Below are 325,858 nucleotides of genomic sequence, written 5' to 3' on the forward strand. Positions count from 1 at the left end.
TCGGTGCAGCGTTCCGGGAGGTCGCGGCCGACCTCCTCGGCATGATCCAGAAGGGCATGTTCCCGGTTCCCGGGAGCTCGCGCGGGGGCGAGCAGGGAGCCCCGCGCGCGGCCGACGGGCTCGTGCGCATCAACCTCGACGGAGTCGCGACGTTCGCGAGCCCGAATACGCAGACGACATTCTCGGCACTCGGGTTCCGAGACGAGATCGAGGGCGAGAACTTCAGCGAGGTCGTCGCCGACATCGTGAAGGGGCAGTTCGACACCAATGAATCGCTGCCGCTGATCGCGCAGGGCAAGATCGCCAAGCGCACCGAGATCGACACCAACGGACACACGATCACGCTGCGATCGATTCCGGTGTTCCGCGACGGCGCCCGCGTCGGCGGCATCGTGCTGACCCGCGACGTCACCGAGCTGCGCCAGCAGGCGCAGGAGCTCATCACGAAGGACGCGACGATCCGGGAGATCCATCACCGCGTGAAGAACAACCTGCAGACGGTCGCGTCTCTGCTCCGCGTGCAGGCGCGTCGTGCGCGCAGCGAGGAGGCGAAGCAGGTGCTGGGTCAGGCGATGCGCCGTGTCGCCGCGATCGCCGTGGTGCACGACACGCTGTCGACGGGGCTCTCGCAGATCGTGGACTTCGACAAGGTCTTCGATCGGGTGATCGGGCTGGCCGCCGAGGTCGCAAGCCTGCACAACACCACCGTCCACCCGCACAAGGAGGGCGAGTTCGGCGAGCTGCCGTCGGAGTACGCGACCCCGCTCGCCCTCGCACTCACCGAGATCGTGACGAACGCGGTGGAGCACGGGCTCGCCGGTCGCGAGGGAGAGGTGTTCGTCACTGCGCGTCGCACCGACGAGCAGCTCTCGGTCGAGGTGGTCGACACGGGCACCGGCCTTCCGGGCGGAACCGTCGGCGATGGGCTCGGCACCCAGATCGTGCGCACCCTCATCGAGGGCGAGCTCGGGGGCAGCATCACCTGGGGGCCCGAATCGGGCGGCGGCACCCGAGTGTCGATTCAGGTGCCGCTGCACTGGATCTCGACGCAGACGCGCGAGATCCCGCGGGTCGCGGGGTAGCGGTTCGCGGAGTCGCGGCTACGGCTTTCGCTTGGTCTCGCGGCGGCTTCGCATCAGCACCGCGAAGCCGACCCCGAGCAGCAGCACGCCGAGACCGATGACGGTTGCGGTGATCCAGCCGGCCGCGTCGAGCCCGCCGCCCCCGAGCACCTGCTGCGAGACGTACCCGCAGAAGACCAGGATGAGCGCTCCCCACACGATCGGCCCCGTACGCGGGCTCGGCCGAGTCGGCAGCTGCTCGCTCCGGCTGCGCTCGTCCACGAATGGTCGATCGGTGTCGCGCCGGCCCGCAGACGCCTCACCTGCGGTTCGAGAGTCTCGCATGTGCGGCGCTCCGAGGTCCGAGGCGCTCGCTGCGTCGACGTGCGCGCTCGGTGCGTTCGGAGCCGGGTCGGCGGCACCGTCGCCCGGAGGTGGCGGGGTGAGCGGGATCCGCGTCGTCGTCTCCTCCTCGCCGGGTTCGGGCCGTGGCGATTGCGAGCTCAGCGGCTCAGGGCGCGTGGGATCGGTGGTCATCGGTTCATCTCCATCTCCAGGTCTTCGAGTCGCTGCTCGACGTCGCCGCGCTCGGTCTCGAGGCTCCGCCGCTCGGAGGCGCTGAGCCCGGGCTCCGAGAGCTTCCACTCGATCACGTCGAGCTCGTCGTTCAGCTCATCGCGCTGCCGCTCCAGACGCTGCTCCGCGCGCCGATCCGTATCCGTCGAGACATCCGGTTCGGAAGCGTCGCCGGATCCCGTCGCTCCCTGCGCATCCCCGCCGCCCTCGACCTCGACATTGCCGGCGAGCAGCGTGACGGTGACGGTACTCGCCTCGTCGGCATTCTCCGGGGTCACATTCGAGCGGATCTCCCGCGAGATGAACGGCCCGCTCGTCATGACTTGCGCGTCGCTCGAGACACCGAGATCGGTGCGGCCGGACTCGTCGATGCGCCCGGCGAGCATCCGCACATGCGCGATCACGGGCTCGGATTCGGGGAGCTCGACGATGACGCGGCCGGCGAGCACCCAGACCTCGAGGCCCGTCTCCCCGTCAGTGCGCGAGTCGATCCCGGTGAGGTCGACGGTCGTGTTCCCCGCGAGCACGACGGCGCCGGTCTCCGAACCGCTGATGTGCAGGTTGCCGAACGGCTGGAAGCGCGTGCCCCAGGGCAGTACCACGGTGATCAGGAGGGCGACCACGCCGCAGAAGGAGAGGAAGCCGACCCAGCCGGTGTACCGACCGCGCGTGCCGGCGACGATCAGTGAGAGCGCGAGCACCGCGAGTGCGGCGATGAGTCCCGTGATCAGTGCATCGGGGGCCACGCTCTCGATCGGGAGCGGTCCGTGCACGGAGGTCGTCCAGAGCGCGGCGAGTCCGCCGGCGAGCAGCGCGAGCGCCACGGTGATGACGGTGTGCGCGGTTCCGAGCCGGTGCGCGTCGTGGTGCTCCGCGTAGCGAGCGCTCCACGCTTCGGTCTGCTCGCCCACTTCTCGCCCCCACTTGTCGGCCGCGGCCCCAGCACGGCGGCCCCACTCCGCAGCATCGCGCGCCACTCGATCCGCGCTCTCTCCGGCCCGAGCCGCGAGCGATTCGGCGGAGTCGCGAGCGGTGCGGTCGTACTCGCGGTCGGCAGAGCGGTCCGCCCGATCCGGATGGGCGTCGTCCGCTGCCGAGGTCTCGTCGTCTGCATTCCACGTCCGTTCGCGGTGTTCACGGCCGCGCTTGAGCACGACGCTCCGCACCCAGAAGAACGCGAGCACGAGGATCGCGATCCATGACAGCCACGCCACCGTGGCAGTGAGCCATCCCGGGATGCCGAGTCGGCCCCACACGTCCCAACTCCAAACGCTGAAGATCGGGAAGCCGCCCCCCGGGCTCAGCAACCCGATGACACCGGGAATGATGACCACCGACGTGAGAATGACGGCGGCGACGATCATCCCGGTCTCTGCTCGCCCCCGGAAGATCTCCTCCACGTGGATGCGGCCGGAGGCGTCGGGCAGCAGGAGCCATCCGACGAGGTACAGCAGAAGCCCCGGGCCGCCGAGCAGCGCCAGCACGATGAAGACCCCGCGCACGATGATCGGGTCGATCCGCAGGCGTTCGGCCACCCCGGCGGCCACCCCGGCGAACCAGCGATCGGAACTGCGCGTGACGCCGAGCCCGCGCAGCCAGTCGAAGAAGCCCTGGCCTGCGGGAGGGCCGGCCGGAGGTTCGGCAGGGCGGCCCGCCGTTTCTGAGGGGGGAGGTGTCGTGTGCATGCTTCGAGTCTGGACGAGTGCGGTGCGTCGGGCCATGGGGGATCACCCTGACGCTTCCCTGATCCGCCGACCCCGAGACCCCGATCGTCGCGCCGACCTGCTTTGATGGGGGCATGACCGCCGTTCCCCTGACCCGCTCGCGAGACGACCGCGTGCTCGTGGGCGTCTGCGGAGGTCTCGGCGAGCATCTCGGCATCCCGGCCCAGACCGTGCGCATCGCCATGCTGGTGCTCACCGCGCTCGGCGGAGCGGGGGCCGTGCTCTATCTGTGGCTCTGGGCGACCGTGCCGTGGCAGGGCGCGGACGCGGGCGTCGTTCCCCTTCGACGGGCGTTGACGCAGCCCGCCGCGACGCCGTCCGATGCGGGAGCGACCGCTCCCGCTCCCGCTCCCGTACCGTTCGACCCCGAACCCGAAGCGGGGCCAGCGACCGAGCCGGCACCCGAACCCGAGGCGGCGGACGAGCGCTCCGATGCGCGCCGCACCCGCTGGCCCATCGCCGAACTGCTGCTCGGATTCTGCCTGCTGCTCGCCGGCGTGGGGCTCGTGCTCGAGCGCGTCGGCGTGCAGCTGCGACTCGAGCTGCTGCTGCCCGCCCTCGCGGTACTCGTGGGGGTCGGGCTCACTTGGTGGCAAATCGCCGACCGGAACCGACCCGACCGCAACGCGCTGCCCCGCGCGCTCGGGGCGCTCGCGCTCGTCGCCGTCGGTGTGCTGATGTTCTTCGTCACCGCGCGCGAACCCAATACCTGGACGGTCATCGGCGCCGCCTTCGCGGTGCTCGCCGGAGTCGCCCTCGCGGTGGCTCCCTGGCTCCTGCGCATCAATCGCGAGCTGATGGCTGAGCGAGCGGCTCGCGCCAGGGAGGCGGAGCGGTCGGATATCGCCGCGCATCTCCATGACTCGGTGCTGCAGACCCTTGCGCTGATTCAGCAGCGTTCAGAGCCGGGGAGCGAAGTGGCGCGTCTGGCCCGCGGTCAGGAACGGGAGCTGCGCGAGTGGCTCTTCCGCACCGCGGATGGAGCGAGACCAGCGCCGCAGGAGGCCGTCGATACCGAGCTGCGGGCGCACGCCGCGGTGCTGGAGGCGGACCACCCGGTGCGGTTCGAAGTGGTCGCGGTCGGTGCCGGAGAGGGGCTCATCGCGCCGGCGCCGATCGTCGCAGCTGCGCGCGAGGCGATGCTGAATGCGGCGCGGCACGCGGGCGGCGACGTGACCGTGTATCTCGAAGCGACGCAGGATCGCGTGGCGATCGACGTGACCGACCGGGGCGCCGGGCTCGACCCGAACAACCTCCCCAAGGGCAGAATGGGTGTTCGCGAATCGATCCTGGGCAGAATGGAACGTGCGGGCGGCCAGGCGCGCATCGTGCGAGGGCCGGGCGGAGGCACGTCGGTGCGATTGAGTGTTCCGAGGCAACCGACTGCCGAGGCCGCGAGTTCGCCGGCCCGTGACGACGCACCGAGCGAGGAGAGCCGATGACCCCTGCAGCGAAGTCCATCCGCATCGTCATCGTCGACGATCACCAGATCTTCCGCACCGGGCTCCGGGCAGAGCTCGGCGAGGAACTCGACGTGGTCGGCGAGGCCGCGAGCGTGGATGAGGCCGTCGCCGTGATCACAGCTGTGGTGCCCGACGTGGTGCTGCTCGACGTCCACTTGCCCGGCGGGGCCGGCGGCGGGGGCGCGGAGGTGCTGCAGCGCCTCGCGGATCGGCCCGAGACGCGCGGCATCCGCATGCTCGCGCTCAGCGTTTCCGATGCAGCCGATGATGTGGTTCAGGTGATCCGCGCCGGTGCTCGCGGATACCTGACGAAGACGGCTTCCGGGTCCGAGGTGACGGCCGCCGTGGTGCGGGTGCACGGCGGCGATGCCGTGTTCTCGCCTCGGCTGGCGGGTTTCGTGCTCGATGCGTTCGGCACGGGCGGCGGGGAGACGGCGGTGCAGGACGACGAATTGGATCGCCTCTCGGCGCGCGAGCAGGAGGTCATGCGCATGATCGCGCGGGGCTACGCCTATAAAGAGGTCGCGGCGGAGCTCTTCCTGTCGGTGAAGACCGTGGAGACGCATGTGTCGAACGTGCTGCGCAAGCTGCAGCTCTCGAACCGCCACGAGCTGACCGCGTGGGCGCTCTCGCGGCGTCTGCTCTGAGACGGCGGCGCGCTACTGCCAGCCGGGCAGCCAGAGGTGCGCCCGCCAGAACCACTCCGCCATGGGAGCACCCGACCAGGTCGGGAAGAACCAGGCGGCCAGTGCGAGGCACGCGACGAGGTAGATGGCCGCCGCGATTCGCACCCCCAGTAGCGTCTCCGGGGATCCGCGACCGGGGCCTTCGAACGCGCGCTCCGGAGCGTTCGAGGGGGCAGGTGCCGCAGGTGGCGCTGGTGCCGCGCTCGCCGCAGGGGTCGCGCTGCGCGCGAGGGCACCGAGTCGCGGGCCCACCCGTACCCGGCACAGCAGCGCGAGCGCGAGGACGAGGGCGAGCGCGGAGAACGGCGTCAGCACCACCGCGTAGAACTGGAAGACCGCGGATCGAGACACGGTGAGCACCCAGGGCAGCCACCCGGAGAGATAGCCGACGACGACGAACGCGCTCGCGGTCACGAGCGGGTCGGGGCCGCGGCGCGCGCGCACGACGATCATGCAGAGGAGTGCGACCAGCGCGACGACTCCGCCCCAGGTGACGAGCGGATTCGGCAGCGGTGAGACGGCTGCGGCGCACGCCGACCACGGGCACCCCTCGTCGGGCCCCCAGTGGGTCTCGTACATGCCCGTCGGGCGAAGTGCGAGTGGCCAGGTCAGCGGGTGCGAGGCGTACGGGTGCGGAGCGCTGAGCGATCCATGCCAGTCGAGCATCTGCGCGTGGTACCGGAGCAGCGCAGGCCACCATGCCTCCCCGGCCGTGCGGTTCCACCCGCCCGGGGTGAGAATCCAGCCCGCCCACGACACGAGGTACACGAGCCCCGCTGCGGGGAGGGCGATCGCTCCTGCGATCACGGCCTGCAGACCGGCGCGGGGCACCGGGCGCCGCTCTCCGGCGCGCAGGCGGAGGATCAGGTCGCGCACCGTGATGAAGATGAGGAAGGCGGCGAGCGGGTAGAGGCCGGACCACTTGATCGATGCAGCTGCGCCGAAGGACGCCGCCGCCGCGAGCAGCCACGGTCTGCGCCAGAGCACGGGAACCCGGGGCGGAGGTGCGGAGGAGCGGGCCCCCGGATCCGCAACCGCCGCCCGTGCCCCGGTCCACTCGAGGTCGCGCCAGACGCACAGCGCGCCGATCGACACCGCGAGGGCGAGGAACCCGTCGAGCAGACCCACCCGGGTGAGTACGACGTGCACGCCGTCCACGGCGAGCAGCAGGCCCGCGACGCACGCGACGGGGAGGCTTCGCGAGATGCGCCAGCCCAGCCGCATCGTGACCGCCACGGTCAGCACACCCGCGAGGGCGACCGCGCTGCGCCACCCCCACCCGGTGCCCGGCCCGAACACGAGCACGCCGAGCCCGATCAGCCATTTGCCGAGCGGCGGGTGCACCGCGTTCGACGGTTCATCCGTGAACCCCAGCGCTCGCGACCCGCTCATGTCCGGCTCGTCATCCGGCCACGTCGTCGGGAACCCGTGCGCGAGTTGACTGATGGCGTCGCGCACGTAGTACAACTCGTCGAAGACCAGCACCCCGGGCCGGCCGAGCGCCCAGAACCGCAGCGCAGCAGCGATCACCAGCACCAGGGACGGTGCGAGCCAGTGCAGCCAGCGGGTTCGCGTCACGGGTCCAGCGTACGGCGCACCTCCGACACGCACCGCGGGGGCTACGATGGTGGGGTGATTACCCGGCTCAGCTCGTACTTTCTCAAGACCCTCCGCGAGGATCCCGCTGACGCAGAAGTGGCGAGCCACCGGCTGCTCGTGCGCGCGGGATACATCCGCCGCCAGGCCCCGGGCATCTTCGGGTGGATGCCGCTGGGGCTGCGCGTGAAGGGCAAGCTCGAGGAGATCATCCGCGAGGAGATGGTCGCCGCCGGAGCGCACGAGGTGCACTTCCCCGGCCTGCTGCCGCGCGAGCCCTACGAGGCCACGGGGCGGTGGGAGGAGTACGGCGACGCGCTCTTCCGTCTCCAGGATCGCCACGGCGCCGACTATCTGCTCGCTCCGACGCACGAGGAGGTCTTCACGAACATGGTGAAGGACATCGTGACGTCGTACAAGGATCTGCCGCTCACGCTGTTCCAGATCCAGGACAAGTACCGCGACGAGGCTCGCCCGCGCGCCGGCCTGCTGCGCGGCCGCGAGTTCACGATGAAGGACGCCTACTCCTTCGATGCGACCGATGAGGGGCTGGGCGCGAGCTACGAGCGCCAGCGCGATGCGTACGAGCGCATCTTCACGCGCCTCGGCCTCGAGTACGCGATCGTCTCGGCCGACGCGGGAGCGATGGGCGGATCGCGCAGCGAGGAGTTCCTGCTGCCGACTCCGATCGGCGAGGACACGTTCGTGCGATCCGCGGGGGGATACGCCGCCAACGTCGAGGCGTACCGCACGCCCGTTCCGTCGGCCACTCCGTTCGACGATGCGCCGACGGCGATGGTCTACGACTCGCCGGAGACCCCGACCATCGACACCCTCGTCGCGCACACCAACGCCGCGCTGCCCCGCGAGGACGGGCGCGAGTGGACTGCTGCCGACACGTTAAAGAACGTCGTGCTCGCGGTGACGCCCGTCGGGGGTGAGCGCGAGATCGTCGTCGTCGGCATTCCCGGTGATCGCAACGCCGACATGAAGCGCGCCGAGGTCGCCTTCCCCAATGCCGAGGTGGAGCCCGCCACTGCTGCGGATCTCGCGCGGCATCCCGGCCTCGTCAAGGGATACATCGGGCCCGCGCAGATCGATGAATCAGGCGCGGCCATCGCAGCACTCGGGGCGGAGAGCACGACCGGGTTGCGCTATCTCGTCGACCCCCGCGTCGCCGTTGGAACGACCTGGGTGACCGGCGCGAATGTCGAGGGCAAGCACGTCGCGCACCTCGTGTACGGCCGCGACTTCCACGCGGACGGCATCGTGGAGATCGCGGATGTGCGCGACGGCGATCCCGCTCCCGACGGGTCGGGGCCCATCGAGACCGCGCGGGGCATGGAGATCGGACACATCTTCCAGCTCGGCCGCAAGTACGCCGAGGCGCTGGGGCTCAAGGTGCTCGACGAGAACGGCAAGCTCGTCACCGTGACCATGGGGTCGTACGGGATCGGCGTGACCCGCATCATGGCGATACTCGCCGAACTGCACCACGACGACCGCGGGTTGATCTGGCCGGAGGCCGTAGCTCCGTTCGACGTGCACGTCGTCGCGACGGGTCGCGACGCTGCGGTGCACGACATCGCCGAGTCGCTCGTCGAAACGCTCGACGCTGCCGGGGTCGAGGTCATCTTCGACGACCGGCCGAAGGTGTCGCCCGGTGTGAAGTTCGGCGACGCCGAGCTGCTGGGCGTGCCGCGCGTCGTCGTCGTCGGGCGCGACGCGGCTGAAGGATTCGCCGAGGTGTGGGATCGCGCCGCGGGCACCAAGGAGAAGGTCGAACTCTCGGCGGTACCGGCGCTCTTCGGAGTTCGCGCATGAGCTGAATCAAGGTACGGGACCGGCTCCGCGTCTGGGTCTCGCGTCTGATGATGGGGCGTCGCTGCAGGTGCAGCGGCGCCCCATTCTGCGTTTCTGGCAGCGCTCGTGAGCCGGAGCCGATGCCGATGCCGGTGCCGAAGCCGGTGATCGAATTCACGCCCGCTTCCAGCTCTCGCCCGCAGCATTGCACCGCCGCTCATACCGGTGTGGCCGGTCGTGAATACCGAAGTTGTCCACACTCATGACGAATGAGGTCGTTCTCGACCCTGCACGTCCCTACGGTAGAAGACATCTCCCGGGTATCCGGGCGATGACCGATAGCACTGACGCGAGCCGGGGGGATCGCTCAAGAGAAAGGATCCCCATGGCCAATATCAATGTGACGTACGCCGAGATGGAGCAGGCCGCCTCGCAGCTCGGCACGGGCCGAGACGAGATCACCGAGAAGCTCCGCGCACTGCAGTCGCAGATCAACAATCTGGTCGCCTCCGGCTTCGTCACCGACCAGGCGTCCGGCAAGTTCAACGCCGCCTACAACGATTACACGACGAGCGCGAACACCGTGGTGCAGAAGCTCTCCGAAATCCAGACCTTCCTCACTCAGACCGCGAATGCGATGCGCGATATGGACGCGCAGATCGCCGCCAAGATCAACTGACGCCGGTCTGCTCGGCCCGCAGCGGCGCGACGGGTGATGTTCTCGCGCGTCGCGCGCTGCGGGCCGCGCCCCACCACTGCACCACGTCTCTTTCGAAACGAGGAAATGCTATGTCTGATGGTCTGAAGGTGTCAGATGCGGTGCTCGAAGCGGCAGCCGTGCATCTCGCCGCTGCCTCGCGAGTGATGATCGAGGGCAATGCCGCGCTGCCATCGGGTCCACCCGCGACGCTGACAGGTCTGGGTGAGGACATCATGGGATTCGTGAGCGGTCTCTCGACATCGAGGCTCGCTCTCGCCGACGCCGCGAAAACCGCGAGTATGAGCGTTGCCGGGGTGATGCAGCACAGTTCCGAGTTGGACGCTCGACTGGCGAACGCCCTGCATTCCGGCTTCGCCGTGAGAAGGGCGGCGCGATGACCATCTTCGTGCCCCAAGACGCTGCGGCAGTGCTCGAAGGCACACCCGTGTACGGGTCGGTCGAGGAGATCACTGCGATCGGGCGGTACGTTCAGGACGTATCCGCCGATACGATGCAGTACTCGACCGATGTGCAGAATGCGCAGTTCACCCTCCAGACGGAGCGGAGTTCCGCACTCGGATCGATTACTGCGAAGCTTCGCGAGGCACTGCTTCCGGGTGCCAACGCGGCGTTCCGGTCGTCCGAAGACGCGAAGCGGGCTCTCGACGCTTACGCATCCGAGGTCGATCGCATCCACGCGAGCGCCCGCAGTACTCGGGAGCAAGCAGAGGAATCTCTGTCAGAGATCCGCGTGGCCGCGTCGCAGATCGAGGACATCGCTTCACTGATCCGTGTCGATGTCCCGTATGCGTGGGATCACGGCGCGCCGGGGGTCATGCCGCAGCCGCACCTCGGTCCGCGCGCGGGGGAGCTCGACGCCGACGAGCAGGACGCCGTCGTGCAGCAGCTTCGTTCCATGCATGAGCACGATTGGACGCGCATCGCATCGATCTGGCGGAACGCCATCGAGTCGATCGAGGAGGCGAAGCGGATCTGGGCGACACTCATCGACGACCGCCGACGTGCGGAGGAGCGTCTCTCCGGTGCCCTCGCCGACACTGCGATCGGCCAGTTGATCAGCGTCAGTTCGGGCGATGCCGAATCGCGCACCTTCACGATCGCAGTGTCGATGAGCGGAGAGCGGTGGGGTGTGAGCGACGACGTACCGCAGACGTCGAAGTCGCACCCATTGCTCACGAAGCTGATCGGTACCGAATCGGGAGAGCGCGTCTGGGAGGATCCGCCGGATCCGGCGGAAGTCGCGGCGGCCTGGGCGGCACTCGACCCCGCCGAACGCGAGCGTTTGATCGAAGAAACCCCCTGGGTGATCGGCAATCTTCCCGGCCTTCCCTATGAAGTGCGGGATGCGGCGAATCGCAGGATGGTGGAGTTCTACCAGCGGTACCCGCAGGCGATGACCCCGGAGCAACTGGCACTGATGGCGGACATTCGGGAGATCTTGAAGCGTGAAGAGGTCGAGAAAGCGGACGCGGCAGATGGAATTGCTGATCCACCGATACAGCTCGTTTCATTTGACATCACGGGCGGTGTTCCCATGGCTGCGGTGGGCTACGGCGATCTCGACACGGCGACGAATACGGCCTGGCAAGTCGCCGGGATGAACAGTGATGCTCATCTCGCACTCGAAGGCTGGGACGAGGCGAGTCGAAACCTCCATGACGAGCAGAACAACGTTGCTCAGATGCCGGGATCCAATGCCGTGGTCGCATGGCTTGGCTATGACACCCCGAACATGCCGACAACCGGAGACCTCGGTGTGCTCGACGTGAAAGCTGCACGTGCGGGAGCTCCGCGGTTCGCCGCAGAGCTCGAGGGGCAGCACGCGGCGAGGGGCATCAGCGACCTTGAGCCGCCCTCTCTTACCGTGATCTCCCATTCTTACGGCACCACCGTGGCGACAATTGCACTGACGATGTTGAGCACGGCTCACCCGGCGGACGCCCTCGTGATGCTCGGTTCCGCGGGGCTCGACACCGAGCTCGTGCCCTCATACGATGCACTGCGGGTCAGAGAACTCGAACCCGGCCAGAAGGCGATCTTCACCACGTTCGCCGAGGGAGATGCGATCGCTCCGTTCGGTGCGGGTCTCTCGCTTCGAGGGCAGCCGAACCCGAATGCAACCGACCCCTTCAACCAGTACCTGCGAAGCCCAGTGTATGAGGGCGGGCTCTCATTCTCGTCCGATGGAGACCCGAGTAGAGGCCTCCAAAGCAGCGATGGGCACTCCATTACGGGCGAGGGCCCCCGAGCATCCTTCATGGGTGGCACCGCGTCCGAAGGGCACGGTTATCTCGACCGCAAGACCCAGGTGCTCAACACCGTCGCGAAGCTCTCACTCGATTTGATCGATGAGGACCTGCGGAAGTCGTTCACCCGCACCGAGGGGTGGTGCAGTGAAGACATTACTGGCCCGGGCGGGACGACCACACCGCGGCGAGTGAAATGCGAGACGGAATGAACATGACCTGGGTTCACTGCCGGCGTTCTGTGGCGGTCGCGGTGGCAGCAATATCGGTAGTGGCGATGGCGAGCTGCGTGCAAGAGGTGCCGATCGTGTCGAATGAGCCAGGAAATGAGATCACAAATATGACGCTGGACGAGCAGCGGGAATGGGTAGGCGAGCAGTTCGACGCTGCGATCGACGCGAGTGGCATCGAGAACGGCTGGTTCAAGTCGAGACGCACACTTCCATGGTCGAATACTCCGAAGGACCGAGATGGAGTTCTGGGCATGCTGCACCCACGGGACTGCAGCACGGGAGGCCGTCTGATCGCTTCGCTACAGAACAGGAGTGTCGAGGTCAATGACCCTTTCGCGGCGGCCGAACGCGTGCGCACGTTCTGGGAATCAGAGGGCTGGGTGGTCTCGGATGTCCTCTCGTACGCTTCGGATCCTTACTTTCGAGCGGATCGCGAGGATGGTGCAGTTCTCGCCTTTCGAGCGTCGACTATCGGAATGTCTCTGGAAGTTGAGACGGCCTGCTCGGTGCATGCGACGGTGACGAACTGGCAATCCCGCGAGAACGAGTTCGCGGATGAACTCGAACGCCGAGGCGCGTCGTCCGATGACGAGCAGCCGAGACCCTGACGACGTGACGAGATCGAACTGCCCGTCTATATCAGTGGAAGCGTCGTCTTCTGCTACTGGAAGGAACACGCAAGATGAATGACACCCCGGAATCACCGCAGAAACCGACGCCGGCCTTCATCGGTGCGTCGTGGTGCGCCCTCCTCATAGGAATGTCGACCTATCTGATCGGCCTCTTCAATGCCGGCATGGAGCTCAACGAGAAGGGCTACTACTTCACCGTCCTGATGTTCGGCCTCTTCGCAGCCGTGTCGCTGCAGAAGACCGTTCGCGACCGGGCGGAGAATCTGCCGGTCACGAACCTGTACTTCGGCATCGCCTGGTGCGCAGTCGGGCTTGCCCTGGGGCTGCTCGCAATTGGACTCTGGAACGCGGGGAGCATGACTCTCAGCGAGAAGGGCTTCTACGGCATCGGCTTCGCCATGAGTCTGTTCGCCTCCGTCGCCGTGCAGAAGAACGTGCGCGACCTCGCGCGCTTCCAGGGAGAAGCACCTGAAGACGAGGCGGGCGACGAGGGCTCGGACACCGCGCTGTACCGGTTCCAGAACCCGTAGCGACAACGAGCCCGGCGATCACGAACCGGTCGAGGCTGCCGTGAAGCTGAAGCTGACGCTCGCGGTTCCGCACCGGGGCCTCCACGATGTGACCCTGTCGTGCGACGTCACGACCACCGTCGGCGACGTCGCACGAGCACTCCTCAGGGCAGGCGTCTCCGGCGATCCGCGCCTCGCCGATGCTGCGCAGAACCGACTCGTCCCTCTCACGTTGCGGGGCCGAGCCGGATCGGCCGGCCCCGTGATGCTCCTCGACCCGCTGTCACCGCTCGGCGCCTCGGGAGTGCAGTCGGGGTGGATCGTCGAGGCCGTTCCCGAGTTCGGCAATCGCAGCTCGGAGACGCGTGTCATCGAGGTGGCCGGATACGTCGAAGTGCTGACGGGAGCGCACGCGGGAGCGACCTACAGCCTCATCGCCGGCACGAACACCATCGGCCGTGATCGCAGCTGCCGGGTGCACCTCAGCGATCCGAGCGTGTCGCGGAGGCACGCCGAAATCGAGGTCCTTACGGGGCGTTCCACGAGCACCGTCGTACGGGATCTCGGTTCCGCGAACGGGGTCGTGCTCGGTGCGTCCGAAACGAGTCGCATCACGGAGCATCGTATCGAGCGTCCCACCGAGCTCGCCCTGGGGGAGGTACTGCTCAGGGTCTCGCCGGGCCCGCCGGTGCACGAAGCTCCGCACCTCTCTCATCGCGCGATGCACACGAGGGCGCCACGAGTCGCACCCGTGTTCCCCGCTTCGCATCGCGAGCTCCCAGCACCCCCTCGGGAAGCCGAACCGAGCAGGATCCCGATGCTCGCGATGCTGGCACCCATGATGATGGGCGGGGCTATGTACCTGGTGACGCAGTCGCCGATGAGCCTGATGATGGTCGCGTTCTCACCGCTCATGATGATCGGGTCGTGGCTCGACAATCGCGTGGGAAGCGCACGCAAACGCAAACGCGAGGCAGTGAAATTCGAGGAGGCGCTCGCCGCCGACCGGGCCGACCTCGCCGATCTGCGACGACGGGAGATCGAAGCTCGCTCTGGCGAAACCCCGTCGATCATGCAGATCGCCGATGCAGTGCTGCGTCGCTCGGGCCTCCTCTGGACGCGCCGACCCGAGCACCGGTCATTTCTCGAAGTCCGTTTCGGAGACGGTGTGCTGCCCAGCCGCACTAAGATCACGCTGCCCGCCCGCGGCGAGACCGACCGGCGGCAATGGGAAGCGCTGCAGCGAATCGAAGAGGAATTCGCCGACGTCTCTCCCGTCCCACTGCTCGAACGCTTCGCACGCTCCGGCTCGATCGGCGTCGTCGGCGAACCGATCTGGGCGGAGGGAATGGCCCGATCATTGATCATGCAGGTCGTCGGCCTGCATTCGCCCGCCGAAGTGGTGCTTTCGTGCTTCGCGTCCGCGCGGTGCACCGCGGACTGGGAATGGTTGAAATGGCTCCCTCATATCGACTCCGTCAGCAGTCCGATTCCTTCGTGGCAGCTCGCCGACGACCCCGTCGGCTCGGTGCGTCTCGTCACTGCGCTCGAAGGCCTGCTCGAGGGCAGACAGACCGCGGCTCGCAGACGCACCGTACGATCGCACCTCGACGTCGAGACGCGCAACGATGAGGAATCAGGCGCAGCGATCGACGATCTGCCCACCATCCCAGCGGTCGTGGTGCTCGTGCTCGACCCCGGTCTCGTCGACCCCTCGCGCATCATCGCGCTCGCGGAGGACGGGCCCGATCATGGCATTCATCTCATCTGGCTGGCGCGCTCCGCAGACGAACTGCCCGCCGCGTGCCGCACCTTCGTCGAGCTCGGCACTGCGGAGGGGCGCGTCAGCTTCGTGCGTTCGGGCACCCGGGTGCACTTGCAGCGGGTCGAACCAGTGGAAGCCGTGCAAGCCCTCCGACTGGCGCGACACCTCGCACCGGTCGAGGACACGAGTGCGCGCACTCTCGACGAGAGCGATCTTCCCAAAGCGGTGCACCTGCGAGACCTCCACGCGACGGACTTCCTCGGCGGAGCGAGCTCGGTGGTGCGGGCATGGGAGCAGTCCGGCAGCCTGACTGCGAGCTGGCGCGCGGGCGAAGAGCGCGATCCTCTCACGCTCTCCGCTGTCGTCGGCCAGAGCCCCGACGGCCTCGCCGCGATCGATCTGCGAACGCACGGACCGCACGCGCTCGTGGGCGGTACCACGGGAGCCGGGAAATCCGAGTTCCTGCAGAGCTGGATCATGAGCATGGCCGCGACCATCAGTCCCGATCGCCTCACGTTCCTGCTCATCGACTACAAAGGGGGTGCCGCCTTCGCGGAGTGCGTCGACCTTCCGCACACGGTCGGGCTCGTCACCGATCTCAGCCCGCACCTGGTGCGACGTGCACTCGCCTCGCTCCGAGCCGAACTGCACTACCGAGAGGAGCTCCTCGCCGCCCGCAGCGCGAAAGACCTCATCGCCATGGAACGGCGATCGGATCCGACGGCCCCGCCCGTACTCGTCATCGTCATCGACGAGTTCGCCGCGCTCGCCGCAGAGGTGCCGGAGTTCGTCGACGGAGTCGTCGATGTCGCTCAGCGCGGCCGTTCCCTCGGACTGCACCTCATCATGGCCACGCAGCGCCCAGCCGGGGTGATCACCGACAACCTGCGGGCGAACACCAATCTGCGCGTGGCGCTTCGCATGGCCGATGAATCGGACAGCAACGATGTGCTCGGTGCGGCGGACGCCGCCTTCTTCCCGCCGGAGACGCCCGGGCGGGGCGCCTTCAAAGTCGGCCCCGGGCGCATCGCCCATTTTCAAACCGGGTATCTCGGCGGTCGAGCTTCGGGCGCAGAGTCGGGATCGCTCATCGAAGTGCGGTCCCTCGGTTTCGCCGAGGGGGAACCCTGGAGCATCCCTCCCGAACCGCGGTCCGAGAAGCGTCGGCGGGTGCAACCGCCGCGCGACATCGAGCAGCTGCGCGATGCCATCACGGCTGCGGCGACCGATCTCGGCCTCGCCCCGCCGCGGCGCCCCTGGCTCGACGCTCTCCCCGCGTCGCTCGCACTCGAAACGGTGCAACGGCAGGCGGCGACGCAGCTCCACGATATCGACGACGCAGCCGTGATCGGCTTGCGCGACGAGCCGTCCTCGCAATCTCAACGCCCAGTCGTCATCGACTTCGAAGTGGCGGGAAGCGTTGCGTTCATCGGCGCGAGCGGCACCGGAAAGACGAGCGCTCTGATCACGCTCGCCGCCGCACTCAGCACGAACGCCGACGAGTACCCGGTGGAGCTCTACGCCATCGACGCGGCCGGGGGAGCGCTCGACGCGCTCAGCATATTGCCGACGGTCGGCGCCGTAGCGTCGCTCGCCGACACCGAACTCACCGGACGCGTCTTGCGCCGGCTGTTGGGAGAGATCGATCGGCGCGGTGCTCGCTACACCGCGGCCAGAGCGGCGGGGCTGCGGGCCTTCAGGCGCACGCCGGGCGGGCGCAATGCAGCTCGCATCGTGCTCCTGGTCGACGGCTTCGCCGCGTTCAAACAGGCGACCGAAACACTGAGCGGCTCGGATTCTCCGATGCAGATGCTGAGCGAGATCATGTCGGCCGGCCGATCCGTCGGTGTGCACGTGGTCCTGACCAGCGATCGGCCGGGGGCGATCCCTGCATCACTGGCTGCTGCCGTGCAGCAGCAGTACGTGTTCCGCCTCGCAGGCCCCCACGATTACGGCACCCTCGGGGTGCGCCCCGACGCCCTCGAAGATTCCCCGGCCGGCCGATCATTGCTCGCCCGCACCGACGAGGAGATCCAGATCGCGAGGGTCGGCGACGGGGCTGGTCTGGTCTCGCAAGCTCGTGAGCTCGAGCGGATCGCCCGCCTCCTCCGCGAGCGCGGCGCGGTCGAGGTGACTCCGGTGCGCAACGCACCGACGCACCTTCCTCTTTCGGAACTCCCGGACGCCGTCGAAGGGCGACCGGTGTTCGGCATCACAACCGACGATTTCGCGCCCGTCGGTCTGCCCGTGTCGGGGCTCGGCGTCATCGCCGGGCCTCCGGGTTCTGGTGTGTCGACAGCGGTGCGCACCTGCGTCCAGGGGTACACGCGTTGGGCGGGCGGGCGAGGAGACGCCGTCGAGCGGGTGCTGCTGACATTCACGGCGCGGGGGCTCACCGCATCGGAGGACTGGGAGCAGATCGCGCTCGGCGAGGACGAGGTGCGGGATCGGGCCCGTGCGCTCACGTCTGCGCTCGGAGGCAAACCCGCCGCACGCCGAGCCGTGCCCCTGGGAATCGGTACCGGCATCATCGGCGACCCCTCCCGTGCCGCGTCTGCACCGGAAGCCGAAGAGACTCCGGAGGTTTTCCCGCCAGAGGGAACGCGCGCGGTCGTAGTGATCGAACGTCCGACCGACGCGGAGGGGAGCGACGCGCTGCCCGAACTCATCGCGCTCGCGAAGGTCGCCCGTCGCTCGGACGTGCTCGTTCTGTTCGAGTTCGAGCAGGGAAGCGGGAGTGCCATCTGGGACCTCTTCACTGCGCTGAAGCAGCCGAACTGGGGGCTCGCGCTGCAGCCCGACAGCTCGGAGGGGCAATCGCCGTTCCGAGAACCTTTCGGCCGCGTGAAGCGCGCGGACTTTCCGGTCGGCCGCGGGCTCGCGATCGAATCGGGTCGCGTCCGCCCGATCCACGTCGCACTGCCCGACGGTGGGGGAGCGGAGGCGTGAAGCTGGGCGTTCGCCTGGTGCGGTCATTCGTGCGTTACCCTAGTGATTCGCCTGCGGTCGCGGGCCATATCTGAATAGACATCTCAATACCCAGGAGGCCACTCGTGAAGATCGAACTCGTCACGCTGCGTCAGATCGAGCGTGAGAAGGAGATTCCGTTCGACGAACTGATCGAGATCATCGAGCAGGCGATCCAGTCGGCGTACCTGCGTCACGCGGAGAACCAGAAGCTCCCGGTTCCGCGCGAGAGCGATGTGCGCGTGACCCTCGATCGCAAAACCGGTGAGATCTCGGTGCTCATTCCCGAACTCGACGGCGAAGGCCAGGTCATCGGCGAAGCGTACGTGACCACGGATGAGTTCGGCCGTGTCGCCTCGAGCGCGGCGAAGCAGGTCATCAATCAGCGCCTGCGCGATCTCTCGGACGATGCCGTGCTCGGCACCTTCAAGGACAAGGAGGGCCAGATCGTCTCGGGCGTCGTGCAGCAGGGTCCGAACCTGCGTATGGTGCACATCGACCTGGGTGAACTCGAGGCGATCCTGCCCCCCGAGGAGCAGATTCCGGGTGAGAGCTACGCGCACGGAACTCGTCTGCGCGTGTACGTCACGAGCGTGTCCAAGGGGACGAAGGGGCCGCAGGTCATCGTCTCGCGCACCCACCCGGGGCTCGTCCGCAAGCTCTTCGAACGGGAGGTGCCCGAGCTCGCCGAGGGGCTCGTGGAGATCGTCTCCCTGGCTCGGGAAGCCGGCCACCGCACCAAGGTGGCGGTGCGCGCCAAGCAGGCCGGGATCAATGCGAAAGGCACATGCATCGGCGAGCTCGGCAGCCGCGTGCGCGCTGTGATGAGCGAGCTCGGCGAGGAGAAGATCGACATCGTCGACTACTCGCCCGCGCTTCCGGCCTTCGTCGCCAATGCGCTGTCGCCCGCGAAGGTGACCGACGTGTTCATGCTCAACGAATCGCTGAAGCAGGTGCGCGCGCTCGTCCCGGACTTCCAGCTTTCGCTCGCGATCGGCAAGGAAGGGCAGAACGCGCGTCTCGCCGCGAAGCTGACGGGCGCGAAAATCGACATCCAGCCGGATTCCATCATGAACGACTGACGTTGATCATGAACGACTGACGTCGGAAGTCGTCCGAAGCCAGGATGTGGCCCTGTCGGAGCGCCGGGCCACATCTGGGAGTGTTGAAAGTGGGAAGCTGGTAGGATGGTTCCGGTTCGGACCTGTGTCGCGTGTCGCAAACGCGCACCGCGCACAGAGTTGCTGCGGGTGGTGGTGCACGAAGATCGGCTGGTAGTCGATGATCGTGCGGTGCTTCCGGGGCGAGGAGCGTGGGTGCACCCCGCGTTCCAGTGTCTGGATCGTGCAGTGGCGCGAGGAAACCTCCTCCGTGCACTGCGAGTGTCGGGGAAGCCCGACGTAAGTCCCTTAGAGAACAGGCTGAAATTACTCATGGACAACTAATGAGCGGCTCACGATGAAGCCCGTCGGCTAATTTATGGTTCTCGCCTGTCTGGCGTGAACCCAGACAGGAGAAATGTGGCAAACCCACGCGTACACGAGATCGCTGCGGAGATCGGTGTCGATAGCAAGGTCGTTCTGGCCAAGCTCAAAGATATGGGCGAGTTCGTCAAGGCGTCCTCGTCAAGCATCGCGCCCCCGGTGGCGCGCAAAGTCAAGGCTGCCCTTGAGGCAGAAGGCGTGACCAAGCCTCAGGGTGAGGGCGATGCGGCTGCGAAGCCCGCCGCCAAGAAGCCCGCCGGCGGTCCGAAGCCCGGCCCGAAGCCGGCGCCCAAGCCGGAGACTCCGGCTCCTGCGGCTAACGCTCCCGCGCAGGGTGCGGCGAAGAGCACGCCTGCTGCGGACGCGCGGTCCGAGGTGAAGCCGGGCGGTCCGAAGCCCACGGCGAAGCCCGCCGACGTGAAGCCGGGTGCTGCGAAGCCCGGTTCGGCTGCGAAGCCCGGTGCGAAGCCGGGCGCCCCGAAGCCGGGCGGCCCCCGCCCGGGCAACAACCCGTTCGCGTCGAGCCAGGGTATGGGCATTCCCCGCCCGCCTCGTCCGGGCAACAACCCGTTCGCGTCGAACCAGGGCATGGGTCGCCCCGGTGGCGGCGGTGGCGCAGGTCGCCCGAACCCCGGCAACATCCCGCGGCCGGCACCCCGCCCCCAGGGCGGCGGCGCTGGTGGACGTGCCGGCGGCCCGGGTCGCCCCGGCGGCGGTCGCCCGGGCGGCGGCGGCTTCAACCGGCCAGGCGGCGGCGGTGGCGCTCCCGGTGCAGGCGGCTTCGGCGCGCCGCGCCCGGCAGGCGGCTTCGCAGGCCGTGGCCGCGGTGGTCGTGGTGCGGGCACCGCCGGTGCGTTCGGCCGCGGCGGCTCGAAGAGCAAAGCGCGCAAGTCGAAGCGGGCGAAGCGGCAAGAGTTCGAGATGCGGGAGGCGCCGTCGCTGGGCGGCGTCAGCGTTCCCCGCGGCAATGGCACCACCCCGGTGCGTCTGCGCCGCGGCGCATCGCTCTCGGACTTCGCGGACAAGATCGATACGAACGCGTCGAATCTGATCACCGTCCTCTTCCACCTGGGAGAGATGGCCACGGCGACGGAGTCGCTCGATGAGACGACATTCCAGATCCTCGGCGACGAGCTGGGCTACAAGATCCAGATCGTCTCTCCCGAGGACGAGGATCGCGAACTCCTCGAAGGATTCGACATCGACATCGATGCCGAGCTCGAAGAGGAGGGCGATGACGTACTCCAGCCTCGTCCCCCGGTTGTCACGGTCATGGGTCACGTCGATCACGGCAAGACCCGTCTGCTCGACGCGATTCGCAAGGCCGACGTCGGTGGCGGTGAAGCCGGCGGCATCACGCAGCACATCGGTGCCTACCAGGTTCACACCGAGCACGATGGTGTGGAGCGCGCGCTGACCTTCATCGATACGCCGGGCCACGAGGCGTTCACCGCCATGCGCGCCCGCGGTGCGCAGGTCACCGATATCGCGATCCTCGTGGTCGCGGCCGACGACGGCATCATGCCCCAGACGATCGAGGCGTTGAACCACGCGCAGTCGGCGAACGTGCCGATCGTGGTCGCGGTCAACAAGATCGACAAGGAAGGCGCGAACCCGGAGAAGGTGCGACAGCAGCTCACGGAGTTCGGTCTCGTCTCCGAGGAGTGGGGCGGCGACGTCATGTTCGTCGACGTGTCGGCGAAGAACAACGTCGGCATCAACGATCTGCTCGATGCGGTGCTGCTCACGGCCGACGCCGGTCTCGACCTGCGTGCGAACCCCGACAAGGACGCGCGCGGCGTCGCCATCGAGGCGAAGCTCGACAAGGGCCGCGGTTCCGTTGCCACCGTGCTCATCCAGTCGGGTACGCTCCGCGTGGGCGACGCGATCGTCGCCGGCACGGCGTACGGTCGTGTGCGTGCGATGAGCGACGAGAACGGCGATCCGGTGGTCGAGGCGGTGCCGTCGCGGCCGGTGCAGGTGCAGGGTCTCTCGAGCGTTCCGCGCGCGGGCGACAACTTCATCGTCACCTCCGAAGACCGCACCGCTCGGCAGATCGCCGAGAAGCGCGAGGCGGCGGAGCGCAACGCGATGCTCGCCAAGGCCCGCAAGCGCATCAGCCTCGAAGAGTTCACGAAGGCGCTCGAGGATGGCAAGGTCGAGTCGCTCAACCTCATCATCAAGGGCGACGTGTCGGGTGCTGTCGAAGCGCTCGAGGAATCGCTGATGAAGATCGAGGTGGACGATTCCGTTCAGCTCCGCATCCTGCACCGCGGCGTCGGTGCGATCACCGAGTCGGACGTGGATCTCGCCACGATCGACAACGCGATCGTGATCGGCTTCAACGTGCGCCCCGACGTCAAGGCGCGCGAGCGCGCAGCGCGCGAGGGCATCGACATCCGGTTCTACAACGTCATCTACAACGCGCTCGATGACATCGAGAGCTCGCTCACGGGCATGCTCAAGCCGGAGTACGAAGAGGTCCAGTCGGGTGTCGCCGAGATCCGCGAGGTGTTCCGCTCCTCCAAGTTCGGCAACATCGCGGGCGTCATCGTGCGCAGCGGTACGATCACGCGCAACGCGAAGGCCCGAGTCATCCGCGAGGGCGTCGTCGTCGCAGATGGGTTGGCGATCGAGTCGCTCCGCCGCTTCAAGGACGACGTCACCGAGGTGAAGACGGACTTCGAAGCCGGTATCGGGCTCGGCAAGTTCAACGATATCCAGATCGGTGACGAGATCGAGACCACCGAGATGGTGGAGAAGCCGCGCGGCTAACCCGCGGCTTCCGTCCGAGAAGGGCGGGGAGGATCAGCTTCGGCCGATCCTCCCCGCCCTTCTCGCATCTGGTGCCCCGGCGTCGTGCAGGGGATTCGGCGTGGAGCGGTCGCGATCACGCGACTTCTGCACGTGCGAGCGAGGATCTCCTGCATGAGCGGTGGTGCGTAACGCCGCACCTACGGACGCGCACCCCGCGCACCGACAGGCGCACGCCGCCGCACCGCCCCGGGAACGCCGAAGGCCCGTGCCGCCGAAGCAGCACGGGCCTTCAGGAGAGGCGATCGCTCAGACGCGATCGAAGCGCCGGCCCAGCGGGCTCGGCGGGAGGAACATGAAGACGAGCACGACGAGGCCGCCCACGTAGGGGATGAAGGAGAGGAAGTAGAAGGGCCCCGCGAAGTTCGCGTCGTGGAAGCGCCGCCACGTGATGGCGATGCTCGGCACCAGCAGGGCGAGTCCGACGGCGACGAGGAGGATCACGCCGACGATCAGGAGTGTGATTCCGAGTCCCGCCGCGGGCGCCGACGCCGCCGAGCCGTACCCGTCGCCGAAGCCGTCGTTGTACGCCGCCGAACTCGCGCTGGCCCCGGCCAGCATCACGACGCCGACGATGTAGAACGCGAACGGGATCAGCGTGACCAGGAAGCTGAACAGTACGATCCACCAGTACTCGCTGCGCGATGCACGGCCGCTGAAGCCCGCGTAGTTCTTGAGAAAGCGGCGGATCGCCTGGCCGAATGTGGCGCCGTAGAGCGGTCGGCTGAGATCTTCGGGGTCAACCGCCCCGTTGAAGGGTTCGCCAGGCCCCGGTACACCGGCTGCACCCGCCGCGTACGCCGGAGCCGAGGCGTAGTTCGCCTGCGGCTGCTGGGAGTACGCGGAGCCCGTGGGCGGTGCGTACGCCGCAGGCGGCTGAACCGGCTGCTGAGGCGCCTGGTACTGCGGGGCCTGGTACTGCGGAGCCTGGTACGGGGGCGGGGGCTGCACCGGCTGCTGAGGCGCTTCGTACTGCGGGGCCGCGAACTGCGACTGCTCGGGAGCCTGATACTGCGACTCGGGAGCCTGATGCTGCGGCGGCCCGTACTGGGGAGGAGTGCTGCTCGGGGGTGCCGACTGGCTGTCGGGTGCCGCGGACCCGGTCTCGGACTGACCCGGCTTCTCGTTCTCGGGCTGCGCCGGATTCTCGGGGGTGGGCGGGTACGTCATGAAGACGCCTCCTCAACTGTTCGTCGCGTACGTCTGACTGCATCCATCGTAGGGGCACCGAACCGCCGCGTCTGGGAGCGATCCGGCGGTAGTCTGTTTCCATGAGCAATCCACGGGCGGGTAAAGTCGCCGAGCGCATCCAGCAGATCATCGCCAGGCGCCTCGAGAAGGGGCTGCGCGATCCGCGCCTCGGCTTCGTCACGATCACCGATGTGCGTGTCACGGGCGATCTGCAGCACGCGAGCGTGTTCTACACGGTGTACGGCGATGAGCAGGAGCAGGTGGATACGGCTGCGGCGTTGAAAGCTGCCACCGGCATGCTGCGCACCGAGGTCGGCAAGCAGCTCGGAACGCGGCTGACGCCGGTTCTGGAGTTCATCCACGACGAGCTCCCGGAGAGCGCCCAGCACCTCAACGAACTGCTCGCGGAGGCCAAGCGCCGAGATGACGAGGCGGCTGCTCTCGCCGCGGGTGCGCAGTACGCCGGTGAAGAGGACCCGTACGTCAAGCCGCGCGAAGAAGACGAGCGGTAGCCGGCCGGTCGGTCACGGCAGACGAGCTCGCCCATCGAGCTCGACGACGAGTCCATCGGCGATGAGCGAGTCGTACGCGCGCCGCGGCTGATCCGGATCGCGGACGCCCCCGTCGGCCGCGGCTTCGAGCGCAGCAGCGGGTTCGACGGCCTCCGTCGATCGGCGGAGGAGCGCCATGATGCGCCCCCGCACCTGACGGTCGCTCCCCGCGAACTTCGCCTGCTTCGGCCGCTTCTCCGGTGCGTTGTCGGGGTACCCGGCTCCGCGCCATTCGCACCAGCGCGCAACCGGGCACGCGTCGCAGCGGGGGGCACGCGCGGTGCACACGATCGCTCCGAGCTCCATCGCCGCCGCATTGAAGACGGCAGCCGCGTCTCGCGATTCGGGAAGCAGAGCCTCCATATCGGCGAGGTCGCCCGGCGCGGGCATCCCGGCGGCCGCCCGACCGTGCACGAGTCGCGCGATCACGCGACGCGTATTGGTGTCGACGACGGGGTGCCGCTCGCCATACGCGAACGCGGCGACCGCGCGAGCGGTGTACGGCCCGATGCCGGAGAGCGCGAGCAGCTCGTCGACGTTCGCGGGAACCGTGTCCCCGTGGCGCTCGGCGATCTCGACTGCGGCGCGGTGCAGCCAGATGGCGCGCCTCGGGTATCCGAGGCGATCCCACGCGCGCACCGCCTCGCCCGGTTCGTCGGCGGCGAGCGCCGAAGGCGTCGGCCATCGCTCCATCCATGCGATCCAGCGGGGGAGCACGCGATCGACCTGGGTCTGCTGCAGCATGAATTCGGAGACGAGGATCGCCCACGGTGCGACATCGGGTCCCCGCCAGGGCAGATCCCGCGCTGAGCGCGCGAACCACTCGCAGAGCGCGACCGAGATCTCGGTGCTCACGGGGTCGGTCGGTTTCATCGGCTCCAGTGTAGAGCGCTTCCGCGGCGGGAGCCTCGGGTCGCCGCCGGTAGGCTGATCCTGTGACGAACGACCCAGCTCGCCTGCCCGCGCAAGGCGCCATTCTGCTCGTGGACAAGGCGGAGGGCTGGACGAGCCATGACGTGGTCGCGAAGTCCCGACGCGCGCTCGGCACGCGCAAAGTGGGGCACGCGGGCACGCTCGATCCGATGGCGACCGGGCTCCTCGTGCTGGGAGCCGGGCCTTCGACGCGCCTGCTCACGCATCTCGTCGGGCTCGACAAGACGTATCTCACGACCATCCGGCTCGGCTCTGCGACGGTGACCGACGATCGCGAGGGGGAGCGGATCAGCACCGCGGCGGCCGGAGCGATGGATCTGGTGACGCGTGAGCGCATCGTCGCCGCCGCGGCCGATCTGACCGGGGATATCGAGCAGTCCCCGAGCGCGGTGAGCGCCATCAAGGTCGACGGGCAGCGAGCGTATGACCGTGTGCGGGCGGGGGAGACGGTCGAGCTGAAGAAGCGGCCCGTCACCGTGCACGCCTTCGAGCTCGGCGAACCGCGCCAGGTGCTCGATGACACCGGTGCACCGGCCATCGATATCGACGCCACGGTCCGCTGCTCCACGGGCACCTACATCCGCGCGCTGGCGAGGGATCTCGGGAACGCTCTCGGTGTGGGCGGCCACTTGACCATGCTGCGGCGCACGCGCGTCGGTCCGTTCGGTGTGTCGAGCGCGGTCGGCACCGAGGTGCTCGCCCAGGGCGGCGCGCTCCCGCTCCTCGCCCCGGCTGCGGTGGCGACCGAGCTCTTTCCGCGTCTCGAGCTGAGCGAGGAGCAGGCCATCGATCTGAGCAACGGGAAGAAGCTCGACGTCGACCCGTCTGCCATGGACGATGCCGCTCTGGTCGCGGCCGTGGGTCCCGGGGAACGGCTCGTCGGCCTGGTGCGGGTGAAGCAGGGCCGGGCCCGGGCCGTCACGAACTTCCCTGCGGAGTCGGGGGAGCGCTCATGATCGGCTGGTACGGCGCGACCCTGATCGCTCTCGCGCTCGCCGCGGCGGTGCTCTGCCTCGTCGAAGCGCTGCGCAAACGCTCTCCGAACGACTTCACCATGGGGGCGACGCTCCTCATCGCAGTGGCGTTGATCGCGCAGATCGTCATCGCGATCGCAGCTCCGTTCTCGGGCAACGCGCCTACGGGTGATCCGCTCGAGTTCTGGATGTACCTCATCGTCGCGCTGCTGCTTCCGCTCGGCGCTGGGTTCTGGGCGCTCATCGATCGAACCCGCTGGGCGAACCTGGTGCTCGCCGTCGTGCATCTGTCGGTGGCGGTGATGACGTACCGCATGCTCGTGATCTGGGGGTGACCTCCGCGTGCGTTTCGGAACAGTTGCGACACGCGGGCGTGTCCTCCACCCTCAACGCGTGATTGAGGGTTTAGAATCCTCAGCTTGACTTGAGAGAATCACACCGGTGTAATTATGTGAGCACGGTTGCGAACACGCGCCGCTGAGGTCGAGGAAGGGACGGGATGTTGAGCGATACTTCGCACACGCCGGTACCTGGGAACTGGTTCGTCGATCCGGTATTCCTCGGTACGCCCGGGATCCGACGCGATGACGAAGAGGCGCTCTCGTGGCAGGCCGACGCTCTCTGCGCGCAGACCGACCCTGAAGCATTCTTCCCCGAGAAGGGCGGATCAACGCGCGAGGCCAAGCGCATCTGCGAGGGGTGCGAAGTGCGCTCCGAGTGCCTCGAGTACGCGCTCGAGAACGATGAGCGCTTCGGAATCTGGGGCGGCCTCTCCGAGCGCGAGCGTCGGAAGTTGCGGCGGGAAGCGATCTGATCCGCATCCGGCATGGCTCCAGGGTGCGCGGGGGAACCCGACCTAGACTTGCCGAGTGATGCGCACCCGAGTAACCGCCATCCTGGTCGCCCAGCGGGGCGGCGAGTGGCTCGATCAGACCATAGCCGGCATCGCCGGGCAGACCCTCGCGCCCGCCAACATCATCGCCGTCAACAACGGCGGGTCCGACGATGTCCGGGAGCAGTTGCTCTCGAGCGGCGCGGAGCGAGTCGTCGGCATTCCGTCGCGCGTCGCGTTCGGTCAAGCGGTGGCGCGCGCGGTCGAGGCGATGGCACCCCTGTCGAGCGAGGGCAACGCGGGCGTGCGCCCCGACGCTCCGCTGACGCGTCAGGGGGAGGGGCAGCCGCGCCTGCTGCCCGGCACCGCACCCGATGAATGGATCTGGCTGCTCAGCGAGGATTCGTGCCCCGAGCCGGCGGCGCTCGAACGCATCGTCAGCACCGTGCAGCGATCTCCGTCGGTGGTCGTCGCCGGCCCGAAGGTCGTCGACTGGGATCACCCGGACCGCATCATCGAACTCGGGCAGAGCCTGACCCGGCACGGTGCCCGCTGGACCCTGCGTCGCCAGGAGCTCGACCAGCAGCAGTACGACCACATGCAAGACGTGCTCGCCGTCGGACCCGTCGGCATGCTCGTGCGTCGCGACATCTGGGAGCAGCTGGGCGGCTTCGATCCGGCGCTTCCGGTGTACGACGACGGCCTCGACTTCTGCGTGCGCGCGCGTCTCGCTGGTCACCGTGTCGAAGTCGCTCCCGCGTCGCGCGTGCGCTTCGCTCAGAGCGGGGTGGCCGGCCCCCGCATCGATCGGCGGCGTTCGGTGCTGCGGCAGGCGCACCGCCAGGCGCGCACCTCGCACCTGCACCGCCGCATCTCGTACGCCCCCGCGTTCGTCGCGTTCTTCGCCTGGCTGGGCCTGCCGATCTACGCCGTGCTGCGCGTGCTGTGGGCGTTGATCCGCGAACAACCCGGATACATGGTCGGCGAGTTCGTCGCGACGTTCGCGGTCTTCTTCCGACCGCACGCGATCCTCGCCTCCCGACGTCGCATCAGAGCGCACTCGTCCGCCGGGTGGTCGGCGGTGCGCCAGCTGCGCATCGACCCCAAGAGCGTGCGCACCGCGCGCATGATCGACCGCGAAGCGATCCTCGCCTCCTCGGGGCGGCAGCGTCGCGAGATGCACTTCATCTCCACGGGCGGCCTCGCGGTGCTCTCCGCCGCCGCGGTCGCGGCCGTGGTGCTGACCTGGTGGGCGTTTCCGCAGACCAGCCTCTTCGGGGGCGGCCTCGCGCCGTTGAGTCCGCTCGACCAGCTCTGGGCGAATACCCGTCCCGTCGACGGCATTCCCGCAGACCCGTTCACGTGGGTGCTCGCGCTCATCGGATCGCTGACGTTCTGGAACCCGTCGCACGCGGTCGTGCTGCTGATGATCGTCTCGATCCCGCTCACCGCACTGGGCGCATGGATCTGGGCCGCTCAGCTCACCGACTCGAAGGCGGGCCGCGCCCTGCTCGCCCTCGGATTCGCGCTCAGCCCGGTGCTGCTCGGATCGCTCGAAGCCGGACGTCTGCAGACGCTGGTGCTCGCCGTCGTGCTGCCGTGGTTGCTGCTCGCCGCATCCCGGTGCCGGGAGTCGTGGAGCTGGGCGGGAACCGCTTCGCTGCTCGCGGCCGCGGCGCTCGCCTCCGCGCCGATCCTCATGCCGGCGGCGATCATCATGCTCGTTCTGGGCCTCTTCACGACGCTGCGCGGCGTCGCCCGCGTGCTGACGACCGCACTCGTTCCCGCGATCCTCTTCGCACCGAAGATCTTCACCGGTATCGTGTCGGGCCGTCCGCTCGACCTGCTGCTCGACCCGGGCATCAACTCGCCATTCGAGCCCGGTACGACATGGCATCTCCTGATCGGCTACCCCGAGTTCGGGCTTGAGGGCTGGGCGGGCATCCTCGACGGCATCGGCCTGGGCGGCCCCCCGGCGACCCTGCTGATCGGCGTGCTGATGCTGCCGCTCGCACTGCTCGCGCTCCTGGGCCTCTTCACCGGTCGCGTCGCGGTGACGCTGCTGCACTCGGCGCTCGGTGCGCTCGGCCTCGCAACCGCGGTGGCGGCCGGCCAGCTGCAGCTCACGGCGGCGGGCGAGGCGAGTATCTCGGTATGGACGGGATCGGGGCTCGCGCTGTACTGGATCGCGCTGCTCGGCTTGGGAGCCGTCGGTGCGAGTGCGCTGCGACGCGGTGCCGCTCCGGTCGTCGCGGTCGCCCTCGCGGCGGCGATCATCGCGGTCATCCCGGTTTCCGCGCAGCTGGTGCTCAATCGAGCTCCGTTCGTGTCGGCGGCCGAGCAGATGCCCGCGCTGGTGCAGGCGGCGGGAGAGACGGACCCCGGAGTGCGCACGCTCGTGATCACCGCCGAGGGAGACCACGCCGTCCGCGCAGAGCTCGTGACGGGCAGCGGTCTGCGACTCGACGAGATCCGCACCGCGCTCACCACGCCCGTGGAACGAGCGGCGGATCGGCAGATCGCCGAACTCGTCGCCGGTCTCGCCAGTATCGGCGGTGCCGATGTGACCGATGCACTGCGCGACGCCGGCGTGGGCTTCGTGCTCCTGCCCAGCGGCGGAGACGATGTGGAGCGTTCGGAGCTGCAGCGGGTGTTCGACCAGCACCAGGCTCTCGCGAGTGCCGGGCTCACCGAGCAGGGGTTGCTCTGGCGCGTGCAGCACACGCAGGGCCAGGACGCCGAAGTCGGCGACTCGGCTACGCGTCTGGGCGGCACCTCCCTCAGCGGCACGACGATCTGGGCCGTGCAGCTCGCCGTGCTCTTCGGCGTGCTGCTGCTCGCGCTCCCGACCGCCGAGGTCACCTGGCGGCCCGAGAAGCGCAAGCGCCCGTCGCGACGTCGTCGTCGTCCGCGCTCCGCCGCGGTGAAGCCCGCCGCGCCGGCACCGGAGGCCCACCCGGTGGAGGGCGACCCCGCCCAGGATTCCGTGCGCGAAGGCTCGAGTGCTCCGACGTCGGAGGCAGCGGGCGAACCGAACGCAGACGATGCCGGAGAGCCGGACGCCGGAGAGTCGACCACCGGAGAGCCGGAGACCGGAGAGTCCACCACCGGCGAGCAGAGGGTCGGAGAGCCGAACGACGAAGAGACGAACACCGAAGAGACGCACGCCGGAGAGACGAACGGAGAGAAACGATGACGGATCGTTCACGGCTGCTGCGCGGCGGAGCTCGAGCTGCGACCGGGCTCCTCGTCGTCGCCGCCGCTGCGGCGGGCGTCGTGCTCGTCGGGAACGTGCCGCTGCCCGCGGTCGCACGAGAGCCGCTCGCACTGACCGTGGACACGACGCAGGATACGTCTCGCACGCTGACCTGCGCGGGGTCGTTCTCCGAGCTCGGCGCGGATCCCGAACGGCCGGGGGTCGCGATCCCCGTCGGTGAAGCTGGGCTCGCCACGTCGGGATCGCCGTCGGACAGCGCCACCCTGGGGCGCGGCGAGGGAGCGGGCCTTCCCGGGGTGGTGTCGGCGCCGATGTCGGAGCCGCTCGCGGGTGCGCAGTTCCAGGCGATCGACTCCGAGACCCTGCGGGGCGCGGCGGCGAGCAGCTGCGCCGAGCCGAACAACGAGCAGTGGCTCATCGGCGGGGCTTCGTCGCTCGGCTTCGCGACGACGCTCAGCCTCGGGAACCCGGGTACCGTTCCGGCCACGGTGTCGATCACCGTGTACGACGAGAACGGGGCGGTCGACGCCCTGCAGACGGCCGGCGTGATCGTCGCGCCCGGCACGCAGCAGACCGTGTCGCTCAACGGATACGCGCCGGATCGCGAACGTCTCGCCGTGCGCGTGGAGAGCACCGGAGCTCCGGTCACGGCGCATCTGGGCGTCGCGCAGAGCTCGGGCATCACGCCGTTCGGCATCTCGGGCGTGACGCCGCAGACCGATCCCGCGACCTCGCTCGTCATCCCGGCCATCGAGAACGCCGATGGCGATGGTCGAGGGCCGAACGATTCCGGCGAGGGCGACGCCTTCCCGGTGATCGTGCGCGCGCTCGCTCCCGGCGAGGCAGGGGGCAGCGCGACGGTGCGCGCCCTCGACGAGAACGGGAAGAGCACCGACGTCGGGCAGATCGAGCTGGCGCCGAATGCGGTCGGCGAGTTGAGTGTGACGACCCTTCCCGCAGGCGCAAATGCGCTCGTCATCGATGCAGACGTTCCGATCATCGCGGGGGCGGTGGGGTCGGCCGATGACGCCGACACCCGCGAGCACGACTTCGAATGGTTCACTCCGGCACCCGTCATCGCCGCCGACACCGAGGTCGCGGCAGCCGTCGTGTCGGGCGGGCGAATGATCGTCGTCAATCCATCGGACACTGCAGCGGAGGTCACGATCTCGCGAGCAGACGGGAAGGGCAAGGACACGAGTGCGACGATCGGGCCGGGCGCAGCCGTCGCGCTGACCGCACCCGCAGGTGCGCTCATCACGAGCTCGGAGCCGGTGTACGCGGGAGTGCGGTACGTCACGGACACGGCGATCGCGGGATACCCGATTCTCGCCCCGGATCCGCGGGACGGCACGCTGACGGTCTACCCGCGATAGGCGACGTACACTGAAGGCATGTTCGGTCGTCGACGAGCCTCCTCACGGGGCACTCCCGCAGCTCCGTCCCGTGCTCGGGCTTCGCGGCATGGACGACGTCCGATCCGATCCTCGCTGACCGGGCCGACGCTCCCCGACCCCGAGGGCCGCTTCCGCAGATTCGAAGCGGATGCTCGCGCCGCTGTGGAAGTGGTGCAGGGGTACCTCGCCGATGAGTTGCAGGGGGTGCGCTTCGGCTTCCAGACCGCGCCCTCGGGCGATGGCGAGAGCCAGCTTCCACTCCTCTACATGATCGACCGGCCGTCGAAGAGCATCGTGCTGTACCGCATGCCGATCCAGCGGGCGAAGACGCTGCACGTCGACGACGCCGAGCATCGGCGCGCGTTCCTCGAGTACTGCGTGTACCGCGCCGCGTGCGAGTACCTCGGCGCCGACCCGTGGGACTTGGTACCCGGTCGGTTCGAGCACTACTGACGCCGCCGCGCGGCCGGGGCGCGGTTCGCCGAGAGGGGCGAGCGGGGCGACACTCCGCGGATCCTGAAGCTTTGCAGACATAATGGAGCCATGAGCGCGCGCATCTTGGTGGTAGACGACGACAGAGCTCTGGCCGAAATGCTGGGGATGGTGCTGCAGGCCGAAGGATTCGTCACGGAGCACTCGGCCGATGGCACGGATGCTGTCGAGCGCTTCCGCGACATGCGCCCCGACCTCGTGCTGCTCGATGTCATGCTGCCCGGCCTCGACGGCATCGAGGTCGCCGAGAAGATCCGGGCCGAGTCGGGCACCCCGATCATCATGCTGACCGCCCGCACCGATACCCGCGACGTCGTTCGGGGCCTCGAAGCGGGTGCGGACGACTACGTCGTGAAGCCGTTCAACCCGGCGGAGCTCATCGCCCGGATCCGCGCGCGTCTGCGCGAGCCGCAGCAGGAGAGCGCGGAGTCGCTGCGCATCGGCGACCTGACGATCGACGTGTCGGCGCACGAGGTGCGACGCGGCTCGCAGCCCATTCCGCTGACCCCGCTCGAGTTCGACCTGCTCGCGATCCTGGCCCGCAAACCGCAGCAGGTGTTCACGCGCGAGGTGCTGCTCGAGAAGGTGTGGGGCTACCAGTACAAGGCGGACACGCGCCTGGTGAACGTGCACGTGCAGCGCCTGCGCGCGAAGATCGAGCAGGATCCCGATCACCCGACCATCGTCACGACCGTGCGGGGCGTCGGGTACCGGGCCGGCACCGCCGTCGAGTAGGCGAGCGCAATGACGCGCGCCCGCCGCTCCCGCATCGTCACCGCCCTGCGGCGGGCGCGATTGCGCTGGCTGCGGTTCTCGGAGCCGGTGCTCGGGCGATTCCGCGCCCGATGGCGTCGGTCGCTCATGGTGCGCACCATGACGGTGACGGGCCTCGTCACGGGCTTCATCGTGCTGACCGCCGGCCTCTTCATCCTCGGCAGCGTCGCGAGCGACCTGTACTCCTCCCGCCAGGAGCAGGCTCTGCAGGATTCCGCGCGTGCGACGCTCGCCGCGCAGCGGCAGATCGACGCGTCCGAGGCGTCGGATCGCGGAGCGCTCTCGACGCTCGCGGCGTCCGTGCGCCGAACCGTGCGAGACACGACATCGAGCCAGATGGTGTATCTGCGCAGACAGGCCGGGCAGGAGCCGTTCGCCGATGCTCCTCCGCCGTCGTTCACGAGTTCTCTGCTGCCCGAGGCCGTCACCCCTGAGCTCTCGCACGCCGTCGAGGAGGGAACCGCGGCGCAGCATTGGCAGGCGGTCACCTTCATCGAGGAGGACGGGTCGCCGGCCCCCGGCATCGTCGTGGGCTCGAGCGTGACGTTCCCGGCGGGAGCGGGCACCTACGACCTCTTCATCGGATACAACCTCGCCGACACGCAGGACACGCTGTCGTTTGTGCAGCGGACGCTGCTGATCACGGCTGCGGCGATGATGGCGTTCATCGGTGTGCTCGTGTGGATCATGTCGCGCATCGTCTTCCGGCCGATCCGATCCGCCGCTGCGGCGAGCCGCCGTCTCGCCTCCGGCGAGAGCGACGCCCGGATGCCGCTGCAGAACGACGAGCACTTCGACGTGCTCTCCGAGGGCTTCAACGACATGGCCGAGACCCTGCAGATGCGCATCCAAGAGCTCGACCAGCTCTCGGAGATGCAGCAGCGCTTCGTCTCCGACGTCTCGCACGAATTGCGCACCCCCCTGACGACGGTTCGCCTCGCCAGCCAGGTGCTCCAGGGGAGCACGCAGGGCCTCGAGCCCGGTCAGCAGCGCGCCGTCGAGGTGCTCGGGGCGCAGATCGACCGGTTCGAGTCGTTGCTCGAAGACCTGCTCGAGATCTCGAGGTACGACGCCGGGCGGGTCACCCTCGAGACGGAGCCCACCAACCTCGTATCCCTGGCGACGGAGGTGGTCGAGGGGCTGCAGCCGCTCTCGCCGGGAATCATCGAAGTCCGTGCTCTGGGCGGGTACGCGCCGATCGATGTCGACGCGCGTCGCATTCGCCGCATCGTCTCGAATCTCGTCGGCAACGCGATCGAGCACGGCGAGGGTGGCAGCATTCTGGTCTCGATCGATTCGAACGCCAGTGCCGTATCTCTGTCGGTGCGGGATTGGGGCATCGGAATGAAAGAGGAGGACCTGGCGCACGTGTTCGATCGCTTCTGGCGCGCGGACCCGTCGCGGAAGCGGACGCTCGGCGGCACAGGTCTCGGACTCGCGATCGCTCAGGAGGACGCGGCGGTGCACGGCGGCATTCTGGAGGCGTGGTCGCAGCTCGGCGTCGGAACGAACTTCAGGCTCACCCTGCCGCGCGGCGAGAGCGTCACGAGTTTCATGTCTCCGCTCCCGCTGATCCCCGAGGACATCACGGCCGACCAGAGCGACCCGCGCGCGACGGGTGGTTGGCTCAGGCGGCCGGGGCGACGGATCCGGAAGGAAGGCCGAAAGTGAATCGATTTCGGAGTCGGGCGAGGGTGAACGGGCGTGCGCCTGCGAGGGCGATAGCCCTCGCGATCCTCGCGATCGCGTCGCTCGTGCTCACCGCCTGCAACACGATCCCGACCTCCGGCCCGGTGCAGGTCGGAGCCGAAGACCTGGAGCAGGCGGAGCAGCCGGTGCAGTTCAACGCGGCGGGGCCGGCCGAGGGGTCGTCCCAGGAGGACGTCGTGCGCGGCTTCGTGCTCGCAGCGGTGTCGAGTGCTGAGGACTACGCCACCGCCCGGGAATTCCTGTCGCCCGACTACGCGAAGCAGTGGGACCCCTCGTCGAACGTGCTCGTCGACGACGGCAGCCGCCCGTACACGGCGAACGACGACGGATCCGGCACGCTCGAGGTCTCTGCGCTCGCCAAAGTCGACGCAGAGGGATTCATGCTGCCGGTCGAGCCGGGCGCGAACACGGAGCTGCGATTCGAGCTCGAGCGCATCGGCGGCGAATGGCGGATCTCGTCGGCTCCGAACGGCATCATCCTGGATACGACGACGTTCACGGCGATCTGGGCGCCCCACCAGCTGTACTTCGTCGGCCCGGGGGAGATCATGGTGCCCGAGACGCGCTGGTTCATGACCCGCGCCGCGTTGCCGACGGAGATCGTCAGCGCACTGCTCGAGGGACCCGGGGAGCGCATGTCGGGCGTACTGCACAGCGGCTTCCCGACGGGGACGACGCTCGTCACAAACTCGGTACCGATCGAGAACGGCCGAGCGCAGATCGACCTTTCGGGGAATCTGCTGGAGGCGAGCCCGATGGCGATGGCCGAAGTGCGCCAGCAGTTGCGGCTGAGCCTGCAGACGGTGCAGAGCGTGAACGGGTACGACCTGTCGGCCGAAGGCACGCAGATCCGCTCCGAAGCCCGGAGCGACGCGGTGGCGCCGCGCCTGCTCAACGACGTCACCGACCCCGCCGTGCTCGTGGGGGAGCAGTTCGGCACGATCGTGGCCGGCCAATTCGTGGAGATGCCGGGGTTCGCGACGTCGCTGAGCGAGTACGACCCGAGCGCGATCACGTTGAACCCCGAATCCACTGCCGCTGCGATCCGCAATGCGCGGGGCATCACCCGCGTGGACGCCCTCGGTGTCGTGCCGATCGACGAGCGCGCAGGACTCCTGGCTCCGATGTTCGACATCTTCGACTACGTGTGGACGGTGCAGGCGACGGCTCCGCAGACCCTGCGTGCCGTGACCCGCGATGGAGCGGTGACGGAGGTCGCCGCCCCCTGGCTCGCAGGTCGAACGCCGGTCGCCGTGCGCCTGTCGCCGGACGGGATGCGCATCGCGGCACTCGTGCGCGACGAGCAGGGGAGCCAGGTGCTGGTCGCCGGTGTGGAGCGAGACGCCGATGGGGTGCCGGTGCGCACCACCGACGAGGCCGATGTGCAGTTGTGGACGACCGGAGATCCGGTCGACCTGGACTGGGTCGGGCAGACCCGATTCGCCGTGCTCTCCAAAGCCGACTCGACGAGCCGGGTCACCATCGGCGGGGTCGGTCTGATCTCATCCGAGCAGGGCGGCGTGCAGGGCGGTGTGCAACTCGCCGGCGGATCCGCGCGCTCTCAGCTCCGGGTACTGAGTTCGAAGGGCGATCTCTACAGCTCCCAGGGAAGCGGGTGGCAGCGCGCCCTGACGGGCATCGAGTTGCTCGCGAAGCACGGGTGATCGCTCCGATCTTCGCCCACACGGGTCCGCTCTCGACGGTGAGACGCACGTTCCCCACCGGTTCACGCTGACGACGAGATCGCGGCGCGCGGTGAAGCACGCTGGAAGCATGGTCTCCTCCCGTCTGCCCCGTCTGCCCCGACTGCCCAGTCTGTCCCGACTGCATGAAGTGGCGCTCGATCTCGCCGCACTCGTGTGGCCGACCGCGTGCGTCGCTTGCGGGGCGGATGACCGGGACTGCTGCACGGATTGCCGCGCGCGATTGCGCGAGCTGCCCGAAATGCCGACGCGCGAGCTCGATGGGGTCGCCTGTCTGGTGCGCGGCGCCTACGCGGGGCCGTTGCGCGCTGTGCTCGTGGCGTTCAAGCACGACGGGCGCGTCGGGTTCTGCCGACTGCTGGCCGACGAGCTGCGGGCTCCGCTGCTGCAGGCGATACGGCTCGCATCGACGCACGCCCACGGGCCGTCCAGCGCACCGATCGTCGTGCCGATGCCCTCCCGCCCGCGCGGCGAGCGCAAGCGGGGGTACCGTCACCTCGATCAGCTCATCGCTGCCGCGCTCCGAGTGCCGCGTGCGCCAGCGCTGCGCGTGCGCGCCCTGCGAACGACCAGTGGCCGCGTCGGGCAGGTCGGCCTGCGGGCATCGGAGCGGGAGCGGAATGCGCGGCGGATCGCCGTGCGCTCGTCGGTTCGACGCCTCCTTCGCGGCCGCAGCGTCGTGCTCGTCGACGACATCATCACGACCGGGGCGAGCATGCGAGCCGGGCGAGAGGCACTGGAGCAGGCGGGTGCGAACGTCGTCGCGATGGTCGCGCTGTGCATCGCCGAACGGCGCGATGCGACAGAGGATCCTGCGAAGTCGCGGATGAAATTCTGAGGAGGTGGAATCGCGTCGCGCGAGTGGAGTAGAGTTCGAGAAAGGCGTAACGGTGCGCCAGATGGCACACCCGCCTGAGTTATAGGGGAGGTCACCATGGACGTGAACATCCGCGGCAAGAACGTCGGGATTACCGATCGCTTCGAGAGTTATGTCGAAGCGAAGACGGACAAGGTCGAGGGGCTGCTGCCCCGGGCCCAGGCGTTCGAAGTGAGAGTCTCCCGGCAGAGCGATCGGAGCCCGCAACACGGTGATCACGTCGAGATCACTCTCATCGGCCCCGGGCCTGTGATTCGCGCCGAATCGGCTGGTGGGGACAAGTACTCGGCGTTCGACATCGCCTACGGGCGCGTACTCGAGCGCATTCGTCGCATGAAGGACAAGCGACAGGATCGCCGCGGCCGCGGACGCACGTCGCTCGCAGACGCTGCAGCGAACGACTTCAAAACGATCGATGTCACTCCCGCCCCCCTCGAAGTGCTCGAGGCCGTCGCGACCGGAGAGGTGCCGGTCGTGAACTCGGAGGAGCAGGACTACTCGCCGGTCGTCATCCGCACGAAGGAATTCCCCGCGGAGCGCATGGGCGTCGAAGACGCCGTCGACCGCATGGAACTCGTCGGCCATGACTTCTTCCTCTTCATCGAAGAGGAGGGCGGAAGCCCGAGCGTGGTGTACCGCCGCAAGGGCTGGAACTACGGGGTGATCTCGCTCTCAGAGACCGCGTAATCGCATCGCTCACCGTCCGCCGGTCGGGCGGTCGGAGCGGGTCGTCCTCCGACGACACGGCTCCGACCCGCTCAACCGGCGGACGTGCGTGTGCGGCGCGCGTCCCATCCCCAGCGCAGTACATTGCCGAATGCTTCGAGCACGATGCCGAACGTCATCTTCGAACGACCGTCGGCGCGCTCGACGAAGGTGATGGGAACCTCGGCGATCGGGCATCCGAGTTGTTCGAGTCTCCAAGCCGTCTCCACCTGGAACCCGTACCCCTGAGAGTCGAGCGTCGAGAGGTCGATGCGGCGGAGCCAGTCGACGTCGGCGACCCGGAAGCCGCTCGTCAGGTCGTGCAATCGCGAGCCGAGTACGGCGCGGGCGAACCAGGTGCCGCCGCGAGAGATCCAGCGGCGATGGGCCGGCCAGTTCACGATGCGCCCGCCGTCGATCCATCTCGTCCCGATCGTGAGCCCGGCTCCGGCCCGGGCGGCGGCGATCAGTGCGGGCAGATCCCTCGCCTGATGCGACCCGTCGGCGTCCATTGCCACGACGAAGCGATAGCCGCTGCTGATCGCGACGCCGAAGCCGTGCACGTACGCGGTTCCCAGCCCGAGCTTTCCGGTGCGATGATGCACCGACACCAGCTCGTCGCTCCGGGATATCTCGTCGGCCAAGACCCCGGTTCCGTCCGGGCTCCCGTCGTCGATGATGAGGATGTGCGCGGACGGAAGACGATCGCGGATGCCGCTGACGACCGCGGTCAGCGAAGCGCGCTCGTTGTAGGTGGGGAGCACCACGAGCGCCTCTCCCTCTGCCTGCGGCATGGAGTCCCTTCGATCGGTGATGCGCGAAGCGGGACCTCGCGCTCCCGAGGGCCGAGACGTACCGCGACTCCATATTGGCATCTCCTCAGCCGGGAGTGAGCATGCCGTTGCTAAGCTGAGGAGTTGTCACATTGTGGCAACGGCGGTGATCCCGAACCCTGGGCAACCACACCGCGCGGAACGTACAGGAGAGACAACGTGGCGACAGTTCTCGAGAAGCTTCTTCGCGTCGGCGAAGGACGCATCCTGAAGAAGCTCGAGCGGCAGGCGAAGCTCGTAGCGAATCTGGAGAGCACCTTCGCAGACCTCAGCGACGAAGAGCTTCGCGAGGAGACCACGGAATTCCGCGAGCGCCTCGAGAAGGGCGAGACACTCGACGATCTGCTGCCCGAGGCATTCGCCGCGGTTCGCGAGGCGGCGAAGCGCACGATCGGCCTGAATCCGTTCCCGGTGCAGATCATGGGTGGCGCCAACCTTCACAACGGCAACATCTCCGAGATGAAGACCGGTGAGGGCAAGACGCTCGTCGCAACGATGCCCGCGTACCTGAACGCTCTCGCGGGCAAGGGCGTGCACATCGTCACGGTCAACGACTACCTCGCGACGTACCAGAGCGAGCTCATGGGGCGCGTCTTCCGTGCGCTGGGGCTCACGACGGGCTGCATCGTCTCCGGCCAGGATCCCGCGACGCGTCGCGAGCAGTACAACGCCGACATCACGTACGGCACGAACAACGAGTTCGGCTTCGACTACCTGCGCGACAACATGGCCTCCGCCTCGTCGGAGCGCGTGCAGCGCGGGCACTTCTTCGCCATCATCGACGAGGTCGACTCGATCCTCATTGACGAGGCCCGCACGCCCCTCATCATCTCGGGCCCCGCTTCGGGCGAGGCCAACCGGTGGTTCGCGGAGTTCGCGCGCATCGCGCGCAAGCTCGAGGCGGGCGTCGATTTCGAGGTCGACGAGAAGAAGCGCACGGTCGGCGTGCTCGAACCCGGCATCGAGAAGGTCGAGGATCACCTCGGCATCACCAACCTCTACGAATCGGTGAACACACCGCTGATCTCGTTCCTGAACAACTCCATCAAGGCGAGCGCCCTCTTCACACGCGACAAGGACTACGTCGTGCTCAACGGCGAGGTGCTGATCGTCGACGAGCACACCGGCCGCATCCTGGCGGGGCGCCGCTACAACGAGGGCATGCACCAGGCGATCGAGGCGAAGGAAGGGGTGCAGGTCAAGGCCGAGAACCAGATGCTCGCCACGGTGACGCTGCAGAACTACTTCCGCCTCTACGAGAAGCTCTCGGGCATGACGGGTACCGCCGAGACCGAGGCGAGCGAGTTCATGTCGACGTACGGACTCGGCGTCGTGCCGATCCCGACCAACCGCTCGATGCAGCGCAAGGATCAGCCCGACCTCGTGTACAAGAACGAGGAGGCGAAGTTCGCGCAGGTCGTCGTCGACATCGCGGAGCGTCACGAGAAGGGCCAGCCCGTGCTGGTCGGCACGACCAGCGTCGAGAAGAGCGAGTACCTCTCCCGGCTGCTCGCGAAGGCCGGCGTGCGCCACGAGGTGCTGAACGCGAAGAACCATGCTCGCGAGGCCGCGATCATCGCGCAGGCGGGTCGCCTCGGCTCGGTGACGGTGGCCACGAACATGGCGGGCCGCGGCACCGACATCATGCTCGGCGGCAACGCCGAGTTCCTCGCCGTGCAGGAGATGGCTTCGCGGGGCCTGTCGACGGACGATGATCCGGATGCCTACGAGGCGGCGTGGGACGACGTGTTCGCGGCGGTCAAGGAGACCGTGAGCTCGGAGGCCGAGAAGGTCATCGAGGTCGGCGGTCTGTACGTGCTCGGCACCGAGCGCCATGAATCGCGGCGCATCGACAACCAGCTGCGCGGTCGTTCCGGCCGTCAGGGTGATCCGGGCGAGAGCCGCTTCTACCTGTCGCTGGGTGACGACCTCATGCGACTCTTCAACTCCGGCGCTGCGGCCGCGCTGATGAACCGCGACAGCTTCCCCGACGATCTCGCGATCGAGTCGAAGGTCGTGTCGCGCGCCATCCAGAGCGCCCAGAGCCAGGTCGAGCAGCGCAATGCCGAGATCCGCAAGAACGTGCTGAAGTACGACGACGTTCTCGACCGCCAGCGCAAGGCGATCTACAGCGACCGTCAGCAGATCCTGGATGGCGAGGAGATCGAGCCGCGCATCGACGCCTTCCGCGAGCAGACGATCGACGCGATCCTCGACTCCCACGGTCACGAGGGGGAGTGGGACTTCGATGCGCTCTTCAACGACCTTCGCCAGGTGTACCCGGTGGGCCTCACCATCGATGAGCTGGTCGCGGAAGCCGGTGGATCCCGCCGCGTCGATCGGGCATTCCTGCGTCGGGAGATCCTCTCCGATGCGGAGGTCGCCTACACGAAGCGCGAGGAGACGCTGGGGAGCGAGGCGATGCGCGAACTCGAGCGCCGTGTCGTGCTCGCCACCATCGACCGCCGTTGGCGCGATCACCTGTACGAGATGGAGTATCTCAAGGAGGGCATCGGCCTGCGCGCGATGGCCCAGCGAGATCCGCTCGTGGAGTACCAGCGCGAGGGCTTCACCCTCTTCGAGGGCATGATGGGGCAGATCAAGGAGGAGTCCATGGGGCTGCTCTACAACCTCGAGGTCAAGGTGCGACCTGCAGAGGGCCCGCAAGACCACGTGCATCTGGAAGGCGGCGGGCTCGAGGCAGAGCAGACGACCGATCAGTCGAAGCTTAGCTACAGCGCGCCGAATGAGGACGGCGCCCCCGCCGTCACCGGTGCAGAAGCGCCGAAGGCGGCAGCGGGGAAGTCCGCGCAGCAGGCCCGCGGTGCATTCGGGCAGCAGTCGGGCAACGGATCCACGAACCGTGCCGACCGCCGCTCCGCGAAGAAGAAGTAAGGCGCTTGCGCCCTCCGATCTGATCCGTGATCCGCTTCGGCGGACCGACTGAGAGAACCTCATGGCAAACGAGACGAACCCACGTCCCACGAAGAACGAGCGGCGCGCTCAAGCGCGCGTCGAGGCTGCTGCAGCACGCGAGCAGGAGAAGAAGCGGGAGAAGCGCAATCGCCTCTTCCTGCAGGGCGGTATCGCCGTCGGCGTGATCGCCGTGCTCGCGATCGTCGCTCTCGTGCTCACGCAGTCGATCAAGCCCGCCGGCCCCGGGCCGGAGAACATGGCGTCGGGCGGCGTCACGTTCGGCAAGGACCTCAAGGTCGTCACCGGCCCCGCGCTACAGCCCGGCGAGGAACGCGTCGCTCCCGAGTCGAACTTCGATGAACTGCCCGTCGAGGTCACCGTATACGCCGACTACATGTGCCCCTACTGCGGCCAGTTCGAGCAGCAGTACGGCACCATGCTCGAGAACTATGTGGGCGCCGGCGATGTCGAGCTCACGGTGTACCCGCTGAACTTCCTCGACAACGCCTCACTCGGCTCGAAGTACTCGACACGCGCCGCGAACCTGTTCGCGTGCGTCGTCGAACAGCAGCCCGATCACGCGTTCGAGCTGAACAACCTGCTGCTGAGCGCGGATGTCCAGCCGGCGGAGAGCACCACCGGTCTCACCGACGACCAGCTCATCGAGCAGGCCGAAGCCGCCGGAGCCGAGGCCACCACCGAGCTGCGCCAGTGCGTCAAGGATCGCACCTTCGCGAGCTTCATCTCCGCGAACTACAAGCAGGTCAGCGAAGAAGGCATCCTCGGACTCGCAGACGGCGCGCAGATGCTCGGCGCCGACGGGGTCACCCTGCAGAACGCCGGCGATCCGCAGCGGCTCGTGAGCACCCCGACTGTGATCGTCAATGGTCAGCAGTGGAGCCAGAGCCGCGACGGCGATCTCGAGTCGTACCTGCTGAAGGTCAAGAGCGAGCTCGAGCAGCAGGATGCGGCGGCCGACGAGTCGGCTGACGCATCGGCCGACTCCGAGTAAGGCAGACTCAGAGTAAGATAGTCGGGGCGGTCGAGCATTCGTCCGCCCCCATGCCGCCTTAGCTCATCTGGTAGAGCAGCGCCCTTGTAAAGCGCAGGTGGTCGGTTCGAGTCCGACAGGCGGCTCCATTCGCTTCGCTTCCGATTCCGTCGAGTTCCTATTCGAGCGCCGAGAACCCACGCGGTGGGCGTCATTCTCATAGGAGTTCGTCGCGCAGATAGGAAATCGAGGCGCTCAGCCGGAGTAAGGTTGAGCGAGTGCCGCACTCCAAGTTCCCCGTCTGGGCCGCCCTCATCGGGTCGGGGCTCGCGGGCGTGCTCGTCGCGGTGCAGTCGCGCATCAACGGCGGGCTGAGCCAAGAGCTCGGCAACGGGTACGTCACGGCGGCGGTCTCCTTCGGGTCCGGGCTCATCGTCATGTGCATCGCGGTACTCGCGACGCGCCGGGGTCGCACGGGCCTGTCCCGCCTGCGAGCCGAGGTGCGTTCGAGAGCGCTTCCGGTGTGGACACTGTTCGGCGGCGCCGGCGGCGCCTTCTTCGTGCTCGCCCAGGGGCTCGTCACCCCGATCATGGGACTCGCGCTGTTCACCGTCGGCATCGTCGCCGGTCAGGTGCTCGGCGGCCTGATCCTCGATCGCGCGGGTCTCGGCCCGGGCGGGCGCATCGACCCGACCCCGATGCGAGTCGTGGGAACCGTACTGGCGATCGTGGCCGTCGCGCTGTCGGTGGGGTTCGGCGGTGTGCAGGGAGCCTGGCTGATCGTATTTCCCGTCATCATCGGTGTCGGCGTCTCGGCTCAGTCGATGGTGAACGGCCTGGTGCGCGCCGCAGCGCAGAGCGCGGTCACCTCGACGTTCGTGAACTTCGTCGTGGGCACGGCGATCCTCGTCGTGATGGCTGCGGTCTCCGTCGCCGTCCAAGGGTGGCCGACGCAGTGGCCGTCGGCGCCCTACTTCTACATCGGCGGAGTGATCGGCACGCTCTTCATCGCGGTTGCCGCCATGCTCGTGCGCACCGCGGGCGTGCTGCTGCTCAGCATGTCGAACGTCGCGGGGCAACTGCTCGCCTCGGTCGCCTTCGAGGCGGGCGCGCCGCTCGGGGGAGGGCTGACCCAGGGCATGATCGCGGGTTCGGCGGTGGCGCTGCTCGCCGTCGTGATCGCTGCGCTCCCCGGCAGGCGTCGAGCGGCGAACGCCTAGCTCGGGCCGCTGAGGTGCCGGTCGAGGTCCAGCGGCTTGCGCGGCTTCTCGGCACGATCGCGCTCGGGGATCCCGCCCACATGCAACCAGCCGAGCAGATATTCGGGCTTCTTCACGCCGAGCGACTTGCGCACGGCCTTGCTGCGCGTGTGCGACCCGCTCTTCCAGATCGAGCCCCACCCTGATTCGTGTAGAAGCAGGCCGAGGAGGTGCGCGACGCCGCTCGCGACGGCCTCCTGCTCCCAGAGCGGCACCTTGCGGGTGTCGCCCGGGCTGACCACGATGACGAGCACCAGCGGGGCGCGCGTCATCTTCGCGATGTGCTTGCCGCGATCCTCGCCCGACGCCTTCGCGAGCCCTTTGGCGAGCTTCTTGCGATCCTTGCCGCGCAGCTCGATGATGCGCCAGGGGCGCATGCGGGAGTGATCGGAGACGCTTGCCATGACGGCTACGTACTCCTCGAGCTCCTCCCGGCTCGGCGCCTCGTCGGTCACCTTCGAGTGGGAGCGCCGGCGCCGTAGCGCGCGGTACGCCGGGCCGCCGAACTCGCTCATGCGTCTTCGGGTCGGGCGCCGGGCTCGAAGCTCAGCGAGAGCGAGTTCATGCAGTAGCGGTCGCCCGTGGGGGTGCCGAAGCCGTCGGGGAAGACATGGCCGAGGTGCGACCCGCACTGCGCGCAGCGCACTTCGGTGCGGACCATGCCGAGGCTGCGATCCTCGAGCAGCTCCACCGCGCTCGGGCGAACGCTCTCGTAAAAGCTCGGCCAGCCGCACCCCGAGTCGAACTTGGTGCCCGCGACGAACAGCTCGTTGCCGCAGGCTCGGCAGCGGTACAGCCCGTCGCGTTCTTCATCGAGGAGCTCCCCGGTTCCCGCGCGCTCGGTGCCCTGGTTGCGGAGGACGGCGTACTCATCGGGCGCGAGCCGATCGCGCCATTCGCTCTCGCTGAGCTGGAACGGGTAGTCGGCCGAATTGATGGGCTTGCTCATGGCGACCTCCGGTGTGATGGGATTCGGTGGCGTGGATCGGCCAGCCCAGTGTACGCCGCGGGAATGGATGCGGGCCGGGTGCGGCGTTCGCGCTGTGCGGAGCGACATGGGCTTGGTGAGATTCACCTGTGCGGACCCTGAAGTAAGGGTAAGAGTTGCATCGTCTGATGAAAATCGTCAGACTAAAGGGCGGTACTGGAGGTTAGGGGAACCTCAGTTCAATCCGATGAGCGGGTTGCTGTTTGCGCGGTGGCCAATACCAACAGAAAAGGAGTGCACTCGTAATGACTGCACAAAAGAACTGGCGACGCGTGCTCGCCACCGCGACGATGGGCTTGCTCGTCGCCAGCGGCCTGGCGCTCGCGCCCGCTGCGGCGAACGCCGCCGATGCGCCCACGATCAGCGGCGTTGCAACTGCGGTTGCGAATGAGCGCGTCGACATCGCGGTTACGGGATCCGGATTCGACGATGTGCAAATGTTGCAGGGTCAGAGTGAGCCTCACGTGTACGTAAAGCTTTCCGAGGTGGGTGCGGACCTCTCAAAGGTTGAACAGAGCGACACATCGATTTCGCTTTCTGTGGTCGACGGCGGGGTATCCGGAACGCTGCCCGTTCCTGTAGCAGAGCTGGACCGCACGAAGACGTACGAGTTGATCTCCTGGCCGTCGCGTTCGAACCCCACGAACGAGAACTTGTACGCGCGGGCGGGCGTGACCATCGACTGGGACGCACTCTTCCCGCCGGCACCAGCGGTACCCACGATCAGCGGCGTTGCAACTGCGGTTGCGAATGAGCGCGTCGACATCGCGGTTACGGGATCCGGATTCGACGATGTGCAAATGTTGCAGGGTCAGAGTGAGCCTCACGTGTACGTAAAGCTTTCCGAGGTGGGTGCGGACCTCTCAAAGGTTGAACAGAGCGACACATCGATTTCGCTTTCTGTGGTCGACGGCGGGGTATCCGGAACGCTGCCCGTTCCTGTAGCAGAGCTGGACCGCACGAAGACGTACGAGTTGATCTCCTGGCCGTCGCGTTCGAACCCCACGAACGAGAACTTGTACGCGCGGGCGGGCGTGACCATCGACTGGGACGCACTCTTCCCGGCAGCACCCGAGGTTCCCGCAACAAGCCTCGACCTGTCGGTTCTTCCCGCAGAGGGCAGCCTGACGATCGAAGCCACCGTCTCGAATCCTCCGGTAAACAGCCCAGGAACCTACCTGTCGTTGATTGAAGAAGGCACTGCTGGCGAACTCACCCAGGAAAATCCGGGTCTCGGCGCCACGCTGATCTCCGCTTCCGACTTCGTTGACGGTGTGGCCGAAGCTTCGATGCACATCGATGCGAAAGACCTGGATCGCACGAAGAGCTACGAGGTCATCGCTTGGGCGCATCGGACGCTGCCTACCGCAGAGACCCTCTACGCCAGGACTGCCTTGGAGGTCTCAGCTGCGCAGTGGGACATCGTATTCCCCGTGGTCTACACGCCGAAGCTCTCCGTTTCGGATGCCTCGGATCTCGACCCCGCCGGCGCGACGGTCACCGTAATCGGCTCCGGCTACAACCCGAAGCAGGCGATCTACATCTTCCTCTGCTCGGATGTCGAGCTTCCCACAAACCTTTTCGACCATGCACTGAATTGCCAAAAGGGCGCAAAGGTCGTTTACGCGCACGGTGCTAAGACGAAGGCAGGCGATCCGCAGCCGCTTCAGTTCGACGCTGAGGGCAATTTCACTACTTCGTTCGATGTGCGAGCTCTCGATGCAGCCGCCACCGCGGTCTTCACGGCAGCCAATCACACGGCAATGGCTGACCGCGGCCAGGATGCGAAGGCCGTGCTGAGCTTTGCGCCCGCAAAAGACACTTCCGTCGCGGTGACTGCGCAATCCGAAAGCGTTTTTGGAGATCGGGTACAGCTCTCAGCCGCGGTTACTCCGGTAAACGCGGAGGGCACCGTGACTTTCTATGCCGATGAAACTCCATTGGGAATTCCTCAGACGCTGCTGCTTGGCAGCGCGAGCGTGAGCGTCGATCAACTGAGCGCGGGAACACACGAGATCACGGCGCGATTCACGCCGAAGAACAACAAGATATTCGATGCCTCGGAGTCGGAGGTCCACTCTCTGAACGTGAAGAAAGCGCCCACTTCGATCAAACTGAATGATCCTGCCGCGACCGTGTTCGGCACTGAGGCGAAGTTCGAAGCGTCAGTCACGCCGGGCGCAGAAGGCACGGTCGAGTTCTTCGCCGAGGAACAATCCGTCGGGATTGGCACGGTTGTAGACGGCAGCGCTTCGGTCGCCGTGGGTGGATTGAACGCTGGTAATTACAATGTGACCGCCAAATTCACGCCGACTGCTGATTCAAACTTCGAGGAATCGGTTTCCGACGGTGTCATGCTCACCATCGAGAAAGCGAAGACCGCCACTGAACTGATCGCGCCGTACACAGTGGAACTGGGCACTTCCGCTGCTTTCATGGCTGAGGTCTCTCCCGCGGCTTCGGGCTCGGTCGAGTTCTTCATCGATGATGTCCAAATCGGAGCCTCGATTCCCGTTGTTGAGGGAACGGCGACCTCCGAGAAGACTCCGGCGCTGAACAATGACACTCATGATGTTCGAGCGGTGTTCACTTCAGCCGATCCGAACTATTCCGATTCTGAGGGGTCTGCTGAGATCCGGACCGTCGATCACGATTCGGCGACCGCCGCTATCAAGAACGGTGAGCAGAAGATCGTGGCTGGAACTACCGTTCGGTTCGAGGTCGGCGAGTTCGCAGTGGGCACCGACGTGAGCGGCGTGATCGACCCGACGCGCGCGCCCGAGGAGTCCGAGGACGAATCGGCGCCCGACTTGGCGGGCGCCGCGGCAGTATCGCTGCAGGCTGCGGCGAGCGGAATCGATCTCGGCACCGAACTCGCCGGAGCAAATGGGTTCGCGGCATTCAAGTTCGTCGTACCCGAGGGTTTCGAGGGTGAGCACACCGCGATCTTCACCACTGCCTCGGGAAGCGAGGCCGCCGTGACTTTCGTCGTGGCGGCCGCCGCAGTCGACGCCGCTGGATCAGGAGCCGACGGGTCCGGTACGGATACCCCCGCAGATGGTGCGACGGGCGTAAACGACAGCAATGCTGCGAACGCAGCTCAGGGTGCTGAAGGGGCCGCTTCCGTGGGAGGTGAACACGGTTCCAGTAGTCAGCTCGCCTCCACCGGCGGAGGAGACTTCGTGGGAATCGCCATTGCGGCGCTGCTCGCTTTCGTCGTAGGGGCTGGTGTCATCGCGACGCGACGTCGGGTCAATCAGTAAGTGAAGTATCGGTGACGTGGGCCGAAGGGGGCAAATTTGTCTCCCTCGGCCCGCGTCGCCTATGTGTCAGGAGTACGCATGAATCCGCTCACCCTCAGTCGAACACGATCGGCCGTGATTGCTTTCGTTAGCGCAATTGCGGTGGCGGGTTCGTTGATTCTCAACGTCGCCCCCGCTTTCGCTTCCGATAGTGACGCGCAATCGGCGGTTTCCTCTCATGTCGGAGGGGGGCGGAGTGTTACGGGGGTCGAGCTTCACGTTCAAGCGTCCCACTCAGGTGACCGTTATGAGCTCACCGTGGCCGGGTCGATTCTTCCGCCCGAAAACACCACCACTTCTGGGATCGAGCGTGTGGAAGCGGCTGTGATTCCCCGGGGACAGGAAGCTCATCCGTCAGCAGTCGCTGACGGTGTGATCGCCACCGTGCCGGTTGATGAATCGGGCAACTTCACTGCTGATAATGGCGAACTTTCTATTGCGAGCGCTTCTCTCGAGGACGGCGAGGCGTTCGACGTTGTCGTCTGGCCCGCACATGAGGAACTTGACCCGCGATCGGTATTACGTCGAGTTGAAGTTCAAATGGACCCAGCACCAGAAGGTTCGGTTCCGGAAGCCGAGGCAATGGAAGGCAGCGAAGAGATCGGCCTTGAGGCCGAGGCTGCGCACTCTGCACAGTCAGGAGATCATGCCGAGAGTTTCCTTGAGCTCCAGCAACGCACGCTGACAGTCGAGGTGGAGGAGAAGGCGAACGATGGTCTCATCGTTTCAATCTCAGGATCCGGATTCGACGACGTGAAGAAGCTGCCGGGCCAGGATAGTCCCCACGTGTACGGAATGCTCTCGAAAGTGGGAGCCGATCTGTCTCAGGTGTCGGCTAGCGATACGGCCATTTCCATGGAGGTTCGCGACGGTGCGATTACAGGTACCCTCGAGGTGCCGATCGAGGAGCTCGAGCCTTACGAAGATTATGAAGTAATCACATGGCCCTCGCGCAGTAATCCAACGCCATCGAGTATATATGCGAGGGCAACGGCTGATATCGATTGGAACGTGGTCCTCCCGGAGGGAGAAGAGGGTGCGCCGTCACTTCAAGCTGCAGTACTGACGGCCTCCGAGAAGGGGCTCACGGTCACGGTCACGGGAGAGCAGTTTGCGCCTGACGTCGCAGGAGGCTCCGTTACCGTCGCACTCGCATTGGAAAGCGAGAACGCCTACAACTCTGTTGTCTCAAACACCGTTGAGCTGAAATCAGACGGACGTCTCGACACCAAGATTTCCGCTTCGCGGTCGAAGCTTGATCGCGGAGCAACGTACCGCGTCATCGCTTACGGCAAGTCCGAAGCGAACGAGCTCGCCAGCGCTCCAGTTCGGGTAACTGCTGATCACTGGACTCGGATCTTCGGTGCTCCCACTCCTGGTACCGTTTCGGTGGAGCAGGTCCGAGTCGTGCCGGAAGGTCTCGAAACACGCGTTCGAGCATCGAATTTGCCGAGTGACCTTGTGTATGTGGCGATCATTGAGAAGGGCACTGAAGCATCGTTGACGCAGGAGGGTGGCTACGTTGACTTTCTCTATCAGCCCGAAGTGCGAAACGGCGAAGGATCATTCACATTTGTGACGCCCAAGGAAGGTTTCAAACGGTCGAAGGAGTACGAGGTTCTCGTATGGAGATCGCATTCGAACCCCACGAAAGATAACCTGTACGGCCGAGATGACCTCGTCGTCACCGCTGCGCAGTGGGATGCCCTTCAAGGGACGAAAGCTCCGCAGAAACCCGCAGCCGCTTCACCGAAGCCAGCTCCTGTATCCTCGGAGAGTACTGCCGCTGCCGGCTCACTCACTTGGGGAATCTCGAGCGAGTTCGCTGACTATACGACGAATCCCAAGCGCGCCGGAGGGAAATCGGGCGGAAAGATCTTGACCGACGGTGTGGGAAGCGCCGGGGGTGCCTATATGTTCCCGCAGGCCGATGGTGGCTCGTGGAACTCAGCTACGCAAACGGGCTCCATCCAGTACTCGGGCGTGGTGACCTTCACCGCTCACAAGGGCCTGATGAACGAAGTGTTCTCCAACCCTACGATTTCGGTGTCGAGCCCGAGCGCGGCGACTCTCACTGTTTCGGGCCGTAAGTACGGTCTTGATTTGAGTGCGGCGAGTAAGGCAACCGGATCGAATGGTGAGGTGACTTGGAGCGGCGTGCCGGTTGCCGGTTCGATCAGTGGAGGCAACGGGAGCGGCGGCGGGTCGTTGGGCATGGATGCGCTCTCATTCACAGTGGGGGCGGCGAGCAAAGTCTCATTTGGGACGACCGTTGCTTCGAGTCCTGAGAAGAAGCAGTACACCGCGGCCGATACGCCTCCGGCGACGACGGGGGTCACCGTGCTCACGGACGCCGACAAGATCAAGCCGGGCGGCCGCATCGAGATCGAGGCGTCGGGCTTCGATGCCGACGACGAGGGCGTGCTGGTCGTGCTCTACTCCGATCCGATCGTGCTCGACGATGCCGCAACCGCGGACGAGAACGGCGTGGTGCGCTGGTCGGGCACCCTGCCCGAGGACGTCAGCGGCGAGCACACGATCACCATTCAGGGCAGTACGAACGCCGGCGCCGTGATCGACATCGTCGAGCCGAAGCAGAAGAAGTCCGCGAAGTCGGCCGGTGTCGACACGGAGACGCTCGCGGGCGGCGTCGCGGTGGATCGCATGACCTCCGCCGGGCTCGTTCCCGCGTCGGGCGGCATGGCACTCTGGGAGTGGTGGGCGAGCGCCGCGGGGCTCGTCGCCATCGCGGCCTGCATGACGCTCCTCACCATCCGCCAGCGCCGCAACGCGGCCTAGTGCTCCGACCTTAGAACGCATCACACACCACTCAGGAGGCTCACTCGTGAACGCCCGACTCCGCCGCCCCGGCTCACTCCTCGCGGGTGCCGCGATCCTCGGCGGGCTGCTGCTCGCTCCCACCGCGGCGCAGGCGCAGCCTCTCCGCGCCGAAGGCGAGTCCGGTGCGTGCGAGATCACCGGCGGCGACCTGTCGTGGGGCGTGAAGGAGAGCTTCCGCGCCTACATCAGCGGCAGCATCGCCAACGGATCATGGGAGACCGCCGACGGCGCATCGTATGAGACGCCCGAGTTCACCTGGAGCGGCGCGACAGGCAGCATCGACCCCGAGACCGGTGTCGGCAGCGTCTCCTTCACGGGCAGCGTGCACTTCACCGGCCACGACGGCGTGCTCGATCTCACGCTCGCGAACCCCACGGTCGAGTTCGAGGGCGACGGGAAAGCGGCCCTGCTGCTCGATGCTCGGAGCACGGATATGGAGGGCGCGGTCGCGGTCGATACGACGCAGGAGTGGGTCGGCGACGTCACGGTGCCGGATCAGCTGCCCGTCGCCGACGACGCCCTCGTGGCCGATGAACTGCCGTCCTCGCTCACCAACACGGGCGCCAAGGCGTTCGCCGGGTTCTACGAAGCGGGTGAGGATCTCGATCCGATCTCGCTCGATCTGCAGTTCGCGAGCTGCGCCGATTCCGGGGGTGCGGCCGCCGAGAGCACACCCGAGGAGAGCGGTGCAGATGCCGAGGGCGTCATCCCGGCGCCCGAGACCGCTGAAACGGCGGCACCGGCCGCTGAGCCCGCATCGATTCCGTGGCTTCCGATCATCATCGGCGGCATCGCGATCCTCGTGATCGGCGTGACGGGCGGCATGCTGCTCGCGGGCCGCAAGGGCAAGCCGAGCGCGGCCCCGGCCGCCGAACCGGCCGAGGAGCCCGCCTCGCCCACTGACGCGCGCGCGAACGACCGTCTCTTCGGAGACGAGCGATGATGCGTTCGAGGATCGCAGCCGGCGTCGCCACCCTCATCGCCGGTTCGCTGCTGCTTGCAGGGTGCGCCGCACCCTCGTCATCGAGCGGTACGGACGAAGCCTCATCTGCGACGCCCTCCACGCAACCGCTCGCCGATCTCACGACGCTCGACGACCCGAAGGCGTACGAGGGCCCCTCGACGGCGGTGCTGCAGCACTCCGAGATCGAGCCCGTGGCGGAGAACCCCGCGCAGACGCTTCCGGCGACCGTTCCCTCCTACGAGACCGACGGCTCCAGCACGGAGGTCACGGTCGAACGGGCCGACAAGGTCGTCGCCGCGGACCTCGGCGGCAACATCTCGGTCACGATCGCCGGGCTCGGCTTCGCGGAGAGCCTCGTGGGTGTCGACCAGTCGACCACGCTCGGGAGCCTCGCCGACCTTCCCCGGGTCACGAGCGGCGGTCACACCGTGAACGCCGAGGCCATCATCGATCTGCATCCCGATGTCGTGATCACCGACGGATCGGTCGGGCCGCGCGACGTCATCGAGCAGTTGCAGGACGTCGGCATCCAGGTCGTCTTCGTGAAGAACGACCCCTCGTTCGGCGGCGCCGAGGAGCTCGCGCGGCAGGTGGCCGCCATCTACGGGAGCCCGGAGACGGGGGAGCAGCTCGCGCAGCGCATCGCCGGCGAGGTCGAGGCGAAGATCGCGGAGATCGCCGAGATCGCGCCCGATGCCGCCGGTGACAAACTGCGGATCGCGTTCGTATACCTCCGCGGTTCCGCCGGCGTCTACTACCTCTTCGGCAAGGAGTCGGGAGCCGACCAGCTCATCGAGGCGGTCGGCGGCATCGACGTCGCGACGGAGATGGGCTGGGATGGCATGAAGCCCATGACGGACGAGGCCCTCGTGAAAGCGAATCCCGATCTCATCCTCGTGATGTCGCACGGAATCGAATCGGTCGGTGGCGTGGACGGTCTGCTCGAGGAGAAGCCCGCCATCGCGGTGACCACCGCGGGCGAGCACCGCCGCTTCGTGGACATGGAGGACGGCACGGTGCTCTCCTTCGGCCCCCGATCCGCGGAGATCCTCGACGCGCTCGCTCGCGCGATCTACGCCCCCGAAAGCCAGTAGGGGCCGCAGCTCGGCGCGGGCCCGGCCGATAGAATGGGTGCTCGTGCCTCAGCCGGATCCGCTTGGAATCGGCCTCCGTCAGTCCAGAGAAAGCACCCCGTGACGCACCCCGTACAGAGCATCGCCGGCCGCCGCAGCGCCAGTCGGGGTGCCATCGTCATCACGGCCGCCGTGATACTCATGGTCGTCGGCATCATTCTCTCGGCGGGTCTCGGGCAGCTCTCCATCGGGCCGGCCGAAGTGGTCGGATCGGTGCTGCGGAAGGTCGGAATCGCCAACTTCTGGGCGCCCACCGACGAACTCATGGATCGTACGCTGTGGCAGATCCGCTTCCCCCGCGTGACCATGTCGCTGCTCGTCGGCGCCGCACTCGCGGTCGCCGGCGCCGTGATGCAGGCGATCTTCGGCAACCCGCTGGCGGAGCCGGGCGTCGTCGGCGTCTCGTCGGGAGCGGCGCTCGGCGCGTCCGCGTCCATCACGCTGGGCATCACCGCCTTCGGCGGGTGGACCGTCGCGGTCTTCGCGTTCCTCGGCGGTCTCGCGGCGACCTTCATCGTGTACCTCACCGCACGCGCGCAGGGCAGGACGGAGATCGTGACGTTGCTGCTCACCGGCGTCGCCATCAATGCGTTCGCCGGCGCAGGCCTCGCGCTCTTCACCTTCATCGGAGACACCGCCAGCCGCGAGCAGATCGTCTTCTGGCAGCTCGGCTCGCTCAACGGATCCCGTTGGAACGAAGTCGGGATCGTAGCGGTCGTCGCTGCAGTCGCGGCCTTCATCGCGATCCTGCTCGCCCAGCAGTACGACCTGCTGTCGCTCGGGGACCGCACCGCCGCCCACCTCGGCGTGCGCGTCGAGCGACTGCGCATCCTATCGATCGTGCTCGTCGCCCTGCTGACCGGGGTCGGCGTCGCATTCGTCGGCGTCATCTCTTTCGTCGGCCTCGTCGTGCCGCACCTCATGCGCATGATCCTCGGCCCGGCCCACCGTCTGCTGCTGGTCTGCTCGCTGCTCGGAGGCGCCGTGCTGCTGATCTACGCGGACCTGCTCGCTCGCACGCTCGTCGACGGAGCGGATCTGCCGATCGGCATGCTGACGTCGCTCGTCGGCGGGCCCTTCTTCTTCTGGCTGATCAGACGCAACCGACGACGTTCGGGAGGCTGGGCATGACCGCCGAGCAGGCTTCGCAGGGGCGCGGCGCGATCGCGCAGCGAGTCGCCCACGTGAACTACCATGTCGGGTCGCTGCCGATTCTCACCGACGTCACGATGGACGTGCGCTACGGGGAAGTGCTCGCGCTCGTCGGGCCGAACGGTGCCGGCAAGTCGACCCTGCTCAGCGTGCTCTCCGGCGACATCGTGCCGACCAGCGGCACGGTCGAGCTCGAGGGCCGCGGCCTCGGAGAGTGGCGCGCTCGTGAGCTGGCTCGGTCGCGCGCCGTGCTGCTCCAGGCCAATCAGGTCGCGTTCTCGTTCACGGCCCAGCAGGTGATCGACATGGGTCGCGCGCCGTGGATCGGCACGCCGGAATCCGACGAGGACGAGCGCGCGATCCGCGAGGCGACCGCTGCCGCCGACGTCGGTCATCTGACGCAGCGGGGGTTCCCGCACCTCTCCGGGGGCGAGAAGGCGCGCGTGTCGCTCGCCCGCGTGCTCGCGCAGGAGACGAAGGTCGTGCTGCTCGACGAGCCGACCGCCGCACTCGACTTGAAGCACCAGGAAGCAGTACTCCAGATCGCGCGCGGGCTCGCAGAACGCGGGCGCGCGGTGATCGTCGTGCTGCACGACCTGTCGCTGGCCGGCGCATACGCGGACGAGATCGCGATTCTCGCGGGGGGTGCGCTCGTCGCGCGCGGTGCGCCGGGGGACGTGCTCACCGAGGAGCGGATCGCCGAGGTCTACGGTGCTCCGGTGCGCGTGCTCTCGGACCCGGATACCGGCCGACCGGTCGTGATTCCGCGACGCGCGCTCTGATGCTGTCACCGTTCTGGCAGGTGCACCACTGTAGTGTGTCAGTATCTCGCGGTGCGCGAGCTCGGCTTCATGTAGGCGACATCTGAAAGGATACCGCGTGGCGCGACCGACCGAAGACGGGACCGAGAGTCCCTCTGCCCGTCAGTCGTACCCGGAGGACCGCTTCGATCGCGTGCAGCATTCCGGCCGGGTGGGAGCGCATCGCGTCACCGCGCGGCCCCGGTACATCTGGCAGTACCTCATCGCCGGCCTGCTGGGCTTCGCCGTGCTCACGACCGTGGGCATCCTCGCGGTGCAGAGCATCGGGGGATCGGGCAAGCTGCCGCTCACCTCGTCCGGTGGGACCTCCGGATCAGCGGAGCCGACCGTCGAGGCGGAGCTCGATCCCGAAGCGACGATCGCGATCCTCAACGGCACCTCGACGCAGAACCTCGCGGCAGCGCTCGACCAGATCGTGACGGCGGAGCAGTGGGGCAAGATCCAGTTCTCGGGAAGCGCGGCGACGACCGACGTCGCGATCTCCGCGGTGTTCTACTCGAGCCCCGATGACGCCGCAGCCGCCGCGGGTCTCGCGGAGAAGCTCGGCGGCGTCTCGACCTACACCTCGGAGGAGTACGAGTCGTACGGAGTTCGGCTCGTCGTGCTGCTGGGCGCCGACTACACCGGGCCGGGCCTCGACGAGGCCGCGCAGATCACCGAGGGCGATGCCGACAACGCCACCGATGCGGATGCCGAGGCCGCTGCGGATGCCGAGGGCGAGGACGCCGCGCCGGAGCGGGAGACGAACCCGGATACGGGACGCGAGATCAATCCGGAGACCGGGCTCGACATCGACCCTGCGACCGGATGGGACATCGATCCGAGCACCGGCTTCCCCATCGATCCGGCGACGGGTCTGCCGACGGACCCCGCGAACATTCCGCAGAACGGAACGGAAGTCGGCGGCACCGTTTCCGGTTGACGTCCGACGCACGCGGTGGTTATGGGGCGTTCTCGAAATGTTCGCTCCGCGCGAGCAGACACGCTTGCACTCCCCGGGCCAGAGTGCCAAAATGAGACTTAGCAGTCGATCCGACTGAGTGCTAAACATCCGTGCGCGGGCGTGACGCGTCGGCACGGTGCTCACCACATCGAACACCTCCGGAGGGGCGAATTACATGGCAAAGATCATTGCGTTTGACGAGGAAGCGCGTCGTGGGCTCGAGCGGGGTCTGAACACGCTCGCCGACGCTGTGAAGGTGACGCTCGGACCGCGCGGCCGCAACGTCGTGCTGGAGAAGAAGTGGGGCGCTCCCACGATCACCAACGATGGCGTCTCCATCGCCAAGGAGATCGAACTCGACGATCCGTACGAGAAGATCGGCGCCGAACTCGTCAAGGAGGTCGCGAAGAAGACCGACGACGTCGCAGGCGACGGCACCACCACCGCCACCGTGCTCGCTCAGGCGCTCGTTCGTGAGGGCCTCCGCAATGTCTCGGCCGGCAGCGACCCCATCGCGATCAAGAAGGGTATCGAGAAGGCCGTCGCAGCCGTCTCGGCGAAGCTCCTCGAGAACGCGCAGGAGATCGAGACCACCGACCAGATCGCGGCTACCGCATCGATCTCGGCCGCTGACGAGCAGATCGGTCAGCTCATCGCCGAGGCCATCGACAAGGTCGGCAAGGAGGGCGTCGTCACCGTCGAGGAGTCGAACACCTTCGGCACCGAGCTGGAGCTCACCGAGGGCATGCGCTTCGACAAGGGCTACCTCTCGGCGTACTTCGTCACCGACACCGATCGCCAGGAGGCGGTCTTCGAGGATCCCTACATCCTCATCGTCAACAGCAAGGTCTCGAACATCAAGGATCTGCTCCCGGTCGTCGACCCGGTGATCCAGTCGGGCAAGCAGCTCCTCATCCTCGCGGAGGACGTCGAGGGCGAAGCGCTCGCCACCCTGGTGCTCAACAAGATCCGCGGCATCTTCAAGTCGGCTGCCGTGAAGGCTCCGGGCTTCGGCGATCGCCGCAAGGCCATGCTGCAGGACATCGCGATCCTCACCGGCGGCCAGGTCATCTCGGAAGAGGTCGGCCTCAAGCTGGAGAACGCGACCCTCGACATGCTCGGCACCGCGCGCAAGGTCATCATCACCAAGGACGAGACCACCATCGTTCAGGGCGGCGGCGACGAGGAGGCCATCCAGGGCCGCGTCACGCAGATCCGTCGTGAGATCGAGAACACCGACAGCGACTACGACCGCGAGAAGCTCCAGGAGCGCCTCGCGAAGCTCGCCGGTGGCGTCGCCGTCATCAAGGCCGGCGCTGCGACCGAGGTCGAGCTGAAGGAGCGCAAGCACCGCATCGAGGACGCAGTGCGCAACGCGAAGGCCGCCGTCGACGAGGGCGTGCTGCCCGGTGGTGGCGTCGCGCTCATCCAGGCCGGCAAGGACGTCTTCGAGAGCCTCGAGCTCTCGGGTGACGAAGCCGTCGGTGCGAAGATCGTGCAGACCGCCATCGAGGCGCCGCTGCGCCAGATCGCGCTCAACGCTGGTCTCGAGCCCGGCGTGGTCGCCGACCGCGTCGCGAACCTCGCGATCGGCCATGGCCTGAACGCCGCGACCGGCGAGTACGGCGATCTCGTGGCTCAGGGCATCCTCGACCCGGCGAAGGTCACCCGCTCGGCACTGCAGAACGCGGCGTCGATCGCAGGTCTCTTCCTCACCACCGAGGCCGTCGTCGCCGACAAGCCGGAGCCGGCTGCTGCCGCTCCCGCCGGCGATCCGACCGGTGGCATGGACTTCTAAGTCCTCCGCCTCGGACGGGGTATTCGAACAGGGGTCGCGCCTTCGGGCGCGGCCCCTGTTCGCGTCTCCGGGGTTCTGTTGTTCCGCGGCGAGGTTTTGTTGCTCCGCGTTGGGGCTCTGTTGCGCCGCGTTTGGGTTCTGTTGCTCCGCCTCATGCAGGAGATCCGGCCGGTAGCGGACGCATTTCCACACGAGGCACTGCGGCGTGCGGGATCCACTGCACGAGAGCGACCACAGACGAACGTGAGGCGACAACCACCGCGCAACTGGGTAGCCCGTTGGGCCGGCGTATCGCCTGACTCGCTCACAGATGCCATGTGCCGGCCGCACCGCGGTGTTGCTCACCGATGCGTTGCTGAAGCGCGGGCCCGCTTCAGGCAGCGACCACGATGGAGCTATGAGCATTCGGGCCGAACTCCATCGCGCCGGCGGTCTCATGAGATCGGTGAATCTCATCGATCGTGGGTATACCGCGCACGTCATCGGCTCTGCCTGCGCAGCAGGACTCGTGACCCGGCCGGCGCGAGGCTGGGTCGCTCTGCCGGATGCAGATCGGGAGCTCGTGCTTGCGGCGCAGCGCGGCATGGTGGTGACGTGTGTATCGCCCGCGCGGAGGCTGGGCCTATGGGTGAGGCGGCTCGGGGGACTCCATCTCGCGACTCGATCGCCGAAGCAGCACGCGCTTCGAGGGCCGCATCGCGTGCACTGGGGTGCGACCATCGTCCGACGGGAGCCGTTCGCGATCATCGACTCGATAGAGAACGCGCTCAATTACGTCGCGACGTGTCAGCCGCCGGAGGAAGCTCTCGCGATATGGGAGTCCGCCCTGCACAGCGGGCTCGTCTCCCGCTCCGCGCTCGCCCGGCTTTCCTTCCGGGGAGCCGCACGGCGACTCTTGGAGCAGTGCAGTCCGCACTCCGGGTCCGGCGTGGAGACGTGCGTGTTGCAGCGATTGCGTCGGCTGCGCCTGCACGTCGTTCCGCAGGCGATCTTCAGAGGACGCCCAGAGGACTTCCTCATCGAACGATGCATGATTCTGGAGGTCGACGGGGCGACGCACACTGGTATCCAACGCGATCGCGACAACCGCAATGACGCGCTCGAAGCCCTCGACGGGTACTTCGGTATCAGGGTGTCGTATCGACAGGTGTTCGACGACTGGCCGGAGGTGCAGCGAATCGTCATGACGGCGGTCGCACAAGCGCAGCTTTCAGGAAGTCTTGCGGGACGCGGTGATCGCGCGGGAGCAGCGGCCATCCGTCCACCGCCCGCCGCGTGACCGCCGTGCAGTGGATCCTGTGCCGCGCGGAGCCGGTTCGGGGATCACCCACTGCATCGGGCAGGATCCACTGCTGGACGCGCGGCAGCAGCGGGCGCGAGGGCAGAAGGGCGACTCAGGGGAGGCGCGGGACCGGCATCGTGTCATCAGAGGCGCCTGCACTCGGGAGATCGACTCGGAACGTCGCACCGCCGCCCGGGGTCTCGTGCACACTCACCGATCCGCCGTGCGCGTCGACGATCGACTTGACGATGGCGAGGCCGAGCCCCGAACCGCCGGTCTCGCGGTTGCGGGATGTGTCGGCGCGCCAGAAGCGCCCGAAGATCTTGTCCCTGATCTGCTCGGGCACGCCCTCACCGTGGTCGACGATCTCGAAACGGGCGAACGACTGCGCGCCCGCCTCCGCGACCGGGCTCGAGACCACGAGCTCGATCGGACCTCCATCGGGGGTGTGCCGCATCGCGTTGCCCAGCAGGTTCGTCATGAGCTGCCGCACCTTGTGCTCGTCGCCGATCACCGCGGGTTCTGCCGGGTCGGTCACGACGGTGACCTCCCGGTCGGGCGCCTGCGCACGGGCGTCCAGCGCAGCGTCGGTCGCGAGCTGATTGAGGGGGAGCGTCGCGAGCGCGAGCGGGCGGCGCTCGTCGAGGCGGGCGAGGGCCAGCAGATCCTCGACGAGCGAGGTCATGCGAATGGCCTCCTTCTCGATGCGCTCCATCGCCTGCGCGACGTTCTCGTCCTCCTGCAGCGCCCCCATGCGGTAGAGCTCCGCGTACCCGCGCACGGACACGAGGGGAGTGCGCAACTCGTGGCTCGCGTCGCCGATGAATCGGCGCATGCGCTCGATGGTGCGGGACTGGTCTTCGAGGGAGCCGTCGAGGCGATCCAGCATGATGTTGAGCGATTGGCCGAGGTGCCCCACTTCGGTATGCGGGCTCGAGATCATGATGCGCTTCGAGTAGTCGCCGCGCGCGATCTCGAGTGCGGTGCGCTCCACCTCCGCGAGCGGGAGGAAGGTGGCGGTGACGAGCAGCCGAGTCAGGGCTGCGCCGAGCAGGATGACGGCGATGCCGAAGCCCGTGAAGATGATGATGTACTGCGCGACGGTCTGCGTGACGGGCGCCGTCGACGAGGCGATCAGCAGCGTGCCCGCCGCCTGCCCCTCCTGGTAGATGGGTTTGACGATCGCGTTCCACTTGACCCCGTCGGCGGCGCGAACGCCGATCAGCGCGTTCTCGTACTCCGACATGACCGCGTCGAGCGTGATCCCGGTGACGTCGGGCAGGGTCTTCCGGTCCTGATCGCGCGTATTGTCGCGGATGACGTTGCCGTCCGCGTCGAGCAGGGCGACGTAGTACCCGCTCGGCGCCTGCGTGATGTCTTCGGGCGTGAGCCCGTTGAAGTTCGCGTACGGGCGCAGTGCGGGGGTCGGGTTCTCGCGCAGTCGCTCCAGCGCTTGCGTCTGATTCGCCGTGAGCATCGGCTGCAGCACGGCGAGCGTGCCGACTCCCGCCACGATGAGCCCGAGGAAGAGGATGAAGACCGTGACGCCGGTGATCTTCGCCCGCAGCGAGACGTCGGCCCAACGCTCCGACCAGTTGGGCCGGGACACGCTACTTGACTTCGGTCTTCAGCATGTACCCGAAGCCGCGCTTCGTCTGGATCAGCGACTCCTCGGTCAGCGGGTCGAGCTTGCGCCGCAGGTACGAGATGTAGGACTCGACGATGCCGGCGTCGCCGTTGAAGTCGTACTCCCACACGTGGTCGAGGATCTGCGCCTTCGAGAGCACGCGATTCGCGTTCTGCATGAGGTAGCGCAGCAGCTTGAACTCGGTGGGGGAGAGCTCTACGGAGGCTCCCTGCACGGTCACCTCGTGCGTGTCCTGATCCATCGTGATGGGCCCGACGCTGAGCACCGAGTCCTCGTCCTCCTGGATGGTGCGGCGCAGCACCGCCTTGATGCGGGCGATGATCTCATCGAGGCTGAACGGCTTCGTCACGTAATCGTCGCCTCCGACGGTCAGCCCCTCGACCTTGTCCTCGGTGTCGTCCTTCGCGGTGAGGAAGATGATCGGCGCGGTGTACCCCGCCGACCGCAGGCGCTTGGTGACGCTGAAGCCGTTCATATCGGGCAGCATCACGTCGAGCACGATGAGGTCGGGTTCCTCTTCGAGCACCGCTGAAATGGTCTGCGCGCCGTTGCCGACTGCGCGCACGCCGAACCCGGCGAAACGCAAGCTCGTGCTGAGCAGCTCGCGGATGCTGGGCTCGTCATCGACGATGAGAATCCGGGGTCCTTTTACCTGAGCGTTCATGATTCCAGTCTCTGATCGTTTGCTATGAAGTGGCTGGAAATGCGGCGGCCGTTCAGCGACGGTCAGGCGGTGAGTTCGCGCGTCCACGGCGGGTTCGCCCCCGCGCGGGACGCGGTGACCGCCGCGGCGCGGGCGGCGAATCGCAGCGCATGCTCGACGTCGGGGCGAATCAACGGGAGGCCGTCGAGCAGGGCAGCGGCCAGCGGCCCGTCGAGCACCGCCGCGAGCAGAGCCGCCATGAACGAGTCACCGGCTCCGACCGTGTCGACCACGAGCACGCGGTCGGCGGGAACCTCCACTCGGGCGTCCGCGAATCGAGCGATGCACCCGTCGGCACCGCGGGTCACGACGGCGAGCGAAGCGCCCAGGGCCAGCAGCCGGGCGAGCACGTCGTCGAGCTCGAGACCGGGGTAGAGCCAGGCGGCATCCTCGTCGCTGAGCTTCACGATGTGGCTGCGGACGACGAGGCGCTCGACCCGGTCGAGCGTCGCGGCGTGATCCTGCATGAGATCGGGCCGGATGTTCGGGTCGTAGCTGCACAGACGCGCACCGGGGGCGTCGAAGGCCTCGGCCACGGTGGTGGCTCCGGGGGCGAGCACCGCGCCGAGCGAGCCCGCGTGCACGAGATCGATGCCCTCGAGGGGTACCGACGGCAGTTCCGAGTCGAGCACGAAGCGGTACTGCGCCTGCCCCGAGGCGTCGAGCGTCACCTCTGCGCGCGACGTCTCGGCGCCCGCGACGGGCTCGGCGAAGGAGACCGAGGACTCGCGCAGATGATCGGCGATTCGACCACCGTGGGCGTCGTCGCCGAAACGGGCGGCGAGGGTGGTGTCGACGCCGAGTCGGCTGAGCCCCACTGCGACGTTCAGCGGGGAACCGCCGGGAAACGCGGCGCCGTCGATCACGTCGACCAGGGCCTCGCCGAAGACGAGCGCGCGGGGAGCGGCGAGTGCGTGCTTCACAGCGCGGTGTATCCGCCGTCGATGACGATCGACTGAGCGGTGAGGTAGGAGGAGGCGTCCGAGGCGAGGAACGCCACGAGCCCGTGCAGATCGGCGGGGTCGCCCATGCGGCCGAGCGGAATGCGCGAGGTCCATTCGGCGGCGAGCTCGGGGTTGCTCTCCGTGAACTGCTTGGTCATGTCGGAGAGGAAGTACCCGGGGGCGATCGCGTTGACGCGAATTCCGGCTCCCGCCCACTCCACGGCGAGAGACCTGGTCAGATGGTCGACCGCTGCCTTCGATGTGTTGTACGCCGTCTGCTGCTGGGGGACGTTGACGATCTTCGCCGACATCGAGGAGACGAGGATCGCCGAGCCCTCGAGGCCGGAGGCCAGCAGGCGCCGCGCGAACTCCTGAGCGACGAAGAAGGTGCCGTCGACGTTGATCGACTGGAGGCGGCGCCACTGCGTCGGATCGATGTCGACCGCGGCCTCAAGCAGCGTGATGCCCGCGGCGGTCAGCAGTACTCGAGGCGTTCCCAGAGCGGCCTCGATGCGGTCGAACGCGGATGCGATCTGCTCCGGCGCGGTGACATCGGTCGGGATCCCGATCGCCCGCACGTCGAAGCGCTCTGCGAGGCGCTCCGCAGTGGTCTCCACGTCGGGCAGCACGTCGAGCAGGGCGACGTCGACCCCCTGGTCCGCGAGCGCCTCTGCGAGGGAGTAGCCGAGGCCGCGGCCGCCGCCGGTCACGACGGCCGCGCGGCCCTGCAGGTCTTCGAACTTCATGAATCGCTCCTTCGGTGCGGATCGTTGCGGGAGGCATCGGCGAGCAGCGCCTGAGCGGTGCTCGCGTCGCACGCCAGCGAGTGGATGAGCCCGCTGCGCAGCGCCGCGCGCACCGCAACGAACTTCAGCGGACCGCCGGCGACGGCGAGTACGTGGGGTACGTTGCGGAGGCCCTGCGCGTCGATGCCGATGCTCTGCCCCACAGCATTCTCGACCACGGTGCCGTCGATGTCGAGCAGCACGGCGCCGAGGTCGGCTCGGACGCCGGCGTCGAGGAGCGATTCCCGGATCCCGAGCTGCCCGGCGAGCATCGACACCTGCGAGTCCTCCGGGTTCCAGCTGCCGATTCCGACGACCGCCGTCGTGACTTCGGAGAAGCGCGCGAACGTCTCGCGAGCAGCCGGCTCATCGCGGAGCAACTCGGCCGTCTCATCGCTGCGGGTGAGGAGCGGCGCGAGCAGTGCGTGCGGTGTGCCGCCGGAAACGCGCGCCGCGTGACGCACGAGTTCGACCCCGCTCTCCTGCAGGCCCGCCGCCACGCCCTCCAACTGCACGACGTCGACCGGGGGGAGCGATTCGAACGCCATCACCATCTGGCGCAGCGTGCGCCCCGCCGCGAGACCCAGCACCTCGCCGGGCCGCATGACCTCTTCGAGGAGTCGCGCGGCGGCGGCGCCGAGGCGCTCCTTCAGCGTGTCCTCGGCTCCGCTCGGAGCGTGTACAACAATTGCGTGTCGAAGTCGGAACGCATCGCGCAAGTGAGCGGAGAGGCCGAGATCGAGATCGTCGGGCGACGCGATCTCGAATCGCACGATGCCGCGCTCCCGCGCCTGCTCGAGCAATCGGGCGACGGCGAATCTCGAAATGCCGAGTTCATCTGCGATTTCGATCCGTGAACACCCATCGAGGTAGTGCCGGGTGGCGACGAGCGCCATGCGGCGTTCGGCTTCGCTCATGGGGCTCCTTCGTCGGATTGGCGCACTGCAACAGAGAGACTGTAGCATCGCTCAAATGTGCGGGCGTGTTTCTCAGATGTTACAAGTCGTGGTAAAAACCTATACGGGCCTCGATCGAAGCGCCCACATGCCGGGACGACGAGGAACCTCCGCTCGCCGTGGAGAGGGGTGAATGCAACATGAGTAACCAGCAGGCAGACGTGCGCGATTCCGCGTCGCACGCGCCGGCCACCGGGACGCTGCTCGAGTGCACGGACATCGTCAAGGGATTCGGTGGGATCCCCGTGCTCCGAGGGATCTCGCTGAGCCTGGAGGCGGGCACCGTCACCGCACTCGCGGGCGAGAACGGTGCGGGGAAGTCGACGCTGATGAAGATCGCGTCGGGCCAGTACCGTCCGGATGGAGGCACGGTCGAGGTGCAGGGGAAGGCCCTGCCCGCCGGCAACGCGCAGGCGGCGCACCGACTCGGCGTCGCCATCGTGCCGCAGGAGCTCGCCTCGATCCTCGAGCTCTCCGTGTACGAGAACCTCTTCATCGGGCGCGAACTGCGCGGGCCCCTGGGTCTCCGCCGCGGTGCCATGATCGAGCAGGCGCGCGAGCAGCTGGCGGTCTTCGGTCTCACCACGGATCCTCGCAAGCGCATGGGCGACCTCCCCGTCGGCATCCGTCAGATCATCGAGATCGTCAAGGCGACGAACACCGGTGCCAACGTGATCCTCCTCGACGAGCCGTCGAGTGCGATCTCGGAGCGCGAGGTCGGCCGTCTGCTGGAGGTCATGGGTCTGCTGCGCGACCGCGGCGTCGCCCTGCTCTTCACCACGCACAAGATGGAGGAGATCCGAGCCATCGCCGATCGCGTCATCGTGCTCCGCGACGGCGAACTGGTCGAGGATCAGGCGCTCGCGAACCTTACCGACGACGACATCGTGACCGCGATGATCGGCCGTGAGCTCGAGGATCTCTTCCCCGAGCGCGGCGTGCCGAGCGCAGATGTGGTGCTCGAGCTCGACGAGCTGCAGGTGCCGGGGGCGAGCGAGCCGATCTCGCTCACCGTGCGCCGCGGCGAGATCGTCGGCCTGGCGGGCCTCGTCGGCGCCGGCCGCACGGAGCTCATGGAGACCGTGTTCGGCGTGCGCAAGGCGGAGAGCGGCGAGGTGCGCGTGCGCGGATCCCGGGTGAAGCCGGGCGAACCCGCAGCGGCGATCACCGCGAAGATGGCCCTGGTGCCCGAGGACCGCAAGGGCGCGGGCGCCGTTCTGCCGATGTCGGTGCTCGACAACGGCACGCTGCCCGGGCTCGCGCAGTTCTCGATCGCGGGTTTCCTGCGGCAGCGCGCCCGCCGCGACCGGGTCGGCGAGGTGATGGACTCGGTGCGGCTGCGCAGTCGCGACCTCGACCAGTCGCTCGAGACGCTCTCCGGCGGAAACCAGCAGAAGGTCGTGCTCGCCCGTTGGCTCACCGACGACGTCGACGTGCTGCTGCTCGACGAGCCCACGCGCGGCGTCGATGTCGGAGCCCGCAGCGAGATCTACCGCATCATCGTCGAACTCGCCGCCAGCGGCATGGCGGTGCTCATGGCCTCGAGCGACATGCCCGAGATTCTGAGCCTCTCGCACCGCGCGCTCGTGCTGCGCGAGGGCGCGGTGGCGGGCGAACTGAGCGCCGCGGAGCTCTCCGGGGCCGAGGTGCAGGATCGGATCTTCCGCCTCGCGAGCGGACTCGAAGTTACGGAAGCGGGCACGGCGGCCGCTGAATCAGCAGACGCTCCTCGAAAGGACGCATGACATGTCGAATCCGACACAGACCGAAGTGATGCGGACGGTGTCCGAGAGCGGCGACCTCCGCCGCTTCTCGGGCCCCTGGTTCCGCGAGCTGGCCATCCGCTACGCGATGGTCATCGTGATGCTGCTCATCATCGCGTTCTTCCTGTACCGCAGCGCGCGCTTCGGCACGGTGGACAACGTGACGACGATCCTGGTCGCGGCCGCGCCGTTCGCGCTGATCGCGCTGGGCCAGACACTCGTCATCCTCACCGGTGGCATCGACCTGTCGGTCGGCAGCGTGATCGCGTTGAGCGCGATGGCCGCGGCGGTCGCCGCGAAGGAGATGCCCGACCAGATCTGGCTCGCACCGATCGTGGCCGTCGCCGTGGGCTTCGCCGCCGGGTCGGTGAACGGCTTCGTCGTCGCGGTGATGAAGGTGCCGCCGTTCATCGCCACGCTGGGCATGCTCACGCTGGCGAGCGGTCTCGCGTTCGTGCTCGGCGACGGCGCTCCGATCAACGGTCTCCCGGCCGAGTACGGCCAGTTCGCCAACACGCGCGTCTTCGGGCTCACGATTCCCGTGATCCTCATGATCATCATGATCGTCGGCTTCGGACTGATGATGCGCCGCACCAGCTACGGCCTGCGGGTGTACGCGGTCGGCGGCAACCCGCTCGCCGCCCAGATCGCGGGCGTGAAGACCGGTCGCGTGCTCTACAGCGTGTACGCCATCAGCGGCGCCCTCGCGGGCCTCTCGGGCATCATGCTCTCCTCCCGCGTGATCAGCGGCTCCCCGAACCTCGGCCAGGGCTACGAGCTCGACGCCATCGCCGCCGTGGTGATCGGCGGGGCGAGCCTCATGGGCGGCCGCGGCACCGTGTGGGGCACCGCGCTCGGCCTCCTGCTCATCCAGACGCTGAACAACGGCCTCGACATTCTGACCGTTCCCGCCTACTGGCAGGACGTGATCAAGGGCGTGCTCATCGTCGCCGCCGTCGCGGTCGACGTCTGGGCCAGCAAACGTCGACGATCTTGACGGCCGCCGCCTCCTCGGGGGCGGCGCGCCCTCCTCGAACCCAACCCGAGTCACTACTGAAATGGAGTACCCAATGAAGTTCACCTCCCGAATGAGCCGCGGATTCGCGGTAGCCGTAGCCGGTGCGGCAGCGCTGTCGCTCGCGGCATGCGGTGCGGGCGATCCTGCAGCGCAGCAGGGCGCCGATGAGAGCGGCAAGGAGCGCGTCACCGTCGGCGTGAGCGTCTACGACATGTCGTCCTTCATCACCGAGGGCAAGGAAGGCATCGACCGCTACGCGGAAGACAACAACATCGAGATCCTGTGGAACGTCGCGAAGATGGACGTCTCGACGCAGGCGACGCAGGTCGATCAGTTCATCCAGGCGGGCGTCGACGCGATCATGGTCGTGCCGGTGCAGGCCGACACGCTGCAGCCGCAGGTGACCGCGGCGAGCGAGGCGGGCATCCCCTTCCTCGACGTCAACGCGACCCTGAACAACGAAGAGGTCGCGGGCAGCGTGCAGCCCGACGATGTCGCGGCGGGCGCGCAGGAAGCGCAGATGATGATGGACGAGCTCGGCGGGAAGGGCAACGTGGTCATCCTGCAGGGCCCCCTCGGCGGTTCGGGCGAGATCAACCGCGGTGCGGGCATCGACCAGGTGCTCGAGGAGAACCCGGACGTCACGGTGCTCGCGAAGGACACGGCGAACTGGAGCCGTGACGAGGCCGTCAACAAGATGAAGAACTGGATCTCGGCCTTCGGCGACGAGATCGACGGCGTCATCTCGCAGAACGACGACATGGGCCTCGGTGCGAAGCAGGCGCTGCGCGAAGCCGGCATGGATGATGTTCCGGTCGTCGGCATCGACGGCATCGAGGACGGCCTGAACGCGGTCAAGAACGGCGACTTCATCGGAACCTCGCTCCAGAACGGCACCGTGCAGCTCGCGACCGGCGTCGCGGTCGCCGCGGCGATCGCACGTGATGAGGACGTCGACAACAACCTCGTCTACACGATGCCCGCCATCACGCAGGACAACGTCGATGACGCACTCGAGCACGTCGTCACCGATCGTCCCGCGTTCCTCGACGGTCTCAGCGAACTGATCGCCGAGAACCTCGAGACCGGCGACATCGCCTACGAGGGTCTCCCCGGCCAGGAGTAGTCGGCGACTCGACGGCGGCGGTCTCCTCCCGGGCAGGGGAGGGGGCCGCCGCCGTCGTATGCGCGCGACAGGGCGCAGTGCGATCCGACTCCGCGGTTCGGCTCCGCGGTTCGGCCCTGCGGTTCGGCTCAGCGCGATTCCGCGAGCAGTGCCTGGGCCGAGATGCGATCGGTGATGAGCGTCGTGACGAAGCCGGCGAGCAGTACGGCGCGGAGCGCGGAGTGCTTCTCCGCTCCACCTGCCACGACGACGATCTCGGGGACGGCGCGCAACTGATCGAACGGGATGGCGATCGTGCGCGCGTCGAGCGCCGAGATGCGGCCCCCCGACGCGTCGAACAGCGAAGCCGCCACGTCGGCCCGTACACCGCCGGCGATCAAGCCGCCGGCCGCATCCTCGGAGATCGACTCCGCGAGCTGGGAGACGATGGGGTTCCAGCTGCCGACGGCGAGCACCGCGCGCGTGACATCGCCCATGCGCTCCAGCGTTTCGGCGACGCCGGGCTGGCGGCGCAGCATCGATGCGGCTTCGGCATCGGAGGCGACCAGCGGGACGTACAGCGACGCGGGCTCCCCATCCGAGATCGCGCTGACCGTGCGCACCAGGTCACCCGCGGTCTCGCCCGGAGGGCCCGCGAGACCGGTCAGCTGCACGACATCGCACTGCGGCAGTTCGCGGAGGTGCTCGGGAATGGCGGCGAGGGTGCGCCCGCTCGCGAAGCCGAGCACCTCGCCGGGGCGCACCTGCGCTTGGAGGTACTCCGCCGCCGCGCGGCCGAGTGCGCTGCGCAGGCTTCGGGGGTCGCTGTCCCCCTCCGGCATCGTCACGCAGCGGATGTCGCGGAGGCCGTACCGCCGCCGGAGTTCTGCGACATCGTCCCGGCCGAGGGCGTGCGGAGCGCCCACGCTGATGCGCAGCACGCCGAGATCCCGTGCCTCGGCGATGAGCCGCGCGACGCGGAAGCGCGACATGCCGGTGCGGGCGGCGAGCTCCACCATGGGCACGTCGTTGATGAAGTGCTCCCGGGCGATGTGCGCCATCTCGACCAGTCGGTTCGGACCGGGTTCCATGGGCGGCTCCTCTCGATGGGTCATCCTCTCATACCGTTCGGCTCCGCGTGCAGCGACGGCTGCAGCTCGAAGGTCGCTTCCCGCCGTGCGAGGCGATAGAATAAGTGCAACAAATGAGAGATAGGTTCAATCATATGAGCGCAACGGCGGCAGACCTCGTGCAGCACGCACGAGAGGCGATCCTTCGCGAATCTCAGGCTCTTGCGAATCTCGCCGACCAGATCGACGAGAGCTTCGCGGAGGTCGTGAGCGCAGTGCAGCGCTGCTCCGGCAAGATCGTGACGACCGGGGCCGGCACCTCCGGCATCATGGCCGAACGACTGGCGCACCTTCTGTCCGTATCGGGCACGCCGGCCTTCTACCTCCCGTCGCAGGACGCGCTGCACGGCGGCATGGGCGCAGTGACCGCCGACGACCTCGTCATCGCGTTCTCGAAGGGCGGTCAATCCGCCGAGCTCACCCAGCTCGCGGAGCGCCTGGTCGAGCGCGGGTCGGAGGTGATCGCGGTGACGGAACGCCCCGATTCGCCCTTCGCGGCGGCCGCGACCCGGGTGGTGCATCTCACCACCGATCCGGTGGAGGCGGACGCGGGCGGACTCATCGCGCTCGGGAGCACGCTCGTCGCGGGCGCCTGGGGCGACGCGCTCACCGTCACGCTCATGGGCCTGCGCGGCTTCAGCTGGGAAGAGGTCGTGCAGATCCACCCCGCGGGCATCGTCGGGCAGCAGCGCGACCTTCCGGAGACCGTCGAGGTCGCCACTCGGGGAGGTGCCGCGTGATTCCGGTGGTGTGCGGCGTCGATACGTCGACGCAGTCGTGCAAGGTCGAGTTCTTCGCGCTCGAGGACGGACGCAGGATCGCGGGAGCCACGGCTGCGCACCCGCCCGTGGCGCCGCCGCGGAGCGAGCAGAACCCCGCGGCCTGGTGGGACGCGTTCGTCGGAGCCTTCCGCGCCGCGCTCGCCCAGGCCGGCGACGTGAGCGTTCGCGCGATCTCGGTCGCCGGGCAGTGCCACGGCATGGTGCCGCTCGACTCCGCCGGCCGGGTCATCCGCGATGCGAAGCTCTGGAACGACACGACCACGGACGCGGAGCTGCGCTGGCTCGCCGAGCGCATCGGGCCGGATCAGCTCATCGCGACGACCGGGTCGCTCCCGACCGCGGCGTTCACGCTGAGCAAGGTCGCGTGGTTCGCCGCGCACGAGCCCGACAACTTCGCGAGACTCGCGACGATCCTGCTCCCGCACGACTACCTCACCTACCGCCTCACCGGTGCGTTCGCGACCGACCGCTCGGAGGCCTCGGGCACCGGATACTTCGACCCGTCGACGAACCGGTATCTGCTCGATCACCTGGCGATCATCGACGAGACCCGGGACTGGGCGTCGATGCTGCCCGAGGTGCTCGCTCCCGAGGGCGTGGCGGGCACGACGACAGCCGTCGCGATGACCGAGCTCGGCATCACCGAGCCGGCTCTCGTCTCCGCGGGCGGCGGCGACCAGCACGCCTCGGCGCTGGGACTCGGAATCGCCGAGGGGGACGCGGTGTTCGCGTTCGGCACCTCGGGCGTCGTCTTCTCGACCACCCCCGACCCCGTGCGGGACCCCCGCGGGCTCGTCAACGGCGTGGCGAACCTCACCGGCGGCTTCCTCCCGCTCGTGTGCACGCTGAACGGGGCGAAGGTGATCGATACGTTCGCCCGGCTCATGGGAGCGAACCACGACGAGCTCTCGACGCTCGCGCTGCAAGCCGGGCACGACGGCCCCGTGCTCGCGGCGTTCCTCGATGGGGAGCGCACTCCGAACCGTCCGCTCGCCACGGGCCTGCTCGCGGACCTCACGACCGAGACCACGCGGGAGCAGCTGGCGCGCGCTGCCTACGAGGGCGTCGTCTTCGGCCTCGTCGCCGGGCTCTCGCACTTCGAGCGGTGCGGCGTGCGCACCGACGGCGAAGTGATCGCCATCGGCGGTGCCGCGCGATCGGCTGCGACCCGGCAGATCCTCGCCGACGCGCTGGGCAAGCCCGTGCATCTCGTCGACGCCCCGGAGGCGGTGGCGCGCGGCGCCGCGGTGCAGGCGGCTGCGGTGCTGAACGACACCCCCATCGCGGAGCTGGCGGAGCGCTGGAAGCCGGCGCGTCAGGTCGCGGCGGAACCCGGCCGGGTCTCCACCGAACGCTTCGCGCGGTACGCGGAGGTCGCAGCGGTCGACTCGCTCGATCGGAGCCGCGCGTGAGCGCGACGCAGCTCGCGGCGCGCGATGCGTCTGGGGCACTGCCGCAGGCGGCGTGGGTTTCCGAGCTGCCCGAGGGGTCGGTGTACGGAAGCCTTTACGCCGCCCCGGAAGGGGAGCGCGAGGCTGCGGCCGACCGGTTCGCCGCGGCCGGACTGCCGATGCATCTCGACGTGATCCTCGACCGCGACACCACTGGTGCACTGGTGCACCGCGGCATCGCCACCGCCGAGATGCGCGAGCTCGGAGCACGTCACCCCGATTCGCTGCTCGAAGTGCACCTGATCGTGCTGGCGGATGCTCGGCACGCTGCGGGCACCGCGCTCGCGGCGGAACTGCGCGCGGAGATCTCCGCAGTGCTCGAGGCGGCCGCCGCGGTCGGAGCGCAGCGAGCGGCGCTGCCCGCAGAGGTCGCGGCCGACGCGCAGCTGACCGCGGATTTCCGTGCTGCCGGCGGCGAGGTGTGGACGGTGCTGGAGCCGGGCGATGAGCCCGCCGCCCACCCCGCAGCCAACCCCGCTGCCGGCCCCGCTGCCAACCCCGCTGCCAGCCCCGCGGCGATGTCGTCCACCGGCGCCGACGGCGCGCTCGTCATGCTCATCGAGCCCGGCACGCGGCAGGCCGCACGGCCAGAACTGCTCGACCGCATCCCGCAGCTCGCGCCGACCGTGCAGGTCGGCGTCGACGGCGGCGTCGACGCCGTCATCGCCCGCCGAGCCATCGCGCTCGGCGCCCACCATGTCATCGTCGGCCGGGCGCTGCTCGGCCCCGAGCACCCTGAAGCAGTACGAGGAGAACAGTCATGACCCACACCGAGATTCCCGATCGGATGCGCGCGAGCGTGCTCCTCGGCACCCGAGAGCTCACGATCGAAGAGCGTCCGGTGCCGACGCCCGCCGCCGACGAGGTGCTCGTGCGCGTCGGCGCCGTGGGCGTGTGCGGATCGGACGTGCACTACTTCCGCGAGGGGCGCATCGGCGACTTCGTGGTCGATGCTCCGCTCGTGCTGGGGCACGAGGTCGGCGGTGTGATCGTCGCGGTCGGCGAGAACGTGGACCCCGCCCGCGTCGGCCACCGGGTCGCGATCGAGCCGCAGCGGCCCTGCGGACGCTGCCGCGAATGCCGCATCGGGAAGTACAACCTGTGCCCCGACATGGAGTTCTACGCGACGCCGCCGATCGACGGCGCCTTCACGGAGTTCGTCACGATCCAGTCCGCATTCGCGCACGACGTTCCCGATACCGTGACCGATGAAGCGGCAGCGCTGCTCGAGCCGCTCTCGGTCGCGATCACGTCGGTGCGCAAGGCCGGCATCGTGCCCGGCTCCACGGTGCTCATCGCCGGGGCGGGCCCGATCGGGATCATCACCGCGCAGACGGCTCGCGCGTTCGGTGCGGGCGAAGTGATCGTGTCGGACCTCGTCGAGGCGCGTCGCGAGCGGGCGCTGCAGTACGGCGCCACCCGCGTCATCGACCCGCGCACGCAGAACCCGGCCGATCTCGACCTGCCGATCGATGCGTTCATCGACGCGAGCGGAGCGGCGCCGGCCGTGCAGTCGGGCATTCGCGCCGTTCGCCCCGCGGGCACGGCCGTGCTCGTCGGGCTCGGCAACCCCGAGATGACGCTTCCCGTCGAGGACATTCAGAACCGCGAGATCACCGTCACCGGCATCTTCCGCTACACCGAGACCTGGCCCGTCGCGATCCAGCTGGTCGCAGGCGGACAGGTCGACCTCGACTCCCTCGTCACCGGCCGCTTCGGCCTCGACGAGGTGGAGCAGGCGCTCGAGAGCGACACCGACCCCGACAGCCTCAAGTCGGTCGTCTACCCGGCCCGCTGAGCGATCACTGATTCTCGCGACGTTCCGTCGCTCCCACGCATCACGCACCAACACGAAAAGGACACGCAACATGACTTCGTTCAGCCTCGAGGGCAAGACCGCCCTCGTCACCGGCGGTAACCAGGGACTCGGCAAGGCCTTCGCCTTCGGGCTCGCCGAAGCCGGCGCACGCGTCGCGATCGCCGGCCGCAGCGCCGAGCGCAACGCGCAGGTCGTCGCGGAGGCTGCCGAGCGCGGCTACCAGTTCGTCGCCATCACCGCCGACATCACGGATGACGCCCAGATCACGCGCATGGTCGAGGAGGCCAAGGCTGGTCTCGGACAGATCGACATCCTCGTCAACAATGCGGGCACCTGCTTCCACGGGGAGTCGTGGAGCGTCACCGACGAGCAGTGGGATGCCGTCTGGGACCTGAACGTGCGCGCGCTCTGGAAGGCGAGCGTCGCGGTGGGCGAGCACATGCGCGAGATCGGCGGCGGTTCGCAGGTGAACATCGGCTCGATGTCGGGCCTGATCGTCAACCGTCCGCAGTGGCAGCCGGCCTACAACGCCTCGAAGGCCGCGGTGCACCACCTCACCAAGTCGCTCGCGGTCGAGTGGGCGCCGCTGAACATCCGCGTGAACGCGGTCGCACCCGGGTACGTCAAGACGGAGATGGCTCCCGTCGACAACCCCGAGTTCCAGCGCTACTGGATCGAGGATGCCCCGCAGCAGCGCTTCGCACTGCCCGAGGAGATCGCTCCGAGCGTCGTCTTCCTCGCCAGCGACGCCGCGTCGTTCATCACCGGATCGGTGCTCGTCGCCGACGGCGGATACACGGCCGTCTGATGGGCGACGTGCAGGACGCCGTGCGGCGCATCGTCGTCAACGCGGCCGATGACATCCGCGTCGAGCAGGTGCCGGCTCCGGCCGCGGGCGCGAACGACGTGCTCGTGCGCTCGACCGTCGTCGGCATCTGCGGCTCGGACATCCACGCCGCACACGGCCGCCACCCGTTCATGTCGCTGCCGTTCTGGCCGGGGCACGAGGTCATCGGTGTGGTCGAGGGAGCAGGATCCGACGCGCCCGCCGACCTCGTCGGCCGGCGCGTCGTCATCGAGCCCAACCTCGCCTGCGGCGAGTGCACCCCGTGTCAGCGCGGCCGCTACAACATCTGCGCGACGCTCGACGTGTTCGGGTGCCAGACGCCGGGCGGCATGACGGATCGCTTCACGATCGCGGCCGATCGCGTCATCGCGCTGCCCGACGACCTGAGCGACCGCGAGGCAGCCCTCATCGAGCCGCTGGCGACGCCCGTGCACGCGGTGCGCCGAGCCGGAGACCTCACCGGCGCGCGCGTCGTGGTGCTCGGCGCCGGTCCCATCGGTCTGTTCGTGACGATCGCGGCGCTGCACGCCGGTGCCGAGAAGGTCGTCGTCGCCGATCTGCTGGAGTCGAAGCGGGCTCGTGCGGAGCGCCTCGGCGCTTCGGGCAGCTTCGATTCGAGCGCTCCCGACGCCGCCGAGGCGGCTGTGCGCGAGCTCGGCGGCAAGGCCGACGTGGTGTTCGACTGCGTGTCGCGAGAGTCGACGGTGCACCTCGCGATCGAGATGCTCGAGAAGGGCGGCACGATCATGACGGTGGGCGTGCCGGCGGGGCCGACCACGATCGACCTCGAGCTGATCCAGGATCGCGAGATCGCGCTCCTCGGCAACCTCATGTATGTGCGCGAGGATGTGGAGGCCGCGATCGAGCTGCTGCGCGAGCGTCGTCTGCCGCTCGATGAGCTCATCACCGGCGTCTTCCCGCTCGACCAGGCGCAGCAGGCGTTCGACGCATCGAACGACCCCGAGCAGGTCAAGGTGCTCGTCGAGGTCTAGTCTGCGCCAGGCCCTCTGTTCATTGGATCGGGGTCGATATCCGGGGTCCGCGAGCGCGGAACCACCCTGGATATCGACCCCGATCCATGTTTTGGAGCGGAATTAGGGGGTGTCGAGGGCGCCGGATCGCAAGCCGCGGGTGAGGCTCCGCGTCGCGGGCAGGCGCGCGAAGAGCGTCGCCTGCAGTGCGTGGTACAGATCCGGCTTGCCGCTCCACGTTCCGCTCGCCGGAGCGCCATCGGCGTCGAGCTCGTGGATCCAGCTGCCGTCAGCTTCGATGTGGTGGGTCGCCGCGTACTCCCAGAAGCGCGCGTACCACTCCGCGTACGCCGCGTCGCCCGTCGCGCGGAAGAGCACGGATGCGGTACCGATCGCCTCGGCGATCACCCAGTGGAAGCGGTGGTCGTTGAGCACGGTGCCGGCCCAGTCGGTGCTGAAGGCGAAGCCCCCGCGATCCTCGTCCCAGGCGTCTTCCACGGCACGCGCGAACAGGCTGCGCGCGGCGTCGACCAGCCACTCGTCCGCCGAATCCGTCGCGTCGCGCTGCGCGGTCTCCAGCGCGATCAGCAGGCGCGCCCATTCGAGCCAGTGCCCGACGGTCGCGCCGTACGGCCTGAAATGACTGTCGGGCGAGTCGGCGCCGTACTCGGGGTCGGGCGTCCAGTCCTCCCGGTAGTGCTCGGGCAGACGCCATTCGTTGCGCGCGGTCACGTCGCCGATGAGTCGTCGAGCGATCGAGATCGATCGCTCGACGTGACGCGGGTTCCCGTCGGCCTCGTGGGCGAGCAGGCCGGCCTCGACCAGGTGCATGTTCGGGTTCGCGCCGCGGTAGGCGTCGAGCACCGTGAAGTCGCGGTTCCACGTATCCGCGTACATCGACGGGACCGCCTCCCACCAGCGCTCGAGATCGGCGAGCACGTCCGCGTAGAGATCGTCGGCGTCGAACCCCGCGAGCTTCGCCGACCCTGCGGCGAGCAGCACGAACGCGTGCCCGTAGCTCTCCTTGGCATCGGAATCGGTGGCCGGATCGTCGGAGCCGATCGTCACGAACCAGCCGCCGTGCTCGCGGTCGCGCAGCGCCCCCGAGCGCAGGAACGCGAGACCGTGCTCGACGCGCTCGGCCTGGCCGGGCACTCCGAGCAGATGCCCGAGCACCGCGCAGTACGTGTACCGGCCGACGATCCAGAGCTGCGCACCCTCGGAGGGGACGGGCGCGCCCGTCTCGTCGAGCCAGGAGAACCCTCCGTTCGGATCGAGCGCCCGTTCGGTGAACGCGAGCAGCTTCGCGGTCTGCTGCTCGAGCCAGTCGCGATGCTCGTCGGTGTCGATGGTGAAGCGACGGTCGATGGCCGGGCGGTGGTCGGCGGTGAGGCGGTGGTCGGTCATGCGCAGCCTTTCGATACGACGCTGCGCCGGGGAGCGGCGGATGATCCTGCCGTGCCCCGGCGCAGCTCAGTGCGGGATGTCGCGAGTGCTACTTGTACTCTTCGACGATCTCGAGCAGGTTCGGCACGTTCTGGTACGCGTCGGCGGCGTTCTCCTGCGTGACGATCACCGGATCGAGCAGGTAGGCCGGAACCACCTTCGAGCCGTTGTCGTACTGGTCGGTGTCGTTGACGTCGACCTCTTCGCCCTGCTGCAGCTGACCGATCATCTTGATGGTCTGCTCGACGAGCAGCGTGGTGTCCTTGTTGATCGTCGAGTACTGATTGCCCTCCATGATGGAGCGCACCGACTCCACCTCGGAGTCCTGGCCGGTGACGACGGGCAGCGGCTTGCCGGCCTGCTCGACCGACGTGAGCACGGCGCGCGCGAGGGTGTCGTTGGGAGAGAGTACGCCGTCGAGCTCCGTGTCGCTGTAGGCGGAGGTGAGGATCGTGTCCATGCGGCTCTGCGCGTTCTCGGCCTTCCACCCGGCGGTGGCGGTCTGCTGGATGTCGGTCTGGCCCGATCCGACGACCAGGGTGCCGTCATCGATCTTCGGCTGCAGCACATCCATGGCGCCGTTGAAGAAGACCGCCGAGTTGGCGTCGTCGGTCGAGCCCGAGAACAGCTCGATGTTGTACGGCGCATCGTGATCGGTGCGCTCCTCGAGCCCGTCGAGCAGTGCCTGGCCCTGCAGCTGACCGACCTTGAAGTTGTCGAACGCGACGTAGTAGTCGAGCGCGTCGGTGTTCTCGATGAGGCGGTCGTAGGCGATGACGGTGGCGCCCGCGTCCTTCGCCGCCTGCACCTGGGTGGCGAGCTGCTTGCCGTCCTTCGCGCCGATGACGATGACCTTGGCGCCACCGGTCACCATCGCCTGGATCTGGTTCTGCTGCTCGGCGACCGTGTTCGACGCGGGTGCGTACTGCACGTCGGCCTTGTACCCGGCCTCTTCGAGCCCGTCCGTGAACAGCTTGCCGGCCAGCACCCAGTTCTCACTGGTCTTGTCGGGGAGGGCGACGCCGATGGTGGCGCCCTCTTCGAACCCGGTCGACGCGGCGCCCGAGTCGGCGCCGCCCGAGTCGCCCGAGCCTCCGCCGCGCTCCGAGGAGCATCCGGTGAGCGCGAGAGCGGCGGCGGCGAGCAGCGCGCCCGCGGAGAGGAGGAATCTCTGTTTCATAGTTGCATTCGCTTTCTGTGATCGTCGAACTCTCGTCAGCGAGAGCCGGGTTCCTTCGTCGCGCTGTCGTCTGCGGCGGGAGGAGTCTGTGATGCGGCGCTGCGGGGGCTCGGCGCCGGCGGTGCGGCCGGGGGAGTCTCCATGGCGCGCGCGCCGATGGGGGTGGTGTCGATGCCGGCGAATTCGCCCGCGGGCCTGCGCCGTCTCGTCAGGAACCCGAGCACGGAGGGGCGGCCCTGCTGCTTGTTGTAGGCGTCGATGCCGACCGCGACGAGCAGCACCGCGCCCTTCACCATCTGCACGGTGTCCGCACCGAAGCTGAGCAGCTGCATGCCGTTGTTCAGGAACGCCATCACGAGGCCGCCGATGATCGATCCGATCACGGTGCCGATGCCGCCCGAGACCGCCGCGCCGCCGATGAAGACGGCCGCGATCGCGTCGAGCTCCCATCCGTTGCCGTCCTGCGGACCGGAGGCCTGGGAGCGGGCGACGAAGATCATGCCCGCGACGGCGGCGAGCACCGACATGTTCATCATGACGAAGAAGTCGACTCGGCGATCCTTGACGCCCGAGAGCTTGGCGGCCTGGCGGTTGCCGCCGACCGCGTAGATGTGGCGGCCGAACACGGTGTGATTCGTGACGAACGAGTAGAGGATGACGAGTGCGAGCAGAATGATGCCCGAGACCGGGAAGCTCGTGCCGGGGCGTCCGCTGCCGAAGAGCAGTGCCGCTCCGAGGATCACGGCGCAGAGCAGCACGACCTTCACCACGCTCACCCAGAGGGGTGCGCGCTCCGAGCCCATCTTCTTCTGCTGCCGGCGGGTGCGCCACTCGAAGAACACGAGCCAGGCCGCTGCGAGCACGCCGAGGATGAGGGTGGGCACGTTGTAAGGGATCGGGATCCCGCCGATCTCGGGCAGGTACCCGGCGCCGATGGTGACGAACTCGCGGGGGACGGGGACGGAGATGGAGTCGCCGATCCACTGGTTCGCGCCGCGGAAGAAGAGCATGCCGGCGAGCGTCACGATGAACGCGGGAACCCCGACGTAGGCGACCCAGAGGCCCTGCCACGCGCCGACGAGCGCGCCGAGGCCGAGGCCGAGCAGGATCGCTCCCCACCAGGGGAGGTTCCACTCGGACATCGACTTCGCCAAGACGATGCCGACGAAAGCCGCCACCGAGCCGACGGACAGGTCGATGTGCCCCATGATGATGACCATCACCATGCCGATCGCCAGGATCAGGATGTAGGAGTACTGCTGCATCACGTTGATGACATTGCCGGGCGAGAGCGTGAGCCCGTCGGAGAAGATCTGGAAGATCAGGATGATGGCGATGAGACTGCCGAGGATGCCGAACTGACGGGCCGTGGACTGCCCGCCGCCGAACATTCCGCGGATGTCTGAGAACCGGAAGCCGTGCTGCTCCGTGGTCTTCGTGTCGGTCGAGGTCATGCGTGCGCCTTCTCGTTCAGCGACGTCATGCTGCGCATGAGCGTCTCGGGGGTGGCCTCGGCGGCCGGGATGCAGTCGGTGATGCGGCCCTCGAACACCGTGTAGATGCGGTCGCAGATGCCGAGCAGCTCTGGGAGTTCGCTCGAGATCACGATGACCCCCTTGCCGGCGTTCGCGAGCTCGTTGATGATCGAGTAGATCTCGTACTTCGCCCCGACGTCGATGCCGCGGGTCGGTTCGTCGAGGATCAGCAGGTCGGGGTCGGTGAACATCCACTTCGCCAGTACGACCTTCTGCTGATTGCCGCCCGACAGGCTCGAGACGCCGTTGTTGACATCGGGCGTCTTGATGCGCAGGGACTTGCGGTACTGCTCGGCCACCGCGCGCTCCTCGCGGGCGTCGACCATGCCGCGGTGCGTGATCTTCGAGAGCTTCGCCGCGACCACGGAGCGCTTGATCGAGTCGAGCAGATTGAGGCCGAGCGACTTGCGATCCTCGCTCACGTAGGCGATTCCGTGCCGGATCGCCGCGGGCACGTCGGGCACCTCGATCTCGGCACCGTCCTTCGTCATGGTGCCCGAGACGAACCGGCCGTAGGAGCGGCCGAAGATGCTCATCGCGAGCTCGGTGCGCCCGGCCCCCATGAGGCCGGCGATGCCGACCACCTCGCCGCGGCGAACGTTCAGGCTCGAGCCCTTCACCACGTACCGCTCGGACACCGTGGGATGCTGGACGACCCAGTCGCGCACCTCGAAGAAGACCTCGCCCGGGTTCGGCGTGCGGTCGGGGTAGCGGTGCTCGAGGGAGCGGCCGACCATGCCGTGGATGATGCGATCCTCATTGATCGCCCCCTGCTGCACGTCGAGCGTCTCCACGACCCGACCGTCGCGGATGATCGTGATGTCGTCGGCGATCTGCTCGATCTCGTTGAGCTTGTGGCTGATGATGATCGATGCGATGCCGCGATCCTTCAGGCCTCGGATGAGGCCCAGCAGATGCTCGGAGTCGGTATCGTTGAGGGCGGCGGTGGGTTCGTCGAGGATGAGCAGGCGCACGTTCTTGTTGAGCGCCTTCGCGATCTCGATGAGCTGCTGCTTGCCGACGCCGAGGGCTTTGATCGGCGTATCGGGATCCTCGCGGAGCCCCACGCGTTCGAGCAGTTCCACGGTGCGCGCGCGGGCGGAGCGCCAGTCGATGGCGACGCCGCGACGCAGCTCGTTGCCGAGGAAGATGTTCTCGGTGATCGAGAGCTCGGGGATCAGGGCGAGCTCCTGGTGGATGATGACGACGCCGGCCTCTTCGCTCGCGCGAATGTCGCGGAAGCGCATCTCGCGACCCTCGACGATGATGTCGCCGGTGTAGGTGCCGTAAGGGTAGACGCCGGAGAGCACCTTCATCAGTGTCGATTTGCCGGCGCCGTTCTCGCCGCAGATCGCGTGGATCGTCGCCGGGCGCACGGTGAGCGACACGTCGGAGAGCGCCTTCACACCCGGGAAGATCTTCGTGATGTCGCGCATCTGCAGCACGGGAGCCTGATCCGGTCTCTGCGTCGCTGGTTCCACTTGATTGACCTCGCTGTCATCCATGTCGTCACTCGTGTGACCGTTCACATCGTGGAACATGTTACGCCGGGTGTCAAGGCGTTGTCGGCTGATTACAGAATCGTTACCGGCGTATTGTGGAGGCCGTTGTCGATTCCCGCACGATCAGCTCGGGGCTGAGGAGTTCGAACTCGGGCGCGGGCTGCTGCTCGATGGCGGCGAGCAGGTGCATGATCGCGCGCCTGCCCAGCTCCGCGAAGTCGACGCGCACCGTCGACAGCGTCGGCCACACGTGGGCGGCGACCGGAATGTCGTCGAAGCCGATGACGCAGATGTCGTCGGGCACGCGCACGCCCGCATCGCGGAACCCGTGCATCAGCCCGATCGCCATCAGGTCGTTCGCCGCGAAGATCGCCGTGAAATCGCGTCTCCCCGCGAGCTCCCGGCCCGCGAAATGCCCGAAATCCGCGGTCCAGTCTCCGCGGATCGGCGGCAGCGTCGACAGGTCCGCCTCGAACATCGCATCGAGGTAGCCGTGCATGCGCGACTCCGCCTCGATCCAGTCCTGCGGCCCGGCGATGTGCAGAATGTCCTGATGCCCGAGCGCGACCAGATGCTCCACGGCGATGCGCGCACCCATCCGCTGGTCGGACGCGATCGTCTCCGCGGCGCCACCGGCGCCCGTGTGCAGGGTCGCGATCGGCACTTTCAGCCCGAGACCCCCGATGACGTTGAAGACGCGCACCTGCGGCGCCAGCACGATGATGCCCGCCACCTGCTCGTGCTCGAACTGTCGCACGGCCTCGCCGATCGCCTCGGGGGAGGCGTCGGCGAGGTTGAGCGTGCTGATCGTGTAGCCGCGATCCCGGGCGACCTGCTCGATCGCGACGATCGACGAGGTGGTGCCGTACTCGCCGACCGTCGCGGAGAGGATGCCGAGCACATTGGGGCGCGAGGAGGCCAGTGCTCTGGCCGCCTGATTGGGCCGGTAGTCGAGGGTGCGGATCGCCGCGAGCACCCGCTGGCGCGTGTCCTCGCGAATGCTCGGGTGATCGTTGAGCACGCGGGAGACGGTCTGATAGGAGACGGAGGCGAGGCGCGCCACATCCCGGATGCTCGCCGGCTTGGCCCGCGCCTCTCCGTCTCCGGGCATCAGGGCCTCCACGCCGAAACTCGAATGTGTACGTTCACATTAGTGTACGCGCGCCGCCTTCGACGGGGTCCGAACGCGAGCACTCGACGTGATCAGAGCTGGTCGGCGTCGAGAATCGTGTACGAGTAGCCCTGCTCGGCGAGGAAGCGCTGTCGATTCTGCGCGAAGTCCTGGTCGACCGTGTCGCGCGTGATCAGCGTGTAGAACGACGCGGTGGCCCCGTTCGACTTCGGGCGCAGCAGGCGGCCGAGGCGCTGCGCCTCCTCCTGGCGCGAGCCGAACGATCCCGAGATCTGGATCGCGACCGAGGCATCGGGGAGATCCACGGAGAAGTTCGCGACCTTCGAGACGACGAGGATCTTCTCCTCGCCCGAGCGGAAGGCCTGGAACAACTGCTCCCGCTCGTCGACCGGCGTCTGCCCCGTGATCAGGGGAGCGCCGAGGGCCTCCGCCATCGACTCGAGCTGATCGATGTACTGCCCGATCACGAGCACGCTCTCTCCCGGGTGCCGGTCGATGATGCGCCGGGCGACGGGCTGCTTGATGAGCGCGCTCGAGGCGATGCGGTAGCGATCCTGATCCTCGGCCACCGCGTAATCCATGCGCTCCGCCTCGCCGAAGTCGACCCGCACTTCGAAGCAGGCCGCCGGGGCGATGAAGCCCTGAGCCTCGATGTCCTTCCAAGCGGCGTCGTAGCGCTTCGGGCCGATGAGGCTGAACACATCCCCTTCGCGCCCGTCTTCGCGGACGAGGGTCGCGGTGAGACCGAGGCGGCGTCGCGCTTGCAGGTCCGCGGTGAGTTTGAAGACCGGCGCGGGCAGCAGATGCACCTCGTCGTACACGATCACTCCCCAGTCCTCCGCGTCGAGCAGCGAGAGGTGCGCGTACTCGCCCTTCCTGCGACTCGTGAGAATCTGGTAGGTCGCGATGGTGACGGGCTTCACCTCCTTCACCTGCCCCGAGTACTCGCCGATCTCGTCCTCGGTGAGGCTCGTGCGGCGCAGCAGTTCGTCGCGCCACTGCCGGGCGGAGACCGCATTCGTGACGAGGATCAGGGTCTTCGCCCCGACGGCCGCCATCGACGCCGCGCCCACGATCGTCTTGCCCGCGCCGCAGGGAAGCACCACGACGCCCGACCCTCCGCGCTGGAAGGCCTCCACCGCCTTCGCCTGGTAGTCGCGCAGCTCCCAGCCGTCTTGGGCCAGAAAGATGTCGTAGGGTTCGCCGGCTCGGTAGCCCGCGAGATCCTCCGCGGGCCAGCCGCGGGCCACGAGCTGCTGCTTCAGTTCACCGCGGGCCCAGGCCTCCACCGGAAAGGTGTGCTCGTCGATGCGGTTGCCGAGCAGCGGGGCGATCTTCTTCGCGCTCGCCACCTCGCGCAGCACCATCGGGTCCTCCGAGCGCAGCACGAGCTGCGAGGGGGAGGCATCGTCCGACGCCTCGTCGTCCGCCGCACCGCTGCTCCCGGGCGCCTCGGCGCGCTCGATCGTGAGCCGCCCGTATCGACGCATGGTGTCGCCGATCTCGCTCGCCACTCCGCTCGGCACGGGGAACTTCGCGTACCGGTTCAGCGTCTCGAGGATCTCGTCCGAGGTGTGCCCGGCGGCTCGCGCGTTCCAGAGCCCGAGCCGGGTGATGCGGTACGTGTGGATGTGCTCGGGCGCGCGCTCCAGCTCCGCGAACACGGCGAGCGCGTGCCGCGCGTCTTCGGCATCGGGATGGGCGACTTCGAGGAGCACGGTGTGGTCGCTCTGCACGATGAGGGGGCCGAGAGTCATAACCAGCGAGTCTACCGCGCATCGCTGAACCGCAGGGGCCGGCGCCGAAGCACCCGCGAGCGGCACTCGGTGTACGCAGCGCGGCCCGGGAGCGACCGGGATCAGGCCGATTCGACCGCCGTGATCATGTTGATGGGCAGCGTGCGCTCGACGCCCGCCGACTGGTCGGCGGCGCGCAGCCGCCCGGCGCTCACCGAGACCGGGAGCAGCGTGAAGGTGCGCACCTGGCCGCGCGCTTCGGCGGTGACCCGCACGGGGCTGCGGTCGCGGATCGCGAGCTCGAGTCGGCGGGTGAAATCACCCGTGCCGGGTTCCGAGCGCGCCGCGGTGAAGACGCGGTCGACCAACGCGTCGAGAGGAGACGGGGCGCGATCCGGTTCGGATCGTGCGGCGCTCGCCGGCGCGGCCGCGTCTGGGAGCGAAGTCGAGACCGGGCGCCCCTCGCTCCGTGCGCTGCCCGTGTCGTGCAAACCCGCCACGCGCGACGAGGCGTGATACCGCGCGTCGGCGAGTGCGGCGAGCACATGGTCGGGGCTGAGACGCGAGTACAGCACCGTGTCGGTCGAACGCGCTCGCTGCAGCTGCAGGTGCTGCAGCGAGCGATCCACGAGGATCGTCGAGGCGAGCTCCGCGCGGGCGAACGAGAGGCGGGTGCGACCCTCGTCGCCGACGTACTCTCCGACCACGATGCCGCCGACGCGTTCGCCCAGCGAATCGAGCAGGTATTCGAGCGGCTGCGGGATGCCCGTGAGGGAGATGCGCGAGAACGCGTCTCTGGCCGTTGCAGGGGTGAGGCCCCGCTCGTAGGCCTCGGTGATGGAGGCCTCGCTGATGCGCCGCGTCGACGCCACGCCGATGTGCTCGGGGCGGGCGAGCGCGGCGATCACGGCTTCGTCTCCCGGCGGCAGCGGGCCGGGCACCACCACGCTCAGGTCGGGCTGGACGTACACGCCCGCGGCCGTCTCCGGCATGGCCGACGCGACTTCGGCGTCGACGTCCTCTCCGACGAGCAGCGCATCGGCGACCGGCGTCAACCGGCCGTCGACGCTGAGGCCGAGGTACTCGGCGATCCGCACGAAATCGTCGACTGCGGCGAGATCGGCGGAGGGAAGCAGGGGGTACTCGGCCGGGATCGCTGCGGCGAGCGCTCGCACATCGTTCTGCGCCGGTGATGCCGCAGCCCACTCGGTTCGGAGCGGAGACGGCATCGCGTCGGTCGCGGCCCGAGCGACGGCGACCCACCGGTCGACGTGCGCGCGGGTCAGCCAGCTGCTCGACGCGGCGGCGGAGATGAGGAGCTGATCATCGACGAGTGCGGTGATGAGGTCCGCGCGCATGAGCGCGCCGAGCGCGAGCGATACCTCGTCGGCTTCGATCCCCGTCGCATCGGCGAGATGCTTCACCGTCGCGACCGCGATGCTTCCCGAGCGATTCAGCTTGCCCGGTCGGTCGCGCAGCATGCGCAGGCACTCCGCGCACTGCCCGACGGCGGTCAGCGCAGACGTGAACCAGGCGCTCGTGTCGACCTCGGAGTCGAGGTCGGCCGTGCCGGGTTCGTCGGAGTGAGGAGCGCTCGCGGTACCGGCTTCGGCCAGTGCGTCGTCGAGCACGGATATCACCTCCGGCAGGCTCACTGCGGCGTCGCCATCGCGACCGAGCAGACCGATGCCGAGCAGCTCGTCGACGAGCGCCGCGTCGGCGGAATCCGGATCGCGGACGGCGGCGAGGCGCGCGCGGTCGAGGGGCGCGAGCGCCCGCGCGACCGAGTCGGGCTTCAGCAGATCGGAGGCGAGCCCGATCGGGTCGATGATGCTGGCGTGCGCCTGGGGGCGCCGGGTGCGCACGAGTGCAGCGAGGGTGTCGCGATCCATCTCCGCGAGGGCGGAGGCGAGCGCGAGTGTGCCGCTCATCAGCGAATCCGACCTAGCGGCCGGAGAGCTTTCGGGTTTCTGCGCGGCGGCGACGCTGGCTCAGGATCAGCAGGGCGATCAACAGCACGAAGCCGATGGGCAACCCGATCATCGAGATGCCGTACACGATCGGCCACAGGCCTTCGGCGAGCGCGAAGCGGTCGTTCATCCCGACGATGAGGGTCGCGAAGAAGGAGAGGAGCGCCACCGCGATGATGGTGAGAGACGCATATGCGAGGATCCGCTCGAGGATCGACGGCGTGCTGGGTTCAGTGGACATCCGCTCCATTTTATCGGGATCCCGGCTCCGCGCGAGGGCAAGATGCACCGCTAGAATTGGCTGAATGCTCGGGGGTCCGCGCTCGCGAACGGGCGTGAGCGGAACGCGGAGTATCCCGATGAGACGGAGAGGAACGAGGCATGCCGAACGGCAAGGTCAGGTTCTATGACGAGGACAAGGGCTTCGGGTTCATCCAGGGGGATGACGGTGCGCAGGTGTACCTGCACGCTTCGGTCGTGCCGGCCGACGCCGATATTCAGGCGGGAACGCGCCTGGAGTACAGCGTCGCGGATGGCCGGCGCGGCCCGCAGGCGCTGTCGGTGCACGTGCTCGACACCCCGCGTCTCGCCAAGCGCAGTCGCAAGTCGGCCGACGAGATGGCGGTGATCATCGAGGACCTCGTGAAGCTGCTCGACGGGCTCGGCGAGCGGCTCAAGCACGGTCAGTATCCCGAGCGCACGCAGTCGCGCAAGGTCGCGACGATGCTGCGGCGCGTAGCGGATGATTTCGATGTCTGAGACCGAGCTCTCGCCCGATCCCGTGCTGCTCGCAGCGCGCGATCAGGCGCGCGCGGCTCTGGCCGAGATCACCGACCCGGCGATGATCGGGGCCGAGGTCGGGCACGAGATCGAGGACGCGCACGTGCTCACGCTGCTGTTCGAATGCCGGCTCGCCGGCTATCCGGGCTGGAGGTGGGCGGCCACGCTCGCGCGTACGAGTGAGGACGCTCCGGTGACGGTGCTCGAGGTCGAGCTGCTTCCGGGCCCGGACTCGGTGATCGCGCCGGACTGGGTGCCGTGGTCGGAGCGGCTCGCTCAGTACCGGGAGGGGCACTCGAAGCAGTCGGCGGAATCGTCGGACGACGGCGATGACGGCGACGAGCTCGAAGACACCGGCGACGACCTCGCGAACGATTTCGAGGACGACCTCGACGGAGTCGACCTCGATGAAGCGGACGACGACTTCGACGGCGAGGCCGGCGCGGGTGACGCCGACGACGACGGCGACGATGATCCCGACGAGGACGATGCCGACGAGGACATCGACGACGACGCCGACGACACGGAGCTCTTCGACGAGGACAGCGACGACGTCGACGATGATGAGGACGCGGACGACGACTCCGAGGACGATTCCGAGGGCGACTCCGAAGAGGAGTAGTACGGCCTCACGAGCGGCGCCCTCGACCCCGTTCGGGTCGGGGGCGTTCTGCATGCCGCGCGGGAGCACCGGTACGGGGACGAGGACGCATCGACGCCGTTGATCGGCATCGCGCCGCCCGAAATACGTAATTCTCCCGGATCCCGTTTCTCGCTCCGCTGCCTAGCGTGACTGCCACGGGGGTCGGAGATGACGTCGAGGATGACGGCATCGCCCCTGTGAGCGGGGCGAAACGGAGACGTCATGCACCATCGGCACACTTCGGGGTTCGGAACGCGGGCGGTGCGGTCGGCACGAGCTCGATCGATACGGCCGGCTGCGGGAATCCGCCGCAGGGGTACGAGATCGGCCGCAACCGCAGTCGTGGTGGGCGCGGTCCTCCTGCTCGGGGCCGGGCCGGCACTCGCCTCGGAGGCTGTTCCGGTCGAATCCGGCGCCGCCGGCGCCGCCGAGATCGCCGACGCCCCCGGAGCCGGCGCAACCGGCGATCCCGCTGCGACCCCGGGCGCGCTGCGCTGGATCGCCGTGGACGCGAGCGGCGCCGCCGTCGCGGGGGCCGTGTTCGACGTGCAGGGCCCGCGAGACGAATCGATTCCGGATGACGGCGGCGAAGCGCAGTGGGCGACCGCGGTGTCTGCGACGATCGCGGACGGGTCCGCGAACGACCTCGATGGCGAGCCGGCGTCACTCATGCTGCAGCGGTTCGGCGCCGATGCCGATCCTGCGATCTCCGTGGACGTGCGGGCCGGCGACACCTACCGCCTTCGTGCAGCCGGCGACTCGGAATGGCAGCAGGTGACCGCCGCAGATCCCGGCGCCGCGGCGACGCCCGTCGTTGTAGCCGCAGTGCAGGAGCCTGTGGAGCAGGAGCCGATCGAGGAGGAGCCGATCGAGGAGGAGCCGATGGAAGGGGAGCCGTCGGCTGCCGAACCCGAGGCTCCAGCGCCGGAGGGCGCCGAATCGGAGCCCGGTCGAGTTCAGCAGCGCTCCGTCAAGGACCTCCGCCTCGACGCGCAAGCCGGGGGAACGACCACGCTGCGCATCACGAAGATCGGCGATCGCACGGGGCCCGGGCTCACGGCCGGATCCCCGGTACCCGGCGCGACCTACGAGGCGTACGCGTCGACCGCGGGGTCTTCGGCTCGACCGACCGGGCCGTCGCTGGGGTCGTGCATCACGAATGCTCAGGGCATCTGCACGATCACCGTGCCGAACGCGCATCCTCAGGGCGTCTGGGTGCGGGAGACCGCGAGTCCCGCCGGGTGGCGCGCGATCGGCAGCCTGGGTACGGGCGCGTACGACCAGGGGAAGGCCGTCACGCCGTATCAGTTCCGCGTCGCCGTCGGCACGGGCTCGCAGAACGTGACGCGCAACGTCACCGCGGATCGCAATCTCCCGAGCACTTCGGTGAGCGACGCATGGGTCGACGTTCGCGACAACCCGCGGTTCCCCGAAGTGTGCGGCATCTCGATCGCGATGGTCTTCGATACGTCGACCTCGATCAACGGAAACGAGATGACGCAGTTCAAGAATGCCGCGAAGAACTTCGTCGGCGCTTCAGGGCTCGGCGGCACGCCCTCGCGGGCGACCATGTTCAGCTTCAGCACCACCGCGGGAGTGCTGAACGGCGGCACGGCGTACAACCTCTCGGTTCCGGGGTCGGCGGCCGGCAACTCCGGGTACCTCGGCGCGGCTCAGCGGATCCAGGCGGGCCTGCCCTCCCAGGGCGACGGGTTCACGAACTGGGATGCCGCGCTTCGGCTCGTGCAGGCGACCGGGGCGTATGACATGGTGCTGATGCTGACGGATGGCGATCCGACGACCTACGGGCCGGGAACGACGACCGACACCGACGTGCAGTTCCGCATGGTGGAGCAGGCGGCGATGTCGGCGAACGCGATCAAGGCCACGACCGGTCCCAGCGGGTCCGCGACCAAGATGCTCGGCGTGGGCGTCGGCCTGAGCGCCAACTCCCACCTCAACCTCCAGGCGATCACCGGGCTGAGCGAGGGCAACGACTACTTCCTCTCGTCGGGGTTCGCCTCCCTGCAACAGACGCTGCAGCAGATCGCGACGAAGAACTGCGCCAGCAGTGTCACGGTGATCAAGGAGACGCGAGCCGCCGATGGCACGCTCATCGATGACAATGCGCCCGGGTGGAACTTCACCGGGCAGCTCGACGTGCCCGATCGTGCGCCGGTGGCGCAGACCACCACCGAAACGGGCACGAACTTCTCGCTCGTCTTCCCCGACACCGCGAACCGCACGTTCACCGTGAGTGAGGTGCAGCAACCCGGTTTCACGTTCGAGAGCGCGAGGTGCACGAACGCCGCAGGGCCGGTGACCCAACTGGCGAACGGGTTCTCCGTGCCGGTGAACGGCGCACTCATCACGAGCTGCACGATCGTCAATCGGCAGGATCCCCCGACCGCCGAGCTCACACTCGTCAAGCGGGTCGAGAACGCGCACGGCGGCACGAGCGATGTAGATGATTGGACGCTGACCGGGGCCGGGCCCAGCACGATCAGCGGCAAGACCGGTCAGCCCGCCGTGACCCGGGCCACGGTCGCCCCGGGAACGTACGCCCTCACGGAGTCGGGCGGCGCCGGGTATGCGCCGAGCGCGTGGAACTGCGTCGATGGCGCGACCTCGCTCCCGGTGTCGGCGGCAGGGGCGTTCTCGGTTCCGAACGGCGGATCCGTGACGTGCACGATCACGAACCGCGACCTCCCCGGAGGGGTGCGATGGACCAAGACCTCGGAGATCGGCGGCGAGGTGCTCGCGGGTTCGGTCTGGAGCATCACGGGGCCCGGACCCGATGCGGAGAGCACGTCCATCACCGACTGCACCAGCGCGCCGTGCACCGGCCCCGATGTCGATCCCGAGCTCGGCGCATTCGCACTCGAGGGGCTCGACTGGGGCGACTACACGGTGACCGAGACCGAGGCTCCGCCCGGGTACGTCGGCGGTGCTGAATTCGCGTTCGCCGTCACCGCCGAGAACGCGGGCACGATCATCGACCGCGGTGCGATCACGAATGCTCAGCAGCCGGGCGTCGCACTTCCGCTGACCGGCGGCCTCGGCTCGCAGCTCTTCACACTCGGCGGCCTCGGGATCGCGGCAGCCGCGATCCTCACCGCGTTCATCGCGCATCGGATGCGCATGCTGCGCGCCCGAATCACCGCTTCCATAACCCCAGCACTGTGACACGGGAACGCGACGAAGCGTCCCACAGAGAGGAAAACATCATGAAACGTGCAGAACGTCACTCGTTCGCGAGGCGCGCGCTCGCCGCAGTCGGGGCCGCGGCCCTGGCGCTGCTCGGCGCAGTGTCCGTCGGCTCGGCCGCGCAGGCCGTCGCTGCTCCCGACATCTCGAACATCGTCGGCACGACGGGAAGCCTCACCATCCACAAGCACGCGGGCGACCCGGGCTCGGCCGGCGACGGCACGGTCGTCACCTCGCCCGCGAGCGTTGAAGCGCTCGGCGCGGGGCTCGACGGCGTGCAGTTCAGTCTGCAGCGAGTGACCTACAACGGTTCGGCGATCGATCTGACCACCGCTGCCGGATGGGACCAGGCGCAGGGCGCCACCTCCGCGAACGTGTCGACGGCGCCGTACGGTCTCGTTCCGGCGGCCACGCCGTCGGTGACCACGGCCGGTGGCGGCGTTGCGACGGCCGACGACCTCCCGTTCGGTCTCTACCTCGTCGTCGAGACCGACCCGGGCCCGAACCCGGTCGTCTCGCCCGCCCAGCCCTTCCTCGTCTCGGTGCCCTACCCCGAAGCCTCGGACAGCTCGTGGTTGTACGACGTGCACGTCTATCCGAAGAACAAGCTCAACACGACCGTTCCCACGAAGACCGTCGCAGACCCCGAGGGTCTCGTGCTCGGTTCGACGGTGAACTGGACCGTGACGGCGCCCGTCCCCGCATTGGGAATCGGCGACACGTACCGGAAGTTCGTGGTCACCGATCAGCTGGACACCCGTCTCACACTGTCCGCGGTCGCCGTCGCGCTCGACGGCGAACCTCTGACGCTCGGCACTGATTACACATTGCAGCCCGCTGCCCTCCCCGCGCCGAACGGCCCCAACACCGTCGTGACGCTCACCCCGGCGGGGCTCGAACAGCTCGCTGGGAAGTCGGCGGTGACGGTCGAGCTCTCGACGCAGGTGACGGCGCTGGGAAGCGGCGAGACCGGTGGCAAGATCTCCAACCGGGCCGTTGTCAATGTGAACGACTCGATTCGCGAGACCGACCGTCCGCAGACGAACTGGGGGCCGCTGCGCATCGTGAAAACCGCGGCTCAGCAGCCGAACCGCACGCTCGTCGGCGCCGAGTTCACCCTGCACGAGACGAAGGGCGGCCCCGAGGTCGCCGGTGTCGGTACGCTCACCAGCGATGCGAACGGCGTCGTCTCGGTCGCGGGGCTCTGGGTCGGGAACGGTGCGACGCTCACCAAGACGTACTGGGTGCGAGAGACGCAGGCCCCGGCCGGGTACGTGCTGCCGGCGGGGGACGCCGCTTGGACGCAGGTGACCGTGACTGCGGGCGACGCCGCGAGCGTCGCGGCGGTCTCGATTCAGAACACGCAGCAGCGCGGCCTGAACCTGCCCCTCACCGGTTCGACGGGCACCACGGCGTTCATGGCCGGGGGAGCGGCTCTGATGCTCATCGCCGTCGGTTCGGCACTGACCGCGGCGAGGCGCAAGCGGGGCGCGCAGCGGTAGATCATCAGACCCGGAGCCGGGCGAGAACGCCCGGCTCCGGCCCAGCTGGGAGAGGAGGGGACGTCATGAGCATCACGCTGGAGGATCGCGGAGCGCGTCGCGCTCATGCAGCGCCGACCGCCCGTCAGCGCGTGCCGTACGGCGCCACCGCCGCATGCCTGCTCGCGCTCGTCGGGGTCATGGTCTTCCTCTACCCCTCCGCCGCGGCCTGGTTCTCGCAGCTCGAGCAGTCGCGGGTGATCAGCAGCGTCGGGTCCGAGGTGCACGGCGAAGCGGGCGGGGCGCTCGCGGCCGAGATCTCCCGTGCGCAGTCGTACAACGATGCGCTGGTCGCCGGGGCGCTGCTCGCGGAGCACGCCAACGTGCCGGAGGCGACCGGGGTCTCGACCGCGGCTGGGGCCGATGCCTACGATCGGCTCCTCAGAGCAGACGCGGAAGGGGCGATGGGCCGTCTGCGCATCCCGTCGATCGCCCTCGATCTTCCGATCTATCACGGCACCGATGACTCGACGCTGCGGCGGGGCGTCGGCCACCTCGAAGGCACCTCGCTTCCGGTCAGCGGAGCGTCGCAGCACAGCGTTCTGACGGCCCACCGCGGGCTTGCGACGTCGGAGCTGTTCACCCACCTCGACCGGGTGCGCGTCGGCGACACGTTCACGGCCGAGGTGTTCGGCGAGGTGCTCGTGTACCGCGTCGTCGAGAGCCGGGTCGTGCAACCCGACGAGACCGAATCCCTCGTTCCGCAGCACGGCGCCGACCTCATGACGCTCGTCACCTGCACGCCGCTCGGCATCAACAGCCATCGCATTCTGGTGACCGGAGAACGCGTCCTCCCGACGCCGCAGGCCGAGATCGACCGCGCGGGCGAGACCCCGAACGTGCCGGGGTTCCCGTGGTGGGCGCTGGCCGCTCTCGGCAGCGCAGCCGCCGTCGGCGTGTATCTGGCGTGGGCGAGCCGTCGCGGCGCATACCCGGCGCGGCCTCCGGAGAGGAGCGAGTTCACGACACATAGCTGAAAGACCGGGGCGCCCGCGGCCTTCCTCCGCATCGACGCCCCGAAACAGAAGCGGATCCGCGGCTGCGAGTGCCGCCCGGCCGTGCCGGAGCGATCGCAGCCCCCGCTTCCCGTCGGGCCCGGAACTTACCCCCTATGCATCCGGGCCCGACGGTCTGCGCGGCGCAGCTCCATCGCGCCGCCGGGGCGAGCGGAGACTCGTGGCCTTCAGCCCAGCCGCTCGAGCACGTAGTCGATCGACGTGACGAGAGCGCGCACGTCATCCGGGTCGATCGCCGTGAACGTGGCGATGCGCAGCTGGTTGCGCCCGAGCTTGCGGTACGGCTCGGTGTCGACCACGCCATTTGCGCGCAGCGCGCTCGAGATGGCGGCAGCATCCACGGTCTCATCGAAGTCGATCGTGACGACGACCTGTGAGCGGTGATCCGGATCCGAGACGAACGGAGTGGCGACCGAGGTGCGCTCCGCCCACTCGTAGAGCACGCCGGACGACTCGGCCGTGCGGGCGGCCGCCCACTCGAGACCGCCGTTGGCGTTGATCCAGCGCACCTGCTCGTCCATCATGCCGAGCGTCGCGAGCGCCGGGGTGTTGAGCGTCTGGTTCTTCCGCGAATTCTCGATGGCTCCGGCGAGATTCAGCGTCTCGGGAATGTAGCGCCCCGAAGCGGTGACGCGTTCGATGCGCTCGATCGCGGCGGGGGAGACGAGGGCGAACCAGATGCCGCCGTCGGAGGCGAAGTTCTTCTGCGGGGAGAAGTAGTAGACGTCGACCTCCCGCGCGTCGAAGTCGATGCCGCCGGCGCCGCTGGTCGCGTCGACGACGGTGAGCGCGCCGGCGTCTCCGGCCGCACGTCGCACGGGCGCCATGACGCCCGTGGACGTCTCGTTGTGCGGGTACGCGTAGACGTCGACGCCGCCCACAGGCTCCGAGGCGGAACGGGATCCGGCATCGGCCGCACGCACATCGGGCTCCTCGAGGAACGGAGCCGCGCTCGCCGCCTTGGCGAACTTCGCTCCGAACTCGCCGAACGTCAGATGCTGGCTGCGGCGCTCGATGAGCGAGTGCACCGCCGAGTCCCAGAACGTCGTCGCACCGCCGTTCGCCAGAAGGATCTCGTACCCCTCCGGCGCACGGAAGAGTTCGGCGAGACCCGAGCGCACGCTCCCCACGAGGTTCTTCACCGGAGCCTGGCGGTGCGAGGTGCCGAGAACGCCTGGCTGCAGCGAACCGAGGAACGCGAGCTGCTCGTCGCGCACCTTGGAGGGGCCGCAGCCGAAGCGTCCGTCGGCGGGCAGAAGCTCAGTGGGAATCGTGATGTCAGCCATGAGCGCAATTCTATCGAGCGCGGGCCGCCCGGACCGCGTCGCGAGGGCGCGATGGCCTAAGCTGGACGACGGACCCGAAAGGACGGCGATGACGGATCTGATCGACACGACCGAGATGTATCTCCGCACGATTCTGGAGCTCGAGGAGGAAGGGATCGTCCCCCTGCGCGCTCGTATCTCAGAGCGCCTCGGTCATTCGGGCCCGACCGTGTCGCAGACCGTCGGACGCATGGAGCGCGACGGCCTCGTCGTGGTCACCGACGATCGACGCCTCGAGCTGACGATCGACGGCCGCAGCAAAGCGGTGCACGTCATGCGCAAGCACCGTCTCGCAGAGCGGCTGCTCGCCGACGTGATCGGCCTCGAATGGGCGTACGTGCACGAGGAGGCGTGCCGCTGGGAGCACGTGATGAGCGAGCAGGTGGAGCGCAAGCTGCTGGGCATCCTCGGCAATCCCACCGAGTCGCCCTACGGCAACCCCATCCCGGGGCTCGACGAGCTGGGCGCCGTGCGCGCCGGCTCCTTCCAGACCGGTGTGACGGGGCTCACCGAACTGCTCATCGACCCGGACGCCACGGTGGTAGCCCGAATCAAGCGGTTGGCCGAACCGCTGCAGGTCGATCCGGAACTGCTCGAGCAGCTCGCCGCTGCGGGCGTGCTCCCCGGGAAGAAGGCCTTTTTCAGTCGCAGCGGGCACACCGTCCACGTCGAGGTCGAGGGATCGAACGAGGCGATCGACCTGCCGACGGAGGTCGCCGCACACATCTTCGTCTCGCAGTAGATCCGTCTCGCAGTAGATCCGTCTCGCAGGAGAGACCGCACCCCCGAGGAGTCGACATTGACGTTGCTCACCCCTGACGCCCACCTGCACGACGTCGCCGAAACCGTCGCCCGGCGGAGCGCCGCCGAGCCCGAGTTCCTGCAGGCGGTGCGGGAGGTGCTCGAAATGCTCGAGCCGGTGCTCGCCGAGCGCCCCGAGTACATCGAGGCAGGGATCCTTGAGCGACTCGTGGAGCCCGAGCGTCAACTGATCTTCCGGGTGCCCTGGACGGACGATGCGGGGCGCGTGCGCGTGAACCGCGGGTACCGGGTGCAGTTCAACTCCGCACTCGGCCCCTATAAAGGGGGACTCCGCTTCCATCCGAGCGTGAATCTGTCGGTCGTGAAGTTCTTGGGATTCGAGCAGATCTTCAAGAACGCGCTCACCTCGCAGCGCATCGGCGGGGGCAAGGGCGGATCGGACTTCGACCCGAGCGGCAAGAGCGATGCCGAGGTCATGCGCTTCTGCCAGAGCTTCATGACGGAGCTGGTGCATCACATCGGCGAGCACACCGACATTCCCGCCGGAGACATCGGAGTGGGCGGCCGGGAGATCGGCTACCTGTTCGGGCAGTACCGCCGCATCACCCAGCGCTACGAAGCCGGCGTGCTGACCGGCAAGGGAATCGGCTGGGGCGGCGCGGAGGTGCGCACCGAGGCGACCGGGTACGGCGCGGTGTTCTTCGCCGAGGAGATGCTGCTGCGCGCGGGCGAGGGGATCGAGGGACGTCGCGCGGTCGTCTCCGGCTCGGGCAACGTCGCGACGTACGCGATCGAGAAGATCCAGCAGCTCGGGGGCACGGCGATCACGGCATCCGACTCGAGCGGGTACATCGTCGACGAGCGCGGCATCGACGTCGACCTGCTGAAGCAGATCAAGGAGGTGGAGCGCGCCCGCATCTCCGAGTACGCGGAACGCCGGCCGGGGGCGCACTTCGTGTCGACGGGTTCGGTGTGGGATGTCGCGGGCGAGCTCGCATTCCCGTGCGCGACCCAGAACGAGCTCGACGGCGAGCACGCCCGCAGGCTCATCGCCGGAGGGTTGCGAGCCGTCGCCGAGGGAGCGAACATGCCGGCGACGCCGGAAGCCGTCGCCCTGTTCCGCGACGCCGGTGTGCTCTTCGCCCCGGGTAAGGCGGCCAACGCCGGAGGCGTGGCGACCTCGGCGCTCGAGATGAGCCAGAACGCCGCGCGCTCGCGGTGGGACCGCGACAAGAGCGAGTCGCGCCTGCGCGACATCATGCGCGATGTGCACGCGTCGACCTACGCAGCTTCGGAGCGGTACGGGCGGGCCGGCGACTACGTGCTCGGCGCGAACTCCGCGGCGTTCGAGACGGTCGCTGACGCCATGCTCGCGCAGGGCGTCATCTGATTCGCTTTCGCTCGGTATCGAGATATCGTGCGGCTCCGTGAAGCGCATAGAGCCGCATGTTTCAGCGGTACTTGAAGGTTTCGTGACCTGAGCGTGACATATTCGTGATGTTCGGTTACCCTTGAACGGTCGCGGCCCGAACGGGCTGCAACTGACGCAGACACCAGTTGGCAACAGTTAGGCAGATATACACGTGACTCAGCACTCCAGCACGGACGTCGTGCTTCCGAGCGAGCTCGTCGGGAAGACCCCGTCTCGGGCGAAGCGGATCGTACAGATGGCCGGCGCAGCTGCACTGAGCCTGGGCATGGTCGGCACGTTCTCCATTCCGGCGTACGCGACGAGCCCCGCCCCCGAGGGTCTCCCCGACGGGTTCCTGGCCGCGCAGACGCTGCAGACGAACAACGCCGAGACCGTGGCGAACGTGGTCCAGACGGCCGAGGGCAGCGATGCTACGGCGACCGCCGCCGAGAAGAAGGCAGCTGACGATAAGGCAGAGGCTGAGGCAGCCGAGGCCGAGGAGCTGGCCGCCGAGCAGGCGGCGGCGCAGGCCGCGCCCGCCGAGGCCGGCGCTCCCGCAGCCAGCGAAGAGCCCGCAGCTCCTCAGGAAGGCGACGTGCCTCCGGGAAGCGGCGCTCAGGGCATCGTCGACGCGGCGCTCGCTCAGCTCGGCGTCAACCAGGACTGCACCGCTCTCGTCGAGAAGTCGCTCCGCGCGGTCGGCATTCCCGCCGGCGACCTCGGCACGCAGGTGCACGAGTACACCGCACTCGGCGGCACCGTGGTCACGAGCGGCAACTACGCTCCCGGTGACATCCTCGTCTTCCCCGGCCAGCATGTCGGCGTCTACATCGGCAACGGCCAGGCCGTGCACGGCGGTTGGGGCGGAACGACCCGCATCGGGCCGATCGCTCCCGGTGGCGAGACCGGCCTGACGGTGGTGCGCTTCTAACGCGAACGGGTACACACGTGAAAGCGGGCGGGGTTTCGACCCCGCCCGCTTTCGCGTTCCCTCCGCCTCTCCCCCCCCCCCCCAAATCTGCGAGCGGGGTCACTTCGGGAGTGTGTCGGCGTCGCGGCGCATCGCAACACACTCCGAAAGTGACCCCGCTCGCACTGGGTGAAGGGGGAGGGGTCGGTGCGCTAGACTCGCATGGGCCCGTTCAACGGAGCCTCGCCCCGGTAGCTCAGTGGATAGAGCACTTCTCTCCTAAAGAAGGTGTCGTAGGTTCGATTCCTATCCGGGGCACCCTCGTGCAGGGCGCGGATCGCGCGAACTGCGGCGATCGCGCGAACTGCGATGATCGCGCCTACTCCTGCGCGTCCGAGTTGCGTGAGTCGCCCGAGCCGCTTCCGCGCCGCGCGGAGAACGCGATGACGCCGCCGAGTACGCCGAATGTGAGGCCGAGCGCGATCCACAGGCCGACATTGTCCATCAGCGTGCCGATGATCACACCGGCGATCAGTCCGAACGGAACCCCGTAAGCAACGTAGAGGGCGAGCTTCTCGTCGTCCTTCGACTCCTCGCGGTCGTGCTCCTCCTGCTCAGCCATACTTCGAGGGTAGCCGCCAAGTCTCGCCGGGCACAGCACGAATGCGGCGCCGGGAACGACGCAGCCCCTCCGCGCGGGAAGCGCGAAGGGGCTGCGGTCCGGTCGGTGTCGGGCTACGCTGCGGCGCGAGCCGCCTTACCCGCGCGCACACGGAACCACAGCGCGAGCTCCTTCGCCGCACGCCCCGTGGTGAGAGCGTCGGGCGACTGCGCGATATCGGCGAACGAGTCGCGGAAGCCGGGGAGCACCGTGGAGGACTGATTCTTCATCGGCTGGTAGCCCATGGTCCACTCGTCGAACTGACGCTCGAGCGTCAGCTCGTCGATGAGGATGCGCACGTTCGTGTGCCGCGGATCCTGCCCGATGCGTTCCATGAGCGCGGTGACCTCAGACGGAGGGCCTTCGAGGAACTGGATGAACTGATCGTTCTTGTAGAGCAGGATGCCGGTGATGCCGACCGACTCGTTGTGCGCACGTGCCTGGACGAGGAGGGCGTCGAGGTCCTCCTGGTAGAAGCGGGTGATCGCCTCGCTCGAGTAGACGAGTGAGCGCAGTGTCCCTTCGGGCAGGGGCACGCTTCCGGTGGTGGGATGTGACTCAGGCAACGGTGGCCGCCCCTTCCTCTGATGGCTGCAAGGATTCGAGTGCGTGCATCGCTTCCGCGAGCGAGGCGTACTCGCCGACGGGTCGCGAGTACATGTCGCAGACGACGTTCTTCGTCTCGGCTTCCACATCGACGTAGCCGAGAAACTCTCCACTCCGGCTCCCGACGTAGAAGCCGGCTTCGACCTCGGCCCAGACGACGTCGGTGTTCGGGGGGCTGATCGTGCTCATGACCTGAGCCTTCCTGCGACCGCTTCGATCGGCGCCGAGCTGGCGCAGCGGGTGGCCATCGGCGTACCCCGGTCGCCCGACAAGTGTATCGGCGACCGCCCTCGGAGGGGAGGGCGCGCCGGTTTGTCAGGCGCTCTCAGAGTTCGCGGTCGCATGGGAGATCAGCACTTCGGCCGCGCGACGCGCGTGCTGGGCGGCAGACGGGTCGTTGCCGATCGCCGCGGTGCTCTGGGCGCCCTCGGCGAGAATCGAGAGCTGGGCCGCAAGCAGTTCGGATCCCCCGGCGGCGCGCACCAACCCCGCCATGTATCGCTGGAAGGACGCCTTGTGATCCTGCACGATCTCGGCGACGTGCGATTGCGTGCCGCCGAGCTCCCCGAATGCGTTGATGAAGGCGCACCCGCGGAATGCGGGATCGCGGAACCAGCCGTCGAGGTAGTCGAACACGGCGAGCAACCGGCTGCGGGCGTCGTCGCCTGTTGCGGCCACGCGCTCGGAGAGGCCGCTCTCCCACTCCCGGTGCCTGCGCGCGAGCACCTCGGTGATCACCGCGTCCTTCGAGGGGAAGAGCGCGTAGAGGCGTCGCAGGGAGACGCCGGCACTCGACCGGATTTCATCCATTCCCACGGCGGAGAAGCCCTTGCGGTAGTAGAGATCCTCCGCGGTGCTCGCGATGCGCTCGCGTGCTTCGTCCTCATCCATATTTCCAGTGTACTTGACAGAGAACGCTCGTTCTCGTACAGTGAAACCCGAGCGAGAACGATCGTTCTCGCCGGAAGGAGGAGCACATCATGGGGTACATCACCGTCGGCACCGAGAACAGCGCCCCGATCGAGCTGTACTACGAGGATCAGGGCAGCGGGCAGCCCGTCGTGCTGATCCACGGCTATCCGCTGAACGGGCACAGCTGGGAGCGACAGACTCGCGAGCTCCTCGCGTCCGGCTACCGCGTCATCACCTATGACCGCCGCGGGTTCGGCAACTCGTCGAAGGTGAACGAGGGCTACGACTACGACACCTTCGCCGCCGACCTCAACACCGTGCTCGAGACGCTCGATCTGCGCGACGTGGTGCTCGTGGGCTTCTCGATGGGCACCGGGGAACTCGCGCGCTATGTCGGCAGGTACGGCCACGAGCGCGTCGCAAAGCTCGCGTTCCTCGCGTCGCTCGAGCCCTTCCTCGTGCAGACGGACGACAACGCCGAGGGAGTGCCGCAGAGCGTCTTCGATGGGATCGCAGAATCGGCGAAGGCCGATCGGTACGCCTGGTACACCCAGTTCTTCTCCGACTTCTACAATCTCGACGACACGCTCGGATCGCGCATCAGCCAGGAGGCCGTGACCGGCAGCTGGAACGTCGCGACGTCGAGCGCGCCGGTCGCGGCGTACGCGGTCGTGCCGACGTGGATCGAGGACTTCCGCGGCGATGTCGACGCAGTGCGGGAGAGCGGCAAGCCGACCCTCATCCTCCACGGCACGGCGGACAACATCCTCCCGATCGATGCGACTGCGCGTCGCTTCAGCAAGCTCGTGCCGAACGCCGACTACGTCGAGGTCGAGGGGGCGCCGCACGGTCTGCTGTGGACGCACGCCGAAGAGGTGAACGCGGCGCTCGCGACCTTCCTCGCGAAGTAATCAGGCGGAACGAGCGGCGCGGTCCATCAGTCTGCGCCGAATGGCGGATCGATCAGCAGATTGGCTCGCTCCGAGAGGAATGTGCTGAGGGCCGGCGCACCCGAGAGCGGGGCGCCGGCCCTCCAGCGCACCCGAACCTCTCCCGCTTCGAAGCCCACTGCTCCGTCGCCTGAGAGCGCCGCGCGGGTCGCGGGCGACGCGGCGTCGAGCGGAACCGGGACGGCGTCGTAGTTCACGGCATCTCCGACCGCGTACCCGCCGCGCAGCGCGGATGCGGCGATCTCCCGCCGCTCCTCCCGCGACACCGATTGGTAGCCGGGTCGTCCGCGCTCCGCCGCTCGCGTGGCGTGCCCGAGCTCGAAGAGCTCGCCCGAGGCGGTGAGCAGCAGTGCTCCGATGCGCCAGGCCTCGCCCATCGGACGCATGGCGGCGGGCTTCATGCGCAGGAACCGTCGGCGCGGCGGAACGTACTCGGCCAGGTACTCCCGCGCAACGGCCGATGCGGTGAGGCGCGCGGCCGTGGCGACGCATGCCGCTCGAGCGCGCTCGACGGCCGCCTCGAACGCAGGAGTCGCGGGTCGCTCGGAGGGGGCCGGCGACACCGGGGGATCAGAGGGCTCGGACACCCGCACAGTGTAACGCCGGGGCGGAACGGACACTAAGCTCGGTCTGATGAGCTCCGTGCAGGCCGTTCACCGCTTCAGCCGCGATGCCATCATCCGTGCGATGCTCCTGGTGCTCGTCGGTGCGACGGGGGTGCAGCTCTCGGCGGTCTTCGCGGTCGGACTCTTCGAGCCGCTCGGCGTGCTCGGTACCAGCTCGATGCGCCTCGCCATTGCGGCCGTCATCCTGGTCGTTCTCTTCCGTCCGAAGCTGCGCGGGCGATCCCGCGCCGAGTGGCTCGGGATCGTGCTCTACGGCGTCGCGATGGCGGCGATGAACGCGATGCTCTATCTCGCGGTCGATCGCCTTCCGCTCGGGATCGCCACGACCCTCGACTTCCTCGGCCCGTGCGCGGTGGCGCTGTTCGCCTCCCGCCGCGTGCGCGAGGGACTGCTGGCGGTCGTCGCTCTGCTCGGGGTTGCGCTGATCGCGGGATTCGGCGGACCGCTCGATCCGCTCGGCATCGTCTTCGGGCTGCTCGCGGGGGCGTCGTTCGGCCTGTACACCCTGCTGGCCGCCAGGGTGGGGCATGCGAGCGGCGGCTTGCAGGGGGTCGCGCTGTCGGTCGTGGTCGCTGCGATCCTCACCCTGCCGTTCTCGGTTCCCACGATTCCGCTGATCGCACCTCCGCATCTGCTGCCGCTGATCGCATCGGCGCTCCTCGGCACTGCACTCGCGTTCACCGTCGATACCCTCGCGGGCAGGCTCACCTCGGCCCGAGTGCTCGGCGTATTCTTCGCATTCGATCCGGTCGTGGGCACGATCGTGGGCGCGCTGCTTCTCGGTCAGGTGCTGTCTCCGGTCGCGCTCGGGGGCGTCGCACTCGTCGTGCTCGCCGGCGCGGGCATCGTCTGGTCGGCCGGGGGAGGGGCGGCCGAGCGTGGTGGACCTCCCGAGCGGGCTCCCTGACTCGCAGGCCGCGGCCGACGTAGACTGGGCGAATGAGCCAGAACGCCGGTCAGGAGTCGCTCGAGATTGAGCGCAAGTACGAGGTCGCGGCGGATCTCCTGCTGCCGCCCGCATCCGCCTTCTCAGAGGTGGGGCTGCATGCTGCGTCGCCGATCACGTACGAGCTCTCGGCCATCTACTTCGACACGAGTGACGCAGATCTGGCGCGACGCGGGCTCGCGCTGCGAGTGCGGCACGGCGGGGCGGACGCGGGATGGCACCTGAAGCAGCGCGGGGATGATGGCGTGCGCGAGCTCTACTGGCCGCTGAGCGACGAGATGCCCGATGGGTTGCGCTCCGAGCTGCGGGAGCGGATCGGCGGCGCGGCAGACGCGATCGCCCCGATAGCCGAGCTCAGCACGGAGCGCACGGTCGTCGTGCTCGCCGATGAGGGTGGTGCGGAGCTCGTCGAGGTCGCGGATGACCGCGTGGAGGCCTTCGACCGCGTCACCGGCATCGCGCGCGTCTGGCGCGAATGGGAGGCGGAGCTCCTGCCCGGTGCCCCGCGAACCGCCCTCGACGTCATCGAGCCGGTGCTGCTCGGTGCCGGCGCATCGCCGTCGCTCAGCGTTGCGAAGATCGCGCGCGCGACGGGGCGGCTCGTCGAGGCGGCGCGGCACGGGGGAGCCGACGCGGAACGGATCGAGGCGCTCGAGGCGCTCGACCGGGCGGATCGAGCCGCCGCCAGTGCCGATGCTGATCCCCGAGTGGAAGGAGCGCCCGAGTGAGCCGGAAGTCGAACTCCCGCGAACGGAGCACCCCGTCCTCCGAGCCGCCGTCGCCGCGTGCGCGGCGCAAGCAGATCATCGTCGGTCTCGTGATGGGGGCGATCATGGGCGTCGTGCTCGGCGCTCTGACGCAGTTCTGGCTCTGGCTTCCCGCCGGGCTCGCCATGGGGCTCGCGACCGGAGCCATCATGAAGCCCCCGAGCGATCAGACATGAGCGCCCAGTCGGCGCGCTGAGTCGAACCTGCTGATTCCGCGAGAAAACGCGCCGAGATGTTGCGGATTCGGCGAGTTTACTCCGTGCGCGCGCATGATTGCGTCGAAATGAGACGATCAGGTGGTGTACACGGCAGCGTGAATGTGCGAGGATCGTCACGGACATCGAGGACGAGGAATCCATGCACCCCACCATTTTCGAAACGCAAGCACCCGCAGCGCACGTGATCGACGACGCGCTCGCCGATACGAAGTTCTCCTGCTTCTGGACGGACGACGTGGCGGCCCGGGCTCCGAAGCATCCCGAGCTCAGCGGAGACCAGCAGGTCGACGACGCCGTGGTCGGCGGCGGCTTCTCGGGGCTCTGGACGGCGATCAAGCTCAAGACCGAGCACCCGGATCGTCGGGTCGTGCTCATCGAGGCAGTGCGCATCGGCTGGGCGGCGTCCGGGCGCAACGGCGGGTTCTGCGAGGCCAGCATCACGCACGGCGAGCCGAACGCGGAATCGCGGTGGCCCGACGAGACGGGCACGCTGCGTCGCATCGGCTACGAGAACCTCGACGCGATCGAGCGCTTCGTCACCGAGCACGGCCTCGATGTCGACTTCGAGCGCAACGGCGCTCTGTCGGTCGCGAACGAGCCGTATCAGGTCGAGTGGCTCGGCGAGAGCGAGGACGAGCACGTCGTCACCCTCGACCGCGACGCTGTGCAGCAGCGCATCGCTTCGCCGACGTTCCTCGGCGGCGAGTTCTCGCCGAGTGAGAACGCGAACATCCACCCCGCGAGGATGGCGCTCGAGCTGGCCCGGCATGCGGCCGAGATCGGCGTCGAGATCTACGAGGGGTCGCCGGTGCAGAAGCTCGACGGATCGGCCGAGGAGCCGATCCGCCTCACCATCGCGAACGGCAGCGCGGTCGTAGCGGAGCGCGTCGCGCTGTGCACGAACGTGTTCCCGTCGCTGCTCAAGCGCTATCGCTTCCACACGATTCCGGTGTACGACTACGTGCTGATGACGGAACCCCTCACCGACGAGCAGCTGGCGTCGATCGGGTGGGAGGGGCGCGAGGGGCTCTCCGACCTCGCGAACCAGTTCCACTACTCCAGGCTCACCAAGGACAACCGCATTCTCTGGGGCGGCTACGATGCGGTCTACCACGCCGGCGGTCGCATCAAGCGCGAGTACGAGGATCGCATGGAGAGCCACCGCAAGCTGGCGAGCCACTTCTTCACGACCTTCCCGCAGCTCGCGGGCGTCAAGTTCTCCCATCGCTGGGCGGGCGCGATCGATTCGAGCACGCGCTTCTGCGCCTTCTTCGGCCAGGCGCACGGCGGCCGGGTGCAGTACGTGTCGGGCTTCACCGGTCTCGGGGTGGGGGCCACGCACTTCGCGGCCGACGTGATGGTCGACCGCTTCGAGGGCCGCGTCACCGAGCGCACCGAGCTCGAGATGGTGAAGCAGATGCCGCTGCCGTTCCCGCCCGAGCCAGCCGCGTCGATCGGGGTCAACCTCTTCCGCTGGTCCTTCGATCGGGCGGATCACAACGGGGGCAAGCGCAACCTGTTCCTCAAGACGATGGACGCCGTCGGATTCGGATTCGACTCGTGAGCGAGTTGCTGCCCGAGGGTCGCAACGCCGCCCTGCACGGCACCCGTCTCGATGTCGCACTCGATGCCGTCGACGCCGAGGAGACGGTCGCCGGGAGCCCGCACCAGGGCATCGCGGAGCTCGGCGGGATCGGCGGCGCCGAACTCGGGGTCTGGGAGCTGCGCGGCGGCACCGTCACCGATACGGAGGTCGACGAGATCTTCATCGTGCTCAGCGGCGGGGCCTCGATCGAGCTGCTCGAGGTTCCGGGTGCGCCCGAAGAGGCCGGCCGCGTCTTCGACGTCGCTGCAGGCGACATCATGCGGTTGGCAGCGGGAACCAGGACGCGGTGGACGGTGACCGATCACATCCGCAAGGTCTACGTCGCGGAGGCCTCCGGGGAGTGATGCGGTGACGCGCTGATCCGCTCGACCCGGCCGGAGCGAGCGCATCGCCCGCCGAGCACTAGGATATGAGCTTGGCTGTGCGCTCGAAGGGGTGGTCGCGCAGCGCATCGCGATCCGGAACCCCTGAGGAGCACCGATGGCACTCACCTGGAAGCAGCACGGAGACGGCTCGCACGTCGCGCCGGAGGCGATCGTACTGCCCGAGGAGCGGTTGAGCTGGCTGCGCACCATCGGCTTCGGGGCGCAGCACGTGGTCGCCATGTTCGGCGCAACCTTCCTCGTACCGCTGCTCACCGGCTTCAGCCCCACCGCCACGCTGTTCTTCTCCGGTCTCGGCACGCTGCTCTTCCTGCTGATCACCGGCAACCGGCTGCCGAGCTACCTCGGCTCCTCGTTCGCCTTCATCGCACCGATTCTCGCCGCGACCGCCGGCGGCGACCCCGAGAATCCCGACCTCGGCCGCGCGTCGTTCGGCATCCTCGCGATCGGCGTGCTCATGGCCGTCGTCGGCCTCTTCGTGCACCGCTTCGGATCTGGATGGATCAACGCGCTGATGCCGCCGGTGGTCATGGGTGCGATCGTCGCCCTCATCGGCTTCAACCTCGCGCCCACGGTGAAGAACAACTGGAACGCGACCGAGCTCTCGGGGTGGGTCGCGCTCATCACGATCACCGCGGTGCTGCTCATCACGGTGCTGTTCCGCGGCCTTCTCGGCCGACTCTCCATCGTGCTCGGCATGGTCGTCGGGTACGTCTCGGCTGCGTTCATGGGCGAGCTCGATTTCTCGAAGGTCGCCGATGCTCCCTGGCTCGGCCTGCCCACCTTCCACGCGGTGGGCAACCCGTTCTCCGACCCGACGCTCTGGGGGCTGCTGCCCGCGTTCCTGCCCGTCGTGCTCGTGCTGATCGCCGAGAACGTCGGCCACGTGAAGAGCGTCGGGCTGATGGTGAAGCGCGACCTCGATCCGCTCACGGGGCGGGCGCTTCTCGCGGACGGCGTCTCGACGATGCTGGCGGGCTTCGGCGGGGGATCGGGCACCACCACCTACGGCGAGAACATCGGCGTGATGGCCGCCACGCGTGTGTACTCCACCGCCGCCTACTGGGTGGCGGGCGTCTTTGCCGTGCTGCTGAGCTTCTCTCCGAAGGTCGGCGAGATCATCTTCTCGGTGCCCTCGGGCGTGCTCGCCGGGGTGACGGTCGCGCTGTACGGCCTCATCGGTCTGATCGGCGTGAAGATCTGGATCGACAACCGCGTCGACTTCTCGAAGCCGATCAATCAGTTCTCGGCTGCCGTGCCGCTCATCGTCGGCATCGCCGATTTCACTCTGCAGATCGGTTCGGTGCTCTTCAACGGCATCGCGCTCGGCACGATCGCCGCCGTCGTCGTCTACCACCTGATGCGCGGGCTGGCGAAGGTGCGCGGCGGCGAAGTGCGGGTGGCCGACCCCGTGGTGACCGGCGCATCGCGCGACTGAGACGGCGACGCGCCGCGAAACTCCGGGAAATCAGCGCTGATTCCCCGGAGTTCTGCGTAGGGTGGCGGTGTGTGGAGTGTAGATCGGTTACGGCGACCCGAAAAGGGCCGCGGCGCGGAGAGCGCCGAGTCATCTTCCACGCGCGCGAACGGCGTGGATTCGGAAGGGGGCTCCAATGCCCCGGAGCCCTCGGATCAGCCGGTGAACGAGGGTGCGCTCGCAACGGCGCCCGCACCCGCGCCGCGCGATGAAGCCGATCTCGCAGCGGAGTTGAGCGGACCGGTGTCACTCGTGGATGCGTACGCGGACGAACACGCGGACTGGCGCCGCGAACTGGCGAGCATCGGCGGGAAGAATGCGCTGCTGCACTTCGACGATCGACCCGCGAACCGCATCGAGCTCTCCACGACGCACCCGGGCGGGCTTCCGCAGTTCATCACGGGCAACAAGATTCTCCTCTCCGCTCTGATCCGCGACGATCTCGCTCTGCGCCATGCGCGCGCGGCTGCCGGGCGCGTCACCGATAAGGCCATCGAGATGCGCACCGTTCGCGGCCTCGAGACGGTCAACCTCGGCGTCGGAATCGCCAAGTGGGAGTTCGAGGGCGAGGAGTTCTGCGCCCCCGTGCTGCTGCGCCCGCTCGCGATCCGCCGCTACGGGCGTGACTTCGAACTCAAGTTGAAGCAGTTCCCCGTCGTCAATTCCGAGCTGATCCGCGCGATGCGCGAGCAGTTCGGCATCAGCGTCGACGCGCGCTCCCTCATCGAGCTGTCGCAGTCGGAGGGGGTCTTCAAGCCGCAACCCGTTATCGATCGCCTGCGCCAGATGGCCGCCGGCGTGCCGGGGTTCGTCGTGCAACCGCGTCTGGTGGTCTCGTCCTTCCACAACGTCGCGCAGTCGATGGTGTCCGACGCGAAGGATCTCACCTCTCCCGTTCTCGCCGCCGTCTGCGGCAATGAGCCGGCCAAGCGTCAGCTCGCCGCGGCGTACCGTCCCGTGACGGCGACGCCGCCCGACGATCGCTCGCCCGACACCGACCGGTCGCTCTACGATGCGGACGCCGAGCAGGATGATGTGCTGGCGCAGATCGACGCGGGCCACTCGCTCGTCGTCCACACGCTCCCCGGTACGGGGGGCACGCAGACGGTCGTCAACGCGATCGGCAACCTCGTGCGCGCCGGCAAGCGCGTGCTGGTCGTCTCTCCGCGACGAGCCACGCTCGACGGCATCACCCATCGACTGAGCCGTGTGGGTCTCGCGGGCCTGTCGGTGAGCCCTCGGCGTCTGCGCCGGAATCTGGTCGAGTCGATCAGCCGCAACGAGAATGCGCGCACCGAGCACCTGCGCGATGTCGACGAAGCACTCGTGCGGCTGCGGGGCGTGCTGCTCGACTATCAGTCGGCGCTCGCCGCCCCCGACGAGCGCTTCGGCGTCTCTCCGCTCGACGCGCTGCGCAAGCTCACGGCACTCTCGCTGGAGGAGCGGCCGCCGAGCACCACGGTGCGCCTCGACGACCAGGCGCTCGGGCAGCTCACGCTCGATCGCACCTCGGTCGCCGAAGCACTCACCGAGGTGGCCCGTCTCGGGCAGTTCCAGTACGGCCCCGAGGATTCTCCGTGGTACGGCGTGAGCTTCGCGACGACGGAGGAGGCGCGCTCGGCGTACGGCACCGCCGTAGATCTCGCGGAGTCGCAGCTGCCGCGACTGATCTCGATGTCGAACGAGCTGGTGGGGCAGACGTCGATGCGCCCGTACGAGACGATCGCCGAGCTCGGCGTGTACCTCCGTCTCCTCATGGGCATCCGCGAAACGCTCGACCGCTTCACCCCCGAGGTCTACGACCGCTCGCTCACCGAGGTCATCGCCGCGCATGCGCCGCGGGGCGACGACGAGATGTCGGCCGCGAACAAGCGTCGTCTGCGCAAACTCGCCCGCGAGTATGTGCGCCCGGGCGTGCACATCTCCGACATGTACTCCCGCCTGGTGCAGATTCAGCAGCAGCGCGTGCTGTGGCAGCGCTACACGACCGTCGTCGGCGCCCGCCCCGAGGTGCCGCTCGGCATCTCCGACGTCGTGGTCGCCTTCCAGTCGGCGTATCAAGATCTCGACGCGCTCGATCGCGTGCTCGGCACGACGGCAGATGCCGATCGTCTGAAGACGCAGTCGCTGTCGCGGCTGGCGAGTCGCATCTCCGATCTCGCCCGCGAGTCGGAGGTGCTGCAGAACATTCAGGAGCGCACGGCGATCGTCGAGCGCATGCGGTCGGCGCACCTGGAGCCGCTCCTCGACGATCTCTCGGCGCGCCACGTTCCGGCCGAGGACGTCGCCGACGAGCTCGAGCTCGCCTGGTGGCAGTCGGTGCTCGAGCGCATGCTGCAGAGCAATGAGGCGCTGCTGAGCGCCAACACGAGCGTGATCGAGCGGCTGGAGGCCGACTTCCGGCTCGTCGACGACGCGCACGCGGGAGCGAACGGCGCGCTCCTCGCGGCTTCGCTCTCGGACGCATGGCGCATCGCGGTGCTCGACTTCAAGCAGGAGGCGCTCGCCATGCGCGAGGCGCTGCGCAGCGGCTACGTGTCGCCGCACTCGCTCGCGCAGCGCGCTCCGAACCTGCTCGGCGTGCTGGCCCCCGTCTGGACGATGTCGCCCTACGAGGTCGCCATGCTCCCCGATTCGATGCGTTTCGACGCCGTCCTGGTCGTCGACGCTGGGGCGACGACCCTCGCCGAGAACCTCGGCGCGATCCGTCGTGCGGATCAGGTCGTCGCGTTCGGCGACACCATGACGCAGACTCCGTCGCACTTCGATATCGCGGTCGGCGCGACCGATGAGGATCGCGAGGCCGTCGACGCCGACGCCCTGCACCGCAGTTCTGCGTTCGCGCAGCTCGGCGGCGTGCTGCCGACGTTGACGCTGACGCGCAGCTACCGGGCGGGGGGCGAGGACCTCACGAACCTCGTGAACACCCGCTTCTACGGCGGCGCCATCCAGTCGCTGCCGTGGGCCGGAAGCTTCCTGAACCACTCGAGCCTGACGTACGAGTTCGTGCGCGGCGGTCAGGGACTGCCCGACCAGCAGACGGGAGCGGTCGAGAGCACCGATGCCGAAGTCGAGCGCGTCGTGCAGCTGGTGCTGCAGCACGCGAGCGACCGCTCGAGCGAGTCGCTGATGGTGATCACCGCGAGCGAGCGCCATGCCGTGCGGGTGTACCAGGCCGTGCTGCAGGCCTTCTCGAAGTTTCCGCAGTACCGCGACTTCCTGCTCGGCGAGCGCGCGGAGCCGTTCGCCGTGCTCACGCTCGAGCAGGCGACGGCGCAGAGCCGGGATCGTGTGATCTTCTCGATCGGCTTCGGTCGCACGCCGCACGGGCGCGTGCTCTCGAACTTCGGCGGCCTCGGCCGACCGGGCGGGGAGCGGCTCCTCGCGGTCGCGATGACGCGCGCACGTCGAGCGATGACGATCGTCAGCTGCTTCAAGCCGGAGGATCTCGATCGCGCCCGCATCAAGCACGGAGTCGTCGAACTCGCCGAACTGCTCTCGTTCGAGCACCCGGAACCGACGGCGCCGTCGCTCCCCGCGGAGCGCGATCCCATGCTCGGCGAACTCGCGGATCGTCTCGAGGCGCTCGGTCTGACCGTCGCGATGGACTACCGCGGCGCGATTCCGCTCGCGGCCTCGCTCGGCGACCGGGCCATCGCGATCGACCTCGATCTCGGCGCCTCGGGCGAGTACGGCGGCGACAGTCTGCGTGATTCGCTGCGTCTGCGGCCCGCGGTGCTGCGCCGCCTCGGCTGGCACTACCACCGGGTGCAGAGCTTCGACCTCTTCGCCGATCCCGATGAGGTGGCGCTCCGCATTGCGCGCATCGTCGGGTACGAGGCGGGAGAGGGCGCGGCCGAACCGGGTCGCGCATGAGCGCGCACGATCAGGATCAGCCGCGAGGTCGTCGCTCCCGAAGGGCGACGCGGCCGTCAGCGCCGGGCGTGGACGAGCACCCCTCGCTGCATCCGCTGAACGGACGCGCATCCGAAGACCGGCCGGAAGGCTGGGGCGAGAGCGCAGCCGCGGGCGGCTCCTCCTCCCCGCACGACGAGGCGCTCAAACGCGACCGGCCGCCCCACTGGGGATAGCCGGCGTCAGTTCGAAGACGAGGATCCGGCCGATGAAGAGGTCGATGACGAGCCCGAGCCCGATCCGACACTCGACCCGGAGCCGGCCTTCGAGCCGGAATCCGACTTCTTCGCATCGGAACCGGAGCCGGCCTTCGACCCGCCCGAGGATCGGGAATCGGTGCGGTAGAAGCCGGAACCGTTGAAAGTGACCCCCAGCGAGCCGAACACCTTGCGCAGCGTGCCGCCGCACTCCGGGCACTCGGTCAGCGAGGAGTCGGTGAACGCCTGATAGATGTCGAAGGCGTGGCCGCAATCAGAGCAACGGTAAGCGTACGTAGGCACAAGCATCAATGATACCCGCTCGGGCGCGGTGGCTCATCGCGGGCAGCCGCCACCGCGGTCGACATGCTCAGGCGAGGTCGGCGAACCGCAGGATGCGCGTCGAGGTGACCGCACCGGTGACCGGCACATCGTGCGCATCCCGGGGGAGCGTCGGGTACACGTCCTCATCATCGACGACCGCATACACCGGGGGGCGCCGCCGCAGAGAACCGAGCATGCGGTCGTAATACCCGAGCCCCCACCCCAGGCGGGTTCCGGTCGCATCGACCGCGCAGGCGGGAACGATGAGCAGATCGAGGTCGGCGGCCGCTTCCGTGCCGAATCTCGGGCCCTCGGGCTCGGCGATTCCATGACGGCCCTCAACGCGGGCGCCCGTGTCCACGGCCCACTCGATCCGGTGCCCGGGCAGCGACACGGGCAGCAGGACGCGCAGCCCGGTCTCCCGCGACCACTCCAGAAAACCACTCACATCGGGTTCGTTCCCGAGCGGCACATACGCGGAGATCGACTGCGCTCCCGATTCGGCGACGAGCGCGGTCAGGTGTTCCGTGAATCCTGCGCGGCGGCGTTCGCGATCCTCAGCGCTCACCGCGATCCTGCGCGTCCGTACGGACGATCTCACCGCGATCTTCTCAGAGCGCGCATCCCGAGGCATAGCACCCAGCATAGGTGCGACGCGAGCCCATCGGCGCGACTTTGTTGGCTCAGGTGCAACGGATAGGCTGGCGTTATGACTGAGACGCGCGCGACCCAAAGCCGTTCGGTGACGAAGGCCGTAGTGCCGGCCGCGGGACTCGGCACCCGCTTCCTTCCGGCCACCAAGGCCATGCCGAAGGAGATGCTTCCGATCGTCGACAAGCCGGCCATCCAGTACGTGGTGGAAGAGGCGGCGTCGGCCGGTCTGGGGGACGTGCTGATCATCACGGGCCGGAACAAGGACAACCTGCTGAATCACTTCGATAGCGTTCCCGAGCTCGAGTACTCGCTCGAGCGCAAGGGCGACGAAGGCAAGCTCGACAAGGTTCGCGAGTCGAGCGAGGTCGCCGAAGTGCACTTCCTGCGCCAGGGGCAGCCCCTCGGGCTGGGGCACGCGGTCGGACGCGCCCGCTGCCATGTCGGCGACGAGTCGTTCGCGGTGCTGCTCGGCGATGACCTCATCGATCCGCGCGACCCGCTGCTCGACCGCATGATCGCAGAGCACGACTCCCGGGGTGCCACGGTCATCGCGCTCATGGAGGTGCCGCGCGAATCGGTGCACCTCTACGGGTGCGCGTCGGTCGAGGCCACCGACGATCCCGATGTGGTGCGGATCACCGGGCTCGTCGAGAAGCCGTCCGCCGAAGAGGCTCCCTCGAACCTCGCGATCATCGGCCGGTATGTGCTGCGACCTGAGATCTTCGACGTCATCGACGAGCTGCCCCCCGGCCGCGGCGGTGAGATCCAGCTCACCGACGGACTGAACTACCTCGCCGAGGGCAAGGGCGAGGGCCCCGTGTACGGCGTGATCTTCCGCGGCCGCCGCTACGACACCGGTGATCGCGCCGACTGGATCAAGGCGAACGTGCTGCTCGGCGTCGACCATGATGAGCTGGGCGACGAGATCAGCGATTGGATCATCGGCTTCGCGGATCGCCTCCGCACACAGCGCACCGAGAGCTGATCGCCGTGCCGCTCGGCCGCGAGATCGAGGACCCGGGGGTGCTCTCGGCGGGTCGCGTGGCCGTGCGGATCATCCGCTGGTCGGATGCCGAGCCGCTGCGGCGGCTCCTCACCGAGAACCGCTCCTGGTTGCAGCGGTGGGAGGCGACGCACCCGTCGGGGCGCAGCGTCGTACCCGGTTCGGTGTCGATGCGCCCGATGGTGCGGACCCTGCGCAAGCAGCTGCGCGCCGGCAGCGGGATGCCGTTCGTGATCCTGTACGACGGCAGCGTCGTCGGGCAGCTCAGCGTCTCCGAGATCAGCGGCGGTGCGCTGCAGTCCTCGCAGATCGGGTACTGGGTATCGGAGCACGTCGCCGGCCGCGGCGTCACGACGACGGCTGCAGCGCTCGTCATCGACCATCTGTTCGCGGCGCTCGGGCTGCACCGCGTCGAGATCTGCATCAGGCCCGAGAACGACGCGTCCCTGCGCGTGGTCGAGAAGCTCGGGCTGCGGCACGAGGGCTCTCGCACGTCGTACATTCACATCGACGGCGCTTGGCGGGATCACGAGGTGTTCGTCGCACTGCGCGGAGATGCGCAGTCCGGGTTCGTCGCCCGACTCGTGCACGACTGATCTCTGCAGTGGCGGTCGACGCGACGAGCATTTCGGGCGGCATCGCGGCGCGCCGGTGATGGTGCCTCACGCGCACGCCGTACAGTGATCCCCATGACTGGCGGCGTACTGGGCGGGGGAGTGATCTTCGTGATCGCCGCACTCCTGTGGGGCGCCGTGCTGGTGCCCAATTGGGCGAGGCGCCGCGAGTTCCGCGCCGCCGAGAAGAACGCGCTCAGATTGCAGCGAACACTGCGTCTGCTCGCGGAGACCTCTGAGGTTCCCCAGGAGGTGCGCCTCGAAGCCACAGCGCGCGAGGCTCTCGCGCACGAGCGGCTGCTGCGGAGCGCCCAGAAGCGTCAAGATGCAGAGCGTCGAGCCGCGCTCGCGGAAGCGGAGGCAGAACAGGTGCGTGCAGAGATTCGAGCTCGACAGATGCAGCGCAAGCAGGCGGCGGCAGAACGTTCCGCGAAGCTGCGGAAACCCGTAGCGCGCCGTGTGCGCGCTACGGCGGCGCTGGGAGCCCTGCTCGGACTCGTCGGGCTGCTCGTCGGTGCAGGGTTCGCGATCGGTGGCAGCGGGGCGTCGCTGCTGCTCGGCGCGGCGGCGCTCTTCGCCGCATCGAGCGGCGCGCTCGTGCTGCTCGCGCCCGGCCGCGCTCGCGTGCGTGCGGTGCCGGCTGAGCAGGTGACGACGGCCATCGCCGATGCGGTGGTGGAGGCGGCGCCGCAGCACGTCGCGGCCCCCGACACGGCTACCGAGGCTGCCGCGGCCGCAGCGCACGCGGAAGCGCAGCGCGCTGCCGCCGAGCGCATTGAACGCGCTCGCGCTCGTGCGCGGGCGCGAGCTGAGCGACCCGCGCCCAAGGAGAACCAGACCGACTCGATGCTGCTGCGTGAAGTGCGGAAGCAGCTCGAGCAGGCGACCGAGTCGGTGCCCGATCCTCACACCGCTGCGGTGACTGCTGCGGCGGAGGAGCACGCGCGTCAGCGCGCACAGGCCGCCGAGGACGCGCGTGCGCGGGAGCAGGTGCGTCAGCGCGAGCTGCGCGCCCAGCAGCAGGAGGCGAGCAATCGGCTCCGCAATATGGGCGTGGTGGGCGACACCGCGGCCGGAATGCCGGATCTCGACGCCGTACTCCGCCGCCGGCGCAACGCTGGCTGATCCGCCGGTTCAGGTATAGCAAGCTTGTCGCGGGGGAGCGGGGGATGCGCCTCGCTTCTCACGTGCCTTCTGGGCGATCATGCTCGGCGCCTCCGCAGCCGTGCTCCTGGTGATCGGTGGAGAGGCGGCGCTCACCGTACTGCAGGTGAGCTCCCTGGCGGGGGCTGCGCCCCTCTCGATCGTGTACGTGCTGGCGATGGTGGCTCTGGGCCGCGCGCTCTTGCACGACGCCGCCGAGCTGCCGCGCTACGTGAGGATCCGCCCCTACGCCTCCTCGGCGGCGCTCGTCTCGAGTCTTCGCCAAGACACGGATGACGACGAGGAGCTCAAGAAGAAACTCGGCCGGGTACTGCGGCATCGCGAGAAGGCCCGCGAGCATCTGTCTCCGGCGCTCTCCATGTCGTTCGCAGGACTCTCCGCCGACGTCGGAAGCCCCTCGGGTCGCAGTGCAGCCGAGGACGGCGAGGCGCCGAGAGTGATGGCGATCCACGAGGTGCCGGCGCACGCCATCACCGTCGATACCCGGGACGGCACGATCCGGGTCGACGAGGAGCACGATGCGAGCGTTCCGATCCCCGACGAGGTCTTCGACACTCCCGAGTACCGAGAGTCGACCGAGGGAACGCTCAAGGAGAGCGAGGAGCTCGTCGCCACCCACCTCGAGCAGGCCGGCGCGGAGCAGGGCCGGAACTGACGCGCGTACTGCGCGGGCGCCTTCGCGGCGCTCGCGCAGACTTCGCACCAGATGGATGCGAGCCACAGGGCACTGCGGTCTCGTCGTCTGAATGGTCAAAAAAATCTCGGCTTCGCATGGAAACCGAGACTCCGAATGGTGGATCTGAGGGGAATCGAACCCCTGACCTTCTCATTGCGAACGAGACGCGCTACCAACTGCGCCACAGACCCTGACAGCGAACGAGTCTAGCAGGCCAACCGTGCGCGATGAAAATCGCGTGCGCGGGCGCGCCGCTACACTGTGCTGGTGGCTCCTGCGATCTGGCTTTCCCTGCTGGCCGCCACCGTCGTCATCTGCATCACCCCGGGTGCTGGCGCCATCAACACGATGTCGAACTCGCTCGCAGTCGGGTGGCGTCGCTCGATCTGGGGCGTCCTGGGGCAGGAACTCGCGCTGCTCGCGCACATCGTGATCGTCGCGGCCGGCGTCGGCGTGCTCGTCGCCAACACGCCCGTACTCTTCAACGTGATCCGATACGTCGGAGCCGCGTACCTCGTGTACCTCGGTGTCAGGCTGATCTTCACCAAGCCCCAGGCGCCCGCCGCGGACTCGGAAGGCGCCCGGCGCGCGAACACGCGGTCGGCGATGCTGCGCCGCGGCTTCTGGGTGAACCTGCTGAACCCGAAGGCGATCGTGTTCTTCCTGGCCTTCATTCCGCAGTTCATCGATGTCGATGCCCCGATCCTGCCGCAGTATCTGATTCTCATCGCCACCGCCGTCGGTGTCGACGTCATCGTGATGTGGGGCTTCTTCGCCGTCGCGGCTCGCCCGTTCCGCCGCTACACGGCGACCGCGCGCGGGCAACGCGTGCTGAACTCCGTATTCGGGGCCTTGTTCGTGGCCGTGGCGGGGCTGCTGCTCTTCATCCACTGACGTTGCTGCGGACTCCCGAGCGAGATGAGCGGCACGGCCCCATCCGCTAAGCTGTTCGGGTTGGCCCCTATAGCTCAGCGGTAGAGCTACGGACTTTTAATCCGCAGGTCGTAGGTTCGATCCCTACTGGGGGCACTTCTGGTTGCTGCGTATCCGCGTGCCGCAATCTCCAACGCCGAGACCGTAGCACGCGAACAGGCCCCGCACTCCCGAAGGTGTGCGGGGCCCGTTCGATACTGCGAGGTCTAGTTGTCGAAGACATCCTTCGCAGACTCCTTGGCGTTGGCCCCGGCCTGCTTCATGTCTCCCTTGGCCTGATCGAGCTTGCCCTCGGCGACCTGGCTGTCGTCGCCGGTCACCCGGCCGGCGGCCTCCTTGGCGTTGCCCTTCAGCTTGTCTCCTGCTGCCGAAATCTTGTCCGATGCACTCATGCAATCCTCCTTCGATGTTGGGGCGCATTCCCGAAGAATCGGGAACATGATCTACCGTGCCAGGCCCGCGTCGGGCGGCCCAGGGGGTTGCGCTTCCGCTCCGGAGTGTGAAAGATCGTGAGACTCCAGGATACGCGGCGGTCCCGCGCAGCCGCTGTGCACGCGCGGGCGCGAGGCGGCGTAGACTCGCGTGGTCCGCGATCCGAACTCAGGATCATGCCGCTCCCGCACCGCGAAAGAGGCCGATGTTACGCGATCACCAGCGTCCCGTTCTGCAGCCCAGCTTCACGTTCGATTGGATCATCGGCTCCGATGAGCCGGAAGCCGCCCGCCGTCTCGCGCAGGAGACGTCGTGGGCGCTGCTCGACCGCGTGCGCAGCGTCGCCGACCCCGACGTGGTCGAACGCGTGGTGGGGCTCGCTTCAGGCTCCGGGCTGGACGATATCGCCGAACTCTGGGCGGGGGAGAGCGCGCACTCCCTGGCCGGCGCACTGTGGAGGCTCTACCTGCTGCGTCGTGTCGTCGATTCGGACCCCGAAGGATCAGCCGACCTGTTCCGCCGCGGCGTCGCTGCTGCGGTGACGATCGACCCGGTCGTGGCGGGTGCCGCGGAGCCCGTCACTCCCGACTCGATCGCCGGCCTCTGCGACACGATTCTTCGCGGCGTGTTCACCGGAGATCTGGACGGGGCGCTCGAGCGCGCGGCGAGCTACTGCCGGATCATGTCGCTCGGTGCCGCGGACCTCGCCGACGCGCGCGACGTGCACGACGACGCGCACGCGGCGGAGCTCACGACGCGGTCGCTGCGCTACTCGACCTTCGCGAGTGATCTGCACGCCGGTGCGCGCCGTTGGCGCGACGGGACGCTCTCGTAGCCGCCTTCAACCGCCCTCAGTCGCCCTCAGCCGCCGGAGGCGGTCCGCCGGGCTGCTCGGCGAAGTCGATCCGCGCGTTCGCCGAGCGCTGACGGCGCGCCGTGGCGCTGCACGCGCCCTGCGCTAAACTGGTTCTCGCCGGGCCGCAGTAACCCCGGGCTCCAATTTTCGCCGCTTCGAGCGGCCTTCCGCCGAGAGGCGTTTCTGCGGCTCGGTCTTTTCATGCCTGAGCGACTCGTCGCTGAAGCACGGGCGTCTCGTTTCCGAAACGCGCTCGTCTTAAGCTCGGTCGTATGAGATCTCAGTACGCGCACGCCGACGGCATCAACTTCTCCACCCGCAAGTGGGTGCGGCCGGAAGACATGAACGCGAACGGCTCGCTCTTCGGAGGGAGCCTCCTGCGGTGGATCGATGAAGAGGCCGCGATCTATGCGATCATCCAACTCGGGAATCCTCACGTCGTCACGAAGCTGATCTCGGAGATCAACTTCGAAGCGTCTGCTCGTCAAGGGGACCTGATCGAGATGGGGCTGGTCGCCACCGAGTTCGGGCGCACCTCGCTCACGATGCGCGCCGTCGTGCGCAACATGATCACGCGGAAGACGATCCTCTCGATCGACCGCATCGTCTTCGTGAACATCGGCCCCGAAGGGGTGCCCGTGCCCCACGGCTACACCGCGATCACCTATGACCGAGACCGGATGCCGCACGCCGACGAGATGCCGAACCGCGACGAGGGCTGAGCACCACTGCCGCACGCGCGCACCCGCGCATCCGCACGCGCGCAGGAAGCAGGAACGCAGCAGGCCCCGGTGCCCGTCGAATCCGACGAGCACCGGGGCCAGCTGCACCTCCGCGGACCTACCCGAAGCGGCCCGAGACGTAGTCCTCGGTCGCCTGAACGGACGGGGTCGAGAAGATCGTCGAGGTGTCGTCGTACTCGATGAGCTTGCCGGGCTTGCCGGTTCCGGCGATGTTGAAGAACGCGGTGCGGTCGGAGACGCGCGACGCCTGCTGCATGTTGTGGGTCACGATGACGATCGTGTACTCCTGCTTCAGCTGGTCGATCAGATCCTCGATCGCGAGCGTCGAGATCGGATCGAGCGCCGAGCACGGTTCGTCCATGAGCAGCACCTCGGGCGACACGGCGATCGCACGGGCGATGCAGAGACGCTGCTGCTGGCCGCCCGACAGGCCGGAGCCGGGCTTGTCGAGGCGATCCTTCACCTCGTTCCAGAGGTTCGCACCGACGAGCGACTTCTCGACGAGGGCGTCGGCGTCGCTCTTCGACATGCGGCGATCGTTCAGCTTCACACCGGCGAGCACGTTGTCGCGGATCGACATTGTGGGGAAGGGGTTGGGGCGCTGGAAGACCATGCCGACCTGCCGGCGCACGAGCACGGGATCGACGCCCGCACCGTACAGATCCTCGCCGTCGAGCAGCACCTCGCCCTCGACGCGCGCGCCGGGGATGACCTCGTGCATGCGGTTCAGCGTGCGCAGGAAGGTCGACTTGCCGCAGCCCGACGGGCCGATGAATGCGGTGACGCTGCGGGGCTCGATGTTGATCGAGACGCCCTCGACCGCCAGGAACTTCGAGTAGTAGACGTTGAGGTCTTTGACCTCGATGCGCTTCGACATGGTGGTTCTTTCGTTGAGAGTCTGCGGGGGAGTGGAACGGCTCAGCGGCCGGTCTTGGGGGCGAACCAGCGGGCGATGAGGCGGCCGAACAGGTTGAGCGCCATGACGATGAGGATCAGCGCGAGCGCGGCGGCCCAGGCACGATCGACAAACGCCTCGGCCGGGTTGCCCTGGTTCATGAACTGCGTGTAGACGTACACCGGCAGCGACTGCATGCGGTCGGAGAAGAGGCTGTAGTTCATCGATGCGGTGAAGCCCGCGGTGATGAGCAGCGGTGCCGTCTCGCCGATGACGCGTGCGATCGACAGCATGATGCCGGTGGTGATGCCGGCGATCGAGGTCGGCAGCACGACCTTGGTGATCGTGCGCCACTTCGGCACGCCCAGCGCATACGAGGCTTCGCGCAGCTCGTTCGGCACGAGTCGGAGCATCTCCTCGCTGGAGCGGACGACGACGGGGATCATCAGAACGGAGAGGGCGACGGCGCCGACGATGCCCATGCGCACGCCGGGGCCCAGGAAGAGGGCGAAGGCCGCGTAGGCGAAGAGGCCGGCCACGATCGAGGGGATGCCGGTCATCACGTCGACGAGGAAGGTGATGGTCTTCGCGACGCGACCGCGACCGTACTCGACGAGGTAGATCGACGTCATGAGTCCGAGCGGAACGGAGATGATCGACGCAGCGAGTGTGATGAGCAGCGTGCCGACCATGGCGTGCAGCGCGCCGCCGCCCTCACCGGTCACGTTGCGCATCGAGGAGTTGAAGAACTCGGCGTCGAACCGCGCGAGGCCGTTCGAGACGACGGTGATCGCCACGGAGACGAGCGGCACCATCGCGAGCAGGAACGCCCCGGTGACGATCGCGGTGATGAAGCGATCCATCGCCTGGCGCGAACCCTCGACCGACGCCGACATGATCGTGATGACGATGACGTAGGCGATCGCGCCGATGAGCACGGAGCCGACGATCGAGAAGTCGTTTCCGGAGGAGGCGGCGAGCAGGCCGAAGAGCGCGAACGCCGCGGCGAGGCAGCCGGCGAGCACGATCCACGGGGTCAGGCGCGACAGCCGGTTGCCGGCGAGCGATGATCCCGCGCGGACGGGGCGGACGGTGATGGCCACGGAAGTGGTCCCCTCTTGTTTCGTTTCGGTCTGCTGGAGCATCAGTTCGCCGCCGAGAACTCTGCGCGGCGGCTCACGATCCAGCGAGCGAGTGCGTTGACCAGGAAGGTGACGATGAACAGGATGAGGCCGGTCGCGATGAGCACGTTGATGTTCTCGCCGTAGGCCTCGGGGAAGGAGAGCGCGATGTTCGCCGCGATGGTCGAGGGGTTCTCGGAGGTGAGCAGGTTGAAGGTCACCAGGCCGGTGGCCGAGAGCACCATCGCAACGGCCATGGTTTCGCCCAGCGCGCGCCCGAGCCCGAGCATGGCGGCCGAGATGATGCCCGGGCGGCCGAAGGGGAGCACGGCCATGCGGATCATCTCCCAGCGGGTGGCGCCGAGTGCAAGTGCGGCCTCCTCGTGCAGCACGGGGGCCTGCAGGAAGATCTCACGGCAGATCGCCGTCATGATCGGCAGGATCATCACGGCGAGTACGAGCGCGGCGGTCAAGATGGTGCGGCCCGTGCCGCTGACCGTGCCACTGAAGAGCGGGATCCAGCTGAGATAGGTGTTGAGCCACTCGAAGACCGGGCGCGCCGCAGGGGCGAGCACTCCGATGCCCCAGAGACCGAAGACGACGCTGGGCACCGCGGCGAGCAGGTCGACGATGTAGCCGAGCACCTGCGCGAGCTGACGCGGGGCGTAGTGGGAGATGAAGAGGGCGATGCCGATCGCCAGCGGAAGAGCGATGAGCAACGCGAGAGCCGCAGCCCAGACGGTGCCGAACACGAGCGGGCCGACGTACGCCCAGAAGTTGCTGGTCAGCAGCGAGGCGCTCTCGTCGGTCGCGACGAAGGCCGGAATGCTCTGCACGATGAGGAAGATCGCGACGGCAGCCAGTGTGACGAGGATCATGCTGCCCGCGAAGACCGCGGAGCGCGAGAAGACGCGGTCGCCGATGCTGAGCACCGGCTTGGCGGGGGCGGAAGTGACGGTCACTGAATCTCCGGGGTCTGGGAGGGAAGTACTGGGGGGATCACCTGACGGCGATCAGAGGTGGGCGGGAGCGCCGTGCGGCCGCGCCCCCGCCCACCTCGGAGATCAGCTGATCGAGTCGATCGCGGTCTGCACCTGGGTGCGGAGCTCTTCGGAGATCGGCGCATTGCCCGCGGACTCCTGAGCGGCCGACTGGCCCTCTTCGCTGACGACGTAGCTGAAGTACGACTTCACGAGTTCGGCGTTCGCGGCATCCTCGTACTCGGCGCAGCCGATGAGGTAGCTCACGAGCACGATCGGGTAGACGCCCTCCTCGGTCGAGGTGCGGTCGAGCGTGATCGCGAGGTCGCCTTCGCTGCGGCCCTCCTCGAGCGACGATGCGTCGACGATCGCGGCAGCGGCCTCGGGCGAGTACGGGACGTACTCCTCGCCGACCTTGATGTCGACGGTGCCCAGGTCGCCGGCCTGCGATGCGTCGGCGTAGCCGATGGTGCCGGTGCCGTTCGAGACCGCGCTGACGACGCCCGAGGTGCCCTGCGCGCCCTCGCCGCCGAACTCGGTCGGCCAGGTCTCGATCGAGCCGACGGTCCAGTCGTCGGCCGCGGCAGCGGCGAGGTACTCGGTGAAGTTGCCGGTGGTGCCCGAGTCATCGGAGCGGTGCACCGCGGTGATGTTGCTCTCGGGGAGCTCGGCATCGGGGTTCTGGTCGACGATCGCCGGATCGTTCCAGCTGGTGATCTCGCCCGAGAAGATCTTCGCGACGGTCGGTGCGTCGAGCTTCAGGGAGTCGACGCCCTCGACGTTGAAGATGATGGCGATCGGGGAGATGTAGGCGGGGAACTCGACGATGTCACCCGTTGCGCAGCCGTCGAAGGGGCCGGCCGAGATCTCTTCGACCTCGAACGCGCGGTCGGAGCCCGCGAACGCGCTCGCGCCCTGCTGGAAGGTCTCGCGGCCTGCGCCCGAGCCGGAGGGCTCGTAGTTCACGGTGACGTCGGGGTTGGCGGTCTGGAAGCCGGCGACCCAGACTTCCTGAGCCGAGCCCTGCGACGAGGCGCCCGCGCCGACCAGCTCGCCCGAGAGGCTCGAGCTCGCACCCGAGTCATCGCTTCCGGAGGCGCTGCCCCCTTCGTTGGCGGCGCAGGAGGTCAGCGTGAGTGCAGCAATACCGCCGATAGCGGCGATCTTGGCGAATGCGGAAAGCTTCACTTGAGATTGATCCAATCTGGAAACGGATGTGGGGTGATGGCCTCGTACGACCACAGCACCACGCTAGGCACCGTGCATGACGCGAGGTCTGCCAGAGGGTGAACAACAGGTGAACTCACGCCGTCCGCAACATGCGGAATCAGTGCTTCAGCGGGTACGTCTCCACCGAGAGAATCCCCGCCTCGGGGTGCCGCCGCGAAAGATGGAAGACGGAGAAGCCCGCGGTCGGCAGCGTCGTCGCCTCCTCGAGGTAGGCGCCCGTGCGACTTCCGGTCGCGAGGGCGAGTTCGCGAGCGAGATCCGGGAGTACCGGTCGGTGGCTGCAGAGCAGCGCATCCTTACCGTGCCCGACGACCGACGCGACGAGCTCGCGCATGCCGTCCAGGTCGCCCGCGTCCCATGCGTCTTGGCTGATCGCGTCGGTCTGCCGCACCTGCTTCTCGCGCCGTTCTGCGAACGGGGACACGGTCGAGACGCAGCGCACCGCCGTCGACGTATAGAGGCGACGCGGCCCGAAGGCGGTGAGGATCGGCACGAGAGCAGCGGCCTGCGCCTCCCCGAAGTCCGTCAACGGGCGCAGATGATCCGGCTCGTCGCTCTGCGCACGCGGGAGCGCCTTGGCGTGGCGGAGCAGCGTCACGGAGAAGCTGTCGATGAGGTCGCGTTCGGCGAGTTTCAGGAACACGTCGAAGAGCTCCTGATCGGCGGCGTACGTCAGCCGCTCGCGCACCTCCTCGAGGGGCACCCACTCGATGGCGTCGACCTCGTCGTTCGCCTGGAACGACGCTTCGAGCGCCTTCCGCCGCGGCACGTGCGCGGCCCAGTACTGCACCGTCTTCCGGCGGTTGCCCGCGAGATCGTAGTGGATGGTGCCGATGTGCTGATCGAGCCGAACCTTCAGGCCGGTCTCCTCGCGCGTCTCGCGCACCGCGGCCTGCGGCAGGCTCTCCCCGGCGTCGAGTTTGCCCTTCGGGAACGAGATGTCGCGGCGCTTGGGCCGGTGGATGACGAGCACGAGAATGCGCTCGCTTCCGTCACTCAGGAAGTCGCGAGTCCAACAGACGGTGCCGGCGGCGAAGACCTCCTCCGTCACCGCGCTCTCCGCGCACGGAGCGCCTCGGTGCGATCCTGCATGACGAGATCCTGCAGATCGGGCAGCGGCTCCCCGGCCTCATTCATCACGGTGCGGTGCCAGCTGCCGTCGGGCAGCATGCGCCACGAGGAGACGTCGTTGCTGAAGGCGTAGTCGAAGAACCGCGAGATGCGCTCGAGGTGCTCGCGCTCGTCGAGGCGGACGAGCACCTCGATACGGCGGTCGAGATTGCGGTGCATGAGGTCTGCGCTTCCGATGAACACCTCGCGCTCCCCGCCGTTCTCGAAGGAGTAGATGCGCGAGTGCTCGAGGTACCGCCCGAGCACCGACCGCACGCGGATGGTGTCGGAGAGGCCGGGCACCTCGGCGCGGATCGAGCAGATGCCGCGCATCCACACGTCGATCGGCACGCCCGCCTGGCTCGCCCGGTAGAGCGCATCGATGATGGCTTCATCGACCATCGAGTTGCCCTTGAGTCGAATGCCGCTCGGTCGGCCGGCGCGAGCGTGCTCCGCTTCGCGCTCGATACGCTCGAGCAGGCCGCTGCGCAGCTGCAGCGGAGCGACGAGAAGACGGTCGTAGTCCGTCTCGATGGCGTAGCCCGACAGCACGTTGAAGAGCTTCGTGACGTCGCGCCCGACCTCGGGAGACGAGGTGAACAGCCCGAAGTCCTCGTAGATGCGGCTGGTCTTCGGATTGTAGTTGCCCGTGCCGATGTGGCAGTAGTGCGCGAGTCGGCCGCCCTCTTCGCGGATCACGTGCACCAGCTTGCAGTGCGTCTTCAGTCCGACCAGCCCGTAGACGACGTGCACGCCCGCCTGCTCGAGCTTGCGGGCCCAGGTGATGTTCGCCTCCTCGTCGAATCGCGCCTTCACCTCGACGAGCGCCAGCACCTGCTTGCCGGCCTCCGCGGCCTTGATGAGCGACGCGACGATCGGGCTGTCTCCGGAGGTGCGGTAGAGCGTCTGCTTGATGGCGAGTACGTCGGGATCGGTGGCGGCCTGCTCGACGAAGGCCTGCACGCTCGTCGCGAACGACTCGTACGGGTGGTGCACGAGCACCTCGCGGCGCGCGATCGCGGAGAACGTGTCGAGCTTGTCGCTCGGAGTGTTCACGCGGAACTGCGGGTGCGTCACCGGGATGTGCGGTTTGAACTTCAGGTCGGGCCGCGCCACGCGGGTCAGCGCGAACAGGCCGCTGAGGTCGAGCGGCGCCGGGAGGGTGTAGACCTGCTGCTCGTCGATGTCGAATTCGCGTACGAGCAGGTCGAGCGTCGCCTCGTCCATGTCGTCGGAGATCTCGAGGCGAATCGGCGGGCCGAACCGGCGTCGCAGCAATTCCTTCTCGAGCGCCTGGATCAGGTTCTCGGTCTCATCCTCTTCGATCTCCACGTCCTCGTTGCGCGTCACGCGGAAGACGTGGTGGTCGATGACCTCCATGCCCGGGAACAGGCCGTCGAGCTGATTCGCGATGAGCTCCTCGAGCGGGATGAACCGCACGTCGTCGACGCTCTCCCGGCCGTCGACCCGGACGTAGCGCGGGATCATCTGAGGCACCTTCAACCGCGCGAACTCGATCTTGTCCGTGTTCGGGTTGCGCACCCGGATCGACAGATTGAGCGCACGACCCGAGATGTAGGGGAACGGGTGCGCGGGGTCGACGGCGAGCGGCATGAGCACGGGGTAGATGCGCTGCTCGTAGTAGTCGGTCAGGATCTCGCGATCCGCGTCATCGAGCTGCTCCCAGTCGACGATCTTGACACCGGCCTCCGCGAGCGCGGGCTGCACCTGGCCGCGGAAGCACTCCGCATGCCGAAGCTGCAGCTCGTACGCCCGGCGGTTGATGTTCGCGAGCACGTCGGTCGGAGCGCGCCCCACGTTCGTGGGAACGGCCAGACCGGTGACGATGCGGCGTCGCAGGCCGGCGACGCGCACCATGAAGAACTCGTCGAGGTTCGCGGCGAAGATCGCGAGGAAGTTCGCGCGCTCGAGCACCGGCGTCGACGGGTCCTCGGCGAGCTCGAGCACCCGCTGGTTGAAATCGAGCCAGCTCAGCTCGCGGTCGATGTACCGGTCGGCCGGGAGCCCGGCCAGCACCTCGGTGTGGTCGCGCGGTTCGTCGTTCATGCGTCCATTGTGGCACCAGGCGCCGACGTTGCACCCGTTCGCCACTGGCGGCTCCGTGAATCAATGGTGAACCCCGCGCGCTCGTACATGCGCACGGCGCGCTCGTTCTCCCCGTCGACGTACAGCGAGACGCGTTCGGGCCGGTGCTGCGCCATGCGCGCGAGCGTCGCATCCAGGAGCAGGGCCCCCAGCCCGCGGCCCGCGTACTCGGGACGCACACCGACGGCGTAGAGCTCGGTTTCGACTTCGGGTGCGCGCAGCGTCTTCACCCAGGTCGATCCCGCGGCCTCGCCCGATTCGTCGATGAGCAGCAGGAGGTCGTCGGGGTCGAACCACTCCTCGGTGCGCATGAGCGCGAAGTCCGACTCGGTCACGCGTCCCTGCTCGGGGTGCGACGCGAAGGCCGCGGCATTCGCGCGCACCCAGCGCCCGGCGTCATCGGGCCGTTCGGGGTCGAACGCGCGCAGCGCGAACCCGCTCGGGGTGTCGATGGCCAGAGGATCGACGTCGTGCGGGGGAAGCAGGGCCGGATCGAGCGCCATTCGGAAGAGGGAGCGCACCGGGGCGAAGCCGGCGCGGGTGAGCAGCTTCTCGGCAGCCGGGTTCGCGCCGTGCGCCCAGGCGAGGGCCTCGTCGTCGATCGACGTCAGCAGCTCGGCGAGGGCCGCGGCGCCCACCCCTCGTCCCCGAGCGTCAGGGCGCACGACGAGATCGACCTCGCCCTGGCCGACGACACCCATCGCTACGGGATCCTCATCGGCACCGCTGCGGAACAGGAGGAGCGAGCGCTCCGCCTGGGCGGCTGCGAGCATCGCCTGATCGGAGACCGGGGAGATGCCGTCGTGCGCCTCGGCCGCCGCGACCAGGCGGCGGGCGAGCTCGACGTCGGACGCGCCGGTCGCGGCAGTCGACTCGAGCTTCGTCATTCCGCCTCTTCCTCCTCGATGCGGGCCCGTGCGAAGCCGTACCCGACTCCGCGAACCGTGCTGATCAGGCCCTCGTGTTCGCCCAGCTTGGCACGCAGGCGCCGCACGTGCACGTCGACCGTGCGCGTGCCGCCGAAGTAGTCGGTTCCCCACACTTCGCTGAGCAGCTGCTCACGGGTGAACACGCGCCCCGGATTGCCGGCGAGGAAGTGCAGCAGCTCGAACTCCTTGTAGGTGAGGTCGAGCGGTCGGCCGAAGAGGCGAGCGGTGAAGTTCGATTCGTCGATCACCACTCCCGCCGCCTGCACCGCGGCGGGCTGCGGCGAGGCCTGCGGGCGATCGAGCAGGCGCAGGCGAAGCTCGATCTCGACCGGACTCGCGGTCGGCAGGAGCAGCTCCTGCACTCCCCAGTCAGAAGTCAACGCCGTGAGTGCGACCTCCGGAAGAATGACGACGCGCGGCGTCTCGCTGCCGTCGACCATGCTGAGGCAGGCCGCCCGGGCGCGGCGCGCATCGAGGGTGCCATCGATCAGCACGGCGTCGAAACGATCCGCCATGGTCTCTGGAACCCGGAGGGACAGGGGGGAGGTGCGCACGTCGTGCGGGAGCAGATCGAGCCCCGGGAGTGAATCCGCCGGATCGCGGTCTGAGAGGCAGAGGAGTTGCATCGTCGTCCCTTCCTCGTCTCGTGGCCTGCACCAAATAGTACTGCGCGGCCTGTTTCGCCCCCGTTTCACGAGTGTTTCGTGCCGGTCCGGGGCGCGGCGCGTGTGGGAGAATGGCACGATGACCGAGACGCCCCCCGACACCGCGGAGACGCCAGAGGCGCACTCGTGGCACGTGCCTCGGTTGATCGTGGCCTGGATAGCCGCCGCCGTCATGGGGACGCTCGTCACGCTGCTGACCGCAGCCGCGGATCGATTCTCGTGGCTCGTGCTCGCAGTCGGGGTCGCCACGCTCGTCACATTCGCACTGCAACTGGGCACCGCGCAGCGGGAGGGGTTCATCACTCGGATCTCGTTCAGCGTCGCCGGCTCCGTCGTCATCATCGCGATCATCGACGTCATCGGGCTGCTGCTGTAGCCGAGACGCGGCACCGCAGGCGATGTAGACTGGCCCTATGCTTCTCGCTCTCGAACTCTTCTATCTCGGTCTCCTCGGCCTGGCCTCTCTCGCGATCGCGTGGGTCTCCGGCACGGTCATCTACAAGCTCTTCAAGGGGCAGCGCTGAGCGCTCCTGAGACCGATGCCGCGGGGCGCGGAAGCACCGTGAACCCGTTCTCGGAACTCCCCGGTCGAGTCGTCGGCTCCGCTGACGACGTCGCGTCGCACTACGGCGAACCGCTGGTGGAGCAGCGCGCGCTCGAAGTGGGCACGGCTCTCGTCGACCTGTCGCACCACGGCATCATCGTCGTCTCCGGGCAGGATCGCCTGAGCTGGTTGCACTCGATGACGAGTCAGCACCTGCTCGCACTGCAGCCGGGGGAGAGCACCGAGACGCTGCTGCTCGACCCGAACGGCCGCATCGAACGCGCGGTGCGCGTCGTCGACGACGGCGAGCGAACGTGGTTGCTGGTCGACGCGGGTTCGGCCGCCCCGCTCGCCGATTTCTTGAACCGCATGCGGTTCGCACTCCGGGTGGACGTCGAGGATCTGAGCGAGAGCCACGCCGCGGTGCTGGCGTTCGACGGCCCCGCTGCCGACGCCCTGCGAGCGATCGGACCGGAGGTCGTATGGCAGGACCCCTGGGCCGAGGTCGCACGCGGGGGAGTGCAGTACGCGCGGAGTGATGCGGAGCACGCCGGGGCGCACTGGTCCGCCTCCCACTTCGTCTTCGAGCGCAGCCGGCTCTCCTCCGTGGTGGATCTCGTGCGCGACGGAAGCCTCCGAGCTGCAGGAATACTCGCTATCGACGCGCTCCAGGTGCGAGCGTGGCGGCCGTCGCAGGCCGGTGACGTCGACGAGCGCACGATTCCTCACGAGCTCGACTGGTTGCGCACCGCCGTTCACCTCACGAAGGGCTGCTACCGCGGCCAGGAGACCGTGGCGAAGGTGCACAATCTGGGGCACCCGCCCCGTCGCCTCGCGCTCCTGCACCTCGATGGAACGGGCGGTGAGCTGCCCGTCTCCGGAGCGCTCGTCTTCTCGGGCATCGGCTCCGCCACCGACCCGAGCGCGCGGCCCGTCGGTCGCATCACCCGCTCCGCCCTGCATCACGAGTGGGGCGGCATCGCGCTCGCACTGCTCAAGCGCTCGGTCGCCGAAGACGCCGAGCTCGAGGTGCGCGGCGGCGCCGAGGGCGACGATCCTCAAGCGGCACCCGGTGAGCCGATCGCTGCGACGCAAGAGGTGATCGTGCCGGCGAGTGCGGGGGCGGCCCGCGCTGTGCCGCGATTGAAGCGGCTCTGAGCCGAACGGCAGGCGATCCTCGTCTCCCCATAGACTGGGGCGCATGACGAATACGTTGATTCTGCTCCGTCACGGGCAGAGCGAGTGGAACCAGAAGAACCTGTTCACCGGCTGGGTCGATGTGCGACTCACCGACCAGGGACGCACGGAGGCGACCCGCGGCGGCGAGTTGCTCGCCGAGGCGGGATTGCTGCCGGACGTGCTGCACAGCTCCCTGCTCAGCAGGGCGATTCAGACGGCCCATCTCGCGCTCGACAGCGCTGATCGGCTGTGGATTCCCGTGCGCCGCTCCTGGCGGCTCAACGAGCGCCACTACGGCGCTCTGCAGGGCCTCGACAAGGCGGAGACCCTCGAGAAGTACGGCGAGGAGCAGTTCATGGAGTGGCGTCGATCGTTCGACACGCCTCCGCCGGTGCTCGATGACGCGAGCGAATGGTCGCAGGCCGACGATCCGCGGTACGCCGATATCGACGGCGATCGGCCGCGCACCGAGTGCCTGGCGGACGTGATCGATCGCATGCTGCCGTACTGGAAGCAGAGCATCCTCCCCGACCTCAACGCGGGCAACACGGTGCTCGTGACCGCGCACGGCAATTCACTGCGCGCGCTCGTGAAGCACCTGGACGGGATCTCCGACACCGATATCGCGGGTGTGAACATTCCCACGGGCATGCCGCTCGTGTACGAGATCGCCGAAGACGGAACTCCGGCCGGGCCCGGCCGCTACCTCGATCCCGAAGCCGCCGCCGCCGGGGCGGCTGCCGTTGCCGCACAGGGCAAGGGCTCCTGACCGGTTCCGACGCTGCAGCGACGAGTGAGGGCCCCTCCAGCGGAGGGGCCCTCACTCGTCAAGCGGAGACGCGAATCGTGAACCGGGGATCAGTCCTCGTCGTCGTCCGTGTTGTACTTACTGGCGTATTCCGCCCACGGGTCTTCTTCCCGCACCCGCGACGCCTCTGCGGCTGACAGTTCCTGTTGCAGCGCAGAATAGTTCGTGTCGGGGCTGAAGTACTTCAGCTCCCTGGCGACCTTGGTGTGCTTTGCCTTCTGACGGCCGCGCCCCATGCGTGACCCCCTTACACAGTCGGGCCTCGCGAGTTGACCCCCGAGGCAGATACCAGTTCATAGACGTATGGTGCAGATTCTAGCACGATGAACCTGCCGCTCGGACGCAGGGCGTTAGCATGTGGGCATGCCCTCGATGCGCACTCGCCCCTCCCGAATCGTGCTCATCGCGCTGCTCGTCGTGGCCGCCCTCGTGCTCGTCGCGGTCGTCGCGGTGAGCGCGCCGATCCTGTTGCATCGCAGCGCCGGAGGCTCGGGGCAGGAGATTCCGGCGAGTGCCGTACCGGAGACGACGGCGCGCGGCGCCGACGGTCGCGTGCGGACGCTCAGCGCTCATGACGGCGACGGTCCGGCCGATCTCGGGGCTGTCGCACCCGGCGAGACGCTGCGGATCGACGGTTCCGGGTTCGATGCCGGCATCGGCATATATGTGGCGGTGTGCGCGATCCCGGCGTCGAGCGAGGAGAAGCCCGGCCCCTGTCTCGGGGGGATTCCCGAGGGGGCCGAATCCGGCACTGTCGACGAGTCGCGGTTGACGAGTGCGTGGGTGACGAACGACTGGGCCTGGCGCAGCTTCGCGACGCATCAGTATTCGGACGCGTCCGAGGGCAGCTTCTCGGTGACGCTCACGATGCCGGAGCCGGCGAGCACGGGGCTCGACTGCCGGGAGACGCGCTGCGCGATCGCGACGCGAGCAGATCACACTGCGGGCTCGGATCGCGTGCAGGACATGCTGCTGCCCGCCGTCTACGAGTGAGGCCCGCCCGTACCGCCTCGACCGTGTCGGCCTCCGAGAGGACGCGTCAGTGAGCGATCCCCGCGAGCGGGGCGATCACGAGGGTCGCGATCGCGTAGATCGCGAGCCCCGCGAGTGAGCCGACGACCGTTCCGTTGATGCGGATGAACTGCAGGTCCTTGCCCACCTGGAGCTCGATCTTCTCAGCGGCTTCGCGCGCGTCCCAGCGCTGCACGGTCTCCGAGATGACATTGGCGAGGTCGTGCCGATACGTGCGCACGAGGCGCTCCACCACCTCCATCACCCAGACGTCGATCTTGTACTGCAGCGTCGCATCCTCCTGCAGCTTGCAACCGAAATCCTGCGCCGCGCGCACCATGCGGGTGCGCAGATCGCTCTCCGGGTCCTCGAGCATATCGATGAGCGCCGTACGGGCGGTCTGCCAGGTGCTCTGCGCGAGCGCCCGGATTCGCGGACTGTCGAAGACGCCGTGCTTGAACGCCTCGAGCTGGCCCTGCAGTCGCTCCTGCGACTGCAGATCGTCGGCGAGATCCGTGAGGAACTTGCTCACGGCGATGCGGAACGGATGGTCTCGATCCGCGGCGACGCTCTGCACGAAGCGCACGGCCTCCGCGTGCAGACGGTGGTCGACGAACCGGTCGACGATTCCCGGCATCCACGATGGCAGCCGCGACGACACCACTCGATCGAAGGCGTCGGGGTGCTCGACCAGCCACCCCTCGAGGCGTTCGGCGGCGATATCGAGCAGGGCCTCGTGATGGCCACCGGCGACGAACGATTCCGCGGCGCGCCCGAGCAGGGGGCTCCACTCGGGTTCGATCACGTGGCGGCGCACCAGCACCTCGACGAGCTCCTGCACGTCGTCGTCATCGAGCACGGCGAGCGCACCGAGGCTCCCCGAGGCCGCCATCGCGCCGACCCGCTCGGCGTTCCGGCGATCCGACAGCCATTCGCCCGCGCGTCGCGCGCCGCTGATCTCCGAGAGCTTGTCGTGCACGACATCGTCGGCGAGGAAGTTCTCCTCGACGAACGAACCCAGACCCTCGCCGATGTCATCCTTCTTCTGGGAGATGAGGTTCGTGTGCGGAATCTTCAGGCCGAGCGGGTGCCGGAACAGGGCGGTGACGGCGAACCAGTCCGCGAGGGCGCCGACCATGCCGCCCTCGCTCGCGGCGCGCACGAACCCCCAGCCGGGGTAGCGGGCCTGCAGGATGAACGAGACCGCGAAGATCACGGCCATCGCGATGAGCAGGCCGACGGCGATCGCCTGCATCCGCCTGAGCTCGGCGAGGCGCTGGAAGTCGACGGGCGAAACGGCACCGAGCGTTCGGCGGGTGCGTGGCTGCGGCATTCCAGTATTATCTCCCCTTCGCCGCAGGCGGGGCGAGCGAGGCGCCGGCGGGGAGCGCGCGCCCGCATGGAATAATCGTGCCCATGCACCTCCTCACGGCGCTGAGCCTCAAGAACCGCGCGCTGATCGCGCTCGTCACGATCGTTGCGGCCGTGTTCGGGGTGATCGGAGTCGGGTCGCTGAAGCAGGAACTCATGCCGTCGGTGCAGTTCCCGACCATCGCAGTCGTGACGAGCTACCCGGGGGCTTCTCCCGAGGTGGTGAACAATGATGTCTCCGAGCCGATCGAGACTGCGCTGCGCGGAGTACCGCAGCTCGAGACGTCCTCCGCGACCTCGAGCACGGGTTCGTCGACGGTGCTCGCCGAGTTCACCTACGGTGTCGATCTTGCAGCGACCGAGCAGAAGGTCGAACGGGCGATCAGTCGCATCTCGCAGACCCTGCCCGAAGCGGCGGACACGCAAGTGCTCTCGGGCTCGATCGACGATTTCCCGGTGATCCAGATCGCGGTGACCCCGGCCGAAGGCGAGGATCTGCAGTCGACCGCCGCCCTGATCGAGCGCACAGCGGTTCCCGAGCTCACCGACATCGAGGGGGTGCGAGATGCGCAGCTGAGCGGCGCGCGGCCCGAGCGGATCACGATCCAGCCGAACCTCGATGCGCTGGGCGAGCGGGGCCTGAGCCCGCAGACCATCACCGACACGCTGCAGCAGAGCGGCGTGCTGATCGCCGCGGGGTCGATCACCGAGGGGGATCGGACGCTCGCCGTGCAAGCGGGCACCGAGCTGCAGTCCGCTGACGAGATCGCAGCGCTCCCCATCGCGCTGACCGCGGAGCAGTTGGCGCCCCCGCAGGAGCTCCCCGAGATCCCGGGGCAGTTCGAGGTCGAGCCGCCGGAACCCGCCGCGCCCGTGACGATCGGCGAGGTCGCCGAAGTCCGGCTCGAGCCCGGGCCCGAGCAGAGCATCTCCCGAGTGGACGGCGCCCCCGCGCTCACGATCGGCGTCACGAAGACGTCGGCGGCGAACACGGTCGACGTCTCGCACGCCGTGCAGGAGAAGCTCGACGAACTGCAGGATCAGCTCGGCGGCGCGCAGCTGACCGTGATCTTCGATCAAGCACCGTACGTCGAGCAGTCGATCGAGACGCTGACGACCGAGGGACTGCTCGGACTCGTCTTCGCAGTGCTGGTGATCCTCGTCTTCCTGATGTCGATCCGCGCGACGCTCGTCACCGCCATCTCCATCCCGACCTCGGTGCTGCTCACCTTCGTCGGCTTGAACTTCGCCGAGTACACCCTCAACCTGCTGACGCTGGGGGCGCTCACGATCTCGATCGGCCGCGTCGTGGACGACTCGATCGTCGTGATCGAGAACATCAAGCGCCACCTGGCGGACGGCGGGGATCGAGCGGCAGTGATCATCCGTGCCGTGCGAGAGGTGGCCGGCGCCATCACGGCCTCCACCGTGACGACGGTCGCCGTGTTCCTGCCGATGGCCTTCGTCGCAGGCATGGTGGGGGAGCTGTTCCGGCCCTTCGCCTTCACCGTCACCATCGCGCTCGTCGCATCGCTGCTCGTGTCGCTCACGATCGTGCCCGTGCTCGCCTACTGGTTCCTGCGCACCGGCCCGTCCCGTCGACGCCGGGGCTTCGTCACCGCGGGGAGCGGGACGGACGGCGATGCGGCGGACGCCTCCGCGCGCAGTTCCGCTGAAGAGATCGACGAGCACCCGACCGCGCTGCAGCGCGGCTACCGGCCCATCATCGAGTGGACGCTGCGCCGACCCGCAATCACGCTGCTGATCGCCGTCGTCGTGTTCGGCGGAACGCTCGCGGCGAGCCCGTTCATGAAGACGAACTTCTTGGGATCGGACGAGCAGAACTCGGTCGGGCTCGTGCAGAACCTCGCACCCGGCACCAGCCTCGACGCGCAGCTGGCTCAGGCCGAGAGCGTCGAGCAGGCGCTGAACGACGTTTCGGCGATCGAGAGCGTGCAGGTGACGATCGGCAGCGCCGGAGGGGCCGCGGCCCTGTTCGGCGGCGGCGGCGACGGCACCGTCAACTACTCGATCACGACCGACCCGGATGCCGATCAGGCTCGGGTGCAGGACGACATCCGCGCGGCCGTCGACCAGCTCGAGGGCGCCGGCGAATTCTCTCTCGGGCAATCGGGCGGAGGCGTGACCTCCTCGTCTGCCATCGAGGTCAACGTCACTGCGCCGGATCAGGCCACGCTCTCGCAGGCCAGCGATGCCGTCGTCGCTGCGCTGCAGGAAGAGGAGAGTCTGCAGCAGATCGAGAGCGATCTCGGAGAATCCCGCGAGTTCCTGCGCATTGCAGTCGACCGAGCGCTCGCCGCTGATGTCGGCCTCAGCGAGGCAGGGGTCGCGGGGCAGGTGACGCAGCAGATGCAGCCGTCGCAGATCGGGCAGATCTCGATGGACGCCAATACCGTGTCGGTGTATCTCGCGAACTCGGCGGCTCCGACGGATCAGGCCGGCGTGGCGGACCTCCCGATCCAGACCGCCGTCGGCTCCCAGCCCCTGAGCAGCTTGGCGACCGTCGAAGTGGCCGACGGACCCGTGACGGTGCGGACCGAGGACGGCGTGCGATCCGTCACCGTTTCCGCACTCCCGAAGGGCGACGATCTCGGCACCGCGAGCGCAGAGGTGACCGCGGCACTCGAGACGCTCGATCTGCCCGAGGGGGCGAACGCGAGCATCGGGGGCGTGCTCTCCCAGCAGTCCGACGCCTTCCAGCAGCTCGGGATCGCGCTGCTCGCCGCCATTCTGATCGTGTACGTGGTGATGGTCGCGACGTTCCGCAGCCTCTTGCAGCCGCTGCTGCTGCTCATCTCCGTGCCGTTCGCAGCGACCGGCGCCATCCTGCTGCTCATCGTCACCGGCATCCCCCTGGGGGTCGCGTCGCTGATCGGCGTGCTCATGCTCATCGGCATCGTGGTGACCAACGCGATCGTGCTCATCGACCTCGTGAACCAGTACCGTATGCGCGGAGACGCTCTGCGCGATGCGGTGCTGCACGGATCCCTGCAGCGACTCCGCCCCATCGTGATGACGGCGCTCGCCACGATTCTCGCGCTGACTCCCATGGCGCTCGGCATCACGGGCAAGGGCGGCTTCATCTCGCAGCCGCTCGCGGTTGTGGTGATCGGCGGCCTGCTATCGTCGACCGTGCTCACGCTCGTGGTGCTTCCCACCCTGTACTACCTGGTGGAGCGCCGCCGCGAGGGCGGGCCGAGGCGCGGCGGCGCGGGCCGTCGCCGCCGCCGGAGCCCCAGCCCCGTTCCGGGTGCGGCACTGGCCGGAGCGGGCGCGGGTGCCGGTGCCGGTGCCGGCGCGCACGGATCGGTGCCCGCCACCACCGTGGCCCCTGTAGCTCCTGCAGTGCCTGCGGCTCCTGTAACTGATGCAGTGCCTGCGGCGCCTGTGCACGGCGAACCGGTGTCTGCAGCGCCTGTCCGCAGCGAGCCCGTGCCTGCGGTGCCTCGCGATGGAGCGCCCGCGGTGCCGGATCAGCCTCCCGTTGCATCTGCACCTGCACCCGTCTCTGCACCGGCACTTGCACCTGCACCGGCACCTGAGCCGTCGGCTCTCCGCGAATCACCGTCCGAGCGGGCGTCGACTCCTGCGCACGGCATTCCGGAGCAGGTGGAAGCCGCTCCCGCAGCGGAGGAGGAGCCGGCTTCGGCGCAGGAGCCGGCTTCGGCGCAGGAGCCGGCTGCGGAAGACGATGCTCCGGTCACTCTCGAGCCCGCAGCGGTGAACGAGCCCATGGGGCCGGCCACCGAGCAGATGTCCGTCGATCTCGATCGTCTCGGCTTCACCGGCGACGACAACCCGCTCACCGACCTCGAGACGGGTTCGAGGTCGGATCGTGCGATGCCGGCTCACGCGTCGGTGGACGAGACGCCCTCGCCGGAGCCCCTCGAGCACGAGGCTTCCACGAGCAGGCTCTTCGCTGCAGACGTGACGAGCGAGCGAGCGGAGAACACCCCGCCTGCCGCCGCCGAAACGTCGCAGGAGTCTCCGTCCGAGCCCTCGTCGCACGACGCCGATGCGGAGGAGCAGCCCGAGCCGGCACCGCCGATCACTGGCGAGCTCGACTGGGAACAGCTCATGTGGCAGGCGACGCAAGAGGTCGAGGACGCAGAGCAGGCGTCGAAGCCCTCCGACGACGAGGGCGTTGATCCGAAGCACTCGCCGGGCGATTCACACTGATCATGGCGCGAAAGCGAAGCGGCGGCTTCAAGCCGCCGGCGAATTACGATCCCAATCGGAAGCCGAGACGCGCAGGGAAGCCACCGGAGCGGCAGCGTCGTTCGGACGCCGTGACGGAGGGGCGGGCGCGCGGTGATGAACAGCGGGGCGAGCGGCCTGAGCGGGAACTGCCGTCGGAGCGATCGGCGCCGCGGAGCACGAGCCCGATCCCGCAACGGCTGGAGGCGCGTCGCACCACGGCTGCTGACGCTGCCGGGCTCTCGTTCCAGGACCTCGGACTCGGGGGCAATCTCGTTCGAGTGCTCGGGGAACTCGGAGCGGAGCGGCCGTTTCCGATTCAGGCGGCTACGATTCCCGACGCGGTCGTGGGAGGCGACGTGCTCGGACGCGCTCGTACCGGCTCGGGAAAGACGATCGCGTTCGGAGCGGGGCTGGTCGAACGATTGCTGCGGCTCAAGGGTCAGGGCGCCTTCGCATCGGATCCGAAGCCTGCTCAGTCGCGGAAGCAGCGCGGGGTGCGCGAGACGCGACTCGCCACTCGGAAACCGAAGGCGCTGATCCTCGCGCCGACGCGTGAGCTCGCGCTGCAGATCGACCGCACGGTGCGGCCGCTCGCCCGCTCGGTCGGCTTCTACACGGCGCAACTCGTGGGCGGTGTGCCGGTCGATTCCCAGATCCACGCGCTGGAGCGCGGTGTCGACATCGTCATCGGCACCCCCGGTAGGGTCGAGGATCTGGTCGCGCGGCGGCGTCTCGACCTGCGGGAGGTGCTCGTCTCGGTCATCGACGAGGCGGACCATATGTGCGACCTCGGGTTTCTAGAGCCCGTGCAGCGCGTGCTGCGCCAGACCGTCCGCGGCGGTCAGCGACTGCTCTTCTCGGCTACGCTCGACGCGTCGGTGTCGGCGCTGGTCGCAGAGTTCTTACGCGATCCGGCCGTGCACGAGGCCGAAGAAGCCAGTGCCATGCCGGTGGAGCACCGCGTCCTCCTCGTGCAGCGAGCGCACAAGGACGAGGTGCTCGCCGAGCTCGCTGCGACGCCCGGCCGCACCATGGTCTTCTGCCGTACCCGCGCATACGCCGAACAGGTCGCCGAGATGCTCGCCGAAGGCGGAGTCAAGGTCACGGCGCTTCACGGCAATCTGAGCCAAGCGCGTCGCGAGCTCAATCTCGCGAAGTTCACCTCTGGGAAGGCGTCCGTGCTGGTTGCCACGGATGTCGCGGCACGGGGTCTGCACGTCGAGGGAGTCGACCTCGTGGTGCAGGCGGATCTTCCGGACGATGCCAAGGTGTACCTGCATCGCGCTGGTCGTACGGGGCGCGCAGGCACAGCGGGCAACGCCGTGCTCCTGATCCCACCGTCTCGCGAGGCGCGGACGCGTGCGATGCTGGCAGAGGCCGAGGTGGACGTCTCATTCGTCGGGGAGGTCGAACCCGGCTTCACGCATCGCCTCCCCGGCTGACCGCTCCACAAGATCAGCGGTGACGGGCGGCTGCCGACACAACGGCGGTTGATGATATCGCCAGTGAGGGATGGCCCGGTTTGGAGGAAGCTCACAAAGCGGCGACGCAGTGTCAGGGCAGTGGATTGTGCAGGCACGGCGCATCGCTTGGCGGTGTCGGCGGTCGACTCTAGGCTGACAGCAACTCCGGTGGCCCGGTGTTCAGGACCGCCCCGCTTGTCATCATCGAAGGAGTCCCGATGGCCGAACTCAACTCGTCGTCCCAGCCCCGAGTCGATACCGCAGTCGTGAGCGACGCGTTGCTCGGCAAATGGAAGACCGAACGGCTCGAGTCGCGTCAGCTCGCCGCCGACTCGCGCCTCCACACGATCCCCGGGCAGTCGATGGGCGAACATCGCGAGCGCGCTCTCGAGCAGTTGAGCATTCTCGTGGAGGAGGGGGCGATTCAGCGCGCGTTCCCGGCTGCCGTCGGAGGCAGCGACAACCACGGCGGCAACATCGCGGCGTTCCAGGAGCTCGTGCTCGCCGACCCCTCGCTGCAGATCAAGAGCGGTGTGCAGTGGGGGCTGTTCGGCGCAGCCATCCTGCACCTCGGCACGGAGAAGCACCACGAGCGGTGGCTCCCCGACGTGATCAGCCTGAAGATTCCGGGCGCCTTCGCGATGACGGAGATCGGACACGGCTCGGACGTCGCATCGATCGGCACGACGGCGACCTACGATCCGGAATCGCAGGAGTTCGAGATCCATACGCCCTTCGCCGGCGCGTGGAAGGACTATCTCGGCAACGCCGCGCTGCACGGTCGAGCCGCCGTGGTATTCGCGCAGCTCATCACGCGCGGCGTGAACCACGGCGTGCACGCGTTCTACGTCCCGATCCGCACCGAGGCCGGCGAGATGCTGCCCGGAGTGGGCAGCGAGGATGACGGAGTGAAGGGCGGACTGAACGGCATCGACAACGGGCGCCTGCATTTCACGCACGTGCGCGTGCCGCGTGAGAACCTGCTCAACCGGTACGGCGACGTTGCGCCCGACGGAACGTACTCGTCGGAGATCGACAGCCCCGGGCGTCGCTTCTTCACGATGATCGGCACGCTCGTGCAGGGACGCGTCTCGCTCGACGGGTCCGCCGTACGCGCGATGCAGGCGGCTCTCGGCATCGCAATCCGGTACGGCAGCGAGCGGCGGCAGTTCCCCGGGGCATCCGGGCGTGAAACGGTGCTGCTCGACTACGGATTGCACCAGCGGCGTCTGATCCCGCGTCTCGCGCAGACGTACGCCATGCAGTTCGCCGACGAGCGTCTTCTGACCGTGTTCGACGAGGTCTTCTCGGGTGCGAAGGACACGGACGAGAATCGAGAGGATCTCGAAACCCTGGCCGCGGCGTTCAAGCCCTTGTCGACGTGGGCCGCGCTCGACACGCTGCAGGAGGCGCGCGAAGCGTGCGGCGGCGCCGGGTTCATGGCGAAGAACCGCATCGTCGGTCTTCGCGCAGATCTCGACATCTACGTGACGTTCGAGGGCGACAACAACGTACTGCTGCAGCTCGTCGGTAAGCGACTGCTCAGCGATTACGCCGCGCAGTTCAAGAACGCGGATCGAGCGACGCTCGCGCGAGCGGCGGCGAGCCAGTTCGGCAACCGCGTCAGCCGTTTCGGGCTCCGCGTCGTGGGCCAGAGCATCGCAGATTTCGGCCAGGTCGCCCGTTCCATCGAGAGCATGCGCTCGCCGCAGGCCCAGAGGGAACTGCTGACAGACCGAGTGCAGACAATGATCGGTGAGATCGCGCTCGCACTGCGCGATGTGACGAAGGGCATCCCGAAAGAGGATCGACACGCGCGTGCGGTCGCCAATGAGAACGCGTTCAATGCGCAGCAGGCCAAGCTCATCGAGGCGGCGCGTGCTCACGGCGAACTGCTCCAGTGGGAGGCGTTCACCGATGCGCTCGAGAAGATCGACGATGCCGGGTCGCGGCAGGTGCTGACCTGGATGAGGGATCTCTTCGGGCTCGGAATCATCGAGCGCAATGCCGCTTGGTATCTCATGGCGGGGCGCATCTCCCCGCACCGGGCCGAGTCGGTCACGGCATATGTCGACCGACTCATCACCCGACTGAGCCCGCACGCCCTCGACCTGATCGAGCCGTTCGGTCTCACCCCGGAACTGCTGCGCGCGGAGATCGCCACGGGAATCGAGGCGGAGCGGCAGCAGGAGGCCCACGACTACGTCGAAGCGCAGCGAGCCGCGGGAACCTGGCCGATTCACGAGAAGGAGCTTCGCAAGCAGCAGCAGAGCGTAGCGCGGCAGAGCAGTCAGGCGAAGGCCAGCTGACCGAACCGTAGCGTCGCTCGTTAGGCTGGTCGCATGACGGAAGTGCTGCGCGACCTCTACCCGGCCATCGAGCCTTACGAACACGGCATGCTGGATGTCGGCGACGGGCACTCCATCTACTGGGAGACCTGCGGGAATCCGGAGGGCAAGCCCGTCGTCTTCCTGCACGGCGGGCCGGGCGGTGGATGCGCCCCTGATCATCGGCGGTTCTTCGACCCCGAGCGCTACCGCATTGTGCTGTTCGACCAGCGCGGCTGCGGACGGAGCGAGCCGCACGCGAGCGCACCCGACGCCGACCTCTCCGCGAACACGACCTGGCACCTCGTCGCCGACATCGAGCGGCTGCGGGAGAAGCTCGGCATCGAACGCTGGCAGGTCTTCGGAGGATCGTGGGGCTCCACCCTCGCCCTCGCGTACGCGCAGACCCACCCGCAGCGTGTCACGGAGCTCGTGCTGCGCGGCATCTTCACGTTGCGCGCGAGCGAGATTCAGTGGTTCTACCAGGAGGGCGCCTCGCACCTCTTCCCCGATGTCTGGGAGGAATACCTGGCGGTGATTCCCGAACCCGAACGGGGGGACCTGGTCGCGGCGTACCACCGACGCCTCTTCGACGAGGATCCTGCGGTGCACGTGCCCGCCGGAGTGGCGTGGACGGTGTGGGAGAACTCCACGATCAGGCTCATCCCCGACCGGGAGAGCATCGCCGGCGCGCGGGAGGACGCAGCGGGTGCGGTCGCCTTCGCTCGGATCGAGAACCACTACTTCACGAACGCAGGGTGGCTGGACGAGGGGCAGCTGATCCGCGACGCAGCAGAGAAGCTCGCCGGCATACCCGGAGTGATCGTGCAGGGCCGGTACGACGCGTGCACGCCTCCCGAGACCGCATGGGATCTGCACCGCGCATGGCCCGAAGCGCACTTCGAGATGATCCCCGATGCCGGTCACGCCGCGAGCGAACCGGGCATCATCGACGCGCTCGTTCGAGCGACCGACCGGTTCGCCGCAGCGTGAGGCACCCGATGACCGTCGACCTGCAGGAGATCCTCGACGATGTGCACGAGGCGGTACGACCGCTGATCGGCTCGGGAAGCGTCGCCGACTACATTCCGCGGCTCGCCGCCATCAACCCCGACCAGTTCGGCATCTCCGTGATGATGACCGACGGAACCCAGTTCTCGTCAGGCGATGCCGACGTCGAATTCTCGATTCAGAGCATCTCGAAAGTCTTCTCACTCGCGCTCGTGATCGCGGGGGACGGCGATGAGATCTGGCAGCGCGTGGACCGCGAGCCCTCCGGAGCGGCGTTCAATTCACTGGCGCAGCTCGAGTACAAGCGCGGCATCCCGCGCAACCCGTTCATGAACGCGGGGGCGCTCGTCGTCGCCGATCACCTGCTCTCCTTGACGCCGGACGCCGAGGACCCCGTGCTCGACTTCGTGCGCACCGAGTCGGGTAACCCGGATGTCTCGATCGATGCGCTCACCGCGGCCTCCGAGCTCGCGCACGCCGATCGCAACTCCTCGATCGCCCACCTGCTGCGCAGCTTCGGCAATCTCATCAACGATGTGGACGCGGTGCTCGATCGGTACGTGCGCCAGTGCTCGATCGCGATGAGCTGCACGGATCTCGCAGCCGCGGGGGCGTTCCTCGCTCGACGCGGCGAGAGCGCCGACGGGCGCCACTTGCTCAGCGGCAACCAGACGAAGCGGATGAACGCCGTCATGCTCACGTCGGGCTTCTACGACGCGGCGGGCGAGTTCGCGTACCGCGTCGGGCTGCCGGGCAAGTCGGGCGTCGGCGGCGGCATCCTCGCGATCGTGCCCGACGTCTGCTCGATCTGCGTGTGGGGGCCCGGGCTCGATGCGTCGGGCAATTCGCTGATCGGCATGGCTGCGCTCGACGAACTCACATCGCGCACCGGCTGGTCGATCTTCTAGCCCGAACGCGCGGCCGAGCGCCGGTCGTCGCCCGGTGCTCCTCGGTCGGCGCTTCTGCGAGCGGGGTCATTTCGGGAGGGTGTCGCTCGGGTGCCGGCCCGCAACACGCTCCCGAAGCGACCCCGCTCACGATGGGCGCCGACGCACCGCTCCGCAGTGTACTGCACCGCACCGCGGTGCGTCGGCGCAGTACACTCTGAAACATCGCGGATGGGTCAGCACCGATGAGGTCTGCGAGCGACGGAGGGGGAGTCATGACGTTCAACGACAACGTGCGCATCGACAACAGCAAGGTCAGGAAGCGCCGCGGCGCTCGGACCGGCGGAATGGTCGCGGGTGGCGGCATCGGCATCGCGCTGCTGCTCGCCCTCGGTTCGCAGCTGCTCGGGTTCGATCTGACTCCGTTCGCTCCCGCCGTGCAGCAGGCGGTCGGCGGCGGTGCGACGTCGGAGCAGTCCGAGGTCGTGCTCGACGCGTGCAAGAGCGGCGTCGACGCGAACACCGACGATGAATGCCGCATGAACGCGACGGCCGATTCCCTCGACCGATTCTGGGCCGAGGAGGTCGGCAACTACCGTTCTCCGGGCCCCGTGATCCTCTTCGACGGGCAGACGCAGTCGGGGTGCGGTGCCGCGTCAGCTGCGACGGGGCCCTTCTACTGCCCGGCCGACGAGACCATCTACATCGACGTCGCGTTCTTCGACACGCTCTCGGGCGAGTACGGCGCGTCCGACGGTTCGCTCGCCCAGATGTACGTGCTGGCGCACGAGTGGGGGCACCACATCTCAAATCTCATCGGCACGCTGCAGAGCGCCGGTCGCGAGAGCGGCCCCGCCTCGGGGTCGGTGCGCCTCGAACTGCAGGCCGACTGCTTCGCGGGCGCCTGGGTGCAGGCCGCCTCGACCACCACGGACGACCAGGGCGTCACATTCCTGAAACCGGTGACGCAGCAGCAGATCGACGACGCGATGAGCGCCGCCGCGGCCGTCGGCGACGACCACATCATGGAGTCGGCCGGCGTGGACGTGAACCCCGAGCGCTTCACGCACGGCAGTTCGGAGCAGCGGCAGCGCTGGTTCATGAGGGGATACGAGCAGGGGCCGACGGCCTGCGGCACGTTCGATGTGAGCGCCGCAGACCTCTAGGGCGGCGCGGATCAGCGGCGCTTACGCCGCTTGGCCTGCCGCGCCTCCGCCTTCTTGCGCTCGGCCTTCTCCTTCGCCGCCTGCAACTGCGCGCCGCGCGAGTTCGGCTTGAGCTTCGGGGCCTGCTTCTTCGGCTGCGCGTGCACGCGGGGCGCGCGAGCGGTGCGCTTCGTCTCCTCCTGGGCTGATTCACGCGAGCTGTTCGCGGTGCGCCCGCGCAGGATGCCGGCGAGGTGCTGCACCGTGGCGTCATCGCGCTCCGCGTTCCACACCGCCCACACGACGGGGCCGTCGAGCGGCTGCTCGCCGGGTTCAGGCCGTATGGGGAGCACCACGTGCTCGCGCTTGGTGATGAGGTGGCGCGCGAGCGGAACGGGAAGGAGGATCGCCCCGGCCCCGGTCGCCACGAGTGATAAGGCGGCGCGAGGTCCCTTCGGCATCCACGACGGGTCGGCCCAGGGCTGCGCGGCGGGCCACGCGGGGGAATGGTCGGGGTGATCGAGCAGGGTGACGAACGCGATCTCCGCGAGGCTCACCGATTCCTGCTGCGCGAGCTCGTGATCGGCGGGTACGACGAGCGCCATCGATTCGGCGTAGAGACGGATCGCGCGCCGCACGCCGTCGCCGCCTTCAGTGCCGACGGGGCGCTCGTCAGGGGCGGTGCGTTCGATGAGCACATCGCAGTCGGCTGCTGCCGCCGCCGTCTCGCCGGCCCGCGCGTCGAGGGGGGAGCCGAATGCGACCTCCAGCGGCACGAGTTCGAGCTTGCGCCCGGGCGTCGCTGCCTTCCAGCGCCGTGCCCACTTGCTCGGTGCGATGCCGCGGGCGAACCCGAGGCTGATCGGAGCCGGGGCGGATCCGCCGCCGTTCGTCGCGTCGGACTCGTGTGCGGGTGTCGTGTCGCTCACAGCGCCACCTCTCCGTAGATGTCGTGCGTGTAGGGGAGCCGAGCCGCCGAGAGCGCGATGCGGTAGTCGCCCGCGAGTTGCGCACGGCGCGCGGCGTCCGCGCTCACCGCGGCCGCGGTACCCGCGCGCGGAGCACCGGTGGCGCGAATCGGGGTGCCCTCGTCGAGATAGAGCGGCAGAGCCAGTGCGGCGTGCCCCTGGGGAGGCAGGCCGCTCGCGGGCACGACGCGCCACCACGGCGACGCGTGGCCGTACAGTGCGAGCACGCGGCCGACGGCGCGGGGCGCCGATGAACCGATCGCGATCCCGACATCGCCGTACGTCATCACGCGACCGCGAGGGATGCGCGCGACGACGTCGAGCACAGCTTCGACGAATTCGGCGCTGGGCATGCAGTAAGCCTACGCGCTCGGAAGCCGCGCGCGGCCGTCGCCCTACGCCACGGAGACGCCGAGCAGCGACCCGATCGTGTACGTCGCCGCGACGGCGACGCCGCCGAACAGCAGCTGACGGGTCGCGCCCATCAGCCAGTTGCGCTTGGTGAAGCGGGCCGCGAGGCCGCCGGCGATCAGCAGACCGACGCCGCCGAAGGCGAGCCCGAATCCGAGGGTGCCGAATCCGAAGATGAAGGGGAGGATCGGGATCAACGCGCCGACGCCGAACGCCGCCAGCGAAGAGAACGCTGCGACCCATGGGGACGGCTGCTCCTCCGGGCTCAGGCCGAGCTCGGAGAGCAGGTGCACGCGCACGGCCTGGTCGGCGTTCGCGTGGACCTGTTCGGCAGCGGTCTCGGCGATCCTCGGCTCGACCCCCAGGTTCTCGAGCAGCGCCGTGAGCTCCGCCATCTCGCCCTCGGGGTTGCGCAGATGGGCCTCCCGCTCGATGCGCACTTCGGCGTCGAGCTGCTCGTTCGCCGTGCGCACCGACGTGTACTCGCCGAGCGCCATCGAGATCGCGCCCGCGATGAGCCCGGAGATGCCGGTGATCGCGACGATGCCCGGCGCGGCCCCGGCTGCCGCGATGCCCGCGATGAGACCGAGGTTCGATACGAGCCCGTCCATCGCGCCGAAGACGCTGGCTCGCAGCCAGCCGGCGCTGACGTCGGCGTGGCGGTGGTCGTAGTCGTGCGGGTTCGCGATGTCGTAATCGCTCATGAAAGCTCCAGTCGTGCGGTGCGCGGCGGCGCACGAGCAGCAACCGTAGCAAGTTCCGCGTGATCGGGAGAAGCCCGGATCAGACCTCGGATCAGGGTGTGTCGTGAGTTCGTCGCGGCGAACTTCGCGGATGCGGCTCCTCTCGCTCTAGGCTGAGAAGGGGTGTCCGATTCCGCCCCTGCAGAGGTTGGAGGCCGACATGACCGAGGCGAGCGGGCGCGTCGTCGCGACGGAGCGCGGGCGAGACCTGATACTCGTGCGTTCCCTGGCGCTGAGCGACGCGGAAGCGTGGGCGTATCTCACCGATCCGGATCTCACCGAGCAGTGGTTCGGTCCCTGGGAGGGCGACCAGCGCGTCGGTGGAGCGGTGCGCGTGCGCATGCGGTTCGAGGAGCACGAGCCGGCGGTCACGATGAAGATCCTCGCGTGCGAGCCTCGCCGGTATCTCGCCCTGCTGTCGGACGAGGAGGTGGGCTCCTGGCGTCTCGAGCTGCACCTCGAAGCCGACGGCGATGATTCCCTACTCACGTTCGTGCACCACCTCAGCTCCGAGGACGCGGTGGGGGAGATCGGCCCGGGGTGGGAGTACTACCTCGACCTGCTCGTCGCGGCGACCGAGGGGACCGAGCGCCCGGGGTTCGATCAGTACTACCCGGCCCTGCGCGAGGCCTACCTGGAGATGTAGCGTTCGCGGCGGCGGTAGAGTGCCCGACATGAATGCAGACGTTGCGATCGCGAGTTTCTGGGACGAGCGCCGGATCGAGGACCCGACGCTTCCGGAGGCGCTTCCCGAGGTGTGGGCCTTCGGTGCGACACCCGAGCACGCCGATGAATTGCTCGGCCTCGTGCTCGCCGGCACGAAGACGGGCACCGCGTCGTCGCTCTGGGACTTCGAGGCGAGCGGCGATCCGGTGCCCGCCGTCGGGGATTTCAGCATCATTCTCGACGGGGCCGGCATGCCGCGGGCCGTGCTCGAGACGACCCGGATCGACACCGTCCCGTTCTGCGACGTCACCGCCGAGCATGCCCATTCCGAGGGCGAGGGGGATCGGACCCTCGCGGACTGGCGCGAGACGCACGAGCGCTACTGGCGCCGGTACTCCGAGAACGACCGGGGGTTCGCGCCCGACATGCCGGTGGTCTGCGAGCGCTTCCGCCTGCGGTATCCGTAGTGGCGGCACCGCGCCCGCGGCCGTGTGAGAATGTGCTGCGGCCATCCTTCGTGGCGCAGCGGAACGAGCTTCGAAAGGCGCACATGCAACGCGACGCTTATGAGACCCTTGTGCGAGCCGAGCGGTCCGGGCTGGAGGAGGTGCTCTGCGGGCTCACGGATGCGCAGTGGCAGGCGACGTCGCTGTGCGACGGCTGGACGGTCGAGGAGGTCGTCGCGCATCTCACCGCAGCGGCGAGCACGGGAACGGCGGCGTGGCTGCTGAGCATCGTCCGCGCGGGGTTCGACGCCGCGAAGCACAACGATCGCATGATCGAGCGGTACCGCGGCGAAGACACGGCAGCGACGCTCGTCCGCTTCCGCGAGGCGGTGCCGAGCCGGATCACCCCGACGCGCGATTACGCGGCCTTTCTGGGTGAGGTCGTCGTGCACGGGCAGGACATCGCGCAGCCGCTCGGCCTCGCGCTCGATCCGGACCCTCGGAGCGTGCTCGAGATCGCACGGTTCTTCGCGACGCGCGATTTCGCGGTGAACAGCAAGAAGATGGTTCGCGGCCTGTCGCTCGAAGCGAGTGACGCGGACTTCGCGAATGGCGAGGGCCCGGTGGTGCGGGGGCCGATCCTCGCGCTCGTCATGGTGATGGCGGGGCGGCGTGCGTTTCTCCCGCGGCTCTCGGGTGACGGCGTGGAGGAGCTGGCGGGGCGACTCGGCGCCTGAGTCCAGTGCTGTAACACGGGGGTGCTTGAATCGAGCGCATGATCGACATCGCGCCCGCCGACTTCTCCGACGCCCGCCTGCTCGCGTTCCTCGACGCGCACCTCGTCGATCTCGCACCGACGGCTCCGCCCGAGAGTCGCCACGCGCTCGCGGTCGACGGGCTCCGAGGCGCAGGTGTGCAGCTGTGGGTAGCGCACTCGGGCCCGGACGTCGTCGGAACGGTCGCGCTCGCCGCAGTCGATCCCGCCGCCGACTCCGACGCCGGCTCCGACGGCCCCGCCGCCGACCCCAGAGTTGAAGAGCTGAAGAGCATGCGCACGGACCCGGCGCGCAGGGGTGAGGGAATCGGGGCTCGGCTGCTGCAGTTCGCGCTCGAGGACGCGCGCTCGCGGGGCGTCGAACGCATTGTGCTCGAGACCGGGGGCGCTGACTTCTTCATCGCGGCGCGCTCGCTCTACCGCCGCGCCGGTTTCTCCGAGTGCGGGCCGTTCGGCAACTACCGCGACGACCCGCACAGCGTGTTCATGGAGCTCGAGCTCTGAAACGCGGTCTCAGACCGCGTCGCCCTGCACCGGCCCCTCCGTGTTCGGCTTCCAGCCCAGCGCCGGTGCGACGTGCTCGGCGAAGGACTGCAGCACGTGCAGGTTGTACTCCGGGCCGAGCTGGTTCGGGATCGTCAGCATGAGCGTGTCCGCCGCCATCACCGCCTCGTCGGCCCTGAGTTGCTCGATGAGCCGGTCGGGGGCGTCGGCGTAGGTCTTGCCGAAGGTCGAGCGGAACCCGTCGATGATCCCGACCTGGTCCATGTTCTCGCGGGAGCGCAGCCCGAAGTACGCTTCGTCCTCGGCCGACACGATCGGGAAGACGCTGCGACTGACCGAGACGCGCGGGCTGCCGGCGTGGCCGGCTTCGCGGTAGGCCTGCCGGTAGCGGTCGATCTGCTCGCGCTGCAAGACGTGGAACGGCTGGCCGGTCGCTTCGGTGAGCAGAGTGGAGCTCATGAGATTCACGCCCATGCGGCCCACCTGCTCGGCGGAGTCGCGCGATCCCGCGCCCCACCAGATGCGGTCGCGCAGCCCGGGCGAGCGCGGCTCGATGGCGAGCCTGCCCGGGGGAGCCATCTGCGGGTCGCTGTCGACGACGGGTTCGCCGTCGATCGCCCGCAGAAAGGTGTCGAATTTCTCGCGAGCGAGGTCGGCGCCGCGCGGGTCGTCGGATCCGCCGTACCCGAAGGCCTCGTACCCGCGCAGCGCGGTCTCGGGCGACCCCCGGCTGATGCCGATCGCGATCCGCTGGTCGGCGAGGAGGTCGAGCGCCGCGAGCTCTTCGGCGAGGTAGAGCGGGTTCTCGTAGCGCATGTCGATCACGCCGGTGCCTACCTCGATGCGCTCCGTGCGGGCGGCCATGGCGGTGAGCAGCGGGATCGGCGAGGCCGCCTGCCGTGCGAAGTGGTGCACGCGCACGTAGGCGCCGTTCACACCGATCTCGTCGGCGCCTTCGGCGAGCTCGACGGTCTGGCGCAGCATGTCGCCCGCGGTGCGCACGCGCGAGCCGGGAACGGGGCCGTAGTGCCCGAACGAGAGGAATCCGAATGCTTTCATGATCGGTGCAACTCGGGTGGGCCAGATATATTCCCGCGCATGCAGTTTCCGGGACGTCCGGCGCCGGAATCGGCACCGTGGGCCCATGTGCTTCGTACTCCAGCACGATCCGGTCGACCATGATCCGCTCGTACCGTCGGAGTATGCAGACAACACCTGGCTCACGAGCAATGGTCGCGCTCGTCGCGGACCTCAGCAAGCACTACGGCGATGGCGAACAGCGGGTGCGCGCACTCGACGGAGTATCGATCGGCATCGCGCGCGGGCAGTTCACGGCGATCATGGGGCCATCAGGATCGGGCAAGTCGACGCTCATGCACGTGATGGCCGGCCTGGACACCCCGACGAGCGGTCGCGTATGGCTCGGGAGCGACGAGATCACGGGACTCGGGGACGTCGCGCTGACACGACTCCGTCGGCGCAGGATCGGCTTCGTCTTCCAATCATTCAACCTCGTTCCGACGCTCGATGTGCGCGGCAACATCCTCCTGCCCTTCCACCTCGACGGGGTGAAACCCGATCGCGACACCCTGGCGCGCATCGACGCGCTGCTCGGTGCCCTCGGTCTCGCCGATCGCGCGACGCACCGCCCGCACGAGCTCTCCGGAGGCCAGCAGCAGCGCGTGGCGATCGCCCGCGCGCTCGCGACGCAGCCCGACATCATCTTCGCCGATGAGCCCACGGGGGCCCTCGATACGCGCACGGGCCGCGAGGTGCTCGGCCTGCTCCGATCCGCGGTCGAACGATCGGGGCAGAGCATCGCGATGGTGACCCACGACCCCATCGCCGCGAGCCACGCCGACCGCATCCTCTTCCTCGCCGACGGCCGCATCGTCGCCGACCGGGGCGCGATGTCGCCCGAGCAGATCTCCGAGACCATGCTGGGCCTCGAGCGGGGCGCCGTCGCCGGCGGCGGTGACCGGGCATGAGCGCGGTCACCGGGACCTCCGGAAAGCTGCGCGAGCACGTCGCGACGATCGTCGTCGCGGCGCTCGGCACCCTGTTCGCCGTCACCCTCATACTCGGCACCGGCATTCTGACCGCGGCGCTCGACCCGGCGCTGATCGAGGAATCGGGCACGTTCCGGCTCGTGCTCCTGATGGTGAGCCTCATCTTCATCATCATCGCGCTGTACGTGGGCGCCATCGTGACCGCGAACACCTTCGCGACGGTGATCGCGGGGCGTACGCGGACGATCGCGCTCCTGCGGCTGATCGGTGCGACAGCGCGCTCGGTGCGGTCACGCGTCGCGGGAGAAGGACTGCTCATGGGCGCATTGGGAGCGCTGATCGGGTGGGTGCTCGCGGAGGCGCTCGCGCTCGCCGTCACCCGGCTCGGGCCGGGGTGGGGCTGGCTGCCCGACGGCCGCGACTACCCGCTGTTCGACCCGTTGTCGCTCGCGGCGGTCGTGATCGTCGCGCTCACGACGTGGGCCGCGGCCTGGGCCGGATCGCGTCGCGTCGCATCCGTCTCGCCGATCGCCGCGACGGGCGCCGCGGTCGAACTTCGGCCCGAAGCCGCGCGCGGACGATCGGGTCGATCGGTCTGGGCCGTGATCCTGATCATGTCGGGGTGCGCCCTGCTCGCGCTCGGGCTGGTGCTCGGATTTCTCACTCCGCTCGCGCTCTTCGTCGCCTTCATCGGAGGGCTCACCTCATTCACGGGCATCGCGATCGGAGCGCACCTCATCATGCCGCCGGTGCTGCGCCTCGCGGGCCGGGTCATCGGACGGGGGCCGACCGGCGCGCTCGCCGCGGCGAATGCGATGCGATACCCCGAGCGGAGCGCCCGTTCGACGATCGGACTCGTGATCGGCGTGACGCTCGTGACGCTCTTCGCCGTCGCGCTCGACAGCTATCGTTCGATGACGCTGCTCGCGTTCGAGCTCGACCCCGCCATGGCTCGGGCGCTCGATCAGACGCTCAGCATCACGACCGGCATCTTCACCGGTCTCGTCGGCTTCTCGGCCGTGATCGCCGCGGTCGGTCTGGTGAACACGCTGTCGCTGAACGTGCTGCAGCGCACCCGAGAACTCGGCCTGCTGCGCACGCTCGGCTTCACCGGATCGCAGGTGCGACGCATGATCGTCGCGGAGAGCGCGCAGATGACGGTCGCCGCACTCGGACTGGGCCTCGCGCTCGGCATCGGGTACGGCTGGGTGGCCGCTCAGACGCTCCTCGGCTCGCAGGTCGGCCTCGCGGCGCCCTCCATCCCGTGGCCGGTGCTGGCCGGAGTCGTCGTGTTCGGCGCGCTGCTGGCGGTGGGGGCGGCCGCAGTGCCGGCCCGGCGCGCGATCCGCCTCTCGCCCGTCGCTGCGCTGGCAGCGGATTGACCGCGGCGATGTCGGCGGTCGGGACTAGTCTGGACGCCATGAGCGTTGTGATTGACCCTGCATTCGACCCCGTCCCGTCCCTCGCCGAACAGGCTTCCGTGCGCGTCGTCACCGGAGGTGAGGGCGAGCGGGGCACCGCGGTGGCCCGCTTCGTCTCGAGCGAGGGCGAACTGCCCGACGGTCTCGGGGAGACGAGTCGCGATGCGCTCGCGGCCGCGGGGTTCACCGGTGCGAAGAACCAGACCCTCGCGCTCCCCGGCGCACGTCTGCAGGTGCTCGTGGGCACGGGCGACGGCATCGCCTCGCCGGCGCAGCTCCGCGATGCGGTCGCGGCGTTCACACGCGCCGCCCGCGAGGTCGCCGACCTCGCCGTCGATCTGCGCGATGTGCTCGCCGGGTCGGAGGGGATCACCGCCGCCGACGCCGCGATCGCCGCGACCGAGGGCGCGATCCTGGCCCGCTACCGCTACGACGCGCTGAAGGGCGACCCGAACACCGTGGCGCTCGGGTCGCTCGCGATCACCGTCGCCGAGACCGACGCCGACCGCGCGCGCGAGGGCGTGGCGCGCGGGCTGATTCTCGCGAGGTCGGCCAGCGTCGCGCGCGACCTCGCGAACACGCCGCCGCGGCACCTCAGCGCGGAGAAGTTCGCCGATGTCATCGAGCGACTCGCACCCGAGTTCGGACTCGAAACCGAAATCTTCGACCGCGCTCAGCTCATCGAGCTCGGTGCGGGCGGGCTGCTCGGCGTCAACGCCGGCAGCGTCGAGGAGCCCCGTATGATCAAGATCTCCTATCGGCCGGCAGACCCCGAGGGGCACCTCGCGCTCATCGGCAAGGGCATCATGTACGACTCGGGCGGCATCAGCCTCAAGCCGTCGAACGCGATGCACGCCGCGATGAAGTTCGACATGATGGGTGCGGGATCGGTCTTCTCCTCGATGATCGCACTGCGCGATCTCGGTGCGAAGACGGCGGTCACCGGCTGGCTCATGTGCACCGACAACATGCCGTCGGGAAGCGCCACCAAGCTCGGCGACGTGCTGACCATTCGCGGCGGCAAGACCGTCGAGGTCAAGAACACGGACGCCGAGGGCCGACTGGTCATGGCCGATGGGCTCGTGCTCGCGACGGAGGACCGCACGATCGACGAGCGCCGCCCCGACGCGATCGTCGACATCGCGACGCTCACGGGTGCTGCCATGGCTGCACTCGGCACCCGCACCGCTGCGATGCTCGCGAACGACGACGACGTGGCGGCTCAGCTGCAGGCCGCGGCCGACGCGACCGACGAGAACATCTGGCGCTTCCCGCTCGACCACCGGTACCGGGAGCAGCTCAAGTCGAACGTCGCGGACCTCTCGAACATCGGCGGGCAGTACGCGGGGGTCATTCTCGCGGGCCTCTTCCTGAACGAGTTCGTCGATGGCACGCCGTGGGGCCACCTCGACATCGCCGGCACGATGCAGTCGGAGAGCGACGACCTGTGGCGGTCCGTCGGCTCCACCGGCTTCGGCGCACGACTGCTCGCCGAATACGCCGCGAACTTCGCTCCGTCGGCCTCCGCACGCGAAGGAGCATGACACCCGTGTCCCGTTCACTCCTGCAGGATCGCGACGCGTACATCAGTGCGTTCGGCGACTTCGTCTCGGCATCGCCGAGCTCGTACCACGCGGCGGGTGCGCTCTGCGAGACGCTGTCGAAGGCCGGGTACGCCGAGCACGACGAGACCGCCGCGTGGTCCCCGCTCGAGGCGCAGGGGCGCGGCTTCGTACGACGCGACGGAGCGGTGATCGCCTGGCGAGCCGGCGCCGAGGTCGACGCGACGAGCCCGGTGCGCGTGCTCGGCGCGCACACCGACTCGCCCGGCTTTGCCGTGAAGCCTCGCCCCGGCTTCGAGTCGGACGGCTGGGCGCAGGTCGGGGTCGAGATCTACGGCGGCCCGCTGCTCACGTCCTGGCTCGATCGCGACCTGGGCTTCGCAGGGCGCGTGGTGACCAGAGACGGCGCGGAGCACCTCGTGCGCACCGGAGCCGTCGCACGGATTCCGCAGCTCGCGATTCACCTCGATCGCGATGCGAACAAGAGTCTCACGCTCGATCGCCAGCGGCACACCCAGCCCATCATCGGCCTCGCGGGGGAGGATCTCTCCGTGCTCGCGCTGCTCGTCCGCGAACTCGGCGGCGGGCGCACGGGGTCGGGGCGGGGCCGCGCAGCGGCCAGATCCGCCGCGCGCGCCGCGCTGAAGCCGGAGGATCTCGCCGGCATCGACGTGCGTCTCTACGACACGCAGCCCCCGGCGCGCATCGGCGCGAACGGCGAGCTGTTCGCGTCGCCGAGGCTCGACAATCTGAGCTCGACGTACGCGGGGCTGGCCGCGCTGCTCGAGACCGAGCCGCACCCGGGCACCATCTCGATGATCGCGGCGTTCGACCACGAGGAGCTCGGCTCGAACACCCGCTCCGGCGCGGCGGGCCCCTTCCTCTCGGACGTGCTCGACCGCCTGCGGAGCGGGCTCGGGGCGACGGGGGAGGATGCGGCTCGTGCGCTCTCCGCCTCGTGGTGCCTCTCGGCTGACGCCGGCCACTCGGTGCACCCCAACTACTCGGAGAAGCACGACCCGCGGGTGCGGCCGCTCGCGGGCCGCGGCCCGATGCTCAAGGTCAACGCGAACCAGCGCTACGCGAGTGATGCTCACGGCGCTGCGCTGTGGAGTCGGCTGGGCGCTGCGGCTGAAGTGGAGACCCAGGAGTTCGTGTCGAACAACACCGTCCCCTGCGGCTCGACGATAGGACCGATCACCGCGACCAGGCTCGGAATCCGCACCGTCGACGTCGGCGTGCCGCTGCTCTCGATGCACTCCGCCCGTGAACTCGCGCACGTCGACGACCTGTACGGCCTCGCGAAGATCACCGGTGCGTTCTTCGCGACCTCGTGATGCTGCGCCGGTCATTTCGATGCCGACGACACGCCTGATTCGCTAGGATCGTGCTATGAGTGAGATGGAGCGGGCGGATACCGGCAGCGTCGCCCTGTCGAAGAACAAGCTGATGCCCGATGTGCAGCGAATCGGGTCGCGCAATATCGAAATCACCTACCTCGGCAAGAACTCCGAGGGGCTCCCCACCTGGATCATGTGGAACGCCGCAGAACCGCACCTGATCGGCCTGCTCCGCCAGGGCAAGATGGGCTACCACTTCGAGCAGCGCACCAGCTCGGGTGTGATGCTGCACGAGAACATCTCGCTCAGCCGCGTGCAGCGCGCGCTCGGCGGCTTCTGAGCGCGCGCGACGCACCTGGGCGAGGTCATTCCCTGACGAGCACGCGCCCGAGCGTGCGCGCGTAGTCCTCCTTGACGATGTCGTAGTGCGTCCACGAGTCGAGCGCGCTCACGCCCGGAAGACCCCGGATCGCGTCCATCACGGGAAGCAGGTGCGCGGACGAGGCTGAGACGAGTGTGACGATGAAGTCGAAGCTCCCGTGGGAGCGCACTGCGAAGTCGATGTAGGGCGACTCCATGATGAACCGCCTGATCGGCTCGGGCGAGCCGTCGATCGTGATGCCGACCCCGATGGCGAGGCGATTGCGCGAGAAGCCCCCCGACTTGATCGCGGCGATGCGGATGACCCCGGCGTCGATGAGCCGCTGCACGCGCGCTCTCGTCGAGGACGGCGACAGGTGCACCGTGTCGGCGAGTGCTCGATAGCTCGTGCGGCCGTCCTGCTGCAGCACCGCGATCAGCTCGTAATCGATGCGATCGAGCACGATGTCGCTCTGCCCGTGCGACACGAAGAACCCCTTGAGCACTTCGACGTAGGTGGAGACGAGAACGCGACGCACCGTGGGCAGGCGCCGCACGTGATCGAGCACATCGAGAAGCTCATGACTATCGCCGTGGCGCGACTCGAACACCAACGGCAGCGGGCCGCTGGTCATGGAGACGAATACGGCGTCGGGCAGTTGGACGACCTCCTCGGCGATCGGCGTGATCGGGCCGTCGACCTCGACCTTGGCGTGCACGAGCACGTGATGCCCCACGAACCCCGGATCGAGCGCCGCGACGACGCGCAGCCCCCCGCCCTGGGTGAGGAGGCGGAGGCGCTGAGCGACGAAGTCCCGGCTCGCCTCGAGCAGGATCGCGAGATCGTGAATGCTCGCGCGCCCGTCGGCCTGGAGGGCCCGGATGAGGGCGGCGTCGAAGTCGTCGAGGTCCGCCGCGCCCTGCGGGGTGCGCGGGGCGCTCGTGCGACGAGTGATGGGCTGCACGCGGTGCGTCTCCTTGCTGGGGGTTCGGGTTTCGGAGCTCGAGCTTCTCGAAATACGAGGATCTGAGCCGAGCGGGGCGCAAAAATTCGGCGCACCCCGTCGTGATGCAAGCGTAATCGGAGGATGCGAGAAATCGCGCCGCGAAACTGCGGTGAATCGCGCGCCTGCGTCGAACGCATCGCATGCGCCGAGCTTCGGGCTGGCCTACAGTCGTTGCAGTTGCGCGCACCGCGCCGTCCTCAAGCAAGGGAGCTTCCGTATGTCCACCGCAACCGCGCCGGCGAACACGCACCGCCGAGCGCTCAAATCCGGATTCGCCGCAGCCGTCGGCACCACGATCGAATGGTACGACTTCTACGTCTACGCCACCGCCGCGGCCATCGTCTTCCCCGTCGTGTTCTTCCCGGAACTCGACCGGGGCCTCGGCACACTCGCCTCCTTCGGCACGTACGCCGTCGCGTACTTCGCACGCCCCCTGGGCGGCATCATCTTCGGGCACATCGGCGACAAGCTCGGCCGCAAGCCGGCGCTGACCATCACGCTGCTGCTCATGGGCATCGCGACGACGCTCGTCGGCGTACTGCCGACGTACGAGACGATCGGCATCTGGGGGCCGATCCTCCTCATCATCCTCCGCATCGCCCAGGGTCTCGCGGTCGGCGGCGAATGGGGCGGCGCGAGTCTCATGGCGGTCGAGAGCGCCCCGCCGAAGTTCAAGGTCTTCTACGGCGGCTTCACCCAGCTCGGCAACCCGCTCGGCGCGCTCCTGTCGACCGGCGCCTTCTGGGTACTCGCCCTCATGGGCGACGACGTGCTGCTCACCTGGGGCTGGCGCATCCCGTTCCTCTTCAGCATCGTGCTCATCGGCGTCGGCTTCTGGGTGCGCTACCGGGTCGAGGAGACTCCGGTCTTCGAGGCCAAGATCGAGGGCCACGAGCAGTCGACGCCGATCCTCTTCGCGCTCAAGAACAACTGGTGGCCCATGCTGCTCGGTTTCGGCATCATCGCAATGTCGTCGGGCGGGTACGTGCTCGCGACCACCTTCGTGCAGAGCTACGCGACGAGCCCCGAGATCGGCCTGGACGCCGACATCATCCTCGGTGCAATGTTCATCGCGTCGCTCGTCGAGACGATCGTGACCCTGCCGCTCGCACTGCTGGGCGACAAGATCGGCGCGAAGACGATCATGATCCTCGGCTCCGGTCTCTCGCTCGCCGCGGTCATCCCGCTCGTGCTGTTCATCGACGCGCACAATGTCGCGATGATCTACCTCTTCGTCTCGGTGCTGCGCCTCACCCTGAGCGGTGCCTGGGCTCCGCTCTCGACGATCATGGCGCAGATGTTCCGCCCGCAGGCCCGTTACACCTCGATGTCGCTCTCGTACGGCATCGGTGCGGCGGTGTGGGGCGGTCTCTCGCCCGCGATCGCCACCGGCCTGCTCGTCGCGACCGGCAACTTCTGGTCGGTCATCGCGTTCTTCGGGCTGCTCGACCTCCTCGCGATTCTCGGCACGGCCTTCGCGCCGCAGCACTCCGACACGGCACCGGCCACGGGCTCGCTCAAGGCGCGCCTCGACACCACCGCCGTCTCCACACCGGGCTCGACGCGCCGGAAGTAATCACCCACTCACACATCCACTCGCTCAAGGAGCAGCACCGTGCGACAGCTCGCCACCTACGACGCCCGCGACTCGATCCCCACGATCGTGACCGCGAAGCGCATTCTCACCGTTGACGCCGACCAGCCGGAGGCCGAGGCGCTCCTCAGCGCCGGCGGGCGCATCCTCGCCGTGGGGAGCGTCGCAGATGTCGAGGCGGCGGCTGCCGACGCGGGGCTCGCTCCCGAGCGGGCGGACTACCCAGACGCGACGATCGTCCCAGGGTTCATCGATCCCCACGCGCACCCGCTCATGTACGGGCAGATGCTGACCTGGATCGACATCTCGCCCGAGAAGGCCGGATCGATCCCCGAGATCGTCGAGCTCATGCGGGCGGGCGCGGCGAAGCTCCCCGCAGGAGCGCCCATTCGGGGCTACGGGTACGAGCAGCGCAATCTCGCCGAGCGCCGGCACCCGACGCGGCACGAGCTCGATGAGATCGCGACGGACCGCGAGGTGTACATCATGAACGCCTCCGGCCACGGCGGCGTCGTGAACACGTTCACCTTCGAGAAGTTCGGCATCACCCGCGACACGCCGAACCCGGAGGGCGGCGAGTTCTTCCGCGATGCCGACGGCGAGCTGACGGGGGAGCTGTCGGATGCCGCGTGCAACGTGCTCACCGGGCTGCACGGCGTGAAGATCGGGCACCACGGCCCGAACTTCCATCTGGGAGATGAGCCCGCGGAGCACCAGCGGCAGCTCGACCTGGTGCAGCGGGAGTTCCTGCGCGGCGGCGTCACCGCGATCGGCGACGCGCAGGTGTCGAAGCGCGAGTTCGCCGCGTACCTCGAGGCCGCCGATCGCGGGGCGCTCGACATGCGCGTCTCGATGTACTTCCTGTCGCACCTGCTCGATCAGGTGCTCGACATCGGCCTCACCGGGCCCTTCGGCAATCCCTTCCTCTCGGCGACGGGCATCAAGCTCTACGCGGACGGCACGCTCGGCGGGTGGACCGCGTACTTCCCGGAGGGCTACGTCGGCGATCCCTGCCGCACGGGGCAGCTCTACCACGAGCCGCGCGAGTACACGGAACTGGTGAGCAAGGCGCACGCGGCGGGGCTCCAGACCGCGACGCACGCGCAGTCGCCGACCGCGATCAAGCTCGTCGTCGACGCGATCGAGCAGGCACTGCTCGAACGGCCCGACGCCGACGCGCGTCACCGCATCGAGCACTGCGGTCTGCCCACTCCCGAGGAGATCACGCGCATGGCCGAGCTCGGCATCCGGCCCGTGAACCAGACCCAGCACTACTACAACTGGGGCGAGGGCGTCGAGCAGGCGATCGGCACTCCGGGGGAGCGCTTCAACCCGCTGGGCGAGTTCGTCGACGCGGGGGTGCCGGTCACCATCTCGTCCGACGCCCCCGTCGCCGAGCCCCGCCCGCTCGAGGCGATCCAGGCAGCGGTCACGCGCATCACGCGGCGCGGGGCCCAGCTCGGCCCCGACTCGCTGCGCATCAGCCCCGAGGCGGCGCTCCGCGGGCACACGCTCGAGGGCGCCATCACGCTGGGGCGCGAGAACGAGCTGGGCTCGATCACCGTCGGCAAGCGCGCCGACTTCGTAGTGCTGGGCGCGAATCCGCTTGAAGTCCCGGGCGGCGATATCGCGGCGATTCCCGTGCGTGAGACCTGGGTCGACGGCAGCCGCCGCTTCGCCGCAGACGAGGTGCGCTGATGAGCGATGTCACCTCGACCGAGGCGCGCCGCACGACCGGCTGGGCCGTCATCGAGACGATCCGCGGCTACGGCGTCGACACCGTCTTCGGCATCCCCGGCACCCACAACCTCGAGCTCTACCGGCCACTCGATGCGCTCGGGATCCGCCCGGTCACGACCCGCCATGAGCAGGGCGCGGGCTACGCGGCCGACGGGTGGTCGCTGCAGACGGGTCTGCCGGGCGTGGTCATCACGACGAGCGGCCCGGGGCTGCTCAACGCGCTCTCCGCAGCGGGCACCGCGTACTGCGAGTCGCGCCCGATGATCATCATCGCGCCCGGCCCGGCCCGCGGCGCCGAGTTCGCCGACGTCGGCACGCTGCACGAGACGAAGGATCAGCTGGCCGCGGCCTCGGCGATCGTGGAGTGGGGGCGCCGCGTGCAGTCCGCCGAGGAGGCCGTTGCCGCGGTGCACGACGCGTTCGAGCTCTTCGCGACGCGGCGACCCCGCCCGGTCTACCTCGAGATTCCGCTCGATCTGCTGGAGGCCGAGGCCGAGGTGGCCGCCGAGGCGCTCAAGCCTCGCGCGTTCTCGCCCGTGCCCGGCCCCGACGCCGAGCACGTCGCCGCTGCGGCCCGATTGCTCGCGGAGGCGCGGGAACCAGTGATTCTCGCGGGCGGCGGCTCGCGCGGCGCCAGCGCCGAGGTGCGCGCGCTCGCCGAGCGGCTGTCCGCACCGGTCGTCACGACGTTGAACGCCAAGGGAGTGCTCGACGAGCACCATCCGCTCGCGATCGGGTCGAGTCTGCGGCTCGCTGCGGCCCGTTCACGCGCGCAGCAGGCTGACGTGCTGCTCGTCGTCGGTTCGAAGCTCGGCGAGGCCGAGCTCTGGGTGGACCGCCTCGAAGCGCAGGGCGCCGTGATCCGCATCGACCTGCTGGATTCTCAGATCGAGAAGAATCAGAGCGCCGAGGTCGGCATCGTCGCGGACGCCTCGCAGGCGCTCGCCGCGATCCTCACCGCGCTCGAAGCCCATCCAGCCGATGCGGCTGCCGCGATCGCCCGCCGCGAGCGGGCCGAGGCGTCGGTCGCGGAGACGCGCGAGCTCGTACGCGCCGAATCCGCCGACCTCTCGGCCGAGAACACGGGGCTTGCGGAGAGCATCGCCGAGGCGCTGCCCGAGCGGGCGATCGTGGCCACCGACTCGTCGCAGATCGCCTACTGGGGGCTGCTGAACACGCTGCGCGTCTCCGAGCCGAACTCGACGCCGTACATGGCGACCTACGCGACGCTCGGGTACGGCCTGCCGGCGGCGCTCGGCGCGCGCATCGCTGCGCCGGAACGGCCGGCATTCGTGGTGACCGGTGATGGTGCGCTCATGTTCTCGATGCAGGAGTTCATCACCGTGATCGAGCAGCGCCTCGATGTCACGGTCATCGTCGTCGACAACGGCGGGTACGCGGAGATCAAGCAGAACGAAGCGGACGCTGGCATCGCCCCGGTCGGCGTCGATCTCGTGCAGCCCGACTGGGTGGCGGTGGCCGCGGCCTTCGGCGGCGCCGGGCACCGTGCGACGAACGGCGCGGAGCTCGCGACGGCCGTCGACGCTGCGGTCGCGGGCGGCGGTCTGCAACTGATCCACATCGATCAGGCGACCTTCGCACTCGACGCGGAAGAGGTGCAGCGATGACGACGAACACACGGAGCGCGCGCCCCGTCGCCGTCTACACCGACGCCGACGACTCCGACATCACGCCGGGGGTGAAGCTGCTCGAAGCCGCGGGCTACACCGTCCGAGTGCTCGGCACCCGCGATGCCGCGGAGATCATCGCGGGGGCGCGCGACGCCGAGGTGCTCCTGCCCGGGTACGCGAGCGTCACGCGCGAGATCATCGAGGCGCTGCCGAACCTGCGGGTGATCGCACTCATGTCGATGGGCTTCGACTACGTCGACATCGACGCCGCGACGGAGCGAGGCGTGTGGGTGACGAACGTTCCCGGCGCTGCGACCGAGGAGGTGGCGACGCACGCGCTGGCGATCCTGCTCCACGCCGTTCGCCAACTGCCCTTCTACCTCGACTCCGCCACTCCGCGCGACTGGAACTCTCGCGCCGCGGTCGCGCCGGCACGTCTCAGCGAGACGACGCTGGGGCTCGTGGGGCTCGGAAAGATCGGCCGCGAACTCGCGAGGCTCGCGGGCCCGCTGTTCGGGCGTGTGCTGGGGTACGACCCGTTGCTCCCGGACACCGCCGAGGTGCGTGCCGATCTGGAGCGTCTCGGGGTCACGCGCACCGACCTCGACGAGGTGCGGCGATCCTCGCACGTGCTCTCGCTGCACCTGCCGCTCACACCTGAGACGGAGCGCATGGTCGACGCCGAGTTCATCGGCGAGATGCCGCAGGGCGCTGTACTGGTGAACGTGTCGCGAGGCGCGCTCATCGACGAACCCGCGCTCGCCGCAGCGCTCGACGCCGGGCAGCTCTCGGCAGCGGCGCTCGACGTGCTCTCGGAAGAGCCGCCGAGCGATGGGCACCCGCTCGTCGGGCGCCGCGACGTCGTGCTCACGCCGCACATCGCGTACTTCTCGGCGCGCACCGAGATCGAGTATGTCCGCATCCAAGCGCAGAACGGGGCGTCGTTCGCCGAGAACGGGGTACCCGACTCACCCGTCAACCGGCCGGCTGAGCACGCAGTGCGCGCGCTCGCCGCAGCAGAAAGGACACCGCGATCGTGACCGAACTCACCGCAGCGGCCAAGCGCACCGCCCAGGCCTGGATCGATGAGCACCTGCAGCAGCTCACCGAGTGGCACACCCATATCTGGGAGCTCGCGGAGCCCGCATGGCGCGAGTACCGCTCGCAGCAGTGGTACGTCGAACGGCTCCGCGCCGAGGGCTTCACCGTGGAGGACGGCTCGGCAGGCATGCCCACCGCATTCAGCGCCCGCTGGTCGAACGGAGACGGCCCGACGCTCCTCACCTACGCCGAGTACGACGCCGTGCCGGGCAACAGCCAGGCCGCTGCGACGACGGAGGCGCCGCGAGACGGCCTCTCGCGGTTCGCGCCAGGGCACACCGACCCGCACTCCGTACTCGGCATTTCGACACTCGCAGGAGTGCTCGCGACGCAGCACGCGATGCGTCAGCACGATATCGCCGGCACCCTGCACTACACGGGTGAGCCCGCGGAGAAGATGCACGGGTCGAAGGTCGTGCACGGATTGCGCGGGTACTACGACGACGCCGACGCGATCGTCTCCTTCCACCCCTTCTACATGCTGCCGCTGTGCAACACGGCTCGCTGGGACACCCAGTGCGGCGCGTACTACAGCAAGGTGTACAGCTTCATCTGCGACCACCCCGAGCAGTGGCAGCTGTCGAGCGCCGATCCGAACTCGCCCATCCCGGCGTCGCACTCGGCCGCACGCGCCCCCGGCGCGAACCTGTCGCTCATGCAGATGTACTCTGCATCGCGGAGCATGCTCGACGCGATGCTGCCCGCGACGGGTGGATGGAGCTTCTCCGATGCGATCCTGACCGATGGCCAGGCCACCGCCGACAACCTGCCCCAGCGCGTCGCTCGCGTGCAGTTCTCGTGGCGCACGCCCGACATCGAGATGGCCGAGCACATTCTGCAGGTGCTCGACCGCAACGCTGCGGCAGCGGCCTCGATGGGGCACTGCGAACTCGAAGAGCGCTGGATCGCCCGCAGCCGACCCGGCCGCACGAATCACGCGATGGCAACGGTGCTCTTCGACAACCTGTCAGAGGTGGGGGCGCCGAGCTACGGACCGGAAGCGGTCGCTGTGGCGCAGGAGGTGCAGCGTTCGCTCGGGCTGGAGCCGAGCGAACGGCCCTTCCTCGCCGAGACCGAGCAGCTCATCACGCCCCAGGAGGCGGAACGCGGGCTGCGCGAGCACATGCCAGCTTGGCAGCGCAACTGGACGAGCGACGACTACGTCGAGATGAGTCACTATGCGCCGCTCGTGCGCTTCTACGTGTCGCGCCCCGCGCTGCAACCCGTTCCGGGCGCCGGACCGTACCCTTCGTGGGTGATGAACGCACTCGGGGGGATCCCGGAGACGATCGCCCCCACGATCGTGACCGCCGGGAAGACCGTCGCCGGCACCTTCCTCGACTTGCTCACGAAGCCGGAGGTGCTCGCCGAGGCGCGACGGGAATTCGCGGAGCGCACGGCCGCCGATCCGGTGCCGCCGCTCCTGCCTGCGGACTTCGAGCCGCCGATCGACCTGCCCTGGCCCGACTACCGCACCGATCTGTCGGGATCGCACGAGCACCGGCACTGGTAGGGGCGGTGCGGGCGAGCGGTCAGTGAGGTGCATTATTCGCGCCTGAAGTGCACCTTACTGACCGCTCACGCGTCCTAGCTCCCGCCGCGACACGCCAGAGATACCGCGATCGCGGGCTCGATTTGCGCCGCAGTGGAGAACCCCCGTAAGATTTCATCTCGGTAGCAAGCGAGAAATCGCTTCGGCCCCATCGTTTAGCGGCCTAGGACACCGCCCTTTCACGGCGGCAGCACGGGTTCGAATCCCGTTGGGGTCACTCTTACCGAAACACAATTGAATAGCAACACATTATGGCCCTGTAGCGCAGTTGGTTAGCGCGCCGCCCTGTCACGGCGGAGGTCGCGGGTTCAAGTCCCGTCAGGGTCGCTGGATGAAGAGCCCTTCCTCGGAAGGGCTTCTTCGTCTCCGGCGGTCGCCTAAGGTGAGTGCCTGGCTCTGTAGCTCAGTTGGTAGAGCGTTCGACTGAAAATCGAGAGGTCACGGGATCGACGCCCGTCGGAGCCACTGAACCCTCGCGTGGCTTCTACACGCGGGGGTTCTTATTTTTCCGGCTGCGCGAAGAGCGTCGTCGACGCGCGCCGCTCTACACAATCGTCACGAAACGGCTGACCGCGTCGACCAGCATGCCGGCGAGACCGGCCTCCTGCTGCATTCCGGTGCGTAAGTCCATCACCCTGTCGGGGTGGTCGCTGATGATCCCGTCCACGCCGCGTCGCAGCAGTTCGCGCATGCCCGGCTCGTCGTTCACAGTCCACACCATGAAGGCGAGGCCGGCCTGGTCGGCAGAGTGCTGCAACTGCTCAGTGGCGCTCCATTCCTCGGGGACGATGAAGTCGGCAGGAGTTTCGGGCGCCGCGACGGCCGCGAAGGCCATCGTGTAGCCGACCGCGAGGTCGGGGCGCAGCCGCTTCAACCGGTCGACGCTCACCGGGTCGAGTGAGTGATAGATATTGCTCTCGAGTGCGTCGAGCTGCTCGAGCTCGTCGACGAGGCGCTCCACGTGATCGGGTGTTTCCGCTCCTCCGAGCTTGATCTCGATGAGGAGAGGCATGCCGAGCTGCTTCGCTAGGGTGACGTAGTCGGCGAAGGCCGGAATACGGTCTTCATGCCCGTGCGCGTCATGCACCGTGATGGCTGTGAGCTCGTCGAACGTGAGGTCTTTCACGGCGTCGGGCCGCCCGGCGAGGCGCCCGAGCGTTGCGTCGTGCATGGCGACGAATCGACCGTCCTTCGTCTGCATGACGTCCATCTCCACGAGGTCGGCGCCAGCGGCGTGCGCAGCCTCGAGGCCGCTGATCGTGTTCTCGACGCCGCCGTCTGAGAAGCCCCGGTGCGCCAGTGCGAGGGTGGCGGGGGCGTTCGAGAGCCGCTGCAGCGTATCGACCGCCGAGGTTCCGAACCCGATCGTCGCGAGGATCGCGAGTGCGATGACGGCGAGGGCGGGGCGACGCGATGTGCGGGGCGCGCCGTCCGGACGAAGCGGGGTGCTCGCTGCCGCCGCGGTCGGCAGTGCGAGGGCGTGCACGAGCGGAGGGAACTCCGGGGTGCTGGCCGCGACGGATCGCACCTTCGCGATGAGGATCCCGCCGACCGCTGCCGTCACCACGCCGTTGAGGAGGATGCCGAGCACCTGTGCGGCGCCCAGCGAGTAGGCCGCGATCACGTGCGAGGCGGCGGGAGCGATCGCATCCGAGAGGAGGATCGGCAGTACCGAGATGAGGGTGAGCGCGGTCGCACCGAAGCCTCCCAGCACGAGCACCGCGGTGATCGCGAGCACGAGCGGCAACCACGTGCGGAACCCTCGGGTCAGACGCCAGCTCCAGCGCGCGGCGCGGCGCCCCTGCGTCATCACGAAGATCGGCACGGTGAGAGCGAGACGAAGGTTGAGCCATGCGAGTACGAGAAGAAACACGGCGAGTGCGATGGCGCTCGATGTGCTCTTGAGCAGCTCGCCCGAGATGAACGACGGTATGGCGATGCCACGCGTGAGTGCGGAGGTGAACCCGAATCCGCTCAGCGGCAGCAGCAGGAAGAGATAGAGCACCAGCGAGAGCGAACCGGGGCGCAGCAGCTTGCGGGCGACACGACCCAGTTCACGGGCGAGATCGCGCAGGCCGATGCTCGGTCGTTGCAGCATCACCAGCAGCGCGGTGAACTGCAGCGAGATCAGCCAGAACGCGAGGGTGACGATCACGAGGATGAGTGCGAGCGTCAGCGTGAAGCCGCGCTGGGGGCCGAGCGCCCCGAGGTCGAGGCCGGTCATACCGCCCGCGCGCAGCGCCTCCCGGAAGAGCCATCCGAGCACGGGAAGGGCGACGCCCAGGATGATGAGCTGCGAGGCGAGAATCAGGCCGAGAAGTCGGGAGTTCCCCGCACGAACGAGCGCCCACGCCTCGCGAAGGAGGGCGGTGGTCGTGCGCCATACGCCCAATTTTGACGGAGTCTGAATCTGCATGTTGCCAGTGTAAGGAGGCATGGGCGGGTGGGATCGTACTTCAGAGGCCGGCGACTGGCGAGTCTTCGCCAGTCGCCGAGAACGGGCCCGACTGCTCTCTACGATCGTGAAGTTGGAACTCATGCCGAGAGTAGGAGAACTGTGAAAACGGTGCAGGGACGATTCAGCAGGAGCATGGCGCGTTGGATGGCCATTGCGGTGTGCGGGGTGCTCGTCGTATCGGCCGCCGCGACGGGGAGTGCAGATCCCGCGCAGGCGGCCGACGGGACGGGCGACGGGAAGAACGTCATGATCGCTGTCGCGCATGACGGGTTCTCGACGCACGGGGCGAGCGCGGTGCACATCCAGACCAGCACGAAGTACCCGGGTACCGTCCGCTTCGTCCGCGCCAGCGATGGGCTGTGTCTCGCCACGAAGGGCGGCACCGATAAGCACAAGTCGACCAAGGTGCAGTGGACGGGGTGCAACGGTCATTCGAGCAAGAACTGGGTGGTCGAGCCGATGCATGCGAGCACCAACGACGTTGCGCTGCACGATGCCGACGATGACACCGTCGCTGCGGTGAACATCGCGAAGGCCAGTGAGCAGCCTAGATTCATCGTTCGCAGCTACCGATACCCCTCACATTGTCTGTACAGCTCGAAAGCGGGGTTGAACGGGGGCGCCAGCGGCACCACTCCCGATTGCGACGCGACGAGCACGGCGCTCGGCTCGATGTCGGGCCTTCACCCCGCGTCGACCATGCACTTCGCGATCGTGAACGACAACAGCGCGAAAGACGAGTGGGAGTTTCTGCGCAGGAAGATGCATGTCGGAGCAATCGCCATGTACGAACGCGGAGCCCAGGGAATGTTCCGCGGCGAGAACCTCTGGGTCAAACCGATGAGCACCGATGGAGAGTATGTCGGACTCGAGCGCAAGGCCGCAGCGGGTGGTTTCTTTGCCCCGGGCGCCGTTGAGATCGATCCCGTGAAGGAGGGCGCAGTAGTCTCTCGAACCTCCTCCGTCGACGGCTGCTACGAGGGGAGCTGGTGGTGGGGAATCGACAATACGCGCGGGTTGACTCCGCTCGACCAGCAGGTGACGTCGGGACAGCAGAAGACCGACGAATTCGGCTGGTCCGCCGGCCTCGAGGTCGGCCATGAGGCTGAAGGATCGATCCTCTTCCTCAAGGGGAAGTTCTCCGTGAAAGTGAGTGGCAGCATCAATAAGAGCTGGAGCACCGCTCGGACCAACTCCCAAAGCATCAATATGTCAGTGCCGCCGGGCATGTGGGGTATGGCCGTCGCGACCACCCCCTCGGTGAGCACGCTGGGCAACTGGATGACCGGCACGGAGTTGGATCGGCCATGGAAGTTCAACGGAATGTCGACCGTCGCCCTGAAGAACAACCGGGGCGAACCGAGTGGAACCCTGCTCGCGCACATCGACTCGCACGAACGGAAATCGTGTCGCGCGAGCGCAGAAACGTCGATGCCCGCCGGTGTGACCCCGACGATCGACCTGCCGGAGGGACGTCTCGCCCCGCACGTCGGAGACACCCTGACCGCCGTGGCGCCGTTCATCGATCCGCAGAGCGGCATTCCGCTCGACATCAAGTACCAGTGGTACGCCGACGACCGGCCGATCTCTGGTCAGACGCTCAGCACGCTGCAGGTGACAAGCGGCATGGTCGGGAAGAAGTTGCAGTTCCGCACCTACGAGAGCGGCGGAAGCATGCGCCTCGAGAGCCAGACGCTGGAATCGGAGCAGAGCGCGCCGGTCTTGACCGACGACCTCGCAGCTGCCGGCGAGACGCTCGAGCTCCCCGAAGCGATTCACGGCAGGAGTTACGAAGTCTCGCTTGCGAATGCCCTGGGCGTGAGCGGGCGCGTCGAGGTGAACCCGGCGTCGCTGCCCCGTGGTCTCACGTTTGATCCGGACACTGGAATCCTTGCGGGAGTGGCTGCGGAACCCGGCATCTTCACATTCCCGCTCTCTGACGAGCACGGAGCCGCAGTTGGTCTGACGCTGCACGTCGACCCTGCGCCAACGCGCTTTTCGATGGACTTCGGTGCTACGGTCGAAACCGGAACTCCGCTCGAGATCCCCCTGGTCGATGAGCGAGGATCGGACGCCAGCTACCGTGTCGAGACGTTCGGAGCGGACGGCTCTGGAGTGGCTCTGCCCGATGGCGTTCGTATCGGACTCGATGGTTCGGGCGCTCCTCTCCTCACCGGTACGCCCGCGTCCGCGACCGTCGTCGTCGTTCGCATCACCGAGGTGAGCCCGCACCACGCTGCTGGCGACGCTCGAGTCACCTCGCATGACTTTAGGCTCCAGGTGGTTCCCGCGAGTTCATCTGGTCAGGGTGAGCCGGTCGCGCCCTCGACCGCGCCCGGCATCGTCATCGAGCGCATCCTGGAGAGTGATGAAGCGACCGAGATCCGCCCGGGCAGCCGCGTCTCGTGGCAGGCGACCGCCACCGACGCCGACGAGCTGAGCGCGAGCGTGCACCGAGTGGGGGATCCCACTGCGCTCCCGTGGGCCGACGCTGTCCGAACGCTCAGCTCGGAGATCGAGATCGATGCGGTGCCCGTCGAACCCGGGCACTACGTGCTGAACGTCGCAGCCGCGAATTCGGTGGGCAGTTCGACTGAGGAGGTGCGCTTTTCCGTGCTGGATGAGCCTGCTGATGGTTCGGGAGGCAGCGCCGATAGCGGCGCGGAGGACGCGCCGAGCGGTACGGGCGGAGTGGACTCCTCTCCAGCCGCTTCCCACGCGAATGATTCGAGCACGACGACACCGGAGTTGTCGCACACCGGCGGCGGCGGGGGAGGGATCCTCTTCGGTCTCGGTGGAGTGCTCGCCGCGGCAGGGATCCTCCTCCTTCACCGCAACCGCAGAGCAGCACGGGCGGTCGACGCGGAGTGAATGGAATATGGATGGGCGGGGCCAGCGCCTCGCCCATCCATGTTCGGCCTCTGTGCTATCTTCTGAACGTGGACTCTCTTGATGCGGAACGCATAGAACTCCACAAAGACTACGTGAGGGTATGCGAGGCGGGGTTGCGGCGTCGGCCCACCGATCCCGTTCTGCTCAGCAGCGTCGAGCGTCTCGTCGAAGCGCAACTCGCCTTCTACGAGGGTGATTACCTGACGTTGCAGCGGCCGGCTTACGGTGCCGAAGCGTTCCCCCCTGAGGAACTCAGCCTGCTCGAGAACTCTTACGTCGAATGGCTGCACGCTGAGCAGTTGAGTACCGGCGAACAGGTGCTCTACGGGCACAGCGGGTTCTGGCAGCACTGGTGGAACCTGCTGCACGAGCAGACTGAACACCCGCTCTGCATGGACGTCGTACTGCCCGACGTTCCAGAAGTGCACCGACGAAACTGGACTCTCGATGTTCGAGCGGACCTACTGCGCGGCGTCACGGAGGCGGGTGCATTGCGGCTTCGCGTGCTAATTCCGCCCGGCGAACCGGAAGGCGGGCTCGCCGAGCTTGCCGCGCTCATCGAACGAAGCGGTTTCGAAGTTCGGGTGCGATCCTCTCCGTTCCTCTTCGCCGTGTACCGGGGTACAGCCGCGGTGATCTCCGAACGCGAGAATCAGCACGATGAGGCTTACTTCTTGACGCGACGCCCGTCGATCGTGGCGCCACTCCAACAGGTGTTCGATGATCACTGGCGCTCGGCTATCCCGTGGACGTCGTACACGAGGGGCGCTTCCGACGTGCTTGAACTCATGTCGCTCGGCTGGACGGATCTGAGAATCGCGGAGTCTCTCGGGCTCTCCATGCGCACTGTGAGCAGGCGAATCGCCGACGCGATGGCCGCGGCCGGAGTGTCGTCGCGCTTCGAACTCGGCGTCAGATACGCGCAGTCGCGCGGCTGAGGAGACTCGTGCGCGCCGGGGTGACTTGCGGTTCGGCGAACGCGGAAGTGTCGTCCCTCCCTGCACAATCAGAGGGAGGGACGACGTGTCGGTGACTCGCAAGTGCATGGGGTACACGGTTCAGCGGGAACGACAGACACGAGTGTGCACGCACTCCAGAAATACTGGAACCCCCTTGATTTTACCGAGAAGCAGAAGCGCCAAGGCAAGGCCGGGCAGGCGATCGGCGGGGAACCCTACGATGGGCACATGACCGCACTGATCTGGTTCCGCGATGATCTGCGACTTGCCGACCACGCAGCGTTGTCGGCGGGCGCCGCCGATCCGGACGGTGCGGTCGCGCTCTACGTCCTCGATGAGGAATCGGTGGAGACACGGGCCCTCGGCGGTGCCGCGAAGTGGTGGCTGCACGAGTCGCTCTCCCGACTCGCCGAGGCTCTGCAGGGGCACGGAGTGCCGCTCGTGCTGCGGCGCGGGGCTGCGGAGCAGGTGGTGCTCGACGTCGCGGCTGAAACGGGTGCCGATCACGTGTATTGGAATCGGCGCTACGGCGCCGAGCGGCACATCGACGCGCGCATCAAGGCGCGGCTGCGGGATAGCGGTATCGATGCGCACTCGTTCATCGGCGGGCTCCTCTTCGAGCCCTGGACGATCGAGACGCAGACGGGCGGCCACTATCGCGTGTACTCGCCGTTCTGGCGGGCGTGCCTCTCGATGCCCGAACCGTCGACGCCTCTCCCGATCCCCGGAGAGCTGCGCGGTGCCGATATCTCACTGCCGAGTGACTCACTCGACGACTGGCAGCTGCAGCCGACTCACCCAGATTGGGCTACAGGGATCGCCGAGCGCTGGCAGCCGGGGGAGCAGCAGGCCTTGCAGCAGCTCGAGCGCTTCCTCTCCGGTCCGACGAACGCGTACGCGAGTCGCCGCGACTTCCCGGTGGAGGACGTCTGCTCGGGGCTCTCCCCGTACCTGCGCTGGGGTGAGATCAGCCCGCGTACGGTGTGGCACCGGTCGCTCGCTTCGGGCGCCGACGTCGGTACGTTCCTCTCGGAACTCGGGTGGCGCGAGTTCGCCTGGCACACGACGTTCCACAATCCGCCGCTGCATCTGCACGGACTCAATCCGCAGTTCGACCGCTTCCCATGGAAGGAGCCGGACGCCGACCAGTTGCAGGCGTGGGAGCAGGGGAAGACAGGATACGGCCTCGTCGACGCGGGAATGCGCGAGCTCTGGCACACCGGCTACATGCACAATCGGGTGCGCATGGTCACCGCGTCGTTCTTGACGAAGAACCTGCTCACGGACTGGAGGATCGGCGAAGCCTGGTTCTGGGACACACTGGTCGATGCCGATACGGCGAGCAACCCGTTCAACTGGCAGTGGGTGGCCGGGTGCGGAGCCGACGCCGCACCCTATTTCCGCATCTTCAACCCGGCGACCCAGCAGAAGAAGTTCGATCCCGACGGACACTATGTCAACCTGTGGGCGAATGACAGTGTGCTGTTCCCCGAGATCGTCGACCTCCGCGCGACCCGAGCGCGTGCCCTCGCCGCCTACGACCGAGCGCGTCACAGTGACGTAGAACCCGACTGAAGGAGCGAACATGTCTGCGCGCACCCCGGTGATGTCGCCGTCCGAGGTTTCGGTCGCTTGCGTGCTCGACCGCGTGACCGGTGCGCGTCGCGCGGAGGCCGATGAGTTGCTCGCCCTGCACCAGGAGGTGAGCGGTGAGACGCCCGTCGTCTGGGCGAATCGCATCATCGGCTTCGGCGAGCAGCGCTACGAGTACGAGAGCGGGCACTCGGGAACGATGCCGGTCCTCGCCTTCGCCTCCGGCGCGACGAAGCACACGCTCTACCTCGTCAGCGACTTCGCCGGACGGTGGCCCGAAGCGCTCGAGGCGCTCGGGCCGCATCGGGCGAGCAAGGCGTGCTTGTACATCACCCGACTCTCGAAGGCGGATCGAACGGTGCTGCGCGAGCTGCTCGAGTTGAGCCGCGCCGAGACGCTCGCTTCCTAGCCCCTCGCGATCCTGCATCGTGGCGACGAGGATCGCGCGTCGCTCCTGAGGGTCACCTGGGCGTGCGCTGTGCAGCTCGAGCGTATGCAGCGGATCGCATGCTCAACCCGCTAGCGTGAAGTCAGCGATCGGCAAACGGCCTGTGGCGAAACAAGGGCCAGTATCTGAATGGCTCGGAACGGAACCGGTGCCGACGATGACGACAGCGAATACCCGTACCCTCGAAGGAATGGGTCGACTGCAGCCGACGCGGGCTCGCGCGACCGACTTCCCTCCGATCGCCAAGGCGTATACGCGGGTATCGCAGGTCGTACGCGAATCAGGGCTGCTGCGCCGCGCGCACTGGTTCTACGCCTCCGTGGCGCTGGCCATCACCGTGGCCCTCGGCGGGGCCGTCACCGGGTTCATCCTGCTGGGCGACAGCTGGTTCCAGCTGCTCATCGCCGCTGCGCTGGGCATCATCTTCACGCAGATCGCGTTCCTCGCGCACGAAGCAGCGCACCGCCAGATCCTCGCCTCGGGCCCCGGGAACGACCGTCTCGCGCGCTGGCTGGCCGGCGCCATCGGCATGAGCTACTCGTGGTGGGATTCGAAGCACAGCCGGCACCACGCGAACCCGAACAGGGTGGGCAAGGATCCTGACATCGAGGTCGACACGATCTCCTTCATCGAGGAGGATGCCGCTCAGTCGCGCGGACTTGTGCGCGCGATCACGAAGCGCCAGGGCTGGTTCTTCTTCCCGCTGCTGACGCTCGAGGGCCTCAACCTGCACTTCCACAGCTTCAAGTACCTGTTCGGCAGAGGGCCCGTGAACGGCCGCTGGACGGAGCTCGCGATCATCTTCACGCGCTTCGCCGTGGTGCTCGTTCCGGTCTTCCTGCTGCTTCCCGTCGGTCTGGCGTTCGCGTTCCTCGGCGTGCAGCTCGCCGTCTTCGGCGTGTACATGGGGGCGTCGTTCGCTCCGAACCACAAGGGGATGCCGGTCATCGCGCACGACGCCAGGCTCGACTTCTTCTCGAAGCAGGTGCGCACGTCGCGCAACATCCGCGGCGGGTGGTGGGCGACCTGGCTCATGGGCGGCCTGAACTACCAGGTGGAGCATCACCTCTTCCCGAGCATGGCGCGGCCGCACCTCTCGAAGGCGCGGGCGATCGTTCGGGAGCACTGTCGAACGCTCGATGTTCCATACACCGAGACCTCGTTGTGGCGCTCGTACGCCATCGTCGTCGACTACCTGAATCGCGTAGGGTTGGCCGCGCGGGATCCGTTCGACTGCCCGATCACCGCGCAGTATCGAAAGGCATAGCCGCTACCGGCCCGCCTGCTCCGCGTCGTAGTCGGTCTCGCGGCGCTTGCGTCGGGGCGACGTCGTGGACTTCACGAAGAGGCGCACCAGCGCCCGCTTCTTCTCGAAGTACGCGTGACGGCTCAACTCGCCGGCCTCGAATTGCGCTTCGAGCTCGCGCAGCGTCTCCTCCGCGGTAGCGGCGTCGAAACGCGAGTACCCGTTCGAGAGTGCGTGCTCTTCCCTGATCCCCATGGTTCCCCCTTCGCTGAGAAGGATGCTACAAGGAGCCCCCGACATTCTTGCCGAGAGCGGAGATACCACGAACGGGACATCGGCCGCACGGGGGTAGCCGCATACGCGTGCACGTGAGTAACGTGAGGGATACTTCGGGAAGGAGTCACTCATGAACGTATCGCATAACGAACCGCACGAGTCGAACGAGCAGCAGGCCTCGAATGGCGCTGGCACCGTCAACACCCCGCTCGACGGGGAGACGCTCGATCGCCCCGTACTCGACGGCTCGACCGAAAACTACAGCCAGGAGGGGCAGGAGAAGAACCCTCGGTACGGTCAGGAGAATCCCGAGCTCATCCGACGCCCGTCGACGGGCAAGGAGACGCCGACCCCCGACGAAGCGTCGTAGGCCGAAACACACAGCGGGTGCTCTGTCACGCCTCTCCCAGCAGCCCTAGGGGACGCAGTCAGAGCACCCGCTTGATGCTGTTCGCGGTGTAATAGCGGATCGACCCGGTGGTGTCGAGAACCCCGTACGCCGTGGTGCCGTTCGTCATCTGCCGCACGTCGCAGACGACCCCGCGTGCGCCAGAGGGTGCGACGACGCTCTCATCAACCTGGAACTCTTCGAGATCAGCCATGGTTCGACCATAGCCCTGCAGCGTCGCCGCGCACAGGCCTTGCGCGAAGTAGATCGTCGATGGCCGAGGGCGCTATCGCCCGGGGTGGGTTCCGTACTCGAGCCGATAGGCCGCGGTGAAACGCGACACGTTGGAGAACCCCCAGCGGCGCGCGATGCTCGCAACGCTGGTCTTCGGATCCGCGATACTGAGATCATGGTGCGCTCCCGAGAGGCGAGCGCGGCGAAGATACTCGCTCGGGGTGAAGCCGAGCGACCTCCGGAAGGCGTACTGCAGGCCGCGTGTGGAGATGTGCGCGGCCGTCGCCACGTCATCGACGGTGATCGCTTCGTGCGCGTGCGCGTCGATGTAGGCGAGCGCGCGCCGCACGGTGGTCGGCGCCGCCGAACGCTGGGGCGAGGTGTCCGATGCGAGCGAGTAGTTCGTCGAGAAGGTCGAGAGCACGGTCCAGAGCGCGTGTCGGAGCAGCCCGGCCCCGACGATGCTCTCCGGGTCGAGAGTGGCGTCCCCTGACAGCACGGACGACGCGATGTAGGCGAATGTCCGATCCCACTGGTCCGCCTCGCGCGCGCCGCGAGCCTCGGGGGAGCGCAACTGGAGCGACAACCCGTCGTCGCCCGATATGCGACGCGCGAGTCGCTGCGCGTGCTCACGATCGAAGACGAGTGCCTGCACCACCGCGACATCGTCCCAGTGCGCAGTGACGGGTAGTCCGTGCGATGCCCAGGGGCGCCCGGAGGGGAGCGCGTGGCGCCCGGCGGTGACCCCGCCGTGCAGCGACTGCACGCTGCATGTGAACAACTGCGACTCGGGAGCGACCGAAGACTCGACCTTCGCGGAGAGCTCGTAGCGGATCACGGAGAACCCGTCGACAGTCGCGGAGAACCAGTCGAGCTTGCACCGATCCTCGTCGACTTCGAGGAGCCGCGATGAGGGAGCGAACTCCCTCCAGGTCTCCGCAACCGTCTCCGGATCGGACGATCGGAACCGCTGCGTCTCCATCGATTCCCCCGTACCGACTCTCTGTATCGGCACGCGAAGCGGCCGACATCAACGAAAGATAGTTTCGCATACTGTACGGGTCAGCGTGGCGTCGAACCGACCGCGGCTTGTGGAGCTGACCGACTGGCACGATGGGCACCATGGGGTTTTTGATACACGGTGGCAACGAGTACGAGTTCGAGGATCGCCTGCTGGCGCACCTGAAGACGGTGATCGGGCAGAAGCTGAAGAAGCAGGAGTGCTTCTTCTTGAGTTGGACGAAGACTCCCGAGGAGGGCAGCGGACGCATGTCGGTGTGGTTGTCTCCCTACACGACCGTCGGTTTCCGCTTCTCGGGCAGCCGCCCGCCGGAGTTGAACGTCGCCTGGATCAAGGTACTGGCGGCGCTGTCGCACACCGCGCGCGGGCTCGTCGTCATCTCGGAGGACGATGCGATCGCGTACGCGAAGAAGAATCCGGATCTCGTCTAGCGCGGCTGATCGCACGTCGCACCGCTCGCGCATCGCACTCGCTCGCGCGTCTCGCGCTCGCCCACGGCGGCGGCGGGGAAGAATCGGTCGGAAACGGCCCGTCAACGGCTCGTGAACAGCACGTGATGCGGCCGTTTTCCCCGTTCACCCGGCAATACACTCGGTTCGGTGAGGCGCTGTTCATCCACTGCTGAGTTCATGGTTCCGGATGCCGCGAGCGCGGCGAGGGCACCCGAGTGGGGGTGCGCGGGGAACGAGATTCCGCGCGGGCGCCGCGCAGCCGGTTACCGCTTCTTCGAGATGCTGCCGGCGATGCTCAGCTTCGGGGTGCCGCTGCTCGCGATCCTGCTCTCGCTGATCGATCTGCGGATCGGCATGCTGTTCGTCATCGCCTTCGTCGCGATGACGCTCGTGCGAGCCGTACGCGGCGGTGTCGATGCGCTCCGGGGGTTCCGGCGGTTGCGGACCGCCGAGCGCATCGATTGGGCCGCCGTCGTGACCGAGACCGAGACCGCGGTGCGCACGGCGCGCGAGTGGCGGGCGGCACCGGTAGAGCAGCTGCTCGGGCCGACCACGCGCGTGCTCCCCGAACCGTTCGCCGGCACGCACCGAGCCTTCCTGCGGGAGCTCGCGCCCGACGCGGCAGACGTGCCGCTTCCGTCGGACCTCGTGCACGCGGTCATCGTCGCGGCGTACAACGAGCCGTTCGAGGTGATCGAACCGAGCATCCGTTCGCTGGCCGAGTCGTCAGGAGCCGAGCGCCTGGTCGTGGTGTTCGCCTACGAGCAGCGGGGTGGTGCGGAGATGCGCGCGCGGGCCGTGCGTCTGCGCGATGCCTACGCGGCGAACTTCGCAGGCTTCCTCGCCGTCGAGCATCCCGCCGGTCTGCCCGACGAGATCGCCGGGAAGGGCGCGAACATCACGTACGCGGCTCGGCATCTGCGCACCTGGTTGCAGATTCGCGACATCTCCGTCGACGACGTCATGGTGACGACGCTCGACTGCGACAACCGCGTGCACCCGCAATACTTCGAGAACGTCACCTACGCATTCGTGCGCGATGCGGACCGCGCGCGACGTTCGTATCAGCCGATCTCGACGTTCGTCAACAACCTGTGGCACGCTCCGGCGCCCACCCGAGTGGTGGCGTCGGGCAATACGCTGTGGAACCTGATCTCGACCGTGCGGCCGTACACGCTCCGCAACTTCGCCTCGCATTCGCAGCCGATGAGCGCGCTGGTCGAGATGGATTACTGGAGCCGCCGCACGATCGTCGAAGACGGGCATCAGTACTGGCGCAGCTACTTCCACTTCGACGGCCGCTACGCGGTGACCCCGATCCACCTGCCCATCACGCAGGACGCGGTGCTCGGCGAGTCGCTCACGAGCACCCTGCGGGCGCAGTTCAAGCAACTCTGCCGCTGGGCGTACGGAGCGTCGGATATCGCCTTCGTGGGAACGCGGTTGTTCGCGAAGGATCGCAGGGCGCCGTTCCGGGCGACCCTCGCCCGCTTCGCAACGCTGCTCGACTCGCACGTGACGCTCGCCAGCGTCGCCCCGATGGTGGCGTTCGGAGCGTGGATTCCGATCATCGTCGGAAGCCTCTCCGGAGGGGCGGGCACGCCCCTCGCCATGCTGCTGCGCGAGGCGGGGAGCGCGAGCGCGAACGGCGCAGCATGGGCGACGCAGGCCCTCGGCATCCCGGTCTCCTCCGCAGTGGAGGCGGTGCGCGCCTCGGCATTCGCCGCACCGGGCCCGTTGCATCACGTGATCGCAGCGCCGCCGTTCTCCGTGGCGCAGCTCGCCGCGGAGCTCCCGGCGATGATCGGGACGGTGCAGCGCTTCGCGCTCGTGGGTGTCGCAGTCACGATCGTGCTGACACTGATGCTCACCCCTGCGCGCCCGAACGGGGTCTCCCGGATGCGGAGCGTCGGAATGCTGGCGCAGTGGGTCCTGCTCCCCGTCACGCTGCTGTGCTACAACACGGTGAGCGCGATGGTGTCGCAGTACCGGTTGCTCGTCGGCGCGTATCGCGAGGAGTTCGACGTCACCGAGAAGCGCGCTCCAGCGGCCGCGCGCGCGTCGAGCGCACGGGGCGAAGACCCCGAGCCTCGGCGCCCGGGGATCCTGGAACGCCGGTAAACTCGTTCAGTTCGAGTGCATTCGGACTGAACGGGGGAAGCGTGGCCGATCGAGCCAGTGGCGACGGTACGGGGATGCTCGGCGGCAGGTTCGGGTTCGCCCTGTCGATCGTCAGCATCACGGCGATGATGGCGGGAGCCAGCGCCCCGTCGCCGTTCTATCCCGTGCTCGCGGAGTCGATCGGGTTCTCCCCGCTCATCACGACGTCCATCTTCGCGGTGTACGCGCTCGCGCTGCTCTTCACGCTCCTCACCGCGGGCTCCCTGTCCGACCATGTCGGTCGGCACCCCGTCGCGAGCATCGGCCTGCTGCTGCTCGCGGTGAGCGTCTTCGTGTTCTGGCACGCAGGGTCGATTGCGCTGTTGATCGTCGCTCGCGTGCTGCAGGGGGTGGCCAGCGGTCTGCTCCTCTCCGCCGTATCCGCGGCGATCACGGACTTCGAACCACCGAACCGCCCTGGCGCGGCGGCAGTCTGGAACGCAGTCGCGCCGATGATCGGTCTCGGGATCGGCGCGCTCGCCGCGGGGCTCGCGCTCGACGGCACGGCGCACGCGATGACCGCGGTCTTCGCCCCGCTCGTTGCGCTGTACCTGGTGCTCGCGATCCTCTTCCGGTTCATCCCGGAGACGGCGCCGCGCGCTCCGGGAGCCCTGCGTTCGCTCGGATTCAAGCTCACCGTGCCGAGAGAGATGCGCACGGAATTCGCGCAGGGCGCTCCCGCGATCTTCGCCGGCTGGGCCACCGGCGGGCTGTTCCTCTCGCTCGGGGCGAGTATCGTGCAGACAGAACTCGGGGGAACCGCGCACGTGTGGCAGGGGCTCTCGGTCGGGGTGCTCGCGGGCGCGGGAGCGATCGCGGCCTTTCTGCTGCGCCGCCGTTCGGCTCGAGTCATCGCGGTGTACGGCACGGCGGCGCTCGCGGTGGGTGCCGGCTGCTCGCTCGCGGCGCTCGCCGCAGAGTCGCTGCCCGCGTACCTGATTGCGGTCGCGGTGACGGGGTCCGGGTTCGGCACGGCGTTCTTCGGCGTCGTGAGGTCGCTGACGCCGCACATCCCGGCGGCGCAGCGCGCAGACGTCTTCGCCGTGATCTTCCTCGTGTCCTACCTCGCGTTCGGGGTGCCGACGGTGGTGGCGGGGTTGCTCGTCCAGTTCATCGGCCTGACGCCGGTGGCCTTCGGATACGGCGCGCTGGTGATCGTCTTCGCGGGCTTCGCGTGCGTCGTGCGACTGAGCAAGGGATAGCCGTATTCGCGGATTCGGGTAGGCTGTCGCACATGGATATCGAGGTCGACAGAACGTCATCCGCCGCACGACGCCGCTGAGTGTCGAGCGGGCCCGGCGAGATCCCTCTGCACTCCGCTCGGCCGCCATTCGCGATTCTCGGCGCTGAGCCGACCCGAATCGAGCTCGTATGTCTCTCTCCTCAGCCATTTCTCTGCACCGACTCTCATTCGTCTGGCCAGATGGAACCCCGGCCCTGAACGATGTCTCGGGCACGTTCTCGACGGGGCGCACCGGCCTGATCGGACGGAACGGCAGCGGCAAGTCGACGCTGCTCCGGCTGATCGCCGGCACGTTGCCCCCATCCTCCGGCGCCGTCAGCACCAGCGGAGACGTCGCCACTCTGCCGCAGCTCCTCACCCTGCACAGCGACACGACGGTCGCCGCGCTCCTCGGCATCGACCGCACGCTCGCCGGTCTTCGCGCCATCGAGGGCGGCGACGTCGACCAGCGCCACTTCGACGCCGTGGGCGACGATTGGGATATCGAGGCTCGAGCCGACGAGGCATTGGATCGCATCGGCTTCTCGTCCGCCGACTTCGACCGCAGCGTCGCCACCGTCTCAGGCGGAGAGTCGATGCTCATCGCGATCACCGGCCTGCGACTGCGTCGAGCCCCGATCACGTTGCTCGACGAACCGACCAACAACCTCGACCGCACGGCGCGAGCGCGTCTCGGCGAGTTCGTGGACGACTGGCCGGGAGCGCTCGTCGTCGTGAGCCACGATGTCGAACTGCTCGAGCGCATGGACCACACCACCGAGCTCCACGACGGCGCGCTCTCCACGTTCGGGGGGCCGTACAGCGCATGGCGGGAGCACCAGGAGGCCGAACAAGTCGCGGCCGAACAGGCTGCGCGGGCCGCGCAGCAGGCGCTGAAGGTCGAGAAGCGGCAACGGGTCGAAGCCGAGACGAAGCTCGCGCGCCGCGAACGCACGGGCCGCAAGACGCAGCTCAGCGGCGGCATCCCGAAGATTCTCGCCGGACGGCGCGCGAACAACGCGCAGGTCTCGGCGGGGTCGCTCCGCACGACGCTCGACGAACAGGTGCGAGCCGCGCAGGCCGCGGTCGACGACGCCGACGCGCGCGTGCGCAGGAACGAGCGCATCTCCGTCGATCTGCCGGACCCCGCAGTGCCCCGCGGAAGGCGACTCGTCGAGTTCGACGGCGCCGACCATATGCTCGTGGTGCAGGGACCTGAGCGCGTCGCACTCGTCGGCGCGAATGGCACGGGCAAATCCACCCTGCTCGAGCGCATGGTGGAGACGAGCGGCGATGCGGAGCCATCGGAGACCTCGCGGCCTTCGGGATCTTCGGGGTCTTCGGCGCCGTCCGGGCGCATCCTGACCGATCGATTCGGATATCTCCCGCAGCGTTTGGATGGACTCGCCGAAGATGCGAGCGCGGTCGAGAATGTGCGGGAGGTCGCGCCCGGCGCTCCCGCCGGTGATGTTCGCAACGGACTCGCCCGACTCCTCCTGCGAGGTTCGGCTGCCGATCGACCGGTCTGCACGCTCTCGGGCGGGGAGCGCTTCCGGGTCTCGCTCGCGCGTCTGCTGCTCGCCGATCCGCCCGCGCATCTGCTCATCCTCGATGAGCCGACGAACAACCTCGACCTGGCGAGCGTCGCCCAGCTCGCGGACGCGCTGAACGCATACCGCGGCGCGATCCTCGTCGTCAGCCATGACATCGCGTTCTTCGAGAGCATCGGCATCGACACGGTCATCGAGGTGGGTGCGGACGGGGTGCTTCGGCAGCGAGGCGAACTGCCCGAGTGACCGGTGGTGTGCGGCATCGCTCCGGGTAACGCGAACGTCGGTAGTCTGAGTCCCGACACGGATGGTGTCGGCGCAGGTGGATAGGAGTCAGCATGACCGTCTTCGGGTTGATACTCGCTGTGCTCGCCGCGCTGCTGCACGTGTACATCTTCTGGATGGAAACCATCACCTGGACGCGTGCGAAGACGCGCGCCACGTTCGGGTTGAGCGCGCAGCAGGCGGAGGCCACGAAGGAGATGGCGTTCAATCAGGGGTTCTACAACCTGTTCCTGGCGGTGGTGACGCTCGTCGGTGTCGCGATCTCGCTCGTTGCGGATCACGCCGCCGGATACGCGCTGGTCTTCGCCGGCGTAGGCTCGATGCTCGCGGCGGCGGTGGTGCTCCTGCTGTCTTCGCCCGACAAGCGCGGGGCTGCGGTGAAGCAGGGAGCGATCCCGTTGCTCGCGATACTCGTGCTGCTCGCCGCTCTCGCCTTCGGAGATGCGATGGCGACCGATGCGTGGCGATGAGTCGCGCGACGCGCACGTACTCGCGGTGATGCGAGCGGTGCGCGGATTCGGGGACTCCCACGACCGCATGTCGGCCGGCATGAAGCAGGGCATGGGGATGAACGCCACCGACCTCGCCGCACTGCGTCTGCTGATCATTCGCGAGGAGGAGGGTCGGCCGGTGAGTCCGCGCGATCTCTCGGCGCATCTGCGCATCTCCACGGCGTCGACGACGAAGCTGCTCGATCGCTTGAGTCAGTCGGGGCACGTGCGCCGTGCTCCCCACCCGAGCGATCGTCGAGCGCGCGTGATCGAACTCACGGACGCGGCCCGGCAGGAGTTCTTCCGGCGCTTCGGGCCGCAGCTCTCAGCCATGCGCGAAGCGATGACGCAGTTCTCGACCGCTGAGCTCGCGGTCGCCGAGCGCGCATTCCGCGCGATGGGGTCGGCGATCGACCGCGACGACGAGGTGTGATGCGCAGAGGAGCTGCGTGATCCACCGGCCGAACCGTCGGCCCGCACGTCCGCTGCGCGTCGAGCACCGACGATCAGTGATCGCGGGCGAGCGCGGCGTCGACCGCCTCCTCGACCGTGCGATGCGTGAATCGGAACCCGGAGGCGAGGAGCGCGTCCGGGGCGACCTCCGCATCCGAGAGCAGAAGGGAATCGGCGGCATCCCGTCCGAGCGCGAGGCGCAGGGCCCACGACGGAGCCGGTACGAGGAACGGGCGGCGAAGGGTTCTCGCGAGCGCCCACCCGGTATCGTTGGCCGTCGCCGGGGTCGGGCCGGTGAGATTCACCGGACCCGAGACATCGCTGTCGATGAGGTGCCGGATCGCGCGAACCTCGTCGGTGAGCGAGATCCACGGCCAGTGCTGCTCACCCCCGCCGAGCGGCCCGCTGAGGCCGAGCCGAGTCAGGAGGAGCAGAGGCTTCAGCACGCCGCCCCGCTCGATCAGCGGAGCCGTTCGCAGCAGCACGACGCGGACGCCGGGGCCCGCCTCGCGTGCCGCAGATTCCCAAGCGACGCAGACGTCCGCGAGGAACGTGCTCCCGGGGCCGCTCGATTCCGAGAGGCGCTCGTTCGGGCGGTCGCCGTAGTACCCGACGGCGGATGCGCTGAGCAGCGGGGGTGCGTCGGTGCCGAGCTCGCGGAGGGCGGCGGCGATGGTGCGAGTCGGCGCGATCCGGGAGGCGAGCAGCGTATCTCGGTAGGCGCGCGTCCAGGGCAGTCTGCCGATGCTCGCGCCGTTCAGGCACACGACGGCCCGAGCGCCCGCGAGGATCGCGGGGTCCAGCGCAGCCGTGCCCGGCCGCCACTCCACCTCCCGTGGGCGGCGCGGTGCTCGACGCACGAGGCGCGTGACAGAGACCCCGTCGGCCTCGAGCGAACGGACGAGCGCTGCTCCGATCAGGCCGGAGGCGCCGCTGACCACGACGCGCGGGCGCGCTGCAACGGGCTGCGATGCGATATCGGAGGTGTTCATCACTCACCATTCTCGGTGCGCGACAGCTTCGAAGGCCACCAAATTGCCCTGCCGATGTCGGTGGAGAGCGCCGGCACGAGGAGGGAGCGCACGATGAACGTGTCGAGCAGCACTCCGAACGCCACGATGAACGCGATCTGCACGAGGAACAGAATCGGGATCACCGAGAGCGCGGCGAATGTCGCAGCGAGCACCAGGCCGGCGGAGGTGATGACGCCTCCGGTGATCGTGAGGCCTCGGAGAATGCCCTCGCGCGTGCCGTGCAGGCGGGACTCCTCGCGCACGCGGGTCATGAGGAAGATGTTGTAGTCGATGCCGAGGGCGACCAGGAAGACGAAGCCGTAGAGCGGCACCGCCGGGTCCGCGCCCGGGAAGTCGAGCACGTGGTTGAAGACGAGCGCCGCCACGCCGAGCGCGGTGCCGAACGACAGCACCGTCGTGAGGATGAGCAGCACGGGCGCGAGGATGGATCGCAGCAGCAGCATGAGGATCACGAGGATCACGACCAGCACCAGCGGAATGATGAGGTTGCGGTCGTGGATCGACGCCTGGTTGGTGTCGACCGCGGTCGCCGTCACACCGCCGATGAGCGCCGACGTCCCCTCGAGTTCGCCGCGCAGGCTCGTGATCGTCTCAGCCGCGGCGTCCGAATCGGCGGCGTCCGAGAGCGTCGCCTGCAACAGCACCTTGCCGTCCTCGACCGTCGGTTCCGGCGCGGGGGTGCCGGGAGGGCCGAAGGCCTGCAGTCCGTCCTCCGTCACGGGCACCGTGCCGCTCGGCGAGCTCTCCGCCGTGACGGCGACGCTGTCGATGCCGTCGTGCGCGAGCACGGTGTCGGCGGTCTGCTGCAGGCGATCCTCGTCGACGAGGATGTAGGCCGGGCTGCCCGAACCGCCCGGGAAGTGCTCGCCCAGCACGGCCTGGCCGTCGCGCGCCTCCGACTGGCCCACCACGAGGTCGGACTGCGGAATGCCGCTCGCCTGCAGTTGCGTCACCCCGACCGCTCCCAGCGCGAGCACGACCGTGGTGACGATCCAGATGGGACGCGGATGGCGGCGGATCACTTCCGCGAGACGCCGCCACAGCCCGCGGGTGGGCATGCCGTTCTCCGCCGCGACGAGCTCCGGCTCGAACTTCGGCCGCCGCGGCCAGTACGCGGCTCTGCCGAATGCGAACAGCAGCGCGGGAAGGAGCGTGAGCGCGGCGAGCATCGCGAACACGATGCCGATCGCGGCCACCGGTCCGAGGGTGCTGTTGGACTTCAGGTCGCTGAGCAGCAGGCACAGCAACCCGACGATGACGGTGCCGCCGGAGGCGAGGATCGGCTCGAACGAGCCCTTGATGGCGGCGATGATCGCGGCTCCGCGATCCTGCGCCACTCGCAGTTCTTCGCGGAAGCGGGCGACGAGCAGCAGCGAGTAGTCGGTCGCCGCGCCGATCACGAGGATGAAGAGGATGCCCTGCGTCTGCCCGCTGAGCAGGAGCACGCCGGCGTCGGCGAGATGCCAGATGACGAAGAGCGCGACGCAGAGCGCGAAGAGACTCGTGCTGAGCACGATGAGGGGGAGGAGGAGCGAGCGGTAGACGATGACGAGGATGACGAGCACCGCGAGCAGTGCCACCAGCAGCAGGATCCCGTCGATGCCGGCGAAGCCCGCAGCGAGGTCGGCGGTGAACCCCGCCGGGCCGGTGACGTGCACGTCGACGCCCTCGGGGGCGTCTGCTCGCAGGGTTTCACCGAGGTGCTCGACGACCTCGGTGACCTCGGCATCGGCGTCGATGGGCACGAAGAGCTGAACCGCCCGGCCGTCCTCCGATGGGATGGCGGGCGAGCTCTCGTCGCCGATTCCCGGAAGGGTCGCCGCATCGCTCGCCGCTGCGTCGATCGCCCTCAGCTGATCGTCCGCGAGTTCCCCGCCGTCGTTCGACGAGAACACGACGATGGCTGGGATCGAATCGCTCCCGAGGAACTCGTCTTGCACGTCTCGCACCGCGGTAGCGTCGGCGGAGGACGGGAGATACGTCGTCTGGTCGTTCGACGACACCTCGTCGACCTTGCCGAACAGCGGGCCGCCCGCGCCGGCGCCCGCGAACCAGAGCACGACGAGCACCGCCGGGAGAAGGATCCGCAGCCAGCGCCGTCGGGGGCGGCGGGCTGCGGGCGGGTTCGCGTGAGCCGCCCCGGGGGGAGCTGCGGCGTGGGTCGGCCCGTGATGACGTTGAGACATTTTTCTACTATCTCCCAAAGAAAGTATCTAGCTAAGCTAGTAAAACTGTAGCGCGTCTGCGGTGAAACGGGAAGTCGCGCGCTTCGCGTGCCACGAGGAGTCGCGCGTGTCCACCCCGTTGGCGCGACGCGGGCGATCCGTAGACTCGCTGCATGTCAGATGCGCTTCTCGCACCCCCGGCCGTCGATGTCCTTCCTGAATCGGCGGGAATCGCGCTCGAGCACGACTTCGCCGACCGCCTTCCCGAGCTGTCGGTGCCCTGGCGGGCATTCCATCCGGAGGAACCGCGCCTGCTCGTCTGGAACGACGCGCTCGCCGAGGAGCTCGGCATCGACTCGGGTCGGTTCACCGGATCCGCTCGGGTTCGCTTTCTCCTGGGAAACGCGCTGCCGCAGGGGAGCGGGCCCGTCGCGCAGGCCTACGCCGGGCACCAGTTCGGCGGGTATTCCCCGAGGCTGGGCGACGGGCGCGCGCTGCTGCTGGGAGAGATGCGAGACTCGTCAGGGCGGTTGCGGGACCTGCACCTCAAGGGGTCGGGCCGCACGCCGTTCGCGCGAGCCGACGGGTTCGCCGCGCTCGGACCGATGCTGCGCGAGTATCTGATGGGTGAAGCGATGGCCGCACTCGGCGTGCCCACGACACGCGCGCTCGGCGTCGTCGCGACGGGGCGGAGAATGCCGCGCGACGGCGAACTGCTCGACGGCGCAGTGCTCGCGCGCGTTGCGAGCAGTCATCTGCGCGTCGGCAGCTTCCAGTTCGCGCGAGGTCTGAGCGACCCGGGAGCGCTCACGCGTCTCGCCGACTACGCGATCGAGCGCCACGCCCCGGAACTGGCCGAAGCCCCGAACCGATACGCCGCGTTGCTCGACGCTGTGATCGCCGCGCAAGCCCGATTGGTGGCGCACTGGGTGCTGATCGGCTTCGTGCACGGAGTGATGAACACCGACAATATGACGATCTCGGGAGAGACGATCGATTACGGACCGTGCGCGTTCATCGACGCGTTCGACCCGGCGGCCTCATTCAGCTCGATCGACCTGCAGCGGCGCTACGCCTACGGCAACCAGCCCTCGATCGCGCTCTGGAACCTCACCCGCTTCGCCGAGACGCTGCTCCCGCTGCTCGACCCCGATGTCGACGTGGCGAAATCGATGGCGGTGTCATCGCTCGATCGCTTCGGAGCCCTGTACAACGACGCCTGGACGGCGGGGATGCGTGAGAAGCTCGGATTGGCGGGATCCGCATCCCACGCTTCCGGCGATGATGGTGCGTTCGCCGAGCTGACCGCCGAGATGCTGACCGATCTGCAGCGGCACCGCATCGACTACACGAGCTTCTTCCGCGCGCTCGGGCGGGCCGCCGAGGGCGACCTCGGCCCGCTCGACGCGGTACTGCCTCGCACCGACGGGTCCGGGGCCTGGGTGCAGCGCTGGCTCGATGCCGGCCCGGACGCAGCTGCGATGGATCGGATGAACCCGATCTACATCCCCCGCAACCACCTCGTCGAGGAAGCGCTCGCGGCTGCGGATGAGGGAGATCTCGCGCCCTTCTCGAGTCTCGTCGATGTGCTTTCGCGACCGTTCGAGGAGCAGGCGGGACGCGAGCGATACGAAAGGCCTGCGCCGGAGGGCGGCCCGGCTCACGTCACGTTCTGCGGAACATGACGTCTTCGTCGCGTTTCCTCTCCGACGACGAAGCGGCGATGCCACCCGCACTTCGGGAGGCATCGCCGCTGCGCTCACGGCGCGCTGCTACGCCGTCTGGCCGGGGTGCTTGCCTTCGCCGATCTCCTCGACCAGCTTCGCGTTGAACGCCGGGAGATCATCGGGCGTACGGCTCGTCACGAGGCCCTGATCGACCACGACCTCCTCGTCGACCCACGTCGCACCCGCATTCTGCAGGTCGGTGCGCAGGCTGGCGTACGAGGTCACCGTGCGCCCCTGCAGCACATCGGCGTCGGCGAGGATCCAGCCGCCGTGGCAGATCGCGCCGACCGGCTTGTGCTGCGCGAAGAAATCCTTCGTGAAGGCGACGGCGTCGGCGTCGAGCCTGATCTGGTCGCCGTTGACGACACCGCCCGGTAGCACGAGGGCGTCGAAATCATCGGCGCTTGCATCGGCCGACGTGAGGGAGACCTCCTGCTCGTGACCGTTCTTGCCGGTGATCGAACCGGTCTTCGTGGAGACCACGGTGACTTCCGCACCGTGCTCCTGCACCGCTGAGATGGGTTCGGTGAGCTCTGAATCCTCGAAGCCGTCGGTAGCGAGAACCGCGACGCGCTTGCCGGTGAGATGTGACATGAAAATACCTCCTGGGTTCGGGAGTTCGTTGTCCGTCGAGACCCGGTTTCCGAGCCGACATCTCCAGACTGGTCGACGTCGCCGCTGAGCGGCACCCCGTTGCACGGCGCGGAGCGGGCCGCTAGACGTGCGCGCTGCGGCGCGATCACGTGCTTCCGCGCAGACGCTCGTGCGGTGGGCGCCGGCGCTGTCCGCTGCTGGAGAAACGCGCTTTTCGTCAGCGTAGTGTGGAACGCATGGCACGCATCATCATTTTCGGTGGACACGGCAAGATCGCTCTCCTGACGGAGCCGCTGCTCGCAGAGCGCGGAGACTCGGTGACGGCGGTGATCCGCAACCCTGACCAGGTCGAGGACGTTCGCGCCGCGGGCGCGGAGCCGCGCGTGGTCGACATCGAGCAGCTCGATGTCGATGAGCTCGCAGAGGTGATCACCGGCCACGATGCCGTCGTCTGGTCGGCGGGAGCGGGCGGCGGCGATGCGGCCCGCACGATCGCTGTGGACCGGGATGCCGCGATCCGCACCATGGACGCCGCGGCTCGCGCCGGGGTGGAGCGCTACGTGATGGTGTCGTACTTCGGGGCCTCTCGAGATCACGGCGTCGACCCCGAGAACACGTTCTTCACCTATGCGGAGGCGAAGTCGCAGGCGGACGAGTACCTGCGGGAGTCGCAGCTGGCATGGACAGTACTCGGCCCGAGCGGGCTGACGCTCGACCCCGGAACGGGCGCGATCGACGTCGGGGCCGACGAGGCGTCGACGGTGGCGCGCGCCGACGTCGCCGCGACGATCGCGGCGGTGCTGGCCGACGACAGCACGGTGCGACGCACGATCCGATTCAACTCGGGTGAGACCCCCATCGCCGAGGCGGTTCGCTCCGCCTGATGATCGCCCGGGCGAGCGAGTTGCGCTCGTAGATTTGAATTGCTCAAAATAACGAGCTACTGTGGATGACATGGAGATGAGCACCGAGCGCGCGCTGCGGAACGCGGGTCTGCGGGCCACGGCGGGTCGCGTGGCCGTGCTCGACGCGCTCGTCTCCATGCCTCACTCGGATGCAGACCATGTGTTCCGAGTGGTCGCGAGTGCGCTGCCGACGACGTCGATTCAATCGGTGCACAACATCCTGACCGATTTGACGGCGGCGGGTCTCACTCGCCGAGTCGAACCGGCTGGATCCGCGGCGCTCTATGAGCGGCGCGTGAACGACAACCATCATCACGTGGTGTGCTCCCAGTGCGGAGCGATCGCCGATGTCGATTGCGTTGTCGGTCACACGCCGTGCCTCTCCCCGTCGGAGACGGGGGGCTTCACCGTACAGACCGCCGAGGTGACGTTCTGGGGTATCTGCCCCGATTGCGCCGCCTCGGCCGCATAGCCGAATACGCACGTTCGCTCCGGCCCCGGAGCGGTATCCGTCTTGCGCGAACTCCCGAGGAGCAACATGAGTACACCCGATACCACGACCCAGACCGGCACGCCGGTCGCGAGCGACGAGCATTCACTCGCCGCAGGCCGCGATGGTGCGATCGCCCTCCACGATCGCTACCTCGTCGAGAAGCTCGCGCAGTTCAACCGGGAGCGCATTCCCGAGCGCATCGTGCACGCGAAGGGCGGCGGCGCGTTCGGCGAGTTCGTCGTCACGGGCGACGTCTCGGCCTACACGCGTGCTGCCGTCTTCCAGCCCGGCGCACGCACGGAGACCGTGCAGCGCTTCTCCTCCGTCGCCGGCGAACAGGGGTCGCCCGACACCTGGCGCGACGTGCGCGGCTTCTCGGTCAAGTTCTACACGACCGAGGGCAACTACGACATCGTGGGCAACAACACCCCCGTGTTCTTCATCCGCGACGGCATCAAGTTCCCCGACTTCATCCACTCGCAGAAGCGCCTGCCCGGCTCGGGCCTGCGCGACGCCGACATGCAGTGGGACTTCTGGACGCTCTCGCCCGAGTCGGCCCACCAGGTGACCTACCTCATGGGAGACCGCGGCCTGCCCCGGTCGTGGCGCCACATGCCCGGGTTCGGCTCGCACACCTACCAGTGGATCAACGCCGCAGGCGAGCGGTTCTGGGTGAAGTACCACTTCGACGCGCTGCAGGGCAACGCCGAGATGTCGAGCGAGGAGGCTGAGGCGATCGCGGGTGCCGACGCGGACTACTACCGACGCGATCTGTACGACGCGATCGAGCGCGGTGAATACCCGTCGTGGAAGCTGTCGGTGCAGGTCATGCCCTACGAGGATGCGAAGACGTACCGCTTCAACCCGTTCGATCTCACCAAGGTGTGGCCGCACGCGGACTACCCGCTGATCGAGGTCGGCGTGCACACGCTCAACCGCAACCCCGAGAACTTCTTCGCGCAGATCGAGCAGGCCGCCTTCTCGCCGGCGAACACCGTTCCCGGCATCGACATCAGCCCCGACCGCATGCTGCAGGCGCGCGTCTTCTCGTACCCCGACGCGCAGCGCTACCGCGTCGGTACGAACTACAACCAGATCCCGGTCAACGCTCCGGTCGCTCCCGTGGCGAACTACTCGCAGGACGGCGCGCAGCGCCACGGGTTCAACTCGCCGAGCACCCCGGTCTACGCCCCGAACTCGAAGGGCGGGCCGACGGCCGATGCGGCGGCGGCGGGCGCCGGCTCATGGGAGTCCGACGGCGAGCTCGTGCGCACAGCGGCGACGCTGCACGCTGAGGACGACGATTTCGGCCAGGCCGGCACGCTCTACCGCGAGGTGTTCGACGCGGAGGCGCAGGCGCGCTTCCTGAAGACGATCACGGGTGCGGTCGGCGGCGTGCAGAGCCCCGAGATCCGCGAGCGCGCGATCGGGTACTGGACGCAGGTCGACGCCGAACTGGGTGCGGCGCTCCGTCGCAACCTCGAGGCGGGCGTGGAGGCGGTCGCCGCGACAGCCGATGCCTGAACGATCAACCGAGAGTCGCTGACGCCGATGAGGTGAGCGGCAGTTGCACGGGCCGGCGAGAGGAGATTCTCTCGCCGGCCCGCGCCGTTCCCGGGCCGGTACGGGAGCGTGCGTCTCAGTATCCCTGGTTTCGTTTTGGTACTGCATCGGGCGGCCCCTCGTACCGAGTCGAGCGCGTCAGAATGCGTGAAACCGGAGGCTTGGTGCTGTAAGCGGTCACGATTGCGCGCCCGAGCGCGAGCAGCCGCATAGTCTTCAACTTCGCCGAGTGAACGAACCGGGGGAGTTATGCACCGCATCCAGTCGAATACCGATATTCGCCCTCACGCACTCGCTCCGTCGCGTGTTACCGTGGGCCACGGACGGTGTGGTCGATGAGGAGAGGGGATCTCCCGGTGCGAGGACGAGATCGCAGCCTGGCGAAGGCGCAGAGCCTCGTCGAGAACGGCCTGAGCGTGGATGTCGTCGGCAGCCGGGGGAGCGGCCGCACCGCCTTCATGCAGGCCCTCGCCTCGAGGCTCGAAGACGGCGGATGGACCGTGCATCGCGTGCGAGGCGTGGCCTCGCTCAAGCAGAACCCGTTCGCGGCGATCGCTCTCGCCGGCATCGCCGAGCTGTCTCCGACCCGCCGCATCGACGCGGTGATCGAGGAGGTGGGACGCCAGCTGACCGAGCAGGTCGTGAACGGGCGATGCGCCTACTTCTTGGACGACTGGGACGATCTCGACGAGGTGTCGTGGGGCGTGATCGAGTACGTTCGACGCACGACCGGAGTGCCCGTCGTGATCTCCCGCCTGCAGGGTCTGCGCGCCCGACACACCCCGAGCGGTCTCCCGGCCTCGACACTTTCTCCGACGTACGTGATCGACATGCTCCCGCTGAGATTCGAAGACCTCGATGCGGTGATGAGCGAGTATCTGGGTGGAGGGATCGAACCCGGCACCTCGCGACGCCTGTACACGAAGTCCGGCGGCAACGTCGGTCTCGCCCTGTCGCTCGTGGACGCCACCGTGCGCGAGAACCGGCTCGCGCAGGTGGATGGGGGGCCGTGGGTCGCGACGGGAGAACTCTGGAGCCCGGCTCTCCGTGCGGTGATGGAGATGCACCTCGAGAGCCTCGACGCGGCGTCTCGCGACGCGCTCGAGACCATCGCGATGGTGGGGCTCGCGGATGTCGAAACCGTCCGGACCCTCGTCGACTGGCCGACGTTGGAGGTGCTCGAGGAGCGAGCGATGATCGCGTTCGCGCAGGGCAGCCGCAACAACTACGTCTCGGTGGTGCCGCCCCTCTTCACCAGTTACTTCCGGCACGATCCTCTCTCGGCGCGTCGCATTCGTCTCACGGAGAAGATTCTCTCCGCACTCGGGAGCACCTCGCTGAACTTCGAGCTCGAGCACGTGTGGGACGGGCTCGACGCCGCCGGGGAGCAGCAGGACGCGCTCTTCGCGGGAATGCTGCGCGAGTCGCTGAAGACGCGCCAGCTCGTCGCCGGGTACGAGTGGGAGAGGAGCTCGGATGTGCACACGGCCAACGCGTACATCGAGATCCTGACGCAGGCGGGTGTCGCGGCCTCCGGTCCCAGCATCGAACGCGTCTTCGCCGACACCGATGGGCGGAGCGGTGACATCGCGGCGCGTGCGGAATACTACTCGCGCCGAGCGGATTGGCTCGCCTACGGGCTGGGCAAGGTCGACGAGGCGCTCGCCTACTTGGAGATTCACGCCCGGGACCTCTCGAGCTACGGCCGAATGCTCGATGCTCGGCGCATCAGCATCCTCGCCGACTTCCGGTCCGTTCCCGACGGCTTCGAGATCGTGCTCGAAGTCACCGATGACCTGCCGCTTCCCGTGCAGACCGCTCTGCTCGAGACGCAACTCCGAGTGCTGATCATCGCGGGAAGACTGGCCGATGGCAACCGCGTCTACGAAGAGCTCCGCCGCCTCGATCCTCAGGGCGAACGCGCTGCCGCGCGCTCGGTGCAGGGCGTGAGTCTACTGGCCCAGGGCGCGTACGAGCTCGGAAGCCGCGACGTGCACAACGGTCTCGACGAAGCCCGCGGGAACCTCGACATCCACGCGTTCCGCGCCTTCGCCGGCGCGGCCGCCGCGGTTCATCTGCACAGCGGAGATCTGCGCGCTCAAGGGGAACTGCTCGATGTGGCGCTGTCGACCGGCGAGCTCGCCCCGCTTCCGCCCGGGAGCCGCACGTCGCTGCTCGTCTCGGCCTGCATCCTCACCGCCGCGCGCGGGCAGGTGGCGCTGTGCACCAAGTACGCCGAACTGCTCCGATCCGAGAGCCCGGCAGACCTCGCGCTGCCGGGGCAGAGCGCCGCCTGGGCGGAAGCGCAGATGGAACTCCTCGAGGGCGATGCGGAAGGCGCGGCGAACACGATGTGGGAATCGTCGACGGCATTGCGCGAGCGAGGAGCGGTGTTCGCGGCGCAGCTCGGCATGCTCGCGTCGTTGGAGATGAAGATGGACGACGGTCGTCTCGCCGAGACGCTCGAGTTCCTCGACCGGCACCCGGAGACGGTGGTGCTCCGCGCCCAGGGACGGTACCTCGAGGCCGGAGTGCGTGCAGACGCGGGCGCCATGCTGGAAGCCGCTCGGATGCTCGAGAAGCACCATCGGATCGGACTGGCGATGACGGCGTACGCTCGAGCCGCAGAGCTGTTCGCCGACGAGCAGAACTCCGAGCTCCGCGATGCAGCCGTCCGCGATGAGCGCCTGCTGCGTGCTCGGTTCAGCGGAACCCACTTCAACACGACACGATTCGGGGGGCTGGGCTCCGCGCTCTCGAAGCGGGAGAAGGAAGTCGCCTCACTGGCGGTGAACGGGTTGAGCAACCATGAGATCGCGACCCGGCTCGTCGTGAGCGTGCGAACGGTCGACAGCCACATGTACCGCATCATGCGCAAGCTCGGGGTCACCAGCAGGGACTCCCTCCAGGCGAAGCTCGGCGCGATCAGCCTGCTGTAGCAGTGGATTCGGGTTCGGAACCCGTGTGAGTATGCCATGATGCGTGTATGTGCGGCGGGTACTCGAAGGGCGCTGTACGCGGGGTGACGAGCGCTCGCGTCGGTCGTCGCTGGAAGGCCGTGCTCGCCGCTGCAGCGGTTCTCGTGCTGACCGGGTGCGGCGTCTCCATCCCATCCGACCCTGACGGGACCCTCGCACGCGCTGCGGGTGATGAGCTCCGCATCGGCCTGGCCATCGAGCCGGGGTTGATCGACAGCGGCGATCCCCCGACCGGCCCGCTCGTCGACGTCGCCCGCGAGTACGCCGCGTCGATCGACGCTGACGCGAAGTGGCAGATCGGCAGCGAGGAAGCCCTCGTCGAGATGCTCGAGCATCAGCGCATCGACATCGCCTTCGGTCACTTCTCACCGCAGTCGCCCTGGTCGGATCGAGCGGCCCTCTCCCGGCCGTTCACGCTGCAGGAGCGCGACAGCGGCGAGCTCGTCGCCCTGATGCCGCTCGGCGAGAACGCGCTGGTCTCGAACTTCGAGCACTTCATCGACGACAGCGGGAGGGCGCAATGAGCGATCGGATGCGCAGTCGTCTCGCCGAGGGGCTCCCCGAAGCGCAGGCGACCGCGCTGAAGCAGGCGATCAGGTGGCAGATCTTCACGGTCGCGTACACGGCGGTCACGATCACTGCGGTCGCATTCGTGCTCGGGAACTCCCAGGCGATGAAGACCGCCTGGATCGAGGACATGCTCTCGCTCCTGCCTCAGGTGTCGTTCTTCGTCGCACTGCTGTTCATGAACCGTCGCCCCACCCCGAAGTCGCCGTACGGCAAGCATCGTGCGATGAGCGTCGGGCATCTGGTCGCCGGGGTGGCTCTCCTCGCAGTAGGCGGCAGCCTCGCGGCCGAAGCGATCATCGGGATCGTGCGGGCCGAACACCCCACGATCGGCACGGTGAACCTGTTCGGATACACGGTCTGGCTCGGATGGCTGATGGTCATCGTCATGGCGATCATCGTGGTCGGCCCCGTCTTGTACGGCCCGGCGAAAGCGAAGCTCGCGCCCGTGCTGCACAACAAGCTGCTGTACGCGGATGCCGACATGGCCAAAGCGGACTGGCAGACGAACGCGGCATCGATCATCGGAGTCCTCGGAGTGGGGATCGGGTGGTGGTGGCTCGATGGCGCCGCCGCGATCTTCATCTCGTCCGGAATCATCTGGGACGGCTTCCGCAACACGAGAGCGGCAGTGTCAGACCTCATGGATCAGCGTGCCCGAACCTTCGACAACAGGGATCGACATCCGCTCGCCGACGATATCCACGAATACCTCGGGGGGCTCGCATGGATCACGCAGGCCGGTATCCGGATGCGCGATGAAGGCCAGGTGTTTCACATCGAGGTGTTCATCGTTCCCGGTGACGACGCATTCACAGCAGAACGAGCCGATGAGATCACCCGCGCGCTGCACGACCTCGATTGGAAGGTGCAGGACGTCGTCGTCGCGGTGACCGGAGCGCTTCCCGACCACCTCGATCTTCCGAGGAGTGCCGACGCAAGGTCATGAGTTCCCGATGCCTGGAGGATCGATGAAGGCGCGCAGGCGTTCTCTGCACATGCTGCCGGGGGACGCGAGCGATACGGAGCGCGCCGATTCGAGTACTGCAAAGCGGTGCTCCGATTCGGGTTGGCCCGCAGTTGGCGATTCCGCGCTGCACGGTCGAGCGAGTATTGCAGGGCAGCACACGCTCGCAGGACCACCCACCCCCCCTAGCGACTGGGGGCGTGCGGCTGCAGGGGTGCAGTGCACCTCGCTGGAGGATTGGCCGCTCGAGAACCTCGGTTCACGCCCGTACGCGATGATGCGGCCAATCCTCCACTCATCTCGCGCGTTCCAGCACTTGGCAGCCCGTCTGGCTCGGTCCGAAGCAGAAACGGCCTATCCTCGGTAAGAGGCGATCGACGCAGAACCCCGCGTCGGATCGAGGACGAGCGCGGTACCCCCGCGCGATGCGACGGGTGAAGAGAGAGCTGGAACTATGAGCGACCTTGCAGTATTCGATCAGTACGAGTCCGAGGTGCGCGGTTACATCCGTTCATTCCCCGTCGTCTTCGAACGCGCGCGGGGCTCGGTACTCACCGCCGATGACGGCCGGGAGTACCTCGACTTCTTCAGCGGTGCCGGCGTCGTCAACTACGGCCACAACAATCCGGTGTTCACGACCGCGCTGATCGAGTATCTGCAGAGCGGCGGCATCATCCACGGTCTCGACATGGCGACCTCGGCGAAGCGAGACTTCATCGAAGCGTTCCAGCGGCTAGTGCTCGCACCGCGAGGGCTCGACTACAAGATGCAGTTCACCGGCCCGACCGGCGCCAACGCCGTGGAATCCGCGTTGAAGCTCGCTCGTCTGGCGACGGGGCGGCAGAACGTCGTCGCGTTCACCAACGGCTTCCACGGGCTCAGCCTCGGGGCGCTCGCCGCAACCGGCAACGAGAAGTACCGAACCGCGGGAGGAGTCTCGCTCGGCGATGTCACCCGACTGCCGTACGACGGCTATCTCGGCGAGGGGGTCGACACGCTCGATCTCCTCGAGCGCATGCTCGACGACCCCGGCTCGGGGCTCGACCACCCCGCCGCGGTGATCGTCGAGACGATCCAGGGCGAGGGGGGCATCAATGCGGCCGGCACGGCCTGGCTGCAGCGCCTGCGCACGATCACCGAGCAGCGCGGCATCCTGCTCATCGTCGACGACATCCAGTCGGGCGTCGGCCGCAGCGGGGCGTTCTTCAGCTTCGAGGAGTCGGGCATCGTGCCCGATCTCGTCACCGTGTCGAAGTCGATCTCCGCGTCGGGCCTGCCCATGGCGATGCTGCTGATGCGGCCGGAGATCGACGTGTGGAAGCCCGGCGCGCACACGGGCACATTCCGCGGCAACAACCTGGCGTTCGTCTCGGCGCGGGTCGCACTCGAGACCTACTGGGCCGACAGCGCCTTCACGGACGCGATCGCGGAGCGTGAGCGGCACCTGCGCGCCGCGCTCGAGAGAATCGCAGCCGAATTCCCGGCGGCGGAGTTCAGGGTGCGCGGCCGCGGTCTCATGTACGGCCTCGCCTCCACCGCGATGCCGCAGCTCGCCGCAGCGGTGTCTCGCGAGGCGTTCGAGCGCGGCGTCGTGATCGAGACCTCCGGCGCACGCGACGAGGTGCTGAAGTTCCTTCCAGCGCTCACGATCACGGCAGACGAACTCGATCGCGGCATCGTCGTCGTGCGGGAGGCGCTCGCCGCGGCGCTCGCGTCGACGAGCCGCGCAGAGGCATAACGCAGAGCACGATCCGGTCACAAGGCCCTGTCATCAGTCGACCCCTGAGCACTAGGGTGAGACACTGCGCCGTCTTCGGCGCGAACTCCGAGGGGGCGACGTGATCGAATTCGAGCGGGTATCGAAGGTGTTCCCCGGCGGAGCCACGGCGGTGCACGAGTTCTCCTACACGATCCCGTCCCATCGGGCGGTCGTGCTGGTCGGCTCGTCCGGATCGGGTAAGACCACGCTGATGCGCATGGTCAACCGCATGGTCGATCCGAGCGAGGGTCGGGTCCTCATCGACGGCGAAGACGTGCGGGATCGCAACGCCGTCGACCTGCGCCGCTCGATCGGGTACGTCCTGCAGCAGGGGGGTCTGCTGCCGCACCGCACTGTTGCCGACAACGTCGCGACTGTTCCGGTGCTCACGGGGACGACGCGCCGCGAAGCGCGTCGCGCCGCCGGCGCGCTCCTCGAACGAGTCGGGCTCGATCCCGCTCTCGGCGCGCGCTACCCGGCGCAGCTCTCGGGTGGGCAGCAGCAGCGCGTCGGCGTGGCGAGGGCTCTGGCCTCGGATCCGAATATCCTGCTCATGGACGAACCGTTCGGCGCCGTCGATCCGATCGTGCGACGCGAGCTGCAGCAGGAGCTGCTGCGCCTGCAGGCCGAGCTCGGCAAGACCATTCTCTTCGTCACGCACGATGTCGACGAGGCCTTCCTCATCGGCGAGGAGGTCGTCGTACTCGAAGCGGGAGGACGGATCGCGCAGAGCGGCACCCCCGCGGAGATCCTCGGCAGCCCCGCGAGCGACTTCGTGCGCGACTTCGTGGGCGCCGATCGCGGTGAGCGCCGCCTCCGCGTGATCGAGAGCGCCGGGCAGCGCCTCGCCGTCGATGCGGCCGGCCGCCCGGTGGGAGTGCTCGAGTCGTGAACTGGCCGATTGCGAACTGGGAGTTCGTGCTCGAACTGGCCGTCGAGCATCTGCTGCTCAGCGTTCCCGCGATCCTCATCAGCATCGTCGTGGCGGTGCCGATCGGACGCCTCGCGTTCCGCAGACCTCGCATCGGTGGTCCGCTTCTGTCCGTCGCGTCTCTCGCGTACGCGATTCCGGCGCTGCCGCTGCTCATCATCATTCCGGCGCTCATCGGCACCTCGCTGCGCTCCTGGCAGACCATGGTCGCGGCGCTGAGCGTGTACGGCGTCGCACTGCTCGTGCGCACGGCGTGCGATGCCTTCGCCTCGGTCGACGGTCAGCTGCGCGATGCGGCACTCGCGATCGGCTTCGCGCGGCGGGGGCTGTTCTGGCGGGTCGACCTGCCGCTCGCGGTGCCGGTGCTGATCTCCGGGATCCGAGTGGTGTCGGTGTCGACCATCAGTCTCGTGACGCTCGGCGCGCTCATCGGGGTTCCGAGCCTCGGCACCCTGCTGACCGACGGCTTTCAGCGCGGCATCTTCGCAGAGATCTGGACCGGGGTCATCGCGACGGTGCTCCTGGCGCTGCTGCTCGACTTCGCGGTGCTCGCGATCGGCCGCATGCTGACACCCTGGTCGCGGCGCGTCTCCGCGCGCACCGTCGATCGCGCGCGCACGACGGCTCCGGCGATGGAGGGGGAGCGCGCGTGAACCTGTTCGTCGACGCCATCGCCTGGCTCACCGACCCCGCCAGCTGGAGCGGAAGCGGGGGCATCCCCGCGCGCCTGCTGCAGCACCTCGCGCTCGCGCTCGGTGCGCTGCTACTCGCCGCCGTCATCGCCCTGCCGCTCGGCTCGATCATCGGTCACGCGCGCCGTGGCGCGGGCGCGGTGGGCGCACTTGCGGGAGCGGCTCGCGCACTGCCGACGCTCGGCGTCCTCACGCTGTTCGGGCTCGCGCTCGGGATCGGCGTCGCCGCGCCGGTGCTCGCCCTGATCGTGCTCGCCATCCCCTCGCTGCTCGCCGGTGCGTACGCGGGCGTCAGCGCGATCGAGCCCTCGATCCCGTCCGCAGCGAAGGCCGTGGGGTTCAGTCCCGTGCAGGTGCTCATGCGCGTCGAACTCCCACTCGCCCTGCCCGTGATGATCGGGGGCGTGCGCGCGGCGACGCTGCAGGTGGTCTCGACGGCGACGCTCGCCGCGTACACCTCCGATGTCGGTCTCGGGCGGTACCTCTTCGCCGGCCTGAAATCTCGCGACTACGGTCTGATGCTCGCCGGAGCGCTGCTCGTGATCGCGTTGACGCTCGTGCTCGAGATACTGCTCGCACTCCTCCAGCGCATGGCGGCCCGGCGCATCGCGCGACTTCCGGTCGCCACCCGCTGACCACTCCGAACCCTCAGTTTCTTCGAACACTTCCGACCGAGAGGAACCCCGATCATGCAACGTCGACCAGTACTGCGCCCCGCCCGCCTGGGCGCCGCGCTCGCCGCAGGTGCCATCGCGCTCACCGCGGCGCTCACCGGCTGCTCGAGCGGAGACCCGCTCGCGGAAGACGGCGGCAACGGCGACACGTCGTCGTCCGAATCCGGCGCCATCGTCGTCGGCTCCCAGGACTACTACTCGAACGAGATCATCGCCGAGATCTACGCCCAGGCGCTCGAAGCCGATGGCTTCGATGTCGATCGCCAGTTCCGCATCGGCCAGCGCGAGGTCTACCTCCCCGAGATCGAGAGCGGCACGATCGACCTGTTCCCCGAATACACGGGCAACCTGCTGCAGTACTTCGACGCAGACGCCCCCGAGCGGGTCTCCGACGAGGTGTACAACGCGCTCGTCGATGCGATGCCCGAGGGTTTGCGCGTGCTCGAGCAGTCGCCGGCGACGGATCAGGACACCTACGTCGTCACGCGCGAATTCGCGGAGAAGTGGGATCTCGAGACCGTCGAAGATCTGAAGAACGTCACCGATCCGCTCACCTTCGGCTCGAACTCCGAGGCGGAGACCCGCCCGTACGGCCCCGAGGGTCTCGCTGAGACCTACGGGATCGAGGACGTGCAGTTCACCCCGATCGAGGACAGCGGCGGACCGCTCACGGTGAAGGCGCTCAAGGATGGCGCGATCCAGTTCGCCAACATCTATTCGGCGGACCCCTCGCTCGCCGCCAACGACCTCGTCACGCTCGAGGACACGAAGGGCATCTTCCTCGCCTCGCACGTCGTGCCGATCGCGAGCGATAAGATCGATGACCAGGCGGAAGGCGTGATCAACGACGTCAATGCGGCGCTGACCCCGGAGGATCTCGTGGAGCTCAACGGGCAGAGCGTGAACGAGGAGCGCCCCGCAGCGGACATCGCCGCGGAGTGGCTCGAGGGCCAGTCCTTCTGAGCTGATCAGCCGGTCGGCCGCTCACTCGGTCGGCCGGCATTCAGCGCCGGAAAGATGTGGTCCGTGTTCAGCGGCGCCATGTCGGCTCGCGCGGTACGCGGATCGACCCATTCGAGTGCGGCGATCTCCGCCTGCGGCCCGGCCGACTGAGCGGCGGGGATCAACGGATGCTCGAACACCGTCGCTTCGACGATGTGGCCGGGCTCATTCGCCGCGCTCGCGCGGAACACCCCGAGCTCGCGAAGGCGGGAGCGTTCGAGGGGCACGCCGAGCTCCTCCGCGAACTCCCGCACCGCCGTATCGACCGGCGCCTCGCCCGGCTCGTGCTTGCCACCGGGCAGCATGAGCGCCGTCGTGCCGCGCTTGCGGACATTGAGCACCCGGCCCTCGGCGTCGCGCATGACCACCGCGCTGACGCGGATGATCTTCGCCGCCTGGTCTTCGCTCATGGTGCATACCCCGGCGCGCTCGGCAGCTCGAAGAACTCCTCGAGCGTGGAGACGCCGCTGTCGCGCAGGTGCTGGGCGAGGTCGGTGCCCACGAACCGGAAGTGCCAGGGCTCGGGCATGAATCCCGTCACATGCTCCTTCCCGTCGGGGTAGCGGACGACGAACCCGTACTCCGCTGCGTGCTCGGCGAGCCAGACGCCGGCGGGAGTCTGCCCGAAGCAGGCGGCGAGATAGCAGGCGCCGGAGTCGTCGAAGTCGACGGCGAGCCCGGTCTGGTGCTCGGAGTGGCCGGGTCGCGCCGAGTAGGTGTCAGCCGCCTCCTGCCCGTCCCGAGCGACGTACCCGTCGTAGAGCGCGGCTTGGGTGCTGTAGTCGCGGTATGCGCTGATGATGCGCACATCGAGCCCCTCGGCCGCGGCCGCGCCGACGAGGGCCTCCACCGCTCGTGCGGCTGGTTCGCGCAACGGCTGATCGAATTCGTTCTCCACGCCCTCGGGCCTCACGAGGTCGGTCGGTGCGAAGTCGGCCGGCTGCAGAGCGCGCTGCTTGTTGGTGACCACCCAGAGCGACATCGGGTCGTCGAGAGAGTGGGCGGAGCGGTCGAACTCAGGCGCTTCGGGAGGGTCGGCGGATGCATCGCTCCCCGCCGGGGCGCTCGTCTCGGCAGCGGCGCGGGACTCCGGGGGAGCGCTCGGTGCGGGGGCGGTGCTCATCGCGCCCTCGTCGGGCTCGGGCGCGCATCCTGCCAGTGCGAGCACCGATGCCGCGATGGTCAGCGCAGCCATGGTCGTTCGGAGCGGTCGGCTGGGCATGGAACCATGCTATCGGCGGAGCGGCGCGATGGCGGGCCCTGCACCGACGGTTACGCTGGTGCCATGCAGGATGGCAGCGAGACGCGACCGGGCGGCCCGGCGGGCTACACTCCCATCGCGGTCACGGGGAAGCGCCGCCTCTCCCGTCGAACGCGCCTGATCTTGACGCTCACCGCGGCGGCAGTCGTCGTGCTCGGCATCGGCGGTGGTGCTGCCGCGCTGGTATGGAGCTCGGAGCAGCGGTCGACCCCGCCGGTCGCCGGCGCCGACCCCGAGCCTTCGGAAGAGCCGCCCGCCGAGGCCGACGAACCGAAGCCGGAGCCCGATCCCGCCGCGGAGGACGAAACCGATGACGGAAGGGTGACGGTCATCGCCATGGGCGACATGCTGCCGCACGACTCCATCAACGAACAGGCGCTGCAGCCGAGCGGAACCCCGGACTACGGGCAGTTCTTCACCGGGATCGCGCCGCAGCTCGAGGCCGCAGATGTCACGTTCTGCAATCAGGAGGTGCCGAGCGCGGGAGCCGATTTCGGTATCAGCGGATACCCGACGTTCAATGCGCCCGTCGAGTTCGCCGGCGCCCTCCACGGTGCGGCGGGGTGCGACCTCGTGAACCTGGCGACGAATCACAGTGCGGACCTCGGTACCGCGGGCATCGCCGCGACCCGCGGCGTGTGGGATGGGCTGACTCCCTCGGCCGTCGGCGGTGCGAACCGCGACGCCGAGGAGCAGCGGACGGTCCAGGTCTTCGAGCAGGGCGGCGTGACGTTCGCGCTGGTCTCGTTCGCCGAGTACTCCAACGCTCCGATCGACGCGGTATCGCTGAACACGATGGGCGACGACGCGCTCGTCACCGACCTCATGACGCAGGCCGACGAGTTGGCCGATGTGGTCGTCGTCTCCGCCCACTGGGGCACAGAGGACTCCCATGAGGTCAACGACCAGCAGCGCGCCTTCGCGCAGCGGGTCGCAGATCTCGGCGCAGATGTCATCGTCGGCACCGGCCCGCACGTGCTGCAGCCGACGACCTGGCTCGACCGGGCCGACGGCGGTCGCACGCTCGTGTGGTACTCGATCGGAAACATGCTGAACACGCAGCTGGGGCTCGATCAGCGCACCGGCGTGATCGCCGGATTCGACGCCGTGCGCGATCCGGATTCCGGCGACGTCGCGATCGAGAATCCGACCGGCATCCTCACGTACATGCACTACGACTGGACGGCGGAGCAGGAGGCGGCGGGAGACCTGCTCGCGCGCACGAATCTGTCGATCACCCCGTTGGCCGCGTCCGGCGAACTCCTGAACGCGACGCGCTTCGGAGTGACGCCCGAGCAGCAGATCGAAGCGTCTACGGCGATCCTCGGGCCCGATGTCGCCATCCTGCCCGAATAGCGGCGCCGAGGCCCCTCAGAGACGGCCGTCGCCGAGCGAGCGGTAGTCGGCGGAGCTGAGCCGGTCGCCGATCACGGGGAACTCGTCGCGCACCGCCGCGACCTGTGCGGGATCGACATCGACGATCAGCACGTCCTCGCCGTCCCCGCACTCCGCGACGACGCGCCCCGAAGGGTCTATCACGCGACTGAACCCGCCGAGCTGCACACCGGACTGGCTGCCGCACGCGTTCGTCGCGACGACCCAGAGCTGGTGCTCGACGGCCCGCGCCTGCGTGAGCAGCCGCCAGTGCTCCCGCCGAGCGGCGGGCCAGGCCGCGGGCACGATCGCGGATTCGGCCCCGCGCTCGCTGAGCTCCTGCCACAGACCGGGGAACCTCAGGTCGTAGCAGGTCGTGCTCGCGGTCGCGCCGAGGATGCTGGGCGCGACGCTCAGTGATCGCCCGGGGGTGAGCAGCTGGGACTCCGACGACTGGTAGCCGAAGACGTGGATCTTCCGGTACGTCTGCGACACGCGGCCGGTCGCGTCGACGAGCACGGCCGTATTGTGGAGTGCTCCCCCCTCGCCCCGCTCGACGATGCTGCCGAGGTGCACCTCGCTGCCGAGGTCGCGGGCCACCCGCTGCGCCATCCGCACCGTCGGCCCGTCCAGCGTCTCCGCGCGTTCCGCGTACCGGTCGAAGGCGAAGTACCCGGCGCTCCACAGCTCCGGCAGCGTGATGAGGTCGACGTGCTCGATCTCGCGCAGGAGCGACTCGACGCGGTCGATGCGCTGTGCGGGGGATTCATCGTCGGGGCTCGCGATCTGGGCGACGGCGACGCGTCGGGGGCCGGGGATCGCGGAACTCGGGGGCGCGTGCATGTCTCACAGCCTAGGTGAGGCGCGCCACGCACGACAGCGCGGACCGGCGTGGCAGGATGGGACGTGCCCGGTCGTGCCGATCCGGGTCGCGAATACGACGGGACGGGTGAGGTATGACGATCGACACGGCCGAACTCCCGGACCCGGATGGCCCAGAGGATCGGCCGACGCCTCCCGGCAACCCCGGCTGGTTGAGCGACGACGAGCTGAGCTTCGTCCGAGGGCGCATGCCGATCATGTACGTCGAGGCCGTCCCCGTGCGACTCGACGGGCTGGGCCAGGTCGTCGAGGTCGGCCTCCTGCTGCGGAGCACTCCGGAGGGCGTGATGCAGCGGTCGCTCGTCTCGGGCAGGGTGCGCTACGGGGAGACGCTGCGGGAGGCGCTCTTCCGCCACCTGGAGAACGACCTCGGGCCGATGGCGTTCCCGCAGATGCCCGCCGCGCTCGTGCCCGCGCAGGTCGCCGAGTACTTCCCGATGCCCGGAATCTCGCCGTTTGTCGACGATCGGCAGCACGCCGTCTCGCTCGTCTACGTCGTCCCGGTGACGGGCACGTGCAATCCGCGTCAAGACGCCCTCGAGGTCACGTGGATGGCGCCCGAGGAGGCGACATCGCCCTCGACGCTCGACGAGTTCTCGAACGGACGCGGCGCGCTGCTGCGCCAGGCGCTGTCGTCGATCAGCTGCTGAGGCGGGTTCGCGGGATTCGAGGGGTCACCGCTTGCGCCACGTGATGACGTGCCGCGCCGAGAACCCCCGAGCGCACGCTCCGCAGGAGTGCACGCGCGTCGGCCTGCGGAACCGGAAGTGCTCGTGTCCCGCGGAGCAGGTGCCCACCCAGGGAGCGCGCTCGTGCGCGATCTCCCCGCGGTGCGTCACCCCGCCGACGTATCCGATCTGCTGGGCGATCGCCTTCCACCGCGCTCCATGCGCGGCGTCGGGCCCCGCGAGCGCGTGCGCCACCTCGTGGAGCAGCACCTGGTGGATCTCGTCGTCCTCGAACTTCTCGGCCAGGTACCGCGACACCGTGATGCGTCGATCGGTGTAGTTGCAGAGCCCCGCGCGACGCTTCGCGTTGTCGAACGCGAAGGTCCACGGCTCGGCGGATCGCGCTGGGTCGACGGGAAGATGCATCGCGATGAGCGCGTCGGCCCAGATGCGCACTCGCGCGAGGTCGGCCATGCGTTCAGCTCCGCTCGAAGAGTGCGCGCGCGGGCTCGGGGGAGTCGACCGCCGTAGCGTCCGTGACCGGGGCGGCGCTCCGCACGAGCTCGTCGAACTCGCGTCCGACGATCATCCGCGCGGGGTGGGGTCCACCCGCGAGCAACCGGGGGAGCCAGTCGAGGGACTCGAGATCGGTGTCGGACGCGATGAACACGACATTGCCGAATCGGCGGCCCTTGAGCACCTGCGGCTCTGCGACCGCCGCCGTCGAGGCGAAGAGGTGCGAGAGCGTGGCCGCTTGACCGCGCACGAACGGCAGCCCCGCCCCGTCGGCGGCGTTGACCACGATGAGACCGCCGGGCGCGAGGAACGGGCGCAGCAGCGCGTAGAACTCGACACTCGAGACGTGCGCGGGCGTGCGGGCGCCGGCGAAGATGTCGACCACGATCAGGTCCATCGCGCCGCGCATGCCCTCCGGGAGCTTCTCGACGACCGCACGCGCGTCGCCCCGACGCACCCGGATGCTCGCCCGCTTCGGGAGCGGCGCGGCCTCGCGCACGAGGTCGACGAGCGCGCCTTCGAGTTCGACGACCTGCTGGCGGCTGCCGGGCCGCGTCGCCTCGATGTAGCGCGGCAGCGTGAACGCGCCCCCGCCCAGGTGGAGAGCCGACACCGGCTGCCCGCTCAGGCGGAAGAGATCGATCACGTGCCCGATGCGGCGGATGTACTCGAAGAACAGCTCCGACGGGTCGCGCAGGTTGACGTGGGACTGCGGAGTGCCGTCGACGAGCAGCTGCACGGCCCCGGGCACCCAGCGATCCTCCTCGATCTCGGCGCTCAGACCCGAGGTGAGGGTGACCTGGCGAGCCGCCGGTGCGGGGCGGTCGGTGCGGCGCGCTTCGCTCATGAGGATCAGCCTACGCGCCGGCGCAGGTGCGGGCCGTGCGCGGCCGGGGCGAGGTCACCGCCGCGCGGCGGGCGCCGACTGCGGGCCGAACCAGAGCCGGCGGGCGATGATCGCGGCGGCGACGCCGAGGACGGCGCCGGCCACGGTGTCGGTGAGCCAGTGCACGTGGAGCGCCGTACGGCTCCACATCATCGCGATGATCCAGAGCGCCGCGGCGGCGGTGATCCAACCGCGCAGGCGCGCATCGATGCGATCGGAGCCGATCGCGACCAGCACCACCGAGACCGCGAGTGCTGCGGCCCCCATGGAGTGCCCGGAGGGGTACGAGGCGCCGAAGCTCTCGAAGAGCTGACCGGTCGGTCTCGTGCGCAGGGTGATCGCTTTGACCGCCTCCGAGGCGATGACGCCGAGTACCGCCGCTGTGAGGATCGCGGCCCCGTCTCTCGGTCTGCGGAGCGCGAAGCAGAGCGCTCCGAGGATCGCGGCGCACGCCGCCGCGCCGATACCGTCGCCCACCTGTGCGAGGAACACGGCGACCGCGAAGAGGGCCGACCCGCGCTCGATCGACACCGTGTCGGCCCACCAGGCGTCGATTCCGAAGACGCCGGTCTGCGCGAAGCGCTGGTAGGCGCCGAACACCCCGATCACCAGCATCGCGGCGATGGACGCCGCGACCGCGGCGGGCGGGGGAGTGCGTCGGGCTGCCGCCGACCGCTGCGGTCGAGGAACGGGGGCGCGGTCGGAGGGTGCCATTCCGTTACGCTAGTGGAGACTCCTGTGAGCGGCGGCCCGAAATGCCGACCCGGGCTGAGCGTCATGTCGCACTGGACAGGCGGTAACGATGCTGTTACAGTTGACAGTTGCACTACGGACACCAGTGTGCCTGCATATATCGGTAGGCCCCGGGAGCTGGCGCGAAAGCGCAGATGAGCCTCGATGGCGTGATCCTGAAGCAATTCTCGCAAGACCAGGTCAACCGGCCCGACGGGGCCCACGGAGGTAGTTTCCTTGGCTGCTGCGCGCAACGCATCGTCCACCCAGAATCCGAAGAACGGCCGCGATCACCAGCGGCTCTCCTTCGCCAAGATTTCCGACAAGCTGTCGGTGCCCAACCTGCTGGCACTGCAGCTCGAGAGCTTCGACTGGCTCGTCGGCAATGACACGTGGAAGTCGCGTGTCGTCGAGGCGCAAGCCCAGGGGCGCGAGGACATCGCGCTCAAGAGCGGCCTCGAGGAGATCTTCGACGAGATCTCGCCGATCGAAGACAACGCCGGCACGATGCAGCTCTCCTTCGAGAACCCGATCCTCGATGAGCAGAAGTTCACCATCGAGGAGTGCAAGGAGCGCGGCAAGACCTACGCCGCGCCGCTGTACGTCGAGGCCGCGTTCTACAACACCGAGACGCAGGTGCTCAAGAGCCAGACGGTCTACATGGGCGATTTCCCCATCATGACCGACAAGGGCACCTTCATCATCAACGGCACCGAGCGCGTCATCGTGTCGCAGCTCGTCCGCAGCCCGGGCGTCTACTTCGAGCGGGCGCAGGAGAAGACCAGCGATAAGGACGTCTTCACGGCCCGCGTCATCCCGAGCCGCGGCGCGTGGCTCGAGTTCGAGGTCGACAAGCGCGATCAGGTCGGCGTGCGCATCGACCGCAAGCGCAAGCAGTCGGTCACCGTGTTCCTGAAGGCGCTCGGCATGACGAGCGAGGAGATCCTCGAGGAGTTCGCCGGCTACGAGTCGATCGCGCTCACCCTGGAGAAGGACGCGATCGTCACGCAGGAAGAGGCGCTCAAGGACATCTACCGCAAGCAGCGCCCGGGCGAGCAGGTCGCCATCGAGGCCGCGCGCGCCCTCCTCGACAACAGCTACTTCAACCCGAAGCGGTACGACCTGGCGAAGGTCGGCCGGTACAAGATCAACCGCAAGCTGGGCGTCGACGCGCCCATCACCGACTCGGTGCTGTCGCTCGAGGACATCGTTGCGACGATCAAGTACCTGGTCGGCCTGCACGCGGGCACCGAGACGCTCCCCGGCACCCGTGAGGGCCAGCCGGTCGACGTTCGCCTCGAGACCGACGACATCGATCACTTCGGCAACCGCCGCATCCGCGCCGTGGGCGAGCTCATCCAGAACCAGGTGCGCACCGGCCTCAGCCGCATGGAGCGCGTCGTCCGCGAGCGCATGACGACGCAGGACATCGAGGCGATCACGCCGAACACCCTGATCAACACCCGGCCCGTGCTGGCCGCGATCAAGGAGTTCTTCGGAACGTCCCAGCTGTCGCAGTTCATGGATCAGAACAACCCGCTCGCGGGTCTGACCAACAAGCGCCGCCTCTCCGCGCTCGGCCCGGGCGGTCTCTCGCGCGACCGCGCCGGCGTCGAGGTGCGAGACGTGCACCCGTCCCACTACGGCCGCATGTGCCCGATCGAGACGCCGGAAGGCCCGAACATCGGCCTGATCGGCGCGCTCGCGACGTTCGCGCGCATCAACGCGTTCGGCTTCATCGAGACGCCGTACCGCCGCGTCGTCGACGGCAAGGTCACCGATCAGGTCGACTACCTCACCGCGCACGAGGAGGACGAGTACCTCATCGCGCAGGCGGGCGCTCCGCTCGCGCAGGACGGCTCCTTCGCAGAGAAGCAGGTACTCGCGCGCCCCCGCGGCTCGGAGGTCATCATGGTCGACGCCGAGCGCGTCGGCTACATGGACGTCTCGCCCCGCCAGATGGTGTCGGTCGCGACCTCGCTGATCCCGTTCCTCGAGCACGACGACGCGAACCGCGCGCTGATGGGTGCCAACATGCAGCGCCAGGCGGTGCCGCTGGTGCGCAGCGAGTCGCCGGTGGTCGGCACCGGTATGGAGGGCTACGCCGCGATCGATGCGGGCGACGTGATCACGGCCGCCAAGTCGGGCGTCGTGGAAGAGGTCTCCGCGGACTTCGTCACCATCCAGGAGGATGAGGGCGGCACGAAGAGCTACTTCATGCGCAAGTTCGATCGCTCGAACCAGGGCACGAACTACAACCACCGCGTCATCGTCAAGGCGGGCGAGCGCATCGAGGCCGGCGAGGTCATCGCCGACGGTCCCGCGACGGAGAACGGCGAGCTCGCGCTCGGCAAGAACCTGCTCGTCGCGTTCATGTCGTGGGAGGGCCACAACTTCGAGGACGCGATCATCCTGAGCCAGAACCTGGTGAAGGACGACACGCTGTCGTCGATCCACATCGAGGAGTACGACGTCGACGCGCGCGACACCAAGCTCGGCAAGGAGGAGATCACCCGTGACCTCCCCAACGCGAGCATGGAGGCGCTGAAGGACCTCGACGAGCGCGGCATCATCCGCATCGGCGCCGAGGTCTCGCCCGGAGACATCCTCGTCGGCAAGGTCACCCCGAAGGGCGAGACCGAGCTGTCGGCCGAGGAGCGCCTGCTCCGCGCGATCTTCAACGAGAAGAGCCGCGAGGTGCGCGACACATCGCTCAAGGTGCCTCACGGCGTCTCCGGAACCGTCACCTCCGTCAAGGTCTTCGACGCGGAGAACGACAACGACGACGAGCTCGGCTCGGGCGTCAACCAGCGCGTGGTCGTCTATATCGCTCAGAAGCGCAAGATCACCGAGGGCGACAAGCTCGCGGGCCGTCACGGCAACAAGGGCGTCATCTCGAAGATCCTCCCGGTCGAGGACATGCCGTTCCTCGAGGACGGCACCCCGGTCGACGTGATCCTGAACCCGCTGGGCATCCCGGGCCGAATGAACTTCGGGCAGGTGCTCGAGGTGCACCTCGGCTGGATCGCCAAGCAGGGCTGGAAGGTCGAGGGCACTCCCGAGTGGGCCGCCAAGCTCTCCCAGCAGGCGCTCGAAGCCGCTCCGAACACCAAGGTCGCGACCCCCGTGTTCGACGGCGCGTCCGAGGCCGAGATCGCCGGTCTGCTGGATTCGACGCTCGTCACCCGCGACGGGGAGCGCCTCATCGATTCCTCGGGCAAGACGCGTCTGTTCGACGGTCGCTCGGGCGAGCCGTACCCGTACCCGATCTCGGTCGGCTACATGTACATCCTGAAGCTGCACCACCTGGTGGACGACAAGATCCACGCGCGCTCGACGGGCCCGTACTCGATGATCACCCAGCAGCCGCTCGGCGGCAAGGCGCAGTTCGGCGGGCAGCGCTTCGGCGAGATGGAGGTGTGGGCGCTCGAGGCCTACGGCGCCGCATACGCGCTGCAGGAGCTGCTGACCGTGAAGTCCGACGACATCCTGGGTCGTGTGAAGGTGTACGAGGCGATCGTGCGCGGGGAGAACATCCCCGAGCCCGGCGTGCCCGAGTCCTTCCGAGTGCTCATGAAGGAGATGCAGTCGCTCTGCCTGAACGTCGAGGTGCTGGGGGCCGACGGCAACGCCGTCAACCTGCGCGACAACGACGACGAGGCGCACCGCACCGCGGAAGAGCTCGGCATCAATCTCTCCACCCGCTTCGAATCCTCGTCGATCGACGAGATCTGAGCCGGCGACACCTTCACTTCTACTGAAATCCCCAAGGAGAACATTTTGCTCGAGGGTACGAGTTTCAACGAGCTGCAGATCCGTCTCGCGACGGCTGAAGACATCCGCAGCTGGTCGTTCGGCGAGGTCAAGAAGCCGGAGACCATCAACTACCGCACGCTGAAGCCCGAGAAGGACGGTCTGTTCGGCGAGCAGATCTTCGGGCCCAGCCGCGACTGGGAGTGCGCGTGCGGCAAGTACAAGCGCGTCCGCTACAAGGGCATCGTCTGCGAGCGCTGCGGCGTCGAGGTGACGAAGTCCAGCGTCCGTCGTGAGCGCATGGGCCACATCGAGCTGGCCGCTCCGGTCACGCACATCTGGTACTTCAAGGGTGTGCCGTCGCGTCTCGGCTACCTCCTCGACATGGCGCCGAAGGACCTCGAGAAGGTCATCTACTTCGCCGCGTACATGATCATCGACATCGATGAAGAGGGCCGTCACGAGGATCTGGGCGAGCTGGAGGCCGAGCTGCGTCTCGAGCTGAAGGCGCTCGAGGATCAGCGCGACATCTCGATCGCGCAGCGTCAGCAGCAGGCGGAGTCCGACCTCGCCGCACTCGAGGCCGAAGGGGCGAAGGCCGATCAGCGCCGCCGCGCCGAGGCTTCGGCGGAGAAGGAGATGACCGCCATCCGCAAGGGCTTCGACGACGACATCGCTCGTCTGCAGCGCGTGTGGGAGGACTTCCGCGGCCTCAAGGTCGGCGACCTGAAGCCCGAGGATGCCGTCTTCGCGGACCTGCAGGATCGCTACGGCGATTACTTCGAGGCCTACATGGGCGCCGAGGCGATCAAGAAGCGCCTGGAGTCCTTCGATCTCGCCGCTGAGGCTGAGGCGCTGCACCTGCAGATCGCCGAGGGCAAGGGTCAGAAGAAGATTCGCGCGATCAAGCGCCTGAAGGTCGTCAGCTCCTTCCTGCAGACGGGTGCGAGCCCGGCAGCCATGGTGCTCGACGTCGTTCCGGTCATCCCGCCGGAGCTGCGCCCCATGGTGCAGCTCGACGGCGGTCGCTTCGCGACCTCAGATCTCAACGACCTGTACCGTCGCGTGATCAACCGCAACAACCGTCTGCGTCGTCTGCTCGACCTGGGCGCCCCGGAGATCATCGTGAACAACGAGAAGCGCATGCTGCAGGAGGCCGTCGACGCGCTGTTCGACAACGGTCGCCGCGGTCGCCCCGTGACGGGAACCGGCAATCGCGCCCTCAAGTCGCTGAGCGACATGCTCAAGGGCAAGCAGGGCCGCTTCCGTCAGAACCTGCTCGGCAAGCGCGTGGACTACTCGGGCCGTTCGGTCATCGTGGTCGGTCCGCAGCTCAAGCTGCACCAGTGCGGCCTGCCCAAGCAGATGGCGCTCGAGCTGTTCAAGCCGTTTGTGATCAAGCGCCTCATGGACCTGTCGCACGCGCAGAACGTGAAGGCCGCGAAGCGCATGGTCGAGCGCGCGCGCTCCGAGGTCTGGGACGTGCTCGAGGAGATCATCCGCGAGCGTCCGGTGCTGCTCAACCGCGCGCCGACGCTGCACCGACTCGGCATCCAGGCCTTCGAGCCGCAGCTCGTCGAGGGCAAGGCGATCCAGCTGCACCCGCTCGTCTGCGCCGCCTTCAACGCGGACTTCGACGGCGACCAGATGGCCGTGCACCTGCCGCTGTCGGTCGAGGCCCAGGCCGAGGCGCGCGTGCTCATGCTCGCGTCGAACAACATCCTGAAGCCCTCGGACGGCCGCCCGGTCACCCTGCCCTCGCAGGACATGATCATCGGCCTGCACCACCTCACGACGATCAAGCGCGATTCCGTCGGCACCGGCCGTGCCTTCGGATCGATCGCCGAGGCGATCCTCGCCATGGACGAGGGCACACTCGACCTGGGCGCGCGCGTCAAGATCCGTCTCACCGGGTACACCGACGAGCACGGCGTGACGTCGGAGAAGCCGGTGCTCGTGGAGACCTCGCTCGGGCGAGCCATCTTCAACGAGGCGCTGCCCTCCGACTACGCCTACTTCGAGCGGGTCGCCGACAAGGGCTCGCTCTCGAGCCTGGTCAACGACCTCGCGGAGCGCTACCCGAAGGTGGAGGTCGCGGCGACGCTCGACCGCATCAAGGACGCGGGCTTCCACTGGGCCTCGCGCTCCGGTGTGACCGTCTCGCTCTCCGACGTCGTCACCCCCGCCAACAAGGGCGAGATCATCGGCGAGCACGAGAAGCGCGCGGCGAAGGTCGAGCGCGATTACGAGCGCGGCATGATCCAGGACAGCGAGCGCAAGAAGGCGCTGACCGAGATCTGGACCGAGGCGACCGACGAGGTGGCTGCGGCGATGCGCGAGCAGTTCCCGGAGGACAACACGATCTTCCGCATGGTGTCGTCGGGTGCTCGTGGCAACTGGCTGCAGATTCGCAACATCGCCGGCATGCGCGGGCTGGTGTCGAACCCGAAGGGCGAGATCATCCCGCGCCCGATCATCAACTCGTACCGCGAGGGCCTGTCGGTCGCGGAGTACTTCATCGCGACCCACGGCGCGCGAAAGGGTCTGGCCGATACGGCGCTGCGCACCGCCGACTCGGGCTACCTGACCCGTCGTCTGGTGGACGTGTCTCAGGACGTCATCATCCGCGAGGACGACTGCGGCACGCGGCGCGGCCTCGACCTGCCCATCGCCGCACCCGACGCCAATGGCGTGCTCGTGCGCGATGAGGACGTCGAGAACTCCGTATACGCCCGTACGCTCGCCGCGGACGCGGTGAACGGCGAGGGCGCAGTCGTCGCGCAGGCGGGCGAGGACGTGGGCGATGTGCTCATCGAGAAGCTCGTCGCGGGCGGAGTCACCGAGATCAAGGTGCGCTCCGTGCTCACCTGCGAGTCCGCCGTCGGCGTGTGCGCGACCTGCTACGGGCGCTCGCTGGCCACCGGTCAGCGCGTCGACATCGGCGAGGCCGTGGGCATCATCGCGGCGCAGTCGATCGGCGAGCCGGGTACGCAGCTGACGATGCGCACCTTCCACACCGGTGGTTCCGCCTCGGCCGACGACATCACGCAGGGTCTGCCCCGCGTGCAGGAGCTCTTCGAGGCGCGTACCCCGAAGGGTGCATCGCCGATCGCCGAAGCCGCGGGTCGCGTCTTGATCGACGACTCCGAGAAGAGCCGCCGGATCCTGCTCACGCCGGATGACGGCACCGAGGAGAAGGCGTACCCCGTGCTGAAGCGCGCGACGCTGCTCGTCGAGGACGGCGACCACGTCGAGCTGGGCCAGCCCTTCCTCGCCGGCACGCTCGATCCGAAGGACATCCTGCAGGTCGGCTCCACCGAGAACGGCAAGCACATCCCCGGTGAGCGCGCGGTGCAGAAGTACCTCGTCGAGGGCGTTCAGGGCGTCTACCGCTCACAGGGCGTGCCGATCCACGACAAGCACATCGAGGTCATCGTGCGCCAGATGCTGCGCAAGGTCACGGTGGTGGATCACGGCGAGACCGAGCTGCTTCCGGGCGAGCTGGTCGACCGCGCGCGCTACCAGCGGATCAACCGCGAGGCGCTGCTCGATTCGAAGCGCGCAGCGACGGCGCGACCCGAGGTCATGGGAATCACCAAGGCCTCGCTCGCGACCGAGTCGTGGCTCTCCGCCGCGTCCTTCCAGGAGACGACGCGCGTGCTCACCCAGGCAGCGATGGAGGGATCGCGAGATCCGCTCATCGGGCTCAAGGAGAACGTGATCATCGGCAAGCTGATCCCGGCCGGCACGGGACTCGGCGTCTACCGCGATGTCGACGTCGCGGCGACCGAGGAGGCGAAGGCGGAGCGGTACCCGAACCGCCTCTTCGCCACCGAGGGAACCTTCGACGAGAACGATCTCTCGTTCGTGGACTTCGACAGCTTCACGACCGACGAGTTCAACCCCGGCAACTACAGCTAGTCTGCAGCGCCGACGCGACGGGCGTCCTCACCTTCGGGTGGGGGCGCCCGTTTCGCGTTCCCCGTGTTCGAGCAGCACGGCGCGGGAGACTCGCGCGCGTGCTCCGAGCTTGTACTGTTGCCGCACATGATCGTGTCAGGTGCGACTACTGCGCCGGGCATCCCGATCCGCTACGAGAGGTGAAGCGATGAGCGACGAGCGCGAGGGATCCGCGTCGAGGGCTGCGGAAACGCCCGAGACCGCCGCCAATCCGGGGGCACCGGTCGAGGAGACCGAGGCGAGCCGCACCGAGGTGCTCCGCGCCGTGCAGCGTTCGCGCACGTCCGGGGGAGAGGACGTCGCGGTCGAGCAGACTGAGCTGACGAAGTCGGAGACGGAGGTGGCCGGGCCCCGCGAAGCCGACGCGTCCGCGGCGGATGAGGATGCGGAACGGGTTCGCCGGGAGCAGGCATCGCTCGTCGACACGCAGCTGGACATGGATCCGCCCACCGACCGATCCTCGGCCGCCGCGACACCGACGCGCGAGGAGACCGCGGCGCTGCCGGCCCTCGACGACCTGCCCTCTGCGGCGGCGGAGGCGAAGGCGCGCGAGCGCGAGGACGAGATCCGGATCAGTTCCGATCATCCCATGGCGGGTCTGTACGTGCAGACGCCGATGCCCCCGGACATCAAGGGGAATCGAGGCGCTGGCGTACTGATCGCCGTCGTGGCGACGATCGGATTCGCAGCGGTGCTGGCAGGAGTGCTCGCCCTCTGGCTGGCCCCCATGTTCCCCCCGTCGACCTTCCTCGTGGACGGGCTGGTGCCGTGGCTCACCTCGTGGCCGATCATCGCGGGAGCCGTCGCGTTCTTCGTCGGCCTCGTGCTGCTGGTGCTGATCGTGGGACGCGCCGGATGGTGGGCGTACGTTCTGGGCGGGTTCTTCGTCGCCGCGCTCGTCTGGATCGCGGTCACTCTCGGACTCGCGTACTTCGGAACGCCGTTCGAGAGCCCGCGCGAGATGCTCGGCGGATCCCGAGGCTGGTCGGGCGATCTCCACACGCTCGTCACCCGATTCGGCCTCACCGTGCCCGCGCTCGGAGCGGCGCTCGTCGCACGCGAGGCCACCGTGTGGTTCGGTGCGTGGATCGGCGGTCGGGGACGTCGCGTCAAGCTGCGCAATGCTCGTGAGCTGGCCGACTACGAGGCGTCTCTCGCCGAGTCGAAGGCTTCCGCCCAGGCATGACGCCCGAGCCGCGCCGGGGAGTGACCCGTGGGTACGTCGCGGGCCTCATCGGCGCGGCGGTCATCGTCGCTGCGGCGCTGCTCGTAGCGGTCTGGGGCGGCCTCGCGCTCCTGCTCGACCGCGATCCCGTGGAGTCGGGCGTCGCGTCGTGGATCGCTCCGCTCGTCGTCTTCGGGGCGCTCGCGCTGCTGGCTGCCATGCTGTGGCGCCACGCGATCGCGCTGCTGCGCGGGAGGCGGCAGCCCGCCTGGTCCTCGCTCATCGTCGCGGCAGCCGGGGTCTACCTCTGGTGGGGGGTTCTGGGAATGCTCTCCGGGATGACGGTCGAGGAGACGTGGCTCAGTCCGTTCGCGGCGACGCTCCCCGTCATCTGGACAGGGACGGCACTTCTGTTCTGGGCGGTGCTGGCCCGCCGGGTCTACACTGATCGTCCGGCTCCCCGGTGGCCGTGGGAGCGCGACGAGGAGGGCGACTGACCGTGGCGGGAGGCATCGAGGAGCGGGTCGACGCCGCAGTCGATTCGTGGTTGCGCTGGGTGCCGCGCTGGAGTCCCGGCACGCATCGCGGCCGGTCGCGAGTCTGCCGGCGCTGCACCGGTTCGCCGGTCGTCGCGGCGGCGGGCCTCACGGCGGACGTTCCGCATCAGGTCGTCCATGCCCTCGTGTCGCGCTTGCAGCGCATCATCGATAAGCGCGTCGACGAATTCACCGAGAGCCGACTGCCCACACTGCATGCGGAGCTGCAGGGCGCCGAGCTCTGGGAATCGGGCGGGTACGATCCTGCTGACGGGCTCGAGCCGGAGTTCGACGGCCTCGACCCCGACCCGGAGCCCGGTGACGACGAACAGCCGTTCCTCTTCACCCTCGCCGGGCTGGCGGAGGAGTCGCGGCCGGAGCCTCCGCTGCCGAGACCCCCGTTGAGTGCAGACGAGAAGATCCGGTTGCGTCGCGAGATCGAACTCGCCGATGCACAGGCGGCAGCCGTCGGGCAGGAGGTCTGCTTCGCGCTCGTCGCCCACCGCGCACGCATCGAGACCGCCGTGCAACGATTCGTCGAACCGCAGATCCGGAGCATGCTCGACGAGCTGAGCCGCAACCTCGAACCGCCTCGCTGAACCGCGAGGGCGCTGTCGCGATCGGGCGCGCCCGGCATCATTGCCAAAGCGGGTTCGTGAGCGTATAGTTATGTGCTGGTGTGTTCCACTGGCTCAGTCGTGCCTGCGCGACGGTTTCTGGGGACTGCGCCGCAGGGTCGGACGCTTCGCGAGAAGTGGGCCCCCACGGCATACCTGCACTCGGTTCCGCACCCGCGGAACAGCAGGTCCGCGGTCGCGCAAGCGGCCGCACATGCTCATCCATTGAAGCATTCCTGTCACCGTGCAGGACAAATGAGGAGAACTATTGCCTACCATTCAGCAGTTGGTTCGCAAGGGCCGGTCGCCGAAGGTCACTAAGACCAAGGCGCCCGCTCTGAAGGCGAACCCGCAGCAGGCTGGCGTATGCACCCGTGTGTACACCACCACTCCGAAGAAGCCCAACTCGGCAATGCGCAAGGTTGCCCGTGTGAAGCTCCGCAACGGCACCGAGGTCACCGCCTACATCCCGGGCGAGGGCCACAACCTGCAGGAGCACTCGCTGGTGCTCGTGCGCGGTGGTCGTGTGAAGGACCTCCCCGGTGTTCGTTACAAGATCGTGCGCGGCGCGCTCGACACGCAGGCGGTCAAGGATCGTCAGCAGGCTCGTAGCCGCTACGGTGCAAAGAAGGTGAAGTAATGCCCCGTAAAGGTCCCGCTCCCAAGCGCCCCGTCGTCGCTGATCCCGTCTACGGTTCGCCCGTAGTCAGCCAGCTCGTCAACAAGATCCTCCTCGACGGCAAGAAGGGTCTCGCCGAGCGCATCGTCTACGGTGCACTCGAGACCGTCGCCGAGAAGTCGGGTCAGGACGCGGTCACGGTTCTCAAGAAGGCGCTCGACAACGTGCGCCCCACTCTCGAGGTCCGCTCGCGTCGTGTCGGCGGCAGCACCTACCAGGTGCCCGTCGAGGTCAAGCCTCATCGTGCGAACACGCTCGCCCTCCGCTGGCTCACCAGCTACGCGAAGGCTCGTCGTGAGAACTCGATGACCGACCGCCTCACCAACGAGATTCTCGACGCTTCCAACGGCCTCGGAGCCGCGGTGAAGCGCCGCGAGGACACGCACAAGATGGCGGAGTCGAACCGCGCGTTCGCCCACTACCGCTGGTAGAACCCCGGTTCCCGGCGGGTGCGCATGCGCGCCCGCCGGGAACCACCGGGGCCCCGCCCCGCGACTTGGACGGCGCAGTTCGGCAGCCGAGTCGACATCTCCCGAAACTTCACCCCCACCCCGGAGGAGAACCCTGTGGCACAAGACGTGCTCACCGACCTGAGTAAGGTCCGCAACATCGGCATCATGGCGCACATCGATGCCGGCAAGACCACCACCACCGAGCGCATCCTGTTCTACACGGGTGTGAACCACAAGCTGGGTGAGACGCACGACGGTGCTTCGACGACCGACTGGATGGAGCAGGAGAAGGAGCGCGGTATCACCATCACCAGCGCTGCCGTCACGTGCTTCTGGAACAAGAACCAGATCAACATCATCGATACGCCGGGCCACGTTGACTTCACCGTCGAGGTGGAGCGCTCGCTCCGCGTGCTCGACGGCGCAGTCGCGGTATTCGACGGCAAGGAGGGCGTTGAGCCCCAGTCGGAGACCGTCTGGCGCCAGGCCGACAAGTACGGCGTTCCCCGCATCTGCTTCGTCAACAAGATGGACAAGATGGGCGCCGACTTCTACTTCACGGTCGACACCATCGTCAGCCGACTCGGCGCGAAGCCGCTCGTCATGCAGCTGCCCATCGGCGCCGAGTCCGACTTCATCGGCGTCGTCGATCTGCTCTCGATGAAGGCATTCGTCTGGGAGGGCGACGCCAAGGGCGACGTCTCGCTGGGCGCCGCCTACGAGACGCAGGAGATCCCGGCGGACCTGCAGGCGAAGGCCGAGGAGTACCGCGCGCAGCTCGTCGAGGCCGTCGCCGAGAGCGACGACGCCCTGCTCGAGAAGTACTTCGCGGGCGAAGAGCTCAGCATCGACGAGATCAAGGCGGGAATCCGCAAGCTCGTCGTGAACAACGAGATCTACCCCGTGTACTGCGGCTCGGCCTTCAAGAACCGCGGCATCCAGCCGATGCTCGATGCGGTCGTCGACTTCCTCCCGAACCCGCTCGACGTGGGCGCGATCGAGGCGCACGACCCGCGCGACGAGTCGGTCATCATCGAGCGCAAGCCGTCTTCGAGCGAGCCGTTCTCGGCCCTCGCGTTCAAGATCGCCGTGCACCCGTTCTTCGGTCGGCTGACCTACGTGCGCGTGTACTCCGGCAGCGTCCCCTCGGGCACCCAGGTCGTCAACTCGACCAAGGGCAAGAAGGAGCGCATCGGCAAGATCTTCCAGATGCACGCCAACAAGGAGAACCCGGTCGACGAGCTCACGGCCGGCAACATCTACGCCGTGATCGGTCTGAAGGACACGACGACGGGAGACACCCTCTCGGATTCGGGGAACCAGGTCGTCCTCGAATCGATGACGTTCCCCGAGCCCGTCATCGAGGTCGCCATCGAGCCGAAGACGAAGAGCGACCAGGAGAAGCTCGGCGTCGCGATCCAGAAGCTCGCCGAAGAGGATCCCACGTTCCGCGTGAGCCTCAACGCCGAGACCGGCCAGACGGTCATCGCCGGCATGGGCGAGCTCCACCTCGACATCCTCGTCGATCGCATGAAGCGCGAGTTCAACGTCGAGGCGAACGTGGGCAAGCCCCAGGTCGCGTACCGCGAGACGATCCGTCGCGAGGTGCCGAAGTACGACTACACCCACAAGAAGCAGACCGGTGGCTCCGGTCAGTTCGCGAAGGTGCAGATCTCGCTGGCTCCGCTCGAGGGCGAAGCCGACAAGACGTACGAGTTCGAGGACAAGGTGACCGGCGGTCGTGTGCCGCGCGAGTACATCCCCTCGGTCGATGCGGGTATCCAGGACGCGATGCAGTACGGCATCCTCGCGGGCTTCCCCGTCGTGAACGTGCGCGCACAGCTGCTGGACGGCCAGTACCACGACGTCGACTCCTCGGAGATGGCGTTCAAGATCGCCGGTTCGATGGCGTTCAAGGAGGCGGCGCGTCTCGCGCAGCCCGTGCTGCTCGAGCCCCTCATGGCGGTCGAAGTGCGCACGCCCGAGGAGTACATGGGCGACGTCATCGGCGATCTGAACTCGCGCCGCGGTCAGATCCAGTCGATGGAGGATGCGAGCGGCGTCAAGGTCGTTCGGGCGCTCGTCCCGCTGTCCGAGATGTTCGGGTACATCGGCGATCTGCGGTCGAAGACCAGTGGTCGTGCCGTGTTCTCGATGACCTTCGACTCGTACGCCGAGGTTCCGAAGGCAGTGGCCGACGAGATCATCCAGAAGGCCAAGGGCGAGTAATCGCGCCGGTCGGTCGGCGGGGGTGCCGTGCATGCCCGCCGACCGGATCGCTCAGGTCGCGATCGCGACGCTGAGCTTGTAACATAGTGACACCAACCCCGTATTCGTGTCCTCCGAAACCGTCGGAGGAAAACGGTACTCGACGTCCTGAGGAGGACCATAGTGGCGAAGGCCAAGTTCGAGCGGACCAAGCCGCACGTAAACATCGGAACGATCGGTCACGTCGACCACGGTAAGACCACCCTTACCGCGGCGATCTCGAAGACCCTCGCCGACAAGTTCCCGTCAGACGTGAACGTGCAGCGCGACTTCGACACGATCGACTCGGCTCCCGAGGAGCGCCAGCGCGGCATCACGATCAACATCTCGCACGTTGAGTACGAGACCGACAAGCGTCACTACGCTCACGTCGATGCCCCCGGTCACGCTGACTACATCAAGAACATGATCACCGGTGCCGCTCAGATGGACGGCGCGATCCTCGTGGTCGCGGCGACCGACGGCATGATGGCGCAGACCAAGGAGCACATCCTGCTCGCCAAGCAGGTCGGCGTTCCCTACCTGCTTGTCGCCCTCAACAAGAGCGACATGGTCGACGACGAGGAGATCCTCGAGCTCGTCGAGATGGAGGTCCGCGAGGAGCTCTCCAAGCAGGGTTACCCCGGAGACGACGTCCCCGTCGTCCGCGTGTCGGGCTACGAGGCGCTCCAGGGCAACGAGAAGTGGGTCAACTCCATCGTCGAGCTCATGGAGGCGGTCGACGAGTCGATCCCCGATCCCGTGCGCGACAAGGACAAGCCGTTCCTCATGCCCGTCGAGGACGTCTTCACGATCACCGGTCGTGGCACCGTCGTCACCGGCCGCGCCGAGCGCGGTACGCTGAAGATCAACTCCGAGGTCGAGATCGTGGGCCTGCGTCCGACGCAGAAGACCACGGTCACCGGTATCGAGATGTTCCACAAGCAGCTCGACGAGGCGTGGGCCGGCGAGAACTGCGGCCTGCTGCTCCGCGGCACCAAGCGCGAAGAGGTCGAGCGCGGCCAGGTCGTCGTGGCCCCGGGCTCGATCACCCCGCACACCAAGTTCGACGGCACCGCCTACATCCTGAAGAAGGACGAGGGCGGCCGCCACAACCCGTTCGAGACGAACTACCGTCCGCAGTTCTACTTCCGTACGACTGACGTGACCGGTGTCATCACCCTTCCCGAGGACAAGCCGATGGTCATGCCCGGCGACACCACGGACATGTCGGTCGAGCTGATCCAGCCGATCGCTATGGAAGAGGGCCTCGGCTTCGCGATCCGTGAGGGTGGCCGCACCGTCGGCGCTGGCACGGTGACCAAGGTCGTCGAGTAAGTCTCGTAGCACTCCCGGTACTCATGGCCTTCGGGCCGGGTACCAGAACCCCCGGGGATCCGTCCCCGGGGGTTCTTCCGTTCCCGAGCGCCTGCGCGCGGCCTCCGCTTTCGCGCAGGCGCGTCGCGGTATCCTCGAAGCTGATCCACGCCCCGACGTCACCGGACCCGGGCGAAACGAAGGGAGCCCACGTGCAGCAGTCCGCCGCGGGCCGCATCGCCCACTTCACCCGGCAGTACGGCGTACTCTTCGTCGCCGACGCAGCGGCATGGGGCATCGGGATCCTCGCAGCGCTGGTACTGCGGTTCGACTTCAATCTCATGCGCATCCACTGGGGTTGGACGCTCGTCGTCATCGGTGTCACCGCGCTGCTGCAGCTCGCCGCGGGCTGGCTGTTCTGGCTGTACCGCAGCCGCTACCAGGTCGGCAGCTTCGACGAGGTGCGGGTGCTGGTGCTCGACATCGTCGTGGTGATGACGGTGGCCTGGCTGTTCGCCTACGTCGTCGGCTACGGCAACGGCATCCCGCGCAGCACCCTCTTCATCGCAGCGCCCATCACGTTCAGCCTGATGGGGGTGGCCCGCTATGTGGCGCGGTTGTACGTCGAGCGGCAGATGCTGCCCGGATCCGGGGCGGAGCGCACGCTCCTGTACGGCGCCGGGTATCTCGGAGTTCAGACGGCCAAGCGGATGCTGACCGACGCCAAGGGATCCGCCCTGCCGGTCGGCTTCATCGACGACGACCCGAAGAAGCGTCGGCAGGAGGTGCGCGGTGTGCGGGTGCTCGGCGGCTTCGATGATCTCGGCGAGGTCGCCCGATCCACGGGCGCGACCAAACTCATCGTCTGCATCGGCGATGCTGACGCGGGGCTCATGCGTCGGGTCGACGAGGCGGCGAACCGGGCGGGTATGACGGCGATGGTGCTTCCGCCGCTCGATCAGATCCTGCGCAACAACTCGGTGATCTCCGACGTGCGCCAGCTCTCCATCGAAGATCTCATCGGGCGCCATCCGGTTCGCCTCGAGACCGAGTCGATCGCGTCGTACCTGCAGGATCGCCGCGTGCTGGTGACGGGCGCGGGCGGATCAATCGGGTCCGAGCTCTGCCGGCAGCTCGCCCGCTTCGCCCCCCGCGAGCTCATCATGCTGGACCGTGACGAGACCTCGCTGCAGGAGACGCAGCTGTCGATCAGCGGCCATGGTCTGCTCGATACGAATGACGTCGTGCTCGCGGACATCCGCGATGCCGGCGCCCTCGAGCGCCTCTTCCGCGAGCGCATGCCGGAGGTGGTCTTCCACGCCGCGGCGCTGAAGCACCTCCCCATGCTGGAGCAGTACCCGGACGAGGCCTGGAAGACGAACGTGCTCGGCACGCTCAACGTGCTGCGCGCCGCGCAGGCGGCCGAGGTGGGAACGTTCGTGAACATCTCCACGGACAAGGCCGCGAACCCCACCAGTGTGCTCGGGCACTCGAAGCGCGTCGCGGAGAAGCTCACGGCGTGGATGGCCGAGCACACCGGCCAGCGCTATCTCTCCGTGAGATTCGGCAACGTGATCGGGAGCCGAGGCTCCATGCTCCCGACGTTCCGCAAGCTCATCGACGCCGGCGGCCCCGTTACGGTGACGCATCCGAACGTCACGCGGTTCTTCATGACGATTCCGGAGGCGTGCCAGCTGGTGGTGCAGGCGGGCGGGATCGGGCGCCCCGGCGAGGTGCTGATCCTCGACATGGGCGAACCCGTCAGCATCCTCGACGTTGCGAAGCGGATGATCGCGCAATCCGGTCGCGACGTGGACATCGTCTTCACGGGATTGCGACACGGCGAGAAGCTCCACGAGGAACTCGTGGGTGACGGCGAGGGCGACGAGCGCCCGTATCACCCGAAGATCTCCCACGCGCGCGTCGACGCGATCTCACCGGCGGTGCTCGACCACGAGGGCTGGGTCGCCCGCATGAACCTGACGGCCGAGGCCGAGGAGCGGGTGCAGTGACGGTGTTCGCAATCGGATGGATCGCAGGCGCGGTCGCCCTGGGCGCGAGCAGCCTGCTGCCGTTCGTCGTCCGCCCGCTCCTCGTGCGACTCGGGATCATGGACGTACCGAACGAACGCTCGTCTCACGCGCGCCCGGTGCTGCGCGGGCTCGGCCTCGCGGTGCTCGTCGCGATGGGCGCCGGCGGGGGCTTCGCCGTGGGTGCGGAGTACGCCGCTGCAGGGGAGTGGCGGATCCTGCTCACCGTCGTCGCAGGTTCCCTCGCCGCCGGGCTGCTGGGATTCGCCGAAGACCTCCGCGGGCTCAGCGTGGGAGTGCGCAGCGTCCTGCTCCTCGCTATCGCGCTCGGGGCGGCCGTGGCGATCCTCCTGCTCGCGGGTTCCGGCATCCCGCTCTGGGGGGCGGCGGCTCTGACGGTCTATGCGGTGCTGTTCATCTCGAGTTACATCAATGTGGCCAACTTCATGGACGGGTTGAACGGCATCAGCGGGTTCCACGGAGTGATCGCGGGTCTCGCGTTCGCGGCTGCCGGGGGGCTGCTCGATCTGCCCTGGCTGTTCGCCGCGGGCCTCGTGCTCGCCGCGGGCTTCGGGGGGTTTCTGCCGTGGAACCTGACGAAGCCGGGAGCCTTTCTCGGTGATGTGGGCAGTTACCTGCTCGGCGGCGCCGTCGCCGTAACGAGCTTCGCCGCACTGATCGCGGGCGTGCCGCTGCTGGCGACCATCGGCCCCATGGTGATCTACTTCGGCGATGTGGCGGTCACGCTCGTGAAGCGAGTGCGGTCGGGGCACCGGTGGGATGAACCCCATAAGGAGCACACGTATCAGCGCGTGCAGCAGCTCGGCTACTCGCACGTGCAGGCGTCGGGCATGACGGCTGCAGCGACGCTCACCACGTCGCTGCTCGGGCTGCTGTCCCTGTTCACCGGCACCGCCGGATCGATCGCTCTGTTCGCGGCTGGACTCGCCGTACTCGTGCTGTATCTCCTGCTCCCGAGACTCCTGCCGAACCGGCACTGAAGGCCGCGACACGCCCGGGTTGCACGGTTGCGGTCCGCGTGCGAGAATAGACAGGTTCAGTACTCCGCGCCCCGGTGCGGATCACTGCCAGGCAGTGCATAACCGCCCCGCTCGTTCGGGGTTCTGGTTAGGCCGCGGGTAGCGAACGAGACCTGCACGCCGATCGGCGGCCAGACGTCAGTCCGGCCGCTTTCGTGCGCGTGGGGCCGCCTCGCCCGTCCATACGGGCCGGACGGTTTTGACAGGTGAACAGAGACCCAGCACGAAGCGCGCAAGCGCTGCAGCCAGGGCGCTGGTACGTAAGACGTCCAATGCCGCGAACCTTCGGGTGAGTGGTACGACGCAAGTAGAAAGTAGAGAGTCACATGGCGGGACAGAAGATCCGCATCCGACTGAAGTCGTATGACCACGAGGTCATCGACAGCTCCGCACGCAAGATCGTCGACACGGTGACCCGCGCGGGTGCGACCGTGATCGGCCCCGTGCCGCTCCCGACGGAGAAGAACGTGATCGCAGTGATCCGTTCGCCCCACAAGTACAAGGACAGCCGCGAGCACTTCGAGAAGCGCACGCACAAGCGCCTGATCGACATCGTCGATCCCACCCCGAAGGCCGTCGATTCGCTCATGCGTCTCGACCTGCCTGCCGACGTCAACATCGAGATCAAGCTCTAAGGGGGGATCCGGAAATGTCAGTAGTACGCAACGTGAAGGGTCTTCTGGGCACCAAGCTCGGTATGACGCAGGTCTGGGATGAGAACGGCAACGTCGTTCCCGTCACCGTCATCGAGGTGGCACCGAACGTCGTCACGCAGATCCGCACCGCAGAGGTCGACGGCTACAGCGCCGTGCAGATCGCAGCAGGTCAGATCGACCCCCGCAAGGTGAACAAGCCCACCGCAGGCCACTTCGAGAAGGCGGGCGTCACGCCGCGCCGTCACCTCACCGAGGTGCGCACCTCCGATGCGTCGGAGTACTCGCTGGGCCAGGAGCTCACCGTCGACGGTACCTTCGAGGCCGGTCAGCTGATTGACGTCGTCGGCACCTCCAAGGGCAAGGGCTTCGCCGGCGCCATGAAGCGTCACAACTTCAAGGGCGTCAGCGCATCGCACGGTGCGCACCGCAACCACCGCAAGCCCGGCTCGATCGGTGGCGCAGCCACTCCCGGCCGCGTCTTCCGCGGCCAGCGCATGCCCGGTCGTATGGGCGGCGAGCGCGTCACCGTGCAGAACCTCACCGTTCAGGCGGTCGATGCCGAGAAGGGTCTCATCCTGGTCAAGGGTGCGGTTCCCGGAGCGCGCGGTCGTCTCGTATTCGTTCGCAACGCAGTGAAGGGGGCGTAGTTCATGGCTACCGCTACCAAGCTCGAGGTGTTCGACGCACAGGGCAAGAAGGCCGGGTCGGTTGATCTTCCCGAGACCATCTTCGGCGTCGACCCCAACATCCCGCTGATCCACCAGGTGGTCACCGCTCAGCTCGCCGCTGCGCGCCAGGGAACGCACAAGACCAAGAACCGCGGCGAGGTCTCCGGTTCCGGTGTCAAGCCGTTCAAGCAGAAGGGCACCGGTCGCGCTCGTCAGGGTTCGGTCCGCGCTCCTGAGCACCGCGGCGGCGGCGTCGTGCACGGCCCCGTGCCCCGCGACTACGCTCAGCGCACCCCCAAGAAGATGATCGCCGCTGCGCTTCGCGGCCTGCTCTCGGATCGCGCTCGCGCGAACCGTCTGCATGTCGTCGAGACGTTCGGCATCGCCGACAAGCCCAGCACCAAGGCCGCTCGCGAGTTCCTCGCATCGGTCGCGCCGGGCAAGCGCGTGCTCGTGGTCATCACCCGTGAGGATGAGCTGACGGCGCTCAGCGTTCGCAACCTGGCGCACGTCCACGTGCTGTTCCAGGATCAGCTCAACGCCTACGACGTGGTCGTCAGCGACGATCTCGTCTTCACCAAGGCCGCCTTCGACGCGTTCGTCGATGGCCGTGCCGCTCAGGAGGACACGAAGTGAGCTTGAACAAGTCCGCACACGACGTCATCATCCGCCCGATCGTCTCGGAGAAGAGCTACGGACTCATCGACTCGAACGGCCAGTACACCTTCGAGGTGCAGCCGGAGTCGAACAAGACCGAGATCAAGCTCGCCGTCGAGGAGGTCTTCAATGTGAAGGTCGCCAAGGTCCGCACGCTGACCCGCAAGGGCAAGACCCGCCGCACGAAGTTCGGCATGGGAAAGCGCAAGGACACGAAGCGCGCGATCGTCACCCTGAAGTCGGGCTCCATCGACATCTTCACGGCTGCGCTGTAGAAGGGGCGAAGAGGAACACATCATGGCAATTCGCAAGTACAAGCCGACGACCCCGGGTCGTCGTGGCTCGAGCGTTGCTGATTTCGCTGAAATCACCCGCTCGACGCCTGAGAAGTCGCTGCTCCGTCCGCTCCCCAAGACCGGCGGCCGCAACAACCAGGGCCGGATCACCACCCGTCACATCGGTGGTGGCCACAAGCGTCAGTACCGCGTCATCGACTTCCGTCGTCACGACAAGGACGGCGTGAACGCCAAGGTCGCGCACATCGAGTACGACCCGAACCGCACGGCGCGCATCGCGCTGCTGCACTTCGTGGACGGCACGAAGCGCTACATCATCGCGCCGAACAAGCTCAAGCAGGGCGACGTCGTCGAGTCGGGTGCGGGCGCGGACATCAAGCCGGGCAACAACCTCCCGCTGCGCAACATCCCGACCGGTACCGTGATCCACGCGATCGAGCTGAAGCCGGGCGGGGGAGCGAAGCTCGCTCGTTCCGCGGGTGCCTCGGTTCGCCTCGTGGCGAAGGACGGCCCCTACGCGCAGCTGCGTCTCCCCTCGGGCGAGATCCGCAACGTCGACGCACGTTGCCGCGCAACCATCGGCGAGGTCGGCAATGCCGAGCAGTCGAACATCAACTGGGGCAAGGCGGGCCGTATGCGCTGGAAGGGCGTTCGCCCGACCGTGCGCGGTGTCGTCATGAACCCGGTGGATCACCCGCACGGTGGTGGCGAGGGCCGCACCTCCGGTGGTCGTCATCCGGTCAGCCCCTGGGGCCAGAAGGAAGGCCGTACGCGCCATCCGAACAAGGAAAGCGACAAGCTCATCGTGCGTCGCCGTAACGCTGGCAAGAAGCGTTAGTCGACAGGTAGGAGAGAGTAGAAGATGCCTCGTAGTCTCAAGAAGGGCCCCTTCGTCGACAACCACCTGTTGAACAAGGTGATTGTCCAGAACGAAGCCGGCTCCAAGAACGTGATCAAGACCTGGTCGCGCCGCTCGATGATCATCCCGGCGATGCTGGGTCACACCATCGCGGTGCACGACGGTCGGAAGCACATCCCCGTGTTCGTCACGGAGACCATGGTCGGTCACAAGCTGGGCGAGTTCGCGCCCACACGTACCTTCCGCGGTCACGTGAAGGACGACAAGAAGGGCCGTCGCCGCTAAGCGGTGACGTGAAGGAGGAAGAGAAATGGTGGAGTCGATCGCACGCGTGCGTCATATCCGCATCACCCCCCAGAAGGCCCGTCGTGTCATTGACCTGGTCCGCGGGAAGAACGCTCAGGAGGCGCTCGCCATCCTGAAGTTCGCCCCTCAGGCCGCGGCGGAGCCGATTTTCAAGCTCGTCGCCTCGGCGATCGCCAACGCGCGCGTCAAGGCCGACAAGGAGAACCTGCGTCTCAATGAGGACGAGCTCGTGGTAGCTCGTGCTTTCGTGGACGAGGGCGCGACGCTCAAGCGTTTCCGCCCCCGTGCACAGGGCCGCGCATTCCGTATCAACAAGCGCACCAGCCACATCACCATCGTGCTGCAGACGGCTGATGAGCTCGCCGCCGTGAAGAAGGGAGCCTAGGTATGGGCCAGAAGATTCATCCCTATGGCTTCCGCCTCGGGGTCACCACCGATCACGTATCGCGTTGGTTCTCGGACTCGACGAAGGCCGGTCAGCGCTACGCCGACTACCTCGCCGAGGACATCAAGATCCGTCAGCACCTGACGAAGCAGCTCGACCGCGCGGGCGTTTCCCGCGTGGAGATCGAGCGCACCCGTGACCGGGTTCGCGTGGACATCCATTCGGCTCGTCCCGGCATCGTCATCGGTCGCCGCGGCGCCGAGGCCGAGCGCATCCGCGCCGATCTCGAGAAGCTCACCGGCAAGCAGATCCAGCTGAACATCCTCGAGGTGAAGAACCCCGAGGCCGACGCTCAGCTCGTCGCGCAGGGCATCGCCGAGCAGCTCGCTGCTCGCGTGGCGTTCCGTCGCGCGATGCGCAAGGGTCTGCAGGGCGCTCAGCGCGCCGGCGCCAAGGGCATCCGCATCCAGGTCTCCGGCCGCCTCGGCGGCGCCGAGATGAGCCGCTCGGAGTTCTACCGCGAAGGCCGTGTGCCGCTGCACACGCTCCGCGCGAACATCGACTACGGCTTCTACGAGGCGAAGACCACCTTCGGCCGCATCGGCGTGAAGGTCTGGATCTACAAGGGTGACCTGACCAACAAGGAACTCGCTCGCGAGCAGGCGGCCCAGAAGCCGTCCCGCGACCGCGGCGACCGCCGCCGTGCGCCCCGCGGTGCACAGGCCGAGGCTGCACCCGCTGCAGCAGGAGCGGAGAAGTAAGCATGCTGATTCCTCGTCGAGTCAAGTACCGCAAGCAGCACCACCCGAGCCGTACCGGCCAGTCCAAGGGCGGTAACCAGATCGCCTTCGGCGAGTTCGGTATCCAGGCACTGACCCCCGCGTACGTGACCAACCGTCAGATCGAGTCCGCTCGTATCGCCATGACGCGTCACATCAAGCGCGGCGGCAAGGTGTGGATCAACATCTACCCGGATCGTCCCCTGACCAAGAAGCCTGCGGAAACCCGCATGGGTTCGGGTAAGGGCTCGCCGGAGTGGTGGGTTGCCAATGTCAAGCCGGGCCGCGTCCTCTTCGAGGTCGCCGGTGTCGATGAGCAGCTCGCTCGTGAGGCGCTTACCCGCGCCATTCACAAGCTGCCGCTCAAGGCCCGCATTATCAAGCGCGAGGAGGGCGACGCGTAATGGCGATCGGTACCAAGGAACTGGCCATCACCGAGCTCGATAGCTTCGAGAACGAGCGACTGGCCGAAGAACTGAAGAAGGCGAAGGGCGAGCTCTTCAACCTTCGCTTCCAGTCGGCCACCGGTCAGCTGGAGAGCCACGGACGCGTCCGCCAGGTGAAGCGCGACATCGCTCGCATCTACACCGTGCTGCGCGAGCGTGAGCTCGGCATTCGTGCCACCCCTGCTGCTGCGCCTGCGAAGGCGAAGAAGAGCAGCAAGAAGACCGAGCAGGCGGATGCCGCCGCTGAGACGAAGGAGGCCTGAACATGGCTGAGGTCGAGAAGGAACAGCGCGGCTACCGTAAGGCTCGCCGCGGCTATGTCGTCAGCGACAAGATGGAGAAGACCATCGTCGTCGAGGTCGAGGATCGCGTGAAGCACCCGCTGTACGGCAAGGTGCTGCGTCGTTCGTCGAAGGTCAAGGCCCACGACGAGCAGAACACGGCCGGTATCGGTGATCTCGTGCTCATCCACGAGACCCGGCCGCTGAGCGCTTCCAAGCGCTGGCGTCTGGTCGAGGTCCTCGAGAAGGCGAAGTAAGCCCCCGGGCTTACTCAGTGAAGGAGTAGCAAGTGATTCAGCAGGAATCCCGACTCAAGGTGGCCGATAACAGCGGCGCCAAGGAGTTGCTCACGATCCGTGTCCTCGGGGGCTCGAAGCGTCGTTACGCCGGTCTCGGCGACACGATCGTTGCGACCGTCAAGGACGCGATCCCCGGCGGCAACGTCAAGAAGGGCGATGTGGTCAAGGCCGTCATCGTCCGGACGCGCAAGTCGACTCGTCGTGGCGACGGTTCGTACATCGCGTTCGACGAGAACGCCGCCGTTATCCTCAAGGCCGACGGGGAGCCCCGCGGCACCCGCATCTTCGGGCCGGTCGGACGTGAACTCCGCGACAAGCGGTTCATGAAGATCGTCTCGCTCGCACCGGAGGTGATCTAGTCCTATGGGCGCAAAGATCAAGAAGGGTGACCTCGTCGAGGTCATCTCTGGCCCGTCGCAGGAGCGCGGCGGCTACAAGGGCAAGCAGGGTCGAGTGATCGAGGTTCTCTCCGACACCGATCGCGTCGTGGTGGAGGGCGTGAACTACGTCACGAAGCACTCGCGCGTCGGCCAGTCGGATCGTGGCACCCGCGAGGGTGGCATCGAGACCGTCGAGGCTCCGATCCATGTGTCCAACGTCGCGGTCGTCGACCCCGAGACGAAGAAGCCGACCCGCGTCGGCTTCCGCGTCGAGGAAGTCGAGAAGGACGGCAAGAAGAAGACTGTTCGCGTGCGTTTCGCGAAGAAGTCCGGGAAGGATCTCGCATGACCGAGACTGCAGCGACCACCGCTCAGCCGCGCCTGAAGCAGAAGTACCGCTCCGAGATCGTTCCGCAGCTCCGCGAGGAGTTCGGCTACGCCAACATCATGCAGGTTCCCGGCATCGTCAAGGTCGTCGTGAACACCGGCGTCGGCGAGGCCGCTCGTGACAGCAAGGTGATCGAGGGCGCGATCGCCGATCTCGTGAAGATCACCGGTCAGAAGCCGATGGTCACCAAGGCCCGCAAGTCCATCGCGCAGTTCAAGCTGCGCGAGGGCCAGGCCATCGGTGCTCACGTCACGCTCCGCGGCGACCGGTCGTGGGAGTTCCTCGACCGCCTCGTGAACCTCGCTCTGCCGCGCATCCGCGATTTCCGCGGCCTCTCGCCGCGTCAGTTCGATGGAAACGGCAACTACACCTTCGGTTTGACCGAGCAGAGTGTGTTCCACGAGATCGATCAGGATAAGATTGACCGCGTGCGTGGGTTCGACATCACTGTCGTGACCACCGCGAAGACCGACGATGAGGGCCGTGCGCTGCTTCGCGCGCTCGGATTCCCCTTCAAATCGGAATAACTGAATAGTCCAAACGGCGAGGGTGCCCGGGATTTCCCGGGCACCCAATCCGTGTGTCACCCAGGTCATTCGTCGGTGTACCGGCGCATGAAACCAGGCGAGAAAGAAAGAGTCACTCATGACGATGACTGATCCGGTAGCAGATATGCTCACCCGGCTGCGCAACGCAAACTCTGCGCATCATGACGACGTTTCGCTCCCCGGCTCGAAGCTGAAGGAGCGGATCGCTGAGATCCTCAAGCGCGAGGGCTACATTCAGGACTGGAAGGTCGAGGCGGCACGCGTCGGTACGACCATCACGATGTCGCTGAAGTACGGCCCGAACCGCGAGCGTTCCATCGAGGGCATCAAGCGGGTCTCCAAGCCCGGCCTTCGCGTGTACGCGGGCTCCACCGAGATCCCGAGCGTGCTCGGCGGCCTCGGCATCGCGATCCTGTCCACCTCCTCGGGTCTGCTGACCGACCGCGAGGCCGAGCAGAAGGGCGTCGGCGGGGAAGTCCTCGCCTACGTGTGGTAAGGCGTCATGTCACGTATTGGTAAGCTTCCCATCGCCGTTCCCGGCGGTGTAGATGTCAAGATCGATGGTCAGAAGGTCACGGTCAAGGGCGCGAAGGGCGAGCTCTCGCTCGTCATCGCCGAGCCCATCCGCGTCGCCCTCGAAGACGGTCAGGTGCTCGTCACCCGCCCGAACGACGAGCGCGACTCCCGAGCGCTGCACGGCTTGAGCCGCACGCTCATCAACAACAACATTATCGGTGTGACCGAGGGCTACTCGAAGCAGCTCGAGGTCGTCGGCACGGGGTACCGCGTGCAGCAGAAGGGCACCGGCCTGGAGCTCGCGCTCGGCTTCTCGCACCCGGTCAGCGTGGACGCCCCCGAGGGCATCACCCTCGCGGTCGAGGGCAACACCAAGATCACCGTCAGCGGGATCTCGAAGCAGGCTGTCGGCGAGGCCGCAGCCAACATCCGCAAGCTGAAGAAGCCGGAGCCCTACAAGGGCAAGGGCATTCGCTACGCGGGCGAGGTTGTCCGTCGCAAGGCAGGAAAGGCTGGTAAGTAACCCATGGCCGCTTCAGTATCCCGGGCTAAGGGTCGGTCGGCTGCGCGCGTTCGCCGCCACACCCGCCTGCGCAAGAAGATCGTCGGCACGGAGGTTCGCCCCCGTCTCGTCGTCAACCGCTCCTCGCGTCACGTCTTCGTGCAGGTCGTCGACGATTCGAAGGGTCTCACCCTCGCTTCGGCTTCGACCATGGAAGCCGATCTCCGCTCCTTCGACGGTGACAAGACCGCCAAGGCTCGCAAGGTCGGCGAACTCGTCGCCGAGCGCGCCAAGGGCGCTGGCATTGACGCAGTGGTCTTCGACCGCGGCGGGAGCAAGTACGCCGGTCGCGTCGCAGCGATCGCCGATGGCGCTCGTGAAGGAGGGCTGACCCTGTGAGCAACGAAACGAAGGAGCAGCAAGTGTCTGCAGAGGCCCAGTCTGAGACGACGGCCGCGCAGGCCGCTCCGGCTCAGGATCACCGCAACGAACCGCGCGAGCAGCGTCGCGGGAGCCGCGATCGCGGCACCCGCAACGAGCGCGGCGGACGCGACCGCAACGAGAGCCAGTTCCTCGAGCGCGTCGTGACCATCAACCGCGTGTCGAAGGTCGTCAAGGGCGGCCGTCGCTTCAGCTTCACCGCGCTCGTCGTGGTGGGCGATGGCAACGGAACCGTCGGCGTCGGCTACGGCAAGGCCAAGGAGGTGCCGCTCGCAATCGCGAAGGGCGTCGAGGAGGCGAAGAAGAACTTCTTCCGCGTTCCGCGCGTCGCCAGCACCATTCCGCACCCCGTCCAGGGCGAGGCGGCAGCCGGCGTCGTGCTTCTGCGCCCGGCCGCGGCAGGTACCGGTGTTATCGCCGGTGGCCCCGTCCGCGCCGTGCTCGAGTGCGCTGGCATCCACGATGTGCTGAGCAAGTCGCTCGGTTCGTCGAACACCCTGAACATCGTGCATGCGACCGTCGAGGCGCTGCAGCAGCTCGAGGAGCCCCGCTCCGTCGCAGCCCGCCGCGGCCTCGACTTCGACCGCGTCGCTCCGGCTCGCATCGTGCGCGCCGAGGCGAAGGCCGCGGCCGACGCTGCCGCGAAGGCAAAGGCAGGTGCGTAATGGCGAAGAGCCTGAAGGTTACGCAGACGAAGTCCGTCATCAGTGAGAAGCAGAACCAGCGCGACACGCTCCGCAGCCTGGGCCTCCGGAAGATCGGCCAGTCGGTCGTTCGCGAGGACACCCAGGCGAACCGCGGGTACATTCGCGCGGTCGCTCACCTGGTAGTGGTTGAGGAGATCGACGCATGAGCGAGAACAACGAGGAGCGTGAGTCGGTGCTGAAGGCGCACCACCTCCGCCCGGCTCCCGGTGCCAAGAAGGCCAAGACCCGCGTGGGTCGCGGTGAGGCATCGAAGGGCAAGACCGCCGGCCGCGGCACCAAGGGCACCAAGGCCCGGTACCAGGTCAAGGCAGGCTTCGAGGGTGGGCAGATGCCGCTGCACATGCGCACCCCGAAGCTCCGCGGGTTCAAGAACCCGTTCCGCACCGAGTACCAGGTGGTGAACGTCGCGAAGCTCGCCGAGCTCTACCCGCAGGGTGGGGACGTCACCGTCGAGGATCTGGTGGCCAAGGGCGCCGTGCGCAAGAACCAGCCCGTCAAGGTGCTGGGCAACGGCGACCTTCAGGTCAAGCTCTCCGTACAGGTCGACAAGGTCTCCAGCTCTGCCGAGCAGAAGATCGTCGCCGCGGGCGGAGCTGTGAAGTAACGGTCCGATCGGACCAGCAGTACCCTCGGGAGTCTCCCGAGTAGCGGGGGATCGGCGGGGGCGGCATTCATGCCGTTCCCGCCCACCCTCGCTGTCTTGTTTCACCCGCCATTCATGGCGATGGCTCGGTCATGCGGCACTCGCCGTGTAGGCTGGAGCAATTGGTTCTCGTCGGTAGGCGAAGCCCCTTACGACGTTCCAGGAGGCAGATTTTGTTCAGCGCCATCGGACGGATCTTCCGGACACCCGATCTGCGGCGGAAGATCGTCTTCACGCTCGCAATCGTGTCGTTGTTCCGGCTCGGGTCATTCATCCCCGCACCGTTCGTCGACTTCAACAACGTTCAAGCGTGTCTTGTGGCCAACCAGAACCAGGGCAGCTCCGGCCTGTACGACATGATCAACCTGTTCAGCGGCGGCGCGCTGCTGCAGCTCTCGATCTTCGCCCTCGGCATCATGCCCTACATCACGGCGTCGATCATCACCCAGCTGCTGCGCGTCGTGATCCCGCACTTCGAGGCACTGCACAAGGAAGGTCAGGCGGGGCAGGCGAAGCTCACGCAGTACACGCGCTACCTGACCATCGCGCTCGCGATCCTGCAGTCGACCACGCTCATCACGGTCGCCCGGTCGGGTCAGCTCTTCGGCGCCGCGGCGAACCAGGCGTGCCAGAACCTCGTGTCGCAGGAATGGTGGGCGGTGCTCATCATGATCATCACGATGACCGCCGGCACCGGCCTGATCATGTGGTTCGGCGAGCTCATCACCGAGCGCGGCGTCGGCAACGGCATGTCCCTCCTCATCTTCACCTCGATCGCGGCGACGTTCCCCGGTGCGATGTGGATCATCAAGGAGTCGCGCGGCTGGGAGGTCTTCTTCATAGTCCTCGCCGTCGGTCTCCTCGTCGTTGCGGCAGTGGTGTTCGTCGAGCAGTCCCAGCGGCGCATCCCGGTGCAGTACGCGAAGCGCGTAGTCGGGCGTCGCACGTACGGCGGAAGCAGCACGTACATTCCGATCAAGGTGAACATGGCGGGCGTGATCCCGGTGATCTTCGCGTCGGCGATCCTCTACCTCCCCATGCTCATCACGCAGTTCAACCAGCCTCAGATCGGCGAGGATCCGAAGCCATGGGTGGTGTGGATTCAGAACAACCTGGTCTACGGCGACCAGCCGATCTACATGCTCGTCTTCTTCCTGCTCGTGATCGGGTTCACCTTCTTCTACGTGCAGATCACGTTCAACCCCGAAGAGGTCTCCGACAACATGAAGCAGTACGGCGGCTTCATCCCGGGTATCCGGGCCGGCAGGCCGACGGCGGAGTACCTCAACTACGTGCTCACCCGCATTACGAGTGCGGGCTCGCTCTATCTCGGCGTCATTGCGCTGCTGCCGCTCGTCGCGCTGTCGTTCTTCGGCGCGAACCAGAACTTCCCGTTCGGCGGGGCCTCGATTCTTATCATCGTGGGCGTCGGCCTGGAGACCGTGAAGCAGATCGACGCGCAGCTGCAGCAGCGCCACTACGAAGGGCTCCTCAAGTGACCGAAGAGACCACCGCCCGTCTGCTCATCATCGGTCCTCCCGGCGCTGGCAAGGGGACCCAGGCCGGCCGGATCGCCGAGCGGTACGGTGTGCCCGCGATCTCGACGGGCGACATCTTCCGGTCGAACATCCAGGGGGGAACGGAGCTCGGCAAGCAGGTGCAGGCCATCATCGAGCAGGGCGAGCTCGTGCCCGACGAGCTGACGAACGCGATCGTCGCAGATCGGATCGCCCAGGATGACGCAGCGTCGGGCTTCCTCCTCGACGGTTACCCGCGCACGGTCGAGCAGGTGCACGCGCTCGACGGAATGCTCGGCGCGGGGTCTCTCGACGCCGTCGTGCTGCTCGAGGCGGATCCGGAAGAGGTCATCGCCCGGCTGCTGAAGCGGGCGGCGCTCGAGGGCCGCGCGGACGATACTGAAGAGGTCATCCGGCATCGACAGGATGTGTATGCGGAGCAGACCGCTCCGCTGATCGCCCTGTTCTCGGAGCGCGGCATCTTGGTGCCCGTGGACGGGCTCGGCACCATCGACGAGGTCTCCGAGCGGATTGCGGCCGGCCTGTCGGCTCAGCTTAACGCTCGAGTCGGGCAGTAGCCGTTGGCGCGTCGAGGCCTGCTGCGACGATCGATCTACAAGTCACCGGCGCAACTGCGGTTGATGATCGAGCCGGGTCGCGCGACGGCAGCAGCGCTCGATGCGATGCGTGCAGCGGTAGCGCCCGGCGTGACGCCGCTCGAGCTCGACGCGCTCGCAGAACGGGCGATCCGCGAGCGCGGAGGCGCGCCGAACTTCATGCTCGAACCGGGGTACCGTCACACGATCTGCGCCAATGTGAATCAGCACGTGGTGCACGGCATCCCCACGGAGCGCCCGCTCGAGCCGGGCGACATCGTCGCGCTCGATGCGGGAGCGGTCGTCGACGGATGGCACGGCGACTCCGCCTTCACCGCGGTGCTGCCCGACCACGCGGACCCCGAGCGCACCGCGGCGAACCAGCTCCTCAGCGACGTCACCGAGCAGGCGATGTGGCGGGGGATCGCGCGGCTCGCTTCGGCGAAGCACCTGAATGAGGTAGGGGAGGCCGTCGCGGGATATGTGCGCGCACATAGCGATTTCGGTGTGCTCGAGGACTACATCGGTCACGGTATCGGGCGCAGCATGCATGAGGATCCGCCGGTCTTCAACGTCCCGGTGCGCCGCCGCGGGCCCGAGGTGAAGCCCGGTCTGGTCGTGGCGATCGAGCCGATCATCTCGGCGGGCGGTATCGAGACCGACATCGAGGACGACGAGTGGACCGTGACGATGGCCGACGGCTCCATGAGCGCGCAGTGGGAGCACACGGTGGCGGTGCACGATCGCGGCATCTGGGTCCTCACTGCCGAGGACGGCGGTGCGAGCGGACTGGAACCGCTGGGCGTTCGCCCCGTGCCGATCCCGTAAGCCGCGGGTCCGATATGACGCGCCGCGAGCTTTACAAAAGGCGACACGCCGGGTACTCTTGATCTTTGGTGCTTTGCGCCTGCTTTTGCGTTCGCACCGACTCGCGTCGGATCGCGGTCGGAGACGCGGAAGCTGAGCATTCGCATGACCAGTACACCTACGCAAGCGATAGTGAGGCTATGGCGAAGAAAGACGGCGTCATCGAGATCGAGGGACACATCGTCGAGGCTCTGCCGAACGCGATGTTCCGCGTCGAGCTGACCAATGGACACAAGGTGCTCGCTCATATCTCGGGCAAAATGCGCCAGCACTACATCCGCATCCTCCCCGAGGATCGCGTGATCGTGGAGCTGACGCCCTACGATCTGACTCGCGGACGCATCGTCTACCGCTACAAGTAGGTCGCTGGGAAGTAACGACTCGCGGCACTCCGCGAGTACGAGGACAGCGATACACACGAAGGAATCATCATGAAGGTCAACCCCAGCGTCAAGCCGATCTGCGATCACTGCAAGGTCATCCGTCGCCACGGACGCGTCATGGTGATCTGCAAGAGCAACCCGCGCCACAAGCAGCGCCAGGGCTGATGCCCAGCCGCTCAAGGCGGCTCAGCAGAACACACAACCGAATATCTGATCCAGCGCATCGAAGAACCTGGTCGGCACTGCCGAGCAGGGGACACCTCGGGCCGGAGGCCCGAACCCCCGATGCGCACCACACCTCCACGATCCGCAAGGAGAGCCAACATGGCACGTCTCGCAGGAGTCGACATCCCACGCGATAAGCGCGTTGAGATCGCACTCACCTACATCTACGGCGTCGGGCGCACCAGCGCACTCAAGACCCTCGCCGACACCAACATCGATGGCAACATCCGCGTCAAGGACCTGTCGGATGACCAGCTCGTCGCACTGCGCGACTACATCGAGGGCAACTTCAAGGTTGAGGGCGATCTCCGTCGCGAGGTCGCAGCCGACATCCGCCGCAAGGTCGAGATCGGCAGCTACCAGGGGCTCCGCCACCGTAAGGGCCTGCCTGTGCACGGTCAGCGCACCAAGACGAACGCTCGTACCCGCAAGGGCCCGAAGCGCACCGTCGCCGGCAAGAAGAAGTAACGCCGGTCCGTTAGACCACCACACAGAGCTTTTCAGGAGAACACTCAATGGCTGCACCAAAGACCGCGGCTCGCAAGCCGCGTCGCAAGGATAAGAAGAACGTCGCCGTGGGCCAGGCCCACATCAAGTCGACGTTCAACAACACGATCGTCTCGATCACGGACACCACGGGTGCTGTGATCAGCTGGGCCTCTTCCGGTGGCGTCGGCTTCAAGGGCTCGCGCAAGTCGACCCCGTTCGCCGCTCAGCTCGCTGCTGAGTCCGCTGCGCGCAAGGCGCAGGAGCACGGCATGAAGAAGGTCGACATCTTCGTCAAGGGACCGGGCTCGGGCCGCGAGACCGCGATCCGCTCGCTGCAGGCCGCAGGCCTCGAGGTGGGCTCGATCAACGACGTCACGCCGCAGACGCACAACGGGTGCCGTCCGCCGAAGCGTCGCCGCGTCTGATCGGAGAGTCGCGCCGGCTGACGCCGGCGCGACTGCCGCCCGTGGGGCGGCGATCCGTCATTCTCTGCACCGGCTCCGGTCGGTGCTTCAGCCCACTTCAATCCCGATACCGCATGAGTCATATAGCGGACTCCAGCGAAAGGATCACACACCGTGCTGATTGCACAGCGACCCACTCTGACTGAAGAATCGATCTCCGAGTTCCGTTCGCGTTTCGCCATCGAGCCGCTTGAGCCCGGCTTCGGCTACACGCTCGGCAACTCGTTGCGTCGTACCCTGCTGTCGTCCATCCCCGGCGCGGCCGTCACGAGCGTGCGCTTCGAGGGCGTCGCCCACGAGTTCACGACCATTCCGGGCGTGACCGAGGACGTCACGGAGATCATCCTCAACATCAAGGATCTCGTCGTCTCGAGCGAGCACGACGAGCCCATCACCGCCTACCTGCGGAAGACCGGCGCCGGCGAGGTCACCGCCGCCGACATCTCCGCCCCGGCGGGTGTCGAGGTGCACAACCCGGAGCTCGTCATCGCCACGCTCAGCGACTCGGCCCAGTTCGAACTCGAGCTGACCATCGAGCGCGGCCGCGGGTACGTCTCCGCCGCTCAGAACCGCAACGAGGACGCAGAGGTCGGCCGCATCCCGGTCGACTCGATCTACTCGCCGGTGCTGAAGGTCACGTACCGCGTCGAAGCGACGCGCGCCGGTGAGCGCACCGACTTCGACCGCCTCGTCGTCGATGTCGAGTCGAAGCCCGCGATCTCCCCTCGAGACGCGATCGCTTCGGCCGGATCGACCCTCGTCGAGCTCTTCGGGCTCGCACGCGAGCTGAACACCGCCGCCGAGGGCGTCGAGATCGGCCCCGCGCCGGTCGAGGTCGTCGCAGAGGGCGAGCTCTCGATCCCGATCGAGGATCTGGACCTCTCCGTGCGCAGCTACAACTGCCTCAAGCGCGAGGGCATTAACACGGTGAGCGAACTGGTCGCGCTCTCCGAGGCGCAGCTGATGAACATTCGCAACTTCGGCCAGAAGTCGGTATTCGAGGTGCGCGACAAGCTCACCGAGATGGGCCTCTCGCTCAAGGACGCGGTGCCCGGGTTCGACGGCGCGCAGTTCTATAGCTACGAAGACGACAACAACTAACGGTTCGGCACTGTCAGCCCGACCGCACATCTACTGGAGTAAATAATGCCCAAGCCCAACAAGGGCCCCCGCCTCGGAGGCGGCCCCGCACACGAGCGTCTGATGCTGAACCAGCTGGCATCGCAGCTCTTCGAGCACAAGCGGATTCAGACGACGGAGACCAAGGCGAAGCGCCTGCAGCCCGTCGCCGAGCGCCTCGTCACGTTCGCGAAGCGCGGTGACCTGCACTCGCGCCGTCGTGTGATGCGTCAGATCCTCGACAAGTCGGTCGTTCACGAGCTCTTCACCGAGATCGCGCCGCTCGTCGAGAACCGTGAAGGCGGCTACACGCGCATCGTGAAGACCGGTTTCCGCAAGGGCGATCGTGCGCCGCTCGCGGTGATCGAGCTCGTGCTCGAGCCGGTTTCGCCGAAGCCGAAGGCTGAGAAGCCGGCCGCGCCGGTTGCGGAGGCGCCTGCGGAAGAGCCCACCGAGGCACCCGCGGAAGAGGCGACCGAGGCTCCGGCCGAGGAGACCGCTGAGACTCCGGCCGAGGAGAAGGCCGAGTAAGTCTCGAGCTGTTCGTCGAGAACCCCGTCGCGCACCGCGCGACGGGGTTCTCGCGTCTCCGAGGGTTGGGGAACTCTCACAGGGGAGGAGTTCATCGAGCGGCACCCGTCGTTCACGCGCCGTGAAGCTGCACGCGCTGTGTCGGTCACTCCGGTTCCGTACCGTCGACAGCGTCGCCCGGTCGGTCGGTCGATGCAAGACGCCGGAAACCACCGGCGCCCCGGGTCTGCGAGCGCGTCGGCCCGTGATCAACGGAGAAACGGTGTCCCTGAAACGATCCCATCGCCTCTGCGCGGGTGCGGCAATCGCCGCCTTCGCCGCTGTCCCACTCATCGCCACCCCAGCCGTCGCCAGCGTCGACGGAACCGGGGTGGTGATCAATGAGATCTATGCCGCGGGAGGCAATGGCGGCGCTGCGCTCAACGCGGACTACGTCGAACTCGCGAACCCGACCGATGCCCCGATCAGCCTCGCCGGTTGGTCGCTGCAGTACCGGTCGGCCGCGGCCTCCGCGCCCGCTTCCGGCTCGGGGGTGATTCCGCTCTCCGGTTCCGTGCCGGCGAACGGCACCTTCTTGATCACCGGTACGACCGGCTCGAACGGCGCCGCAGTGCCGACGGGAGACCTCACTTCGACGCTCGCGGCCGGTGCGGGTGGTGGGCAGCTCGTGCTCGCCAAGACGACGGCGCCGATCGCACTCGGCGCCGAACTCGACGCGGCGACGGTCGCGGACTTCGCGGGGTACGGAAACGCAGCGAGGTTCGAGGGCGCCGCAGCCGCGCCCGCTCCGACGGGCGCCCAGAGCATCGAGCGACAGGGGTTCGACGATACCGACGACAACGCGGCCGACTTCGCCGTCACGACCCCGTCTCCGACGGCGTCGGGTGTTCCCCCCGTCGAGGAGCCGGAGCCGGTCGATCCGGAGACGGTGACGCCGATCGCCGAGATTCAGGGCACGGGGCCTGCGAGCCCGCTGGCAGGCCAGCGGGTGAAGACGCGGGGCGTCGTCACTGCCTCGTATCCGACGGGCAATTTCGCCGGGTACACGATTCAGACCGCCGGAACGGGCGGCGACGTCGATCCTGCCGTGCACGCGGCCTCGGACGCGATCTTCGTATACTCCTCGGACACCGTCGCCGAGGCGAACATCGGCGCGCACGTGGAGATCACCGGTACCGTATCCGAGTTCAACGGGCTCACCGAGATCACCGTCTCCGCGGGCGACCTGACCGTGCTTGCGGAGTCCGCCGAACCTGTCGCGCCGGCGACAGTCGGATTCCCGGCGACCGACGCCGAGCGCGAGACGCTCGAGAGCATGCTGATCGCTCCGCAGGGCGACTTCACCGTCTCCGATACCTACGATACGAACTTCACCGGCGAGATCGGGCTCGCGGCCGACAGCGCGCCGCTGCTGACGCCCACCGCGGCCGGTGCGCCGGGCAGCGAGGCGTATCTCGACGCGCAGGCGAGGAACGCCGCGATCGGCGTGCTGCTCGACGACGGCTCGAGCATCAACTTCAACACGCAGAAGGACGCGCCGGTGCCGTACCTCTCGAGCACCTCGCCCGTGCGCGTGGGTGCCGCGGTGACGTTCACGAAGCCGGTCGTGCTCGACTACCGCAACGGGGCCTGGAAGTTCCAGCCGACGACGCAGCTCACGCCCGAGAACGCCGGAGCGCAGCAGCCGGCGACCTTCGCCGACACTCGTGAGGATCGCCCCGCCGAGGTCGGGGGAGACGTGCGTCTGGCGGGCTTCAACGTGCTGAACTACTTCGTGACACTCGGCGTCGACGTCGCAGGGTGCCAGCCGTACGAGGATCGCGAGGGCAACGGAATCGCCGTGCGCACCGGATGCGATGCGCGCGGGGCCTGGGACCAGGCGAGCTTCGACCGCCAGCAGGGCAAGATCGTCGACGCGATCAACGCGCTCGATGCCAACGTCGTATCGCTCGAGGAGATCGAGAACTCGGCTCGCTTCGGCAAGGACCGCGATGCGGCGCTCGCGAACCTCGTGGGCGCTCTGAACGCGGATGAGACGCTCACCGCCGGGCAGTGGGACTACGTCCGCTCTCCCGAGAACGTGCCCGCGAACGAGGATGTCATCCGCACCGCGTTCATCTACAAGAAGGACTCGATCGAGCCCGTCGAGGCGTCGGTGATCCTCACCGATTCCGCCGCATTCTCGAACGCGCGAGAGCCGCTCGCGCAGCAGTTCCGGCCCGTCGGGTCCGACGCCGACTTCCTGGTGATCGCGAACCACTTCAAGTCGAAGGGCGACAGCCGGCCGGCTGCCACCGGCGACAACGCCGATCTAAAAGACGGCGTGGGCGCCTTCAACGGCGACCGCACGCGGCAGGCGGAAGCACTGCTCGAGTTCGCGAACGAGATGGAGACGCAGGCGGGCACCGAACGCGTGTTCCTCGTCGGCGATTTCAATGCGTATGCGGGCGAGACGCCGATCCAGCGCATTCTCGATGCCGAGTACGTGAATCAGGGAGCGAAGACGGGGGAGGAGACCTACGCCTTCGACGGCGCCATCGGCTCCCTCGACTACATCTTCGCCTCTCCCGAGGCGGAGGAGCTCGTCACGGGTGCGGATATCTGGAACATCAATTCGGTCGAGGCGGTCGCGCTCGAATACAGCCGTTACAACTACAACGTCGTCGATCTCTTCGCCGACGGTCCGTTCCGTTCCTCCGACCACGACCCCATCGTCGTCGGCATCTCCACCGACCTGGAGGCTGCGCAGAAGAAGCAGCTCAACCTGCTGAACATCAACGACTTCCACGGCCGCATCGACAAGAACACCGTGAAGTTCGCCGGTACGGTCGAGAGCCTGCGCGCCGAGTACCCGGAGAGCAGCGCGTTCATCTCCTCGGGCGACAACATCGGAGCCTCGCTGTTCGCGTCGTCCGCAGCCGATGATCAGCCGACCATCGACGTGCTGAATGCACTCGGGCTCGCAACCTCAGCAGTCGGCAATCACGAATTCGACCGCGGGTTCGCCGACCTCGACGGCCGGGTGAAGGAAGCCGCCGCATTCCCGTACCTGGGCGCGAACGTCACCCGCGTCGGCGCTCCAGCGATGCAGGAGTACGAGATCATCGATATCGACGGGGTGGAGGTCGCCATCATCGGCGCCGTGACGCAGGAGACGCCGTCGCTCGTCTCCCCGGGCGGCATCGAGGGGATCGAGTTCGGCGATCCGGTCGCCGCGGTGAACCGCGTCGCCGCGCAGCTCACCGATGGAGACCCCGAGAACGGTGAAGCCGATGTCATCGTGGCCGAGTACCACGAAGGCGCCGCCGGTGGGAACGCCGAGGGAACGACCCTCGAAGAGCAGATCGCCGAGGGCGGTGTCTTCGAGCGCATCGTCTCCGAGACGAGCGCGGAGGTCGACGTGATCTTCAACGGTCACACGCACGCCGAATACGCCTGGGACGCCCCCGTCCCCGGAGCCGCGGATGGGAGCACGCGCCCGGTGCTGCAGACCGGCAGCTACGGTGAGCGCATCGGTCAGGTCGTCATCGAGTTCGATACGGCGACGGGCGAGACCGAGACGCTCGTCAACCGAAACGTCGAGCGCGTCACGACCGACGATGCGGAGCTCGTCGCCGGCTCGCCCGTGGTGGCCGAGGTGCAGCGCATCGTGAATGCCGCGCTCGAGAACGCCGCAGAGATCGGGAATCAGAAGATCGGCGAAGCGACCGCTGACATCACCACCGCGCACATCGGGGATGCGCGAGACGACCGCGGTTCCGAGTCGACGCTCGGCAACTTCGTCGCCGATGCGATGCTCGCAACGCTGGCGTCGGAGGAACGAGGCGGAGCCGAGATCGGCGTGGTCAACCCGGGCGGCCTGCGCGCCGAACTCGAAGCGGGCGATATCACCTACGCCGAGGCGAATGCCGTGCTGCCGTTCCTGAACAACCTCTGGACGACGACCCTCACCGGGGCCCAGTTCAAGACCGTGCTCGAACAGCAGTGGCAGCGCACGGAGGATGGCGAGGTTCCCTCGAAGCCGTACCTGCAGCTCGGTCTCTCGGAGAATGTCAGCTATACCTTCGACGACACTCGCGAGGAGGGCGACCGCATCACGAGCATCATGGTCAACGGTGCGCCGATCGATCCCGAACGCGAGTACCGCATTGGCTCGTTCAGCTTCCTGCTGCAGGGAGGCGACAACTTCCGCGAGTTCGCGAACGGCACCGACACGCAGGACACGGGCCTCGTGGATCGCGACGCGTGGATCGAGTACCTGCGCAGCAACAGCCCGGTCTCGCCGAGCTACGACCGGCGTTCCGTGCAGGTCGCAGGCCTGCCCACGGGTCCGCTGCAGCCGGGTGCGGAGCTCGAGATGCGCTTCGAGAAGCTCGACCTCACCTCGCTCGGCGTGCCGCAGAACACTGAGATCTCCGCTTCGATCGACGCGGAGGACGTCATGGTCGGCGATGCGGCAGTGCTCGCATCGGCGCCGGTGACCGATGGCGCTGCGACGCTCGCCGTCACCATTCCCGAGGGCGTCTCCGGTGCGGCGACGCTCACCATGACGACGGACGTCAGCGGCACGACGGTCACGGTGCCCCTGCAGATCGATGCTGCTGCTCCGGGCGCCGCCGACGGTGCGGCGAACGGCGGCGCCGATGGCGCTGCGGCGGGTGGTGCCGATGGCGCTGCTGCAGCGGCCGGCGGCGACGCGTCGGGCACGTCGGCGAACGCGAACGCGGGCAGCGCCGGAGCGGCTCAGGCCGGAAGCGACGGCAGCGGTGCGCTGGCATCGACCGGCTCGGAGTCTGCAGCAACCGCCGGCCTGATCGCGGGAACGCTCGCAGTGCTCGGTGGGGCACTGCTCCTCGCGCGGCGCGCGCGAATGGTGGGCGCGCGCGACAACTGATTCGCTCGCCCCGCAGTCTGGACCCCGCCGCTCGTCTCCCGGACGATCGGCGGGGTTCTCGCGTTCACCGCCGGGGCACCGAGAAGCCGACGCCCTCCCCGGGCTGCTGCAGGTCGTCGATGGCCCGCCGCACGCAATCGGCGTAGAGCTCGCCCCCGGTGGGGTTCGGGTGTATCCCGTCTCCCGCCAGTGCGGTGCTCGGTGCGGCCGATATCGTCTCGTCCCAGTCGGCGACCACCACCCCGCGATGCGACTCCGCGTACTCGCGGAGCGCCTCGTTCACTCCGGGAATCCACTCGCGGTCGCCGTGAGCGTTGACCAGTACGATCTGCCTGTCTCCGGCTGCCGCACGCAGCGCGTCGAGTTCGTCGACGTTGATCGGCCCGTTGGTGCCGAGCCCCACGAGGAGCACCGGGCGCAGAGTCTCGGCATCGGCCTGCTGCGCGGCGATCTCGACGCCGACGCCCATGCCGCGCGACACGGCGGCGTCGATCGTGATGCCGGAGAAGCGCGTTTCGAGCTCCGGGAGGCTCGCGAGCATCACCGAGTCGCCGATGGCGGTGACCTCGGTGCCCTCCGGCTGCAGCGGCCCGGCCTGCGTCGGCGCCGACGTCGGCTCCTCAGCACTTGCCTCCGGCTCCTCCTGCTGGGCCTCCCGCGCCGCTTCCCCTCGTGCCACCGCGTCCTCGGCGGAGCTCCGCGACGGTGCAGTGGCGACGGCCGCCGCGGCGGCGGGGACCGCGAGCACGAGCACGCCCCCGATCACTGCCGGCACCAATCGACCTCGCGGCTCGATGCGTCCGGGCCGAAGCGCCCGGGCCAGCGTCCGTCGAAATCCGAATCGACGCACGGGCTCCTCGACGAACCGGTACGAGAGCGCCGCCACGGCGACCGACAGTGCAAGCGTAATCGCTCCGACCAGTTGCGCGGGCCATGTTCCGAGCACCGCCGAGGCGATGAGCAGCAGCGGCCAGTGCCAGAGGTAGATGCCGTAGGAGCGTTCGCCGATCCACCGCAGCGGTCGCGCGTCCAGTGCTCTCCCGATCCAGACTCCGGGTCGGGAGACGGCCCACACCGTCGCGAGCGCTGCCAGCGTGGCGAGCTGGAAGCCCCAGGCGAAGCTCTCGGCGCTGCCCTCGCGCAGCGTCGCGGCGAGCCAGCCGAGGGTCGCGAGGCCTGCGATCGCGGTTGCGGCCGATACGACGTGCGCGAGAGCGCTCGCGGTTTCCTGCGGCGCGGGAGTGGAGCGCGGGGCCGTTGCGAGGGCCAGAGCCGCGCCGCAGGCGAGCCCGAAGATGTGCGTGTCGGAGCCGAAGTACACGCGCGTCGGGTCGGCTCCCGCGGCGGCGAGCCCCGCCATGAGCAGGGCCGACGCGGTGCCGAGCGCGGCCAGGGGCAGCGCGCGGACGTACCTGTTGCCGATCCTCACCACCACGAGCAGGAGGAGGGGCAGCACGATGTAGTACTGCTCCTCGATGGCGAGCGACCAGGTGTTCCTGAAGAGCTCCGGAGCATCCCTGGCGAAGTAGTCGGCGCCGCCGACGATGGAGGTCCAGTTGCTGACGAACAGCGCGGCGCCCGCGATCTGACGGCCGATTCCCACGAGGAGATCGCGGTTCGCGAGCAGTGCGAGCGCAGTCGAGATGACGAGTACGAGCCCGAGTGCGGGCAGGAGGCGCCGTGCGCGGCGCTTCCAGAAACTCCACAGGGCGATTCGGCCGGTGCTCCGGTGCTCGCGCAGCAGGAGCGTGGTGATGAGGAAGCCGCTGATGGCGAAGAACACGTCGACGCCGAGGAACCCGCCCGGCAGCGAACCGGGGAAGAGGTGGTAGCAGAGCACCAGACCCACCGCGATCGCGCGGAGGCCATCGAGCCCCCCGAGCCGGCCGGCGCGAGGAGTGTGGAATCGGGGTGGCGGAGTCTGCGTCATGGTGATCGGTGCGCCGCAGCTCGAGCGGCTCGGGCAACCAGTGTACGTCGCGAGATCGGGCACCCTGGGAGACGTCTGGCAGGATCGAAGCATGGACTCGGCTCTGGCGCGCCTGCGACTCGATCTGTCGTACGACGGCACTGACTTCTCGGGCTGGGCTGCGCAGCCGGGACTGCGAACGGTGCAGGGAAGCCTCGAGGCGGCGATCGCGACACTGCTCCGGATCGCGGAGCCCTCGACGGCGCGACTCACCGTCGGCGGGCGGACCGACGCCGGAGTGCACGCCCGGGGTCAGGTCGCGCATCTCGACGTGACGCCCGACCAACTGGAGAAGTGGAGCGCGCGACAGCGCCGCGATGCATCCGAACCGGGCGAGTCCGAACTCGCGCGGCTGCGCGCGCGCAGGCTGAGCGGCGTCGTCGCACGAGAGGCCCCCGACATCGTGGTGCATTCCGTGCATCGGGTGCCTGCGGCCTTCGACGCCCGGTTCTCCGCGCTGCGGCGGCGCTACGAGTACCGACTGATCGGTGCGGGCATGCGGCGGGATCCGCTCGTCGCCCGATACACCGCGGACGTGCCCCGCCCGATCGACTTCGACGCTATGCAGGCCGCCGCCGATGAGCTGCTCGGGCTGAACGACTTCACGACGTTCTGCAAGGCGCGCGAGGGCGCCACCGCCGTGCGCGATCTGCTGCGCTTCGAATGGAGGCGGACGGAGGATGGGGCGTACGCCGCGCAGATCGAGGCCGACGCGTTCTGCCACTCGATGGTGCGCGCGCTGATCGGAGCGGTGGTAGCGGTGGGCACCGGGCGCATCGCGCACGACGAGCTCGTGGCACTGCGCCATGCGCGTGCGAGAACCAGTCGCTTCACGGTGATGCCCGCGCACGGGCTCTCGCTCGAGGAGATCGCGTATCCGAATGACGACGCCTTGGAGGCTCGAGCCGCGGCGACGCGAGCGCGACGAGACCCGCTCGACTGAATCGCTCGATTCGCTCGGCAGTTCCGTTCGAAGCGGCGGGGAGAGGCCCGGGTGGCTCTGTGCTAGGCTTGACCCTTGGTGCGCAAGCACCCGATTTGTTGAGCCCTCCAGCCGCGCGCGCACCCCTCGGGGACCACGCACCGGAGCGGGATTCACGAACTCCTCCAATTCGACAGAAAGCAGCACTCTAGTGACTCGCACGTATTCACCGAAGGCCGCCGAGCAGAAGCACGATTGGGTCGTCATCGACGCCGCAGACGTGGTGCTCGGCCGCCTCGCATCGCACGCCGCGGCTCTGCTCCGCGGCAAGCACAAGACCACCTTCGCCCCCCACATGGACATGGGCGACTACGTGGTCATCATCAACGCCGACAAGGTCGTCCTGACCGGCAACAAGGCGAAGAACAAGCGCGCCTACCGTCACTCGGGCTACCCGGGCGGTCTCCGTTCGGTCAGCTACACCGAGCTCCTCGAGAAGAACCCGGAGCGCGCGGTCGAGAAGGCCATCCGCGGAATGCTCCCCAAGAACTCGCTCGGTGCTGACCTGTTCCGCAAGCTGAAGGTGTACGCAGGTGCCGAGCACCCGCACGCGGCTCAGCAGCCCACCCCTTACACCTTCGGCCAGGTCGCGCAGTAATCGCGCCCCGAGACCTCAGAGAGAGAATTCACAGTGACTGAAGAGCAGACCGTGGCCACCGAGAGCTACACCACCGAGACGCCGGCTGGGCAGGCCGCCGCCGCGTCGTCCCCCCGCCCCGCGCTCACCGTTCCCGGTGCGGCAGTGGGTCGTCGCAAGCAGGCGATCGCCCGCGTGCGCCTCATCCCCGGCTCGGGCACCTTCACGGTGAACGGACGCGAGTTCGCCGAGTACTTCCCGAACAAGCTGCACCAGCAGCTCATCACCGACCCCTTCACGGCTCTCGAGCTGAACGGGTCGTACGACATCATCGCGCGCATCGGCGGCGGCGGCCCCTCGGGTCAGGCGGGCGCACTGCGCCTCGCGATCGCTCGTGCGCTGAACGAGATCGACGCCGAGCACAACCGCGCCACCCTGAAGAAGGCCGGCTTCCTGAGCCGCGACGCGCGTATCAAGGAGCGCAAGAAGGCCGGTCTCAAGAAGGCCCGCAAGGCGCCTCAGTACTCGAAGCGCTAAATCGAGGCTTCCAGCACATGGGACGCCTGTTTGGCACCGATGGGGTTCGAGGGCTGGCCGGGGTCGATGTGACCGCCGAGCTGGCCCTCAGCCTCGCTCGCGCTGCGGCTCTCGTTCTCGGGCGTTCTGCCCGGGGCGAGAGCCGTCGTGCTGTGGCCGTCGTTGCGCGCGATCCGCGCGTCTCCGGAGAGTTCATCTCCGCGGCGGTCTCGGCGGGTCTCGCGTCGGCCGGAGTCGACGTACTCGACGCGGGAGTGATCCCGACCCCGGCTGCGGCGTACCTCGTCGCCGATACCGGAGCCGACTTCGGGGTCATGGTCTCCGCCTCGCACAATCCCGCCCCCGATAACGGCATCAAGTTCTTCGCGGAGGGCGGACGCAAGCTCGCCGACGACGCCGAGGATGAGATCGAAGCGGCGATGGAAGGGCCGGTCGTGGCCGTGACCGGCCGAGAGGTCGGTCGCATCCGCCGTTTCGCGGACGCCGAGGATCGCTACCTGGTGCATCTGCTCGGAACGCTCGAGGGCACTCGTCTCGACGACCTGCACGTCGTGCTCGACTGCGCGCACGGAGCCGCAGCGGGCATCTCTCCCGACGTCTTCACCGACGCGGGCGCTCGGGTCACGGTGATCGGGAACGATCCCGACGGATTCAACATCAATGACGGCGTCGGATCGACGCACCTGGAACCCCTGTCCGCCGCCGTGCTCGAGCACGGCGCCGATCTCGGCATCGCGCACGACGGAGACGCCGACCGCTGCCTCGCAGTCGACGCGGCCGGGAACGTGGTCGACGGCGACAAGATCATGGCGATCCTCGCACTGTCGATGGCGCGTCGCGGGAAGCTCGAACGCAACACGCTCGTCGCGACGGTGATGTCGAATCTCGGTCTGAAGCTCGCCATGGCCGACAACGGGATCGACGTGGTGGAGACCGGCGTCGGCGACCGCTACGTGCTCGAGGCCATCAATGCCGAGGGGTACTCGCTCGGTGGGGAGCAGTCGGGGCACGTGATCATGAGCGAGCATGCGACGACGGGCGACGGGATTCTCACCGGCCTGCACATCGCCGCAGAGCTCGTGCGCAGCGGGAAGCCGCTCGCGGAGCTCGCCGAGTGCATGACGGTGTACCCCCAGGTACTGGTGAACGTCCGCGGAGTCGATCGCGCGGGTGTCGGCGGCGACGAGGTGCTGCAGCAGGCGGTGCGTCAGGCCGAGATCGCACTCGCGGGCAAGGGTCGCGTGCTGCTGCGCCCGTCGGGCACGGAGCCGGTGGTTCGCGTGATGGTCGAGGCCGAGCACGTCGACGACGCCCAGCGGCTCGCCGACGATCTCGCCGGGATCGTACTCGAACGACTCGCGGTGTAATCGACCGACATGCCCCTGCGCCGCAGCGGCATGGACGACGACGAAGGGCCGGCCCGTCACGGGACCGGCCCTTCGTCGTCGCATCCCGTCCCCGTCAGACCTTCCGCAGGAGCACCTTCTGCACGCGGTGGTCTGATTCCTTCCGCAGGACCAGGCTCGCCCGCGCCCGAGTGGGGCGGATGTTCTCGACGAGATTCGGCTCGTTGATGTGGTTCCAGAACTCGTCGGCGATCGCGAGCGCCGCATCGTCGTCGATGGTCGCGAAACGGCGGAAGTGCGAGCTCGGATCGGCGAACGCGCTCTCGCGCAGCTTCAGGAAGCGATGGCGGTACCAGCGCTGGATGTCGGATGAACGCGCGTCCACGTACACGGAGAAGTCGAAGAGATCGCTCACGGCGAGCGGATGGGCCATGGACGCCGGCTGCAGCACGTTCAGCCCCTCCACGATCAGGATGTCGGGCCGGCGGACGACGGTGAACTCGCCTGGGACGATGTCGTACACGATGTGGCTGTAGTGGGGCGCTCGCACCTCGTCGACGCCGGCCTTCACCTGCGACACGAACCGCAGCAGACTGCGCCGATCGTAGGATTCCGGGAAGCCCTTGCGGTGGGCGATGCCCCGTCGTTCGAGCTCGGCGGCGGGGTAGAGGAACCCATCGGTGGTGACGAGCTCGACGCGCGGGGTCTCGGGCCAGCGCGCGAGCAGATCCCGGAGGATCCTCGCGACGGTCGATTTGCCGACGGCGACGGAGCCCGCGATGCCGATGACGAACGGGCTCTGCCGCTCGTCGCCCCGCTGGAGGAACCCTCGGGTGCGCTGGTGCATCTCGCGCGCCGCGATGGCGTACTGGTTGATGAGGCGGCTGAGCGGTCGATACACCTCGGAGACCTCGGCGAGGTCGAGCGGCTCGCCCAGGCCTCGGAAGGCGGCGATCTCACCCTCGCTGAGCGGCATTGGAGTCTCTCCGGCGAGTCGGGCCCACTCATCGCGGTCGATCTCCGTGAAGGGAGAGGTGAACTCGGGGCGGATCAGGGCGTGCGTGTCGGTGGAGACCGCGACGCCGGCCGGTGAGGTGTTCTGGGTCATCGTGCATCAATGGTGCCACTAAACTAAGCAGCATGTGTGGAATCGTTGGATACGTCGGCCCGAACGACACCGTCGAGGTGCTGCTGAACGGGCTTCGACGGTTGGAGTACCGCGGCTACGACTCCGCGGGAGTCGCGGTCGTCGACACCACTGGCGCGCTCTCGGTGCGCAAGCGCTCCGGCAAGCTCGCGCGGCTGGAGGACCTCCTCGAGGCGAGCCCGCTCGACGCGGCCGGCACCGGCATCGGGCACACGCGCTGGGCGACGCACGGCGGTCCGACCGACGTCAACGCGCACCCGCACCTCGGTGACGACGGCAAGCTGGCGGTGATCCACAACGGCATCGTCGAGAACTTCGCCGAACTCCGCACCGAAGTGGAGGCCGCAGGAGTCGAGCTGCTCAGTGAGACCGACACCGAGGTCGTCGCAGCTCTGCTCGGGCTCGAAGTCGCGCGACAGGGCGATCTCGAGTCGGCGTTCCGCTCGGTCGTCGCGCGCCTGCAGGGCACCTTCACGCTGCTCGCGATGCATCGTGATGCCCCCGACACGGTGCTGGCGGCGCGCCATCACTCCCCGCTCGTGATCGGTCTCGGCAACGGGGAGAACTTCCTCGGATCCGACGTCGCCGCCTTCGTCTCCTTCACGAAGCGCGCGGTCGCGGTCGAGGAGGACAGCATCGCCATCATCACTCCGTCGGAGGTGCGCGTCACCGACTTCTCGGGCAGCGCCGTCGAGTTCGAGGAGTTCGAGGTCGAGTGGGATGCCGACGCCTCCGACAAGGGCGGCTGGTCGTCCTTCATGGCGAAGGAGATCAACGAGCAGGCGGACGCGGTCGGCAACACGCTGCGCGGGCGCATCTCGGGCGCGGGGGTGGAGATTCCGGAGCTCACCGCGCTCGGCGATGACCGCCTGCGGGGGATCGACCGCATCATCATCATCGCCTGCGGCACGGCGTCGTACGCCGGGCAGGTCGGGTCGTACGCGCTCGAGCAGTGGGCGCGCGTACCCGTCGAGGTGCAGCTGAGCCACGAGTTCCGCTACCGCGATCCCGTGCTCTCCGATCGCACGCTGGTGATCTCCGTGAGCCAGTCGGGCGAGACCATGGACACGCTGATGGCGGTCAAGTACGCCATCGAGCGCGGGGTCACCACGATCTCGGTCTGCAACACCCAGAGCGCGACGATCCCTCGCGAATCCGATGCCGCCGTGTACACGCACGCGGGGCCGGAGGTCGCGGTCGCCTCGACGAAGGCATTCGTCGCTCAGATCACGGCCATCTACCTGATCGGTCTGCACCTCGCCCGCGTACGCGGCACGTTCTCCGCGGAGGAGCAGGCGCGAGCGGTCGAGCAGTTCGAGGCGCTCCCGGCCAAGGTCGCCGAGGCGATCGAGACTCGCGAGCAGATCGCGCAGCTGGCCCACTGGATGGCGGATACCCGGTCCGTGCTCTTCCTCGGCCGGCACGTCGGGTACCCGATCGCCCTCGAAGGCGCGCTGAAGCTCAAGGAGATCGCCTACATCCACGCGGAGGGCTTCGCGGCGGGCGAGCTCAAGCACGGACCGATCGCGCTGATCGATCACGGGCAGCCGGTGTTCGTGCTCGTGCCGAGCCCGCGCACCTCGCCGATCATGCACTCGAAAGTGGTCTCCAACATCCAGGAGATCCGCGCTCGCGGCGCCCGCGTCATCGCGGTGGTGGAGAAGGGCGACACGGCGGTGCTTCCGTACGCCGACGACGTGGTGCGCCTGCCGCTCGCGGACACGCTCTTCGAGCCGCTGCTGCAGGTCATCCCGCTCCAGTGGTTCGCCCTCGAGCTCTCGACCGCGAAGGGACTCGACGTCGACCAGCCGCGCAACCTCGCCAAGTCGGTCACCGTCGAATAAGCGGCGCAGCAGCAGCACAGGTACGCGGGTCAGAGAAGCAGGGTGCGCCGAGACCGCAACGTCTCGACGCGTGGGGAGCGCGATGATACTCGGAATCGGCGTCGACACCGTCGACATCGCTCGCTTCGAGCGCACACTCGAACGGACGCCTCGGCTGCTCGAGCGCCTGTTCACCGAGGCCGAGCGCGAGCGCCCCGTGCATTCGCTCGCCGGGCGCTTCGCCGCGAAGGAGGCGCTGATCAAAGCGCTCGGCGGTTCCGACGGCTTGGAATGGCACGACATGGAGATCGAGCGCGACACCGATCGCGCGCCATCGTTCGGTCGCACGGAACGGCTGCTCGCGGTACTCGCTCGATCAGGCGCCGTGATGCCGCACGTCTCCATGACGCACGACGGAGGCTTCGCAACAGCATTCGTGGTGGTGGAGGCCGCGCGATGACGGCGCAGCGCAGTGTCGAAGAGGTGCACTCCGCTCCGGATCCGGAGGCCATGGGCGAGCTCGGAGTGCGGCTCGGGCGGGTACTCCGCGCGGGCGATCTCGTGATCCTCACCGGACCGCTCGGTGCGGGGAAGACCACGCTGACGCGCGGCATCGGGGAGGGCCTCGGTGTGCGGGGGCCGGTGCAGAGCCCGACGTTCGTGCTCGCCAGGACGCACCCGTCGCTCGTCGGGGGCGCACCGCTCGTGCACGTCGACGCCTACCGACTCGCCGGGCCCGATGAACTCGAAGACCTCGACCTCGACTTCGAGGGGTCCGTCGTCGTCGCCGAGTGGGGCGCCGGCATCGTCGAGACGCGAGCGGACTGGGTCGAGATCGTGATCGAGCGCCCGCTCGGCGATTCGGCGGCCGCGGGTGCGCGGGTCGGGGCGACCGACGCCAAGAACGGCGCGATCTCCCACGAGGATCCGGCGGATTGGTCGGAGGCGCTCGTCGAACCGCGCCGCATCACCGTCACGGGGTACGGGGCGCGCTGGGCAGAAGGAGTACTGGGATGAGCACGTCGATGCCGGAGCTCGGAGAGCACGTGCTGCTCGCGATCGACACCGCCATCGGCACGACGGTCGCGCTCGGCGTCGACGGGCGCGTGCACGTCGCATCCAGCGACGATGCGCGCGGGCACGCCGAGGCCATCGGGCGCCTGCTGGACGAGGTGTTCCGTGCGAGTGATGCGTCTCCCGCACAGGTGACGGGCGTGGTCGCGGGCATCGGTCCGGGCCCGTTCACGGGGCTCAGGGTCGGCATCGCGGCCGCGCACGCCTTCGCGATCGGAGCGGGGGCGCCGCTGTTGCCGCTCGAAGGGCACGCGGCGGTCGCGCTCGACGCGTTCGAACAGGGGACGAAGGATCCTGTGCGCGTCGTGCAGGACGCTCGGCGCAGAGAGCTCTTCGTCACCGAGTTCACCGGCCTCGATGCTGCCGGCATCCCCGTGGGTACGGGGGGCCCGCGACTCGTCGCGCGCTCCGAGTACGAGGAGCTCCCGGGCGACATCTGGCCCGAGCGCATCCCGGCAGCTGCTCTGGTGCGCCTCGCGGCCCGGCATCTCACCGCCGGTCGACCGTTCGAGAACGACCGAGCGCTGTACCTCCGCTCTCCCGACGTCTCGCAGCCTGCGGCGCCCAAGCGGGTGTCCGCGTGAACGCCGACGCGCCGGCCCCGGCGCTCCGGAGCGCCGTGATCGACGATCTCGACGCGGTCTGGGCGCTCGAGGACTCGGTGTTCGGCCGCGACGCGTGGAGCCGCGCGATGATGCGCGAGGAACTCGCGGGGGAGCACCGCGACTACCGGGTACTCGTCTCACCGCGCGGTGAGGTCGTCGGGTATGCGGGGTTGCTCGTGGTCGGATCGGAAGCGGACATTCAGACGATCGCCGTGCATCCGTCGCTGCGCGGCACGGGACAGGGGAGACGCCTCATGCAGGCGCTGCTCGACAGCGCCGAGTCGCGCGGGGCGCGCGAGGTGTTTCTCGAAGTGCGGGCGGACAACGCGGTGGCGCATCGTCTCTACGCGTCCCTGGGGTTCGAAGACATCGGGGTGCGGCCGCGCTACTACCAGCCCGAGGGCGTCGACGCGATCGTGATGCGGCGCGAGCTGCGGGCGCGCCCGAGCGAGGCGTCGGCAATGGAGGATCACGCATGACAGTCACCGAGCCACTCGTACTCGGCATCGAGACGAGCTGCGACGAAACCGGAGTCGGCATTGTGCGGGGTCGCACCCTGCTCGCCAATGCCATCGCGTCGTCGATGGATGAGCACGCGCGCTACGGCGGAGTCATCCCGGAGGTCGCCGCGCGGGCGCACCTCGAAGCGATGACCCCGACGATCCAGCGCGCCCTCGCGGACGCCGATGTCGCGCTCGCCGACCTCGACGCCATCGCCGTGACGTCGGGGCCCGGCCTGGCCGGCGCGCTCATGGTGGGCGTCTCAGCCGCAAAAGCGCTGGCGGTGTCTCTCGGCAAGCCGCTCTATGCGGTGAACCACCTCGTCGGTCACGTCGGCGCCGACCTGCTGCACGGCGACGGGCTGCGCGGTGCGGTCGGAGCGGTCGGCGAACTCGAACTCCCGACGGTCGCGCTGCTCGTCTCGGGCGGACACACGTCGTTGCTGCTCGTGCGCGATCTCGTCTCGGATGTGGAGCTGCTCGGCGAGACAATCGATGATGCCGCGGGGGAGGCGTTCGACAAGGTCGCCCGGCTGCTCGGTCTGCCCTACCCGGGGGGCCCGGAGATCGATCGGGTCGCTGCCGCGGGTGATCCGAATGCGATCCGCTTCCCCCGCGGGCTCACGCTCCCCAAAGATCTCGAGCGGCATCGATACGACTTCTCGTTCTCGGGGTTGAAGACCTCGGTGGCGCGCTGGGTCGAGAAGCGCCAGGCGGCGGGAGAGCCGGTGCCGGTGGCCGACGTCGCCGCGAGCTTCCGCGAGGCGGTCGCGGACGTGCTGCTGACGAAGGCCATCGCCGCCTGCCGCGCCCTCGACGTTCCCCGCCTGCTGCTCGGAGGGGGAGTCGTCGCGAATGCCCGAGTCCGCGAACTCGCCGCAGAGCGCGCCGCCTCCGCGGGCGTCGAACTGCGCGTGCCCCCGCTCTCGCTGTGCACCGACAACGGGGCAATGATCGCGTCGCTCGGAGCTCAACTCGTTGCGAGCGGGCACGCGCCGTCGGGGCTCGTCTTCGGCGCGGACTCCACGCTGCCGGTGCAGCAGGTGCAGATGCGGTGACGAGGCCGCTCGCTGTCAAGGCCGGGCTCCGAATGATCGAAAATCTCCCGTACGGCGAAGCTGAACGTTATCTTTGAAGGGCGGATGGGGGAAGACGCCTCATCGACGTTCGATAGAAGGAGAATCATGTCCGACAACCTGCCTGGCAACGACAACCGCTCGAACCCGGTGCCGCCTCCTCCTGCTGCCTCGAGCGCGCCGAACGCGCATGACGCGTCGAATGCGCACGCCGCGCCGAGCGCGCCGCCGTACACCGGATCGCCGGCGTACAACGGCGGCCCCGTGCAGCCGAAGGGCCTCGCCCTGACCGCGCTCATCCTCGGCATTCTGAGCCTCATCTTCTGCTGGGTGCCGGTAGCCGGTGCCGTCGGCGGCATCGTCGCGCTCGTGCTCGGAATCCTGGCGCTGCGCAAGGCGCAGCCGAAGGGCCTCGCGCTGACCGGTCTCATCACCGGCGCTGTCGCCGCAGTCGTCGGCATCATCGTGACGATCCTCTTCTTCGTGGGGCTCAGCCTGCTCGGCGGATCGATCGATGATGCTCAGGAGGCCATCGAAGCCTGCCAGTCGGGAGCGGAGACCGTCGAGATCGCGGGGCAAACAGTTTCCTGCTCGAGCATCGATTACTGATCGACGCGAATCGCCGAAGTCGAAACGGCGGGCCCGAGAGCTTCGGCTCCCGGGCCCGCCGTCGTCTCACGTCGGCGGAGTCAGCAGCGTTCGGCGAGCAGGGAGATGTGCTTGCCGTTCGCGTCTCGAGTGAGGATCAGGGTCGCCTCCTCCTCGCCGCTCAGCTTCAGACGCTTGCGCAAAGCCGCGGGGTCGACGTCGACGCCGCGCTTCTTGATCTCCAGACGGCCGATGCCGCGCTGCGCAAGGGCGCGGCGCAGATCCTTCTCGCGTGAGGGGAGCGCATCCACGACGCGGAACGCCTGAGCGAACGGGGTCTCGACGTGGGTCTCGCCGGTGAGGTAGGCGATGCCCGTGCTCAGCATGCCGGCGCCGAGGCGCTCGGCGAGGGCTCCGATGAGACGCGCTCGGATGACGGCCCCGTCGGGTTCGTAGAGGTACGCGCCGATCGGCCGCGCATCGACGTCGGGAGCATCGGCCGCGGCCGTCATCTCGTGCCGCTCCGCACCGCGGTGCACCAGGGCCGCGCGAGCGATGCCCGGTCGTGCGAGCCCGCCGAACCAGAGCGCCGTTTCGACGACCTGTCCGTCGACGGAGACCCATTGCGCCTCGGCCGCGTCGGGAATCAGATCCCGGTCGAGGCCGGGCCCGAGCTTCACGCCGGTCGACAGTTGCTCGGCGATCGCGTAGGCGACGTGCAGTGAGGGGGAGTAGTCGTCGGGGGAGGCGATGCGCCGGGTGTCTCGATGACCGGCGGTGCGGCGCGCGGGGTCGAGAAACGCCCCGTCGACCCGTGAGAGATCGAACTCGGTCGCGTCACCCGTCGACACGGGCGGCGCCGATGCGCCGCTCAGCGCAGCGACCCGGGCGAGATTGTGGGCGGCGATGCGAGCGGTGAACGGATCGAGTTCCACCGGAGCCGGCGAGAGACCCTGGCCGATCAGCGCAATCGATTCCGTGCCGAGCCCGCAGCCGAGGTCGGCGACCCGGTCGCAGCCGGCCTCGCGGAACCGGGCCGCGTGGCCGTGCGCGATCGCGATCCTCGTCGCCTGTTCGAGGCCCGCGGCCGTGAAGAGCAGTTCACGTGCGAGATCGCCGAACTTCGCGCGCGCCTTCGTGCGCAGGCCCGCCTGCGTCAGCAGCGCCGCGACCTCCTCCGGCGCCCGCCCGGCAGACCGAAGAGCGCGGCCGACCGCATCGCTCGTCGAACCGGCTTCGAGCGCTGCGCAGACGTCGCCCAGCTCTGCGACACCGTCGTCGCTGAGCAGGAACTCCCATCCGGGGAGCGGCTCCGTCGACGCGCGCTCGCGCCCCGTGATCAATACGACGAGTAGGAATCGAACCCCGACATCGTGCTGCCGATCGCCGCGAAGATCGTGAAGAGGAAGCCGATGTAGAGCACGATGAAGAGCGCGAGCAGCACGAAGTACGCGTAGCTGATGATGAGTCCGGTGAGCGCGATGCCGCGACCGGCATCTCCGGTGCGCTTGATCTGGCTGAGGCCCATGTGGCCGAAGACGATGCCGGCGATGGGGCTCAGGAACGCGAAGATGATCGCGAGGAACGCGAAGGTGTTCGTCTTGTCGAGCGTCGTGCCGGTGGGCACTGCGCTGAACTGCTGCGATTCGTAGGCCTGCGATGCGTACTGCTGCTGCGGCTGGTAGGCGGGCGGCTGCGGCGCGTTCGCCTGCTGCTGCGCCTGGCCCGGCTGACCGTACGCGGCTTCCTGATCCAGGTGCGGAAGGGGAGTGGTGGGCTGCTCGGGATACTGCGGCGTGGACATTGCTCCTCCATCGGTGTGCGTCGAATCATGCGGATACGGGCGACAGACCCGCCGGCAGTGCCAGCCCCGGGTGTCAGTCCATTGTAGGCACGGCCCGCTGTTCGCTGTCGGCGATTCCTCACCGCGACGTTGGCACTCCCCTTGCACGAGTGCCAACGGGAGCCATAGACTCTGCTGTAGACGCGCTCGCATGGGGCGTGCGCGTATTCACACTTCAGACATTGGAAAGAGGTCAACCGTGTCGGTCGCCATCAAGCCGCTCGAGGATCGTATCGTTATCAAGCAGGTCGAGGCAGAGCAGACCACCGCTTCCGGTCTCGTGATCCCCGATAGCGCCAAGGAGAAGCCCCAGGAGGGCGAGGTCGTCGCAGTGGGTCCGGGTCGCGTCTCCGACTCCGGCACCCGCATCCCGCTCGACGTCGCCACCGGCGACACCGTGATCTACTCGAAGTTCGGCGGCACCGAGGTCAAGGTCGGCGGCGAGGACTACCTCGTGCTCTCGGCTCGCGACATCCTCGCAGTCGTCACCCGCTGAGCGCGGAACTTCTCGAACGGCCCCGGCGGATCCTCACGGATCGTCGGGGCCGTTGTCGTACCCGGGTGCCGAGCGGGAGTAGACTGCTCCGATGCGGCGAACACGTGCGGGACTCGGTTTCGGTCTCGGCGCGTATCTCTGGTGGGGCGCGTTCCCCTTCTACTTCGGCCTCATCGCGATGGTCGGCCCCCTCGAGGTCGTGCCCTGGCGCGTCGCCACCACGCTCGTCTTCTGCCTGCTGCTCGTCAGCGCCACTCGGCGCTGGGGCCGCGTCGCCCTGATTCTGCGCACCCCCAGGCTGCTCGGCTGGTTCGCGCTCTCCGCGCTCTTCCTGTACGCGAACTGGCAGATCTTCATCATCGGCGTGATGACGGGGCACGTGCTCGAGACGTCACTCGGCTACTTCATTAACCCGCTCTTCACGATTCTCATCGGCGTCGTCTTCCGCAAGGAGCAGCTCAGCCGGCTGCAGTGGATCGCGGTGGCGATCGCGGGGGTGGGCGTGGTGATCGCAGCGGTCGCGTACGGATCCTTCCCATGGATCGCACTTGGCATCGCGCTCTCCTTCGGCCTCTACGGCGCCGTGCACAAGCACGCCGGCGAGACCGTCGACGGCATCACCGGATTGACCGTGGAGACGTTCGCCACGCTCCCGGTGGCCGCGGTGCAGCTCGGCGTCATCGCGGCGACGTCCGGGCTGACCGCGTTCACCTTCGGGTCGGGCATCACCGTGCTCGTGCTGTTCAGCGGCATCGTCACGGCGGTCCCGCTGATCCTCTTCGGGGAGGCGACCCGACGCCTGCCGCTCGCGCACATCGGATTCCTCCAGTTCCTGACGCCCATCCTCGGCTTCTTCTACGGAGCCCTGGTGACGCACGAGGAGATCACCACGGGCCGGTGGATCGGCTTCATCGGCGTCTGGATCGCTCTCGTCATCCTGATCATCGACATGGTGATGCAGCTCCGGCGTTCGCCGACGGCGCAGGTGAACACCGCCCCCATTCCCTTAGACTGAGAGACGGCACGGGGGGCCGGATCCTGGTCGCCCGCGAATCTCTGAGAGCTCCACCCACGACACAGATAGAGGTTCCATGGAACAGCGTGACCCCTTCGCGTTCACCGGTCTGACCTACGACGACGTGCTGCTGCTCCCGGCGCACACCGACGTCATCCCCAGCGAGGCGGACACCGCGACCCAGCTCACCCGTCGCATCCGCTTGCAGATCCCGCTGATCTCTGCGGCGATGGACACCGTGACCGAGACGCGCATGGCGGTCGCCATGGCCCGCAACGGCGGTCTCGGCATTCTGCACCGCAACCTGTCGATCCAGGATCAGGCCGAAATGGTCGACCGGGTCAAGCGCAGCGAGGCAGGAATGATCACCAACCCGGTGACGACCTCGGTCGACGCCTCGGTCGCCGAGGTCGATGCGATCTGCGGCGAGTACCGCGTGTCGGGCCTGCCGGTCGTCGACTCGAACGACGTGCTGCTCGGGATCATCACCAACCGCGACATGCGCTTCATCGACCCGAAGGATCGCTCCCAGGTGCGCGTCGAAGACGCGATGACGCGCATGCCGCTGATCACGGGTCCGCGCGGCATCTCCCGGGAGGACGCGGCGGCGATCTTCCGCAAGCACAAGATCGAGAAGCTCCCGCTCGTCGACGACGAGGGGCGTCTGACCGGGCTCATCACGGTGAAGGACTTCGACAAGGAGGAGCAGTACCCGCTGGCCACCAAGGACGAGGCGGGTCGCCTGCGCGTCGGTGCTGCAGTCGGCTTCTTCGGAGACGCCTGGAAGCGCGCGAGCGCACTCGTCGAAGCGGGAGTCGACGTGCTCGTGGTCGACACCGCGAACGGCGACAGCAAGGGCGTGCTCGACATCATCGCGAAGATCAAGGCGGACCCGGCGTTCGCCGGTGTGGACGTCATCGGCGGCAACGTCGCGACGTACGCTGGTGCGAAGGCCATCGTGGAGGCGGGCGCCGACGCCGTGAAGGTGGGCGTCGGACCGGGATCGATCTGCACGACGCGCGTCATCGCCGGCGTCGGGGTGCCGCAGGTGACCGCGGTGTACGAAGCGGCGAAGGCGGCGACCCCGGCCGGCGTTCCGGTCATCGCGGACGGCGGTCTGCAGCACTCGGGCGACATCGCGAAGGCCCTCGTCGCCGGCGCATCGTCCGTGATGATGGGGTCGCTGCTCGCGGGCACCGACGAGAGTCCCGGCGACCTGGTGTTCGTCGGCGGCAAGCAGTTCAAGAACTACCGGGGCATGGGCTCGCTCGGCGCGCTGCAGACCCGCGGAGAGCGCACGTCGTACTCGAAGGACCGCTACTTCCAGGCGGACGTGCCGAGCGACGAGAAGCTCATCCCCGAGGGCATCGAAGGGCAGGTGCCCTACCGCGGGCCCGTCGGTGCCGTCAGCCATCAGATGATCGGCGGTCTGCGCCAATCGATGTTCTACGTGGGCGCGCGCTCCATCGCCGACCTCAAGGAGCGAGGCAATTTCGTGCGCATCACCTCGGCGGGGCTCAAGGAGTCGCACCCGCACGACGTGCAGATGGTGGTGGAGGCGCCGAACTACAAGCGCTGACGTTCGGTGCGTCGCGAGGGGCTCGGATCGGTCGCGATCCGGGCCCCTCGTGCGTTCCCGTCGCTTCCGCCGACCGCGATGCTCGGTGTGCTCAGCCGCCTCCGGATAGACTGTGCGGGTGAGTAACGAGATCGAGATCGGCCGCGGCAAGCGTGCACGTCGCGTGTACACCTTCGACGAGATCGGCATCGTACCGACGCGACGTACTCGAGACCCGGAGCTCGTCTCGACCGCGTGGTCGATCGACGCCTTCCAATTCGAGATCCCGGTGCTCGGCGCCCCGATGGACTCCGTCATGTCTCCCGCCGCTGCGATCGCCCTCGGGCAGTTGGGCGGCCTCGGCGTGCTCAACCTCGAGGGGCTCTGGACCCGCCACGAGAACCCCGAGCCGCTCCTCGCTGAGCTCTCAGGCATCGAGGACGAGGTCGCCGCGGTGGCGCGGATGCGCGAGCTGTACGCTGCTCCGATCCGGGCCGAGCTCATCACCGAGCGCCTCAGCGAGATCCGCGAGGCGGGCGTGACCGTCGCCGGCGCCCTGTCGCCGCACCGCACGGCGCAGTTCACCGAGACCGTGGTGAACGCGGGAGTCGACCTCTTCGTGATCCGCGGCAACACCGTGTCGGCCGAGCACGTCTCGCAGGAGGGGCGCGAGCCGCTCAACCTCAAGGAGTTCATCTACGAGCTCGACGTCCCGGTGATCGTGGGCGGGGCGGCGACCTACCAGTCGGCTCTGCACCTCATGCGCACGGGAGCCGCTGGCGTGCTCGTCGGCTTCGGTGGCGGCGCGTCGTCGACGACCCGCGCGACCCTCGGAATCCGCGCCCCCATGGCCAGCGCGATCGCCGACGTCGCGGGCGCCCGCTCCGACTACCTCGACGAGTCGGGCGGCCGCTACGTGCACGTGATCGCCGATGGCGGTCTCGGCACCTCGGGCGATCTGATCAAGGCCATCGCCTGCGGCGCGGATGCGGTGATGCTCGGAACCGCGCTCGCCAAGGCGTCCGAGGCGCCGGGGCGCGGGTGGCACTGGGGTCAGGAGGCCCACCACGAGGATCTGCCTCGCGGCCGTCGCGTGCAGGTCGGATCGGTTGCGCCGCTCGCCGAGATCGTGAACGGGCCTGCGAATGTGGCGGACGGCAGCGCGAACCTCATCGGCGCGCTGCGCCGTGCGATGGCGACCACGGGATACTCCGAGCTCAAGGAGTTCCAGCGCGTGGGCGTCGTCTACGCCGAGCGCTGAGCCGCGAACGATGGCCCAGCGCAAGGTGGAGTACCTGGGCGAGCCGACGCTCGCCCAGGTGATGCGGCGACCGAGCTGGATCCTCGCCCTGCTGCTGGCGCTCGGCATCGCCGTCGCCTTCGCCGCGCTCGCGCAGTGGCAGGCGGGAATCGCCGTGCAATCGCAGCAGCAGGAGCAGGTGGACACTGAGTCGGAGCGGTCGCTGGCGAGCGTGACCTCGTTCGAGCAGGGCGTCACCGATGCGGGCGCCGGCGTCGTGGTGCGCCTCGGCGGCGGCTTCGTCGCCGACGACTTCGACGTCGTGTCGCCGCGGGAGAACGGGGGCGCCACCGGGGCGTGGGTCGTCGGGAACCTCGTGACCGAGGGGCCTGACGCCGAGCCGGGTGCGCACCTCGCCGTCGCCCTCGGGTGGGCGCCGTCCGTCTCGGAGGCCGAGCGCGCCATCGATGCGCTCACGGCCGATCGCGTCACGGCGGAATCCCGTGAACTCACCGGCAGGTACATGCCGCCGGAGGGGCCGCGCGTGCCCGACGCCGATGAGGATCCGCAGACGATGCACGCGATGGTGCCCGCAGCCCTCGCGAACGTCTGGAGCGCAGTGGACGGGCCGGTCTACTCCGGGTATCTCGTGCTCCACGACGACTCGGGATCCGCCGCCCTGCTCGACGCCGCGTCGCTCGATCCGATCGATTCGGTGGCGCCGCTGCCCGCCGATGCCGTGAACTGGTTGAACGTCTTCTACGCGCTCGAGTGGCTCGTGTTCGGCGGCTTCGCCATCTTCTTCTGGTACCGCCTCGCGCGAGACGCGTGGGAGAAGGAGCACGAGATGCTGCTGCTCCAAGCGGAGACCGAAGCCTGACTCCCTCTGCGACGCCCGGGTCATGGGTGTCGTCCGCCCGCCGTAGAATGGACACCATGCAGCTGCAGCCCAAGCCCGCCGACTACCCGCGCATTCGCAAAGCCCTGAGCTTCTACAAGGTGACCTCGGTGATCACGGGCGTCATGCTGCTGATGCTGTGCGCGGTCATGGTGATGAAGTACGCATTCAACGTGCAGCTGTTCCTCTTCACCGAGGACGGCTTCGCGCACTTCTACGAGCTCGCGCCCGAGGGCCTCGAATCGGACTTCCAGGCGAGCGGATTCGATCTGTTCAAGGCGATCCTGATCGCGCACGGCTGGTTCTACGTCGTCTACCTGGTCTCCGACTTCCTGCTGTGGAGCCCGATGCGCTGGGGCTTCCTCAAGTTCCTGCTCATCGCGCTGGGTGGAGTGATCCCCTTCATGTCGTTCTTCCTCGAAGCCCGCATCGTGCGCGAGGTCAACGGCTTCCTCGACGCCCGCGAAGGCGCGCCCGCGTCCGACACCTCGACCTCTCCCTCCGCGGCATCGTCCGCGACGACTTCGAAAGGCTCCCTGAAGCAATAATGGCGACACTGTCAGAACAGCCGGAAACGGATCACCGACCGGTACTCGTAGTCGATTTCGGCGCTCAGTACGCCCAGCTCATCGCGCGGCGCGTGCGCGAGGCCGGAGTGTACTCCGAGCTCGTGCCCCACACCATCACCGCAGCCGAGGTCGAAGCGCGAAATCCCCTCGGCATCGTGCTCTCCGGAGGGCCCTCGTCGGTGTACGAGGAGGGCGCACCCGCGTTCGACGCGAGCGTCTTCGACCTGGGCATCCCCGTGCTCGGCATCTGCTACGGATTCCAGGTGATGGCTCGTGCGCTCGGCGGCACCGTCGGCAACACCGGAGACCGCGAGTACGGCGCGACGAACGCCGAGCTCGTGGGCGACGGAGGCGCGATCCTCAGCGGCCAGCCGGCGGCGCAGAACGTGTGGATGAGCCACGGCGACGCGGTTCAGGCGGCGCCCGACGGGTTCGAGGTGCTCGCGAAGACGGCCGTCACCCCGGTGGCGGCCTTCGGTTCGGCCGAACGCCGACTCTACGGCGTGCAGTGGCACCCCGAGGTGAAGCACTCCGATCACGGGCAGCAGATTCTCGAGAACTTCCTGCATCATGTCGCGGGCATCGCCCCCGACTGGAACGCGGGCAACGTCATCGCCGAGCAGGTTGCTCGCATCCGCGAGCAGGTCGGCAACGCGCGCGTCATCTCCGCGCTCTCCGGAGGAGTCGACTCGGCCGTCTCGACGGCGCTCGTGCACGAGGCGATCGGCGACCAGCTCACCGCCGTGTTCGTCGACCACGGGCTGCTGCGCAAGGGGGAGCGGGAGCAGGTCGAGAAGGACTACGTCGAATCGACGGGCGTGCGACTCGTGACGGTCGAAGCCGCTGACACCTTCCTCGGGCATCTCGCGGGAGTGACGGACCCCGAGCAGAAGCGCAAGATCATCGGCCGCGAGTTCATCCGGGCGTTCGAGCAGGTGCAGCTCGATCTCGTCGCCGAGGCGAAGGCCGAGGGCGAGCCGATCAAGTTCCTCGTGCAGGGAACGCTCTACCCCGATGTCGTCGAGTCGGGCGGGGGATCGGGCACCGCGAACATCAAGTCGCATCACAACGTCGGCGGTCTTCCCGAGGATCTCGACTTCGAACTGATCGAGCCGCTCCGCGCCCTCTTCAAGGATGAGGTCCGCGCGATCGGGCGCGAGCTCGGCATCCCCGAGGCGATCGTCGGGCGCCAGCCGTTCCCCGGGCCCGGCCTCGGAATCCGCATCGTCGGCGAGGTGACGCGCGAGCGTCTCGAGGTGCTCCGCGAGGCCGACGCGATCGCTCGTGAGGAACTCACGATCGCGGGGCTCGACAACACGATCTGGCAGTGCCCCGTCGTGCTCCTCGCCGATGTGCGCTCGGTGGGCGTGCAGGGCGACGGTCGCACCTACGGGCACCCGATCGTGCTGCGCCCGGTCTCGTCGGAGGACGCCATGACCGCGGACTGGACGCGCGTGCCCTACGACGTGCTCGCGCGCATCTCGAACCGCATCACGAACCAGGTCCCGGAGGTCAACCGCGTCGTGCTCGACGTCACGTCGAAGCCGCCCGGGACGATCGAGTGGGAGTAGCGGAACAGCCCGGCTTAGGCCGGGCTGTTCTGTTACTGCCGCGAGCGCATCGGCTCAGTGTGACACTCGATCGCGCAGCGATCGAGTGGGAGTAGGCGTGAAGCGAACGGTCATTTCTGACCGTTCGTAGCCTGCTCCGAGGCCGTCTCGGCCTCGGTCGGATCGCTTGCGATCGTAGGAACAGCCCGGCTTCGGCCGGGCTGTTCCGTTACTGCCGCGAGCGTCGGCGGGTGCAGAGCGGCTCGCGATCGCCAGCTGCGGTCGCGGCGGGCGCATCGAGGGCCCGGCAGGGGCGCGAGAGCGCAGTTCGGCACCGAATGCTCTCTCGCGTGCGCACAAAGTGCGCTTTCGCGGGTGCCGGAGAGGGAGAGTGCCTGAAAGTGCTCGGGAGCGAAGGCTGGAAGGCGCTGAGCAGCGCTGTACATGACGAACGGGCCCGGCGCCGAAGCGCCGAGCCCGTCTACGTGCACTGCCTGTCAGTCGCTGCCGCGCAGGATGGCCAGGATGCGGAGGATCTCGACGTAGAGCCAGATCAGCGTGACCATGAGGCCGAATGCCGCCGACCACGCCCACTTTTCAGGGACGCGGTTCTGGACGCCGTTCTGGATGAGCTCGAAGTCCATCACCAGGGAGTAGGCCGCGAGCAGCACCGCGAGGGCGCCGATCGCCAGTCCGAGCCAGCCGCTGCGCAGACCCCAGGGATCCTGGTTCACGCCGGTGAGCATCAGGACGAAGTTCACGAGCGAGAAGGCGAGGTAGCCGAAGATCGCGACCATGAAGATCTTGTTCAGCTTCGGGCTGGTGCGCACCTTGCCGCTGCGGAACAGGATCAGGACCGTTGCGAACACGGCCAGGGTGCCGATGATCGCCTGCGAGACGATGCCCGACCACTGCGACTCGAAGATGCCGGAGATTCCGCCGAGGAACACACCCTGGAACACTGCGTACAGCACGATGAGCGGCACGCTCGGCTGCTTCTTGAATGCGTTGACGAGACCGAGCACGAGGCCGCCGATGGCCGCGGGAAGGGCGAGGACCGGCATGAACCAGCCGACGGCGCCGAAGGCGAGCACGATGACGAAGAGGAGGATCGTCTTCGAGATCGTGTTCTCGTACGTCATGGGCTTGTCGGAGGGGGCGACCGGAGGGTGCTGGATGCCCCCGTACGATGCTTCCGACGCCGGGGTGTCGACGCCCGGGCGCTGCGTCTGTGCGGCGGGCTGCTCGTAGATGCGGCGCAGCTCATCCGCGCTGAGCGTCTTGCCGTTGAGTGCGGGATTGTTGCTGAGAGCCGGGTTGCTCATGCGTCGGGATCCTTTCCAGGCGTATGGGTCTGATTCAGTGTATCGAGCACGCGCTTCGGATCGGCTGTGACTTCTGGACCCCGTTCATCCCCGTACATCCCAGTTTCATCGACCGCGAAACGGTCGCCTGGCCTAGGCTGAGTGCATGGTCCGCCTCGAACGCCGCCCGCTCGTCATCGGCCATCGCGGAGCATCGGGGTACCGCCCCGAGCACACGGCGTCGGCATACCGGCTCGCCTGCGAGATGGGCGTCGACCTCGTCGAACCAGACGTCGTCGTGACCCGTGACGGCGTGCTCGTCGTGCGGCACGAGAACGAGATCTCGGGAACGACGGATGTCGCCGAGCACCCGGAGTTCGCGGAGCGCCGCACGACGAAGACGGTCGACGGCGAGCAGCTGACGGGGTGGTTCACCGAGGACTTCACCTGGGACGAGCTCGCCGCACTCGGCAGCCGCGAGCGGCTTCCGCGTCTTCGACCCGCCAACGTGGAGTTCGACGGGGCGGAGGGGATCCTGCGCCTGAGCGACGTGCTCGCGATCGTCGATGAGCAGAGTGCGGCGCTGGGACGCGACATCGGGGTGGTCGTCGAGGTGAAGCACGCGCGATTCGCCGAGGATCGCGGGATCGATCTCGCTGCGACGCTGCAGGCCGAGCTCACCGCGTGCGGTTGGGCCGATCGCCCCGATCGTCTGGTAATCGAGTCGTTCGAGCTGGGCGTGCTCGACCGTCTGCGCGAGGCCGGGGTTCGGGCCGACCTCGTCTTCCTCGCCGAGAGCTTCGGCTCGCCTGCGGATGAACCCGTCGACGGCGCCCCGGCGCGCAGCTACGCCTGGTACCGCAGCGACGAGGGTCTCGCGTTTCTCGCAACCCGCGTCGACGGCGTCAGCGTGGCGAAAGCCGACGTGCTGGAGGTGGACGCGCTGGGGCGGGCGATCGGGCACACCGACCTGGTGGAGCGAGCGCATGCGCAGGGCCTGCGGGTGTTCACGTGGACGTTGCGCCCGGAGAATCGCTTTCTGAATGCGGCGTTCCAGAGCCCCGCGCCCTCAGAAGAACGGGAGACGTCGGATCTCGCGCGATGGGGGGACTGGCGCTCGGAATTCATGATGATCGCGGGTACGGGCGTGGACGGCGTGTTCGTCGACCATCCGGATCTGGGCGTCGTGATTCGGGGTGGCGAGGGTGTCGATGCCGGCGCCCGCTCAGCCGACTGACGGCGTCGTGGGCGAGGCAGGGCTCACGCCGGTGAGATCGCCCGTTCCCCCACGAGGTTCTGCAGCATGAGCGAGCGGAGCTCTTCGGGGTTGTGACGACGGTCGAGCAGAAAGCCGAGCTTGCCGGCGGCTGCTTCGAGCGTCATGTCGCCGCCGTCGATGACCCCCGCGGCGGCGAGTTCTCTGCCGACCGCGTACCGGCTCAGGTCCACTCCTCCGGTCGCGCACTGGGTCACGGCGACCACCGGCAACGCAGTGCACAGCTCGCGGAGCGTGCCGAGCATGCCCGGGCGCGCCATCGGGCCGTTGCCGCTGCCGTAGCACTCGAGCACGAGGCCCTGCGGGCGCCCGCCGACCGAGGCGCGCAGGTCATCGGACGTCACGGCCGGAACGAAGCGGAACGCGAGTACCCGCGCCGGTGCGGACGGCGTCGAGTCCTCCGCGGCGGACGGCGCCGCGGGGACGCCGATGCTGTTCGGTGCGAGGGCGAGTTCCGCCCGGAACGCCGCGAGTGCGACACTGTCGTGCTTGGTCGCGCGCACGGCCGGAAGCAGCTCTCCGCCGAAGGCGATCGCGGCCGGTGATCCGGGGGCGGCCTTCACCGCCGCGCGGATCGCGAGCGTGAGGTTGCCGATCGCGTCGGTGCCCGCCTCTCCGTGCGCGAGCTGGCTCCCGGTGACGACCACGGGCACGCCGAGGTCGCCGAGTTCGAACGCGAGCCGGGCCGCGGTGTACGCGAGGGTGTCGGTGCCGTGCGTGATGACGACGCCGCGCGGGCGCTGGGTGCGCACCCGGGCGCGCACGGCGCGAGCGATCTTCGGGGCGGTCTCAGCGTCGGCGTTGGCGCTGTCGATCGCGGGGGAGAGGTGGTTAACGCGCGCCTCGACGCCCAGCGGGGCGCAGATGCGGGCGACGAGGGCTTCGAGGATCTCGGGGAACTCTGGATCGGGAGCCAGGCCGCTCTCCGTGCGGCGCATGCCGATCGTTCCTCCGGTGGCGAAGACGAGCACGGAGGGGCGCCGAGTGGCGGAGGATGACATGACTTCTATTCTGCGGGATGCGGGAGCGACGGCCGTACGCGGGGCGCCACCAGTGTCGATGTCGGAGGCGCCTCGTAGACTGAACGCACGATGAGCGACTTCGAACTTCTCGACCCTTCAGGGCTTCCGATCAGCGGCGGAACCGGCGCGAACGGCGCGGCCGGCGATCCGCTGGTCGACGGTCTCAACCCGGCGCAGTCTCGCGCGGTGACCACTCGCGGGCCCGCCCTCCTGATCGTCGCCGGCGCGGGGTCGGGCAAGACCCGCGTACTGACGCACCGCATCGCCCATCTCATCCGCGAGCGCGAGGCATGGCCGAGCCAGATCCTCGCCATCACGTTCACGAACAAAGCCGCTGCCGAGATGCGGGAGCGTATCGAGGGGCTGCTCGGCGATGCATCGCAGGGCATGTGGATCTCCACCTTCCACTCGGCGTGCGTGCGCATTCTGCGTCGCGAGGCCGAGCGCTTCGGGTACGTCTCGGGCTTCACGATCTACGACTCCGCAGACTCGCGGGCACTGTTGAAGCGCATCATCAAGGAGCTCGACGCCGACACCTACGGGTTCACCCCGGCGAACTCGGGCGCGAAGATCTCGAAGCTCAAGAACGAACTCGTCGATGCGGCCACGCACGCCGCCACGATCAACGAGAATGATCCGAGGGAGCGGCTGTTCGTCGAGATCTTCAGAATGTACGAGCAGGAGCTCAAACGGGCGAACGCCTTCGACTTCGACGACCTCATCGGGCAGACCGTGCACCTCTTCCGCGCGCACCCCGACGTCGCGGCCATCTATCAGCGGCGGTTCCGTCATATCTTGGTCGACGAGTATCAAGACACGAATCACGCGCAGTACTCGCTGATCCGCGAACTCACCCGGCCGGTCGAACCGGAAGAGGTCGACCGTCTCGTGCCTCCGGCGCGCGCGAACGAGCTCGACGCCGCCGGGCGCATCCCCCCGGCGAGCCTCACCGTCGTGGGCGACTCCGATCAGTCGATCTACGCGTTCCGCGGAGCCGACATCCGCAATATCGTCGAGTTCGAGCGGGATTTCGCGGGCGCCGAGGTCGTGAAGCTGGAGCAGAACTACCGCTCGACGCAGAACATCCTCTCCGCGGCGAACGCCGTGATCGGCAACAACTTCGATCGCCAGGAGAAGCACCTCTGGACCTCGGAGGGCGACGGTGAGCGCATCGTCGGGTTCACCGGGTACTCGCAGCACGACGAGGCCCGCTTCGTCGCGGAGGAGGTCGAGGACCTGCATCGCGCGGGCGTCGCGTACAGCGAGATCGCCGTCTTCTACCGAACCAACTCCCAGACGCGCGCGCTGGAGGAGCTGCTCATCCGATCGGCCATCCCGTATCGCGTGCTCGGCGGCACGAAGTTCTACGAGCGCGCCGAGGTGAAGGACGCGATGGCGTACCTCACGAGCATCGCGAACCCCTACGATCCGATCGCCTGGTCGCGGCTCCTCGGGGCGCCGAAGCGCGGAGTCGGGGCGATGGCCGAGGCGCACCTCGCCAACTTCCAGGAGGCCCAGGGCATCTCGTTCCACGACGCGATGCTGCGGGCCGAAGAGGTCACTGCGATCGGCCCCAAGATTCGCGCGACGGTGCGCGCGCTGGGAGAGATGCTCGCGCGCGCATCCCGCATGGCCGTCGGCGGGGGCGCGACGGATGTCGTGGGCGAAGACGCGGTACCCGCCCCCGTCGCCGATGTGATGAAGCTGGTGCTCGACGAGACCGACATGATCGAGAAGCTCCGAGCCAAGCGCGATCCGCAGGACGACGCTCGCGCCGAGAATCTCGAGGAGCTCCTCGCGGTAGCGCGCGAGTTCGACGTGAAGCAACCGGGCGCCGGTCTGCTCGCGTTCCTGACCGAGGTGAGCCTCGTCGCCGCGGCGGATGACCTCGACGATATGAGCGGCACCGTCTCGCTCATGACCATGCACACCGCGAAGGGCCTCGAGTTCAAGGCCGTTTTCATCACGGGCGTCGAAGAGGGCCTCCTGCCGCACCAGATGTCGGTCGACGAGATCGGCGGCATCAGCGAGGAACGTCGACTGATGTACGTCGGCATCACGCGAGCGCGCGAGCGCCTGTATCTGACACTCGCCTCGACGCGCGCGACCTTCGGCGATGTCTCGGTCGCGATGCCGTCCCGATTCCTCCAGGAGATTCCGGAGGGGCACATCGACTGGCGGCAGAGCCCCGGAGAGGTCACCGGTCGCGGCGGCACGGCCTCCCGTGCGCTGAACGCTCCCCGTACCAGCGGTGGCGGCGGATCCTGGTCGCGAACGCGCAGCGACTCTGCGGTCTCGTTCTCGGGAGGGGGCGGATCAGGATCTGCCGCGGTGAGCGAGCCGGCGAGCGGGAACATGCAGTCCGCGCTCGACAAGTGGCGCGAGCGCAAGCGCCTCGCGAAGGAGGCGCAGGCCTCCGGCGGAGGATTCCCGAACCTCGTCGGGGGATCCGTGCGCGACAACGGCGACCTCGAGCTCGCAACGGGCGACCGGATTCGTCACGACGAGTACGGCGACGGCAGGGTCACCGGGATCTCAGGGGTCGGCACCAAGCGCATCGCCCACGTCGTCTTCGATTCGGTGGGGGAGCGCAAGCTCCTGGTGAAGCTCGCGCCGATCGAGAAGCTCGAACCGTAACGATCTGCGGAGCGTCGCGGGGACGGACTCAGGCGAGCAGCCGACGGAAATCAGCGGCGATGCGCAGGAAGTCGGACTCGTCTGCGCTCACATCCCCGCTCTCCGAAGACCACTCGGCCATCTGCGCCGTCATGGCGCCGTGCACCAGGGCGAGCGCCAGTGCCGACTCCCGTTCCGGCGAATCGAGTTTCGCGTGCTCGGGGTTCGCGCGCAGCCACGCGGTCGCGACGGCGCCGAGCTGGTGCCCCGACTCCAGAATCGAGATCATCATCAGTCGCCCGGCCTCGTACTGCTCGGCGACGAGGCGCATCCGATCACGAGCGATGTCCGCATTCACGCTGCGGTGGCCGATCGCGGCGAACAGCAGTCGGAAGAGTCCGAGCGCAAGGTCGTCGGGCGTGCAGTCGAGCACCGAGAAGGCGGCCTCACCGTCGGGAATCTCGATGGCCCGCCCGACGATGGCGTCGTCGCGAGAGGGGAAGTAGTTGAAGAACGTGCTGCGGGAGATGTCGGCACGTTCGCAGATCGCATCGACCGTGACGTGCTCCACGCCGAGCTCCAGCGCGAGGCTGACCGCGGACGATTCGATGGCGTTCTCGGTGCGCCGGCGCTTTCGCGCCCTCAGGCCTTCGGGGCGGGTCTCCTCGGTAATGCTCACGTGACTTCTTTCCCACTGCGCCGACTCGTGCACCTGCCCCGGAGCGGGAGGGCGGCGGCTCGCAGCGCGATCGAGTGTATTCTTCATCGCTGGGAGAACGGATGGTGCGCACCGTTCATCTGCGCAGGACGGACGAAGCTTCTCGGCGTATCTTTCGGCCACTCGGATGTGTAGCCTGTATCCGAGTTGTCGGGGACATCGGGGACGCACACGATATCGGAAGGGGTGGGGGATGCCTTCGGCGACCGCGCTGCTCCAGAGACACGACCCGCACTCGTGGTACGTCACGTTCGCGGCCGCGCTCATGTCGCTCACCCTCATCATCGACCTCGTGTTCCACGAGTACATGGAGCATCGATGGTTCATCTGGGTGCTTCTCACCATCACCGTGAGCGGAGCCGCGACGGCGCTCATCATGGGACGACGGATTCCCAGGTGGATCGGCATCGTCGCCGTACTCATCTTCCTCGCATCCCAGGCGTACTTCTTGAGCCTCCCGAACGATTCGCGGACGGTCGTCTCTGCGATGCAGCAGCTTCCGATCGTCGCCTTCTACCTGGGCTGGTTCGTCCGTCCGCGTCTCGCGGGCCCGCTCATCGCATTGAGCATCGCGGTGTTCGGCGCGGTGACGTTCACCAATCCGCTCTTCTACGCGGAGGGTGCGATCGGCGCCCCGGTCGCGGTGCACGGACTGCTGAGCCTGCTGTTCTGCTACGTCGCCGGCAACTATCTCTGGCGTCGAGCGAAACGCGTGGAATCCACCGATTCCCTGACAGGCGCCCTGCACCGCGGACCCTTCGAGGAACGGACAGCGGGCAGGGTGCGACGCGCCCGAATGCCGCTCAGCCTGCTCGCGATCGACTTCGACGACTTCAAGCAGATCAACGACTCGCGCGGCCACGCAGCCGGCGACCACGCGTTGGAGACGACCGTGGCCGCATGGCGCGACGAGCTTCGCAGCGGGGACGTCGTCGGGCGTCTGGGCGGCGATGAGTTCGCGATCCTGCTCCCCGACACCGAACTCGCAGAGGCGAATGCCATCGCCGAACGCCTGCTGTTGTCTTCGCCCTATCCGTGGTCGTGGGGCGCGAGCGAGTTCACGGCCGGCGACGATGTCGCCTCGATCCTGCGCCGTGCCGACGCAGCGCTGTACGAGCAGAAGCGATCGAAGCAGCAGGCCGATCATGCGTGAGCGTCGCGGTGCCAGGGGCGCGGTGAGCGCCGCGCGCGCTGCCTGGGACGGCTTCACCCGCCGACAGACCCCGTTCTCCTACACGAGCGCAGCGGTTCCGCTGCTGCTGGCCACCGTATTCCTCTTCGACCTCCTCCTCCCGCATCAGCATCTGAACCGGGCCGCCGTCTCCCTGTGGCTGACGCTGTACAGCATCGCCACTGTGCTGCCGCTCGCACTCGGGCATCGCTACCCGCGCTGGGCCGGGCTGGTGGTGTTCACCGGGATCGAGGCGCTGGCGACCTATTTCCTCCTCGCGTCGATTCACGTTCACGCTGAGATCAATGCGCTTCTCGAGCTGCCGCTCATCGCGCTGTACATCGGGTGGTTCTATCCGGCGGTGCTGGGCCGGGTGCTCATCGCCTTGGGGATCGTGCGGCTGCTCCTCGTGCTGCACTTCAATCCGGACCTCGGAGACGGTGTTGCGGACCCTCGGATGATGGTGGGCTACGCGATCCTCGTCGCTCTGTTCTGCTTCGAGGGAGCCCGCACGGTGCAGCGGCACCTGCGCAGGGAGGCGTGCGTGGATTCTCTGACCGGTGCGCTGAACCGGAGAGGATTGCAGGAGCTCGCCGGAGTCGTGCGCCGGCGAGCGGCGCGGCAGGGCGAGACCGTCACTGTTGCGATGCTCGACTTCGACGATTTCAAGGGCGTGAACGACGCCGGCGGCCATATCGCGGGCGATGCCGCGCTCTCGGCGAGTGTGGACGCGTGGCATGAACTCGTCGAGCGTCGCGGCACGAATGGTCGGCAGGGCGGGCTCGTCGCGCGGCTGGGAGGGGACGAGTTCGCCCTCGTCTTCCGCGGCGATGCGGCATCGATCGACGAGCGGCTGCACCGGCTTCGCGCGTCCTCGGCCTTCTCCTGGTCGTGGGGGATCGCAACGGCGCATGCGGGGGAGACGCTCGACGCCGTACTCGCCCGAGCCGACGCCGCCCTCTATCGCGCCAAGCCCGAGACCGGTCGGGGTTCGCCCATCGCGCGGTGATAGGCTGAACCCGGTCGAGTTACCTCGACATCGAGACATTTTTCTGCCTCGGATCACCCCGACTCCCAAGCGAAGGACAGTACGTGGATCTGTACGAGTACCAGGCACGAGATCTATTCGAACGATACGAGGTGCCGGTACTGGCCGGCATCGTCGCCGACACCCCCGAGGAGGTGCGCGCGGCTGCCGAGAAGCTCGGCGGCGTGGTCGTCGTGAAGGCGCAGGTGAAGACCGGAGGCCGCGGAAAGGCCGGCGGTGTCAAGGTCGCGAAGTCGCCCGACGAGGCCTTCGAGGCAGCGCAGTCGATCCTCGGACTCGACATCAAGGGTCACGTCGTCGAGCGGGTCATGGTGGCCGCGGGAGCCGACATCGCGCAGGAGTTCTACTTCTCCGTGCTCCTCGATCGTGCCAACCGCTCGTACCTGTCGCTGGCCTCGGTGGAGGGCGGCGTCGAGATCGAGCAGCTCGCAGTGGAGAAGCCCGAGGCGCTCGCTCGCGTCGCAGTCGACCCGCTCGTGGGCATCGACGCCGCCAAGGCCGAGGAGATCGCCCGCGCCGCGAAGTTCCCCGAGGAGCTCGTCTCGAAGGTGGTGCCCGTCTTCCAGAAGCTGTACGACGTGTACGTCGGGGAGGACGCGACGCTCGTCGAGGTGAACCCGCTCGTGCTCACCGGTGCGGGCGACGTCATCGCGCTCGACGGCAAGGTCTCCCTCGACGAGAACGCCGACTTCCGCCAGCCGCAGCACGCGGAGCTCGCGGACAAGTCGGCTGAGGATCCGCTCGAGGCGAAGGCCAAGGCGCAGGATCTGAACTACGTGAAGCTCGACGGCGAGGTCGGCGTCATCGGCAACGGCGCGGGTCTCGTGATGTCGACGCTCGACGTCGTCGCGTACGCGGGCGAGAACCACGGCGGCGTCAAGCCCGCGAACTTCCTCGACATCGGCGGCGGTGCCTCAGCCGAGGTGATGGCGGCCGGACTCGACGTGATCCTCGGCGACCCGCAGGTCAAGTCGGTCTTCGTCAACGTCTTCGGCGGCATCACCGCCTGCGACGCCGTCGCCAACGGCATCGTGGGGGCGCTCGAGAAGCTCGGCGACGCGGCGAACAAGCCGCTCGTGGTGCGTCTCGACGGCAACAACGTCGAGGAGGGACGCGCGATTCTCAACGAGGCGGCGCATCCGCTCGTGACGCAGGCCGCCACGATGGACGAGGGCGCCGACAAGGCCGCCGAACTCGCGAACGCCCGCTGATCCGAGACGAAAGACTGTAGGAGAACCACCATGTCGATCTTCCTGAACCAGGATTCCAAGGTCATCGTCCAGGGCATCACCGGCGGCGAGGGCACCAAGCACACCGCGCGCATGCTCGCGGCGGGCACGAACGTCGTCGGCGGTGTGAACGCCCGCAAGGCCGGCACGACCGTCTCGCACGTCGACGCCGACGGCAACAGCGTCGAGCTGCCCGTCTTCGCCTCGGTCGCCGAGGCGATGGAGGCAACGGGTGCGAACGTCTCGGTCGCATTCGTGCCGCCGGCCTTCACGAAGGACGCCGCGATCGAGGCCATCGATGCGCGCATCGGACTGCTCGTCATCATCACCGAGGGCGTTCCCGTGAAGGACTCGGCCGAGCTCTGGGCGCACGCGCAGGCGACGGGCAACGAGACCCGCATCATCGGCCCGAACTGCCCCGGCATCATCACGCCGGGCGAGGCTCTCGCCGGCATCACGCCCGCGACGATCACGGGCAAGGGGCCGATCGGCCTCGTCTCGAAGTCGGGCACCCTGACGTACCAGATGATGTACGAACTGCGTGATCTCGGCTTCTCGACCGCGATCGGTATCGGCGGCGACCCCGTCATCGGCACGACGCACATCGACGCGCTCGCCGCGTTCGAGGCGGACCCCGAGACCCGCGCGATCGTGATGATCGGCGAGATCGGCGGCGACGCCGAGGAGCGCGCCGCGGAGTACATCAAGGCGAATGTGACCAAGCCGGTCGTCGGGTACGTCGCGGGCTTCACCGCTCCCGAGGGGAAGACCATGGGCCACGCAGGCGCCATCGTCTCGGGCTCGGCGGGAACCGCTCAGGCGAAGAAGGAGGCCCTCGAAGCCGCAGGCGTCAAGGTCGGCAAGACCCCCACCGAAACCGCGAACCTGCTGCGCGAGGCGTTCAACGCGCTGTAGGCACGCAGGCGATCCCGGTTCGACGGGGCGGTCTCCTTCGGGAGGCCGCCCCGTCGGCGTTTCGCGCTGATCGGGGAGGACTACTTCGCGTAGGCGTCGCGGAGCGCGAGCTCCAGTTCGGGGTATTCGAAGACGAAGCCCGCCTGCTCCAGACGCTCCGGGAGCACCCATCGGCTCTTGAGCACGAGCTCCGTCTCGGTGCGGATCGCCATCGCCCCGATCTCCTGCACCCATCTCGGCAGCGGCGGCCCGATCGGAGTGCCGAGCACGCGGCGCACCGTGCGCATGAAGGCGCGGTTGTCGACCGGATTCGGTGCGCTGAGGTTCACGGCCCCGTCGAGTTCAGCGTGCTCCTCCAGAAAGTCGATCGCTCGAGCTGCGTCATCGATATGGATTCAGCTGAACCTCTGCGAGCCGCCGCGGGTTGCGAACCGATGCCCGGTGCCCGCTCGTCTGCGCGTTCGGCCCAGGGGCCAGCGCCCGTCGAGCTGCGCGCCTCCCAGGCCGATTCTCGCGAGGGCACGGATGGTCGGCAGCACGCCGCCGTCGCCGATCACGATGGCGGTGCGGAGCGCCACGCGGCGCGTTCGCGGCAGGTCGTCGCGGAACAGGGCGTCCTCCCACGCGCGTGCGACGTCGACCGAGAAGCCCGACCCGATCTCGCCGTCCGCCTCCGTCATCGGTCGGTCGTCGGCGTGCCGATAGATCGTCGCCGTCGATGCGTTCACCCAGAGCGGGGGAGGTGTTCGCGACGCAGCGATGGCCTGCGAGAGGCGCTCGGTCGTCGCCGTGCGGGATCGCATGATCGCGGCGCGATTCGCGGCGGTGTATCGGCAGTTCACGCTCCTGCCCGCGAGACCGACGACGAGCGACGCGCCGTCGACCGCCTCGCGCAGTGCATCGATGTCGTCCCACCCCAGCTGAGATCCGGATCGGCCGATCGTCACGACGTCTCGCCCCGCTTCGCGATACCGGTGTGCGAGATGGCGGCCCGTGAAGCCGCTCGCCCCGGTGATGACCACGCGGCCCGGTGATGCATCGGGGCTGAGGTGCGGCGAGTGCGGCATGAGGGCCTTCCCTGTTCGATGGGCGTGCAATCCCTCACCCTACGACATCGCAGTCAGGAGATTCGAGCGCGCTGCGGAGTAGGATTCTGGCAATGAGATCCTTGGTGACTGCGGTGATCGCCGCAATCGAGGCGGTCGCCGTGGCGCTCGCCGGGCTCGCCGTCGTCGCGGTTCCGGCCGTACTGATCTGGGTGATCACGTTCGGCCTGTCAGCCGAGCCCGCCTCGGTCGCGGCCGGGGCGACCGGCGTGTGGCTGCTGGCGCACTTCGTGCCCCTGCAGTTCTCGGTTTCAGCGGAGGCCGCCCTCGGCATGGGGCTCGCGCCCGAGGCGCTCAGCTTCTCGCTGTCGCTCGCCCCGCTCGGCATCACCCTGATCTCGGTGCTGCTCGCCCTGAGGGCGGGATGGCGCTTCGCCGGGCGCGGCGGCGTCGGTGCGATGGGTGTAGTCGGCGGCCTCGTCGGTTTCGGGGCGGTGGCTCTCGGCGCCGCCGCCTTCGCCGCGCCGCTGATCGAGTGGACGGCGATGCAGGCCGCACTCAGCGCGGCAGCGGTGTACGGCGTCTCCTCCGCAGCTGCGTTCCTCGTGCGCGCTGGGCGCGACGGGCACCCGTGGTGGGAGGCGAGTGTGCGACGGGCCCTGCGCGGCCTCGAGTATCTCGGAGTGCGATCCGGCGCCGCGCTGCCGAGCCGGGCGGCCGAGATGTTCCGCCTCGCGGGGGCGGCGCTCGCGCTCGTCTTCGGCATCTCCGCGCTCACCTTCGCCATCGCCGTGGCGACGGGCTACGCCGACGTGACAGCGCTCGCACAGAGCCTGCAACTCGATCCCATCGGATCGCTGACGCTGTTCCTCGCACAACTCGCGCTCGTACCGCTGGCGATCGTCTGGAGCGTTGCCTGGATGGCGGGCACCGGGTTCGCGATCGGGGCGGGAAGCTCGGTGACCCCGTTCGAGACGCTGCTCGGCCCGCTTCCGGCGTTGCCACTGCTCGGAGCACTGCCGGAGGCCTGGGGCGAGCGCGGTGCGTTCGCGCCGGGGATGCTCATCGTCGCCGCACTCGCGCTGGGGGTGCTCTTCGCGAGGCGCCCGGGTGTTCGACGTGCGTCGTGGCCGGCGGCCGTGGTGATCACCGTACTGGCCGCGGCGTTGACCGGGCTCGGTATCGCGGGCGTCAGCGCCCTGGCGCGCGGATCGATGGGGCCGGATCGCCTCGCCGTGAACGGACCCGACCCGTGGATCACGGGCGGCGTCGTCGCGCTCGAGGTGGGTGCGGGCCTGCTGGTCGGCGTGATCCTCGGCCGATTCGACGCTGCGAAGGTTCGAGCAGCGCTGCCCGACGCGGTGCCCGGAGGCGGACTGCTGAGCCGCTCTCGTGCGTCGGCTGCGGCCGTGCAGGCACCGGAGGCCTCGCCCGCCCTGCAGGAGGATGTCGACTTCGAATCTGCCGTCGACGAAGCGCTCGAGTTGGCGAACGAGCGTGCTGCTGCCGCGCAGTCGGCGTTCAGCGCGGTGACGGCGGCGGATGGCGAGACGGCGGCGAATCGCGAGACGGCAGAGGATCGCGAGACGGAGTCGTACGATACGGAATCGCTCGAGACACAGTCGTTCGAGACGGGCTCGTTCACGACTGAGGAACTGGCTGAGGAGGATCGGCAGCTCGGCGAAGCCGGCGAGTCGCTTGGCCGAACGGAGCAGCCGGCCCCCGTCGCAGGGGCGGATGCATCGACGGACGAGGCGGCCCTGCTGCAGGCGTACGCGTGGGATGCCGATTCGGCACCGGGCGCGGAGTCGGAGGAGCAGCCGGATGCGGGTCGTCGGCCCGGTTGGCGCTGGCCCGGGCGCGGGCACTAGGGTAAGAGAGCAATCCACGGGAGTCCCGACGCGCGGGGCTGAGAGGGAGCACGCGAGCTCCGACCGTTCACCTGATCTGGTTCATGCCAGCGGAGGAAGGACGCATCGATGATGCCTATGCTCACATCCCGACGAGTGCGACGTGCCGCACTCACCACGACCGCCGCCGCCGTCGTGCTCGGTCTCGGACTGACGGGTTGCGCGACCGGCGCCGATGACGCGACCGAAGGCGAAGCCGGCGGCGGCACCGTGACGCTCGCCGTGCACGACTCGTTCCCGAACGAGGAGTTCGCGGCCGCCGCCAGCGCCGCGACCGGTTTCGACGTGCAGGTGGTCTCCGCGGGGGACGGCGGCGAGTTGACGAACAAGCTCGTGCTCACGAAGGGCGCGCCGATCGCCGATGCCTTCTTCGGAGTCGACAACATCTTCGCCTCGCGCCTGATCGAGAACGACGTGGTAGTCGACCACGTGCCCGAGAACATGCCCGAGAACGCGGAGCAGTTCGCGGTCGACGGCGATCCTGATTCCGGGCTCGTCCCAGTGGATCACGGGGCGACGTGCATCAACATCGACACCGCCTGGTTCGCCGACCAGCAGCTCGAGGCGCCGACGACGTACGACGACCTGACGAAGCCCGAATACCGTGACCTCACCGTGCTGCTCGACCCGACCGCTTCGTCGACGGGGGCCTCGTTCCTCGTCGGCACCGTTTCCGAGTTCGGCGAGGACGGCTTCGCGGACTACTGGCAGCGCCTGGTCGACAACGGCGCGCGCATCGAGCAGGGGTGGAGCGATGCGTATTACGGCCAGTTCACTCAGGGCGGCGAGAACGGCACGAAGCCGATCGTCGTCTCCTACGCCTCGTCCCCGGCCTTCACGGTCGACGATGCGGGCACCGCGTCGAGCACCGCTGCCCTGCTCGACACCTGCACGCGGCAGGTCGAGTACGCGGGTGTGCTGCAGGGCGCCGAGAACGAGGCGGGCGCCCGCGCCGTCGTTGACTATCTCGTCTCGAACGAGTTCCAGCAGACGATCCCCGACGCGATGTTCATGAACCCGGTCGACGAGTCGGTCGAGCTCCCCGAGGCGTGGTCGGAGTTCGCGCCGTCACCGGCAGCCGGGCAGACGCACGACCTCGGATCGAGGGAGATCGAGGCGGGCCGCGAGAACTGGCTCAAGGTGCTGAGCGAGCAGATCGGGCTGTAACCATTCGCCGGATCGGCCGCTGCGCCCCACGTGCCGCACTCGGCCCGTGGGGCGTAGCGGCATGGACGCTGGGGGCTGCGCTTCCGCTCGCGTTCCTCGCACTGTTCTTCGTGTGGCCAGTGCTCTCGCTGATCGCGACCGGGTTCCTCGACGACGGGGCGTTCGACCCGAGCGGCGTGCCCGAGGTGTTCGGAGCCGAGCGCACCTGGCGGGTCATCGGCCAGACGTTCGCGCAGGCCGGGCTCGCGACGGTGCTCTCGCTCCTGCTCGGCATTCCCGCGGCGTATGCGCTGTATCGCCTCGACTTCCCGGGGAGAACGGTGCTGCAGGGGGTGCTCACCGTGCCCTTCGTGCTGCCCTCGGTCGTCGTCGGCGTCGCGTTCTCGGCGCTGCTGGGTGCAGGTGGACCGCTGGAATCGTGGGGACTGGACCAGAGCTTCGCGGCCGTGGTGCTCGCGCTCGCGTTCCCGAACGTCGGAGTCGTGGCGCGCACGGTCGGCGGGTTCTGGTCGCGCCTCGACGACACGTCCGAGCAGGCCGCCCGAGTACTCGGCGCTTCGCGCGCGAGGGCCTGGTGCACCGTGACGCTTCCCGCTCTCGGCCCGGCGATCGCGTCGGCTGCCGCCCTGGTCTTCCTCTTCTGCTCGACGTCGTTCGGCATCGTGCTCATCCTCGGCGGTACCGCGTTCGCGAATGTGGAGACCGAGATCTACCGCCTCACCGTGCAGTTCCTCGATCTCCGCAGCGCCGCCGTGCTGTCGATCGCGCAGTTCGCGATCGTCGCGCTGGCGCTGGTCGTGTCGGCCCGGCTTCGGCGAGCCGGCGAGCGCGCGGTGCTGCTGCGGGAGGAGCGCGGCCGCGGCGAGCGCCCGAGGCGATTCGACGTACCGGTGCTGATGCTGTTCGGAGCGACCGTGGTGCTGCTTCACGCCCTCCCGCTCGGGGCGCTGGTGGTCCGGTCGTTCAGGGATCGGGACGGTGCGTGGACACTGGCGAACTACGCTGCGCTCGCCGACCCGCCGGAGGGGCTGCCGATCGACGGCACGGTGATCGAGGCCATCGTCGCGTCGCTTCGCATCGCCGTCTTCGCGGCCCTCATCGCCATCGTGCTCGGCATGCTGCTCGCGCTCGTGCTCTCGCGGCGCCCGCGGGTGCGCGCGCTGCGCAGAGGGATCGATGCCTTCGACGCGCTCGTGATGCTGCCGCTCGGAGTGTCGGCTGTCACACTCGGCTTCGGCCTGCTCCTCACCATGCATCGTCCGCTCGGCATCGGCTTCGACCTGCGCACGTCGACCGCCCTGATCCCGATCGCCCAGGCCCTCGTCGCGCTTCCGCTCGTGGTGCGCACGCTGCTGCCGGTGCTGCGGGGAATCGCGCCGGAACTCCGCGATGCGGCATCGTCACTCGGCGCCGGCCCGTTCGCCATGCTGCGCACCATCGACCTTCCGCTCCTCGGTCGCTCGGCCGGGCTCGCACTGGGGTTCGCCGGTGCCGCGTCCCTCGGCGAGTTCGGGGCGACCGCGTTTCTGGTGCGACCGGGTGAGCAGACCCTTCCCGTCGCCGTCGCCGCGCTCATCGGTCACCAGGCGCCCGGAAGCTACGGTGCGGGGCTCGCGGGTGCCGTCGTTCTCGGGGTCGTGACGGCCGGGATCATGCTGCTCGCGGAGCGGTGGCGCACCGATGGGGCGCGGGAGTTCTGATGCGGAGCGCGGACATCGAGCTGCTCGCGAACTGCGACGTACTGCTCATCGACGGACGCTCCGGGTCGGGCAAGACGCACCTCGCCGATCGCGTCGCAGCAGCGTGCGCGGCCGCCCGTCGCCCCGCGCAGGTGCTGCACGTCGAGGCGCTGTACCCGGGGTGGGACGGACTGGCGGAGGGCTCCGAGGCGCTCGCCGCAGCACTGCAGAGGGGCGGGTATCGGGTCTACGACTGGATCGCCGAATCGTTCGGCGCGCATGAGCGCATCGAGGGTCGTGCTCCGCTCCTGATCGAGGGCTGCGGAGCGATCACGGCCGCGAATCTCACCGCCGCGCGTGACTGGGCGCGGCGGGTGACCGGCGATGCGTCCCGTGTCCGCAGTGTGTGGCTGCAGGTCGATGCCGAAGTGCGGAAGCGGAGAGCGCTCGCGCGGGATGGCGAGGTGTACGCACCGCACTGGGACCGCTGGGCCGCTCAGGAGGACGAGCTGTACGCGCGGCACCGCCCCTGGGAGCTCGCCGATGGCGCGTTCGCACTCGGGGAGCCGCTGTCGGGGAGAGGTCAGAACGCTGCCGGTACTTCGGCGTCTTCGAGCGCCTGACGCACCTCATCGCTGTGGAACGCCTCCGCGAGCGCGGCGACCTCGGGGGAGTCGGCGTTGTCCTCGCGCGACACGAGCGAGACTGCGAACTGCGGGTCCTGCTCGACGGCGATCGCGTCATCGTCGGGTGTGAGCCCGAGCTGGCGGGCGAACGTGCCGTGGAGGAACACCGCGTCGGCCTCCGGGTACGCCGCGGAGAGCTGCATGATGTCGACCTCGACGAAGTCGAGATTCTTCGGGTTCTCCGCGATGTCGTCGACCGTGACCGACCAGGTGTCGGTGCCTTCGTCGAGCTCGATGAGCCCGGATTCCGCCACCATCTGCAGGGCGCGAGCGGCGTTCGACGCGTCTTGCGGGATCACGATGCGCCCGCCCTCCGGCACATCGTCCAGGCTCGCGTGCTTGCTGGAGTACATGCCGACGACGGTGAGGTAGACGGGTTCGATGACGACGAGGGACGCGTCATTGCCCGCGTTGAACTCCTCCATGAAGGGAGGGTGCTGCACGAAGTTCGCGTCGAGTTCCCCGTGCTGCAGCATCGAGTTGGGCTGGACGTAGTCCGCGACCTCGACGAGTTCGATCTCGTAGGGCGCTTCGATGGCTTCGGCGGCCGCCTCGACGACATCCGTCATCGGGGTCGTGGTCGCTGCGACTCTGAGTGTCTGAGGCGCTTCCGAGTCGGCGCTGCCGCCGGTTCCGGAGCTCTGGCCCGACGCGCATCCGGCGAGCGCGAGGAGGGCGACGGTTGCGGCGGTGGCGGTGATCATGAGGCGCTGGCGCATGGGAGGTGCTTTCTGTCGAGTGGTGCGGGCTTCGGGGATGGAGAGCGGAGGAAGACGAGGATCACGGTGGTCGTCTACCGGTGATCGATCGCGCGCGATACGCGTGTGCCGAGACTCTGCAGCAGCATGACGCAGGCGACGATGAGCGCGATCGTGACGTACATGAGGGTGAAGTCGTACTGGTGGTATCCGTAGCGCATCGCGAAGTCTCCGATGCCTCCGCCACCGACCACGCCGAGCACGGTGGAGTAGGAGACGAAGCTGATGGTCGCCGAGGTCAGGGCGTAGACGAGCCCGGATCGCCCCTCGACGAGCAGGAACCGGAACACGGTCTGGGGAATGCTGGCGCCCATGGACTCTGCAGCCTGCAGCAGCCCGTTCGGCAGCTCGAGCAGGATCTGCTCGGTCAGGCGCGCATAGATCGCGACGGCGACGAACCCGAGCGGGAAGGTCGCTGCGACGGTGCCGAAGCTCGTGTCGAACACCAGACGGGTCACGGGAATCATGAACACGACGAAGAGCAGGAAGGGGAATGATCGCACGATCGTGACGTAGGCGTTCGCCGCCGTCCAGATCGCTCGTCGGGGCATCACGCCACCCGCTCGGGTGAGATAGATGACCACGCCGAGCGGCGTGCCGAACAGCACGGCGACGACGATCGAGGCGAGCACCATGTAGCCCGTCTCGCCCATCGCGCGGGCGATCTCGGCGCCGTGCTCGCCGAAGACCCGTCCCAGTTCGTTCCAGATCGTCACGACGCGAGCCTCGAACGCACGTGGTCGATGTACCGGGGCTCTCGGTGCTGCGCAGTTCGCGGAACCCCGACGACGTCGAGGAGGCGTCCGCGCTCGAACACCGCGGCGGAGTCGCACACCGCCCTGACCGCGTCGAGCTCGTGCGTGACCAGCGCGACGGTCGTGCCGAACTCGGCGCGTGTCGCCTGCAGCAGGTCGAGGATCTCGGCGGTCGTGTGCGTGTCGAGCGCCGAGGTCGGCTCGTCGCAGAGCAGGAGCTCGGGATCGGTGACCAGTGCGCGCGCGATCGCGACCCGCTGCTGCTGACCGCCGGAGAGCTGGGCGGGAAACCGGCTCGAGAGGGCTGAGAGCCCGACGAACTCCATCATCGCGGCGACGCGTTCGGAGTCGCGCCGGTGCTGCAACCGCAACGGGAGGGCGATATTCGCGCGCACCGTGAGGTTGCCGACGAGGTTGAAGTGCTGGAACACGACGCCGATCCGGTGCCGCATCGCGCGAAGCTCGCGCGACCCGAGTGCAGCGAGATCGATACCGCTGACGAGCACGCGCCCGCTCGTCGGATGGTCGAGGCCGTTCATCAGGCGCAGCAGCGTCGACTTGCCGGCCCCGCTCTCGCCGAGCACGCCGAAGATCGAGCCGCGAGGGATCTCGAGGCTGACGTCCGAAAGCGCGTCGACGGCGTGCTCGCCCCGTTCGAAGCGTCGCGCGACCCGCTCGAAGATCACTGCCGCGGATTCGGGTGCGTCGCTCATGAAGGATTGCCTCTGATCACGTTCCTGCTCGATTACTTAGACTGGGTCTAAGATATGTCGTGGAGCTCTGCTCCGCAAGTCGAGCACGTCGAACGCACACCGAGGAGCAGCATGTCTCAGCCCCCCGCACCGCACCCGGCTTCCGAGCCCCTGTTCACCGCCGTCGCCATCAACACGGAGGGAATCGACGGGGAGAGTTTCGTGGAGGGCGGCGGACTGCGCGTCGCGGTCGCGTCGCCGACCTCCCCTGATCGGGCGGAGACGACGAACCCCGAAGAGCTGCTCGCCCTGTCATGGGTGACGTGCCTGAACGCCGCAGCGCGCGTCGTGGCCGGTCCGGGGGTCGACGTGGAGGCCAGATCCGAGATCTCGTTGCACGCGAGAGCCGAGGGAGGGTTCGAGTTCGCCGGCCGTGCGGAGCTGCGGTTCGTCGGCGTGCCACTCGAGGAGGCGCACGCGCTCGCCGCCGCGGCGCACGAGCGGTGCCCGGTCTCGCGAATGCTCAGCGGGCGGTCGGCGGTGCGGGTGACCGCGGTCGCGTAAACTGATGCAGTGCTGAAAATCGCGGTTCTCATCTCCGGTGGCGGCAGCAACCTCAAAGCGCTGATCGACGCGGCGGCGGAGCCCGATTTTCCCGCTCGGATCGCGTGCGTCGGATCCGATACGGATGCGCCCGGGCTCGAGTACGCGCGAGCTGCGGGCATTCCGACGTTCGTCGTGCGGCCCCGCGACTCGGAGTCGCGGGAGGAATGGGGCGAAGTGCTCGCCGCCGCCATCGAGGAGCACCACGTGGGAACCGGGCCGGAGCCCGGTCTCGTGCTGAGCGCGGGCCTCATGCGGATCCTGCCGCCGGGCTTCGTGCGCAAGTTCGGCCCGCGCCTCATCAACACGCACCCCGCGCTTCTGCCCGCCTTCCCGGGAGCCCACGCCGTTCGCGACGCGCTCGCCGCGGGTGCCGCGCGCACCGGCGTGACCGTGCACGTCATCGACGAGGGCGTCGATACCGGCCCGGTGCTGCGCCAGGCGGCCGTCGACGTGGTGCCCGGCGAGACCGAGGCGGAGCTGCACGAGCGCATCAAGCAGCTCGAACGCCCGCTGCTCGTGCAGACGGTGCGAGAGATCGCACTCGGAGAGCTCGAGCTGCCCGAGTCGCGGTGATCCTGCCCTCGCCCCGCTCGCCATCAGTCGCCGAACCCTTCCCAGCCAGCGAACACCGACCTAAGGAGCCTCGCCGCATGGCAGTCCAGAGCCACGACCCCAGCCTCTACGAGCATCGCGATGTCGTTCCCGTCCGGCGCGCACTCATCTCGGTGAGCGACAAGACCCGCTTGCTCGATCTCGCCGCGGCGCTCGCGGAGAGCGGTGCGGAGATCGTCTCCACCGGATCGACGGCTGCCACGATCCGTGATGCGGGCCACGCCGTCACCGATGTCGCGGACGTCACCGGGTTCGCCGAAGCGCTCGACGGACGTGTGAAGACCCTGCATCCCGCCGTGCACTCGGGGCTGCTCGCCGACCTGCGTCTCGCGGATCACCGAGCGCAGCTCGACGCGCTCGGCTTCGCTCCGTTCGAACTCGTGGTCGTGAATCTGTATCCGTTCGAAGAGACGGTCGCTTCGGGCAAGCCGGCGCCCGACATCATCGAGAACGTCGACATCGGCGGCCCGGCGATGGTGCGCGCGAGCGCGAAGAACCACGCCAACGCGGCGATCGTCGTGTCGCCGGCGCGGTACGACGAGGTCATCGAGGCGGTCCGGTCCGGTGGAACGACGCTCGCGCAGCGCCGTTCGCTCGCGACCGAGGCGTTCGTGCACACCGCGCAGTACGACGCCGCGGTGGCGAACTGGTTCCTGGAGCAGGAGGACGCCGACTGGGGTGACGCGCCCGTCGCCGAAGCCGATGCGAGCGAAGCGTCGATCGACAGCGTCTTCGAAACCACCGAGGGGTACGTCGGATACGAGGTCTTCGGGCTTCGCGAATCCGTGCTGCGGTACGGGGAGAACAGCCACCAGCGGGCCGCGCTCTTCACCGAGAACGAGGGTTCGGGCATCGCGCAGGCGACGCAGCTGCACGGCAAGGAGATGTCGTACAACAACTACGTCGACGCAGATGCGGCGCTTCGCGCGGCGTTCGATCACGAACGACCCGCCGTCGCCATCATCAAGCACGCGAACCCGTGCGGCATCGCCGTGGCTCCCGAGAGCGCGATCGATCCCATCGCGGCGGCGCACGAGCTCGCCCACGCGTGCGACCCGGTCTCCGCGTTCGGCGGCGTCATCGCGGCGAACCGCACCGTCACGAAGGCTATGGCTGAGACCGTCGCCGAGATCTTCACCGAGGTGATCGTCGCCCCCGGGTTCGAGCCCGACGCGCTTGCGGTGCTCACGCAGAAGAAGAACGTGCGACTGCTCGTGCTGCCCGCCGATTACACGCCGAACCCGGTCGAACTGCGCCAGGTCTCCGGCGGCTTCCTGCTGCAGGACTCGGACCGGTTCTTCGCGCCCGCCGCAGAGTGGACGCTCGCGACCGGCGAGCCCGCCGACGCCGAGACGCTCGCCGACCTCGAGTTCGCATGGCGGGCGAGCCGTGCGGTGAAGTCGAACGCCATTCTGCTCGCGAGCGGCGGGGCATCCGTCGGCGTCGGGATGGGCCAGGTCAACCGCGTCGACTCGTGCCGCCTCGCGGTCGAGCGGGCGGGGAATCGCGCGCGCGGGTCGGTCGCCGCATCCGACGCCTTCTTCCCGTTCGCCGACGGCCTCCAGGTGCTGCTCGATGCCGGTGTGCGCGCGGTCGTGCAGCCCGGCGGGTCGGTGCGCGACCCCGAGGTCGTCGAGGCGGCTCGGGCGGCCGGCGTGACCATGTACTTCACCGGTGAGCGTCACTTCTTCCACTGAGCGCCTGACCTGCGGTTCTTCGCCCATTCATCTGGTGTGAGCAAGCCTCGCCTTCGTTGCGGGGCAGCGCTCGCGCCGGGAGAATCGAGGCGTGGAAATCGTCAAGGGAATTCTCATCGTTCTGCATCTCGTCGGCTTCGGCGCGGTGTTCGGCAGCACGCTCGCCCAGCTGTCGGCGGTGAAGGAAGCGCGTGCTCGGATCACCCCGGGCATCCTGCACGGAGCCTGGTTGCTGCTCGCGACCGGGCTGCTGCTCGTCGGCATGGTCTACGCGACCGGCGGTCAGCCGAATAACGCCAAGATCGGCGTGAAGCTCGTCGTACTGCTCGTACTGATCGCGATCGTGCTGGTCGGTCGCAAGAAGCAGCCGGTTCCGGGAGGGTTCCTCGGCGCGATCGCCGGCCTGTCGGTCGTGAACGTCGCGCTCGCCGTGCTCTGGAACTGATCGACGTCGAACGAAGACCCCCCGGGAGGCTGCGCCTCTCGGGGGGTCTTGCCGTGTGTCGGCGGCCTTGACTGCCACCGTCGCGCAGTGGATTCGAGATCGTGCGGATCGGGGGCCCGGGGTCGGCCTGTGTCGTGCGGGATCCCCTGCACGGTGAGGGGCGGGGAATCGGGTGAGCGCTGTGCGGGCCCTGCGCGGGTGTTGTGGTTATTTCGTGCGTGTGCCCCAGGTGTGTGATTGGCCGGCGGGGCTGATGTGTTGGGGGATGCCGAGGGGGTTGGTGTCTTGGAGTGCTTCGGGGAGGAGTGCTTGGGGTGCGTTCTGGTAGGCGACGGGTCGTTGGAAGCGGGTGATCGCTGCGGTGCCGACGGAGGTGGATGAGTCGTTGGTGGTTGCCGGCCAGGGTCCGCCGTGCTGTTGGGCGGGGGTGACGGCGACGCCGGTGGACCAGCCGTTGAACAGGACGCGGCCGACTTGGTGTGCGAGGGCGTTGATGAGGGCGCGCAGCTGGGGGGCGTTGTCGGTGGTGCCGGTGGCTTCGGCTTCGCTGAGGTGGATGGTGCCGGAGAGGTTGCCTTCGTAGAACTCGGGCATGAGTGCTGCGAGGTCGGTGCCTTCGGGGACTTCGACGAGGATGGAGAGCGGGCCGAAGGATTCTTCGAGGAGTGCGTCGCGTCCGGTGCGGAAGTCGTCGAGGCAGATGGTGATGATGGTGGGGGTGGCCCAGCCCTGTCCGTCGTCGTCGAAGCGGATGCTTCCGGGGATCAGCGGGTGCGCTCCGGCGGTGCCCAGTACGGTGGTGCGGCGCTCGTCGTAGGACTGCGCGATGCGGGGGTCGAGGAGGCGGTGCTCGGGGGCGTCGGTCGCGTTTCGGGTGATGGCTTGGGGGAGTTGGCTGCCGGTGGGGATGAATGCGAAGCCGGGTTTGGTGCAGAGCTGGCCGGCGGAGCCGGTGACGCTGGTGAGGTAGCCGGTGGCGATCTCGTCGGCGCGTTCGGTGATGGCGTCGGCGGTGATGAAGACGGGGTTCACGCTGCCGAGTTCGCCGTAGAACGGGATGGGGGCGGGGCGGTTCGCGGCGATGTCGGCGAGGAGGCGGCCGACGCGGATGGAGCCGGTGAAGGAGCCGGCCTTGATCCGGGGGTCTTTCAGGATCTGGACGCCGGCTTCGCGGCCGTGGATGAGTTGGAAGGTGCCGTCGGGCATGTCTGCTTGGGCGAGTGCGCGTGCGGCGATTTCGGCGGTGGCGTCGGAGAGGTCTGGGTGGCTGGAGTGCGCTTTCACGATGAGGGGGCAGCCGGCGGCGAGGATCGCTGCGGAGTCGCCGCCCATGACGGAGAACGCGAAGGGGAAGTTGGAGGCGGAGAAGTTGATGACGGGGCCGAGGGGGATGTGGGTGCGGCGGATGTCGGGGCGGGGGCCGAGGGCGAAGTCGGGGTCGGCGTGGTCGATGCGGGCGTCGAGGTGGCTGCCGTCGATGATGGTGTCGGCGAAGAGGCGGAGTTGGAGGGCGGTGCGGGTGATCTCGCCGGTGAGGCGGGCGGGGGTGAGGCCGGTTTCTCTGAGTGCGATCTGGACGAGGTCGGGGGTTGCGGTTTCGAGGGCGTCGGCGATGGTGACGAGTGCGCGGGCGCGGTGTTCGGGGGTGGTCGCGGCGAGGTGGGGTGCGGCGGCAGCAGCACGCGCGACAACGGCCTCGAGGTCGGGAGAAAGCGCTTCGTGGGTCATGCATCGATCCTTACGTGGCGGTGAGTCGGCAGTGACGGGACTTTCACCCATTCTTTCACTCCACCGACTGACGGGGCGGCGCGCTTTCGCACAGTCGCACTCAGGAGCACGGTGCGAAGGCGCGCCCCCGTCTATTCGGGCGGAACGCTACTTCTGAGCGCCGCCTCGACTGCCGGGAAGCATCATCTCCATGGTGTCGGAGAACTCTCGATCGATCTCTCGTGCCGCCTCGGCATCGGAGCGTCGCGTTGCAAGACTCACGAGCACAGCTGCGAGGAGGGCGGCGACGAAGCCGGGCAGCAACTCGTAGAGGCCCGTGTCGAGCGCCTTCCACACGAATACCGCTACCGAGCCTGTGATCATTCCGGCGAGCGCGCCCCAGTTCGTGAGGCGGCGCCAGTACAGGCTGAGCAGCACGAGCGGGCCGAACGCGGCGCCGAACCCGGCCCAGGCGAAGCTGACGAGGCCGAGCACCGAATCGTTCGGGCTGATCGCGAGCAGGGCGGCGACGATGGCGACGGCGAGCACACCGCCTCGTCCGAGCAGCATGAGGGACCTGTCGCTCGGCGGGGTCTTACGTGCGAGACGGTAGAGATCCTCGACGAGGGCGGAGGAGCACACGATGAGCTGGCTCGAGAGTGTGCTCATGATGGCGGCCAGCACCGCGGCGAGCACGAAGCCCGCGACGAGCGGGTGCAGCAGCACCTGCGACATCAGCAGCACGACGGTCTCGGGATCCGCGGGCGCATTCCCGAACTTCTCGAAATAGGCCGCTCCGACCAATCCCGAAGCGACGGCGCCGAGCAGTGAGACGAACTGCCAGCTCGTTCCGATGCGGCGCGCGGCTGCGGCCTCCTGCGGCGTTCGCAGCGCCATGAATCGCACGATGATGTGCGGCTGCCCGAAATAGCCGAGGCCCCACGCGAGGCCGGAGGCGATGACGAGCGCGACGGCTCCCGACGACAGAGCGCCGTCGCCGAACAGCGACAGACTGCCGGCGGTGATGTTGTCAGAGACCTCGCCCCATCCGCCGATGGTGAAGATCGCCACGATCGGCACCACGATCAGCGCGACGACCATCATGAGCCCCTGCACGACGTCGGTGAGCGAGGCGCCGAGGAATCCGCCGAAGAGCGTGTAGCCGAGCGTGACGACGGTGACGAGGAGCATGCCGACCCAGTAGTCGCCCCCGAAGGTCGACTCGAAGTACTTGCCGCCCGCGACCATGCCCGATGAGGCGTAGAGGGTGAAGAAGACGAGGATGACGATGCTGGAGATGGTGCGCAGGAGTCGTGAGCGGTCGCGCGTGCGGTTCTCGAAGAAACTCGGAATCGTGATCGAGTTGCGCGAGACCTCGGAGTACGCGCGGAGGCGGGGAGCGACGAGTCGCCAATTGAAGTATGAGCCGATCAGGAGTCCGATGGCGATCCACCCCTCGATGAGGCCCGAGGCGTAGATGGCGCCGGGAAGACCCATGATGAGCCATCCCGACATGTCAGAGGCGCCCGCGGAGAGTGCGGCCACCCATGGCGGCAGGCCCCGGCCCGCGAGCATGTAGCCCTCGTGGCTGCTGGTGCGCCTGAAGGCGAGCCAGCCGATGAACAGCATCGCCGCGAAGTAGATCGCCAGAGCGAGGTAGAGGTAGAACTGGGCGGACATCGTTGTCGCCTTTCTGTGATCGGGGCGCGGATATGACCGCGCTCGGGGAGGGATTGCAGGGATGCGGGCGCGCCGAGCCCGCGGTACGCGACGTGTGCGAGCCTAGAGGATCCCCTCGCTGAAACGACTGGGCGTACCGAACCGGTGCGCCGTGATCGAGACGGCCTGCTCGCGCAGGTGCGGCAGCATCTCGACCCGTCCGGCGGTGACCACCGGGCCGTCGTAGACCGCGATGTCGGGCTTGCCGCCGGAGGCCCGCGCGACCTCGCGGGCGACCGCCTCGCGCGAAGCTCCGGCCACGATGCGCACGCGCGCCCCGGCATCCGGTCCGCGGCGCTCGGCGAGCGCGGCCACCCGAGCCGTCCACGCTGCATCATCCTCGGAGACGATGCGCGCACCGGCGCTCTCGAGCGCCGAGGCGATCGGCGCGGGCAGGGCGAGCGGCGTGCTCACCAGCGGGATCGACCCGGCCCCGATTCCTGCGGCCGCCGCGCGCAGCACTGCGACGATCTCCGCATCGGCAGTCGCGCGGATCACGACCGGGAACGGGAGGTACCTGAGCACGTTCCGCTCGACGCCGACCTCCGAGACATCCCGATCCGCGCCGAACTCCTGCTCCCACGCCGCGGCATCCGACCCGAGCGCAGCCCGCAGCCAGGCGAGCTCGGTGCCGCGCATGCCGGACTGCTCGGCGGCGGTCAGCAGGGGCGCGGCGGCGGGCAGGGGCGCGCGGGGAGCCTCGGTCGTCTCGGCGTCGACCCAATCGCCGAGACCGAAGAGGTAACTCGGGCCTCCGGCCTTGGTGCCCGCGCCGATGGCCGACTTCTTCCAGCCGCCGAAGGGCTGCCTGCGCACGATCGCGCCCGTGATGCCGCGATTGACGTACAGGTTGCCGGCCTCGACCCGATCGAGCCAGCGCGCGAGCTCGTCGGGATCGAGCGAGTGCAGCCCGCTGGTCAATCCGTACTCGATGTCGTTGACGATGTCGATCGCGTCATCGAGGGTGTCGGCGGTCATGACGCCGAGGATCGGCCCGAAGTACTCGGTGAGGTGGTACTCGCTGCCGCGATGCACGCCCGCGCGGATACCCGGAGCCCACAGCTTCGTGCCGCCGCTGCGGTCCGTCGTCAACGGGTGGTCAGATTGGATCGGCTCCGGTTCGATCACCCAGTGCTGGCCCGGTTCGAGGTGCGTGAGGCCGCGGAGCAGCTTGCCGGAGGGGGCGGCGATGAGCGGACCCATCTGGCTCGTGAGGTCGTCGGGCGTGCCGATCTGGAGCGACCGCACGGCGTCGAGCAGTTGTCCGCGGAATCTTCGGGAGCGGGCGACGGAGCCCACGAGTACGACGAGCGACGCAGCCGAGCACTTCTGGCCGGCGTGCCCGAACGCGGACTGCGCGACGTCTCGCGCGGCGAGGTCGAGATCGGCGTTGGGAGTGACGATGATCGCGTTCTTCCCGCTCGTCTCGGCGAGGATCGGGAGGTCCTCGCGCAGGCTGCGGAAAGTCTCGGCGGTCTCGTACGCGCCGGTCAGGATCAGGCGGTCGATGCGCGGGTCGGCGACGAGCCCCGATGCGAGGTCGCGATCCTCGAACTGCACGAGCTGCAGGACGTCGCGGGGAACACCGGCCTCCCAGAGGGCTTCGACCATCACCGCCCCCGATCGCGCAGCCTGCGACGCGGGCTTGATGATGACGCTCGATCCGGCGGCGAGCGCGGCCAGGGTGCCGCCCGCGGGGATGGCGACCGGGAAGTTCCACGGTGGAATCACCGCGATGAGTCGCTGCGGCACGAAGCGGGCCCCGTCGACGTGTTCGAGCTCCTGCCCGAGCGCCGCGTAGTAGTGGGCGAAGTCGATCGCCTCCGAGACCTCGGGGTCGCCCTGATCGAGCGTCTTGCCGCATTCGGCGCCCATGACCTCCAGGAGGTCGGCGCGTCGGGCTTCGAGGGCCTCGCCGGCGCGATGCAGGATCCGCGCGCGCTCGTCCGCCCCGAGCGCCTGCCAGCCCGTGGACGCCGCGCGCCCGCGTTCGATCGCGGCGTCGAGCTGGGCGGCGTCCGAGACGAGTGCCCCTGCGACCGACGCGGTGCCGAGCTCGGAGTGCACCATGCGCCCCGCGATCGCTCGGCCCCACTCGCGATTGCCCGGCAGGTCGGGGTCGGTGTCCGGCGTGTTGCGGAAGCCTGCGATGCCGGCCGCTCCCCGCTGCGCCACGCGCGCGGCGACATCGGGATCGGCGAGGCGCTCGGAAACCGTCAGCCCGGAACCGGCACGGCGATCCTGGTCTCTGTTCGGAGCCGGCACCCGGTAGTGCTCCGGCTCTCCATCCGCGGTGATCGCCTCGAGTTCGGCGAGAGATGCGAGGAAGCGCTCCCGCTCCCGCTCGAAGAGCTCAGTGCGATCATGCAACTCGAAGACGGCGGACATGAAGTTCTCGGTGCTCGCGCCCTCCTCGAGACGGCGGATGAGGTAGGCGATCGCGACATCGAACTCCTCTGGGTGCACGACGGGAACGTAGAGCAGCAGGTGCCCCACGTCGCGTCGCACCGCCTCGGCCTGACCGGCCGCCATGCCGAGCAGCATCTCGAAGTCGACGCCGTCCGCTGCACCGCGCCGCTTCGCGAGGAGCCAGGCCAGGGCGACGTCGAACAGGTTGTGGCCTGCGACGCCGATCCGCACATTGCGCACGCGGCCGGGGTGGAGCGCGTAGTCGAGCACGGCCTTGTAGCCCGTGTCGGAGGCCTGTTTCGACGGCCAGGTCGCCGCGGGCCAGCCGTGGATCGCGGCGTCGACGAGTTCCATGGGCAGGTTCGCGCCCTTCACGACGCGCACCTTGATGGGCGCGCCGCCCCGGGCGACGCGCTTCGCCGCCCAATCCTGGAGATGCATCATGGCGCCCAGCGCGTCCGGCAGATACGCCTGGAGCACGATGCCCGCTTCGAGGTCGGCGAACTCCGGTCGATCGAGCATTCGAGTGAAGACCGCCAGGGTGAGGTCGAGGTCCTTGTACTCCTCCATGTCGAGATTGATGAACTTCTGAGGCGTCGCCCGGGCGGCGCGCTCGAAGAGGGGGAGGAGCTGCTGCTCGATGTGGTCGACCGCCTCGTCGAACGCCCAGTGGTTGTGCGGGGAGACGGTCGCCGAGACCTTGATCGACACGTAGTCGATGTCATCGCGCGCGAGGAGCCGGTGGGTGCCCGCCAGTCGACGTTCCGCCTCGCCCTGGCCGAGGATGGCCTCGCCGAGCAGGTTCATGTTGAGCCGCACGCCGTCGCGCTTGATCCTCGCGATGGCCGGCCCCAGCTTCCGATCGCTCGCGTCGATGATCAGATGGCTGACGAGCTGTCGCAGCACGCGCCGTGCGATCGGCACCACGACCGTCGGGAGCGGTCTGGCGAGCGCACCGCCGAGATCGATGGCGCCGCGCATCGCAGGTGGCAGAAACGAGGGAGTCATCGGCACCAGTTCGCGCAAGCGCTTGGCGGCGACGGCGAGGTCTTCGGGTCGCACCACTCCGTCGACGAAGCCGACCGTGAAGTCGAGCCCGTTCGGGTCGCTCAGCACGCCCGCGAGGCGCGTGGCCGCCGCGTCGGCGGGAACGGAAGCGGCCTCCGCGAGCCACCGGCGTACGAGCGCGATCGCCTCGTCTGCGAGGTCTTGCGGGCGGACGTCGTGGGCGGTGCTCATGCGGGGCCTCTCTGAAGGGCGGAACGGGCGCATCGATGCGGGTTCCCGTTTCGTTCAGTCTGTCCCTGCCGAAGCATGAAGTACAGCGACCGTTTGCGTGGAATAGTGTGAAGCAGAACTGCCGAATCCGAAGGAGGAACATGCTCGAGATGAAGCGTCTGCGACTGCTGTGGGAGCTCGACGCCCGCGGCACGGTCGCCGCGGTGGCAGAGGCGTTGAACTACAGCCCGTCGGCGATCTCGCAGCAGTTGGCGCTCCTCGAACGGGAGGCCGGGGTGCCGCTGCTGCGCAGAGCGGGGAGAACGCTCGAGCTCACGCCAGCGGCTCACGTGCTGGTCGCCGAGACGCACGAGCTGCTCGCCGGGCTCGAGCGCGCGGAGGCGGCCTTGCACCGTGCGCACGCCGAGGTCGGCGGCACGGTGCGCCTCGCGGTGTTCCAGACCGCGCTGCTCGCCCTCATGCCGCAGGTACTGGGGCGCCTACGCGACACGCACCCCTGCCTGCGCGTCGAGATGGTTCAGCACGAGCCCGAAGCGGGGCTCGAGGAGACCTGGATCCGCAACTTCGACCTCGTGATCGCCGAGCAGTACCCGGGGCATGCGGCGACGCACTTCTCCGGCCTCGACCGGCAGCCGTTGATCACCGACCGCATTCGTCTCGGCCTTCCGGCTCCGGGCGTCGGGGCCCGGGAATTCGACGCCGTGCAGCAACTCGCCGACGCCGCAGCGCTGCCCTGGGTACTCGAACCCGAGGGCGCGGCGTCACGGCACTGGGCTCTGCAGCTCTGCCGCAGCGCCGGGTTCGAACCCGACGTCCGCTACGAGACTGCCGACCTGCAGGCGCAGGTGCGGCTCATCGAGACCGGGAACGCCGTGGCGCTGCTTCCCGGCCTGCTGCACGCCGGAACGGCGCGCTCGCTGCGCCTGCTCGATCTGGACGGCGAATCGGAACGAACCGTCTTCACCGCCGCCCGCGCCTCCGCCGAAGGGCATCCCGCGCTGGTGGCGGTGCGCGAAGCGCTTCGAGCGGAGGCCGCGCTGCTCGAGGCAGCGGAGGGGTGGGGCGCTACTTCGTCTTCGGCTGCTGCTGCGTGATGCAGTGGATGCCCCCGCCGCGGGCGAAGAGCGGGCGGGCGTCGAGACCGATCACCTCGCGCCCCGGGTACGCCTCGCGCAGAATCGCCAGAGCGCGATCGTCGGCTGGGTCGTCGAACGCGCATGCGAGCACCGCCCCGTTGATGACGACGTGGTTGATGTAGCTGTAGTCGACGTAGCCCTCGTCGTCCCGCAGTGTCTCGGGGGCGGGGAGGTCGATGATCTCGAAGCCGGCCGACGTGTCCTCTCGGTACCGATCGGCGACCTCGCGGTTCGTGCGCGCGATGACGTGGTCGGGGTGCGATTCGGCGTCCTGCCGGTGCATGAGCAGCAGGTCGGGGCTCGTGAAGGCGGCGAGGATGTCGGAGTGGCCGCGGGTGCCGAACGTGTCGTGATCCCGCGTGAGGCCGCGGGGCAGCCAGAGCGCGCTCGTCGCACCGATCGTGCGCTCGAGCTCGGCTTCGACCTGCTGCTGAGTCCAGCCGGGGTTGCGACCCGGATCGAGCTGAACGGTCTTCGTGATGACGACGCGACCCGTGCCGTCGACCTGGATGCCGCCTCCCTCGTTCGTCATCTCGGAGTCGATCAGCTGGGCTCCGGCCGCTTCGGCGACGATGCGCCCGATGTGCTGGTCGTGGTTCCACTGCGCCCACTCCTGGCCGCCCCAGCCGTTGAAGACGAAGTTCACCGCACCGAGTCGGCCATCGTCACCGATGACGAAGCTCGGGCCGATGTCTCGCATCCACGCGTCGTTCAACGGAGCCGTGATCCGGTCGATCTGCGAGGAGAGGTAGCGCGACGCGATGGCCTCGTCTCCCGGATTCACGACGACCGTCACGGGCTCGTGCTCGCTCGCGGCGTTCCCGACGGCGGCCCAGGTCGTTCGTGCCTCCTCGGCCTCCGCCTCGGTGTCGCCGAGCGTGTACCCGCTCGTCGGCCAGGCCAGCCACAGCCGCTCCTGCTCGTGTCCCTCGATCGGCATGCGCCAGGTGGTCATCGATACTCCCTCGTGTGCGAAAACGGACGTCGCTCCAGTCTAATGGGCGCGTGACCAATAGCGGCTCTCGGGGTCACGATTCCTCGCGCGCCGTCGCCCAGAGCGCTCGGGCGTGGGAGATGTGCCGGTGCATCACCTGTTCGGCGCCCTCGCCATCGCCGGAGGCGAGCAGCTCGACGAGCTCGTGGTGCTCACGAGCGGACCCGGCGAGCCGCCCCTCGCGCGACAGCGTGGCGATTCCGTACAGACGCGTGCGGCGACGCAGCGACGTCGCCAGTTCGACGAGTTGCGCGTTGCCGGTGTACTGGAGCACGAGCGCATGGAACTCGCGGTCGAACCGCAGGTACTCTTCGAGATTGTCGTCGGTCGTCGCAGCGAGGCAGGCATCGGTCAGCTCGAAGAGGCGGGGAAGATCCTCCTCCGGGATCCGCCCCGCCACGATGCGCATGGCCGGGGGTTCGAGCATGAGGCGGATCTGAGCGAGATCGTCGAGGTCGGTCTCGCTCATCGTCGTGACCCGGAAGCCCTTGTTCTTCACAGTCTCGACGAGCCCCTCGCGCACCAGGTCCATCATGGCCTCGCGCACCGGAGTCGCGGAGACCCCCAGGCTGGCGCCGAGCCCGGGCGTGGAGAGCACCTCGCCCTCGGCGAGGCGGCCCGTGATGATGGCGGTGCGCAACCGTTCGAGCACCGTCTCGCGCAGGCTCAGCGTTCGATGAACCGGCGCGAGCGGCTCGTCGCGCGCATTGACGCGGTCGGAGTAGGGCACCGCTACTCGTCGAAGCGCAGCGCCCGGGCGATGAGCTCCTCCTGCTCCACCGCGTGCACCTTGGCCGAACCTGTGGACGGGGCGGCCGACGCGGGGCGCGACACCACGCGAATGCGGTCGTTCGCGAGCTTCTTCGAGAGTTCGAGCGAGATGAAGGGCCATGCGCCCTGGTTCTCCGGCTCGTCCTGCACCCAGACGATCTCGGCGCCCTGGTACTGCGCGAGCACTCGCCCGAGCTGCACCGCGGGAATCGGGTAGAACTGCTCGACCCGCACCACCGAGACGCGCGGATCGGGGTTCTTCTCGAGGGCGGTGCGCAGGTCGTAGTAGACCTTGCCCGAGACGAGCAGCACGCGCTCGACCTGTGCGGCATCGGACACCGAGGGATCGTCGATCACCGGCTGGAACGAGCCCTCGGTGAAGTCCTCGACCCTCGACGTGGCCCCTCGCAGGCGCAGCATCGACTTGGGCGTGAACACGATGAGCGGCTTGCGCGGCCGCGCGTAGGCCTGGCGCCGCAGCAGGTGGAAGTAGTTCGCGGGCGTCGAGGGGCGAGCCACGATCATGTTGTCCTCCGCGCAGAGCTGCAGGTAGCGCTCGATGCGGGCGGACGAGTGGTCGGGGCCCTGACCTTCGTACCCGTGGGGGAGCAGCATCACGACGGAGGACTGCTGGCCCCACTTCTGCTCGGCCGCAGCGATGTACTCGTCGATCACGGCCTGCGCCGTGTTCGCGAAGTCGCCGAACTGCGCCTCCCAGAGCACGAGGGCGTCCTCGCGCTGCAGTGAGTAGCCGTACTCGTAGGCGAGGGCCGCGTACTCGGAGAGCAGCGAGTCGTAGATCCAGAATCGCGCCTGCTCCTCGGAGAGGTTGAGTAGCGGAATCCACTCCTGGCCGTTCGAACGATCGTGGAAGACGGCGTGCCGCTGCGCGAACGTGCCGCGGCGGGCGTCCTGCCCGGCGAAGCGCACCGCGGTGCCCTCCATCAGGAGCGACCCGAGCGCCAGCAGCTCGCCGAAGCCCCAGTCGATGCCACCCTCGCGGCTCATCTCGACGCGCTTGTTCAGCAGCTGCTGCAGCTTCTGATGCACGGTGAAGCCCTCGGGCTTGTTCGCGTGCGCGTCGCCGATACGCTCGACGACCGTGCGATCCACCGCCGTCTCGAGCTGGTGATCCGAGCGCCCGCCGGATTCCGAGACCTCGGCGATCCCGCTCGTGTCGATGACCGGAATCGAACCGGTCTGCGCGGCATGCGTCTCCTGGAACGCCCGCTCCAGACGCTCCTGGAAGTCCTGCTTCGCCCGCTCGTACTCCTCCTCGGTGATGTCGCCGCGACCGACGAGCGCCCCCGTGTACAGGCGGCGGGTCGAGCGCTTCGCCTCGATGAGGTCGGTCATGAGCGGCTGCGTCATCGAGGGGTCGTCGCCCTCGTTGTGCCCGCGCCGGCGGTAGCACACGAGGTCGATGATGACGTCGATGTGGAAGCGCTGGCGGAACTCGTAGGCGAGCTTCGCGACGCGGACGACCGATTCCGGGTCGTCGCCGTTCACGTGGAAGATGGGCGCCTGGACCGCCTTGCCGATGTCGGAGGAGTACGGCGTCGATCGCGAGTCGAGGGGCAGCGTCGTGAAGCCGACCTGGTTGTTGATGATGATGTGGATCGTGCCGCCGGTGCGGTAGCCGCGCAGCTGCGACATCTGCATGGTCTCGTACACGACGCCCTGGCCGGCCATCGCCGCATCGCCGTGGATGAGGATGGGCAGCGTCGTGAAGGAGCCGATGGGCTTCAGATCCTGCTTGGCGCGCACGATTCCCTCGAGCACGCCGTCGACCGTCTCGAGATGCGAGGGGTTCGCCGCCAGGTGGATCGGCACCTGCGTGCCGTTCGGCGCGGTGAAGACTCCCGAGGTGCCGAGATGGTACTTGACGTCGCCCGAGCCGGCCTTCTGGGCCTGGGCGCCCTCGAATTCGCGGAAGATCTGGCCGTACGTCTTGCCGGCGATGTTCGAGAGCACGTTCAGGCGGCCGCGGTGCGCCATGCCGACATCGACGCTGTCGACACCGTCCTCAGCCGCATCGATCAGCATGGCGTCGAGCAGCGGGATCACGGTTTCGCCGCCTTCGAGGCTGAAGCGCTTCTGGCCGACGTACTTGGTCTGCAGGAACGTCTCGAACGCCTCGGCCTCGTTGAGCTTCTCGAGGATGCGCATCTGCTCGTCGTGGCTGGGCTTGGCGTAGGGCACCTCGAGCTGGTCGCGGAGCCACAGACGCTGCGCCGGATCCTGGATGTGCATGTACTCGATGCCGATCTTGCGGCAGTACGAGTCGCGGAGCACGCCGAGGATGTCGCGCAGCGGCATGGTGCGCTTGCCGCCGATGCCTCCTGTCGCGAACTCCCGGTCGAGATCCCAGAACGTGAGCCCGTGGGATTCGATCTCCAGATCGGGATGCGTGCGCTGCACGTACTCCAGCGGGTCCACATCGGCCATGAGGTGGCCGCGGACGCGGAAGGAGTTGATCAGCTCCTGCACGCGCGCCGACTTGTCGACGGCGCCGAACTCGTCGACGTGGATGTCGGCCGCCCACTGCACCGGCTTGTAGGGGATGCGGAGCGCGGCGAAGATCTCCTCGTAGAAGTCGTGCTTGCCGATGAGGCGTTCGTGCACCAGCTTGAGGAACTCGCCCGAACCGGCGCCCTGGATGACGCGGTGGTCGTACGTGCTGGTGAGCGTGATGGTCTTCGAGATGCCGAGGCGGTTGAGCGTCTCCTGAGATGCTCCCTGGAACTCCGCGGGGTACTCGAGGGCCCCGGCGCCGATGATGCTGCCCTGACCCTGCATGAGGCGGGGAACGGAGTGGACGGTGCCGATTCCGCCGGGGTTGGTCAGCGAGATCGTCGTTCCCTGGAAGTCGCCGGCGCCGAGCTTGTTGTCTCGGGCGCGCTTCACGAGATCCTCGTAGGCGGAGAGGAACTCGTTGAAGTTGAGCGTCTCGGCCCGCTTCACCGAGGGCACGAGCAGGGAGCGCGTGCCGTCGGGCTTCGGCACGTCGATCGCGATGCCGAGGCCGATGTGCGCCGGAGTGACGATCGACGGCTTGCCGTCCACCTCGGCGTAGCTGACATTCTGGCTCGGGAAGTCCTTCAGCGTCTGAATCAGCGCCCAGCCGATGAGGTGCGTGAACGACACCTTGCCGCCGCGGCTGCGGCGCAGGTGGTTGTTGATGACGATGCGGTTGTCGATCAGGAGTTTGGCAGGGATCGTGCGAACGCTCGTCGCAGTGGGAACCGTGAGGCTCTGATCCATGTTCTTCGACAGGGTGCGCGCCATGCCCTTGAGCGGGGTGACCTGATCGGCCTCCGGCGCGTCCTGGTCGGCGTTGGTGCTGCGCGCCGTGCTCGGTGCGTCGGCCGGGATCGGTGCGACGCGCGGCGCCGCCTTCGTCGTCCGGGCCGGCTGCGTCGGCGTCGTGATCGGGCTCGTCGCGGGGGCGGCCCCTCCGGTCGCTGCTGCGGGCGTCGTCGCCCCGGTCTGCGCCGCTCCGTACTTCTCGAGCACGGGCCACCAGGACCGATCCACCGAGTTCTTGTCGACTTGGAACTGCTTCCAGAGTTCGTCCACCAGCCACGCATTCGCGCCGAAATCTCCTGCGGGACCAGCTTGATCGGTGGTCTCCGTGCGCTCCGCCAAAGCGACTTCCTCTCGTTCGTGCAATGCCTGCAAGATTGATGTAGTCGGAGGTAATGGCTCCTGAGCCGTACCGGCACCAAGCCTACGCCCATCTCGGCGCGCACGGGCGAATACTCTCAGCGCGGATTCCGGGTTCTGGTGGTAATCTCGGAGGGCTATGGACGTTGACTCTCGAAGACCTTCGGACCCTCCGAGTACCTGCCGCGCTGAAGCGCGGCACATCGTCTTCACCCGGAGTCGTCGATGAACGACTGGCTCCTCCTGCTCATCGGCGTCGTGCTGACGCTGGGAACGGGCATCTTCGTCGCCTCCGAGTTCTCCCTGGTCGCGCTCGATCGCCAGGATCTGGAGCGTCGTCGTGCGACGGGGGAGCGCGGGCTCGATCGCGTCATCCGCGGTCTGTCGCGCACATCGACGCATCTCTCCAGCGCTCAGCTGGGCATCACACTCACCACGCTGCTCGCCGGGTACACGCTGGAACCGGCGTTGAGCACCTTCCTCGACGGGCCGCTGGGCGCGTTGGGAGTGCCCCAGGAGCTGCGCCGCGCGATCAGTGCTCCGATCGCCGTCGCCATCGCGACGGTGTTCTCCATGATCGTGGGCGAGCTCGTGCCGAAGAACTTCGCGATCTCGAAGCCGCTGGCGACGGCGCGGCTCGTGATGCCGGCGCAGGCCGCGTTCACGACGACGCTGAAGCCGGCGGTCATGGTGCTGAACGGCAGCGCGAACGGCGTGCTGCGCTCGATCGGCATCGAGCCTCAGGAGGAGCTGTCGGGAGCGCGCTCGGCGCAGGAGCTCTCGTCGCTCGTGCGGCACTCCGCGAGCGCGGGCCTGCTGGAGGCCGACACGGCCACCCTGCTCGACCGCACGCTGCGGTTCTCCGAGCTCTCCGCGGGCGATGTGATGACGCCGCGGCTCCGAGTCGAGAGTCTGCAGCGGCTCGAACCCGCGACCGCCGTGCTCGAGCTGTCGGGTCGCACCGGCTTCTCGCGCTTCCCCGTGATCGATGAGGATCGCGATGACATCGTCGGGGTGGTGCACGTGAAGCAGGCGGTCGCCGTGCCTCGCGCGAAGCGGAGCGAGGTGCCCGTGGCCGCGCTCATGGAGGACGCCGTGCGCGTGCCGGAGACGATGCACCTCGACCAGTTGCTCGAAGAGCTCCGCGCGAGCGGCTTCCAGCTCGCGATCGTGGCCGACGAGTACGGAGGCACCGCGGGCATCGTGACGCTCGAGGACCTGGTCGAGGAGATCGTGGGGGAGGTCGCCGACGAGCACGATCGCGCCGCCGCGGGCGTCGTCGGCACCGCCGAGCAGATGAGTTTTCCCGCCGACCTGCGGCCCGATGAGGTGCGCGAGCAGACCGGCGTCGAGATTCCGGAGGACGACGCGTACGACACGGCGGCCGGGTACGTGCTGCACGAGCTCGGCCGCATCCCCGTCGCGGGTGACGAGGTCGGGCTGCCCGACGGCGGAACGCTCCGCGTCGTCCGCATGGACGGACGCCGGATCGCGCGGCTCCAGTACACGAGCGCGCCGACCGCGCGACCGGACGCCGGGGAGGCGAGCGCATGAGCGACTGGGTCGGAATCGTCTGGCTGGTCGTGCTGCTCGCGGCCAACGCCTTCTTCGTCGGTGCCGAGTTCGCGGTGATCTCCGCTCGGCGGTCGCAGATCGAGCCGAAGGCGGAGGCGGGGTCGAAGCGCGCGCAGACGGCGCTCTACGCCATGGAGCACGCGACGCTGATGCTCGCCACCAGCCAGTTGGGCATCACGGTGTGCTCGCTGCTGATCCTCAACGTCTCCGAACCGGCGATCCATCACCTGCTCGAGGGGCCGCTCCACTGGACGGGGATCCCGGAGGAGGCGGTGACCATCGCCGCGTTCGTGCTGGCCCTCGTCGGAGTCTCCTACCTGCACGTCGTGTTCGGGGAGATGGTGCCGAAGAACGCCGCGTTCTCGATGCCCGACCGGGCCGTACTGATCCTCGCACCGCCGCTGGTCGCGATCTCGCGCCTGCTCCGGCACATCATCGCGGCGCTCAACGCCGTCGCCAACGGAGTGCTCCGGCTGTTCGGCGTCGAGCCGAAGTCGGAGACCAACAGCACCTTCACGCTGGAAGAGGTGGCGAGCATCGTGAGTCACTCGACGCGCGAGGGCGTGCTCGAGGATCGGAGCGGAGCCCTGACGGCCGCGTTCGAGTTCACGACGAAGCGGGCTCGTGATCTGCTGGTGCCGTCTGACCGGCTCGTGGTGCTCCCGGAGGGGTCGACGCCGGAGGACGTGGAGGCCGCCGTAGCGCGGCACGGCTTCTCCCGGTATCCCATTGCGGACGGGGCGGGCGAACTCGTCGGCTACGTGCACATCAAGGACCTGGTGCGCCTCGGCGAGGACCGCGTAACGGAGCCGATTCCGGGCAAGCGCATTCGCGAGATGGAATCGGTGCACGCAGGCACCGAGCTCGAGGACGTGCTCGCCAGGCTCCAGGGGAGGGGCATCCACCTCGCCCGCATCCACGACGACGATGGCGCGGTGCTCGGCGTCGTCTTCCTCGAAGACGTGATCGAAGAACTCGTCGGCGAGATTCACGACGCGACGCGACGCCAGCGCTTCGCGTAGGCGGGCGATCCCGACGATCGCCGCGTGCCCGGCGCGCGATGCGCGGTCGAGGGCGCTACTGCGCGGTGAGCACGAGGTGCGCCGAGACCTCGTCGAACGGCCACCCCGCGTTCGAGACCAGCAGGTTGTCGGGGACGGCGAAGGTGACGTCGAACTGCGCCTGATCCTCGCTCAGCTCGGTCGGACGAAGCTCGACGCTCGTGTTCGGCTGCGAGAGGTCGCCGACGGAGAGCGTGCCCACGGACGTCACCGTCTCCTCCATATCGTCGCGCATCAGCATGGTCGGCTTGGTCTGGACGAACGAGGCCTCCGGCATGTCCTCGATCGCCACCTGGAGCTCGGCCGACATGATCATCCCGTCGCGCACGACCATGGTGCCGGTGGAGGAGATGCGCTCGCCGAGCGCCTCGTGCAATGAGGAGGACCCGAGCGGTGCGTTCAGATTGAACTCGGTGATGGCGTAGGTCCGGTCGACGGGAACCGTCATGAGGTTCGAATCCGGTGCGGCCCGCAGCTCAGCAGCATTGGCGTCGTTCTCCACCGCGGGAGCGCATCCGACGAGGCACAGCGGGATCACCGCGGACACGGAGGCGACCACTCCCAGAGCGCGCCAGGAAGAACGCGCGTGCACGATAGTCAAGCTGAGGCTCCTCTTCCGATGACGCAGAGAACCGGCGGTCGCGCCGGTCAAGTTACTGGGAGAGACTACGACGCGAAGGTGGGAGGCCCCCGAGTGGCCCCTGCGAGGTCGCTCAGGCGGCGAGCAGCCGCGAGAATCGGGGTCAGGCGGCGAGCAGCCGGGTGAGATGGGAGCCGACGCGCTCGAACTCGATGAGAAACGCATCGTGCCCGAACGGAGACTCGATGCGCGTGGCCCGCTGCCCGTCGAGACTCCCGGGTGTGTGCCGGGCGATCTCGTCCTGCCCGTCGAGCGTGAACAGGCGGTCGCTGGGGATGCCGAGCACCAGGGTGGGGAGTTCGAGCGTGGAGAGCGCGGCGCGCACCCCGCCGCGCCCGCGCCCGACGTCATGCGAGTTCATCGCCTGGACGAGCGTCACGTAGCTGTTCGCATCGAAGCGGCGGGTGAACTTGTTCCCGTGAAAGTCGAGGTAGGACTCGACGGCGAAGCGGCCCCCGCCGCCGAGCGGACTCACCGCGGACTGCCAGGCGCGGCCGAATCGCGCGTCGAGCTCGGTGTTGCTCCGGTAATTGAGCAGTGCGAGGCGTCGTGCGGTCGCCAGGCCGTGATGCGGGCCCACCCCGTCGGGTGCGTCGTAGTAGTTGCCGCCGCGGTAGAACGGGTCGGATCGGATCGCCTCGAGTTGCACGAGGTTCAGGCCGATCTGGTCGGCGGTGGTCACCGGGGGTGCGGCGATCACCGCGAGCCGCGCAGTGCGCTCGCGGTGCGCGATGCCCCACTCGAGGGCGTGCATTCCCCCCATCGAACCGCCGATGACGGCCTCGAAGCGCTCGATGCCGAGCGCATCGGCGAAACGAGCGGCCGCCGCGACCTGGTCGCGAATGGTGAGGTACGGGAAGCGCCCGCCCCATTCGCGCCCCGACGGGTCGAGCGAGCCGGGCCCGGTCGACCCCTGGCACCCGCCGAGGACGTTGGGGGCGATGACGCAGAAGCGGTCGGTGTCGAGCGGTCGGCCGGGGCCGACGATCTCCGACCACCAGCCGTCCGTGGGGTGCCCCGCCCCGGCCGGCCCGACGAGGTGGCTGTCGCCGGTGAGCGCGTGGAAGACGAGGACGGCGTTGTCTCGGCGGTCGTTCAGCTCGCCGAACGTCTCGTACGCGATGCGCACGTGGGGGATCACCTCGCCGGCCTCGGTGCTGAGCTCTCCGATCGACAGGAAGGATCGCTCACCCACAGCATCGCCATCGCGCCACCCGCCGGAGATCGGCGGCCGTCCCATCAGAGCACGCAGTTGCGCGTCGGTGATGAAATCGGTCGGGAACGAATCCTCGGGTGTCTGCCAGTCCATGAGCACCTATTCTGTCGCGGCGAGCGCGCGCGGGGGCGAATGTTACGCGCCACGTCCGCCCCCGCGCCCTCAGCCCGATGCTAGGCGTTCGCCGCCGACTCGGCGACCACCTTCCGCGCTGCCGCGAACCCCTGCTCGAGGTCGGCCTTGATGTCGTCGATGTGCTCGAGACCCACCGAGAGACGGACGAGACCCGGGGTGACCCCCGCGGTCAGCTGCTGCTCGGGGGTGAGCTGCGAGTGGGTCGTCGAGGCGGGGTGGATGATCAGGCTGCGCACGTCGCCGATGTTCGCCACGTGGCTGAAGAGTTCGACGTTCTCGACGACGGCGCGGCCCGCGTCCACGCCGCCCTTGAGCTCGAAGGCGAGCACTGCGCCCACGCCCTTCGGCGCGTACCGGTTCGCCGCCGCGTACCAGGGGCTCGAGGGGAGCCCCGAGTAGTGCACCGTCGCCACATCGTCGTGCGAGTCGAGCCACTCGGCGATCTCCTGCGCGTTCTGCACGTGACGCTCCACGCGCAGCGACAGCGTCTCGATGCCCTGCAGCAGCAGCCAGGCGCTGAGCGGTGCGATCGAGGATCCGAGGTCGCGCAGCAGCTGCACGCGCGCCTTGATGATGTAGGCGATCGCATCTCCGACGGCACCCGTGTAGCTGACGCCGTTGTACGAGGGGTCGGGCTCGGTGAGACCGGGGAACTTGTCGGCGTGCTTCGACCACTCGAAGACGCCGCCGTCGACGATCACGCCGCCGAGGGTCGTGCCGTGCCCGCCGAGGAACTTCGTGGCGGAGTGCAGCACGATGTCGGCGCCGTGCTCGAAGGGGCGCACGAGGTAGGGGCTGGCGACGGTGTTGTCGATGATGAGCGGCAGCCGGTTCTCGTGCGCGACGTCGGCGACTGCGCGGATGTCGAGCACGTTCGAGCGCGGATTCGCGATCGACTCGGCGAAGAACAGCTTGGTGTTGGGGCGAACGGCGCGCTGCCATGCGGCGGGGTCGTCCTGATCCTCCACGAAGGTGACCTCGATGCCGAGCTTCGCGAGCGAGTACTTGAATAGGTTGTACGTGCCGCCGTAGATCGACGCCGACGAGACGATGTGGTCGCCGGAGTTCGCGATGTTCAGCACGGCGAAGGTCGACGCCGCCTGTCCGCTCGACAGGAGCAGCGCGGCGCTCCCGCCCTCGAGCGCGGCGATCCGCTCTTCGACGACCGCCTGCGTGGGGTTCGTGATGCGGGTGTAGATCGGGCCGAGCTCGGCGAGCGCGAATCGGTTCGCCGCCTGAGTCGTGTCGTCGAAGACGAACGACGTGGTCTGGTGGATCGGCACGGCGCGGGCTCCGGTCTCGTCGGGCTGCTGCCCCGAGTGGATCTGGCGGGTCTCGAACCCCCAGGCGCTCTGGTCGGTCATGGTGTCTCCTCGATGAGTCGGTGTCGATGGGTGAAGTGAATGGCGGTGCGAAGTGAATGGCGGTGCGATCCGAGAGTACGAGACGCCCCGCACGGCGGCAATGGAGCGAGACGTATTGCGTAACGTGTGTCGCCCGAGGTACGGCATCGCTAGGCTCGGGTGGGCAGTGCTGAACGGGAGAGGTGCGCATGGAAAGACGTGTCGTGGTGACGGGGGCGAGCTCGGGGATCGGCGCGGCGACGGTGCGCAGATTCGCGGAACTGGGGTGGAAGACCGTCGCTGTCGCTCGACGGGTCGATCGGCTCGAAGCGCTCGCGGCCGAGACCGGGGCGCACGTCGTGGCGTGCGATGTCACCGACGAGGCGCAGGTGGAGCGGCTCGCGGCCGAGGTCGCTGCGACCGGGGGCGCCATCGGGCTCGTCAACAACGCGGGCGGCGCCTGGGGCACGGAATCGGTGGAGCATGCTGCGAACGACGACTGGCGTCGCATGTTCGAGGTGAACGTGATCGGCCTGCGCTCGGTGACCGCTGCGCTGCTGCCGGTGCTGAGGGAGGGGGCGCGGCAGCACGGGTGGGCGTCGATCCTGAACCTCACTTCGACCGCCGGTCACGCCGCGTACCCGGGAGGCGGAGGATACAACGCCGCCAAGTACGCGGCCCACGCGGTCACGAACGTACTGCGCCTCGAACTCGGGGGCGAGCCGATCCGCGTCATGGAGTTGGCTCCGGGCCTCGTGCACACGGAGGAGTTCACGCTGAATCGTCTCCGCGGCGACGCCGAAGCCGCGCGCAGACCATACGCGGATGTGGTTCCGCTGCAGGCGGAGGACGTCGCGCGCGTGCTGGTCGGCGCGTTCGAGCAGCCGCCGCACGTGAATCAGGATCTGATCGTGCTCCGCCCCGTCGCTCAGACCAGTGTGTTCCATACGCATCGTGGCGACCTCGCAGTGAAGGGGGAGTAGGTGGCGCGGCCCGGCGCGGCGATGCGCGTGGCGGACGACTGGGCGGCGGCGCTCGAACCGGTCTCCGAAAGACTGGCTGCGGTCGAGCGATTCGTGGAGTCGGAGCGCGCGGCGGGCATCGAAGTGCTTCCCGCGCGCGACCGCGTGCTCGCGGCCTTCGAACGGCCGATGGCGGGCGCTCGCGTGCTCATCGTGGGGCAGGATCCCTACCCCACGCCCGGCCACCCGATCGGGCTGTCGTTCGCGACGTCGGCCGATGTGCGACCGATCCCTCGGAGCCTCCGGAACATCTATCGGGAGCTCTCGGACGACCTGGGGATCGCACCGGCGGAGCACGGGGACTTGACGGCCTGGGCGAACCGCGGGGTGGTGCTGCTGAACCGAGTGCTCACGGTGCGCGCGGGCAGCGCGGGATCCCACCAGCGCCGGGGATGGGAGGAGATCACGGCGCATGCGATCACGGCGCTCGCGGCGCGAGGCGGGCCGCTCGTCGCGATCCTGTGGGGGAGACCGGCGCAGACGCTGCGGCCGATGCTCGGCGATGTGCCGTGCATCGAGAGCGCGCATCCCTCACCCCTGTCGGCGTCGCGCGGATTCTTCGGCTCCCGTCCGTTCAGCCGCGCCAACGCGGCGCTCGAGGAGCAGGGCGCCGAAGCGGTCGACTGGTCGCTGCCCGCGAGTGGACCGGCGCTCTTCTAGCGCGCTTCTCCTGCTCCGCTCGTGCTCGCGTCGTGCTCGGCGGCGGGCACGACGCCGATGGGCTCCGTCTGATCGACGAGATGATAGGGCCTGCGACCCTCGCCGCGCACCCACGCGAAGTAGCAGACGGTCACGAGTGCGACCCAGACGAGCCCGACCCAGAGCGCCGGCCGTGAATCGGGCACGATGCCGACGAGCACGATGACGCACACGATGAAGCCGACCGTGAGCCACGATGCGATCGGCCAGAGCGGTACCGGGAACTCGCTCGGGAGTCGCCGGTCTCGAGCGATCTCCGCCCGCATGCGGATGTGGGCTGTGAGGATCACGAGCCACACCAGCACGGTTGCGAACGTGGCGAGTGCGCCGAGCAGGAACAGCACCTGATCGGGGTAGAGGAAGTTGAGCACGACGCCGATGAGGAGGCCCACGATCATCGTCGCGACGGTCATGATGGGTACGCCGTTCCGAGTGGTCCGGGTGAACGCCCGAGGAGCCTGGCCCTGTTCGGCGAGTCCGTGCAGCATGCGGCCCGCGCCGAAGATGTCGGCATTCATCGCCGAGAGAGCGGCGGTGATGAGAATCACGTTGAAGACGGCCGCGGCCGCCTGGAATCCGATCGATTCGAAGATCGAGACGAACGGACTCGTCTCGCCCGTGATGTCGGCCCAGGGCTGAATGCACATGATCACGCCGAGCGTCAGCACGTAGAAGAGCAGAATGCGGATCGGCACCGAGTTGATCGCCTTCGGGAGCACCTGCTTCGGATTCTGCGCTTCTCCAGCGGTGACGCCGATGATCTCGATACCGCCGAAGGCGAACATCACGATGGTGAACGAGGCGACGAGTCCCCAGATGCCGTTCGGCATGAATCCGCCGTGATCGACGAGGTTCTGAGGTCCCATCTGGTCGTGCCCCGCGACGCCGAACCCGAACAGGATGACGGCGATGCCCGTGACGATCAGCGCGATGATCGCGACGATCTTCACGAGCGCGAACCAGAACTCGAGCTCGCCGAAGACGCGCACGCCGAGCAGGTTGATCGCAGCGATGAAGCAGACGACGGCGAGCACCCACACCCACTGCGACACATCGGGGAACCAGAACCGCATGTACACCCCGATCGCGGTGGCGTCGAAGACCGCGACGAGGAACATCTCGAAGGCGAACGTCCAGCCGACGAGGAAGCCGGCGAAGGGGTGGATGTAGCGCGAGGCGTACTGGCCGAAGGAGCCGGAGACGGGGTGGCGCACGATCATCTCGCCGAGCGCCCGCATCACCATGAACACCGCTGCACCGCCGATGATGTACGCGATGAGCACTGCGGGGCCGGCGGTCTGGATCGCGCCCGAGGAGCCCATGAAGAGCCCGGTGCCGATCGCGGAGCCGAGGGCCATGAATCTGATGTGGCGCGCGGTGAGGCCGCGTCGCAGTCCTGATTCGGTGGTGGTCATGGGCAATATCCTTTCGTCATCGAACGGATTCGGGTGAATCGGGCGCGCGGAGAGCGCCGAGCCGGTGGATCGGGTCCGGCTGCGGTGAGGGGCGAAGCGGGCTACCGTCCGAGCCGTTGCGCGAGGCCTGCGGCGGCCTCGAGGACGAGCAGGGCCGCGAGCCGCACCGTGCGGCCGTCCGGAGCATCGGCGGCGGCGTCGACCTCGGCGATGTCGATGCCGCGGACTCGGGCGTCTGCAGCGAGGAGTCGCGCCGCGCGACGAATCTCGTGCGCCTGCAGGCCGCCGGGGAGGGAAGCGGGGCACCCCGGGGCGATCGAGCGGTCGCACACGTCGACATCGAGGTCGACGTGCACCGGCCCTCCGCCGGCGCCCGCGATGTCGAGCGCTTCCGCCACGACGTCGGGCAGCGCGCGCTGGTGCAGCTCGTCGCGATGGATCACCGTCACTCCGAGCTCCTTCGCCCGTCGTCGGTAGGTGCGGGAGTTCGCGAAGTCGGCGATGCCGATCTGCACGATGCGACGCGGATCGAGACCCGCCTCGACGAGACGTCGCACCGGCGACCCGTTGCTGCGGCCGTCTCGGAGATCGTGATGCGCGTCGAAGGTGATGAGGCCGGCGTGCGGGAGCCGGGTGCCCGCGATGCCGAGCGCAGCGGGCACGGTGAGCGCGTTGTCGCCGCCGAGCGCCACGACCAGCTCCGCGCGCTCGGCGAGAGCGGCGATGGCCCTGGTCGCAGCCTCCTCTCCAGCTTCGCTGTCGGGGTCGGCGCAGTCCCCGGCATCGACGATGCGGAGCGCCTCGTCGAGTACCGTCTCGGCCTCGTCGCCGCGGGTGCCCGGCTGGGCGGTGCCGACGACGTGGCTCGAGTACCGGCGCAGCGCCTCGCGCACCGCGGTGGGCGTCTCGTGAGCCCGTGACGGCGACAGCGAGGTGCGGGACGTCGGCACGCCGATCACCGCGAGATCGACCCGCTCGTCTGCTCCGGGCGACGGCCAGGCGCCGGTGCGCGGCCAGGACGGATCGTGCGACAGGGCGTGTGCCATAGCGTCTCCTCGTGATCGACTGGGATGCCACCAGTGTGCAGGGTCCGGGAAGGATGGGTCAGCGCCGGAGCGGCCGAAGCGTCCGGGATTCCGGATCGGTCACACGTCCGGTATCCCGGACATGTGACCGGGCGACGCGCTGGTCGCCGCGTCGCTCATGGGGTGGGATCGAGGCATGACAGTTTCACTCCCCGCTCCCGTCGTGCTGGGCGACGCGCCGCTCACCATCGCCGACGTCGTATCGGTCGCCCGCGACGACGCCCGCGTGCTCATCGCAGAGACGGCCCGCGCGCGGGTCGTCGCGAGTCGCGCCGTGATCGAGGATCTGGCGAACGACACCCGCCCGCACTACGGCATCTCGACGGGATTCGGCGCACTCGCGAACGTGCAGATCCCGGTCGAGAAACGGCAGCAGCTGCAACGCAGCCTGATCCGCTCCCACGCCGCGGGCACCGGGGTGGAAGTGGAGCGCGAGGTCGTGCGCGCCCTGATGCTGCTGCGTCTCAACACGCTCGCGAGCGGCCGAACGGGCGTGCGCGCAGAGGTCGTCGATGCCTACGCGGCGATCCTCAATGCCGGCATCACCCCGGTCGTCCACGAGTACGGCTCGCTCGGATGCTCCGGGGATCTCAGTCCGCTCGCGCACTGCGCGCTGACGCTCATGGGTGAGGGCGAGGTGCGCACCGACGACGAGCCCGATGCGCGGGTGCCCGCCGCCGAGGCGCTCGCCGCAGCCGGCATCGAGCCGCTCACTCTCGCCGAGAAGGAGGGGCTCGCGCTGATCAACGGGACCGACGGCATGCTGGGCATGCTGTGTCTCGCCCTCACCGACCTGGCGCGCCTGCTGACGATCGCGGACGCCGCCGCGGCCGCATCGATCGAGGGGCTCACCGGCACGGATGCTGTCTTCGCCGCAGATCTGCACGCGCTCCGCCCGCACCCCGGTCAGGCGGCATCGGCGGCGAACATGCTGCGCGTACTCGCCGGGTCGGAGCTGGTGCAGCGGCCGCGCGAGGGCGAGTTCACCCGGGTGCAGGATGCGTATTCGCTGCGATGCGCTCCGCAGGTGCACGGGGCCGCTCGAGACACCGCTGCGCACGCCGCCCGCGTTGCGAGCGTCGAGCTGGTATCCGCCATCGACAACCCGGTCGTGCTGCCCGACGGACGGGTCGAATCGAACGGCAACTTCCACGGCGCTCCGGTCGGCTACGTGCTCGACTTCCTGGCCATCGCGGTCGCCGACGTCGCGAGCATCTCGGAGCGGCGCACCGACCGGTTCCTGGATGTCGCGCGCAATCACGGCCTTCCGCCCTTTCTCGCAGCCGATGCGGGCCTGGACTCCGGTCTCATGATCGCCCAGTACACCGCCGCGGGCCTCGTGTCCGAGCTCAAGCGCCTGGCCGCGCCCGCATCGGTTGACTCGATCCCGTCGTCGGCGATGCAGGAGGATCACGTCTCCATGGGGTGGGCCGCGGGACGCAAGCTGCGCCGCGCCATCGACGGCCTCGCGCGCGTGCTCGGGATCGAGCTGCTCGCCTCGACGCGAGCGCTCGACTTCCGCGCCGATCAGGGTCTCGGTGATCCTTCGCCCGCGACCGCCGCGGTGCACGAACTCTTCCGCACCCGCATCCCGGCGCCGGAGACGGATACGTTCCTCTCTCCGACGATCACGGCAGCGTACGAGCTGATCACGAACGGCTCGGTGACCGCTGCGCTCGCGGACGCGCTCGGCGCACCGCTCGACTGATCCGAAGCGCACGGCGAGCGGATAGGCTGCGGAGCGTGAGCACCCCGAAGGTTCCGGCGGCGGATCAGACGCTGCGGATCCTCAGCCTGCTCGCGGGCTCCCGCGGCCCCCTCGCCGCGAGCATGATCGCGAGCAAGCTCGACCTGCCGCGCTCGACGGTCTACCACCTGCTCGACACGCTGCAGCAGCACGGCTTCGTGATGCACCTCCCCGAGGAGCGCCGCTTCGGGCTCGGCATCGCAGCGGTCGACTTGAGTTCGGCCTACGCCCGCCAGGAGCCGCTCGCGAGGATCGGCCGACCACTGCTCGCCGCGCTCGTCGATCGCGTGCGCCTGAGCGGGCATCTGGCGGTGCCGCACGGACGCGATGTGCTCTACGTGGTCGAGGAGCGCGCCCCCGGTTCTCCGCCGCTCGTGACCGACGTCGACGTGCGGCTTCCGATGCAGCTCACCGCGAGCGGTCGCGCGATCCTCGCCGCTCTTCCGAAGGCGCAGGTGCGCGCGCTGTTCCCGGATCGGCAGGCCTTCGTGCACCGGCATGTCGACCCCGACGGGATCGACCGATACTCGCGGCTGCGGAGCGTGCTCGACGCGACGCGCACGCGCGGGTACGCCCTGGAGGAGGGGTCGGTCACCGCCGGGCTATCGTCGATCGGGGTGCCCGTCCTGGACCACCGGGGGTGGCCCATCGCGGCGATCGCGGTGACGTACCCGCAGGGCGCGGTGGAGACGGAGGTCGCCGCTGCGCTCGCCTCCGAGGTGCAGACGGCGGCGAAGACGCTCTCCTCGAGAATCCACGGGCGCAGTGCCGCTCCGCGCATGGTGTAAACTTGGTGGCTGTACTTCGGCGAGGGGCCTGCGAGCCCGTGATCGACGCGGGACGGACTGCCTCAGCGGGCCATCTTGCTGCGTGACACACGCAAGTGCGAGACACCAATCCGGCGGCCAGACCGCCCTCATTGGGCGAGAGCCCGCAAGGAGAGATCACTATGAGCGAGACCAGCAAGCTCGTCGGCCACGCACGCGAGAACTTCGGCAAGGGAGCGGCGCGCAAGCTCCGCGCCGCCGGTCAGACCCCGGCGGTCGTCTACGGTCACGGCACCGACCCGATCCACGTGTCGGTCGACACCCACCCGCTGAGCCTGATCGTTCGCCACGCCAACGCGCTCATCGAGCTCGACATCAACGGCGCGCCGCAGCTCGTGCTCGTCAAGGATGTGCAGAAGGATCCGGTGCGCCAGATCATTGAGCACGTCGACCTCATCGTCGTGAAGCAGGGCGAGACCGTCGAGGTCGAGGTGCCCGTGCACGTCACCGGCGAGTCGTTCGCCGGCACGAACGCGCTGCAGGAGCTCAACACGGTGCACCTCAGCGTTCCCGCGACCGCGATCCCCGAGAGCGTCGAGGTGAGCGTCGAAGGCCTCGAGGAGGGCGCGCAGGTGCTCGCCGGCGCCATCGAGCTGCCGAAGGGCGCGACCCTCACGGGCGACCCCGAGCAGCTCGTCGTCAACATCGTCGTGCCGCGCGGCGCCGTCGAGGATGAGGCTGCGGACGAGACCGCGGACGCCGCGGAGTAACCCTCACGCTTTTCGGGCCCGGGGGGGGGGGGGGGGCCCCCCCCCCCCCCCCCCGGGCCCGTTCGTCTGTTCGCGCGCGTGTCGGCGGCGACTGCGATGATGGACTCCGGAGGGGAACTGATGGTGTGGTGGAAGCGGAAGAAAGCGGAGGAACTCGTGTCGGATGACACCTGGCTCATCGTCGGCCTGGGTAACCCGGGGGCGAAGTACGAGGCGACGCGCCACAACGTCGGTCAGATGGCGCTCGACGTGCTCGCGGACCGCATCGGCGGCCGCTTCTCGTCCCACCGCACCGGGGCGCGCGTCGCGGAGGGCCGCGTGCGCCCCGGCGGCCCGAAGCTCGTGCTCGCGAAGTCGAACGGGTTCATGAACACGTCGGGCGGGCCGACCACGGCGCTCGCGAAGTACTTCTCGGTTCCGGTCGACCGGGTCATCGTGCTCCACGACGAACTCGACCTGCCGTTCGACACGCTGAAGCTCAAGCAGGGCGGAGGGCACGGTGGTCACAACGGCCTGCGCGACATCGCCAAAGCGCTGGGCAGCCCGGCGTTTCTTCGTGTGAGGATCGGCATCGGCCGGCCGCCGGGTCAGCAGGATCCGGCCGACTTCGTGCTGAAGCCCTTCGCGACCGCAGAGCGCGGCGTGCTCCCGGTGCTGCTCGAGGACGCCGCCGACGCCGCCGAGTCCCTCGTCGACGAGGGACTGCTCGCGGCGCAGCAGCGCTTCCACAGCAGGAGCGCCCAGTGACGCTTCGGGGGCTCGATCGTCTGCTCGAGTCATCGCCGTCGTTCGCCGCCGCCCTCGAGGCGAGTGCCGCCGACGCGGAGTTCTCAGTCGCCGAGGGGCTCCGTGCGCCGCTCATCGCCGGGATGCTCCGCAGGAGACGCGCTGACGGAGATCGAGGTGCGCTGCTCGTCATCGCGGCGACCAGCCGCGAAGCCGATGCGGTTCGCTCGGCGCTCGCCTCGCTGCTGCCCGATGCGATCACGGCGGAGTTCCCCGCGTGGGAGACGCTTCCGCACGAGCGGCTCAGCCCGAGCGCTGAGACCGTGGGGCGCCGCGCCGAGGCCCTCCGGCTGCTGCGCGAGTACGACGGCGAAGCGCCGCTGGTGATGGTGGCGTCGGTGCGGGCTGCGCTGCAACCCGTGTCGCCGCATGCGGCGTCGGCCGAGCCGGTGGTGCTCGCCGCGGGGCGCACGACGGACGGGCTGGAAGCGATCGCTCGTCGGCTCGTCGAGTACGCGTACACACGCGTCGACATGGTGACCCGACGCGGTGAGTTCGCGGTGCGCGGCGGCATTCTGGATGTGTTCCCTCCCACGGCCGACCAGGCGGTGCGCGTCGACTTCTTCGGCGACGAGATCGATCAGATCAAGCGCTTCGCCGTCTCGGATCAGCGCAGCGCCGGCGACCCCCTCGAGACGATCGAGCTCTGGCCGGCGCGCGAACTGCTGCTCACCGACGAGGTGCGCGAGCGCGCGGCCGCTCTGCTGCCGCGCTTCCCCGCACTCGGCTCGCTGCTCGAGAAGATGAGCGAGGGCATCGCGGTCGAGGGCATGGAGAGTCTGCTGCCCCAGTTGGTGCCCGGACTCGCTCCCATCACCTCGCTCCTTCCCGACGGCGGGGCCGTTCTGGTCGTCTCGCCCGAGCGGGTGGCGAGTCGCTCCGTGAGTCTCGCAGACACGAACCGCGAGTTCCTCGAAGCGGCGTGGCAGGCGGCGACGGCCGGAGCGGAGGCTCCGGTACCGGTCGACGACAGCGGGATGCTCTCGATCGGCGAGTTGCGGGGCGCCTCGCGCGGCCGGCCCTGGTGGTCGGTGTCGAACTTCGTGCGTGACGACTCGGTTCCGGGAACCGGAGAAACCGAAGCCTCGTCCGCAGATCCTGCCGCCATCGCCGTGCAGGGCGGCGCGTTCCCGAGGCCTGCGCAGGCCGGGGATGCAACGGGCGCCGCGATCCGGCTCATCGGCGAGCGCCTGCGCGACGGCTGGCACGCCGTCGTGACCGCGCAGGGCATCGGCCTCGTCGAGCGGGCCCGCGACGTGCTCGCAGACGCCGGAGCAGCGGCGCGCATCGTCGACGAGCTGCCCGACGAGTGGGAGGACGGCATCGTCTACCTGGTGACCGGCACCGCCTGGTCGGGCTTCGAGAGCGCTGAAGCGCGCCTGCTCCTGGCGACCGAGGCCGAGTTCTTCGGGCGATCGGCGGGCTCCCAGGCCGCCGCGGGCCAGAAGCTCGCGAAGCGTCGCGGCAAGAACGTGGTCGATCCGCTGAAGCTCGTGGCGGGCGACTACGTCGTGCACGAGACGCACGGCATCGGCCAGTTCGTCGAGCTGACGCAGCGCATGGTGCCGACCGGGATCGGCCGGGACGCGACGAAGGCGCTGCGCGAGTACCTGGTGCTCGAGTACTCCTCGACCAAGCGCGGGATGCCGCGCGACAAGCTCTACGTGCCCACCGATCAGCTGGATCAGCTCTCGCGATACGTCGGCGGAGAAGCGCCGACGCTCTCCAAGATGGGCGGCAGCGACTGGGCGAGCGCGAAGAAGAAGGCGCGCAAGGCGGTGCGCGATATCGCGGTGGAGCTCGTCAAGCTCTACTCCGCGCGCGTCGCCTCGAAGGGGTTCGCCTTCTCCGGAGACACGCCGTGGCAGCACGAGCTCGAAGAAGCGTTCCCCTACGCGGAGACGATCGATCAGCTCACCACCATCGACGAGGTGAAGCGCGACATGGAGCGCACCATCCCGATGGATCGCCTCATCGCCGGCGACGTCGGCTTCGGCAAGACCGAGGTCGCCGTGCGGGCCGCGTTCAAAGCCGTGCAAGACGGCAAGCAGGTCGCGATGCTCGTGCCGACGACGCTGCTCGTCACGCAGCACTTGGAGACGTTCCAGAACCGCTTCGCCGGCTTCCCCGTGCGCCTGCGGCCGCTCAGCCGCTTCCAATCGGAGAAGGAGTCGCGCGACACGATCGAGGGCCTCGCCGCGGGCACCGTCGACGTCGTCATCGGCACGCACCGGCTGCTCGCCGAGAGCGTGCACTACAAGGATCTGGGCCTCGTCATCATCGACGAGGAGCAGCGGTTCGGCGTCGAGCACAAGGACGCGCTGAAGAAGCTCAAGACCAACGTCGACATCCTCGCGATGAGCGCGACTCCGATCCCGCGCACGCTCGAAATGGCGGTCACCGGCATCCGGGAGATGTCGACACTGGCGACCGCGCCCGAGGATCGCCACCCGATCCTCACGTTCGTCGGGCCCCGGAGCGACAAGCAGATCACCGCCGCGATTCGCCGCGAGCTGCTGCGCGAGGGGCAGGTCTTCTTCGTCCACAACCGTGTGCAGTCGATCACGAGGATCGCGAATCAGATCGCGGAGCTCGTGCCCGAGGCGCGCGTCGCGGTCGCCCACGGCAAGCTGGGGGAGCACCAGCTGGAGCAGGTCGTGCAGGATTTCTGGGAGCGCAAGTTCGACGTACTCGTCTCGACGACCATCATCGAGACCGGTCTGGACATCGCGAATGCGAACACGATCATCATCGACAACGCCGACAAGTACGGCCTGAGTCAGCTGCACCAGCTGCGCGGGCGTGTCGGCCGGAGCCGCGAGCGCGCCTATGCGTACTTCCTCTACGACCCCGACAAACCGCTGACCGAGCACGCGCACGAGCGCCTCGACACGCTGGCGACGAACAACGAACTCGGCTCGGGCATGCAGGTGGCGTTGAAGGATCTCGAACTGCGCGGGGCGGGAAACCTGCTCGGCGGCGAGCAGTCCGGTCACATCGCCGGGGTCGGCTTCGACCTCTACCTGCGCATGATCGGTGAAGCCGTCAGCTCGTTCAAGGGCGAGGAGGTCTCCGGTACGACCGAGCTGGTGCTCGAGCTTCCCGTCGACGCCCATATCCCCGAGGAGTATGTGGAGAGCGAGCGACTTCGGCTCGAGGCCTATCAGAAGTTCTCCGCGGCCTCCCACCCGCAGGCCCCGGCCGAGCACGTGTCGCTGGTGCTCGAGGAGCTCACCGACCGCTACGGGGCCCCGCCCGTCGAGGTGGAGCGTCTCGCCGCGGTCTCCGCGCTTCGACGCCGGGCCTCCCGACTCGGTCTCACGAAGGTGGTCGCCGCCGGCCCGGCGCTTCGCATCGAGCCGGTCGAGCTGCTCGATTCGCGCCGCATGCGCATGAACCGGATGTACCCGGGCTCGCGCTTCGTCGAGGCGTCGAAGAGCCTGCAGATTCCGCTCCCGGGCGGCACCGCCTCGTCGCGCAGCCCGCTCTCCGGCGTCGGGCAGAAGCTCGTGGGGGACGAGGGCGACATCGTCGCATGGACGGGACGAGTGCTCGCGACCCTGCTCGAGGAGGATGCCCCGGCCGGGGACTGAACCGCCGAGGACGTCGATGGGAGCGCCCGGCGCCCTCCGGAGACGACGAAGGCCTCGCACCGTCGGGTGCGAGGCCTTCGTGATCCAGGTCGGAATCAGCCGGCGGAGCAGAGATCCTGCAGCTTCTGCCCGGCCTCGGTGAGCGAGGTCGAGTGCTCCTGGAGCTTGGTGGTCATCTCCTCGGCCTCGGACTGCATCTGCTCGAGCTTGTCCATGGCCTCGGGGTCGGCGGGATCGATGCTGCTCGTATCGGGGATCTCGTACCCCTCGAGCGTGCCGCTCATCGCCGAGAGCTCATCGGTGAAGTTCGTGAGCGCGGTGGACACCTCTTCGTTGGTGACCTCCGCCTGCGCCTCCTCCAGCGCCTCGGTGATCGGGTCGAACGCGGCGCTCAGATCGCCTTCGCCGGACATCGCGTCCGAGAGAACGCTCTGCAGATCGCCCGTGGCCTCGTATGCGGTATCGCCCCAGCAGTGTCCCCGGGACCGCACCAGGCTATCAGGCACTTTTCAGGATCTGCGGCCCGGATCGCGGGGTTCGGTATCCCGATAGGGTGGTTGAGTATGAGGACCGAGGCAGCCGGTGACCCACGTCCGTTCGATGCGCTCCTCGAGACGGTGCGCCGCCTCGTCGCTCCCGGCGGCTGCGCATGGCACGAGGAGCAGACCCACGAGTCGCTGACGCAGTTCCTCGTCGAGGAGACCGCCGAGCTCATCGATGCGATCGAGCGCGAACTCCCTCCCGCCGACGTGCAATCGGAACTCGGCGACGTGCTCTATCAGGTGCTGTTCCACGCGGCGATCGCAGAGCGCGATGGCGAAGGCTACGATTTCGACGGCATCGCTGCGACGCTGAACGAGAAGCTCGTGAACCGGCACCCGCACGTCTTCGGCGATCGCGGGTACATGACGGTCGACGAGCTGCACGCCGAATGGGAGCGTCTCAAGGAGGACGCGGCGGGGGAGGAGCGGGGATCGCGCGGCCCGCTCGAGGGGATTCCCGCCGGAATGCCGACGCTCGCCCGTGCGGCGAAGGTCATCGAACGACTGAAGCGCGCCGGCCTCATCGACCCGGGCGCGGGGGACGCCTACCCCGAGGATCCGCTCGCCGCGGTGATCGGCCCCGACGAGCAGCGGCTCGCCGAGTTCGGCATCGGAGATGCGATGCTCGCGATGCTGATGCGGGCGAATCGCGCCGGGGTGGATCCCGACCGTGCGCTGCGCCTCGCCGTCGACCGGCTGACCGCGCGCGTGCTGCACGACGAGGGGTGATCTACACGAGGAGGCCCAGGGCGCGGGCCCGCGACACTGCAGCGTGCCGGGTCGTCGCGTCGAGCTTCGTCATCGCCGTATTGAGGTAGCTCTTGACCGTGTTCTCGGCGAGACCGAGCGATTGGCCGATCTCGGCGTTCGTCGAGCCGAGGGCGACGTGGGCGAGTGCGTCGAGCTCTCGAGGAGAGAGTCGCACGGCAGAACTCGCCGGAGCGCGCGGCCTGGAGGCTCGCGTTGCGGTCGTCAGGTCGGTGAGCCGGTGCTCGATGCTGCGGAGGCGCTCGCGCAGCCGCGACGACGGCGCTTCCGCCAGTGCGCCGCGCAGCTCGGCGTGCACGTTGCGCAGGAGTTCGACGGCCCGGGGAGAGAGTGAGGCGGGCTGAGCCGAAGGGTCCGCGCCGGCGTCGCGTCGTCTCGCCTCGAACCGGCGCGAGACCTCGTCCTCGATGCGCAGTTCGCGGGAGAGGTCGCGGGCGACTCCGGCGGCCGCGCGCACGAACGCTCCCTCGGGCATCGCAGGGCCGCGTGAGCCGCCGTACAGGACGGCTCGAGCCGAGCCGTCGACGAGCACGGGGAACGCGAGCAGCCCGACGATCCGCTCGCGCGCGATGTACGAGTCGTATTCGTGCGTGATCTGCCGACTCGTCACGTAGTTCGCGGCGATCCGAGGTCTGCACTCGCGCATCGCACGGCCCCCGAGGCCCCGATCTGCGCGCACGAGCAGGCCCTCGATGGCGCCGTGCTCCGCACCCGTCACCGCGGTGAGGACGGCGTTCCCCGAGCATTCCAGCCCGCCGAACGCGATGTCGAACCGCGTTTCCCTGGCGAACGCGACGACGGCGTCGCTCAAGATGCGCTGCACATGATCCTGTTCCAGCCGCTGCACGTCATCACCCAACTTTCGGAGGTAGCTCACGCTAACACCGGTTTTCTATGATCAGCATGAGTCGTCGCGACGTTGCGACGAGGAAGCTTGCATTCAAGGGAGAACCGAGTGACCGAACCAGCAGACGCGCATGAATTGCAGCGCGACCCCATCGATTACGTCGCATTCCGGGACCGCCCCGAATTCCATGAGCTGAAGCACCGATTCCGGCGCTTCGTCTTCCCCCTCGCGATCGCGTTCATGCTCTGGTTCCTGCTCTACGTGGTGCTCGCCGCGTTCGCCCACGAGTTCATGGTGACCCCGCTGCTCGGCATGAACGTCGGGCTGTGGTTCGGCCTCGCGCAGTTCGTGACCACCTTCGCGATCACAATGGCGTACGTGCGCTTCGCCAACCGCCGGTTGGATCCGCGGACGACGGCTCTGCGAGCCGACCTCGAGGCGCTGGAGGAGAACCGATGAGCGCGGCGAGCTGGCACGCTCAGGCGACGAGCGCCGAGCAGAACCCGGTGCTCAACATCGCCATCTTCCTCGCATTCGTCGCAGTGACGATGGTCATCGTCATCCGCGCGAGTCGCAACAACAAGAGCGCCGCCGACTTCTACGCGGGTGGGCGCTCGTTCTCCGGGCGGCAGAACGGCATCGCCATTGCGGGGGACTACCTCTCGGCCGCGTCGTTCCTCGGCATCGTCGGGGCGATCGCGATCAACGGATACGACGGATTCCTCTACTCGATCGGGTTCCTCGTCGCCTGGCTCGTCGCACTGCTGCTCGTCGCCGAGCTCATGCGCAACACCGCGAAGTTCACGATGGCCGACGTGCTCTCGTTCCGGCTGCAGCAGCGACCGGTGCGCATGGCGGCGGCGCTGACGACGCTTGCGGTGTCATTCTTCTACCTGCTCGCGCAGATGGCGGGTGCGGGAGGCCTCGTGTCGCTGCTGCTCGGAGTCGACGACGCGCTCGGGCAGTCGCTCGTGATCGCGATCGTCGGGGTCGTGATGATCTGCTACGTGCTGATCGGCGGTATGAAGGGCACGACCTGGGTGCAGATCATCAAGGCCGTGCTGCTCATTGCGGGCGCCGGCGCGATGACGATCTGGGTGCTCGCGCTCAAGGGGTTCGACTTCTCGGCAGTGCTCGACGCCGCCGTGAACCACCCCGAGAACGCGAACGGCGCGGCGATTCTCGCGCCCGGGCTGCAGTACGGCGCGAACCCGATCGATTTCGTCTCGCTCGCCCTCGCCCTGGTTCTCGGCACGGCGGGCCTGCCGCACGTCCTCATGCGCTTCTACACGGTTCCCACCGCGAGAGACGCGCGCAAATCCGTCGTGTGGGCGATCTGGCTGATCGGCATCTTCTATCTCTTCACACTGGTGCTCGGGTACGGTGCAGGCGCCCTCGTCGGGCCGGAGACGATCGCCACGGCGCCCGGCGGTCAGAACTCCGCGGCCCCGCTCCTCGCAGCTGAACTCGGCGGTCCGCTCCTGCTCGGCTTCATCTCAGCCGTCGCATTCGCCACGATCCTGGCCGTCGTCGCGGGTCTGACGATCACAGCATCCGCTTCGTTCGCACACGACATCTACAACAGCGTGCTCAAGAAGGGGCGCGCGTCGGCGAAGCAGGAGGTGAAGGTCGCCCGAATCACGACGCTCGTCATCGGCGCCGCGGCGATCCTCGGCGGTATCGGGGTGCAGGGGCAGAACGTCGCCTTCCTCGTCGCGCTCGCGTTCGCGGTCGCCGCGTCGGCCAACCTCCCGACCATCCTGTACTCGCTCTTCTGGTCGAAGTTCACCACCCGAGGGGCCGTGTGGTCGATGGTCGGCGGTCTGCTCTCGGCGGTCGTGCTCATCGCACTCTCCCCGGTCGTCTCGGGGAGCGAGAAGGCGATGCTCGGGCCGGACATCGATTTCGCGATCTTCCCGCTGCAGAATCCGGGTATCGTATCGATCCCGCTCGGGTTCCTCCTGGGCTGGCTCGGGTCGGTGACGAGCTCGCGACAGGAGTCGAAGCGTCTGGCCGCCGAGATGGAGGTGCGCGCGCTCACCGGCTACGGTGCGGAGCCCCCCGTGCAGCACTGAGCGCCGGCCGCGCGACGGGTGAGCGGGGCCGTGGAAGAATGGTGAACCATGGCCCAATCCGTGAACCCGCCGCGCGGCATGCGCGATTTCCTCCCCGCTGACAAGGCGCGTCGCGAGCACGCGCTCGGGATCATCAGGAGCGTCTACCGCTCGCACGGTTTCGATGAGATCGAGACCCCGGTGGTCGAGGACTACGCGCGGTTGCACGCAGGGCTCGGCGGCGACAACGAGAAGCTCAGCTTCTCGATCCTGAAGCGCGGGATCAGGCCCGAGGCGCTCGCCGCAGCGGCGCAGGCCGGCGACGCGGAGCAGCTGGCCGATCTGGGGCTCCGATTCGATCTCACCGTTCCGCTCACCCGGTTCTTCGCGTCGCACCGCGCCGAGCTGCCGCCGGTGTTCCGCTCGATCCAGATCGCGCCGGTCTGGCGCGCCGAGCGGCCGCAGAAAGGACGCTACCGGCAGTTCGTGCAGGCCGACATCGACATCATCGGCGAGGCCGGCCTGCTCGCGGAGATCGAACTGATCACCGCGACCTCGCAGGCGCTCGCCGCGCTCGGCCTCGACGGCTGCGTGATCCGAGTGAACGATCGCCGCATCCTCTTCGGTCTGCTCGCGCACTGCGGCTTCGCCTCCGACACGCACGATCGCGCCCTCATCACGATCGACAAGCTCGACAAGATCGGCGCGAGCGGAGTCGTCGAAGAGCTGCGCGCAATCGACGGCGATGCGGCCGAGCGCATCGGTGCGGTGCTGGCGGCGGTCGAGCCTGCGCTCGGCGCCGACGGCGCCGGAGCCGGAATCCCGATCACCCGGGAGGCGATCGCGGGGGTGCTGCCCGAGGGGGCCGCCGAAGACGGCGTCGCGAATCTCGTCGCGCTCGGCGAGGCGCTCGAGGGCGGCCTGCCCGCCGGGGTCGCCGTGCGCTTCGATCCGACGCTCGTGCGCGGAATGGGGTACTACACCGGAACGATCTTCGAGGTGGCGCACCCCGGGTCCGGCAGCTCCGTCGGCGGCGGCGGACGCTACGACGGCATGGTCGGCCGCTTCCTGGGGCAGGACGTGCCCGCCGTCGGCTTCTCGATCGGGTTCGAGCGCGTCGTCGACCTGCTCACCCTGCCTGACTCGACGGGGCCTGAAGCGGTGGCCCTGATCGCCGACGCCGACGTCGAGCCTGCGGATCTGCTGGCGCTGAAGCGCACTCTCGTCGATCGCGGACACCGCGTGCGTCTCGAGAAGCGGCAGAAGAACATGAAGACGCTGCTCGCCCGTGTCGCCCAGGAGGGATTCTCGCGCGTCGCGAACGTGCGGGCGGGGGTCGCAGACCCTGATGAGCTGGAGTTCCGCGCCCTCTCCGAGTGACCGTGCGGTGCCCGCTGCGATCGCCGCTCGAAGCCGTCGCCCTTCCACTGACGACCTGGAGCGCTCGAAGGCGTTCTACACGGCGCTCGGCTGCGAGATCAACCCGAACTTCACCGACGAGAACGCCGCGTGCGTGGTCTGGGACGAGAACATCTTCTTCATCGTGCTCGCGCGCGAGTACTTCGGCACGTTCACCGGCAAGCCGATCATCGACGCGCGCGACGCCGCACAGGTGTCGTTGGCGTTCAGCCGCGACTCCCGCGAGGAGGTCGACGCAGTGATCGCGAAGGGCCTCGCCGCGGGTGGCAGCGAACCACGATCGGCGCAGGATCACGGCTTCATGTACGGCCGCGATCTCGACGACCCCGACGGAAACGCGTTGAGCTTCCTCTACATGGATCCGGTCGCGGCCGAGCAGGGCCCCGAGGCGTACGAGCAGCCCGAATCCTAGGAGGGCGGTGCCCTAGACTGGGGTGGGGGGGGGGGGGCCCCCCCCCCCCCCCGGGGGGGGGGGGCGC

The 325,858-nt window shown here is 68.3% G+C and carries 288 protein-coding genes, 7 tRNA genes, 2 pseudogenes and 1 riboswitch (1 of these 298 cut by a window edge); of the genes and pseudogenes, 213 read left to right on the top strand and 84 right to left on the bottom strand.

The genetic code is table 11. The features are described 5' to 3' along the window. Window positions 1-1,082, top strand: partial view of a sensor histidine kinase gene (locus PQI23_RS00775; RefSeq protein ID WP_339970700.1) — the 3' portion only. The gene continues 430 nt to the left of window position 1, outside the view; 1,082 of the gene's 1,512 nt are visible here — the last part of the coding sequence; its start codon lies off the left edge, out of view; its stop codon occupies window positions 1,080-1,082. An 18-nt stretch (window positions 1,083-1,100) separates the two neighbouring features. On the opposite strand, the gene PQI23_RS00780 is transcribed toward PQI23_RS00775, so the two are convergent. Next, complete coding sequence (locus PQI23_RS00780) at window positions 1,101-1,598, bottom strand: hypothetical protein (protein WP_339970701.1); 498 nt, start codon at window positions 1,596-1,598, stop codon at window positions 1,101-1,103. Continuing rightward, the gene (locus PQI23_RS00785; protein ID WP_339970702.1) at window positions 1,595-3,322 is read right to left on the bottom strand and encodes a PspC domain-containing protein; all 1,728 of its coding nucleotides are present in this window, start codon (window positions 3,320-3,322) and stop codon (window positions 1,595-1,597) included. The genes PQI23_RS00780 and PQI23_RS00785 overlap by 4 nt, the downstream gene beginning before the upstream one ends. Window positions 3,323-3,435: 113 nt before the next feature. On the opposite strand from PQI23_RS00785, the gene PQI23_RS00790 reads away from it, so the two are divergent. Together PQI23_RS00790 and PQI23_RS00795 are read left to right on the top strand one after the other, a co-directional pair. Next, on the top strand, window positions 3,436-4,803 hold the full coding sequence (locus PQI23_RS00790; RefSeq protein WP_339970703.1) for an ATP-binding protein: 1,368 nt from the start codon (window positions 3,436-3,438) through the stop codon (window positions 4,801-4,803). Further along, the gene (locus tag PQI23_RS00795) at window positions 4,800-5,471 is read left to right on the top strand and encodes a response regulator transcription factor (RefSeq protein WP_339970704.1); all 672 of its coding nucleotides are present in this window, start codon (window positions 4,800-4,802) and stop codon (window positions 5,469-5,471) included. Before PQI23_RS00790 ends, PQI23_RS00795 begins: the two co-directional genes overlap by 4 nt. Window positions 5,472-5,483: 12 nt before the next feature. On the opposite strand, the gene PQI23_RS00800 is transcribed toward PQI23_RS00795, so the two are convergent. Beyond that, window positions 5,484-7,088, bottom strand: coding sequence for a dolichyl-phosphate-mannose--protein mannosyltransferase (locus PQI23_RS00800; RefSeq protein ID WP_339970705.1), 1,605 nt, complete (start codon window positions 7,086-7,088; stop codon window positions 5,484-5,486). Between the two features lie 54 nt (window positions 7,089-7,142). Between PQI23_RS00800 and PQI23_RS00805 the strand changes: the two genes are divergently transcribed. The 10 genes from PQI23_RS00805 (at window position 7,143) to infB (ending at window position 22,241) form a co-directional block, all read left to right on the top strand. Continuing rightward, window positions 7,143-8,930, top strand: a complete 1,788-nt coding sequence (locus tag PQI23_RS00805) for a proline--tRNA ligase (RefSeq protein WP_339970706.1) — start codon at window positions 7,143-7,145, stop codon at window positions 8,928-8,930. Window positions 8,931-9,294: 364 nt separating this feature from the next. Next, complete coding sequence (locus PQI23_RS00810) at window positions 9,295-9,588, top strand: WXG100 family type VII secretion target (protein WP_339970707.1); 294 nt, start codon at window positions 9,295-9,297, stop codon at window positions 9,586-9,588. Window positions 9,589-9,698: 110 nt separating this feature from the next. Beyond that, complete coding sequence (locus tag PQI23_RS00815) at window positions 9,699-10,007, top strand: hypothetical protein (protein WP_339970708.1); 309 nt, start codon at window positions 9,699-9,701, stop codon at window positions 10,005-10,007. Next, on the top strand, window positions 10,004-12,088 hold the full coding sequence (locus PQI23_RS00820; protein WP_339970709.1) for an alpha/beta hydrolase: 2,085 nt from the start codon (window positions 10,004-10,006) through the stop codon (window positions 12,086-12,088). Before PQI23_RS00815 ends, PQI23_RS00820 begins: the two co-directional genes overlap by 4 nt. A 2-nt stretch (window positions 12,089-12,090) precedes the next feature. Beyond that, window positions 12,091-12,717 (top strand): hypothetical protein, encoded by a 627-nt coding sequence (locus tag PQI23_RS00825; protein ID WP_339970710.1) that lies wholly within the window; start codon window positions 12,091-12,093, stop codon window positions 12,715-12,717. Window positions 12,718-12,791: 74 nt separating this feature from the next. Then, window positions 12,792-13,271, top strand: coding sequence for an inner membrane protein YiaA (gene yiaA / locus PQI23_RS00830; RefSeq protein WP_339970711.1), 480 nt, complete (start codon window positions 12,792-12,794; stop codon window positions 13,269-13,271). A 40-nt stretch (window positions 13,272-13,311) separates the two neighbouring features. Beyond that, window positions 13,312-17,964, top strand: a complete 4,653-nt coding sequence (locus tag PQI23_RS00835; protein ID WP_339970712.1) for an FtsK/SpoIIIE domain-containing protein — start codon at window positions 13,312-13,314, stop codon at window positions 17,962-17,964. A gap of 104 nt (window positions 17,965-18,068) precedes the next feature. Then, window positions 18,069-19,064, top strand: a complete 996-nt coding sequence (gene nusA, locus PQI23_RS00840; protein ID WP_339970713.1) for a transcription termination factor NusA — start codon at window positions 18,069-18,071, stop codon at window positions 19,062-19,064. A 105-nt stretch (window positions 19,065-19,169) separates the two neighbouring features. Next, window positions 19,170-19,427, top strand: coding sequence for a YlxR family protein (locus PQI23_RS00845; RefSeq protein WP_339970714.1), 258 nt, complete (start codon window positions 19,170-19,172; stop codon window positions 19,425-19,427). 75 nt (window positions 19,428-19,502) lie between these two features. Next, window positions 19,503-22,241 (top strand): translation initiation factor IF-2, encoded by a 2,739-nt coding sequence (infB, locus tag PQI23_RS00850; protein WP_339970715.1) that lies wholly within the window; start codon window positions 19,503-19,505, stop codon window positions 22,239-22,241. 288 nt (window positions 22,242-22,529) lie between these two features. On the opposite strand, the gene PQI23_RS00855 is transcribed toward infB, so the two are convergent. After that, window positions 22,530-23,450: a DUF805 domain-containing protein gene (locus PQI23_RS00855; RefSeq protein ID WP_339970716.1), complete on the bottom strand. Its 921-nt coding sequence runs from the start codon at window positions 23,448-23,450 to the stop codon at window positions 22,530-22,532. Between the two features lie 101 nt (window positions 23,451-23,551). Here PQI23_RS00855 and rbfA point away from each other — a divergent pair, with 101 nt between their 5' ends. Further along, window positions 23,552-23,983, top strand: coding sequence for a 30S ribosome-binding factor RbfA (gene rbfA / locus PQI23_RS00860; protein ID WP_339970717.1), 432 nt, complete (start codon window positions 23,552-23,554; stop codon window positions 23,981-23,983). Between the two features lie 12 nt (window positions 23,984-23,995). Here rbfA and PQI23_RS00865 read toward each other — a convergent pair whose 3' ends face one another. After that, window positions 23,996-24,895: an A/G-specific adenine glycosylase gene (locus PQI23_RS00865; protein ID WP_339970718.1), complete on the bottom strand. Its 900-nt coding sequence runs from the start codon at window positions 24,893-24,895 to the stop codon at window positions 23,996-23,998. A gap of 62 nt (window positions 24,896-24,957) precedes the next feature. Here PQI23_RS00865 and truB point away from each other — a divergent pair, with 62 nt between their 5' ends. From truB to hpf, 11 genes are all read left to right on the top strand, one after another. Beyond that, the gene (gene truB, locus PQI23_RS00870) at window positions 24,958-25,911 is read left to right on the top strand and encodes a tRNA pseudouridine(55) synthase TruB (RefSeq protein WP_339970719.1); all 954 of its coding nucleotides are present in this window, start codon (window positions 24,958-24,960) and stop codon (window positions 25,909-25,911) included. After that, window positions 25,908-26,264 (top strand): hypothetical protein, encoded by a 357-nt coding sequence (locus PQI23_RS00875; RefSeq protein WP_339970720.1) that lies wholly within the window; start codon window positions 25,908-25,910, stop codon window positions 26,262-26,264. The genes truB and PQI23_RS00875 overlap by 4 nt, the downstream gene beginning before the upstream one ends. Before the next feature lie 164 nt (window positions 26,265-26,428). After that, window positions 26,429-26,743: a WhiB family transcriptional regulator gene (locus PQI23_RS00880; protein WP_339970721.1), complete on the top strand. Its 315-nt coding sequence runs from the start codon at window positions 26,429-26,431 to the stop codon at window positions 26,741-26,743. A gap of 58 nt (window positions 26,744-26,801) precedes the next feature. Further along, window positions 26,802-29,957, top strand: coding sequence for a glycosyltransferase (locus tag PQI23_RS00885; RefSeq protein WP_339971137.1), 3,156 nt, complete (start codon window positions 26,802-26,804; stop codon window positions 29,955-29,957). Continuing rightward, entirely contained in the window at window positions 29,954-31,354 is a 1,401-nt protein-coding gene (locus tag PQI23_RS00890; RefSeq protein WP_339970722.1) for a DUF5719 family protein, read from the top strand. The genes PQI23_RS00885 and PQI23_RS00890 overlap by 4 nt, the downstream gene beginning before the upstream one ends. Before the next feature lie 18 nt (window positions 31,355-31,372). Further along, window positions 31,373-31,828 carry a metallopeptidase family protein gene (locus tag PQI23_RS00895; RefSeq protein WP_339970723.1) on the top strand — a complete coding sequence of 152 codons (456 nt, stop codon included), beginning with the start codon at window positions 31,373-31,375 and terminating at the stop codon, window positions 31,826-31,828. Between the two features lie 90 nt (window positions 31,829-31,918). After that, window positions 31,919-32,602, top strand: a complete 684-nt coding sequence (gene mtrA / locus PQI23_RS00900; protein WP_339970724.1) for an MtrAB system response regulator MtrA — start codon at window positions 31,919-31,921, stop codon at window positions 32,600-32,602. Between the two features lie 9 nt (window positions 32,603-32,611). Beyond that, window positions 32,612-34,312 carry an MtrAB system histidine kinase MtrB gene (gene mtrB, locus PQI23_RS00905; protein ID WP_339970725.1) on the top strand — a complete coding sequence of 567 codons (1,701 nt, stop codon included), beginning with the start codon at window positions 32,612-32,614 and terminating at the stop codon, window positions 34,310-34,312. Window positions 34,313-34,335: 23 nt separating this feature from the next. Then, window positions 34,336-36,015 (top strand): LpqB family beta-propeller domain-containing protein, encoded by a 1,680-nt coding sequence (locus PQI23_RS00910; protein ID WP_339970726.1) that lies wholly within the window; start codon window positions 34,336-34,338, stop codon window positions 36,013-36,015. Window positions 36,016-36,124: 109 nt separating this feature from the next. Continuing rightward, a complete protein-coding gene (locus PQI23_RS00915) occupies window positions 36,125-36,892 on the top strand; it encodes a ComF family protein (protein WP_339970727.1) in 768 nt (255 codons plus the stop codon). 96 nt (window positions 36,893-36,988) lie between these two features. Further along, window positions 36,989-37,618: a ribosome hibernation-promoting factor, HPF/YfiA family gene (gene hpf, locus PQI23_RS00920; protein WP_339970728.1), complete on the top strand. Its 630-nt coding sequence runs from the start codon at window positions 36,989-36,991 to the stop codon at window positions 37,616-37,618. Between the two features lie 71 nt (window positions 37,619-37,689). On the opposite strand, the gene PQI23_RS00925 is transcribed toward hpf, so the two are convergent. Further along, window positions 37,690-38,430, bottom strand: coding sequence for a polyprenol monophosphomannose synthase (locus tag PQI23_RS00925; protein WP_339970729.1), 741 nt, complete (start codon window positions 38,428-38,430; stop codon window positions 37,690-37,692). Window positions 38,431-38,628: 198 nt separating this feature from the next. On the opposite strand from PQI23_RS00925, the gene secA reads away from it, so the two are divergent. From secA to PQI23_RS00945, 4 genes are all read left to right on the top strand, one after another. Then, the gene (secA, locus tag PQI23_RS00930; RefSeq protein WP_339970730.1) at window positions 38,629-41,364 is read left to right on the top strand and encodes a preprotein translocase subunit SecA; all 2,736 of its coding nucleotides are present in this window, start codon (window positions 38,629-38,631) and stop codon (window positions 41,362-41,364) included. A 61-nt stretch (window positions 41,365-41,425) separates the two neighbouring features. Then, a complete protein-coding gene (locus PQI23_RS00935) occupies window positions 41,426-42,397 on the top strand; it encodes a DsbA family protein (protein WP_339970731.1) in 972 nt (323 codons plus the stop codon). A gap of 52 nt (window positions 42,398-42,449) precedes the next feature. Continuing rightward, window positions 42,450-42,525, top strand: a tRNA-Thr gene (locus tag PQI23_RS00940). Between the two features lie 129 nt (window positions 42,526-42,654). Then, window positions 42,655-43,596, top strand: a complete 942-nt coding sequence (locus PQI23_RS00945; protein WP_339970732.1) for a DMT family transporter — start codon at window positions 42,655-42,657, stop codon at window positions 43,594-43,596. On the opposite strand, the gene PQI23_RS00950 is transcribed toward PQI23_RS00945, so the two are convergent. Together PQI23_RS00950 and msrB are read right to left on the bottom strand one after the other, a co-directional pair. Beyond that, entirely contained in the window at window positions 43,593-44,150 is a 558-nt protein-coding gene (locus PQI23_RS00950; protein WP_339970733.1) for a nitroreductase family protein, read from the bottom strand. The two genes, PQI23_RS00945 and PQI23_RS00950, sit on opposite strands and share 4 nt — an antisense overlap. Continuing rightward, window positions 44,147-44,584: a peptide-methionine (R)-S-oxide reductase MsrB gene (gene msrB, locus PQI23_RS00955; protein ID WP_339970734.1), complete on the bottom strand. Its 438-nt coding sequence runs from the start codon at window positions 44,582-44,584 to the stop codon at window positions 44,147-44,149. The genes PQI23_RS00950 and msrB overlap by 4 nt, the downstream gene beginning before the upstream one ends. Before the next feature lie 284 nt (window positions 44,585-44,868). Between msrB and PQI23_RS00960 the strand changes: the two genes are divergently transcribed. The 9 genes from PQI23_RS00960 (at window position 44,869) to PQI23_RS01000 (ending at window position 58,856) form a co-directional block, all read left to right on the top strand. Further along, window positions 44,869-47,886: an Ig-like domain-containing protein gene (locus PQI23_RS00960; RefSeq protein WP_339970735.1), complete on the top strand. Its 3,018-nt coding sequence runs from the start codon at window positions 44,869-44,871 to the stop codon at window positions 47,884-47,886. 78 nt (window positions 47,887-47,964) lie between these two features. Next, a complete protein-coding gene (locus tag PQI23_RS00965) occupies window positions 47,965-50,724 on the top strand; it encodes an HtaA domain-containing protein (RefSeq protein ID WP_339970736.1) in 2,760 nt (919 codons plus the stop codon). 46 nt (window positions 50,725-50,770) lie between these two features. Further along, window positions 50,771-51,709 carry an HtaA domain-containing protein gene (locus PQI23_RS00970; protein ID WP_339970737.1) on the top strand — a complete coding sequence of 313 codons (939 nt, stop codon included), beginning with the start codon at window positions 50,771-50,773 and terminating at the stop codon, window positions 51,707-51,709. Continuing rightward, window positions 51,706-52,824, top strand: coding sequence for a heme/hemin ABC transporter substrate-binding protein (locus tag PQI23_RS00975; RefSeq protein WP_339970738.1), 1,119 nt, complete (start codon window positions 51,706-51,708; stop codon window positions 52,822-52,824). Before PQI23_RS00970 ends, PQI23_RS00975 begins: the two co-directional genes overlap by 4 nt. A 99-nt stretch (window positions 52,825-52,923) precedes the next feature. Continuing rightward, the gene (locus PQI23_RS00980; protein WP_339970739.1) at window positions 52,924-53,994 is read left to right on the top strand and encodes a FecCD family ABC transporter permease; all 1,071 of its coding nucleotides are present in this window, start codon (window positions 52,924-52,926) and stop codon (window positions 53,992-53,994) included. Next, complete coding sequence (locus PQI23_RS00985; protein WP_339970740.1) at window positions 53,991-54,797, top strand: heme ABC transporter ATP-binding protein; 807 nt, start codon at window positions 53,991-53,993, stop codon at window positions 54,795-54,797. The genes PQI23_RS00980 and PQI23_RS00985 overlap by 4 nt, the downstream gene beginning before the upstream one ends. Before the next feature lie 97 nt (window positions 54,798-54,894). After that, on the top strand, window positions 54,895-55,758 hold the full coding sequence (locus PQI23_RS00990; RefSeq protein ID WP_339970741.1) for a LytR C-terminal domain-containing protein: 864 nt from the start codon (window positions 54,895-54,897) through the stop codon (window positions 55,756-55,758). Window positions 55,759-55,954: 196 nt separating this feature from the next. Next, complete coding sequence (gene groL, locus PQI23_RS00995) at window positions 55,955-57,577, top strand: chaperonin GroEL (RefSeq protein WP_339970742.1); 1,623 nt, start codon at window positions 55,955-55,957, stop codon at window positions 57,575-57,577. Between the two features lie 940 nt (window positions 57,578-58,517). Next, window positions 58,518-58,856, top strand: a complete 339-nt coding sequence (locus PQI23_RS01000) for a hypothetical protein (RefSeq protein ID WP_339970743.1) — start codon at window positions 58,518-58,520, stop codon at window positions 58,854-58,856. Window positions 58,857-58,971: 115 nt separating this feature from the next. Here the strand turns inward: PQI23_RS01000 and PQI23_RS01005 are convergent, their stop codons facing one another. The 5 genes from PQI23_RS01005 to PQI23_RS01025 all read right to left on the bottom strand — a co-directional run bounded on the left by PQI23_RS01005 (window position 58,972) and on the right by PQI23_RS01025 (window position 63,856). Continuing rightward, window positions 58,972-60,468, bottom strand: coding sequence for a sensor histidine kinase (locus PQI23_RS01005; RefSeq protein ID WP_339970744.1), 1,497 nt, complete (start codon window positions 60,466-60,468; stop codon window positions 58,972-58,974). Between the two features lies 1 nt (window position 60,469). Continuing rightward, window positions 60,470-61,171, bottom strand: coding sequence for a response regulator transcription factor (locus PQI23_RS01010; RefSeq protein ID WP_339970745.1), 702 nt, complete (start codon window positions 61,169-61,171; stop codon window positions 60,470-60,472). A gap of 62 nt (window positions 61,172-61,233) precedes the next feature. Continuing rightward, the gene (locus PQI23_RS01015; protein ID WP_339970746.1) at window positions 61,234-62,133 is read right to left on the bottom strand and encodes a carbohydrate kinase family protein; all 900 of its coding nucleotides are present in this window, start codon (window positions 62,131-62,133) and stop codon (window positions 61,234-61,236) included. Next, a complete protein-coding gene (locus PQI23_RS01020) occupies window positions 62,130-62,900 on the bottom strand; it encodes an SDR family oxidoreductase (RefSeq protein ID WP_339970747.1) in 771 nt (256 codons plus the stop codon). The genes PQI23_RS01015 and PQI23_RS01020 overlap by 4 nt, the downstream gene beginning before the upstream one ends. Continuing rightward, complete coding sequence (locus PQI23_RS01025) at window positions 62,897-63,856, bottom strand: sugar-binding transcriptional regulator (protein WP_339970748.1); 960 nt, start codon at window positions 63,854-63,856, stop codon at window positions 62,897-62,899. The genes PQI23_RS01020 and PQI23_RS01025 overlap by 4 nt, the downstream gene beginning before the upstream one ends. 179 nt (window positions 63,857-64,035) lie before the next feature. Between PQI23_RS01025 and PQI23_RS01030 the strand changes: the two genes are divergently transcribed. The 3 genes from PQI23_RS01030 (at window position 64,036) to PQI23_RS01040 (ending at window position 67,802) form a co-directional block, all read left to right on the top strand. Continuing rightward, window positions 64,036-65,640, top strand: coding sequence for a sugar ABC transporter ATP-binding protein (locus PQI23_RS01030; RefSeq protein WP_339970749.1), 1,605 nt, complete (start codon window positions 64,036-64,038; stop codon window positions 65,638-65,640). A 1-nt stretch (window position 65,641) separates the two neighbouring features. Further along, complete coding sequence (locus tag PQI23_RS01035; RefSeq protein ID WP_339970750.1) at window positions 65,642-66,655, top strand: ABC transporter permease; 1,014 nt, start codon at window positions 65,642-65,644, stop codon at window positions 66,653-66,655. Window positions 66,656-66,728: 73 nt separating this feature from the next. Next, window positions 66,729-67,802, top strand: coding sequence for a substrate-binding domain-containing protein (locus PQI23_RS01040; RefSeq protein WP_339970751.1), 1,074 nt, complete (start codon window positions 66,729-66,731; stop codon window positions 67,800-67,802). A gap of 128 nt (window positions 67,803-67,930) precedes the next feature. Here PQI23_RS01040 and PQI23_RS01045 read toward each other — a convergent pair whose 3' ends face one another. Further along, on the bottom strand, window positions 67,931-68,872 hold the full coding sequence (locus tag PQI23_RS01045; protein ID WP_339970752.1) for a sugar-binding transcriptional regulator: 942 nt from the start codon (window positions 68,870-68,872) through the stop codon (window positions 67,931-67,933). Between the two features lie 134 nt (window positions 68,873-69,006). Here PQI23_RS01045 and PQI23_RS01050 point away from each other — a divergent pair, with 134 nt between their 5' ends. The 6 genes from PQI23_RS01050 (at window position 69,007) to PQI23_RS01075 (ending at window position 74,802) form a co-directional block, all read left to right on the top strand. Then, window positions 69,007-69,651 (top strand): SIS domain-containing protein, encoded by a 645-nt coding sequence (locus PQI23_RS01050; RefSeq protein WP_339970753.1) that lies wholly within the window; start codon window positions 69,007-69,009, stop codon window positions 69,649-69,651. Then, window positions 69,648-71,105, top strand: a complete 1,458-nt coding sequence (gene xylB, locus PQI23_RS01055; protein WP_339970754.1) for a xylulokinase — start codon at window positions 69,648-69,650, stop codon at window positions 71,103-71,105. Before PQI23_RS01050 ends, xylB begins: the two co-directional genes overlap by 4 nt. Then, the gene (locus tag PQI23_RS01060) at window positions 71,102-71,908 is read left to right on the top strand and encodes a hypothetical protein (protein WP_339970755.1); all 807 of its coding nucleotides are present in this window, start codon (window positions 71,102-71,104) and stop codon (window positions 71,906-71,908) included. The genes xylB and PQI23_RS01060 overlap by 4 nt, the downstream gene beginning before the upstream one ends. Further along, entirely contained in the window at window positions 71,905-72,942 is a 1,038-nt protein-coding gene (locus PQI23_RS01065; protein ID WP_339970756.1) for an NAD(P)-dependent alcohol dehydrogenase, read from the top strand. The genes PQI23_RS01060 and PQI23_RS01065 overlap by 4 nt, the downstream gene beginning before the upstream one ends. Window positions 72,943-73,012: 70 nt before the next feature. After that, on the top strand, window positions 73,013-73,771 hold the full coding sequence (locus PQI23_RS01070) for an SDR family NAD(P)-dependent oxidoreductase (protein WP_339970757.1): 759 nt from the start codon (window positions 73,013-73,015) through the stop codon (window positions 73,769-73,771). After that, window positions 73,771-74,802, top strand: coding sequence for a zinc-dependent alcohol dehydrogenase (locus PQI23_RS01075; RefSeq protein ID WP_339970758.1), 1,032 nt, complete (start codon window positions 73,771-73,773; stop codon window positions 74,800-74,802). The genes PQI23_RS01070 and PQI23_RS01075 overlap by 1 nt, the downstream gene beginning before the upstream one ends. Window positions 74,803-74,904: 102 nt before the next feature. Here the strand turns inward: PQI23_RS01075 and PQI23_RS01080 are convergent, their stop codons facing one another. The 8 genes from PQI23_RS01080 to PQI23_RS01115 all read right to left on the bottom strand — a co-directional run bounded on the left by PQI23_RS01080 (window position 74,905) and on the right by PQI23_RS01115 (window position 85,523). Next, the gene (locus tag PQI23_RS01080) at window positions 74,905-76,188 is read right to left on the bottom strand and encodes an AGE family epimerase/isomerase (RefSeq protein ID WP_339970759.1); all 1,284 of its coding nucleotides are present in this window, start codon (window positions 76,186-76,188) and stop codon (window positions 74,905-74,907) included. 88 nt (window positions 76,189-76,276) lie between these two features. Beyond that, complete coding sequence (locus tag PQI23_RS01085) at window positions 76,277-77,407, bottom strand: sugar-binding protein (RefSeq protein WP_339970760.1); 1,131 nt, start codon at window positions 77,405-77,407, stop codon at window positions 76,277-76,279. Between the two features lie 35 nt (window positions 77,408-77,442). Next, the gene (gene mmsB, locus PQI23_RS01090; RefSeq protein WP_339970761.1) at window positions 77,443-78,861 is read right to left on the bottom strand and encodes a multiple monosaccharide ABC transporter permease; all 1,419 of its coding nucleotides are present in this window, start codon (window positions 78,859-78,861) and stop codon (window positions 77,443-77,445) included. Then, on the bottom strand, window positions 78,858-80,447 hold the full coding sequence (gene mmsA / locus PQI23_RS01095; RefSeq protein WP_339971139.1) for a multiple monosaccharide ABC transporter ATP-binding protein: 1,590 nt from the start codon (window positions 80,445-80,447) through the stop codon (window positions 78,858-78,860). The genes mmsB and mmsA overlap by 4 nt, the downstream gene beginning before the upstream one ends. 79 nt (window positions 80,448-80,526) lie before the next feature. After that, window positions 80,527-81,555 carry a LacI family DNA-binding transcriptional regulator gene (locus PQI23_RS01100; RefSeq protein WP_339970762.1) on the bottom strand — a complete coding sequence of 343 codons (1,029 nt, stop codon included), beginning with the start codon at window positions 81,553-81,555 and terminating at the stop codon, window positions 80,527-80,529. 92 nt (window positions 81,556-81,647) lie between these two features. Continuing rightward, the gene (locus PQI23_RS01105) at window positions 81,648-83,333 is read right to left on the bottom strand and encodes a DNA repair helicase XPB (protein WP_339970763.1); all 1,686 of its coding nucleotides are present in this window, start codon (window positions 83,331-83,333) and stop codon (window positions 81,648-81,650) included. A gap of 101 nt (window positions 83,334-83,434) precedes the next feature. Next, window positions 83,435-85,243 (bottom strand): helicase-associated domain-containing protein, encoded by a 1,809-nt coding sequence (locus PQI23_RS01110; RefSeq protein ID WP_339970764.1) that lies wholly within the window; start codon window positions 85,241-85,243, stop codon window positions 83,435-83,437. A 13-nt stretch (window positions 85,244-85,256) separates the two neighbouring features. Beyond that, window positions 85,257-85,523, bottom strand: a complete 267-nt coding sequence (locus PQI23_RS01115) for a hypothetical protein (protein WP_339970765.1) — start codon at window positions 85,521-85,523, stop codon at window positions 85,257-85,259. Between the two features lie 140 nt (window positions 85,524-85,663). Between PQI23_RS01115 and PQI23_RS01120 the strand changes: the two genes are divergently transcribed. From PQI23_RS01120 to PQI23_RS01140, 5 genes are all read left to right on the top strand, one after another. Next, entirely contained in the window at window positions 85,664-86,041 is a 378-nt protein-coding gene (locus tag PQI23_RS01120) for a cold-shock protein (RefSeq protein WP_339970766.1), read from the top strand. Then, on the top strand, window positions 86,034-86,684 hold the full coding sequence (locus tag PQI23_RS01125) for a DUF3027 domain-containing protein (RefSeq protein ID WP_339970767.1): 651 nt from the start codon (window positions 86,034-86,036) through the stop codon (window positions 86,682-86,684). Before PQI23_RS01120 ends, PQI23_RS01125 begins: the two co-directional genes overlap by 8 nt. Window positions 86,685-87,047: 363 nt before the next feature. Then, a complete protein-coding gene (locus tag PQI23_RS01130; protein WP_339970768.1) occupies window positions 87,048-89,891 on the top strand; it encodes a SpaA isopeptide-forming pilin-related protein in 2,844 nt (947 codons plus the stop codon). A 41-nt stretch (window positions 89,892-89,932) separates the two neighbouring features. Next, window positions 89,933-91,414 carry a SpaH/EbpB family LPXTG-anchored major pilin gene (locus PQI23_RS01135; protein ID WP_339970769.1) on the top strand — a complete coding sequence of 494 codons (1,482 nt, stop codon included), beginning with the start codon at window positions 89,933-89,935 and terminating at the stop codon, window positions 91,412-91,414. Window positions 91,415-91,479: 65 nt separating this feature from the next. Then, entirely contained in the window at window positions 91,480-92,430 is a 951-nt protein-coding gene (locus PQI23_RS01140; protein ID WP_339970770.1) for a class C sortase, read from the top strand. A 206-nt stretch (window positions 92,431-92,636) separates the two neighbouring features. Here the strand turns inward: PQI23_RS01140 and serC are convergent, their stop codons facing one another. Further along, window positions 92,637-93,755, bottom strand: coding sequence for a phosphoserine transaminase (gene serC / locus PQI23_RS01145; protein ID WP_339970771.1), 1,119 nt, complete (start codon window positions 93,753-93,755; stop codon window positions 92,637-92,639). Window positions 93,756-93,843: 88 nt separating this feature from the next. Here serC and PQI23_RS01150 point away from each other — a divergent pair, with 88 nt between their 5' ends. The 4 genes from PQI23_RS01150 (at window position 93,844) to PQI23_RS01165 (ending at window position 97,195) form a co-directional block, all read left to right on the top strand. Beyond that, window positions 93,844-94,536: a metal-dependent transcriptional regulator gene (locus PQI23_RS01150; protein ID WP_339970772.1), complete on the top strand. Its 693-nt coding sequence runs from the start codon at window positions 93,844-93,846 to the stop codon at window positions 94,534-94,536. A 57-nt stretch (window positions 94,537-94,593) separates the two neighbouring features. After that, a complete protein-coding gene (gdhA, locus tag PQI23_RS01155) occupies window positions 94,594-95,946 on the top strand; it encodes an NADP-specific glutamate dehydrogenase (protein WP_339970773.1) in 1,353 nt (450 codons plus the stop codon). A 193-nt stretch (window positions 95,947-96,139) separates the two neighbouring features. After that, window positions 96,140-96,898 carry an NlpC/P60 family protein gene (locus PQI23_RS01160; RefSeq protein WP_339970774.1) on the top strand — a complete coding sequence of 253 codons (759 nt, stop codon included), beginning with the start codon at window positions 96,140-96,142 and terminating at the stop codon, window positions 96,896-96,898. Between the two features lie 224 nt (window positions 96,899-97,122). After that, window positions 97,123-97,195 (top strand) — tRNA-Arg (locus PQI23_RS01165). A 61-nt stretch (window positions 97,196-97,256) separates the two neighbouring features. On the opposite strand, the gene PQI23_RS01170 is transcribed toward PQI23_RS01165, so the two are convergent. From PQI23_RS01170 to PQI23_RS01185, 4 genes are all read right to left on the bottom strand, one after another. Further along, window positions 97,257-97,499: a hypothetical protein gene (locus PQI23_RS01170; protein WP_339970775.1), complete on the bottom strand. Its 243-nt coding sequence runs from the start codon at window positions 97,497-97,499 to the stop codon at window positions 97,257-97,259. Between the two features lie 113 nt (window positions 97,500-97,612). Beyond that, window positions 97,613-98,104 carry a BLUF domain-containing protein gene (locus tag PQI23_RS01175; protein WP_339970776.1) on the bottom strand — a complete coding sequence of 164 codons (492 nt, stop codon included), beginning with the start codon at window positions 98,102-98,104 and terminating at the stop codon, window positions 97,613-97,615. Further along, window positions 98,097-98,333, bottom strand: a complete 237-nt coding sequence (locus PQI23_RS01180; protein WP_339970777.1) for a hypothetical protein — start codon at window positions 98,331-98,333, stop codon at window positions 98,097-98,099. Before PQI23_RS01180 ends, PQI23_RS01175 begins: the two co-directional genes overlap by 8 nt. A 126-nt stretch (window positions 98,334-98,459) precedes the next feature. Beyond that, window positions 98,460-99,035, bottom strand: a complete 576-nt coding sequence (locus tag PQI23_RS01185; protein ID WP_339970778.1) for a TetR/AcrR family transcriptional regulator — start codon at window positions 99,033-99,035, stop codon at window positions 98,460-98,462. Window positions 99,036-99,124: 89 nt separating this feature from the next. Between PQI23_RS01185 and PQI23_RS01190 the strand changes: the two genes are divergently transcribed. Next, window positions 99,125-99,967 (top strand): alpha/beta fold hydrolase, encoded by an 843-nt coding sequence (locus PQI23_RS01190; protein ID WP_339970779.1) that lies wholly within the window; start codon window positions 99,125-99,127, stop codon window positions 99,965-99,967. Window positions 99,968-99,993: 26 nt separating this feature from the next. Here the strand turns inward: PQI23_RS01190 and PQI23_RS01195 are convergent, their stop codons facing one another. Beyond that, window positions 99,994-100,593 carry a hypothetical protein gene (locus PQI23_RS01195; protein WP_339970780.1) on the bottom strand — a complete coding sequence of 200 codons (600 nt, stop codon included), beginning with the start codon at window positions 100,591-100,593 and terminating at the stop codon, window positions 99,994-99,996. Between the two features lie 46 nt (window positions 100,594-100,639). On the opposite strand from PQI23_RS01195, the gene PQI23_RS01200 reads away from it, so the two are divergent. The 7 genes from PQI23_RS01200 to PQI23_RS01230 all read left to right on the top strand — a co-directional run bounded on the left by PQI23_RS01200 (window position 100,640) and on the right by PQI23_RS01230 (window position 109,905). After that, window positions 100,640-101,539, top strand: a complete 900-nt coding sequence (locus PQI23_RS01200) for an EamA family transporter (RefSeq protein WP_339970781.1) — start codon at window positions 100,640-100,642, stop codon at window positions 101,537-101,539. Between the two features lie 32 nt (window positions 101,540-101,571). After that, window positions 101,572-102,306, top strand: coding sequence for a CYTH domain-containing protein (locus tag PQI23_RS01205; RefSeq protein WP_339970782.1), 735 nt, complete (start codon window positions 101,572-101,574; stop codon window positions 102,304-102,306). Continuing rightward, a complete protein-coding gene (locus PQI23_RS01210; protein ID WP_339970783.1) occupies window positions 102,303-102,521 on the top strand; it encodes an HPP family protein in 219 nt (72 codons plus the stop codon). Before PQI23_RS01205 ends, PQI23_RS01210 begins: the two co-directional genes overlap by 4 nt. A gap of 181 nt (window positions 102,522-102,702) precedes the next feature. Further along, window positions 102,703-104,127 (top strand): NAD(P)/FAD-dependent oxidoreductase, encoded by a 1,425-nt coding sequence (locus PQI23_RS01215; protein ID WP_339970784.1) that lies wholly within the window; start codon window positions 102,703-102,705, stop codon window positions 104,125-104,127. Beyond that, complete coding sequence (locus tag PQI23_RS01220; RefSeq protein WP_339970785.1) at window positions 104,124-104,513, top strand: cupin domain-containing protein; 390 nt, start codon at window positions 104,124-104,126, stop codon at window positions 104,511-104,513. Before PQI23_RS01215 ends, PQI23_RS01220 begins: the two co-directional genes overlap by 4 nt. Before the next feature lie 136 nt (window positions 104,514-104,649). Further along, a complete protein-coding gene (locus PQI23_RS01225) occupies window positions 104,650-105,990 on the top strand; it encodes a uracil-xanthine permease family protein (protein WP_339970786.1) in 1,341 nt (446 codons plus the stop codon). Between the two features lie 201 nt (window positions 105,991-106,191). Next, on the top strand, window positions 106,192-109,905 hold the full coding sequence (locus PQI23_RS01230) for an AAA family ATPase (protein WP_339970787.1): 3,714 nt from the start codon (window positions 106,192-106,194) through the stop codon (window positions 109,903-109,905). A gap of 221 nt (window positions 109,906-110,126) precedes the next feature. On the opposite strand, the gene PQI23_RS01235 is transcribed toward PQI23_RS01230, so the two are convergent. Further along, window positions 110,127-110,444 (bottom strand): FmdB family zinc ribbon protein, encoded by a 318-nt coding sequence (locus tag PQI23_RS01235; protein WP_339970788.1) that lies wholly within the window; start codon window positions 110,442-110,444, stop codon window positions 110,127-110,129. Window positions 110,445-110,511: 67 nt separating this feature from the next. Continuing rightward, entirely contained in the window at window positions 110,512-111,066 is a 555-nt protein-coding gene (locus PQI23_RS01240) for a 5-formyltetrahydrofolate cyclo-ligase (protein WP_339970789.1), read from the bottom strand. Between the two features lie 108 nt (window positions 111,067-111,174). Between PQI23_RS01240 and galU the strand changes: the two genes are divergently transcribed. The 4 genes and pseudogenes from galU to PQI23_RS01260 form a co-directional block, all read left to right on the top strand. Next, the gene (gene galU / locus PQI23_RS01245; RefSeq protein WP_339970790.1) at window positions 111,175-112,104 is read left to right on the top strand and encodes a UTP--glucose-1-phosphate uridylyltransferase GalU; all 930 of its coding nucleotides are present in this window, start codon (window positions 111,175-111,177) and stop codon (window positions 112,102-112,104) included. 5 nt (window positions 112,105-112,109) lie between these two features. Then, window positions 112,110-112,718, top strand: a complete 609-nt coding sequence (locus PQI23_RS01250) for a GNAT family N-acetyltransferase (protein ID WP_339970791.1) — start codon at window positions 112,110-112,112, stop codon at window positions 112,716-112,718. Between the two features lie 93 nt (window positions 112,719-112,811). Further along, window positions 112,812-113,861, top strand: a complete 1,050-nt coding sequence (locus tag PQI23_RS01255; RefSeq protein ID WP_339970792.1) for a hypothetical protein — start codon at window positions 112,812-112,814, stop codon at window positions 113,859-113,861. A 43-nt stretch (window positions 113,862-113,904) separates the two neighbouring features. Beyond that, window positions 113,905-114,555 (top strand): annotated as a pseudogene (locus tag PQI23_RS01260) (BCCT family transporter); the annotation flags it as partial. Between the two features lie 136 nt (window positions 114,556-114,691). Here PQI23_RS01260 and PQI23_RS01265 read toward each other — a convergent pair. Beyond that, a tRNA-Ala gene (locus tag PQI23_RS01265) sits at window positions 114,692-114,767 on the bottom strand. Between the two features lie 76 nt (window positions 114,768-114,843). On the opposite strand from PQI23_RS01265, the gene PQI23_RS01270 reads away from it, so the two are divergent. Both PQI23_RS01270 and PQI23_RS01275 read left to right on the top strand, forming a co-directional pair. After that, window positions 114,844-115,470, top strand: a complete 627-nt coding sequence (locus tag PQI23_RS01270) for a LysE family transporter (RefSeq protein ID WP_339970793.1) — start codon at window positions 114,844-114,846, stop codon at window positions 115,468-115,470. A gap of 63 nt (window positions 115,471-115,533) precedes the next feature. Beyond that, window positions 115,534-115,605: transfer RNA gene (locus tag PQI23_RS01275), tRNA-Lys, on the top strand. A 110-nt stretch (window positions 115,606-115,715) separates the two neighbouring features. Here PQI23_RS01275 and PQI23_RS01280 read toward each other — a convergent pair. After that, complete coding sequence (locus PQI23_RS01280; RefSeq protein ID WP_339970794.1) at window positions 115,716-115,901, bottom strand: CsbD family protein; 186 nt, start codon at window positions 115,899-115,901, stop codon at window positions 115,716-115,718. 245 nt (window positions 115,902-116,146) lie between these two features. Between PQI23_RS01280 and PQI23_RS01285 the strand changes: the two genes are divergently transcribed. Next, window positions 116,147-116,776, top strand: coding sequence for a hypothetical protein (locus PQI23_RS01285; protein ID WP_339970796.1), 630 nt, complete (start codon window positions 116,147-116,149; stop codon window positions 116,774-116,776). Window positions 116,777-117,069: 293 nt separating this feature from the next. Further along, window positions 117,070-117,519: an acyl-CoA thioesterase gene (locus tag PQI23_RS01290; protein ID WP_339970798.1), complete on the top strand. Its 450-nt coding sequence runs from the start codon at window positions 117,070-117,072 to the stop codon at window positions 117,517-117,519. Window positions 117,520-117,637: 118 nt separating this feature from the next. Here the strand turns inward: PQI23_RS01290 and pstB are convergent, their stop codons facing one another. From pstB to PQI23_RS01330, 8 genes are all read right to left on the bottom strand, one after another. Beyond that, on the bottom strand, window positions 117,638-118,417 hold the full coding sequence (gene pstB / locus PQI23_RS01295) for a phosphate ABC transporter ATP-binding protein PstB (protein WP_339970800.1): 780 nt from the start codon (window positions 118,415-118,417) through the stop codon (window positions 117,638-117,640). Between the two features lie 41 nt (window positions 118,418-118,458). Further along, the gene (gene pstA, locus PQI23_RS01300) at window positions 118,459-119,580 is read right to left on the bottom strand and encodes a phosphate ABC transporter permease PstA (protein ID WP_339970802.1); all 1,122 of its coding nucleotides are present in this window, start codon (window positions 119,578-119,580) and stop codon (window positions 118,459-118,461) included. Further along, on the bottom strand, window positions 119,580-120,518 hold the full coding sequence (gene pstC, locus PQI23_RS01305; RefSeq protein ID WP_339970803.1) for a phosphate ABC transporter permease subunit PstC: 939 nt from the start codon (window positions 120,516-120,518) through the stop codon (window positions 119,580-119,582). The genes pstA and pstC overlap by 1 nt, the downstream gene beginning before the upstream one ends. A 102-nt stretch (window positions 120,519-120,620) precedes the next feature. Further along, complete coding sequence (gene pstS / locus PQI23_RS01310) at window positions 120,621-121,724, bottom strand: phosphate ABC transporter substrate-binding protein PstS (RefSeq protein WP_339970805.1); 1,104 nt, start codon at window positions 121,722-121,724, stop codon at window positions 120,621-120,623. 139 nt (window positions 121,725-121,863) lie between these two features. After that, window positions 121,864-122,817 (bottom strand): NUDIX hydrolase, encoded by a 954-nt coding sequence (locus PQI23_RS01315; protein WP_339970807.1) that lies wholly within the window; start codon window positions 122,815-122,817, stop codon window positions 121,864-121,866. Further along, the gene (locus PQI23_RS01320; RefSeq protein WP_339970809.1) at window positions 122,814-124,943 is read right to left on the bottom strand and encodes an RNA degradosome polyphosphate kinase; all 2,130 of its coding nucleotides are present in this window, start codon (window positions 124,941-124,943) and stop codon (window positions 122,814-122,816) included. The genes PQI23_RS01315 and PQI23_RS01320 overlap by 4 nt, the downstream gene beginning before the upstream one ends. Further along, complete coding sequence (mshD, locus tag PQI23_RS01325) at window positions 124,940-125,869, bottom strand: mycothiol synthase (protein ID WP_339970811.1); 930 nt, start codon at window positions 125,867-125,869, stop codon at window positions 124,940-124,942. Before mshD ends, PQI23_RS01320 begins: the two co-directional genes overlap by 4 nt. Then, the gene (locus tag PQI23_RS01330; protein WP_339970813.1) at window positions 125,866-126,537 is read right to left on the bottom strand and encodes a winged helix-turn-helix transcriptional regulator; all 672 of its coding nucleotides are present in this window, start codon (window positions 126,535-126,537) and stop codon (window positions 125,866-125,868) included. Before PQI23_RS01330 ends, mshD begins: the two co-directional genes overlap by 4 nt. 118 nt (window positions 126,538-126,655) lie before the next feature. On the opposite strand from PQI23_RS01330, the gene PQI23_RS01335 reads away from it, so the two are divergent. The 3 genes from PQI23_RS01335 (at window position 126,656) to PQI23_RS01345 (ending at window position 129,068) form a co-directional block, all read left to right on the top strand. Further along, window positions 126,656-126,952, top strand: a complete 297-nt coding sequence (locus tag PQI23_RS01335; protein WP_339970815.1) for a hypothetical protein — start codon at window positions 126,656-126,658, stop codon at window positions 126,950-126,952. 186 nt (window positions 126,953-127,138) lie between these two features. Further along, window positions 127,139-128,278 carry a CAF17-like 4Fe-4S cluster assembly/insertion protein YgfZ gene (gene ygfZ, locus PQI23_RS01340; RefSeq protein WP_339970817.1) on the top strand — a complete coding sequence of 380 codons (1,140 nt, stop codon included), beginning with the start codon at window positions 127,139-127,141 and terminating at the stop codon, window positions 128,276-128,278. A 43-nt stretch (window positions 128,279-128,321) separates the two neighbouring features. Further along, window positions 128,322-129,068: a phosphoglyceromutase gene (locus PQI23_RS01345; protein WP_339970819.1), complete on the top strand. Its 747-nt coding sequence runs from the start codon at window positions 128,322-128,324 to the stop codon at window positions 129,066-129,068. Between the two features lie 89 nt (window positions 129,069-129,157). Here PQI23_RS01345 and PQI23_RS01350 read toward each other — a convergent pair whose 3' ends face one another. Next, the gene (locus PQI23_RS01350) at window positions 129,158-129,343 is read right to left on the bottom strand and encodes a DUF3073 domain-containing protein (protein ID WP_339970821.1); all 186 of its coding nucleotides are present in this window, start codon (window positions 129,341-129,343) and stop codon (window positions 129,158-129,160) included. Between the two features lie 127 nt (window positions 129,344-129,470). Here PQI23_RS01350 and PQI23_RS01355 point away from each other — a divergent pair, with 127 nt between their 5' ends. Next, window positions 129,471-130,100 carry a hypothetical protein gene (locus tag PQI23_RS01355; RefSeq protein WP_339970823.1) on the top strand — a complete coding sequence of 210 codons (630 nt, stop codon included), beginning with the start codon at window positions 129,471-129,473 and terminating at the stop codon, window positions 130,098-130,100. 46 nt (window positions 130,101-130,146) lie between these two features. Here the strand turns inward: PQI23_RS01355 and PQI23_RS01360 are convergent, their stop codons facing one another. After that, window positions 130,147-131,451: a DUF445 domain-containing protein gene (locus tag PQI23_RS01360; RefSeq protein ID WP_339970825.1), complete on the bottom strand. Its 1,305-nt coding sequence runs from the start codon at window positions 131,449-131,451 to the stop codon at window positions 130,147-130,149. Between the two features lie 83 nt (window positions 131,452-131,534). On the opposite strand from PQI23_RS01360, the gene PQI23_RS01365 reads away from it, so the two are divergent. From PQI23_RS01365 to ypfJ, 6 genes are all read left to right on the top strand, one after another. Beyond that, a complete protein-coding gene (locus PQI23_RS01365) occupies window positions 131,535-135,689 on the top strand; it encodes an efflux RND transporter permease subunit (protein ID WP_339970827.1) in 4,155 nt (1,384 codons plus the stop codon). A 2-nt stretch (window positions 135,690-135,691) separates the two neighbouring features. Further along, window positions 135,692-137,152 carry a DEAD/DEAH box helicase gene (locus PQI23_RS01370; RefSeq protein WP_339970829.1) on the top strand — a complete coding sequence of 487 codons (1,461 nt, stop codon included), beginning with the start codon at window positions 135,692-135,694 and terminating at the stop codon, window positions 137,150-137,152. A gap of 239 nt (window positions 137,153-137,391) precedes the next feature. Next, window positions 137,392-139,482, top strand: coding sequence for an acyl-CoA dehydrogenase family protein (locus PQI23_RS01375; RefSeq protein WP_339970831.1), 2,091 nt, complete (start codon window positions 137,392-137,394; stop codon window positions 139,480-139,482). Between the two features lie 33 nt (window positions 139,483-139,515). Next, window positions 139,516-140,493, top strand: coding sequence for a prolyl aminopeptidase (pip, locus tag PQI23_RS01380; RefSeq protein WP_339970833.1), 978 nt, complete (start codon window positions 139,516-139,518; stop codon window positions 140,491-140,493). Window positions 140,494-140,501: 8 nt separating this feature from the next. After that, entirely contained in the window at window positions 140,502-141,419 is a 918-nt protein-coding gene (locus tag PQI23_RS01385) for a glutaminase (protein WP_339970835.1), read from the top strand. Between the two features lie 254 nt (window positions 141,420-141,673). Further along, window positions 141,674-142,564: a KPN_02809 family neutral zinc metallopeptidase gene (ypfJ, locus tag PQI23_RS01390; RefSeq protein WP_339970837.1), complete on the top strand. Its 891-nt coding sequence runs from the start codon at window positions 141,674-141,676 to the stop codon at window positions 142,562-142,564. An 11-nt stretch (window positions 142,565-142,575) separates the two neighbouring features. Here the strand turns inward: ypfJ and PQI23_RS01395 are convergent, their stop codons facing one another. The 3 genes from PQI23_RS01395 to PQI23_RS01405 are packed head-to-tail and all read right to left on the bottom strand — an operon-like array spanning window position 142,576 to window position 144,626. Further along, window positions 142,576-143,472 carry a substrate-binding domain-containing protein gene (locus PQI23_RS01395; protein WP_339970838.1) on the bottom strand — a complete coding sequence of 299 codons (897 nt, stop codon included), beginning with the start codon at window positions 143,470-143,472 and terminating at the stop codon, window positions 142,576-142,578. Beyond that, complete coding sequence (locus tag PQI23_RS01400) at window positions 143,469-143,864, bottom strand: MGMT family protein (protein ID WP_339970840.1); 396 nt, start codon at window positions 143,862-143,864, stop codon at window positions 143,469-143,471. Before PQI23_RS01400 ends, PQI23_RS01395 begins: the two co-directional genes overlap by 4 nt. A 42-nt stretch (window positions 143,865-143,906) precedes the next feature. Continuing rightward, window positions 143,907-144,626 carry a VIT1/CCC1 transporter family protein gene (locus PQI23_RS01405; RefSeq protein ID WP_339970843.1) on the bottom strand — a complete coding sequence of 240 codons (720 nt, stop codon included), beginning with the start codon at window positions 144,624-144,626 and terminating at the stop codon, window positions 143,907-143,909. A gap of 199 nt (window positions 144,627-144,825) precedes the next feature. Here PQI23_RS01405 and PQI23_RS01410 point away from each other — a divergent pair, with 199 nt between their 5' ends. From PQI23_RS01410 to PQI23_RS01425, 4 genes are all read left to right on the top strand, one after another. Next, window positions 144,826-145,311 carry an SRPBCC family protein gene (locus PQI23_RS01410; RefSeq protein ID WP_339970845.1) on the top strand — a complete coding sequence of 162 codons (486 nt, stop codon included), beginning with the start codon at window positions 144,826-144,828 and terminating at the stop codon, window positions 145,309-145,311. A gap of 28 nt (window positions 145,312-145,339) precedes the next feature. Beyond that, window positions 145,340-145,798, top strand: coding sequence for an ASCH domain-containing protein (locus tag PQI23_RS01415; RefSeq protein WP_339970847.1), 459 nt, complete (start codon window positions 145,340-145,342; stop codon window positions 145,796-145,798). A gap of 83 nt (window positions 145,799-145,881) precedes the next feature. Next, on the top strand, window positions 145,882-146,514 hold the full coding sequence (locus tag PQI23_RS01420) for a maleylpyruvate isomerase family mycothiol-dependent enzyme (protein WP_339970849.1): 633 nt from the start codon (window positions 145,882-145,884) through the stop codon (window positions 146,512-146,514). Window positions 146,515-146,552: 38 nt separating this feature from the next. Beyond that, window positions 146,553-147,056 carry a GNAT family N-acetyltransferase gene (locus tag PQI23_RS01425; RefSeq protein WP_339970850.1) on the top strand — a complete coding sequence of 168 codons (504 nt, stop codon included), beginning with the start codon at window positions 146,553-146,555 and terminating at the stop codon, window positions 147,054-147,056. A 9-nt stretch (window positions 147,057-147,065) separates the two neighbouring features. Here PQI23_RS01425 and PQI23_RS01430 read toward each other — a convergent pair whose 3' ends face one another. Then, a complete protein-coding gene (locus PQI23_RS01430; RefSeq protein ID WP_339970853.1) occupies window positions 147,066-148,115 on the bottom strand; it encodes an LLM class flavin-dependent oxidoreductase in 1,050 nt (349 codons plus the stop codon). Window positions 148,116-148,258: 143 nt separating this feature from the next. On the opposite strand from PQI23_RS01430, the gene PQI23_RS01435 reads away from it, so the two are divergent. The 5 genes from PQI23_RS01435 to PQI23_RS01455 are packed head-to-tail and all read left to right on the top strand — an operon-like array spanning window position 148,259 to window position 153,728. Next, a complete protein-coding gene (locus tag PQI23_RS01435; protein ID WP_339970855.1) occupies window positions 148,259-149,044 on the top strand; it encodes an ABC transporter ATP-binding protein in 786 nt (261 codons plus the stop codon). Beyond that, window positions 149,041-150,447 (top strand): ABC transporter permease, encoded by a 1,407-nt coding sequence (locus PQI23_RS01440; RefSeq protein ID WP_339970857.1) that lies wholly within the window; start codon window positions 149,041-149,043, stop codon window positions 150,445-150,447. Before PQI23_RS01435 ends, PQI23_RS01440 begins: the two co-directional genes overlap by 4 nt. A gap of 38 nt (window positions 150,448-150,485) precedes the next feature. After that, window positions 150,486-152,030, top strand: coding sequence for a leucyl aminopeptidase family protein (locus PQI23_RS01445; RefSeq protein ID WP_339970859.1), 1,545 nt, complete (start codon window positions 150,486-150,488; stop codon window positions 152,028-152,030). Next, on the top strand, window positions 152,027-153,385 hold the full coding sequence (locus tag PQI23_RS01450; RefSeq protein ID WP_339970861.1) for a M18 family aminopeptidase: 1,359 nt from the start codon (window positions 152,027-152,029) through the stop codon (window positions 153,383-153,385). Before PQI23_RS01445 ends, PQI23_RS01450 begins: the two co-directional genes overlap by 4 nt. Before the next feature lie 55 nt (window positions 153,386-153,440). After that, window positions 153,441-153,728 carry a hypothetical protein gene (locus tag PQI23_RS01455; protein WP_339970863.1) on the top strand — a complete coding sequence of 96 codons (288 nt, stop codon included), beginning with the start codon at window positions 153,441-153,443 and terminating at the stop codon, window positions 153,726-153,728. Window positions 153,729-153,753: 25 nt separating this feature from the next. On the opposite strand, the gene PQI23_RS01460 is transcribed toward PQI23_RS01455, so the two are convergent. Next, window positions 153,754-154,713 (bottom strand): Lrp/AsnC family transcriptional regulator, encoded by a 960-nt coding sequence (locus PQI23_RS01460; protein WP_339970865.1) that lies wholly within the window; start codon window positions 154,711-154,713, stop codon window positions 153,754-153,756. A gap of 259 nt (window positions 154,714-154,972) precedes the next feature. Here PQI23_RS01460 and PQI23_RS01465 point away from each other — a divergent pair, with 259 nt between their 5' ends. From PQI23_RS01465 to PQI23_RS01500, 8 genes are all read left to right on the top strand, one after another. After that, window positions 154,973-156,331, top strand: coding sequence for an MFS transporter (locus PQI23_RS01465; protein ID WP_339970867.1), 1,359 nt, complete (start codon window positions 154,973-154,975; stop codon window positions 156,329-156,331). A gap of 39 nt (window positions 156,332-156,370) precedes the next feature. Next, a complete protein-coding gene (locus PQI23_RS01470; RefSeq protein ID WP_339970869.1) occupies window positions 156,371-158,047 on the top strand; it encodes an amidohydrolase in 1,677 nt (558 codons plus the stop codon). Beyond that, window positions 158,047-159,717, top strand: coding sequence for a thiamine pyrophosphate-dependent enzyme (locus tag PQI23_RS01475; RefSeq protein ID WP_339970871.1), 1,671 nt, complete (start codon window positions 158,047-158,049; stop codon window positions 159,715-159,717). Before PQI23_RS01470 ends, PQI23_RS01475 begins: the two co-directional genes overlap by 1 nt. Beyond that, window positions 159,714-160,760, top strand: coding sequence for a C-terminal binding protein (locus PQI23_RS01480; RefSeq protein WP_339970873.1), 1,047 nt, complete (start codon window positions 159,714-159,716; stop codon window positions 160,758-160,760). Before PQI23_RS01475 ends, PQI23_RS01480 begins: the two co-directional genes overlap by 4 nt. Then, a complete protein-coding gene (locus PQI23_RS01485; protein ID WP_339970874.1) occupies window positions 160,757-162,334 on the top strand; it encodes an amidohydrolase in 1,578 nt (525 codons plus the stop codon). Before PQI23_RS01480 ends, PQI23_RS01485 begins: the two co-directional genes overlap by 4 nt. Window positions 162,335-162,517: 183 nt before the next feature. Continuing rightward, window positions 162,518-162,590: transfer RNA gene (locus PQI23_RS01490), tRNA-Glu, on the top strand. Window positions 162,591-162,626: 36 nt separating this feature from the next. Continuing rightward, window positions 162,627-162,700: transfer RNA gene (locus PQI23_RS01495), tRNA-Asp, on the top strand. Window positions 162,701-162,765: 65 nt separating this feature from the next. Continuing rightward, a tRNA-Phe gene (locus tag PQI23_RS01500) sits at window positions 162,766-162,838 on the top strand. Window positions 162,839-162,917: 79 nt separating this feature from the next. On the opposite strand, the gene PQI23_RS01505 is transcribed toward PQI23_RS01500, so the two are convergent. Continuing rightward, window positions 162,918-164,789 (bottom strand): glycerophosphodiester phosphodiesterase family protein, encoded by a 1,872-nt coding sequence (locus PQI23_RS01505; protein WP_339970876.1) that lies wholly within the window; start codon window positions 164,787-164,789, stop codon window positions 162,918-162,920. Between the two features lie 174 nt (window positions 164,790-164,963). Here PQI23_RS01505 and PQI23_RS01510 point away from each other — a divergent pair, with 174 nt between their 5' ends. The 5 genes from PQI23_RS01510 to PQI23_RS01530 all read left to right on the top strand — a co-directional run bounded on the left by PQI23_RS01510 (window position 164,964) and on the right by PQI23_RS01530 (window position 171,990). After that, window positions 164,964-167,702 carry a putative Ig domain-containing protein gene (locus tag PQI23_RS01510; protein WP_339970878.1) on the top strand — a complete coding sequence of 913 codons (2,739 nt, stop codon included), beginning with the start codon at window positions 164,964-164,966 and terminating at the stop codon, window positions 167,700-167,702. A gap of 113 nt (window positions 167,703-167,815) precedes the next feature. Then, on the top strand, window positions 167,816-168,661 hold the full coding sequence (locus tag PQI23_RS01515) for a helix-turn-helix transcriptional regulator (protein ID WP_339970880.1): 846 nt from the start codon (window positions 167,816-167,818) through the stop codon (window positions 168,659-168,661). A gap of 249 nt (window positions 168,662-168,910) precedes the next feature. Continuing rightward, window positions 168,911-170,257 carry a cryptochrome/photolyase family protein gene (locus PQI23_RS01520; protein ID WP_339970882.1) on the top strand — a complete coding sequence of 449 codons (1,347 nt, stop codon included), beginning with the start codon at window positions 168,911-168,913 and terminating at the stop codon, window positions 170,255-170,257. Window positions 170,258-170,267: 10 nt separating this feature from the next. Continuing rightward, window positions 170,268-170,684: a DUF1801 domain-containing protein gene (locus PQI23_RS01525; RefSeq protein WP_339970884.1), complete on the top strand. Its 417-nt coding sequence runs from the start codon at window positions 170,268-170,270 to the stop codon at window positions 170,682-170,684. Between the two features lie 229 nt (window positions 170,685-170,913). Further along, window positions 170,914-171,990, top strand: a complete 1,077-nt coding sequence (locus PQI23_RS01530; RefSeq protein WP_445238392.1) for a fatty acid desaturase family protein — start codon at window positions 170,914-170,916, stop codon at window positions 171,988-171,990. A 3-nt stretch (window positions 171,991-171,993) separates the two neighbouring features. Here the strand turns inward: PQI23_RS01530 and PQI23_RS01535 are convergent, their stop codons facing one another. Then, window positions 171,994-172,224 (bottom strand): hypothetical protein, encoded by a 231-nt coding sequence (locus PQI23_RS01535; protein ID WP_339970888.1) that lies wholly within the window; start codon window positions 172,222-172,224, stop codon window positions 171,994-171,996. Window positions 172,225-172,375: 151 nt separating this feature from the next. Here PQI23_RS01535 and PQI23_RS01540 point away from each other — a divergent pair, with 151 nt between their 5' ends. Then, complete coding sequence (locus PQI23_RS01540; protein ID WP_339970890.1) at window positions 172,376-172,615, top strand: hypothetical protein; 240 nt, start codon at window positions 172,376-172,378, stop codon at window positions 172,613-172,615. Window positions 172,616-172,673: 58 nt separating this feature from the next. Here PQI23_RS01540 and PQI23_RS01545 read toward each other — a convergent pair whose 3' ends face one another. Continuing rightward, window positions 172,674-172,847: a hypothetical protein gene (locus tag PQI23_RS01545; RefSeq protein ID WP_339970893.1), complete on the bottom strand. Its 174-nt coding sequence runs from the start codon at window positions 172,845-172,847 to the stop codon at window positions 172,674-172,676. Window positions 172,848-172,919: 72 nt separating this feature from the next. Next, complete coding sequence (locus PQI23_RS01550) at window positions 172,920-173,849, bottom strand: helix-turn-helix transcriptional regulator (protein ID WP_339970895.1); 930 nt, start codon at window positions 173,847-173,849, stop codon at window positions 172,920-172,922. Window positions 173,850-173,989: 140 nt separating this feature from the next. Between PQI23_RS01550 and PQI23_RS01555 the strand changes: the two genes are divergently transcribed. From PQI23_RS01555 to PQI23_RS01580, 6 genes are all read left to right on the top strand, one after another. Continuing rightward, window positions 173,990-174,319 carry a DUF7882 family protein gene (locus tag PQI23_RS01555; RefSeq protein WP_339970897.1) on the top strand — a complete coding sequence of 110 codons (330 nt, stop codon included), beginning with the start codon at window positions 173,990-173,992 and terminating at the stop codon, window positions 174,317-174,319. Window positions 174,320-174,487: 168 nt separating this feature from the next. Continuing rightward, window positions 174,488-176,461, top strand: coding sequence for a glycosyltransferase (locus PQI23_RS01560; protein WP_339970898.1), 1,974 nt, complete (start codon window positions 174,488-174,490; stop codon window positions 176,459-176,461). A gap of 41 nt (window positions 176,462-176,502) precedes the next feature. Continuing rightward, entirely contained in the window at window positions 176,503-177,702 is a 1,200-nt protein-coding gene (locus PQI23_RS01565; RefSeq protein ID WP_339970900.1) for an MFS transporter, read from the top strand. A 169-nt stretch (window positions 177,703-177,871) separates the two neighbouring features. Then, window positions 177,872-179,518 (top strand): ABC-F family ATP-binding cassette domain-containing protein, encoded by a 1,647-nt coding sequence (locus PQI23_RS01570; RefSeq protein ID WP_339970902.1) that lies wholly within the window; start codon window positions 177,872-177,874, stop codon window positions 179,516-179,518. Window positions 179,519-179,610: 92 nt separating this feature from the next. Next, window positions 179,611-180,027 (top strand): DUF1304 domain-containing protein, encoded by a 417-nt coding sequence (locus tag PQI23_RS01575; RefSeq protein ID WP_339970904.1) that lies wholly within the window; start codon window positions 179,611-179,613, stop codon window positions 180,025-180,027. Beyond that, window positions 180,014-180,481: a MarR family winged helix-turn-helix transcriptional regulator gene (locus PQI23_RS01580; protein ID WP_339970906.1), complete on the top strand. Its 468-nt coding sequence runs from the start codon at window positions 180,014-180,016 to the stop codon at window positions 180,479-180,481. The genes PQI23_RS01575 and PQI23_RS01580 overlap by 14 nt, the downstream gene beginning before the upstream one ends. Window positions 180,482-180,554: 73 nt before the next feature. Here the strand turns inward: PQI23_RS01580 and PQI23_RS01585 are convergent, their stop codons facing one another. Both PQI23_RS01585 and PQI23_RS01590 read right to left on the bottom strand, forming a co-directional pair. Then, on the bottom strand, window positions 180,555-181,493 hold the full coding sequence (locus tag PQI23_RS01585; protein ID WP_339970907.1) for a TIGR01777 family oxidoreductase: 939 nt from the start codon (window positions 181,491-181,493) through the stop codon (window positions 180,555-180,557). Then, window positions 181,493-183,721 carry an MMPL family transporter gene (locus PQI23_RS01590; protein ID WP_339970909.1) on the bottom strand — a complete coding sequence of 743 codons (2,229 nt, stop codon included), beginning with the start codon at window positions 183,719-183,721 and terminating at the stop codon, window positions 181,493-181,495. Before PQI23_RS01590 ends, PQI23_RS01585 begins: the two co-directional genes overlap by 1 nt. Before the next feature lie 152 nt (window positions 183,722-183,873). Between PQI23_RS01590 and PQI23_RS01595 the strand changes: the two genes are divergently transcribed. Next, window positions 183,874-185,385 (top strand): protein adenylyltransferase SelO, encoded by a 1,512-nt coding sequence (locus tag PQI23_RS01595; RefSeq protein WP_339970911.1) that lies wholly within the window; start codon window positions 183,874-183,876, stop codon window positions 185,383-185,385. Between the two features lie 87 nt (window positions 185,386-185,472). Here PQI23_RS01595 and PQI23_RS01600 read toward each other — a convergent pair whose 3' ends face one another. Further along, entirely contained in the window at window positions 185,473-186,021 is a 549-nt protein-coding gene (locus tag PQI23_RS01600) for a type 1 glutamine amidotransferase domain-containing protein (RefSeq protein WP_339970913.1), read from the bottom strand. A 236-nt stretch (window positions 186,022-186,257) separates the two neighbouring features. On the opposite strand from PQI23_RS01600, the gene PQI23_RS01605 reads away from it, so the two are divergent. The 11 genes from PQI23_RS01605 (at window position 186,258) to PQI23_RS01655 (ending at window position 198,513) form a co-directional block, all read left to right on the top strand. Continuing rightward, window positions 186,258-186,905: an SDR family oxidoreductase gene (locus PQI23_RS01605; protein ID WP_339970915.1), complete on the top strand. Its 648-nt coding sequence runs from the start codon at window positions 186,258-186,260 to the stop codon at window positions 186,903-186,905. A gap of 70 nt (window positions 186,906-186,975) precedes the next feature. Continuing rightward, window positions 186,976-187,398, top strand: coding sequence for a Fur family transcriptional regulator (locus PQI23_RS01610; protein WP_339970917.1), 423 nt, complete (start codon window positions 186,976-186,978; stop codon window positions 187,396-187,398). Window positions 187,399-187,464: 66 nt separating this feature from the next. Next, the gene (locus PQI23_RS01615; RefSeq protein WP_339970919.1) at window positions 187,465-188,943 is read left to right on the top strand and encodes a catalase; all 1,479 of its coding nucleotides are present in this window, start codon (window positions 187,465-187,467) and stop codon (window positions 188,941-188,943) included. A gap of 395 nt (window positions 188,944-189,338) precedes the next feature. Continuing rightward, a complete protein-coding gene (locus PQI23_RS01620; protein WP_339970921.1) occupies window positions 189,339-191,921 on the top strand; it encodes a LuxR C-terminal-related transcriptional regulator in 2,583 nt (860 codons plus the stop codon). 47 nt (window positions 191,922-191,968) lie between these two features. Continuing rightward, window positions 191,969-192,484: a hypothetical protein gene (locus PQI23_RS01625; RefSeq protein ID WP_339970923.1), complete on the top strand. Its 516-nt coding sequence runs from the start codon at window positions 191,969-191,971 to the stop codon at window positions 192,482-192,484. Next, window positions 192,481-193,476: a cation diffusion facilitator family transporter gene (locus PQI23_RS01630; RefSeq protein WP_339970924.1), complete on the top strand. Its 996-nt coding sequence runs from the start codon at window positions 192,481-192,483 to the stop codon at window positions 193,474-193,476. Before PQI23_RS01625 ends, PQI23_RS01630 begins: the two co-directional genes overlap by 4 nt. 472 nt (window positions 193,477-193,948) lie before the next feature. Next, window positions 193,949-195,232 carry a diaminobutyrate--2-oxoglutarate transaminase gene (gene ectB, locus PQI23_RS01635; RefSeq protein ID WP_339970926.1) on the top strand — a complete coding sequence of 428 codons (1,284 nt, stop codon included), beginning with the start codon at window positions 193,949-193,951 and terminating at the stop codon, window positions 195,230-195,232. 100 nt (window positions 195,233-195,332) lie between these two features. After that, complete coding sequence (locus PQI23_RS01640) at window positions 195,333-196,145, top strand: ABC transporter ATP-binding protein (RefSeq protein ID WP_339970928.1); 813 nt, start codon at window positions 195,333-195,335, stop codon at window positions 196,143-196,145. After that, entirely contained in the window at window positions 196,142-196,837 is a 696-nt protein-coding gene (locus PQI23_RS01645; protein WP_339970930.1) for an ABC transporter permease, read from the top strand. Before PQI23_RS01640 ends, PQI23_RS01645 begins: the two co-directional genes overlap by 4 nt. Continuing rightward, window positions 196,834-197,511 carry an ABC transporter permease gene (locus PQI23_RS01650; RefSeq protein WP_339970932.1) on the top strand — a complete coding sequence of 226 codons (678 nt, stop codon included), beginning with the start codon at window positions 196,834-196,836 and terminating at the stop codon, window positions 197,509-197,511. Before PQI23_RS01645 ends, PQI23_RS01650 begins: the two co-directional genes overlap by 4 nt. Before the next feature lie 54 nt (window positions 197,512-197,565). Further along, window positions 197,566-198,513: an ABC transporter substrate-binding protein gene (locus tag PQI23_RS01655; protein ID WP_339970934.1), complete on the top strand. Its 948-nt coding sequence runs from the start codon at window positions 197,566-197,568 to the stop codon at window positions 198,511-198,513. 5 nt (window positions 198,514-198,518) lie between these two features. Here PQI23_RS01655 and PQI23_RS01660 read toward each other — a convergent pair whose 3' ends face one another. After that, the gene (locus tag PQI23_RS01660; RefSeq protein ID WP_339970936.1) at window positions 198,519-198,962 is read right to left on the bottom strand and encodes an NUDIX hydrolase; all 444 of its coding nucleotides are present in this window, start codon (window positions 198,960-198,962) and stop codon (window positions 198,519-198,521) included. Then, a complete protein-coding gene (locus PQI23_RS01665; protein WP_339970938.1) occupies window positions 198,959-199,774 on the bottom strand; it encodes a M15 family metallopeptidase in 816 nt (271 codons plus the stop codon). The genes PQI23_RS01660 and PQI23_RS01665 overlap by 4 nt, the downstream gene beginning before the upstream one ends. 63 nt (window positions 199,775-199,837) lie before the next feature. Between PQI23_RS01665 and PQI23_RS01670 the strand changes: the two genes are divergently transcribed. Next, complete coding sequence (locus tag PQI23_RS01670) at window positions 199,838-201,169, top strand: CapA family protein (RefSeq protein WP_339970939.1); 1,332 nt, start codon at window positions 199,838-199,840, stop codon at window positions 201,167-201,169. A gap of 15 nt (window positions 201,170-201,184) precedes the next feature. Here the strand turns inward: PQI23_RS01670 and PQI23_RS01675 are convergent, their stop codons facing one another. Then, complete coding sequence (locus tag PQI23_RS01675) at window positions 201,185-202,030, bottom strand: nitrilase-related carbon-nitrogen hydrolase (protein WP_339970941.1); 846 nt, start codon at window positions 202,028-202,030, stop codon at window positions 201,185-201,187. A 113-nt stretch (window positions 202,031-202,143) separates the two neighbouring features. Between PQI23_RS01675 and PQI23_RS01680 the strand changes: the two genes are divergently transcribed. Next, on the top strand, window positions 202,144-202,719 hold the full coding sequence (locus tag PQI23_RS01680; RefSeq protein ID WP_339970943.1) for an NUDIX hydrolase family protein: 576 nt from the start codon (window positions 202,144-202,146) through the stop codon (window positions 202,717-202,719). A 24-nt stretch (window positions 202,720-202,743) separates the two neighbouring features. Here PQI23_RS01680 and PQI23_RS01685 read toward each other — a convergent pair whose 3' ends face one another. Genes PQI23_RS01685 through PQI23_RS01695 form a run of 3 tightly spaced genes read right to left on the bottom strand, consistent with a single transcriptional unit; the run spans window position 202,744 to window position 204,853 of the window. Further along, window positions 202,744-203,211, bottom strand: a complete 468-nt coding sequence (locus tag PQI23_RS01685; RefSeq protein ID WP_339970945.1) for a SprT-like domain-containing protein — start codon at window positions 203,209-203,211, stop codon at window positions 202,744-202,746. A 4-nt stretch (window positions 203,212-203,215) separates the two neighbouring features. Further along, window positions 203,216-204,100 carry a spermidine synthase gene (locus PQI23_RS01690; protein ID WP_339970947.1) on the bottom strand — a complete coding sequence of 295 codons (885 nt, stop codon included), beginning with the start codon at window positions 204,098-204,100 and terminating at the stop codon, window positions 203,216-203,218. 54 nt (window positions 204,101-204,154) lie between these two features. After that, window positions 204,155-204,853 (bottom strand): phosphatase PAP2 family protein, encoded by a 699-nt coding sequence (locus PQI23_RS01695; RefSeq protein WP_339970949.1) that lies wholly within the window; start codon window positions 204,851-204,853, stop codon window positions 204,155-204,157. A gap of 255 nt (window positions 204,854-205,108) precedes the next feature. On the opposite strand from PQI23_RS01695, the gene rpoB reads away from it, so the two are divergent. The 41 genes from rpoB to PQI23_RS01900 all read left to right on the top strand — a co-directional run bounded on the left by rpoB (window position 205,109) and on the right by PQI23_RS01900 (window position 243,509). Continuing rightward, the gene (gene rpoB, locus PQI23_RS01700) at window positions 205,109-208,606 is read left to right on the top strand and encodes a DNA-directed RNA polymerase subunit beta (RefSeq protein ID WP_339970951.1); all 3,498 of its coding nucleotides are present in this window, start codon (window positions 205,109-205,111) and stop codon (window positions 208,604-208,606) included. 45 nt (window positions 208,607-208,651) lie between these two features. Next, window positions 208,652-212,545, top strand: a complete 3,894-nt coding sequence (gene rpoC, locus PQI23_RS01705) for a DNA-directed RNA polymerase subunit beta' (protein WP_339970953.1) — start codon at window positions 208,652-208,654, stop codon at window positions 212,543-212,545. A gap of 187 nt (window positions 212,546-212,732) precedes the next feature. Continuing rightward, on the top strand, window positions 212,733-213,770 hold the full coding sequence (locus PQI23_RS01710; protein ID WP_339970954.1) for a hypothetical protein: 1,038 nt from the start codon (window positions 212,733-212,735) through the stop codon (window positions 213,768-213,770). Next, a complete protein-coding gene (locus PQI23_RS01715) occupies window positions 213,767-214,246 on the top strand; it encodes a hypothetical protein (RefSeq protein WP_339970956.1) in 480 nt (159 codons plus the stop codon). The genes PQI23_RS01710 and PQI23_RS01715 overlap by 4 nt, the downstream gene beginning before the upstream one ends. 2 nt (window positions 214,247-214,248) lie before the next feature. Further along, complete coding sequence (locus tag PQI23_RS01720; protein ID WP_339970958.1) at window positions 214,249-214,884, top strand: spermidine/putrescine ABC transporter substrate-binding protein; 636 nt, start codon at window positions 214,249-214,251, stop codon at window positions 214,882-214,884. 286 nt (window positions 214,885-215,170) lie between these two features. Continuing rightward, window positions 215,171-215,542, top strand: a complete 372-nt coding sequence (gene rpsL, locus PQI23_RS01725) for a 30S ribosomal protein S12 (RefSeq protein WP_010156385.1) — start codon at window positions 215,171-215,173, stop codon at window positions 215,540-215,542. Next, entirely contained in the window at window positions 215,542-216,012 is a 471-nt protein-coding gene (gene rpsG / locus PQI23_RS01730) for a 30S ribosomal protein S7 (protein ID WP_010156386.1), read from the top strand. Before rpsL ends, rpsG begins: the two co-directional genes overlap by 1 nt. A 135-nt stretch (window positions 216,013-216,147) precedes the next feature. Then, a complete protein-coding gene (gene fusA / locus PQI23_RS01735) occupies window positions 216,148-218,262 on the top strand; it encodes an elongation factor G (protein ID WP_339970961.1) in 2,115 nt (704 codons plus the stop codon). 162 nt (window positions 218,263-218,424) lie between these two features. Then, window positions 218,425-219,618, top strand: coding sequence for an elongation factor Tu (gene tuf, locus PQI23_RS01740; RefSeq protein WP_058594063.1), 1,194 nt, complete (start codon window positions 218,425-218,427; stop codon window positions 219,616-219,618). 191 nt (window positions 219,619-219,809) lie between these two features. Beyond that, entirely contained in the window at window positions 219,810-221,609 is a 1,800-nt protein-coding gene (locus PQI23_RS01745; protein ID WP_339970964.1) for a polysaccharide biosynthesis protein, read from the top strand. Continuing rightward, window positions 221,606-222,628 carry a UDP-phosphate alpha-N-acetyl-D-fucosaminephosphotransferase gene (locus PQI23_RS01750; RefSeq protein WP_339970965.1) on the top strand — a complete coding sequence of 341 codons (1,023 nt, stop codon included), beginning with the start codon at window positions 221,606-221,608 and terminating at the stop codon, window positions 222,626-222,628. The genes PQI23_RS01745 and PQI23_RS01750 overlap by 4 nt, the downstream gene beginning before the upstream one ends. Window positions 222,629-222,993: 365 nt before the next feature. Beyond that, a complete protein-coding gene (gene rpsJ, locus PQI23_RS01755; protein ID WP_010156393.1) occupies window positions 222,994-223,302 on the top strand; it encodes a 30S ribosomal protein S10 in 309 nt (102 codons plus the stop codon). A 14-nt stretch (window positions 223,303-223,316) separates the two neighbouring features. Further along, entirely contained in the window at window positions 223,317-223,970 is a 654-nt protein-coding gene (gene rplC, locus PQI23_RS01760) for a 50S ribosomal protein L3 (RefSeq protein WP_010156394.1), read from the top strand. A 3-nt stretch (window positions 223,971-223,973) separates the two neighbouring features. Next, complete coding sequence (rplD, locus tag PQI23_RS01765) at window positions 223,974-224,627, top strand: 50S ribosomal protein L4 (protein WP_010156395.1); 654 nt, start codon at window positions 223,974-223,976, stop codon at window positions 224,625-224,627. After that, window positions 224,624-224,923 carry a 50S ribosomal protein L23 gene (gene rplW / locus PQI23_RS01770; RefSeq protein WP_339970977.1) on the top strand — a complete coding sequence of 100 codons (300 nt, stop codon included), beginning with the start codon at window positions 224,624-224,626 and terminating at the stop codon, window positions 224,921-224,923. Before rplD ends, rplW begins: the two co-directional genes overlap by 4 nt. Window positions 224,924-224,945: 22 nt before the next feature. Beyond that, on the top strand, window positions 224,946-225,782 hold the full coding sequence (gene rplB / locus PQI23_RS01775) for a 50S ribosomal protein L2 (RefSeq protein ID WP_339970979.1): 837 nt from the start codon (window positions 224,946-224,948) through the stop codon (window positions 225,780-225,782). 24 nt (window positions 225,783-225,806) lie between these two features. Further along, window positions 225,807-226,088 carry a 30S ribosomal protein S19 gene (gene rpsS / locus PQI23_RS01780; protein WP_010156398.1) on the top strand — a complete coding sequence of 94 codons (282 nt, stop codon included), beginning with the start codon at window positions 225,807-225,809 and terminating at the stop codon, window positions 226,086-226,088. Between the two features lie 25 nt (window positions 226,089-226,113). Next, complete coding sequence (gene rplV / locus PQI23_RS01785; protein WP_010156400.1) at window positions 226,114-226,494, top strand: 50S ribosomal protein L22; 381 nt, start codon at window positions 226,114-226,116, stop codon at window positions 226,492-226,494. A 2-nt stretch (window positions 226,495-226,496) separates the two neighbouring features. After that, window positions 226,497-227,255 (top strand): 30S ribosomal protein S3, encoded by a 759-nt coding sequence (gene rpsC / locus PQI23_RS01790; RefSeq protein ID WP_010156401.1) that lies wholly within the window; start codon window positions 226,497-226,499, stop codon window positions 227,253-227,255. Window positions 227,256-227,257: 2 nt separating this feature from the next. Then, the gene (rplP, locus tag PQI23_RS01795; RefSeq protein ID WP_010156403.1) at window positions 227,258-227,677 is read left to right on the top strand and encodes a 50S ribosomal protein L16; all 420 of its coding nucleotides are present in this window, start codon (window positions 227,258-227,260) and stop codon (window positions 227,675-227,677) included. After that, window positions 227,677-227,982 (top strand): 50S ribosomal protein L29, encoded by a 306-nt coding sequence (rpmC, locus tag PQI23_RS01800; RefSeq protein ID WP_010156404.1) that lies wholly within the window; start codon window positions 227,677-227,679, stop codon window positions 227,980-227,982. Before rplP ends, rpmC begins: the two co-directional genes overlap by 1 nt. A 2-nt stretch (window positions 227,983-227,984) precedes the next feature. Further along, window positions 227,985-228,257 (top strand): 30S ribosomal protein S17, encoded by a 273-nt coding sequence (gene rpsQ / locus PQI23_RS01805; RefSeq protein ID WP_010156405.1) that lies wholly within the window; start codon window positions 227,985-227,987, stop codon window positions 228,255-228,257. A gap of 32 nt (window positions 228,258-228,289) precedes the next feature. Then, the gene (gene rplN / locus PQI23_RS01810; protein ID WP_058594067.1) at window positions 228,290-228,658 is read left to right on the top strand and encodes a 50S ribosomal protein L14; all 369 of its coding nucleotides are present in this window, start codon (window positions 228,290-228,292) and stop codon (window positions 228,656-228,658) included. Between the two features lie 4 nt (window positions 228,659-228,662). Further along, complete coding sequence (gene rplX / locus PQI23_RS01815) at window positions 228,663-229,028, top strand: 50S ribosomal protein L24 (protein ID WP_339970985.1); 366 nt, start codon at window positions 228,663-228,665, stop codon at window positions 229,026-229,028. Further along, entirely contained in the window at window positions 229,025-229,594 is a 570-nt protein-coding gene (gene rplE / locus PQI23_RS01820) for a 50S ribosomal protein L5 (RefSeq protein ID WP_339970987.1), read from the top strand. Before rplX ends, rplE begins: the two co-directional genes overlap by 4 nt. A gap of 118 nt (window positions 229,595-229,712) precedes the next feature. Beyond that, window positions 229,713-230,111 carry a 30S ribosomal protein S8 gene (gene rpsH / locus PQI23_RS01825; protein ID WP_010156409.1) on the top strand — a complete coding sequence of 133 codons (399 nt, stop codon included), beginning with the start codon at window positions 229,713-229,715 and terminating at the stop codon, window positions 230,109-230,111. 6 nt (window positions 230,112-230,117) lie between these two features. Continuing rightward, on the top strand, window positions 230,118-230,654 hold the full coding sequence (gene rplF / locus PQI23_RS01830; protein WP_339970990.1) for a 50S ribosomal protein L6: 537 nt from the start codon (window positions 230,118-230,120) through the stop codon (window positions 230,652-230,654). A gap of 3 nt (window positions 230,655-230,657) precedes the next feature. Then, window positions 230,658-231,032 (top strand): 50S ribosomal protein L18, encoded by a 375-nt coding sequence (rplR, locus tag PQI23_RS01835; RefSeq protein ID WP_010156412.1) that lies wholly within the window; start codon window positions 230,658-230,660, stop codon window positions 231,030-231,032. Continuing rightward, a complete protein-coding gene (gene rpsE, locus PQI23_RS01840) occupies window positions 231,029-231,739 on the top strand; it encodes a 30S ribosomal protein S5 (RefSeq protein ID WP_010156413.1) in 711 nt (236 codons plus the stop codon). Before rplR ends, rpsE begins: the two co-directional genes overlap by 4 nt. Next, entirely contained in the window at window positions 231,739-231,927 is a 189-nt protein-coding gene (gene rpmD / locus PQI23_RS01845) for a 50S ribosomal protein L30 (RefSeq protein WP_339970992.1), read from the top strand. Before rpsE ends, rpmD begins: the two co-directional genes overlap by 1 nt. After that, window positions 231,924-232,385, top strand: a complete 462-nt coding sequence (rplO, locus tag PQI23_RS01850) for a 50S ribosomal protein L15 (protein WP_339970994.1) — start codon at window positions 231,924-231,926, stop codon at window positions 232,383-232,385. The genes rpmD and rplO overlap by 4 nt, the downstream gene beginning before the upstream one ends. A gap of 212 nt (window positions 232,386-232,597) precedes the next feature. Continuing rightward, the gene (secY, locus tag PQI23_RS01855; RefSeq protein ID WP_339970996.1) at window positions 232,598-233,923 is read left to right on the top strand and encodes a preprotein translocase subunit SecY; all 1,326 of its coding nucleotides are present in this window, start codon (window positions 232,598-232,600) and stop codon (window positions 233,921-233,923) included. Continuing rightward, entirely contained in the window at window positions 233,920-234,519 is a 600-nt protein-coding gene (locus tag PQI23_RS01860; protein WP_339970998.1) for an adenylate kinase, read from the top strand. The genes secY and PQI23_RS01860 overlap by 4 nt, the downstream gene beginning before the upstream one ends. A gap of 3 nt (window positions 234,520-234,522) precedes the next feature. Further along, the gene (gene map, locus PQI23_RS01865) at window positions 234,523-235,365 is read left to right on the top strand and encodes a type I methionyl aminopeptidase (RefSeq protein WP_339971000.1); all 843 of its coding nucleotides are present in this window, start codon (window positions 234,523-234,525) and stop codon (window positions 235,363-235,365) included. A 179-nt stretch (window positions 235,366-235,544) separates the two neighbouring features. Beyond that, on the top strand, window positions 235,545-235,766 hold the full coding sequence (infA, locus tag PQI23_RS01870; RefSeq protein ID WP_010156420.1) for a translation initiation factor IF-1: 222 nt from the start codon (window positions 235,545-235,547) through the stop codon (window positions 235,764-235,766). 69 nt (window positions 235,767-235,835) lie between these two features. Then, entirely contained in the window at window positions 235,836-235,952 is a 117-nt protein-coding gene (gene rpmJ, locus PQI23_RS01875) for a 50S ribosomal protein L36 (RefSeq protein ID WP_005050492.1), read from the top strand. Window positions 235,953-236,111: 159 nt separating this feature from the next. After that, entirely contained in the window at window positions 236,112-236,480 is a 369-nt protein-coding gene (gene rpsM, locus PQI23_RS01880; RefSeq protein ID WP_010156422.1) for a 30S ribosomal protein S13, read from the top strand. Window positions 236,481-236,527: 47 nt separating this feature from the next. Beyond that, window positions 236,528-236,926: a 30S ribosomal protein S11 gene (gene rpsK, locus PQI23_RS01885; RefSeq protein ID WP_010156423.1), complete on the top strand. Its 399-nt coding sequence runs from the start codon at window positions 236,528-236,530 to the stop codon at window positions 236,924-236,926. Between the two features lie 153 nt (window positions 236,927-237,079). Continuing rightward, window positions 237,080-238,066, top strand: a complete 987-nt coding sequence (locus PQI23_RS01890) for a DNA-directed RNA polymerase subunit alpha (RefSeq protein WP_058594071.1) — start codon at window positions 237,080-237,082, stop codon at window positions 238,064-238,066. 45 nt (window positions 238,067-238,111) lie between these two features. Then, a complete protein-coding gene (rplQ, locus tag PQI23_RS01895; protein ID WP_339971005.1) occupies window positions 238,112-238,615 on the top strand; it encodes a 50S ribosomal protein L17 in 504 nt (167 codons plus the stop codon). Window positions 238,616-238,877: 262 nt separating this feature from the next. Next, window positions 238,878-243,509, top strand: coding sequence for an ExeM/NucH family extracellular endonuclease (locus PQI23_RS01900; protein ID WP_339971007.1), 4,632 nt, complete (start codon window positions 238,878-238,880; stop codon window positions 243,507-243,509). Between the two features lie 64 nt (window positions 243,510-243,573). Here PQI23_RS01900 and PQI23_RS01905 read toward each other — a convergent pair whose 3' ends face one another. Then, window positions 243,574-245,439, bottom strand: a complete 1,866-nt coding sequence (locus PQI23_RS01905) for an acyltransferase family protein (RefSeq protein WP_339971009.1) — start codon at window positions 245,437-245,439, stop codon at window positions 243,574-243,576. A 91-nt stretch (window positions 245,440-245,530) separates the two neighbouring features. Here PQI23_RS01905 and PQI23_RS01910 point away from each other — a divergent pair, with 91 nt between their 5' ends. From PQI23_RS01910 to glmM, 4 genes are all read left to right on the top strand, one after another. Then, window positions 245,531-246,421, top strand: coding sequence for a tRNA pseudouridine synthase A (locus PQI23_RS01910; protein WP_339971141.1), 891 nt, complete (start codon window positions 245,531-245,533; stop codon window positions 246,419-246,421). A 190-nt stretch (window positions 246,422-246,611) separates the two neighbouring features. Next, window positions 246,612-247,058, top strand: coding sequence for a 50S ribosomal protein L13 (gene rplM, locus PQI23_RS01915; protein WP_010156429.1), 447 nt, complete (start codon window positions 246,612-246,614; stop codon window positions 247,056-247,058). Window positions 247,059-247,091: 33 nt separating this feature from the next. Beyond that, on the top strand, window positions 247,092-247,574 hold the full coding sequence (rpsI, locus tag PQI23_RS01920) for a 30S ribosomal protein S9 (protein WP_339971010.1): 483 nt from the start codon (window positions 247,092-247,094) through the stop codon (window positions 247,572-247,574). Between the two features lie 17 nt (window positions 247,575-247,591). Further along, window positions 247,592-248,941 (top strand): phosphoglucosamine mutase, encoded by a 1,350-nt coding sequence (gene glmM / locus PQI23_RS01925; RefSeq protein WP_339971011.1) that lies wholly within the window; start codon window positions 247,592-247,594, stop codon window positions 248,939-248,941. 94 nt (window positions 248,942-249,035) lie between these two features. On the opposite strand, the gene coaA is transcribed toward glmM, so the two are convergent. Continuing rightward, window positions 249,036-250,028, bottom strand: a complete 993-nt coding sequence (gene coaA / locus PQI23_RS01930) for a type I pantothenate kinase (protein ID WP_339971012.1) — start codon at window positions 250,026-250,028, stop codon at window positions 249,036-249,038. 32 nt (window positions 250,029-250,060) lie between these two features. On the opposite strand from coaA, the gene glmS reads away from it, so the two are divergent. From glmS to PQI23_RS01965, 7 genes are all read left to right on the top strand, one after another. Beyond that, window positions 250,061-251,911, top strand: coding sequence for a glutamine--fructose-6-phosphate transaminase (isomerizing) (gene glmS, locus PQI23_RS01935; RefSeq protein WP_339971013.1), 1,851 nt, complete (start codon window positions 250,061-250,063; stop codon window positions 251,909-251,911). An 82-nt stretch (window positions 251,912-251,993) separates the two neighbouring features. Continuing rightward, complete coding sequence (locus PQI23_RS01940) at window positions 251,994-252,350, top strand: holo-ACP synthase (protein WP_339971015.1); 357 nt, start codon at window positions 251,994-251,996, stop codon at window positions 252,348-252,350. Continuing rightward, on the top strand, window positions 252,347-252,907 hold the full coding sequence (gene tsaE / locus PQI23_RS01945) for a tRNA (adenosine(37)-N6)-threonylcarbamoyltransferase complex ATPase subunit type 1 TsaE (RefSeq protein WP_339971017.1): 561 nt from the start codon (window positions 252,347-252,349) through the stop codon (window positions 252,905-252,907). The genes PQI23_RS01940 and tsaE overlap by 4 nt, the downstream gene beginning before the upstream one ends. Beyond that, window positions 252,904-253,548, top strand: coding sequence for a tRNA (adenosine(37)-N6)-threonylcarbamoyltransferase complex dimerization subunit type 1 TsaB (tsaB, locus tag PQI23_RS01950; RefSeq protein ID WP_339971019.1), 645 nt, complete (start codon window positions 252,904-252,906; stop codon window positions 253,546-253,548). Before tsaE ends, tsaB begins: the two co-directional genes overlap by 4 nt. Then, the gene (gene rimI, locus PQI23_RS01955; RefSeq protein WP_339971021.1) at window positions 253,545-254,048 is read left to right on the top strand and encodes a ribosomal protein S18-alanine N-acetyltransferase; all 504 of its coding nucleotides are present in this window, start codon (window positions 253,545-253,547) and stop codon (window positions 254,046-254,048) included. The genes tsaB and rimI overlap by 4 nt, the downstream gene beginning before the upstream one ends. Next, the gene (gene tsaD, locus PQI23_RS01960) at window positions 254,045-255,127 is read left to right on the top strand and encodes a tRNA (adenosine(37)-N6)-threonylcarbamoyltransferase complex transferase subunit TsaD (RefSeq protein WP_339971023.1); all 1,083 of its coding nucleotides are present in this window, start codon (window positions 254,045-254,047) and stop codon (window positions 255,125-255,127) included. Before rimI ends, tsaD begins: the two co-directional genes overlap by 4 nt. Before the next feature lie 126 nt (window positions 255,128-255,253). After that, complete coding sequence (locus PQI23_RS01965; protein WP_339971025.1) at window positions 255,254-255,754, top strand: DUF4190 domain-containing protein; 501 nt, start codon at window positions 255,254-255,256, stop codon at window positions 255,752-255,754. Window positions 255,755-255,834: 80 nt separating this feature from the next. On the opposite strand, the gene PQI23_RS01970 is transcribed toward PQI23_RS01965, so the two are convergent. Further along, window positions 255,835-257,076, bottom strand: a complete 1,242-nt coding sequence (locus PQI23_RS01970) for a THUMP-like domain-containing protein (protein WP_339971027.1) — start codon at window positions 257,074-257,076, stop codon at window positions 255,835-255,837. Then, window positions 257,073-257,537 carry a DUF4190 domain-containing protein gene (locus tag PQI23_RS01975; protein WP_339971029.1) on the bottom strand — a complete coding sequence of 155 codons (465 nt, stop codon included), beginning with the start codon at window positions 257,535-257,537 and terminating at the stop codon, window positions 257,073-257,075. Before PQI23_RS01975 ends, PQI23_RS01970 begins: the two co-directional genes overlap by 4 nt. A 238-nt stretch (window positions 257,538-257,775) precedes the next feature. Here PQI23_RS01975 and groES point away from each other — a divergent pair, with 238 nt between their 5' ends. From groES to guaA, 7 genes are all read left to right on the top strand, one after another. Further along, complete coding sequence (gene groES / locus PQI23_RS01980) at window positions 257,776-258,072, top strand: co-chaperone GroES (protein WP_339971031.1); 297 nt, start codon at window positions 257,776-257,778, stop codon at window positions 258,070-258,072. Between the two features lie 91 nt (window positions 258,073-258,163). Next, a complete protein-coding gene (gene rarD, locus PQI23_RS01985) occupies window positions 258,164-259,087 on the top strand; it encodes an EamA family transporter RarD (protein WP_339971033.1) in 924 nt (307 codons plus the stop codon). A gap of 76 nt (window positions 259,088-259,163) precedes the next feature. Then, window positions 259,164-260,666, top strand: a complete 1,503-nt coding sequence (guaB, locus tag PQI23_RS01990; RefSeq protein ID WP_339971035.1) for an IMP dehydrogenase — start codon at window positions 259,164-259,166, stop codon at window positions 260,664-260,666. Between the two features lie 118 nt (window positions 260,667-260,784). Then, window positions 260,785-261,906 carry a GuaB3 family IMP dehydrogenase-related protein gene (locus tag PQI23_RS01995; protein ID WP_339971037.1) on the top strand — a complete coding sequence of 374 codons (1,122 nt, stop codon included), beginning with the start codon at window positions 260,785-260,787 and terminating at the stop codon, window positions 261,904-261,906. Between the two features lie 10 nt (window positions 261,907-261,916). Next, a complete protein-coding gene (locus PQI23_RS02000) occupies window positions 261,917-262,765 on the top strand; it encodes an SURF1 family cytochrome oxidase biogenesis protein (RefSeq protein ID WP_339971039.1) in 849 nt (282 codons plus the stop codon). Between the two features lie 56 nt (window positions 262,766-262,821). Then, on the top strand, window positions 262,822-263,331 hold the full coding sequence (locus PQI23_RS02005) for a DUF3817 domain-containing protein (RefSeq protein ID WP_339971041.1): 510 nt from the start codon (window positions 262,822-262,824) through the stop codon (window positions 263,329-263,331). 8 nt (window positions 263,332-263,339) lie between these two features. Then, window positions 263,340-264,923: a glutamine-hydrolyzing GMP synthase gene (guaA, locus tag PQI23_RS02010; protein WP_339971143.1), complete on the top strand. Its 1,584-nt coding sequence runs from the start codon at window positions 263,340-263,342 to the stop codon at window positions 264,921-264,923. Between the two features lie 476 nt (window positions 264,924-265,399). Here guaA and PQI23_RS02015 read toward each other — a convergent pair whose 3' ends face one another. Further along, entirely contained in the window at window positions 265,400-266,227 is an 828-nt protein-coding gene (locus tag PQI23_RS02015) for a Bax inhibitor-1/YccA family protein (RefSeq protein WP_339971043.1), read from the bottom strand. 145 nt (window positions 266,228-266,372) lie between these two features. On the opposite strand from PQI23_RS02015, the gene PQI23_RS02020 reads away from it, so the two are divergent. After that, window positions 266,373-267,443 carry a glycerophosphodiester phosphodiesterase family protein gene (locus PQI23_RS02020; RefSeq protein ID WP_339971045.1) on the top strand — a complete coding sequence of 357 codons (1,071 nt, stop codon included), beginning with the start codon at window positions 266,373-266,375 and terminating at the stop codon, window positions 267,441-267,443. Window positions 267,444-267,466: 23 nt separating this feature from the next. Here the strand turns inward: PQI23_RS02020 and PQI23_RS02025 are convergent, their stop codons facing one another. Continuing rightward, window positions 267,467-268,483 carry an asparaginase domain-containing protein gene (locus tag PQI23_RS02025; RefSeq protein ID WP_339971047.1) on the bottom strand — a complete coding sequence of 339 codons (1,017 nt, stop codon included), beginning with the start codon at window positions 268,481-268,483 and terminating at the stop codon, window positions 267,467-267,469. Between the two features lie 90 nt (window positions 268,484-268,573). Here PQI23_RS02025 and PQI23_RS02030 point away from each other — a divergent pair, with 90 nt between their 5' ends. Next, window positions 268,574-271,141, top strand: coding sequence for an ATP-dependent helicase (locus tag PQI23_RS02030; protein WP_339971049.1), 2,568 nt, complete (start codon window positions 268,574-268,576; stop codon window positions 271,139-271,141). Window positions 271,142-271,169: 28 nt separating this feature from the next. Here the strand turns inward: PQI23_RS02030 and PQI23_RS02035 are convergent, their stop codons facing one another. Next, entirely contained in the window at window positions 271,170-271,799 is a 630-nt protein-coding gene (locus tag PQI23_RS02035; RefSeq protein WP_339971051.1) for a TetR/AcrR family transcriptional regulator, read from the bottom strand. Between the two features lie 232 nt (window positions 271,800-272,031). Between PQI23_RS02035 and PQI23_RS02040 the strand changes: the two genes are divergently transcribed. From PQI23_RS02040 to sucD, 4 genes are all read left to right on the top strand, one after another. Further along, a complete protein-coding gene (locus PQI23_RS02040; RefSeq protein ID WP_339971053.1) occupies window positions 272,032-272,991 on the top strand; it encodes a GGDEF domain-containing protein in 960 nt (319 codons plus the stop codon). Further along, window positions 272,984-274,018 (top strand): GGDEF domain-containing protein, encoded by a 1,035-nt coding sequence (locus PQI23_RS02045; RefSeq protein WP_339971055.1) that lies wholly within the window; start codon window positions 272,984-272,986, stop codon window positions 274,016-274,018. Before PQI23_RS02040 ends, PQI23_RS02045 begins: the two co-directional genes overlap by 8 nt. An 83-nt stretch (window positions 274,019-274,101) precedes the next feature. Next, window positions 274,102-275,268: an ADP-forming succinate--CoA ligase subunit beta gene (gene sucC / locus PQI23_RS02050; protein WP_339971057.1), complete on the top strand. Its 1,167-nt coding sequence runs from the start codon at window positions 274,102-274,104 to the stop codon at window positions 275,266-275,268. Window positions 275,269-275,298: 30 nt separating this feature from the next. Beyond that, window positions 275,299-276,201: a succinate--CoA ligase subunit alpha gene (sucD, locus tag PQI23_RS02055; RefSeq protein WP_339971059.1), complete on the top strand. Its 903-nt coding sequence runs from the start codon at window positions 275,299-275,301 to the stop codon at window positions 276,199-276,201. Between the two features lie 80 nt (window positions 276,202-276,281). Here the strand turns inward: sucD and PQI23_RS02060 are convergent. Beyond that, window positions 276,282-277,268: pseudogene (locus PQI23_RS02060) on the bottom strand (epimerase). Between the two features lie 92 nt (window positions 277,269-277,360). Here PQI23_RS02060 and PQI23_RS02065 point away from each other — a divergent pair. The 4 genes from PQI23_RS02065 to PQI23_RS02080 all read left to right on the top strand — a co-directional run bounded on the left by PQI23_RS02065 (window position 277,361) and on the right by PQI23_RS02080 (window position 282,626). Next, window positions 277,361-279,118, top strand: coding sequence for a cell division protein PerM (locus PQI23_RS02065; RefSeq protein WP_339971061.1), 1,758 nt, complete (start codon window positions 277,361-277,363; stop codon window positions 279,116-279,118). A gap of 6 nt (window positions 279,119-279,124) precedes the next feature. Further along, a riboswitch (TPP riboswitch) is annotated at window positions 279,125-279,233 on the top strand. Next, window positions 279,227-280,324, top strand: a complete 1,098-nt coding sequence (locus PQI23_RS02070; protein ID WP_339971063.1) for a thiamine ABC transporter substrate-binding protein — start codon at window positions 279,227-279,229, stop codon at window positions 280,322-280,324. It overlaps the preceding riboswitch by 7 nt. Window positions 280,325-280,443: 119 nt before the next feature. Further along, a complete protein-coding gene (locus PQI23_RS02075) occupies window positions 280,444-282,024 on the top strand; it encodes an ABC transporter permease (protein ID WP_445238395.1) in 1,581 nt (526 codons plus the stop codon). Beyond that, window positions 282,024-282,626 carry a hypothetical protein gene (locus PQI23_RS02080; protein ID WP_339971066.1) on the top strand — a complete coding sequence of 201 codons (603 nt, stop codon included), beginning with the start codon at window positions 282,024-282,026 and terminating at the stop codon, window positions 282,624-282,626. Before PQI23_RS02075 ends, PQI23_RS02080 begins: the two co-directional genes overlap by 1 nt. Here the strand turns inward: PQI23_RS02080 and PQI23_RS02085 are convergent. The 3 genes from PQI23_RS02085 to PQI23_RS02095 all read right to left on the bottom strand — a co-directional run bounded on the left by PQI23_RS02085 (window position 282,587) and on the right by PQI23_RS02095 (window position 284,915). Further along, window positions 282,587-283,408 (bottom strand): MetQ/NlpA family ABC transporter substrate-binding protein, encoded by an 822-nt coding sequence (locus PQI23_RS02085; RefSeq protein ID WP_339971068.1) that lies wholly within the window; start codon window positions 283,406-283,408, stop codon window positions 282,587-282,589. The two genes, PQI23_RS02080 and PQI23_RS02085, sit on opposite strands and share 40 nt — an antisense overlap. Window positions 283,409-283,482: 74 nt before the next feature. Beyond that, window positions 283,483-284,163 (bottom strand): methionine ABC transporter permease, encoded by a 681-nt coding sequence (locus PQI23_RS02090; protein ID WP_339971070.1) that lies wholly within the window; start codon window positions 284,161-284,163, stop codon window positions 283,483-283,485. Beyond that, window positions 284,160-284,915: a methionine ABC transporter ATP-binding protein gene (locus PQI23_RS02095; protein WP_339971072.1), complete on the bottom strand. Its 756-nt coding sequence runs from the start codon at window positions 284,913-284,915 to the stop codon at window positions 284,160-284,162. Before PQI23_RS02095 ends, PQI23_RS02090 begins: the two co-directional genes overlap by 4 nt. Window positions 284,916-285,026: 111 nt before the next feature. On the opposite strand from PQI23_RS02095, the gene PQI23_RS02100 reads away from it, so the two are divergent. The 4 genes from PQI23_RS02100 (at window position 285,027) to PQI23_RS02115 (ending at window position 288,254) form a co-directional block, all read left to right on the top strand. Beyond that, the gene (locus PQI23_RS02100) at window positions 285,027-285,458 is read left to right on the top strand and encodes an OsmC family protein (RefSeq protein WP_339971074.1); all 432 of its coding nucleotides are present in this window, start codon (window positions 285,027-285,029) and stop codon (window positions 285,456-285,458) included. A gap of 9 nt (window positions 285,459-285,467) precedes the next feature. Next, the gene (purN, locus tag PQI23_RS02105; RefSeq protein WP_339971076.1) at window positions 285,468-286,073 is read left to right on the top strand and encodes a phosphoribosylglycinamide formyltransferase; all 606 of its coding nucleotides are present in this window, start codon (window positions 285,468-285,470) and stop codon (window positions 286,071-286,073) included. A gap of 77 nt (window positions 286,074-286,150) precedes the next feature. Continuing rightward, window positions 286,151-287,809 (top strand): bifunctional phosphoribosylaminoimidazolecarboxamide formyltransferase/IMP cyclohydrolase, encoded by a 1,659-nt coding sequence (purH, locus tag PQI23_RS02110; protein WP_339971077.1) that lies wholly within the window; start codon window positions 286,151-286,153, stop codon window positions 287,807-287,809. 91 nt (window positions 287,810-287,900) lie between these two features. Beyond that, window positions 287,901-288,254, top strand: coding sequence for a hypothetical protein (locus PQI23_RS02115; RefSeq protein WP_339971079.1), 354 nt, complete (start codon window positions 287,901-287,903; stop codon window positions 288,252-288,254). Window positions 288,255-288,461: 207 nt separating this feature from the next. Here the strand turns inward: PQI23_RS02115 and PQI23_RS02120 are convergent, their stop codons facing one another. From PQI23_RS02120 to PQI23_RS02130, 3 genes are all read right to left on the bottom strand, one after another. Then, entirely contained in the window at window positions 288,462-289,982 is a 1,521-nt protein-coding gene (locus tag PQI23_RS02120; protein ID WP_339971081.1) for an aldehyde dehydrogenase (NADP(+)), read from the bottom strand. A 147-nt stretch (window positions 289,983-290,129) separates the two neighbouring features. Then, window positions 290,130-291,641, bottom strand: coding sequence for a sodium/proline symporter PutP (gene putP / locus PQI23_RS02125; protein WP_339971083.1), 1,512 nt, complete (start codon window positions 291,639-291,641; stop codon window positions 290,130-290,132). 102 nt (window positions 291,642-291,743) lie between these two features. Beyond that, on the bottom strand, window positions 291,744-295,328 hold the full coding sequence (locus PQI23_RS02130) for a bifunctional proline dehydrogenase/L-glutamate gamma-semialdehyde dehydrogenase (protein ID WP_339971085.1): 3,585 nt from the start codon (window positions 295,326-295,328) through the stop codon (window positions 291,744-291,746). 140 nt (window positions 295,329-295,468) lie between these two features. On the opposite strand from PQI23_RS02130, the gene PQI23_RS02135 reads away from it, so the two are divergent. Further along, complete coding sequence (locus PQI23_RS02135) at window positions 295,469-296,422, top strand: LysR family transcriptional regulator (RefSeq protein ID WP_339971086.1); 954 nt, start codon at window positions 295,469-295,471, stop codon at window positions 296,420-296,422. On the opposite strand, the gene PQI23_RS02140 is transcribed toward PQI23_RS02135, so the two are convergent. The 3 genes from PQI23_RS02140 to PQI23_RS02150 all read right to left on the bottom strand — a co-directional run bounded on the left by PQI23_RS02140 (window position 296,394) and on the right by PQI23_RS02150 (window position 301,877). After that, the gene (locus PQI23_RS02140) at window positions 296,394-297,419 is read right to left on the bottom strand and encodes an agmatine deiminase family protein (protein ID WP_339971088.1); all 1,026 of its coding nucleotides are present in this window, start codon (window positions 297,417-297,419) and stop codon (window positions 296,394-296,396) included. The two genes, PQI23_RS02135 and PQI23_RS02140, sit on opposite strands and share 29 nt — an antisense overlap. A gap of 73 nt (window positions 297,420-297,492) precedes the next feature. Next, on the bottom strand, window positions 297,493-298,188 hold the full coding sequence (locus PQI23_RS02145; protein ID WP_339971090.1) for a GntR family transcriptional regulator: 696 nt from the start codon (window positions 298,186-298,188) through the stop codon (window positions 297,493-297,495). A 2-nt stretch (window positions 298,189-298,190) separates the two neighbouring features. After that, window positions 298,191-301,877 (bottom strand): multifunctional oxoglutarate decarboxylase/oxoglutarate dehydrogenase thiamine pyrophosphate-binding subunit/dihydrolipoyllysine-residue succinyltransferase subunit, encoded by a 3,687-nt coding sequence (locus PQI23_RS02150; RefSeq protein ID WP_339971092.1) that lies wholly within the window; start codon window positions 301,875-301,877, stop codon window positions 298,191-298,193. A 243-nt stretch (window positions 301,878-302,120) separates the two neighbouring features. Here PQI23_RS02150 and PQI23_RS02155 point away from each other — a divergent pair, with 243 nt between their 5' ends. Both PQI23_RS02155 and PQI23_RS02160 read left to right on the top strand, forming a co-directional pair. Further along, window positions 302,121-303,449: a hemolysin family protein gene (locus PQI23_RS02155; protein WP_339971093.1), complete on the top strand. Its 1,329-nt coding sequence runs from the start codon at window positions 302,121-302,123 to the stop codon at window positions 303,447-303,449. Next, window positions 303,446-304,492: a hemolysin family protein gene (locus PQI23_RS02160; protein ID WP_339971096.1), complete on the top strand. Its 1,047-nt coding sequence runs from the start codon at window positions 303,446-303,448 to the stop codon at window positions 304,490-304,492. Before PQI23_RS02155 ends, PQI23_RS02160 begins: the two co-directional genes overlap by 4 nt. 55 nt (window positions 304,493-304,547) lie before the next feature. Here PQI23_RS02160 and PQI23_RS02165 read toward each other — a convergent pair whose 3' ends face one another. The 3 genes from PQI23_RS02165 to PQI23_RS02175 form a co-directional block, all read right to left on the bottom strand. Then, window positions 304,548-305,132, bottom strand: coding sequence for a hypothetical protein (locus tag PQI23_RS02165; protein ID WP_339971098.1), 585 nt, complete (start codon window positions 305,130-305,132; stop codon window positions 304,548-304,550). Window positions 305,133-305,274: 142 nt separating this feature from the next. Further along, a complete protein-coding gene (gene metX, locus PQI23_RS02170) occupies window positions 305,275-306,480 on the bottom strand; it encodes a homoserine O-acetyltransferase MetX (RefSeq protein WP_339971100.1) in 1,206 nt (401 codons plus the stop codon). An 80-nt stretch (window positions 306,481-306,560) separates the two neighbouring features. Then, window positions 306,561-307,886 (bottom strand): bifunctional o-acetylhomoserine/o-acetylserine sulfhydrylase, encoded by a 1,326-nt coding sequence (locus PQI23_RS02175; RefSeq protein ID WP_339971102.1) that lies wholly within the window; start codon window positions 307,884-307,886, stop codon window positions 306,561-306,563. Window positions 307,887-308,074: 188 nt separating this feature from the next. Between PQI23_RS02175 and PQI23_RS02180 the strand changes: the two genes are divergently transcribed. After that, a complete protein-coding gene (locus PQI23_RS02180) occupies window positions 308,075-308,848 on the top strand; it encodes an SDR family oxidoreductase (RefSeq protein WP_339971104.1) in 774 nt (257 codons plus the stop codon). Window positions 308,849-308,869: 21 nt separating this feature from the next. Next, window positions 308,870-309,547, top strand: coding sequence for a uracil-DNA glycosylase (locus PQI23_RS02185; protein WP_339971145.1), 678 nt, complete (start codon window positions 308,870-308,872; stop codon window positions 309,545-309,547). Here PQI23_RS02185 and PQI23_RS02190 read toward each other — a convergent pair. Further along, window positions 309,544-311,001 (bottom strand): amino acid permease, encoded by a 1,458-nt coding sequence (locus PQI23_RS02190; protein WP_339971106.1) that lies wholly within the window; start codon window positions 310,999-311,001, stop codon window positions 309,544-309,546. The two genes, PQI23_RS02185 and PQI23_RS02190, sit on opposite strands and share 4 nt — an antisense overlap. Before the next feature lie 101 nt (window positions 311,002-311,102). Continuing rightward, window positions 311,103-312,047, bottom strand: a complete 945-nt coding sequence (locus PQI23_RS02195) for an arginase family protein (RefSeq protein WP_339971107.1) — start codon at window positions 312,045-312,047, stop codon at window positions 311,103-311,105. A gap of 175 nt (window positions 312,048-312,222) precedes the next feature. Here PQI23_RS02195 and hutH point away from each other — a divergent pair, with 175 nt between their 5' ends. The 5 genes from hutH (at window position 312,223) to mfd (ending at window position 319,749) form a co-directional block, all read left to right on the top strand. Beyond that, the gene (gene hutH / locus PQI23_RS02200) at window positions 312,223-313,794 is read left to right on the top strand and encodes a histidine ammonia-lyase (RefSeq protein ID WP_339971109.1); all 1,572 of its coding nucleotides are present in this window, start codon (window positions 312,223-312,225) and stop codon (window positions 313,792-313,794) included. Window positions 313,795-313,829: 35 nt separating this feature from the next. Next, complete coding sequence (locus PQI23_RS02205; RefSeq protein ID WP_339971111.1) at window positions 313,830-314,621, top strand: IclR family transcriptional regulator; 792 nt, start codon at window positions 313,830-313,832, stop codon at window positions 314,619-314,621. 161 nt (window positions 314,622-314,782) lie between these two features. Beyond that, entirely contained in the window at window positions 314,783-315,370 is a 588-nt protein-coding gene (locus PQI23_RS02210; protein WP_339971113.1) for a 50S ribosomal protein L25/general stress protein Ctc, read from the top strand. A gap of 120 nt (window positions 315,371-315,490) precedes the next feature. Further along, window positions 315,491-316,117 carry an aminoacyl-tRNA hydrolase gene (pth, locus tag PQI23_RS02215; protein ID WP_339971147.1) on the top strand — a complete coding sequence of 209 codons (627 nt, stop codon included), beginning with the start codon at window positions 315,491-315,493 and terminating at the stop codon, window positions 316,115-316,117. Continuing rightward, window positions 316,114-319,749, top strand: a complete 3,636-nt coding sequence (gene mfd, locus PQI23_RS02220; protein WP_339971115.1) for a transcription-repair coupling factor — start codon at window positions 316,114-316,116, stop codon at window positions 319,747-319,749. The genes pth and mfd overlap by 4 nt, the downstream gene beginning before the upstream one ends. 95 nt (window positions 319,750-319,844) lie before the next feature. Here mfd and PQI23_RS02225 read toward each other — a convergent pair whose 3' ends face one another. Beyond that, a complete protein-coding gene (locus tag PQI23_RS02225; protein WP_339971117.1) occupies window positions 319,845-320,162 on the bottom strand; it encodes a hypothetical protein in 318 nt (105 codons plus the stop codon). Between the two features lie 150 nt (window positions 320,163-320,312). Here PQI23_RS02225 and PQI23_RS02230 point away from each other — a divergent pair, with 150 nt between their 5' ends. Further along, entirely contained in the window at window positions 320,313-321,020 is a 708-nt protein-coding gene (locus tag PQI23_RS02230) for a MazG nucleotide pyrophosphohydrolase domain-containing protein (RefSeq protein WP_339971118.1), read from the top strand. 1 nt (window position 321,021) lies between these two features. Here PQI23_RS02230 and PQI23_RS02235 read toward each other — a convergent pair whose 3' ends face one another. After that, the gene (locus tag PQI23_RS02235) at window positions 321,022-321,936 is read right to left on the bottom strand and encodes a helix-turn-helix transcriptional regulator (RefSeq protein ID WP_339971120.1); all 915 of its coding nucleotides are present in this window, start codon (window positions 321,934-321,936) and stop codon (window positions 321,022-321,024) included. Between the two features lie 78 nt (window positions 321,937-322,014). Here PQI23_RS02235 and PQI23_RS02240 point away from each other — a divergent pair, with 78 nt between their 5' ends. From PQI23_RS02240 to PQI23_RS02255, 4 genes are read left to right on the top strand one after another with little or no spacing between them, the layout of a single operon-like run. Further along, on the top strand, window positions 322,015-322,365 hold the full coding sequence (locus tag PQI23_RS02240) for a DUF485 domain-containing protein (RefSeq protein WP_339971122.1): 351 nt from the start codon (window positions 322,015-322,017) through the stop codon (window positions 322,363-322,365). Next, on the top strand, window positions 322,362-323,981 hold the full coding sequence (locus PQI23_RS02245) for a solute symporter family protein (RefSeq protein ID WP_339971123.1): 1,620 nt from the start codon (window positions 322,362-322,364) through the stop codon (window positions 323,979-323,981). The genes PQI23_RS02240 and PQI23_RS02245 overlap by 4 nt, the downstream gene beginning before the upstream one ends. Window positions 323,982-324,029: 48 nt before the next feature. Beyond that, the gene (gene hisS, locus PQI23_RS02250; protein ID WP_339971125.1) at window positions 324,030-325,340 is read left to right on the top strand and encodes a histidine--tRNA ligase; all 1,311 of its coding nucleotides are present in this window, start codon (window positions 324,030-324,032) and stop codon (window positions 325,338-325,340) included. After that, window positions 325,309-325,791 carry a VOC family protein gene (locus PQI23_RS02255; protein WP_339971127.1) on the top strand — a complete coding sequence of 161 codons (483 nt, stop codon included), beginning with the start codon at window positions 325,309-325,311 and terminating at the stop codon, window positions 325,789-325,791. Before hisS ends, PQI23_RS02255 begins: the two co-directional genes overlap by 32 nt. Window positions 325,792-325,858 lie beyond the last annotated feature (67 nt).

The sequence above is a fragment of the Leucobacter sp. USCH14 genome, from assembly GCF_037619215.1.
Lineage (GTDB): Bacteria > Actinomycetota > Actinomycetes > Actinomycetales > Microbacteriaceae > Leucobacter.

What these genes read in the sequence shown, in the direction of transcription:
- PQI23_RS00780 (WP_339970701.1), bottom strand. Translation starts at nt 1,598, where the DNA reads ATGACCACCGATCCCACGCGCCCTGAGCCGCTGAGCTCGCAATCGCCA.
- PQI23_RS00785 (WP_339970702.1), bottom strand. Translation starts at nt 3,322, where the DNA reads ATGCACACGACACCTCCCCCCTCAGAAACGGCGGGCCGCCCTGCCGAA.
- PQI23_RS00790 (WP_339970703.1), top strand. Translation starts at nt 3,436, where the DNA reads ATGACCGCCGTTCCCCTGACCCGCTCGCGAGACGACCGCGTGCTCGTG.
- PQI23_RS00795 (WP_339970704.1), top strand. Translation starts at nt 4,800, where the DNA reads ATGACCCCTGCAGCGAAGTCCATCCGCATCGTCATCGTCGACGATCAC.
- PQI23_RS00810 (WP_339970707.1), top strand. Translation starts at nt 9,295, where the DNA reads ATGGCCAATATCAATGTGACGTACGCCGAGATGGAGCAGGCCGCCTCG.
- PQI23_RS00815 (WP_339970708.1), top strand. Translation starts at nt 9,699, where the DNA reads ATGTCTGATGGTCTGAAGGTGTCAGATGCGGTGCTCGAAGCGGCAGCC.
- PQI23_RS00820 (WP_339970709.1), top strand. Translation starts at nt 10,004, where the DNA reads ATGACCATCTTCGTGCCCCAAGACGCTGCGGCAGTGCTCGAAGGCACA.
- PQI23_RS00825 (WP_339970710.1), top strand. Translation starts at nt 12,091, where the DNA reads ATGACCTGGGTTCACTGCCGGCGTTCTGTGGCGGTCGCGGTGGCAGCA.
- yiaA (WP_339970711.1), top strand. Translation starts at nt 12,792, where the DNA reads ATGAATGACACCCCGGAATCACCGCAGAAACCGACGCCGGCCTTCATC.
- PQI23_RS00845 (WP_339970714.1), top strand. Translation starts at nt 19,170, where the DNA reads ATGGTTCCGGTTCGGACCTGTGTCGCGTGTCGCAAACGCGCACCGCGC.
- PQI23_RS00855 (WP_339970716.1), bottom strand. Translation starts at nt 23,450, where the DNA reads ATGACGTACCCGCCCACCCCCGAGAATCCGGCGCAGCCCGAGAACGAG.
- rbfA (WP_339970717.1), top strand. Translation starts at nt 23,552, where the DNA reads ATGAGCAATCCACGGGCGGGTAAAGTCGCCGAGCGCATCCAGCAGATC.
- PQI23_RS00865 (WP_339970718.1), bottom strand. Translation starts at nt 24,895, where the DNA reads ATGAAACCGACCGACCCCGTGAGCACCGAGATCTCGGTCGCGCTCTGC.
- PQI23_RS00875 (WP_339970720.1), top strand. Translation starts at nt 25,908, where the DNA reads ATGATCGGCTGGTACGGCGCGACCCTGATCGCTCTCGCGCTCGCCGCG.
- PQI23_RS00880 (WP_339970721.1), top strand. Translation starts at nt 26,429, where the DNA reads ATGTTGAGCGATACTTCGCACACGCCGGTACCTGGGAACTGGTTCGTC.
- PQI23_RS00885 (WP_339971137.1), top strand. Translation starts at nt 26,802, where the DNA reads ATGCGCACCCGAGTAACCGCCATCCTGGTCGCCCAGCGGGGCGGCGAG.
- PQI23_RS00890 (WP_339970722.1), top strand. Translation starts at nt 29,954, where the DNA reads ATGACGGATCGTTCACGGCTGCTGCGCGGCGGAGCTCGAGCTGCGACC.
- PQI23_RS00895 (WP_339970723.1), top strand. Translation starts at nt 31,373, where the DNA reads ATGTTCGGTCGTCGACGAGCCTCCTCACGGGGCACTCCCGCAGCTCCG.
- mtrA (WP_339970724.1), top strand. Translation starts at nt 31,919, where the DNA reads ATGAGCGCGCGCATCTTGGTGGTAGACGACGACAGAGCTCTGGCCGAA.
- mtrB (WP_339970725.1), top strand. Translation starts at nt 32,612, where the DNA reads ATGACGCGCGCCCGCCGCTCCCGCATCGTCACCGCCCTGCGGCGGGCG.
- PQI23_RS00915 (WP_339970727.1), top strand. Translation starts at nt 36,125, where the DNA reads ATGGTCTCCTCCCGTCTGCCCCGTCTGCCCCGACTGCCCAGTCTGTCC.
- hpf (WP_339970728.1), top strand. Translation starts at nt 36,989, where the DNA reads ATGGACGTGAACATCCGCGGCAAGAACGTCGGGATTACCGATCGCTTC.
- PQI23_RS00925 (WP_339970729.1), bottom strand. Translation starts at nt 38,430, where the DNA reads ATGCCGCAGGCAGAGGGAGAGGCGCTCGTGGTGCTCCCCACCTACAAC.
- PQI23_RS00935 (WP_339970731.1), top strand. Translation starts at nt 41,426, where the DNA reads ATGGCAAACGAGACGAACCCACGTCCCACGAAGAACGAGCGGCGCGCT.
- PQI23_RS00950 (WP_339970733.1), bottom strand. Translation starts at nt 44,150, where the DNA reads ATGAGCGAGTTCGGCGGCCCGGCGTACCGCGCGCTACGGCGCCGGCGC.
- msrB (WP_339970734.1), bottom strand. Translation starts at nt 44,584, where the DNA reads ATGAGCAAGCCCATCAATTCGGCCGACTACCCGTTCCAGCTCAGCGAG.
- PQI23_RS00960 (WP_339970735.1), top strand. Translation starts at nt 44,869, where the DNA reads ATGACTGCACAAAAGAACTGGCGACGCGTGCTCGCCACCGCGACGATG.
- PQI23_RS00965 (WP_339970736.1), top strand. Translation starts at nt 47,965, where the DNA reads ATGAATCCGCTCACCCTCAGTCGAACACGATCGGCCGTGATTGCTTTC.
- PQI23_RS00975 (WP_339970738.1), top strand. Translation starts at nt 51,706, where the DNA reads ATGATGCGTTCGAGGATCGCAGCCGGCGTCGCCACCCTCATCGCCGGT.
- PQI23_RS00985 (WP_339970740.1), top strand. Translation starts at nt 53,991, where the DNA reads ATGACCGCCGAGCAGGCTTCGCAGGGGCGCGGCGCGATCGCGCAGCGA.
- groL (WP_339970742.1), top strand. Translation starts at nt 55,955, where the DNA reads ATGGCAAAGATCATTGCGTTTGACGAGGAAGCGCGTCGTGGGCTCGAG.
- PQI23_RS01010 (WP_339970745.1), bottom strand. Translation starts at nt 61,171, where the DNA reads ATGAACGCTCAGGTAAAAGGACCCCGGATTCTCATCGTCGATGACGAG.
- PQI23_RS01020 (WP_339970747.1), bottom strand. Translation starts at nt 62,900, where the DNA reads ATGAAGTTCGAAGACCTGCAGGGCCGCGCGGCCGTCGTGACCGGCGGC.
- PQI23_RS01025 (WP_339970748.1), bottom strand. Translation starts at nt 63,856, where the DNA reads ATGAGCGAAGCCGAACGCCGCATGGCGCTCGTCGCCACCCGGCACTAC.
- PQI23_RS01030 (WP_339970749.1), top strand. Translation starts at nt 64,036, where the DNA reads ATGAGTAACCAGCAGGCAGACGTGCGCGATTCCGCGTCGCACGCGCCG.
- PQI23_RS01035 (WP_339970750.1), top strand. Translation starts at nt 65,642, where the DNA reads ATGTCGAATCCGACACAGACCGAAGTGATGCGGACGGTGTCCGAGAGC.
- PQI23_RS01040 (WP_339970751.1), top strand. Translation starts at nt 66,729, where the DNA reads ATGAAGTTCACCTCCCGAATGAGCCGCGGATTCGCGGTAGCCGTAGCC.
- PQI23_RS01045 (WP_339970752.1), bottom strand. Translation starts at nt 68,872, where the DNA reads ATGGAACCCGGTCCGAACCGACTGGTCGAGATGGCGCACATCGCCCGG.
- PQI23_RS01050 (WP_339970753.1), top strand. Translation starts at nt 69,007, where the DNA reads ATGAGCGCAACGGCGGCAGACCTCGTGCAGCACGCACGAGAGGCGATC.
- PQI23_RS01065 (WP_339970756.1), top strand. Translation starts at nt 71,905, where the DNA reads ATGACCCACACCGAGATTCCCGATCGGATGCGCGCGAGCGTGCTCCTC.
- PQI23_RS01070 (WP_339970757.1), top strand. Translation starts at nt 73,013, where the DNA reads ATGACTTCGTTCAGCCTCGAGGGCAAGACCGCCCTCGTCACCGGCGGT.
- PQI23_RS01075 (WP_339970758.1), top strand. Translation starts at nt 73,771, where the DNA reads ATGGGCGACGTGCAGGACGCCGTGCGGCGCATCGTCGTCAACGCGGCC.
- PQI23_RS01080 (WP_339970759.1), bottom strand. Translation starts at nt 76,188, where the DNA reads ATGACCGACCACCGCCTCACCGCCGACCACCGCCCGGCCATCGACCGT.
- PQI23_RS01085 (WP_339970760.1), bottom strand. Translation starts at nt 77,407, where the DNA reads ATGAAACAGAGATTCCTCCTCTCCGCGGGCGCGCTGCTCGCCGCCGCC.
- mmsB (WP_339970761.1), bottom strand. Translation starts at nt 78,861, where the DNA reads ATGACCTCGACCGACACGAAGACCACGGAGCAGCACGGCTTCCGGTTC.
- mmsA (WP_339971139.1), bottom strand. Translation starts at nt 80,447, where the DNA reads ATGGATGACAGCGAGGTCAATCAAGTGGAACCAGCGACGCAGAGACCG.
- PQI23_RS01100 (WP_339970762.1), bottom strand. Translation starts at nt 81,555, where the DNA reads ATGCCCGGAGACGGAGAGGCGCGGGCCAAGCCGGCGAGCATCCGGGAT.
- PQI23_RS01105 (WP_339970763.1), bottom strand. Translation starts at nt 83,333, where the DNA reads ATGACTCTCGGCCCCCTCATCGTGCAGAGCGACCACACCGTGCTCCTC.
- PQI23_RS01110 (WP_339970764.1), bottom strand. Translation starts at nt 85,243, where the DNA reads ATGAGCGGCACACTCGCGCTCGCCTCCGCCCTCGCGGAGATGGATCGC.
- PQI23_RS01115 (WP_339970765.1), bottom strand. Translation starts at nt 85,523, where the DNA reads ATGTCCACTGAACCCAGCACGCCGTCGATCCTCGAGCGGATCCTCGCA.
- PQI23_RS01120 (WP_339970766.1), top strand. Translation starts at nt 85,664, where the DNA reads ATGCCGAACGGCAAGGTCAGGTTCTATGACGAGGACAAGGGCTTCGGG.
- PQI23_RS01125 (WP_339970767.1), top strand. Translation starts at nt 86,034, where the DNA reads ATGTCTGAGACCGAGCTCTCGCCCGATCCCGTGCTGCTCGCAGCGCGC.
- PQI23_RS01135 (WP_339970769.1), top strand. Translation starts at nt 89,933, where the DNA reads ATGAAACGTGCAGAACGTCACTCGTTCGCGAGGCGCGCGCTCGCCGCA.
- PQI23_RS01140 (WP_339970770.1), top strand. Translation starts at nt 91,480, where the DNA reads ATGAGCATCACGCTGGAGGATCGCGGAGCGCGTCGCGCTCATGCAGCG.
- serC (WP_339970771.1), bottom strand. Translation starts at nt 93,755, where the DNA reads ATGGCTGACATCACGATTCCCACTGAGCTTCTGCCCGCCGACGGACGC.
- PQI23_RS01150 (WP_339970772.1), top strand. Translation starts at nt 93,844, where the DNA reads ATGACGGATCTGATCGACACGACCGAGATGTATCTCCGCACGATTCTG.
- PQI23_RS01170 (WP_339970775.1), bottom strand. Translation starts at nt 97,499, where the DNA reads ATGGCTGAGCAGGAGGAGCACGACCGCGAGGAGTCGAAGGACGACGAG.
- PQI23_RS01180 (WP_339970777.1), bottom strand. Translation starts at nt 98,333, where the DNA reads ATGAGCACGATCAGCCCCCCGAACACCGACGTCGTCTGGGCCGAGGTC.
- PQI23_RS01185 (WP_339970778.1), bottom strand. Translation starts at nt 99,035, where the DNA reads ATGGATGAGGACGAAGCACGCGAGCGCATCGCGAGCACCGCGGAGGAT.
- PQI23_RS01190 (WP_339970779.1), top strand. Translation starts at nt 99,125, where the DNA reads ATGGGGTACATCACCGTCGGCACCGAGAACAGCGCCCCGATCGAGCTG.
- PQI23_RS01200 (WP_339970781.1), top strand. Translation starts at nt 100,640, where the DNA reads ATGAGCTCCGTGCAGGCCGTTCACCGCTTCAGCCGCGATGCCATCATC.
- PQI23_RS01205 (WP_339970782.1), top strand. Translation starts at nt 101,572, where the DNA reads ATGAGCCAGAACGCCGGTCAGGAGTCGCTCGAGATTGAGCGCAAGTAC.
- PQI23_RS01215 (WP_339970784.1), top strand. Translation starts at nt 102,703, where the DNA reads ATGCACCCCACCATTTTCGAAACGCAAGCACCCGCAGCGCACGTGATC.
- PQI23_RS01225 (WP_339970786.1), top strand. Translation starts at nt 104,650, where the DNA reads ATGGCACTCACCTGGAAGCAGCACGGAGACGGCTCGCACGTCGCGCCG.
- galU (WP_339970790.1), top strand. Translation starts at nt 111,175, where the DNA reads ATGACTGAGACGCGCGCGACCCAAAGCCGTTCGGTGACGAAGGCCGTA.
- PQI23_RS01255 (WP_339970792.1), top strand. Translation starts at nt 112,812, where the DNA reads ATGACTGGCGGCGTACTGGGCGGGGGAGTGATCTTCGTGATCGCCGCA.
- PQI23_RS01280 (WP_339970794.1), bottom strand. Translation starts at nt 115,901, where the DNA reads ATGAGTGCATCGGACAAGATTTCGGCAGCAGGAGACAAGCTGAAGGGC.
- PQI23_RS01285 (WP_339970796.1), top strand. Translation starts at nt 116,147, where the DNA reads ATGTTACGCGATCACCAGCGTCCCGTTCTGCAGCCCAGCTTCACGTTC.
- PQI23_RS01290 (WP_339970798.1), top strand. Translation starts at nt 117,070, where the DNA reads ATGAGATCTCAGTACGCGCACGCCGACGGCATCAACTTCTCCACCCGC.
- pstB (WP_339970800.1), bottom strand. Translation starts at nt 118,417, where the DNA reads ATGTCGAAGCGCATCGAGGTCAAAGACCTCAACGTCTACTACTCGAAG.
- pstA (WP_339970802.1), bottom strand. Translation starts at nt 119,580, where the DNA reads ATGCTCCAGCAGACCGAAACGAAACAAGAGGGGACCACTTCCGTGGCC.
- PQI23_RS01320 (WP_339970809.1), bottom strand. Translation starts at nt 124,943, where the DNA reads ATGAACGACGAACCGCGCGACCACACCGAGGTGCTGGCCGGGCTCCCG.
- mshD (WP_339970811.1), bottom strand. Translation starts at nt 125,869, where the DNA reads ATGACGAAGCTCGAGTCGACTGCCGCGACCGGCGCGTCCGACGTCGAG.
- PQI23_RS01330 (WP_339970813.1), bottom strand. Translation starts at nt 126,537, where the DNA reads ATGCAACTCCTCTGCCTCTCAGACCGCGATCCGGCGGATTCACTCCCG.
- PQI23_RS01335 (WP_339970815.1), top strand. Translation starts at nt 126,656, where the DNA reads ATGACCGAGACGCCCCCCGACACCGCGGAGACGCCAGAGGCGCACTCG.
- PQI23_RS01345 (WP_339970819.1), top strand. Translation starts at nt 128,322, where the DNA reads ATGACGAATACGTTGATTCTGCTCCGTCACGGGCAGAGCGAGTGGAAC.
- PQI23_RS01350 (WP_339970821.1), bottom strand. Translation starts at nt 129,343, where the DNA reads ATGGGGCGCGGCCGTCAGAAGGCAAAGCACACCAAGGTCGCCAGGGAG.
- PQI23_RS01355 (WP_339970823.1), top strand. Translation starts at nt 129,471, where the DNA reads ATGCCCTCGATGCGCACTCGCCCCTCCCGAATCGTGCTCATCGCGCTG.
- PQI23_RS01360 (WP_339970825.1), bottom strand. Translation starts at nt 131,451, where the DNA reads ATGCCGCAGCCACGCACCCGCCGAACGCTCGGTGCCGTTTCGCCCGTC.
- PQI23_RS01365 (WP_339970827.1), top strand. Translation starts at nt 131,535, where the DNA reads ATGCACCTCCTCACGGCGCTGAGCCTCAAGAACCGCGCGCTGATCGCG.
- PQI23_RS01370 (WP_339970829.1), top strand. Translation starts at nt 135,692, where the DNA reads ATGGCGCGAAAGCGAAGCGGCGGCTTCAAGCCGCCGGCGAATTACGAT.
- PQI23_RS01375 (WP_339970831.1), top strand. Translation starts at nt 137,392, where the DNA reads ATGGCCGAACTCAACTCGTCGTCCCAGCCCCGAGTCGATACCGCAGTC.
- pip (WP_339970833.1), top strand. Translation starts at nt 139,516, where the DNA reads ATGACGGAAGTGCTGCGCGACCTCTACCCGGCCATCGAGCCTTACGAA.
- PQI23_RS01385 (WP_339970835.1), top strand. Translation starts at nt 140,502, where the DNA reads ATGACCGTCGACCTGCAGGAGATCCTCGACGATGTGCACGAGGCGGTA.
- ypfJ (WP_339970837.1), top strand. Translation starts at nt 141,674, where the DNA reads ATGACGTTCAACGACAACGTGCGCATCGACAACAGCAAGGTCAGGAAG.
- PQI23_RS01400 (WP_339970840.1), bottom strand. Translation starts at nt 143,864, where the DNA reads ATGCCCAGCGCCGAATTCGTCGAAGCTGTGCTCGACGTCGTCGCGCGC.
- PQI23_RS01405 (WP_339970843.1), bottom strand. Translation starts at nt 144,626, where the DNA reads ATGAGCGATTACGACATCGCGAACCCGCACGACTACGACCACCGCCAC.
- PQI23_RS01410 (WP_339970845.1), top strand. Translation starts at nt 144,826, where the DNA reads ATGACCGAGGCGAGCGGGCGCGTCGTCGCGACGGAGCGCGGGCGAGAC.
- PQI23_RS01415 (WP_339970847.1), top strand. Translation starts at nt 145,340, where the DNA reads ATGAATGCAGACGTTGCGATCGCGAGTTTCTGGGACGAGCGCCGGATC.
- PQI23_RS01420 (WP_339970849.1), top strand. Translation starts at nt 145,882, where the DNA reads ATGCAACGCGACGCTTATGAGACCCTTGTGCGAGCCGAGCGGTCCGGG.
- PQI23_RS01425 (WP_339970850.1), top strand. Translation starts at nt 146,553, where the DNA reads ATGATCGACATCGCGCCCGCCGACTTCTCCGACGCCCGCCTGCTCGCG.
- PQI23_RS01430 (WP_339970853.1), bottom strand. Translation starts at nt 148,115, where the DNA reads ATGAAAGCATTCGGATTCCTCTCGTTCGGGCACTACGGCCCCGTTCCC.
- PQI23_RS01435 (WP_339970855.1), top strand. Translation starts at nt 148,259, where the DNA reads ATGCAGACAACACCTGGCTCACGAGCAATGGTCGCGCTCGTCGCGGAC.
- PQI23_RS01440 (WP_339970857.1), top strand. Translation starts at nt 149,041, where the DNA reads ATGAGCGCGGTCACCGGGACCTCCGGAAAGCTGCGCGAGCACGTCGCG.
- PQI23_RS01445 (WP_339970859.1), top strand. Translation starts at nt 150,486, where the DNA reads ATGAGCGTTGTGATTGACCCTGCATTCGACCCCGTCCCGTCCCTCGCC.
- PQI23_RS01450 (WP_339970861.1), top strand. Translation starts at nt 152,027, where the DNA reads ATGACACCCGTGTCCCGTTCACTCCTGCAGGATCGCGACGCGTACATC.
- PQI23_RS01455 (WP_339970863.1), top strand. Translation starts at nt 153,441, where the DNA reads ATGAGTGAGATGGAGCGGGCGGATACCGGCAGCGTCGCCCTGTCGAAG.
- PQI23_RS01465 (WP_339970867.1), top strand. Translation starts at nt 154,973, where the DNA reads ATGTCCACCGCAACCGCGCCGGCGAACACGCACCGCCGAGCGCTCAAA.
- PQI23_RS01475 (WP_339970871.1), top strand. Translation starts at nt 158,047, where the DNA reads ATGAGCGATGTCACCTCGACCGAGGCGCGCCGCACGACCGGCTGGGCC.
- PQI23_RS01480 (WP_339970873.1), top strand. Translation starts at nt 159,714, where the DNA reads ATGACGACGAACACACGGAGCGCGCGCCCCGTCGCCGTCTACACCGAC.
- PQI23_RS01505 (WP_339970876.1), bottom strand. Translation starts at nt 164,789, where the DNA reads ATGCAGATTCAGACTCCGTCAAAATTGGGCGTATGGCGCACGACCACC.
- PQI23_RS01510 (WP_339970878.1), top strand. Translation starts at nt 164,964, where the DNA reads ATGGCGCGTTGGATGGCCATTGCGGTGTGCGGGGTGCTCGTCGTATCG.
- PQI23_RS01520 (WP_339970882.1), top strand. Translation starts at nt 168,911, where the DNA reads ATGACCGCACTGATCTGGTTCCGCGATGATCTGCGACTTGCCGACCAC.
- PQI23_RS01525 (WP_339970884.1), top strand. Translation starts at nt 170,268, where the DNA reads ATGTCTGCGCGCACCCCGGTGATGTCGCCGTCCGAGGTTTCGGTCGCT.
- PQI23_RS01530 (WP_445238392.1), top strand. Translation starts at nt 170,914, where the DNA reads ATGGGTCGACTGCAGCCGACGCGGGCTCGCGCGACCGACTTCCCTCCG.
- PQI23_RS01535 (WP_339970888.1), bottom strand. Translation starts at nt 172,224, where the DNA reads ATGGGGATCAGGGAAGAGCACGCACTCTCGAACGGGTACTCGCGTTTC.
- PQI23_RS01540 (WP_339970890.1), top strand. Translation starts at nt 172,376, where the DNA reads ATGAACGTATCGCATAACGAACCGCACGAGTCGAACGAGCAGCAGGCC.
- PQI23_RS01545 (WP_339970893.1), bottom strand. Translation starts at nt 172,847, where the DNA reads ATGGCTGATCTCGAAGAGTTCCAGGTTGATGAGAGCGTCGTCGCACCC.
- PQI23_RS01550 (WP_339970895.1), bottom strand. Translation starts at nt 173,849, where the DNA reads ATGGAGACGCAGCGGTTCCGATCGTCCGATCCGGAGACGGTTGCGGAG.
- PQI23_RS01555 (WP_339970897.1), top strand. Translation starts at nt 173,990, where the DNA reads ATGGGGTTTTTGATACACGGTGGCAACGAGTACGAGTTCGAGGATCGC.
- PQI23_RS01570 (WP_339970902.1), top strand. Translation starts at nt 177,872, where the DNA reads ATGTCTCTCTCCTCAGCCATTTCTCTGCACCGACTCTCATTCGTCTGG.
- PQI23_RS01575 (WP_339970904.1), top strand. Translation starts at nt 179,611, where the DNA reads ATGACCGTCTTCGGGTTGATACTCGCTGTGCTCGCCGCGCTGCTGCAC.
- PQI23_RS01580 (WP_339970906.1), top strand. Translation starts at nt 180,014, where the DNA reads ATGCGTGGCGATGAGTCGCGCGACGCGCACGTACTCGCGGTGATGCGA.
- PQI23_RS01585 (WP_339970907.1), bottom strand. Translation starts at nt 181,493, where the DNA reads ATGAACACCTCCGATATCGCATCGCAGCCCGTTGCAGCGCGCCCGCGC.
- PQI23_RS01590 (WP_339970909.1), bottom strand. Translation starts at nt 183,721, where the DNA reads ATGTCTCAACGTCATCACGGGCCGACCCACGCCGCAGCTCCCCCCGGG.
- PQI23_RS01595 (WP_339970911.1), top strand. Translation starts at nt 183,874, where the DNA reads ATGTCAGATGCGCTTCTCGCACCCCCGGCCGTCGATGTCCTTCCTGAA.
- PQI23_RS01600 (WP_339970913.1), bottom strand. Translation starts at nt 186,021, where the DNA reads ATGTCACATCTCACCGGCAAGCGCGTCGCGGTTCTCGCTACCGACGGC.
- PQI23_RS01605 (WP_339970915.1), top strand. Translation starts at nt 186,258, where the DNA reads ATGGCACGCATCATCATTTTCGGTGGACACGGCAAGATCGCTCTCCTG.
- PQI23_RS01610 (WP_339970917.1), top strand. Translation starts at nt 186,976, where the DNA reads ATGGAGATGAGCACCGAGCGCGCGCTGCGGAACGCGGGTCTGCGGGCC.
- PQI23_RS01615 (WP_339970919.1), top strand. Translation starts at nt 187,465, where the DNA reads ATGAGTACACCCGATACCACGACCCAGACCGGCACGCCGGTCGCGAGC.
- PQI23_RS01625 (WP_339970923.1), top strand. Translation starts at nt 191,969, where the DNA reads ATGTGCGGCGGGTACTCGAAGGGCGCTGTACGCGGGGTGACGAGCGCT.
- PQI23_RS01630 (WP_339970924.1), top strand. Translation starts at nt 192,481, where the DNA reads ATGAGCGATCGGATGCGCAGTCGTCTCGCCGAGGGGCTCCCCGAAGCG.
- ectB (WP_339970926.1), top strand. Translation starts at nt 193,949, where the DNA reads ATGAGCGACCTTGCAGTATTCGATCAGTACGAGTCCGAGGTGCGCGGT.
- PQI23_RS01655 (WP_339970934.1), top strand. Translation starts at nt 197,566, where the DNA reads ATGCAACGTCGACCAGTACTGCGCCCCGCCCGCCTGGGCGCCGCGCTC.
- PQI23_RS01660 (WP_339970936.1), bottom strand. Translation starts at nt 198,962, where the DNA reads ATGAGCGAAGACCAGGCGGCGAAGATCATCCGCGTCAGCGCGGTGGTC.
- PQI23_RS01665 (WP_339970938.1), bottom strand. Translation starts at nt 199,774, where the DNA reads ATGCCCAGCCGACCGCTCCGAACGACCATGGCTGCGCTGACCATCGCG.
- PQI23_RS01670 (WP_339970939.1), top strand. Translation starts at nt 199,838, where the DNA reads ATGCAGGATGGCAGCGAGACGCGACCGGGCGGCCCGGCGGGCTACACT.
- PQI23_RS01675 (WP_339970941.1), bottom strand. Translation starts at nt 202,030, where the DNA reads ATGCACGCGCCCCCGAGTTCCGCGATCCCCGGCCCCCGACGCGTCGCC.
- PQI23_RS01680 (WP_339970943.1), top strand. Translation starts at nt 202,144, where the DNA reads ATGACGATCGACACGGCCGAACTCCCGGACCCGGATGGCCCAGAGGAT.
- PQI23_RS01685 (WP_339970945.1), bottom strand. Translation starts at nt 203,211, where the DNA reads ATGGCCGACCTCGCGCGAGTGCGCATCTGGGCCGACGCGCTCATCGCG.
- PQI23_RS01690 (WP_339970947.1), bottom strand. Translation starts at nt 204,100, where the DNA reads ATGAGCGAAGCGCGCCGCACCGACCGCCCCGCACCGGCGGCTCGCCAG.
- PQI23_RS01695 (WP_339970949.1), bottom strand. Translation starts at nt 204,853, where the DNA reads ATGGCACCCTCCGACCGCGCCCCCGTTCCTCGACCGCAGCGGTCGGCG.
- PQI23_RS01710 (WP_339970954.1), top strand. Translation starts at nt 212,733, where the DNA reads ATGAGCGACGAGCGCGAGGGATCCGCGTCGAGGGCTGCGGAAACGCCC.
- PQI23_RS01715 (WP_339970956.1), top strand. Translation starts at nt 213,767, where the DNA reads ATGACGCCCGAGCCGCGCCGGGGAGTGACCCGTGGGTACGTCGCGGGC.
- rpsG (WP_010156386.1), top strand. Translation starts at nt 215,542, where the DNA reads ATGCCCCGTAAAGGTCCCGCTCCCAAGCGCCCCGTCGTCGCTGATCCC.
- rpsJ (WP_010156393.1), top strand. Translation starts at nt 222,994, where the DNA reads ATGGCGGGACAGAAGATCCGCATCCGACTGAAGTCGTATGACCACGAG.
- rplC (WP_010156394.1), top strand. Translation starts at nt 223,317, where the DNA reads ATGTCAGTAGTACGCAACGTGAAGGGTCTTCTGGGCACCAAGCTCGGT.
- rplD (WP_010156395.1), top strand. Translation starts at nt 223,974, where the DNA reads ATGGCTACCGCTACCAAGCTCGAGGTGTTCGACGCACAGGGCAAGAAG.
- rplB (WP_339970979.1), top strand. Translation starts at nt 224,946, where the DNA reads ATGGCAATTCGCAAGTACAAGCCGACGACCCCGGGTCGTCGTGGCTCG.
- rpsS (WP_010156398.1), top strand. Translation starts at nt 225,807, where the DNA reads ATGCCTCGTAGTCTCAAGAAGGGCCCCTTCGTCGACAACCACCTGTTG.
- rplV (WP_010156400.1), top strand. Translation starts at nt 226,114, where the DNA reads ATGGTGGAGTCGATCGCACGCGTGCGTCATATCCGCATCACCCCCCAG.
- rpsC (WP_010156401.1), top strand. Translation starts at nt 226,497, where the DNA reads ATGGGCCAGAAGATTCATCCCTATGGCTTCCGCCTCGGGGTCACCACC.
- rplP (WP_010156403.1), top strand. Translation starts at nt 227,258, where the DNA reads ATGCTGATTCCTCGTCGAGTCAAGTACCGCAAGCAGCACCACCCGAGC.
- rpmC (WP_010156404.1), top strand. Translation starts at nt 227,677, where the DNA reads ATGGCGATCGGTACCAAGGAACTGGCCATCACCGAGCTCGATAGCTTC.
- rpsQ (WP_010156405.1), top strand. Translation starts at nt 227,985, where the DNA reads ATGGCTGAGGTCGAGAAGGAACAGCGCGGCTACCGTAAGGCTCGCCGC.
- rplX (WP_339970985.1), top strand. Translation starts at nt 228,663, where the DNA reads ATGGGCGCAAAGATCAAGAAGGGTGACCTCGTCGAGGTCATCTCTGGC.
- rplE (WP_339970987.1), top strand. Translation starts at nt 229,025, where the DNA reads ATGACCGAGACTGCAGCGACCACCGCTCAGCCGCGCCTGAAGCAGAAG.
- rpsH (WP_010156409.1), top strand. Translation starts at nt 229,713, where the DNA reads ATGACGATGACTGATCCGGTAGCAGATATGCTCACCCGGCTGCGCAAC.
- rplF (WP_339970990.1), top strand. Translation starts at nt 230,118, where the DNA reads ATGTCACGTATTGGTAAGCTTCCCATCGCCGTTCCCGGCGGTGTAGAT.
- rplR (WP_010156412.1), top strand. Translation starts at nt 230,658, where the DNA reads ATGGCCGCTTCAGTATCCCGGGCTAAGGGTCGGTCGGCTGCGCGCGTT.
- rpmD (WP_339970992.1), top strand. Translation starts at nt 231,739, where the DNA reads ATGGCGAAGAGCCTGAAGGTTACGCAGACGAAGTCCGTCATCAGTGAG.
- rplO (WP_339970994.1), top strand. Translation starts at nt 231,924, where the DNA reads ATGAGCGAGAACAACGAGGAGCGTGAGTCGGTGCTGAAGGCGCACCAC.
- infA (WP_010156420.1), top strand. Translation starts at nt 235,545, where the DNA reads ATGGCGAAGAAAGACGGCGTCATCGAGATCGAGGGACACATCGTCGAG.
- rpmJ (WP_005050492.1), top strand. Translation starts at nt 235,836, where the DNA reads ATGAAGGTCAACCCCAGCGTCAAGCCGATCTGCGATCACTGCAAGGTC.
- rpsM (WP_010156422.1), top strand. Translation starts at nt 236,112, where the DNA reads ATGGCACGTCTCGCAGGAGTCGACATCCCACGCGATAAGCGCGTTGAG.
- rpsK (WP_010156423.1), top strand. Translation starts at nt 236,528, where the DNA reads ATGGCTGCACCAAAGACCGCGGCTCGCAAGCCGCGTCGCAAGGATAAG.
- rplQ (WP_339971005.1), top strand. Translation starts at nt 238,112, where the DNA reads ATGCCCAAGCCCAACAAGGGCCCCCGCCTCGGAGGCGGCCCCGCACAC.
- PQI23_RS01905 (WP_339971009.1), bottom strand. Translation starts at nt 245,439, where the DNA reads ATGACGCAGACTCCGCCACCCCGATTCCACACTCCTCGCGCCGGCCGG.
- PQI23_RS01910 (WP_339971141.1), top strand. Translation starts at nt 245,531, where the DNA reads ATGGACTCGGCTCTGGCGCGCCTGCGACTCGATCTGTCGTACGACGGC.
- glmM (WP_339971011.1), top strand. Translation starts at nt 247,592, where the DNA reads ATGGGACGCCTGTTTGGCACCGATGGGGTTCGAGGGCTGGCCGGGGTC.
- coaA (WP_339971012.1), bottom strand. Translation starts at nt 250,028, where the DNA reads ATGACCCAGAACACCTCACCGGCCGGCGTCGCGGTCTCCACCGACACG.
- glmS (WP_339971013.1), top strand. Translation starts at nt 250,061, where the DNA reads ATGTGTGGAATCGTTGGATACGTCGGCCCGAACGACACCGTCGAGGTG.
- PQI23_RS01940 (WP_339971015.1), top strand. Translation starts at nt 251,994, where the DNA reads ATGATACTCGGAATCGGCGTCGACACCGTCGACATCGCTCGCTTCGAG.
- tsaE (WP_339971017.1), top strand. Translation starts at nt 252,347, where the DNA reads ATGACGGCGCAGCGCAGTGTCGAAGAGGTGCACTCCGCTCCGGATCCG.
- tsaB (WP_339971019.1), top strand. Translation starts at nt 252,904, where the DNA reads ATGAGCACGTCGATGCCGGAGCTCGGAGAGCACGTGCTGCTCGCGATC.
- tsaD (WP_339971023.1), top strand. Translation starts at nt 254,045, where the DNA reads ATGACAGTCACCGAGCCACTCGTACTCGGCATCGAGACGAGCTGCGAC.
- PQI23_RS01965 (WP_339971025.1), top strand. Translation starts at nt 255,254, where the DNA reads ATGTCCGACAACCTGCCTGGCAACGACAACCGCTCGAACCCGGTGCCG.
- PQI23_RS01975 (WP_339971029.1), bottom strand. Translation starts at nt 257,537, where the DNA reads ATGTCCACGCCGCAGTATCCCGAGCAGCCCACCACTCCCCTTCCGCAC.
- rarD (WP_339971033.1), top strand. Translation starts at nt 258,164, where the DNA reads ATGCGGCGAACACGTGCGGGACTCGGTTTCGGTCTCGGCGCGTATCTC.
- guaB (WP_339971035.1), top strand. Translation starts at nt 259,164, where the DNA reads ATGGAACAGCGTGACCCCTTCGCGTTCACCGGTCTGACCTACGACGAC.
- PQI23_RS02000 (WP_339971039.1), top strand. Translation starts at nt 261,917, where the DNA reads ATGGCCCAGCGCAAGGTGGAGTACCTGGGCGAGCCGACGCTCGCCCAG.
- PQI23_RS02005 (WP_339971041.1), top strand. Translation starts at nt 262,822, where the DNA reads ATGCAGCTGCAGCCCAAGCCCGCCGACTACCCGCGCATTCGCAAAGCC.
- PQI23_RS02015 (WP_339971043.1), bottom strand. Translation starts at nt 266,227, where the DNA reads ATGAGCAACCCGGCTCTCAGCAACAATCCCGCACTCAACGGCAAGACG.
- PQI23_RS02020 (WP_339971045.1), top strand. Translation starts at nt 266,373, where the DNA reads ATGGTCCGCCTCGAACGCCGCCCGCTCGTCATCGGCCATCGCGGAGCA.
- PQI23_RS02025 (WP_339971047.1), bottom strand. Translation starts at nt 268,483, where the DNA reads ATGTCATCCTCCGCCACTCGGCGCCCCTCCGTGCTCGTCTTCGCCACC.
- PQI23_RS02030 (WP_339971049.1), top strand. Translation starts at nt 268,574, where the DNA reads ATGAGCGACTTCGAACTTCTCGACCCTTCAGGGCTTCCGATCAGCGGC.
- PQI23_RS02040 (WP_339971053.1), top strand. Translation starts at nt 272,032, where the DNA reads ATGCCTTCGGCGACCGCGCTGCTCCAGAGACACGACCCGCACTCGTGG.
- PQI23_RS02045 (WP_339971055.1), top strand. Translation starts at nt 272,984, where the DNA reads ATGCGTGAGCGTCGCGGTGCCAGGGGCGCGGTGAGCGCCGCGCGCGCT.
- sucD (WP_339971059.1), top strand. Translation starts at nt 275,299, where the DNA reads ATGTCGATCTTCCTGAACCAGGATTCCAAGGTCATCGTCCAGGGCATC.
- PQI23_RS02065 (WP_339971061.1), top strand. Translation starts at nt 277,361, where the DNA reads ATGAGATCCTTGGTGACTGCGGTGATCGCCGCAATCGAGGCGGTCGCC.
- PQI23_RS02070 (WP_339971063.1), top strand. Translation starts at nt 279,227, where the DNA reads ATGATGCCTATGCTCACATCCCGACGAGTGCGACGTGCCGCACTCACC.
- PQI23_RS02080 (WP_339971066.1), top strand. Translation starts at nt 282,024, where the DNA reads ATGCGGAGCGCGGACATCGAGCTGCTCGCGAACTGCGACGTACTGCTC.
- PQI23_RS02085 (WP_339971068.1), bottom strand. Translation starts at nt 283,408, where the DNA reads ATGCGCCAGCGCCTCATGATCACCGCCACCGCCGCAACCGTCGCCCTC.
- PQI23_RS02095 (WP_339971072.1), bottom strand. Translation starts at nt 284,915, where the DNA reads ATGAGCGACGCACCCGAATCCGCGGCAGTGATCTTCGAGCGGGTCGCG.
- PQI23_RS02100 (WP_339971074.1), top strand. Translation starts at nt 285,027, where the DNA reads ATGTCTCAGCCCCCCGCACCGCACCCGGCTTCCGAGCCCCTGTTCACC.
- purH (WP_339971077.1), top strand. Translation starts at nt 286,151, where the DNA reads ATGGCAGTCCAGAGCCACGACCCCAGCCTCTACGAGCATCGCGATGTC.
- PQI23_RS02120 (WP_339971081.1), bottom strand. Translation starts at nt 289,982, where the DNA reads ATGACCCACGAAGCGCTTTCTCCCGACCTCGAGGCCGTTGTCGCGCGT.
- putP (WP_339971083.1), bottom strand. Translation starts at nt 291,641, where the DNA reads ATGTCCGCCCAGTTCTACCTCTACCTCGCTCTGGCGATCTACTTCGCG.
- PQI23_RS02130 (WP_339971085.1), bottom strand. Translation starts at nt 295,328, where the DNA reads ATGAGCACCGCCCACGACGTCCGCCCGCAAGACCTCGCAGACGAGGCG.
- PQI23_RS02135 (WP_339971086.1), top strand. Translation starts at nt 295,469, where the DNA reads ATGCTCGAGATGAAGCGTCTGCGACTGCTGTGGGAGCTCGACGCCCGC.
- PQI23_RS02140 (WP_339971088.1), bottom strand. Translation starts at nt 297,419, where the DNA reads ATGACCACCTGGCGCATGCCGATCGAGGGACACGAGCAGGAGCGGCTG.
- PQI23_RS02155 (WP_339971093.1), top strand. Translation starts at nt 302,121, where the DNA reads ATGAACGACTGGCTCCTCCTGCTCATCGGCGTCGTGCTGACGCTGGGA.
- PQI23_RS02160 (WP_339971096.1), top strand. Translation starts at nt 303,446, where the DNA reads ATGAGCGACTGGGTCGGAATCGTCTGGCTGGTCGTGCTGCTCGCGGCC.
- metX (WP_339971100.1), bottom strand. Translation starts at nt 306,480, where the DNA reads ATGGACTGGCAGACACCCGAGGATTCGTTCCCGACCGATTTCATCACC.
- PQI23_RS02175 (WP_339971102.1), bottom strand. Translation starts at nt 307,886, where the DNA reads ATGACCGACCAGAGCGCCTGGGGGTTCGAGACCCGCCAGATCCACTCG.
- PQI23_RS02180 (WP_339971104.1), top strand. Translation starts at nt 308,075, where the DNA reads ATGGAAAGACGTGTCGTGGTGACGGGGGCGAGCTCGGGGATCGGCGCG.
- PQI23_RS02185 (WP_339971145.1), top strand. Translation starts at nt 308,870, where the DNA reads ATGCGCGTGGCGGACGACTGGGCGGCGGCGCTCGAACCGGTCTCCGAA.
- PQI23_RS02190 (WP_339971106.1), bottom strand. Translation starts at nt 311,001, where the DNA reads ATGACCACCACCGAATCAGGACTGCGACGCGGCCTCACCGCGCGCCAC.
- PQI23_RS02195 (WP_339971107.1), bottom strand. Translation starts at nt 312,047, where the DNA reads ATGGCACACGCCCTGTCGCACGATCCGTCCTGGCCGCGCACCGGCGCC.
- hutH (WP_339971109.1), top strand. Translation starts at nt 312,223, where the DNA reads ATGACAGTTTCACTCCCCGCTCCCGTCGTGCTGGGCGACGCGCCGCTC.
- PQI23_RS02210 (WP_339971113.1), top strand. Translation starts at nt 314,783, where the DNA reads ATGAGCGAGACCAGCAAGCTCGTCGGCCACGCACGCGAGAACTTCGGC.
- pth (WP_339971147.1), top strand. Translation starts at nt 315,491, where the DNA reads ATGGTGTGGTGGAAGCGGAAGAAAGCGGAGGAACTCGTGTCGGATGAC.
- PQI23_RS02225 (WP_339971117.1), bottom strand. Translation starts at nt 320,162, where the DNA reads ATGTCCGGCGAAGGCGATCTGAGCGCCGCGTTCGACCCGATCACCGAG.
- PQI23_RS02230 (WP_339971118.1), top strand. Translation starts at nt 320,313, where the DNA reads ATGAGGACCGAGGCAGCCGGTGACCCACGTCCGTTCGATGCGCTCCTC.
- PQI23_RS02245 (WP_339971123.1), top strand. Translation starts at nt 322,362, where the DNA reads ATGAGCGCGGCGAGCTGGCACGCTCAGGCGACGAGCGCCGAGCAGAAC.
- hisS (WP_339971125.1), top strand. Translation starts at nt 324,030, where the DNA reads ATGGCCCAATCCGTGAACCCGCCGCGCGGCATGCGCGATTTCCTCCCC.
- PQI23_RS02255 (WP_339971127.1), top strand. Translation starts at nt 325,309, where the DNA reads ATGAGCTGGAGTTCCGCGCCCTCTCCGAGTGACCGTGCGGTGCCCGCT.